Source organism: Acetobacter aceti NBRC 14818 (assembly GCF_000193495.2).
In the GTDB taxonomy this organism is placed as follows: domain Bacteria; phylum Pseudomonadota; class Alphaproteobacteria; order Acetobacterales; family Acetobacteraceae; genus Acetobacter; species Acetobacter aceti.
Genome location: NZ_AP023410.1, coordinates 2,552,501 through 2,935,000 on the forward strand (window position 1 = coordinate 2,552,501; position 382,500 = coordinate 2,935,000).

Below are 382,500 nucleotides of genomic sequence, written 5' to 3' on the forward strand. Positions count from 1 at the left end.
ATTGCTTCGTTTTATGGATCTCATCGAGGAGAGGTTAGAGAGATCGGACCTTCTTTTATCTGACTGCGGTGCAGCGGGTTTTAGAAAGTGTCTGGTGATGTATTCTTTGTCAGTGTGAATCGGTTGGTGCGTATGTGGGCGTGCCGAAATCCTGGGTTGGTCTGACCCATGAGCTGAGCAATCGGCTTGTGTTAAGGGATTTTGGCGGAAGCGTTCATATGCGATTTTGAAATGTGACGCGCTTGAATGAGCTGTCGTGCATGTTTCCTGAGATATCGGGGTTCTGCCTTGGTATGGATGGTTTCTGTGCATGGGAGCAAGTGAGTGCGAGAAGGGCGTTCGGTGGATGCCTTGGCACTAGAAGGCGATGAAGGACGTGGCACGCTGCGAAAAGCCACGGGGAGCCGCGAGTAGGCTTTGATCCGTGGATATCCGAATGGGGCAACCCCCTCGCAAGAGGATCCTGCACTGAATACATAGGTGTAGGAGGCAAACCTGGGGAACTGAAACATCTAAGTACCCGGAGGAAAAGACATCAATTGAGATTCCGCTAGTAGTGGCGAGCGAACGCGGAACAGGCCAGTGGCCATGAGAAGACAAGCAGAATGCTCTGGAAAGTGCAGCCATAGTGGGTGATAGCCCCTTATGCGTAATGCTTCTTATGGTCCTTGAGTAGGGCGGGGCACGTGAAACCCTGTCTGAACATGGGGGGACCACCCTCCAAGCCTAAATACTCTCTAGTGACCGATAGTGAACAAGTACCGTGAGGGAAAGGTGAAAAGCACCCCGATGAGGGGAGTGAAAGAGACCTGAAACCGGACGCCTACAAGCAGTCGGAGCCTCTTATGGGGTGACGGCGTACCTTTTGTATAATGGGTCAGCGAGTTTCTGTTTGCAGCAAGCTTAAGCCGGTAGGTGTAGGCGTAGCGAAAGCGAGTCTGAATAGGGCGACGAGTTGCTGGCAGAAGACCCGAAACCGAGTGATCTAGCCATGGCCAGGTTGAAGGTGCGGTAACACGCACTGGAGGACCGAACCCACGCCTGTTGAAAAAGTCGGGGATGAGCTGTGGTTAGGGGTGAAAGGCCAATCAAACTCGGAGATAGCTGGTTCTCCGCGAAATCTATTGAGGTAGATCGTCAGGTGTTGACCCCGGGGGGTAGAGCACTGGATGGGCTAGGGGGGCCCAAAGCCTTACCAAACCTAACCAAACTCCGAATACCCGGAAGTTTAGCCTGGCAGACAGACAGTGGGTGCTAAGGTCCATTGTCGAGAGGGAAACAGCCCAGACCACCAGCTAAGGCCCCTAAATCGTGGCTAAGTGGGAAAGGATGTGGGGATTCCAAAACAACCAGGAGGTTGGCTTAGAAGCAGCCATCCTTTAAAGAAAGCGTAATAGCTCACTGGTCTATTAGAAACCCTGCGCCGAAAATGTAACGGGGCTCAAGCCACGTGCCGAAGCTGTGGGTGCATACTTTGTATGCGCGGTAGCGGAGCGTTCCGTAAGTCTGTGAAGGAGACGGGGTGACCCTCTCTGGAGATATCGGAAGTGCGAATGCTGACATGAGTAGCGACAAACAGTGCGAGAAACACTGTCGCCGTAAGTCCAAGGTTTCCTGCGCAAGGTTAATCCACGCAGGGTTAGTCGGCCCCTAAGGCGAGGGCGAAAGCCGTAGTCGATGGAAATCAGGTTAATATTCCTGAACCTGCCAGAAGTGACGAATGCGAGATGTTGTCAGTCCTTATCGGATTGGACTGGCTTTTTGAGCATTCCAGGAAATAGCTCTGGCATATAGACCGTACCCTAAACCGACACAGGTGGACTGGTAGAGCATACCAAGGCGCTTGAGAGAACGATGCTGAAGGAACTAGGCAAATTACTCGCGTAACTTCGGGATAAGCGAGACCCGTGAGTGGGCAACCATTTGCGGGTGGCACAGACCAGGGGGTAGCGACTGTTTATTAAAAACACAGGACTCTGCGAAGTCGAGAGACGACGTATAGGGTCTGACGCCTGCCCGGTGCCGGAAGGTTAAGAGGAGGTGTGAGAGCACTGAATTGAAGCCCCGGTAAACGGCGGCCGTAACTATAACGGTCCTAAGGTAGCGAAATTCCTTGTCGGGTAAGTTCCGACCTGCACGAATGGCGTAACGACTTCCCCGCTGTCTCCAGCATCGGCTCAGCGAAATTGAATTCCCCGTGAAGATGCGGGGTATCCGCGGTCAGACGGAAAGACCCTATGAACCTTTACTGCAGCTTTGCAGTGGCATCAGAGACATTCTGTGTAGGATAGGTGGGAGGCTTTGAAGCAGGGGCGCCAGTTCCTGTGGAGCCATCCTTGAAATACCACCCTGAATTTTTCTGATGTCTAACCGCGACCAGTAAGCCTGGTCCGGGACCCTGCATGGTGGGCAGTTTGACTGGGGCGGTCGCCTCCCAAAGTGTAACGGAGGCGCGCGATGGTGGGCTCAGGCCGGTCGGAAACCGGCTGTCGAGTGCAATGGCATAAGCCCGCCTGACTGTGAGAGTGACAGCTCGATCAGAGACGAAAGTCGGCCATAGTGATCCGGTGGTCCCGCGTGGAAGGGCCATCGCTCAACGGATAAAAGGTACTCTAGGGATAACAGGCTGATCTCCCCCAAGAGTCCACATCGACGGGGAGGTTTGGCACCTCGATGTCGGCTCATCACATCCTGGGGCTGGAGCAGGTCCCAAGGGTTCGGCTGTTCGCCGATTAAAGTGGTACGTGAGCTGGGTTTAGAACGTCGTGAGACAGTTCGGTCCCTATCTGCCGTGGATGTTGGAGACTTGAGAGGATTTGTCCCTAGTACGAGAGGACCGGGATGAACATACCTCTGGTGCACCGGTTGTCGTGCCAGCGGCACAGCCGGGTAGCTAAGTATGGAAGGGATAACCGCTGAAAGCATCTAAGCGGGAAACCCACCTCAAAACTAGGTCTCCCCAAGGGCCGTGATAGACCATCACGTCAATAGGCCAGGTGTGGAAGCGCAGTAATGCGTGCAGCTAACTGGTCCTAATCGCCCACGAGAACTCACTTGCAAGCTTCTCCCAGAGAAGCACCCCATGCACAGAAATCATCCATGCCGCACATTTCAAAAATAACACCAACCGTTAATCACTGACCTACTCAGATGTGGGTTGGATGACCTGGTGGCTATGGCGGGGAGAGATCCACCCGATCCCATCCCGAACTCGGCCGTGAAAACCCCCAGCGCCTATGATACTGCGGCTTAAGCCGTGGGAAAGTCGGTCGCCGCCAGGTCTTCCAATCCACATCATAATCACATCACATAAACCACCGCGGGGTGGAGCAGCCCGGTAGCTCGTCAGGCTCATAACCTGAAGGTCACAGGTTCAAATCCTGTCCCCGCAACCAATGATACTTGCGATACGAACGCATCGAGAACGCCACTGTCCGGATGGACCGTGGCGTTTTTCTTGTGTGCCGCGAACTGCAGGATCGCCGCCAGATCGCCGCGCAGGATGATCGCCAGTTCGCCGTCGGCCGGTTGGAGCGTGATCTGCGAGACGAGCGTGCGCAGACGCTCGGCCGCCTCCGTCTTCGTCTCTTCGGCCTGAAGGCTCTCATAAAGAGAGGCGATCCGCTGCTGATAGATCTCCGCCATGTTCGGATGCAGCAGGGGAGGCGGCTCCTCCGCGTTGGCCAGCAGGTGCGTCAGTTCCGTCTTGCGGGCCTCAAGGGCTTCCATTTCTGCCTTCATGGAGGATTGGTACATGCCGTCCTTGATTGCGGTGATGATTCCCGTGATCTGACGTTCCACCTTGGTGAGTTCGTTCCGTCGGGCGGCGAGATCCGCACCGTGTTCCATCCGAAGCCTGTTCACCTCGCGGGTGAACTCATTGCAGAACTCCTTGAACAGGTCCGGTTCCATCAGATGCGTGCGCAGCCCACTCAGGACAGAGGCCTCCAGTGCGTCGCGACGGATGTTGAGCCGGTTGTCGCATGTGCCCTTGTTGCGTGCTGTCGAGCAGCCGAGCAGATCTTTCGAGATCATGCTGTAGCCGCCGCCACAGCACCCACAGCGGATCAGCCCGGCAAAGAGATGGCGCGGACGGCGCCGGTCATTGAGGGCTTCGTTGCCCCGTTCCGGCTGGCTGAAAGTCGTCTCAGCCTGGCGTGCCTTCACGGCATCCCACAGATCCTGCTCGACGATCCGCAACTCCGGCACCTCTTGGATCACCCATTCGGATTCAGGATTGAGACGTGAGACGCGCTTGCCGGTATCCGGATCCTTCAGATAACGCAGCCGGTTCCAGACCAGACGGCCGACATACATCTCATTATTCAGGATGCCGGTGCCACGTTCCCGATTGCCGTGAATGGTAGACGGTCCCCATTCACGTCCCTGCGGACCCGGAACACCTTCGCGGTTCAATTCCATGGCGATTGTGCGCGACGATTTGCCGCGCATGTAATCGGTGAAGATCCGTCTGACCGTGCGGGCCTCTTCCTCGTTGATGGTCCGGTCGCCGCGAATGCGCTCACCTTTCGCATCGAACTGGCGCACGACATCATAGCCGTAAGAATTGCCACCGCCGGACTTGCCGTCCTCGACGCGTCCGCGCAGGCCACGGCGCACCTTCTCGGCGAGGTCTTTGAGGAACAGGGCGTTCATCGTGCCCTTGAGGCCGATATGAAGGTGGGTGACGTCGCCCTCGGAGAGGGTGATGATCCGCACGCCGGCGAACGTCATCCGTTTGAACAGGCCGGCGATATCTTCCTGGTCGCGCGACAGCCGGTCCATGGCTTCGGCCACGATGATCGTGAAGCGGCCGCGCGTAGCGTCCTGGATCAGTTCCTGTATGCCGGGGCGGAGCAGGGAAGTACCGGAGATGGCACGGTCGGTGTAGCTGTCGACGATCGTCCAGCCTTGTTTCTCCGCATGAAGTCGGCAGAGGCGCAACTGATCCTCGATCGACGCGTCGCGCTGGTTGTCGGATGAGTAGCGGGCGTAGAGCGCGACTTTCACAATCCCATCTCCTTAATCCTGGAGATCGCGTCGCCTCGCGGCCTCCACTTCAGCGTTGACGAAATCCCGTGCGGCCTGACGGGCCAGAAGCCGGACCAGACTGATCAGCCGAGGATCGGCTCCACTGCGTAATGGTGTCACGTTGGCGTCCGGGGCGTCGAGAACGAGCCGCAGTTTGCCCGCTATCGTATCGCGTTGGCGTGCCATCTTCCCGTCCTTTCTGCATGGATCGTCGAAACGTCCTGAACCCACTGTGGCGGATGGATTTGCGGTGAGTGAACAGAAAAATGCGTGAAAACAGGGAGATGGATCGTCCGAAGAGGGCTACGGGATAGTCACGAACATTCGCGGCTATCGTGGTCGGCACTATCACAAGATGGTGATGTTGCGACTATAATAGTCGTAATTTGTCGTGGAACGCATCGACTCGCGGATGCACTGAGGCAGATATAGCTTCCGTAAAGTCGTGTCCGTGCCATTCCGTGGAAGCGATCCGGCGTCTGGTGGGGCCGGAAGAGAGGAAGAGGGAAGTGGGGGTTTCGTGACGGACTCAGGGGTGGGAGAGAGGCTTCCGCCCGTCCGTCACGGAGTGTCCCGCCATGGCGAGCGCCATCCAGAAAATCGCCCTCAATGCGTCCCGTGATATCCCCTTCAACGAGCTGGTGCTGTCGCATTCCAACGTGCGGCGTGTGAAGGCTGGCCTGTCGATCGAGCAGCTGGCCCGCGATATCGAACGTCGTGGGCTGCTTCAGAGCCTGAACGTCCGTCCCGTCCTGAATGGTGAGGGGGCGGAAACCGGTGCCTACGAGGTGCCTGCTGGCGGGCGCCGGTTCCGCGCTCTCGAACTGCTGGTGAAGCAGAAGAAACTGGCGAAAACCGCCCCGGTGCCCTGTGTCGTGCGCGAGGCCGGATCGGCCATTCTCGCCGAGGATGATTCCCTGGCCGAAAACGTCCAGCGCGTGGCCCTGCATCCGCTGGACCAGTTTCGCGCTTTTCGCGACATGCTGGAGAAGGGCATGTCCGAGGAAGAAATCGCCGCCGCGTTCTTCGTCGTGCCAGCCGTGGTGAAGCAGCGTTTGCGGCTGATGACCGTGTCCGACAGACTGCTTGAGATATACGAGCAGGATGGCATGAAGCTCGACCAGCTCATGGCCTTCTCGATCAGCGATGACCATGACAGACAATTACAGGTCTGGGAGATCGTCTCCCAGAGCCACAATCGCGAACCCTATCTGATCCGCCGCATGCTGACGGAGAAAACCGTGCGGGCATCGGATCGTCGCGTGCGCTTCGTCGGGCTGGAGGCCTATCTTGCGGCTGGCGGTCCCGTCATGCGTGACCTGTTCGAGGCAGACGATGGCGGCTGGCTGCAGGATTCGACCCTGCTCGACCGGCTGGTGATGGAAAAACTGGCTGTGGCTGCGGAAGATATCCGTGCCGAAGGCTGGAAATGGGTCGAGACGGCACTATCCTTCCCCTGGGGGCACACACGGCAATTCGTGGAGATCGATGGTGTGCCGGCTGTGCTCTCGGAAGAAGACGCCGCACGTCTGACCGCGCTGCACAGCGAGCAGGAAACGATCGAGGCGGAATACGCGCAGGCCGATGAATTTCCCGAAGACATCGATACCCGGCTGGGCGAGATCGAGCAGGCCATCGAGGCGCTGGAAGAACGCCCCGTGTCCTTCGATCCGGTGGACATGCAGCGAGCCGGCGCCTTGGTCAGTCTCGATACCGACGGCACGTTGCTGGTCGAGCGGGGCTTCGTTCTGCCCGAGGATATGCCGGCGGAGCCCGAGGATGGTCACGATGAGTCCGAAGGATATGATGACACGGTCGTTCATCACGGCGAGGGTGACGATGTCGAAGGAATTGGGACGGAAGATACCTTCGATACCGAGCGTGAGGAGGAAGACGGACTGAAGCCGTTTTCCGACCGTCTGCTGACCGAACTGACAGCCTGGCGCACGCTGGCGCTGCGGGATGCGTTTGCCGGCAATCCCCACATCGCGCTGACCGAATTCCTGCACACACTGGTGCGCGATATCTACTGGCAGGTCTCGGGCGCGGACTGCCTGGAAGTCTATGTCCGGGAAATCTCGCTGCTGGTGCATTCCCCCGACATGCCGGGCAGCCTGCCGGCTCATGCGCTGCGCCAGCGCAACGAGGGTTGGAAGCACGATCTGCCGGAGGATGAGGACGCGTTGTGGCGCTGGATCAACGGGCTGGACGGTACCAGCCGTCTGGCCCTGCTGGCGCATTGTCTGTCTTTCGGGATCAACGCGCTGCATGAATCGTCCCATGGCCCGTCTCTGGCACGTAGCGTCAGGGAGCGGCTGGCGCGAGCCGACCGCCTCGCCACGGCGCTTACGCTCGACCTGGCCGAAGCGGGCTGGCAGCCAACGGTGGAGAACTATCTGGGCCGTGTCACCAAGGCCCGTATCCTCGAAGCCGTACGCGAGGCGCGGGGAACTGAGGCAGCCGAGCGTATCGCACATCTGAAAAAGAACGACATGGCGCAGGCGGCCGAAAGGCTGCTTGAGGGCGCCGGCTGGCTGCCCGAGGCTCTGCGGACGACGAACGTGCCGGAGCGAACTGAAAGGGAAGAAGGGGCGGCGCGTATGACCGATAGTCATGATGCGGTCGCAGCCGAGTGAGATCTGTCGATGAATATCATGGGCGGCTTCCGGTCTTCGGGAGCCGCTTTTTGTATTGGACGAGACTGTATCGGGCACCGCGTGTTGTAACGCGCACCCGGGGCGGGCGGCCGGTGGTGGTCAGTGACGGGTCGCCGGGTGCAGGTGCCGATCCGTTTCAAGGCTAAGGGCTGCTGGCCATAAAGGCGTTTTGGTATAGAAATCCCGTCTGCTGAAGCCAGTGCCTGTTCGGTGCTCGTTGAGCAGTCCTGCCCAGCACAGCGGTCGCAGGACATGGACGTAAAGACTGGCGGTCAGCTTGAAATCCCGGCGACGGATATCCTCTTCCTCGCCCCCGTAGAGAACCGAACACAGCCGCTCTTCGGTGACGGCAACCTGGGCTTCGATATTGATGACGTTGAGAAAGATATCCCAGTTGCCGAACAGTGGTTCATCGCTTCGGGTGTAAGGGCTGTGGTCGACGACAAAGAGGAGATGGGTCGTCAACAGCATCCAGAGCCGGGCTGGCTCCGATTGGAGCTTTCTCGCCAGGTCGGTCAGCCGCAGGGTTCCCTTGAAATGCCGTGAGAGCTTCGCGCTGAGCAGAACTTCATGCAGGATCACCATCGGCGGGAAATCGTGTTCATTGAGAACTTTGTTGACGGCATAGAGGTCTTCGACCGTATAGCCGGGCCAGTCAAATGCCTCGGCGGCCCACGCGACAAAATAGCGTTTCAGTGCCTTGTTGGGCGTGAGGCCGATCGGGCCGTTTTCCTCAATATAGCCGATCGTCAGCAGCGCGGCCTTCAGGATGAGGGCATGCGACAGGGGGAGGTTGTTGTCGGGTGAACGAAACGGATTCATCACATAAACAATGAACCACGTCGATGCGAGTTGCCAGTCTGGCTTTGCGACGTAGGGACGATTTCCGTCCCGCGTCTTTCATTGTAATGTCGGTTGTCGCCTCATCTCGGTCATCCAGGCTTCTGAATGACTCGCCGAACGGCAGACATGAGCGATGCAGTTTGGTAGGGGGGAAGTCGCATTCAAATAGGCAGCTTTCTGGGACTGGAACGTTAGTAGCTGCGGTTCGCCACAGCATGATGCGCCAACCCACTAGGCCCGTACGATCTCGATCTGCTCGGCAGCCACCAGCTTACGCTCGATTAGTTCTTGGCAGGCACCGTCGGGGTCAGTGGTGAAAAACAATACTCGCAAATCCTCGAGCGCTCGCGAGAAGGACACGTAGGCAAGCCGCTGCCCTCTACCTCGCTGACCGTCCGTGGGTTGACCTGCGGTTGCAGGTGTTAGCGTCTTGCTGAAATTGTAGATGTTCCAAGCAGCTTCGACATCGTCATATACGATCAGCACCTTAGCGTATTCTTCACCTTTAACGCCATGCTGGGTGCTGTAGGCTGTGTTCTCGGCAATGAAGGAGGCGTAAGGGACAATTTCCATGGGTTTCATCGCGAACAGTGCGTCAGCGAGCCAGTCACCCTTATCGAGGCCGTGCAATTCCTCAACGTAATCCTCATCGCGTGGCGCGCGATTAAGCTGCTCATTTAACTTGTCCGAAGTTGGGATGATTTCCTTGGCGACGCAGAACCGTAAAAGCTCGCCGACTGAGCCCGATGCCCAAAGTACATTAAGTTGCTCGACCAGACTCACGGATGTCTCGACCATCGCTTTGAGCGTAGCCTCGGCGTTGATCCCGTTGACAGCGAACGCAGGGCTATTGCGGCGCAAAATGTCGATAATGGCGCGGCTATCATCAGCGGTATGGGCAGCGATGAGTGGGTAGATGATGTCAGTAAACGGCTTTAGCAAGAAATACTCGCCCGCTTCGAACGCCTCTTCTGCACGAGTCGAAGCATAAGGACCGTTGAAAAGGCGATTCAGTTCGGCGAAGCCTAGCCGGCGTGCAATCATCTGGTTGGCTAGGAACAGCTTGATCACATCATCACGTTCGGCCCATCCCCATTCTGCCATCGCAGTGTCCATCCGGGCCAGCGCACGGGTAATCTGGGCTTCGGAATAGCGGTTGCGGGGTAGTTCAGGCTTCTCGGCCTGGACCAGTCGAAACAAGACACTGCCTTCGCGGTTCGCATTCTCACCCGCAGCGTATTGCTTGACATCCGTTCGGAAGGCATTGAGCAGGCGTATGACACTTTTAGAGCAGCGGAAGTTCTCAGTCTTGGTAATGGGCATGCCTCCCACAGGTGGCGCGAAGTCTCCGGCGCTGCCATCATAGATTTGCTGCCAGGGATCGCCGAAATACCCGACGATTGGCAGCCCTTCGCTTCTGCCGATCAGGTTGAGGCCGGCGATGATGCCGGGAAAGGTATCTTGTGCCTCATCAACAAAGATATAGGGGAACCGGAGTCCGGTGATCCGTCGAAACGTCGTGTTGTGTGCAAACAGATAGGCAGCGATTTCGATAATGTCGTCATGACCGAGCCGGCCCGCCAGATAGTCACCCCATTTAGCATCGGCATAGCTGAAGACTGGGACCGTATTGAGATCGACTAGATTCTGCTCGTAGCGTAAGGCTTTGGCGCGGGCATCTTTCGCGGTACGGCTATTCCCGCCGTTATCCTTGTCGCGCTCTTTTCGAATGAGCGCCGGAAGCCGTGCCTCGCGTAGTGCCTCTCGAATATCGTCGTGGAAGCGACTCATCTGATTCCATAGGAAGCTGTGAAGCGTAGATACCAGATAGAGCTCGTCGAATCCCAGTCGCGCTTTGATCACTTCTACCGCGCGTTTGGTGAAAGTGATGCAGGCGATACGTTGTCCATTTTGTCGCAATTGTTGGCCTTCTCGCGTGCGCACGCGAGTCAGTGCTTCGATGAGCGACGTGGTCTTGCCCGAACCAGCGCCGGCAACGAGCGCAAAGCTGCGATGTCCGTCAATACAGGCACGCACATCAGCATCTGCCTGGGTCTCAACCTTGCCGCTCATGCCGTAGTACCTGCGTCCGTATTCCCGCCTGTGTTTGCCGTACCGGCCTTACCGTCTTGGGAAGGTTGTGGTGCTGGCTCGCCGCACAGTCTTAGCTCGAGCCAGCGTAGGCCTTCAGCAATGTAGGTAGGCACCGTCCAACTCGACTTAGCCGCGAGAAGATCCATCGCAAAGTCAGTCTTCTTGAAATCCTTCGAACCGATGCGCTCGTAGATCACTGTATAGGCGTCGGGAAGGGGAGCGGGAATTACCTTGCCGATCGAAAGTGTTCCAGTGCGAAGCAGGGCAAAATTCTCATAAGCAATTGCTTCTTCAAGCGTGCGAGGGATCATCTCGAATTGCGCCCCACCTTCGCTGACCAGCACACCATATTCGAAGGCAATACAACGGTCCTTGGAGGCCGATATCTTGTCAGAGTGCGACATAGCAACCAACTCGGCGACTGTGCCCTTACCGCAAAGTTTCTTGAGTGAAGCATTGGAGGTCCGTGCGTTCGCAACATCGGCGCGACAAGTACTCGGATAGCCGGTTGGTTCGACAGAATCGAGGTCGGTCACGACGAGATATGGAATGCGTAAAAAGTCGAGCAGCCCTTCGAAACGGTGGGCATAGGCCCCCCCTACCTCAAGGATGGTAAGATAGCACGCACGCAATCGAGCTGCTGAGGTCTCAATCATCGACGGCAGTAAAAGCTTTTCGGCGGCGCCTTCTACGAGAATTACGGCGTCGGCGAAGAACAAGTCGCAGTGCGTGAGCCGGAGATAGCGTTTTAGGAACGTCAGAGTATCCTCGGGTGAAATTGCCACGCCTTCTATAACATCGGCCTCCGGTTGGAATGTACGTAGGCTGCGAACGTCAGATGCGTTGCGTATGCCATCCTTCGCAGCTTCGCCAGTAAGATGGCAGCGCTGGAAATAGCGAACTTTCTCAAAATTGATGGCGTCGAGGATATGCGAGGAATGGGTAGTGATAATGATTTGTGGCATCAAAGCCGACTGACCAGCTGCTTTGGCGGAGTCCTCAATCACACTCCATATATTGGCGATGAAGCTTTGTTGAACCTGAGCATGAAGATGGACTTCAGGCTCCTCGATAAAAATTAGCAGACAAAGCGGTCGGTTCTCCGGCGTGGCAAGCCACTGTGTATGGAAGTGACGTGCCTGAATCGCCATATAGATAAGGTTCTTGAAGCCGAGCCCGTTATAAAGCTCGGGTAGCTCGTGTTGTCGATGAGGATCGACATAGAGGAGTTCGGTGTTTCCTCGCAGTGCGCTTTCCGGACTGAGCGAGGATATAATTTTCAGTTCACGGTCATTGACCGACGGCACGCCCAGCCCCTTGATAAGATCGATGAGCGGTGCGAATTGCTTCTCATAATGCCGGGTTAAAGCGGCATTATTCTCATCAATCACTTGGTGCGCTTCGACCGCATATGCGGCTTGATCGAGATTTTTACGATAGAAAGAAGCAAAAGCTGCAGAAAGGCGGTTGCTGCGACTATTATCATCATCGTTGATGTTGCGCTGGGCATCGACAAATTCGGCACGGACCAATTGGCGTACGAGCCGTTTACCCTCATCCGGCTCCAACGGGGTGGCGACGATAGTGGTTTCGCCGTCATCCGCTGCTACTTCCTCAAGCGAAGCATAGCGCGTAGCGGCGTGACGGTTGAGGTTTGTATCGGTGGCGAGATACTGAGATAAGCTGCGAGCGTGTCGACCGTCCTCGCCTGCGGGATAGGCCGCGAAATATTCTTCGCGCAATTTCTTGGCATCGTCGATGCCAAACCGTAAGCGAAAACCGACCTGTGTGAAATCTGACAATTTGGGAAGAAGGGTAAAGACTCGACCGAAGGCAATGGTGTTGGGATCAATCTCGAACCAGAGGTCGAGACCGATCTCCGGGAGGTCGGCAGAGTTGCCAGTTTTGGAAAACTGTTCGAAATCGGTAAGGCATGAGACCGAGAAGTCGTGGATCTTGAACTCACGTCCGCCAAGAAACGCGCGGAAAATGGCAGTAGCCGAAGTCTTTCCGCTGTTGTTTGGACCGACGAACAAGGTCTCCTTTTCCTCTATATCAATCGTCACCTTCTCAAGGCGCCGAAAATTGCTGATCGTGACCTTCTGAAGCTTCATTATTCGTTCCCGGCTCCACCATTCCCTGAGACATGATGGATCGTAGCGCAGCTGACTGCAACTCATCCGGAATTTGCGGCAGTAAGAAAACGAGGTCGAGAGCGTCTGTTCTTTGCAGCCAGGCACCGAAATTCTGCTGACCCGTCTGTCGGTTATCTGCATAGCTGACAGACGGTAACCGCCGTCTTCTCTGACATAGGTTGGCCTTATGGGTGGTCCCAGGAGCGGACGTTCAATGCTTCGTGGAGACAGCAGCCCGCCCATGCGCGTGGTAGCTGGCTCAAACCAATGCTCCTGATGGTGGAGCAACCTGTCGGTGTTCTGAAGTCCAAGTCAGGGCCGAAGCTGCCGTTTCTGATCAACAAACCAAACGGCGGCTTTCCAGCTAATTCCAGAGAGGAAGCCGGATTTGCTTTCAAGGGGATCGCGCTGATTGAATGAGCGTTACTTTCGCAAGCACATCGTATTTCGGTAAAAAAACCTGCGCGTTCTCTCCCGAGAACGACTTGAGCTCTGCCTCAATCGTGCTCTCGCCTGCATAACGGTTTTGCGTGAGAGTTGGCAGTATACTGGCGAGTTGCTTCTCGAAATCAGATTGGAAACCACGAATTTTTAAGAACCAGTAATCTGCAAGGCGGATCGCTTCCATATTGATACCCGACGCCACAACTCCGCCACCGATCGGCATATACACTGTGCCATCTGAGGTGGTCACAGAAACGTTGGCATTTTTGCGCCTTAGCGCTCGTCGTTGCTCTTTATTCCAAGCACCTCCGGTGACGCCTTTCGCGCGATAGCGGCTAATCATTTCTGGCCAATTTCGATGAATGCTTTCGAGAACGTCGATATTTTCAAAACTATAATGATCATAAACATTAATCGCATAAAAGGCTTCATTCCCCACGATCGCATAGACAAGAGGTCCGGTTCTGTCTGCGAAGGCAGGATTTTTCGGGTGAAAGGTGGTTCCAAGATGAAAATGATGCACTCCCCACTCGGCAAGCAGTCCATCATGGTTGAGAAGTGAGATATGGCCCATACTGAGGTGGCCATTGATATCTTCCCCCTTTTTCACTTTCTCTTGGAGCATAGTCCAACCAGCTTCATAGTCTGGTGGGCAGACAAAGCTGTCTCCAATCTCGATGGTTCGGGGGACGCTTGCAATACGTCGGCGTTGCGCGTCGAAATAATGACTCGGTAAATCCCCATCGGGCAACGCTGTGATCTCGACTGCGGGCCATCTTTGTTCATCAATCAAATAAGATCTCAGCATAGCGACCCAATCGGCAACAAAATCTGCATTCAATTTGGGCATTAACACTCCTCTGCTTCCACCCTTATAGGTGGAATGTGAAAAACAGTTCTATTCTCTTCTTGCAACGCGCGTTTATCGCGTAGTGAGACGATGCTGCGTTAATGCTGATAAGCTAAGAACTATAATTCCTGAGAGCAAGATGGCTGTAGCCGCCGTCTTAACAGACATTATGCTCTAACCCTATAAAGAGTCATTATCTACTCTTCGTCTTGTGGTGTCGTCGCAATGACTACATGCCGACAGAGCGTGAACAATGACAACATCCGGATGTTAATATATAAAAGTAATAATTAAAAAAATATTATGATTCAATATTATAATAAGAATACACTTCTGATTCGACACTGCTAAGTTGGTTAGATGGAAATTCCCAATTTTCATCTGAAGCGATTTCATTCAGATAATTTGTATGAATTTTCACTTGTTCATGGAATTCGTTCGACCGTAACTTGATGCTATCAAAAAGAACTTCGATTAAACATTCTGGGTTTGGTCGTTTTTTAGGATCAATTGTCATGCAATTTTTAACTATATCAAATATATCTTTATAGCATACACCAAGATTAGCATTTATGGGACACCCTGAATTAATCCACTCACGCCATTTACGTTCCCTATTAAGATTTCTAAAAGCTTCACCTTCTCCTAGATGCCATGGAGTAAAATCGGACCCTTCTGGATGGTAGCCATTGCTAATAAGCTCAAAAAGCATAATTCCAATAGTAAAGATGTTGGTTTTCTCGGTGAGATCTGATTTATTCCATTCAGATTCATCTTTCCATTGTTCTGGGGCGCAATACGGTGCTGTTCCTCGGAATATTGGATGTTCTTTAAATAAATCAACACTCCCAAAATCCCCAATAAGTGGAGTTAAGGGTATGTGTTGATTGGAGTTCGATTGATGCGTCTTATTATAATCACGAAAAAAAATGTTTTCTGGCTTTAAATCTTGATGGCAAATTATATTTCGTTTTGAGAGATGTATTAATCCGTATAAGATTTGGATTATAATGGCTATTTTTTCAACATCAATTATAGTGTCGTTATTAATTAATTTTGATAAATCCCCTTCCCAAAATCTAAAATATGCGACTGGCGTTCCAAGATGAAAACTGAAATTATGAGGCCAATGTATGTTAGGATGATAATAAGCCTTACTTTGCAATTTAAATTCTCTAATAAATCGTATTGCAGCTTCATTTGGAGGTATGCTTTTTTTTGATATTGGAAACTTTGCACTTACTTGTTGAGGAAAAACATGGTTTCCATTGTTCATAACAACAATTGTTCCGGAAAGACCTTCCATTCTTTTCGAAACGTTTTCAGAATTAATGAAATTTGTGAGTATTTCTCCCTGATCTTCAGCTGATAACTCTTCGAATTTGCTGCGGGGAAAATTTTTCATTGTCATATGTAGGGTCTTTCTATTTTGGATTGGCGTCAATACACGTCTATTTCGCAATATGACATATCTCGTGTCATTTGATAAATAATTCAGAATACAGCACGAGAAAATTTGTACATATTGGCCAATCAGCTACATTAATCTAAAAATACAAGTCAATGATTAAACTTCCCCGGCGTGTCAATAATAAGCGGACATTCCGCTTTCCTGAAGAGTTTCGGGCGCCGCGAGGCGTACGAAAGTCTGGGAAGACCGAACCCGCGACACCGGGACTCAGTTATGGGGAATTTGCAACTAGCGCCACCCCGGAGGAGAGTCTGAGCCAGAGCATAAAGGTGCGTGTGTAGAACTGGAACGGGTTTTTGTGATCGGATCTGCATGACGCGATGTCAGAACTGGCGGTGCAGGCAACGATTTTCCTGGGTTTTCCAGTGATGCGTACAGGAGCCTCGGTTTGCCGGAGTGCAGCCACTCCGGCATCGGGATCGGTCATGCTGTGGTCTCTGCGGGCTGTCATCGTGATCCCCTGGCCGGATCAGTCGCCGGTGGCGGCCCTCTGGGCTGGCACCATCGGGGAAGGATCTGGATGACGACCATCTGACCACCACAGCATGGGCAGGGCGGTGGCGTGACCGGTTCGGGCTCCGGCGCTTCTGCCGCTGGCGTAGGTATGACCTTCAGCAATTCCCGCACCCGGGCGAGGCTGGCCTTGCGGCTGGAACTGGCCAGCAGGCCATAATGGCGGATGCGATGAAATCCCCGTGGCAGGACATGCAACATGAAGCGGCGGATGAACTCATCGGTGCTGAGCGTCATGACCTGCTGCTGGTGGGCCGTGTCCCGCCTGTAGTCCTTGTAGCGGAACGTGACACCTTTTTCGTTGAACGCCAGGAGGCGACCGTTCGAGATGGCGACACGGTGGGTATAGCGCGACAGATAGGCCAGCACCGCTTTGGGACCGGCAAAAGGCGGTTTGGCATAAACGACCCAACGCCTGCTGCGCACGGGGGCCAGATACCGCAGAAAGTCACGGCGGTCTGCCAGGGAAGCAAGCTGGCCCCGAAAGGCCAGCCGATCGGCCTCGAAAAGCGCAAGTAGCCGGGTGAGGAACAGACGGCGAAACAGCTTGCCCAGCACGCGAACGGGTAGGAGGAAGGCCGGGCGCGACGAGATCCAGCGCTGGGCATCGGGCGACAGGCCGCCACCCGGCACGATCATGTGCACATGGGGATGGTGGGTCAGCGCCGAACCCCAGCTGTGCAGCACGGCGGTGATGCCGATGCGGGCACCCAGATGCCGGCGATCGGCGGCGATCGTCATCATCGTCTCCGAGGCGGCCTGGAACAGCAGGGCGTAGAGAACGGCCTTGTTCTGCAGCGCGATGTCGGCGATCCGCGCCGGCAGGGTGAAGACAACATGGAAATACCCGACCGGCAGCAGATCGGCCTCGCGTTCGGCCAGCCATGTCCGTGCGGCGTTCCCCTGACAGCGCGGACAATGACGGTTGCGGCAACTGTTATAGGCAATGCGCCAGTGTCCGCAGTCCCCACAGGCCGCGACATGGCCACCAAGGGCCGCGGTGCGGCAGTGTTCGATCGCCGACATGACCTTGAGCTGCTGCAGGGGGAGACGGCCGACATGGGCTGCGCGCCAGGCAGGACCGGCAGCCCGGAAGATGTCCCCCAGTGCGAGGGAGGCGGACATGACCGCCTCTGCTCCGGGGTCAGCCGTCGGGCCTTGTCTGCGCCGTCGTCAGCATGCCCAGTCTGTCGAGCGGACTGATGACGGCCCGCACGGTCCGTGTCGCAACCTTTGTATAAAGGGCCGTGGTCTCCAGACGGGAATGACCCAGCAGGACCTGGATCACGCGGACATCGACACCATCCTCAAGCAGGTGCGTGGCAAAGCTGTGCCGCAGGGTATGAGGCCCCACACGTCTGGTGATCGCAGCGGCCCGCGCCGCATCGACAACCACGCGATGGAGCTGCCGTGTGCTGATGGGCCTCTTGGTGTCCTGCCCGGGAAACAGCCAGCCACCCGAATGCATCACGCCCTGCTGGCGTCCGGCCTTCCACCACTCCCGCAGCAGGGGCAGGAGGTCTGCCGGAAGCATGGCGTTGCGATATCGTCCCCCTTTGCCCCGTTCGACCCTGAGCAGCATGCGTTCGCTGTCAATATCACTGACCCTGAGGGCGGCGACCTCGGCCACACGCAGGCCTGCCCCGTAGGCGATCGAAAGGGCAGCCTGGTGCTTGAGGCAGGTGGTTGCGTTGAGCAGACGGGCAACCTCATCGCGGCTCAGCACGACGGGCAGGTTGCGGGGCTGCGCCACCCGGACCAGCCTGCGTGCAAGGTCAGGTCGGTCGAGTGTCTGGATGAAGAAAAATCTCAGCGCCGACACGATGGCGTTCATGGTCGGTGTCGGCATGCCAGCCGCGTTCTGCGCAATCTGGAACTGGCGCACATCCTCGGCTGTTGCCGTATGGGGTGAGCGACCCAGAAACGTGGCGAAACGGCCGACATCGCGAAGGTAATTGCGCTGCGTCTCCCGGGAGAACCGCCGCACCGCCATGTCATCAAGCAGGCGCTGGCGAAGGGGACTGATTGCAGCAATGCACAGGGACTCTGTCATCATCCGGCTCCTTCTGGTGGGAAGAAGCCAGAGTGCTTGGCCCGATCAGGACAGTTCCAAATAAAACAGATCTCTCACGCCGTGGTGACAGGCCTCCACATCACACCAATCCCGCGCAGCGGGTTCGTTCAGCCCCCCATTGCTGTCGTGATTTCGGGTAGGTGACGGGAACGCCGTGTTCCGGGATGAGGGGCTGGGTATTTCTGGGGTTGGATGGGATCCCGCGTGGGAAGTGGTGATCAGAGGAAGAGGGCGGCTTCGCCTTCTGTGCCGAATAACCGGCATAGAGGAGAGTTTTCCATGACCACGACCACCATCCTGCCCCCTGCATCCCGTGGCGCCGCGTCCAGCGGCTTCAGGATCGATCCCTCCCGTGGCGGCCGCAATGCCCGCGTGTCTTCGGAGTGGTTCTCCCGCCCCGATGACGAGCGTTACCTGTCTCTGTCCGACCTGCATGCCGCGACCCTGGCGCGGGCGGATCGGGCCACCGCCCGCACGGTGGAAAGCCGCGCCATCCGCGTGGAAGCATCCCGCGACAATGCCGAGCGTCTGACTCTGACCGTGCCGGGACAGAATGACCCAATTGCCCCTACACACTGGTCGTTCGGCCAGATGTGCAGCCTTGTCGGCGCGCCGTCGTCATACCTGCGCAATCTTCCTGCTCCCCTGGCGGCGATCAACCTGCAGCACGGGCTGCTGTCGCACCGCGCCGAACTGGTGAAAACACTGGAGACGGAAGACGGGCGCGTCGAGATGCGCGCCGTGACCGGTCCCGATTACGGCCGCATCTGGGACCACGAACTGGTCGGCGCGGTGCGCAAAATTGCTGGCGACGGTACGGGCGACACCAACTGGAAGGTGCCGGGCGTGATCGACTGGGCGACCATGACCCATAATCCGTATGTGGACATCACGAAGGAAACCACCACGCTCTACGCGTCAGACAGGGATGTATTTTTGTTCCTTGTTGACGATACGCATCCGATCGAGGCCGGACGCCTGCCCAATGGTGACCCCGATCTCTATTTCCGGGGCTTCTATGCCTGGAACAGCGAAGTGGGCAGCAAGAGCCTCGGCATCGCGTCGTTTTACCTGCGCGGGGTGTGTCAAAACCGTATGCTGTGGGGCGTGGAAAATTTCGAACAGATCACGATCCGGCATAGCAAGTTTGCAGCATCCCGTTTCGTGCACCAGGCGACACCAGCGCTACGGAATTTCGCCACGGCCAGCCCGGCGTCGTTCGTCTCAGGCATTCAGGCCTCGCGTCAGGCACTGGTGGCAAAAACTGATGAAGACCGCGAAAGTTTCCTGCGTCGTCGTGGGTTCTCCAAACTGGAAACCACGAAAATAATCGAAACGGTCTTGCACGAGGAAGGGCACAAGCCCGAGAGCGTGTTCGATTTCGTGCAGGGCATTACCGCGCTGGCGCGAACGAAGGCCAATCAGGATACGCGACTGGATATGGAAGAGAAGGCCCGCAGGCTGATGGAGCGTGCGTCCTGAAAAACGACTGCGCGCTTTTCCGTAAAGATGTTTTTACGAGCCCGGCCTCTGCGCCGGGCTTTTTCGTTTCGGGAGTCATTTCGATGGCTGATTTCTTCACGCATTTTTCCTGCGTGCTCGATGTGGGCACAGTGGACAATGCCGCAAAGGCGCTCGACCTCTATAATGAATTCATGGACGAACTGGCGGCGGAAGACCCACCCTCTGACGGTTTCATTCTGTCGATCGTGCCTGAATATGGCGGCACCAAACTCTGGATGCACGACGAGCAGACCGGCGATCCGCATCAGGTCGTGGAATTCGTGCTACGCTGTGCGCGAGCATTCCGGTTGCGGGGCCGATGGGGGTTCCAGTGGGCGAATAGCTGTTCACGTCCCCGGGTGGGCGCGTTCAGCGGCGGCGCGCATCTGCTTGACCTTGGCAGGCGCAGGACGATGTCATGGATGACCACCGATCGCTGGCTGGCGATTGCCCTGGATGGAGACGATCCCGACACAGGAGGGCAGGGGTAATGGCCTCGCATGATGCAGGCGATCTCGCCCGTCGTCTGGCGGAGAACGCAGAGGCGGTGTGCCGGCGGTATCTGTCCGTCGGTCGCCGTCACGGCAATTACTGGCTGGTCGGTGATGTGCGCAACACGCCGGGGCGGTCGCTGTTTGTCCGGCTGCATGATACCGCCAACGGCAGGGCAGGTAAGTGGACCGACGCACAGTCGGGCGAACATGGCGACCTGCTTGACGTGATCCGCGAAAACCTCGGCCTGGTGGATTTCTGCGACGTGGCCGATGAGGCGCGAGCGTTCCTCAGCCTGCCGCGCCCCGATCCGGTACCGTTATCGCGGGATCGTCCTGCTCAGGAACGCGGACCGGCCAGTTCTTCCGAAGCGGCTCGACGGCTCTGGGCCATGTCCGGACCGATCGCGGGCACGTCAGTAGAAGCGTATCTCCGCAGACGCGACATGACGCTTTTGCACGGAACCGGAGCCCTGCGCTTCTATCCGCGCTGCTTTTACCGACCGGATGAGCACAGTTCGACCGAGACCTGGCCTGCCATGATCGCCGCCGTCACCGATCTCGACGGCACGCTGACCGGCGTCCATCGCACCTGGCTGGCGGCGGACGGCCGCGGCAAGGCGCCGGTCGACCATCCGCGCCGCGCCCTGGGCGGGTTGCTCGGCCATGCCGTGCGCTTCGGGGTCGCGTCTGACGTGCTCGCCGCCGGGGAAGGCATCGAGACGGTCCTGTCGCTGCGGCAGGTTCTGCCCGATCTGCCGCTGGCCGCATGCCTGTCCTCGGCGCATCTCGCCGCCATGACGTTTCCGCCGACGCTGCGCCGCCTCTACGTCCTGCGCGATGACGACCCGGCCGGGGATCAGGCGCTGGCGACGCTGCAGGCCCGCGCGGACGACGCCGGGATCGAGCTGATCGGCCTGTCACCACGGCTGGGCGATTTCAATGATGATCTCCGTGCCCTTGGACGTAGCGCGCTGCGGGCGATCCTGCATCCCCAACTCGCGCCATCGGACGTAGCGCGGTTTCTGGAGACCGCCGGCACCTGAGCGGGCCGGAAAGAGAGGCGGGCGGTTCCCGTTTTCGTCAGGCCGGCCTGTCGTGCTTCCCGTTCGGCAGGTCCGCGCCCGGCCTTTCAGGTGGGGAGCGGGCGTCAGCCGGGCCGGCCCTTCAATGGCGGGGCCGGCTATTTTCCGTCGCGCCCCTTGGGGGGCGCTTTACATCGCGAGGCAAAATAACCGGCCCCCTGCCATCCTTCGCTGCGCTGCGGCCGCGCGTCTCGCGCGGTTCCGGCCCGTCCTTGGTCTGCCGCTATCCGCCCCCGGAAAGGCCGCGAAGGGCGCGGCCAGAGACCTGGGAGGACCGCATCATGACCCGCACCGATGATTTCGAACCCGCACCCGCCGCCTCATCCACCGCCCATGTGCTGGCTGAACTCCAGATGTATGGCTACCGTCCCTTCGAGGACGAGCCGGACCCGCGGCCATTGCCCGAAGCGCCCCGCATCGGTGGCGCGGTCGCGGACATCTTCGACGCCATCGCCGCGACCCTGACCGACACGCGGCTGGAACCCGACCTCGAAGCGTTGCTCTGGTCCACGGTCAACATCTTCCACCGCATGGTCGGCCAGGTCGAGCGTGAGCTTGACCGCAACGAGCAGGCGCAGAAACGCAGCCAGCAGGAACAGGATGGCAGCGAGATCCGTTCGGTGGAACTGGAACGGCTGATCGCGGAGGGGCTGACCCTGATCGAGCGCCGCAACGCCTACGAGATATTCCGTGACGAGGCGCAGGAGCAGTTCGAGCGCCTGACCATGAGCGCGTGGCGGCCGAAAACCGGGTCGCTGGTCTCACGCCGCACCATGACAGCCTCCATGATTGACAGCCGCGATTTCCTCAACGCCCGACGTCGCGCCGAGGGCGAATTGCTGGTGCCGCCCGGTCCCAAGGTGGTCGTGACAGGCGGTCTCGATTTCGATGACCATATCCTGATCTGGGACCGGCTCGACAGGGTCCGGGCCAAGCATCCCGACATGGTGCTGCTGCACGGCGGTTCGCCCAGGGGCGCGGAATTCATTGCTTCACGCTGGGCCGATCACCGGGAGATCGTGCAGATCGCCTTCAAGCCGGACTGGACGAAGCATGCCAAGGCCGCGCCCTTCCGCCGCAACGATGCGATGCTCGACACAATGCCGATCGGTGTCATTGTCTTCCCAGGCACGGGTATTCAGGAGAATCTGGCCGACAAGGCGAAAAAGCTCGGTATCCCGGTCCTGCGCTTTGGAGGCGGCGCGTGAGCGCCGTCTTCAGTCCGGATTACCCGTGACGGCGATCCGCGCGGCACGGGCATAGAAGGCCAGTTCGGTGTCGCCTGGCACCAGAAGATCGAGCAGGCCCTTCATGTCCTGCATGTCCGAATAAGACTGAAACGGCCCTGGCTGCCGCTCGATCGCCAGCACTGCAATGGCGAGCGCCTTTTTGACCAGATGCAACTCGCGCCCCGTGATTTTCGCCATGACGTCTTCTCCCTGAGAGACGATAACGATGCACGTCCGCGTGCCGGACACCAGTACGATTCTCGTTCCGTCGACACATCGTTTTCGCTATGATGCGGGTTGCGCCGTGGTGGTGGTGGCAGGCGCGACCGTCAGATCATGTCATCTCTACGGGAGCCGCCACCATGGTGATCTTCGCACCGTTCCTGATTGTCGCCGGCATCGGATTTTCTGCTGGCTCATCTTCACGCTCGCGGTCTTCGCATTGCCGTTTGCCGGCGGGCTGTATGCCGGGCTCTGGGCGTTCCATACCGGCGCCGGCGTGATCGGCGCTCTGATCGTCGGCATCATGACGGGTATTGCGGCCTTCGCGGTCGGCCAGATCGCACTTGCCTGCGCACCGTGGATCTGGCTGCGAGGACTGATCGTCCTGCTCTATACCGTGCCCGCCGTCATTGCCAGCTATAGCGCCACGCACGGCCTCGCCCAGATGATGATGCCCTCCGCTGTCTGGCAGCTCTTCTTTTCGGTCATTGGCGCCACCGCAGTCGGCATTACCGCGTTCGTCCGCTTTACCGGCATGGCCCCGCCCGAACCGGCCGGCGGGAGTATCGCGCGGGTCTGACCGCCTGCGCGGCAGTCGGCGGGCAGGCCTGGATCAGGCACCTGCCTGTCTTTCTACGTCATCGAGAGGCGGGGAACGAGGAGCGGCGAAGCCCGCAACCGACGTGCTGAACCGGATACGGTCCGCCTGTTGAGGCATCCGGACTGGCGCTCTGATTGTCCGCAGGCCGATTGCAACGGGGAAGCCCGGCATGTCCGATGAGGCGCAGTCCCGGAACGGGCCGTGTGGAGGGGTGGAAAGCGGGCATGACGAAGCCGTCCCCTTCGTAGCCGACACTTGCGTGGAGCGCGGGTCGCCATAGTCTCCGTGATGTGGGCTCTGTCGGGCCGCGCACGCATGCTGCCTCTCAAGATGGCTGATCTAGCCGGAGGCCGGCTGCGCCTCGATCGGCTATGGCGCAACTGCGGGCCATAATTTTCTTCCCCTGACGGCTGTGCCGTCATTCCTCGCGCATCAAGAAAATTCCGTCCCGCCGTCCTCCGCTGCGCTGCGGCCCTGAAGGATGCGCCGCCGATCGCCTCCGTCTGTCCGATCGCCATCGAGGCCGCAATGGTGCGGGCTCGATAACAGAGATCACGGAGCAGTATCATGGCCACCATCGGCACCTTCAAGAAAGTCGGCAACGGGTATAACGGCGAGATCGTCACCCTCTCGCTCCAGACCCCTAACGTCCGCATCGCCCCCGAGACAACGCGCGCGAACGAAAATGCCCCCAGCCACCGCGTCTTCGTCGGTCGGGTCGAGATCGGAGCGGCCTGGTCCCGGCGCTCCAACGAGGGGCGCGACTATCTCAGCCTCAAGCTGGACGATCCGAGCTTCAACGCCCCGATCTTCGCCAATCTCTTCGATGACGAGGACGGCGAGGGCTACAGCCTGATCTGGTCCCGCCCCAACGGTCGCCGCAACGGCGACTGAGGCACCGCGATCCCCGCCCGGCCGGTCCGGGCGGGGCCATCGTGGTGGTGGCCGGAACGGAAGGGCGGGCGTGGCTGACCGCCGTCGATCCGATCGGCCTGTCTTCGGATGGGGCAGGGGAACAGGGGCTTCCCTCAGTCTTCCCATTATACCATGCCCGACGTGAACCGCCTCAAGCACGCGCGGTCCCCCCAATTTTGCCCGGCGCACCCTACGGGCACACCAGACAAAATCGGCTCCCCCGCGCGCCGGCAGGCCGGTCGCCTGCGGCGATCCTTGACCCGATTCACGCGCGCATGAGCCGGCGGCCTGTCTTCGACAAACGAAAGGAGCAGGACGATGACCACGCTACACGACCATATCCAGATGCTGCGCGCCGAACTGACCAGCTTTCACCTCAGCCGTCGCGAGCGCAGGCAGATCGAGTGCGAACTCAAAGAGGCGCTTGCACGACGCGCGGCAGAGCGCCACGACGAGACGGCCCCCGCATAGCCCGGGGGTCTTTTTGTGTGGTCGCCATGACCATCGGGAACCAGACGCCGAATCTCTCCCCGCATCCCTCTGAAAGAACGGTGTTGAATATCCATAATACGACTATTATAGTCGTATTTCTGGTGTGTCGGTCTCGCGTGTCGGATGTGATCGTGGATGATCACTGGCCGACAGGTAAGGGCGGCACGGGCACTTCTGAACTGGACACAGGAGATGCTTGCTGAAAAGGCCCTCGTAGCATTGACCGCGCTCAAGCGCCTTGAATCCGAACGCGGTCTCGGCGTTCATGAGGGCACGACCGACCAGGTTCGCCGCGCGCTGGAAGCGGCGGGCATCCTGTTCATCGAGTCCGGACAAGGGCGTGGCGTCATGTTTCTTAACGAGACTTCCGGCATCGAAACGCGGCAGGCTAGGGTGCGTCGCGTTCGTTCTCCGACCTGATCGGCTCCATCATGCAGAAGCCCCCGCTCGACCCGTCTGTCGCCGACAGCGCTCCGGAAGCGTCCTGTCTCACCGGCTACGACGAACAGCATCTGATTACCTATCTCCGCCTGCTGGATGCCGAGGCCGACGGCGCCGACTGGCGCGAGGTCGCCCGCATCGTGCTCCACCGCGACCCGGTGGTTGACCCCGAGGGCGTCCACCGCTGCTGGCACAGTCATCTGGCGCGGGCGCACTGGATGACCGAGCATGGCTACCAGCATCTCCTGCGCGGCGGCGCGCCCCACTGACACCCTGAATCGTTGCGTGACCTGCAAGACCTGTTGCAGGTGCGGGGCGTAGCGGGCAACGGGACGGTCTGGCATACTCTCGCGAGCAAGTACTTGCCCTGTTCCCACCCGTTACGCATCGGAGACGACGTCATGAGCCGCGCCAACTGGCGGTCGGCGGGCGCGTACGAGGGCCTGCGGTCGCTCGACGCCCCTGCCTTTGCCTTGCAGTTTGTCAGTCGCAATCGGGACTTTATCCGCGATCGTGCCACCCTTCAGCGCGCCGCGCGCCGGGCCGCGCTGTCCACGTCAGACGCCGAAGCCTTCGCCCGGCGCTGGGGGTTGCGATTTCGAGAGTGTCCGCACGGCCCTCGATCCGCGTACCGCCCGCTGGACTGTTGCGGTATCGCCGGCCGTGATTGCGGTTGTCCCCCTGCCGACAGCACTGGCTGACGCGGCGTCTCGTCCGCTTTCCCTCGCTCGGACAGGACTGTCGCCTGATATGGCGGGAGAAGTACTGATCGAGCAGGGGGAGACGATCCTGCGGCTGTACGTCCTGCCGCCTGACAAGGCGAAGGTCGGCGTGCTTCTCCCGCTCGACGCGCTGTTCGAGGTCCGTGTCCAGGCCGCCCTGCGGCTCTGGCGTGCGCTGATGGATCAGCGTCCCGGTCGTGATCCGGCCCGCCTGTCATCCGATCGCATCCGCAGGTTGATCCTGGCGCTCCGTACGCTTGACGGTCTGGATGACGGGGTGTCGCAGCGCGAGATCGCCGGCGTTCTGTTCGGTCGGGAGGTTTCCGCAGGGGAGTGGCTTTCGCACGACCTGCATTTTCGCATGAAACGGCTGGTGCTTTTTGCACGGGGACTGAGCGACGGGGGATACCGACGCCTGCTACTGCACCCGTTTCGAGGGCGGTAGCAGAATGGATTGACGTCAGTGATGCCGGACCATTGGGAAAACCGGCGATCAGAACTGAGGCTGACCGGGGCTTCCGATCTTTCCCGCGCCACTCGAAGTTAAATTACGGTCTCGTTTGTTGCCGGGACAACGCGCCGCTTCGCGTCGCGAGCGGAAGGCGCCAAGGCGCCTTCTCTGATTTTCATGATGCCGCACACCCGGTGCGTTCCGGACGTTGTCCGGACGCGTGCCGCGACATCACGTAACGCGGACCATCGCGAGATTGGCAGTTATATAACGAAGCGTTCATTGATGTTCATGCAAGGCGATGGATGGTCATAGCCGGCACCGCCATTTTTTTCGACTTGTCCAGGACCGATCTCACCACCCGGCGAGATCGGTCCTAGTTTCGAACACGCCCGCTCCGCCACGCTGATCCCTGCTGGCCGCATCTGTCCCGCGCCCCCAGACAGCGATCACGGAGCTTTCTCATGTCCGCCAATTACAGCGATCTGCCGCCGCGCTACCTGCGCACGCCCGACGCCTCGCGCTTCGTCGGACTGTCCATTCGCACCCTGGAAAAACACCGGATCTACGGCACCGGCCCGCGCTATTCGAAGCTCGGCGGCCGCGTGGTCTATCGGGTCGATGAACTACAGGCCTGGGTCGAGAGCGGGGCACGCGCCCACACCTCGGACACCACCGCCGGCACCGTGTCGGCTGCTGCGCGGCAAAGCCCGCTGATCCCGCCGACATCGCCGACCTCACGCGGGAACCGACGCTGATGTCCCCGACGGGCAGAACGCGCTCCGAGCGCGAGCAACTGGAACTCTTCCACGCTATCGCGGGAGATTTTGCGCCTCGCGATGCGCAGGATCTGATGGCGTTTCCGTTCTTCAGCCTCGCCAAGTCCCCTCGCATGGTTCCGATCGATTACCGGACCCCCGATGTCACGATCCGCGTCGAGGCTTCCGCCGAACATGGCATGGCTACGATCTGGGATGCCGACGTGCTGATCTGGGCCGCAAGTCATCTCGTTGCCGCGCGCGACGCCGGTCGGCGCACGTCGCGGCTGATGGTGGCCAGCCCACGCGAGATACTGACCTTCATCGGCCGGGGCGACAGTGCGCGGGACTATGAGCGGCTGGAAGCGGCCTTCGACCGGCTGCAATCCACCACGATCAAGACCTCGCTCCGGCAGACCGGGAAGGGCCAACTGCACCGGTTTTCCTGGATCAACGAATGGAAACGACACACCGCGCGGGAAGGGCGCACCCGCGTGATCGAATTGATCCTGCCCGACTGGTTCTACCAGGCGGTTCTCGACGACGCGCTCGTGCTGACCATCGACCCGGCTTATTTTGACCTCACAGGCGGTCTGGAGCGCTGGCTCTATCGCATCGTGCGCAAGCATGGCGGTCGCCAGCGCGCGGGCTGGGCCTTCGGCCTGCGCCATCTCTACGAAAAATCCGCCAGCCTTTCCCCCTATCGCCGCTTTGCCTTCGAACTGCGCGAGATGGCGAAACGGCAGCCCTTTGCCGGCTATCGGCTGTCGGTGCGTCCCGACCGTAACGGCAATGACACGCTGGCCTTCGCGCCTGTCAAATTATCCACAGGCACCTGTGGACAGGCTGTGAATTCATCCGTGCTATCAGTTGTGGATTTATCCGTGCCATCACTGCCACGGCATCCGTGCTATCGTTTGCGGAAAACGCCGAATCACGACGTTGAATCAAACGGTTATGGCACCCTTAACTTAGAATCTAACTTAAAAGAGTCTAACTTTAAGGATGTTGGCCCCCCTTCCGATCCGTGGATAAGCCCCGGAGAGGGGTCATGATCGTGGCCTTCCTCGACCAGAAGGGCGGCGTCGGTAAGACGACGCTGGCGCTGCATCTCGCGGGCCAATGGGCTCGGGAAGGCTGGCGCGTGACGGTCATCGACGCCGACCCGCAGGGCTCGGCGCTGGACTGGTCGGCACAGCGGGCGCGGGAAGGGTTGCCCCGGCTGTTCGGCGTGATCGGGCTGGCGCGTGACACACTGCACCACGAGGCGCCCCAACTGGCTCAGGGGATGGATCACGTCGTCATCGACGGTCCGCCGCGGGTGGCGGCATTGCTGCGCTCGGCCCTGCTGGCCGCCGACCTGGTGCTGATTCCCGCCCAGCCCTCGCCGTTCGACGGCTGGGCCTCGGCCGAGATGCTGCGGCTGCTGGAGGAAGCACGCCTCTTCCGTCCCGGCCTGCTTGCCCGTTTCGTGCTCAACCGCTGCGCCGCACGCACGGTCATCGCCCGCGAAACCCGGCTCGCACTGGTAGGGCATGAGCCAGCGGCGCTCACGGCCCGGATCGGCCAGCGTGTCGCCTTCGCCGACGCCACGCGCACCGGCCGCCTGGTCTGCGACCTGCGCCCGCAGGGGATTGCCGCCCGTGAAATCGCCGCCCTGGCGGCCGAGATCGGGGGGCTGGTGCCATGACCCTGCTGACCGGCGACAGCGCGCTCCTGATGCCCTGGCATGGCCCCTACGACATGATCCTGGCCGACCCGCCCTATGGCGATACGTCGCTTGCCTGGGACCGGCGCGTGGTGGACTGGCCGGGCAAGGCGCTCGCGGCCCTAAAACCGAGTGGCTCGCTCTGGGTGTTCGGCTCGCTGCGGAGCTTTCTCGCATCCAGCGCGGCATTCCGGAACGCAGGCTGGAAATATGCTCAGGAACTGGTCTGGGAGAAGCAGAACGGTTCCAGCTTCCATGCCGATCGGTTCCGGCGCGTGCATGAACTGATCGTTCAGTTCTATCGCGACGATACGCTCTGGCGCGCGGTCTACAACGTGGTTCCGACCACACCCAACGCACGGGCACGCACGGTGCGGCGGAAGCATCGTCCACCCCACATGGGCCGGATCGATGCCGGTCATTACGTCAGCGAGGATGGCGGCCCGCGCCTGATGCGCTCTGTGATTCCGGTCCGCAATACGCATGGCCGCGCCATCCATCCCACCGAAAAGCCGGTGGCCCTGCTGGAGATCCTGATCCGCACAAGCTGCCCGCCGGGTGGCCTGGTGGGCGACTGGTTCGCCGGATCGGGCGCGGCCGGTGTCGCCTGTCGATTGGCTGGCCGGCGCTATGTCGGCTGCGAGATCGATCCTGTCATGGCGCAGAAGGCGCGCGACCGCATCGCCTCCGTGCTGCCGCTCGGCGAAGGAATTTCGCCATGACGGAACGTCGTACGCTGCCCGGTTTCGCAGCGCGTCCCGCTGACCCTGAACGCTGGATCAGGACGCCGGAGACGCCTGCGTCCTCCAACCGCTTTACTGCCCGGCTGACCATCGACGTCACGCCGGCGCTACGCGGACGGCTCAAGGTCGCGGCGTTCCAGCGCGGCATCACGGTCGCCGACATGCTGCGCGCCCTGCTGGCCCGCGAGTTCCCCGATACGTCTGGAGATGTGCCATGACCGACACCCTCGCTCATGTCGAACTGACCTGGATCGAGAAGCGCATCGAGCACTGGATCCGCTTCGGCTCTGTCGCCCATGAGCAGATTCTCGATCGTCGGCGGCGGATACTGAGCTTTCCGCCGGACACCGTGTTCGCCTTCCTGCGCTGGGCTGCGAACGATTATGGCACGGTGGTGTCCTGCATTGACATCGTGCGCGTCACCCGTCCCGGCGAGCCGTATCAGACGGTGCCGTTCGTGCGGCCCGGTGGTGAAAGCCTGCTGCGCCAGAGCGGCTGGCCGAAGGTCCGCCTGGTGCTCGAAGCCGTCGATCATATCGAAGCCATCGGCATCGACCCCGTCGATGTGGCGCCCGAGCATTGGCGGCATCTGCACAACCGGATGCTCGCCGGGCAGGCGGCGCGCCCCTACACGCGCGATCGCCACCACGCCTGGCTGCGCCGGAGGGCGGTGTCATGACGCGTTTCGGCTGGTTCTTCACCACCTATTTTGCAGTCCTCGGTGTCGGCACGTCAGTGGCGATCCATCCAGCATCCCGACTGATCTGGAACGCCACCGCCAGCACACCGGTCGGACTGTATCGCCTGCAATCGGTAAGCACCCTGCATGTCGGCGACCTGATCGCGATCCGCCCGCCCACCGACATCGCCGGAACGCTGGCGCGCGGTGGTTACCTGCCGCTCGGTGTGCCGTTGCTCAAGCCGGTCGCGGCACTGCCGGGACAGGTCGTCTGCCGGAATGGTGCCGTCGTTTCGGTCGACGGCAAGGCGCTCGGCAATGCGTTGACCCGCGATCATCGCGGTCGCCCGCTGCCGGTCTGGCAGGGCTGCCGGCATGTCTTGCCCGGCCAGATTTTCGTCATGAACCCGGCAGTCCCGACCAGTCTCGACGGCCGCTATTTCGGTGTCCTGCCGGTCGATGCGATACTCGGCCGTGCCCAGCCACTGTGGCTCGTGCCGTCACCGATTTCTCCCAACCCCAAACAGAAACGAGGCTGACATGGCCCAGATCGGCACTTTCACACGCACGGCTGACGGTTTCGCCGGTCGCCTGCGCACGCTCGCCCTCGACGTCGAACTGACGATCGTGCCGGCGACATCATCGGACGCCGAACACGCGCCCGACTATCGCGTCCATCTCGGTGACGCCGACGCCGGACCGGAGATCGGCGCTGCGTGGAAACGCACCGGCGAGAAGGCGGGTACGTATCTCTCGCTGGTTCTGGACGACCCCATGCTGGCGCAACCGATCCGCGCCAACCTGTTCCAGTCCGATCGTCAGGGGCGTGCCTTTCATCTGGTCTGGAGCCGTCCGGTGAAGCGCGATGACCGGCGGTAAGGCGGCGCGCCGGTTGCTCGGTGTCGTGCTTCCGACCGTCGTTTCCATGACAATACCGGGGCATGTCGCGGTCGCCGATCCATATGCCGATATGATCGCGGAAGCCGCCACACGCGCACAGATTCCGGCCGCATGGATTGCTGCCGTCCTGCACGCGGAGAGCCGAGGTGATGCGCATGCCGTGTCGTCGGCGGGCGCGATGGGGCTCATGCAGGTGATGCCCGGTACATGGTCGAGCCTGCGCATATCTCTCGGTCTCGGCGACGATCCGTTTGACCCGCACGACAACATTCTGGCTGGTGCGACCTATCTGCGCTGGATGCGGGACCGCTACGGCGAGGCGGGGTTTCTTGCCGCCTACAATGCCGGTCCCGCGCGCTATGAAGACCATCTGGCGACTGGCCGACCGTTGCCGGCCGAGACGCGGAATTACGTTGCGTCGGTCAGCGCGCGGCTGGCTCTCCTGGCTGCCGATGACATTGCGATCGGTGCTTCGGCGACACCATCCTGGCAGGGCTCTTCCCTCTTTCCGGCGTCGTTGCTGCGTACGAGCGATGCGTCCCGGCCTGTCGAAAGAGTGCATGATCCGGCACGTTCATCTGACTCCCGAATGACCGACTGGACGGCGCTCGCCCCGCAATCGGCCGGGCTGTTTATCGCATCCGGGCATGGGGAAGCACGTCGATGACCCCCGTTCCGGTCCATCGGGCGCTGGCGGCCTACGGGTGCCTTGGGGATGGGGTGCCGGGGGGAGACAGGCGACAGACAGAAGGACGGCAAGGTAAAAGCAGCGCCCGTTCGGGGCTGCATGTGGTTGGTTTGATTGGGGAATTTGTCCTCTCACCACGCACCGCCTGCGGCTGTCCATGCAGTTTTCCTAATCTTTTCAACGATCCGGGCGCCGTCAGGCGCGCATCGAAGCGGAGAGCGGGTCATGCCGACGCGCGATGACAGTCTGAACGTCCGGCCCGGACGCATCCAGCATGGCAATCAGGGCGCACGACCGAAATCCTTCGTTGGCGAGGTCATGCGTGCCGCGAAGAAGGCCGGTCATACCGGCACCCGGTTCGGCGCGAAGGGCAGGGGAGGCGGTGGCGGTTCCCGTTTCGGGCGCGGCCGACGCGCGGCCCTGTCCATGCGGCTGCGAAGCAATGCCCGTCGCGTCGTGGTCAAGGCGCGTGTCGTGCGCCAGCAGGGTAAGCGGTTCCGGTCCGCGCCGCTCGCCCGGCACATCGCCTATCTCAGACGCGAGGGCGTGACCCGCGATGGTGCGAGGGCCCACCTATTCGATGCGGGGTCTGATGAGGCGGACAGCAAGGCCTTTGCCGAGTGCTGTGAAGACGACCGGCACCATTTCCGCTTTATCGTCTCGCCCGAGGATGCAGCGCGGATGGAGGATCTGCGGGGCTTCGCGCGGGAACTGATGCAGGACATGGAGCGCGACCTCGGCACAAAGCTGGACTGGGTCGGGGTCGATCACTGGAACACCGACAATCCGCACGTCCATATCCTGGTGCGCGGCATGGCCGATGACGGCAAGGATCTGGTGATCAGCCGGGCCTATATCAGCCAAGGGTTACGTGACCGCGCCGCGGAGCGGGTGACGCTGGAACTGGGTCCGCGCAGCGAGCAGGAAATCCGCACCGCCCTGGAGACCGAGATCGGCGCCGACCGCTGGACCAGCCTCGATCGCGCGTTGCAGGATCTCAGTGACGAGGGCGGCGGTATCGTCGATCTGCGGCCGGGCGTGGGTGCCGAAGACCCGGAACTGCGCCGCCTGCTGGTGGGCCGGGCGACCAAGCTGGAAGGGCTCGGCCTGGCCGAACGGGTCGGGGTGGCGCGCTGGACCCTGAAGCCTGGGCTGGAGGCGACGCTGCGCGATCTCTCCATCCGGGGCGACATCATCAGGACTATGCACCGCGCCATGTCCGGCGGCGGGGCGGAGCCCGATGTCGCGGGTTTTGCCATTCATGGCGAGAAGCTGGCCGATCCGGTCATCGGGCGGCTTGTCGAGCGCGGACTGGATGACGAACTCAAGGGTTCGGGCTACGTGGTGATCGCCGGCACCGATGGCCGCACGCATCATGTCCGTTTCCCTGATCTGGACCTGACCGGCGATGCCAGGACCGGTGCGATCGTTGAGACCCGGAGCTGGGAGGATGCCAAAGGCACGCAGCGCCTGTCGCTGGCGACGCGTTCGGACTTCACGCTGGCCGAGCAGGTGACGGCGCCCGGCGCGACCTGGCTCGATCGTCAGTTGCTCGCCAAGGATCCGGCGCTGGCCAATGCCGGCTTCGGCTCGGAGGTCCGCGAGGCGATGGTGCAGCGGATCGGTCATCTGGCGTCCGAGGGGCTGGCCCGGCGACAGGGCGAGCGCGTGGTGTTTGCGCCTGACCTGATTGGCACCCTGCGCCAGCGCGATCTCGATCAGGCGATGGCGAAGCTGGCGGTGCAGACCGGGTTGGAGCACCGACCTGCGAAGGAAGGCGAGATTGTCTCGGGGGTCTACCGCCAACGGGTCAACCTGTCCTCCGGCCGCTTCGCGATGGTCGATGACGGGCTGGGCTTCCAGCTTGTGCCGTGGCGGCCAGCGCTGGAGCAGAAGCTTGGACGGCAGGTTTCCGGCACGCTGTCGCCGGGCGGGGCGGTGGACTGGAATTTTGGTCGCAAGCGGGGGCTCGGGATTTGACTTCGGGCGGCCCGTTTGCGGATTTTCGGCTGACAAAGCGGATGCTTCATAAGTATGATGAAGTATGCTTGCCTGAAAGGAGCCGCTTCATGTCCACGATTGAACGTATGACCATCACCGTGCCGTCCGAAATGGCCGCGATCCTGCGCCAGTCCGTCGACGGTGGCGAATATGCCTCGACCAGCGAGGTGGTGCGCGAGGCATTGCGCGAATGGATGCGTCGTCGTGATACCGACCGCCGCGATCTCAATGCCCTGCGGGAGGCAATCCGGCTTGGTGATGAGAGCGGGTCGAGCATTCCGGCCGAGACCGTCTTTGCCGAATTGCGCGACGTGATCGCCCGCCGCCGCGCGCAGGGATGAAACGGCTCGGCTTCGCTCCGGCCGCGCGTGCCGACCTTCTGGAGATCGCGCTCTATATCGCCGAGGACAATCCCGAGCGGGCCATGAGCTTCGTTGCTGAACTGGAAGCGAAGGCCGCGGTCGCGGCAGAACATCCTGGGAGCTTTCCGGCGCGCGATGAGATCAGCCCCGGATTGAGGGTCATTGTTCACGGCCGTTATCTGCTGTTCTTCCGTGAACTGGTCGACGAGGTACGCATCGTCCGCGTGCTTCATGGCGCACGGGATTTGCCACAGGTATTTGACTCGTAAAGTCAGGGCCTCCCGTGAGATCGCGTGCAGCGGTCGTCAATGACGATGAACTTCGATGCCATCACGACGATCAGAGTGTGGGTGCGATTATCAGGTGGAGGCATCTTTACCGTACCGGGTTCTTCTCCACATGCGACGACAAGGCAATCGGAGTTTCCCAGCATGACAAGGCGAAATAAGGCGCCGTCGATCCATTATCCAGCCAATCATCAAGACGAGCGGACGCTTGTCGGATTGCTGGAACAGGGCGAGCGAAGCGGCGTCAGCAAGCGCACGCTTCTCGATATTCTTGCCGCCGTGAAGGTCGTCCGGAAACCGTCCGTTTATTATCCGCTCCCGTCCGGCGGCCCGAAGCGCTTCAATTAGGACTTGAATATCGGGAAATCGAGCCGTCTGGTCGGTTCCTGTCATGAACCAGACCAAGATCCTCTGGGGATCGGTGTTTTCCGTCAGCACCGTGATCCTCGCCTTCACGTGGGCTGCCACCCAGTGGACCGCTTGGCGGCTCGGCTTCCAGCCGCAGCTCGGCGCGCCGTGGGTCATGCTGCTCGGCTGGCCGGTCTATTATCCGCCGGAGTTCTTCTGGTGGTGGTTCGCCTATGACGCCTACGCCCCGGATATCTTCACCACCGGCGGTTACATCGCGGGGTCGGGAGGGATTGTCGCCGTCATCGTCGCGATCACGATGTCCGTCTGGCGTGCCCGCGAGAAAAAGCGTGCCACAACCTATGGCTCGGCACATTGGGCCGATCCGCGTGAGATCCGTCGGGCGGGGCTGCTCGCACCCGATGGCGTGGTGCTGGGCCGCTCGGCCGATGCCTATCTCCGTCATGACGGACCGGAGCATGTGCTGTGCTTTGCGCCGACCCGCTCGGGCAAGGGCGTCGGGCTGGTTGTGCCGACGCTGCTGACCTGGCCGGGCTCCGCCATCGTCCATGACATCAAGGGTGAGAACTGGACGCTGACCGCCGGCTGGCGCTCCCGCTTCGGCCGGGTGCTGCTGTTCGATCCGACCAATCTCGCCAGCGCCGCTTACAATCCGTTGCTGGAGGTCCGGCGCGGCGAACGTGAGGTCCGCGACGTGCAGAACATTGCCGACGTGCTGGTCGATCCCGAGGGCGCCCTTGAGAAGCGGAACCACTGGGAGAAGACCAGCCATGCCCTGCTCGTCGGTACCATCCTGCATGTGCTTTACGCCGAGGAGGACAAGACCCTGGCCGGGGTGGCTAATTTCCTCTCCGACCCCAAACGGGCGATCGAAACGACGCTGCGCGCCATGATGACCACGCCGCATCTTGGCAAAAAAGGTGTCCATCCGGTGGTTGCCAGTTCGGCGCGGGAGCTGCTCAACAAGAGCGATAATGAACGTTCGGGTGTGCTCTCCACCGCAATGTCGTTTCTCGGTCTGTATCGCGATCCGGTGGTGGCGCATGTGACCCGTCGCTGTGACTGGCGGATCCGCGACCTTGTCGCCGGCACCCATCCGGCGACGCTGTATCTGGTGGTGCCGCCCTCGGATATCAGCCGCACCAAACCTCTGGTCCGTCTGGTGCTGAATCAGATCGGCCGCCGGCTGACCGAGGAACTGGAGGCGAAGCGGCGTCATCGCCTGCTGCTGATGCTCGATGAATTCCCGGCGCTGGGACGGCTGGATTTCTTCGAGAGCGCGCTGGCCTTTATGGCGGGCTACGGGATCAAGAGCTTCCTGATCGGCCAGAGCCTGAACCAGATCGAGAAAGCCTACGGGCAGAGCAACAGCATTCTGGACAACTGCCATGTCCGGGTCAGTTTCGCGACCAACGACGAGCGGACAGCCAAGCGGGTTTCCGATGCGCTCGGCACCGCGACGGAGATCCGTGACGCGAAGAACTATGCCGGCCACCGGCTCTCGCCGTGGCTCGGGCATCTGATGGTGACACGGCACGAAACGGCGCGGCCTTTGCTGACGCCGGGCGAGATCATGCAGCTTCCTCCGGACGAGGAACTGGTGCTGGTGTCCGGCTGCCCGCCGATCCGGGCGCGCAAGGCACGGTATTTTGAGGATGCTGAACTCGCCGCGCGCATCCTGCCGCCACCCCGGTTCGAGCCACCTTCGGCCCCCGAAGGCACGCCGCCCATCGGACCGCAGCCGCAAGGGGACTGGGCTGATGTGGTCCAGCCGCCGCCTGCCGGCAATGCGGATGATGATCCCGCCAATGCCGGCATCCGCCGTGAGCCGGAACTACCGGAACAGGAAGAGGTGGTGCAGGCACCGAGGAAGCCGGTGCATGAATTTGATCCGCCGGAGGATGAGCCCGAGGACGATGCCACACGAGCGCAGACCCTACGCCGCGGTGAGCAGGTTCTCGCGCGTCAGGTCTCGCTCGATCCTGGCGACAGGATGGGGCTGTGACAGCGATGCGGATCAAGCACACGATCCGGCTACCGCCGGATCTCAGCGCAAAATTAGCCGATTACGCTGCCCGCAAGAAGGTGCCGCAGGCGCTCATCGTTGAGACGGCGCTGGCATCGTTCCTGTCACCGGATGGGCCGGAACGGCTGGAAGCGGCGTTGGCCCGACGGCTGGACCGAATGACGCGGCAGCTGGAACGCATGGAGCGGCGGATCACGATCTCAAATGAGTCACTGGCTGTGTTCGTGCGGTTCTGGCTGACCAGCACGCCACCTTTGCCGGACGCAGCCCTTGTTGCAGCGCAGAGCAAGGGGCGCGAGCGGTATGACGGGTTTATCGAGGCAGTCGGGCGTAAGCTTGCCAGAGGGAAAACATTGGAGGATGAGGTTCGGCTGGACATTGGGGCCCTTGCGGAAGGGCTGGATACCTGACTCGGTAGATCATCGCCGGTTTAACATACGAAGAAATCGATAGGGACGTGTGAACGGTCTCCGAGTGCGCCGATCGACTAGGCTATCCAATCTCGATTGATCCCTTTGCATTTTAAGTCAAGAGGGACTAGCTTCCAAAATGGTTCCGTTATGGAGGCGAAAAGATGAATCTTTCGATCAAGAACACCCCGGAAGACCTTGTCCAGAAGCTCCGGGTGCGTGCTGAACGCCATCATCGGTCTCTTCAGGGTGAGCTTATGGCCATCATCGAAGCCGCCGTGGCCCATGAACCAGAACAATCGGTGTTCGGCGTCCTTGCTGAAATCCGGATGATGGGAGTCGCCACCCCCTCAGAATCGACAGAGATGGTGCGTCATGATCGTGATGCTCGCGCGTAAAAATGAGCATTATAAAAGTGATTGATACATCGGTTGTCGCAGCGCTCCTTTTCGGGGAGCCGGAAGGTGAAGAGGCTGCGGCGCTTATGAATGACTGCAAACTCGCAGCGCCTCCGTTGCTACAGTTTGAACTGGCGAATGTCTGCCTGATCAAGTGTCGCCGCCATCCTGAACAGCGTGATAAACTGCTTTCAGCGTTCAATTTACGAAAGCAACTCGGGATCCGAGAAATCGCAGTGAATCAGGGTGAGGTCGTTCTGGTTGCCGAAAAGACCGGACTGACCGCCTACGACGCAAGTTATCTCTGGCTAGCCCGCGTTCTGGATGCAGAGATTGTCACTTTTGACCGCAAACTTCGCGAAGCCGCAGCAATGGCCGGAACGCGCTGATGGAGTTCGGACAACTCCAGCCTAGCGCCCATGTTCGTGGCCTTGATACTGGCGGAATAGCTGAAATCATTCAGGTGCGAAGTTTCGGACCTGATGCGCTCAATCTTGTTTTTCGGGTCAATGGAAAAATCGGCGAACGGTTGCTGTATCGAGGCGATGAGATTCCGTTCGAGCTTGTCCAGCCCGGTCGAGCCTATGCGTTCGATGCGGACGGTACACTCCTGCGACTTGTGTCGGAAGCGTGGCGTCTGCGTCTTGCACATCTGTTTGACCCCTATCTGGCGATTACTTTGTCACGTATTGAGGCGCTCCCGCACCAGATTACCGCCGTTTATGGCGCGATGCTGCCGCGCCAGCCGCTGCGTTTCCTGCTTGCGGACGATCCGGGCGCTGGCAAGACCGTCATGGCGGGCCTGCTGATCAAGGAACTGCTGATCCGGGGGGATCTGGAACGCTGTCTGATTGTTGCGCCGGGCAGTCTGGTCGAGCAATGGCAGGAAGAACTCGCGGAAAAGTTTGCCCTCTCGTTTGATCTTCTGACGCGTGATCAGGTTGAAAACTCTGTCACGGGAAATCCTTTTGCGGAGCGTAACCGCTTTATTCTTCGCCTCGACATGGCAGCTCGTTCTGATGCCCTGCAGGCACGTCTGGAAGCTGCGCCTGAGTGGGATCTCGTGATTTGTGACGAGGCGCACCGCATGTCCGCTTCCTATTTTGGCGGGGAGGTAAAAGAGACAAGACGCTACAAACTTGGGAAGCTTCTCGGCGCGCGTACACGTAATCTGCTTCTGATGTCGGCAACGCCCCACAATGGCAAGGAAGCCGATTTCCAGCTTTTCATGGGTCTTCTGGATTCCGACCGTTTCGAAGGACGGTTCCGTGAGGGCGTACGGAAAGCGGACGTCTCAGACATGATGCGCCGCTTGACGAAGGAAGAGCTGTTTCGCTTTGATGAAACACCACTTTTTCCGGCGCGTTACGCCTACACCGTCGCCTACGCACTCTCTGCGGCTGAAGCTGATCTTTATCAGGCCGTTACCTCTTACGTTCGCGAGGAAATGAACCGTGCCGACAGAATCGGAGACGGTCAAAGGCAGGGCAATGTCGGTTTTGCTCTCCAGATTCTTCAGAGACGCCTGGCCTCATCCGCCGCTGCAATACACCGCTCGCTGGAGCGACGCCGTAAACGGTTGGAAGCCCGGCTCCGTGAGGAACGGCTCCATCGGGACAGCATCCTGCGCCACCACATACCGTCAGATGATCTCGACGATCTGGATGAGGCGACGGCAACCGAAACGGAAGATATGGAGAATACGATCGCCGATAGGGCCACCGCTGCGGCTACAGTTGCGGAACTTGAAGCCGAAATTCTGATTCTGCGTGACATTGAAGAGCAGGCTCTGCGTCTCAAGCTGTCCGGTGAGGACACAAAATGGCGCCAGCTTGAGGCCATTCTTGACGATCCGATCATGGTTGATCCGTATACTGGCGCCCGACGCAAGCTTCTGATCTTTACCGAACCCAAGGACACGCTGGAATATCTCCGTGACAGGATAGCCGCCCGTACTGGAGAACCTGACTCCGTTGTCGTAATTCATGGCGGGATCACACGCGAGGCAAGACGTGCAGCCGTGGCTGCCTTCAATTCTGATCCGGCGGTGCGGGTCATGATCGCCAACGATGCTGCCGGTGAAGGCGTCAATCTCCAGCGTGGCGCTCATCTGATGGTCAATTATGACCTGCCCTGGAATCCCAACCGGATTGAGCAACGGTTTGGACGCATCCATCGTATCGGTCAGACAGAAATCTGCCACTTATGGAACCTCTGTGCTGCCAATACACGCGAGGGCGAAGTCTATCAGCGTCTTCTCGACAAGCTGGAAGAAGCCCGGGCCGCGCTTGGTGGCAAGGTGTACGACGTGCTGGGTGACCTCTTCGAGGGCAACGCCTTGCGCGATCTTTTGGTTGAGGCAGTCCGTTACGGGGACCGGCCTGAAATCCGTGCACGTCTGTTCCAATCGGTGGAAAATGCTGTCGATGTAGACGCCATCAACAGGCTGGTCGAAGAACGAAAACTCACATCCGAGGGTATGGCCGCAACCTCAGTCGCCGCTATCCGCGACCAGATGGAACGTGCCGAGGCCATGCGCCTGCAGCCCCATTTTGTCGGCGCTTTTTTTCGTGAGGCTTTTTCCCTTCTCGGTGGCCGGATGTCTGAACGCGAGACCGGTCGTTTTGAAGTCATGCGTGTCCCTTCCGCGCTCAAGCACCGCGACCGCCTTATTGGACGGGGTGACCCGGTTCTGGATCGCTATGCACGGGTTGTGTTCGATAAAAGCCTGATCGCAGGTCGTCCACAGGCCGAACTGCTCGCTCCCGGTCATCCGCTCTTCGAGGCCACCCTCGACCTTACGTTGGAACGCTTCCGTCCACTTCTTCAACAGGGCGCAATCCTCATTGATGAGGCCGATGAAAGCGCAGAACCGCGCCTTCTAGCCTATCTCGAACATGCTATCCGCGATGGGCGCTCCACTTCGTCCGGCGAACCCCGTGTAATTTCCCAGCGCCTGCAATTCGTCTATCTGGGCGAGGACGGCTCGGCGCAGGATGGTGGCCCGGCGCCCTATCTGGACACGCGCCCAGCGACCGAGGCCGAACGTGCGGCTCTCAGCGATATCGCACAGGCTTCCTGGCTTTCGGGCCAGGTCGAAGAACGCGCCATCACCTATGCCATAGCCCATCTCGTGCCAGCCCATTTACAGGAAGTGCGGACGCGCCGCCTGCCGGAAATCAACAAGATCGAGCATGAGGTGCGCGCCCGCCTGACCCGCGAAATCAACTACTGGGACGCCCGTGCAGCCCGCCTGCGCGAAGAGGAACGGGCAGGTAAGGATCAGCGCATCAACGCCTCCAATGCGGAAGCGACAGCCCAGCGCCTGACAGACCGTCTCTATAAACGACAGACGGAACTGGATCGGGAACGTCAGATCAGCCCGCTTTCTCCGGTCCTCCGGGGGGCTGCCTTGATTATCCCCCGTGGCCTGCTGGAGCAGCGAAATGCGCTTCCGGTCACGCCGATGGCGTTCTCGGAAGACCCGATCGCCCGTGCCGAGATCGAACGTCATGCGATGCAGGCCGTGATCGCAGCGGAGCGCGCACTTGGCAACGATCCGCGTGACGTGTCAGCCGAGAAGAAAGGCTGGGACATTGAAAGTCGGGATGGAGCAACCGGCCACCTCCGGTTCATTGAGGTCAAGGGCCGTCATGCTGACGGAACCCATATCATCGTGACCAAGAACGAGCTGCTCGCCTCGCTCAACAGCCCGGACGCCTACATCCTTGCCGTGGTGCGCGTGGAGGACGGTTTTGCCCACGCACCGGTGTATGTCCGCCGCTTTTGCCACCGTGAGCCCGGCTTCGGGGAGACCGCTGTCGTGTTCGATATAGACGATCTTCTGGGACAGGGCGCACCGCCCTCCTGACGTTGCCCGCCTTTCCGTCTATCATTCCCTGTTTCCTGCGTACGTGAAGAAAGTTTTCCATGTCCACCTCGACCCGACCTAACCCCACTATTCGACGCAAACTGATCGAGGTGTCACTTCCTCTGGATGACATCGGTGCGGCTTCCAAAAAACAGAAAGCTCCGAAAGGCTACCCAACATCGCTTCATAAATATTGGGCACAGCGTCCTCTTGCCGCCTGTCGCGCCGTGCTGTTCGCGCAACTGGTGGACGATCCTTCCGCATGGCCCGACCGCTTTCCGACAGAGGAGGCGCAGGAAGCCGAACGCAACCGGCTCCATGACGTCATCCGCGCGATGGTTCCGTGGGAAGCAAGTGGCAACGAGACGATCCTGAATGCCGCACGCTGGGAAATCGCCCGTTCTGTTGCATGGAACATCGGGGAGGAAGCACCACCTCGCGAAGACGGTGAGGCCATCCTACGCTACCTTCAGGAGAAGGCCCCGCCCGTCTATGACCCGTTCTCCGGCGGCGGCTCCATCCCGCTGGAAGCACAACGCCTCGGCCTGCGTGCCTATGGCTCGGATCTCAACCCTGTCGCTGTTCTGATCGGCAAGGCGCTGGTCGAGATACCCCCCAAATTCGTGGGGCAGGCCCCCGTCAATCCTGACGCGAGAGCAGAGGCTGCTCGTGGTGGGGCGTGGCAGGGACGCGGCGCACAGGGACTGGCCGAAGATGTGCGCTATTACGGCAAATGGATGCGCGACGAGGCGGAAAAGCGCATTGGCCATCTCTACCCGAAAGCGACCCTACCTGATGGATCGGAGGCGACTATTATCGCCTGGCTCTGGGCGCGCACGGTCCGTAGTCCTGACCCGGCGGCGAAAGGCGCGATGGTGCCGATGGTCTCTTCCTTCATGCTGTCCACCAAAGCAGGAAAGAAGGCATGGGCAGAGATCGTCCATGATGCGACCGCGCCTGACGGTTGGCGTTTCGAAGTCAGGACTGGGGATCTGTCGGCAAAAGATGAAGCCCGCCTCAAGAAGGGAACGATTGGGCGCAGCGGCGGCGGAGTATGCGCTCTAACGGGGAGCGCTATGCCGTTTTCCTACATTCGCCAACAAGGTAAAGGCGCTGGACTGAGTAACCGTCTAATGGCCATAGTGGCTGAAGGGAAAAAAGGACGCATTTATCTCTCCCCAACAGCGGACCAGGTGGCCATCGCTGATCGTGCCCAACCGCAATGGGTGCCTGACGGAGAATTACCCAATAATCCAAGAGATTTTAAGACACCTAATTACGGCCTAAAGACTTTCGCATCCCTCTTCACTCCGCGCCAGCTTGTTGCACTAACCACATTTTCCGATCTCGTCGCCGAAGCACGCGAGAAAGTGCTACAGGACGCCGTTGCCGCCGGTCGTTCAACTGATTCAACCCCGCTTCATGAAGGGGGCATCGGAGCGACTGCCTATGCTGATGCTGTGGCGACTTATCTAGGGTTCATGGTCGATCGTGCTTCTGATTACGGAAGTGAAATCTCCACGTGGTTAACAGACGATAACGCAATACGCGGCACGTTCGGTCGACAAGCCATCCCGATGACGTGGGATTTTTGTGAGGCAAACTATTTTGGAAAGTCCAGCGCGGATTTGAATACGATATCAAAGGTTATTTCTGAGGTTGTTTTTGGCTTACCGGCAAATTCGGATTCTTTTGTTTTTCAGAGAGATATTTCATCAAAAGAAGGGTATAAGAAATCCTACATAATAAATACGGACCCTCCTTATTACGACAACATCGGATATGCAGATCTTTCAGATTTTTTCTATGTGTGGATGAAGAAGTCTCTTCAAGATGTCTGGCCGGAACTCTTTCGTCGTCTTTCGACGCCGAAAGGCAGTGAGTTGATAGCTACGCCCTACCGTCACAGCGGTAGCAAAGAAAAAGCTGAAAAATTCTTTATGCAGGGGATGAAGTCTGCACTTGTTTCTATGAGAGACGCTGCACTTCAGACTGAACCCCTTGTCATCTATTATGCCTTCAAGCAATCTGAAGTAGCAAAAGAAGGGACGACGTCAGCCGGTTGGGCGTCATTTCTTCAAGGTATTTGCGATTCTGGTTTAATGATTGATGGTACGTGGCCTGTACGAACCGAAAGTTCCGGAAGATTGATTGGTAAGGGTTCAAACGCTCTTGCGTCTTCCATCGTCCTCGTTTGTCGCTCGCGTCCGGAAACATCCGAGACGGTCACCCGGTCCGACTTCCTCCGAACACTTCGGCGCGAACTTCCTGCTGCGCGCGAGCGTCTGCGTGTCGATGGTGTCTCACCGGTCGATATGCCACAGTCCATCATCGGTCCGGGAATGGGGGTCTTCACCCGTTACGCCAGTGTGCTTGAAGACGATGACAGCGTCATGAGCGTGCGTACGGCCCTGACGCTCATCAACCGCGTCTGGGAGGAAATCGAGAATGCACTGGATGCCGAATTCGATCCCGAGACACAGGTAGCGCTGGCCTGGTACGCTTCGCACGGTTTCGACACGCGACCTTCCGGCGAACTCATCACATTGGCCAATGCCAAGAATATCTCATTGTCTTCGCTCTTCCAGTCCGAGGTGTTTCTTGATCGGCGCGGCAAGGCGCAACTAACACCGCGTGAAAACCTTCCAGCAGGCTGGTCACCACAGACAGACGGAACGCTGACTGTCTGGGAGTGTGTTCAGCACGTTGCCCGCACGCTGGAGGCCACAGAAGGTGGTCAGGAGGCGGCAGCCCGTCTCGTCGCAGGTATGGGCGGAAAGACAGAAGCGGCACGAGCGCTGGCCTACCGCCTCTTCCAGATCGCCACGGACAAGGGGTGGCCCGCTGAGGCGCTGGTTTATAATGCGCTGGCCGAGGAATGGCCGACCCTTGAGAGGCTGGCATCGGAAATCCCCGATCCTGTTGCATCACCCGTGGCGGAAGAAACGCCGCGTCTGCTCTGAGCCTTGTGAAGGAGGACATCATGTCTGACGAACAGAAAGAAACCCTGCTTCGCGTTCAGAACGGGCTTTATCACCTGCAACGTGGCCTTTACCCCTTCGTCGAGCAGCACATGACGAACAGGCATGGTGCGAAATGGTTGCATTATGCCAGCCGTGCCGCCGGTTCCGGCCCGAATGACGGGTTGGATGCGTATGGGCTGGTTAAGACCATGCTGGATAACTGGCGCGAGGTGTTTGACGAGGCTTTCCCGTTCCGTGAGAAGCACAACGCACGCCGCTATGCGTCCGCCGCCCTGATGGCGCGGAATGCCGTCTCGCATAATGTCGGCTCTCTCCCGGATAGCGATGCGCTCAGTTACCTTGATCAGATTCTACGTCTTCTGAAAGTGACGCAGGCCCCGTCCGGGGATGTTGAAGCTGTGCAGAAGCTCTATGATGAGCAGCGCCGTTCCGGAATTGTGCCGGAAACCACTCCTGTGCAGGCTTCCGCGTCGGCTCCGGTCCCGGCTAACGAGGAAATAGCCTTTCCCGCTCCGGCTGAGGGCAAGCGCCTTACGCCGTGGGTCGATGTAGCACTCCCTCATCCGGATGTGCTGGCCAACCGCTTTCGCCAGTCTGAATTCGCTGCCGACCTTGGCGCTGTCGATGCGGGAGATGCTGCGGAGATCAGCGAGGATTACGCGACGCCGCTTGGGTTTTTCCGCATTACCTTCATGACGGAGGGGCTGCGCCGTGTGTTGTTCTCCGTAATGCAGCGTCTCGTGGGACAGGGCGGCGATCCGGTCATCGGGCTTCAGACAAGCTTCGGTGGCGGCAAGACGCACACAATGCTGGCGATCTACCATCTCGCAAGGGCACTGGCTGAAGGACATAAGCCGGAAGATCTGGCTGGGATCGGGGAAATTGCCGAATCCCTGCGTGGTGTTGTGTGGCCGAAACCGGCTCGGGCGGTATTTGTCGGCTCGTCGAAGGGACCGGATGTCCCGCTGACACGCGGCAAGGAACCTGTCATCCGCACGCTCTGGGGATACCTCGCCTGGCGTCTTGCCGGAGAAGCCGGTCTGGCTCTCATGCGGGAAGCCGAAGCAGCCTGGACCAATCCCGGAGCCGATCTGCTTGTCGATCTGTTCCGTCTGAGCGGGCCATCTGTCATTCTGATTGATGAACTCACTATGTTTGCCCGGCAGTTACCTGACGGGCGTTTCGAGGCTCTGCTGTCCTTCATTCAGTCTCTGACTGAAGCGGCTGCCCGCACCCGCGATATCGTGGTCGTGGGGTCGTTGCCGGAGAGCCGAGCCGAAGCTGGCGGAGAAAAAGGAGCTGCCGCCCTGCTGCGGCTGGAGAAGGTGTTCGGACGCGTTCAGAGTGCCTGGCTGCCGGCATCGGGCGACGAGACGTACGAGATCGTGCGGCGACGTCTGTTTCAGCCCTTGGACTCTGAAGGAGAAAAGGTCCGGGACGCCACAGTTGCAGCCTTCGCGCGGATGTATCGGGAGAATAAAGCTGAATTTCCGCCAGAGGTTCATGAGGCCCGTTACGCTGAGCTGCTGAAGCTCGCTTATCCGATTCATCCGGAATTGTTCGGCAGACTGTCCCGCAACTGGGCGACGCTAGAGAAATTCCAGAGAACGCGCGGTGTTCTCCAGTTCATGGCGGGCGTGATCGGCATTTTGTGGAAGGAGCGCACGCCCGATCCACTGATTACCCCGGCCCGTGTCCCGGTCGGACATGAACGGGTTCGTGTCAGCGTGCTCTATCCTCTTGATCCTGCCTTTGGTGCTGTTGTGGACGCGGAAGTGGATGGAGAGGGCTCCCTCTCGTCCCGCATGGAAGCCAACCCACAGCGAAGGATTACCCAGGCGCGTGCGGCGACACGCGTCGCCCGCTCGATCTTTCTGTGTTCAGCACCTACGGTCGGGTTGCCGAACGCGGGCGTCTCCGGCCCTTCAATCCGCCTTGCCTGTGCCGAACCGGGAGATCAGCTTGCTGTCTTCGGTGAGGCGCTGCGAGAACTTTCTGAACGGGCAACGTATCTATACGACGAGGCCGGTCGCTACTGGTTTGCGACGCAGCCAACATTAAACCGCCTGGCCGATGACCGGGCACAGGCGCTCCCTACGCATGAGGTGGATGACTGGATCGTAAGCCGACTGCGGGAGGATACGAAGCACAAAGAGCATTTTGCACGCGTGTACACAGCGCTTGACGAGCCAAGTGCAATGGACGAGACGCGGAATCTGTCTCTTGTCGTATTAGGAACCGCCTATGGTCATCTGGGGCGAGGTATTACTGAATCGGCTGCGGTCATGGCTGTGCAGGACGTGCTTTTGCGATGCAGAACGACACAGCGGCATTTTCGAAACACGCTGATTTTTGTTGCTCCTGACGAAAGCGAACTCGCTAAGACACGGGACGTGGCTGCCAGGGCGATTGCCTGGCAGTCCATCGTTAAAGACGATGTTGTGACTGCACAACTTACGAAAGCCCAGATAGACGATGCAACATTAAAATCGAAACAGCATAAGGATGCGGCCGAGCGCGCGATCCGTACAGCGTGGTGTCATGTTTTCTATCCGATCAGCGGTGACGTTGCAGGACAGGCGTTCAAACTCGAACAGCAGGTTCTTGCCAATCGGGGCGACAAGCCAGTGGCCCTCGCGGTCTATGACCGGCTGAAGCCCGGTGGTGAAGGGATCATCAAGGAAAAACTTGGCGCTGAAAATTTCCGTGTCGTGCTGCAGGGCATCTGGCCTGACGACCGATCTTGGCTTTCCGTCGCCGAAATCATCGACTGGTTCGCGACCTTCGTCTATCTGCCGAAATTGCGTGATGGTGTCGTGCTGGAACAGGCCATTGCGGATTCAGTATCTCGAATGGGAGCGGCATTCGGTTTCGCAGATCGGTGGGATGAGGAGAAGAAACGGTTCATAAATCTTGTGTTTGAAAGAACCTTGACCGTCCCGGCTCGGGATGGCGTGCTTGTTCGTGCCGAGGAAGCACGGCAGCAGAACGACGCCGAACTTCCCCCGCCGAGTTCTTTGCCTGCGCCGAATTCAGACGGCAAGCCACCAACAATTTCTGGGACTGGGCATACCACGTCGGCTTCTAAGCAAACGCGACCTACGCGGTTTTATGGAAGTGTCACGCTGGATACACTTCGGACGGTGAGGAACGTCGAAACGATACTGACGTCAGTCGTTGCTGAATTACAGCGCACGCCGGGAGTGCGTGTTACGTTGACGCTGGACGTTGAAGCCGAAAGCGATCATGGCTTTGACCCTGAAGATATCAGCGTCGTTCGTGACAATACTATACAACTCAAATTCAAATCCATGGGGTTTGAATAAGGTGGGCCAGACCATTCGGCCATAGATAATCCAAATGGCATTATCTTGTGGGCTGGGAGTACATTTGTGCGGAATGGTCGGATGCAGTTTGGGAAGTGAAAAATTGGTGGAAAACTAATTTCAAGAGCCATCGCGTTGTTGATACCAATTCAACCTCGCTCGAACTCACCGAGTGCGCTCTCTTCTTCGGAACCAGACCGAGATCCGTGCATTCTGGATGAAAACTGGCGTGAGTTCGAGTGAAGCGAAATTGGTATGAGATTATGCTGCTATTAAAATGTCATAACTTTGAAATTCTCAACCTGATCAAGGCGCCATGAACGGCCAACACGAACTAGCATCCCAGATGCGGACACAGGCTTTCCGGACCTGTGAGCCTCGACTGCCTCAGCGTAGTCAGCGTTTGGGAGCATGACCTTTACGTGCAGCAGTGTATTGTCATCACTTGCCCAATTGATCTCTATTTCTTTGGGCGCAGTATCTTCCGATAGGTCGGCAGGATTACCGTCCGTTTCCACTCTTCGAACACGCCCAAAAACCTGCACGGGGCGGGGTTTTTCATCGACGCGCATGGACTTGGCCGCTACCCTTAAAAGTTCAATATTCTTATATTCGATGAAGAATATCGACTTAGATGTAATGCGCTTCGACCGCCACTCCGGCGAGAGATTTATTCCAATGACCATTTTTGAAACGTCTGTTTCCTCGATCATATCTGCCATCGCATCGCACATGTTGGCGCTAAAACCGTCCTGACATTCTGCAATAACGCTTGGGTTCTGCGTCTCAACTGCTTCTTCATAGGCGGCAAGACCCAGTGTAATGCGTTCAACGATACGTCGACCTAGAGGCAAATTGTCACTTATAATATCTAGCGTTGGCATTTCATTTAGGCCAACGAAGGATTCAATCAAAAATCCAAAGCTTCCCCTGAACGTATGTCCGAACCGGCATTGTTCAGCATACTCCATTGCTTCCTTTCGAGTCCGTTTGGAATGCCGTTCCCCCGTCAGTTCTGTGGTGGCAGACGACGCAAGGAATCCCCGCATTTGATTGATATACTGTGATGCGGTTCTTAATTGAATCGTATCATTTAGAACGTACTCGTTCGGGATCTTGCTTGTAATCTGATCATATGACAGCGATTTTATATCATTGCTAACATCAGAAATCTCGCGGTCGTAAAATTCAGAAATAGTTTTTAGGGCAAAGAAGACCTCTTTCCTTTTTATTTCTTTACTTGCCAGCTTTTCAAAAAATATTTCTACGGTGTCAGGCGCATCGTCCTTAAAGAACACTCTATTGAACTTATGGCCGAAATCACCCGCGCTCCACCCCACATGTTGAAGATAGCGCATAATCAACCGAGGTTCGATGTCGAACTGAGGATCGTCAATGTCAGTCATGACGCTGCCCTCGCTTTTCGCTCACGTTCGTTGGCCAACAGTCCAATCAGAGCATCTGGTGTAAGGACATTTGTACGGTCGATCAAAATTTTTTTATTTGAGCCCTCGTGGGCGACAGGATCTCCAGATAGGACAGTGTAATAGCAACAACGTTGCATCCTAATATATTCTTCACATACCTCGACCCATTTGGCCGGATCGTCTGGAACACAGAGTAAAATCAGAACAGCGCCAATTCCTTCAGGATCCCGGGTAACTAAATCGTTATAGGTCTTGGTCTCGATGCTGTAGGCCACTTGTTTCGCTTCATGGCTCCAGTTTTTTGTGCATTTGAGCTGAAAATCAACTGGGAATCCGGATTCTACCCTCCGTTTTCCGCGAATTATTACGGGACGAAAGGTTCCATCAAATCCATAGTCGAATTCTCGACCAACGTGCAGATTTACACCAGCAGAACCCGCTATGGCATGAATAAAAGATCGACTCAGGCTCTCCTGTATATGCTGCTGAGTTATCATCTCTTTTCGCCACTGCTCCGTTCGACTGCACATGCAATTTATAAACGGCTTTTAGGATAATGGTCCATCCACACGGACATGCCTGCCAGACTGCACGCTTCACACCGTCCTCTTACTGCCTCCTTGACCTCAGGATGGACAGTCGACTTGCTGTTTGACGCGGCGGATGGGTTTTGAAACAGCTGTGGCCATTATCTGCAATGGAAGTCGTCGTGCTCTATGTTCAACATAAGGTTGAAGCCGTCAGTCTCCTGCTGTGAGCCCCAAATTATCATCGGGCAGCCACTGAATGGGGCATCCAATTGATCAGATCGTCTTCTTCAGAACCGGACTAGCCTTGAAGCGCCCGGTCTTGCCTGCCTTGACCTTCACCGGCTCCCCGGTGCGGGGATTGAGCGCCTTACGCGCCTTGGTCTTGTGGACGGAAAACGTCCCGAAAGACGGCAGCGTGAACCCGCCCTCCTGCTTCAGCTAGGCGACAATAGCTCCGACCAGGTCATCAGCGGCCTTGGTGGCTGCAACGCCGGTGCAGTCGAGGGAATCCTGAAGAACAGCGGCAATGAAGGCTTTGCTCATGCGGGCGCAGGTCCGTGTCGTGGTCGATTCCAGAAAATGGTAGCAGCGCCCTGTCGCCCCGTCACCGCCGAAACGGCAACATACCCCTATGCAAGTTCTTCTATCCCAGCGCCCCATGGTCCCAGAGACTTGTTGCGCTGGCGTGTTCATGCCTCTTTCTAATCGATTCCGCTGATCCATCGCCTCCCTCTGGAGGCTAATCGCGGGGTTCCCGGTGTCTATCGCTCCCTTCCGTTCCGAAGCTGTCGCCCGAGGCACGCGCATGCTGCGCACCGCCCTAGGTTCGGCCATCGCCGGGCATCTCGACGATCCGTCGATCGTCGAGGTGATGCTCAATCCCGATGGCCGTCTGTGGATCGACCGGCTGGCCGGCGGCATGGAGGACACCGGCGCGCGGATCGGGCCGGCCGACGCCGAGCGCATCATCCGCCTGGTTGCCCATCATGTCGGGGTCGAGGTGCATCCCGCCAGCCCGCGCGTCTCCGCCGAATTGCCGGGTAGCGGGGAGCGGTTCGAGGGGCTGGTGCCCCCGGTGGTGGCAGCACCCTGCTTTGCCATCCGGCGCCCAGCCGTCGCGGTATTTTTGCTCGACGATTACGTGACCGCCGGCATCATGACCGCCGCACAGGCCGAATTTCTGCGCCGCGCAGTTGCGGAGCGGCAGAACATCCTGGTCGCTGGTGGCACCTCCACCGGCAAGACCACGCTGGTCAATGCCCTGCTGGCCGAGATCTCGCAAACTGGCGACCGGGTGGTGCTGATCGAGGACACCCGCGAACTGCAATGCGCGGCCCCCAATCTGGTGGCCCTGCGCACAAAAGATGGTGCCGCCTCGCTCTCCGACCTGGTGCGCTCCTCGCTGCGCCTGCGCCCCGACCGTATTCCGATCGGCGAGGTACGTGGCGCCGAGGCGCTCGACCTGCTCAAGGCCTGGGGCACCGGCCATCCCGGCGGCGTCGGCACCCTGCATGCCGGTTCGGCGATCGGTGCCCTGCGCCGGCTGGAGCAGTTGATCCAGGAAGCCGTCGTCACCGTGCCGCGCGCCCTGATCGCCGAGACCATCGACGTGCTCGCGGTACTGTCCGGGCGCGGCAGCGCACGGCGGCTGGCCGAACTCGCCACCGTCCAGGGCCTGAGCCCAGAGGGCGATTACATCCTCACACTCGCCGGAGATCCGTCATGACCCACATGATCGCCCTGCGTCGCCGCTTTGCTGTAGCCGGCGCGACCCTCTCGCTCGCCCTGCTGTCGGCCCCGGCCTATGCCGCCGGTTCGAGCATGCCGTGGGAGGAGCCGCTCAACCAGATCCTGGAAAGTGTGCAGGGGCCGGTCGCCAAGATCATCTCGGTGATCATCATCACCGTGACCGGTCTGACCCTGGCTTTTGGCGAGACCTCGGGCGGCTTCCGCCGCCTGATCCAGATCGTCTTCGGCCTGTCGATCGCCTTTGCCGCCTCCAGTTTTTTTCTGTCCTTCTTCTCCTTCTCGGGCGGGGCGCTGATCTGATGGAGCCGGACGCCATTCCCGGCTTCACCGCCCCGGTGCATCGCGCGCTGATCGAGCCGATCCTGCTCGGCGGGGCGCCGCGCACGGTGGCGATCGTCAACGGCACGCTGGCGGCGGCAATCGGGCTCGGGCTGCGGCTATGGATTGCGGGTGGGCTCTTCTGGCTGGTCGGCCATCTCGCCGCCGTCTGGGCCGCCAAGCGCGATCCCGCCTTCGTCGACGTGGTACGCCGTCACCTGCGCTATCCCACCCATCTGGTCGGGTGAGGGCGCCATGCTGAACCTCGCCGAATACCGCCATCGCCGTGACCGGCTGGCCGATTTCCTGCCCTGGGCAGCTCTGGTCGCCAAAGGTGTGGTGCTGAACAAGGATGGCGCCTTCCAGCGCACCGCGCGCTTTCGCGGCCCGGACCTGGACTCCTCGACCGCGTCCGAACTGGTCGCGATCACGTCGCGGCTGAACAACGCCCTGCGCCGTCTCGGCTCCGGCTGGGCCATTTTCGTTGAAGCGCAGCGCCGCCAGGCGCGGGGCTATCCTTCCAGCCCGTTCCCAGATCCAGCCTCCGAACTGGTCGACGCCGAACGCCGGGCGCAGTTCGAGGAAGAGGGGGCGCATTATGAAAGCCGTTATTTCCTCACCCTGGTCTGGCTACCGCCGGCGGACGACGCCGCCCGCGCGGAGGCCTGGCTCTACGAGAACCGCGCCCGTGGCGGCTCCGACTGGCAGGCCGTGGTCGCGGGTTTCATCGACCAGACCGATCGGGTGCTGGCCCTGCTCGATGGCTTCATGCCCGAGGCAGACTGGCTCGATGACGGCGAAACCCTGACCTATCTCCATTCCTGCGTCTCGACGCGGATGCAGCGGGTTCGGGTGCCCGAGATCCCGATGCACCTCGATGCCATCCTGGTCGACGAGGAACTGACCGGCGGCCTGGAGCCCCGATTGGGCGACGCCCATCTGCGCACGCTCACCGTCACCGGCTTTCCCACCCAGACCTGGCCGGGGCTGCTGGACGAGCTGAACCGGCTGGCCTTTCCCTATCGCTGGTCGACGCGGGCGATCTGTCTCGACCGCACCGACGCGACGAAAGTGGTAGGCCGGATCCGACGGCAATGGTTCGCCAAGCGCAAGTCGATCATGGCCATCCTCAAGGAGGTGATGACCAACGAGGCCTCGGTGCTGCTGGATTCCGACGCCGCCAACAAGGCCGCCGACGCCGATGCGGCCTTGCAGGAACTCGGAACCGACCAGGTCGGACAGGCCTATGTCACCGCTACCGTCACGGTGTGGGACGAGGATCCGACCGTCGCCGCCGATCGGCTGCGGCTGGTGGAAAAGACCATCCAGGGCCGCGACTTCACCTGCATGCGCGAGAGCGTCAATGCGCTCGAAGCCTGGTTTGGCAGCCTGCCGGGGCACGTCTACGCCAATGTCCGCCAGCCCTGTGTCTCGACCCTGAACCTCGCCCATATGATCCCGCTCTCCGCAGTGTGGGCGGGGCCGGAGCGGGACGGGCATTTCGCGGCACCACCGCTATTCTATGCCCGCACCGAGGGCTCGACCCCGTTCTGCTTCGCACTCCACGTCGGCGATGTCGGGCACACGCTGATCGCCGGGCCGACCGGCGCCGGCAAGTCCGTGCTGCTGGCTTTCATGGCGATGCAGTTCCGCCGCTATGCCGGTGCCCGGATCTTCGCCTTCGATTTCGGTGGCTCGATCCGCGCAGCAACGCTGGCGATGGGTGGCGACTGGCACGATCTCGGCGGTGCGCTGGCGCAGGACATGAGCGACCCCGTAGCCTTGCAGCCGCTGGCGCGGATCGACGAGCCGGGCGAGCGGGCCTGGGCGGCGGAATGGGTGGCGACGCTGCTAGAGCGCGAGGGCGTCACGGTTGCGCCCGACCTCAAGGAGTATCTGTGGTCGGCGTTGACCTCGCTGGCTTCGGCGCCGGTCGCGGAACGGACACTCACCGGTCTGTCGGCGCTGCTCCAGTCGCTGGCGCTGAAGCAGGCATTGCAACCCTATTGTGTGGGCGGCCCGTGGGGCAGCCTGCTTGACGCCGAACATGAGCGGCTTGGCGTCGCCGATATCCAGGCCTTCGAGATCGAGGGGCTGATCGGCTCGGGTGCCGCGTCCGCCGTGTTGTCCTATCTGTTTCATCGCATAGAGGATCGGTTCGATGGCAGCCCGGCGCTGCTGATCATCGACGAGGGCTGGCTGGCGCTGGATGATCGCGCTTTTGCCGGGCAGCTCCGGGAATGGCTGAAGACGCTGCGCAAGAAGAACGCCTCCGTCATCTTCGCTACCCAGTCGCTGGCCGATATCGACGCCAGCCCCATCGCGCCGGCGCTGATCGAAAGCTGCCCGACACGAGTGTTCCTGCCCAATGACCGGGCGCTGGAGCCGCAGATCACCGCGATCTATCGCCGTTTCGGTCTGAACGACCGCCAGATAGAGATCCTCAGCCGGGCGACGCCCAAGCGCGACTATTACTGCCAGTCCCGTCGCGGCAACCGACTGTTCGATCTCGGCCTCTCCGAGGTGGCGCTGGCCTTCACCGCCGCATCCTCGCCCGACGACCAGGCCGCCATCGACCGGATCTTCGCCCGGCATGGGCGCGACGGGTTTGCGGCTGCCTGGCTGGCACACAAGGGTGTCGAATGGGCGGTGGAGATGCTCAGTTCGGGAGAAGGTTCATGAAAAATAGGCTGACTGCGAAATCGGCTTCCCTGTTCGGCGCTGTTTTGGTGCTGTCGCTTGCCCTAAGCGCACCGGCCCATGCGCAATGGGCAGTCTATGACGCGGCCAATCATGTGCAGAATGTTCTCACCGCCGCCCGGGAATTGCAGCAGGTCAACCAGCAGGCGCAGAGCCTGCTCAATGAGGCGACCATGCTGGAGAACCAGGCCCGCAATCTCGCCACTCTGCCATTCTCAGTGTTGGCGCCGCTGGAACAGTCGCTCGCCCAGACGCAACAGATCGTCGGTCAGGCACAGGGGCTTTCCTATAATCTGAGCAACATTGATCAGGCGTTTTCGCAGACCTATCCGCAGGCGCTGGGTAGTCCGACTTCAGCGGCGCAGATGACCGTCGACGCCCAGACGCGATGGCAGAACGCGCGGGACGGATATCAGGACGGGCTGCGTGTGCAGACCGGCGCGGTGCAGAATCTCGATGCCACCAGAAGCCAGATCGACAGTCTGGTCACGTCGAGCCAGTCCGCGAGCGGCGCCCTGCAGGCCGCGCAATCAGGCAACCAGCTCTCAGCCCTCCAGACGCGCCAGCTTGCCGACCTCACCGCTGTCATCACCGCGCTGGGCCGCGCCCAGGCGCTGGACGGCGCGCGTCAGGTCGAGAGCGAGGAGCAGGGCAGGGCGCAACTGGCGAATTTCCTCAATTATGGTGCCGGCTATACCCCCGGAACCGCGCAGATGTTCCACTGATGCGCGCGCCGCGCCTCTCCCCGCCGCTCGTCTTCCGGCTCGTTGCCGTCGGGCTGGTCGTGCTGATCCTGGTTGCCGCTAGCCTGCATCTCCGGCACCTCCCCCGTGACGTCGGCGTGCCCGATCTCGGGCCGCCGGGATCGCGTGATCGGTTGGCCACCGGTCTGGCGCGTTGTCAGGCGCTCGGCATGAAGGCCGATGGCGATCCGGCTTGTACTGCGATCTGGGCCGAGAACCGCAAGCGCTTCTTCTCCCCCGACGCGGCACGGTGACGCCATGCAGCAGGGCACCGGCGTCATCGACAATTTCCTTGCCATCTTCACCCAGTATATCGATTCCGGCTTCGGTCTGGTGCAGGGCGACGTTCACTGGCTCGCCGGTGTGCTTATTGCGATCGACATCACCCTGGCCGGGCTGTTCTGGGCACTGGCGCCGGACGAGGACGTGCTGGCGCGGCTGATCCGCAAGACCCTGTTCATCGGCCTGTTCGCCTTCATCATCGGCAATTTTAACAGTCTCGCCCGCATCATCTATGAATCCTTCGCCGGGCTCGGGATTGAGGCTGGGGGCGGGCATCTCACCCAGGCGCAATTGCTTCAGCCGGGGCGGCTGGCACAGATCGGCATTGATGCCGGCAAGCCGATCCTGACCTCGATCTCCTCGCTGGTCGGCTTCGTCGCCATCTTCAACAACGCGATCCAGATCGCGGTGCTGCTGATCGCTTGGCTGATCGTGGTCATCAGCTTCTTCGTGATGGCGATCCAGCTCTTCGTGGCGCTGATCGAATTCAAACTGACCACGCTCGCAGGCTTTGTGCTGGTGCCCTTCGGGCTGTTCGGTCGCACCGCCTTCCTTGCGGAGAAGGTGCTGGGCAACGTCGTGTCGTCCGGGATCAAGGTGCTGATGCTGGCCGTCATCGTCGGTATCGGCTCGACGGTATTCGGCCAGTTCACCTCCGGCTTCAATAACCCGCCGACCATCAATGATGCGCTAACCCTGATCCTAGCCTCCCTGACATTGCTGGGACTGACCGTATTCGGCCCGGCACTGGCCAACGGGCTGATCGCCGGTGGCCCACAATTGGGCGCAGGGTCCGCCGTCGCGACGGCTGCCGGGGCCGTTGGCGCCGGCGTGGCGGCCGCGTCCGGTGCCGGACTGGCTGTGGGAGCGGCGGCGGCCGCCGTGCGGGGTGGTGCCTTTGTCGCGGGTGCCACCTCCGCCGCCTATCGGGCCGGCGGCGCGGCCGGTGTCGCCAAGACTGGATTGTCTGCCGCCGCCAGTCCGTTGCGCAGGGCGGCGGCCAGTGTCCGCACCGGCTATCAGGCCGGCGGGGCTGCGGCGACCGGCGGGGCGGGTGGGGCGACCGCTTCTGGTGCTGGCGGAGCGGGCTCCGCCAGCAAGCCGCCGGCCTGGGCCAGCCGGATGCAGCGCAACAACCGGATCAAAGGCGGGGCTGACGCCGCCGCGCAGGCGATCAAGGGCGGCGACCGGCCCAGTGGCGGCCATGACGTCAATCTCTCGGAAGGAGAATAGCCATGTTCCGCCGCCCCACCATACGGTTCGGCAGAACGCCGGAACCGGAAACGCCCTATCACAAGGCCGCACAGGTCTGGGACGACCGCATCGGCTCGGCCCGTGTCCAGGCCCGCAACTGGCGGCTGGCCTTCTTCGGCTGCCTGGCTTTGAGCGGCGGTCTGGCGGCCGGGCTGGTCTGGCAGTCGGCGCGGGGCACCATCACCCCCTGGGTGGTGCAGATCGATCATCTCGGCCAGGCGCAGGCCGTGGGTCCGGCGACGGTCGCCTATCGGCCGACCGATCCGCAGATCGCCTGGTATCTGGCGCGATTCATCTCCGAGGTGCGCGGTATCCCGGCCGATCCGGTGGTGCTGCGCCAGAACTGGCTCGACGCCTACAACTACGTCACCGACCGAGGCGCGCTGGCCCTGAACGATTATGCCCGCACCAACGATCCGTTCAGCCGGATCGGCAGGATGCAGGTTGCGATCGAGATCGCCAGCGTCATCCGCGCCTCCGACGACAGCTTCCGGGTGGAGTGGGTCGAGCGCCGCTATGTCGACGGCGCGCTGGCGTCCACCGAGCGCTGGAGCGCGATCCTCACCATCGTCGTCACCACCCCGACCGATGCCGAGCGCCTGCGCAAGAACCCGCTCGGCATCTACATCCACGCCCTCAACTGGTCCAGGGAACTCGGCTGATGCGCACCCTCAACACAATCGCGCCGTTCATGATCCTGTTGGCGCCGCTCGCGGCCTGCTCGTCGTGGAAGCCGCCGGCCATCCGGTACGACGACACGCCCCGGCAGGCGGTCTTCACCCCGGAACCGCCTAAGCCTGTGCAGGTAGTGGCACTCCCCGAGCCCTTGCCGTTGCCGGGGCAGCTCAAGCCGATCCCGTATCGGCATGCGGCGCCGGAACCGATGGATCCCCATCAGCGGGTCGAGCGTGCCAACAGTGCTGCGCGGATCCAGCCGACGCGGACCGGGTATCTCAATGCGATCCAGGTCTATCCGTTCTCCGAGGGTGCGCTCTATCAGCTCTACGCCGCCCCCGGCGAGATCACCGATATCGCGCTGCAACCCGGCGAGAAGCTGGTGGGTGCGGGCCCGGTTGCCGCGGGCGACACCGTACGCTGGATCATCGGCGACACGGAAAGTGGGGCAGGGGCGTCGAAACGGATTCATATCCTGCTCAAGCCGACCCGGCCGGACCTCACCAGCAACCTGGTCATCAACACCGATCGGCGCACCTACCATCTGGAACTACGCTCCGACGAACGGACCTATATGGCCTCGGTGTCGTGGGAGTATCCGCAGGATCAGATCGTCGCCCTACGCGGCCAGGATCGTGATGCCGACCTTGGCACTCCGGTTGCGACCGGCGTCGATCTCGATGCGCTGAATTTCCGCTATCGGATCGAGGGCGATGAGGCGCCGTGGCGGCCGTTGCGCGCCTTCGATGACGGGCGGCAGGTGTTTATCGAGTTTCCGACCGGGATCGCCCAGGGCGAGATGCCGCCGCTGTGGGTGATTGGCCCGCAGGGCGACGGCCAGTTGGTGAACTACCGGGTGCGCGGCAACCGGATGATCGTCGATCGCCTGTTCGCGGCCGCCGAGTTGCGGCTGGGTGCGAAGCACCAGCAGGTGGTGCGCATCGTCCGCACCGACAGGGCGCGCCGCTCGTGAGCGGGAACACCGGAACGGGGGAGGCGGACAAACCGATGCCTCCCGTCAGGCCGCCAGGCGAGATGCGGCTGCGCATCACGCGCCCGCCGGTCACGCGCCTGTCGCGCAAGGTGATCCTTGGCCTGTCGGTCGTCGCCGTAGCCGGCATCGGCGGTGCGCTCTATCTGGCGTTGAAGCCGACGCCTCCGAAGAGCAATACCGAACTCTATAATACTGGCAGCCGCACCACGCCGGACGGGCTGGCGAACCTGCCGGGCGACTATACCCACCCGCCGCGCCTCGGACCGTCACTGCCCGGCGATCTTGGTAGGCCGTTGCTTAGGGCGGGCGCGGGCGCTCCCGGCATGGCGACACCGGCGGCGCCTGCCGATCCGGAGAAGCAGCGCATCGCCCAGGAGCAGGAAGCGGCGCGGGTCAGCCGCCTGTTTACCCAGACGCAGGTCAGGCGGGATATCGCAACACCGATGACGCCGGGCGCAACGACAACCCAACCCGGCAGCATTGCCACCGATCGCAAGCAGGCATTCCTCGACGGCCCGGTCGATCACCGCACCGTCAGCGCTGAGCGGTTGGCACCCGTTCCCAGCCCTTATGTGCTTCAGGCAGGTACGATCATCCCCGGTGCGCTGATCACCGGCATTCGCTCGGACCTGCCCGGCGAGGTCACGGCGCAGGTGACGGAGAATGTCTATGACTCCCCGACCGGACATATCCTGCTGATCCCGCAGGGGGCGAAGCTGATTGGTCGTTATGATTCCCAGATCGCCTATGGCCAGACCCGTGTGCTGCTGGTCTGGACCCGGCTGATGCGCGGGGCGACTGATTCGATCGTGTTGGAAAACGAACCTGCCGCCGATGCGGCGGGCTTTGCCGGGTTGCAGGATCAGACCGACAACCATTGGGGCGAGGTGTTCAAGGCGGCTCTGGTGTCAACCGTTCTCAGCGTCGGCTCCGAGGCCGATATCAGCGGCGGCAACGGCATCGCCCAGGCGTTGCGCACCGGCGGCTCGCAGGGCTTCAACCAGATCGGTGAGCAGATCGTCGGACGGTCGCTGAATATTCAGCCCACCAACATCATCCGGCCGGGCTTTCCGGTGCGGGTCATGGTGCATCGCGATCTGGTTCTTTCCCCCTACAGACAGGAGGCTCCCCGATGACAAAGCTCAGGCTTGGGCCGATTGAGAATGACAAACCGGTGCGGCTGACCATTGAGCTACCGGCCGCCGTACATCGCGATCTGGTTGAATACGGGCGGTTGCTGGCGCGTGAGAGCGGTCAGGCCGAGATCGCAGTAGCGAAGCTGATCTCACCAATGCTCGCTCGTTTCATGGGGGCGGATAGGGGCTTTCGGAAGCTGCGCGGGGAGAGGTAACTCGCCAATAGGGCTTTGCCCGGTCACGCATGAAGGCGACAAATTTTCCTACGACAGGATCTTCGCTTTCAGCACGCCAGACCAGATTGATCTTGAAGCCGGCATTTCCCTCGCCGATCGGGATGAACTTCAGGCCGGGGAGGTTCAGAGTCGAATAAGTCTGTGCAGCGACGGTGATACCGTATCCTGCCCGCACGAAGGCGAGCAGGGTCATGTTTCCCGTTTCAAATATGCGCATACTGATACCGGGTAGCCGTGTGGCAAAGAAATCACGACCGATACCATCTTTTCCCCACGACCATAGAAGCAGATTTTCGCCCTTGAGGTCAGTCCATTGAAGTGTTGCTTTCCCGGCAAGAAGATGAGCCGTTGGCAAGACTGCCATCAACGGCTCGAAGTAAATTGGAGTGTGCGGGTGGCGATGAGGAAGGACGAACTCAGGAATCAAGGCAACGTCGATGTGGCGTTCGATCAATGCGGTATGAAGCGTTCTTTCACTCGGCTCGTGCGGTGTGACACTAACACCAGGATAGGTTGTCCGCCATTCGACGAGCAAATTTGTCAGGAACGCGTTCACAGGAGGAAGATGAAAACCGAGATGGACCTCTCCGATTGCTCCAAAAGAATTTCGCTTGAGCGTTTCTGTGAGTGCATTTGTCTCGCTCAGGACGCGACGGACACAGCGTAACGCTACGCGTCCCGCAGTTGTAAGTTCAATGCCAGAGGAGGTCCGTTCAAAGAGCGCAACACCCAGTTGATCCTCAAGCCGAGCAATTGCTCGGCTGACGGTTGATACTCGCAGTTGAAGGGATGATGCGGCCTTCCCGAAACTTCCAGCTTCAACAGAAGCCAGAAAATAGCGGAGTTCCGCAGTGCGCATGACGTTACACTCCTTTTCTGTTTCAATTCCTATTGGTTCCATGCGCGAGCATGTAATTGAAAGATTTAATTATTTAAGTAATATAAATAAGTACAATTATATGTAGTATTTTCAATACCATAGGGAGCCGGGATACTTTCTTCTTGAGGTGGGATAAAAATATGACTAATTCGTCAGATTGACTATTCGTGCTTGAGGTTGGACATGGCTGAACGTGCTATCCGACAGATTTCTGTTCGAAAAAAGCCAAAGCAGAGCCGCTCCACAGATCTCGTCGCAGCGATTCTCGAGGCTGCGGTTCAGGTTCTGATGGAAGAAGGGGCTTCGCGCTTTACGACGGCGCGTGTCGCCGAGAAGGCTGGTGTGAGCGTGGGGTCGCTTTATCAGTACTTTCCCAACAAGGCTGCGATCCTGTTCCGTCTCCAGGCCGATGAATGGCGCCGAACGACGGCCATGCTCAGAAATATCCTTGAGGATACCAAGCGCCCTGCGCTGGAGCGGTTGCGCGTGCTTGTTCACGCGTTCATCCGCTCTGAATGCGAAGAGGCTCCTATTCGAGTGGCGCTGGGTGATGCGGCTCCTCTTTATCGGGACGCCCCCGAGGCATCTGAAGCACGGGCTGCCGGAGATCAGGTCATGTTGAAATTCGTACAAGAAGTCTTGCCAAGAATCGCAGATAATACATGCGAACTGGTAGCCGAGCTGATCGCAACAACTTTCAGCACGGTTGGTAAAGAGTTTTCCGGAACCGCCCGTACTGACGCGGAAATCGGTGCTTACGCAGACGCCATGGCTGACATGTTTTCTGCGTGGCTTGAGCAGATATCGTCGTGCCATGGTTCTAAGGCTTCCCTTATAAATTGATACGTCGTGTGATATTTGACATCGAAGTCAAGATGCCGCGTGAAATGCCTTGCGACCCTCGACGTCCAATGCCGCGAAATCCTCGTCGGACAGAGCAATGCCGACGGCGGCAATGTTCTGTTCCAGATGCGCGACTTTCGAGGTTCCAGGAATTGGCAGCATCACCGGGCTACGCTTCAGGACCCAGGCCAGTGCGATCTGGCTCGGATGCGCGCCGTATTTCTTCGTCATGGTGTCCAGGATTGAGCCTGGCTTCGCGAGGTCGCCAGCCGCGAGCGGAAACCAGGGGATGAACCCGATATTCTGCCCGGTGCAGTAGTCGAGTATGTCCTCGCTGGTGCGATCGACGAGATTGTAGCGGTTCTGGACGGTTGCTACGTCAAAGAACTTCGAGGCAGCCTTGATGTCTTCGACGGAGACTTCGCTCAGGCCTGCATGCCGGATCAGTTTCTGGTCGATGAAGGATCGGACCGCATCGAACTGCTCGTCCGCCGGCACTTTGGGGTCAATCCGGTGCAGCTGCCACAGGTCGATCTGTTCGACGCCGAGATTGCGCAGGCTTTTGTGTACCTGCTGGAGCAGGTATTCCGGCCGCCCGACCGGCTTCCAGATGTCCGGGCTCGAACGGGTCAGACCGCCCTTCGTGGCGATCACAAGCTCCTTGGGATACGGATGCAGCGCCTCACGGATCAGCCATTCCGAGACATCCGGCCCATAGGAATCAGCGGTGTCGATGAAGTTGACGCCGAGTTCGGGAAGACGTTTCAGTGTGCGGACGGCTTCATCATGGTCGGCGGGTGGTCCCCATATCCCCGGCCCCGTAATGCGCATGGCGCCGAAGCCCAGCCGGTTGATCTTGAGATCGCCTCCGATTCTGAAGGTGCCGGATCGGGAGGCGTTGAAAGCTGTATCGGTCATGGTCCTCGGTCCTTGTTTCCAGCGGGTGGGAGCAGTCATTCCGTCATGCGGCGAAACCGCCATCGATATTGTATGCAGCACCCGTGATGATTCCGGCCTCTGGTCCGGCAAGATACGCCACCAGTCCAGCGATCTCTGAGCCCGTGGCATGGCGTTTGATTGCCATAAAACCATGCATCACGTCCTTCAGCGGACCATCGGCAGGGTTCATATCGGTATCGGTCGGCCCGGGCTGGACGACATTGACGGTGATCCCGCGCGCACCGAAATCACGCGCCAGTCCTTTGACCATGCCTTTCAATGCCGCCTTGCTGGCACTGTAGGCTGCAAGCCCCGTCATCGGCGTACGGTCGGCATTGGCGGAGCCGATGAAGATGATGCGGCCGCTGTCGGGCATATTTCGTGCGGCAGCAACTGCCGCATGATAAGGCGCGTGGATATTGATACGGAACAGCCGGTCGATGTCATCCGGCGGCATGTCCAGGGGATCACCCGCACCAAGAATTCCAGAGTTGACGACCAGCACGTCGAGAGGGCCGAGCGAGGCGATCAGCGCGATGAGAGCGTCACGGTCGCCACTGTCGGCGCAAAGGACCTCGCCTCCGGTCTCGGCCGCCAGAACTTCGGCATCGTCCGGGGAAGACAAATACGTGAACAGGACTTTCGCTCCCTCCGAAGCAAAACGGCGCACGATGGCGGCTCCAATCCCGCGGCTGCCGCCAAGCACGAGAACGGATTTACCCTCAAAACCGCTCATGACTGCGTCTCCAGAGAGACCAGAATTTCTGCCAGTCTGTCGAAGGCTGGCTGATAGATCTCTGCCGGCATCCGGGCCTCCATACTGGCCGCATGTTCGACGGGCGCCTCGAACTGCCCCCGCCACTGAATGAACGTGCGGTCACCATCCGTTATGGGAAGAAGGCTGATCGTCGACCGATAGTTCCCAATCGGCAGGGCAGACTCAATAATCGAGAACGTCACCGCATGATCTACATCGGACAATGCGAGAAGCCGCTCCCGGATCACACCGACATCGCCCATTTCAAGACGGCGGATCGCACCCACCTGGTCCCCGGCTTCATCGCCCTCGATCACGCAGGTTTTCACCCCCGGCAACCACTTGCCTAGGGCGCCGAAATCACGGACCAGATCCCAGACGGACGAAACGGAGGCAGGAAGAACGCTGCTGGCCATGACGTGGATCATGATGCGGCTCCCAATCGTGTCTGTCCGGCCATCATAGCGACTGCCCTCCCGTCACTTCGATACGTTGACCGTTCACCCAGCGCATGTCGTCGGACAGAAGGGCACGGACCGCGGCTCCGATATCATCGGGTTGCCCGACACGTCCCAGCGGAGTGATGTCTGCGAGGCTTTTGTTGACTGTGGCATCATCGCGGACCAGCCCCCCGCCGAAATCCGATGCGACCGCGCCCGGGGCCACGGCATTGACGGTAATCCCCCGCTCACCCAGTTCCTTCGCCATGTAGAGCGAAATGACTTCGGTTGCGGCTTTCATGGCCGAATAGGGACCATGATCCGTCAGGTAAAAACGGGTCGCGGCAGAAGTGATGTTGAGAATGCGGCCGCCATCTCGGATCAGTGGCAGGAGCGCTACTGTCAGCAGGTAGGGGCCCTTGAAATGGATATTGTACTGATTGTCGAGCTGCTCGGACGTCGCGGCATCGAAGCGTGTATGAATGATATTGCCGGCGTTCTGGACAACGTAATGCAATGTCTGTTGCCCGAATTCATTTGCGAGAAGAGCTTTGATCTGCTCTGCAAAATCCGTGAACGACGCATGGTTCGCGATGTCCAGTTGTAGCATGCGCAGTTTCGCCTTCTCATTGCTGAGGGTGGTTTCGGCAGCCTTCGCCTCATCTTCGTTGGCGTGATAAGTGCCGATCACGTTGATTCCGGAGGCGGTCAGATGCTTCGCGATACTGTAGCCAATGCCACGATTGGCGCCCGTGATAAGTGCGATCTTGGGTGTGTTCATAAACGGACTCCTTGCTGAAAGATGGCGTCCTATTCGGAAACCCAACTTCCGTACCAAGTGGTCCATAATATAGACATGAAACGGCGTCAAGGAATTATGGACCGGACGATATGAAAGTTGGGGGTTTTTGTAGAAGGCTATAGCTTGGCCCTTGTGTGTTCGGTGTTTTTTTGTCGATTTTTTGGAGGTTTGACCGTGTTGATATCCCACAACGTAAGGAGGGATGTGATGGCCACATTCAGAGTGTCAACAGTCATTCCATCCCGCGCTTCGCATGTCATGCCATGAAAAAAAGTAGCGAGAATATCGGGCAGGACATCTGTTGACGGGGAGGCCTTCAATTCATTCCTGGCTATGGCGCGCTCCACACAGGCCTTAATGCCAGCCCGCGTGCGCTGTCGTTCTGCTGCGAGAAGGGCTTGGACAGGTTCATTCTCGGGTGAGCAATTGCTGGCGCCGGACACGACCAGACAGCCGGTCGGATGCGTACGGGCCGCCTGCATGCGCGCCGAGCCGCGCAATGTCTGTTCGATGGCCTCGCGTGGCGGCAGGCTTTCATCCCATAAGGGGGCCATGACCTGACCATATGTTGCCAGATAATGCTGCACGACTTCGCGGAACAGGGCTTCCTTCGAGCCGAACGCGGCATAGAAGCTCGCGGGCGAGATATTACCCATGCAGGACTTGAGCTGGGCCAGGGAGGTCGGTTCATAGCCCTGCGCCCAGAAGAGCGCTGTGGCGGCGTCAATCGCCTTGTCGCGGTCAAATTCACGAGGACGCCCAGTCCGCGCCATGCTGTCGCTCCTTCCGAAAGGCTTCCATATTAAGTGATCCAGAAATAATTGCCAAGATTTTGCTGCCCTATATATATGTATCGATCGATCCATATATGAGTGGCGCATGACTCCGAAGACAACATTACCCTCGCAAAATTCCAATGAGAGCCTGCCTGTTGCCGGTCTGCTCGCACTGGCCATGACCGGCTTCATCTGCATCATGACCGAAACCCTGCCGGCCGGTCTGTTGCCTGAGATTGGTGCGAGTCTGCATATTTCCCCTGCGCTGGCTGGGCAGATGGTGACGGCTTATGCCATAGGCTCACTGAGTGCGGCGATCCCGCTGACACTCGTCACGCAGCGATGGCGGCGCAGGAAGGTTCTGCTGCTGGCGATCATCGGCTTCATGGTGTTCAATTCCATTACCGCGTTTTCAACGCATTACGGCGCGACCCTCGTGGCCCGGTACGGAGCGGGTGCAGCGGCGGGTCTCGCCTGGGCGTTGCTGGCTGGCTATGCACGCCGGATGGTGACGCGCGCCCAGCAGGGCCGTGCCCTGGCGATTGCCATGGTCGGCACGCCGATTGCACTGTCGCTGGGCGTGCCCGCCGGGACATGGCTGGGCGCTGCCGTCGGCTGGCGTCTGGCCTTCTGGATCATGTCGGGCCTGACCGTGCTGCTGATCGTGTGGGTGCTGGCGAAGGTTCCTGACTTTCCGGGGGCCGCGCATCACGAGCGTCTACCATTCCGGCATGTTCTGGGCATGCCGGGCGTGCGGTCTGTTCTGGGCGTGGTAATGGCCTGGATGCTCGCGCATAACCTGCTCTACACCTACATCGTGCCGTTTGTGACACCAGCTGGGCTGGCGGGACAGGCAGATCGAATTCTGCTGCTGTTTGGGGTCGCAGCCCTGGTTGGCATCTGGCTGACCAGCCGCACGGTCGATCACGCCTTGCGCCTGTCCGTCCTGCTCAGTCTGGCAATATTCGCGGTCGTGGCGGGGGTTTTCGCCATTGGTCCAAGCTTCCCTGCGGTGGTCATGATCGGTGTTGCGATATGGGGGCTAACATTCGGCGGGGCCGCAACGTTGCTTCAGACGGCGCTGGCCGATGCGGCTGGCGATGGTGCGGACGTCGCGCTGTCGATGAATGTCGTGGCGTGGAACAGTGCCATAGCCGGAGGTGGTCTTCTGGGTGGTGCGTTACTGGACATATGGGGCGCGGCGTCGTTCTCCTGGGCTGTGCTGGGGCTTGTTGCCGTTGGCTTCCTGATCGCCTGGAAGGCACGATTGCATGGATTTCCGTCCGGTCACCGGCTCCGACATGGGAACAGCCATATTTCTGTCTGATCAGAGTTGATAACCGCTTTTTGCCTGTAAGGGAAAATGCGAACCGGCTCGGTGAGTCGCAGGTGTGAGATCTGACTTTGCCGAGATAATGTGTGGACTTTCTAAGCCACCGTTTAGGCGGAGCAATGCGAATAGTGAATGCGACGAATTAATCGTATTTTTATGGGGCGCACGAAAAGCGCGAAACACAATGCGGAGATCGCCCCATGACCGCCTCCACTACCTTCGAAAAGCCTTCGAGTCTCACCACCCTGCCAGTCGCTCCCTTGCTGGACCGCTTGTTTGCGGAGGCAGATGCCGCAACAAGCCCGGCTATATCGGAATTGCCTCGTGAGGAATTGCAGCGTCTTGCCGGGAGCCGGACCGAATATCTGAAATTCTATGGCCTTGCGAAAGATCTCTGGCTCCCGGTCTCACGTGAAACTGGCACGTTGCTTTACATGCTTTCACGCGCCACGCGGGCGAAAAGCATTGTTGAATTTGGAACGTCGTTCGGTCTTTCTACCATCCACCTTGCTGCCGCGCTACGCGACAACGGTGGTGGAAGGCTGATCACCACCGAATTCGAAACCGCTAAGATCGCCCAGGCCCGGCAGCATCTTGAAGAAGCGGGTCTGGCTGATATTGTTGAGTTCCGCGAGGGCGACGCCCTGCAGACGTTGAAAGCCGGTCTCCCCGAGAGCATCGATCTCGTACTGCTTGACGGCGCCAAGCCTCTCTACCCCGATATTCTCGATCTTCTGGAGGACAGGCTGCAGACTGGCGCGCTGATCGTCGCGGATAATGCCGATCACAGCCCTGAGTATCTGGCGCGCGTCCGCTCTCCTGCCGCCGGGTATCTCTCCGTGCCATTCGCCGGGGACGTCGAATTGTCCGTGAGGCTTGGCTGATTTCGGCTCCAATATCTGAAAAGGACAGGGCCATGCATGTCTTCGTAACAGGCGCGACTGGCTGGGTTGGCTCCGCGGTGGTTCGGGATCTGATCGATGCCGGCCATCAGGTCACTGGTCTGGCCAGGAATGATGAAAAGGCGGCGCGACTGGCGTCGTCGGGTGCGACGGTCATAAGAGCCACGCTCGACGATCTGGATGTGCTGAAGAAGGCGGCCTCGGACGCGGATGCCGTGATCCACACCGCCTTCAACCACGATTTCTCGAAATTTGCCGAAAGTGCGGCGCAGGATCAGCGTGCGATCGAGGCGCTGGGCGACGCATTGGAGGGATCGGAACGCCCGCTTCTGGTGACGTCTGGTCTGTCGGGTCTGCCTGCCGGTGCGACGGAGGCGGACGAGCCGAACCATGCTTCACTACGGAAATCGGAAATGGCAGCTGGGATACTGAGACAACGCGGGGTAAGGACCGCGACTGTGCGCCTTGCCCCGTCCGTTCATGGCGTGGGAGATTACGGGTTTATCCCGGTCGTCATTCGTCTGGCACGCGAAAAGGGAGTGTCGGCCTACATCGGCGAGGGCCTGAACCAGTGGTCGGGTGTTTACCGGCAGGATGCTGCGAAAGTCTATCGTCTTGCGCTCGAGCGTGGCGTGACGGAGCTTGTCTACCATGCCATTGCGGATGAGGCCGTAACTTTCAGGGACATTGCTGATGTCGTCGGCCGTCGGCTCAGCTTGCCGGTCGAGCCGAAAGAACGGCAGCACTTCGGCTGGTTTGCCAACATGGCGGAGGCGACTATGGCCGCCTCCAACGCACGGACGCGCGAGATTCTTGGCTGGACCCCGACTGGTCCCTCACTGCTCGTCGATCTTGAACAGCCTGCCTACTACGCCTGACTTCCATAAAGCGGGACGGATTTGGGCCGCTACTCCGTCGAACTCCAGATAAAAAGAGACCTCTCATGACCGATGCAGGTTCACAATACGACCTTACAACAAACCCCATGACGATCTTCTGGCTTATCAAAACGACGTCCGATTGGCTGGTGCTTCCTCCACATGGCGATAACGGACGTTTTGCTTTTGGCAAAAATGTCCTTGATCCACTCCTGGCCCGCTATCCGGGTGCCACGATGACCTTTTACGATTCCGAGGCGTTCACAGCAGATTGCACAGATGTCATGGTGTGGACCGTCACGAGCCTCAGGGATTATAATGGTGTAGTAAACGATCTGCGAGAAACGAAGTTCTGGAGCCATTATTTCACGATCGAGAAGATCATTCCCGCGATTGAAAATGAATATGCCAAACATTACGACGTTGAAGTTCTGGGCCAGCCCACAGCGTCCCTGACGGCCTGATCAAGGGCTGTATGGGGCTCCGTACCGAGCAATCTGATCAGACGGCTGTTGTCGAGCCGGACCGGATAATGCCAGTAGGGCTTCACCTCGATCACTTCGCGCGGAAAACCACCGAATGGGGAAAGGAGGCGCATCAACCACCATGGGAAGTGCCGGACTGGGAGGTTCGGCCTGCCCATCATGCGGCGGAGCGCAGTTATCATGTGCGTGCCGTCTGCGTCCCAGAACCCGCAGAACTGCACACGTTCGGCGGTTGCCATGGCGCCGGGCGGCAGTTCGAGCAGTTGCGCAATTGTTTCGGCCAGATCCGGCAGGTAAGCCCAAGCATGACCGATACCAGTGCGGCCGGGATAGGTGATCTGCTTCAGCGGCGCCTTTGCCAGCGCCTGGGCAAACCAGCTCTGCCGCGCACCTGCTCCGAAATAGTCTCCCGCCCGCACGATCAGGCTTGGGCAGTCAGATGCTCCGTCGGCCAGACGGCGTTCAAGTGCTTTGCGAATTTTGCCTTTCCGGCTTGTTGGATTTTGCGGTGTCGTTTCGTCGATCACCGGGGTTGTGGTGGCATCATAATTGTAGATGGTGCCGGGCAACACAATCCGTGCGCCACCTACCGATCTTGCTGCCGCAATGGTATTGTCCATCATCGGCAGGACGGTGGTTTCCCAAGCGCGATAACCAGGCGGATTGACACCGTGAAGAATTGCTACGGCCTCACTCGCGGCGTTCACAACATCGTCACGCTGCATGGCGTCGCCCTGCACCCAGTGCGGCATGACGCTGTGACCCCATCCCGAAGCTGCCCGGGTCGGATCCCGCACCATTGCCCGTACTTGCCAGCCGCGATTGAGCATGACCCGAGTGACTGCACCGCCTATGCCACCAGTCGCTCCCAGAACGAGAATTGTTTTCACTATTTTTCGGTCTCCTATGGTCACGGTCAGGAGAATGAACGAAAGCGATCTCGATAAAAATTGACAAAGATTGTTATGCCGCTCATTGAAAAACGGTGAGCACTCTTTCTCCAGACTGGGATGGGCAGCGGACGTTCCTCGCCGTTCTCGATACAGGCAGCCTTTCGGCGGCAGCGAGGATGCTCGGCCTGACTCAGCCTACTGTGCGTCACCGGATTGAGGCGTTGGAACATGCGATCGGTCAGCCGCTTTTTTCACGCAACGTGAACGGGCTCGTGCCAACAGATGAGGCGCGGGAGTTAGCGGTGCATGTCCGGCGCATGGCGTTCGCGTCAGAAGCTTTCTATCGTGCCGCGTCCGGAGTGGGCAGTGAAATCGCGGGTACTGTAAGGATCAGCGTCGCGGAGTTTGTTGGTATCGAGATAATGCCGCTCCTGCTTGCCTCGCTGCGGGATAGCCATCCGGAACTTGAACTCGAACTGGTCCTGAGTAACGAGAATGCTGATCTGCTGGGACAGGAAGTGGATATCGCGATCCGGATGCATCGGCCGTGTCAGGGGGCGTTGGTGACGAAGCGGGTGGGATGTATCCCCCTCGGTTTTTTTGCCGCAGGTTCTTATCTGGAGCGGCATGGCGTGCCAAAGTGCGCTGCGGATCTGGCGGCCCACACGCTGATCGGCTCCGATCGGTCCCGGATGGATCGTGATTTTACAAGGGAATTGCAAAAGAAGCTGGGGCAGACGCTGTATTTTGCGCTGCGCACGGACAGTCATCCGGCGCAGCTTGCCATGATGCGCACGGGATTGGGGATCGGTGTCACGCAATTGCCAATTGGTGAGCGGGATCTCGTGCGTGTGTTGCCTGGCCTAATTGTCGCGGAACTTGAAGCTTGGGTCGTCGCGCATGCGGACCTACGTCACAGCCACCGCATCGATGCTGTGTTTCGGCATCTTGCCGCAAATCTCCGGCAATATTGCACCGGTACCCAGATTACCCAGATAACTTCCGGTTCGTTTCCTTCATCAGGTTGATCAATGCGCGCAATGCGGAAGGGACATGCCGGTTGCGTGGATAATAGAGCATGAGGCCAGGGCAGGGCGGACACCATGCGTCGAGAACCGTCACCAACCGGCCGTCAGCCAGAAGGCGGCGCGCGAAGCTTTCGGGCACATAGGCGACGCCGAGATCCTTGCCGGCCGCCTCCACCATCAGGTCGCTGTCATTCAGGGTGAGAACACCTGGAACGTCGAAAGTCATATTCTCTCCATGACGGGTGAACTCCCAGCGATAGCGTTTTCCGCCGGGGAGGCGTTGACGGATGCAGTGATGCAGGCGGAGGTCGTGCGGTGTCTGAAGCGAGGCATGGTGTGCGAGATAAGCTGGCGACGCGACAGTCACGAACCGGACTTCGCCACCCAGCGGCACCCCGATCATGTCCTGTGGTACGGCTTCAGCAAGACGGATGCCAGCATCGAACCCGTCCTCGACTATATCCACCAACTGCCCCTCCACAACGAGATCAAGTTCAACCTGAGGGTACAGGGTCATGAAACGGGGTACGATCATGCGGAGGAAAAGCTCCGCCGCCCCCTTATTCGCATTGATACGCAATGTGCCTGCAGGCGCACCACGAGCATCAGCCACAGCATCGAGCGCATCGTCCAACCCGCTCAGGACGGGTTCAAGTCCGGTCCGCAGTCGTCTCCCGGCTTCGGTGAGCGCGACGCTGCGGGTGGTCCGGTTGAGCAGACAGACACCCAGAGTCTGTTCCAGACTACGTATCGCGTGGCTGAGGGAAGACCGCGACACGCCGAGTTCGTCTGCCGCCTTGCGAAAACTGCAATGGGTGGCGACGGCAGCAAAAAGGGTCAGTTCATTCAGGGTTGGACGAGACATTGGTGAAAGAAACTCAACAGGTCATGCCATAATGGCGCGATAGTAACACCAATGAATGACTTATACACTTCTGGATCATCAGTGCAGGAGTGTTTTATGAGCAAAATCTGGTTGATCACGGGCGCGTCCTCTGGCCTTGGCCGGATCATGACAGAAGATCTGCTGGAACGTGGCGACAAGGTGGTCGCGACAATTCGGCGCAAGGACGCTCTCACCGATCTGAAACGCGAATATGGCGACCGGCTCATAGTGATGATGCTCGAGATGACGGATACGGTGGCCATCCGCAGCGCGGTCGCGGGAGCGTTCGGGCATGTCGGACGGATCGACGTGGTGGTGAGCAATGCGGGTTACGGTCTGTTTGGCGCAGCAGAAGAAGTGGCAGATGCCGACATCGACCGTCAGATCGCTACCAATCTGACAGGCTCCATTCAGTTGATCCGTGCGGTTCTGCCATACCTACGCCAGCAGGGCGGGGGGCGCATCATGCAGGTGTCCTCGGAAGGAGGGCAGATCGCCTATCCGAATTTCAGCCTGTATCATACTACCAAATGGGGCATTGAGGGATTCATTGAGAGCGTTGCACAGGAGGTAGCTCCCTTCCGTATCGACTGCATCATTGTCGAACCCGGGCCGACGGGGACGAATTTCGCGGCTGGTATGGTACATGCGGCACCGATGGCAGTTTATGATGACACGCCCGCAGGGGCTGTGAGAAAGGCGATTGATGCCGGGACGTTTCCAATCAATGGAGACGCAAGACGCACGGTTGCGGCTATGATTGCCGCCGCCGACAGTGAGAAGCCGCCATTCCGTTTGCCATTGGGCAGTAAGGCCTATGACAATATCACACGCGAACTAGCCAGCCGCCTCACTTCGATCGAAACACAGCGTGATGTTGCGTATTCGGCCGATGGCAAGCGGTGACCCGGCATTAGGTTATTTTTACGCCTCCATGAAGATCGGAGCCTATTCCTGAAAACCAGCAGAGTGCCGATCTGTGCAATGAGTGACAGGTCAAGAGATGTTGATCTCATCTCAGAACAGGTATCTTCTGAATTAAACTATACTGGTTCTGCTATTATTCATCGGGAGTATCAGGTGTGGTGATGAACTCTGCTGTTGGCTTCCCAGAATTGCTGCCGGGGTTCAGGTGGTACGATATTGAAGTAGACGATATCCGTATTCGGACTGCTGTTGGCGGAACAGGATCTCCTCTGCTTCTGTTACACGGCCATCCGCAGATGCATCTGACCTGGCACAAGATTGCGCCCATATTGGCAAAGCATTTTACTGTCGTGGCTACTGATCTTCGAGGTTACGGTGACAGTGCGAAGCCAGATGGAGGCTCTGAGCACATCAACTATTCCAAACGGGCCATGGCTGCCGACCAGGTTGGTGTCATGAAAGCACTTGGTTTTGACCGTTTTCGGGTTATTGGGCACGACAGGGGTGGCCGCGTAGCACACCGCCTTGCACTTGATGCACCACAGTCAGTCGAAAAACTGGTCGTGATCGACATTGCGCCCACAGCCACGATGTATGCCCGAACCGATATGGAGTTTGCCCGGCGTTATTTCTGGTGGTTTTTCCTGATCCAGCCTTATCCACTGCCGGAAAAGCTGATTGGCGCTGATCCGGATTTCTTTCTGGAGAATCACATCGCAGGGCAGGTCAAGATACAGGGCTCTGTCGACCCTCGGGTGATGGCCGTATACCGTCGCTGCTACGCTGACCCTGCGATGCGACATGCCGCATGTGAGGATTATCGTGCCGCAGCGGGCATCGATCTTGTCCATGACGCCGAGGATGACGACAGGCGCATCGAAGCGCCGCTTCTTGCGTTGTGGGGCGCACGAGGGACCGTCGGCGCACTCTATGACGTTGTAGAGACATGGCGTGAAAAAGCCACGAATGTGCAGGGGCACGCGATTGACTGTGGTCACAGTCCACAGGAAGAAGCACCGGAGGAAATGTTGAGAATCATTTCTGCATTTCTGTGAACAGATACCTGCATTCCAAATGTAAATCGGTTCGATGGAATAGCGTCACCTTTGTCTGCTGAGGATAAAGATTGCGATTGGATGCCACCATAGGGGCTGGCACGGTTGCTCAGTTATGCAGCGAGATGCGGTATTTCGCGGTCGATCAACCGCAAGTATCGTTGGTTGCCTGCCCCCGCAACCAACGACGCTTGCGAATGACCATTCGCCACATTTCGCCGGGATCGTAGTGTGCGGTTCCCCGCAACCATCTTTAACGAACGCTCCGATACAACAGCCGCCTGGGTCTCAGCCCGTGCGGCTTTTTTTGTGTCCAAAGCCTGGGAAACGTGGAGAAGAGCTGCAAGCAGATCAAAGATCGACATGAGTTTAATTGCTGGGAGAGGAACTCGTCGTTTCAGCAGCTGCGTCCGCGCCCGGATGACGGGAAACAATTATCATGCCGGTTTCGGTCCTGGAAACTTTCAGTCCGGTACCCCATAGCATGTGGCGCATGGCCTGATACGGTTGTCTGTTCAGGTGGATCTCATGAGAGGTTCTGTTCCGTATGAGGGCAGGATCAATCTGGACCGGACAACTCGACCGTTCAGAAACTTTCTGGACAGCTTCACTAAGCGGCATACGATCGTAATCCCAGTCATAATATGTCTCGAGACAGGGAGCATGACTGCAAGCTGTAAGAGGAAGCGCGAGGGCTGCTGCGAAAATCGGAAGTCTGCAGCGGAATGCCATAAAATAATCTCCTGTAAGAAGAAAAATGACGACACAGATATGCCTGAGATAGCATCAGCCTGTGTGAAGTCCTTTTGCTTTATTGCAAGGGTTCTTTTTTCAGCGAAAGCAGGGCGTAAATTGCCTTGAAGATTGCAAAAGGCGCCATGACACGCAGTTTTCCCGAGAAATCTCCGGCAAGCAGCGAAATGATCGCATCGCGCATGCGTAGAATATTACGTGGATTTAGAAAGAGTTTGCGCAAAACGGGATTATTGATCCTGTAGATAAGCCAGCTTACGCGACGCATCTCGGCACAGGTTTCCCGTTCGGCAGCAGCTGCTGTTTTTGCGCCCAGTTCAGGCGACTGTAGCCACGCACGGGTAACTTTCGCGCCGCGATAGGCGCTCCGCATTGCCAGTAATACGCCCGATGAAAAGACAGGGTCGAGAAATGCATAGGCATCACCGATCAGATAATACCCATCACCCCAGGCTTTATCTGCACGGTAAGAATAGTTGCCTGTGGTGGACAGTTCCGAGAGCGCCTCAGCGTTGGCCATGCGTGAAGCGACGGCAGGACTCTCTTTTACTTTTTTCCAGAACAGATCTGTCACGGAGCCGTTGTGATTCTGAAAGGCTGGTTTGTCGCCTACGAACCCCACGCTCATCACACCGTCGGGCAGCGGGATCATCCAGAACCAGCCCTGGTCGACAAGGTGGATGGAAATATATCCGCCCATATCGCCATCACGGCGTGGAACATTGCGGAAATGACTGAAGATTGCAGCAGTCGAGTTGTTTCTGTCAGCGTTTCTGCGGCGGAGTTTGCGACCCAGAAAGCCCTCGCGTCCGGATGCATCAAGCACGAAACGTGGGGTCCAGATCTGTTCTTTACCCTCCGCATCCCGCACTGTGACGACAGCGCGTTGTCCTTCATGAAAATCAACCGAAAGCGCATGTGTGTTTTCGAAAGTCCGTGCTCCGTGTTTTGCCGCGTTACGGAACAGAAGCTCATCAAACTGCGAACGCACAACCTGATAGGCGTGATCTTCTTTCGCTGCGATGGCATAGCGGAAAGGGAAAGGTACGCGACGGTCATCCCGGTCCGAAACGAACTCGGCACCGGGTTTATAGACACCCATCGCCTGCACCTGCTCAAGCACGCCCAAGTCACGCAGAAGCGGCAGATTGCACGGCAGGAGCGACTCTCCGATATGGAAGCGGGGATGGGCATCCTTTTCCAGAAGCACGACATCATACCCGTCGCGGGCAAGCAGAGTGGCCGCCGTGCTGCCCGCCGGTCCACCACCGATGATGAGAACGTCACAGTCCTGCGCGCCGGTTGCGGAAACCGTCATGCCATACCTCCATTGATGCCGATTGTCTGGCCGGTGATGTAACCAGCCTGATCCGAGGCGAGAAAGGACACCAGAGCAGCCACTTCTTCCGGTTGTCCTGCGCGTTTCGCCGGAACGAGCGCGTTGATCTGTGCGGTATCCATCGCTGCCGCCGTGGCCGGAGAGTCGATCACGCCGGGCGCGACCGCATTGACCGTGATGCCCCGGCCAGCCACTTCGCGGGCAAGTGAGCGGACTGCGCCTTCCAGCCCCGCCTTTGCTGCGCCATAGGCAACCTGTCCACGATTGCCGAGACGGGCCGTAATGGAGGATAGAGCAATGATACGACCGTAACGCGTGCGGGTGAGGGGCAGCAGGAGCGGCTGCACGACAGCAAAGAAACCGTCCAGCGAGACACTCAGTACGCCGGACCACTGTTCAGCACTCATTCCGGCCATGGTGACGTCGTCGTGCGTGCCGGCGTTATGCACAATGATCTGCGGCACCCCGGCTTCAAGAACAGGCGCCAACGCAGCCCGCGTCGCAGTGATGTCCGAAAGGTCGCAGACCAGTGTTTCGGCACTTTGGCCATTTGCGCAAAGCTCTTGCGTCAGACTGTCTGCTTTATCGGCGGAGGCACAGGCATGTATGATGACGTGCAGACCATCCTGCGCGAGACGTCGGCAGATCGCTGCTCCGATAGGGCTGGTGCCACCGGTAACAAGTGCGCGCATTCAGGGTGTCTCTATTGTGGCGTGGAACATGACCGTACCGCTGCCGGTAGCGAGCGTTTCTCCAGATGCGGCGGTGATTGTAAAGCCATAAATAAAGCCATCCGCCATCGCACAGTCCTGCGTGACGCGGATCAGCAGGGAGCCATGACGCGGATCATCCAGCCGGTCGCAGTGCAGGTTGAGGGAGCGTAGGGCAGCGAGGTAGCCGGGCGCATGCCCCTTGCCGCCAGTAAGCGCGCCGTGCAGCGCCGCAGCCTGCATGGCAATCTCGGACGTCGTGACAGAACCAAGACGTCCGCTGTGCCGTAAAGGACAATCTGGATCGAGATGTCGCCGCGTGGTCGCTTCCAGAGTGGTCGCAGTCCAGGAGCGACATTCGTCGAGTAGACAACTCGCCCCCTGATGCGGAATCAGACCAAGAATGGCGTCACGGTTCAGCAAGGCGTTACCTCAATACGGAGCGCACCGTTCAGGCATCCGGCGCTGATCGTGCCTGCCTGACGCAGGGCCAGCAGTCTCAGCAGAGGCAGGCTGCGTGCGGCAGGGTTTCCTAGTGCGAGGGCGCGAAGGGACGGATCCTCCGGAAGATCCGTCGCGTCGGGAGCCGAGGCATCGTAGGTCAGAGTCAGCTGAGCCATAGCAGGCGCATCCACATCCGGGTCGAGCACGAAAGCACAGGCAAAGGAGACAGGCGTAATCCGCACGGTTCCGATAGGTCCTGGAATAGGCATGTCATAGGCCACGAACAGGATCGGATGGTTTTCCGTGACGGCCTCAGCTGCTGCCTTGAGCAGGCCGGTTCCGAAGGTCCAGTCGAAGCAGCCGATGGCTGTGGCCGGACTGATGGAGCCGTGACTGATCGTCCAGTATCCAGCGGCGGCGTTATGCACGGAGTTGTGGAATTGGGTGGGAGAGACATCCTCGCCGGATGTAGTGATCGCGCGCAGGATGGAATCGATCACGCCTCCATCGCCATTGGCTGAGGCAAAAACAGAAGACACCGTCACCGTGTTGAGAGACGTCTGGGCACAGGCCTCTTCCGCGACAGAGAGAGCGAGCCGACTGATCGGCCCGGCCCGGCGGCGTTCGTTAGGAGGGAGCGTCATCAGGGGTGGTGGCCGTACAGGTCCGTCGGTCCAGAGTGATGGATCGCATAGTACCGGGACGGAACCTGTCCATCCGGGCAGGCCCGGCCCCCGAAGCGAAACCGCACGAAGAGCCAGGCGCATCAGGCGGCTCCAATCACGAGACTGCAATTCGTGCCGCCGAAACCGAACGCATTGCTCAGGATGGCGCGGGGTTCCGTCTTTTCATTCGTGGTTACGATGTGAGAACGGAATGTCGGATCGACAGCGGTTATCCCGAGGCAACCGGGAATGACGCCGGTCTCCAGAGTCTGGATCGAGATGATGACTTCGATGATCCCGGAGGCACCGAGCGTATGGCCGGTCCACCCTTTGGTCGAGGAACAGGGCGTCCGGTCGCCAAAGACGGAGAACACGGCGGCGTCCTCCATCGCGTCGTTGGCGATGCTGCCAGTGCCGTGGAGATTGATATAGCCGATATCGTCAGGATGAAGACCAGCACGGTCCAGAGCTTGACGCATGGCGGCAATGGCACCGCGTCCGGAAGGATCGGGAGAAGACATGTGATAGCCGTCGCTGGCTGCGCCGAGCCCCAGGATGCGCGCCATCGGTGGTATTGCCCGCACGCCCGCGCGTTCCAGCAGAACAAATCCCGCGCCTTCACCCACGGAAATTCCATCGCGTTCAGCATCGCACGGACGTGTCGGACCGGGAGACACGAGAGAGAGTGCGGAGAACCCCCTCAGGGTCATGCCGCACAGACTGTCAGAACCTCCCACGACTGCGGCATCGCACACACCCGAGGCGATCCAGTGCCAGGCGTCGATAAAGGCACGTGACGAGGAGGCGCAGGCATTGGAGACCGTGAGCAGCGGGCCGGAAAGTCCGAGAATGCCAGAGACGTAGCGCGGCAGGGAAAACAGATCCTGCGTGTGTTCCTCGTTGAAATCGGACGGCATCATTCCCGTTGAAATGTCACGTCTCGCATAAGCCTTCTCCGAAGTAAGGATGCCGGACGTGGAGGTGCCGGTCACAACCGCGATGCGTGACGGTCCATAAAATGCCCGGGCCTCCGCCACGGCCTCCGTGAAACCATCCTGCCGTAGCGCCATATCGGCCAGACGGTTGTTCCGGCAGTCGTAGATGGACAGTGGATCAGGAATACTGTGCTGTTCGATGCCGGAAATACGGCCGGTGTAACCAAGCGTTACTCCCGCGAAGCCACATGGGGCGAGCCCGGATCGACGGGCAAGCAGCGACGTACGGGTTTCGGCAAGGCCGGCCCCGATAGCGCTGAGTGCTGTTCCGGCAGTGACGACAAGCGGAATCATACGGCGTCTGTTGCCGCAACGGACGGCTTCTGTCCAGCCAGCATGAAGCCTGAAATCAGAGAAAGAAACGCGCCGCAGGAAACGGTCACGCCGATCTCCCGAAGTAACGGAGTATGACAAAAACAGAGGCAGCCGAAGCTCAAAACAGTCATGATATTGCAGGTCAGCAACGTCCGGATCGTGCGGGCTCGTTCGGCGTTATCCAGTTGTGGGCGGGCGAAGAAGAGCGCGTAGTCCAGCGCCACTCCAGTGACGAACTGAATGGAAACGAGGTGAATCAGTGACAGGGGCTCGCCGCGCAGAGCCAGAATGGCAGGCAGAATCACCATCACGGCACCCACCGCGAAGAACACCTTCAGCAAACGCCGGATATCACGCAACACAGCGAACAGAATGAGCAGCGCCATTATGCCCCCGGCCAGACTCCAGAGCAGTGTCCGGTGAGTGTGATAGGCAGTGAGGCTCCGGAGTTCGGCATTGAGGTCCATGACCAGCACGCTGGGAAATGGTCGAAGCGCACTCTGGAGGGTAGCGATGTTTTGGACGTCCGCCGGAAGGATCAATCCCCACCAGCCGTCGTCACGCTGAAACAGCAGCGGTGAGATACCCTGTGCGAGCGGCGTGTCGGCCAGCATCTGGACTGTGAGCGGGGGCATGGTCCGTGCCGCTGCGACATCCTTGCGGAAGACATTGAAGCTGTCCGGCTGAAAAGGCAGTCCAGCCTGTGCTGTATGTATGGCAGATCCAAGAACCGCATCGTCAGGCAGCAGACTCTGTCGCTGATGTTGCAGGGCAACGGACGGCACAAGATCGGCAGCACCCTGCACACCGGACACCACGCCCATCCGTGTCAGCTGCGTCAGCACAGGGAGCATGGCTTCCTCACGTTCCAGCACCTGTTCCGGTGTCTCACCGTGGACTGCGATCAGGCGGGAGGATTGCGGTGTGCCGAGTTCGTGGCGCAATTCCGCTTCCTGCGCGCGGGCGGCGGGCGGAACGGGACTGAGAGCGGAGAGATCCGTCACAAGGGCGGGTGGATGGATAATCAGCACGGCAAGTGCACCAAGAACGGGCAATGCGCACAGCAGCCGCAGTCGTCGCAGTCGTTCCGCGCGTTCCAGAGGAGCGGAGGGACCGCTGATGCATGGAGCAAGATCGGCCGCCACAATCAGGCGTGGCATCAGCAGCAGCGTAACGCCAGCCGCTGTCAGCAGGCCCGTTGCGGCAAAGACGCCGAGCTGGGCAAGACCGGGCAGGCCGCACAGGATCATGCCACTCAGTCCAAGCGCTGCCATGAGAACCGCAAGGCGCAGGCTCGGCGCGATACGCCGCAGGGTTGCTTCCGGGCCTTCGCCGACATCACGATGCCCGATCAGCAGCACAGGATAATCCAGCGAAACACCCAGCATGGTCATGCCGAAACCGAAGGCGATGCCGTGAACAGACCCGAAGCACAGCCGCACGACAATCATCGCCACACTGAGCGAAATCAGGAACGGCGCACCGATAGCTGCCAGCACCCACAGTGACCGGAACTGCCAGTACAGCACGCCGGTCACGATCAGGATGGAGGCGATGGTGATCAGATCAATATCGCTGCGCATGGTCTGCGCACTCTGCACTGCCAGCACGGCGGGGCCGTTCAGCAACAATCTGGCTGTCCCGGGATGCGCAGCGACGAAAGCCGCCTGAATGACAGCGGGCGCGTCTTTCTGGGCGGCAAAATCCATGCCGCCTGCCTTTGTGCGGAACAGGAGCAAAGCCCGTTCCTGCCCGGCCGCATGGTCGGAAGCGAACCAGACACCCTCTGCCAGACGCGCCTGGACATCGGGCCGAAGCTTTTTCAGTGTGTCGGGGAACGCGCCTGTCGGATCGCGCAAGGCGAAGGCGATGACCAGCGGTTCGGCGGCAGATTCCAGACCGTCCAGCACATTGCTGAAAGCAGTAGTGAGCGCCTGAGGAGAGAAATCGCGCGTCTTTGCTTCGGGAGCAAGAAGGTAGCGATAGGTGAAAAGCAGATCGCGCAGCCTCTCGCTTCCGGCGGAGGAAAACGACCCGTTGAGCACGGCTGAAAAGCGTGGATCACGACTAAGCGTCGCCTGCATGTCCCGGCTGATGCGGGCCAGCTCGGTAACGGGTGCTCCCTCGATTCCAGCGGTGATGAAGGAGGAGGCCACGCCGCCGCGCACCTCACGCAGCAGGAAGCGGGTACCTGCGTTTTGTCCGGGTGGCAGGAAACCAGCCATATCGGTGCGCAGGGGAATCAGAAACAGAACGGTTGTGGCGAAAAGAATCGCGGCGAGGAGGACCAGAGCGAGCTGTTTGGGAGAACGGCGCATCACAGGGAGATCGTGATGGTTTGGCTGTCCCCATTAGCCTGCAGGATTTCAAGCTGCGTAATAGCATTGTTGGTCCCGGTGATGACCACCTTTTTCAACAGCTTTGCAACGTCTGCCGTGGCGGGAACCAAAGTGAGAGTCCAGCTGCTTCCCTCATTGCCCGAGGCGGAAACATGATAATAGCGCCGCAACAGAACGATATTGCCGGAGAGAGGCGCGCGTAACGTATCCGCCAGAAGCTGAAGTTCTGGATTGCGGGCGGTGTCGAGAATCTGTGGTTGCGCCGCGCCACGGGCCACTGTCACGCTTTCTCCGTTGATAATCAGATCTTCGCGGCGGGGCGCTTCGGTCAGTTTTTCAAGATAGTCTGGGGCTCGCCATTTCAACGTGCCGTTGCTTTCGAGAGGTTTGGTCAGGGCTGCAAGAACACGGACTTCGTGAAAACGGTTTTCCCGTGCGTGCACCGCGCCGATCCGGGACAGGATCGTGTCCGCCAGTGCAGAGGACGTCAGGAGATTTTCCTGTGCAACAGCTCTGTCCATCATGATCGGGACTGTGGAGCCGAAAGACAGAACAAGCAGAGCGCATGCGAGCCGTGCGGATGCTTTCATGACCGCTCTCCCCAGAAATCATAGTAATTATACCAAGAGAATGGATCTTTACGGCACAGCGCACTCATCCAGTCCGCATAGTGTGTCATCCATTTTCGTAATATTGCGGTCTTTTCTGTGGATGTTCCTGTCAGGACTATCTGATCGGCGAGTTTTTCGAAGCGGATGTCATAGCTGCCATCCGGGCAACGTAGGCCGCTGAACAGCACAACAGGCGCTTCCGTCAGGGCTGCGATCCGCATCGGCCCCACAGGCAGCGGTGCCTCTTTCCCCAGAACCGGCACGGACAGGCTGCGACCCATGTCATGCGCCCGGTCTCCCAGAATCGCGACAACTTCACCACGCCGCAGACTCTCGGCGACGCGCAGCATTGTATCGGGCTCCCCGAGGGAGATGAGGATATCAGTGTAGGCCGGGTCCAGAGTTTCGATCAGACGCGTCGCTTCTCCTGTATAGCGACGGTACATCAGGACTCTCAGGGTAAGCGGCGCGGGCATGACGCGCAGCACGGTCCGCAGGGAATCGAAGGAACCGATGTGAGCCCCAAGAAGGATACAGCCTCGCCCGGCCTGAAGCGCGTCAAACAGGATTTCCTTTCCGGAGACGGAGATCTTTGGAGGCGTGGCTCGGGGATCGAGAATGAACAGCCGGTCCAGCGTAATCAGCGCATAAGAGCGGATATGTTTCCAGATCATCAGTAACGAGGGTTCCCGGTTCAGAACCCGATGCAGATAGGTTCGGGAATTCCGGCGCGCTGTCGTGTCCCTGACAAGATACCAGAGCGAGATCGGGTAAAGCAGGGATGTGAGTGCACGTCGGCCGACCAGACGGGCCAGACGCAGCATCAGGCTCATGGCGAGATGATTGCCACGTTCAGGAACGAGCCAGGTCTCTTTTTCCTTTGCCACCTGCCTTTTCTGCCATCAGTCCGATTGCGTGCGCATGATGGCGCGCAACACCAGCGGGGCATTCGCAGTGTTCGCCACTCGTGCCGAGAGTGTCAGGCGTCCACTTTCCCGACGTAGACGGAAGCAGAGTGTCTCCTCTGGGCGGACTGGCCGGAGAAATTTCACCTGATCGATCTTTGCGGGACTGAGGCCGGCCAGATCGAGACCACAATCCAGCAGCAGCGCGCCAGGCACCACGGGCAGGCCGGGGAAATGTCCCGGAAGGGCCGGGTGATTGGCGGGGAATGCGATCTCCCCGATAATTTGCCCTTCCATCACGGTCGTGGCGAATTCCCGCAATGCGCCTGCCGTCAGCTTGCCCACGGAATTCCGTGGCATGGCTTCGACGAATGTAATGGTACGGGGCAGGAAAACCGGGTCAATCTGTTTCCGCAGACCGGCAAGAATATCGGCAGCGCTTACTCCCGGAGCGACGGCCAGAACCTGCATCCGCATTGTGTGTCCGTCGTCGGTATTCGGTGGCACGAACGCGCCATCTTCCACACCGGGAAGGTTTGTCAGGATCGTGTTGAGCGCGGACAGGGAGGCGCGGCGGCCAGCAATCTTCACCATATCATTGCGTCGTCCGATCAGCCGGAAGCGTCGCGCATCGATCCGCTCGACAAGATCGGCCAGTTCAATGTCCGGCGCACCGGGAGCGGAGACAGTCACGCTGTCATCATGCATGTGCAGATTGATAGTATCATAAAGCTGCCAGACAGGCTCATGGGTTGTGCGCCTGATCGCGATCTGAATTGCCCCGGGTTTTGTGGAGACGTTTTTTATCTGATTTAAGCGGCTAATGCATGTGATTTCTGTTGCGCATAAAAACGTGCTTCGGCTTCTGCTGGCGGGATGTTTCCAATGGAGGACAGGAGCCGCCGATTATTGAACCAGTCGACCCATTTCAGTGTTGCTAGCTCAACAGCGTCCCTGTTTTTCCATGGCCCCTGTCGATAGATGAGTTCGGTTTTATAAAGTCCGTTAATGGTCTCCGCCAAAGCGTTATCATAGGAATCCCCAACGCTTCCGACAGAAGCAACAAGGCCCGCTTCAGCCAGTCTTTGCGTGTAGCGAATGGACACATATTGACATCCGCGGTCGGAATGGTGGGTCACTTTTCCCTCAGGCCGCCTCTGGCACAGAGCCTGCTCAAGGGCATCCAGCACGAAGTCGGTATGGGCAGTGGACGAGACGCGCCAGCCCACAATAACCCGGGCAAAGACATCAATGATGAAGGCCACATACACAAAGCCCTGCCAGGTGGAAACGTAAGTAAAATCCGAAACCCAGAGTCTATTGGGGGCTGGTGCATGAAACTGTCGCTGTACCAGATCCTGTGGACAGGGCCGTGCCGGATCGGGCCGTGTGGTTCTGACCCCCTTGCCACGCATGACACCTTTCAGTCCCATCCGGTGCATCAGCCGCTCTACCGTGCAGCGGGCGACATCCAGACCTTCACGTCTGAGCTGATGCCAGACCTTGCGCACTCCGTAGACGCAGAAATTATCGTTCCAGATCCTGCGGATTTCATGACAGAGCTCTTTATCTTTCTGGCTGCGCACACAGGGATTTTTCTGTCTCGCCCGATAAGCGTAATAGGCAGATGGTGCAATCGACAGAACCCTGCAGATTGACCCGACACCATATGTCTGCCGATGCTCCTCAATGAAGCGTGTCATGGTCTGAAGATGCGGTCGAGCTCCGCCTGGGCAAAATATGCTGATGCCTTGCGCAGGATTTCATTGGCCTGCCGCAATTCGCGGTTCTCTCGCTCCAGTTGCCTGATCTTCTCTCGATCAGGCAGGTCACTCACCGCAGGCGCATTGGCCCGCTCATGCAGACGGGTCCATTTTGACAGCGTGTCAGGATGAATATCCAGCTTTGGCGCTATCATCATCACTGCGGACCAACGTGATGGATGGTTCTTCTCTTCCTCCAGAACCATGCGGGCTGCACGCTCGCGAAATTCAGGCGGAAAACGCTTCGATTTGTTGCTCATGAATTCTTCTTACCTCACGGGTCGTTCTGTCTCCACAAAACCCGGGGCAATTCAATCGAGCCGATTTCAGTCGCACCGTAAATTTCGGTCACGACCGTATGCAGGGTCTCTTCAGAGCGTCGGGCCAGATCCTCGCTCAATGGAGCGGCAGCCGATACGATCCGCGTGATCGGAGGGGTGTCGAGATCGGCCTGAAGCAGCGCGCGCATCTGCAGTGGGGTTGTAATCAGGATGCGTGGTGTGGTGGTGAGCCCCAGCATTTTCTGCCAGTCCGCCGGATAGGCCGTCGGGCCGGTCGCGACGAGGCTGCGTGTATGCACGGCCTGACAGACCAGTGTTTCAAAGCCATACATGTGATAGGGCGGGACCGTCCCGATCAGGGATGAAGCTGTTTCTTCAGGGTCGAGAAGTTCACGTGCGACAATACTGCGGATGACCAGCGCGCCCCATTTCTTCGCATAGGCCACCGGTTGTCCGGTGCTGCCGGAAGTAAAGACGGTCGCGACTTCCCTGTCGAAGGGTATGACCGGATTGTCGGGCTGATCTGTTCCGGACCCGTCGGGCGCAGGCAAGACCAGCGTGCCGACCGGTAGTTCTTCTATGGCGGTCTCACCTTCCAGCATAACGCAGACAGCACTGTGGGAAGCGACAAGCTGCAAGAGACGTTCCGGTGTTCGGTCGCTCGACAACAGAACAGACTGGCCTCGCAGGATGGTTGCAAGAAACAGAACTGTGAAATGCCAGACATCCTGACAGAGAGAGACAATCGGCGCATCGGGCAGAAGCGCTGCTGTGCGGTGTGCCGCCCGCAGAAGGTCATAGCCCGTGCTGGCGGTGCCGTCCGGATGTCGGAAAACGGTACGATCCGGAGAAAAAACCAGGGACAGATCAGCCGTTTCGGGCCAAAAGTCGCTGGCTGAAGCAGGCGTCATTCGGCCTGTCCGGCTTTTTCGCGTACTTGGGTGACATGGGAGGCCAATGCACGAAGAGAACTGAAAACCCGGCGGCTGTTCGGGTCATCCGAACTGAGCGTGACATTATAGACACGGCTGATCATCAGTGCGACTTCCAGAGCGTCGATGGAATCCAGCCCCAACCCTTCCACGAAGAGGGGATCATCCGGAACGATTTCTTCGGGAGCGACTTCCAGTTGAAGCACATCGACAAGGTGCTCTGCGATTTCACGCTCGAAAGGTGTCTGGAGGGTCTCACCCGGCTGGGTCGTCATGAAGCTCTCAATACCGAAGAAATGACAATGCGGAGAGATTTGCTATCACAGGCCCCATCCAAGGAAAAGTATATCAGAAACCATGATTGCCACCCGGTTAAAATATGTTCGTTCTGCCGGAGGTTTGATCTTTCTGCTTGGTTTTCTGTGCCCTTATTTTGTTCAGGTTTCAGGTGGCGGAGAAAAAACGATTGCTGCCGCACTTGTTCTCTGTCAGGGCGTGGGTCTTGCGATTCTGACCGGTCGCTGGCTGCTCTGGTCGATAGTTACGGCCCTGTTGGTCTTTCTTGCCCTCATATTTCCAGCACCGATGCGTAATGCCGATGCGCTGGTGATCTACGGTGTGGGACTGATTGTACCTCTGCGGCTCTTCATCTCATCGCTGGCGCCCGGACGGGAGCCGCTCGTATCCGCGTTGGCCCGACAGGCTCATGGCGGCGGAGCGCTGCGTGAGGATATCGCCCTCTACACACGCCTCCAGACATGGTTCTGGGTGGTTTTTCTTGTTCTGATGCTGTTGTTGCCAGTTTTTCTTCTTGCCGGCCCTCCCGGCGCATGGCTTTGGCCCTTGAAGGGCGGAGCGTTGGGTATGCTGGCTATTTTACTTGTTGTGGAATACGGGGTGCGGCGCTTGGTAATTCGAAACTTCGATCATGTGCCTCCATGGGCCATGATTCATGTCTGGAAGGCCCGTTCGTCCGACAGGACGTGAGGGAATGCGGGGACTTGCATCGAGTAGGACTTTGGTGAGAGAAATCCTGCCGAGGCTGCGCCAGTCATGCCTCATGACGATATTGACGCGAGCCCCAGATGACCGACGTTTCTCATGAAAAAGTGCCTCCTCACCCGGTTCTCGCTACATGGTATCAGGAGGCAGCCGGGCGGCAGGGGTTCGTGCAGTCCCTGTTTGATCGCACAGCACCCTATTACGACCGGATCAATACAATTTTCTCTCTGGGAAGCGGACGGTGGTTCCGGCGTTCCATGCTCCGTGAGGCTGGACTGAAGGCTGGTGATCAGGTCTTGGACATCGCTACAGGTACAGGACTTGTGGCGCGGGAAGCAGCGGGCATTGCCGGAGTTGGGAACGTCACCGGGCTAGATATGAGCGCCGGAATGCTCGCTGAATGTCGACGGAATGTGCCGGGGATTTCACTGGTGCAGGCTGATGCCCAGCGATTACCTTTTGCGAACGGCCAGTTTGATCTGCTCAGCATGGGATATGCCCTGCGGCATGTGGCCGATCTGCGGGAAACTTTCGCAGCGTGGCTACGGGCGCTGCGGCCGGGGGGGAGTGTTCTCATCCTTGAGATTGGTCGAGCCAGAAGTGCGTTGGTGCAGACGGTTCTGCGGATTTATCTCGGACGTATTGTGCCACTGCTTTCAGGCGTAGCTGCCACACGCGACAGCCGTACACTGATGGAATATTATTGGGACACCATCGCGGAATGCGTTCCTCCGGAAGATATCCTGTGCGCCTTGCGGGAGGTCGGTTTCGAGGATGTCCGGAAACGGACGTATTTTGGTGTCTTCCATGCCTATACCGGAAGGGCTCCGGCTCGTTGAACGCATTATAATCTCTTCCGGGCCTGTCTGGGATTATGAGCGTTCTTCAACTTTTCTATGGATTGCTTGCGTCTGCCGTGGCAGGCATGGCTGCCAACGTGTTTGTGAAAGGGCGCTTGCGACCACAGGGTACCGGTGCGGGTAAAACCGTTTTCTCCGCTTCTGTCGGATTCTGTCTGTCCGGTTTTGTTTTCGGCAGTATCCTGATGCTGTGCGGCTCACCTGTCTGCGCGGCTGTCTTAACGGGTATTGCCGTGAGCGCCTTGGCTGTCGCATCCAATGCGAAATATGCGGTTCTTTATGAACCGCTCGTCTTCAGTGATCTGTTTCTTCTGAAATATTTTATCAGACACCCATGTTTTTACATTTTCGCCATCTCGCCAGTGCTGCGTGTCGGGATTGCTGCGGGCCTGATCATTATGCTGACGCTGCTGGTCATGGCTATGGCTTATGCTTCTCTTGCGGGACATGTTGCCGGCCTGATGCTTGCGGCGCTGTTTTTCGTAATTCTGCTGCTTTTCCCTGTAGAGCGTATGGCCCCTGTTCCCGATGTGGAGCGGGATATCGTACGGTTCGGGCTGGGCGGCTGCCTCTTCATCTATTGGCGGCGCTGGCGCAGGCAGTCTCGTGAGCTTCTACCGCCCGCACACATGGAGCCACTTCCGGCGCAACCGGGTGAGGTGATTGTCATCGTTCAATGCGAGTCTTTTGCTGATCCGCAAACGCTCGCTCTGCACCGGAATGCTGTAATTCCTCCAATGTCGGGACTGGAACAAGCGCGTGCACGGGCTTCGCAATACGGCTCATTAAATGTCAGCGGTTTCGGCGCTTATACGTTGCGAACGGAATATGCGGTCCTGTCGGGAAAGACAGAGGAAGAACTGGGGTTCCGCCGGTTCGACCCTTTTCTGACGGCATTGCAAAATGCCGATCAGTCTCTGCCCTCCCTGTTGGGACGAGCCGGGTTTCGCACGATATACATGCATCCTTACGATCTGCATTTTGGGGATCGTATAACCGTCATGCCGGGTATGGGGTTTTCTGAAACGATGGGATGTGAATCCTTTGGATCAGGCGGTAGCGGGACTTCTGTCTATGTGAATGACCGGGAATTGGCGGATAAAATACTATATAAAATCAGTAAGAATTCCGATCCTCTGTTTCTTTATGCTGTTAGCATAGAGAATCATGGGCCATGGAACGGAAAAGGCGATCCAGTCGCGTGCTATCTGTCTCATCTGGAAAACAGTGACGCGATGATAGGACAGTTGATTGAGGGACTGGATCAGTGCCAGCGTCCGGCACGTCTGATCGTTCTGGGTGATCATCGACCATCCATTCCCGGAGCCACTTCTCCAGAAGCAGGACGGGATACACCATATGTGGTGGTGGATTTCCCCTCGGATCAGGTGGTGCCGGTGCGGTCAGATATTCCACCAGAAGCTCTGTTCAGGCTGGCACTCAATCGAGAGTCTGTCGGAAATTTCATTTCTGACGTCCGCTCAGACTTGGGCGGCTCGGGAACTTCGAAACTTTGAATTGTTAGAAATGTTTTCGTTCTTTGTGTAAAGTTCTTCTGCTTTTGTTGGGCAGGTTTCTGGCAAACTGACAGGTGCGACTGTTCGATCCTATATCAAAGCAATTCAGAATTTTTTGGAATTGTGGATTGCAGATTCACCTGCAGTGGCACGGTTTCTGGAGATTGATGTGGGAGTGTCAACAAGCCAAGTCATGTCCTGACCACTTTATTGCTGTGGCTCTTCAATCATGGTTTCTGATTACTGGACTGGTGATGGAGTGCTGCGATTGGTCAGTATCGCCAGATTTGTAGAACAGAAAAACTGTTTTCTTGCAGGAAGGATTACATTTTTTCAGAAAAAAACTCGCTTAGGCAGACCGTGTGTGTCTGACGCTCGTCGGAGAAGGACATCGGAGGGCTGAGTTTCAGCACATGATCAGCCGTTATGATATGCAGAATGAAGTGTCTCTGGTTGGGGTTTTATAAAAAAAGATGCGACGGCCTTTCTTGAGCATCTACACGTTTATATTCAGCCATCGTTGTTTGAAGGAATGTGTCTTGCAGCTCATGAAGCCATAGCGGCAGGTTTTCCGACATCAGGCCATCGGGCGGTCCCGTGACGGACTGACCACGACGATCAACGTCATCGTCGATGCCACGGGAAAGGCTGTGGCTCTATTCCCTGACTTCCGGGCAGAGAGCCGGTATCAATGAAGCAGAGCCGCTTCTGGATGAAGTCGATCCCAAGACCATAATCGCCGGTTAGGCTTGTGATGTGCCGCTCATCGAAAAACCCAAGGAACGGCGCAGCACACCGGTTATCCCGTCAAGGAGAAACCGGTGCTATCCACGGCAAATCAGCTTCCCGCTCTGCAAAAAGAGAAACGAAACCGGACGGTTCTTTGCCAGACTGAAGCAGTTCAGAGGCATCGCAACACGATACGACAAGCTGTTGTCAACATTCCTCGCTGCCGTTCAACTCGTCTTCGTCCTCATCGGAATTAACTGATGACACGCCCTAAGATATGGAAACGCGAGTTCGCTGGATCATTTCAGACGAAAATCGATTTCCTGAACAGCATCATCTATTACAGAATATATCTGGCGTTGGGCCGATACTCTTGATTGTAAAAAACTTAAAAGAATGAAAGCTGTCAGCGCCGTATCTTATGCGGCTTTGGCATTAAAAAGCCCTGTTTGCAGTCCGTGTGCCGTCAGATCCTCGGAACCATGACCAGGCGACTTAATGAGCTCGGCGGAAGCGGATGATGCTCCGGGACATCTTGCCACCACCCCAGTTCGGCATTTTCCTCCAGGGCGTAATAACACTGGCAAACTCGCCATCCACTTTCACCGTGCGACGTTGCTCGGTGCCGACCCATTGTGGTGCCCAGGCAGTCTCAACAGTGGTGACCCACTGGTTTCCCTCGATGCGATAGCGACCGATATAGGCGACCAGCGTGTTCAGCAGCGCCAGATGATCGTCCACGGTTTCCGCAGGCGTGCGGTTGCTGCCTTCCAGATTGAAAGCCACCCAGTTGTCGGGGGTGAAAATGACACGGCCACGTGGGGTTTCGCCCATCGCATCAATGAACTCGCCGGTTTCCTGCAACTCAACCTGATAGGAAACAAGCTGCCATGTGCCGATCAGGGCCTTCTTGAGATCTTCGCCAACCAGCTCAGACAAATGTTTGTTTTTTTCATCGGAAGCAGCGGCACCTGTCGCAACAGACTTCATTTCTGCCGACTTGGGACTTTTCTCCTGAACGATATTCACGTCTATAACTCCTCTGATTTGAGTGGAGTATGCGCTCAAGAAATGGTGATCCGGTAGCGGCCTTAAAAACAAAACGCTTTTTCAGCTGACGCAACAATGGACCAGTGACATGCAGGGCGAAGCCAGCGATCTGAGATTTTTTATCAACCTTGTCGATGCGGGCAGTATCACCGCCGCCGCCCGCGCTGTCGGCACGTCACCGGCTGTCATTTCCCGAAGACTGGCGACCCTTGAAGCCCGGCTTGGTGTCACGCTCATCATCAGAACCACCCGGGTTTTTCGTCTCAGTGAGGCCGGGCAGGTCTATTACGAGCGGGCGCTGGTGATCGTTGCGGAAATCGATACGCTTGAAAACGAGATCGCCTCAGCCAGTAGCGAGCCGCAGGGGAGCCTGATTGTTGGCGCGCCGATGGAACTGGGGCGCCGACAGATCGCCCCGTTCATCGAAGCGTTCAGCGAACGCTATCCCCAGCTTCAGATCAGTCTCGTGCTGGCCAGCGAAGGCATACACGACCCCGGCGACGGCCTTCTGGATATCAATATCCGCCTTGGCCTGCCCGACACGCCAGGATCGATCGTCACGCTCCTCGCCACCACGCGACGGGTGCTCTGTGCCTCTCCCACCTATTTCGAGAATCGGCCTGTGCCGGAAACGCCGGATGATCTCGTCAATCATGAATGTCTGTGTATCCGGCGACAGAAGACAATGACCGTTCTCAATAAATGGGCCGTCGGCAACGAGACCGAAAAGCATGTGGTCACGGTAAACCCGAAGCTTTCCAGCACCAACTGCGAAATCATCCATGACTGGGCGGTCTCTGGACGCGGAATCGCCTACAAGCTGCTCAGCGATGTGTACAAGGACATCGCCAGCGGGCGACTGGTCCGAATCCTGCCTGATTTTTATGGTGAAAAAGTCGATCTCTACGCAGTCATGCTGCCGCGTCAGCAGTCCAACGCCAATGTGCGGGCCTTTCTGGAACTGTTGCGGGAGTTTTTCCGTGACGCGGGCGGGTTCGGTGATGAACTGGCGACCGACTTGCGGCGCTGATCGGGTTTATCGTTCTTTCGATTCTGCCGCAGTCGCGTTTCCCGTCATTGCGCTGTATGACGACATCCGCTGGATCAAGGGGCGCTGACTTACAACGCGCCAAACAAAAGGGGGGAGCCCGCACGCATGTCTGACTGTCTGTTCCAACGTTACCGCGCACATGTACTGGATGTCCTGCGTCGCATCGTGCCGGATATCAGCGAGGATCTCCTCGCCCGCGTGGAACTGACTCCGACACGCGACCCCGCGCATGGTGACATGGCCACGAACGCGGCGCTGATCGCCGCCAAACCGGCTCGTCGCAAGCCCGCCGACATTGCCGCGGATATTGCGACATCGCTTCTCGGCGTTGAGGGAATCGCCTCCGCCGAGGCTGCTGGCCCGGGCTTCGTCAACATCACCCTCAATCATTCCGTCCTGCAGGACGTTATTCCCGCCGTTCTGAAAGCTGGCGAGTCTTTCGGTGACTCGCAGATCGGCAAGGGCACGAAGGTCAACGTCGAATACGTCTCCTGCAACCCGACCGGCCCGATCCATGTCGGTCACTGTCGCGGTGCAGTCGTCGGTGACGCGCTGGCCAATCTGCTGGACAAGGCCGGCTACAACGTCACCAAGGAATTCTACATCAACGACGCGGGCAATCAGGTCGCGGCGCTGGCATGGGCCACCTACTGGCGTTACCTTCAGGCCATCGGCTCGACGATGGATGCCGAGGCATTCAACGCCATCACCCCGAATGGTCTGCAATATCAGGGCGAGTATCTGATCCCCATCGGACAGGCTCTGGCTGAAGCGCACGGCACTTCGCTTGCCGAGGACGGCGCAAAGCCTGCCCCCGCCGAAAAATGGTTCACGCTTGTGAAGGATTTCGCCGTCGCCCGCATGATGGACGGTATCCGTGAGGATCTGCTGACACTCGGCGTGAAGCACGACGTGTTCACCTCCGAAGCGAAGGTGCTGGCTGATGGTGTGACTGACCGCGCCATCAAGATGCTCGAGGCCAAAGGTCTGCTTTACGAGGGCGTGCTGGAGCCACCCAAGGGCAAGCTGCCCGACGATTGGGAAGCCCGACCGCAGACCCTGTTCCGCTCGACCGAATTCGGCGACGACGTGGACCGTCCGTTGCGCAAGTCGGACGGTACCAACACCTATTTCGCCAATGACATCGGTTACCACCTCGACAAGATCGAGCGCGGTGAGCAGGTGCTGGTTGACGTGCTGGGTGCGGACCACGGCGGCTATGTCAGCCGCATGAAGGCGGCCGTAAAGGCGCTGACTGACGGCAAGGTGCCGCTGGAAGTGCCGCTGTGCCAGATCGTGCATATCGTGCGCGACGGCCAGCCGGTCCGCATGTCAAAGCGCGCTGGCACCTTTGTGACGCTGAGCGACCTGCTGGATGAAGTGGGCAAGGACGCCGTGCGCTTCACCATGCTGACCCGCAAGAGCGATGCGCAGATGGAGTTCGATCTGGACGCCGTGGTGGCGCAGACCCGCGACAATCCGGTGTTCTATGTGCAGTATGCCCATGCCCGCTGCCGCTCGGTCCTGCGTGCCGCCGAAGAGATGCTGGGCGCAGAGGCTGTTACATCGGCTGCGCTGGAAACGGTCTCTCTCAAGGCGCTCACCGCCGACGCCGAGATCGCGCTGCTGCGCCGGATTGCAAGCTGGCCCCGCACGATCGAAGGAGCCGCTGCTGCTCGCGAGCCGCATCGTATCGCCTTCTATCTGGGCGATCTGGCTGCTGACTTCCACGCTCTGTGGAACCGGGGCCGCGATGAAACCACCCTGCGCTTCCTGCAGGAGAATGACCGTGAAGGAACACTGGCCCGTGTGGCGCTGGTAGCGGCGACGGCTATGGCCATCCGCTCCGGTCTGGCTGTCATGGGTGTTGAACCCGTCGAGGAAATGCGATGACCGAGGCCGATTCTCCGCCACCCAACCCACACGAAGACCGTCTCAGCCGTGCACGCGAGCGCATGGCGACGGATTATGATGACGATCCTGCCCCTCCGCGCCGTAACCGGGGCACCAGGGCGTTTGCGCTCGGCTCGCTCCTGCCTGCGGACAAGACAACTCGTGCACTGACCTATGGCGCAGTGGGGCTCGGTGCGCTGCTGCTGGTCGGTGTGGGCGGCTGGTCGCTGATAGGGCATCACCAGAGCGGTATTCCGGTGTTCGGGCCGCCTCCTGAACCCATTCGTGAGAAGCCTCTCGATCCGGGCGGGATGGAACTGAACGACATGATGCCGCCGCCCATGGAGACAGAGCAGCAGGGAGCGACGCATCTTGCGCCGTCTCCTGAGCAGCCTGATCCGGCGGCGCTGGCGGCCCGTTATGGGGCCGCTGCGAAAGAAGACGCGCCGCAGGACGCGCCCGCGAAGGATGCGGCTCCAGCGGATGAAAAGACGGCCGCTGTCGGGAGTGATCAGGCTCCTGCGGCGGAAGACACCGCGGCCCCTGTTGATCCTGAAAAAGCGCCTCCCGGCAAGGGACTGCCGAGCGAGGACAGCACGAGCGCGCCTTCCGCCGCTGGCAATGAAGCGCCTGCTGCGGATGCCGGGAATGGTGCGATTGAAGAAGCGCCGCCCGAAGCCAAAAAGCCGGTTGTCCCAACAGGCCGCCCTGAAGCGAAACCGGTTGCGGCGAAACCCGAAGCATCGAAGGCCACCCGCGCCGTTCCTGCCGCGACGTCCGGGCCTTATGGCGTCCAGCTTGCCGCCCTAAACTCTCAGGACGCCGCTCTCAAGGAGTGGGACAGGATCAAGAGCGTTTCTCCCGATCTGTTGGCCGGACGTTCTCCTGTGATCGAGAAGGTGACCCACACCAACGCGATTTTCTACCGTCTGCGCACGAGAGGATTCGACAGCATCGCATCCGCCCGGGCGTTCTGTGACAGCCTGCGTGAACATGGGCATGCCTGTAACGTCCTGCGCCCCTGAGTTCATGCTGTCTGACTGCGGCTTTCGGGGCATGTGCAGCCCGGAAAAGGGAGACGGGACGGGAGCGCCGCAGGAAGAAGGGGAAGAGCTTCGGTCTCCCCTGCTGCATCTGGAGGGATTCGAGGGACCGCTTGATCTGCTGCTCGATCTTGCCAGGGCGCAGAAGGTTGATCTGGCCAAAATCTCGATCCTCCAGCTTGTCGAACAGTATCTTGCCGTTGTGGAGTCTGCCCGGTCGATCCGGCTGGAACTGGCCGCCGACTGGCTGGTCATGGCGGCGTGGCTGGCCTGGCTGAAATCACGCCTGCTTCTGCCTGCGGAAGACGGTCCCGATGAGGAAGCCGAGGACGCGGCGGAACTTCTCGCGGCCCGACTGGAAGAACTGGCCCGAATCGGCGCGGCGGCTGAGTGGATGGCGTCCCGTCCGCAGCTTGGACGCGATGTCTTTTCGCGTGGTGCCAGCGAAACGCTTGTGGAAATCGACCGGTCCGGTCTGGCGCTGGACGTGCCTCAGTTGATGCGAGCCTATATGGCCGTTATCCGCCGTTCAGCGCGTCACCGTGTCTATACGCCGCGCACCATCCGGTTCTGGTCCGTGCAGGATGCGCTGGCTCGACTGCGTAAGCTGCTGGGTAGCACGCCGCCCGGCTGGAACGCGCTGGACGATTTCATGCCGGACCTGCCCGATGGCACCGATGAGGTCGAGGGCGTGCGTATCCGCCGTGCGGCCATGGCTGGAACGCTGATCGCCGGGCTGGAACTGGCCAAGAGCGGCATGCTGGAATTGAAACAGGACGAGGCGTTCGGGCGCATCATGCTCAGGCCGCAAGGGGAAGAAGCATGAATGACACTGTGCAGCCACCGGATGAAAACGGTGCCGCTCCGTCTGAGGCGTTGTCCGAGAGTCATACCCTGACAGAGCCGACGGCTGCTGTGCAGATCGATGTGCTGCTTGAAGGAAAAGCTCCCCTTTCTGAAACCGTCGAGTCTAGGGACGAAGAGGCAGCCGTGATTGCGGCGCTCATGCAGAGCGAAAGTAAACCGCCGGTCCAGACAGTACCGTCTGAGGAAGCGGTCCGGATTGTGGAGGCGATGATTTTCGCCAGCACCGATCCCGTTAGCGCCCGTGCCATTCTCGGACTGCTTGAGGGACAGGGACTGATCCCTGATACGGTGGACGATATCGGGGCCTATGTGCGCGCCGTGCTCACCGCGCTTGTATCCCGGTATGAGGGGCGCGGCGTTGTGCCTGTAGAGGTCGCAGGAGGCTGGCAGTTTCGCACCGCCGCTGATCTTGCTCCGCGACTGACGCGGATCATGCCCAAGCCACGCAGGCTTCAGCGGGCGACCATGGAGACGCTGGCGATCATTGCGTATCACCAGCCTTGTACCCGCGCCGAGATCGAGGAAATCCGCGGAGTCAGCGTCAATCAGAACATACTTGATACGCTGATCGAGGAATCGCTGATCGCGCCACGTGGCCGTAAGGAAGTGCCGGGACGCCCGGTCCTGTGGGGTACAACGCCCGATTTTCTGCGCCATTTCGGTCTGAAGAGCCTCAACGACCTGCCGCGTCGGGAGGAGCTGATGGGCGATATGCCGACCTCGCCAAGACGACCGGCAGAAAACACCGCCGACCTGCTGGCCCCTCGTCCCGCACCGATTGAAGAGGCGGAGGGCGTCATTGTCGAGGAAGAAGCGTCACCTGCCGGGTCTGCTGGCGGTCTCGCAGACGACTGACACCAATGGTTCTTCTGCTGTAGCTTTTTGCCGGGAGAGATTTACGGGGCGCTGCCCCAAACCCCGCCAAAGGCCTGCCTTTGGAAACCGTTTGCGATCAGGAAACCGGTGGGAAAATCAGCGCTCCCTGCAAGAGGCAACCAGTTGTATATGCTCTGTCAGCGTCGGCGGCTGAGCGCGGCCCTGCCGGCGATTGCGGCGAGATGACGACGGCACAGCAGAACATCCATGGAGCCGGTCTGTTTGCAGGCGAACTCGAACGCCTGTGTCCGTTTGGCCAGATCCAGCAGAGCCGGAAGAGACCAGGCATCCAGCGCCCGTTCAAATGACTGCTGCTTCTTGAAAAAGACGGGAGGACGCAGTGTCTTCATGGCGTCCATCCGGCTCTGTCCGCGTTCAAGCTCCGCCTTCACCCGGCGCAGACGTCCAATGTGGCTGAGCAGAACACGGGCTACGGCCACCGGGTTCGCGCCTTCGGACAGGGCTCGCTCCAGCGCAAGATCGGCCCCGGCCTTGTCTCCTTCCATGGCGAGAAAAACGGCATCATCGACCGAGGCCGATCCGGAATCGCCAATGCAAAGCATCAGGTCATCGAGATGCAGTTCACCATTTTCTCCCGCGTAGAGAGCCAGTTTTTCCACTTCATTGCGGACTCCGGCCCGGTCCGCGCCTAACCGACCAGCCAGCCACGCCAGGGCTTCACTGCTGATCCGGACATGCCGCTCTTCCAGCATCCGGCGCACGGAAGCTTCAAGCGCCCGCCCTTCTTCCGGGTAGCAGCCGATGGATGCGGAATCCGGTCGGGTCTCCGCCAGTTTGCGGAGCTTGCCGCGTGCCGGGAGGGCACCGGCTTCCAGAATGATCAGGCTGTTTGCGGGACTGTCGAGAACGGATGTGACGGCGGCGGCCATTCCGTCGGTCGCTTCACGCACCCAGACAACCCGTCGGCCGCCATCAAGGGACAGCGCAGTCGCTTCTTCCTCAAAACGGGAGTGGTCATCACGGGCAAGAAGGGAGACCCGGAACGGATCATCCAGCGAGCCTGCGGACTGACGGGTCAGTGCGGCTGCATGTTCCCGGATCAGGCCACTATCATCACCGTGGAGGAGTACGAAGCGCCAGTTATCAGGCGCGCCCAGCACTTTCCCGACCGAACGGGAATCGATCTTCACCACGGAAAGAAGGGAGGGGGAGAAAAAGCCTTCCCTCTCATCCGTGCAGTGAAGCCGGGATCAATTGGTCGGGTCGTCATTATTGGGATCAAGACGTCCGGTCGCCATGGCGGGCACACCATCCGGGCCCGCCCGGTCAACAGGCTGTTCCGTGTCCGAGCGCGGCATCAGGTCGGTGTTGGGATAGAAAACGGGGGCCGGTTTGTTGTTGGCCCCACCAGCAGTCTGCGTCTTGAACCAGATCGCGACCTGCTGCGTGACGCCTTCCGCCAGTGTCTTCGCGATACGGGCTTCCAGAGCCTCCATGTTCAGGTTCTGCGTGAAATACTGTTCGAACGTGTTACTCATACCGTCCATGGTGGTGGTCTCTCCCTGCGCCAGCAGGCGGGGCGTCTGTTCCACCGTATAGAGCGACCAGTGTGCCCGGCCTACCGCCCGCATCCGTCCGGTCGTGTTGTCCTCATGCACGTCGATGGCTTCCAGTTCGAGACCGGGATTGACCTGCAGGGTGTAACCGTCCGGATCTTCCGGTCCGGCTCCGGCGAATTCCTGCTGCAATGCCAGACGGGTCATCTGCCCGAACCGCTCGGGAATGCTGGCGATATAGACCCGCTTCATCTTTTCGCTGATGCCGGGACTCAGCTTCGTGTCTTCGTAAAGCGCGTGAAAACCGCAGCCACCCAGAAGGAGCGGAAGGACAAGCAGGGCTGGAGCGGCCTGCCTGCGCAACCAGCGGGAGAGAGAGCTGCGGTCGGTCATCATCCTGCCTTCGCCACCACGAAATTGACGATGCGGTTCGGCACATGGATGCGCTTGACGATCCTCTGGCCTTCCAGAAGCCGCGCCACATTCGGCTCGGCTTCGGCGCGGGCGATCACTGCGTCCGCGGCCTCATCCGGCTCGGCCTCGATCGTGCCGCGCAGCTTGCCCATGATCTGCACGGCCAGCTTGACGCGCGTGACGGCCAGCAATTCGGGGTTCGCTTCCGGCCATGCCTGCTGGGCCACCAGCCCCTTGCCGGGCTCCAGTGTGGCGAACAGCTCTTCAGCCAGATGCGGCATCATCGGCGCGGTCAGCAGGCAGAGCGTGCGGGCTGCCTCACGACGGGCGAAGGCCATGCCGTCTTCACCGGCCTTCTTCTCTGCATCGGCGAGGGCGGACGTCAGCTCATGCAGACGCGCAACGGCGACGTTCACAGTGAAGGCTTCCAGCGCCTCCGTCACGGCGACGATGGTGCGGTGCGTCATACGACGGAGCGTATCGACCGCTTCGGGCATGTCGCCTGCGGACGGCGCAGCATCGACCGGGCAGCTTGCGGCCACCTGCTTCACGATGCGGAACAGACGCTGCACGAAACGACCCGAACCGGCGACACCGGCTTCCGTCCACTCCATGTCGCGTTCCGGCGGGCTGTCGGACAGCACGAACCAGCGGGCTGTGTCTGCGCCGAAACGGTCGATGATGGCGACCGGCGCGACTGTATTGCGCTTGGATTTCGACATTTTCTCGACGCGACCGATGGTGACCGGCTCGCCCGTTTCATGGTGCGTCGCCCCCGTGCCAGTGCGCACGACCTCTTCCGGATAGAGCCACGCACCGTTCACGTCCTTGTAGCTCTCGTGGTTCACCATGCCCTGTGTGAACAGGCCGGAGAACGGCTCGGAGACGTCGAGATAGCCGGTGGCCTTCATCGCCTTGGTGAAGAACCGGGCGTAGAGCAGATGCAGGATCGCGTGCTCGATGCCGCCGATATACTGGTCCACGGCCAGCCAGCCGTCAGCCGCCGCCTTGTTGGTCGGCGTAGCCGCATGTGGTGCGGTGAAGCGGGCGAAATACCACGAGCTATCCACGAATGTGTCGAACGTGTCGGTCTCGCGCGTCGCGGGCTTGCCGCATTTCGGGCAGTCCACATGCTTCCATGTGGGATGATGGTCGAGCGGATTGCCCGGACGGTCGAACGTCACGTCCTCAGGCAGTTCGACCGGAAGCTGCGCGTCGGGCACGGGAACCGCGCCACAGGTCTCACAGTGGATGATGGGAATCGGACAGCCCCAGTAACGCTGACGGGATACGCCCCAGTCGCGCAGACGCCAGTTCACCACGCCGGTGCCGACGCCGAGGGCTTCCAGACGCTGGATGGCTTCCTTGCGGGCTTCGTCGGTGGTCCGGCCATCGAGGAAACCCGAGTTGATCATGGTGCCGTCGCCGGTCCACGCCTTGTCGGTGATGGTGAAGCTGTCCTGAGTCTCGCCAGCGGGCAGGACGACGGGGACGACAGGCAGGTTGTATTTGTGCGCGAAGTCGAGATCACGCTGGTCGCCGGAGGGGCAGCCAAACAGGGCGCCGGTGCCGTAATCCATCAGCACGAAATTCGCGATCCAGACCGGGAAAGTGGCATCCGGCAGGAACGGGTGGCTGACTTTCAGGCCAGTATCGAAGCCGCGTTTCTCAGCCGTTTCGACGGCTTCCACCGACGTGCCCATGCGGCGACATTCGGCGATAAATTCGGCGGCTTCCGGGTTGGTCTCGGCGACTTTGGCTGCCAGCGGATGATCCGCCGCGATGGCGAGGAACGACATGCCGAACAGCGTGTCCGGGCGGGTGGTGAACACCTCGACCGCGTTCAGATCTTCATTGAAACCGGCAGGCGGATGCGCCAGCGGGAATCGCAGGCGTGCACCATCGGAGCGGCCGATCCAGCGCTCCTGCATGGTGCGGACACGCTCCGGCCAGCGATCCAGCGTCTTGAGGCTGTCCAGCAGGTCCGGCGCGAACTGCGTGATCTTCAGGAACCACTGCGAGAGCTTCTTCTTCTCGATGGGGGCACCCGAGCGCCAGCCCTTGCCGTCGACGACCTGCTCGTTGGCCAGAACCGTATTGTCGATCGGGTCCCAGTTGACCCAGGACTCACGACGGTCGACCAGACCGGCTTTCAGGAAGTCGAGGAAGATCTTCTGCTGCTTGCCGTAGTAATCTGGCAGACAGGTGGCGATCTCGCGGTCCCAGTTCAGGGAGAAACCAAGGCGCTTCAGCGTCTCGCGCATCGCGGCGATGTTGGCGAGCGTCCATTCCTTCGGGTGCACGCCACGTTCGCGGGCTGCGTTCTCGGCGGGCAGACCGAAGGCATCCCAGCCCATCGGGTGCAGTACGGAAAAGCCGCGCGCGCGCTTGTAGCGGGCAACGACATCACCCAGCGCGTAGTTGCGGACATGGCCCATGTGAAGCTGTCCCGACGGGTAGGGGAACATCTCCAGTACATAGTATTTCGGCTTGTCGGCAGGCGGCACGTCAGGGACGGTGAACACCCCTTCCTTGTCCCATTCCTGTTGCCAACGGGTCTCCACCGAGCGGAAATCGTAGCTTGCGGGGGTATCGTCGGCAGTCATGATGGCATCGGTCCAGAATGGCGAAAAGAACAGGAGACGGTCGGTCCTGAAGAGGACGTTCCACCGGGAAACACAGCCGGGCTCAAGATGAGCCCGGCCGGAGCTGACAACTGTGCGGGGTCAGTTGTCGTTATTGCCGTTATCGGCGCGAAGCTGGCGTGCACGGGCCAGAATCTTGGAAGTGATGTCGGAGGAGGTGTTCGCAGCCGGTGGCACGTCAGTCCACTGTCCGGCGTCATAGACCTGCCGGAACACGCTCACCCGCAGGGCGTCCGAGCGGAGACGTTTGTCCAGTATGTAGGCTGTGATCTTGAAGCGTTCGCCATGTGTCGCCGGAGGAGTATACCAATCGGTCAGGATGAATCCCCCGACTGCATCCGCCGTGGAAATTGGCATGAAGGACAGCGTATCCAGCGCGCCACGCCACAGATAGGCGTTCACGCCGCCGCTGAGCTGATCATCACCACCCGTGGCGCTGCGATCTTCCTTGATAAGCTGGTTCCGGGGAGCGGTCAGGTCACTGGCCTTGTCACCGCCTGAGCAGGAGGTCAGCCCGAGCAGCAAGGCCATGGCAGGCGTCAGAAGAGCAAAGCGGGTGGAGAACGACAAGGACTGACGAACGTGCGTGGTGGCCATTTGGTGTTGCAACTCCTGAAGCAAGACCCGCCAGCCGCCCCCACCCGGTGCAAGACCTTCTGGTATTCAGGGCACGGAGGAACTGGGTACGACTGAGGAGCTTTCATATCCCGTTGAGGAGGTTCCGCCAAGCGCTGGCTGCGTCTGGTGTGCAAGGGCCGACGGCGTGGCTGGAATTCCGGCACGTTCCAGCAGTGTGAGAAACGCCGAAAGCTGTGGCGGAGGGAGACGGGCGTAATGAGCGCGCACGGTTTCAAGGGAGAAATCCGGCATCAGCCGGAGAAGCTGGGAACGGGCCTCAGCCTGTTCATTCACAACAGACACATTGTCTGCTTTCCCAAGGGCTGCAAGACCGGCCAGATGGAGCATCAGCATGGAGATGCGGGTCGGCGACAGGCTGACTGCGATGCGGGACCGTTCCACGGCTTCCCGCGCATTGCCGCCCAGCAGGAAAATGAGCACCACGTCCATGTCGAACAGATCGACGAACGGATGTGTGGGATGACTTCTGCGGAAAGTCTTCAGGTTGGCGGCGGCTTCCTGCGGACTGTCTTTCATGAGCAGGGCATAGGCCTCAATGGCGATGGTGATGCCCAAAGACGGAGCAAAGGGTTTCGCTTCTTCGATCAGACGCAGCCCTGCTTCGCGTTCCGATGGTCTGTCCAGCAGAAGTCGGGCCAGTATCAGCCGACCGGTAAGCGTTTCAGGGATGATGCGGATCAGTCCACGTGCCGCCTCGATCGCTGCCGTGCGTTCACGATCAATCTTTTCTGGCGCCCACTGCTCATAGGAGCGCACAAGCCCGAAGAGGGCTGCGGTCAGCAGCAAAAAGGGATGCTGAGGGTCACGCCTGAGCGCGCTGTGCAGCAGTTTCTCCGCAGGAAGAAAGCTGGTGGGTTCCTTGCGGTTGATGAAGGCGAAGGCTCTCAGTCCGGCTTCCAGAGGCGTCAGCTCGTCAGCCTGACGGTTGGCTGAATTCCGCGCTTCCGCCAGCGCGATTCGCCAGCTGATTTCGGACGTCAGCAGAGCGGCAACGGTATCACTGTTTTCCGGTGTGATCGGAAAGCGTTCGGCCCATACAATCATGCCTTCCCGTCGCTGGTCCGTTACACGGACAATCAGTCTGACCTGCTGATGAAGTGTTCCTTCTATGGGGTCGGGTGTAAGACTGGTCTGTATTTTGGTCTGGACCAGATAGTCGCCAGACGTTCTTGTCTCGATCTTTGAAGACTCATGCTGCGAAGGCGTGTGGAAAGGAGGGAAGACCGACAGGAAGCCCTGATTGGCAAGACCGACAGCCGTCTGATCCAGGATATTCTCAAGCTCCGGCGTGACAGCAGTCAGAAGCTCGGGCTGGAGAGGGGAAAAGCCGACGCTGGCGATCGTCTGGTTGCTGATACCCCAACCTTTTGCGGTATGTGTGGTTCCATTTGTGACAGAGAGATAGGCCCTCTCTGACGGAAAACTGGTTTCGCAGGAATCAATCCTTCCTGACGGGGAGTCGGAAAGGGTGGTCGGTCGGCCAGCGCCCTGACACGCACGCAGTTCGTCAATCAGTAATTTTGTCGCGGTGGACGGCTCATTCGCCAGAGAGTCGCGGAATGTTGAAAGACATTGTTCCGCTGCCAGAAGGGCTGCGCTGGTGTCAGCTGTCCTGACCAGCTCGCGCATCAGGGTTTTCCAGGCGTTTTCATTCAGGCGATCAAGACGGAGCAGTCTGTTTGCAGCGGCTATCCGCTGCTCCGGATCGGGAAGCGATGACTGGGCCTGTTCCAGAACTGTTGTCAGATGATGGTTCAGGCGATTGCGCTGTTGTGTCAGCCATTCATCGAGCGCCGGGTCGACAGCTTCGAGGTCGGTCAGAAGAGTGGAATCGGTTTCAGGAAGCTTCAGGATGCCGGATGGGGAGGCATTCAGATAGCGCTCCGCATCAACCGTGGTGAGAACTGGTTTCAGCGTCAGGGCGTGGCGCTGGATGTCCAGAATATCGGTGCCGAGAGGGCTGAGCGCTTCTGACAGCCTGTGAATTTCCTGCCGGAGCGATGCGCGTGCCTGTTCATCAGAGCGCCGACTCCAGAGTAGATGCGCGAGGGTTTTTCGTGTGACGGGGCGGCGATCCGAAAGGGCGAGGATGGCAAGCAGGCCACGTGTCTTGGCGCCTGTAGGTGTCAGGGCTGTTCCGTCAAGCATCTGAACGGCCATGGACCCCAGCAGATCAAGATGCAGAATGGCCGCCTGAGATTTCCTCAGTCCGGGTTTGATGGTGCCGAACAGACCCATGTGTCCCTGTTTCCTCCTGTGTCGCCGACCCTCTTTTCCGGCTCGGGCACGCGCCTCCGATAATGGGATAAGTGTGCAGCGAAACAGTTTCGCGGAAATGAACGGGGCACGGAGGGCTATGTTCTGAATGTTGCTCGGGAACCGATTACTGGACTGCAAAAGAGGCTTTATTTTGGTTGCGATCCTTTCTGTGGACAAAACAGTGTCGTTGTCGGTAACAGATGGTGTGTGGTTGCCATTTGTTTCCGATGATGAAAATTCCTTACGGATCCGTCCCGGAAACAAAATTCATGTTGCAGAGAGCGTCAGGTGAGTCACGGAGCGTCTCTTTCCTGAGAGTATCAACCAATAAAAAAAGGGAGGCAATGCCTCCCTTTTGCACCTCTGGTCTTTCAACCAGAGGTAAGTCGGTCAGAAATTTCAGATCAGGCAACCTGAACGGCGGCCTGTGCTGAATCTCCGACGTGGTAAGGGCCGGCTACCAGAACCTCGACCTCTACCATGCGGGCAAAGAGGCCCTCTCCGGCGTTGCCGAGCGACAGCAGAGCATTGCCGGAGGTCCAGCGACCAACGCCACCTTCGTAAGCCTGCCAGCCGCTGATGTCGGCGTCGCTGAGGTGATCGGTCAGAACGGAGCGATCACGTCCGTTCGTGACAACGACTTCACCCACAACCACGCCGAGGTCACGACGGTCATCGCAGAAAGGACCGATCATCTCGGACGGACGCGCCGTGCGGGAGACGATACGGACATCGGAGACCGTTGAAGGCACCATGAAGCTGTACGTGTTTCCGGTGTGACGAACGGCGCGAATTTCACGACCATCCTCGGCCACGAGACGGATATCCGGATCGTTGGTCGTTTCGGCTGCATTGTCTGCAACGGACAGGCCAAGCGTCTCGGCGCGGGCTGCAACAGCTTTCCAGATTGGCTCGACTGTTGCCTGATCCGTCACCAGCGGAGCGCCTGCGTCACGCTGCCAGCTCTTGCCGCCATTGATGACAAAACCGCCGGCGAAGTGGGGACGCAGGGCACGGATCGGGGAGTTTTCGAACGTGCCGCGGTTGCCTGTGTCGAGATAGCTCTCCGTTTCCAGACCTTCGGAAACGATCACACCATGCTGTTCAAGCTCGACATGATAGAAGTCAAAAGCGGCGATGGAACGGTCGATCAGGATCGAAGCGCCGTTGACCAGCATGCGAACCGGCACAAACTTCCCGTCGATGTGGATGCAATGCTCGGAGGTGACGAGAAGGTCACGGTGCGGAGCACCTTCACCGAATGCGTCCTTGCGGATGCGAACCGGATACGCATCGACGTCGAAACCGAGCGCGGCGACATCAGCGTGCGAACGGCCAAGCCATGCGAGCGGACGGAAAACGGTCTGGCCGTTCTCGATGACGGCAATCTCGTCACCCTCGACCAGCGTTTCGACCTGCTTCTCGCCATCACGGGTCAGGATGTGCGTTCCCGGCAGGAAGCAGCCATCAATGCAGTTGCCACCGTTCTGCGGGTAGAAATATGTGGTCGATGTCGGATGGGAGTAAGTGCCGCCGACTCCCGTAACAGACACGCCATAATAGCCGGCGGCGTTGTTGGCATGGGGGTTGGAGTCGCTGGGATTGACGATGATCGAGTCGCTCTTCTTCAGAATGAAGGTGGAGCTGTCAGTGTAACTTCCTGCGATACCGATGGATGTTCCAAATCCGCCAGGAATGTCATTCGTGCACATTGATGCGCCGGAACCGAAATTGGTGATCGTCGCATTCTGAAGGGCGGGATAGGTATAATACTGATCGCCACCAGCGGAGATGTCTTCTCCTACGAGGTTGGCTTCGTAGGACCACTTGCCCGTGTCGTTGTTCAGGACAAGAGACGAACCCTGGCCGCTCATGTCGATCTTGCCGGCGACACTGGTGCCCTTGCCATCGGAGTCGATGGTCAGATGGCCGCCGTTGACATTGATGCCGCCTGTGGACCCGGAAGCATTATATTCATTGATGATGGCGGTACCGATCGTCGCGCCATTTTCAAGAACGTAATATTTGCCGGATTCAAGCGTGATGGTTCCGGAATTGGAGGCGAGCACATAAGGATCGCTCTCTGTACCATTACCAGCGGTGTAGGCAGCATATTGTGTTGAGGTTGCCTGTGTAACCATAATGTCTGATCACTCCTGATCGTTTGTCCGGCAAGTCCGGGTGTTTGTTTTTGATTAACGACACGGCATAAAATCTGTCAACAAAATAAAACGTAAATGTTTGTAAAATACAAACATTTGTCTGACAATTTATTGCTGGTGCTTTTTATGGGGCGGAGAGTGTAGGAAAAATTTCGTTAATATACTTACATTTTAATGGGTTATCCTGTTTGTTGTGGTCATGCAACAAGGTGTATCAATGGTTTTGTTAATGATTTATTCGCTGGAAGAAGTGTTGAAAAAACATTAACAGATAGCCAGCGTGATGGGCGACGTGGCCTTGCATCGCTCAAGAACCGACCGAAAAGGTCGGGCGAAGCCCGGTCACGGACGGTTTCATCATTACGGAGATCGAATAGACATGCGTGAACTTACAACGACAGAAATGACGGAAGTTTCCGGCGGCTGCTGCTGGAATTATAATCCGTGTGGTTATCAGCCGGTTGTCTGCGGTCCGAGCGCTTCAGTTATCGCGGCCTATGCCGGTTATCTGGCTGGAGAGTACAACGTTCAGGCCGATATCTTCAACGGAGCCAGCTGCTCGACCATTCAGTCAGCAATCAACAATGTCTACACTGATACGCAGATGGGCTATAATGCAGGTAAAAGCATGACAGTCTCACAGGCTACAAGTCTGCTGAGTAACGTGCAGTCCGCGATTCGTGGCGCAGTGACCACGAACTGCTGGGGATGCATTACGGCGATGACCACAATTACATTCCCGCCTTCAAGCGGTGGTGCCAGCGGTCTGGGCTGATAATCGGAATGCTGCATGGGGAAGTTTCCGACTTCCCCATATTTTTTGTACATGATTTCTTTTTTTGTTTTTCTTTATTGTTTTGATGTCAGGCTGTAAGACCGTCCCGTCTGCACCTTAAGGTCTTCACTCTGTATGTCTTCTCTCTACCGTCAGGAAGCGCTTGACGCTCGCCGACAGGCGTGGCTGGGGCAGGTGCAGGCGACGCAGTCGCTCTCGATACGTGTTATTTCATGGATCACACTGGCGCTGGTTGTTCTGGCTGTTCTGTATGTGTGTTTCGGCATCTATACGCGCCGCGTGCATGCAACAGGCTACATGCTCCCTCCTACCGGACTGATTACCATTGACGCCAGCGCGGCAGGCATCATCAGCGGTCGACTGGCGGAAGAAGGCCAGCATGTCCGCAAGGGACAGAAGCTTTTTACCATTGATCTGGAAGCCCGTTCCTCGACCGGCCCCACGCAGGAGCAGGTGCTTGTGCAGTTGCGCAGACAGCGCGAACTGTTTGAACGACAGAAGGAAATCCGTATTGAGGACGCTCCTGTTGAAAAACAGGCGCTGATCAACCAGATCCGCAATCTGCAGCAGCAGCACAACCTGACCGGCCTCCAGCTCTCCAATGACGCCAAGGTGTTGCCGGTGGTGGAAGCCGCCGTGAACCGCATGAAAAATGCACAGAGCGCTCATCTGGTCACGGAAACACAGTTCCAGAGCCAGCTCTATACCTATGCCCAGCTGCTCAGCAGTCATGCCCAGTTCATGCAGACCTATACGGATACTGAGGGCAAGATTTCAGACAATACGTCAAAGCTGATGCGCTACGATCGACAGACGGCTCACGATATCAATGATCTGGATCGTCAGATTGCCGATATCGACAAACAGATCGATGAAAGTGAAAGTCATCGCACCATCATCATCGAAGCGCCGGATGATGGCATTCTTTCAGCCGTGCGCGGCAATCTTGGCCAGCAGGTCTCTGCCGGAACGCCCCTTGTCACACTTCTGCCGACGGGGCGTTCTCTGGATGCGGAACTGTATGTCAGCAGCGCTTCCATAGGCTTTTTGCGAGAAGGCGAACCTGTGCTCATGCATTACGCGGCCTTCCCCTATCAGCGCTTTGGCCTCGCACGAGGACGGGTTGTGGAAATAACCAGAGCACCTATCACGGAATCCCAACCGGGAAAGGGACAGCAGCAGTCCGCGTCCGGCAGTCAGGACAAGAAAGACGGCAGTAGCAGCTCCAGTGGAGGAGATCTCTATCGTATCCGCGTCAAGCCGGATCTGCCCTACATCGTGGCTTATGGTGATAAAAAACCGCTGGAAGCCGGAATGGAAGTCGAAGCGGATATCGCCATCGATTCACGTCGTCTCTATCAGTGGATATTCGACCCTGTGATCAGCATGCGCCACAGCATTGCCGCCATCAGCGGGGGGCTTGTCGACAAATGAGCGAGGCTTTCAACGCCCTTCAGTTCGGTTTTGGCAAGAAAACACCGGTTATTCTTCAGGTTGAGGCTGCGGAATGCGGTATCGCCTGTCTCGCCATGATCATGGCCCATTACGGCCACCAGATCGATCTGGCGACCCTGCGCCGGCGCTACTCGGTTTCCATTCAGGGCGTGACGCTTCGTAGTCTCGTCCAGATTGCCGACCATATGGGTTTCTCGACCCGCGCGGTCAGGCTCGATCTCGACGATCTCGTCAACCTCAAGAAACCCTGCATTCTGCACTGGGGCATGAACCACTTTGTGGTGCTGACGGAGGTCAAGGGCGACAGGATCACCATCAATGATCCCGCCGTTGGAAACCGCACCATCAGCATGGAGGAGGTTTCCCGCGAGTTCACGGGTGTCGCGCTGGAAGCGACTCCCAACGAGTCCTTCGAGAAGAAGGATGAGCGCGAAACCATCCGTCTGGGTGATCTGTTCCGTCACGTTGCCGGACTGCGCGGCGCACTCATGGGCCTGTTCTTCCTGTCCCTCGGGCTGGAAGTTATCGCGCTGATCTCGCCGATGGTGTCTCAGGTGGTGATCGACGAGGTGATTGTCACTGCTGATCATGACCTGCTGAAAACCATTACGTTCGGACTGGCGCTTCTGCTTCTGTTGCAGATGTTCATCGGCTCCGTCCGTACATGGGCTGTGACCCTGTTCAGCACCCGGGTTGGTCTGGAATGGAACACCAGCCTGTTCGATCATTTGACCCGCCTGCCGCTTGATTATTTCAGCAAGCGCCATGTCGGCGACGTGCTGTCGCGCTTCGGATCACTGGGCACCATCCAGCAGACCATGACCACCGACATGGTGCAGACCGTCATGGATGGCATCATGGGCGTCGGCATGGGGATCATGCTGTTCGTCTATGGCGGCTGGCTGGGGCTTGTCGCCTGTGTCGCGTTGGCGCTCGATATCCTGCTGCGTCTGGTGACGTACAGCACCTATCGCGAAGCGTCTGAAGAGCAGATTGTCGTCAACGCCAAGCAGCAGAGTCACTTCATCGAGACACTGCGTGGCATGGCCAGCGTCAAGTTGCTCGGCCTCCGCGAGCGGCGACGCGCGACATGGCTGAATATCGTTATCGACAGCATCAACATCAAACTGCGTCTTCAGCGTTTTGATCTGATCTATGGCCGGCTTGGCGATTTCATTTTCGGCGCTGACCGTCTGATCATGATGGTGCTTGGGGCCTATCAGGTCATGGATGGCTCCATGTCCGTCGGTATGCTGGTCGCCTTCCTGTCCTACAAGGATCAGTTCGCAGGTCGCGTTGGCTCTCTGGTCAATACCGGCTTCAAGCTGCGCATGCTGAACATCCAGACAGACCGTCTGGCTGATATCGTCATGACCGAACCCGAGCCAATGTCCGAAACCATTCCCGGCACGCATTATGATGGCGCTGCCGCGCTTTCCTGTCGCGGGGTATCGGTGCGTTATGCGGCGCAGGAGCCATGGATTTTCCGTGGGCTTGATCTCGATATTCCATCAGGCTCCAGCGTCGCCATTGTCGGTCCATCCGGCTGTGGCAAGACGACGTTGCTCAAGGCCATGATGGGGCTGCATGCCCTTGATGAAGGCAATATCTACATCGATGGTGTGGATACGGCGGTGCTGTCGATGGAAACCTATCGCGAGCGTATCGCTGGCGTGTTGCAGGATGATGGCCTCTTCTCGGGTTCTATTGCTGATAATATCAGCGGTTTTGCAGATGACCCGGATCAGAATCTGATTACTGACTGCGCCGCCAAGGCCGCCATTCTTGAAGACATCAAGCGTATGCCGATGGGTTTCGAGACTCTGGTCGGCGATATGGGCGGTGCTCTGTCTGGTGGTCAGAAGCAGCGCGTCATTCTGGCGCGTGCGCTCTACAAGCGTCCGCAAATCCTGTTCCTTGATGAAGCGACCAGTCATCTTGACGAACATACGGAATCCATTGTGGCGCAATCCCTGCGGGCGATGAACGTCACGCGCGTGATGGTGGCCCATCGGCCCGCGACCATCGCGCATGCTGATTATATCTACTCCTTTGAGCCAGGTGGCACTCTAGTGCTCCGGAAGGCTCCGCAGGCGCAGCCGGTCCAGCAGCCTGCACCACAAGCACAGCAACCCGTACCGCAGCAGGCAGCGCCCGCTCCTCCACCGTCCTATGGTGGCTCATTCGGATATGGCGGTGGCTGGCCTGCAAAACCGCAGTAAAAGACGGTTTAAGGAGCTTTGTCCTGTGCCCCCCAAGCGGACACAGTCCCTTCAATCTCAACTTGTCTGCAAGCATAAAGCGCCAGCAAATTCCAAAGAAGTTTTTGGTGAAGCTTTTTTCAAAAAGCTTCAGACAATAGCGGTGTTTTAAAACACAATCTCCAAGGAACTTTTATTGTAACCCTTCAATAAAATGCGACGGCATCACCTCTGTCCCATGATCACCCTTTCGCATAACGCACGCGCCAAAACCGGCTTTCGCTGGTATTGAGAGCAGGCAACGGAAGGAAAGACGACGTTATGCGGTTTGTGCACAGTTCGGACTGGCAGATCGGAAAGACGTTCAATTTCGCAAGTGACGAAGTGCTGCGCGTCCTTCAGGCCGAACGGCTTGAGGTCATCAACCGGCTTGGCGAACTGGCGCGCGCGCATGGTGCTGCGGATGTTCTCGTGGCGGGCGACATCTACGATTACGAAACACCTTCCGATCGCACCCTGCGTCAGCCTCTCGAACGCATGCGTCAGTTTCCGGATCTGCGCTGGCACCTGATCCCCGGCAACCACGATTTCCTTCAGCCAAATGGCGTATGGGACCGGGTCCGACGTTCCGCTCCTCCCGAAAATATCCGTCTGCATCTGGAGCCAAATCCCGTTGCGATGACTCAGGACGGCTCTGTCTGGCTGCTGCCCTCCGTGCTGAACCGTCGTCATACCCTGAATGACCCGACTCTCTGGATGGATGAGGCCGAAACACCGGAAGGGGTCATGCGGATCGGCATGGCGCATGGCTCCGTTCGTGAATTCGGCAGTCAGCCGGGTGAACAGCCTAACCTGATTGCGCTTGATCGTGCAGCGAGGGCAGGGCTGGCCTATCTCGCTCTGGGGGACTGGCACGGGTTCAACAAGATCAGCGAACGATGTGCCTATTCCGGCACGCCTGAAATCGACGGGTTTGATAAAGGCGGTGATGGCGGCGGTTCCGCGCTGGTCGTCTCGATCGACGGACCGAACGCCGTGCCGACCATTACACCGCATCGGGTCGGACGGTTTTCTTGGAAACGGGTGCAGGCCACCCTCACGTCACGCGAAGAAATCGAGGCATTGGAAAATCGGCTGCGGTCGCTCGATCCACAAAACCTCAGTTCCCTTCTGGTCTGGCTGGATGCGGAAGGGCATCTGACGCTGGAAGACATGACGCTTTTCGACGAGAAAATCCTGACCGGTGTCGAGGCGGCGCTTTGTCTGTTGCGCCTTGGCAAGCGTCCTGAACTGGTGGCGTCCGAAGCGGATCTGTCCACGTTTGGCGAGGCTGGCGTCGTCAGTCGGGCCGCCGCCCGCCTGCAGGCGCTGAGCGCAACGCCGGGGCCAGAACAACAGCATGCCATGGCGGCCCTGCAACGGCTGGCGGTTCTCTGGCGGAGTGAGCGAAGCGCATGAACACGAACGGACTGATCTTTACGGCTCTGGAAGTCGAAAACTTCCGTCGTTTCACCGGTGTTCACCGTCTTGATGGACTCGGAGCAGGGCTGAATCTGCTGGCGGCTTCGAATGAATCCGGCAAATCGACCATGCTGGCGGCGCTGCGGGCATTGTTTCTCTACAAGCCGGGCTCTTCCACAAAAACCACGCGATCCTTCGAGCCGTATAGCGGTGGCGCGCCGCGTATTCTGGCGGAGTTCACACTGAACGGTCAGGGCTACCGTTTTGAAAAACAGTTTCTAAAAAAGAGCTTTACCCGTCTGACAGGTCCAAATGGCTTGAAGGAAGGCGATGATGCCGACGCTGAGGTGCAGACGCTTCTCGGACTGAGTGCTGCGAAAAAGAACGAGACGGACGGGCTGCTTCCCGCCCTGTGGGTGGAGCAGGGACAGAGTTTTACCCAGCCAGATCTGTGCGATACGGCCCGCCAGAGCGTGCAGTCCTGCCTGAACGCTGATTTCGCGGAGATCACTGGCGGTGCGGACGCGGCTCGTATTCTGAAACGGGTGCAGGAGGATCTGGGCAAGCTGGTCAACGGTCACAATAAAAAGCAGGGACGTTATGCCGACGCGGCGGCAGGCGAAGAAACAGCCACAGCCACTCTGGCGACTTTGGAAAATCGACAGAGCGCCCTTGAGCAGGATCTGAGAGAACTGGATCACGCACGCCAGCAGATGCGGCGGGAGCAGGATCCGGCACGTCAGCAGCGGGAACAGGACGAACTCGAGCAGGCCAGAACCCGGAAAAGCGATCTGCTGCGCTTCGGAAAACGTGAAGCCGAGGCGAAGGCGGCCATCGAAACTGCGCAGCGTGACTGGAACCGCCTGCGGGATGAGCGCACGCTTCGGGCAGAGCGACGGCAGCGTCTGGCGGACGCCCGGCAGAAAGCTCTTGAGGCAGAGGAAGAATATCGTCAGGCGGAGGCACGCCTGCAACGGGCTGAGGGTGCTCTTGCAGAACAGAGCGATGCGCTCAGCAAGCTTGATGAGCGCCGCACCGAGGCGGGCAGGTCCGTCAATCGTGCCGAGCAGGCGCTCGCCCATCTCCAGCAGCAGGAACAGAGGGATGAGGCGATCCGCCAACAGCATCATCTCGAAAGCCTGATTGCGCAGGTCGAAAAAACCCGTGCCGCGTTCACAGCCTTTCGGGTAGATGAAAAACGTCTTCGGGCCATTCAGGCCGCAGACAAGGCGGTGTTTGAAGCCGAGACTGCGCTGGGCGCTCAGGCGACCGGACTGGAAGTCACTCTGGAGCCCGGCGCTGCGGAGCGGGTGCGGCTCAATGGACAGGCGGTCGAGACAGAACGACTCAAGCTGGTCGATCCGGCTGAACTGACGATCGAAGGCGTCGGCATATTCCGCATTGTTCCAGCTATCCGAGATCGCGCTGTCATGCAGGACACGATTGACCGGGCGCGTCAGGCGTTCCGGGCGGCGCTGGACGCGGTCGGTTGCGCGGATATGGCGGCAGCCCATGCGGATATGGAGCGTCGTCGTCAGGCCGAAGCAGCGTGCAAGGCCGCGGAAGAGGGGCTGAAAGCAGCCATGAAGGCGTTTCAGGCGGACACGCCCGATCGCGCCATGGCGATGCTGCGTCAGCGGATTGCCGAGGCGGAAGCCGGACTGGCGCAATGGAAAGAAGCGCAGGGCGACGAAGCCACTGCACTTCCCGCGTCCATGGAGGAAGCCAAAGCCGACCTGACAGCAGCCCGACAGGCCTTACACGACGTGGAACAGGACATTGTCCGGACTCGAGAGGCGCTGCGCGATCCCCTCGCCGAACAGGATGTGGCGCGAAAACTTCTGGAAGAGCGCCGATCGGATTGTCGCGTGCTCAGGGATCGGCAGGACAATCTTCAGGGTGAGGAAGATGCGGCGCAGGCCAGTGAGCCGGATGCGGTGCTGAATGAACGTTTTGAGAAGGCGGGAGAGGCACTGAACACGGCGGAACGGGCGCGGGACCGTCTGAACGAGGAGCGTCCCTCCGAGCCGGAAGCGCTTGTCGATGCAGCCATCAGCCGTCTGGACGCCCAGATTGCGGGGCGGCGGGATCGTCTTGCACGCCTGCAACAGGATGTGGTGACACGCGAAGTCCGGATTCAGGCCGCTGAAGGAAGTGGTCTGGATGAGGCGATCGCCGCCTGCAAACGCGACATTGAGCGGCATCGGATGGAACGCGAGTCCTGTGAGCAGGAGGTTGCTGTTCTCAGGTTGCTCAAGGAAACGCTCATGGAGGCCGAACGGGAGACGACCGAGCGTTATCTCGCGCCGCTGACCCGTGCGCTTCAGCCCGCGATCGAGATGCTGTTCCCCCGTGCGACAGCCCATCTGCAAACCGATTTCACCGTGTCCGGGCTGAGCCGCGGACGCACGGAGGAGGATATCGAGAGGCTCTCCGATGGGACTCGGGAACAGATCGCCGTTCTGGTCCGGCTGGGCTTTGCGGACATCCTGCATGCGCAGGGGCGCCCCGCCATGCTGATTCTTGATGATGCGCTGTGCTTCTCCGATGCGCTGCGGATGCGGACGCTGTTTGACATTCTGACGGACGCCGCCAGCCGGATGCAGATCATTATCATGACCTGTCGGGCCGAGCAGTTTGAGGAGTTGTCCGCACGACCACTGCGCCTTGTGGCGGATGATGTGGCAGCGCAGGTGGCTGTGTGATCAGGACACACCTGATGCGAAATGGCCTCATTCTGTCCGTTGGTCGGATGACAGGAGGCCACTGCGTTGCTAGAAGGCCCGGCAATACCCGGGTTGCGGGTCGTGTGGTGCAGTTTCACAGGAAAATCGGCAGATGAAGATCGTCGCTTGTAACAGCAACCTACCGCTCGCCGAAGCTGTAGCGGCTGAACTCAATATGTCGCTTTGCAACGCCTCCGTGCGACGCTTCGCCGACATGGAAGTCTTTGTCGAGATTTTCGAGAATGTGCGTGGTGAGGATGTGTTCGTTGTGCAGAGCACCTGCATGCCGACGAACGACAACCTCATGGAACTGCTGATCATGCTGGATGCGCTGCGGCGCGGTTCGGCCCGCCGGATCACGGCGGTCATGCCGTATTTCGGTTACGCCCGTCAGGACCGTAAATCCGGCCCCCGCACGCCGATCAGCGCCAAGCTGGTGGCGAACCTGCTGGTCGAGGCCGGCGCTGACCGCGTGCTGACTCTGGACCTGCACGCCATGCAGATTCAGGGCTTCTTCGACGTGCCCGTGGATAATCTCTATGCTGCGCCGCTGTTCGTACGCGACATCAAGGAGCGTTACGGCGACCGCGATCTGATGATCGTCTCGCCGGATGTTGGCGGCGTGGTGCGCGCGCGTCAGCTGGCGCAGCGCCTGAACACGGATCTCGCCATCATAGACAAGCGCCGCGAGCGCGCCGGTGTGTCCGAGGTCATGAATGTCATCGGTGACGTCAAAGGCCGTCACTGCCTGCTGGTCGATGATATCGTGGATAGCGGCGGCTCGCTCTGCAACGCGGCGCAGGCCATCATCGACAATGGCGCGGCGTCCGTCGGCGCTTATGTTACGCACGGCGTGCTGACAGGAAAGGCGGTCGAACGGATTGGCGCTTCTCCGATCGAGATGCTCACGCTGACCGACAGCATCAAGGCGACGGACGCTGTGAAAGCGGCTCACAATATCCGTCAGATCACGACAGCCGAACTGCTTGCACGCGCCATGCGCGCCGTGTCCGACGAGAGTTCCGTCTCGTCACTGTTTGACTGAGAAAGCAGAGGATCGCCTTGTGATTACCCCGACACGGTACTGGTATCTCCGTCATGGTGAGACGGACTGGAACAAACAGGGTCTGTCACAGGGCCGGACCGATATTCCTCTCAATGAGACCGGACTGGAGCAGGCGAGCAAGGCTGGTGGTCTGCTGGCTCAGAAAGCGCTGGGTGAGCTGCGGATCAGCCGGATTGTCTCTTCCCCGTTGGCCCGCGCCCTGCGTACGGCGGAGGTTGCGGCTGATGCGCTGAAGGAACGCTACGGCGTTCGTCCGGTGCTCACCATGGATGTGGGACTGGAAGAGGTCTGCTTCGGTGAGCAGGAAGGTTGCCCGATGGGCGAGTGGTATGATGACTGGGTCGAGGGGCTTTACACCCCTCCCGGCGCTGAGCCCTTCGCGTTTCTGCGTGACCGCGCCGTCGCCGCCCTGAACAGGGCACTGAGCGGGCAGGGCACCGTGCTGGTAGTCGCCCACGGTGCGCTGTTCCGCGCTTTGCGGTCAGCCATGCACCTTCCGGCGAATGTCCGGCTTCCGAACGCCATTCCGCTTGTGGCGGAACCGCCGGAAGTGGCAGAAACGCCCTGGACTCTGAAACAGTTCGCTTAAAAAAGACCGCTCTGGTCAGCCGAACAGATCGACGGCTGCGGATTTTACAGCTTTTCCGTCCTTGCCCGCGCTGCTTTTTGTGAGCACGTTCCCTGTGGCGTCCAGACCGATCGAAAGGCCGCCGCCATGAGACCGCTGGCCGGTCGCATTGATGTTGGTGTCGGCCATTTTGGCTGGTGCTGCGGAAGTGCGGCCACGATGCTGGAGAGCCAGCAGGGCGTAGCTGGAGCCGCTCAGGGACGCTGAACTCGTCATGGCGTATGTCCTTCAATAAATCGCTTCGACCGTACGACGGGAGTGTTAGCGCACGGTAAATTTATGAGAGCCATCAAACAGAGCCTATTCTCCGGCGTTAGGCTCTGTGTCCTAATCGGATCATGAACCGGAGATTTGCCAGATGACTTTCAAAAAAACGATCAGGAGCGCCTTTCTGGCCTCTGCTGTTTTTACCGCCTCGTTCTCCATGGCGTCCGCTGCGGAGATGGACGGAATGTTCATGGGAAATTTCTCACCTGAACACGGAACAAAATCCCACCCGAAAGGTATGGTCGACGCCACCCTCGATTCCAAGACGCATGAGCTGACCTACAGCATCCAGTGGTCCGGTCTTTCAGGGCCAGTCAGCGTGGCCCACTTTCACGGCCCGGCCAACTTCGATCAGGATGCTGGCGTCATTGCGCCTATTGACGGTCCTTATACCAGCCCGCTGAAAGGCAAGGTCAAGCTGGACGACAAGCAGGTTGAGGAGCTTGAAGCTGGGAAAATATATGTAAACCTGCACACTGCCGCGCATCCCAACGGTGAAGCCAGGGCGCAACTGATCAAAAACTGATCATCTGAAGAACCATAGAGAAGCGCAGAGCCGGTGGGGTTAGCGTGAGGCGGTATTGATGAGCGGGTCTGGCGCACGGTGCTGCACCGGCCCGCTTTTCATCTGCATGAAGCATCCTCTGAGCAGCCAGTCCGGCAGGATAGCGAGGGCCTGTAGAATGTTTGATGCTGTCATCATTGAAAAAAACGACGGACAACAAACCGCGTCTTTTCGGCAGATTGCTCAGGACCAGTTGCCTGCGGGTGACGTGCTGGTGAAGGTCGAATGGTCCACCCTCAACTACAAGGACGCCCTCGCCATCACCAGCAAGGGACCGATCGTGAAATCCTGGCCGATGGTGCCGGGCGTGGATTTTTCCGGCACGGTCGTGGAATCCCGGTCGTCCGATTTTCAACCCGGCGACAGGGTCCTGCTCAACGGCTGGGGGGTGGGCGAAAAACACTGGGGCGGTCTCGCCGGTCTGGCGCAGGTCAGTAGTGAATGGCTGATAGCGCTTCCGGCTGCGTTCTCCTCCCGACAGGCCATGATTCTCGGCACGGCAGGCTATACGGCCATGCTTTGTGTCATGGCGCTGGAAAAGGCCGATGTGAAGCCTGCCGATGGGCCGGTTCTGGTGACGGGAGCATCCGGTGGTGTGGGCAGTATCGCCGTGATGCTGCTCTCTGAACTGGGCTATGAGACCGTGGCTGTCACGGGACGCATGGCGGAAAAGGACTATCTCGAAAGTCTTGGCGCCAGTCGCGTAATCGGTCGTGAGCTGTTTACACAGAAGACGCGTCCTCTGGAAAAAGCTGAATGGGCTGGTGCGATTGATGTCGTTGGTGGGCAGGTGCTGGCATCGGTCTGCGCGGCCATCCGTCAGCGCGGTGCTGTAGCCGCGTGCGGTCTTGCCGGCAGCATGGATCTGCCTTTGACCGTTGCGCCCTTTATCCTGCGCGGGGTGAGCCTGCTCGGGATCGACAGCGCGCTCTGTCCCCGTGAACAGCGGATCAGGGCATGGGATCGGCTTGCCGGTCTGATCGATGTGACGCGTCTGGAGGATGTGGTCAGTGAATATCCGCTCTCGCAGGCCATCGAGGCGGCACATGCGCTGATGGATGGTAAAACACGAGGGCGGATCCTGATCAACGTCGCAGGGTAGGGTCTTATTGAGACCAGTCCCCTCCTGAAGATGTTTAAGGAAATCGCGTCTGTATATCAGCCGATAACGGCGATTCCCGTTATTTCCACTTTCCAGCTTGGGTCCGCCAGCTTTGCTTCGACCGTGGCGCGGGCTGGTTTATTGTCACGATCCAGCCAGGCGTCCCATGCGCGGTTCATGGCCGCCATATCATTGATGTCGGCAAGGAAGATCTGCACGGACAGAAGGTTGCTCTTGCTGGTGTCCGCCTCGGCCAGAAGTGCGTCGATCTGACGCAGGATATCGGCAGTCTGTCCCTCGGCGTCGAGGGTTGCATCATCGGCAGTCTGTCCCTCGGCGTCGAGGGTTGCATCATCGGCAACCTGTCCGGCGAGATAGACCATATTTCCACAGACGGAAGCTCCACTAAGACGTTCTTCCGGTGCGAGGCGCTTGATGGTCATGAAATGTCCTTTTGCTAAGTATCTGGTTTTTCGAGATTATGATGAGTTTCGCTGTCGTGAATAGTGTAAAATCTTTCAAGAAGATAAAAAATTTTATCTGAATATTTGAAATAATACGCTGACTATAAAATTTTTCTTTGGGTGTTGGTTTTCTGATCCATAGTAAAGGATTTCTATTGGGACAGGAAATGTCAGAAAATTTGTTTAATATTTTACGTCTGAACATGGCTTCTAATGGTTGCCTGATGCATAATTCCTGAACAATGCTGCCATGCAGGAAAAGCCTAGGCGTGTATTTTTCTGAGGTAATTAGGCGCTTCTTTTGATCTTTGTATCATGACGTTTCTTTCCGTTACATGTTTGCCATCCTCTTAACCCGAATGAGGATTACTTCATGTCGTCATTCACACAGGAGATGAATATGAAAAAGCTTCTACTTATCGCTGCCGCTCTGACCCTCAGCACACCGATGATTGCTCACGCTGAGAACAATGATCAGGGTGGATACAACCACCAGAATGGTGACGAGCGTCACGATGACCGTCACGACGATCGCCACGATGAGAACAATGCTGGTGATCAGAATGGTAAAGACCACCACAAGAATGAAGGCAAGCATCACAAGCACGACGGCAAGCACGGTGAAGAGCATCGTGATGACAACAGCAACAACTAATCCCTGCTGATCGGTTGTCTGGCGGGACGGCTTTCATAGCCGTCCCGTTTTTTATGTACGGTAACCAGTCATTTTCATCTGAACTGTGGACGACCGGCTTGTGCGCACTCTCCGGATAATACGCCGTATAGAGTGTACCGGCTTCGGAAGGGTTTCGTATCTGCACGGATTATTTTCGGAATACTCGGGACAGTCCTTCCTGAAGAGATATGGGCGTTACACCAAGTTTTTGCTTCATGGGTGTAATATCAAAGTCTTTGTTCTCCGTCAGTCGACGGATTTCAGCGTCTTCAATCCGGGGAACACCAGGAAGTTTGCGCAGCACATATGCCGCTATTCTGATGCACCAGTCCGGAACGGAAATGATGCGTAATTTTCTCGATTGAGAAAACTGGGCGATCATGCTGACAAATTGTCTGTATGTGACGGCTTCGGGACCAGCAATAACCAGAGTTTCCGGTCCTTTGATCACACCTGACACGATCAGGGGAATGGCGGCGACAACGCTGCGCGTGACGTCCCCTTGCTCAATGGGCTGCACAAGAAAACGTCCTCCGTCAGGTAAGGGAACGACAGGAAGTTTCTTTAAAAGATCTGCCAGACGCTGGACATTGTTTTCACCCTGCGCACCGTAAATCATCGTCGGGTGTAAAAGCAGGGAGGGTCTTCCATCTTCTCTGAGGGCGTGTTCCCCAGCAAGAACACCGTTGCCGTGAGCATCCGGCCAGCGTGTGAACTTTCTGGTGCTGCCCAATGCCACAACAGGAACAGGCGTGACGGCAAGGATAGAGGGGAGATGGCGTGCATGCGCGGTATTGACGACAATATCAGCATCCTTCAGGGTCTCGGAAAGACGATCGGGATCTGTAAGGTCCGCTTCCCTGACGGCTGAACAGTGCCGGTCGAGCTCTGGAGAAAGATTCTTCCTGTTCCTGACAACAGCAATCACTTTATAGCCTTCATTGAGAAGACTGTGACACAGGACTGAACCTGACCGGCCACTCGCCCCGATAACGGCGATCTTCACGTCAGAAGCTGAAATCTGCATTTTATATCCAGTCAGTGTTGATGCCTGTGTCGCGGCGGGTGTTACGGTGCAGGCGCTATCAGAATGTCATCCAGTCGGGATGTGAGAGTCTGTGTGAAATCGGGCCGCAGATGCATCTGATCTGCAAATTTCGGTGTGCCATCATTCATCAACGGAAAACAGGTCTCGGCTGATCCGCAGATCTCCTGTGTCGTATCCAGTGTGGAACTGCCGGTATCCTGAGCGATGCCCATCAGAAAAGCTGTCATTGCTGCGTGTTCAGCTCTCATGGGAGCAACAGGAATACCATTCTGCAAGGCGTCCTTGTCCAGACTCAAATGCGTAAAATGCCGTGTTACCATATGGGCGGGATCGAAACGAGTGCTGATGGGAGTTGGCAAGATGAAAACGATCTTGCGTTTTCCATGTGCCGACAGAGTTCTTAGTCTTTCTTCCGCCCTGATTTTTTTAGCAGGCCACTCTGGCGGAGGTCCGAAAACCCGTTCCCAGAGTGCGCCCATGACAATTGTATGCACGGACCACTTCGCCAGAATACGATCCTGAACCTCAGACATCGCATTGCAATAGGTAAAACCTTTTGCCGGCTTTTCGACTGGCAAAGGAGCGCAACTCGGTCCTGATATGAAAATGACTGTCTGTTTCAGGCGACCTTGTGCAAACAGGGCATCCACACGCGGTCCCCACTGGAACAGAAGGCTGTCGCCTGTGAACAGGATGGCGTTTGCTGGATCGGAGCCGATGATACCAACCGTTAGCCCCTGTATATGCTCGACATGCATATGCTGTGTAATCGGAAAAATACCGTCCTGTTCGGCGAGATTTATTTTTTCAAGATTGATTCCGGGTGTGTCGCTTCCCAGCGCCGTTCTGTGTCCGGGCCATGCCCGCAGGGTCAGTCCCAATATGGCAGTGACCGCCAGTGCGGAAAGAAGACCGATAACAGTGCGTCGTTCGGGTGTTTTCCATCGCAGAGGAACCTCGACGAAACGTGTGGTCAGGGCAGCAAGTATCAGGGATAGCGTGATGATCGCATATCCCGTGCTTCTGTGTGTGTGACTGACGCCATGAACAAGATGCTCATACGCGATGAGCGGCCAATGCCAGAGATAGAGCGGATAACTGATGGACCCCAGCCATCTTGCCGGAGGGGCGGCTAATATATAGCGCGCCAACCAAGTTTCAGGACCAGCAGCGATCAGCAGAGCAGCACCTGATACTGGAAAAAGTGCAGTAGGAGAGGGGAAAAACCAGTCCTGCCTGAGCTGGAACACGGCAACCACAAGACAGAATAGTCCTGCCCCGCTCCCTATCGTACGCCAGCGGAGAGATAATCTTTCGAGTTTACGTCCTCCGAGAACGAGACCCGCTCCCGCCATGAACTCCCATATGCGGGAAAATGGCAGGTAGAAATCTGCCGCTGGAGCAAAAAATGCGCAGGTCAGTCCTATAGCGAAAGAGATCAGTCCCGTGACAAGAGTCACTTTGGTCAGAGAAAATACCTTGCTGCGAGAGAAAGCAATAAGGGCAGGCCAGAAGAGATAGAACTGTTCTTCAACACCGAGGGACCAGAGATGCAGCAAAGGCTGGAGACTGGCTGCCCGGTCGAAATACCCTTGTGTCTGCCATGAAAAAATATTGGATAGAAAGGTCGCGCCAGCAAAACAGGCCATACCGAGCGTACTGATTTCATTGGGTAGCAAAAACAACAGTCCGGCACCGACTGTAGCCAGTAGCACACAGAGAAGTGCGGGAGCGAGACGACGCACGCGCCGGGTATAGAATGAAACAAAACTGATTTCACGGTGACTGATCTGACGTGTGATCAGAAATCCGGAGATGACGAAAAATACGTCCACACCGCAGAAGCCACCGGGAAGCCAGCGGGGAAAGACATGGTACACCACCACCGCGATGACCGCGAAAGCGCGCAGACCATCGATATCTCCACGATAGGAGGATGGATTGATTTTGCTCTCTAATGGCGGACTTGCACTCATTCAGCAGTTAATAGCGTATGGTGGGTGGCCAGTTAAGCCGGTGGATATCCGGATATGAGTGTTTACGAGTATCTACAGGCGTTCAACTGCGCCAGACCACAGGAAGAGTTGCCGCCGCCGCTTAACGCATTGGACTGATTGCATAATAAAACAGGTGGGTGAGGTCAGCCACACCGTTAATCAATGGGCGCTCCATTTGAAATCAGACTGACGGACATCATCTGATAATTCTTCGCTCTCTATCATCTTTAGAAATCGGCTGCCATTGGGTGAGGACTGTCCTGTCCGGTTACATCTGGCAGCAGGTCAGTGATTTCAGAGACGCCGATGTTCTGCTGGCTGATCTTTCCGGTGAAACAGAGGAAGTCATCGGTGACAGGGAATACGACAGCAACCAGATCAGACAGTCTTTCGCAGGACGGAACATTGCCGCCTGTATTCCGCCTAAGAAAAACCGGAAATCAGGACTCCCTTACGACTGGCATCTTTATAAAAAAACACCACATGCTTGCAAAGCTCAAGGACTGGCGACGTGTCGCAACACGATACGACCACTGCGCTCGTACCTTCATGTCTGCAATTCACATTGCAGCATACTTTATCTACTATCTTAAAGAATGTGTCCTGAGCCTAGGCGGACTAATGGCGATTCGACATGATCTCGCTCTGGAGCGCATCCAGATTCTGGTTTGGATGGCGCAGGTGGCAGAGTGGGTCATGCAGGAAGCTGTGCCCGACATCGACGGACATATCAAACTGAGCGCAGATATGCGGTATGTCGGTCAAAATTACGAATTGTCGGTGGACGTACCTGATGCGGGTAAGACCGTTACAGAACAGTCGGTGAATACGATGGTCCGGAATTCATTGTGGGGCACAAAATGCAATATGGTTTAGCATCCGAGACTGATCCGGTGCGGTCCGAAAGGACGTGAGAAGATCTGGAAACACGAGCACGCCGCCGTTTCAGCTGTATTATAGCTTTTCATGAGACTTTGACTTTTTAGGTAAGTATTTATAGATACCAAAGCGAAAAATTTGCGATTATATAGGTTATTGTCACGATCATTGCGCCTGCCATCAATTCACATAGTGTAAAACTGCGATTGACCGAAAAAGCCATTTTTGTCACGGAAATATTCAGATATTTCGTTCCAATGATTAAATTTCGAAAACTGGTGATTGAGACACGGTGAATGCTCCCGCATAGCACAAGTCAAAAGCCAAAGAAAAAGGATGGAGTGCGCCGACAGGAGAGTTCCTCAGTATGGAAGTAATTGTGGTCATGACAATGGAGCGAGGAATCAGCAATGCTCCGGTTATACTGGTTGTATACAGTAGGGATGACGCCGCATTGCCGATAATGTTGGCGGATAGAAAGATCGTGGCTTTAAAGGCCATTGTCGCGGATGTACTCGCCAGAGCGTTGCAGTCAGAGGCAGAACAAGGCAACCAGCAGTAAGAAAACTGATATGTAAAAACTGGTATGCCATGGTGTGATGAAAACCTGAAGAATTATCATGAAACCTAAATTTTTTGTTCTACAGAAAAAGTTTTTTAATATTCCTGTGATCGTTGTCTGCCAGTTTAGATAAAGCAAGAGCTGCTGAAAGCAGTATGGCGACAGTAAATGACAGGACAAGAAATATTGTGGGATTCAGGGCATGCAGTGCATAGCACTGTTCCGTAGATGGCTACTATTACTCTCTTGTTTTCATGATTGTTGTCTTTTCCTGTTGATGGCTTTTGTGACTGACTGTCATATCGAAAAAAAATCCAATGGTTTCGATGTTGGAAAAGGACAGAAATAAATTCCGAACCAAAGACGAGGTCTGCCACCCGTAGACGGTGCGATAGACTGAAAAAGGCAATTGTGGTTTTCGCAATGACAGGAGAATGTCTGACCTGCCGCGGATCAGGGCAAGTGAGACAAGAAAGGCAGAGAATTCATTTCCTTTAGCTGTCGATTTCCATAAAACGGATCGGGAGATTGATGACAGTAACAACAATATTGGGGGCGATAACAGTCGTATCAAAAAAGAAGACGCGAGTAGCCTAGTTTATTGCAGGGAGTCTGATAACTCCGATCAGGATAGCAGAGATTTCCGATATACCAAGCGTAATCTGTGATGGGAATTTTTCAGGAGCAACACAGTTTCCAACCATTGTCGTCACAATCATGCGGCAGACAACAAACTCTCTGAAAGTGGGAGTAAAGATATTCCCTATCGATTGCTGCTAAGAAATCAGAAGTTTTTCAATTTGACAGACGATCAACTTATCAATTTTTTCGAATGGCCGCCTGTCATTATTGAGTTCAGAAGTCCGCTTTGATAGATCCGAAAGCAGTCCGAGGCATGCCAAGTAGCATTGACTGGTAACTGTAGCCGCTTGATGAATCAAGCGGATTTCCGTTTTCACCCATAGTCGCAATGTAAGTCTGGTTTGTGATGTTATTCAGGTTGAAGGCCAATGTCAGTCCTTTAACGAAACCGCCAAGGGGAGGGGAATGGTCTGCTGGTTTCTTGACGTGCCACTGAAGGCCCAGGTTTGCAAGCCAGTAACCTGGCGCATGAAGTTCTCCAGAATAATCGTAGTTTCTGTGGCTAAGATAATTCCCCTCGATGTAGAAACTCAGGCTGCGCCAGTCGTAGGCGAGATTGGCCTTATACATGAAGCGGGGATAATTGACGACCTGCTGGCCTTTTGTCCGGTATATAGTTCCCTGCTGCGTGATATTATTATCATAAACAGCATGATTGTAGCTTATGCTGTTGGAGATGGACAGATTGCGGACAGGACGGATCACGAACTGGACGTCCACACCGTTCATTGTCACGCTACCAACATTCGCAACCGCTGACACCGGATTGATGACAGGGCCGGATGTGATCTGCTGCAGACGATTGAAGAAGTTTGTGCGGTAAGCATAGACTGATGCATCCATCAGACGATCGGAATAACGATAGCCTATTGCATAGGTCCAGTCTTTTTCAGGGCGAATGGACCCACGACTTGCATCGTAGGCGGCCTGTGTTACCGCAAAAGGAGATGCTGAAAGCTTATACCCTGATTCCATGTAGTTGCGGGCATTTTCAGAGATATCAATAAAAATCTCATGATTTTTCAGGAAGCGATAATCGACGCCGATATGCGGCAGAAATGCTTTTGCTGTTGTGAGACTTTCACCGGAAGTAATGTCTCCTGCCGAGGTGTCGTAATAAGCAGTGCTCAGATAGCCATCGCCAACACGTTGTGTGGACAGCAGTGACTTGAATCCGAAATGCAGGGCAAGATTCTGAATAGGACGGTAGGTGTCATTAACGAACGCGGTAAACGTGTTTGAATTATAGTTCTGATTGAAGATTTCTGCGAACGGATTGGACTGATGTTGAAGAGGGTTGACGAGATTTCCCATAATCTGACCATTGACGACACTGGGCTGCTGATAGGCATACATTGGTGACTGGTAAGAGTTGTTTTCGTACCAGATGCCCATACCGATATGATTGCGGGCAATGTCATAGGTCAGTTTCGACAGAATACCGAAGCGACGGAAAGATGGTTCTTTCATGAGTTCGCTTAGAGGGGACCCGTTGGGCGAGGAAAAATAAGGCGAAGTCCAGCCGGTCTGCTGTAGATCGGCATGACCATAGGCGGTCGTGACCCACTTTAATCGGTCCGTCAGGGCAAGATCAGACTTCACATAGCCCATGAAACCGTGTTCATTGGTCGGGCTATCATAATAAGAGGCATCTTCCGGATCAGATAATTTGTTGTAACCACTAGGATAGATTCCTTTCGCGGCATTGACGGCGGCAAGATATCCGCTGGCCTTTCCATTGTAGTAGTTGTCTATCTTGTTGCCGAGTTTCTGTAAAATTTCAGGTGACATGTCCTGATATTCATAGGAATGCAGGTCATAATAATTAAAGTAGGTAGAAAGAGAACTGTTTTCGGCGATCGGCTGAATCAGTTTTGCGCTAGCCTGCTGCGAAAACTGTTCTCCGAAGCCTTTCCACTTCTGCTGGTCATTTCGAACATAGGAAACATAGAAGCGGGTACCTGTCGAGTTCAGGTCGCCGCTGTCAACGCGAACATAGGTATGATAGTTGGAGTAACTGCCGAAGCCCTGCTGGACTGATGCACCCAGTTTATGGGCCGGATCAATGGTACGATAGGCGAGAGAACCACCGAGATTGTTGCTGGCAGCAACTTCTTCTGCGCCGGCTGACTGGGAAACATCAATGCCGGCGACGTTTTCCGGTGCTGTCGCTATAGTCGGATTCACACCATTGTAGTTACGGTAAGTGATTTCACCCAGAGGCATGTCGTCGAGTGTTATACCGAGATCTGATTGGGAGAAGCCATGCATGAAGATCTGGGTTGACCAGGTGGAAGTGCCCTGGGCATCTGCGGACTGGAAGTTGATGCCTGGAGACTGGTTGAGAGCCGCCAGAGGATTCATTCCGGGGGCGAGGCGTTCGATGGAGGCCTTGGAGACAAGGATATGCGCAGGTGGGCTACGGCGTCGCACGGAAACGGAAAGTGCTTCTGTTCCCTTGGCCTGCGTGGCGGTCGTCGCGTGCTTGCGATGTGTGGCTGAAACTGAGCTTTTAGCTTGCGCCGCTGACGCTGTATTTGAACTTTTCCCCGCTGTGCGTGCAACCGCCTGCGAAGAAAGGGGGATTTCATAAGAAACTATGGTCGTAACAAGAAGAGAAAAAGGAAAGGCAATTTTCTTTTTCATTGCGTGATTGACCCTTCGAGGACGAAAGCAAGATCCGGTAAAAGCTGTTTCGATCTATTGAATATCGTATACGCTATCATTCTCGTTATGGTATCGCAATAAAGTAAGCCGGAAATCGATGTGGCTTTTCAAGACTATTTTGGGGAAGGGAAGATGTGGAAAAAATAAAAAACAATAAGTTATGGAATTTTTTCCAGTATTTATTTTATTACTTTATCGATATGAGTTGGTTGGTGTTGCCTCAATGTCACACTGTATTTGCTGCGTGGAGAATAGCAGCCGACAAAAATTAATCTTTCATTTTTTGGAAGGGTTTGTCGCCAGCGGATATTCCATATCACTGGTAAGATCTTTTCGGGTTTGAGAGATATGGGTATGTACTGATTTCCGGAGTGCCTCAATATCCCGCTTCAGCCATAGATCAAGAAGTATTCCATGCTCTTTTGTCGCCCGTTTACGGTGGGAATGGTGTTCCAGATAGAGCAGAACATACCGTTCGGCAATCATGTGAAGCCGTTCCGGTATGCTGTATGACAGATCACCAGTTCCCGGTTTCATGAGTGCGAGATAGAATGCGTGGTTGCAATCTCCCCATTGTTAGGTGAAGATTTCTACGATTCCTCGAGATTTTTCAGTGCTTCACGAGCTGCATTCCGGTCGGCATCTCAATGCGTCCATTGTCGCTCCCTCTGCCGATCTTGAGATGACGCTGAGAGCAGTGGCCTTTGGCGCGATGGGCACGGCGGGACAACGCTGCACGACGCTTCGTCGTCTGATTGCGCATATATCAGTCTATGATCGACTGATTCCGAGATTGAAGCAGATTTATGCCGCTATTCAGGTTGGCAATCCACTCGAAGTAGGGTCGCTGGTGGGTCAGTTGGTTGATGAAGCTGCATTTATTGCCATGCAGGCCAGTCTTGAGGCCGCCAGAAAGGCGGGTGGCATCGTGCATGGGGGCGAGCGCGTTCTGGTGAACGGCGAAGGGTCTTTTTGCGTGCGTCCAGCGCTGATGGAGATGACGGTGCAGAAAGGGCCTGTTATTGAAGAAATTTTTGCCTCGATCCTCTATGTTCTGAAGTATGATACGCCAGAAGAGGCTATCGCTCTCCAGAACAATGTCGCTCAGGGTCTCTCTTCATCTCTCTTCAGCAATGACATGCGGGAAGTGGAAGGCTATCTGTCTGCGGCCGGTTCGGATGCCTGGAAAGGTTATATGCGCCGTCAGACAAACACGATCAATTACGGTCTTTCCCTGCCTCTCGCTCAGGATGTCAAATTCGACGTCAGTTCCTGACGGGAAGCCGGGCGGGTGATTACGGAATGCTCCCGTCCTGCTCTTCCAGCCACGTCCGAAAACGGGCGAGTGGGTCGTAATGCGAGCGATGGCAGGGCCAGACAGGATAATAGGCTTCGTCATCCTGCGTTTCGAAGGCGTCGCCAATCTGGACGAGACTGTCCGTTTCGAGGGCGTGGTGAACCATGATCTCCGGTAGAAGATCGATTCCGGATTCTGCAATCACAATCTGTGAAATGATGAAATACTGATCGCATAGCATGCCGTGGACGTTCGTGGCGTCCACCCCCTGAGTGTTGAACCATCGTTCCCAGGCATTCGGGCGGGAGACGAGGTGGAGCAGCGGTGCCTTGAGAAGACCGGCAGGCTCCGTGAAGTCATAGCGTTTGAAAAGAGACGGTGCGCAGACAGGTAATGTCTGCTCCCGAGCGATCAACTGCGTTTCCGTTCCGGGCCAGTCGGGGATACCGAAGTTTACGGCGGCGTCAAAGATTTCCGTAATGAAATCAAAAGCGGATGTTCGTGTGAAAAGATTGACGGTGACTTCAGGATTTTTCGTCGTGAAATCAGCAAGGCGGGCGGCGAGCCAGAGACCGCCAAATGTGGGCGGTACAGCAAGATTCAGTGTGCCGCCATCAGGAGCGGCCCGAAGGCCCAGCGTGGCGGTCGCAGGCCTCCCGTATTTCGTGCGCATAGGCTTCTCCAGCCACGGTCAGGCGGACTGTCTGTCTTTCCCTTGCAAAAAGCCTGGCACCCAGTTGCTCTTCCTGCAGACGGATCTGGCGACTGATCACACTCTGCGTCAGATGCTGTTTCAGGGCTGCGGCAGTAAAATTCTGATGGCGAGCAGCGGCTTCGAAAGTGCAGAGAAGGAAAATTGAAGGGAGAAACCGTCTCGCATAAGCCATCTCAGTCCGCTTTCCTGTTGATTCTGTCTTCAGATTCAGGGACAGGTTGCATGACTTTGAGGCAGAAGATGACCCTTGTCGGGATCTGGGTTGCGGACATGAGCGTGTGAGTACGCCGGTCGTGTCTGGCGGCAACATGTCGCCAGTTTTCCAGTAGAGAAAGTAGCAATGAGCTGCGATTCTCATCTGGTCAGGAAGGGAGGATTTTTCCTCCATTCAGTTTATAGGTTTTGCGAGTCAGGCAATAAACCTGCTCTGTGTGTTTAAATTGACACAATATTTCATAATTTGTTTGTCGGCATGGAATCTCCGGATTGTTTGCCTTAATTTCCTTAACAAAAGTTAACGGAGTGTGTCTTTTGTTATTGAACATCAGAACCCTTTTGACACTGTCGGTTTTATCTATGGCGGTTGGTGTTGGTCCTGCGCTGGCGGCGACGGGCAAGCCTGCGGCTCCTGCGACCTCACAGCCGCAGGCTTCTCCGACGACGCTGACGGGCACGTCGGGTCCGTGGAACTATCGCTGTGTGTTTCCGGGCGCGAACGTGACGACTTCGCCGGTGCTGTGCGTGATGGAGCAGTCGCTTGCCATGCAGGACGCCCAGAAGAAGACCGTGCCGCTGGGTGCCGTGATCTTTGCGCGCGCGCAGGTGGACAACAAAACCCCGCTTTCCGGTCGTCCTTGGCGTCTGACGGTTGAGACCCCTCTGGGTCTGTCGCTGAAAACCCAGCCGCGTGTGGCGGCCGATAAGGGCGCGCCGTTGACGCTCGTCTGGCAGAGCTGCGTGTCGACCGGCTGTCTGGCGTCGGCGGATCTGACGGATGATCAGGTTAAATACCTGCGCCACGCGAAACAGGGTCATATCATGGCGGACAAGCTGGCTGGCGGCGTGCTGACCATCAACTTTGACCTGCTGGGCGCCGATGATGGACTAAAGGCGCTGGACGGCTGGATTTCTCCGGGCACGTCTCACTGAACTTTTTAGTCCTGTTCTATCGTTTTTCTGTCTGATTGCCGGTGCCCTGTATGCGTCCTGTCCCGTTCGGCCGTCCTGTTCTAGGCGGCCTGCTGTTGTCCGGTCTGTTCTCGCTCCACTCCGCGCTGGCCGCTCCGGCCGGAGCGGAGCCCCCGGCGGGCGGCTTCGGCAACATGCCGCTTCCGGCAGGACCGGGCTCGGCGCAGGATCAGTTTCAGCGGTATCAGCAGCGGCAGCAGGATCTGAACATGCTGCCGCCACCGGATAACAGCACACAGATCCTGAACGAGCCGAAGGAGAGCACGTCCTCGACCCACTGTGTGGAGGTCAAGTCGATCTCCATCGAGGGCGCGGACCATCTTTCTCCTGGCGACCGGCACACGATCATCCAGCGCTATGCCGGGCGTTGCCTGACGACGGGCGATCTCAATCATGCGCTGGACGATGTGAACGGCAGCTATCTAGCGCAGGGCAATGTAACGTCGCGGGCCTATCTTCCCGAACAGTCCCTCTCCAGCGGCCATCTGCGGATTGTCGTCATTGAAGGCAAGATCGCGGGTTTTCTCTTCGAAGGCATTGAGCCGCGCCTGCATGAGGTCGCCGCCTTTCCCGGCATGCGGGACCATATTCTGAACCTGCGGGATCTCGAGCAGGGGCTCGACCAGATGAACCGCCTGCCCAGCTGGTCGGCGCGCATGAAGATCGCGCCCGGCAAAAATCCCGGCGAGACGCAGGTGCGTATTCTCCAGCCTGCGCCGGGGATCTTTCACGGACAGGTCTGGGCGGATAACAACGGACAGCCTGAAACGGGCCGTGAAACCGGTCACGCCATGCTGCGCGCCGACGATGCGCTGGGCCTGCTGGACATGTGGTCGGTTGAATATGACCATTCGCTGGTGGGTGACGCCGGTCGACGAAACACACAGTATATTTCAGCCAATGGTTCCATTCCGTTTGGCAAGTGGACCGTGTTCGGCGGGTGGTGGATGTCGAACGACGTCTATCATCTCCAGAGTATGGGCGAGGATTACCGCTTTGCCGGCAAGCGCAAGGATTTCCGTTTCGGCGTCTCGCGCGAGGTGCTGCGTAATCAGATCGGCGTCACAACCCTTCAGGCTTTTTACGAACTGAAATCCTTTTCCTCGACGCTCGACCGCACGCGTCTTGAAACCCAGAGCGCCCGTCAGGGCTCGGTCGTTGCGCAGGCCAGTGAGTCTCTCAAGGCCTGGGGCGGTATCTGGTATATCACCCTCGGCATGCGCTTTGGCGTGAGAGGTGTTGGCACACACTCCAATTTTCCGGATCCCGGTGCAGCTGATCCGCATACGCAATACGTCAAGCCGACCCTCGATATCGATGGCTACAAGCCGCTGCCATTCAGCCTGCTGTGGCACACCTCGATTCATGGTGAATACAGCACGGAAAATCAGTTCACGAGCCAGCAGCTCCAGCTTGGTGGTCCCTATACCGTGCGCGGTTTTCTTAGTCAGATGCTGGTGGGCAATGACGGTCTCTACATGCGCAATGACCTCTCCTACCCGCTGACCGGCGCAGGCATGAGCGATCATTGCGGGGCCTATCGCGGCTTCTGCCGACTGTTTGTTGAAGGCACTGAAGTTTACGGCATTCTGGATGTCGGCATGACCCGTGCGGGCTACCGCTCCAACACCCTGCCACCCGCGCTGAAGGGCGGCAATATCGCAGGCGCCGGCATCGGATTTCGCAAGACACGCGGACCGATTTTCTGGATGGCGAACATAACCCACTCGATCGCGCGTGGGCCTCTTCCGCAAGAGGGCTGGATTGCGGGCTTTCAGGCGGGAGTACGTTTCTGATGAACTGGTTCAGGACACATCGTCGTCTGCTGGCTGGCGTCAGCTGGGTTTCAAGTCTGGCACTGGCCATAGCACCTGCCGTCGCCAGTGCTGAAGAGCCTGCCATCGTCATCGACAACCGCACGGAGCCCGCGGCTCCCGCGCCAACGCTTGATCGCACGCAGAACGGTGTCGAACAGCTCAACATCGCCACGCCGAACGGCGCGGGCCTGTCCCACAACATGTTCACGCAATACAATGTGGAACAGAAAGGGCTGATCCTCAACAACGCCACGCAGGCGACGCAGACGCAACTTGGCGGCTATATCTACGGAAACGCCAATCTGAACGGCCACTCCGCGCATGTCATCCTCAACGAGGTGACAGGCACGCAGGCCAGTCAGATGAACGGTTTCACCGAAGTCGCGGGCGCGAAAGCCAATGTGGTCATCGCCAACCCGAACGGCATCACCTGCAACGGGTGCGGATTCATCAATACCGACCGGGCGACGCTTTCCACGGGTCACCCGGAATTCAACGCCGCCGGTGGTCTGGCGGCCCTGACCGTAAGCGACGGGCTGATCGCCTTTGAGGGCAAGGGCGGCAACTTCACCGCCGTGCCGGTTCTTGACATCATCAGCCGTCGCGTCGCCCTGAACGCACAGGTCAACGCCCAGACAGCGAGCCTCGTCGTGGGGCGCAACCGGGTCGACTACAACACCGGCAATGTCACGAAACTGGCGTCCGACGGCTCGAAGACACCCGAGTTCGCCATCGACAGTTCGGCCATGGGCGGCATGTACGCTAACCGCATCTCCATGCTGGTCAACGAGACCGGTGCTGGCGTGCGCGTCAACGGCGCGATGGCCGCCAATGCGGGCGACATGGCGCTGACCGCAGACGGTCGTCTGGTGCTCAACGGGTCGATGACAGCCACGGGCAACGTGACCGTGCAGACCAGCGGCGTGACCAATACCGGCACGCTACAGGCGGGCGGCGTGGCCTCCATTGCATCCGCATCGGATGTGACCAACCAGGGCACGATCGGCGCGGGTAATCATCTGGGTGTTTCCGCCGATACGCTGAGCAATACCGGGGCCATGACGGCCGCGGGCAGCAGCGGCGTCGCCCTTGCCGTGACGCATGGGCTGTCCAATGCGGGCCAGATCAGCGCGACATCCGGCACGACCCTCGCCTCGGCCGGAACTGTTTCCAATGCGGGAAGCGGCATCATCGTCGGACAGGCGGGCATGGCGCTGACGACGGCCGGGAACCTGATCAATGCGGGTGAAATCGGCACGGTGGCCGGTCCGCTGACCATCCGGGCGCAGTCGATCGCCAACACTGCCGGACAGATTCTCTCACAGAACCGCGACATCGCGCTGGAAACCGGCAGCCTGTCCAATACGGGCGCGGGGCAGATTCAGGCAGGCGCCAGCCTGACGGCGCAGGTCACGTCCTACACGGCGGACGCAGGTTCAACCCTGCAGGCCGGAGACTCTCTGGCCATGGCGGTCACGGGCGGAGCCATCAGCAATGACGGTCGTCTGGCCGCAGGCAGCGCTCTGTCCCTCAGCGCCGATCAGGGTATCACCAACGGTGGCAATGGCGTCATCGCCGCCGATAACGGCATGGTGGCCATCACCACCGGCGCGGCGGGTCTGGGCAATGCCGGACAGATCGGCACCGCCACGTCCGGTGATGTGGCGATTGCCGGTGGCGCGCTGGTCAATAGCGGCACGCTGGCGGCTGCGGGTGACGCCATTCTGACGACAGGCGCGCTCACCAACAGCGGCAGTCTGACGGCGGCAGGTAAGTCCGGACTGGTGCTCTCGGTCAGTGACCTCTCCAACACCGGCAGCATCGGTGCGACCGCCGGAACGCTGGCCGTCACGGCGACGGGTGACCTGACCAACAGCGGCACGCTCTATGGCGCTGCGGCTGACAGTGTGACGACATCTGGCGCGCTGGATAATCAGAACGGCCAGATCGGCGCGGGCACGTCCAGTCTGACGGTGCAGGCTGCGACGCTTGCGAACGATTCCGGAAAGATCATCTCGACCTCAGGACCCGTCACGATTCAGGCCGGGACTATCGGCAATCAGAATGGCGCGATTCAGGGTCAGGGCGACGTCACGATCGCCACCCCGACGCTCGATAACCGTAATGGCGGGCTGATCCAGTCCACGGGCGCGGGCCTCTATCTGGCCAATGGCGACCAGCCGATGACCACCCTCTATAATCAGGGCGGCTCGCTGGGCGCATCAGGCACGCTGTCGGTGAACGCCAGCACTTATGAAACCGACAGCAAAAGCGCCCTTGTCAGCACCGGCGTTCTGACCCTGAGCATGGCCGGGGCGCTGAGCAACAGCGGGCAGCTTGTCGGGCAGAAAGGCTTCAACCTCACGGTCGGCAGCTTTACCAATGAGGCCAGCGGTATCCTCGCCGCCGTCACCGGCAATGGCAGTCTGACCACGACCGGCACGGGTCAGCTCGTCAACGCGGGCACCATCGAAACCCTGCAGGCTGGTTCGACCCTTGAGGTCCGCACAGCATCAGGCGGTCTCTCCAATACGGGCGCGATCCTCGGCAGCGGGACGGCCACCATCGTCTCCACCGGCTCGGTGACCAACAGCGGCAAGATCAGCGCGCTGGGCGGGGCATTGACCCTGCAGGCGGCCGGTCTCACCAACACGGACACGCTGGCGGCCAAGGGGCTGCTGACCGCGCTGGTCAGTGGTGACCTGACCAACAGCGGCACGCTCTATGGAGCGACGGGTGGCGACATCAGCGCCACCGGCACCCTCGTCAACAATGGGGCCAGCGCGCAGATCGCCGCTGACGGGGCGCTGTCGCTCAAGGCGGGCACGCTCACCAACAGCAATGGCCAGATCCTGGCCAGTCAGGACGGCCTGACTGTCGCGGCCAACAGTCTCACCAACAGCGGTGGCCTGCTGCAGGGTGACACCACCACCAGTATCAGGGCTGACACGCTCGCCAATACGGCTGGCGGTGCGATCCTCTCGAAGTCCGGCGCGCTGACGGTCGGCGGACAGAGTGCGACAGCGGCGCAGTCCATCTCCAATCTTACCGGCACGTTGCAGGCCGCGACGGATCTTTCCGTTACGGCAAACGCCATCGACAATTCCGGCGGCACATTCAACGCCCAGACTGGCGCGCTGACCGCCTCGTCCGGCACCGGCCTGTTCCGCAATGACGATGGCATTGTGCAGTCGGCGACGGGCATGACGCTCTCGGGTGACAGCTTTACCGGCAACATGGGCTCCATCGTCAACGCTGGAACCACCCTCGGGATGAACTTCGGATCATCGCTGGACACGGCGGGCCATATCGTCGCGACGCAGGATCTGTCCGTGCAGACGGGCGCACTGACCACCCATGCGGGCACAACACCCGCCACCGTGGCGGTCGTGGCCAGCACGGGCGGTAACCTGACGGTCAAAGCCGGCACGACCAACAATGCCGGTGTTCTGGAAACAACGGACGCCAACGGCACGCTGACGGTTCAGGGCGCTGATCTGACCAACAGCGGCACGCTGACCACCGCCTCCACCCTGAGTGTGGCGGAGACGGGACTGCTGGTCTCGTCCGGTAACCTGATTTCCAGCAAGGGGCAGGCCACTCTCACGGCGGGCAGCCTGACCAACAGCGGATTTGCGGGCGCTGCGCAGACGCTGGACGTCACGGCGTCACAGGCCCTGACCAACAGTGGCACACTCTACGCCGGCACGACCCTGACCGCGACCGGAACGGGCAGTTTTGACAATGCGGGCGGCCAGATCGGCACCGGACAGGGGGCGCTCACCCTTGCCAGCAACGGGGCCTTCAGCAACGAGAACGGCCAGATCATCGCCGCTGGCGGACCGCTGGTCCTCACGGCCGGGCATATCGCCGGGAGCGCGGGCAGCCTGCTCCAATCCTCCGACGCCATCACCCTGACAGCCGGGCAGATCAGCAACGATAACAGCACCATTCTGGCCCAGAGCGGTGACATCACTCTGGCGGGCGCAGGCAACAGCGCCACCGCCCTGAGCAACGTCAACGGCGGCGTCATCCAGGCGTCCGGGGCAATTTCTGCGACCTTCAACGCGCTGGATAATTCCGGTGGCACCGTCTCCGCGCTGGGGGGCGACCTGTCCCTGAACGGCGCATCCGGCAGCAGCGTGACCAATGCTGGCGGAACGCTTGAGACGGCGAACAATCTGACACTGACCGCGGGCTCCTATAGCGGGGCTGGCGCGTCCCGTCTGACCGCCGGGCAGGCCATGACACTGAGCCTGTCTGGCAGCATGGAGAACGGCGGCAACATTGCGGCGGTCCATGATGTGTCCGTCACAGCCGCGTCCCTTACGAATGACGCCAATGCGGTTCTGGCCAGCACGTCCGGCAATCTGGCGCTGGCGATCAGCGGTGACGCCGGGCTGGTCAACGCAGGCACGATCCAGACCAGCGGCGTGGGCAACACGCTCACCTTGAATGCCTCGTCGATCGACAATCAGGCGACGGGCGCCATTCTCTCCAACGGCGCGCAGAGCCTCGTGGCAGGCAGCCGCACTCGTTCCCTCACTGCGGGGACCTTCTCCAACGAGGGACAGGTCATCGCCTACGGCAACAGCCTGACCGCGACGGCCACCGCGCTGAACAACAGCGGCACGCTGGAAGCCGGAACGAACACGTCTCTGAGCACCACAGGTGATCTCGCCAATACGGGTCTGATCTATGCCGCTGGCGGCACAGCTCTCAGCGGCGCGAATGTGCGAAATGCGGGCGGCCAGATCGGCGCGGGTAGCGGTTCTCTGACGATTGGCACCGGCACGCTCGACAATATGAATAACGGCCGGATTGTCGCAACCTCCGGCACGATGGGCCTGAATGCCGGCACGCTCGACAACGCCGGTGGCCTGATCGACAGCGCGGGCGATCTGAACATCCTGACAGGATCGCTCGACAACAGCTCGGGAAAAATCCTGTCAGACAATGGCAGTCTGCTGATCGCCGCCTCAGCGGATGGTGCGGCGCTCGCTTCGATCAACAACAGCGCAGGCCTGCTGCAGGCCGGGCGCGACCAGACGCTGCGGACCGCGACGCTCACCAATGGCAACGGCCAGATCATCACCGTCAGCGGAGACCTGACTCTGGCCGGTGGCCCCGGCATGACGGCGCTCCAGTCCGTCGATGACACGAACGGCGTGCTGCAGTCCGGGCAGGATCTGACGCTCGCTACCAACAGCCTGACAGGGGCCTCCGGTCTCTCCGCGACCCGCGATCTCAGCTTCAGCACGGCGCAGTCCGTCTCGGGCGCGATGATGTTCTCGGCGGGGCGCAACGCGACGCTTGCGATCGGTGGTGACTACAACATTGCTGCGGGCAGCGGCGTGATCGCAGGCGGGGATGCGACCGTGTCCGCGGCCTCCGTCACCAATGCGGGCGCGATGATGGCGGGCGGCATGCTGTCCGTCTCGACACCGGGAGCCATCTATAACACCGGTCTGATCGACGGCACGGGCGGCGTCAGTCTGGCGCTTGATGGCGCGCTGACCAATCTCGAAGCCGCCATCCTGTCGGATAATGGCAGCATCAGTATCGGTGGAAAAAGCGGCACTTACGCGGGCGACGTGCTCAACCGCTCCGCCGAAATCCTCGCCGGGAGCGCTGGAGGCAATGTCACGATCCATGCTGCTTCACTCACCAACGATATCGACGGAGGGGTCACCCAGAGCAATACGAGCCAGATGGTGTATGACCACACCTATACGCTCGCCAAGGATCAGCTCGCCAACCCGCCAGCGCTGAATCCAAAGTGGATAGATGCTGATGGAAGCAGTATCTATGACGAAGTGCAGCCTTATTACAAAGAGGTGATGCGGATCTACGTCCCGGAACTGTTCTATTCCGCAGACGGTAAGCCGGGGCAGGGATATTACCTTGTCGTCATGAGCAAGGGAGCCGGAAGCTCCTATGTGGAAGTGCAGGGGCTTGAGACACAAACCGCAACAGCCAACAATGCGGCATCGCTGATTGATGCTGGCGGCACGCTTTCTATCGACACGACTGGCGCCATCGCCAACGATGCGAGCCATATCGCGGCGGGTGGCGACATCAATCTGACCGGGGCCAGCCTATCCAACACCGGCTATGACAGCAGCATCACCTGGACACTCATCGCCGATACCAAACTCGGAAAGCGCTGGCTGAACTCAGCCGATCCGAATGCGGTGCTGGTGCCAGAACCCGATGCCGCGACGGAAGCCCCCGTGCCGAAATTCATGCCCAACGGACACGTCGTGCGGCTGTGGGGCACATCCGTCGTGCCGCAGCTTAATGCGACCATCGTCGCAGGAGGCAATCTGAACGGCTCGTTCACGGGACAGGTCAACAATACGACCGTCATCGACCATGCCAGCAGCACGCAACTGGCCGCCAATGATCAGTATACGGGCACCACGCCGGGCGGCATCAGCGGTTCGACCGGAAATGTTACCCCCGGCACAGGCGGAAGCGTCTCCCCCTCAGGCTCGCAGGACAGTTTCGCAGACGCTTCAACGGCAGTCGCAGGCGGCATGACAGGTTCCGCCGCTGTCAACGGAGACGCCGTCAACAACGGTGGAACAGGCACGGCAACGCAGGGTGCGAACAATGCCGCGTCCGGAACATCCACCCTTCCCAGCTATGGGGGCGTGCTCGCGCCTGCCGGTCATGAAAATGGCGAGGATACAGCGCAGTCGCTGGTTCTTCCCGGCTTCGCCTCGACCAGCACACCGACCATCAGCCAACTGATCGCCTCCGTTCCGGGTGGCAAGGCGCTCTATGTGCCGGACACCGCTCCCTCCGCAAACTATCTGATCGAGACCAACCCCGCCTATGCCAGCCTGACCGCCTTTAATGGCTCGGAATACCTGCTGGACCGTCTGGGCGATGACTACAGGACCTATACATTCCTCGGCGATGCGGCGTTCGATCAGCAGTATGTCCAGCAGCAGATTATCGGGGCCACCGGTCAGACCTTTCTGGGTGGCACTTACAATACCGCTGCAACACAGATGCAGGCCCTGCTCGATGACGCCGCAAACCAGAGTGCAGCGCTGGGTCTGACGCTGGGCTCGGCCCTGACGGACGCCCAGAAAGCCGAACTGACCTCGGATATCGTCTGGTATGTGGACAAGGTCGTGGACGGCAAGACCGTGCTGGTGCCGGAACTCTACCTCGCGCCCGGACATGAGGCGCTGACGGGCGCCACGATTTCGGCGACGAACGTGTCGGTTCAGGCAGGCAGCCTGACCAACAGCGGCACAATCAACGCCAAAAACGCGCTGAGCCTGACCACAACAAACGGCGATCTGACCAATACCGGCACGCTCTCCGGCGGCACGGTGTCGCTGGTGGCGCAGAACGGGTCGGTCGTGAACAGTGACACGCTGGATACCTATCTGGTGCAGGGTGGAACCCAGCAGATACTGGCTTCCACCGGCGCAATCACCGCAACCGGTTCGGCGACGATCGTGGCGGCGAAGGACATCACCTTCAACGGCGGCACGCTGACTTCAGGCGGGGATCTGAACCTTCTGGCGGGTAGCGGGCTGACTCTGGGCACGACAGAACTGACGCAGGCCGCAGCAGTCTCCTCGAAACATCTGAGCACCAGCGGCAGCGCCGACATCAATTACGGGACCACGGTGTCGGTTGGTGGAAACGCCACGCTCGCCGCGCTGGGTGGTGACCTGAAAACAGCGGCGCTGACACTCACGGCCAATGGCGACGTCTCGCTGTCGGCTGCAAAAAAACTGGATCTCGGTTCGGCGACCGACAGCGTCTCGAACAGCATTTCCGGCAGCAAAAGTGGCTTCATGACGCACAGCCACTTCTCAAACAGTCTGAGCACCACAACGGAGAACGGTTCTTCCGTTGCCGCAGGCGGCAATCTGACAGCGACAAGCGGCAGCGACATGTCTGTCGCAGGCATGGCGGGCGCTGCTGGCGATGTGACGCTCCTGTCCGGCGGCGCCTTCACCGAGCGGGCGACGCAGAGCACGCTGGACGCAAGCGCCTCCCATCATGTGGCGGGCTTCCACATGAGCACGCAGGGCGCGAGCGGCACTGTCGGCTACGGCTCGCGGACGGACACGTCATCGGCGTCTGAAACGCAGTGGACGCCGTCCGTCATCGCGTCCACCGGCGGCAACACCACGATTGTCTCCAAAGGTGCGCTGACAGTTGACGGATCTGTTGTTTCGGCTGCGAAAGACCTCGCCCTGTCGGGATCGTCCGTGGCCTTTAAGGCTGAGCAGAACAGCACGACGCAGACCGTTTCCCATCAGGACAAGACGATCGGTCTGACGGCGCGTGTCTCTCCGAATTCCGTTGTCGGGCAGATCATCGATACGGCGCTCGCGGCAACGAAAACGTCCGGCAAGGGTGCCAGCACCCTGACGGCGCTGGATGCAATGCAGAGCACCTATCTGGCGGGTGACGGCATTGCGGAAGGACTGGCCGCGTCGAAAGCTGGCACGCTTCTGAGCACGAACGCCGCAGACCGGAGCTCAGGCAGTCTTGAGCTTGTCGGTGTTCAGGCAGGCGTTGGCTATGCGTCGAACAAAGAGTGGGCGACCCAGACGACCACAACCGTGCAGGGCTCGACAGCAAACGCAGGCGGCACCCTGTCTGTTGTTGCACGTGGCGATGATGCGACGGATACGTCGAACGGCAATCTGAGCGCAGTTGCGGCGCAACTGGCTGGCAAGGATGTTGTTCTCGCGGCCTCGAAAGGGATTGATCTTTCTGCGGGCTGGGACACGACGCACAGCGAGAGCAGGGACAGCTCGAAATCCGCGTTTGTCGGTGCGGAAGCGAGCATCGGCACCTCAGGCGTGGGCGTCAGCGTCACGGCGTCAGTCGGTCTCCAGAAGCAGCACATCACGTCTGACAGTGCGACGGCGGTGGACACGACGGTCTCGGCTGGGAACGGCGTCACGGTTGCAACTCCCGGCGCGCTGTCGCTGAACGGCGCGGAAGTCTCCGGCCAGCGCGTTGATGTTTCCGCCGGCTCGCTGAGTATTACGAGTCCGCAGAACACCTCGGACTACAGGAGCACGACGACGCAGGCCGGGGCGTCGGTCTCGGTTCCCGTGTGGGGCGCGGGCGGTGACGCCGGTGGCGGCGCGAGCTACGCGCACCAGACGATCACGGACCACTACGCCTCGACGGGCAGCGTGCTGTCTGGACTGTATGCGGGCACGGGCGGTCTTGGGGTTGATGTCACTGGCAATACGAGCCTGACGGCGGGCGTTCTGTCGAGCACGGCGGATGCGGGGCTGAATCATTTCAGCACCGGCAGTCTGACGACGGCGTCCGAGCAGAATGTCTCCGAATGGCGTGCGACGCAGACGGGAGCGTCGTTCAGCGCGGGCACCGGCATGATGGGCAGTACGACGGGCATTCTCGGTGCTGTTGGCACGGGTCTTGCGTCCGGGGCTTCGGGCCTGATGGGCGGCGGTCGCAGCCATCACGAAACGAGCGAGAGTCTGTCTGCGATTGGCGGCAACATCGCGGTGACGGCTGGCAGTTCGTCCGGTTCCTACACGCGTGATGTGAGCGCTGCGGATCGGGCGCTTGCGAACACGTTCGATGGTCAGAAGCTGAGCAACCAGCTTGTGGCGCAGCAGATGGGCAGCCAGCTTGTCGGCGAGGTCGGCGGCAAGGTCTCCGATGCGCTGGCTGAGAAGAGCCCGCTGTTCAATGAGGGCGCTCTTGGCCGCACGGCGCTTGAGACTGTGGGGAACACGATTGTCGCCGCGGTGACGGGCGGCAATATTGGTGCGGCGGCAGCGGGCACGGCAGCTGGTGGTCTCGCCTCTGCGGCTGCGCTTCCTGCGATTGTGCAGATGTCGCTTGAGAATACGGGTGGCGACGTCAAGGCTGCGACGGTGGAAGCGAACGCGCTTGCCAATCTTGTCGCTTCTGCGGGCGGCGCTCTGGGCGGGATTGCTGCGGGTGCCGGTTCAACCTCGGTGAATGCTTTGAACGGCGCGGGTTATGCGTCGTCGATTGCGCAATACAACATGAGCCATACGATGACGGGTGTTGTTTTTGCTGCGAAGACGGCGGGAGGAGCGCTTGTGCGGACCGGCAATCCGTATGCAGAGGTTGTTGGTAGTATCCTGCTTGGTAGCGCGGAAGCTTACACGTTGTATGATACGCTTGTCAGCAACGCGCCTGCTAACAAGGGAACGGCGGCTCATTCGGAGAGTAATGAGAGTGGCTCTGGCGGGGCTGCTGCGAGCACTGGACAGGGTGCATCCGGTGCGTCTGCTGGCGGTGGGGCGGCAGCGCCTGAGCCGGAAGGAGACGGGCCGGAGAAAGAGGGGAGCGCAGCAAAGGCCGTAAATAAGGACGCAGGAGATGCTGCAAAAGACATTGAGCTACCATCATCAAGAAAAGTTGGTAATCTTCAAGGTGGTCCACTAGAAAATGCGACACAGACAAGCGGACGATTCAGTCTTGAAAACGGTCCTGCGAATGGCTCTGTTTACAGAGCTGACAGTCGGGGTAACATTACAAGCTACGCAACATATGATGCTAATGGGCAGATAATAAAACGGGTTGATGTTACCGGTGCCGCCCATAATGGAGTAGAAACTCCACATGTTTTGGAATATGGGCGTAACACTCTTCCTGATGGAACGGTAAGAGTGCAAAGCCCAAGAAAAAACCCGAGACCTGCTACGTTGGATGAGATACCATGAAAACCGTAGATATTTTGGCTGATTGGGAAGAACCAGAATCAATTAAATTATGGGGTAATGAGGTTTCACCACCTCCTACTATGCCTTGGATCGATTACATAAATTATTATGTTCATCCAGATGTGGTTTCTGTGGTTGGGCGTCTGCTTATTCCTGCCTTTACTGAGCATGAAGGTGGAGTGTTTCTTCGTGATCACTTCACTCTTTCTGGATACTCCAGATGGAAATCTAAACTTTCTACTATGTCGGAAGTAGAAAAAATAATAAATCATCAACATGTTTATGATTTATTTTCTATAAATGAAAAGATATCAGAACAATCATTTAACTGTGTGGCAAATGTAATGTGTGATGCATTAAAGATATCACTTTCTTGTAGTTTTCCTGATAAAAAATTTCACGTTTATACATCAAATTTAGATATTGATTACGGACCCGTGGTCGGTTTTTATTCTGATAATCAATGAGTTGTGATTTAATTTCAGACGCCTGACCGACACCGAAGCTCTCTGGCTGGCAGCGGACTGACACTGGGCACGATAGAACTGACGCAGTCCGCAGCAGTCTCTCCTCGAAACATCTGAGCACCAGTGGCAGTGCCGACATCAATTACGGGACTACCGTCTCAGTCGGCGGCAATGCAACCCCCGGCGCGCTGTCGGGTCTGTATGCGGGCGCGAGCGGTCTCGGGGTTGATGTTTCGGGGAATACGAGCCTGACGGTGGGCGTTCTGTCGAGCACGGCGGACGCGGGGCTGAACCATTTCAACACCGGCAGCCTGATGCAGAATATCTCCCAATGGCGTATGGCCTTGCGGCTATCGGATCGCGCGAATGGGCGCCAGTCCGTCGCAGGTTTCCTGGCTGCCAGATACAACCGCTGCGCTCACACATTCATGTCCGCAATCCATAGCGCCGCAAGCTTCATTTTTATTTTAAAAAATGAGTCTTGGGCATAGAAAGCAAGCCCGACGGTTCTTGCCTGAGCCAGAGACCTGTCCTCCATCTTCAAAAAGCGAACGACATACTGACCGACAATATGCCTCAGGTCTGCGAGAACGTGAATCCTGAGATACCAGGTATGGTGTCTTCGGAGCATGTAGGGAGTAGGCAAATCTGGCGTCCCATAGGGGATTCGAACCCCTGTTGCCGCCGTGAGAGGGCGGTGTCCTAGGCCTCTAGACGAATGGGACATTGGCCGTGGGCGGGTTCTTACGGCAAGAGACGTACCAACACAAGTATTCTGCTAAAAAATAATCAGTCCGAGTGATCAATCACTGCGCGAGATTGAGCTCTCCGACGGAACGTCCGGAAGTCGTATCCCATAGAACGACCCGATCCGGCCCTCCACCACTCAGGCGCACCGCCATAACGGCGCCATTTGACCAAGCAATCTGCTCGATCCGGGTACCTGCTGGTTCATGCAGAACAAAAGTCTGAGGCTGTATGGCTGTCGCTGTAACCGGCATGGAAATGCCAGCAGGTGCGGCAACCGGCACGCGCGGGTGCGACATGCGGTGAATGATGATCGCCACCAGCGCGCCGACACCCAGAATAATCAGGATTCCCATGCCGATGACGGCCGCAAACAGCCCTCGCCGTGCGAAAGTGCTCTGCTCCATGCCGTCATTCCTTCCCAGTTGATACCATCGGCCTGTAAATGACACCCATGACAGTTTCAAGCCACGGGCCACGCAGCCTGATCATCACCGAGGAATTCGCCGGTCAGCGCACGGATCGCGTGCTGACGGCCTGCTTTCCGGACCTGTCCCGCTCCCGCATCAAAAACCTGATCGATGAGGGACGTCTGACCCGTAACGGTCTCTGCCTGCGTGAACCGGCCGAGCCTGTCCGCACAGGTGTGGAACTTATTCTGGATATTCCAGCGCCGGCACCCGCCATACCGGTCGGCGAAGCCATAAGCTTTCCCATCCTTTACGAGGATGATGATCTGATCGTTCTCGATAAACCGGCCGGGCTTGTGGTCCATCCCGCGCCCGGCAATGAAACCGGTACCCTCGTAAACGCCCTTGTCGCGCATTGTGGTGAAAGTCTCGTCGGGATCGGGGGTGAGCGGCGTCCGGGAATCGTGCACAGACTCGACAAGGATACGTCAGGCCTGATGGTCGCAGCCAAGACCGAGAGGGCGCATCGTGCGCTGTCAGAGGATTTTGCAGCCAGACGGATCGACCGCGCCTATCTCGCCTTATGCTGGGGTGTGCCGTCGCCTACCAAAGGCGAATATGAGGGCAATATCGGGCGCGACAAACGAGACCGTAAACGCATGGCGCTGGTGGGGAGCGGCGGCAAAACAGCCCTGACCCGCTACACCGTGCTGAAGGCGTTCGGCACATATGCTGCGCTGGTGGAGTGTCGTCTCGCCACGGGGCGCACGCACCAGATCAGGGTTCATTTTTCCGCCAACGGTCATCCACTGATGGGTGATCCGCTCTATCTGCGGCGTATTCCTGCGATTGCGAAAACATGCCCCGTTGATGCACGCGATGCAGCGCTGGATTTTCCTAGACAGGCGCTCCATGCGGCCCGGCTGGGATTCACACATCCCGCAACCGGAGAGAAGTTGCTCTTCGAAACGTCACCACCAGAAGATTTCATGACTCTTGAAAGAATACTGGGGAGTGATTAACTAACATAATTTTTTGTTAATCTTGACTTTTTTGGGTATTTACTTTAGACAGTTCCTATCTTTTCGACGCGCCAATGAGGCCGCCGGAATGGATGTCCCGGTTTCTTCTGCCCGAATGGGGGGAGTTCGCCGGGGACACATTAAATCCACTCCCTGCGTCGCCCGATATCACAGGCCGCTCAATCCGACGTTCAATCTTTCCGTAAGTCGGATAGGATAGGCCAGTGACCGGGATGAAGGAGATTTCTCCATGGCATCACCCTCCCTAACCCTCGGACCTGACGCCAGCCTTTCCCGCTATCTTCAGGAAATCCGTAAATATCCGCTTCTGTCACCAGAAGAAGAAGCCTCTCTTTCCCGCCGCTGGCGTGACAAGGGCGATGTAAAGGCTGCCCATAAGCTGGTCACATCTCACCTCCGTCTCGTCGCCAAGATCGCTTTTGGCTACCGTGGCTATGGCCTGCCGCTGAACGAACTGATCAGCGAAGGCAATGTTGGCATGATGCAGGCCGTTCGCCGGTTTGATCCGGAGCGCGGCTTCCGCTTGGCCACTTACGCCATGTGGTGGATTCGCGCGGCGATTCAAGAGTACATCCTTCACAGCTGGTCACTGGTGAAGATGGGCACCACTTCCGCCCAGAAGAAGCTGTTCTTCAATCTGCGTCGTCTCAAGGGCGAGATGAAAGCCATTGATGATGGTGATCTGGCGCCGGAGCAGGTCGATCATATCGCCAAGACGCTCGGTGTGCCTGAGCAGGATGTTGTGGCGATGAACCGTCGTTTGGCGGCGGGCGATCACAGTCTGAACGCGCCTCTTCGCAGTGACGGGGATGGTGAGTGGCAGGACTGGCTCGTCGATGATGGCGACAATCAGGAAGACATGCTCGGCGAGCATGAAGAACTGTCAGACCGTCAGGCTCTGCTCTCCAGTGCGATGGCGTCGCTCAATGATCGTGAGCGTCACATTTTCGAAGAGCGTCGTCTGAAAGATGAGCCTGTCACGCTGGAAGAGTTGGCTCAGCATTACGGCATTTCACGCGAGCGCGTGCGTCAGATCGAAGTGCGGGCTTTCGAGAAGGTGCAGGCCCACATGAAAGAAGACATTGAAGCGCGCCGGCAGAAAGAAGCTGTAGCGCAGTAGGTTTCAGGGCATCGTCCTTATTTGAATGGGACGATGCCTTCTGAAGCTTTTCAGGGCTTTGCCCCGAACCCCACAAAGGGACACAGTCCCTTTGATCCCAACTTGTTAGAATAAAAACGGGTGAAGGTATCTGTGATCCCTTCCGGGTGCAGGGCAGAGCCCTGCTACAACAACCTTACCCCAGACACTCTTTCCGGAACGCTTCAAAAGCGCGCGCCCGGTGGCTGATGGCGTTCTTCTCCGCATCACTCATCTCGGCGAAGGTCCGTGTTTCTCCTTCCGGCACAAAGATCGGATCATAACCGTGCCCGGCAGCGCCACGAGGCTCAGGCGCAATGGTGCCGTCGATGCGGCCTTCAAAACATTCGGTCATACTGTCAGGGAAGGCGAGGCACAGCACGGAAATAAACCACGCTTCCCGTTCGTCGCCGTCGATGCCTTTCTCAATGCGCTGCATCGCGCCAGCGAAATCCTTGTCCGGCCCAGCCCAGCGTGCGGAATAAATCCCCGGCGCACCGCCCAGAGCGGAAACGCAGAGACCGGAATCATCCGCGAGCGCAGGCAGGCCTGTCGCCTTTGCCGCGGCTTCCGCCTTGATGCGGGCGTTGCCTTCAAACGTCAGGGCCGTCTCGTCAGGTTCGGGCAGATTGAGTTCGCCTGCAGACACGACTTCCACCCCGTAAGGCGCAAGAAGAGCAGCGAACTCGGCCAGCTTGCCCTTGTTGTGGCTGGCAAGAACCAGACGGCTGCCCTGTTTCAGTGGTAAGTGTGCGCTCATGCAATCTCCGCAGTGTTGATGACCCGGTTCTGATAGGCTTTGGCCGGTCATCAGGTAACCTCCTCCAGATCCTTCCTGCAATGAAGAGGGAAAAGAGGATTCTTACCTGATGGACGCTGTATCAGCGACCCGGAGGCGCCATGAATTCCGGACCGACCGGATCCGTGATGCAGGTCTTGAGGATCGTATCTATTTCACGCAGATCATCAGCGCTCAGATGCCAGCCCATTGCATCCGCGACCGCTGCAATCTGGTCCGGACGACGTGCGCCCCACAAAGCAATCGTCGGCCCCTGATCGAGCACCCAGCGAATGGCCAGCGCCAGAAGTGACTTGCCGTGTTTCTCACGTGCAAAATCCTGCAACTGGCGCACGGCTTCCAGATACTGGGCAAAGCGGGGTGACTGGAACTTGGGATCAGCACTCCGCAGATCATCAGAACCAAATTTGGTCTCTGCTGTCATCTTGCCCGACAACAGGCCACGACAGAGCGGGCCATAAGCCAGGATGGTCAGATCGTGCTGGCGTGCATACGGCAGGATATCCCGCTCCATGTCGCGTTCAAACAGATTGTAAGGCGGCTGCACAGCGGACAGCGGCGCGGCTGAACGGAACGCCTCCATCTCGGCAATGGTGAAGTTGCTGACACCAAGCGCCAGAACCTTACCTTCCTTGACCAGATCTTCGAGCGTGCGGGCCGTCTCCTCCATAGGCACGGCAGAATCCGGCCAGTGGACCTGATACAGGTCGATGTAATCGGTGCGCAGACGACGCAGCGAGTCCTCAATTTCCTTGCGGATGCGCGCCGGTGACGTATTGCGGAACGGTTTGTGGTCTTCTTTCCAGTCCAGACCGACCTTGGTTGCGATCGCCACCTTCTCGCGCCGTCCGGCAAGGGCCTGTCCCACAATCTCTTCCGAGTGTCCAAAGCCATAGACAGGGGCCGTGTCGATCAGCGTGATCCCCAGATCAACGGCTTCCTGAATGGTGGCAATGGCGTTCTTGTCATCCGGACCGCCCCACATCCATCCGCCAATGGCCCATGTGCCGAGTGCTATGCGTGAGACAGGGTGTTTAAGCCCACGAATGGTGGTCGTTTCTGTAACAGATGCCTGTGTCATGAAGACTCTCCGTGTTCGTGAATCCGGGATGACGGGCGTAACCGTCGCTTATGCAACGTGCCACAGCGGGATGAGATCTGTTACCCGCTCCCGCAAGGCGCAGCCATGCCCCATTCTCTTCGCTCTTTGATAAAGCGCAACCATCACGTTCCACGGCCTCCAGATGCATGAACCTTGTGCGATCTTGCCGCGTTTTGAGGTACGTAAAGGGTTGTCACCGCAACCTGCGCGCATTCCAGAAGCAGGACATACGGAAACCTCTTGCCTCACCACCCGTCACACAGCAGACTCTCTTGAAAATTCTTCAGCAGAAAGGCGCCCCTTCCATCTCCGGCTCCAACGAAAAATCCGGCCTGACGTTTGGCCGCTCCATTGAGCTCCTTGGAGCAGCCTCCGGTCTGAATTCACGCTCAGCCACCATCCTGCGCGAGCTGGTGGAGCATTATCTGGAGACAGGTGATCCGGTCGGCAGCCGGACGCTGTCTCATCGTCTGCCTCTTGGCCTCTCTCCTGCGACGATCCGCAGCGTGATGGCCGATCTGACGGATGCCGGCCTGCTGTTTTCACCGCACACTTCAGCCGGACGTCTGCCGACCGAAAAAGGACTGCGTCTGTTTGTCGATGGGCTGCTTCAGTTCGGCAATCTCAGTGATGAGGAGCGTGAGTCCATCTCCAGCACGCTGGAAATGCGCGGACGTTCGCTGGAAGACACCCTGACGGAGGCGTCGTCGCTGCTGTCAGGTCTCTCGCAGGCCGCCAGTCTCATCATTGCGCCCAAAAGCGAGGGAGCAATCAAGCATATCGAATTTGTCGCCCTTGGTGGGAATCGTGCGCTTGTGGTGCTGGTCGGTGCTGACGGGCAGGTTGAGAACAGAGTGATTGAAACCCCGGCAGGGATGCCGCCTTCCACGCTGACGGAAGCTGCGAACTATCTGAATGCTCGCCTGACCGGTCGGACTCTCGTCGAACTCAGGTCGCGTGTGAATGATGAGATGGAGGCGGATCAGACCCAGCTCGATCAGCTCGCCACGGAAGTGGTGGCCAGCGGTCTTGCGACCTGGAGCAACGAGGGGCGAGGGGGCACGCTGATCATCCGGGGGCAGGGCAATCTGCTGACCGATATTACGGAGATTGAGCGACTTTCGACCATTCAGCGTCTGTTCGAGCGGCTGGAAAAGCAGGACGCCATGCTGCGTCTGCTCGAACTGGCCGAGAATTCTGACGGTGTCCGTATCTTTATCGGCTCGGAGAGTGGTCTGTTTGGAGCGTCCGGCATGTCGATGGTTGTAGCACCTGCGCGCAACGAGGCCCGGCGGATCGTAGGGGCTATTGGGGTCATTGGCCCGACACGGATCAATTACGGCAGGATCATTCCCGTTATCGATTACACAGCGCGAGTCATCGGGCAGATGCTTGGATAGGTTGGGAAACCGACCGTTTTACTGCTGCGAAGAGCAGCTAATGATGGTGCGCTGCCGAGCACTGACACGTCAGCCATCATGTTCTGGCTCGGAGGCCTGAGTTCAGCATTATGCCGCCCGTATTGAAGCGGGCGGCATGTCTGACGCAGTGATTATTTGACCTGGGCTTCGTAACTGAGAAGTTTTGTTTTGAGGTCGGTTGCAAGTTTCACCAGATCCGCGTTTGTGGATTTGGCGCAGTCGGCATCAATCACAGCGCTTGTGGTTTTTGTGCTGCTTGCAAGATAGCGCGCATACGCTCTGTCAAATGCAGCGCCGTGCAGATGTTGCATCTGGGTAATGACCTTCTGGCTCTGGGCAGAGGGTTTCGTGGCCAGCGTTGCTTTGCCGGCTGTGGCCTGTGCGGTCAGCTTGGTATGGTTGTCCGTCAGATCTTTTACGATCGTCGCACTGAGTGACGCGATATCGTTACGGGCGGCGTTGGTCTTGGCGAGATTGGCCAGCGCAATGTGGGTCAGATCCACATCATTGATCTTGGAGGCAAGGCTTGTGTCCGCAGCAGTAAAGGGCGCGACCTGTGCCAGAGCTGGCAAAGGAGGCGCGGGCGGCTGACCTGGGTTCATGCAGGCGCTCAGCGTGAAAAGCGAAACGACGAGAGAAGAGCAGGCTAGCACCTGATGACGGGACGGAAGCAACATGATCGGCAAATTCTCCTTTGACCTCAGGGCGCATTTTGCAGGATGGCCCAAGGTCTCAGACAACACATTAAAGGACGTCAATGCCAGTAGTGTATGATGGGGGGAAAAAGGCAAGACAAGAGGAGCCTCCCGATTTTTGGCCAGGAAGGAGTTATGGGCCGATCTGGGGCATCGATCTGGGGCATGAGGAGTTTCAGGGGCGAGACTACGTAGAAAAATGCTCTTTGGCAGGCCTCTTCAGGCCACGGGTGTGTTGCAAGCAGTCCCCGGGGCCCTGGCAAACAGACATTGCAAATATGGTTTCGGAGCCAGATTGTTTCACCTCGTTCCTCTCCACGCACACTAAATAAGAAAGAACACACACTACTCTCATCAAAAGCAGAGCGCTGTCTGGTCATCCCCGACACCTTGCATTGCAAGGGAAGAACACAGTACCATAGTAAGTCTGCGCGTTTTGCTTGAAACGTTTTTGACACGGTGTGAGGATAGTCGAAGAAATGAAGAGTGGTATTTGGGGTTTTTTTGCGGTTGCCTCACTCTCTGTCAGTTTAAGTGGTTGCGGGTATTTTGATTCACGAGCGGCGCATAAAGCACAGCTCACGATGATCGGGATGACGTCCTACGATCTGCAGGCCTGCGCGGGCCTGCCGGCGAGCACCAAGCAGCTCAATGACACGACGCAGATCCTGACCTTTACAGGCACGAAGCCTGCGCCGAGCTATGGCGGGTCCACCCTTATTCCGGTTGGTGATATTTCGACACTCGTGAACACACTCGGTGGCGGCGGTGGTACCGGCTGTACTGCCGTGATCCGTCTGGACAATGATCGTGTGTCCGACGTGCATTACACCGGTAACAATGATGAAATGATCGGCACGGATGGTGTCTGTTCCATCATCACCCGTGGGTGTGCCCGTCAGCCGGAAGGCACAATGCGGAGCTCTGCTGGTGGTCTCTTTGGCGTTTCTGCTTTCCACTCCCCCAGAACGCCGCAGCAGTCCACCTCTGCGACTTATTCCAAGCAATCCGGCAATGCTGTGCTGAATACGGAGAAGGATTCCACGGCGCCCGCTATTGTGCCGCGGCCCCAGTAAAACGCCACTTTGATCAAGTCTGGCTTGTACTGAAGAGAGGGAGTGTTGCTCAGGCGACATTCCCTTTTTTCTTTATGTAACTTTATCAGTTTCTTTTCGGCTGCGTCGCAGCCCATGCCGGTTGGGATGCCTGCAAATAGGCCTTGTCCGTAACCCAGTGCAGGGCCCTCCTGCCTTCTTCCGGTGTCAGAATGCCTGAATCTACGTCCTTCCCGACCTTCAGGGACGCCAGATCGATTTGCAGAAGCAGGTTATACTGCGGTCCCATCGCCGCTGGTCCATAATGGAAGTGCGCCTGATAGATGCAGTTGAAACGTTGATAGGCCGTTCCTTTTGCAAAAGGATATTTTGCAAAACAGTCGGAAACGGCAGCGTGCATGTCTCCTTTGCCATGATCATCCGCACACCCTGATAACAGACCACAGATCAAGGCCGCAGCCAGACACTGTGTCCACAGGATAACGGACGGATGCACAGCGTGCGTGGTACTGTCTGAATGGGTGGATAGGATCGTTTTGGGAAAATGTCTCATGGTCTGGATTGTTGTATCAAATGGGAAATAGAGAGCTTCAGGGAATAAAGAGAGAGGCTCCCAAATGCCATATAGGCTCTTGCCGCCTGTCACCGCTAGCGCCACCGGCTGCGGTTCGCAACAGAGATGACTGACCGGTCGCCAGCCTTCTTCCTGTCCTGTCCCGCAGTCCGGTCATGGTGTCCCGTGAAGCTTGAGTTGGGTAGAGTGCCAGGCAATGTGATTCAGAATTCCGCCCATGCTTTCATGGAGGGAAACCCGGTATCATCGTTTTCCGGACATGTCCTGCCGTGTGTGAAGACACTATTACATTCACACAATCCTCATGTGGGAGTTGCAGGAGGAGGCGGCTATGCCTATTAGCGTGCCACTTACCGCGGGAGGCGGTTGTGTCCGAACCTGCAACCGACCAAGTGAAGTCGGCGACCTTTCAGCCATACAGACCGCCCACCATCTTCCGGGAGATGCCTTCAATGAGCAATATTTCGACAAGTGAGATTTCACGCCTTCAAACCACCCTGCGCCGTCTGCTCGGGGCCAAGGGGCTGAGCGTCAACGCTCCGCCGCGTCCGGGCCTATCGGTAGAACTGGCTGTGGACGGCGAAGTGATCGGCACCATTCATCGTGACGATGATGAGGGCGAAGTGTCCTACGCCATCAATATCATCCTGCTGGAAGAAGACCTGCCGCCGCCGGTCTGAGACAGGCAGACTAAAACAGAAAAACCCCCGACCGGCTGAACGGTTCGGGGGTTTTTGATGGCATCTGGCGGGCTGTTTTCGGCACTGTGACTGCTGCTCTACTAACAGGCGCAGCGCCTTTCACATCACCTCTAGAGGTGGCAACTCATCCAAACGTGCCGGATTTCTCAGGCCTTGTGCTGTATGACCGAAGCTTCCATGACCGGACGATGGACCGCAGTCGGGAAATCCACGCGGGTCAGTTTCCACTGCCAGCGTTCGATACGAAGCTGGACCCGCAACGGGGTTTCGTTTTCATGACCCGGAAGCACAACCTGCGCCTCAAAGCTGTTGGCTGCCGTGAAGCGTACCAGCGCATGGCTGACGGCGGAGAAAACGGTACCACTGTTGATCGGCGCAGGGCTGGACGCCATGGCCTGATCGACCACCTTGCCCAGATTGTCCTGCGTTACCCGTGTATCAACGGCATTGGAGACGATATTCGCGGCGAAGGAAGACCCGAATTCCGGCAGTTCGTCAGACACTTCGTTGACCTGACCGATATTGAGCCCGTTCAGCACCTGCTCCTTGATCGACGCATCGAGAGACGACCAGTTGATCGTGTGTCCGAGCGCGACCATGTCGTGATTGGAAACAGCACCGGCAATCGTCCAGAGCGTCATGAAAGGGGACATCACGTAAAGAGCCAGGGAAGCCGCGAGCGAAGCCAGACAGATCACACGCGCCCGCTTCCGCGCGGGGCAGGCCCAGGCATCAGAGTGGGGTGTTGTGTCTGCGGTGTGCATGGCGACGCTCCTGCTATTCATGGTAGGGATGATATCATACGCAATGCAGTTATGCAGTTACGGTTTGACTACAATGATGGATATCACGAAAAAGTGATCTCATTCTGTTTGGCGATTATCCAGCGCGACCGGAAAGACCCATGCCTCTCGATCTGACGGAAAACGAAATACAGCGATATTCGCGCCACATCCTGCTGCCGGAAATCGGAGGCACGGGACAGGTGCGTCTGCGCAACGCCTCCGTTCTGATTGTCGGCGCCGGAGGGCTGGGGTCGCCTGCCGCCTGTTATCTGGCGGCGGCGGGTGTCGGCCGGATCGGCATCATTGATCATGACCGGGTTGAGCTCTCCAACCTTCAGAGGCAGATCCTGCACACCACCGATCGCGTTGGGATGAGCAAGGCGGCCTCTGCCCGTCAGACCCTCGAAGCGCTCAACCCCGAGATCTGTATTGAGACGCATGAAACACGGCTGACGGCTGAGAATGTCGCTGACCTTGTCGCCCGTTATGATCTTGTCTGCGACGGGTGCGATAATTTCGAGACGCGTTATCTGGTCAACGTCGCCTGCGTGCAGCAGCGCAAGACGCTCGTGTCCGCCGCAGTGCTCCGGTTTGACGGCCAGCTCTCAACATTCCGGCCCCATCTGGGTGGCCCCTGTTACGAATGTCTGTTTCCGCGCGCCGGTGAGGATGGGTCGGCTCCGAGCTGTGGCGATGCGGGTATTTTTGGTGCGGTAACGGGCGTCCTTGGAACGCTTCAGGCGACAGAAGCGTTGAAGGAGTTACTGGACCTCGGCGAATCCCTGGCAGGCAGACTGTTGCTCTGGGATGCGCTGACGACGCGGTTCACGACCATCACCATTCCAAGGGATCCGGACTGCCCGGTCTGCGGCAAGCAGGAAAGACATGACTGAACACACATTTGAGAAGGATTTCGCTTTTCTTCTCTGCGACAACGATTTCAACCGGCTGCACGCGGCTTTCATGCTGGCGGCCTCGGCGCTCGCACTGAACCGGTCCGTGATCATCTTTGCAACCGGCCCCGGTGTTCTTGCCCTGTGCCGGGAGTCGGAAATCGTATGGGAAAAAGAAGAACGCCAGCTTTCCATGCAGGGCGTTGCAACGCTCGCCACGCTGCGGGATGCGCTTCTCTCCATGAACGCCAGACTGCTTGTGTGTGAAACCGGACTCCGACGCACCGGAAAGACTGAGGCTGATCTGGTCGAAGAAGTCGAAGTGATTGGAATGCCTACTTTTCTCGATCTTTCCGCCGGGTATAAACTGGTTACTTTCTAGAAGCCTGTCGGCTCTCCCTCTGTGGTGATGACGGGTGTCTGTTTTTCTTCGCGCGATCAGGCGATTCTGGCTGGCCGCGACCGGCCCACATTGCATCAGGGTATTTCTGTGACGGGAATCCATGAACCCACTTGCCGACCGGCTCAGCTCTTGGCACGGATGCGGGCATGAAAGCATCCATCCCTCTGCGCGTTGCCGCGACCCTTATGACCGCGGCCGCAACCTTGTCGGTGACTGCCGTTGCGCAGGCCGCCACATCGGATCAGCCCGCGCATCACCACAAAGGTGACGCCACCGCCGCCCATAAGGCCGGCAAAAAGGCGACTCATACGGGGGCGCATGCGGACAAGACGCAGAAAAGCCACCATGATGCCGAGGTGAAAGCGCACGGCTCGGCCGCAGCATCTCATCACAAGAAGCATGAGACGGCGGCTAAGGAAGAAACGTCTCACAAAAGCAGGGTGGCGCATAAAGCCCATCCGACAAAGCACGCCGTTCACGGCGCGCCAGCTGAACCGGCCCGTCCTGTGCCGGTGCCCGTACCCACCGATGGCGATCAGACGCAACCAGCTTCACCTGAAGGAGCGCCGGGCGGCTCCAACGCCAACGGGCAGGATCCGACGAAGGGCAGCAATACCGGTCTTCCGTTGCCCCGTTTCGCGGCCCTGCGCGCGGATGATGTAAACATGCGCGCCGGTCCGGGCCAGCGTTATCCCATCCAGTGGGTCTATCATCGCCGAGGTCTGCCCGTTCAGATCGAGCGTGAGTTCGACGTCTGGCGTCTGGTCGAAGACGCTGACGGGGTAAAAGGTTGGGTGCATCAGGCCACGCTCATTGGCTCACGTGACTTTGTGATTCCATACCCGCCGGGCACAGCAGCGCCTTCAGCGGAAACCGCAGCCAAACCTGCGCCGGATGTCTCTACCGGAGCGAAATCGGACGAACAGAAGCCCGAAGCGCCAAAAGCCGAGCCGGCGAAAGCTGAAGCGCCAGCCGCCAACCGTCACACGGAATCCAAGATCATCAGCCGTGTCTCCACCAGCGCGGATGTGGCGAAGCTGCCCGGTGCGGTTATCCTCCACTCATCGGCTGATGATGAGTCCGCCGCTGTGGCCGTGCTGACGCCGGGTACGGTCGGCACCATCAAGGCCTGCGCGTCCGGCTCATCGTGGTGCAAGGTTTCCGTGCAGCGTTACGAGGGTTGGGTTCACCGCGCCCAGATGTGGGGAATCGGCCCGGATGAGGCCTATCCGCCGTCCTGAGCCTATGATCACCTTTTTTTGTCCCGAAGGGACGGAGGCACGGTGATCGGATGACAGGTCAGCTTCGTTGAGTCAGTCTCGGGACATCCGGCTCACAACAGGAGACTGCACTCATGGTCGTCGCTCAGTGTCGCACAAAGATCGTGGCCACACTTGGACCGTCCTCATCGACGCATGAGGTGATCAGAAGCCTTGCCCTCGCTGGGGCAGATGTTTTCCGGTTCAATTTTTCCCACGGCACTCATGACGATCATGCGGCCCGTTACCGGATCGTACGGGAGGTCGAGCAGGAAATCGGCCGTCCTCTCGGTGTCCTCGCCGACATGCAAGGACCAAAGCTGCGCGTGGGGCGTTTTGCTGATGGGAAAGTTCTGCTGGAAACGGGCAGGCCGTTCCGTCTGGATCTCAGTGAAACACCGGGCGACGCGTCCCGGGTCAATTTGCCTCATCGGGAAATCATTTCCGTGGCGAAGGAAGGCTCGGTTCTTCTTCTGGATGACGGCAAGCTGAAGCTTGTCATCAGAAAGGTTGGCGACGATTTTCTGGAAACTGAAGTTCTGGTCGGTGGTCCGCTCAGCAACCACAAGGGGGTAAATGTCCCGGATCTTGTGCTGCCCATTCCTGCCCTGACCACCAAAGATCGGGACGATCTCGCTTTCGCATTAGAGATGGGGGCGGACTTTATCGCTCTGTCCTTCGTGCAGCGCCCGGAAGATGTTCTGGAAGCACGGAGTCTGGTGCGAGGGCGGGCCTGGCTGGTGTCGAAGCTGGAAAAACCGCAGGCGTTGGACAATCTGTCGGCCATTCTCGACGCCTCCGATGCCGTCATGGTGGCGCGAGGCGATCTTGGCGTGGAGCTGCCGCCGGAGGTCGTGCCTCTGGCGCAGAAACGGATCATCCGTGAGGCTCGTCTGCTCGGTAAACCGGTGATCGTGGCGACGCAGATGCTGGAAAGCATGATTTCGGCTCCGACACCCACGCGTGCAGAAGCGTCTGATGTTGCGACAGCCGTGTTTGATGGTGCGGACGCCGTGATGCTGTCCGCCGAGTCCGCAGCCGGTCAGTATCCGTGTGAAGCCGTCACGATCATGAACCGGATTCTGGAACAGGTGGAATCGGATGAGGGCTGGCGCATGATCATGCAGGCCAGTCGCCTCGCTCCCGAGCATTATATTGCCGACGCCATTGCCCACGCCGCTCAGCAGGTCGCCACGACATTGGCGGCTTCGGCCATCGTGGCCTACACGCATGCGGGACCGACCGCCCTGCGCATTGCCCGTGAGCGCCCGATCGCCCGTGTTCTCGGATTGACGCCGACCATTGCAACGGCCCGGCGGCTGGTTCTGGTCTGGGGTGTCCAGTCCTTTGTTACGCCTGCCGACAAGCAGGTTCGGGACACGGAAGCCATGGTGTCGACGGCGCTGGAGGCGGCGCTCAAGAGTCATGTCGGTGCGCCGGGCGACACGATTGTCATCACCGCCGGAGTGCCGTTCGGGATCAGCGGATCGACCAACACGATCCGGGTTGCGAAAATTCCTGAAGCCTGAAGTGATCCTTTCTCCCTCTGGCCCCGGCCGAAGGGGAAGGGTAAAGAAGACAGAAATGAACGGGTATTCCGTTCCCACAGCGACTTACGCAGGCGATTTCAGGCACGGCATGAGCAAGACACGACAGTTTTTCGGGACCGACGGCATCCGCGGGAAAGCGAACACCTCTCCCATGACTGTGGAGATTGCTCAGAAGCTTGGTCAGGCTGCCGGGCTGCATTTCCGTCGAGGAAGTCACCGTCACCGCGTGGTGGTCGGCAAGGACACGCGCCTTTCAGGCTACATGATCGAATGTGCGCTTGTGGCCGGCTTCCTGTCAGCGGGTATGGATGTGACCCTTGTCGGTCCGATGCCGACGCCCGCCATCGCCATGCTGACGCGCTCTCTCCGCGCTGATCTGGGCGTCATGATTTCCGCTTCGCACAATCCTTTCAGCGACAATGGCATCAAGCTGTTTGGACCGGATGGATTCAAGCTCTCCGACCAGGAAGAAACCACGGTCGAAGCGCTGATGATGACGGACCTGTCGTCTCAGCTTGCATCACCTGCGGAGATTGGTCGTGCCTCGCGTCTGAATGATGCGGCGGGTCGGTATATCGAGCACGCCAAGGCCTCTCTTCCCAAGGGCTGCCGTCTTGATGGGCTGAAGATCGTCATCGATTGTGCGAACGGTGCGGCCTACCGTGTGGCGCCAGCGGCTATCTGGGAGCTGGGCGCGGAAGTCATCCGTCTGGGTTGTGATCCTGACGGTGTGAACATTAACGAAGGGTGTGGCTCCACTCATCCGCAGGGGCTTTGCGAGGCCGTTGTCCGACACGGGGCCGATCTTGGCATTGCGCTGGATGGTGATGCCGATCGGATGTTGCTGGTCGATGAAACCGGACACTTGATTGACGGTGACCAGATTCTTGGGCTGATTGCCCGGTCATGGGCCAAGGCCGGGCGACTGGCGACGTCTTCTGTCGTGGCCACGGTCATGTCCAACATGGGGCTTGAGCGTTTTCTGGCGGATGGCGGCCTGAAGCTGGAGCGCACGTCTGTGGGCGATCGTTATGTGGTCGAGCGGATGCGTGAAAACGGAGCCAATGTCGGCGGCGAACAGTCAGGGCATGTGGTTCTGTCAGACTTTGCGACCACCGGAGATGGCTTGCTGGCTGCTCTTCAGGTTCTGGCCGTGCTGATCGAGGACGGACGTCCGGCCAGCGAGGTCTGCCGGGTCTTTTCGCCGTATCCACAGCTTCTGAAAAATATCCGTTTTTCTGGAGCAAGCCCCCTGCATCTGCCGGAAGTGCAGGCCGCCCGGGATGATGTTGTGGCGCAGCTTGGTCAGAAAGGTCGCCTGGTCCTGCGTGAAAGCGGAACCGAACCGCTGGTGCGCGTGATGGTGGAGGCCGAGCACGAATCGGATGTGCAGCAGGCCGTGAACGCCATGTGTGACGCCATCAACTCAGCCCACGTGGCGGCCTGATCATGCGCGGACGGATCCTCAGCATAGCGGGTAGCGACTCCGGCGGAGGGGCCGGCATCCAGGCGGATATCAAGGCGATTACTGCCCTTGATGGTTTTGCCATGACGGCGATTGCGGCTCTGACCGCCCAGAACACGATGGGTGTGGTCGATATTCTTGATGTGCCGCCCGAGTTTCTCAGAACCCAGATTCGGTGCGTGCTGGAAGATATCGGCGCGGATGCGTTCAAGACCGGGATGCTTGGCCGGGCTGAAAGCATTCATGTGGTGGCGGAAGAAATCAGCCGTTATCGGAAGATCCCTTTCGTTCTGGATCCCGTCATGATTGCGAAGGGTGGCGCGGCGCTTCTTGTTCCGGAGGCAATATCGGCGCTGATCGATTCCCTTCTGCCGCTCTGCACGCTTCTGACCCCAAACATCCCCGAAGCTGAAGCGCTTCTTGGAGTGCGGATTGAGACCGAGCAGGACATGATCGACGCAGGGCACGCCCTGCGTGGCAAAGGTGTGCCAGCAGTGTTGGTGAAGGGAGGGCATATGAAAGGCCCTCATCTTGCTGACGTTCTGGTGGATGGTGAGACGGTCGAGATCTTTACGTCCCAGCGCATTGATACCCGGCATACGCACGGAACCGGCTGTACATTGGCCAGCGCGATTGCGACACGGCTGGCGCAGGGGCGTTCCCTGAGAGACGCCGTAAAGGAAGCGCGGGCTTATCTGATTGGTGCGATTACTCATGCGCCGGGGTATGGGCATGGGGCAGGGCCTTTGGATCACGGCATCACGATCGCCGCGAACTGGACTGCCTGAACGGAAGTATCTGAAAACCTGACAGAGTGTTTTCCGGTCTCTTGGAAGCAGAAAGCACTCTGTCACATGCGACGTTCTGATTGAACTGAATACTCAGGCTGCGACGGTTTCCTGTTGCTCGACCGGTGAGGGTGCTTCGTTCGTTTCCAGACGCTGGAACTGCTCGCGCAGCATATAACCCCGGCCCCAGACGGTGGTGATGAGGTTGCCTGCGCCTGCCGCCTGCAGCTTTTTCCGCAGCTTGCAGATGAAAACATCGATGATTTTCATCTCCGGTTCATCCATGCCGCCATAAAGATGATTCAGAAACGCATCCTTGGTCAGAACCATCCCCTTGCGCAGGACGAGCAGTTCCAGAATGGCATATTCCTTACCCGTCAGATGAACAGGAGACTCGTTCACCATGACTTCGCGGCTGTCGAGGCTGAGCTTGAGCGGTCCCACACGCAGGGTCGGTTCACTGAAGCCCTTGGAGCGGCGCAGAATGGCCTGCATCCGTGCAACCAGTTCATCGGGATCGAAGGGTTTCGTCATGTAGTCGTCCGCACCGATGGAGAAGGCCTTCACCTTTGCCTGCGGGCGCGTCAGGCCGGACAGAACCACCATCGGGGTTGTGACGCGCGCTGCACGGGCCCGACGAACAACCTCATATCCCTCGATATCGGAGAGCATCAGTTCCAGAACGGCAAGATCATAATCGTAGTGCCGGAGCATCTCCACGGCTTCTTCGCCGGATTGGACATGATCAACCGTAAAACCGGCCCCTTTCATGATCTGGGTGATTTCACCGACAGAGGAAAGATCGTCTTCAACGAGCAGAACACGCATGATGGAAACCCTTGGTTCGTTGTTGATTATTAGTTACCACCTTGGGTTGTATTGGTCTACGAAAATTTCACGTAAAGATTGTATAAAGATTCTTGTTAACCGTCATAAACACGTAAATTGTCTTTTTTTTTATCTATTTGTGCCAGAAACCCCTGATCTGAATGGTCTTAACCGGAGAAATCTTATGAAACCGGATTTCCTCACACAGGTTAATGCAACCTGTGCGAGTATACCTGCCGCGGTTGCGACCGGGCGAATCACATCGCTGTCCGGTCTCGCCGTGACAGTTACGGGGCTTGGAAGTCTGGCGTCAGTCGGTGACCGGGTGTTCCTGATGCGGCGGAACGGCTCGGCAATTCCCGCGGAAATCATAGGATTCTCAGGTAGCCACGCGCATGCCATGGCGTTTGGAAGTCTTGATGGACTGGCAAGCGGAAGCGAGGTCCAGTTTCCCGTCTTTATCGGGTCACGGGCTCCGAAACCGGGCGGTAGCCTGCCTGTCTCGGATGGATGGATCGGGCGAATCATTGATCCTCTCGGGCGTCCTCTCGATGGTAAGGGCCCCTTGCCGCCGGGTCCTGTGCCGCGCCCGGTGCGTACAGCGCCTCCGGATGCGACTCTGCGCGCCCGTCTGGGACCGAGAATCGACCTTGGTGTCCGTGCCATGAACCTCTTCACGACCTGCCGGGAAGGGCAGAGACTCGGGCTTTTCGCCGGGTCAGGCGTGGGCAAATCCACGCTGATGTCGATGCTGGCCCGGAATACGGCCTGTGACGTGGCTGTGATTTCCCTTGTCGGCGAGCGTGGCAGGGAGGTGCGTGAATTTGTCGAGGACGATCTGGGGCCTGAGGGACTCGCTCGTTCCGTTGTCATCGTCGCGACCTCGGATTCGCCCCCGCTCATGCGACGGGAAGCAGCCTATGCGGCGCTGACCGTCGCCGAGTATTTTCGTGATGAAGGTAAATCCGCGCTTCTGCTGATGGATAGCGTGACCCGATTCTGTCAGGCGCTGCGTGAAATCGGCCTTTCGGTGGGCGAACCTCCGGCGACGCGAGGCTATCCTCCTTCGGTCTTCGCGGAGCTGCCGCGCCTGCTGGAACGGGCCGGACCCGGTATCGTGCGTCCGGATGGGTCCGCCGGGCAGATTTCCGCGCTCTTTTCAGTACTCGTGGAAGGTGATGATCAGAACGAACCGGTGGCCGACGCTGTGCGTGGCATTCTGGACGGACATTTGGTGCTGGACCGGCGCATCGCGGAAACGGGGCGTTATCCCGCCATCGACATTCTGCGTTCACTGTCGCGTACCGTTCCGGGTTGCAATTCCGCTGATGAAAATGCGCTGACCCGTCGTGCCCGCGCCATTCTGGCCACCTATGCCGAGATGGCCGACATGATCCGCCTTGGAGCCTACCGCCCCGGAGCGGATGCGGCCGTCGATGAAGCCATCAAACTTCGGCCAGCCATTGAAGCCGTTCTTTCACAGGGGCGCCATGAACGCTTCACGCTGGAACAGAGCTTTGCCGCATTGAGAGAGGCTCTTGCTGAAGTACCCGTCCAGGAAAACTCGGTCGCGGCCACCAGAGCCGTTTCCTGATCGTTTAACGCAACCCCAGACAGACCGAGAACCATCCAATGTCTTCTTCCCCGCTTGATTCCCTTCTGAAAATCAGAAAACAGGAGCTTGATGAAGCCAAGAAACTGCTTTCGGAAGCACTGGCGCGGGCCATGATGGCTTCTGACGCCGTGAAAGCAGCGGAGCAGAACATGGTCCGCGAGAGAGATCTGGCGCTGGACTTTTCGGCTGACGATCAGGTGGTCGAAGCTTACTCTCGCTGGTTGCCGATCGGTCGGGCGGCTCTCGACAAGGCGCGTCTGAGTGAACAGGACGCCTCCATGGAGGTGGAGTCCTGTCGCACACGGGTCAATATGGCCCGGTCAGCACTCGAAGCCGCTGAAAAACTGGCGGAAATGAAGGCCAAGGAGCAGCAGGAACTGGCGCAGAAAAAGGAACAGGCCATGCTGGATGATCTGGCCATGCGTCGGGCGACCCAGAAGAAAACAGACTGAGAATACCAGCGCACTGCAGTCAGGTTCTCGTAAGCTCACTCTATCTGCCCAAAAGAAAGATCGTGACAGGACGCCAGAGACACAGGAAATAGTGAGTTTCTTCCCTTTCCTGTAATCGCCCGGATTTCGTTCATGACCACCCGTAACCTGATGCTGAATACCCGGTCCGAGACCGAGGCTCTTGCCCGCAGGCTGGCTGGTCTGACCCGTTCCGGTGACGCCATTCTGCTTTCAGGCTCTCTCGGCGCAGGAAAAAGTGTTTTCGCCCGAGCCTTTCTGCGCACCCTCTGCAACGATCCGACGCTGGATGTTCCCAGTCCCACTTTTACGCTGGTCCAGCCCTATGACTCGCCAATGGGTGAAGTATCACACTTCGATCTCTGGCGGTTGCAGGGGCCAGAAGCGCTGGAGGAGCTGGGATGGGACGACGCCCGCACAGGCATCGTGCTGGTTGAATGGCCTGAGCGTCTGGAAGATCTTACGCCGCCCGACGCCCTACATGTCACGCTGAAACCACGCCCTGCCACCGGGCAGGACCCCGATGCGGAAGACCAGCCCCGTGAGGCTGTTCTGGCGGGCTGGGCAGACCGTCTGTGAACGGGACAGCGGCACCCTTGCAGCACTCTTTCTGACGGATCATCCTTCTCTGATGAACGCTTTTTCCGCTCCCGGTCTCGCCACCATTCCTGCTCATCTGCGCTTTCTTGACGAAATTGCCGCTCGCTGGACCGCAGGCGTGGAGGAAGACCCCGAGCGGATCGGCGATGGCACGCTTGTTCTGCCAGGTCGTCGCGCTGCCCGCGCCCTGACGGAAGCCTTTCTGCGGCAGGCGGACGGACGGGCAATCCTTTTGCCTCGTATCATTCCCATCGGCGGTCTGGATGAGGCGGAAACGGCGCTTGCCAGTCCGGACGCCCTGCTGTTGCCTCCGGCCGTGCCACCCATGCGGCGGCTCGCCATCCTCACGCGACTAGTGCTTCAGGCGGAAACGGCTTTCGGCACCCGACCGATGCTGGATCAGGCGTGGCCTCTGGCGCGGGCGCTCGCTGATCTGATGGATGAGGCCGAGCGTTCGGGTATCGATCTCGCCGAGACACTGCCCGATGCCGTCGATGAGAATTTCGCCACGCACTGGCAGGCGACTCTCAGGTTCCTCAGCATCATTACCCGCGTTTGGCCTGACTGGTTGCGTGAGGAGGGGATGATGAATCCGGTCGCGCGTCAGATCGCGTTGCTGGACGCGCAGGCGAATTACTGGGCGCATCAGGTCGATGGAACGGCGCGGCTCTGGGCTGTTGGCTTCACCGATGCGCTGCCGTCCACAGTCAATGCGTTGCGAGGCGTGCTGCTGCACCCACACGGACGACTGATCGTCCCCGGTCTTGATCGGGAGATGGACGACGAGACGTTCGCCACGCTTCCGGATGGTCACCCGCAGGCGGGTCTCTCCCGGCTTCTGGCCAGTCTCGATTCCCGACGGGATGATGTGGAGACCTGGGCTTCGGTTCTTTCTGATGACGAGAATCGCTCTGTTCTCGCCGCCCGCACTCACACCATCGCACGGGCTCTCCTGCCCGCCGCTGCCTTGTCGGACTGGGCGGCTAATTCTGAACGTGGCGAGTGTGCCGGTTTGTATCGTCTTGCCAGCGCTGACCAGCAGGAGGAGGCTGCCGCCATTGCGCTGATTCTGCGGGCAGGGATCGAGCAGAAGAACAAAAGAGTCGCCTTGGTGACGCCGGATCGGGCGCTGGCGGGAAGGGTTGCGGCGGAACTGGCCCGGTGGGGCATCCTTGCGGACGATAGTGCGGGCGAACTGCTCATCACCACGCCCGCTGCCGTGTTGTTGCGTTTGCTGGCGCAGGCCGTGGATCAGAATCTTGCGCCTGTCGCGCTGCTGGCTTTGCTGAAACATCCGCTGGTTGCGTGCGGCATGTCGTCCGGTACTGCGCGTGCATCCGCTCGTCTGCTGGAGCGGAGGCTGCTGCGTGGCCCGGCACCTGCGCCGGGCATCGAAGGCCTACGGCGACATCTGGAAGAAAAGCAGAAGATGGAAGGGGCTTCTCTCGATGGCGCGTCGGCAGATCGGCCTGATGAACCGCAGCCTCTCGATCTGTTTCTGACGGCTATTGAGCGCTGCCTTGCACCGGCGCTGGAAAGTGCGCGCGAGGAGCGGACTCTGCCAGAGCAGCTTACAGCGCTGCTGAAGGCTGCCGAGGCGCTTACCACCACAGATGATACGCCGGGTGCGGAAAAACTCTGGCGTGGCGAGGACGGCAATGCTCTTGGTCGCCGTTTCTCCGATCTGCTGACGGCCACGGATGTGCTGCCGCCCCAACCATGGGCCGTGCTCGACGGACTACTGGCCGCCGTCTTTACCGAAGAGCGCGTGCAGAGTCGGCGTGCGTTGAGGGGGCGGGGCGAGACGACCATCACGCTGCATCCCCGCGTGTTTATCTGGGGTCTGACCGAGGCGCGTCTTCAGACCGTCGATCTCATGGTGCTGGGTGGTCTGGTCGAGGGCGTCTGGCCACCAGCCACTGATCCCGGCCCTTGGCTCAGTCGTCCCATGCGGGCGCGTGTCGGGTTGCCTTCGCCTGAGCAGGCTATCGGGCAGGCGGCGCATGATTTTGCATCCTGCCTGTCGTCCGCTGCCGAGATTGTATTATCCACACCGGGCCGTCGTGAAGGCGCGCCCGCAGTGCCGGCCCGCTGGCTGGTACGTCTGGACGCTTTCCTTGCTGGGCGCGGGCAGCAACTGGTGGAGCATCCGGCGCAGTCATGGCTGTCACAGATCGACCGTCCGGTCGGTGCAGCCCAACCGGTAGTGGCTCCCGAGCCCCGCCCGGCTGTCAACAAGCGGCCCCGTCGCCTGAGTGTCACCGAGATTGAGACATGGATGCGTGATCCGTACGCCATCTATGCCAAACATGTCCTGAATCTGCGTCCGCTCGATCCGCTGGAACAGTCCGTCGATGCGTCCGATTACGGTATGCTCGTTCACGGTGCGCTGGACGCATGGTTTCAGAAACATGGTGCAGAGTGGCCACGTGATCCCGAGACATCCCTGCGTAAGGCGTTTCTCGACAGTCTGGATGCCGCCAGCCTGCGTCCGGCTCTGGCTTCATGGTGGCGGCCCCGTCTGCTCCGTATCGCCGACTGGGTCGCGCAGGCCGAAGCAGGCCGCCGCCAAAGCGCTTCGCCACGCGCCATTCTGACGGAAGCCAAAGGTCGCGCCACCATCGCAGACACGCCCGGCGGACCATTCACGCTGACAGGGCGGGCTGATCGTATTGATCTGTTTGATGACGGGAAAATGGCGCTGCTCGATTACAAGACCGGCACGGTGCCTTCCACGAAGGAAGTGATTGCCGGGTGGAGTCCGCAGCTTCCGCTTGAGGCCGCCATGCTGACGCTAGGTGCGTTTCCGGAAGCCACGAAGCATTTTTCTACTGATGAGAGCAGCAATTCTGAGGTGGGCGAACTGATCTACTGGCGTCTGACTGGTGGTGCGGAACCGGGGTCTGAGACGGTCGTGAAGAGCAAGGAGATCAGCCTTGCCGAGCTTGCCCAGCAGGCCTGGGAAAGTCTGCGTCAGCGTGTGATCGCGTATGACAGCAAGGCGCAGCCTTATCTTTCGCACCCTCATCCCGGTAAACCGCCGCGTTTTGCGGACTATGCCCAGCTTGCCCGTGTGACGGAGTGGAGCACAGCGCGTGAGGAGGGAGGAGAATGAATATCGTCCCGCTTCTTTATACGTCAGGGTTGTTTGCGATTTTACGGGGCTTTGCCCCGCACCCCACAAAGGGACACAGTCCCTTTGATCCCGATTTACTACCGGTTTCCAAAGGCACAGCCTTTGGCGGGTCAAGGGCAGCGCCCTTGGAAGCACACACAAGGTTGTCGGCATGACACTCCCCACCAGCGCCATCGACCTTGCCAACGCGCAGCAGAACGCGGCGTCTGATCCGAACGCGTCCGTGTTCGTGTCGGCGTCCGCAGGCAGCGGCAAGACCAAACTGCTCATCGACCGTCTGTTGCGTCTGATGCTGCCGCGTCAGAACCCGCACGATCCGACCGGACCGCTCATTCCCGGCACATGGCCGGGGCGCATCCTCTGTTTGACATTCACCAAGGCAGCTGCTGCGGAAATGGCGATCCGTCTCCAGCGTACGCTTGGGGAGTGGGTTACGCTGTCGGATGACAAGCTGGATCAGGCTCTTGGCAGACTGAATGTTCCGCTTTCGGCCCGTGCGGAAGCGCGTGCGCTGTTCGCCCGTGTGCTTGATCTGCCGGGCGGCATGCGGATCGGCACGATTCACGCTTTCTGCCAGTCTCTACTGCGTCGTTTTCCATTGGAAGCAGAGACCAATCCGCATTTTACGCTGATGGAAGATACAGACGCGTCTCTGGCTTTGTCGGAGGCGACGGAGGCGGAGTTGGGGCGTCTTCCTGCCAGTCTGGTGGAGCCTTTGGCCGCGCAGATTTCACTCGTGGATCTTCTGGGTCTGCTGACCGAACTCCGTTTCAGCGCTCAGAGCCATGAAGCGCTGAAACTTGCACGCACGGACAGGGAAGCCTTGCGGGCAAAGCTGCTCAGAGCACTCGGCGTGAAAGCGGTTCCTGATGGAGATCCGGTTCTGGCAGCGTGTGCAGATATTCCGGATGAGACAGAATTCAGAAACTTCATTGAAACAGTCAGTAAAGAAGCTTCTGATAGTGTTCAGAAAACGGCCGTTTCTATGTTGGACTGGCTTTCGCAATGTCCCCCTGAACGTGCTGCTTCGTGGTCTGCATGGTGCAATTTCTTCCTAACAAATAAGGGGGAACCACGTAAGAAGGGTGGTCTCAACGCTGTATTCATCAAAAAACATCCTGATATTCTTGAACGCTTTGAAGCTGAGACCAGACGCATTCTCGCTGTCGAGGAAACAAGCCGCGCTATTACGCTCGCCAATCTGACGCTTGCGCTGCTGCGTACGGCGGCTCCGGTTCTGGAAACCTACAGCACCGGCAAGGCATTACGCGGACAGGTGGAGTATGATGACCTCATTCTCCGTACGCTTGGCCTGCTTCGTGATCCTGGCGCGGCATGGGTTCTTTACAAACTTGATGGCGGTATCGACCATCTTCTTCTTGATGAGGTGCAGGATACTTCCCGAGAACAGTGGCGTATCGCCGGTGATCTGACAGAAGAGTTCTTCTCGGGCGTTGGTGCGCACGACGAAAATTCGGGGCCGCGCACAGTCTTCGCCGTGGGCGATTACAAGCAGTCGATCTATGGATTTCAGGGTGCCGATCCGGAAGCTTTCCGTGAATGGCGTCAGACTTTCGAAAGACGTGCGCAGAATGCTGAGGCACTCTGGCGGGAACCTCAACTCACCGTTTCGTTCCGTTCTACTACACCGGTCCTGACTCTTGTGGATGCAGTCTTCAATCATCCGCTTGCGGCGCGGGGCGTCAGCGAACCGGGTCAGGCGATGCCGCGTCATGAATCCGCCCGTCCGGGACAAGGAGGTCGTGTCGAACTCTGGCCGCTTGTGCCTCGCGCCATCGAAGGTGAAGAGGATGCCGCGGAACCTGATCCGTGGGCGGCAACCCGCAAGAATGTGGGGCAGATTTCACCACAGCAGCGCCTTGCGGATACGTTGGCTCGCTGGATAGCTGCACAGTTGTTGCAACCTCCTGCGCCGGGAGAAACGCAGCTGACGCCGGGCGATGTTCTGATCCTTGTGCCCCGTCGTTCCGCTTTTGTAAGAGCTCTGATCCGTGCGCTCAAAACAGCGGACGTACCGGTGGCGACGCTCGTGCGGACGGGTCTTGCGGACCAGACGGTGGTGCAGGATCTGATGGCGCTGTGCGACGCGCTACTTTTGCCACAGGACAATCTGACACTGGCCTGCGTGCTGACGTCGCCGCTCGGCGGTCTCAGCGATGACAGCCTGATGGCGCTGGCCATGGATCGGGACGGCGAACCACTGTGGACCGTGCTGCGTGAACGTCACGCCGAGCGTCCGGACTGGTCGGCGGCATGGAATTACCTGTCTGCCCTGTTTCGTCGCGTGGATTATGCCTCGCCTTACACGCTGTTGTCCGAGGCGCTCGGTGTGCATGGTGGTCGTGCCCGTATTCTTGCGCGTCTTGGTCCGGAAGCTGCCGAACCGATTGACGAGCTTCTCTCCGCCGCGCTGCGTTATGAGGAAAATCACGTACATTCCCTACAAGGTTTCCTGCACTGGCTTCGTAACTCGAATGAAAGCGTCAAGCGGGAAGCTGAGGCGACAGGAAACGCCGTGCGTGTGATGACCGCACACGGTTCGAAAGGATTGCAGGCGCGATTGGTCATTCTTCCCGATACGATCGGAACGCCCCGTTCCGACAGTCGGCTTCTCTGGCTTCTGGCGAAGGGAAGTGATTCGAGCCTGCCGGTATTCGTGCCGCGGACTGACACTGCCACAGAAGTGACAAAGGCCGTCCGTGAGAAACTTCGTGAGCAGGCAGCGGAAGAATATAACCGTCTGCTCTATGTCGCTCTGACCCGCGCCAGTGATCGGCTGGTGGTCTGTGGCTGGGAGACAGGACGCGCGCTCAGTGATGAAAGCTGGTACGCCCGGTGTGTGGATGGTTTCACTGCGGCTGGGGCCGTATCCGAGCCATTCGATCTTGGTTGGGAGGGGGAACGCCTCGTTCTGCAGGAGATTGCGACAGTCAGCCGAACAACGCACGCTGAAACAGTGTTGCCACCGTCAGCCCCACTCCCGGCATGGGCGGGGCATGCGCCTGACTGGACACCCACGCCACCGCCTACGGAATCTGCGCTGGCCCGCCCACTGTCGCCAAGCCGTCCGGATGACGCACCGTTTGGCGAACAGCCCTCCACGCGTTCTCCGCTGGATATTGCGGCACTGACTCCGAATGCAGCGCGAGAAGCGGCTTTTCGCCGGGGCACGCTTGTTCATGCATTGCTTCAGTTTTTGCCTGATAGACCGGAAGCGGATCGGACGGATGTAGGCTATAACTGGCTTCTTCAACCCGGCAATCAGTTGGATGAGCAGGAAGCAGCCCGACTGGTCGCGCGTGTCATTGAAGTGATGGAATCGCCTTTTCTGGCGCCATTGTTTGCAGAAGGCAGTCGTGCGGAGCAGAGACTGGCGGGTGTTGTCGGGGAGACTGTTATTGTCGGTCAGGTCGATCGCATGGTTGTATTGCCCGATCGTGTACTGGTCTGCGATTTTAAAACCAATCGTCGTCCTCCTTCATCCGTGGAGCGTACGCCGGTGATGTATCTGCGGCAGATGGCGGCGTATCGCGCTCTTCTGCAGGCGCTCTATCCGGGGCGCGCTGTGGAATGTTATCTGGTTTGGACAGAGGTGCCGACGGTGACTGTATTGCCCGGAGGACTCTTGGAGGAATATAGGCCGGGATAAAATTGATGTTCTAAAAACCTGAAGAAATCAAAGGGACTGTGTCCCTTTGTGTGGCAAAGTGCCAAGGAGAGCCATTCCATTTTGATTATATGGAATTTCTGAATTTTTCTGGAAAACACTCTCCAAAACGTCTTCTATATCCAGTTTGTTCAGACCCGCTGCATTGTCCAGACGACACGTCCAATAATGGTCATGGCATGCCCATCAGGTGAGCCGAGGCTGACCTGATCAGATGGGAAAGTTGCTGATTGGTACGCCGGATTATCGGACTGGACGAGAAAATCACCGTTAGCTGTGCGGGAAATCCTTTTTACGAACAGACCGCCATGCATCACGACAGCATAAACCCCTTCGATCCTTGTGGAAGGCTGGGTATCAACCAGCAGGCGATCACCACTGTGGATGGTGGGGAGCATGGAATCACCGTCAGCCGTGATCATGATCAGGCCGGAAGGTTGCAGCCCTAATTCGTCGGTCAGAAAGGATCGTGGAAACTGTATGGGGTGTCCCACACTTTCCTCACAGGTGCGACCAAAACCGGCAGACGCTCTGGCATCGTAATAAACGACGGCAACGGAAGAGGAGAGTTTGGTCTCTCCCGTCCAGAGCCATTCGACAGAGACGCCGAGTTCTCTGGATATTTCTTCAATTTTTGAAGGCTTCCAGTCTGCTCCTGGCTTTTGGTACTTCCCGATCATGGACTCGGAAATGCCAGTGGCGAGATGCAGTTGCCGTGCAGAGCCGTAACGCTGGATCGCCTGCGTCAGTCTTCCTTCGCGCGTTGAAGGATCCGGAGCCTCCTTCAGGGAAGGACCGCGGCGGCGACGGGAGTTTTTCTTTTCTTCCGCCATTACACAGTGCGATTTCGTGCTGAGAAAGTGTCTATATAATAACACTCATCCAACGAGGTTTTTTGCTTGCTTATATGAGTTAAATGGCTCATATTCTTCTCCGAAGGGACGATTGAAAGATCGTTAAAAACTTGCAAAATACCAGAATTGGCAAAAATCCTTACTCAATGGATGATGTATGTCACAGGTTGATCGTAAAAAACAAGCCCATTCACGCTCATACAGTGGACCAAATCCCATTCGTATGAGTGATCAGGAGTGGAGTGTCATGATTTCGGCTCTCTCAAATGAGCAGAAAGAGTTGCTGAGTGAATTACGTCATCGGGCGCAGTGTTGCACGCAGATGGCTGTTTCCGGGCCGCAGCCCACGGCTGTAACACTGGAAGTGGCGGAGACTGCGATGGATGCACTGCTGCGGAAATTGGCGGACATGGAAGTGAAGTTCCCATTTGAAAGGTTTCCTCTCTCAGGGAGTTATGCGTGATGGTCAGAAAGTTTGAAGCTGAGCGAGCAGAAGATCTGGGAAAGGCAGCCAGGGCGCTTTACGCAAAAGGAAAAAGTATTCGTGCCATTTCCGAACAGATTGGCGCGTCACGATCCTATGTCCATCGGATTCTGATGCGCGCACGGGCGGAACGTCTTGCCGCTATGGTCAGTCAGCGTCGCATTGCGCAGGGGAATGATCCTCTCCCTCCGGGAAACATTATCAGTATGGGAGCCATAAGTTTACATAATCGTCGGTATTTTCATTAAAAAACCTGTATCATGGCGCGAGTGTATCGCTTTATGCAGCCAGACAGTGTTCCATGGGTAATGTTTCGGGTGTCGATGAAACCGCTTTTCCTGATTGTGAAAATGTATGGTTGTAGAATGTTATATGTGAATTTTGAATTGAAAGATTTTATATCTGGGAAGATATCTTATTATTTCATTGGATATCCCGTTATAACTAATTGACGTGGAGTGCGTTTATCCAACTTCAACTCTGATGCTGATTGCAGCCCATCGGAATCAAGGTTTTTCGCCGAGCCGACTGGAAGATGAATATAGGTATTGTGGAGTCTATTATGGATAGAGTTTTTGGTTTCTATGTGTAATTAATAATTATGGATCAATTTTTGTTTGATCTGAATATGGGAATAATTCTCTATTGGAGAAGCAGTGTAGATAAAAACAGAAAAATATTTTCTATTCCTGTTTATTTTTCTCTATATCGTTTGTATTATTTTGTTTTAACCTGGTAACGATGATTTTTGTCTTGATATCTCAAGGGATTTATTGATTGCGCTGTTTTTCATTCGCTTGTTCTTTAATGCGAAGTTTAAAAAATCTCAAACGTAAAGCGGAGAGACAATCATTCCCCGTTTTCTGACTTCTCATTTTATATGGAAAGAAGGGCCTGAAGGAATATTCAGGCCCGTAATACCAGCCAGCAATCAGCCGCCGGCTTTTTTCGCAGCGTCAAATGCGTCCATGATACGGGTCGAGTAAACAAGCGCCGCTCCAGCATTCAAAGCAATGGCGACACTGAGCGCTTCCCCGATTTCCTCTCGGGTCGCGCCGGCCTTTACGGCTTCCGCAGCATGAATGGTGATGCAGCCGTCACAGCGGGTCGTTGCGGCGACCGCCAGCGCAATTAGCTCCCGCGTCTTTGCGTCGAGGTGACCGCTTTTTGCGCTCGCGCCGTTCAGGGCGAGAATGCTCGAGACCGTATCAGGCGCGACAGAGCTGTAGGCGCCGATGGCCTTGCCCAGATGCTCGCGTCGTTCATTCCAGTCACTCCAGTCCGTCATGTCCTGAATTCCTCTGTTGGGGGTGAAAGCGCCTCACGATAGGACGATGTCCGGAAGTCGCCTCTTCACCACCGCGTGAGTATGGTGTCACGAGCGAGTGTGGCCTATTGCCTCTCTCTTGCTGGTCACAGCAGGCCTCGCTATCGGCAGAAGCATGAATACCATGAACAGACAGCCCCTTTCCGCCCAGTCCCGGACTTCAGGCCAGCCTCAGGCTTCAGGTCCATTTGCGCTGTATGAAGAGCGTGTCGCCAGCGGCACCCTGCGGCGCGATCCGGATCAGGAACGAGTCGCCAGACGCCTCGACCGCCTGTGGGTCGAACTGGAGGCGTACCGTCCTGCTCCGGTCAGACCTCAGGAAGAGCGGAAAGGCCTGTTCTCGAAACTCGTCAGCAAGCTGCCGGAACTGCTGAACCGGACAGACGAACGCGTCGATGACGGTATTCCACGCGGGGTGTATATCGTTGGTCGTGTCGGTCGCGGCAAGACGATGCTGATGGACCTGTTCTTCTCCTGTGTCACGATCGAGAGGAAGCAGCGTATCCACTTTCTGACGTTCATGCAGGAAGTGCACCAGCGGCTCCGGACGCTCAAGGAAGCCAATCCGGGGATGAGCGATCCAATCCCGCCGCTGGCCCAGACCATCGCTCAGGATGCGACTCTGCTCTGTTTCGATGAGTTCCAGATCAATGACATCGCCGACGCCATGATTCTGGGGCGTCTGTTTGAGGCCCTGTTTGCGGCGAAGGTCATTATCGTCGCCACCTCGAATACCGTGCCTGGCGATCTGTTCCAGAATCGCCCCGGTGCAGATGCTTTCAAGCCGTTCATCACCATCATCCAGCGTCATCTGGATACGGAAGTGCTGGATTCGGAGACCGATTATCGCCGTGGACGCGATCAGGACGATACGACATGGATCGTCCCGGCTGACGAGACGGCCAGACGACGTCTCGACAAGATCGTAGCCCGTTATGGCGAAGGCCATCCGGTGGAAAAGGTGACTCTGGAATTCAGCGGGCGGACTCTTCCGGTCGACCACGCACAGGGTCCGGTTGCCCGTTTCGATTTCACTTCTCTGTGTAGCAGACCGCTGGGACCAAATGATTATTTGGCAATCGCCAAGAAATTTCCCGTTATTGTGATGGACGACATTCCATCGCTTGGACCCGACGATGCGAACGTCGCCAGACGCTTCATCACATTGATCGATGCCTTGTATGACAACGGCAATTTGCTGTTCGTCTCCGCCGACGACTCCCCGGATAACCTGTTTCCGTCAGGGGAGGGCGCGGACGCATTCGCCCGCACGGCGTCCCGCCTCATGGAGATGAGCAGCGAGAGCTGGCTGGCCCGTGCTCACGGTCCGGGGGGAGTCCTCTCCAGACCGTGACAGCCCGACGGCTTGTCGTGTCTTTTTCAGCGGTCTAGCAAATTCCGCAGTAACCCGGCCGGACCGGGTATGGCCGGGTCACCCGGTCGCGGAATGGAGACACTCAGGCCATGGATATGTTTGCAGAGACGCACTCGTCCCGTCTGAAGTCGCTTTCCTGCGGTCAGGTGACCAGTTCTTCAGCTTTGGACGTAACAGTCATGTCGAAACGGCCTATCGACCGGTTTGGGGAGGTGACACACAGTCCCACCTCCGCGAGCTTGAGAAGAAACACAGGAGCGTTCTGAAAATGGCGGGCAGCGATCTTCTTACGACGGCACTGAGCGGAAGCAATATTGCTTACGTGGCCGATCTGTACGCACGATGGGCCGAAGACCCGAAGAGCGTCGACCCGTCCTTTGCCGACCTGTTCGGCTCAATGGACGATGAAACGGCTTCCATCCTTCAGGACGCCTCCGGGGCCTCCTGGGCGCCGCGCAAATCCATCATCACGGGCGACGAGCCCGCCCCGGCTCCTGCCGGCGGCAAGGGCGCCGGTCTGGCTGCGACAGACAGCCTCGCCATCGCCCAGTTGATCCGGGCGTTTCGTGAGTTCGGTCATCTGGAAGCGCAGACCGACCCGCTGGGTCTGAAAGTTCCGGCTCCGACCGTTGAGCTTGACCCTGCGACCTACGGCTTTGGTCCAAAGGATCTCGATCGTCCGGTCTATATCGGCAAGCTGCTGTCTCCGATCCTGCCGGGCCGCGAGACCGCCAGCGTCAAGGAAGTCGTGGCGGCCCTGCGTCAGGTCTATTGCGGCGCGATCGGTGCGGAATACATGTATGCGCGCTCCGAAGAGCAGCGCGAGTGGTTCCGTTCCCGTCTGGAAGGCGACAACTGGCCCAGCAGCGTTACGGTCGATGAGCAGAAGTCGATCCTCAAGAACCTGACGGAAGCCGAAGGGTTCGAGTCCTTCTGCCAGAAGCGTTATGTCGGCGCGAAGCGCTTCGGTCTTGAAGGTGGTGAAGTCTCCATCCCGGCGCTGCATGCCGTGATCGATCAGGTCGCGCAGCAGGGTGTGAAGTCAGTCGCCATCGGCATGGCGCATCGCGGTCGTCTGAACACGCTGGTGAACGTCGTCCGCAAGCCTTACGTCGCGATCTTCAACGAGTTCGGCGGCGGCTCCTTCAAGCCCGATAACGTGGCCGGTTCCGGTGACGTGAAGTACCATCTTGGCTCTTCCACGGATGTCGAGATTGGCGGCCACTCCGTTCACATCTCTCTCCAGCCGAATCCCTCGCATCTTGAGGCGGTCGATCCTGTGGTCTGCGGCAAGGTCCGTGCCGCACAGGATGACGACGGTGACACCGAGAAGCGTCTGTCGCATATGGCGATCCAGATCCATGGTGATGCGGCCTTCGCCGGTCAGGGTGTGGTCTACGAGACGCTGTCCATGTCTCAGCTCGTCGGTTACCGCACGGGTGGTTCAATCCATATCATCGTGAATAACCAGATCGGTTTCACGACCAATCCGGTGAATGGCCATTCCGGCATCTACGGTTCCGACATGGCCAAGGCCATCGAGGCGCCCGTGCTGCACATCAACGGCGATAATGCGGAGGCTGTGGTCTACGCCTCGCGTCTGGCCGCTGATTACCGCCAGAAATTCGCCAGCGACATCATTCTCGATATCGTCTGCTATCGTCGTCACGGCCATAACGAGACCGACGAGCCGGCCTTCACGCAGCCCGTGATGTACAAGGCCATCGCCGGTCATGAGACGCCGCATACCGTTTACGCCAATCACCTGGTGAAAGCAGGCGTGCTGACGGAAGATGAAGTGAAGGCCCAGTGGGATGCGTTCCACGCGAAGCTGGACGAAGACTTCAAGGCCGCGCAGTCCTACAAGGTCAACAAGGCGGACTGGTTGGAAAGCAACTGGGCCGGTCTGCAGGCTCCCCCGAAGGCGGGTGAAGTCACGAAGGTCGAGACCGGTGTGTCGAAAGACGTGCTGACGGAAATCGGTGCTGCCATCACGAAAGTGCCGGAAGGATTCGATCTCAACAGCAAGATCGCCCGCCAGATGAAGGCGAAGGCGAAAGCCATCGAGACCGGCGAAGGCATCGACTGGGCGACCGGCGAGGCTCTCGGATTCGGCTCCCTGCTGCTGGAGAAGCATCGCATCCGTCTGTCGGGTGAAGATGTGCAGCGCGGCACGTTCAGCCAGCGTCATGCCGTGGTCATCGACCAGACTAACCAGCAGCCCTACACGATGCTGAACCACATCAAGGAAGGGCAGTCCAAGATCGATATCTGGAACTCGCATCTCTCCGAGTTCGCGGTGCTGGGCTTCGAGTATGGCTACACCATGCACAACCCGAACAACCTCGTGTTGTGGGAAGCGCAGTTCGGTGACTTCGCCAACGGTGCGCAGGTCATCATCGACCAGTTCATCGCCTCGGGCGAGACGAAGTGGCTGCGTATGTCCGGCCTCGTGCTGCTGCTGCCACACGGTTACGAAGGGCAGGGACCGGAGCACTCCTCCGCCCGTCTGGAGCGCTATCTCCAGCTCTGCGCTGAAGACAACATGTTCGTCTGCAACATCACGTCGCCGGCCAACTACTTCCACGCGCTGCGTCGTCAGCTGAAGCTGCCTTATCGCAAGCCGCTGGTGCTGATGGAGCCGAAGTCCCTGCTGCGTCACAAGCTGGCTGTGTCCACACTGGCCGAGTTCGAGACAGGCACGAGCTTCCGTCCGGTGATTGGCGAGATCGATCCGCTGGCTGACAACGCCGTCGAGCGCGTCATCATCTGCTCGGGCAAGGTCTACTATGACCTGCTGGAAGCTCGCCGCGACCAGAAGCTGGAGAAAGTGGCGATCATCCGCCTTGAGCAGCTCTATCCGTTCCCGGAAGCAGAGCTTGCCGCCGAGCTGAAGCGCTATCCGAACGCGAAAGAGATCGTGTGGTGTCAGGAAGAAACCCGCAACGGCGGTGGCTGGCACTTCGTCGATCGTCTGATCGAGGGCGCGCTGGGTGTGGCCGGTCACAAGGTCGGTCGTCCGGCCTATGTGGGCCGTGCTGCCGCTGCAAGTCCGGCGACGGGTCTGGCCAAGACGCATGCCGCAGAACAGGCCGCGCTGGTCAAGGACGCACTGGGACTGTCCTGACTGTCTGAAACATCGGGTCGCCATCATGGTGACCCGGTTCCGGTTGTACGCTTTTCCTCGCCTGTCTCGCAGACGTGATGAACAGGTGCCGGGAGCGTGAGTTTCGAAGACCTCCGGTTGGGGGCATAACTGAAGGATCGGTGTTGACGGAGTGAAACCGCAACATGCCGATTCGAAAAGGAAAGTGGGAAGCGAGATGTCAGTCGAGATCAAGGTGCCGACGCTGGGCGAGAGTGTCACGACGGCGACTGTTGCGAAATGGCTGAAGAAGGCCGGAGAGCAGGTGGCGGCTGACGAACCCGTTGCCGAGCTGGAGACTGACAAGGTGACTGTGGAGGTTCCTGCTCCACAGGCCGGTGTTCTGGGTCAGCCTGCCGTCAAGGAAGGCGACGAGGTCGAGGTCGGTGCGCTTCTGACCACTCTGGAGCCGGGTGGTTCCGCCAAGCCTGCCCCTGCCAAGGCACAGGCTCCGAAAGCCGAAGCCCCCAAGGCTGCCGCTGCGAAAGCCGCGCCGGCTCCGGCAACAAAATCTGCTCCTGTGGAACAGGCCGATGCCGCAACGGCATTCCCCGCCGCCCGCAAGATGATGACCGAGCAGGGCGTTTCCGCGCAGCAGATCGGCTCCGGTTCCGGCAAGGATGGTCGTATCACAAAGGGCGATGTGCAGGCCTTCCTGTCGCAGCCGCCGGTGAGCTCTCAGGCTCCCGCGAAGCCGCCGCGCAAGGACGATCCGCGTGAAGAGCGCGTGAAGATGACACGCCTGCGTCGCACGATCGCCCGTCGTCTGAAGGACGCGCAGAACACGGCGGCGATGCTGACCACGTTCAACGAGATCGACATGACCGCCGCGAAGGAAATGCGCGCCGAGTTTCAGGATCTCTTCGTGAAGAAATACGGTGTGAAGCTTGGCTTCATGTCGATCTTCTCAAAAGCCGCTATTGCCGCTCTCAACGAATTCCCGGCGATCAATGCCGAGATTGACGGCGATGACGTGATCTATCGTCACTTCATCAATCTTGGCATTGCGGTTGGCGGTCCGAACGGACTGGTCGTGCCGGTGATCAAGGACGCGGAAACCCTGTCTCACGCCGAGATCGAGAAGAAGATCGCAGGCTTCGGCAAGGCGGCCCGCGAAGGTACGCTGAAGATCGACGATCTGTCCGGTGGCACGTTCTCCATCACAAACGGCGGCATCTACGGCTCCATGCTGTCCACGCCGATCCTGAACGCGCCGCAGTCCGGTATTCTGGGTATGCACAACATCGTTGACCGTCCGGTGGCGGTGAACGGCAAGGTTGAGATCCGTCCGATCATGTATGTGGCGCTGTCCTATGACCACCGTATCGTTGACGGCAAGGAGGCTGTGAGCTTCCTCGTTGCTCTCAAGAAGTATGTTGAAGATCCCCGCAGCCTGCTGCTCGGACTCTGACACGCTTCACAGGCTTTTCCGTCCCGTGACGGAAGAGCCTGTTTGTTTCCGGAAGCTGTCTGATGAAGCTTTCATGCCTCTGAACGGAGAGGCGGACACAGACGATGGACGTGAAGCGGCTTTGTGCGCCACGATCAGCGTCGATCGACATTCAATCAGGACGGGAAAAAATGGCAATCGAAATCAAGGTTCCGGCGTTGGGCGAGAGTGTGACGTCTGCCACGGTCGGCAAATGGCTCAAGCAGCCGGGTGATGCGGTCGCTGTCGATGAGCCGGTTGTTGAGCTTGAAACCGACAAGGTGAGTGTTGAGGTCCCCGCTCCGGCTGCTGGCGTGCTGGAAACCCATGCCGTCAAGGAAGGCGATGAGGTCGAGGTCGGCGCAGTGCTGGCCATTCTGGCAGAGGGCGCGAAAGCCGCCGCTAAGCCTGCCGCTGCTTCCAAGCCTGCCGAAGCACCAAAGAAGGAAGCTACCCCGGCTGCTGAAAAGAAGTCAGCTCCAGCAGCGACAGAAGCGCCAGCCGAGACGGATTACGATCTCGTCGTGATCGGCGCTGGTCCGGGCGGTTATATCTGTGCCATTCGTGCCGCCCAGCTTGGTTTCAAGGTGGCCTGCGTCGAAAAGCGCGCCACACTTGGCGGCACCTGCCTGAATGTCGGCTGTATCCCATCCAAGGCGCTGCTTCAGTCGTCTGAAAACTATCATGCTGCCGAGCATGATTTCGCAACGCACGGCATCGATATCGCAGGTATCAAGCTCAATCTGGCGCAGATGCAGAAGCGCAAGGCCGGGATTGTCGAGGCCAACGTCAAGGGCGTTGAATATCTCTTCAAGAAGAACGGCATCACCTGGCTGAAGGGTGTCGGCAAGGTTGAAGGCACGGGTCGTCTGACGGTTGACGGCAAGCCTGTCACCGCGAAGCACATTGTCATTGCGGCAGGCAGCGACAGCGCTGGCCTGAAGGGCGTGGATGTCGATGAGAAGGTGATCGTCACCTCCACCGGTGCCCTCGAACTCTCCGCCGTGCCGAAGAAGATGGTTGTCATTGGCGGCGGCGTGATCGGTCTTGAGTTGGGCAGCGTCTGGCATCGTCTGGGCGCGGATGTGACGGTTATCGAGTTCCTTGATCGTCTGGTACCGGGAACGGATAATGAAATCGAGGCGGCTTTCCGCAAGATCCTGATCAAGCAGGGCCTGACGATGAAGCTGGGTCACAAGGTGACCAAGGCGGAGAAAACCGGCAAAGGCGTGAAGCTGACCGTCGAGCCTTCACAGGGCGGCGCTGCCGAGACGCTGGACGCTGACGTTGTGCTGCTGGCTATCGGTCGTACGGCGGCGAGCAAGAACATGGGCCTTGAAGAGGCCGGTATCGCTCTCGACAATCGTGGTCGTATCGAAGTCGATGAGCATTTCGCCACAAACGTGCCGGGTGTTTACGCCATCGGTGACGTGATCCGTGGCCCGATGCTGGCGCACAAGGCTGAGGAAGAGGGCGTTGCTGTTGCCGAAATCCTTGCCGGTCAGGCTGGGCATGTGAATTACGACGCCATTCCGGGTGTGGTCTATACATGGCCGGAAGTGGCGACGGTCGGCTTCACGGAAGAGCAGCTCAAGGAAAAGGGCGTCGAATACAAGGTCGGCAAGTTCCCATTCATGGCCAACGGTCGCGCTCGCGCCATTGGCATGACCGACGGGTTTGTGAAGGTGATTGCTGACGCAAAGACCGACCGTGTGCTTGGTACGCATATCATTGGTCCGGGCGCTGGCGAATTGATCGCGGAATGCACGATGGCGATCGAGTTTGGCGCTTCCTCCGAGGATATCGGTCGTGTCTGCCACGCTCATCCGACACTGAGCGAAGCGGTGAAGGAAGCGGCTCTGGGTGTTACCGGTCACTCGCTGAATATCTGACCGTCACTAGTCTGGTTAAGAAAAACGCCGCTGAGAAATCAGCGGCGTTTTTTGTTGGGAGCATGGTAGCAGACTGCTGTATCCGACGAGGCAGGACTGCTTCGTCGATTCATGTAAGGACAAAGCATATATTGTAAAAATTTTGCGTATTTTCATTTTTACTTAAAGTTAAAATACATAAATCACTACATTGTCCCATGTTTTTCCAAATTATGAACGACTATCAAGGATAGGTAGTGCAATCGGTGCGCGAAAAGAGGTTTGTTATTTCTTCCGGTAGCATGTAGCTCATCCTATGATAAAACAACACGCATAAGCAGTCCCGCGAGATCATGGACGGGAGGCATTGAGGAGAGAGTGCTGGATGAAGGTTTGGAGAACAACGCTGGCCTTGACGCTCGTAACTTCTGTTGAGTGTTCTTCGCCTGCTCTCTGCCAGTCTCCGGTTGCTCCCGGCACTCCGGCGGACACTGTAGCGCCGCCTGAGTCTCTGACCGAAAATGATGTGCCACCACCGGTTGTCATCCCGCCCTTGCCTTCGCTGGATGACAGTGAAGCCCGCATTGAAGCGAAAAAACTGGTGGTAGCCCTGCACAAGGAAGTGCCCGGTCTGCTGCCGTTGAGCGAGGCCCAGAAACTGCACTGGCTCAAACTGGCGCAGGAGACGATCGCCCGTTCGGATTTCCGTATTACGCGAGCACAGGTGGTTGTGGTCGTCGATCGCAATGTGAAAGTCCAGAAACTGGCGCTTGTTCTGGCGCTCCCCGATACATCGGACTGGCAGGTTCTTGGGAGTGTAAAAGTCTCGACCGGTAATACTGGCCGCAAGTATTACTACATCACGCCGACAGGTGTGTTCCCGAATACAGCCGACCGTCTGGGCTACAGGGCAGAAGGCACGAAGAACGAGAACGGTATTCGCGGTATTGGCGCAAAAGGAATGCGGGTCTGGGACTTCGGTTGGCAGAACGCCGTTAAAGGCTGGCTGGCATCCGGGGAAACCGGCGATATCCGCCTTGAGATGCACGCGACCGATCCCGATTTTCTGGAAAGCCGCCTTGGGCACCCGGCGTCCGAAGGTTGCGTGCGTATTCCCGCGGCCTTCAATGTGTTCATGGACCGCCACGGTCTGCTGGATGTCGAGTATGAACAGGCGGCCAGTTATGATGAGCGTTTCAAGGCGCTTCTGAGGAAAGACCGGGTGCCATCACCCATCGCGGGCGAAGCGCTGGTGGTGGTGGATTCCGGTGCGAAGCCGACCGCGCCGGTGCCTTTGACGACCGCGCAGAAGTCGTGAAATCCTTTTGCTTGAATGGGAGTTGCTGCCGGAAAGATAAACGGCAGCTTACGCCTTCATGGCCGACACCCAAGCGGGTCTGGCGGTTTCCCGAAAGCCGACATTGCTAGACGAACCGCGGTAGAGTGAGTTTGGGACGAAGCCGCCGTTTCAGCCAACAGCACCAAACCCCGGTTTCGAACAGAAGCGGACCTTGGAGGCGCCTCCTTGTCCGGTAGTCGATCGTCGATTAAGGCCCGTGTTTTTTGAAAAAATCCTCTACGATCAAAGGAAGGGCGGCGGCTCTCTCCGCAAGATAGGCAATCAGCGCCGTGGCATCATCGGCGCTAAGCAACCCAATGTTCGCAATCGTTGTCAGGAATTCCAACGGTGCGCTTGAAATTTTAGCGTTGAAGCTATCTGCGATTTTCTTTGCGTGTCTCAAATTATTGGCTTGACGAAAAACCGTATTCATCCCGACAATATCGAAGACGGTTTGCGAGACAGGCAAATCTGACCAGCAGGGCTCGTCAAGGAAGAGAATCTTGTCGTGATCGAACGCCTAATAGTCGCCCTCATGCTCAAGTATATTCCCATATACGCGGTCGAAATTTCCAATGAGTTGATCGAACACAAGTAGTTCGAGCGCGAACGGGCTGGTAAGGAAGCTGTCATACTCGGTCTTGATTGTTGATCCGAGGCGCTTCTCCGAGGCAAAGCAGAGGTAGCCGGCCTGGCCCTTGACGGGTTGGGCACCGCCAAGATGGTTGAGATCGGCTGGATCGAGCACGCCGATCAGTCCGGGCGAGTGCTGGATACCGACCCTACTGGCGAGAGACGTGGCGATCAGTTCCTTGGCGAGTCGGTGCGGAAGTTCGATCTTGAGGATGACGTCGATCTCACTCCCGTTGCAATCGACGGCCCGAAGAAAGCTGAGTTGGCTGCATTTCGGGCGCTACCATCAATCGGGTCGCCGACGTGGACAACCCTCCCAATCCTGATTAATTCGCTCAACTTTGCAATTTCCTCTACAGCTGGCTATTTTGGCGGCTTTCTTTGCCTAAATTCGCTGTGTCAATTTGCCACTTGAGCATTATTTCAATTTTGTCATCGGTCTTACCGGCAGCGAGATAGCGGTCCACCGTATGCGCATACATTATAATCAACGCGCGTGTGAGCGCTTGCACATCAGCCACATTCACCGACGCACCATTCTTATTGGGTGGCTCAGTGTGCAAAGTCGGCCAAGTACCATGAAGTACACGGCTTCGTGCTGTCACGATTGAAGTTGCAAACTGCTCTGCTGTAATGTCCCCCAAATCTTCATCGCAGTCGATGTCCAGTAGAGCCTTCATCCCGGTGAGGATGCGTTGTTTGCTGCCGCTTGTTTTTTCAGCACGGAGAAGTACCTCAATTGCGGTCTCCAACTTCGCAATGGCTACCGTCTCAAAGGGCTCAGCCAACGCTTGGTGGTACCACCAAGTAGCATTGCACCAAGCCTCGTCCAATTGTGGTAAAACGCCATCGCCTTCAAGGTACGAGCTCAAGCGTCGCCCGCAAGCCGAAATTGTGCTCGCATCGCGCTTGAGAATTAGCTCAAATCCGCCGGGTATGAGCGAACGCCCCGGCTCCTCGTTCTCGATATCAGGTGAAAAGCCATTGCTGTCGCGCGATAGTCGGACATGGTAAACTGGAGCACTTCGCGCACTAGCTCGCGCTGCGCGATCGAAGATTTTTGGTGGCATTACGAGCTGGAGAATTGCCAGTGCCACGTCCACAGCGATCTCAGCTGCAAGTGCGGAGCGCTTTTTCTCGCGACCGCGCACTTTAACTTCTGCAATTGTGCCTGCGTGACGAACTCGTGCAAACTCGCGAAACGGCCCGATCAATAACTCATCTATTGGAGAAAATTGTTCGTCCTTGCCTCCTGCTATTCCGAGTAGAGCCGGGCTCAGAGCTCCGAAGGCATAAAACTTAACAGGGCCAATGTCGAACGATGGCACCGCCCACGCACTTAGTGCGCAGGGAACATAGTGAATACGAATTCGATCTTGCATCGAAAACCACGATCGAATTTCAGCGCTGAGCTTATCTATCTCATCATCGGCCAGCTCTTTATCGCCGCGCTCCTTCCAAGATTTTGCCGCCATCGCCGCTAACACTTTTGCCAACGCGGCTTTGGCAACTAATTTTTCGCCGAGGCGGCTTTCAGATCGGAGGTCACTGGCCAAGTCCGCTAACGCCTGCATCCCTGCTTGTGTGAAGCCCGCCATTGTTCCCGTGGCCAGATCAGTCCAAGCCTCGACGAGCCGTTCGCGACCCTGAGCAGCCTGGAGATCGCGATCATCAAGAGGGCGCTTGCTGGGAAGCGCGAATGATCTGAACTCGGAGTGCGCGCGGCGGACAAGATTTTTCTGGTTGGGGGTCATACCTCATCAGGTATTTACGTTTTTCCATTTTGTCCATCATCAACGACGTATCTGCATACCGACTATCTACCGAGGATAACTGACAGCTACCGCCTCGTAATGATGCTAACGGCGACATCAGGTCAGAGACCCAAACCGAGGCGTTCACCGACCGCTCATCGAAGACTGAATCGTCTGGATTCCCGAAGCGGTTCTGCACGCTGGTATTTCCGGGGTTGGCGAACTGCGGCCCAGCGCGCTCAACCTTGCGAGCAACCAGTTTTGGCCTGAGCTGCCATTCCCACATCCGTATCGGAAAGGCATGAACTGGTCGGTAGCCGTCATGAACGTGAGCGCTACAAATGCCTGCTTTCGGTCATCCCTTCTCAGTAGCCGACATTCTGCTCTCCCCCCAAAGCGGCCACTAACGGGCCACGTGCCGCCGCAGCAGATAGATGTCCATGATCCAGCCATGGCGAGCGCGGGCTTCGGCCCGGGTTGCGATAATGCGCGGCCCGATCTGCGTGAGCGGGCCGGACAGCAGAATCTGCTCGGCCATACCGACATAGGCGCCCCAGTAGATGCTGATGGCATCGGCGGGGATATGTTGGAACGAGCAGTCACCATCCAGCATGACCACGACGGTATCCGTACCTGGCGGCCAGCCATGGTCACGCAACTGGCGTCCGGTGGTGACCAGAAATGGAGCGCCGATATCGTTGAGCGGGATGGCGTGGGCGGCGGCCAGCATGTTCAGCGACATAATGCCGGGAATGCTACGGATCGTCATGGGAGCCGGACTGAGCTGAGCGGCAATCCGTAGAGTGCTGTCATACAGGGCAGGGTCGCCCCAGACGAGGAGCGCGACCGTGCCGCCCTGGGGCAGGTTGGCATGGATTGCTTCATTCCACGCATGGGCGATTGCCTGGTGCCAGTGCGCGACGCCTCTGCGGTAATCGGGGTCAGCGACGTCGCGGCGGGGCATGTCAAATTCGACGATACGAACGGCTGGATTGGTCAGCACTTCCGCGCAGATGCTCCGGCGTAGTTCGGCAAGGTCAGCCTTGTCTTCACCCTTGCGCGGTATGAGGATCAGGTCGGCGGCATTGAGTTCACGTACGGCTTGGAGAGTCAGATGTTCGGGATTTCCCGTGCCGATGCCGACAAGCACCAGATCGATCATGAAACGCTCTTTCTCAGATTAGTTGCCAATGCGCCCGATGTGGCATGGTCCTGCCAATATCCGAAGCAGGTCATTCTGCCTCGGGTGCCGGGAAACGGGGCGCGGTGCCGACAGGGCGGAAGCGACGGTCGTAATCACCGGCATAGAGCCGACTTTCGCCGAATCCCGTCGCTCCGATCGCAGGACCGACCAGAATCAGCGCCGTGCGTTCCAGTTCGGTAGCTAGTGCGGACTCCAGCGTCGCCAGCGTGGCCCGGACGATGCGCTCATCCGGCCAGCTTGCGCGCCACACGATGGCGACAGGGCAGTCGGCACCATAATGCGGAGTGAGTTCGGCCAGAACGCGGTCTAGCACATGGATCGACAGATGGATCGCCAGCGTCGCGCCTGTGGCGGCGAAAGCGGCCAGATTCTCGCCCGGCGGCATGGCGGTGGCTCGACCGGAGGTGCGTGTCAGCACGACCGACTGGGCGATACCCGGAAGGGTAAGCTCCGCACCCAAGGCAGCGGCAGCGGCGGCGAAGGATGGCACACCGGGTGTGACGTCATAAGGAATGCCTAATTCACGAAGACGGCGCAGTTGCTCCCCCATGGCGGACCACACTGACAGATCGCCGGAATGCAGCCGGGCGACGTCATGGCCCGCTTCGTGCGCCGCTACGATTTCGGCGATAATCGCATCTAGCGATAGTGGGGCGGTATTCACGATGCGCACGCCGGGCGGGCAATGGTCGAGCAGCGCCGCCGGAACCAGAGATCCGGCATAAAGGCAGACGGGACTGGCTGCGATCAGGTCTCGTCCGCGCAAGGTAATGAGATCAGGTGCGCCGGGTCCGGCTCCAATGAAATGAACCGTCATGGAGTGTTCCTTTCTGCGATCGCGGCCATGGCCAGCCCGTCGGCAGAAGTCGCGCGCGGGGTGAGCAGGTAAGCGCCTGTTCCGGCGGCGGCCAATGCAGACGCTTCGGCGACACTGCCGGTGCCGTAGCGGGCCATGGCACGATCGGAACGGGTGGGTGTGCTGATATGCGCCAGCGTGTCGGCGTTCAGCGCGTGGATGGGCAGCTTCATTTCCTTCGCCAGCGCCAAAAGCGCGGGTGAGGCGGCCTTTTGCGCGACCGTGGCCAGAGCGTCGATGCCTTTGGCACCACCCGCCGCAGCCAGAGCATCACGAAGCGATGCGAGGCTGGCGGCCTGCCGGAAGCCGAAGCCTGCGACCCTCATCGTGTCACACTCCACTGCACGACAGGGCGCGCCGGGCTCCATCCGCGCATCGACCCCAGCGGTGCGGCTTTCGCCAGCTCGATACGCATCAATTCGCCGCCTTTTTGACCATGCCACAAGGCCAGCAAGGCTTCGGTTTCCAGCGTGACGCCGTTTGCGACAATCCGCGTTCCGGGCCGCAGCACGGTCCATAAATGATCCAGCAGGACCGCATTACCGCCGCCGCCGATGAAAACGGCATTCGGGGCGGGCAGGCCTTCCAGTGCGTCCGGGGCTGCGCCGTCCACAACATGCAGAAGATGATCCACACCCAGAGCCTTTGCATTGGCACGGATATTCTCGGCGCGGTCAGCGCGGCGTTCGATCGCGATCGCCTGTCCACCCGCCAGACACCATTCCGCTGAAATCGATCCCGATCCGGCACCGATATCCCACAGGATTTCACCGGGACGTGGCGCGAGAGTCGATAGCGTGAGGGCGCGGATCGGGCGCTTGGTGATCTGCCCGTCATGGAGGAAGGTGCTGTCCGGCAGACCCGACGTCCGGCTCAGGCCCTGTGGCCCCGACATGGCGATGGCAACGGCTACCGGTGCCGTGACGTCCGTAAACGCGAAATCTTCCGCAAGGACAGTGAGGATGCGCTCGCGTGGTCCTCCCAGCGCCTCCATGACATGGAGCGTGGAAGTTCCGTATCCCCGGCCGATCAACCACTGCGCCAGATCTCCGGCAGTGGGCCCATCGCGCAGCAGACAGATCGCCCGCCCGTTGGCCTGCAACACAGGGCTCAGCCGCTCGAACGGCGCTGCATGCAGCCCCAGACAGGCGATCTGTTCAAGCCGCCAGCCCAGCCGGTTCGCCGCCAGAGAAAAGGTCGATGGCGCGGGGTAGGACACCCACTCGCCGGGATCGAGGCGGTCAGCAAGGCAGGAGCCTGCGCCGAACCAGAATGGATCGCCTGATGCCAGCACCACCACTTTGCGCCCACGCTCGGCCAATACCGGATCGACTGAGAAGGGCACCGGCCATGCGCGGCCCCGGTCATCCGCCTCCACCAGCGCCAGATGGCGCGGACCGCCGAAAATCAACTCGGCACGGGCCAGCTCGGCTTGGCATGACGCCGACAAACCTGCCATGCTGTCTTCACCGATGCCGATGATCACAAGCCAGGGTTCAACCATGACGCGTGTCCTTCTGCTGGGCGGCACCACCGAAGCCAGCCAGATGGCCCGCGCATTGGCCGAAACAGGCATTGACGCCACCTTTTCCTATGCCGGTCGCACCGCATCGCCAGCGTGCCAGCCCCTGCCAGTCCGGATCGGTGGGTTCGGCGGAGTGGAGGGGCTTATCGCCTATCTTCGCGAGGCGGCAATCACTCATGTCATCGACGCCACCCATCCCTTCGCCGCCCGGATGAGCCGGAATGCGGTGGAAGCCTGTGCGGCTGTTGGCATTCCGCTGCTGGCGTTCGAGCGCGCGCCCTGGACGGCGGCGGAAGGTGACGACTGGCGTGCGGTTGCCGACATCACGGGCGCGGTCGCTGCGCTGCCCGATGAGCCAGCAAGGATCTTTCTGGCGATCGGTCGACAGTCGATCGACGCCTTCGCGGTGCGCCCACAGCACGATTACCTGTTGCGTCTGGTCGATCCGCCCGATGCCGTCCTGCCCTTGCCCAAGGCGACAGTGGTTATCGCAAAGGGACCGTTTACCTTGGCAGGGGATCTCGCCCTGATGCAGGCGCACGGCATCACCCATGTCGTGGCGAAGAACGCTGGTGGCGTGGGCGCGCGTGCGAAGCTGGATGCCGCGCGGGCGCTGGGTGTGCCGGTAATCCTGATTGATCGCCCTGTTGTGTCGCCGCGTCCTGTCGCACGCACCGTCGAGGAGGTGATGACGTGGCTTGGTCATCCCGCGCGCCTTGGCGTGTAGACATACCGGCCGACCGGTCGCGTTGCTTCATTTCCGACCAGCACCACTGTCCGCATATCGGCCATCTCGGCACGCGCTTCGGCCAGTGTCACCACGCTGATCCGTTCATCAGGTGTCGTGACGGCGCGGGCGAAGATGATCAGCCGGTCTGGTCCGCATTCCTCACGCAAGATTTCCAGCGCGCGGGCCAGTTGATGCGGGCGGCTGGCCGAGCGTGGATTGTAGAAAGCCATGGCGAAACCCGCCTGTGCCGCAAGTCGCAGCCGCCGCTCGACGAGGTCCCAGGGCTTGAGATTGTCCGACAGATTGATTGTGCAGAAATCATGACCCAGTGGCGCGCCGACCCGTGCGGCGGCGGCCAGCATGGCGGTGATGCCGGGCAGGACCCGGATCTCGACATTGGCAAAGCGAGGGGACTGTTCGACCGCTTCGAACACCGCCGAAGCCATGGCGAACACGCCGGGATCACCGGACGAGACGACGACGACCCTGCGCCCGGCCGCCGCCAGTTCCAGCGCATGAGTGGCCCGTTCCAGTTCCACGCGGTTGTCCGTGGCGTGCAGCGTCAGCCCCTCGCGTGCCGGGATGCGCGCCACATAGGGGATGTAGCCGATCACATCAGTCGCATCCGCCAAGGCGGCGGTCACTTCCGGCGTAATCAGTGCCTCGTCACCGGGACCGAGACCGGCAATGACCAGTGGCGTGACGGTCATGATTCCCCTCCATGCTCGTTTTCGGGACGGCGGCCCTGCCCATGCACCAGCACGATCGCGAAATACGGGCAGTCGTCGTCGCTGGCCTCGACAAGGCGGATCACCCGCTGGCCGGGCATGGTGCCACGCTCCACCAGCCACGCATCCTCAAGCCGACCGGAGGCGGCCAGAGCCCGGCGCACCTTGGGCAGGTTCCGGCCGGTCTTCATCACCACGAGTGCATCCGCGGCCTGCATGTGTTGTGTCAGGTCGGCCTCCGGCATCGTGCCGGTCAGCACGGTGAGCACGTCGTCGCCCCATGTGATCGGAATGTCTGTGGCGTTCCAGCAGCCGGTCATGCCGGTGATGCCGGGGACGACTTCCATCTCGACGCGGCCCTGAAGTCGTGCGTGCAGATGCATGAAGGAGCCGTAGAAGAACGGATCGCCCTCACACAGCACCACCACTTCCTGCGTCCGCGCCAGATCGGCCAGGCGACCCGCCCAGTCATCGTAAAAACTGGCCAGCGCGCTGCGATAGGCGGGACTGTTCACCGGCAGTTCGGTGGTGACGGGATATTCCATCGGATATTCGACAATGCCGGGCGCCAGCATGCCTTCGACAATCCGCCGTGCCTGACCTGCGCGTCCGGCTTTGCGGAAATAGGCCACATGGCGGGCATTGCGAATGAGCCGGTCGGCGCGCACGCTGATCAGGTCGGGATCGCCGGGGCCGAGGCCTGTGCAGATGATCTTGCCGGACATGATGCTATTCTGTCCGACTGGCCAGCGCGTTCACCGCCGCGACCGTGATCGCCGAACCGCCCAGACGCCCCCGGACCGTCAACGCGGGAACAGGCAGCGCCTCCATCAGCGCGTCCTTCGATTCCGCAGCACCGACAAACCCGACCGGGCAACCGATGATCGCCGCTGGCCGGGGACAGCTTGCGTCTTCCAGCATGTTGAGCAGGTGGAACAGGGCGGTGGGCGCGTTGCCGATGGCCACCACAGCTCCCGCGAGGTAAGGACGCCACAGTTCGAGCGCCATGGCCGAGCGGGTGTTGCCGGCCTCGCGGGCCATATCGGCTACGCGGGGGTCGTTCAGCGTGCAGATCACGTCATTGTCGGCGGGCAGGCGCGCGCGGGTAATGCCTTCGCTGACCATGCGTGCGTCGCACAGGATGGGTGCCCCGGCTTCCAGCGCCGCCCGCGCCGCGATCGCCATGTTGGGCGAGAAAGCGATGTGTTTTTCCAGACCGACCATGCCAGCCGCATGGATCATCCGTACGGCGACGATTTCTTCTTGCGGAGTGAAGCGGGCCAGATCGGCCTCCGCCCGGATGATGGCGAAGGACTGGCGGTAGATGGCAGCGCCGTTGGTTTCATACTGGTAAGGCATTTGGATTTTCCATCAGCGTTCCGGGATTGGCCAGCAACTGTTCGACCGTGAGGGAAGGGTGTGGGGAAGGGGAGGCAGCGTTGCCGTCTCTGACAAGGCCAAAGTTATGGGCTTGAGCCACGAGTGTCAGCGCTGTCGGCCCGGGATGTGCGCACCCTTTCGCACAGCCGGACACATGCAGCATCTTGTCGACAGGAACGTGCGGCGCGAGAACTCGCGCCAGTGGTCGCGTGGGTTGCAGGGCCTGGGTGCAGCCGGGCAGACCGGGACAGGCGATGACCCGCAGCAGGGGATCGTCCGGGCGCGTGATGATCCCCTCGATATCTGGTGCGATCGTCTGCCCTTCGAGCAGCAGCATGCGCCATGGTGTGACGCGCAAAGGGGCGATGTCGGCTAGGGCGGAGAGGGTGTGCGCCTGCATCTGTCCGAAGGCGAAGCCGATCATGAATCCGGCGGCCGATGGACCGGGCACGGGAGGCGACATGTCGGTCATCGGTGCGGCTTCGACTGCGGTAAAGGCGGAGGGCAACGTTGCGCCGCCAGCCAGATGCACCGCCATCCGTTTCCGACCGCCGCTGGAGATGAACCAGCGGGCCAGACTCAGCGCTGTATCCACGGCTGTGTCCGACGTAACCCGTGCGCCACTGGCAGCGCCATTGGCCCGGCAGAGCAAAGCGCCCGTAGCGTCGCGTTCGATCCGGATATCGGCGGAGACATCCCTCAGGACGGGCATCTCGCCTGTATCGACGGCAAAGCCAAATTTGCCGGGAAGGTCGAGCGTCCGGTCGTCCCGCAGGGCGTTGCTCAGCCGTTCGGCCAGTTCCGCCGTGACGTCGCCGCTCTGCCAGAATGGCGTCACGACGATATTACGTCTGGCTTCCGCTTCAGGTGTCGCGTCGACAAGACCTAGCGAGGTGAGGCTCGTGACAAGCGGGACATAGGTCGGGTCGGCAACGCCACGAATCTGGATATTGGACCGTGCGGACAAGTCGATTTGCCCATTGCCATATTGCTCGGCAAGGCGCGCAATGCCGGTGGCCTGCGCCTGGGTCAGTCGCCCGATGGAAGGACGGACACGGACAAGCAGTCCGTCACCGGAGGGCATCGGGCGAAGAGCGCCGGGACACCAGCCCTTGACTAGCGGTGCAGTCATAGTGCCTCGCACAGACTGGCGACGATGGTGTTACGACGGATCGTCCACAGACCTGCTGCGGCGAACGTGCGGAAGCGACTGTGATTTTCGCGGAAGACCACCTGCATGGTGATTTATCCCTTCCGCCTCATTTGACCCGATGGCGTGGCATGGCTCGTCTGGATATCGATAGGGTCGTGCCCGGCAATAATCATCAGCCGGGTCTGATGCGGCTGCGTGTTCCGTAGGTGATCATACCGGGTGCGCACATGCTCGCCCACGGCCATACGTATTGGTTTTCTGCTGCTGTGGGCGACGTAGTCTTTTACGCGCCGTATCTGTTGCTCGCGGATCAGGGTCGGGGCCGCTTCAGTGTCGGCTGGAGCAGAGACGGGAATTTTCGCAAAGCCGGTCGAGCAGGTCATGTCATCGCTCCTGCGGAGGGAGGCGGGCAAGGCTCTGTTTGCGGAAAATCTGCGAGCACTGGCGCCAGGGCACCAGACCGTCAGGAGTGGCGGCATAGGCAGTTGCGCCAGTCAGGATCTCGGCCGCGTCGTTTTCACTGAGACGCCCGTAGACATAGCTCCAGCAGCCGGGTGCGGTCAGTGCTATCGCGCAGCCATTACCGCAGGCGGACAAACATTCAACCGGTGCGATGGTGAGATTTTCGGGCATGGGTTTACTGGCCAGCGCGCTGTAGAGGCGAGCGCCTGCTACGGGTTGCCCCTTCACGGTCGGTTGACCTGCGCGGCAGGTCGTACAGACGAGGAGTGTCGCATTCATGTCCCAGCTCTGTTCAGCAACTGGGGTGCCCGCGGCCAAACCCCGGCCGCGAACGGACAATGGGGAGCGTCCAGCCGGTTGCAGCGCACCCCGGCTGCCCGTTGTCTCGTTTATTGGCAGGTCTCCCGGCTCCCGGATTCAGGGTTTCCCCAGTGATCGTCCACCTTCCCGACGATGCGTCAGTGGCATTGGGCGATCTTTCCGGTAACGGTCGCGGGGGCGGCTGTGCCTGGGGCGGTCCTTTCGGACAGGCCTGTCACATTCCCTCTTAGCTACTCCACAGATACTCTATAGAGCAGAACCAATAGATCGGCTGTTGGGGCAATGCGCCTCTCATGTCAAGCGATGGAGCCTATCATGACCCATGCATCGGATCCGGCCGACGGTAATAGCTTGGGTGATACTGCCCGTAAGGTCGGACGCAACAGGATCATGGTCTTCACTCACGCAAGGGAAAAGGGTTGCTGATCATCCATGCCAGGGTCAGAGACAGGAAATTCTTATCAGGTTTCGGGATGATCCTGCGTGGTGGTCCATCTGGCTGTCGGCAAGGGCTCTAAGGCTGAACTCACCGGGAGCGGATAGCCAATAAGCGCTGCTTTGAACGGGTATCGGGTCTTTCTGCGTTCCCGCGCAAAGTAGTCTCATCAGCAGACAAGACAAAACGCCATAAAAAAAGCCGCCCCATGAAAGGACGGCTTTATACTGCTTAATAAAAGAAGCAGACCTCAGCTCACCACCAGCTCTTCCGGCTCGCTGCGGGTCCGTTTGACCAGCAACTTGTTTAGGGCGTGGATGTAGGAACGGACGGCGGAAACGACCGTGTCAGCGTCAGCGCCCTGACCATCGACCATCTTGCCCTCTTCTTCCAGACGCACCGTTGTGCGTGCCTGCGCATCGGTGCCTTCGGTGACAGCGCCGACAGAGAACAGGGCCAGACGCGCATCGTGCGGGAAGGCGCTGCGGATCGCATTGAAGGCTGCATCAACGGGACCGTTGCCGTTGGCTGTCGTTTCCACGGCTTCACCGTCGATTTCCAGAACCAGCGTGGCTTCGGCAGGACGCTGTGAACCGGCGACGACGTCCAGCGACAGGAAGCGGATACGGGCGTGATCGCGAACTTCATCGTCAACCAGCGCGATGATGTCCTCGTCGTAGACAACCTTCTTGCTGTCAGCCAGATCCTTGAAGCGCTGGAAGGCTTCATTCATCTTTTCATCGCTGATCGTGTAACCCAGCGCTGCCAGCTTGTCGCGGAAGGCCGCACGCCCGGAATGTTTGCCCAGCACCAGCGACGTCTTGGACCAGCCGACGCTTTCCGGCGTCATGATCTCGTAGGTCGCGGCGTTCTTCAGCACACCATCCTGATGGATGCCGCTTTCATGCGCGAAGGCATTGCGGCCGACGATGGCCTTGTTCGGCTGAACATCGAAACCTGTTGTCGTGGACAGCATCTTTGACAGCTTCAGCAGCTTCGTCGTCTCGATGCGGTTGGTGTAGGGATACTGGTCATGGCGGGTGCGGATCGCCATGACGATCTCTTCCAGCGCCGCGTTGCCTGCACGTTCGCCGATGCCGTTGATCGTACACTCGATCTGGCGAGCGCCACCGCGCAGGGAGGCCAGCGTGTTGGCCACACCCAGACCCAGATCATTATGATTGTGGGCGGAGAAGATGACCTGATCCGCGCCCGGCACGCGCTCCTTCAGCATGGAGAAGATGCGCTCCATGTCTTCCGGCGTGGCGTAGCCGACCGTGTCGGGGATGTTGATGGTCGTAGCGCCAGCCTTGATCGCGGCCTCGACGCAGCGGCACAGGAAATCCGGCTCGGTACGCGAGCCGTCTTCCGCTGACCATTCGACGTCGTCCGTCAGGTTGCGGGCGGCCTTGTTGCCGGTGGTGATGATTTCCAGAACCGTCTCGGGCTCCATCCGCAGCTTGTATTTCATGTGCAGCGGAGAGGTGGAGATGAAGTTGTGGATACGACCACGCTCGGCGTGCCGGATGGCGTCGCCTGCCGCCTGAATGTCGTTCTTGCCGCCGGAACGGGCCAGCGCGCAGACAACCGAGCCTTTCACGACACGGGCGATTTCAGCGACGGACTGGAAGTCACCCTTGGACGCAACGGGGAAACCCGCCTCAATCACGTCCACGCCGAGGTCGGCCAGCGCTGCGGCCATGCGCAGTTTCTCTTCCAGATTCATGGAGAAGCCCGGCGACTGCTCGCCGTCACGCAGCGTTGTATCGAAGATGAAAACCCGATCGTCGGTGATGCGGCCGAAGGAAGGATGGTCGAAGGTCATGAAAAGCCCCGGTATGACGTGTCTTGGTCCCTGTTTCGTCCTTTTAGGCACGAAACGCTCTGCTGACGATATCCCCTAAGCGTTATCGGCAACGCATGCCGATGGGCGCGCTCAGGGGCGGATAAGTCGAAGGAGAAGCTGGGAGAGGCCGCGCGTAGTCGTGGCGCTGAAGCGCTTCATCGACTCGGAACGGGCGGCGGCAATAGTCATGCTGGTCAAAATACTGGATCAGCAGAGAGATGCAACCCAAAGATGGATGCAATCTGCGTGTGCAGAATGGGTGCCTGTGCGTTGCCCTGTGTGGGCCAGGCTTTTCATCGCAAGGCTACGGCTGACAGCGCAATCTGTCAGCCGTAGCGTCAGGAGTGCTCAGTCCTGAAGTGGGAGAAGGAAGGTGCCATCGTCCAGCTCGGTGCCGCGCTGGGCAGCATGAGCGCAGGATGCTGTGCGAACGTCGCTTTCTGCAGCGGTCAGGTCAACCATCTGACCCGGACCGACCATCAGCTTTCCGACGCCACCAGCGGCATAGGCTGGGTCGTTTTTCACATCGGCGCGCTTGGCCAGCGAGCGACCGAGCGAACGCACCGTGGTGTCGTCATCAATATCGTGCGCGTAGCAATAGTACATCAGACCGGCGATGTTGCCGACGGAGGCGTTGTCCACTGTCGGGCCAGGTCCCACAGGAGCCTCAGCCACGGAAGGAGCCGCTGCGGGAGCGGCCTGAGCGGACACCACACCAGCGACCAGTGTCAAACCGCATGCAGCTGCAAGAGCTGCGGATTTGCACAGTGATTTCATGAAAAATCTCCTGAAAACCAAATTGACGCACTAGTGTTCGCTTCTCTCACGATGGGCGCAAGAGGTCTGGATGCTGGTCTGTTATGCGGGAGTTCTTCTGATTTTTGGCTGTTTACCACCAATTCGGACCGGATAGGTCTTTAATTATTCATTGATATGCTTTTTCTGTGTATAGTTGTCTTTCACATCGTGAATGGTTTCTTTTTGGAATGTAGCTGTTTCGATAAGCTATCGATCTGTCTCCGGTTTCTTGAGTGCGCTTTGAGAAGAAGGGGCTTGTTGGGTTCGGTTCAGAACTGGGGTTGGTGAGCCAGTTTTGCTTGAACGCAGCGCGTTTCAGGGAGCGTCCAGAACGCCTCTGGCGACGGTTTTCCTGTCTGTCGAGGGTGCAAGACCAGACGAATATCGACATCAAGCCGGGTATGTCTGTTTTTGAGGCTTTGGACTGACGCTCGCCTTATTAGCAGCAGGCATGGTGTTCTGTTGACGAGTGGTTTCCGTCGCTTCGATCATGCAGGTTACCCTGCGCCATGCCGGAAAACAGCTGACGTTTTCATCCTGTTGTTCTTGATTCCTAGCGACAGAGAAAAATACCGATTTGGCGAATGAAATATATGTGAGTCCGATAAACTTAATTTGTGTATAAAACATATTCGTTTTGTATTGAAATTCGTGATGTCGTGTGAGAGGCTGTTTGTGTCGGATAAGAACAATAAGAAATGGCGGCGACCTTCGGGTCGCCGTTTTCATGTTCTCTGCTTGGAAACCGGGTTCAGCGGGGCTTCTGTTCAATGTCTCCTGACGGACAGTCCGATAATGCATGCGATCATCACCATGAGACCTGAATGTCGGGTGCATGCATTGCCATTATGCGCCGATGCTGGAACACAATGACCCGAACCTGCATATAGGCAAGCCCATTGTGAAATAGGGTCAGGGTGAAGTCGAAAAGCGTGCTTCTTGGCATCCTGAAGCATGAAGTGCTGCCTCAGACAGGTTTTTGGTGAGTGTCAGAAAGGCAGGAGTTCGACAGATGCTACAAAAGATTCAGCCGGGTACGATTTTCAAGGAAAATCTCCAGAAACTGCCTTCCATCGAGGGAGTGCAGCGCATCGACCTGCTCGACGGTACGGGTAAGGTTGTCGCCAGCATTGAAAACCAGCCGGGAAAGCAGGGCTCGCTGGCTGTTTATCAATATCTCAAACAGGCTTTCGGCAAACTCGACGCAAACGCTGCCGAGCATGGTCTGGCTGTTTTTGGTGAGCATACGCTGGACGCACGCAATCGACCGGGAGCTCATCCCAATATTGATCGTTTGCTTGTAATTGCTGCTGGCGAAGCGCCGTTGGAGATCGAAGTTATTCCGGCTCGGTAAACGACGGTCTTCTGTAAAAGGAAGCCGCCTACAATACTTTCAAAGCTGATCACAGCTTCAGGGCTTTGCCCCGAACCCTCTCAAAGGGATGTCGTCCCTTTGATCCTGCTTTGTATTGGGTGGTGAGAGAGAAACATCCTGCCCCGAATGGCTCTCCAAGCCTTACGGAGCAGGATAGAACCGTCTCACCACCCGTTCCATGGTGAGACCCTGCACGATGATGGTGAACACGACGACACCGTAACAGATCGGCAGCACCAGAGTACGCAGATCACCTTGCGGCAGACCAAGCGCCAGCGACAGCGAGATGCCACCGCGTAGGCCGCCCCATGTCAGGATGCTGAGCAGTCTTCCCTTGTCCCAGTGTCTCAGATGGAGAGGCAGCGTCGAGAGAAATACGCTCAGGCCACGTCCCAGAATGGACAATGGGACAACAAGAAGCATGGCCGCCAGCGAAGAGAGATGCAGCGGAATTTCGAGGATCTCAAAGCCGATCAGCAGAAACAGCAGAACATTCAGCACTTCGTCGATGAGCGTCCACGCGATGTTCAGTTCCTTGCGTCCGTGCTCATCAAAGATGGACTGGCTGTAGTGCGTGCCAAGGCAGAGACCGGCGACAACCACAGCGACAGCTCCCGACATGCCGAAATAACTGGCGACACTGTATGTGCCCGTCGCCAGCGCGAGCGAGGCGATCAGTTGCGTATGCGCATCCTTGCTGGAACGCAGCAGGAAAAGGGTCAGCCAGCCGGTCGCAGCGCCCAGCAGTGCGCCACCACAGGCTTCCCACAGAAACCCCTCGGCAATCTGGGTGAAGGTGACATGGCTGGCGTCACCTGTCGCAAGGCCGATCGTCACGCCGAAAATGACGATGCTGATACCGTCATTGAACAGACTTTCGCCTGCAAAGATTGCCTGAATATCCTGTGGCAGGCCCAGACGCTGCAACATGCCGATAACGGCGACGGGGTCGGTCGGTGCAAGGATCGCGCCCAGTATGACGCACCACGAGAAGGGGATATTCATTCCCAGAAGCGGAAAGATCAGCCAGACAGCACTGGCCAGCAGCAGGACGGCGAGCACCGTCCCCAGAACCGCGAGCGCCGTGACAGATTTCAGCTTTGAGCGAAAGCAACCGAGATTGACGCCCAGTGCTCCGGCAAACAGCAGCAGAGACAGTGCTCCGTTCAGCAGGGCTTCCGGCAGATTGACGCTGCCAAGAACTGACCGTGCGAACACCCGCGGATCATAAGCCGGACAGAGCAGCCCGGTCGCAATAATCAGCAGGGACGCCGCGATGGATATCAGCATGACACCAATCGTCATCGGCAACCGAAGCCAGCGGTCATTCACAATACTGAAGACCGCAGACAGGGTCAGAAGAAGCGCCAGCAGACCAAGAGTATTCATACCTCCCGGTCGCGCTCCGGGCCCTCAGATGTCAAGAAGAATGCGACAGACGACTCTTTCCGTCATATTTCGTCACAAAACCCCTGAGGTGTTTTAGTCCTCGACCAGTTCTGAAGCGCGATAACCCTGCGCGAACAGGGCAGTACGCAACGTGCCGTGCTCAATCCGGTTCACAATCTCCCTCCGCACTACGGGTTTCGCGTGGAAGCCAATGCCAAGGCCCGCTGCACGCAACATGGGCAGGTCGTTGGCACCGTCACCGATCGTCAGGGCCGCACTCAGAGGTGCGCCAGCGGTGGCGGCGATACGGATGAGGTGCTGCAATTTGGCGTCAGGGCCGAGAATGGGTTCGCCGACCGTGCCGTCCAGCGTGTCACCTGTGACATTCAGGATATTGGCGTGGTTCTCGGCAAAACCGCATGCCGCTCCAACGCGGGCGGTGAACCAGGTAAAGCCGCCGGAGACCAGTGCTGTCGCTGCACCGTTTGCCTTCATGGTCTGCACCAGCGTGCGGGCACCGGGATTGATTTTTACGTCTTTCCACGCGTCTTCCAGCAGGGAGGCCGGTAGATCGCGCAGAAACGCCACACGGTTGCGGAGCGAGGTCTGGAAGTCGATTTCGCCATTCATCGAACGGCGGGTGACGGCGGCGACTTCTTCTCCAATGCCCGGACGGATGCGCTCGGCATGAGCGGCGATATCGTCCAGCGTTTCATTGGCGACGATGGTGCTGTCCATGTCGGCCACAAGGATTTTCCTGCGCCGGTTTTCGCTCGGACCATACAGCACATCGATAGCGCGATCCGTCAGGGCGAGGCGGATGGCGTCGATCTGTGCTGGCGTGAGGGGCGCGCAGGCGATATCGACAGCCTCGCCCGGCGAGAGGATGGTCGTCTCGCCCCCTGCGGCCAGCGTGCTGGCCAGCGCAATGTCCTGGGGTGTGAGGGATGTGGCTTCGCGGTTCGCGACGAGTGTCAGAATAGCGCTCATAATGATGCTGCGTGTGACAGGGTTGATGGCTGGAGGCAAGCGACAGGATGATGAAGAAAACGGACACCAGCCGTGCGGCGCTGATTGTCGCAGGGCCGACATGCTCCGGAAAGTCCGCGCTGGCCATCGCTCTGGGCGAGCAGTTGAACGGCACCGTCATCAATGCGGATTCGATGCAGGTTTACCGCGAACTGCGGGTGCTGACCGCCCGCCCGACATCGGAAGAGGAGGCGCGTCTTCCGCACCGGCTGTATGGCGTCAGCCCAGCAGCCGAAGCCCGCAGCGTGGCGTGGTGGCGACTGGAAGCGCTGGCCGCGATGGAAGAAGCGTGGGCGGCGGGTCGCCTGCCCATTCTGTGCGGCGGTACCGGCATGTATCTGCGCGCCTTGACCAATGGACTGGCCGAAATCCCGGAAGCCAGCGCAGAGGCGCGGGAAGAAGCGCGTGCGCTCGCGGCTGACCCCGCTGCTTTGCATGACCGTCTTATGGCGGTGGACCCGGACACGGCGGGCGGGTTGCGTCCCACCGACCCACAGCGTCTGGCCCGGGCATGGGAGGTCTGGCGCAGCACGGGGAGGGGGCTGGCATGGTGGCGGGCGCAGCCGGGCCTGCCTGCCGCGGACTGTCAGTTCAAGGCGATCCGCCTCGACCCGGCGCGGGATGTGCTGCGCGCCGCCATCGCCCGCCGCTTCGGTCTGATGATCGAGCAAGGAGCCATAGAAGAAGTCCGCGCCCTGCTGGAGCAGCACCTCGATCCTGCGCTTCCCGCAATGCGGGCGCATGGCGTGCCGGAACTTTCGGCCATGCTGCGGGGAGAGATCAGTCTTGCCACCGCGGAAGAGCGGGCGGTGCTGGCGACAGGCCGTTACACCAAGCGTCAGGCCACATGGTTCGCGCATCAGCCTCTCGTCAGTCCAGAGGACACGATTATTATCGAAAACAGAATTGCCCTTAATGAGCAATTTTTGAAAAGAAAAATCCCGGAAATTATATCTTTCATGCAAAAGTAGGTTGACGCTCCGACGGGTGAGGCTTAAACCACCCCTCCACCTTCCGACACTGACGCCGGAGGTCCAGCCCTGCCGATGCGCGAAACGCGGTCGGCTCAACACAGCAAACCCGGGTGAAAACAGGTCCCACAGAGACGGGTGCCCACCTTGCGGGAGACGACGATGAACGCCACCACACAGACGATTGCGACCCAGCCCGACGCCAGCACCACGCTGACCGGCGCCGAGGTGCTCATGAAGGTTCTTGTGGATCAGGGCGTCGAGGTCGTCTTCGGCTATCCGGGAGGCGCGGTCCTTCCGATTTACGATGCGTTGTTCCAGCAGGATCGCATCCGCCACATTCTCGTGCGCCACGAACAGGCCGCCGTGCATGCCGCCGAAGCCTATGCCCGCTCGACCGGTCGCGTGGGCGTGGTGCTGGTGACCAGTGGCCCCGGCGCGACCAACGCCGTGACGGGTCTGCTCGACGCGCTGATGGATTCCGTGCCCGTCGTTTGTCTGACAGGGCAGGTGCCGGTGTCGCTGATCGGCAACGACGCGTTCCAGGAAGCCGACACCACCGGCATCACGCGCCCGGCCACGAAATACAACTATCTGGTCAAGCGCCCGGAAGAGTTGGCCCCCGTGGTCAACGAGGCCTTCGAGATCGCCCGCTCCGGCCGCCCCGGCCCGGTGGTGGTCGATCTGCCGAAGAACATCACCGTCGGCCCGGCCCCCTACGCGCCGCCAAGCCGCACGCCGCGCGCGTCCTACCAGCCGCGCACCGAGCCGGACCGTAAGGCCGTCGCCCGCGCCGTCGCGGCCATGAAGTCGGCCAAGCGCCCGCTGTTCTATGTCGGCGGCGGCGTGATCAACGCAGGCAAGGAAGCCTGCGCCGATCTCACGCGCCTTATCCATATGACCGGCTTCCCCTGCACCGCCACCCTGATGGGCCTCGGCGCGTTCCCCGGCAGCGACAAGCAGTTCCTCGGCATGCTGGGCATGCACGGCACCTACGAAGCCAATCTGGCCACGCATGACTGCGACGTGCTGATCGCCCTTGGTTCCCGTTTCGATGACCGGGTGACCGGTCGCGTCGATGCGTTCTCGCCGCACTCCTTCAAGATCCACGCCGACATCGACCCCTCGCAGATCAACAAGATCATCCGTGTAGACGTGCCGATCGTTGGTGACGCCGGACGCATCATCGCCATGATGATCGAGGAATGGGAGGCACAGACCGCCAAACCGGACACGAAGGCGCTGGAAACATGGTGGTCCCGCATCAAAGCATGGAAGGCGCTCGACTGCCTGCGCTTCACGCAGGACAAGTCTGCGGACGCCATCATCAAGCCGCAGCAGGCCATCAAGCGCATCTATGAACTGGCCGTCGAGACTGGCCGTGAGACCTTCGTGTCCACGGAAGTCGGTCAGCATCAGATGTGGGCCGCCCAGTTCTTCAAGTTCGAAAGCCCGAACCACTGGCTGACCTCTGGCGGTCTTGGCACGATGGGCTACGGCCTCCCCGCCGCCGTCGGCGCACAGGTCGCGCACCCGGATGCGCTGGTCATCGACATCTCCGGTGAAGCCTCGGCCCTGATGAACATTCAGGAACTGGGAACCATCGCCCAGTATCGCCTGCCAGTGAAGATCTTCCTGATCAACAACCACTATATGGGCATGGTTCGTCAGTGGCAGGAACTGCTCCACGGCTCCCGCTATTCCGAGAGCTACAGCGACGCGCTGCCGGACTTCGTGAAGCTGGCCGACAGCTTCCACGCCAAGGGCTTCCGCGCTACGAAGATGAGCGAACTGGATGACACCATTCGCGCCGCTCTGGAGCATGACGGTGCGGCGGTCATCGACATCTGCGTGGCGGAGGGAGAGAACTGCTTCCCGATGATTCCGTCTGGCGCGGCCCATAACGAGATGATCCTCGGCCCGGAGCAGGAAGAGAAGGGCGCGGAAATTACCGACGAGGGGAAGATGCTCGTTTAAAGACCGCATTCCCGCGTGTAGCGCTTCCTTTTCTTCAGAAAAAGAAAAGGAAGCGCCGCACATCGCCCATGCTCTTCCCTTTTACGCCCGGCGCGGTTACAGCCGCCCGGACGTCGTAACGGATCGGACTCCGGATTCAGTCGATGAAGCATTTTTCTGACCTGTCGGCCCCGACAGCCTCGTTCTCTCCCGACGGCCTCGCCTCGGGTGGCGAAAACATCACCCGCGCCGTGATTTCCGTGCTCGTGGACAATGAAAGCGGCGTTCTCGCCCGCGTGGTCGGCCTGTTCTCCGGTCGCGGCTACAATATCGAGAGCCTGACCGTCGCCCCGGTCGAAGGGGGCGGCACACGCTCGCGCATCAATATCGTGACCTCCGGCACGCCCGAGATCATCGAACAGATACGCGCCCAGCTCGACCGACAGGTTCCGGTCTGCCGAGTTGCCAACCTGACAACGCTTGGTCCACATATCGCCCGCGAGATGGTGCTTGTGAAAGTCGTCTCCACTGGCGAGGCCCGCACAGAGGCGCTCCGCATTGCGGAAGCCTTCCGGGCCCGCGCCGTGGACACGACCGCAAGCTCTTTTGTGTTCGAACTGACGGGAGCAAGCGACAAGCTGGACAGTTTCATCGAACTGATGCGACCCATCGGTCTCGCTGAAGTTTCCCGCACCGGTGTCGCCGGTCTCACCCGAGGCCCCCGCACCCTCTGAGTTTCCTTTTCGGGGTGACGCCACAGGCGCGCTCCGGTTTCTGCACTGAAAGGCATACATTATGTCCATGCGCGTCTATTACGATCGCGACGCCGACGTTAACCTGATCAAGAACAAGAAGGTCGCCATCATCGGTTACGGCAGCCAAGGCCACGCCCATGCCAACAACCTGAAGGACAGTGGCGTCAAGGAGATCGTGATCGGTCTGCGCCCGACTTCCTCCGCCGTCGCCAAGGCCGAAGCCGCTGGCTTCAAGGTCATGACGCCTGACGAAGCCGCCAAGTGGGCCGACGTCGTCATGGTTCTGACCCCCGACGAAGGTCAGGGCGCGCTCTACAAGGAATCCCTTGAGAAGAACCTGAAGCAGGGTGCTGCCCTTGCTTTCGCGCATGGTCTGTCCATCCACTTCCGCATCATCGAAGCGCGTCCTGACCTCGACGTGTTCCTGATCGCGCCGAAGGGCCCGGGCCACACGGTTCGTTCCGAATACCAGCGTGGCGGCGGCGTGCCGTCCCTCGTCGCCGTGGCGCAGAACGCTTCCGGCAACGCTCTGGAGATCGCTCTCTCCTACGCTTCCGCCAATGGTGGTGGCCGTGCAGGCATCATCGAGACGACCTTCAAGGAAGAAGTCGAAACCGATCTGTTCGGGGAGCAGGCTGTTCTCTGCGGTGGTCTGGTCGAGCTGATCCGCGCTGGCTTCGAGACGCTGGTGGAAGCCGGTTACGCTCCCGAGATGGCCTACTTCGAGTGCCTTCACGAGATGAAGCTGATCGTCGACCTCATCTATGAGGGCGGCATCGCCAACATGAACTACTCCATCTCCAACACCGCCGAATACGGCGAATACGTCTCCGGCCCGCGCGTTGTTACGCCGGAAACGAAGGCAGAGATGAAGCGCATCCTGAACGACATTCAGGACGGCACGTTCGTGCGTAACTTCATCCTCGAAAACCAGTCCGGCAATGTCGGCTTCAAGGCCGTCCGCGCCCGCAACGACGCCCACCCGATCGAGGCTACCGGCGAAAAGCTGCGCGCCATGATGCCGTGGATCGCCAAGTCCAAGCTGGTCGACAAGACGAAGAACTGATTACAGCATGAAGACCCGGCGTGGGTGACTGCGTCGGGGATTGTGTGAGAAAGGCCTTCCGCTGGTGTTCCTGGTGGAAGGCCTTTTTTGTTGGGGGAGTGTTGGCGGGGCTTTGCCCCGTGCCTCATAATGAGACGTGTCCCTTTTGATCCCGGTTTATTGTTTATGGTTTGATAGATTGCATGGCTGCTTTCGTCTCATGCCGGACATAGAAACATCCAAGCAATTTTTCGCAAAACGGATAGGGTGCCCCTGACCGCCACAAACGATTCGGATCAATCCCATGCAATTCATTGTCCTCCTACTTCAAAGCGGAATAGTCCATTTTTGGGCTGCCAAGGATGATCCCGCAGGTAATTTCAGCATGGGCTGGAGCAAATCCGATCAGAAAAATGCAAAGGGCAATCTACAAGTTTAAGAACGCATTACATAGATATTTCATGGAAAACTTCTTTTATTACAATCGCGAGTTCTTCACCCTTTCCGAGGCAAGTCCATACGACGATCTGGCTTATATAATGGAAAGCGTCGTGCGGATTTGGGGGACCGTCAACATACGCTCGACGCAGGCGAAGCCGAGTTTTCGATAGGCCTCGAAACGAGCCTCATCAAAGAACTGATTAAGGGTGGTGTCGTGAGGAAAGGCAGGAAAAGTTCCTTTGAACCCAAGAATATCCAGTTGTAGAGTATCAAAAATCGCTGGCTTGATGTAATAAAGCGTTCCGGTAGCTCCGCTTTTATAAATAATGTCAGCAACGGCAAACGGCGTTTTCGCGAACGGAATGTCAGCAGGGAAATAACCACTCCGCTGAGTGGGCATAAGGGGACCAAGTAGTGGCTTGGTCTGGAATCTGAAAATCACCCCGAAATCCGCTTCGGCTCGGCTGATGAGGTTCTGCAGATCGGAAAAAGCAAGGTTCGGGTCCGCCGTCGCATCACACGCCACGATGGTGCACACCTCTCGGCGCAGCAACTCGTAAACACCTAGATTTTCAAAATGACCACCATCGGTCAGTTCAAGAAACCGTCCGGAACCACCAGTGCCGCAACTGTTGGAAAAGAGGCCTGGCGAAAAATGGTTCGGCACAGGCGCATGACGACTATGAGCAGCCCGCCGTGGATTAGGCAACCAGTATCCGAGACGAATGTTGAGCAATTTCATAAGTCTGCCGAAAACTTTGTTGCGTTGCGGTCCAACTCCTGAATCTGCTGCTCCTGGATTGACGGCGGCTCCAGATATGGCCATCGCGGTAGCGAGAGTAATGTGTTTAAAGGCCGGGTTTTCGGCTGTTCTATGCCAGCCTGTGACATCGCTCCCCGAATAGTGCGGAGCAAAGACAAAACTCACTCCTCCGCGCAGGCGCCAGCGGGCTAGGATGCCTTCATCAATCGGCAACCGCCTCTCGCTGATCGTATCTTTTCTGAGGTTCGATATCATCAAATGAGTATTGATCAGGTGGTAAGGCCCTGCCGGTGCGCCTTTTCGGTCGCACATCTCACAAAGCTTACCAGTATCTGCAGCGAGGTTACTTTCTCCAAGCGGAAAACCTCTGTTATCTAAGTCCGGCATAAAAGCTGCCATAAGACTGTCCCGATAAAAACGGTGCAGCGTTGTTTCGTTCAGGTCGACGATCAACCCGACGAAGAATGCTATACAGACCGAAAATCCGAAAATTGCGACTGGTAAAAACGGTTCGCGAAATATGGCATTTGATTGAAACAGATAAAATAGGAATTTGAGTATACCGCGATTGTCCACTTCGCGAAGAATAGCCTCAGAATGAAACAAATAAGACGAAAGAAAATATGACAGAATCACGAGACCATAGAGGATTAGACCTGCACCGATCGGACCACTCCATGCAGGAATTCTGGTGGTGGATGCTCCTCTCGGCATGAGGCGGCTCCATATTCCCAGCAGAGACCCAGCACCCGTCAGGAATGAGCCAAGAAAGGGCAGAGTTAAGTAAGTGGGTAGATGAGATGCGATGAATGGAATGCTCTCCAGTGTTAGGAAGACACTGAGGACCAACAAAATCGAAGCACCAAGTCGTTCGAATTCACGACGTGCCGAATATCGAAGGAATGGATTTAGGTCTGACCAGCTAGAGAAATAAGCCGACAGACCCGACCCAACAGAGTAGTAAATTGAGGCTAGAAGAAAAACAGATATAACCGAAAAGGAGAATATCCAGGATAGAAAATAGGGAGTAATACTTCCGTGTAGCACCCACTGCGAAAAGGGAGACTGAAGCGAATACCGTAGGAATTCGCAAGTCAGATAGCGGTGCACGGCGCGGACAAACACCATTACCAAAGTAAAAAGCGGCAGCCAGATAACGAGCAGATTCAGGATGAGTCCCCGAGCTACCACGGCGGCCCCCCTCATCAGTCCAAACCGGTCTCCTCTGTCGAGATAGCTGCCATGGCGCCGGAGATAGGACAGAAGCGGAGTAGAGGCCGGTTTCTCTGGTGGTGCCTCTGCTGGATCATCAATACCATAGGGCAAGGTATCAGCATCAACTCCGCATCCGTTTTGAGTACTCGAAAACCATGTTAGGGACGATCCGATATATCCGCCGCCTGAAACGGTCGAGAGGTAATCGAACCTTCTGAGTATACCATTTTTTGCAAGCGCTTGGATAACCCCGAGGCAGAACACTGCTGAACGAATACCGCCCCCCGACAGGCTGAGGCCGGTAAGGGGCAGATCGTCTTCTCGATCCTTCTCTTTCCGCCATTTGCTGATAAAATCTCTTTCTGCGGTAAGTGCCGCCTCAAGGTCTGAACCGGTAGTTCCCTGAAGTTTAGCCGTCATATTATCAAGCATTGTTAAACTCCTTATATTTTAGATGCATTTCCTTTTTGTGACTGTATTCTAATCCGACGGTATCAGCCGTTGGTGGAGGGAATGATCGATGACCGTGCAGAATCAGATGTAGGGTGATTGGCTGGCAGACGTGTTCCAGCTACCGGCGCTTGCGCTTCTGCGCCGCCCAGCCGTTTGTAAAGCCCGGCTCCCGATCCGCCGCAGGCGGAGTTTCCACTCTTTCCGAATGCATCGTCTACGCGATCACTAAAAGACTGCTTCTGATCAGGGAGCGCCCGATAATGGGTGTAATAAAGATTTTGCCAAGGAAGAAGCAGTTCACTCAGCCTGTAACGAACCGGACTTGCGAAACCGACTGCCATGGGCTGCGAATATGTGTCTGACAGTTTCACATTCCCAGTTCTTGAAAGACCGGCCTGCAGGGAGCCCCCGGGCGCAGCAGTAGTCCCGGCCATCGTGCGCAGAACGGCAAATGCTGCAGCCTGAGCAGCGGCCACAGTTTTGATATCCTGTAATGCGCCCACTGTGGTTTCGGAGGGGGTCTCTTCTGTTCCAGTGTCCGTTCCGCTAGTTTCCGACGAAGCAGAGGACGTTACAATGGCGGCATTTGCCGCCGCTGCAGAGAGCTGTCCGACAAGAGAACTGCCATCCGTGTAACTGTAACTTATCTGGTGCGTATAGAGAACTTCATTAGCAACCATTAGGCGGACATCGGCATCATGGTCGATTTTTTCTAGGTTTCCGTCACAGTAGGCTTTCAGAAGACCAGGTCTATACTGGGCGATCAGGGCAGCGATAAACCCGGGTGTGACCTTTGTTCCGAGCAAAATATCCCGCTCGTTCCGAATGAGCTGGAAGGCGTCCGCCAGATCAAGATGAACTTCCTCCAGCCCGTTCAGGGTGATTTCCAGCCCGACGTTTGCTGATATGCCGAATGCAGCCCGTATCGTGGCTCCGTAAAGAGATCCTCCGCAAGCCAGATCGGCGCTGCTGATACGAGCCACTGCCAAGCCAGGCACGGCAATGCGTTTCATACGAAGAGGAGAAGATGACCCTGCGGCATGGATGTCGTAGCGAGAAGCGGGCGTTTTCTTCGTATCGGCGTATTTCGTGTTAACTTCCTTCTCCGCACTAGCCGCTGAGTTGTTCGATGGCACCGAAGGTGTTTTCATCCATTCGACAGCGGGCTCGATGGTCACACGGTCTTCATAAGTTTTCTGCAGAATCTCAATCAGTTTCTTTTTATCACTGGCGGTGACTCGCATCGGCCACCCGCTGTCGGGACTGTCGTCGTCGGATTTCATGGTTATGAAAATATCGCCGATTGCGACGTCTTCCTGCATCGGATAAAGTGCCCTGAAACCGTAAGATTCTAGTGATCTCGACCACATTTTCGAGATATCGATTTCTGGCGGACGCATGGCGCACCCTGACAGTGGCATCAGCACAAAGCCGAAAACGATCATATGCTTCGTTTTACCTGATATCATCATTTTCTCTCTCCGCTTTCTTGCGGATGTTTATTTATTCTTAAAACAAATATCATATATCTTTGTGGCGGCGCAAAGTTTATTTACGAATCGGTTGAACCTAGGCTCAGGACTCATTTCTTGAGGTGGAAGATGAAGGTTGTTGTGATGTGGATAGCGGACATGAACATATGAACGCAGCGATCATATCGTGTTGCGACACGCCGTCAGTCTTTGAGTTTTGCGAACATGTTTTCGATGAGGTGGCGCTTTTTATACAGATGCCAGTCGTAAGGTGGCTTTGATTTCTGGTTCTTCTTCGGCGGAATACAGGCGGTGATATTCCGGTCTGCGAGAGACTGTCTGATTTTATTGCTGTCGTATCCTCGGTTCCCGAGAATTTCTTCAGTCTCTTCCGGCAGGTTTGTCAGCAGAACATCCGCGCCTCTGAAGTCACTCACCTGACTCGCTGTCAGATGAAGACGAACAGGACGCCCCTCACCATCACACACGGCATGGAGCTTTGAATTCAGGCCGCCTTTTGTGCGTCCGATATGGCGGAGAAAAGCCTCTTTTTGAGCGGGGAGGCGGCTGTTCGGTGAGCCTTGAGATAGGTCGCATCAATCATCAGGCGCTTTGAACGACCCGCCTGCTCCGTCAGGGCGACAAAGATCCTTTCAAAGACACCGAGGCGGCTTCACCGGATAAAGCGATTGTATAAAGTCTTGTGGGGGCCATAGGCTTTCGGGGTATCTTTCCACTGAAGACCATTGCGGATCACGTAAACAATCCCGCTCAGAACTCGTCGGTCATCCACACGCGGAACGCCGTGGGCCAGAGGAAAATACGGCCTGATCCGTTCCATCTGGCTCTCGGACAGCAAAAACAACTCACTCACAGGCCCACTCTCCATCGGTAAGCCTGTGAATCACAACAGCCAGATCAGTTCAAGAAATTAACAGGTCCTGAGCTTAGTAATTTTTTTGGTGAAGTGCTTTTTTCAAAAAGTTTTAGAATACGCCGCACGAAAAATATTCGCTCCACACCTGCTCATGAAGTAGTCTGAAAAACCATTGTCATCAATGATATTTCTGACAACAACCTCATCTTTGGCATAACTGTGACTCCACCACCTTACAAAGAAGGCTGCGTCCCCGGCCAGTTGCGGGAAGACGCCATTGCCTTTGCCAGCCCAATAAGTAGATCCCTGACGGCAAGAGAGGCCTCTGTCTCAGGAATCATTTCTGGGACACAAAGTGAGACGACTTCATGGATGGTCGGATTATGCAGCGGCCAGATCTTTGACTTTCCGGGCACGACAATACGACTTGCCACGGACCAGGGGAGAATTGTGCTGCCGAGACCATCGACAATCGCGTCTTTCAAAGTCAGCAGCGCTTCAATTTCAGCCGCAATCCGCGGTTTCAGCTGTTTACGCACGAAGGCTATATCAATGCTTTTGCGAACAAAATTATGGCTGGGGGGCACCAGAAGAGGGATATCGACAATATCCTGAAGCTGCACGGAGCCCGTGTCCGAGCATGGCAATTCAAGAGGTTCCGGTGCGAGCAGAAAGAACTCTTCTTTCATCAGGGGCGTAAACACGACGCCCTTCATCGGACCAGCACCGTGGATGACGGCCATATCCAGCCTGCCGGTCATGACCAGTTCGCTGTAAATGTCGTCAAAACTTTCAGTCAGATGCAGAGTGATGCCGGGTAACTGCTCTCGGACAAGGCGCAGAAGCTCCACTGACAGGGTGGAGCCGGCGCTGTAGGGAGACAGGCCGACAGAGACCTTGCCCACCAGCGGTCCGCTGCCGAGGTTGATTTCAGTCATGGCGCGATCGAGCTGCTTGATCAGGGTCTGCGCGTGACGATAGAGGTCGGAGCCTGCTGCTGTAGGCGTGACGCCGCTTTTGCTGCGGATGACCAGCTTCTTCTTGAACGTGCTTTCCAGTGTCGCCAGCTGCTGGCTGAGCGCAGGCTGCGCTATGTTGAGCAGATCGGCCGCGCGCGAGATGGACCCGAGGTCAATGATCTTTACGAAAGCCTGAAGGCGCCTGATGTCCATGTGAATCCCCAGGTGCGTGATGCGTCAGTGAGAAATATCAGGCGCTCGACTCTGCGATATTTCCTGCTTTCAATGATTATGGATGTTTGTCCTCTAGCGCAATGGTGGGGTGGAGCGGATGGCTCAATCGCGCAGAATATTTATTGTTCCATATAAACAACAATAAATATGTTTTGGAAACACAAAGAAATTTTCAATGAATGGCGAGATTGCTCGTTCCATCCGGAAAGGAGAGGTCATGACGTATCGTTAATCGGTATGACGTCAAATCATAACGGAACCGTATCATATTCATACCAGCACAGATGTGCACATTTAAGCGTGGTGTCGGGAGAATATGATGGCAGGTCTGTCGAAAAAGAAATTGTATCTTGCTTCCGGCATGATGGCCAGTTCCTTCGTGGCAGTGCCGGGTTATGCCGAGACGGTGTCTGTCCATAAGCCGGTAAGGCATTACAAGACAGAGAAAAATGTTTCTTCATCGACACGTCCGGTTCACGTAGCACCCAAGTCGGTCAATGCCAAGGACGCCGAGGTGGTGCATGTCGCCGCCCGCAAAAGAAACTCTGTTTTCATGACGTCCACGCCGCAGCACAGCACGACACAGGTGACCGTCGTAACGGGTGCCGAGCTCATGAAAACCGGTCAGACGAATGTGCTTTCCGCGCTGGCTCAGGCAAACCCAGCGATCACGACGGCCGCTTTGCCGGGTGGTGGCGCCAGCTCCTTCGTGCAGACCATGCAGCTACGCGGCCAGTCGCCGGATGACACGCTGATTCTGGTCAATGGTCACCGTCGCCACATCGGTGCGAATTTCAACTCCAATTCCGGCACCAACTGGGGCAGCGAACCGGCTGATATTTCGCTGATTCCGGTTTCCGCCATTGACCATATCGAAGTGATTACCGAAGGCGCTTCGGCCCTGTATGGACAGGACGCCATCGCCGGTGCGGTCAACATTGTTCTCAAGCACGATACGCATGGCGGCACCGTCAACTTCAAGAACAGCGGTTTCTATGCCGGTGACGGGCAGGGGCTTGATGGCTCGGCAAACTATGGCATGGCGCTGGGGCAGAACGGTGGCTACCTTGATCTCGCCGCGCAGGTGACGCATCAGCTGCCGACCACCAGAGGCGGCGATTTTTACGGCACCCTGTTCAGTGATTCCCGGAATGAGACGGCCAATCGCGACGTGCAGCGTGGTCTTGGCATCCCAAAATCGACACTGGAAACGATCAGCGAAAACATGGCCGTGCCGGTGGCTAAAGGCTTCCAGTTTTACAGCACGTCGACATTTTCCCATCGCCGCGCCAATGTCGCCGAGACCTACCGGAGCGCCGCGGACAGCGATACCTGGATCAACACAAACCTATATCCGCTCGGCAATCAGCCTTACATCACCATGAACCAGTATGATTTCGAAACGGACAACGGAATCAGAACGCATCAGCTTGGTTTTGCATGGGATGCCTACATTACTTACGGGCGTGACAAGCAGGATTACGGAACCAAAGATTCCGAAAACATGTCCTTTCCCGACAGCACCCAGACGTCTTTTTATGATGGTGCTTCCATTGCGTCTGAAATGACTGCCGGTTTGAGAGGTTCACGATCCTTCCACACGGGTTTTCTGCCCAAGGACATCAATCTCAGATTTGGTGGCGAATATCGTCACGACACCTTCCAGATGACCGAGGGTGAGGCGGCTTCATGGGAAGGGCTTGGTGCAACGGATCACCCCGGTAACGTGCCGATGGCGGTGACCCATCAGAACCGTGATGTCTATGAAGGAAACGTCAATCTTGATTTCTATATAACGAAGAAATGGGAGTGGACGCTCGGCGGTCGTGTCGCCAGCTACAACAATCTTGCTACGGTCGAGACGGGTTCCATCGGCACGCGTTACGACTTTAACAAGCGCTGGGCCATTCGCGCCAACATTAATACCGGCTATCGCCCTCCGACCCTTGGCGAAATGTCATATTTCTACTCGGCTCCGTATCCGGGATATACGGTCGATCAGGTTCCAGCTAACAGTGCCCTTGCCAAATATCTTGGTGCAGGAAACATGAAAGGCGAGTACTCCAGAAGTTATACGATTGGCTTTGATGCCACGCCGGTCGATAATTTCCAGATAACAGGAAATCTGTATTACATCGCTATCAACGGTCGTCTGGGAAGCACGAAATCCTACAGTGTCAATACAAATGATTCGGCACTGATGGATCTTCTCCGCCAGTCGAATCTCGAAAGCGCCACGACACTTTCCTATTACGCCAATCTGTATAACACGCAGACATTTGGTGGTGACCTGAATGCGAACTACACACTGAAAACCAGACGCTATGGTAAATTTCGGTTTTCGATGGGTATCAATTTCTCGGATAACGAAATCAGATCCGCAAAAGACAATCTGGTCAATGAATACACAAAAATGATGGTGCTGCATGCAGCTCCTAAAAACCGTGAACAGATCAGCGTAAACTGGGAGATGGGAAAGTGGTCTGTCTTCGTTCAGGAAATGCGCTACGGGTCAGTTGTCTATATGGCGGCGCCGACCGGACCTGGCAGTGTTCCGTTCATGCAGAATCCCGGTTTCATTACAAATCTGGAAGTTGATTATAAAATCCTTCCCCAGTGGACGATCGGTGTTGGGGCGAACAATCTCGGAAACAAGTATCCGACCCGTGTTCCACGTGCGATTGCAAACTCCCAGCAGGGATTGGCGAAATATGCATCCTACTCGCCTTATGGCTTCAACGGTGGAATGTATTATGTGAAAACATCTCTGGATTTCTAAAAACAGTTTGAGACGACGCCTTCTTCGTATGCCTGAAACGCATGCGAGGAAGGCGATCTCATTTTTCAGAATACCCAGATTACGTCAAAGAGTTGAGTATTTCACTCCGGGTTGGTTCGATAGAGCGGAATCAATCACACTACAGCTGAAAACTTCTAGCCTGATCAGGCTAAATGAGTAAAAAACCTCTGTGCTCATAGGATTGTTCTATGACGCCAGAGTGTTTTCCTCGCTACCTGTAATGCCTTCAAATGATTTATGATGTTCCTGATGATATCATGTGTCCAACCGGACAAGCGCTGGAGAAATAGCTGATGCCTGGCTTTGCTGATCGACTGAACGGGATCGGAATCTCTGCTTCGGCTGCCATGACGGACAAGGCTACTGCGTTAAAAGCTGAAGGTCTGAAAATCATCAGCCTTTCTTCCGGCGAGCCTGATTTTCCTACGCCAGCTCATGCTGTCGAGGCGGCTGTCGAGGCGGCCCGCAGCGGTGATACGAAATACCCGCCACAGGCAGGCAAGCCCGCGCTGAGAAAGGCGATCCAGGCCAAGTTTCTGCGTGAGAACAATCTCGACTACGCGCTGGATGAAATTCTGGTAGCGAACGGCGCCAAGCAGATCATCTATGACGCCATGATGGCCACCATCAATCCCGGTGATGAGGTTGTTCTGCCAACGCCTTACTGGATCAGCTACGCCGATATTGCCCGTCTTGGTGGTGCCGAGATTGTGCAGGTTCCGTGCCCGGCGGCCAGTAATTTCCGGCTTTCAGCGGCAGATCTCGATGCGGCGATCACACCACGCACCAAATGGCTCGTGCTGAATTTCCCCAATAATCCGACCGGTGCTTGCTGCCCCAGAAAGGATATGGAAGAAATTGCGGCTGTCATGCTGAAGCATGAGCATGTCTGGATCATGACTGACGATATCTATGAGCATCTCGTCTATGATGATTTTGATTTCTGCACGCTTGCGGAAGTCGAGCCTCGTCTGAAAGAGCGCGTGCTGACCGTTAATGGCGTTTCCAAAGCGTATGCCATGACTGGCTGGCGTGTCGGCTTCTGTGGTGGTCCCCGTGAACTGATCGCCGTCATGAACAATATGCAGGGACAGTCGACCAGCGGCATCAACACGCTTGCACAGGCTGCTGCGATTGCCGCTCTGGAAGGGCCGCAGGACTTTCTCCGTGAGCGGGCTGCCGAATATCAGATGCGCCGGGATCTCGTTGTCAGTCTGCTGAATGCTATTCCGGGCGTGCAGTGCCATACTCCGCAGGGTGCTTTTTATGTTTATCCGGATATCAGTGCCTGCATCGGCAAAGTAACGCCGGAAGGCCGGCAGATCAAAACGGATGCTGATTTTGTCATGGCGCTTCTGGAAGAGAAACAGGTGGCGACCGTTCAGGGCGGCGCTTATGGGATGAGTCCTTTCTTCCGCATTTCTTATGCCACCAGTGTTGAGACATTGCGTGAAGGATGCCAGCGTATTGCTGAATTCGTTCAGTCGCTGAAATAAGGCCGCATTAAAAGGGCAATAGCTGTTGCCCTGTCATAGCAAAACGCGATCAAAAGGACCTGATGTTCCTCTGATCGCGTTTTTTTGTCGATAAGTATGGAAAAGTGATTCTGGCAAAAACGAGAGTGCAAGCTTAGTGCTGATCTGCATGCGGACGTATGCACTCAGGATTTATGAAGATGTGGAGTGAATTTTTCTCTGCTACGATAGAACGTTGAGTAGTCGGTACCAAATGCACACAGGCTTGTGGTTCAAATGCTTTTTTCTATGACCGACATTCAGGGACATCAGGGTTTTTCATAACGCATTCGACTAGTCGCAAAACATTTTAAATTTAAGCGGCTTGGGTAGGGCGGATTTTCATAATTTCCGTGCCAAAGCCGGTCAGTTCACCTTCCTGAGCGGTGATCTCGATAACTTCACCGCCAACCGATGCCACAACAGGTATCTGCAGTGTTTCCAGTGTCAACAAGGCGACAATATCACCGGTTTTCACATGTGAGCCGACCGGTGCAAACGGGGCGTCACGCAAGGGATGGGTGAGAGTCAGGACGCCGAAATACGGCGTCTTTACTGCGAAGCAGGTGTCAGCAGCATCAGTTTTCTGTGACAGAGGTGGCTGCGTATGCCGGGTTTCAGACTGAGGCTCTGATTGGGAAGTCTTTATAAAAAGTCTTGTTCCATCCGGACCAGATATTTCGAATGACTCAAGTCCCGCCTGGGCGAGCATCCCGGCAATACAGGCAATATCATCCGTATCAAAAGAAGGGATTTGTGCGGCTGATCCGGTCATGGTGCAGCTCTTTCTTCAAGCCATTTTTCAAGAAAGTGAATATCCATACTGCCTTTCCGGACAGTCGGATTTGCGAGAAGGTCCTGATGCAGACCGATATTCGTCGATATGCCTTCCACCTTCATTTCCGCCAGAGCAACCTGCAGACGTGCAATTGCTTCTTCGCGCGTCGCGCCATAGCCGATGATTTTGCCAATAAGCGAGTCATAATAAGGCGGGATCGTATAGCCAGACACGACATGGCTATCCACCCGGATACCTGGACCGCCGGGTAGATCCCAGCGAGTCACAGTGCCGGGCGAGGGAAGGAATGTCAGACCGTCTTCTGCATTCAGGCGGCATTCAATGGCATGACCACGAAAGACAATGTCCTCCTGTCGGATTGTCAGCCTGTCACCCTGAGCGATGCGGAGTTGCTCCGCGACAATATCGATGTCCGTGATCTGTTCCGTGACGGGATGCTCAACCTGCACACGTGTGTTCATCTCGATAAAAGCGAACACACCGTCTTCATACAAAAATTCGAATGTTCCCGCGCCACGATAGCCAATGTGGCGGCATGCTGCGGCGCAGCGTTCACCAATCTCCGCGATAACTGCGGGATCAATGCCCGGTGGAGGCGCTTCTTCCAGAACCTTCTGATGGCGTCTCTGTAGCGAGCAGTCACGGGCGCCAAGCCAGAGAGCGGTTCCATGCGTGTCACAGAGAACCTGAATCTCGATATGACGGGGTTTCTGCATGAATTTTTCGAGATACAGAGTCGGGTTTCCGAACGCCTGCTGGGCTTCGCGTGAGGTCAGGCCGACTGCTTCGATCAGATCTTCGGCTCGATGTACGACGCGCATTCCACGTCCACCGCCTCCGCCCGACGCTTTGACAATAACAGGAAATCCAACCTTTTCAGCCAGCGCGAGGATCTCATCAGGAGATTCCGGCAGCGGACCGTCTGATCCGGGCACGCAGGGCACGCCTGCGGCCAGCATCGTGCGTTTGGCCATGATCTTGTCGCCCATCATCCGGATTGAAGTCCCGGTCGGACCGATGAATGTCAGACCAGCTTCCTCAACAGCATCAGCGAAGTCTGCATTTTCAGAGAGAAAGCCATAGCCGGGATGAATGGCCGTAGCACCCGTCGCCCGTGCCGCCAGCAAAAGCCCGTCCCGATCCAGATAGCTGCGGGAGGCTGCTGCCGGACCAATGCACAGGGCGATGTCAGCTTCCTGCACATGGCGGCTTTCCCGATCCGCGTCCGAATAAACGGCCACAGTTTCCAGACCAAGCTGTCGACAGGCACGCTGGATACGTAACGCAATTTCACCACGATTGGCGATCAGGACTCTGTTAAAACGACGATTATCAGTCATGCCAGACGAAACAGGGGAGTCCCCGCCTCCACTTCAGCGCCATCTTCCACCAGAATTTCTGTAATACGCCCGGACTGGGGCGCCTTGACTGCATTGAAGACTTTCATGGCTTCAACCAGACCGACCTGCTGCCCTGCTTCCACCACATCGCCGATCTTCACATAAGCCGGTGTTCCGGGTGAGGGCGAGATATGGAAAACGCCGTAGGTCGGTGAAGGAATGACCTGCTCTACGGGCTGAGAAACGGCAACAGTATCTGTTGTCTTTTGGGGTGTAGTTTCGCTCGGCGTGAGCTGCGTGACGGGAGAAGTCATCGCAGCATTGCCGGTCCCCCGGGTCAGCCTGATTTTCCATCCGCTTTCTTCGAGCTCAAGTTCGTCGATCGGAGAACGAGCGAGCAGATCTATCAAATGCTGAATCCGCGGGATGTCCATTGTTTTCAGACCTTGTCGGCGGTTTTCTTTGCGAAGTTCAGTCCACCCACGACCTGCATGGTTGGCAGAACTTCCATGAAACTGACATTCATGCGTGACGGTGCGAGCACAGCAAAAGCCACTGAATTCGCGATATCTTCCGGCAGAAGCGATTCATATTCATCGAAAAACCGCTTTTTCGCTTCGGCCATGTCGCCAATCAGGCGACCGAAGACTTCCGTCTCCACGCGAGCCGGGGAGATTTCGGTGACGCGGATATGATGCCCGAACAGATCACAGCGAAGCTGCTGGGAAAGGGAGTGAACGCCAGCCTTCGTTGCATGATAGACCGTGTTGCCGCCCGCGAAAGCGTAATGGCCCGCAATGGAGCTGATGTTGACGATATGTCCGCGATCCCGCTGCATCATTCCCGGCACAACAAGTGCGGTCAGTTGCAGGACTGCCCGAAGGTTCACATCAACTAGCGCGTCAATGTCCTCCGGTGTCGTCTTTGTGATGTTGCCTGTGCGGGACTGCCCGGCATTGTTGATCAGCACATCGACTTCAATGTCCTTGATGAGTGCTTCAATGCCTTTCTGGTCCGCCACACTGACAGCGTGAGGGATGCAGCCAGTCTCTTCCGCCAGCTGCGCCAGACGCTTCTCGTCACGGGCCACGGCATGGACTTCCAGACCGGCTTCCCTGAGCCGCCTGACAATCGCCGCACCGATTCCGGAGGAAGCGCCTGTAACGAGAGCGTTACGATACGGCTGACTGCTCATGTTGATTATCCCGGTTCTGAAACAAAAAAAGTGCTCTATCCGCAAGGAAAACAAGCGGAATTGAGAGTTCTGCGATGATGCTAGTATCGTAACGATTCCAGCGCCAAGAGCAGTTCGTTCTCACGTCATAAGATAATACTATACCGCCGGCCCGCTCTTCACGACCTATAAGATTATCCGATGGCCTCACATCCGGAAGAGGGCTGGAAATCATTTCGAAAACAATTCTATTTTCCATAATGGGCACTGAGCGGTGTTCCGGATTGGAAATTAGCTTTTCCTGAGCGGTTCCGGCGTTCCTTTTGTGAAGGCGGCACTGGGAAGACAGGACTGGACCGTGTATTTTGAATGATGGCATGACAGATACTTCGGAACGCAGCATCATCCTGTCAGATCAGAAATCCGGTCCGGCCGGTGATCAAGCGCCGGTCATCAGCATGATTGGCACCAAGGCGATGCTGTTTGAAGCGCCGGGTGCTTTCACGATGGCGCATCAGCGTCGCATCTGGGCTTTGATCGAGGCCGCTGAAAGCCGCAGCGACGTTCAGGAACTTATTCCGGGCGTCACGAATCTGATGCTCGTTTTCAAGATGCCTCCGAAAGATCCGGAGCAGATTGCTGCATGGCTGCGTCACGCCTGGGACACGCTGCCTGAGCGACACATCAAGGGGCGTCTGTTCGAGATTGGTGTCCAGTACGGCGGCGGACTCGGTGAGGATCTTCAGCGTGTCGCAGATCATGCCGGTTTGACGCCGGAGGAAGTGATCTCCATTCACCACGGTAATGAATACACGGTCTGCGCCATCGGGAGTGCTCCCGGTTTTGGCTATCTGCACGGTCTCGATCCGCGTATCGCTACTCCACGGAAATCGGTTCCGTCCCTGCATATGCTGGCCGGAACTGTCACGATCGGCGGGATGCAGGCAGGCATTTCGGCCCTGACCGGACCGAATGGCTGGAACTCGATCGGTTTTACGGAAATCACGCTGTTCGATCCGATGAAGGAGCCACCAGCTTTGTTTGCGATCGGAGATCGTATTCGTTTCTATCCTGAGAGTATCGTGCTGTGATCACCGTTCTCGAAACATCACCGCTGAATACCGTTCAGGATTGCGGCAGACCCGGTTATCGTAATCTTGGTGTCGGCAGCTCGGGTGTCATGGATATGCTGGCGCTACGTGCCGGGAATATTCTGCTCGAAAACCAGCCTGACGATGCCTGTATCGAGTTGCAGACTTTTCCTTTTCTGCTGCGTTTTGATGCGCCTGCCAGCTTCGCCGTCACCGGGATAGACGCCGACATGGAACTGGACGGACAAAAGCTCCTGCCCTGGTCGGCAGTCACGGCTTCTGCCGGACAGACACTCCGTATCGGACCGCCGCGTACTGGCGCACGAGGATATGTCTGCGTGGCAGGCGGCATTGATGTTCCGGTCACACTCGGTTCGCGCAGCACGCAGCTTCGTGGTGGCTTTGGGGGCCTGTCCGGACGTTTTCTGGAGACAGGCGACACGCTGGGTATTCGTTCCGGGGGTGCTTCCTGCTCTGGTTATGCGGTGCTTCCGCCATCGGTGGCTTTGAAAAACGGAAATGATACCGAGACGCCGGGCATTGTGACGCTCCGTTTTATCCCGGCGACAGATTATCTGCTGTTTACCGAGCAATCCCGTGCGATTTTTCAGAATTGCGAGTGGAAAATCACGCCACAGAGCAACCGGGTCGGATATCGGCTGAGCGGGGACAAACTTCAGCTTACAAACCCTGTGGAATTGCGTTCCTACGGGATTGTGCCGGGCATTGTGCAGGTGCCCCCCGCTGGAGAACCGATCGTGCAGATGGCGGACGCCAACACGGCAGGTGGCTATCCCCGTATCGCTACGGTCATCGAGGCGGATCTCTGGCGGCTCGCTCAGGCGCGGATCGGCTCCCGCATCCGTTTTCAGGAATGCAGTTACGAGGAAGGGGTTGACGCCATGCGGCCTGTCGAAGCCTGGCTTGAAAACATGAAGCTGATGGTCAGCCGTTATCGTAATTCCTGTATGCGTCGAGAGTCCGGAAAGGCCGGAGGCAAGAAATGAAGATTGATCTCAATTCCGACATGGGCGAAGGCTTCGGCCGCTGGACAATGGCCGATGATGACGCGCTGATGGGGCTGATCTCGTCCGCCAATATCGCCTGTGGTTATCATGCCGGTGATTACGCGATCATGGATCACACCGTCAGGCTGGCGAAAGAAAAGGGCGTTGGGATCGGAGCGCATCCGGGTCTGCCTGATCTTATCGGTTTTGGCAGACGCACCATGGTTGTTTCCGATACGGATATGGAAGCCATGCTGGCCTGTCAGATCGGTGCCCTTCAGGGGGTCGCCGCCCGTCACGGCCATCGTGTCACGCATGTGAGCTATCATGCCGCTTTCGGCACCATGGCCAATGAGAATGACGATCGTGCCCTGCGACTGGTTCGGGTAATTGCGGCTCTTGATAAGGATCTGACGGTCTTTTGCATGCCCGGCCAGCCAACTGAGCGGGCCGCCGAAAAAGTCGGATTGAAAACACACACCCTGTTTCTTGCTGATCGGGCCTACACTGCTGCCGGAACGCTGGTGCCGCGTGGTCAACCGGGCGCGGTGATTCATGATCTTGCAGGCGTGCGCGCCCGTGTCAGGCAGTTTCTTGAAGATGGTTTAGTGACAACGATTGACGGCGTGCGGATGCCGGTGAAGGCACGTTCGATCCTGGTTCATAGCGACACACCGGGTTCGCTCGAGATCGCAAAAGCCATTCGCGGCGAGATGGATGCCTGTGGAGCGGTGCTGACGCCAGCGCACAGACTGAACGACTGACGCCTCTGTCGAGGAAAAAGAGTGCCTGACAGAAGAAAAATCGTTTCCTTATCGTCATTTAGTTGCATAATCGTAATAGTGTAGCGCCTGAACATTTTTCTTCCCCGGCTGTCGCGAAATGCCAGTGCCGTATTCTGAAATGAGGTGAGCATGAAGCATGATCTTCAGCGTGGCGCGATGCTTCTGGTGTCAGCGACTTTCTTTACGGCTCTCCTCAACGCGCTTCAGAAACTGACGGGTTCGACCCTGCCGGCTCTCGAGATCATCTTTTTCCGAAATCTTTTTTCACTACCTTTTGTTCTTATCATTGCATCACGCACAACCATCGTTCTTCGGACCAGAAATTTCAAAGGCCACGTGTTGCGGTCGGTCATCGGCCTGATCAGCATGATCATGGTTGTGGTCAGTGTCACCCGTCTGCCGCTGGCGGAACAGCAGGTGCTGTCCTACACGCAGCCGCTTTTTCTGGTCATTCTTTCGATTCCGCTTCTGCACGAAAGACCCTCGCTTCAGCGTTGGATCGCTGTTTGTATCGGTTTTTCCGGTGTTGTTGTCGTGGCTCTTGGAAAAGGCTTGTTGCACGGTAGTGCGGCCGCTGTGCCGACATGGGCTTATCTCGTTGCGCTTGCGCAGGGGGCGGTCGGGGCGCTGACGACCATGCAGATCCGACAGCTTTCCGCCACGGAAGCGAGCACAACCATCTCCCTGTGGCAGGCCATTCTGATGACGGTCATGACGGCAGCGCCCCTCCCGTTCATCTGGACAACACCGCATATGGCGGATGCACTTTGTCTTGTTTCTGTCGGGGCTTTTGCCGGAATCGCTCAAGTTCTTCAGACGGAAGCCTTTGCTTCCGCGCAGGTCTCAGCGATCGGTCCGTTCGCCTATTCCGGTCTGCTCTGGGCCGCGCTCATCGGATGGTTCGGTTTTCAGGAAATTCCCGGATTGGCCATGCTGGCTGGTGGACTGCTGATCATCGGGTCCGGTGTGTGGATGCTTCGCGGTGAACGACCTTCAAAAGCGCCTGTTGCAACAGAAGATGTTCTGACAACCGTCGATGAAGCCCGGTCGTGACCATGCTTATGGACGGGCTCCTGTTTCTTCTTCTTCCATTCTGCTCTTCGGTGGACCGTCATGCCCTTTAATCAGACAGTGCCATGTTCCGAAAACGTCGTGACAATTCAGAAAAAAATAGCATCGCGCTATGTTTTTTTTGGTCTGGTCTTTCTGATGTACGTCATCAGCTATGGGGACAGGGCGGCGCTTTCAATTGCGATGCCGGATCTCGGGAAGGAGTTCAGTCTGACGCCAGTGCAGATGGGGTGGGTCTCTTCCAGTTTTCTCTGGTCGTATTTCCTGTTGAATCTGCCTTCAACGATTCTCCTCGATAAAGCCGGGGCACGTCTGATCGGTAGCCTTGCCGTCTCTGTCTGGTCTTTTGCGATGCTACTGGGTGGCTTCGTGCAAACCATTTCACAGTTTTTGCTGACTCGTGTTTTATTGGGAGTGGGAGAGGCTCCCACATTCGGGGTAGGCGCTACGGTTGTCAGAAACTGGGCGCTTCCAAAAGAACGTGGTTCTGTCATGACTGTTCTCCTGACCGGCATGCAGCTTGGTCTGGCGGGGGGAACAATTGCCGGAGCATGGCTCATAACGTTTTTCAGCTGGCGCTGTGAGTTCATTGTTCTCGGCGGCATCGGCTTTGTCTGGGCGCTGGTATGGTGGATGATCTACCGCAATCCAGTTGAAAAAAAGACAATGACGCCGCGTGCGGTCATTTCTTTTCAGGAAATAAAAAACCTTTTCAAATCCAAATCTTTTATGGGAATCCTGTCCGTTCAGTGCACACAGAATTATCTCAACTTTCTGATGATGTCGTGGATGCCGCTTTATCTCATTCATGAACTGCACATTGATATTACACGCACAGGCACAAGAACGGCGCTCTGTTATCTTGCAGCGGCAGCCGGGGCCGTGGTGATAGGCAAAGTTCTCGAGGCGATTGTTTTCCGTAAAGATGCCTCTCCGGAAAGACGGCGTTTCATTGTCTTTATTTGCCTGATGGGGGCGTCTTCCATCGGAACCTTGCCGTGGTTCCATACGATGCAGCCCATTCTTCTGGTGATGTCTGTCGCGATGGCATGTCTTATTGCAGCAAATGGAGCCAACACGGCGCTACTGACCGATCTGGTAGAGGATGGACACAGAATTGGCACTGTTACCGGCGTCACTCTGACGTGCAGTAATTCTTTGGGCCTTCTGGCGCCGATTGTGACGGGATATATCGTCTCATTGACGGGACAGTTCGATATTGCCTGGTATATGTGCGCCGTAGCGTTGGTGGGTGCAGGGCTTTTTTCGGTTTTCGCTGTCAGGGAAACAATCAGAACAAGTTGAAGTCTATTCGTGAAACACCCTGCGAAGCCAAAAGGGTTTTTGATAGACCTTAATTTTGGGGAGTATAGTTCAGAGATGCCCCGAGCAGAATATTATGTTTTACCTCAGCGGACGAACTCTTCTGGTAAGACACCGCACAGCCACGGCCAATAACACTAACCTAAGTTCATAGCACGCTACAGGCGCGTTAGGTCGGACCGCAATGTCCGGTCTGACTGCATCACGGCCACATCGAAACCACACTATCGCGGTAACGCGACGACCATCCTGACCGCAGAGATCGGAAAGTCTGAAAAAGACAGAGAACTATTCACGTTCGCTTGCGTGTTCTGCTGAATTTCACAAATTTTAGGAAGAATGGCGCACCCGAAAGGACTCGAACCTCTAACCCCCAGATTCGTAGTCTGGTGCTCTATCCAATTGAGCTACGGGTGCGTCGTGGCGGCCTTATAGAAAGGAAAAAGCCACCGCGCAATCCCCTTCATTTCATTTTTCTGAAATTTTTTCGGCGCGGTCCGGCAAACACTCATCCATCGCCCTGATTTCTCCTCTCCCACAGAAGGTATCCTCGGTGAAAAGAACATCGGAAATGGCGGGTGACAGCCGGATTGCACCGCTCTGGAGCGCCGAGAGGGGAGCGAGGGCAGCAGCCGTTCCATGCTGAAGGGCGCGCAGCACGCTGGGGCCATAACTCCCCAGCAGATCGCTCAGATACTCTTCCGCTCCATTGATGATACGGGTGAGCATCATGAAATTCTGCTGGCTGAGACCCGCTGCCACAAAGCGCGGTTGTGGGGGCGAAACAGAGGGGTCGTAACCAGTCACTTGTCCGTGCGGTGCAGTGAGAATCGACTCAAGAAAGATCGAGGCATCCTGTCGGAAGGCCCTAGCCCGTTCGCCATTGGCCAGCAGTCCGAAAGCGAGGCCGCCGGTTTTCTCCACGCGCCGTATGCCGGGTTCGGCGGCCATGTAAAAGCCTGTGAAGGGCACATTCAACGCAGTCTGGAGGTGGCGCTGGATCGTACCGCCATATCCGACATCGACTACGCCCCGTCGAATCTCAGTCCCCGCCTCAATCCCCTGTGAGGCCGCCCATGCCAGCAGTTCATTCCGACTGATGTGCGCCTGTTGAAGGATGGCGTCCTGCAGCAGCCGCGTCAGATTACGGGTGGTGGCACGGTCTTCCGGGAGCGACACAATCAAGTCGTGCAGGGAATCATCATCCGGGACGATCACGCCCAGTCGTGCGGCGAGCAGGTCCGCCATGCTGCCGCGATAACCGTCTCCTGAATGGAACAGGATTTCCGGGTCGAAACGCACGGCCTGAGCCGCGGAGATGGCGACACGGCGCGAGACCGGGAACACGGATGCTTCCGGCAGATGCGGCAGCCAGTGCGTGCGCAGGTGCGTATAAAGACGGCAAAGAAAATGCCCCTCGCGCGACAGAAAATGCAGATGCTCCAGTCCAGTAAGGGCCGGGTGCAACGCCAGCCGGGCGAGAAACGTCGTCAGCAGGGGGCCAAGCAGAACGCGTCCCACGGTTTCGGGTGCAGTCAGGGTGATGGGTGTGGTCAGGCTGGCCGCATGACTGCCGGGTGTTCCCGGATCGAGAAATGGCGACGCAAAGAGGTTGGAGACCAGTGGACCAAGCAGGATATCGCCTGCGAGACGTCGTTGTTCCGCGTGGCGGGAGGATGTGCCCGGCGGACTGGAAAGACAGTCGAACACATGCGGAGCCAGCGGTGACAGGCGCAGCATGTTGAGGCCGGACAGCACATGGTGGTGGCGTATCCGCAGGTCCGCAGTACGCTGGATATCGGCCTGCTCGTTATCGCCGATATGCAGGAGCGTGTCGGTCTGTTCCGTTGCTCGTAGCAGATCCCACATATCCCCGCGATCCTTGCGGGCGAGGCGTTCGGATGACAGATAAATCTCGTCGATCAGAGGCAGGATGCCGGTTCGGTCCAGAACGGGATCAAGCTCGGTCCGGGTCAGGTAGGTGTCACTGACAAGCAGCGTCCGCTTGCCTTCCGCCCGCGCCAGTCTGAGCGCGTCCATCACGGCCGGACGAGGACGTAGCACGTTCTGGTCGATCCTCACTTCCTCGGAGCGCGCCAGAGCAAGCGCCTCGTCAGGCCAGCCTGTCAGGGCGGCAAGCGCCGTATAGATGTCGTTCAGCGTCACGTCATCGGTGCCGAACAGGGCTTCACGGGCGGCGTGTTCGGCCTGCTTCCGCAGAGACAGGAAATTCTCGCCGGAAGGGGTGAGTTGCGGAAATGTGCGGACGAGGTGATCCGCGACAGCGTGATGGATCGTGTCCGGGGTGAGGGCGATCCGCGTGAGCAGGGTATCGAACAGATCGAAGGACACTGTCGTCGCCGTGTGGATGGCGGCAGCGAGGTCTTTCGGGGTCTGGCGTTCATACAGATCAAGGTTGCGCCGTCCGTAACCGACACGGATGAGCCCGGCGTTGCGGTCATATTCATCAAGGCGGTGACCTGTGGAGCGGGCGACGAGACCGATGCAGCGTTCGATGACATGAGCCGTCGTGCCGTCCGTCTGACCGCTTTCTTCCGGGAAGTCGTCCGGTGACCAGGGAAGTTCCAGAAGAGGCGCAAGAGCCTGAGATCGCGCCCAGAACATGCCGCCAGCCGGATAATCGAAATAGCCGTCGGGTGGCGTGATGTTCAGTCGTTTCAGGAGGGGACGTGCGGCGGCCTTGTTGGTCAGCCAGGTCCAGGCCCACCACGGCACAGTCGGACCGGGAGCGGGCTGAAGTACGCCGAGCGCCTTGTCCTCCATAAAGCGTCGCACGATCCCGGCGACGCCCTGCTGCGTCGGAAGGAGCGTGTCCAGCAGTGTGTCCCGCCATTCCTGCTGGTCTGAGCCGGTGTAGAGCGATTTCTTGGTGTGCAGATGCAGGAACAGGTCGTGTTCGAGAAGCGCGTTCCGCCAGCAGGACAGGAGAGGGCCGAAATTGCGTCCCCGGTTTGGGGTGACGCGGATAAAACTCTGAGCATTAGGCAGGCTATCCGCGATCAGCTGTCCGATGTGGGCGGCTTTTTCCTCGCTGTCGGTGGTGATCAGCAGGGAATACGCACAACCAAAATGCTTCAGGCGGGGCAGTATGCTGTGTTCCAGAACGTCCGGGTAAAAGGCGTGGACGACAACAGCAATCCTGGGGAGGGGAGCCGGGAAGGCGGTCAGGCGCGTAGGAACCGTCGCTTGTCGGTCATTGTGAAGCCGTCGGTCATGCACGCCTTCAACGATCCGGCCTTCCTCAATGCCGTGCGTCAGGTAATGCACCAGCGCGTTGTCTGTGCCGGGCCTGAGATGCCAGCACTGTTTCAGGTAACGTGCCGTGTTGAACAACGGTCCGGGATCAAGCTCGCGTTGCGTGCCTTCGGTCAGGAAATGCCGGACAAGATCATCCGTCTCCCGTTCACAGGCAGGCAGGCGGTTGGCATACCAGAGTGCGTCGAACAGACCTGATTGGGCGATGAGGCTCTGGAGAGCGCTGATCCTGTCGTCCGGGGCGGTCATGGTCATGCAGGATTTGTCTCACGGTGGACAAGCAGGGGCAATATGTACGCTTGTTGCCTGTATTCAAAAGTCTGACCTACTATCAATTCCGGTTAGGTCTGCGATGTGGCGGAAAACGGATTGAATACAGTGAACAGGAAGCCCGAAGTCCAGTCGCCGGACCGGCGTGGCGAGATTCTCGAGGTGGCGGCGCAGCTTTTTGCCGAGCGCGGCTACCGGGGGACCTCCATTCGCGACATTGCGGATCGTGTCGGCATGCTGCCGGGTTCTCTCTATTACCACATCACCTCCAAGGAAGCCCTGTTCGTTGAAATCCACGACAAGGCGATTGATGCGGCTGCCCACCGTGTCCTGAAGGCCATGGAGCCGTTTTCCGATCCGTGGAAACGGCTGGAAGCAGCCTGTGGTGAGATGCTGGATCTGCAGCTGAGTCCCGACCACGTAACGCTTCCGATCATGAACAATCTGCATGCCGTGCCGGATGACGTGCGTGAGGCGCTTGTGCGTAAACGCGATGATTATGAAATGATCTTTCGGCGCATTGTTGATGATCTGCCGCTGCCGGACGAGATTGATCGCAGCGTCTACCGTATTCTCCTGCTCAAGATCCTGAACACGGCGGAAAGCTGGTATCGGGAAGGCAGGCTCAGCCGAAAGGAAATCACGGCGCAGATTGTCGCGATTTTTCGGCACTGAACAGGCGTTGTTGGCCAGATTTTCCGGGTTCTACCAATAAGGAGGCGGCTGGATGCTGGCGATGCATCTGAAACGTCTCAGGGACGCTTAATTGAGAGCGCGTAGGGCGTTTTCTGATCCATTACCCAATGCCGCAATAGATCACATACGAAGACTATGCTCGGACTGTCCCGTTTCCTCTTCAGTAGAAGAGGAGATGAACGAGTCAGGGGTCATTTTTGTCACTGATATCAGACGAAGACTGTTTCTACGTAGTAATCATCCGTCTATTATACATCACTTATACCGAAAGATGCATAATGCCGCTTAGCTCAGACCTGCCCGTTTCAGTTTCTGATCCGTGCTGTACTGGCTCAGGGCATAGACCGCCCATATCGCGGCAGGGATCCAGCCAAGCACGGTGATCTGTAAAAACAGACACAGCAGACCGGAGATCGGACGCCCAATCGTGAAAAATGTCAGCCAGGGTAGAAAGAATGCAATCAGCAGGCGCATGGATCACTCCGGATAATAAAAAGCCCCGCACACAGTGTGGCAGGGCCTTTTATTGTGACCTGACTTGCGCTGGGCTGTCCAGTCACGGACAGCACCGCAAAACTCAGGCGGAGGCAGTCTGTCCGAGTGCCTGACGCAGCTTGCCTTCGACTTCCGGAGACAGGGACGTCTGGATGATCTTGGCATGGCCTTTCAGTTCTGAAAGATGCGCAATCACCTTTTCCGGCTCAGCCTTGCGGATCAGGATGAACAGGGCTGACGTGCCCGGTGTCAGGGTGGCGCCGAGGTTTTTCATGAAATCGTCATTGATTCCAAAGTCGCTGTTCTTGCCGTCCAGCGCACCGATACCCGCACCGGCAATACTCCCGACGAGAAGACCGGCCAGCGGGTTCAGGAACAGGAGACCGACAAGCGCTCCCCAGAAACCGCCCGACAGAAAGCCCCAGGAAGCGCCAATCTTTTCGAGATTGTAGCTCTGGTCCAGATGCGTCTTGCCATCCGCCGTGCGCCGCACGACAACCGCGTCTTCAAGATCCAGAAGATATTCTTTTTCAAGTTCACGACATTCTGTCAGCGCATTCTGCGCTCCATCCAGACTGTCGAAACCAACAACAACAAGCGTACTCATGATAATGCCTTCCGGATCATTCAGCCGCCTTGCGACCCAGCACATAGCTGATCGCAGAGGCCGCCACGAGAATCAGAAAACCGAAGACCTTGCAGCCCGTCGGGATGGTCTTCTCGTGCAGTTTTGTCTCACTTTTGATATCGGCGAGATGTTCTGAAATCTGCTTGTGCAGTTCGTCCTTGTGCTTGTGCAGAGACTTGTCGAGACCCTTCACAATCTCTTCAAGGTCTTCGGGTGCGAGTTTCCGCAGGACATCGGTTGCGCTCATAACAGCAGCACTCCTGAAAATTCATGACCGTGACTCTTGCAGCCACAGCTCTCCCTGAAATATTGGCCCGCAATGCCAGTTTTTCAAGAGTTGCTTTTCTTAACTTGCGTCCATCAAAGAATGGGGCCGATCATCGCCAGCGTGTTGTTCCACAGTACGCGCGTCTTGGGCCAGTTCACTACTTCTTCAAGTGACACCTCGTTCGAGGCGTCGATATAGGTCTGCTGGCGCTCGCGAACCGCCTGCGTGAAGGCATCATCGACAAGCTGGATGTTGTTTTCGAAATTCAGATCAAAGCTGCGGCGGTCCAGATTGGCCGAGCCAATGAGCGTCATGCGTCCGTCCACAGTCATCGCCTTGGTGTGCAGCAGGCCATGCGGGTATTCATAGATCTTCACACCCGCCTCCAGAAGATCGCGGTAGTAGCTGCGGCTCGCCCCGGCGACGATCCATGAATCGTTCTTTTTCGGCATGGTAAGGGTGGTCTTCACACCGCGTCGCGCCGCCGCGCAGAGAGCCGCCTGAATCGGCTCGTCCGGCACGTAATAAGGCGTTGTGACCGTCAGTTCCTCAGCAGCCGAGTTCATGATCGACACGAAGGTTTCCGGCATCGCCGCATACCGCACGGCGGCACTTGTGCCGATGACCTGCGCCACGAACCCGTCGCCTTCCTGCACTTTGGCAGAAGCCAGAAGCGGGGTCAGATCCTCATTGGTGTGGGCCATCCAGTCCGTGGCGAACAAATGCTGGTTCTGCAACACCACCGGACCTTCAAAGCGCGCCAGCAGATCCACCCAAGGCGCAAACCGTGCCTTCACCCGGAATTCCGGGTCGGCGCAGTTCTGGCTGCCGCAATAGGTCACGCGATTGTCAATCACTACAATTTTACGATGGTTGCGCATGTCGAACCGTCCCCGGAAGGGACGCAGCAGCACGCTTCCCAGTGGCAGGGCCCGCACAAGGAAGACACCAGCCTGCTCCATGTCCGCCCAGTGACCGCTATGAATCAGCCGCCGCGAGCCGAGGTCATCCGCCATCACGCGACAGACCACGCCACGTCTGGCCGCCCGCATTACAGCATCGGCCACCTTCATGCCGTTGCCGTCCGCCAGCCAGATATAGAAGCACACATGCACATGCTCTTTGGCGGCATCGATATCGGCGACCATGGCGTCGATCGCGGTATTGGAATCCTTCATCAGACGCGCCGTATTGCCGCCCATCGGAGGGTAGCCGCTGATCGACTGTCCCACCTTGAACAGTGGAGCAAGACGCGGCGGAAGACCGAATTCCTTTTCAGCATCGATCAGGGCTTCGGCTGTCTTTCCCGGCACGGGCAGGCGTTTCATTGCGTCACGGATACGCAGCACGCGCTGGGGTGTCAGCTTGGTTTCACCAAGGAAAAGATAGGCCAGTATGCCGCCGATCGGCAGAGCGCCGATGATGGCGACCCAGGCCACACGGGAGGCAGGCTGACGGTGAGGACGCAGGAGCGCCCGCACGATGAACAATGCCTGGAGCGAGGCGGTCAGACCCGCCGCATACCAGCTCCATTTTACGGTGCGCGCATCCACCACCGGTCGACCGCCCGAGCGACGCAGGGCGAAAGAAAATTTCCTGTCTGATAGTTGCGACATAAACTCAGCTGATCCCGGTCGTGATGACACCAGAGCGGAAGGTTACAGCCGCCACCTCATTGGAACAACCGAGGCCGGAACCATCGGGCGGCTCCGCATGGACGCCCATCCCGGGCCTTGTTATACCGCCAGACCTGATCTTTCCGCACGAAAGCGGAGCCACATACCGTAGAAACCGGGCAGCGGAGACACCAACAGTCATGACAGACGGCGTACGAGCAAACAGCCTGCGAAACGGCCCCAGCGCCTCCGGCCATTTCGGCGACGGGCTGGGCGGGCGTTTTGTCGCGGAAACGCTGATGCCCCTGCTCCTTGAGCTGGACGAAGCCTACAAGCAGGCCAAGGCCGATCCGGCCTTCCACAAGGAGCTGGCGTTCTATCTCAAGGACTATGTTGGTCGTCCTTCTCCGCTGTGGTTCGCAAAGCGTCTGACGGAAGAACTCGGTGGCGCGAAGATCTACATGAAGCGCGAGGAGCTGAACCACACCGGCTCCCACAAGCTCAACAACGTGATGGGGCAGATCCTGCTCGCCCGCCGCATGGGCCGCACGCGTATCGTCGCCGAGACCGGCGCGGGTCAGCACGGCGTCGCCACGGCGACGGTCTGCGCGCTGTTCGGCATGAAGTGCGTCATCTACATGGGTGCGACCGATGTAGAACGGCAGATGCCCAACGTGTTCCGCATGAAACTGCTCGGCGCGGAAGTCGTGCCGGTCACGGCGGGCGCGGGTACGCTGAAGGACGCCATGAATGAGGCGATGCGTGACTGGGTCGCCAACATCAGCGACACCTATTTCCTTGTCGGCACGGTCGCCGGTCCGCACCCTTATCCCGCCATGGTCCGTGACTTCCAGAGCGTGATCGGTGATGAAGTGAAAGTGCAGATGCAGGAGGCTGAGGGTCGCCTGCCAGACGTGATCGTTGCGGCCATCGGTGGTGGCTCGAACGCAATGGGCATCTTCCATCCGTTCCTTGATGATCCTTCCGTCAAACTGATCGGTGTGGAAGCTGCCGGTCACGGTCTGGACAGCGGCAAGACTGCCGCGTCCATCGAACGCGGCTCACGCGGGGTGCTGCATGGCAACCGCACCTATCTGTTGCAGGACGAGAACGGACAGATCACCGAGGCGCATTCGATCAGTGCCGGGCTGGACTATCCCGGCGTCGGCCCGGAACATTCATGGCTGCATGAAATCGGTCGTGCCGAATATGTCGGCATTACCGATAACGAGGCGCTGGAAGCGTTCCAGACCTGCACCCGCACCGAGGGCATCATCCCCGCGCTGGAATCCGCCCACGCCATTGCTTACGCGGTGAAAATCGCGCCGACGCTGAGCCCGGAAACCCTGCTCGTCATCAACATCTCGGGCCGTGGAGACAAGGACATCTTCACCGTTGCCGAACATCTGGGAGTGAAACTGTGAGCCGCATTGCCCGCCGTTTTGCGGCACTGAAACAGGAAGGGCGCGGCGCGCTCATCCCTTACCTCGAAGCCTGCGACCCGGACTTCCAGACCTCGCTCGACCTGCTGAAAGCGATGCCGGAAGCGGGCGCGGACCTGATCGAGATCGGTATGCCGTTCTCCGATCCTTCCGCCGACGGCCCGGTCATCCAGCTTGCCGCCCGTCGCGGTCTGAAGGCTGGCGCTACGCTGCCGCGCCTGTTCGAGATGGTGAAGTCCTTCCGCGAGCAGGACAACGACACGCCGATCATCCTGATGGGCTACCTGAACCCGATCGAGGCTTACGGCATTGATCGGTTCTGCGTGGATGCATCCGCCGCTGGCGTGGATGGTCTCATCATCGTGGATATGCCGCCGGAAGAAGCCGGACCGATGCAGGGACCGGCCAAGGCTGCGGGGCTGGACATCATCCGCCTGATTGCACCCACGACGGACGATAACCGCCTCAAGCTGGTGCTGAACCATGCTTCGGGTTTCGTCTATTACGTGAGCATCACCGGCATTACTGGCACGCGCTCGGCCAGCGACGAAGATCTGCGGGCGGCGCTGCCTCGTATCCGTGCTGCGACCAATCTGCCGATTGCCATCGGCTTCGGTATCCGCACGCCGGAGCAGGCTGCATCTGCCTCGCGCATTGCTGACGGTGCCGTGGTGGCCTCGGCTCTCCTGGCTACGCTTGCGAAAACACTTGATCCGAGCGAGCAGGCGACGCCGTCCACACTGCCATCCGTGCTAACTCAGTTGCGGGAACTGGCTGCGGCTGTTCGGGCCTGAAAAGCCATGGCGCTGGCCGGTGATTTACAAACCGGTCAGCGTTTATTTGTTGGGGTATATCCCTCTAGTCTGTTTCAGAGCCCCCATAAACCGCCGTGCCGATTTCAGAAGCGCGGAGGCCGCTCTTCAGCATGACACACATGACACGCTCGAACCGGTCCTGAAGCTCGCTTTTCCCGCTTTAGCTTCAGATGACAACCTTCACATTGCTGATGAAACTGTCGCTCAATGATCAGTGCCAGTTCCGGCGTCTTCTTGTGGCATTCGATGCAATGCTGAAACGGCCATGACGCCAGCTTTGGCTCAGTATAATTATGGTGACAAACCACGCAGTTGAATGCGCCGTGGTCCTGATGCGTAAAGGTCAGCGGCATCAGGGGGAGCGACTGTGCTGTGTGCGGTGCTCCACTGACACTCCACCAGATGCCACCACCGACAATCTCTGCTGCGACACAAAACGCCGCAATGCTCAGTCGCCCATTTCGTCGCATTATCTGTCGAGCCACACGGCACACAATACCGGGACAAGCAGCCCGATACATCCGAGAGTGACAACTACTGGTAAGGCCAGCACCGCCGTATTTCTCAGACGTTTCTCTCCCCGACGAGCCTGAACCGGCAAGGCTCGCACCAGCAACGGCACAGCGAGCGCCAGAATACTTATGCCGACCAGACTGAATGTCAGAGCAGGCGCAGCCATCCGAAAATCTGCCTGCCATGCGTGTAGTCCGGTCACACACAGCAGGGCTGCCGCCAGACCGTAATGGCAGTAACGGAATATGCGAGCATTACGGAAAACAGCCAGCTTCCAGCGAGGCTGCGACACAACAGCAAGAATGACAAGCAGTAGGCTGGCGAACACACCCGTTTGCATGACGGGCAAGACGGGCGGCCAAATATCGTGCCAGAGCAGAGGCTCCGCCCAGAGACCTCCGATTACATGAGCTATGACCAGCAAAAGGATCAGATAAGCCGTATATTCATGCAGCCGGAGGAAGAACCTTCCTTCATACAAAGGCCGGTCAAGTGGTCGACCCGTCAGAAAAAACATCTGGAAAAGCGCGAACAGGGCAGAATAACCGCCGATCATCGCAACATCCCATAGGCCTGCCGTGCCGGGTTGCCCTGCCGCAAAGACGCATATCAGCAGAAATGCCGTACAGAGCAGCGTGAGCAGTGCTGCGAGAGCGATCCATCCCGGCATGGTTTCCGTTCTTGTTACGGTATCGTTTCATTGAAGAGCGATATCGCAAAGATCAGAAGAAAGGAACGGGGTTAGACATATCCGGTTTTGGATTTTTGAGAGAACGTTATGTTTTTTACTTACCCGCAATATCGCGAAGATGAATGAGTAATTCGTCTGAAAAGATGAAATCGGAAAGGTAAGATAAGCAATGAAAAAATTCTATACTTACAAAGAAAGTCTTCTAAGGTGATCTGTAATTATAGAAGCAATGTGTTATGAGTAGTGCTAACTGTGGGTTTAGAATTCGTTCACTTCAGTCGCATTCAGATAGATAATTGATTAAAATAGAAAGACAATTTCTAACAAAATCGTCTTTCGTATGGTGATTGCGGATTTGTCAACCGAGCAAGCCTCTAGGACTTAAGTATAAATAAAATCTTCTTCATAACAATGATCTTGTTACGATATTTAATGTACAAGTAATAAATTCAATTTTTTATTCCAGTATTGCAGTAGGGATGGCAAAGTTGCCCGTTATCTTCGTCTCCAATTCCTCCGTCTTGTTTTCGGGTAACGTGGTCATATGAGACTGATAATAAAGGTTCAAGTCGGCCCTTACAAATTGGGCAGATCATAGCAGTTTGAATAGCCTGCCGCATCATTATTGCTGATTTGCTCGTGTCTGAGAAGATTCTACTATCAACTTTCTCTCTCAGGTTAACAATGCTTCCTTTTAGTTGGGCAGCGGAAGCAAGGCCTTCAACACTTAACTCTTCTGTTGCATGTGAAACCAAGTAATCAAAAATATCACTTACCCTCTCTATGCGGTATTGGCTGCGTATTTGTTGGAGCATTTGCGTGATTATAGCTTTATTTTTTATTAAGAAATCTTCAATTATCGAACGATTTTCTGTGAATTTTCTGAAAAAATTACTATCATTATTTAGTAATTTTCCTTTTATTAGATATACTATGCCAAGAAATAGATCCGGGAGATATTTTCCTCTGTCTGAGTAAAAGTAAACAGCCGGATGTAGACCTAAGCTACAACTTTGATTTCCAGAAATGCGATTAAGAGTATGTAAAGCATTCGTGAGAACCTCGATGGTTAAACTTCCATCGATATCATTGTCAAAGCTTTCTAGTTTCGGTCTCCTGGTTTTAATGGAACCGCTTGTAATTGATAAAAGCTTCATGAGAAGAGATAGTGCATCCAAGGTGGATGCAGATCCTCCTAGTGGAAGCTGTAGTGTTTTTATGGGTGTAGTTATTTCAGGTTGAAATAACAATAGATTTGCATCATAGGCAAGCTCTTCGATTTTCTTTCTTTTTATTTCGTCAAATTTTGACCAGTACTTGTGGCCTGTGGCAGCACGTACAATTGAACGTGCTGCAATCGCTGGTGCACGTTTTCTATTGCGCAGAAGAGCTTCTTCAGTTTTATCCAAAGGAGTTCCTTGGGTATTGATTTTAAAAAACGATGCTTCTGCGACAGTGGCATCTCCCGCTACCCACTGTAATTCTAATTGTCTTGAGCCTAAGTGCTTAAGTCTTTTATTTGTCTTTAAATCATATTCTATTTCAGGATTAGTAGCGCGAGCAGCTAATTTATCTCTTAATGATTGATAGCTGCCAATTTGTCGCTCTACAGACGTACGCATTGCCCGTGCAGCTTTTCTTTGTTCATCGGGAATTTCGCCGCCAAAAAAAGCGATAGATATTGATCCGTCACCATAGTCATTTTCAATCCATACTTTCCGGGTATTGGCATTCGTGTTTCGAAGTTGGTTGGAAACGGTATGCGTAAGGAATGGAAGGTGATTTCAGTGAACAAGCCGATACGAATCTTGAGCAACGAAAAAGCCAGTCCCAGTGCTGCTTCCCTGACACCTTGCTTGGAAGTGTCCAAATTGGGAATGAGGTAAAGGGGAGCCTCTAACTAGGAGCATAAAATCTTCCCTCAGTGGGGAAGAACGATGGAGCAAAGACAACCTTCGCCCCTCATTCAGTCGAAAAATCGTGCTATTTCAGGTATCTGTGGTGCGAACTGCGGGACTCGAACCCGCACGCCCTTACGGACTCGAGATTTTAAGTCTCGTGCGTCTACCATTCCGCCAAGTTCGCGTTGGTGGCGGGTTTCTAGCATGTCACAAAGTGATCGGTAAGAGCCTTTTGTAAGGTCTCGTCAGCCCGCCCGCATCAGGGAGAGCCCATGGTTTTTGAGCCAGAGTTCGGCTTCATTGCGGGTCGGGCACATCTGGTCGACCAGCGTCCAGAAGGCGGCGCTGTGGTTGTGATGCTTCATATGCGCGAGCTCATGCAGAATGACGTAATCCTGCACAAAATGCGGCGCCATGATGAGACGCCAGTTCAGCATGATCCGTCCCGCCGTGCTGCAACTGCCCCAGCGAGAGGTCGCGTCACGCAGGGCGAATGTCTTCGGCGCAAAACCGCTTCGTCCGGCGAGTTCCTGTAACCGTTGGCCCAATCGTTTTTGCGCCAGAGTCAAAAGGAAATCACGCACCCTGCGTCCAAGAAAGGCGGCATCCCCACTGACGTGCAGCTTATGATCCGTATCGATCCATGCCCCACCACGACCTTCCGGGGTGTGATGGATGGTGTGGGCAACACCATTGATGGGAATGATGCTCCCCGCTGCAAAGCTGATCGCCGCCGGTTGCCGCTGCAATTGCCGGACGATCCAGTCGCGGTGTGCGTTGAGAAGCGAGAGACCTGTCTGTGGAGAGACACGCGGTGGCAGCGTCACGACGACACTATCACCGGCGCGGGACAGGCGCAGAGACAGACGACGTGCGCGCTTCGAACGACGCCAGGTAATCGGAAAAGGGCCTGCGGGAAGGAGGATGCTATCCGGAAGAGCATCCTCGGGAGAAGTGGGTCGGGGGACCCGAGGTTTCATTCGGCAGGCTCATCCGTTGGGTCAAGTGCTGGCCATGCGACGACATAGTCCTCGAGATTGCCGGCCTTGCGTTCACTGACACAGCGATCCCCGGCAGACACACCTGCCTCGCGGACACTATCCGGATTGCCGGTAATCAGCGGGTGCCATTCGGGAAGGGGCAGACCGTCCGACAGCCGCTTATAGGCGCAGGTTGGTGGAAGCCAGTCGATGGTTTCCAGCATGGGAGCCGTCAGGGTGATGCAGTCCTGCACCTTGCGGTGACGACCGGCATAGTCGGTGCAGCGGCATGTGTGGGTGTCGAGCAGGCGGCAGGCGACGTTCGTATAATGGAGGCTGCCGTCATCTTCATCACGCAGCTTATGCAGGCAGCAGCGTCCGCAGCCGTCGCAGAGGGATTCCCACTCCTCGGTGGTCATCTGCTCGAGGGATTTGGTTTCCCAGAAAGGGGAGTCGATGGTCATGACGAAAGATACCCGCAACGCGCCGTTGGGGGAAGGTGCGGAATGCCGTCTCTCAGGGCCCGGCCAGCGGACGCCAGAGCAGGGCGAACGTCATGATGATCGCCAGCAGCGCCGTGGCGACGCTTCCCAGAATCATCCGACGACGCAGAAGCGGCAGCCACAGCAACGAGACCCGGTCGGACCAGCTTGCGCCAAGAGCGCGTGCGGTCCGTGTGGCGTTCGGTTGTGCATTGACCAGAACGCCCATCAGTGGAAGCGTCAGGGACGGGCTGATGAGAAACCCCTGAATCACGGAAATGAGGGTGGGAATGGGCTCACGCGGGAAGAATTCTGACGACAGAACCAGAGACGGAAGCAGGAAGGCAACGACGATATCCGGGATCCAGAAGGCGATTGTCAGAAAGTACCAGATCCGGGCGCGGGATGTCGCCAGACACAGGGCCGACATCAGCACTGCGGAAGCAAAAGCGATGATCGCGTGTGTCGCGATAACGCCGGGAGGGAAATCGGGAAGAGGAATCATCGCGTCATTATCTCAGTGCTGACTGAGCCATTGGTCAAAGCGGGTTTTGATTGCTGGCAGATTCCTGCGCCAGAAATCAACATTCAGAGGAAAAGCGGGCGGTAACACCCCGACACGTGGCTGCGCCCATTCCGGCGCGGGCGTGATCAACTGTGCATTCAGAGCGCTTTGTTGTTGGGACGCCGCTGCCCACGTCGCCAGCGCCAGTGCCGATGTCAGATCCCGGGTGCCGTTGGCGGGAATGACCCAGTCATAATTGACACGCAGAAGGGGAAACCAGAGGTTCCTGAAACGCGGCGTTGGGAGACCAGCGTTGGCGGCGGCGATCTCACTGGTCGGCGTGACGCTCATCAGTGCAGCACCCTTGGTCAGGATGTGCATGGCTTCGGCTGGAGACGTCCACCAGACGATGTAAGGCCGGAGCTGGGCCAGCCGTCTGAAGGCGCGGTCGAGACCGGTGGGAGAGCCCAACACATTATAGATGGCGTCCGGAGGAACGCCGTCAGCCAGAAGGGCAATCTCCAGAGTGATGCGAGGATCGGCGCGGAGACCACGTTTACCCGGATGCCGGGCGACATCCCAGAAATCTCTCCAGGTCGGCGTGTTTCCAAAGCGTGAACTGTCCCAGGAGAGGGCATAGTCCAGCGAAAGCGCAGGCACGCCACAGCGGGCCGGATCGGCATTGCTGCTTTCGGAAGCCGTCGCCGGAAACGGCAGAAACAAACCTTCAGTGCATCCTGTCTCGGCGTCATCATCTTCTATGAGCACCAGAGACCAGTTCTGTTTGCCTGAACGGAGCAGGCTGTAGTTTGCATCCGTCAGATCGGACCAGCGTGTTGTTCTGACTTTCTGATGGGTCAGTTGGGAAAAGGGCTTCCAGACGACGTCGTTCAGCGTGCTGTTCAGCGATCCGGCCTGCGTAGCAACCACAAGCGGCCCCGCACCACTGTGTCGGACCTGTGCGGCATCCGATTTCTGAACAGGGCAGGCGGTGGAGAGCAGGGCAGCCGTCAGTCCGGCCAGAAGGCGGCCAGGCATTTTATGGAGCCGGAACGACTCACCCTTGCTCGGTGAAGAAGAAAACAAGATACGCCCTTGGGTTGCCTAGACTGTCCGCAGACTAGCCTTCTTTGTCCTGTGACGGGAAGACCATCGCTGCCGAGGGGCCCCAGGCCAGCAGAACTGTCTGTCCGACGGCCACGCCGGGGGGCAGTGAGCCTGCCGGTCGATGCACGACCATCTCCGTGCTGTCTGCGAGTCGCACACGAAGCACAAGCACGTCACCCAGATTGCGCATGTCACTCAGGGTCGCAGGCAGACTGCCTTCTGCCCCATCCGTATTGATGGGGCCACGTGGAAACATCAGCGCAATTTTGCCGGGGCGGATGCACAGTTCCACAAGATCGTCTTCCTCCACGTCCCCTTCGGCGAATGCTTCCATCGTGGCGCCACAGGCGAGACGGGTCTGCACGATGTCGTCCTCGACCGTGATGGCCAGGCCGGTGAGAATGTTGGCGTCCGTCATGGCGGCGGCGATCCGTGCTGAAACGGGACGCTCCATCAGTTCTGTGGTCGAGCCGATCTGCAAAAGCGCGCCATCTGCAATGACGCCAACGCAACTGGCGGCGGTCAGGGCGTCGCTACGGTCTCGGGTCAGCAGCAGAAAGCTGGTTTCACGTGCTCTTTGCAGTCGGATCAGGCGCTGGTGGATGTCCGTGCGCGTCTCACTGTCCAGTCCAGCGAAAATATCCTCCAGAATAATGACGACCGGATCGGTGGCCAGCGCTCGCGCGAGTTGCGCTCGCAGACGCTCAGACGCTGTGAGAGTTGATGGAAGCGCATCGGCCTGCTGTTCCAGTCCGAGAAGAGCGAGAAGCTGGGCAATTTTGTGCGCTGCCTGATCCTGCGGCAGCTTCCGTGTGCGGAGGGGGAAAGCGAGATTCTTCCGGACGGACAGATGCTCAAACAGCGGGTCGCGCGCTCCGACGGCAGCCAGGCCACGCTGACCGACCGGGCGGCGCGAGATATCCTGTCCCAGCAGGGTGAGACGACCGTTTCCGGTGGTCCGGTGTCCGGTCAGGATGTCGGACAGCGTCCCAAGAATCTGTCCCGAATCATTCAGCATCAGGAGCGCCAGACATTCTCCTGCATGCAGCGTAAAGGAAAAGGCAGGGCGGCCTGAAACAAGGCTGATAGTGTCCACACTCAGTGTGGCTGAACGCGTGCGTGATGTCATGCCGGTAGGGAACCACAACCTGACCAGAGAGTTAAGATGGTTGTTGAGCCCGGAACGCCGGGAACAGGGCTGACCGTCTGGTTGGCGAGCAGGAGCAAATGAACATGTCTGCAGAAAAGATCAAGAAACAGGCACAGGCAGCAGTAGACGATGCTTCAACCTCGGCCCGTGATGAGCTGGAAGCGCTGAAGAATCAGCTGGAGCACTTTCTGAGCGCCCACGTTGTTCCGCCGCTTTCCGACGCCGCCAACGCGGCGGTTTCCAATGCGCGTGAGATCGCGGAACACCAGAAGGCAAGCGTTGCAACCAGCGTCAGCGCAAAGCCTTTCCTCTCTATTGCGATCTCTTTTGTCGCTGGATTTGTCGTTGGACGCCTGTCGCGTTAATGTTCCGCCTCAGGAACCTGTCGTCAGGGGGCCTGAGGCCAGATAAAGAGTTTACCTTCTTGTGAAGTGTTCTGCTCCTGCCTCGGTTGCTCTTTGGACGAGGCAGGAGGCATAACAGGACGCCGGTTCATCCTCGATGCCGGCTTATGTGAGGTAGACGGGGATCCAATGCACTTTTTTGATGTCGGCAAGTCCGCGGCCCAGGCGGAAGTTCAGCTTCTTCAGCAGAAGGCGATGCGGATCGGGCGTCAGGTCGCCCTGCTGCTGGTCGCAGCGCTCCTTGGCTTTTTCTCACTGATTACAGGCCACGCGCTGCTCTGGGCCATTTTCCGGTACGAATTCGGGTTTGGCCCGGTTACTTCGCCTGCTCTGGTCTTTTTTGTCGACATTTTCCTGGCTCTGGTTTTCGCGTTCTTTGGGCGGCGTTCCTACCTGTATCCAGCTGAAGTGGAGGCCCACCTCAATCGGGATCGTCGTCTGAATGAACTGCGTCAGTCCTTTAATATGCTGTCGCTGGCTACTCTCGTGGCCGGACCGCTGGGTCGCTTTGTCGGCTCGAAATTGCGGCGGAGATAACAGCATCACTTTTGCATGCTGGAAAGCGGGCCATATGGTCCGCTTTTTTTATAGGTTTATTATGGTCTCTCAGTGCCGAAATTCTGGGATATCTGCTGTTTCCGATTGCAGCATGAGGACTGCTCTATCTGAAAAGATCTGCTGTTTTACATGGTCTGGCCGGATGTATTCTGGCCGTTGAGTGCGGACTGCTTGCCGTCACCCACCATGCTTACGATAATCCCAGTGGAACGATGGGCGCCGTGCGTATGTTGGGCGGTTTTATGGCGGAAATGACGCTTGGTCAGGCTGTTCTTATCGCAAAACCCTTACAAGGCTGGGAAGCAGCTCGCGTAACATGGGGAGGTCTCGGCTTTATTCTCTGTACTCTTGCATTTCCTCCTTTAGCACCTGCAATGGTATTTGGGTTTGCGTGGCTGCTGTTCGGTCTGGCCTATCAGCAGGATGTTGTTGGTCGAGTGCTGGGTAGTCGCGTGTTTCTGTGGCTTGGAGGGTTCTCCTTTTCTTTCTACATGGTGCATTTCATTTTATTCAAAATTTTCATGTGGGGTATTGAACCCGGTCTCCTTCAGGCTGGAACAGAAAAAATACTGCTGGGATGGACCGGGCTTCTTGCCGTGATGGTTCTGTGTGCTTTGGCACTGCGTCAATGGGTGGAGCGTCCCTCTCATCGTCTCGCGAGGCGACTGGCGGGACCTCGTATATTGCCGTAAGCCGCATTGGGTTGTTGCCTGATTGCCGATATCGGACGTCAGTGTTGCTGAAAACAGGAACAGGCGGAATGTGGCGTAAATTTCTGGACAAACGAAAACGGGCGTCTGGAAGGAAAAAACGGGCAGGGCAGGCAGGTAAAGGATCTGTCGATGCCATGTTTTCCATGGGGCAGGCTTATCTTGCTGGAGAAGAGGGTGTCGCTCCTCATGCAGGCCACGCAGCCTGGTGGATGGAGCGTGCTGCCAGAGCCGGACATCCGCAGGCTTGTGTGCATGCGGCCCGTCTGGCGTGGGATGGTTTTTTACCCGATGAGCGTGCGTTGGCGCAGCCGGTGAGGGAAGCGCCCCGCAAAGATGATGCTCTGACGTTCGCGCGCCTTGGTCATCAGCGCGGCGATCCGGAAGCCTCCCTTTTTCTCGTCTGGTTGCTGGATGCGACCAAAATGAAAGCAGATACGGAACGCCATGAGGCATTGCGGGCAGCGGCCGGAAAAGGTCTGCCTCTGGCATTGGTTGGACTGGCAGATCTTGAGGCACGTTCGGGAGCCTCTGCAGAGCGTGTCATGGATTTGCTGTCGATCCCGCTGGAGAAAAATCTCGGTATTGCCCACCACATGGTCTCCATATGGTACGGTCAGGGACAATTGCTGCCACTGGATGAGAAAAAGGCACGACATCATCTGGAGATTGCTGCGAACACTGGATACGTTCCGGCGATGGCGCTGCTTGGCGAATGTCTGATGGTGGAGAATCACCGTCAGAATGACGGCGAGGAGCACGATGAAAACAAGGAGCGGTTGCGGCGTCTGACGCGGGGAGAAAGTTTGCTGCGCAAGGCTGCGGCCAGTAATGGAAGGGCTGCCTGCGTCCTTGGGGATTACTGGTCGAGTATTGCGGAATCGCCCGATTTGCAGCAGGCGGTTCAGTGGTATGAAAAAGCGGTCTCTTTGGGATTTGTTGGGGCTTTTTTCATGTCAGCGCGCCTCGTTCTGGAGGGGCGCTCTACGCATATGACTCAGCAGGACGCCTGGATGCGAATGAAACAGGCGGCTCAGGCAGGCCATGCAGGGGCTAAAGATATTCTGTCAAAAAGATCATTGTACTGAAAAAGTTTTTTCTTCTTTTCAATCATCTAAAACTCGCTCTCTTTCGATGCAGGATCTTACATCATGGAACACTCTCGCCCACCATGCCCGCCCTTCCTGACCGCAGCAGACGCCGCCAAAAAAGTTCGGCTTGCTGAAGACGCCTGGAACAGTCGCGACCCTGAAAAGGTTGCGCTCGCCTATACGCCGGACAGTGTCTGGCGAAACAGGATCAATTTTCTGGAAGGTCGTGAAAAAATCATCGGATTCCTGAAAGAAAAGTGGGAACGTGAGCAGGAATATCGCCTGATCAAGGAGCTCTGGGCATTTCATGAAGATCGGATTGCCGTCCGTTTTGTCTATGAATGGCACGACGACCAGCAGAACTGGTTCCGGTCCTATGGGAATGAATTGTGGGAGTTTGATGCAGCAGGCCTGATGCAATGGCGTGTCGCCAGCATCAACGACATGCCCATTGCAGAAAGCGATCGCCGGTTTTTCTGGCCGCAGGGGCGTCGTCCGGATGATCATCCGGGGCTGAAAGAAATGGGGCTGTAGCCCGAATACACACCGGCGTATGCCCCGAGGTTGAGCATATCGGGGCGGGGTGAATATTGCCTCCCGCCGCTGGCTGGCGCACAACGTCCTCAGCGATAGTCAGCAGGAGGAGCGCGGTCGCATGTCAGGCGCCACAGTCAGCACGGATGTTGTCATCATTGGCGCGGGTCCAACCGGACTCTTCGCCGCCTTCCAGTGCAGCATGCTCAAGATGAACTGTATTCTGGTCGATGCGCTGGATGAAATCGGTGGCCAGTGTGTGGCGCTCTATCCCGAGAAGCCGATTTACGACATTCCTGCTTGTCCCGCCATTGAAGGTGGCGAACTGATCGAGAAACTTTCTGAGCAGATCGAGCCTTTCTCCATTCCCCGACTCCTCGGTCGGCGCGTGGAGGGACTGACAGGTTCGGCCGGAGATTTTCGTCTGGAGACCAGCAAGGGCGATGTGATCCATGCGAAAGCGGTGATCATCGCGGCGGGTGCGGGTGCATTTGGACCGAACAGGCCGCCGCTTGAAGGGCTTGAGGCATACGAGACGACAGGTTCTGTGCGCTACAGCGTTCGTCGCAAGGCCGATTTCGAGGACAAGAGTCTGGTGATCGCAGGAGGTGGCGATTCCGCCATCGACTGGGCGCTGTCGCTTTCCCGTCTCGCCCGCAAGATCTATCTGGTCCATCGCCGCGACAAGTTCCGTGCCGCTCCGGAAAGCCTGAGCCAGCTTGAGGACGCGATTGCCAGGGGCGTTGTGGAAAAGATCACGCCTTATCAGCTCAAGGGGCTTCAGGGGTCGGAAGGCAAACTGACGGGCGTGGAGGTCGCCACCTTGCAGGGCGAGGTAAGGACGCTGCAAGCTGAGCATCTGCTGGCTTTCTTCGGGCTCGCCACTGATCTCGGACCGATCGCGCAATGGGGTATCGACCAGACGCGCTCGACGATTCCTGTCACGCCGTCATCCTGCCAGACCTCTCTTCCGGGCGTGTACGCCATTGGCGACATTGCCACCTATCCCGGCAAATTAAAGCTGATTTTGCAGGGCTTCAGCGAAGCGGCCATGGCGGCGCATGCCATTTACGCCATCGTCAATCCGAATCAGGCTCTTCATTTCGAATATTCAACGAGCAAGGGCGTGCCCGGTTCAGCCTGAAACGGCCTTTTACCGTCATATATGAGAGGGTTTGTGGAGAAAGAAAGCTGGTTTGTCAGCAATCTTTCTCTGACAGCCTGTTTCCATCCGGTCCCATGATGCTCTAGTCTTTTTGTCTGGAAGCGAAACGGACAGTGGCGGAGATGTGAGGCGATGAGCGTAGCGGCGCAATGGGCTGGCGGCATTCTGAATATCGATCTTCAGGCCATTGCGGAGAATTACCGCACGCTGTGTCAGACCATCCGACAACCGGACGTGCTTTCCGCGTCCCACCCGCTTTGCGCCGCCGCTGTGAAGGCGGATGCTTACGGGCTAGATGCTTCCCTTGTCGCGCCTGTTCTTGAAGATGCCGGGTGTCGGCATTTTTTCGTTGCGCATCTGGCTGAGGGTGTGGCGCTCAAGCCTTCTGTCAAAAATCCTGAGTCCTTGATCTTCGTGCTGCATGGACCGCCGCCCGGTACGGCGCGTGACCTGCTGGAAGCCGGACTGGTGCCGGTCATCAACAGCATGGAGCAACTGACCGAGTGGCGTGCGTTGAGCCATGAACTGGAACGGCGTCTCCCTGCGGTGTTGCAGGTTGATTCCGGCATGGCCCGGTTTGGCATGAATGCCGATGAAGTCTCGAAAATCGCCGCTGATCCAACGCTTCTTGATGGTATCGAAACGGTGCTGGTGATGAGTCATCTCGCCTGCGCCGATACACCCGAAGTCCGCAGCAATCGGGCGCAGCTGGAAGAGTTCAAGCGTCTGAGCGCGCTGTTACCGAAAGCACCACGCAGTCTGGCCGCTTCCTCAGGCATTTTTCTGGGGCCAGACTGGCATTTCGATCTCGTCCGGCCGGGTGCGGCGCTGTATGGCGTCAATCCCACGCCCGGCAAACCCAACCCCGTAAAGCCTGTCATCCGTCTGCAGGCGCGCGTCATCCAGACGCGATCGATCCCGGAAGGGCAGGCTGTCGGGTATGGCGGCTATTTTATTGCGCCCCGTCCAAGCCGGATCGCGCTGCTTGGCATCGGGTACGGCGACGGATTTCTGAGAAGCATTTCCGGGCAGGGTACCGCCATCCTGCCATCGCAGCCCGATATTCCGCTGCCGGTCATCGGACGGGTCTCAATGGACTCGCTTGCTGTCGATGTTACTGATCTTCCGGAAGGCAGTGTCCGGCCCGGTGATCTGATTGATCTGATCGGGCCGCATAACACTCTGGATGCAGCCGCAACGGCGGCCGGGACCATTGGTTACGAATTTTTGACCGACCTCGGCAGACGCTATCATCGGACCTACACAAGAAATCAATGAGTCCTGCGACAGGGCTCCTTACCGCTGAAAACTGACGGTTTTTAGAGCATGAATGTGGTTTGTTTTGAATATGTAAGTATATTTACAACATTTTCATCTATGTAAATATGTATCGTAAAAGCCGCAGTTTTCCGGGATCTCCGTGATCAGGATAATATTTTACTTGTTCGCGTGGCGGGAAACCGGCCAGTATTGTTGCAGTGACTGGTTTCGGCGCTGAACTCAAACTCTCTCACCAAAAAGAAGAAGACTGCTCCATGTTGTCCACGCCCCGCTTGACCCCTGAATCTTACAAGCGTTTGGTTGAAACGGCTCGAAATGATCCGGAAGCTTTCTGGCTCAGGGAAAGTCGGCGTCTGGAGTGGTCTACCCTGCCGACGACCGCTGTGGATGCTGAGAATGGCTGGTTTGCGGATGGCAGCCTCAATGTCAGCGTGAACTGCCTTGATCGGCATCTGGCGACGCGCGGGGATCAGGCGGCGATCATCTGGCAGGGCGAGGAGGACTCCAATGTCCTGCGTCTGACCTATCGTGACCTGCATGCCCGGGTCTGTGCTCTGGCCAATATTCTGCGGGACAGCGGTGTAAAGCGCGGCGACCGTGTGGCGATCCATCTGCCTGCAGTGGTGGAGGGCATTATCGCCATGCAGGCCTGCGCCCGGATCGGCGCGATGCATATGGTCCTGTTCGGTGGTTTTTCGGCAGAGGCCATCGCCGACCGTCTGGCTGACAGTGGCGCTGCTGTCGTGATTACCGCCAATGTCGGACGGCGTGGCGCGAAGCGGATTCCGTTCAAGACCACGATGGACGCGGCGATTGCGCTGCGTGGCGAGGCTTCGACAGTCCGACGCGTGCTGGTGGTCGAGGTGACGGATGATACGGTGCCGCTGACAGAAGGGCGTGATGCGCTGCTGACACCTCTGCTGGAAGCAGCGCCGACAACGTGCGAGCCGGAAGCGATGAACGCGACCGACCCGCTGTTCCTGCTGTACACCTCTGGCAGCACTGGCAAGCCGAAAGGCATTGTGCATGGCACTGGCGGCTATCTCACATGGGCGTCCTACACTCATGAACTGATCTTCGATCACCAGCAGGGCGACGTGTTCTGGTGCACCGCCGATATCGGCTGGATCACGGGGCATACCTACGTGGCTTATGGGCCGCTCGCCAACGGTGCGACCCTGATGCTGTTTGAAGGCATGCCGTCTCACCCCATGCCGGGCCGCTGGTGGGATGTGATCCAGAAGCACGGAGTCACGACGTTCTACACCTCGCCAACCGCGATCAGGGCGCTGATGAGCGAAGGCAATGAGATTCCCGCTGCCTATGACTTGTCGAGCCTCCGGGTGCTGGGATCTGTCGGCGAGCCGATCAATCATGAGGCATGGACCTGGTTTCATGACGTGATTGGCGGAGGGCGGTGTGCGCTGGTCGATACCTGGTGGCAGACGGAAACCGGCGGTGCGATGATCTCACTGGTGCCGTATGCTGTCGAACCGCGCCCTGCCTCGGCCACGCTGCCGCTGCCGGGTGTCAATCCTGTGCTGCTGGATGAAAAAGGCACGCCACTGGATGGGGCTGTCGAAGGCATTCTGTGCATTGATGGTTCATGGCCGGGGCGTGCCCTGACCATCTGGAATGATGACGCCCTGTTCCAGACAACCTACCTCAAGCCGTATCCCGGTCACTATTTTACGGGTGACGGTGCTCGTCGTGATGTGGATGGTTATTACTGGATCACGGGGCGCGTGGACGATGTGATTAACGTGTCCGGTCACCGTATCGGCTCGGCGGAAATTGAGGATGCCATTTCGGAAATTCACGATATTTCTGAAAGCTCTGCCGTGGGAATTCCTCACGACATCAAGGGGCAGGGCCTTGTGGTCTATATCGTGCCGCATGAGGGGCTGAGCGAAGAGCAGATGGCTGGCCTGAAGGATCAGGTTATCAAGATCATCGCCTGCAAGGTGGGGCGTTATGCGGTGCCGGAGGCGGTCTATGTCGTGCCGGATCTCCCCAAGACGCGGTCGGGCAAGAATGTCCGCAGGCTCATGCGCAAGATTGCCTGTGGCGAGACGGAAGGGTTTGGCGACCTGTCCACGCTGGCCAATCCGGGGATCGTGGGCGAGTTGATCAGGATCGTCGGAAAAGCCTGATTTTACGGAAGGGATTCAAAGTAACCGGGATCAAAGGGACTGTGTCCCTTTGTGGGGTCTGGGGCAAAGCCCCATAAAACCGTGACTTATTTGACAGCCGCTTCCTCAGCGACCTTTTTTCGGAAAACATCCACCGAAATGGCGGCCGCTTCCAGAATGTGATCCCGGGTCAGGCGGGCGCACAGCTCCGGGTCGCGGGCGCGGCAGGCGTCGAGTATGGCCTTGTGCTCACGGTCCGTGATGGCCTTGCGCCCCTCGATCACCAGATGCCCGCGGATGTAACGATCCAGCTTGATGTGCAGGTCTTCGATCATTTCCAGCAGGCGGGGACGTCTGGCGGCGGCATAAATGGCGTTGTGGAACGCCCTGTTCAGGCTACCCGAATGGGCCACACCATCCTGCACAAAGGCTTCGTAGGCATCTTCGACATGGGCGAGATCCACCCGTGTCATGTTGCGCACGCCCTCCAGGGCGGCCTGTTCTTCCAGCAGGGCGCGGATGCGGGAATATTCGAGAATATCCTCTTCATCGAGACCAATGACCACAGCTCCGCGATTAGGCAGACAGGTGACGAACCCTTCTGCCTCCAGCCGCTTGAGTGCTTCCCGGACAGGAATGATGCTGACCCCGAATCCATTGGCAAGCTCGGATTGCGGGAGCGCCTGTCCGGTCTGGATAATATCCGCGAGGATGGCGTTTCGCAGGGCGATACAGATCGTTTCAGCTGCGGTGCCATGCGCGATGGTTTCTACACTGGCAAAAAGTCGGGTCGGCAGCATTCAGTCGGCATTCCGGTCAGAGGAAAATCTGGAGGCGGAATGCATCATACCATAATCGTAATGTTTGGTCAGGCCGCAATTCCGCGAGGGGAGAGAGCCTCTGTCATAGCGAGGCATCTCCTATAATATAATATATTGCAGTGATTATATTTCTATGACATGGGAGAAATTATCATTGTGATACCGCAACCAGATGGGTCAGCATCGTATCCGGGCTGACACTCTGGCCGGCCTTTTGGAATGTCGCTCCCATGACAGCAACACAGCTTTCCGACTCAGCCTCCGTTTCAGACTTTGCATCCCTGCCGCCGCTGAGAAAGGCCATCATCAACGCCTTTCGCCAGCCTGAAGCCTTATGTGTCGAGGCTCTGACACCCGCCGCGACCCTGACGGGTGAACAGAATGCTGCCGCGACCGGCGTCGCTTCCCGTTTGACGGAGACGCTGCGCGCCCGTCGGAATCCGGGACTTGTCGAAACGCTGGTGCAGGAGTTTTCCCTGTCCACGGTGGAAGGTGTGGCGCTGATGTGCCTCGCCGAGGCGTTGCTGCGTATTCCGGATACGGCGACACGCGACGCGCTGATTCAGGACAAGATCGGGGAAAGCGACTGGCTCTCGCATGTCGCACGCGGCAAGCCGATGTTCGCCAATGCGGCGGCATGGGGACTGGCGCTGACCGGTCGGCTCATGGGCGATCATGACGAGAAGCGTCTGTCCGGTGCGCTCATGGGTTTTGTCGAGCGCAGTTCCATGCCGGTCGTGCGCAAGGCCGTCGATGCCGCCATGCGTCTGATGGGCGAGCAGTTCGTGCTCGGGCAGACCATCGAACAGGCCCGCAAGAACAGTCAGAAACTGGAAGAGGTGGGCTTCAGCTATTCCTACGACATGCTGGGTGAGGCGGCTTACACCGCCGCCGATGCCGAGCGTTACCGGCAGGATTACATCAAGGCGATTGATGTGATCGGGCGGAGTGCTAAGGGTGCGAATGTTTACGAACGCCCCGGTATCTCCATCAAGCTGTCGGCCCTGCATCCCCGTTATTCCCGTGCCCAGCGTGACCGGGTGATGAATGAACTGCTGCCGATCGTGCAGGATCTCGTTCTGCGGGCGCGGCGCTATGACATCGGGATCAACATCGACGCCGAGGAAACCGAACGCCTTGATCTGTCGCTCGATATTCTGGAAGCGCTGTGTGCCACGCCGGGACTGGAAGGCTGGAACGGCATCGGCTTTGTCGTGCAGGCTTACGGAAAGCGTGCGCCTTTTGCGCTGGATTTCATCATTGATCTGGCACGTCGGACGAAGCATCGCATCATGGTGCGTCTGGTCAAAGGCGCTTACTGGGATAGCGAAATCAAGAAAACGCAGGTCGAGGGGCTGAGCGACTTTCCGGTCTATACCCGCAAGTGTCACACGGACATCAGTTACATTGCCTGCGCCCGTAAGCTGCTTGATGCACGGGATGCAATCTTCCCGCAGTTCGCCTCGCACAACGCCCGTACGCTGGCGACCATCTACACGCTGGCTGGCCCGGACTTTCATGTCGGTTCCTACGAGTTTCAGTGTCTGCATGGCATGGGCGAGCCGCTTTATCGTCAGGTGGTCGGTGTGGACAAACTGAACCGTCCGGCCCGCATTTACGCGCCAGTCGGCACGCATAAGACGTTGCTGGCTTATCTCGTGCGTCGTCTGCTGGAAAATGGTGCGAATTCGTCCTTTGTGAATCAGATTGGCGATACTGCCATTCCTGTCGCCAAATTGATTGAAGATCCGATTGAGGTTGCTCGGCGCTACACACCGTATGGTGCGCCGCATTCGGAAATTCGCAAGCCGGCAGACATGTTTGCGCCGGAGCGGACAAACTCGGCGGGTGTGGATCTGGCCGACGAGCGCGTTCTGTCCGAACTGGATGCCAGCATCCGTAACGCGCCCCGCATACTGGACGCTGGTCCGATTGTTTCTGGCAAGACGATCACCACGGGTCCGAAACAGGATGTGACCAATCCGTCTGACCGACGCGATGTTGTGGGGTCGGTCGTCTGGGCGACGCCGGAAGTGGTGACGCAGGCTGTCGATGCCGCCGTGAAAGGGCAGACGGCATGGGCTGAAAAGAACCCTGCCGAGCGGACTGCTGTTCTTGCAAAAGCCGCTGATATTCTGGAAGAGCGTCATCCGGCGCTCATGGCTCTTCTCGGGCGCGAGGCGGGAAAATCCCTACCGAATTCCGTGGCTGAAGTGCGTGAGGCTGTCGATTTCCTGCGCTATTATGGCGCGACCATCCTGCGTGATTTCAACAACGATACGCACAAGCCGCTGGGTGTAGTGACCTGCATCAGTCCGTGGAATTTCCCGCTGGCGATTTTCCTTGGGCAGGTCTCGGCCGCGCTGGCGGCAGGTAATGCGGTCATTGCAAAACCGGCTGAAGAAACACCGCTGATTGCAGCCGAGGCGGTAAAGATCATGCACGAAGCAGGCGTTCCTGTGGATGTGCTGCATCTCCTGCCGGGTGAGGGCGATGTTGGAGCCGCCGCCGTGGCCGATGAGCGTGTGATGGGCGTGATGTTCACCGGCTCGACGATGGTGGCGCAGTTGATCAATCGCCAGCTTGAAGGGCGTCGCACGGCGACAGGTCAGCCTGTTCCGTTTGTGGCTGAAACAGGCGGCCAGAATGCAATGATTGTCGACTCTTCTGCTCTTGCGGAACAGGTGGTTGTCGATGTGCTGGCGTCCGCTTTTGATAGTGCAGGTCAGCGTTGTTCGGCACTTCGTGTGCTCTGTGTGCAGGAAGACTGTGCCGACCATGTCCTGACCATGCTACGCGGCGCAATGGACGAACTGCGGATCGGTAATCCGGCGGAACTGTCCTGCGATGTCGGGCCGGTCATCACAGAGGAAGCTGCGGCAGGAATCACGAAACATATTGATGTATTCCGCAAGCGTAAGGCACCGGTCACTTCCTTGAAATTGCCTGAAGAGTGCGCGAATGGCAGCTTTGTTCCGCCGACCCTGATCGAGGTGCACAGCATCCGCGAGATCGGTCCGGAGGTGTTCGGTCCCGTTCTGCATGTGGTGCGCTATCAGCGTGACCGGCTGGATGATCTGCTGAAGGACATCAACGATACTGGCTATGGTCTGACGTTTGGTCTGCACACACGTCTGGATTCCATGGTGAAGCATGTGCTGTCGCGGATTGATGCTGGCAATCTCTACGTTAATCGCAACACCATTGGCGCTGTCGTCGGTGTGCAGCCGTTTGGAGGACGTGGACTGTCTGGTACAGGACCGAAAGCCGGTGGTCCGTTGATCCTGCGTCGTCTGCTGGCAGAAGTTCCTGCCATCGAAAAAGAAGGTGTTAGTCAGGTGACGCCGGAAAAGACGATGTGGACGGACTGGCTATGCGGTCGGGGTGACGTGCGAGCCCAGAAGGTTTCCCGTGACTGCTCAAGTCGTTCGCTGTTTGGTGAGGAGCGCGTCCTGCCGGGGCCGGTTGGTGAGCAGAACCTGTATCGTCTGACGGCGCGTGGGGCGGTGCTATGTATCCCCGTCACGCAGGAAGGGCTGTTTGACCAGATTTCATTCGCCCTGTCGGGAGGCAACGAGGTGCTGATTCTTGCGCCTGCTGAGCTGACGGGATGGATCGAGACGCTGCCTTTCAGACTGAAACCATTTATCCGCCTTGTGACGAGTGCGACTGCGGAACCCTGTGCGGTGTTGCTGGGTGAGGAAGACAACGACGCTTTCCGTCAGGCTCGTAAGGAACTGGCGGAGGGCAATGGGCCGATTGTCTCGGCCTATCTGACCGGAACGTCACTGCCGCATTCTGAAAGCGTGCTGGAGGAGCAGTCCCGCAGCACCAACACGACCGCAGCGGGTGGAAACGCCAGCCTGATGACTCTGGGGTGAAAACTGTCCCACAAAAAAAATCTATAAACTGTAAGAAAGTTTTTGGTGAAGCTTTTTTCAAAAAGCTTCAGAAACGCCGCTTTTTTAGAAGGAGGCAGCTCCAAAAAACCTTCATCGTGAGACAAAAGCGAAAAACCGGAAGCGCAGCGTTTCCGGTTTTTCGCTGGTCGTGAACGGGTGGCAGGATATGGTGCGAGGCTGAAAACGTCGGAAGGATCAGGGGCCGGTCGGGTCGTCTGAGACCGGCTAGCTGACAGGTGATCGCCATGACTAAGGTTCTCGTTCTTTATTATTCCTCCTACGGCCATATCGAAACGATGGCTCACGCCGTGGCGGAAGGCGTGCGGGCTGCCGGAGCAGACGTCACTGTAAAGCGTGTGCCGGAACTGGTGCCGGAAGAAGTTGCGAAAAACAGCCATTTCAAGCTGGAACAGGCTGCTCCGCTCGCGACGACGGCGGAACTGGTCGAATATGACGCCATCATCGTCGGCGCACCGACCCGCTTCGGACGCCTTCCTTCCCAGATGGCGAATTTCTGGGATCAGACCGGCGGTCTTTGGGCAAAAGGCGCTCTACTTGGGAAAGTTGGCGCGGCGTTTACGTCAACGGCGAGCCAGCATGGCGGTCAGGAAACCACTCTCTATTCCATCCTGAGCAATCTTATTCACCATGGCATGGTGATCACAGGTCTGCCTTACAGTTTTCAGGGACAGATGACAGTGGATGAAGTCGCTGGTGGTTCGCCTTATGGCGCAACGACCATTGCTTCTGGCGATGGCTCACGGCAGCCAAGCACCATCGAACTGGACGGCGCGAAATATCTGGGCGGTCATGTTGCTGGAATTGCGGCCAAACTGCACGGATAAGATCTGAATGTCATAGCGCGTTGCGGCGAACCGCCAGTTCACTCCGATGGTAAAAGGAGGCACGCGGGTGTCCTGCTGTGGCGCGCTCAGGCGTTTTCTTGCTGACTTCCCGGTTTTCCAGAAAGACACCTAGCTGGAGAATGAGGTCAGAAAGTCTGGTATGAAATGCCGAATAATGATTGATCTTGTTTTAGTATTTATGATGGATATCTTCTGTTTTTTAAAGCTATAGTATTGGGATTCTATCAACTAAGGATAGCAGGCGTTGCAATTGAGTTTTTATGAGAACGTATGAATGGGATGGGGCCAGATTTCTGGCTTCTGAACCAAAGGTGCTGAATGGGTATATTGCATACGTTCGACGCTATGGTTCGGGCTGGCGTGAAGTCCGTGAGGCGGTCCGAATGGTAAGAAAGGCCAGACGGCTGGCGGCTTGTGGACCAGTTGTGCCATTCAGGCGCGCTCCTCGTAATGGAAAATTATTTATAAGATCAGGATAATATGTAAATGCCTTCTTTGAAGGTGTTTTTTGAAGAAATGAGTGAAATCGTCGCGGGTACGTTTGTCTGAATGACTGTCGTTAAACGCATTTTATGACTGCTTTTCAGCAGGAGTTCTCATTCTCCTGTGCCCAAGGCATCCTGGTGAAAGCTTCTGTTAGATAATCCATCACCACAGTGACTCGCAGCGGGCGGCGTGTGCTGGGAGGCGTGACCAGATAGATCCCGATCGCCGGGACGTTCCATTCGGGTAGAAGTGGAATGAAACGACCGTCTCTCACCCCTTCCCAGATCATGAATTCTGGAAAAATCCCGTAACCCAGACCAGCTTCCAGAGACGGCAGAAAGGCTTCTGCGTTGTTGGCGCGTATCAGCGCCTGCTGAGATAACATGAAAACATCGCCATTCTGGTGGATCAGTTTCAGGCTGCCGGGTGTATTTGTGTTGGTGTAGACAAAGCCTTTCAGTTTTGAGAGGTCTTCCGGATGTATGATGGAACCGACCCGTTCACACCAGACTGGGGTTGCGACGAGCATCAGTCGCACCGAGCAGAGTTTTCTGACTTTCAGAGTTGAGTCCGCGAGGGATGCGATACGGATGGCCATGTCGAACCCGTCCGCGACCAGATCCGTCAGTGCATCGCTGAAGTGAATGTCGAGCTCAAGATCAGGATGGCGGCTCAGCAGGGCAGGGAGCATGGGAGAGAGATGCTCTGTGCCAAAGGTCATTGGAGCGGCGATCCTGACCACACCGGAAGGAATGCGCGTGCTGTCACGGGCTTCGCTTTCCGCAGCTTCGGCGTCCGCCAGCATGCGGCGTGCATGAAGAAGCGTGTCGCGTCCTGTCTCGGTCAGTGAAAGCTGGCGGGAGGTGCGGTTGAACAGCGCAATGCCGAGATGGGCTTCCAGCCTGCTGACCGCCTTGGAAACGGTAGGCGTGGAAAGCTGGATGGCCTCAGCCGCTCTCGCGAATGAACCGTGCTCGGCAACCTTGACGAAAATGGCCCAGGCTTCGAAATCCGGCAGGCGCATGGCTGTTCGCATCCTTGTTGTGACCATCACGAAGGTGGGACTGTGATGGCACTCTGGAGAGGATACGTCCAGCGAACGTCCAGCGATGCGCTGAGTGATCTGATCGGTCCTACCCGGATGGTGTGGACCGATCAGGGATGTTACGGTGTCGGAAGTTTCAGAAAATTGATCACTGTCTCCGAAAACAGTTCCGGGTTCTGTAGGAACGCAAAGTGGCTGGTGTTCGGCAGGATCAGCAGTCCGGCCTGAGGAATGACCTGTGCAATGTGCTGGATATGCGGAAGATGGATCATCTCGTCATGATCGCCGTCCACAATCCACATCGGCGTGGTGATGGCCGCTACCTGTGCATCAGTCCAGTTCGGCTGGTCCGACCACATATGCTCAATACTGGCCTCGAATTTCCTAAAGCGTCCCGGTGACGGAGAGAGATGGCAGTATTCCTGCTTCGTGCGGGCGATGAACGCCTTCACTGTCGGAGTGTTTTCCGCCGAGGTGTCCACGCCATCCGTGGTGATGTTCGGCGCGAAAGAGAAGACGCGGGTAATGCGGTCGGGATGACGCAGCGCGAGGTCTATACCCTGAATACCGCCATCGCTCCAGCCGACGACCGCCGCACGCTCAATCTTTAGGTGAGAGAGCACCGCTACGGCGTCATCGGCCATGCGGTCATAGCCGATCGGTGTCTTGCCGAGTGAACTGCGTCCGTGCCCACGGGAGTCCACAACGATAACCTGATAGTGCGCTGCCAGCAGGGCGCGGGCCAGACCGCTCATATAGTCCGAGTTGGCAAGGCCGCCATGCAGCAGCAGAACGGGTTCGCCTTCTCCAGCCTGCGCGTAATAGATTTTCGCGCCGTCATCCATGCGGACATGACCGCTCTGGACCGGCAGACCGTTGGCGTCAGCGGACAGGGCCACGGGCGTCGGGGGAAGGATTTTCCACAACGGTACGCCTGAAGCCGTGTCAGTCTGGGCGCAGGCACCCGAGGCAAGGGCGATCAACACGGTTCCTGCGGCAAGCAGGTTGCGCATGGACGTGCGCACGGTGTGAAGAGGCATGGCGTTTCCTGTCTGGCTGCATAACGAGGTAGACACCGCATCACAGATGTTTCTTGTTGGCAACGGTTCTGCACGCATGGCGGCAAACAGACAATTCAGGGCGAAACCGCGATAGTTAAATCATTGTGAAGTGACGCTTCATGAAAAGTCTCTTGCATTTTCCCGATTCAGGGTCACATAGTTGGAGACGTTCTCAGGGCGGGGTGCAATTCCCCACCGGCGGTAATCGCTCCCGAAAGGAAGCGGAAGCCCGCGAGCGCCTCCTTCTTATGAGGGAGGGTCAGCAGATCCGGTGTGATTCCGGAGCCGACGGTATAGTCCGGATGAGAGAGAACAGCGGAGCAGAACAGACACCCGTAGTGTGTCCTGTGAGTGCTGCCGTGCGTCCGCCCTGATTCGACGTGTGTGTTGTGTCGTGGTGGCGGACGAGGTGAATGACCGATCGTTCTGTATATCTTCAGGCAGGAAAAGCGTTCCATGCAGCGATCGCGGAAGCGCGCCGTTTTGTTGGCGCCACCGCGCCCAATCCGCCTGTTGGCTGCGCCCTGCTTGATGCGGAGGGAGCAATCCTCGCTGTGGGGGCGCATCATCGGGCCGGAACGCCGCACGCTGAAGCCAATGCCCTGCGATCCTGCGCTGAACGCGGTCTGACTGATCGCATCGCCACAGCCATTGTCACTCTCGAGCCCTGCAACCATACGGGCCGGACACCACCCTGCTCCGAAGGGTTGCTGGCGACACCGGTAAAAACGATCTGGATTGCCTGCGCTGATCCCAACCCGAAAGTGGCCGGTGGTGGCGCAGCCAGACTGGAAGCGGACGGTCGTGAAGTGCGTTGGCTGGAACGTGAACAGCACCATATTCCCGATGGTCCCACTCTGCTTATGCAGTGCCAGGGGCTGATCGCGCCGTTTATTCGCTGGAGCGTGGAACAGCGCGCGTGGCTGACGGTGAAGCAGGCCGTCAATATCGATGGGCTGATGGTGCCGCCCACGGGCCGGACAACCTTCACCTCCAATGCAGCGCTGGATCTCGCGCATCGTCTGCGGCGTGCGACGGATGCGGTCGTCACGGCTGGCGGAACCGTTCGTGCTGATCTGCCGGGGCTGGATGTCCGACGCATTGACGATCACACGGGGCGCAAACCCCGTATGCTGGTTGTCTGTTCCCGCACACGGGAAGTGCCGCAGAACTGGCTGAGCATGGCGGAACGTCGCTTTGACGTGATCTTTTCTGATTCTGTCGAAGAAGTTCCGCAGCGTCTGGCAAAGGCCGGTGTGCTGTGGGCGCTGGTAGAGGCAGGTCCGACGTTGCTCGGTGAGTTGCGGGGGCGGAGCCTGTGGGACGACTGGCTGCGGATTGCGGTACGCTCTGACGGCAACGAGGATTTTTCAGTTGAACGGCGTCATGACGTGACACCGCTGGCGCTCTTCGATGAGTTGGCCGGGGCCGTACTCGCTGGTCGCAGTGAATGTGTGTGAGAGGACGTATGTTTTCAGGAATCATCGAACATCTGGGGACGGTCGCAGCGGTTCAGGCGGGAAACGCGTCCTGTATCCTCGATATCGACACGGGAATGACCGACGTGATCCTTGGCGAGAGCATCGCCGTGAACGGTGTCTGCCTGACGGCGACGGAGTTCAATGAAGAGGGGCGCGTCCGCTTCTTTGTCAGTTCCGAAAGTCTCGATCGCACGGCACTCGGGCGGCTGAAGGAAGGCTCACGGGTCAATCTGGAACGTGCTGTCACACCCGCCACGCGCCTGTCAGGACACATCGTGCAGGGTCATGTGGACGGCATAGCGACCTTCTGCACGGCGGATCTGGTGGGCGATGCCCGGAAGCTGGTTTTCGCAGTGCCCGAAGCATTGCGCCGTTACATGGTCGAGAAGGGATCGATCACGCTGGACGGCATCAGCCTGACGCTGAACGCCGTGAGCGAGCCAAAGGACGGGGAATTCACCATCGAGGTGATGATCATTCCCCACACATGGGACCACACCACGCTTGGCGCGCTTTCATCGGGTGATCCGGTGAATGTCGAGGTCGACGTGATTGCAAAATATGTGGAGAGCGTATGTCAGTATCGATAAAAGACAGGATGCCTCTCTCGCTGTTGCGGGCGGTCGAGGCAATCCGTGAGGGTCGCATGGTCATCATGGTCGATGATGAAGACCGTGAGAACGAAGGCGATCTCGTCATGGCCGCCGAGTTCATGACGCCAAAGGCGATGAACTTCATGGTGACGCACGGGCGTGGCCTTGTCTGCCTGCCGCTCACGCCGGAACGTGTCGAGCAGCTTGCCCTGCCGATGATGGTGAAGGTCAACAACGCTCCGCGCAGCACGGCTTTCACGGTGTCCATCGAGGCCAATGAAGGTGTGACGACCGGTATTTCCGCCCATGACCGCGCCCGCACGGTGCTGGCCGCCGTTGCACCGGATGCGAAACCGACAGACCTCGTTTCGCCAGGGCATATTTTCCCACTGCGCGCAGCACCGGGCGGCGTGCTGGAGCGTGACGGTCATACGGAAGGCTCCATCGACATTGCCCGTCTGGCGGGTTGCGCTCCTGCTGCCGTAATTTGCGAAATCCTGAGTGAAGACGGCACAATGGCGCGTCGGCCGGAGCTGGAAGTGTTTGGGCGCAAGCATGATCTGCCGATCGTCTCCATTGCCGAACTGACGGCATGGGTGCGCCAGCATGGAACGTCGCCCGTCCTGAGTGAGAATGTGGATGTCGATCCGGTGTCCGCCTCTGTCGTGGCGGAACTGGCTGAGGCGCGTCTGCCGACGGTGTATGGTGGCGAGGATCTGATGATCCACGCTTTCCGCGATGCCGAAGGCGTCGAGCATGTGGCGCTGGTCAAAGGTGATCCGGCGGCGAAGGGTGCTGTGCCGCTCGTGCGGATGCACTCCGAATGCGTGACGGGCGATGCGCTCGGTTCGATGCGGTGTGACTGCGGTAACCAGCTTCAGAAGGCGCTGCGTGAAATCGGACAGGCGGAGAGTGGTGTGCTGCTTTACGTCCGTGGGCACGAGGGGCGCGGCATCGGTCTGGGCAACAAGATCCGGGCTTACGCCTTGCAGGATCGCGGCATGGATACGATCGACGCCAACCACGAACTCGGTTTCGAGACCGATCAGCGTGACTGGGCTGCGGCGTCGGCTATTCTGCGTGATCTGGGTGTGACGACGCTGGATCTGCTGACCAACAACCCTTCCAAGGTCAAGGCGCTGGAAGATCGTGGTTTTACCGTGCGCAAGCGCATCGGGCTGGAAGTGACGCCCAATCCGTTCAACCGCGCCTATCTCGACGCCAAGCGGAAACGCATGGGCCATGCCCTGCAGGCGGAATCCGTTCCTGCACCGGCTGTCGTTCGCTGATTTTCTTCAAAAAGGTTTTTCTCTGACATGAGCACACGTTCTCCTGAATCCATGCCTTCCCTTCACCTGATACCGGCTCCGCGTCTGGCGCTGGTTGTAAGCCGTTTCAATGAGGACGTGACAGGCGGTCTGCGCAACGGTTCCATCGAGTGGCTGGGCGAGCATGGCATTTCAGTTGCGGATGAGGATGTGTTTCTCGCGCCGGGCGCGTTCGAGCTGCCGCTGCTGGCCCAGACTCTGGCGAAGACCGGTAAATATGAAGGCGTGATCTGCCTCGGTTGCGTCATCAAGGGTGACACGGCGCATTTCGAGTTCATCAGCCTTGGCGCGACGGTCGGTATCCAGCAGGCTTCGCTGGCGACGGAAACGCCAATCGCGTTCGGTATCCTCACGACCTACACCGAGGTTCAGGCTGTGTCCCGTTCGCGTGCGGATGAGCACAACAAGGGGCGTGAAGCTGCTGCTGCCTGTGTTGAATCGATTGCACTGCTGCGTCGTATCAAGGGCTGAAACAGGGAAACGGAACATCATGGCGCACGAACGTATTTTGAAAAACAGCTTCTTCACGGTGCTGCTTTCAGGTCTGGTTCTGATTTCCGGCATGGTGTTCCAGTCCGACGTCGCGGACGCGCAGAGCCGCTATAATGGGCGCGCGTCCTCGACGGCCAGCCGGACGGAGGGGTACCGTCAGAGCGGCACGTCCCGGTCGATGCCGCGATCCGGAACGGCTCTGACAACGACTTCGAGGCTTCCGGAAAAAAGAGCTCAATCTGCACGACCGGAGCGGATCGGTGGTCCATACCGCTCAGTGCTGACGCCGCGTGCTGCTCCGGAAGCGCCCGTTTTTCCGCACACGGCAAAAGCGGTTGTGCCGCAGTCCTACAAAAGCGAATACATTCCGGCTTCATCTGCAAAGCGATGAAATGATGCTGTTTGAAATATTCATCTGATACAGTGACGATGTCGAAGATGATTGTTTTTTGTAAAGTGTCATATTTCTGTTTTCCGGGTGCCAGTATAGAGTTGATCAGGTCATTTTTCCCTCTGGTGCATGAAGTGCATGCGTGGATGACTGTCCTTGCCGTCGGGAGAGGCTTCGGCGCGCCCTTACAGCGGGGCGCACCCTGTGCTATCAGTAGCAGTCCTTATCCACAGCAGGCCGTGCAGGCCGTGACATGACGGAAGAGCCTTGACCGAGAACTCAGACCTGCCCGCTTCGCCCTCCGACCTCGTTCCGGTTGCAATCGAGGAGGAGATGCGCTCCTCCTACCTTGCCTATGCGATGTCCGTTATCGTCAGCCGTGCCCTGCCGGATGTGCGGGACGGGCTGAAACCTGTTCACCGCCGTATCCTTTACGCCATGCGCGAGAGCGGGTTCACGGCGGACAAGCCCTACCGTAAATCGGCCCGTGCGGTCGGTGACGTGATGGGTAAATATCACCCGCACGGCGATTCCTCGATCTATGACGCCATGGTCCGCATGGCGCAGCACTGGTCGATGCGCGTGAAGCTGATCGACGGCCAAGGTAACTTCGGCTCGGTCGATGGCGATAGCCCGGCCGCCATGCGTTACACCGAAGCCCGTCTGGCAAAATCTGCTTCATTCCTGCTCGATGACATCGACCGCGACACGGTCGACTTCCAGCCGAACTACGATGAGAGCGAGAACGAGCCGACCGTTCTCCCGGCTTCCTTCCCGAACCTGCTGGTCAATGGCGCAACCGGCATCGCCGTCGGTATGGCGACCAACATCCCGACGCATAATCCGGGCGAGGTGATCGATGCTACGCTGGCGATGATCGCCAATCCGGATATCACGCTCGAAGAGCTGATGGAGATCATCCCCGGCCCGGATTTCCCGACTGGCGGCATTATTCTCGGGCGCGCGGGCATCCGTTCGGCGTTCGCCACGGGTCGTGGTTCGGTTGTCGTGCGAGCGAAGGCGGACTTCGAAGAGATCCGCAAGGATCGCAAGGCGATCATCATCACCGAGATCCCGTATCAGGTGAACAAGGCGACGCTTCAGGAGAAGATCGCCGAGCTGGTGCGGGACAAGACCAGCGACCGTCATATCGAAGGCATCTCGGACATCCGTGACGAATCGGATCGTTCCGGCATGCGCGTGGTGATCGAGCTCAAGCGTGACGCCACACCGGAAGTCGTGCTGAACCAGCTTTACCGCTTCACGCAGCTTCAGAGCTCCTTCGGCGTCAATATGCTGGCCCTGAATGGCGGTCAGCCGCAGCTCATGGGTCTGCGTGAGGTGCTGTCGGCCTTTATCGCTTTCCGTGAGGAAGTGATCATGCGCCGCGCCCGGTTCGACCTGAACAAGGCGCGTGATCGTGGTCATATCCTCGTCGGTCTGGTGATCGCCGTCGCTAACATCGACGAGGTCATCCGCATCATCCGTGCGGCTCCGGACGCTGTCACCGCCCGTGAACAGCTGATGGCCGCCGAATGGAATGCCGCCGACGTCGAGCCGCTGCTGGCGCTGATTCATGACGAGGGCAATGTCGTCGTCGATGGTAAGGTCCGCCTGACCGAAGCGCAGGCACGCGGTATTCTGGAACTGCGTCTCCAGCGCCTGACCGGCCTTGAGCGTGAGAAGATCCAGAACGAGCTGTCCGAAGTGGCGGTGAAGATCAACGAGCTTCTGGAGATCATCGGCAGCCATATCCGCCGCATGGAAGTCATGCGCGAGGAACTGCTGCTGGCGCGCGCCGAAATCGCCACGCCACGCGCAACCGAAATCGCGGACTATGCCGGGGATCAGGACGATGAAAGCCTGATCGAGCCGGGGCTGATGGTTGTGACCATCACCCGTGACGGCTTCATCAAGCGTACGCCGTTGGAAGTGTTCCGCGCCCAGAACCGTGGTGGCCGTGGCCGGACCGCCGCCGGACGTCGTGGCGACGATATCGTCGTCCGTTCATTCAACGCGCATACGCATCAGTGGGTGCTGTTCTTCTCCTCCGGCGGCAAGGCTTACCGCGAGAAGGTCTGGCGTCTGCCGGAAGCCAGCCCGACCGCGAAGGGCAGGGCGCTGGTCAATCTGCTGCCGGATCTCGGCGGCGACGAGATCACAGCCGTTCTGCCGCTGCCGCAGGACGAGGAACTGTGGGAAGCGCTCCACCTTGTGTTCGCCACGGCGAGCGGCGGTGTGCGGCGTAACCGTCTCAGCGACTTCCAGAACATCCGCTCGTCTGGCCTGATCGCCATGAAGCTGGATGAGGGCGACCGCCTGATCGGTGTGGCGACCTGCCGTGAAGGTCAGGACGTGTTCCTCGCCACCCGCAAGGCACGCTGCATCCGCTTCCAGATCACCGACGAGACGCTGCGTGTGTTCGCAGGCCGTGGCTCGACCGGTGTGCGCGGCATCCGTCTGGCGGAAGGTGACGAGGTCATCAGTCTCTGCGTGCTCAACCATGTTGAGGCTACGGTTGAAGAGCGGCAGCTTTATCTGCGCGCCGCCAATGCCAAACGTCGTGCGGAAAACGCGACAGACGAGGCTGACGCCGAGGAAGCCGGCGTCGAGGCGGAAGAAGCCGTGCTTGCAGAAGACTCGGCGCTGTCCCCCGAGCGCTTCACCGAACTGGAAGCGGCTGAGGAAATCCTCCTGACCGTAAGTGACGGTGGCTTCGGGCGTCGTTCATCCGCCTATGATTATCGTGTCAGTGGACGTGGCGGTCAGGGCATCGCCAACATGACGTTCTCCTCCAACAAGCGCGGCTCCGAAGTGGTGGCCACACTCCCCGTGCTTCCGGGCATCGATGTGATGCTTGTGACTGATGCCGGTCGTTTGATTCGCGTTCCGGTCGATCAGGTGCGAGTCATGTCGCGTCAGGCCAGTGGCGTCACGCTGCTGCGTCTGGACGGCACGGAAGCGGTGACCAGCGTGTTCCCCGTTCTGGAAGATGACTCTTCCGACGGCGATGACGATGCTGGCGCGGATGGAGAAAGCGCGAGTAATGAAGGCTGACAGACCCGCACGGGTCGGATTCTATCCGGGCACGTTTGATCCTGTGACATTCGGGCATCTGGATGTCATCGAGAGAGCGGCCCGGCTGGTTGACCGGCTGGTGATCGGCGTCGCAGTAAATGCGGGTAAAAACCCGCTCCTGTCCATTGAAGAGCGCGTGGCGTCCATAGAGGAAGCGGTGCCACCGTTGGCGGAGCGATCCGACTGCGAGATTGTGGTCATGCCGTTCAATGAGCTTCTGGTCGATGCGGTCAGGCGCACGGGGGCGAGCATCATCGTGCGGGGGCTGCGGCTTCTGGTAGATTTTGACTATGAGGCGCAGATGCTGGGCGCCAACCGTCGCCTTGCCCCGGAAATCGAGACGATTTTCCTGATGGCGTCTGAACGGACCCAGTTCATTTCCTCGCGGATGGTGCGGGAAATCGCCCATTATGGCGGGGATATCAGGGAATTCACCCCGCCGGGAGCCGCTGCAAGGGTGACTGCACGTCTGGGGCGTTAATTCCGTAACTTTGCGTTTCGGGTTTTGTGCCGTAAGCCGTTCGGAGCCGGTGCTTCTGTCTGTGCGGAGCACCGGGTTCCTGTACGTGACTGGATGGGCACATGACTGACAAAAACGATATTCTGAACATGGATCTGGAAAGCGGGCGCGTTGTGATCCGCCTGCGTCCGGATCTCGCGCCTCTGGCAGCCGAGCGGATGCGCACGCTGGCCGCCGAGGGCTTCTATGACAACACGCCGTTCCACCGCGTGATCGAAGGCTTCATGGCGCAGGGTGGCGATCCGACCGGCACCGGCACCAGCGGCAGCAAGCTGCCCGACCTGAAGGCCGAGTTCACCCGTGCGGCGAAGTTCGAGCGTGGCACGATCGGCATGGCGCGCACGATGAACCCGGACAGCGCCAACAGCCAGTTCTTCATCATGTTCGAGCCTTCCCCGCATCTGGATGGCCAGTACACCATCGTCGGTGAAGTGATCGAGGGCATGGATCTGGTCGACAAGATCAAGCGCGGCTCTGGCGCAGGCGGCACCGTCAAGGATCCGGACAAGATTCTGAAGATGCGTCCGGCTTCTGCTGAAGCCTGATTTAAAGGCCTGATTTCAGGTTTTTATGGCGATGGCTGTTGACATGAGCGGCAGCCGTCGCTACCCGATTGCCCGTGGCGAGCCGGTAGCTCAGCCGGTAGAGCATTCGACTTTTAATCGAATGGTCGTGGGTTCGAGTCCCACCCGGCTCACCATTATATAAAGAAGATAGCGGCTATCAGCTATTTTCATACAGATTGCGAAGATTGTTCCTGGGGCAATCTCCTGCTTTCCCTTCTCGGAAATTGTTGGCCTGATTGTCACACAAATTGTGTGATCATCCTCTTTTAAATGCTCTCTATATCGCAATGGTAAGGCGTCTGAAGTTCTCTCGGGCTGACAAAGACTGCATGCGATCGAGCGGATAAAATTTCTTGCTGAAGCTTCATCTGTATGGCTCCTGATGCGCACAGGATGAGGTCTGTTACCGGATACAGCTCCTAAACATCCCCATCGTGAATGGTCGTTTCTCGGTTTTCGGAAAAATCTTCTGGGATCAGGCAATTTCTTGCCAGCCATGCCATCGGATGATAGCGGTTTTGTGGATGGATTTCGGTTTATTCCCTATAATGCTCTGGCGAATAGGGAATGATAACGACAGCTGCCGTGACGAAATCCTGCGCAAACAGGCTGTCATTCCTCCCTGCAGCCGATCCGGAAATGCAGCAGGTGTCTTCCGGGATGACAGGGGAGTGACGACCGAAAGCGGGTACACCTGATGAAGCTGCGTCATATCCTTCTTGTTGCCGTAAGCCTTGCTCCTGCACAGGCCTATGCGAGGGGCGTGCTGCCGGGGAGTGCCGGAATGCCTTCCGATGGCAACAATGCGTCGACAGACACTTCCTTCCCGGATAGTGACCGTGGTCCGACCGGCCCGATGTCGCCCACGTCACTTTATGCCGGGATGGTCGGTAACGCGACGATCGGCAATCCTGGGGTCTATGCGCCGGAGGATCTGCCGGTCACGCTGACATTTCCTCCAAACAGTCTTGGCGAGGCTGCTGCTGCATCTGTGACGGCCTATACCGCCGTGTCTGCCCGCGTGGTGTCACGAGGCAAAAACTGTGCTGCAGGGTCAGTGTTCACGGTCGCCAATACCGACACAAAAATCACTGTCTCCGATGGTAATGGCCGGTTTGGGTCAGAGGTGAAAGTCTCGTCTGGCGGGAGTGGACCAGCCAATGTGATCCCGGCCAATCCTGTGACGCCGACAAGCGACCGTTCCTCCTGCAGACCGCCAGTGTTCAATCTGTCATGGGGAGTGTCGGCCATCAGTCTGGCCAATCAGGGCTGGGGATACACGTCAGCGCCCACTGCGACTGGTGGAGCTTCAACGGCCGCGGATGCAGAGGTTGCATCGGTCACGACTATGCTGGGGGATGCGCCTTTCAACCTATCAGAGAAACTGATCGCGACCTCGCGGATTGGTGCCGCCAATGGTGTTGCGGCACTGGACGGTTCGGGACATGTCACAGCGCCGATTTCATCGTCTGACCTCATTTCACAGCACACATATATTCGCGATCTCCAGCCGAAATCGGAATTCCCTTCGCGCAATTACAAGGCGACTTTCTTCGATAACCTGCAGGACCCCAGTACAAATCCCGACACGATCCTGTTTGGCGGTCATCAGAAATATGATGACGCCTTCATGAAGATTACTGCGCAGACATATAGTCGAGGCGATCTCGGTGGCGCGGTTCTGTCCGTCACGGATTCCGACCAGCCGACATTCAACATCCGTAATGGGGCCGGTCTTGATGACGCCATTACAATGTTCCTGCAGTCGAAAGATACAGCGCCCCGTGTGGAGGCGGGACCGGAGATCACAGATCCTGTCGACAATATGCGGCACACGGTTGCGTTTTCAGGTACCGGTCTGACAATAACGCCCGCTTTGCCTGACGTGGAGGTCGCACGCATCAAGAAAAAGATGCGTCTTTACACAAACTGGAAGAGTGGCAATGCCACTGACAGTGGCGGCATTAGCGGCATTGCCATGTCACGGCACCATATATTTGTTAAACCCAATGTATATTATGCCTATATTGCAGATGTTAAAAATACCGGCTCCGCAACAGCCATCACTGTGTACAGGGATCCGGACAGGCAGGAAATTGGCTGGCGCAATGAAGTCAGCAGTTCTACTGACTATCCGGGACACTCCTCCGGTGACAGTATTGATACGACGACAGACACAGCGTCCTCTGCGCCGGGGCTGATCTGGCCGTATAGAAAACCCTCCGTCTTCATCGGTCTGGCGAACAAGAAGTTTATTGCCAATCCCATGTCACAAATGACCGCGCCGACCGACACGCTCACGCGGGCGCAGGCAGGATATGAGGTGGATATTTATACACCAGAGAATTTTGCTGATTACAGCAGGTTCATATCCGGTTTCACCATCGCGCCCAATACGAACGGACACAGATTGTCCGACGACAGCTATGTTATGCATCTCGGCGGCACCGGCTTCCCGCACATGCTTGAGATTGCAGCAGGCGCAGAAGCGTCCAACATTGTCGGCAGCAGTTTCTATGCTGGTACGGTCGGGTATGGTGACGATGACACATCACCGGAACCGGTGATGGCTCAAGGCTATGCCAAATTGATGGCCGAGACCACGCAATACACATCACCCAACCAGTCAAATCAGGTGGTAGGAGGGCATCCACATTCTCTGGTTACATATCAGCAGCGCATGACCGATGACACAGACGGCAGCCACATCAATGCCAATGACGTGTCACTGAACATCCAGGAAGAGTTTGGCGGCGGATCGCCTGATTATTATGGTCACGGCGGTCTTGACGGGATGATGCTCGGCAAGGTCCGGTTTTTTAACGGAGACGTTTATCTCTGCGCCTCTCAGGAAGGCACGGTAACGGCTGACACCGTTGACGCAAAAGCATGCGGCGTTGTTGTCACCAACGACGGCGTTCAACTCAATACGGACACCTTAACCGGCAAGGGCAAGGCCTTCATCATCACCGCCCCGAATGGCACGAGAAATAATTATATTTACAGCACCAACAGTTCTGCCGTGTTGAACGGTTCATGGACTGCGGCAGGCGGTGTAACATTGAACGCTGGCGCCACGGTCGGGGTTGCGCAGGGGGTCGCGTTCAGGCCTGCCGGATATACAGACGGTCAGCAGGTACCCATGCTGGTGGGTGAAAATCAGACAACGCTCAAGCTGGTGACCAATGCAGGCCAGCCGTCCTCCCTGAATGCATATAATGTTGCGGCGAAGGGAACGCTTTCTGCCACAAGGCAGATAAACAATGCGGTCGCCACATTCGCAAAACTGACGTCTTCTGCCGTCGTCGGGACGCAGGAGTTTTGCTCTGACTGCTATTCCCATTCCAATCCCTCGAAAACGCGAGGCATCCCGGTATGGTGGAATGGTAGCAGATGGGGTGACGCGCTGGGACAGGCCGTGGGGCATTAGCTTCAGAGAGTTATCCCAGGTCACTCGCCTCAGAGTCGCTTAGAAATATCCGCCAACATCATATTGGAGAAGAAATGGCGCTCGGCGCATAGGCTTGTCCGGAAGTACGTGGACTTCTGGTTGATGTCATTCCAGACGGCGAAAATGCGTAACTGTCACGTATCTGTGCCGATTCCTGCCGGAATCCTCATTTGCGGCGTATATTCCGTGAAATTAGATGATTCTTAAGCCTCTGACCTTACCTCTTGATCCCATAGCCGACTGTATCAACAGAGCCTTCTGTTGGTGAAACAGGGATGGTGACTGCCTGAGTGCAGACATGTCCTGTCGGAGGTGAGGTCACGCGGTTTCGGGGAACGGATGGCGGAAGAAGCTGAGACGGCTGATGCTGAGGTATCGCCTCCCAAAAAGAGTAAAAAGAAGCTGGTGATGCTTGCTGGAGCATTGCTGGGCGTTACGCTGCTTGGTGGGGGCGGATGGTATTATAAACAACACGCTGCGCAGGCGGTGAAAAAAGACGTGCCAGTCGTGCAGGAGGAGCCGTTTCTCGTCGATATTCCGACGGTGATCTCCAACCTCGAAAGTTCATCGGGGCGACCGGTTTTCGTGAAGCTCACGGCGAAATTGCAGGTAAGGGGCGCAACCCAGCAGCAGGTCATGGCGCAGATGCCGGAGGTGCAGAATATCTTTCAGTCCTATCTGCATGAAAGTTCTCAGGCGGACCTGAACGGCAATGGAATCTATCGTCTGCGTGAGGCGCTGCTGGCCCGCATTGCCGTACAGATTGCTCCGATTGAGGTGAGAGACGTTCTCTTCACGGAGTTTCTGATTCAATGAGTGGAGCAGAGGACACAGTCAACGCGTCCATCCCGCGTCCCGAGCCGACCGCAGCCCTGAATGAGCTTGGTCGGGGAGAGGACGTCGCGGCCTCGGCAGAGAATGAAGCCGGGCAGGATGGCGAAGAGGAAGACGCTTTTGAGCGTCCTCTGGACCAGTCTGAAATTGATGATCTTCTTGGCAGTGTCCTCATGTCAGATGAGAGCGCTGAGCCGGTCAGCGGTCTTGAGCGGATCATCGGTGCGGGGCTGGTGGCCTATGAACGCCTGCCGATGCTGGAGGTGGTCTTTGACCGCCTCATGCGGATTGTGTCCACATCACTGAGAAGTTTCACGAACGATAACGTGGAAGTCTCTCTTGATGGGATCAGTTCACTACGGTTTGGAGATTATCTGAATTCGGCGAGGACCTCCTCTATTTTTGCGGTCTTCAAGGCGGAAGAGTGGGAGAATTACGGATTGATGGTGATTGATTCATCATTGACCTACTCCATGGTGGATGTGCTTCTGGGAGGTGCGAGGAATCCCCGGCCACTGAATGTCGAAGGGCGTGCGCACACCACGATTGAACGTGCTCTCGTTGAGAAGATGGTTCGTATCGTCCTCTCAGACCTGAGCATAGGATTTGATCCGATCTGTGCCGTCAATTTCAAGTTTGAACGGCTTGAAGTGAGTGCGCGGTTCGCAACGATCTGCCGTACGTCAAACGCTGTTTTCATGGCGCGCATGCGGGTGGAAATGGATGATCGGGGCGGAAATATCGATGTCATTCTGCCGTATGCCACGCTGGAACCGGTGCGTGAGCTTCTGGTGCAGCAGTTCATGGGAGAAAAGTTCGGCAGGGATCCGGTGTGGGAGGCCAACCTTATTGATCACCTGCAGGACACGGATATCGTTCTCGATGCGGTTCTCTCTGAACAGACCATGAAATTTTCTGAAGTCTCTGATCTGAAGCCGGGATCTGTTCTGATCCTGGAGCAGGAAGTTGGAGCACCCATTGATCTTCGGTGCGGTTCTGTTTCGCTTTTTATGGGAAAATCGGGACGGAAAAAGGAACAGATGGCCGTAAAAATTGAAGACGACCTTCTGGTTGCCCGCACAATGTTTCAGTCCCCGGATGGGGTGTACTCCTGATATGGAGATTATAGTATGACTGCATCTGAATATATTATTGAAATAGCACTTTGTATTCTTCTTGGTTTTGGAATTTTCTATAGTATTCATCTTGGGCGGGCTCTTGCCATATTGCGCAGGGATCGTCGGGAGCTGGCCGATCTGGTGGCGCGTCTTGATGAGAGCGGTCGACGCGCTGAAGATGGTGTGGAGAAGTTGCAAACAGCCGGAGAAGTCAGCGGTCGCTCCCTCGGGCGCATGATTGACCAATCCAGAATGTTGCAGGGTGAACTTGAAGCTCTTTCGACAAGAGCGGACTTGATTGCCGGACGTCTTGAAACGCTGGTTCGTGAAAACAAGTTTCCTGAAAAGCAAAAAACTGTTGAGGAAGCGATGGATCCCGTCTTGGCGCAACCTCCTGCTCAGGTCCCTGGGACATCGCCCGAGCTGGTGACGGGTGCTGATCGGGGAGGATTGCCTTCTCTGCCGACCAGTCCCAACCCGGGTGTTCGTCCTTATGAACAAAGACTGCGCCAGCGGACGGCAGCCGAGCAGGATTTGATCCGAGCGTTACGGATGAGCTAGTCGAATGCCGAAACTGCCTTTTTCCCGTATTTTTCAGCTTTCATCCTGCCTGATGGGCGGCTTGCTGTCACTGAAGCTGTATCTTCTGACCAGTTCACTCCTGTTCGCCAATACGCCTGACGGGGCGGCGGCGATCTCTGCGCAGGGAAAAAGCCAGACTGCTGGACTTACTGATGCCCAGTCTTCAACTGGTGGAGGTACGGCTCCTGCACCTGAAGATCAGGTTTCTGCAAATGCAGGAACCGGCAAAGCTCAGGCCGTGAAGTCGCCCTGTTCGGAAGGAATGACCTGTATAGGTCAGCAGGACAAGCCCGAACTGGATGTGGATCATAGTGCTGATGAAGCGCGGACGGGCCTGTTGCAGGATCTGGCCGGGCGTACGAAGCAGCTTGATCAGGAGAGCCAGAACCTTGAGGAATTAAAAAGAAGCATTGATGCATCCCAGGCTATTCTGGAGCAGCGGATGCAGAAATATTCAGAACAACAGGCCGTCGTGAAGAATCAGGCAAAACAGAAGCAACAATTAAGCGATGCCGATGTTGATCGTCTGGTGAAAATTTATGAGGCAATGGCTCCACGTGACGCCGCATCCATTTTCAATGTACTTGATTTTCAAGTAGTGGTACCGGTGATGACAAAAATGAACCCGAGAAAGGCTTCTGCGATTCTAGCAGGGATGGTGCCTGAACGGGCGATGATGGCTACCCAGTTGCTTGCCGGTGTGCCGCGCAGGACTCCTGTGGTTCGTATTGGAACAAACGGCTAGATCGTTTGAAAACTGAATTATGTGCCGCGGCTTCAGTTTTGTAGAAAGTCGTATGGTGGAGCGGGAATAAGGCGTGCGGATCAGATTTTCTTTGACGTTGTGGCTTGCAACGTGCCTGACTTTTCCCGCTTCTTCTTATGCAGAAGAATCGAACACTGCGGCGCGTCTTTTGGTGCCACAGGATAAAGAGGCGGCGACTCAGCCAGTCGATGGATCTGTTGCTGTTTCGGAACAACCGGCTGTTCACCATTCTGTCCGGAGACACAGGAGCAGGAAAGAAAAGCCTTCTGCCTCCACTGTTCCGGTATCCTCTGTCCCAGAGAATACACAGCCACAGGCATCGCCGGGAAGTTTGCCTGAAGGCTGGCAGGCAGAACGTTTCAGCACGCAGTCCGATGTTGATCCGCGGAAACCTGCTGACAATGCTTCTCCGCAAGCAGGCACGCCATCTGTGGCCCCGGCGAAGACGCCCGCACCTTTACAGCCGGAAGAAAACGGGTCTGCCGCCGTCAACAAGATCTTCCTGCCGCTGGGAGACGGTGCCGGTATTGGCGCGTTCTGGAGCGGCAACGATTTTATCATCGTCTCCGACCGCGCCACGCAGATGGACACTTCTGCCCTTCAGGGCACCGGGGTGTTTTCTGCCGCGACCGTTCAGACCATAGGCAATACGACGATTGTCGCCTTTCATTTCAACCAGTTGATCCCGCTGGAAATGCATAAACAGCCGGGCGGCTGGATTCTGGCGGTCAGAGCTGAAAACGAAGCACGGCGGCACGCCGTGATTACGCCACAGGTGCAAGATGGTGGTCTTCTCTATCCCATGCCGCAATCAGGGCGTGTAATTGAACTTTCTGACCCTGCGTCGGGTGCCCGTCTGCTTGTGGCGACATCTGTGGAAGAATGTCCTGGTCCGTTACTGCGTCGGCACAAACTCGGCTACGAAATCTGGCCTTCCATCCAGGGGCTGGTTTTCGCCCTCGAAGCTGACCAGATCGAGGTGCGCAAAGGAAACGGAGGCGCATTTCTCGATGTCCTTGGCAAGGACAGTATTCCGGTGGATTCGGGTGCCGAAGGCGCCGTGGCGGACGATCGGGTAGACTGGTCCTGGCTCGGGTTGCGTTCACTGAATCCGGTGATGCTGAAGGAAGACTACCGTCGTCGCTGGACGCAGGCGGCGATGCAGCCTCCTGAAGACCGGGGAGAAGCCAGACTGGCAGCGGCCAGAGCCGCATTTGCAATGGGTGATGCGCGGGAAGCACAAGCGATTCTCGGGACGGCGATCGAAGACAATCCGGAACTCGCGCTCCAGCCTAATGTGACCTTTCTACAGGCAGCGTCCAATCTTCTTGCCGGGAATGCGGAAGGGGCATCGGCTCTAGCAAACCCGGAGGCAGGTTCGGATGGTGTGCTCTGGCGCGGGCTTTATATGGCCCGAAGCGGAGGCAATCCGTCCAAGGCAGCGGCCCTTATGGCGCAGGGTTTCTCAAACCTGCAGAGTTATCCAGAACCTTTGAAAAAGCAGATCCAGCCGGAGGTGGCGACCTTCATTGCACGTTACGGCTCCGATGAGGACCGTTCGGTGCTTGAGCCGTTACCTGCTGACGGACGCTTTGATCTAGCCCGTGCTTTCATGACGCTGAAAGCAGGAGGTCAGGACAAGGCGCTGGCCATGTTCTCGCATCTCGCTTCTGACAGGAAACCTGAAGTTGCCGTTGTGGCAGCCGAGCAGGTTCTGGGGACGAAGCTTGACAACGGTCGTATCCGTCCGGCCGAAGCCGCCTCCGGATATGAAAAGCTGCTTTTTGCAGCCCGTCAGGCGGGGGTTGAGAAAGAGGTCAGACACAATCTGGTCGCAGCGCTGACGCAGGCGGGAGAATGGCCAAGAGCGCTCATCTCGGTTGACGACGATCTGCGTCTGTTTCCGGAAGATCGTATTGCCCTGGTGCCTCAGGTCGAGCAGATTTTGCAGCATCTTGCTGAAACAGACGGGCAGGCGGGAGGAACGAAGCCCGTTGAGCTGATTGACGCGGTGGCCATGATCGAGAGCCACATCGATCAGATACCGGATGGCCCTGCGAAGGGTAAGATTCTGGCTGGTCTTGCGCGCAAGCTGCAGGCGCTTGGATTGCCTGGCAAGGCTGCGATTGCCTTTGAACGTGCGTTGCCTCTTGCCTCTGATGATGCGCAACGTGCGGCATTGGGGGCTGAGCTGGCGCAGGCTGATATTGATGCCCAGCGTCTGGGGCAGGCGCGTCGCGCTCTGGATGAAACACAGGATCCCGGGGCGGACGCCACGCTGGCCTCGCGTCGGCGTGTGATTACCGCTGGCCTGCTGGCGCGTGAGGGCAGTCGTGATCAGGCGCTCCAGCTTCTGGGGCAGGATGAAAGCGATGCGGCCCTTGATCTGAAAGGCCGTATTCTGGAAGAGCAGCGGAACTGGCCGGAAGCCGTGCTTGTGGTGGGACGTCTTGCGACGAAAAACCTGCCGGAGATCGGCGCGCTCACTCCTGAGCAGCAGCAACTCGCCATTCGTCTTGCAACAGACGCTGGCCGTGCCAATGACTGGGGCACTCTGGATCGGCTGCGTGAATGGGTGGGTGGCCGACGGATGAGTGTTGAGCGTCAGCGTATCTTCACGCTGCTTGTGACATCCCCGGAAGATGAATTGCGCAAACGTGCCCAGCTCCAGTGATGATCAGGATTTGTGGAAAAAGCCGGATATAAAGATTTTTCTTTCCGCATGCCTGTCATGAATTTTTTCTTTCCGCATGCCTGTCATGAATAATGCCTGGGCAGGTCAGCAGGAATGGAATAAAACAGCGAGCCGTCCTGAGTGCGGTACGCTGAGGGGTTCATGTGATCGAATGACTGCCGGACATTTACGCCACTGACGACCTGGTTTTTCTCCGCTATTCTGTCGTTGCTCCCGTGCGATTGCACAGTAAGAAGTGCAGTCAGCACCCTGGTTTCTGTCTGAAAGTCATGTTTTGCCTGATTCTGTCCTGTCTTCCGGAACCCGCGGCGAAGCTCCGGCCCTTTCCCGTCGTGAAGAACGCAGACGGCAGACGCAGGATGCCCTGATCGAAGCGGCAATGCGACTGCTTGCCGAAAAAGGATTCGAGGGAACGACAACCGACGAGATCGCCGCCGCGGCCGGTATTTCCCGCCGTACCCTGTTCCGTCACTTTCCGACCAAGGCTGATCTGGTGACGGCCTGGACCCAGCAGATGACGGATGTTCTCAGTGAGCGAGTGCAGGCCTGTCCTCCCGAAATGTTGCCGCAGGAGGTGATTCGGGTCGCTCTGGAAGCTGTTGTCCCTCATATGGCCAAGACCCGGGAAGAAGCATTGGCCTTTGTCCGCCTGATTGAGCAGGATCCCGGCCTTCAGTCTGTCAGCCTGCATAAATATGCCTGCTGGGAAGACAGTCTGACGACAGTACTGGAACAACGCCTGCCAGACGTTGAGGGCAGGGCGCTGGCAGCGAGAGTGGCCGCCCGTTCCGGCATTGCCGCTTTCCGAACCGCCGTTGATGAGTGGATCCGTGTGAAAGGGCGCGTCGGGCTGGTCACTCTTATCCGACGTGTGCTCGCCCTGCAGATGGCCTGCTTCAGAGACGGCTGACGCACGTCGGACGAATAGAGGTCAAAGCGACTGCGTCCCTTTTGTGGGGTCCGGGCAAAGTCCCGAAACCCCAAGATGCTCTGTCCCGTATCAGTCGAGTCTGACGGAAGGACGGACCAGAGAGTCGACCCAGTCAGAGAAGCAGGACATGAGGCCACGGGTAAGACCGTACAGTTCAATCTGATGCTGACGGTAGAGCGCCAGATGTCCAAGACGGGCAGACAGGCCGCGGAAAATGCCGCCGCCAAACACGGTGCCACCCGGCAGCGTGCCCCAGCCATTATAATTGCCGAGAGCGACAATAGCGCCCTTGTTGTTGAACACGCAGGACGGAATCTCGCGCCCGTCGCGCAGCCATGCCGGGAGATGGCGCGCCAGATGATGCGCCTGCTGCCGGGCAACCTGCGCGGTCGGAGGTAGGGGATCGTTCACGATGTAGCTGCAATCGCCCATCGCGAAAATCGCCGGATCATCAATGGTCTGCAGATTGGGGTTGATCTGGATCTGGCCGGAACGGCTGAGCGAGAGACCGCCAAAGCCGGTGGTCACTTCCGGAGCCTTCACACCGGCTGCCCAGACGCGGAGGGTGGCGGGCACATGGCTGCCGTCTTTCAGGCTGAAACCGCTTTCATCGGCACCGGACACCATCGCTGAAGTGCGGACTTTTACGCCGATGCGCTCCAGTTCTTTCTGGGCAGCTTCGGAAACGGCTTCCGGGAAGGCCGGCAGAATACGGGGGCCGGCTTCCAGCAGCGTGATGTTCAGGGAAGGAGGTGTCTGGGAAAAACTGTGCAGGCCGACCAGTTCCAGCGCCTTGTGCAGTTCTGCGGCAAGTTGGGTTCCCGTGGCGCCACCGCCCACAATGGCGATATCGAGTGCGCCGTCACCCGCATAGGCGCGGAGCAGTTCCATGCGGAACTTCTCGTTGAATCCGTTGGCTTCGACCAGATTGTCGATGAACAGACAGTGCTCGGCCACACCGGGAGTGCCGAAATCATTGGCGCAACTGCCGATGGACAGGATCAGGGCGTCGTATTCGACGGTGCGGCCTTCCAGAACAATGGCGCCGTCGGAACTGTGTAGTGGACCAAGGACAGCCTCTCGCTTGTCCCGATCAACACCGATTACCTCGCCGGGCCAGAATTCGAAGTGATGCTCGCTGGCCTGCGCCATGAAGCTGATGCGGTCATTCTCGTTCTGGGCCGTGCCTGCCGCGAAGCAATGCAGCATCGGCTTCCAGACGTGAGAGAAACTTTTGTCGATCAGGGTGATCCGCGCCTGCCCCTGTTTGCCAATCGAATTGCCCAGACGGGTTGCCAGCGCCAGACCAGCGACGCCACCGCCAACGATCAGGATTTCGGATTTCTTACTCATGACTCTTTCCTGTACTCGCTGTGGAACGTCGGATAAAGGGGATAGGTGTGGGGAAGCGCACAGGCGCGCTTCCCCACTGTTGTATCAGAAGAAACCAAGCTTCTTCTCGGAGTAGCTGGTGAGAATGTTCTTCGTCTGCTGATAATGTTCAAGAACCATCTTGTGTGTTTCACGTCCGATGCCGGACTTTTTATAACCGCCGAACGCAGCGCCCGCCGGATACACATGATAGCAGTTCACCCAGACGCGACCGGCCTCAAGGCCTTTTGCGGTGCGGTGGCAGATATTGCCGTTACGCGACCAGACGCCTGAACCCAGACCGAATTCGGTGTCGTTGGCGATGGCGAGAGCCTCGGCTTCGTCCTTGAAGGTCGTGACAGCCAGAACCGGGCCAAAGATTTCCTCGCGGAAAATGCGCATGTTTCTGTCGCCACGGAACACGGTCGGCTCGACATAGAAGCCGTCCTTGAAGGCGTTGCCCAGATCAGGCTTGGCGCCGCCGGCCAGAAGCTGGGCCTTGTCCTCGTTGCGTCCGATGTCGATGTATTCCAGAATCTTGTTCTGCTGCATTAGGGAGTTCTGGGCGCCCATCATCGTGTTGGGATCAAGAGGATTGCCCTGCTTGATGGCCTTCACGCGGGGAATGACGCGCTCGATGAACTTCTCGTAGATGGATTCCTGAACCAGTGCGCGGCTCGGGCAGGAGCAGATCTGACCCTGATTGAGCGCGAACAGCGTGAAGCCTTCCAGCGCCTTGTCGAGATAGTCATCGTCATGATCCATGACGTCGGCGAAGAAGATGTTCGGTGACTTGCCACCCAGTTCCAGCGTGGCCGGGATCAGGTTTTCAGCAGCGGCGTGCGCGATCATCTTGCCGGTCGGCGTGGAGCCGGTGAAAGCGATCTTGGCGATGCGGGTGCTGTTGGACAGCGCAGCGCCGACATCACGGCCCAGACCGTTGACGATGTTCAGCGTTCCCGGCGGGAACAGGTCACCAATGAGCTCCATCAGTACCAGCATGCTGGCCGGCGTCGTCTCGGCGGGCTTCATGACGACGCAGTTGCCTGCGGCCAGAGCCGGAGCCAGCTTCCATGAGCCCATCAGCAGCGGGAAGTTCCAGGGAATGATCTGACCGACCACACCAAGAGGCTCGTGGAAGTGATAGGCGACCGTATCTTCATTGATATCGGTGATGCCGCCTTCCTGAGCGCGGATGCAGCCTGCGAAATAACGGAAATGATCGATCGCCAGTGGGATGTCGGCGTTCATCGTTTCACGGATCGGCTTGCCGTTATCCCAGGTCTCGGCGCGCGCCAGAAGCTCCAGATTGGCCTCCATGCGATCGGCGGCCTTGAGAAGGATGTTGGAGCGGTCGGTGATGGATGTGCGGGCCCAACCCTTGAACGCCTTGTGGGCGGCATCCAGAGCCAGCTCGACATCTTCCGCCGTGGACTGCGGCACTTCGCACAGCGTGCGTCCGTCTACCGGCGAGATGTTCTTCATGTATTCGCCCTTTACGGGCGCTTTCCACTCACCGCCGATATAATTGCCGTAGCGGGATTTGAAAGGGGGTTCCTGGTTAACCGACATGGGTAACTCCGTATGTCTGGTGTGCTGCCCGAGAGAAAGGCGGCAGAAATGCAATCAGGACTGGATTGGTCTTGATAACTGTATACCGATATATATGGACGAAGGGTGTGCGGCAACGTGTGGAGTGGTAACATAACTGTGATTTGTGGCACTGAGTGTCATTATAGTGATATAAAATAATGTTATTTATCAAAATGTTGTAAGGATAATTTTCGGACGAAAGAAAAATTTTTGACACGATGTCATATCAGCCGTCTTCCGGATGAAAGACGAGTCCCGGTTATTCCAAATTGCTGGGAAATGCCTGTTTGAAGGAAAGCATATCGGGTTCCGGATCGTCGGGTTTGGGGTTTTGAAACACACGACGCGCCATTGCCCGGACAGGGAGCGAGACACCTATTCCGTGTCGCTCCCACACGTGTCATTCTGTTTCCGTTATCTTTTGCGGGAGCGACTCACATGGACACAGTCTCTGCCACCCAGTCTGCAGGTCTGCCGCGACACTGCACCTTTGATGCCCCGGACTGGACGATCCTGGCCGCCTGCTGGCATCCCGTGGCGCTTTCACGCGAACTGACCCACAGCGCGCCGCTCGGCGTGACGCTGCTGGATGCGCCGCTGGTCCTCTATCGGAGCGGAGGCAGCATTGTCGTCGCCGACGATCTCTGTCCCCATCGCGGCGTGCCGCTCAGCATGGGAACATGCAAGGGCGATCTGCTCGCCTGCGCCTATCATGGTTTTGAGTTCGGAGCCGAGGGGCGGTGTGTGCATGTGCCAGCGCATCCTGACAGTGGCATCCCCAAAAAGCTGAATCTGCGCACCTATCCGGCGGTGGAGCGCTATGGGCTGATCTGGACCTGTCTGCGCCCGGATGGGAGTGGACCGAAGATTGCCGACATGCCCCACTGGGACGATCCGACCTATCAGCAGATTACCTGCCCGTGGATCGATATTGCCGGGTTCGCCGGACGGCAGGTGGAAGGATTCATTGATGTCGCGCACTTTGCTTTCGTGCACACGGCGACATTCGCGGACCCCGAGAATCCGGTTGTTCCCAGCTACATGCCCAAAAGAACGTCATACGGTTTTGAGGCGGAATATCGGAGTTCCGTGGCCAACTATCCGCATGAAATAGAGAATTCCGCACCGGAGGGATTTGAATGGCTACGTCATTTCCGTGTGCATGTGCCATTCACGGCCACTCTGGAAATCCATTTTCCGAATGATAAGCGACTGGTCATCATGAACGCGGCTTCGCCGGTCTCGGCACGCATGACACGGATGTTTGCGCCGATCTGCCGAAATTTCGATACGAACGGTGATGTCGAAGCTGTGTATGAGTTCAATCGCCGGGTGTTTGAGGAAGATCGTGCGCTGGTAGAGGCGCAGAAACCCGAAAACCTGCCGCTCGACCCAACACTGGAAGCGCATGTCATGGCGGATCGAAGTTCGATTGCCTACCGCCGTGCGCTACGGGATATCGGGCTCAGTCACTTCTTCACAGCGTGAGGAAGGACTTTTTGCTGTTAAAACAGGCTTGGATCAAAGCTCCGCAAAACGGTCCCGATTTTGAGGGGCAAACCAGTTCTGATCGCCGACCATACCTGTGTCCGGAATCGTCATTTCTTCTTGCGGTCCAGCATCCGGGTGATGGAGCGCTGAACGGACAGACGCTCCCCCACATCAAGGCTGCGATAAAGACGCAACAGATCAATCTCATCAATCGTCAGTTGTACGACTGCTTCCTGAGTGGCCATGCCAGTCAGGAAAACCTCGACCGGCACCTGAAACAGTTCGGCGAGACGCGGAAGATATTCCCTCACGCGTCCGTCCCGGTCCGTTTCCCAGTGCGCGATGGCGCTGCGTGAAAGCCGCAGGGCGGCAGCGACTTCCACCTGGGTCATTCCGGCATAGTGCCGTAACGCCCTGATCCGCTGGCCTAAAGTCTCCTGGCTGCCCAACCGCGCGCCGAGGGCTGAAGGCGACTTTGTCATTGCTCCAATTATCCCGAAAAAGCGCCAGAATTACGCGCCTGCCCAGATAAAACTCACATATATGCAGAGAGTTCCGGACAGGAGCAGATCAGATTGCGATCACCGTATGCGTTGTCAATGCGACCCACCGGCGGCCAGTATTTCGTTGCAGGCGCAACCCCCGCCGGGAAGCACCCTTCCGCCCGATCGTAAGACCGATCCCATTCCGTTACGGCCAGATCACGCGCTGTATGCGGTGCATGACGCAAAGCAGAGGCTTCAACGGCAATCGTGCCTTTCTCGATCTGCCGGATTTCCTCGCGGATCGTCAGCATCGCATCGCAGAAGCGGTCCAGTTCGTGTTTGCCTTCCGATTCCGTCGGCTCAATCATGAACGTGCCGGGAACCGGAAAACTTACGGTTGGCGCATGGAAGCCGAAATCCACCAGACGCTTGGCGATATCGTCCACCGTCACGCCCGTCGTATCCTTGATCGGACGCAGATCGACGATGCACTCATGGGCCACACGCCCGTTCACGCCGCGATACAGGATCGGGTAGGCGTCAGAAAGACGCGCCACGATGTAGTTCGAGTTCAGGATGGCGAGAGTGGTCGCACGCGCCAGTCCCTCGTCGCCCATCAGACGGATATAGGCCCACGAGATCGGCAGGATCGAAGCCGAACCGAATGGCGCAGCCGATACGGCAAGACCTTCGCCCAGTTCCGGGCGTCCCGGCAGGAACGGTGCGAGATGGGAGCGCACGCCGATTGGCCCCATGCCCGGACCACCACCGCCATGCGGAATGCAGAAGGTTTTGTGCAGATTGAAATGGCTGACATCCGCGCCGTATTTGCCCGGCTGCGAAAGGCCGACCTGCGCGTTCATGTTCGCGCCGTCGAGATAGACCTGACCGCCCGCCTCATGCACCAGAGCGCAGATATCGCGCACGGACTCTTCAAACACGCCGTGTGTGGAAGGGTAGGTGATCATGATCGCCGCCAGCGTATCGGCATGCTGCGCGATCTTCGCTTTCAGGTCGTCCATATCGACATTACCGTCATCATCGCATTTCACGACAACAACTTTCATGCCCGCCATCTGCGCGGAAGCCGGATTGGTGCCGTGGGCGGAGGCCGGGATCAGGCAGACATCGCGCTGTTCCTGACCACGCGCACGATGATAGCCGCGAATGGCCAACAGTCCGGCATATTCGCCCTGTGCGCCGGAATTCGGCTGAAGCGACACGGCGTCATAACCGCTGACCGCGCAGAGCCATGACTCAAGATCACGGAACAGTTCGGTGTAACCTTCGGTCTGGTCGGCCGGTGCAAACGGATGCAGATCACAGAAGCCGGGCCATGTGATGGGTGTCATCTCGACCGTGGCGTTCAGCTTCATCGTGCAGGAGCCGAGCGGGATCATCGTGCGGTCCAGCGCCAGATCCTTGTCGGCGAGGCGACGCAGATAGCGCAGCATGTCCGTCTCGGAACGGTAGGACGAGAAAACTGCCTGCTGTAGAAAAGGCTTTTCACGGCACAGATCGTCGGGAATGTCGGAGGACAATCCCGGTGCCGGGTCCGCCGCCGCAGCAAGAGCTTCCGTCGGGCAATCCGGATCAAAGCAGCGCCAGACAGCCTCAATCACTTCTGGCGTGGTGGTCTCGTCAAGAGAAAGACCGACCACACCCTCTCCCACACGACGGAAGTTCATACCCGCAGCAACGGCACGCTGGTGAATCTCTTCGGTCTTTTCAGCAGCAACGCGAACAGTCAGTGTGTCGAACACGGCTGTCGTCGCCACATCGACGCCGAGCGCACGCAGGCCGGAGGCCAAAGCCGCTGTCAGCCCGGCCACACGTTCCGCGATGGCCTTCAGGCCTTCCGGGCCATGATAGACAGCATACATGGCGGCGATATTGGCGAGCAGAACCTGCGCCGTGCAGATATTGGATGTCGCCTTTTCGCGGCGGATATGCTGCTCGCGGGTCTGGAGCGCCAGACGGTAGGCCGGCTGTCCCGCAGCATCCACCGACACGCCGACCAGACGGCCGGGCATGCTGCGTTTGTAGGCGTCACGCACGGCCATGTACGCTGCATGTGGACCACCAAAGCCCATCGGCACACCGAAACGCTGCATGGAACCAATGGCGATATCTGCCCCGAGTTCACCGGGAGATTTCAGAAGAGTAAGCGCCAGCGGGTCGGCTGCGATGACGGCAATTGCGCCTGCATCGTGCAGGGCTGCGATGGCCTCACTCAGATCGCGCACCGCACCGGACGTGCCGGGATAGGAAAACAGCGCACCGAAAACAGCGGACGCATCCAGATCACGCTCGGGATTGCCAACGACAATTTCGAAACCGAATGGCTCCGCACGGGTCCGCAGAACGGACAATATCTGCGGATGCGTGTCGGCATCGACAAAGAAGACGTTGGACTTGCTTTTCGCCACGCGCTTGGCCAGCGCCATGGCTTCCGCCGCCGCCGTCGCTTCATCCAGCAGGGAGGCGTTGGCGATGTCGAGCCCGGTCAGTTCTGTCACCAGCGTCTGGAAGTTCAGCAGCGCTTCCAGACGACCCTGACTGATTTCCGGCTGATACGGCGTATAGGCCGTGTACCACGCAGGATTTTCCAGAATGTTACGCTGGATGACACCGGGAAGCACCGTGCCGTAATAACCCTGACCGATCAGGGAGGTCATGACCTTGTTGCGTCCGGCGATCTCGCGCAGACGCGCCAGCACTTCGACTTCCGACCAGCCTCGGCCGATCCCCATTGGTTCTTTCGAACGGATGGAGGCTGGCACCGTTTCCTCACGCAGCGCTTCTTCGCTGGAGACGCCGACGGCCTCCAGCATGGCCGTGATTTCGGCTTCGCGTGGGCCGATATGACGGGAAGCAAAAGCGTCGGAAGGCGGCAGAAGGCTGGACCAGGATGGCACGGATTGTCCCCGTATCAGAAAGAAGGTTTCAGAACTTGCGCAAAGAAAAGAATCGGGATCAGCCGATCAGCTTGGCATAGGCATCGGCGTCCATCAGGTCGGCAAGCTGAGCCTTGTTTGTCAGCGTCATCTTCAGCATCCAGCCATTGCCTTCTGGATCGCTGCTGATCAACTCAGGATTGTTCGCAAGATCCGGGTTGCCTTCGATGACCACGCCATCGACCGGCGCATAGACATCGGACGCCGCCTTGACGGACTCCACAACGGCGACGGAGTCACCCTGCTGCAGATCATTGGCCGAGACATTCAGCTCGAAGAATACGATTTCACCCAGTTCACTGGCGGCATGTTTCGTAATGCCGACAACCGCGACATCGCCTTCAACGCGCAGCCATTCGTGTTCTTTTGTAAAGTAAAGCGTCATCCCATCCTCTCCACATTCTCTGAGCGTTCATTGCTTCAGAGAGGAAAACCTGTTTGCACGTCAGGATAAGACCCTGTGTTGCGTGATCGGTCTCAGCGCTTGAAACCGACCGGAACAAACGGCATCGCGGCAACCGTCACCGGAATGCGACGTCCGCGCAGTTCGGCAAAAACCTTTGTTCCCACCGGTGCAAAAGCTGTTTCGACATAGCCCATGGCGACAGGAGCCTGAAGCGTCGGGCCGAAGGCGCCGGACGTGACCACGCCGATGGGAGAACCGCCTTCGCTTTCCGCGAACAGTTCGGCGCCATGCCGCACAGGAGCGCGGCCTTCCGCCAGCAGCCCGACCCGTCGGCGACTGGCACCCTGCTCAAGCTGCGCCAGAATCAGGTCTGCACCGGGGAAACCACCAGCGCGTGCGCCGCCATTTCGGCGGGCTTTCTGGATCGCCCATTCGAGCGCGCCTTCCACGGGCGATGTCGTTTTGTCGAGGTCGGAGCCGTAGAGGCAGAGACCGCCTTCAAGTCGCAGGCTGTCACGCGCGCCAAGGCCGATGGGTTTCACCTCTGGCTGGGCCAGTAGATTTCTTGCAACCTGTTCGGCCTTGTCAGCCGGAACGCTGATTTCGAACCCATCTTCGCCCGTGTAGCCGGAGCGTGTGACGATCGCCTCAACGCCGTCCAGAGTAACAGCCTTCGCATCCATGAATTTCATGGTCGTCACGGCAGGCGCAATTCTTGCCAGAGCGGTTTCAGCTTCCGGTCCCTGCAACGCCAGAAGGGCACGGTCTGGCAGCGGTTCCACCGTGCAGTCAGAGGACAGTTCGCGCTGCATCAGGGCGATGTCCTGAGCCTTGCAAGCCGCGTTGACGACAACGAGGAACCACGTGCCCATGTTGACGATCATCAGATCGTCAAGGATTCCGCCTGCGTCGTTTGTGAGAAAACCATAGCGCTGACGTCCGGCTTTCAGCCCCAGAACATCCACCGGCACGATCCGCTCCAGCGCAAGCGCCACGCGGTTCATGTCGCCGTCGATGGGACGGAGCGCGACCTGTCCCATGTGCGAAACATCGAACAGTCCGGCGTGCGTACGGGTGTGCTGATGCTCGGCCATGATGCCGTCGGCATACTGCAACGGCATGGCGTAACCGGCGAACGGCACCATTCTGGCGCCGTATTCTTCATGCAGGGAAAAGAGAGGCGTCTGCAGAAGCGGATCGCTCATGGGAGCACCTTGGAGACACGGAAGAAAACTGCTGCATATGACACTAAGAAGGCTCCCACTTCCGGATCGACCGGTTCAGTCCAGCGCCCCTTCTGTCCGTTTGCCTGAGATCGCTATCCCGTCGGCGGGCGCTCGAAACGCCACTCTCCAGAATGTCCAGTCACAGGGTCCTTCTGCCTGAGAGTTTCCAGGGCGGTTGCTCCTTCGGCGCCGGTCAAGAACCGGTCTCTCCCTCTGTGACATCTGATCATCTCGCATTCCGGTCTGTCGCTGTCAAACAAATCCTGACGCTTGGACAACAGTCATGGAGGTGCGGAAGAAATCACAGGCTGGATACGGTTTTCGTGTGATCCGCTTGGGGATTGCAGCGGCTTGTGGATGTCAGGCTGACAGTATCATCCAGGGAAGGACATCAGGTTTGAAAACATAGTGCCATCGAAAATATATTATCCTGTTTTGCAAATCTTTCTGGCCGGTTATGTGGTGCCTGCAAAGTGTCACGAAAATAAAAGCAGAATTTTCTTGCGTGAAAAGAATAAACGCCTTATCCACCGCGCTTCTTGGCCCAAGGGGGCAATTTTGCCCAACAGGCCGTCTACTGGTTTTGGGGTACGTCATGAACGCACTTGCTCAACTGGGGATGGTCTCGGAACTCCCGAGCAATAACCAGACTGTCGCTATCGCTGAGTCCTGTGAGGACGAGCGCAAGGATTACTTCGTCGAACGCGACGGCGAAAAATTTGCAGGCACGCATCTGCTTGTGGATCTGTGGGAGGCTGTAAACCTCGACGATCCGGCAAAGATCGATGCTACGCTGTGTGAAGCTGCTGTGGCAGCCGGGGCGACAATCCTGCACAGTCATTTTCACCACTTTTCTCCGAATGGTGGTGTATCGGGTGTGGTGGTGCTGGCGGAAAGCCATATCTCCATCCACACATGGCCGGAACGCAATTTTGCGGCTGTGGACATCTTTATGTGCGGCGATTGCGATCCGCACTTGTCCATTCCCGTGATGCAGCGGCTGTTTCAGGCTGGACGCGTGCTGGTTGACGAGCAGCGTCGCGGTCGCGTTTCGGTCTGATCGCTTTCCCGTAATAAATCATAGTCCCAGCTTTTATGATGCTCCGCTCAGGGCCTTGGTCCTGAGCGGTTATGGCTGCGGCTATCATGACTCTATGGAGGCTGCATGTCTGAGCAGTGGCTGAACGAAGGGCTGTACGACAGCTGGGGACAGAGATTCCGGGTTCGCAAGGAACTCGCTCGCGTCAAAAGTCCTTTCCAGGACATTGTCGTGTTCGAGAGCGATTCCCATGGTCGCGTGCTCATGCTCGACGGCGTGGTGCAGATCACGGAAGCAGATGAGTTCGTCTATCAGGAAATGCTGACGCATGTTCCCCTGTTCACGCATCCCGATCCGCGTCGGGTGCTGATCATCGGTGCGGGCGATGGCGGTGTTCTGCGGCGTGTGCTGGAGCACAAGGCTGTGGAAAAAGCCGTCATGGTGGAAATTGACGGCGCGGTTATCGAGCTGTCCAAACAGCATCTGCCGAAAATCGCTGGTGACGCATGGAATGACGCCCGTGCGGACGTGATCGTCGGTGACGGCATCGCCTATGTGGCCGAGGCGCCGGATGCTTCGTTTGACGTCATCATCGTCGACAGCACAGATCCGATTGGGGTGGGGGAAGTCCTTTTCACGGATTCCTTCTACGAGCACTGCGCCCGTATTCTTGGGCCGGACGGTCTGATTGTGAATCAGTGTGGTGTGCCGTTCATGCAGGCGGATGAGCTGCATGAGACGAGTCTCCGTCGGGCGAAATTCTTCCCGCAGGTGTCTGCCTACGTCGCGGCTGTACCGACCTATGTCGGTGGATTCATGACGCTGGGGATCGCCTCAAAGGGCGCTGATCCGACGCAGCAGGACGTGACGACAGTAAAAGCGCGAGCCAAACAGGCCGGCGTTCTGGGTAATACGCAGTATTGGACCCCCGAGATTCATGTGGGTTCCTTCAACCTGCCACCCTATATTGCAAAGCATCTTCCCTCCGGGAACTGATGCTTGCGTCGATTGTTACAGGCAGGTCATCCCGTATTCAGGGGTAGCCTGCCTTCTTTGTTTTTACGATAAAATTTCCGAACAAGCGCCGATTGTGCTGCCTCTTGGTGCAGTCAGCACGTCGAATCGTAATGTTCGTCAAACGGAAGTCAGAGGCGACTCGTCTGGTCATGGAATCGCTCTCCCGCAGGCCTGTGGGGCCGGGGGTGGCTATTTTTCCATGAGACGGGGGAAAAACAGGGGATGGCCGACCGGATTGGAAGATTTGCCTCGCCTGAAATATTTTCACAGCAAGCAATCGTCTGATGTCATCTTGTGAGGCGAACGAGAAAGGGCATGTAGCATTATGCGACAAACGAAGATCTGATGCCTTTGGTCGTAAAAGGCAGGGTGTGGAAAAGGAGTGCGATTAGGAGATTCTGTTGTAGGTATTGATTGTGTGTGAAATATATTTCACACAATATTTTGTAGGTCTGTTTTTCTCTGTAAATAAACAATAAAGCCAATTTTAAATATTTTTATTTTTTTTAATGCATAATTTACTTATATTTTATGTTTTGATATTTATTTATATCTGAAAAAATTCCTTACTGAACTTGAGAAAAGGTCGGAAGGTCTTGTTTGTCACGTTTTTTTTTTGATCGAACCCACTTCTTTTTGGTTGCCTGCCTGTCTTTCTTTTAATACAAGAGGCACAGACAGAATATTGCCTACGTGAGTTGCTGCGACGGGTCATGTGGGTGCAACAAAGGAACTGACGTATGCCATTGATGACCGTTCAGGGTGCATCAGCTGGGGCGCATGTAGTCGTCACTGTTGATGGGGCTCTCACCGACCAGCTCGCGAGCCTGGTCTCGGATTTTAGCAGCACACTTACCGGAGAGATTGGCGGGATTGATGGTATCAATCTTGTTCCGGGTTCAACGGCTTTTGGTGGAAACGGAATCGGATACGGCGTCGCTACCGTGGCTGGTTCCTACTCCGTAACGGGTGGCGTCGGTGCGATTGTTTTTGGTGGAGCCATCGGGTCAGGTGTCCCCAGCATTCATACGCAGATTGATGCGTCTGGTGTGACCTCCAGCTTTGTCAGTGTTGAAGGTGGTACGACGGGCGGTGTCCAGTTCCAGGCAGGCAGCTCGGCAGGTCTTTTTGTCGCTGGCGCGGGCAATAATGCCTTCACAGGTGACCAGCTCTCCAACGCTGGCAACTGGATGGTGTTTGCGGGTTCCGGCAACGACACGGTTATCGCCGGTGCGGGTCAGAACACGATCAACGCTGGAGCCGGTGATAACTTCGTCAACGTCAGCAACGGCACCAACACTGTCTATTCCTATGGTCACGACACCATCTATGGCGGTGATTGCGCCAGCAACCAGACTGTCTCACTTTATGGTGGCAGTTCCTTCGTGACGGTCGGTAAAAACTCCTACGTCGAGAATGTTGCCGGTGGAGGCAGCAATAATGCGATTACGGTTGGTGGTGGGTCTACCGTTATCGGCGGTACCGACGATACGATCTCGCTGAATGGTGGTTATTCCACAGTCATGACGGGTGTGGGTGATACGATCTCCGCCAGTGGTGATGCCTGGGTGCAGTATGCCGTCAACGCGGATGTTAGCGTTGCAGGCTCTCTTACCTTTGTTGGCGGCTATGGTTCCAGCACCATTACTGCCGGACAGAGCACCATCTATGGTTCGAACGGGATGAATGTCACCCTGAACGCTACCGAGCCGGGTTCAGGCAAGACCATCTTCTCTGGTGGAACGGGCAATGAGACACTCAATGCCTCTGGTTCGACATACGGTGTAGCAGCCTACGGTAACAATGCTGGAACCACCGGGTCTCAGGTGTTCATCGGTGGTACGGGTGCTGATACACTTGTCGGCGGTGTCGGTGATGCAACGATGACAGGTGGTTCCGGTCAGGCCAATACCTTCGCGTTTCGTGACGGAGTTGCTGGCGGTAACTATGTTATCACTGACTTTGGTTCTGCTGTTGGCAACACGGTTGGTCTGCTCAACTACTCTCAGAGTGAACTGCAGAGTGCCCTGTCAAATCAGGTCAGCGCGAATGGTTCTACGACTCTTAAGCTCGACGATGGTACCACCATTCTGTTCCAGAATGTTGCCAGCCTGAATTCGGGCGATTTCCAGATCTGGTAATCTTCAGATTTTTGGAAATGAAACCGGACCTGAAAAGGTCCGGTTTTTTTTTGTTCCATACGCTGGAGGTTTCTGGTGAGAGCATTTGCTTCTCTTGAAACTGTATGCCGCGTGGGAAAATGGATATGATGGCTGCATATGAAAAACGGTATAAAGTGTTAAAGTTGCCAGTGATTGTTTGATTTTCTTATGAGAAAGCGACCGGATTATCGTGACTGAAAAGCAGCCTCAGGAAATTCTCGAAAAACGTCTTCGTCATGTCGAGGCGTTGCTGGAATGCTACAGAGGAGCAGCTTTTCTCCATAGTGTGAGGGCTGATGTAAACGCGGAGGATGCCGCGCATGTGCGTCATCTTCTCTTTGGATGGAATAAAAGCCCTCTTTCCCGTGTTGGGCGGGCCCTTCGTGGCGGCTGGCTACTTGTGCATGGGCAGACTGTTGAAGGACGCCCCCTGAAGGAGGCTGTTCAGAGAGCACGAGAAATTGTCGAAAAGGACGGTGTAAAGAGTCTTTATCGGCGAGTAAGAAGGCGCCTGGATGCGCGTTTACAGCAGCGTCCGAAAACAAAGAAAAAGTCAGGTAAAAGTAAAGAAATATTATCTGAAAATGTAGAAAAAGTATTGAATCCTTATAGGCAGGTTGTGCCACCCGCACGGGATCTGGGGCTTGTACCTAAAATATTGATTGTTGCTGAACTCAGTATCCCGCAATGCGCAAAGTATCGGGTGTGGCAAAGAAAAGAAGAGCTGGAATTACTTGGCTGGGAAGTCGAGGTTGTAAACTGGCATGACCCACAAAGCGCTTTGTCCGCCATGCAAACAAGCTGGGAAGTCATTTTCTATCGCACCCCGGCGGTTTCTGTTATCCAGACGCTGATTACGGAAGCAAAACGCTTTGGTATTGAGCCCTGGTGGGAAGTCGATGATCTGATCTTTGATCTCGAGCTTTATGGGCAGAACAGTAATCTGCTCTCATTGAGTAAATCAGAGCAGGAAATTCTCCTTGAAGGTGCTGGGCTTTACCGGGAATGCCTGCAACTGTGTGGACGTGGCATCGCTTCTACGCGTGTTCTTGGCGACATCATGCTGCGCGCTGGCGTCAGGGAGGTTTGTGTCATTGAGAATGCGCTGGATGGCGAAACCCTGCGGATTGCCGACCAGCTTCTGGCTATCGAGAAAGCTCCACGGGAAAACGGGGATATCGTCGTTGTTTACGGATCGGGGACACGTACCCACGATCAGGACTTCGTGGAATGTGCTGCGGGGCTGGCGGCAGCTATGGATATTGAGCCACGCTTGGTCCTGAAGATTATTGGTGAACTCACCCTGCCGGATGATTTCCGGAGATTTGGTGCCCGCGTGGAATATCTGGAAGGGCGTGATTATGCGGGATACATGGCTGTCCTCGCCGGAGCCGATATAGCCATTGCGCCGCTTGAGCCATCAATTTTCAATGACGCCAAAAGCAATATCAAATTTTTGGAAGCAGCTATCCTGCAGGTTCCGGCGGTCTGTTCGCCCTGCGACACCTTCCGTGACGTGGTCGAGGACAATAGGAACGGTTTTCTTGCAAAAGATAAAACCGACTGGAGAGAGATGCTTCTTGCGCTGGCGCACGATGAGGCTCTTCGCGAGCGTATCGGGCATCAGGCGCGATTGGATGTACTGGAGCATTACCGGCCTGAAGCCATAGCGCGGCAGCAGGTTGCCGTGCAGTTTCCATCGCCTGAACGACGCAAAACGGATCGCCTGCGTGTTATGGCAGTCAACATATTCTTTAAACCGCGATCTTTCGGTGGCGCTACTCTTGTTGCTGAGGAAATGGCGACACATTTATCAGCACTTGAAACTGATGTTGCCGTATTTACCTCCTACGAACCGATCCCCGCGCTATTTTCCTCCTCTCTTCGCTATGAAATCGAAGGGCTACCTGTCGTCGGATCCCCGCTTTCCACACATATCGATCCGATTGCTGGGCTCGATAATCCTCGCTGTACTGCCCAGTTTATCTCATGGGTAAAAGCATTCCGGCCTGATGTCGTGCATTTTCATTCGATACAGGGACTGGGTCTGGGGATGTTGCAGGCCTGTCTGGAAGAAGGTGTGCCATTCGTGGTGACGCTTCATGACGCGTGGTGGTTGTGTGAACGACAGTTCATGGTCAAACCGAATGGGCGTTATTGTTTCCAGCGTCACATCGACCTCAATGTGTGTCGATCCTGTCTGCCGGGGGCCATGCACCTCAAGGTACGTCAGGACATGATGCTGTCGATGCTGAAAGAAGCCTCACTGCTTCTGACTCCGAGCGAGTCCCATCGTGCCCTTTATCTGGCCAACGGTTTTGATCCCGAGCAGGTGAAGGTGAATAGAAACGGTTTCAGTTGGCCAAAGGTGCCACATAAGCCGCATCAGCCAAAAACGCCGATCCGGTTCGGTTTTGTGGGCGGACAGGAAGCGGTGAAAGGTTTTCCATTGGTCCGTGAGGTGTTCGAAGGACTGGAGAGCACTGACTGGGAACTGGTTCTGATCGATAACACGCTTAATCTCGGTTTTGCGTCGATGGATGTTTCAGGCTGGAAGGTGAAAGGCAAGATCACCATTCAGCCAGCCTACGGCGATGCAACACGGGATGATTTCTTTAATTCCATTGATGTGCTGCTGTTCCCCTCCCAGTGGATGGAAAGTTATGGCCTGACTGTGCGCGAAGCCCTAGCCCGTGATGTCTGGGTCATTTCCACGGCTCCCGGGGGGCAGGCGGAAGATATTGTTGATGGCGTCAATGGCAACCTCATTCCTCTCGATGGTCGGCCTGAGCCCTTGAAAACAGCGGTAGAAGGCATTCTGGCGCGACCTGACATGCTGGATTCCTATGTGAATTCCATGAAAGATGCTCTTCCGAATTTTAGAAGGCAGGCAGAAGAGCTGAAGCAATATCTTCAGTCCGTAGTCCAATAGGATCGGTTCTTCTGATTCAGTCTGACCTGAAACCATCGGTGGTGAGAGGTGAGTTTACCCTCCATTGAGGTGTGCCCGATTACACTCGGGCCATGCTTGATCTTGCTGAATTCTCCAATGATCCATTATTTGCGCGTGAGACGCTGCTTGCCCGGCTGAAAACTGCCGGGACGCCAGGTCAACAGGCGCAACTCCATTATCGTTTATGGGAAATGTGCCAGGTCTGTGGTGATGAAACGGCTGCTCTGAGTCACCTGAAGGCCGCAATGCATCTGGATCCGGTTCAGGGACCAGTTCGATCTGATGACGGATCTGTTCGGCGCATTGTTGTGCTGAATGTGCCGGGCACATTTCAGGCCAATGCACCGCTTGCCATGTTGCTGGATGACAGCACTGCTCTCTATACGCTGTGGGTTTCGGGTGAGCCGGACAGACGGGAAGAACTGGCGGAAAGAATCAGAAAGCTGCGACCGGATGTCGTTATTCTTGCGATGGGCGAGGACGCCCGTCAGACGGCTGCCATCCTTGAAGCTGAAGCGATTGGCAAAGCGTCAGGCATTCCTGTTCTGAATGGAGGGGAGCGTATCATGCATATGGCGCGTTCAATGGTGCCGGAGATTCTGGCGGATATTCCGGGGCTTCTGGTGCCGCCCTGTCGTGTGGTCTGCCCACCTTTTGACAGGCTTCCGGATTTTCCCCTGTTGGTCAGGCCTGTTTCGTCTCATGCGGGGAATAGTCTGGCGCGCATTGATAACCGTGCGGACTTTGATCGCTATGTTCATGACACGGGTGCATCCGGATATTATTATGCGACGCATTTTATTGATTATGTGAGTAAAGACGGACTCTACAGGAAATACAGGGTCGTTTTCGTCGATGGTGCGCCATATCCTGTTCATATGGCTATCCATGATGACTGGGCAATCTGGTATTATAACGCGAAAATGGAGCAGTTTCCTGAGAGGCGAGCGGAAGAAGCGCGGTTCATGCAGGATATGACGGCATTTTTTCCGTCTTCGGTCATGCAGGCGCTCCATGCGATTCCACCATGTATAGGACTGGATTATTTCGGGCTGGACTTTGGTGTTCTTGAGGATGGAACGCTGGTCGTCTTTGAAGTAGAAACCGCCATGATCGTGCATGATCGCGATCCAGACGATATTTTCCCATATAAAAGCGCCTGCATTGCACGTATCAGGCAGGCTTTTGAGCGCATGATTGCTAAACATATGCAGGGATATGCTTTAGAGAATAAAGGAGACGAAATTATTGCATGTGGCAAGAGTTAATTTCTTTCTCTGCCTGATAGACAAGACTATTAGTACATCTGGTCCTGGTATTGATTTTTAGTTTTTTATACGTTGTATGATTGTGTGTGAGGATTTTTTTGGCATTTGGGTCGTTTTCAAATGTAGTTCTGTTTGTGTTTTAAGAGAAAAAATACGAAACGTTCAAATAATTACTGGATTATTTTTTCATATTTTAAAATAAATAATTGTTTATTTGTGTGTTTTTATTTATTTTTTTTGTAGAAATATCCAATTGAGTAAATTTTTTGTATTTCAAAATATATAGGATTTTGTCTTTTTGGATAGGGTTTAGTCAAGTATTCTAATCTGGAAGACTGGCGACAGGGATGCTTTTTCTGAATCCTGAGTGATAAGCTTACAGAAGAATGGGTGACTATACTGATATATAAAGTCTGGAACATACCAGTCAGTCTGAAAGGCGCTGGATCATCAGAAGCTTCCAGAAGTCCTGTTATAGGAAATTTCTTTCATGATCAGAGGAAGCGATAATCAATGATAAGGGCTTTGATACACTCTGCCTCAGCATGGTCGCGATGAAATTTTTCAGCGGGCTTGCGACACGATAATGTCCAGTTCGTCAGAGGCAGTATCACCGAGATTGCAGGTGATCGAGGGCACTTCATAGCGCCTTGGAGAAAATCTTGGTCAGGTCAACATCCTTATTCCTCAGCACGTAGTTGCAGGATAAGACTAGGTCAGTTCGGATAAGTAACAAGAAATCTGTCTGTCGGGGCGTGTGCGACAAAGAGCCTGCTACTGCCAAACACGAACATGATTTCTGTACGAAAATGGATCGATGGAACCCGTCGTTCCATTGTAAAGCGTGACGTTCAAGCTACGCGATAGGCTTTTCTTTCGATTTTTTATGGCGAGTTGGCGTTTTTCGGTATTTTTTTCTGGTTTCTTTAAAATGTCCACGCTAATAACCGCGTTATTGGCCAGTGGCGCTTTATGGACAGCAGTGATCCATGCCTCTGGTCTTGGTAAGCATCCCAGGAGCGTGAGTGGTCCATGAGTAAAGCTTTTATTGCTGCGGTCATCCAGGATTCGATCAATTGCACAGGGGTGGCCGCAAATAAGGCTGCGGCTGATCTTATGGATGCAATTGTGAAGGAACTGAAGCGGGACGGTGGTTTCACACTTCCGTCCTTCGGTACTTTTACGGTCAAGAAGACCAAGGCCCGCAAGGCCCTTAACCCGCGCACCGGTGAGCCGGTCAAGGTGAAGGCCGGAAAGACGGTGCGTTTCAAGGCAAGCCCGAACCTGAAGAAAGCTGTCTGAAAAAGGGCTGGTATGGCGGACTTAAAAGCCGTCATACCGCTTTCTGGCTGGGGTGGGAGGGATCGAACCTCCGCATGGCGGAATCAAAATCCGCTGCCTTACCGCTTGGCTACACCCCAGAAGCAGTTCGTGGAGATGTTCTAATCTGGCTCCACGCCTGCGTAAAGAGTGATTTTGTCTTATTTCCCGTCCTGAAAATCATTGAAACTGACATCGCTGGCTTCAGACGTCAGGAGGTTTGACGTTTCGTCACCTTCAGTCTCTGACTTCAAGCTGACCGCATTGCGGAAAAGCCCCATCCTCTCGGCACGATCAAGACCTGACTCAAGGGCGATCATCGTCAGGCCGAGATCTTCGCTTTCATCTTTTTCCCATGAGCGAAGCGCATACGTCCACAAGGCGACAACGCCCTGAACCCGCAAGGCACCTTCAATGCCACTGGTCTGTATGCCTGCTGCGCCAGCAATCCAGCGCATGCTGTCTACCGTTGCTCCACCCAGAATGACCGTGACCAGAGGATCGAAGGGCAGGGTCTTCAGGACAGAGAGCACGCCAGCACGATATTGCTGGAAAACATCGAAACGCCGCATCATCAGGTCGAAGAGCGTTTCCCGCGAGGTTCCGAGCGAACCATCGTCGATCAGGGCAGAACGATCCGCCAACCTGCCCAGCAGCAGCAGCACAGACGTCTTGAACGGATAACGGCAACGGACCTCGCCCACATCCAGACCTGCATGCCGGGCGATCTCGGGCATTGATATGTTGCTCCAGCCCTTGCTGGCGGCGAGGGACATCGCAGCTTCAAGCAGGGTGGAGTCGAACTGGTCGTCTTCTTCTTCCATAGGCATGGGAAAGGCTCTTGATTTCGGAGAGGTTCAGGAAGCGAGCTCGCGCGCACGCCGGGCGGCGGCTGCGACAGCTTCAGGGATGGCGGATGGCCAGTTTGCTGGCGCGTTGAGCACGGCGAGCGCCGCAGCGGTGGTGCCGCCGGGGCTGGTTACGCGACGACGCAGTTCGGCGGCGTCTTCCGGGCTGTGATCGAGCAGGGCTCCAGCGCCGGAGACAGTCTTGCGGGCCAGTATGCGAGCGACATCTGCTGGCAGGCCCAGTCCGACAGCGGCTTTCTCCAGCAATTCGGCGAGTAGAAAGACATAGGCGGGCCCACTGCCGGAAATGGCTGTAACCGCGTTGATCTGATCTTCTTCGGAAACCCAGACCGTTGCGCCGACAGCTGAAAGCAGTCGGTCACAGAGTTTTTCCTGACGGTCCGTAACACCCGGAGCCCTGTAAAGCCCGGTCATGCCGTGTCCGATGGAGCAGGGCGTGTTGGGCATGGCCCGCACAATGGTGGGAGTTGCTTCCGGTGCCTTGTTGCGAAGGCATTCCGCGATTGATCCCGCGGTCAGACCGGCCATCACGGACACAAAGACAGCTCGCTCTGCGATGTCGGGGCGTAGTGTTGCGAGTTCTTCCATGACCGGGATGGCTTTCTGCGGCTTGACCGCGAGAATGACCGCCTCAGGCATGAAATCTTCAGGGATTTTCGACAGTTCCCGCACAACGGTGTGCGGTCCGCTCACAGCGTCCCGGTGCCGGTCCATGATGACGGAAGGGGCAAGCCCCTTGCCGATCCAGGCTTCGAGAAGAGCCCCTCCCATCTGGCCGCATCCGACCAGAAGGAGAGGTGGGAGAGGCTCTGTCATCAGGCTTCGCCCATACAGTCGAGCATGGCGGCTTCCAGCGCCTCGGCCGGAGCCTTGCCGCCCCAGAGTACGAACTGGAAGGCCGGATAGAAACGCTCACATTCGGTGATGGCGATATCCACCATGTCTTCCAGACTCTCCATGGAAGCGCCGGGAGCGCCACGCAGCAGAACGGCGTGGCGGAACATGGGCGTTCCACTTTCGACATCCAGTGCGAAGTGACCGATCCAGAGCCGCTCATTGGCCAGGGCGATCAGTTCGAAGAGAGCCTTGCGCTGTGGCTCTGGCACTTTCAGATCGAAGGTGCAGGTGAAATGCATGGCGCTGAGCTCGGCCGACCAAGAAAAATACAGGCCGTAATCGCACCATTTGCCGGGTGCTTCGGCCGCCATCTCGGATGAATTGCGCCGGTCGAACGCCCATTCGTAACCACAGACGATCTGTTCCATCAGATCGATCGGGTTGGAGTTGGGAGTGGAGGTGGTCATCGTCAGAGCGGGCATGCTGGCCTCCCAAGCCAAGAAACGCTTCCCCGTTACGGGGTTGTTTCGTCTGCGAATCAATGGCGAGCGGTCACCCGACTCGCCACACTGTTCAGCCTATGGACCCGTGCCGTTTCCGGCAAGATGAGCCGTGACTGTTTTTGTGACACTCCGACCTGTTATTTTCAGTTCGGAAAGGCGGCGCTGTCTCCGCTCCAGCCGGAATTCTGGTCAGCATGACCGATGCGTGCAGGAGCTGTGCTTGTTTCCTCAAGATCAGCGACACGTTTTTCCAGGGCGGCGATGCGCTGTTCGGCCTCTTCTCCGGCCATACGGGCGTTGGCGGCGAGTTCCTTGACGACTTCGAATTCCTCGCGGCGTACGACCTGTAACTGGCCGAGGACTTCATCAACGCGCGAACGGACCAGCGCGTTGATCTCTTCCTTCACGCCGGCAAAGGCAGAGAGCGCGCCGCCGGCAACGCCAGCAAGATCATCAAAAATACGCGGTCTGTCAGCCATTCCGGTGCTCCTCGGTGTGGCAGGGCTGTTCGAGCCAGCCCTGTTGTGAAGTTTTGCTTATAAGCGTTGAAAGAGGATTAATCCAACCCACGCCCTCTGTCCTCTGCGCACGCTCATCGTTATAAGGCTGAATTCATGATTATCGTCACCGGCGGCGCCGGATTCATCGGATCGTGTCTGGTCGCGTCGCTCTGCGCGCGCGGGCTGGATGTCGTGGTTGTCGATCGTCTCCGGGATGGAGAGAAGTGGCGCAACCTGCGCAGCCATATTCCTGTCCGTATCATCGCACCTGAAGATCTTGAGATGCTCCTGGATGACGATACCATCAAGGTCGAAGCCGTCTTTCATATGGGAGCGATCAGCACGACAACGGCGCGTGACGGCGACCTCGTCTGGCGCACCAACGTCTCCCTCTCCCAGCGGTTCTGGACGTGGTGTGCCCAGCAGGGTGTGCGGTTCTTCTACGCATCATCTGCGGCCACTTATGGCGCGGCCGATCAGCTCTCGCTGTTCTCCGATGATCCGGCTCTGCTCTCCACGCTCGCGCCCCTCAATCTGTATGGCTGGTCGAAGCAGGCGTTCGATCTGAATGTGATGCGGTCTCTGGATCGGGGCATCGCCCGCCCGCCGCAATGGGCTGGTCTGAAATTCTTCAACGTCTACGGCCCGAACGAGTATCACAAGGGCAACATGATCTCGGTTGTGAAAGTGAAGTACGACGAGGTGCGGCAGGGGCGTCCGGCCCGGCTGTTCCGTTCGGATCGTGCCGACATCGCCGACGGACAGCAGAAGCGCGATTTCATCTGGGTTGGTGACGTCGTGAAGGTCATGCTCTGGCTGTATGACAATCCGACCATCAATGGCCTCTTCAATTGTGGAACCGGCGAGGCCCGCACCTACCTTGATCTGGCCAATGCCGTCTGTGACGCCGCAGGCGTGAAGCGGGCCATCGAGTATATCGACATGCCGGACAGCCTGCGCGGACAGTATCAGTCGTTCACGCAGGCGGATATGTCCCGATTGCGCGCCGCCGGTTATACGGCGTCCTTCACCAGTCTTGAGGACGGCATTCATCAGTATGTCCGGGATTACCTCTCGAAGGTCGATCCCTACCTCTGACTTTTTCTTCATCACGTTGAGGGCCCGTGCAGGGCTGGATATCAGGAAAGTTCCCGCATGCTGCCCGTGCTCATGTTCCCGCAGTTCGACCCGGTGCTCGTGCATCTCGGCCCGCTTGCGGTCCGCTGGTATGCGCTGGCCTATATCGCGGGCATCGTCATCGGCATCCAGCTTCTGAAAAGACTGGTGACTTGGGCGCCGCGGGCAGCGACCCCGGAACTGGCCGATGATTTTCTCGTCTGGGTCACGCTCGGCATCGTGCTCGGTGGTCGCCTTGGTTATGTGCTGTTTTATCAGCCGATGGCCTTTATGGCGCATCCGGCCCAGATCTTCGCCGTCTGGCAGGGCGGCATGTCCTTCCACGGCGGAACCATCGGCGTCATTCTGGCGATGCTGCTGTTCTGCCGTCGCTATGGGCTGAAGTTTCTGGCCTTCGCGGATCGTGTGACGACCATCGTGCCGATCGGGCTTGGTTTCGGGAGAATAGCGAACTTCATCAATGGCGAGCTTTGGGGGCGTTATGCTGATCCGAGCCTGCCGTGGGCGATGATCTTTCCCGACACGGATGGCCATCCGCGCCATCCGTCGCAGCTTTATGAGGCGTTGACCGAAGGGCTTCTTCTCTTTCTGGTCCTGCTGTTTGCAGCGCGTCAGCAGAAGTTGCGTGAGCGTCCCGGTTTTCTGGCCGGTCTGTTTCTTGTCGGGTATGGATGCGCCCGTATTTTCTGCGAGTGCTTCCGTGAGCCTGATGCGTTCCTCGGTTATTTCCCGTTTGGCGTCACCATGGGACAGATCCTGAGTATTCCGATGATTCTGGCCGGGGCGCTGCTCATGCTTTATGCGTTTCGTGCGCCGGTTTATGCGGGACTGCCGCCTGAGGAACAGGAAAGCGCGTGAGCGTGTCGGGTCCACAGGGCGGGGAGCGGCTGGACGCGTTCATGGGGCGCGCCAATGCGGCCTACTACGCCCAACGTGACCCTTTCACGGACTTTGTGACAGCCCCGGAAATTTCCCAGATCTTTGGCGAGGTGCTGGGGGCGTGGTGCGCCGTCGTCATGCGTGGTCTGCCTGTATCGTCTGGTGCTCCCTTGCATCTGGTGGAGGCGGGGCCGGGGCGTGGCACCCTGATGGCGGACATGCTGCGAGTGCTTGTCCGTCTTGCACCAGATTGTTTGTCTGGCCTGTCGGTGCATCTGATCGAGACTTCTCCCCGTCTGCGCAAGGCGCAGGAGGAGGCGTTGGCTCAGTCGGGCGTGTCCGTCTGCTGGCACGATACCCTGTCCGATGTGCCGAGCGGCCCGATGGTTCTGGTGGCCAATGAATTCCTCGACGCTCTGCCTATCCGTCAGTTCGTCCGTACGGAGACAGGGTGGCAGGAGCGTTTCGTCCTGAACGGTCAATGGAATTTGCAGGATTGCTCCGACGTGCCGCCGGAAGTGATGGAACGCGGTGCGACTGTTGGGGACGTTGTCGAAATTTCGCCTGCTTCGGCTGGTTTTGTGCGCGATGTGGCGGAGAGACTGTGCAGGGAACCGGGTGTGGCGTTGTTCATTGACTACGGCACGGCCACGTCCTGTGTGGGTGAGTCCCTGCAGGCTCTGCGGCAGGGGCGACCGGTGTCGGCGCTGGTTGAGCCGGGCACCGCGGATGTGACGGCGCATGTCGATTTCGCATCCATGACGCGGGCTGCACAGGCGGCGGGTGCGGTCTGTTATGGACCGGCCGGGCAGGGCGATCTGCTGCGGGCTCTGGGTGCTGTCCAGCGGGCGGAGGCCCTGTGCCGGAGTGCGCCGGAACAGGCGGGAGCGATCCGCTCTGGGCTGGACAGGCTGATTGGGCCGGATCGGATGGGACGTTTGTTCAAGGCCTTGGCTATAACGTCGCCAGATGTAACGATTGTGCCGGGATTTTCAGAAAAAACAGCGGGAGAACAGCAATGAGCGCTGGGCTTGTACCAGACTCGGTTGTGCAGAGTCCTTATCTGTCCTTTGTGCGTCATGGATTTTTCACACGCATCGGGGGCGTTTCGGAAGGGCCTTATGCCAGCCTGAACTGTTCGACCCGGTCGGAAGACGACCCCGCCGCCGTGACGGAAAACCGCAGTCGTGTCGCCGGTTTTTTCGGTCTTCCGAATGAATCGCTGCTGGGCGTGACGCAGGTGCATGGTGATGGGGTGATCACCGTTACCGAGCCGTGGAAACCCGGCGAAGGCGGCAAGGCGGATGCGATGGTGACGGCGCGTCCCGATGTGGCGCTTGGGGTCATCACGGCGGATTGCGGACCGGTTCTGTTCGCTTCGAAGGATGGAAAGATTGTCGGCGCGGCCCATGCGGGATGGCGTGGTGCGGTCGGCGGCGTGCTGGAGGCGACGGTTCGTGCGATGGAAGCGCTCGGCGCGTCGGCTTCGGAAATGGTGGCTGTTGTCGGTCCCTGCATTGCTCAGGCGAGTTATGAAGTCGGGTCCGACATGCGTGACGCTGCACTGGCGGCCGATGTGCAGGCTGCGTCATTCTTTGTGACGGGGCAGAGAGAGGGGCATTTCCAATTTGATCTGGGCGGATACTGCATGGACCGCTTGCGGCGTGCCGGGGTGACAGCCGTGGCGTCAGTAGGGCTGGACACGCTCCCGGACGAGCGACGTTTTTTCAGTCATCGACGACGCACTCTGGCGGGTGGGGGCCCGATCGGACACCAGATTTCGGTGATTGCAGCAGGAAGTGGAGCGGAACAGGGCTGATGAAACGGATTTTTTCAAAGCTTCTTCCGCTTTCGGCGACCTGCCTGCTGACCGGCTGTCTTTCAGTGCCGCATCCTTTCGAACATGACAATAAAGGTCAGAAGGGCGGCATGGCGACCGCTCCAACCTCCCGTCTCGATATTCCGCTTCCCAAAGATAAAAGCCTGAGTCCGGACGGTGAGAAACTCTGGGCGGCGCAGGTGACGCAGGCGCTGCTCGATCAGTCGATCCCGGCGATGGCGCAGCCTGTCCGACCCGGCGACTGGTGGGTGAAGCTGCATACCGAGCAGCGGGGTGACGTGATTGTGCCGTTGTATTCCCTGATGACACCACAGGGCACAGTCCGTGCGACGCAGGAAGGACCGGGTGTTCCGGCTGTTGCCTGGTCAGCGGGTGGTCCGGAAGTGTTGCATGAGGCGGCGCAGCAGGGCGCGGGTCAGATTGTCAGTATTCTGACCGGTGTCATGGCTGAAAGCATGGAGGAAGATCCAAAAAGTCTGAAGCACCGGGGAGCACGGATTTTCTTTCAGGGCGTGACGGGCGCGCCGGGTGACGGCAATATTTCGCTGGCGCGTGCTTTTGTCGTGTCGTTCAAGGAAATGAAGGATACGATCCAGACGTCCCGGACTGATGCGGACTTTACCGTGACGACGACAGTCAAGGTGACGGACGGACCGGCTGGCTCACGAGGGCATCCGCAGCAGAATATCCGCATCGACTGGCGCGTGACGGATAAGGATGACAAGGAAGTTGGTATAGCGACCCAGCTCCACGATATTCCGGCCCATTCGATGGATGGCATGTGGGGTGATATCGCCATGGCGGCGGCGGAAGAAGCAGCTGGAGCGGTTGAGGAAATGATCACGCGCTATTCGAGCCGTGACGCCAGGCCGATCCCGAAGCCTCAGGACGCAGCGAAAAACAAATAGGCAGTCTGTTTCAGAAAAAATATCAGCAGGGAAAGTGAAAAGCGCATGTCAGTCAGAATAGACCGGGTCGTCACACGGGGCGGTGACAAGGGGCAGACGTCACTTGGCGACGGGACACGGCTGAGCAAGGCTGATCGTCATGTCGAGGCGATCGGGGTGCTGGATGAAGCCAATGCCGCCGTGGGCGTCCTGCGAAGTCACGTTGCGGACGAAGCTCTGTCCAGAAAGCTGATGGCTGTCCAGAACCTGCTGTTCGATATGGGGGGCGATCTGTGCATGCCGGAGGGCAGCAAGCACGCGAAGCGTCTGACAGACAGCGTCATCGTGCCGCTTGAGGCCGAGATCGAAAGAATGCGGGCGCTTCAGGTGCCGCTGACCAGTTTCATCCTGCCGGGTGGATCGGTGCCCGCTGCGTGGGCGCATATTGCCCGTACGGCAGTCAGAAAAGCGGAACGTGCAGTTGTCGCGCTGTCTGAACAAGCAACGATCAATCCTGTTCTTGTGCCGTTACTGAACAGGCTTTCAGATTACTTTTTTGTGCTCGGCCGTCATCTTAATGATGATGGCAGGCAGGATGTGCTCTGGCAGCCTGGTGCCGCTTTGTTTGCAGAGGCATCCTGATTTCAGGTTTGTGGACAGTTTGTGTCTGGTCATCACTGAAATTCTGACTGAATGACCATGAAAGCTTTCATGACAAAAAGAATATCTATGGGTTTCTTGTAGTAGTGAAAGCTTCGTGCTACCAGTCATGCCAATCTCGTAAAAGATGATTGTCGGCTGGGTTCTGTCCGGCGAAATCCCACAGATCATGGCAACAATCAGAGTTACATCTGGTGCTCCGTCACGTCAGCGGTTTCTGCTTTGCAGGACGGGTTTTGCTGGCGGCCGGACTGACTTGAAATTTGAAAGTATAGTAGTGGATAGTGGATTATTGAAAAGATCCCCTCAGGCCGACCTTCTGGAGGATAACCTTACGGATCATGACGCGGAAGAAGCCGCCCTGCGTGCCCTGAACCGCATGGGATCGCACAAGGCGAATGCCCCCGCATCAGGCAACAGTGCGCCGCGACAGAATGATCAGCAGCTTCGTCTGACGCCGCGTTCCGGTCAGGATGCAGCAGGGCAGTTTCGCAAACGGCGCTTTGTGCGTGATGGCGATGTGCAGGTCGAGCACAACCCGTTTTCACGGCCTTCCGCCCGCAATGCGCCGGCCCATTCCGGGGATAGCGAGACGAAGCTCAACAATCGTGCTCTTGAAGCCGAAAGGCGTGCTCGCAACGATGCCGAGCGTCAGGTGCAGGAACTTGAAACGCATCAGCGTTCGCTTGAGACCCGTCTTGGTCACGCACAGGTTCTGGTTGCCGAGCTCAAGGAAAGTCTGGCGACGCGTGAGGCAGAGCTGGCTGCGGTGAAGATGGAACTGGCCGGGGAGCAGCTTGCCCTCCAGCAGGCTCACGCCGAAATCAGGGCGCTTCGTCAGCAGGCGAAGTCTGCTCCTTCGAAAACTGCTTCTGTCCAGCGTGAAGTTGAAGCCGATGAAGAAGGTCAGAAGCCTGTGAAATGGTGGAAAGACTGACCGCCACTCCTCCGGTCACTTCTTCTGCTCACAGAAAAGAGCGATTGGGAGTGCTGCGTGCAATCGTAGTGCTCTCTTCTGCCTGCCAGCTTGCTGCTTTGCTGGTGCCGAACCTGATTTCAGGTTTCCTGATTCTCCTTGAGAGCATCATGGAAGCGCTGTTTCTGCCTTTCCGTCTGCTTTTCAATCTTGCTGTGTGGCTGACAACCGGACAGCAGATCAGTGATGCAGTGACCAGTGTGGGACATGCGATCCCACCGCGTGGTTTTTCCGAAGTCCTTTATCATAGTTATGGCCCGGCGGTTCTGGTGATCACCGGTCTGCTTCTGTTTGTTCTGGCTGTTGGACGTCGGGATATATCGTTTCTCTGGTTGTGTTTTCTGATACATGCCCTCGCGGCTTTTATGGTCGGGTTACCTGAGGCCGTGCTTCTGTTTCCCTCGCTGATTGCAGAGATTGTCGCCTTCAGGGAAATCAGGCGTTGAGAAGTCAGGGTAATACTTTTTGAAAAATCTTCTTTTTCTGAAGAAGGTTTTTTAATAACGAGCGGGTCATGAGATAAAATTTCCAGATGTTGTCTTTTTCAAAAGAGCGATGTTTCCAGAAAGTCTTTCGTGAAAAATGATGTAATGACAGGATACTGTCACCGCAGCATCGGATGCAGCAGAAAGTAATCATTATTCACACAGCTTTTGTGAAAGAATGTGTGTGAATGATCGGGTGTGTAGCGGAAACTTGTCCGTGAAAAACTCTGCCCGCAAACACGAGATTTTCGGGCAGAGACTGTAAGTGTCAGGTGTCAGTGCGCATGAACGTGGCGCTTGCCGCGATAGACGCTTGGGTGGCCTTTATGATTCTTGAGGGCTTCGGCAGCTTCCAGATGCGCCTGAGCGATTTTCTGGAAGTCAGTAGCGAAGCTTTTCAGATCAGCATCGGACGTGGTGTCTGCTTCATCACCTGCAAGTTTCACAGCGTTCGTATGGGACTCGATGGCGTTGGCGATATAGGCTTTATCGAATTTTGCACCTTTGATGCCGCCAAGGGTTGTAATGGTTTTCTGGTCATCCTCATTGGGCGCTGTGGGCAAGGTAATGCCGTGCGCTGATGCAATGGTGGTCAGACGGTTTTCAGCGCTCGTATGCTCTGAAATCGCATGCTGTGCGAAGCTTTTCACGCCGGAAGTGCCTGCGTTGGTCAGCGCGATCTTGCCGAGCGCCACTTCAGTCAGGTTGGCTTCCGCTACCGTCTGAACAAAAGTCGTGTCAGCTGCAGAGAGAGAAGGGGGCGCGGGTGGTGTGGGAGGAGCCGGCGGCGGGGACATCGCACAGGCGGTCAGGCCACCAAGGATTGCGGCGGTAGTTATCTTTTTGACGATATTCATGATTCTACTCTTTTTGTTGCGGGTTTCCCCGATGACGGCAGGGACTTCAGATGTTTGTTTCTTGCCGGTTCTTCTTCTCGCGGTTACCACGACGCTGATGATCTGGATAATCACGGGAAGTGTAGCGGGCCGGAAGACAAACGCACGGCGTTCCATTCGGTTCGCCAGCGTAATCGGAGAGGGAATGACATGAGTTTGCCGCGTATATGGCGCACGGCCGCCGCCTTTCTGGCTGCGATTGCCGTCGCCATGGGAGCTGTGGCCGCCCACCTTCCGATCGAACGGTTTGGATTGCCGGAGGGGCGGGACATCGTTCGGGAGGCGGTGCAGATGCAGATGTGGCACGCGCTGGCCCTGCTGGCTCTGGGTGTGGGGCTGCGCACGCCTTCCCGTCTGCAGGCGCTGGCCGGTTGTATGATGCTGCCCGGTATCATGCTCTTCTGCGGCGCGCTCTATGTGACGGCCTTTTCGGGTCACCATTTGGGAAGCGTTGCTCCCACGGGTGGTTCTCTCCTGATCCTGTCATGGATTGTGCTTGGTGTAGGGTTTCTTGCTCGTCATGGCTGAGAATATTTCTGTTGGCAGTGTGTATGTCGCCGCTCCCGGGTTTGAAAGCATTCTGCAAAAGGAGCTGGAACGACTGGGAGTGACGCCAGCCTTCTGGCATGGCCGTCTGGCGGTCTGTGAAGCACCTCCCGTGGCCAGTGTCTGGGCGCTTGATATCTGGACTTCTCCTGAAATTCACACGATTGTTTCAATTGGCGAGGCGGCGCGTCTTCTGAAAAGCCGACAGCGAAACTGGTCGCTGGTGCCGGTTGAATTCTTCCGTCGTGCCGCACTGATTGTCGACAAACTGCCTCCCGTCAAAGCGGCTCCGTTGATATTCCCGCAATTGCCGCCGACCAGTCCGTTAGGAGGCTGGACGCTTCTTGCTCCCGATCGGATCCTGTTTTCGCAAGCCAAAACAAGCCCTTTTCCGATGGGTGAGGTGAAGTTCGTCGAGGATCGGGAAGGACCGCCTTCCCGTGCCTATCTGAAATTGTGGGAAGCCTGCACCCGACTGGGCCGTTGGCCTGTGCCGGGAGAAACCTGTCTGGATCTGGGCGCGACGCCGGGGGGATGGACGTGGGCCATCGCGAAACTTGGTGCGAGTGTCACGGCAGTTGACCGGGCGCCGCTCTCACCATCCGTCGCAGCGATGCCGGGTGTGAGTTTTCGACAGGAGAGCGCCTTCGGTCTGGAGCCGCGCAATGAAGCACGTGTGGACTGGCTGTTTTCTGATGTAATTGCTTATCCGGAACGCCTCCTGACACTCGCAAAGCGATGGATTGAAGCCGGACGAACCGCCCGGATTGTCATGAGCGTAAAGTTTCAGGGGGAAACCGATTTCGCCATTCTGGATCAGTTTGCGGCCATCCCCGGTGCCCGTCTCGCGCATCTGTTTCACAACAAGCACGAGGTGACGTTTTTCTGGTCCGAAAACGGAATCTTCTGAAATCTGCATTCTCTTGTTGCGAATGTCTTTTGTGACAGGGAAAAGACGACATCACGGATCCACTTGAGGGGAAGGAGATGTGATGCGTTTTCGGAAATTAGGGTTGTGTCTGACGTGCTGTGTCGCGTTGGCCGGTATGATGTCTGAAGCTGCCATGGCCCGGACAATGACGACGGCTCCGGTGGTGGGCAATGATCCGGTTCATCCGGTGGTGGTGCCATATCCGGTGCCCGAAATGGCGCAGACGCAACTGCAGGCGGCGATTGCTCGTTCCAAGGTGAGCGGCAAACCGCTTCTGCTGGATTTTGGCGGAAACTGGTCGCCTGATTGCTGGGCTCTTTCGGGCGTTCTGGCGATCCCGGCGGTATCGGCATGGATTGCCCAGAATTTTGAAGTGGTTGTGATCAATGTTTCACGCCGCAACACGAATATGGGGATTGGTGAAAATTACGGTGTGACGATTGCAGATGTACCCTCTGTCCTGGTCGTGTCGTCAGACGGGAAACTCCTCAACGCAGGTACAATTGCGGCCTTGGCCAATGCAAGCAAGATGACACCACAAGCAGTTGTCGATCAGCTGGCAGTCTGGGGCAAGATGAACTGATTCATTTCAGAAAATAGTTTCTACAAAGATCATTTTATCTGTTTTTAAACCGAAGTGTCCGTGGGTCCGTCAGAACATAGGCGCGACATTATTTATAAGCGTGACGGATGCGGTCATTTCGGTCCGAGCATTTCGGACAAATTTCAATCAGATCGCCCATCCTGGATGAAAACCTGCGGGGTTCATTTCGGAATCTGTGGGGAATTGAAACAAACATCGGACGAGGCCTAGTGAGCTTTCTGTCCGGTTTACAAAAAGCATGATTCTGTAAAGAGACAGGCCGGAGGAATTACCCTCCGGCCTGTTTTTGTGGCTCAGGCAGATTTCAGCTGAGCTTCGGCGAACTCGTAGTTGGCGAGCTTGTCGAGATAGTTGGTGATGTAGTCAGGACGACGGTTACGGAAGTCGAGGTAGTAGGCGTGCTCCCAGACGTCGAGGCCGAGAAGCGCCGTGCCCTGACCTTCGGCGAGCGGGTTGCTGCCGTTGGCGGTCTTGGTGACAGCCAGCTTGCCGTTCGGGTTCAGGACCAGCCATGCCCAGCCGGAGCCGAACTGCGTGGTGGCGGCCTTTTTGAACTCTTCCTTGAAGGCTTCGACACTGCCCAGATCTTCCTTGATCTTGGCTTCGAGAGCCGGCGGGATTGCGCCACCGTTGGAGGACAGGTTCTGCCAGAAAAGGATATGGTTCCAGTGCTGACCCGCATTGTTGAAAACGGGAGCCTGAGCCGGGTCACCTTTGACGAAGAGAATGATCTCGTCGAGGGACTTGCCCTGAAGCTCCGGCTTGGCTTCGACGAAATTGTTCAGAGCCGTCACATAGGCCTGATGATGCTTGTCGTGATGAAGTTCCAGTGTCTCCTGGCACATGCCTTTGGCGGCGAGGGCGTTATAGGAGTAAGGGAGGGCAGGCAGTTCAAATGCCATGATGATGGTCTCCTTGGATTGCAATCACGAATACAGGGCGAAACAACGCCGCCCTCAACAGCTATGGTCCACCCGGAAAAGCGTCAAGGGACGCTTGCGTGATAGTGGACTGACAGCTTCCTGAAAGGGTCAACGCAGTTATGGCAGAAACGGATCCATTAAAAATGGAAAAGCCTGACTGTGAAACGACCGCACGTTTATGTGATCCGGATCGGTTTTTCTGTGCGATGTTCCTGCCGCAGAGCATCCGAGGGGCGGCTTTTACGCTCATTGCGCTGAACTGCGAGCTTTCCAAGGCGCTGATTCTGCCCGTGTCAGGCACGGTGACGGGTCCGATGGCGGGGCTGATTCGGCTTCAGTGGTGGCGGGACGTGATCGAGGACCCTGAACAGGGTCGTCAGTCACGTCATGAAATCGCCGTGCCGCTGGCTGACCTCATCGAGCGTGGTGTTATCCGCAAAGTCCCATTGCTGACACTGATTGACGCCCGGGAGGCGGAGTTGTGCCGTTTTCCGGACTGGACGGCGTGGCGTTCAGCCATGCTGGAAGGTGCGGGCATGATGCAGCGGATGGTGGGCGAACTGCTGGGAATCGAGGATGAGGCGATTCTGGCCGCAGTGACCCGCGCCGGTGCTGCGTTCGGTACCGGGTTGTTGGTGCGGTATCTGCCACAGGTTCTGCTCAGTGGTCGTATGCCGCTACCGGAAGAGGCGTTCTCGGACGTCGGATTATCCGTTCATGCTGACAGTGAAGAGCTTCTGGAAAGCACGCGTCTGGCGACGATCGTGGGGATTCTGAAACGGGAAGGATTGGCATTTCTGCCTGACCGTCAGGACATCCGTCGAGCAAGACTGGCCATGCTCCCTGCGATTCTGGCTCGCAGGGATCTCGGTCGTCCGCCGGTCACAGCTGGCGCGGTCAGGGGTATTGGTGATCGTCTCGCCGTAATGACGGTGGGCGTCAGAGGACGTTGAGTCCTCCTGCTACGCCTTTAGCGATCGTTGGCGACGATTTTTTCCATGACCCGGATAAGCGAGGAATAATCCTCATTGGGTGACAGGCGACGGGTGAGGGAAAGCTGTTGCGTGGCTGCCGCCAGAGTCGGGACGGGCACAGCCTCACGCGCTGCGGCATCGAGCAGCAGGCGCATATCCTTCTGCATGAGACGGGCCGGGAACTGCGGGGCAAAATTGCCGTCCTTCGCTGCTTTCAGCTTGCGTTTGTGATGCGGGGAGATCACCGCCACCTGATCGAGCGCATCGAACAGCATGGAACGATCCAGTCCTGCTGACAGGCCATAAGCGACCGATTCGGCGAGTGTCGTCAGCCCTGCCCCCATGATTCCATTGATCACGAGTTTCAGGCGTGCGCCGCTGCCGGTTAGACCCGCATGAATGGTGAGCTTGCCGATTGCATCAAAAATCGGCGCGGCTCTCGCGACGTCTTCCTTGTCTCCGCCGACGAGGATGACGAGGCTGGCGGAATCTGCTTCCGGCGTGCTGCCTGAAACCGGGGCGTCCAGCACGACCACGCCATGTTTCTGACCGGCTTCATACAGCGTGGCTGTTGCTTCCGGTGATACCGAGGAGGTGTTGATCAGCAGGGAGCCTTTGGTCATCCCGGCCAGTGCGCCATTTTCACCGTACATCGACGCAGCGAGAGCTTCATCGTCTGGCACACACACCACAACCGTGTCCGACTGTTTGGCAAGGGCCAGCGGTGTAGGAAGCATCGGAACGGAAGGGGAAGGGGAGCGACCGGAAGGGGTATAGGCGCTGATTGTATAACCAGCCGTCTTGAGATGGTCGCCCATCCGGCTGGCCATGGCGCCAAAACCGATAAAGCCGATGCGGGGTGCGTTTTCTGGTGAGAGAATCTGCATGCTGCTAAGTCCTGTCCTGATCCGGGCTGCAATATCTTCTGATACAATGCCTGAACGATAAGACAGTTTTTTTGAAATCACTATCTGCGGACCGACCGCTCCTCTTGATGAACGTTGCTGGCCGAATGGCAGAAGTGGGCTGCGTCGCGTGATCTGAAGATCGTCCTTGAGAGCGCGGACATCACTCACCCAGAGTGAGACCGCAAAACTGCGGAGGAAGCTCTCTGGCGGTGGCCCCGGTCGATTTTTATTCTGGAGAGTCGATTTCCTGTCGGATCTGCTGAAGCAGTTTTCTGAAAGAATGCTGGCAGACGTGGCCTGTTTGCAGATTATGGCGCGAAAGCAGAAGGCTGTTCGCGATCATGAGGCCGTCCGGCATGCTGGAAATCTGGCCATTCTGGAAACTGACTCGGGAAAACGGCACACCGCAGGCGGCCAGTGTGGCGTTATGAGCAAGCACACCCAGAGTCAGAACAATACGAAGATTGGGGAGCGTCTGCAATTCGGTGCGTAGAAAATGATTGCAGTCAACGACATCCGACGGCAGCGGTAAATCGGAACGTGGCGGAGACTGGATAACGCTGACAAACCGGGTTCCCACAGGGGACAGCATGATGTCGCCATCCTTATCCACATCGCGCGAAAGGAAGCCAGATTCGATCAGTGCTTCATAGAAAACGGTTTCGGTTTCTATGTCGAAAAGGGACGTGTCGTTACCTTCCTGCGGATGGATAAAAGCAGGGGCTACAATCAGAAGGCTGGCGTCAGCCGGGCCGAAGGGAAGGCGTTCTGTGGACAGTCCAATGCTGGAGCCGGATATGGCGAAACGCGGACAGACCGCACTGTTGTCCGTAGAATCCGTCGTGCCTGAAAGATCGACGACAGATGAGGTAACGACTCCCATGCGGTAACATGCTCCTGGACACAGTCGCCACCCCACCGGGGAGTAAGGGGTGGGGTGTCGGGGAGTGGTAGTGCAGCCTTATTCAGGCTCGCTCAATTGATCCGCCGGGTGGCGAATCGGGGTCTGGCGCGGCCGAGGGTCGGCTGGCCGGCGGGTGATCTCTTCAGCGATGTCAGCCAGATCGACAAACTGGTCTGCCTGTCTGCGTAGATCGTCACCAATCAGGGGCGGGGAAGAACGCATGGAGGAAACGACGGTGACCCGGACGCCCTGTCGCTGCACGGCTTCAACCACGCGGCGGAAATCCGAATCGCCGGTAAAAAGGATGGCGTGATCGATGCGGGGAGCCGCTTCCATCATGTCCACGGCGATTTCGATGTCCATGTTGCCCTTGATACGGCGGCGACCGCTCTGGTCGGTGTATTCGCGCGCTGTTTTGGTCACCAGAAAATAACCGTTGTAGGACAGCCAGTCGGTCAGCGGCTTGATGGGGGAATATTCTTCAGTATCAAGAATCGCCGCATAATAATGCGCTCTCAGGAGGTGACATCTCCGCGCGAAGAAATCGAGCATTTTACGGTAATCGACATCGAAACCAAGACCACGAGAGGCTGAGTAAAGGCTTGATCCATCAATGAAGAGGCTGGTTCGTTCAGTGTTATGAATGATCATTAAGTTTGTGTTCCTTTAATACCGCTGACTGTATAGCGAACTGGTTAAGACTTGGTTATGTGTCGCCGGAGTCCTGTCGATCTTTTCGTCGGATGACCGGGACATGTTTTAAAGTCTGGAGGGTTAAAGAGGTGCGGGTTGTGATAGCCATTGGCGCGAACCTTGCCAGTTATGCTCCCATTGATGGAAAACTGTTAGCCCCCGCCGCAACCTGCGAGGCTGCGGTAGAGGCTCTGCGAGAGCTTGACGGGCTGCGTGTGGATGCTGTGTCCTCATGGTACGAGAGCGAGCCCGTTCCGCCCTCTGGTCAGCCTCCCTACATAAATGGCGTCGTAGTGGGCAAGTCTTCTCTTGCGCCGGAAGCGCTGCTTGACGCATTGCACGGGATTGAGGCCGCATTCGGGCGTGTGCGGAGCGTGGTGAACGCTGCCCGTCCCCTGGATCTGGATCTGATCGACATGGGCGGGATCGTCAGAACGGACGGCGCTCCGCTGCTGCCGCATCCACGGGCGCATGAAAGAGCTTTCGTGCTTCTGCCGTTGAGGGACGTCCTGCCTGACTGGCGGGAGCCGGGCTCGGGAAAAACGGTGCAGGCGCTTCTGGATGCGCTGCCTCCTCAGGCGATCCGACGGCTGGAGCCGCAGGCACGCTGACCAAGGCTTCCCTTGTCGCGGGGATGGTGGTAGAAAACGTCTTTAACAAAATTTTCCGGAGGTCCGCCCCATGGCGCGCGTCACAGTCGAGGATTGCGTCGAGAAGGTGCCGAACCGCTTTGAACTGGTTCTGCTTGCTGCTCAGCGTGCACGCAACCTGTCCCGCGGTGAGGAACTGACAGTCGATCGCGATAACGACAAGAACCCCGTTGTCGCGCTCCGTGAGATCGCCGAAGAGACCGTTCAGCTTGAGCCGCTGCGCAACGACCTTGTGCGTTCGCTGGCGCGTGCTCCCGAGCCTGAGCCGGCCGATGAAGAGGTCATGGACCTTATCCCGACCGAGCAGAACATCTTCGGTCTGCAGGAAAGCTCTGCCGAGGAAGAGGTGACCGATCTCTCTCCGGAAGAAATGAAGGCCGCTTTCGAGGCCGAAATGTCAGGCCGCGGCAAGCGCTGATTCCGTTCTGACATACTATACCGCCGGACGCTCCCTAGGGGCGTCTGACGGGGACTGAACCTCCTCCGCTCAATTATGGAGATTTTCGTCATCCCCGCGTCTGCTCCTGTCTCCCCGCTCTTCGGCCCCGATCTCTCTGCTGGAAAGGGGTGAGGCGTGGAACAGGAACCGCATCTCATGCTGCCCCGAGGCAGGGGCGTGTCTCGCGCAGAGAATGACGAAATTGCCGAGGTCTCAGCTGATCGCCTGATCCAGCGTATTCTTCGATACAATCCTGACGCGGATATAGCGCTCGTCCAGAAGGCGTTCGAGGTTGCACGTGACGCGCACGAAGGCCAGTTGCGCGACGCGGGTGATCCCTACATCACCCATCCGCTCTCCGTCGCGATGATCCTTGCGCGGTTCCGGATGGATGTGCCGTCCATCGCCACGGCTCTTCTGCACGATACAATCGAGGATACCGGCGTCAGCATCGAGACGCTGCGGGAGCAGTTTGGCCCCACGATCGCCGAACTGGTCGATGGCGTCACCAAGCTGACCCGTCTCGAACTTCAGTCTGACCGTACCAAACAGGCCGAGAATTTCCGCAAGCTCGTGCTGGCGATGTCGAAGGACATTCGCGTCCTCATCGTCAAGCTGGCCGATCGTCTGCACAATATGCGCACCCTGCATTTCGTGCAGCGTGAGGACCGCAGACGCCGCATCGCCCGTGAAACGATGGATATCTATGCGCCGCTCGCCGGGCGCATCGGTATGGATCGCGTCAAGACGGAGTTGCAGAACCTCGCCTTTGCGCAGTTAGAGCCGGAAGCTGACGCCACCATCCGCGCCCGCCTGAATTATCTGCGCGGGCAGGGCGCTGACATCATCGAGGACGTCAAGCGGGAGCTGGCGCGTCTGTGCCGCGAATCCGGAATCGAGAATGTCGATGTGAAGGGGCGTGAAAAATCGCCTTATTCCATCTGGGAGAAGATGCAGCGCCGTAATGTGGCGTTCGAGCAGCTCTCCGACATCATGGCGTTCCGCCTCATCGTGGAGTCGCGGGAAGACTGTTACGCCGCGCTTGGTGCCATTCACGGCGCTTTCCCGATGATCGCCGGGCGGTTCAAGGACTATATCTCCACCCCGAAGGCCAACGGTTACCAGAGCCTTCATACTGGCGTGACGCTGCGTCATCCGCGTAACCAGAAGATTGAAGTTCAGATCCGTACCGAGGAGATGAACGATATCGCCGAAAACGGCGTGGCGGCGCACTGGGCCTACAAGCAGCTTCCCACTGGTGCCGCGCCGGATGAGGTTGTCGGCAAGATGAAGCGCCCGCGCTGGGTGCAGGATCTGCTCGAAATTCTGGAAGATTCCTCGGCTCCCGACGAGTTTCTCGAAAACACCAAGCTGGAGCTCTATCAGGATCAGGTCTTCTGCTTCACGCCGAAGGGACAGCTGATCCCGCTTCCCGCTGGCGCGACGCCGGTGGACTTCGCTTATGCCGTGCACAGTCAGGTCGGCGATTCGTGCGTCGGCGCGAAGGTAAACGGGCGTCTGGTGCCGCTCCGCTACGAGCTTCAGAACGGCGATCAGGTCGAAATCATGACCGCCCGTGGCGGCGCGCCATCGCCATCGTGGGAGCGGTTTGTCGTCACCGGCAAGGCGCGCGCGCGTATCCGCCGCTATGTCGCACAGCAGCAGCGTCAGGTTTCGCTCGACTCCGGGAAGGCGACGCTCGCCAAGGCGTTCCGTCAGGAGGGTGTGGACGGTTCCGAAAAGGTGCTGGAGACGCTGCTCAAGGAACTCAAGCAGGCGTCCGTTGAGGATCTGTATGTCGCGGTCGGCACCAGCAGCATTGGTCCACGTGACGTTGTTCATGCGGCGTATCCGGAACTTCGCCGTACCACCCGCGGCCCTCGCATGGTGCCGGGTCTTGTGGCGCGTGCGCCAATGCCCAAACCGAAAACAGGTGGGGCCGGAATGGCGCCGCTGGTCGGTCTTGGAGCCGGGATCGCTGTTCATTTCGCGGGCTGCTGTCATCCGCTGCCGGGAGACCGGATCGTGGGCGTGGTCGCCAACGGCAAGGGTGTGACCATCCACACTGCGACCTGTCAGACACTGGAATCCTTTGCCGCCACCCCGGAGCGTTTTCTGGATGTGGACTGGGATTACGAAGCGCTCGGGCGTGTCGGGAAAGCGGGTAGCGAGCCGTTTGTCGGTCGTGTCACGGTGATTGCGGCTAATGAGCCGACCACGTTGGCGACCATCACCAACGGGGTGTCCCGACAGGACGGTTCGATCGTCAACCTTAAGATCGTGCATCGCCAGCTTGATTTCATGGAAGTGCTGGTGGATGTGGAAGTCCGGGATCTGCGGCATCTGTCGAGTGTGATCGGAGGGCTGCGTTCCGTGGAAGGGATCTCTCAGGTCGAGCGGGCGCGGTCATGAGGAACTTTGAGGCATGATCATCGGCACCGGCATGGATCTGTGTGACATGCGCAGGATCGAGAAAGCCATCGAACGCTTCGGCGCACGTTTTCTGGATCGTGTCTTTACGGAAACCGAGCGGGCGCGGGCTGAACGTCGTAGCGGGCAGGCGCGGATTGGTGCCTACGCCAAACGCTGGGCCGCCAAGGAAGCCTGCGCCAAGGCCCTCGGAACCGGGTTTGCCGATGGCGTGTTTCATAGCTGCATCGGCGTGGGCAATCTGCCGTCCGGACAGCCGGTGCTGACTCTGACCGGAGGGGCTGCCGTCAGGCTGGCCAGCATGGTTCCGGCGGGTATGGAGGGGCGTCTTCACCTCTCGATGACGGACGATACGCCTTACGCACTGGCGCAGGTCATGATTGAAGCCTTGCCGCGCCTTTGAGCGCTTTTGCTTGACAGGGGTGGGTCGCCTCGGCTTCATCCGCCGTTCGCCCGGTCAGGGTGCGATAGCCTTGCCGTGTGGTGGGGATCAGGCGGAAACAGGGGACGGAATGAAGCCTAAGGACGAGAGCGTAACGACGCAGGGACATGGAACTGCCCGCAAAGGGGAGAGCCTGTTTGACTTCGTGCGCTGGCTTGCAAGCGTCATTCTGCTGGTTCTGGTGGTGCGCACATTCCTCTACGAGCCGTTCAACATTCCCTCAGGCTCGATGATCCCGACGCTTCAGGTTGGCGATTATCTGTGGGTTTCCAAATATAGCTACGGCTATTCGAAATACTCTTTTCCGCTGTCGCCCAACCTGTTTCAGGGGCGCGTCTGGGGTGCCGAGCCGCATCGTGGCGATGTGGCGGTGTTCCGCTTCACCAAGAATCCTTCCATCGATTATGTGAAACGGATCGTCGGTCTACCCGGTGATCACATCCAGATGCGGGCAGGACAGCTGTATCTGAATGGCACAGCCGTACCCTGTGCGCCTGAAGGCGAATATGTCGAGCAGGACGAGTATCACATGGGCCGGTCAGGTCATCTGTGTCGGGAGACCCTGCCGGGGAGTGCCGGACGGTCACCTGTCGTGCATGGGGTTCTGCTTTTTCCGGAAGACGGACAGCGCAACGATACTCCTGACTACATTGTTCCTCCCGGTTATTTCTTTGCCATGGGCGACAACCGTGATCACAGCGCGGACAGTCGCTTCATGGGGGATGCCGATCAGGATCTCGGGTTTGTGCCCATGGAAAACCTTGTTGGCCGGGCAGGTATGATCTTCTTCTCGGTGGATATGACGCACCCGATCTGGCAATTCTGGGCATGGCCGACGGAAATCCGGTGGGCCCGGCTTTTCCATGTCGTGCACTGATCGACAGTGACGAACGGGGATCTTGTGGAACAGACCGTACTCGACAGCCTGCAGCAGCGGATTGGTTATCGGTTCACCAGCGCGAAACTGCTGGGCGAGGCGCTCACCCATCGTTCCGCCGCGCATCAGCGGCGTACCGGGAAGCGCCCAGGCAAAAGCGGTGGGAAAAGTCAGACCAAAGGCGCGGGCTCAAACGAACGGCTTGAATTTATCGGCGACCGGGTGCTTGGCCTGCTGATGGCGGAGTGGTTGCTGGAGCGCTATCCGGACGAGCAGGAAGGCGCGCTGGGTTCGCGTCATGCCCATCTTGTGTCGCGTACCGCGCTGGCGCAAGTGGCGCAGGAACTGGGTTTGCCCGAAGCTCTGGACGTCGCCGAGCACGAGGACAAGGCCGGGATTCGCGGTACGGCGAACGTGCTGGCCGATGCGCTGGAAGCCATTCTGGGGGCGCTGTATCTGGACGGCGGACTGGAGCCACCGCGTAAACTGGTCCGGCAGTGGTGGGACAAGGCCATCATTGCGCAGGCCAGACCGCCGAAAGACCCCAAGACGGCCTTGCAGGAATGGGTGCTGGCGCGTGGGCTGGCTCTGCCCGCCTATGAGGTGGTCAGCGCAGACGGGCCATCACATGCCCCCTGCTTTGTCGTGGAAGTTCACGCCGCCGGTATGATCGGCGAAGGAGAGGCGGGTAGCAAGCGGGCAGCCGAAAGCGCCGCCGCGGCCAATCTGCTGGAAAGATTTAACACTGCACCGGGAGCAGGACGGAAATGACAGAAGAGACACGGTGCGGGTTCGCCGCGCTGGTCGGGGCGCCGAATGCAGGGAAGTCGACCCTGCTGAACCGTATGGCGGGCGCGAAGCTGTCGATCGTCAGCCCCAAGGCGCAGACAACGCGCTTCCGGGTGCTCGGCATCCTGATCCGGCATGCCACCCAGATCCTGATCGTTGATACGCCGGGTATCTTCCGTCCGAAACGTAAACTCGACCGCGCCATGGTGGCGGCAGCATGGTCAGGCTCCGAGGATGCCGACGTCACGCTGCTGCTGATCGACGCGAAGTCCGGACTGGATGACGCGACGACGGCTGTGATCGAACAGTTGGCCAAGGCCGGACGACGTGTCTGGCTGGTGCTGAACAAGACCGATCTGGTGACGCCGCAATCCCTGCTGCCTCTGACGGCGGCGGTTGCCGAGATGATTCCGGTCGAGCACGTCTTCATGATCAGCGCCCGCACAGGGAACGGAGTGGATGATCTTCTCGATCGTCTGGCGGAGTCCCTGCCGCTCGGCCCGTTCCTTTATCCGGAAGACGACATGACCGATCTGCCGGACCGGTTGCTGGCGGCGGAACTGGTGCGTGAGCAGATCTTTCTGCAGACGCATGAGGAAGTGCCGTACGGCGCCACGGTCGAGACCGAAAGTTTCGTCGAGCGTCCGGATGGGTCCGTCCGGATCGATGTCACCGTCTATGTTGGCCGAGCGAGCCACAAGGCGATCCTGATTGGCGAACGTGGTCGTCGCATTCGTGAAATCGGCCTCAAGGCGCGGCTTCAGCTGGCTGACCTGCTGGATCGGCCCTGTCATCTGTTCCTCAATGTGAAGGAGCGTGCAGGCTGGGATGAGGAGCGGGCGCGTCTGCGGGCCATCGGGCTGGATGATAACGCCTGAGGCTTGCTCAGGAGTATTGCAGGTTTTTCGTTCCGAAAAGGTCTCGAACCCTTGATTGGATAAGTCGGGACCAAGGGGCGGTGTCCCTTGGTGAGGTTTGGGCAAAACCCTGAAAAGACATAAACCCGGATCGTAGGAAGGGAGAGGCAGGCTTTCTTCCAGAACTGCCTCTGGTGTTTAAACCTGAATTTTATAGGGATATTTACGTCTGTTCTTGTGATACACGCCATCGGACGATATGACGTGGCCTCGGGTTCCATGTCAGCTCGTCCGGCAGGATGTTGAGGGACGTGGAGAGACCATCCGAATTATCCGCGCATTGAGGTACCATGAACATCACCGCTGAAGGCCCCGCCACGCCGCGTCGTGCGCTCCTGAAAATCTCCGGTGAGGCGTTGATGGGCACCGGCCAGTATGGCGTTGACGCCCAGACGGTCGACCGGATCGCCGCTGACGTCGCTGCTGTCGCACAGAGTGGCATTCAGGTCTGCCTCGTCGTCGGAGGTGGCAACATCTTCCGTGGACTGACAGCCGCAGCACGCGGCATGGATCGTGCGCAGGGCGATTACGCCGGGATGCTGGCCACCGTCATCAACGCACTGATGGTGCAGAACGCTCTGGAGCGGGAAGGCATCCCGACCCGGGTCATGTCCGCCATTCACATGTCCTCGATCGCCGAGCCTTATATCCGTCGTCGCGCTGTCCGCCACATGGAAAAAGGTCGTGTGGTGATCTTCGCCGCCGGCACGGGCAACCCGTTCTTCACAACGGATACGGCCGCGGCCCTGCGCGCCGCCGAGATGGACTGCGACATTCTGCTGAAGGGCACGCAGGTGGACGGCGTCTATGACTCCGATCCCCGCAAGAATCCGGATGCCAAGCGCTATGAGAGCCTGACCTATCTTGAAGTTCTGTCACGCGATCTCAATGTCATGGATGCCGCGGCCATCAGCCTCGCCCGTGAGAACAGACTGCCGATCATTGTCTTCAATATTCACGAAGCGGGTGCGTTCCAGCGTGTGCTGAGGGGCGAGGGGCCATTTACACGGATTGAAGAAGCCGGTTGATACAGCGCAAAGACGTTCATCAATCATTCATGTTTGAACCGGCGTGCGGATCATTGCCGCCGGTCTGTTGAGGGGAGAGCCACCGTGGCTGAACTGGACACGCTTACTGAAGATCTGACACGCCGTATGGAGGGTGCGCTCGACAGCCTGCGTCGTGATTTCGCCGGTCTGCGTTCAGGACGCGCCAATGCGGCCCTGCTGGAGCCGGTGCGTGTCGAGGCTTATGGTGGTGAGGTGCCGCTGACGCAGGTGGCGACGATCGCGGCTCCGGAAGCGCGGATGCTGACGGTTCAGGTCTGGGACCGTTCGTTGGCGGGTCTGGTGGAAAAAGCTATCCGTGATTCTGGTCTCGGTCTCAACCCGGCGGGCGAAGGCCAGACCATCCGCGTGCCGATCCCCCAGTTGACTGAAGAACGCCGTAACGAGCTGGCCAAAGCCGCTGGTCGGTATTCCGAAGGCGCCAAGATTGCCGTGCGTGGTGTCCGCCGTGACGGCATGGACAAGACCAAGGGTTTCGAGAAAAAAGGCGAGATCAGCGAGGACGATGTGAAGACCTGGTCGGATGCGATCCAGAAGCTCACCGACCAGTATGTGAAGAAAATCGACGAGGCGCTTTCTGAAAAAGAGCGCGAGATCAAGCAGGTCTGATCTCAGGGATGCCTCTTCCTCTGGCAACGGCGACAACAGGCCCGGCGACGATCGGAGCGTCTTCGGACGGTGCGATCCCCCGGCATGTTGCGATCATCATGGATGGTAACGGACGATGGGCCGCCTCTCGTGGGCTGCCGCGCATCGCCGGTCATCGCGCCGGAGCCGAGGCTGTCACCCGTTGCCTGAAGGCTGCGCGGGCGCAGGGGCTTGAATATCTGACGCTCTATGCGTTTTCATCAGAAAACTGGCGGCGTGGTCCGGATGAAGTCTCGGATCTGAAGGGGCTGCTCCGCTTCTATCTTCGTCACAAGGTGGCGGAACTGCATAGCCAGCAGGTGCGCATCCTGTTTGTCGGTGAAGTGCACCGTTTCGGCCCCGATCTCTGTGATGAGCTTGAGCGGGCCGAGCGACTGACGGCGCACAATACGGGACTGACCCTGCTGCTCGCCCTGTCCTATGGTGGGCGTAGCGAAATCGTGCAGGCTGCGAAGGCGCTGGCGCGGGCAGCGCAGCGGGGCGAAATCGATCCCGATTCGATTGATGAAGACGTCATGTCACGCCATCTGCTGACGGCGGGTATCCCCGATCCGGATGTCATTGTCCGTACGAGCGGAGAGCACCGGCTTTCCAATTTCCTGCTCTGGCAGAGTGCCTACGCCGAACTGGTTTTCCTTGATCAGCTCTGGCCAGACTTCAATGAAGCCAGCTTCATGCAGGTGCTGGAGATCTATGCCCGCCGGGAACGTCGCTTTGGTGCGCGTCCGGCGTGAGCAGTCCTGTTTCTCCGCCGAGCGGATCGGCTAAAGGTTCGAACTGGCAGGATCTCAGACCACGCCTTATTTCCGCGGCAGTGCTCATCATCGTGGCCGCCACGGCAATCGGCGCGGGTGGCGTGATCTATGGCGGCCTCATCATTCTGACCATGTGCGGGCTGGCCTCTGAACTGGCCGGACTGTTTGGACTGTCAACGCGGTCATGGCGCGGTGTGCTGTATCTGGGATGGGCCCTGTGCGCCGGGATCGTGGCTTATGCAGGCCGCTGGACTCAGCTTGTCGCCTTTCCCATGAGCGCTTTCATATTCGGCCCGGCCCTGTGGTGTGGTAACGCGATCATTGTCGCGGCGGGCGCTTCGCTGCTGTGGCTGCGTCTTGGTGTCGATACCGGCATATGGTCGGTTGTGTTCGTCATTGCTCTGGTCGTGGCCAGCGATTCCTCAGCCTATCTGGTGGGACGTCTTGTCGGTGGCCCGAAGCTGGCTCCGTCCATTTCTCCGGGAAAAACACGCTCAGGCGCTGTGGGCGGTCTGGCGGGCGCCATGCTGGCGGGTATGTTGCTGGCGTGGATGTCCAACAAAAATGGTGGTTTGCCGCTCTCTTCCGTGCTGCTCAGGAGCGCGGGATGGGCCGTGCTTCTGGGAATAGTGGCCCAGACAGGCGATCTGATCGAAAGTGCTGTAAAACGCAGGCGTGGCGTAAAAGACTCCGGCACGCTGTTGCCGGGGCATGGCGGACTGCTCGATCGTTTTGATGCGCTGCTGGCGGTTGCGCCATTGGCAGCCTTGCTGTCTCTCGCGGCACAGCAGGGTGCGGGTTTCTGGACTGTTGGAGTGGGCGACATTTTCGCCGCTCTGATGCGGATGATGGGACGCTGACGGAAGTATGACAGGGCTTCTTCATGGAGCCCTGTCGTTTTTTCTGGATAAAGCGGGTAAGATGAGGCGGTGATGAAGACAGTAACGGTTCTGGGATGCACGGGAAGCATCGGCTGCTCGACGGTCGATCTCCTGCATCAGTCGGGTGACGAAGTCGCGGTGCGGGTTCTGGTCGGTGGCCGGAATGTCTCGCTGCTGGCCGAGCAGGCGAAGGCGCTGCGTGCGGAGCAGGCCGTGATTGCGGACGAGGCTCTGCTGCCGGAACTGAAATCCCTGCTTGCCGGAACCGATGTGAAGGCCAGTGGCGGTCGTGCCGCCGTTATCGAAGCGGCGGGTGTTCCCGCTGACTGGACCATGGCGGCGATTACAGGTGCCGCCGGTCTGGAGCCGACCCTTGCCGCCGTGAAGAATGGCCGCACCGTGGCGCTGGCCAACAAGGAAGCGCTGGTCTGTGCTGGTGATGTCATGCTGCGCGCCGTCAAGGACGCCGGTGCGACGTTGCTGCCCGTCGATTCCGAACATAACGCCGTATTTCAGGCCATGGCGGACCGGCAGGAAGATCAGGTTGAGAAGATCATCCTGACTGCATCGGGTGGCCCGTTCCGTACATCCACGCTGGAACAGATGGAAGCAGCCTCACCCGCGCAGGCGCTGAAGCATCCGACATGGACCATGGGTGCTAAAATCAGCATCGATTCCGCCTCCATGTTCAACAAGGGGCTGGAAGTCATCGAAGCGGCGCGGATTTTCGGACTGACCGAAGACCGGATTGACGTGCTGGTGCATCCGCAGTCGGTCGTGCACGGTATGGTGCAATACACAGACGGCAGTCTGATCGCCCAGATGGGTTCTGCCGACATGCGTATTCCCATTGCGCACTGCCTTGCGTGGCCGAAGCGTATGGCAACGACCTCTCCCCGTCTGGATCTGGCGACTTTCGGGACGCTGGTGTTCGAAGCTCCGGACCCAGTGCGCTTTCCGGCGCTGCGTCTTGCGCGACAGGCGTTGCGTGACGGAGGGGCGGCATCCACCATCCTTTCCGCCGCGAACGAGGTTGCGGTCGAGGCCTTCCTGAACAACCGTATCGGCTTTCTCGATATTCCCCGTATTGTCGAGGCGGTCATGACGGCTCTCGGCGCTCCGGCCATCAATGATCTGGACGCGGTCCTTCACTGGGACGCGGAAGCGCGCCGTGCGGCGGAAGAGCGTGTCCTGAAGCGGGCCGCCTGAGCCGCCGTGAAACTCACGCCGCGATGCGTGTGCAAAGGAGTATGACCCATGCATGACCTGATCCGGACGATTCTGGCGTTCTGCGTCGTTCTCGGCGTTCTGGTCTTCATCCATGAGCTTGGTCATTACCTCGCCGCACGCTGGCGCGGGGTTAAGGTCGAGACTTTCTCCATCGGCTTCGGTCCGCCGCTGGTCCGCTGGACGGACAAGGCCGGGACCGAGTGGCGTGTAGGGCCGATTCCGCTAGGTGGTTTCGTCAAGCCGCATGGGTTTGAAGGCCCCGATGAGGCGACCGACGAGCAGAAGGCGGCCTGGGAGCCGGGACGGACCTTCCATGACAAGCCTGTCCTGTCGCGGGCGATCATTATCCTCGCCGGACCGGTCTTCAATTTCGTGCTGGCATTCGTGCTGTTCGTGCTGCTGTTTGCGACCTGCGGCCAGCCCATTCCGCGCAATGAAGTCGCTGGCGTAAAGGCCGGAAGCGCCGCCGCGACTGCCGGTCTGAAAATCGGCGACACCATCCTCGGTCTGGGCGATCTGAACAGCTCCGATGTCGCCGCGATCCAGAAGCAGGTTGCTTCCGAACCGGGACAGCAGACAACCATTCACATCAAGCGTGGTGCGGAAGATCTCTCCCTGCCGGTGACACTGGGCACGGTGAAGCCATCTTCAGCGCAGGCCAAGCCGATCGGCCAGCTCGGCATCGAGTTTGCCTCGACGCCGGGAGCGCCTCAGTCCTTTCCAAAGGCTGTTGTCAGCGGGGCGAAGGCGACCTGGATGACGACCGTGCAGACGTTGGATGGGCTGATCCAGATCATCACCGGCCAGCACACGGCGCGTGATCTTGGTGGGCCGCTCCGTATCGCGCAGATGTCCGGTCAGGTCGCGCAGTATGGCTTTGCCAGTCTGCTGTCCTTCATGGCGCTGCTTTCGGTCAATCTGGGACTGATCAATCTGTTCCCGGTGCCGATTCTGGATGGAGGCCGTCTGGTGTTCTATCTGGTGGAAGCGATTCGAGGCCGTCCAGTGCCAAAAAAGATACAGGAGCTGGGTTTTCAGGCAGGATTTGCCCTGCTGGCCGGACTGTTCCTGTTTTCCACCTTCAACGACCTTTCCAGTTTTGGTCTTTTCAGGTGGCTGTCCTCTCTGGCGGGATAAGACGGCTCTTTCGGAGCGCCCATGGAGGCGCTCCCAGTGTCCTGCGGCAGGGTTTATTAAAAAAACCTTTTGCATAATGCGGAAAACCGGCATCACTGGCTTGCGGGATGACCGGAAGTTCGGATAGTCCCATGATGGACGCAAAGCTGTGTCCCAGGGGAGGAAGCCGTGCAGATGGCGCAGGTTCCTGTTTCCCTGAAAGTGACGGTTCGGAAAGGCTGCCTTGATGGTGACAATTCAGGACGGAAAGGGTGCTGGTGTTGAAGAGTAAACGTTCGGCTCTGCTTGCATCGGTGTGCCTGCTGCCCGCCCTGTTATCCCAAAAGGCGTCCGCCCAGTTCATGCCGGTGCATCAGCATCCGGCAGCGTCACGGCAGACGGTCGGCGACGATGTGATTTCCCGCAATCAGCGTATTGAGGAGATTGAGGTCCGCGGCAATGACCGTATCGAGACCAGTACGGTTCTGTCCTATATGGTTGCGCGTCCTGGTGACACCTTCAATCAGGATGATCTCGACCGTTCGTTGAAGACTCTCTACGCAACGGGTCTTTTCAAGGATGTGACGCTGCACCGGTCCGGCAACATGCTGCAGGTGCAGGTCGTCGAAAACCCGATCGTCAACAGGATCGTCTTTGAGGGCAATCACGCGGCGAAGGATGAAGATCTTCGCAAGGTGGTCGGCCTGCGTCCCCGTGCGGTCTTCACAGCCGAGGCGGCGACATCCGATCGGCAGAAGATTCTTGAGGTTTATGCCCAGAAGGCCCGTTACGGCGCCGAAGTGACGCCCCAGCTGATCAAGCTGGCGCATAATCGTGTCGATGTGGTCTTTCAGGTCAATGAAGGCCCCCAGACACTGATCAAGCGCATTACATTCGTCGGAAACAGACATTTCAGCGAAGCGCAGCTTGCCAGTGTGGTCTCTTCCAAGGAAACGGCCTGGTACCGGTTCTTCTCTTCCGCTGACCAGTATAACCCGGAGCGGCTGCGGTACGATGCGGAGCTGCTGCGTCGCTATTACCTCGCCAACGGCTTTGTCGATTTCCAGATGGTCAATGCGACCGGCGAAATGTCACCTGATCGCAAGTCCTTCTTCGTGACGTTCACGATCAAGGAAGGACCGCGCTACCGTCTGGGCAAGATCGATATCCGTTCCAGCCTGAGACATATGCCGGCCGTGAAGCTGCGTAAGTATGTCGAGGTGTATCCAAACCAGTGGTACGACGGAAACGCGGTCCAGCAGAACGTGACCAACATGGAAGAGAGCCTGCAGAGTGAAGGGAATCCCTTCGCGATGGTCCGTCCCGAGATTGCCCGCAACCCGGAAAAACAGGTCGTCAATCTGCTGTTTGACGTGAGCGAAGGCCCGCGGATGTATGTCGAGCGGCTCGACATCAACGGAAACACCGTCACGCGTGACAATGTCATCCGTCGCCAAATGCCGATGTCCGAGGGTGACCCGTACACACCGGTCCTCAAGAAATACGCCAAGCAGTCCCTTGAGGATCTGGGCTACTTCAAGACGGTTACGATCAATCAGGGGCAGGGATCTGCGCCGGACAAGGTCAATGTTTCCACTGGCGTCGTGGAAAAACCGACGGGTGAATTCTCCCTTGGTGGCGGTTACTCCACCGACGTTGGCGTAATCGGCAATATCGGCCTGAAGCAGCATAACCTGCTCGGCACGGGCATTGACGCCGGTATTTCCGGCACCATGGCCTATTACGAGCGTCAGGTTGATGCCTCGATTACCGATCCGTACTTCATGAACCGTAACCTCGTGGTCGGTGCGGATCTGTTCTACATCAACAACCACTACCAGACGTATCAGAACTACTCTGAAAGCCGTTACGGTATCACGCTGCGTATGGGCTACGCCTATACCAACCATCTGTCGCAGTCGTTCAACTACTCGCTGATGGAACGTGGCGTTTCCGGTGTCTGGGATCATTCGTCCCAGTATATTCTGGATAACCAGGGTCACTCACTGCTCTCGCAGCTTGGAACCGTACTGCAGTATGATACCCGTGACCGGCGTATGCTGCCGCACAAGGGCTTCATCCTCCGTCTGGGTGGCGATGTCGCCGGTCTGGGGGGTGATGCCCGCTATCTGCGTGGGAAGTTCGACGCCGCCTACTACCTGCCGCTTGACGATCTCATGAACAATCATGACTGGACCGTCGAATTCAAGGGGGGCACCGGCTTCATGACCGACTGGGGTCATGGCAAGGACTGGATCATCGATAACTTCTATCTCGGTGGCAACAATCTGCGAGGCTTCTGGGATGGTGGTGTCGGACCTCGCGCCATTGGTCAGGATACTCCGGTAGGCGCAAACAGGGCTGGCGAGGACATGCTTGGTGGCCGCTTCATCTATACGGGATCGGTTACGGTTCACTTCCCGATCCCCTATGCGTCTTCCATGGGGCTTCGTGGCCGCGCCTTTGTTGATACCGGTAGTCTGGCAGGTCTGCGCGTTCGTCGCCGCCTGACCAATCCCGAAAAAGATGGCTCCTTGTATCAGGGCGTGAGTGGTGACACCCTGACGCCGCGTGTCAGCGCCGGTGCCGGTATTTCCTGGAAAAGTCCTTTCGGTCTGCTGAATATCGATTGCGGCGTGCCGATCCGTCGCAGCTACAATGACCGCACGCAGCTTCTGCGCTTTGGCTTCGGCCAGCAATTCTGAGGTGATGATGATTCGTTTCTCACGGGCCGCTGTTCTGGCCTCTTCGATGTTGCTTGCCGCCGGTGGAATGATCTCCGGCGATGCGTTCGCCCAGTCGGCTGGCGGTGGCGGCTGGTTCGTGCCGAAGGCGGCGCATCCGGTTCCGCCTCCTCCGGCTCATGCGCCCTCGCATGCCAGTCGCCCGATGCCGCAGCCAGCGGATGATGACGGTAGCGGCAACGGTGGCGGTGATGATGGTGACAACTCATCCCGTCCGCCTCCGGTTCTGCCGCAGCCTGCCATTCCTCCTGCGCCTGCACTGCCGAAGGCCGCGCCGCCGCCAGCCGCCGTTATCGGCATGATCAGCGTTGCGGACGTCATGCGTCAGTCTCTGGCTGGACAGCAGGTCGAGCGTGAACTCGGTGGTCGCCGTGACGAGCTGGCACGTGACGCACAGCATGCGCAGGCTGGCTGGCGTGAAGAGCAGCAGAAGCTGCAGAGCAACGCCAAGAGCATGACGGCTGACCAGATCCAGTCGCAGGAGCGCGCCCTCCAGTCGAAAGTCATGCGGGCGCAGCGTCAGTTCCGTGACCGTAACCGTGTGATCCAGGAAGCCGCTCAGGTGGCTCTGGGACAGATTGAGCGCGAGCTTGTGCAGGTGATCCAGCAGGTCGCGGGCAGCCACGGCATGAATCTGGTGCTGCATAGCGAGCAGGTCGCCCTGCATGTGGATGGTCAGGACGTCACCAATGAGGTTGCCAAGCAGCTGAACGTGGTTCTGCCGAAAGTCTATATCCCGGCAGCAAACGAGGATCCGGAAGTGCTGGCCAAGTCCGGCAAGATGCCGACGACAGCCTCTCCCCCGCCGGGTCCGGCTCCGACGAGCAGTCAGGCAGCCGCGCCTGCGCCATCAGCTGCTCCGGCACAGAAGTGACCGGACAGAAGGTGGTCTGACATAATGGTGCGTAATCCTGAAACTGCGTTGGGGGATCAAAAGGGAGCGGGTGTGGCCAATGCCCGCTTTTTTACCCGCAGCGGTCCGTTTTCCGGCGAAGAACTGGCTGAAGCGGCGGGAGGGGAATTCGTCCCTCCCCGTGAAGGCGCAGAAACAGGACGCCGTTATGTTGGAATTGGTCCTCTTCAGTCAGCAGGGGCGACCGAGGTCAGTTTTCTTGATAACCGACGTTATGTACCGCTGCTTGATGCTACCGCTGCCGGGTTGATTATCGTTGGGCCTGCATTTGCGAAGCGGGTGCCTGCAACCAGTGCGGCGATTGTTTCTTCCACCCCTTACCTCGCGTGGTCGCGCGTGGCGCGGATGTTCCATCCGGTTCCGCCCGCGAAACCGGGCCGCCATGCAAGCGCCATCATCGGAGAAGGCGCTGTTGTGCCGTCCTCCTGTGAAATCGGACCTTTCGTGGTGATTGGAGACGGTGTCGAAATCGGTGAGGGAACCATCATCGGCCCCCATGCCGTTATCGGGGATGGGGTGACCATTGGCAGGGACTGCCGGATTGGCCCGCAGGTTGTCGTGTCGCATGCGACACTTGGTGACAGGGTGATCCTGTTTCCCGGTGCGCGGATCGGGCAGGACGGTTTTGGTTTTGCCGTCGGTCCCGCGGGCTTTGAAAGCGTGCCGCAGCTTGGACGCGTCGTGCTTGAGCATGACGTGGAGATTGGGGCGAATTCGACAATTGACCGTGGTTCGGTGCAGGACACGGTGATTGGCGCAGGTTCGCGCCTCGACAATCTTGTTCAGATTGGTCACAACACCCGCCTCGGCAAATGCTGCATCGTGGTGTCGCAGGCGGGTATCTCCGGTTCGACCGAACTGGGTGATTTCGTGACAGTCGCGGCCCAGGCCGGTCTGATCGGCCATATCAGGATCGGCGCGAAAGCCCGGATTGGCGCACAGTGTGGTGTCATGTCGGATGTTGAGGCCGGTGCCGACGTTATTGGCAGTCCTGCGATGCCTTTCCGCGAGTTTTTCCGGAATGTGGCGACGCTAAGAAAGCTGTCAAAGAAACCCGGTAGCGGGGAAGAGTGACAGGAACTGGCGCAGCAAGCGCATTGGGAATGGTTTGAGAGACGTGGATCAGAAACCTGAAACGCAGGCTCCCGCAAAGGAGTCGACCCATATTGAAGCCGTGGATGTCATGCGGATCATGGAGGCGATTCCTCATCGCTATCCGTTCCTGCTGATTGATCGCATGGTTGATGTCGAGTTGGGTGCATCGGCCGTCGGTGTGAAGAATGTCTCCGTTAATGAGCCTTTTTTCCAGGGGCATTTTCCGGCCCGGCCAGTGATGCCGGGTGTGCTGATTGTCGAAGCCATGGCCCAGACCGCAGCGACGCTTGTGGTGTTGACGCTTGGCAAGGCGTTCGAGGGCAAACTGGTCTATTTCATGACGATCGAGAACGCGAAATTCCGTCGTCCTGTTGGTCCGGGCGATCAGTTGCGCATTCATGTCGAGAAAGAGCGGCAGCGGGCGAACGTATGGAAGTTCAAGGGCGTGGCGCGTGTGGAAGGCGTGGCAGTGGCGGAGGCTACATTCAGCGCCATGATCATGGAATAGGAGCGGTCTGGGGCAGGGTGTTTGACTTCCATCTGAAGCCAGACTTCCTGATAATGATTCTGCCGGTCCACGAATTGCCGTAATTGACGTGGATACGGGAAATGGCGGCAATGGAGGCAGCTCTGGCTGAAGCGATGAAAATTAAGGAAGCAGGCCTCTCTCGAGGTCTTGAGTCGTTTCCCGAAGGCATCCATCCCACGGCGATCATTGCTCCGGAAGCAAGACTGGGTAAAGGCGTACGGATTGGCCCATGGTGTTCAATCGGCCCCGATGTCGAGGTCGGAGACGGTGTGGAGATGGTGGCCAATGTCATCGTGGATGGCCACACGCGTCTGGGTGAAAACTCACGTTATTATCCGTTCACGACCGTGGGGCTAGCGCCCCAGGATCTCAAATATAACGGGGAACCGACCCGCTGCGAGATCGGCGACCGCACGGTGGTGCGTGAGCACGTCACGATCCATCGGGGCACGGCGACTGGAAGTGGCTTGACCCGTGTTGGGTCCGACTGTCTGATCATGGCCAACGCCCATGTCGCCCATGACTGCACGCTGGGTGACCGCGTGATCATCGTCAACAATGTGGTGATGGGTGGCCACGTTTCCATTGCGGATGATGCTCGCGTGATGGGTTCTGCTGCAATCCATCAGTTTGTCCGGATTGGTCGCGCGGCGCTGGTTGGCGGTGTTGCGGGAGTTGAGGCAGATGTCATTCCTTACGGCAGTGTACTGGGAAACCGGGCACGTCTGGTCGGGCTGCACTGGATCTGGCTGCGTCGTCATGGGGTGAAGCTGGAAGAGCGGCACCGCATGCGGCAGGCCTTCAGGCTGCTATATCCGCGGGATGGTCAGGGTGATGTCTTTGCCGCCCGCCTTGAGCAGGTAAAAGCGCAGTTCTCGGATGATCCGCGGATTGCTGAAATTCTTGCCTTTATTGATGCACCCTCGCGTCGTGGACTCGTGCGCATCGCGACAAGTGATTTCTCCACGAGTGAAACTGAAGTCGGTTAAGGCATCAGGCGATGAGTGTTTCTGACGCATCACGACGTTGCGTTGGTATCCTCGCGGGTGGCGGTCCATTGCCCGGACAGGTGGCCGCCGCTGCCGCTGCCCAAGGGCGGGATGTTTTCATCGTCGCCTTTCAGGATTTTGCGGAACCTGCCGTTGTCGAGCCTTGGCCTCATGCCTATGTGCGTCTTGCGGCTGCGGGCACCATCCTTTCCGAACTGCGCAAGCATGATTGTGGCGACATCGTTCTGATTGGCCCAGTCCGCCGGCCTTCCTTTCGTGATCTTCGTCCGGACACTGAAGGCGCCCGTATCCTTGCGCGTCTTGGGCGAGCGCTTTTCGCCGGTGATGACGGACTTCTGGGTTCGCTTGTCAGAATACTTGGAGAGGAAGGGTTCACCGTCCGGGGAGCTCATGAATTCCTGTCCCAATCTTTGGGGCGTAAGGGCTCTCTTGGACGTCATGAGCCTGATGGCATGGCTCTCTCTGATATCGAACGCGGTGTCGAAGTGGTTCGGGAACTGGGGAAGCTGGATATAGGGCAGGGATGCGTCGTTCAGAACGGTGTTGTGCTGGCTGTTGAAGCCATGGAAGGCACTGACGCCATGCTGAAGCGTGCCGGTCAGTGTCGCCAGCCCGGTGAGGGGGGGGTGCTGATAAAGCTGTGCAAGCCAGGCCAGGAACGCCGTGCCGATATGCCGACGATTGGCCCCAGAACCATTGAGGAAGCGGCTCAGGCAGGTCTTGTCGGGATAGCGTTCGAGGCTGGCGCAACCCTGTTGACGGATCCGAAGGCCTGTATTGTGGCGGCGGACAAGGCAGGTTTGTTTTTGTTTGGTGTTTGAGGGATTTACCTCGCGCCAATTAAGTATACTGAAAATTTTGATTATGAATTATCGTTTTCACAAGAATTTACCATATTTCATTGAGTGATTTTTGCATGGAAACACAATACATTATGTAATATATAATTTAATTTTTATTAAGGATTATACGGCCTTGCCCCAGGATTCAGTCAAAATGACTTCGGTTCATGCTGGTCGCGATATATCGGTCGATATCATTCGTGGAATAGCCATCATTCTGGTTGTTCTGGGTCATGCGAACAGAGGCCAGATGGAAACGATGGCCATTGCTCCGGCGAGTTTGCAGTTCCTCGATTTTATTGTTTATGCAGTGCATATGCCTGTATTTTTCTTTGTTTCAGGATATTTTACTTTTGTTTCCTTGAGCAAAAGAAAGAAATCAATATTCCTTAAGAGTAGAGTTTCAAATATAGTCTGGCCATACTGCTTGTGGTCGATTATTTATTGTTTTGTGGGGCATGTGATGTCTTCTCTGACACACGTGCATCATATGGTGGCCTGGCATCAGATTCTGTTGATCGGTTGGCAGCCCATCAGTGTTCTGTGGTTTCTTTACGCTCTGTTTTTCATGCAGATCGGTGCTGTTCTGCTGTGGCGTTATCCTGTCGCTATTCTGGCGCTTAGTCTCGTTGTGGACCTTGCTGTGGTCTTTGTGCCTTCAGCCATGCTGCCCAAAATCGTCCTTGATATTATTGTTCAGACACCATTTTTCTATGTTGGTCTTTTGCTGGCTGAGAGAGGTTTGCCTGCGCTGCCGACTGTCAGGCGGGCAGGCTTGTGGAGCACAGGCATTCTAGTGGTCTATGGGGGGCTCGCCTACGCAATGTTTGAGGGGCATGTGGGACGACCCGTCCAGTTCATCATGTTGCCGGTCGCTTTTCTTGGTCTTCTTGGTCTGGCGTTCCTGAGTCGTGCACTCCTGCACAACGCATCATTGTCTTTTCTTGCATCCGGACTGGCGCGCCTGGGACAGGCTTCACTCGCCATCTATCTGCTGCATATTCTTGTACTGGCTTTAGTGCCCAGGATATTGCACCAGATGCATGTGTACGCGGCTGTCCCCGCATTGATTTGCGGCACTCTGGTCGGTGTGGCAGGGTCTTATGTCTTATATCTTGGGCTGGAAAAAATCCGGATTGCCCGCTTCCTTGCTCTGCGATGAAGTGGTCGTGCCCATGATGGAGTGACTTGGCAAAAAGCTTCCAAATCAGGCAGGAGAACCGACCATGGGAACATATCTGCACACCATGATCCGCACAAAAAATCTTGAGGCGAGTCTGGCGTTCTACAAGTTGCTGGGGATGCATGAGCTTCGCAGACGGGATGTGCCTGAGGGAAAATACACTCTGGTCTTCATAGGTTTCGCGGGCAATGCGGAAGGTCAGGCCGAAGTTGAACTGACCTATAACTGGGGTGAAGACGTGGGATATGACATCGGCACCGGCTTCGGTCACCTCGCCATCGGTGTGCCCGACGTCGCTGCAGCCGTTGAAACGGTCAGAGTCGGAGGTGGCAAGGTCACACGTGAGGCCGGGCCGGTGAAATTCGGCACATCAGTCATTGCGTTTGTGGAAGATCCCGACGGCTACAAGATCGAACTCATCCAGAAGCCTGAACTGGCCTGATAGTCAGGTCTTCGTTGTCTTCAGGCGTTCCGCTATACGATCAAGAGCCGAGAGAATCTGTTCGGCTCTCGTTCTGGTGGCTTCATCCGAGCTGAGAGAGAGCTGGTCAGCCGCCAGCATGGCGGGAGAAATCATCCCGCGCAGATCATGCCGTAACTGGTGAGAAATTTCCGGTGCTGATTGCGTGGCCTTTTCACTGACTGACACGCTGGCAACAGGCGATGAGGGTAGGCAGAGAAAAGCGCCCGTTGCGATGAGCGCCCCCGCCAGGCTCAGAAGAATCCTTGCGGCCAGCGGTAAAGGCACAAACAGGGAAATCAGGCCGCAGGCGAGCACAAGAAGAAAAACGGAAAGAGCGGGGAGGGAGCGGGACAATTCTGTCTCCTGGCGGGAAAACGGTCAGCGTCGGACCGCAAGCACCCACTGTATAATGTTGACGTTACAGCCCCACATGACTATAAGCCCGCGATCCAGACAAGACACGGAATGACTCCGGTTTTGTCTTTTGCGAAATCGAGTCTGAGAATTTTAAGGGAGTGCCGCCGTGAAGCGCACGTATCAACCTTCCAAGCTGGTCCGTAAGCGCCGCCACGGTTTCCGTGCACGCACCGAAACGGTCGGTGGCCGTCGTATTCTTGCGAACCGTCGTTCCAAGGGCCGCAAGCGCCTGTCAGCCTGAGGTCTCTGCCTCAGGTTATGTGACGGATCAGCGCGGAGGACATGCTTATGCACCAGCGCTCGATTCGTCTGAAAAAACGGCCCCAGTTTCTGGCTGTTGCGGCAAAAGCCCGCAAAGCGCCGATGCCGGGGCTGGTTCTTCAGGCACTTCGTCGTGAGGACGATGATGTTGCCCGTGTTGGTTTCACAGTCACTAAAAAAGTCGGTAATTCAGTCGTCCGGAATCGTATCCGCAGACGTCTGAAAGAAGCGCTTCTCGTCGTGGAACGGGAAACCTCCCTGATCGGTGTTGATCTCGTCCTGATCGGTCGTGATGGAACCGGGCGTCGCGCCTTTCCTGATCTTGTTGAAGATCTCCGCAAAGCTCTCCGTAAAACAGACGTTCTAAGATGAAGCAGGGCAGTACCAGACTGCTTTCAGGCATGATTGTCGCCTGCATGCGTTTCTGGCAGATCGCCATGCGTCCGGTGATGGGACCGAACTGCCGGTTTCATCCTTCCTGTAGCTGTTACGGTGTCGAAGCTGTGCAGACTCATGGTCCCTTCAGGGGGCTGTGGCTTACTTTCAGGCGGATTATGCGCTGCAACCCGTGGACGGCGGGTGGATATGACCCGGTTCCTCCCCCTGCGCAGGCCCGGAATTCTGTCAAAATCCGAACATAGTTTGCCTGAGCATCTGGCAATCGAGCGCAATTCCGCTATGAGATACCGCTAATTGTGCCGGGAGCCATGCTGGTTGCCCGGAAATGTTTTCACGAAGTGAGAGAGGCCAGCCGGTCGGTATGGATATCAGACGTGTTATATTGGCGACCGTTCTGTCGGCGCTGGTACTGATCGGTTTTGACTATTTCATGCCGGAGGAACACAAAACCTCATCGGCGATACAGGGCAAAACCACAGCCATAACGGCTCCCCCCACAGAGAACGATCAGCCGAAAGTCACGGATCGCGAGGAAACGCCGTCCCGTCTGCCGATTGATGCCGTGGATGTGGTGGGGTCCGTCAATCTTCGGGGGGCACGCCTCGATGATTTGGTTCTTCGCGGCTACCACGAGACTGTCAAACCTGACAGTCCGCTTGTTCGCGTGCTGGAAGCGCGTAACGAGAAAGAGCCGACCTACGTCGAGTTCGGCTGGTATGGCTCTCCCGACCAGACCATCAAGCTTCCTGACTCCCATACGCTGTGGACGACCTCGGCTCCCAAGCTTGGCTCCGATGCGCCTGTTGTTCTGACATGGGATAACGGTGGCGGCCTGACGTTTGAAATCGACCTTGCCGTGGACCGTGACTACATGTTTACGGTCACACAGAAGGTTCGCAACACGACTGGCGCTGCTGTATCACTGGTGCCGTTCTCCCGTGTGGTTCGGGGATACACGCCGGTCGAGACAGGCGGCATGCTGGTGCATGAAGGTCCGATTTCCGTGATCGACGGAAAGCTGGGCGAAGAGTCCTACAAATCGCTTCGTGATGGCTCCACGGCGCCAAACTTCGTGTCATGGTCGAAGGCTGGTACAGGTGGCTGGGCCGGTATCACCGACAAATACTGGCTGGCAGCCGTGGTCCCAGACCAGAAGGAAGAGGTCGGTGGCACCTATGGCTTTGATACGTCCGCTGGCGCGTATCAGGTCGGGTTCACTGGGCAGAAGCCGCTGGTCGCTGCACCTAATGCAGAAATCCAGACGACTTCGCATGTGTTTGCCGGAGCCAAGGAAGTTCGTCTCCTGGAGCGTTACCAGCATGAGATGAACATTCCGGACTTCTGGAAAGCTGTCGATTTCGGCTGGTTCGCCTTCCTGACACGTCCGGTGTTCTTCGTTCTTGACTGGCTCTATCAGTTCTTCGGTAACTTCGGTCTTGCTCTCCTGACCTTCACGCTGATCGTCAAGGCGGTGTTCTTCCCGCTGGCGTCCAAGGGATTCCGTTCGGCAGCGGCGATGCGCGACATTGCGCCGCGCATGAAGGAACTGCGGGAGCGTTACAAGGATGATCCGGTTCAGATGAACCAGCAGGTCATGCAGCTCTACAAGAAGGAAGGCGTGAATCCGGCCAGCGGCTGTCTGCCTCTCCTGATTCAGGCTCCGGTCTTCTGGTGTCTGTATAAGGTGCTCTACGTCACCATCGAGATGCGGCACGCACCATTCGTAGGCTGGATCCATGACCTTTCGGCACCGGACCCGACCAATATCTTCAACCTGTTCGGTCTGCTGCCTTTCGATCCGACGCTTGTTTCCTCGTGGCTGCTTCTTGGCGCATGGCCGATCCTGTATGGCATCACCATCTGGCTGATGCAGCGGATCAATCCTGCGACCGTCGATCCGGCGCAGAAGCCCGTCTTCATCATGATGCCGTTCATCTTCACCTTCTTCATGGCGCGGCAGCCGGTCGGTCTGGTGATCTACTATTGCTGGAACAACCTGCTGACGATGGCGCAGCAGTACACGATCATGAAGCTGCACGCCCGGAAGAAGAACGAGCCGGAGATCATTCCGCCAGCCAAGCCACGCGGAAAGAAAGGCTGAAGCAATGAGCGGTGAACAGGATTTCTCTGCCTCTCTCAAGCTGTCACCCGAGCAGCTTGAGGCCGGACGACTTCTGTTCGCCGGACCCTGCGAGTTCTTTTACGGTGCCCAGCAGATCGGTCAGTTGCCGGACCCGGCTGCGCCGGAAGTGGCGTTTGCCGGACGCTCGAACGTTGGAAAATCGAGTCTGATCAATGCACTGACGGGCCGTAAAAGTCTGGCCAGAGCTTCCTCCGAGCCGGGCCGGACAAAGCAGCTCAACTTCTTCGATCTTGATGGTCAGCTCGTTCTGGTGGACATGCCGGGCTATGGCTTCGCCAAGGCGGCCAAGGCCGTGAAGGAAGACTGGCAGGGGATGATGTTTGATTATCTCCGTGGTCGTCCCAATCTGCGGCGTGTGATCCTGTTGCTGGATGCCCGGATCGAGACAAAAGCGTCCGATCGTGACGTGATGGATATGTTCGACAAGGCGGCCATCAATTTTCAGGTCGTGCTGACGAAGTGCGATGATGTGAAGCCAAAAGCCGAGGAAGCCCGCTACAGGGAAGTGGTGGAAGAGGTGAGCCGTCACCCTGCCGCTCATCCGCTGGTGTTGCGGACAAGCAGTCAGACGGGGCTCGGTATCCCGGAACTGCGGGCAGAAATTGCGGCCTTTGCGGAACCGGTGCAGAACTGAATGAGTGTCGGGGTTCCGCAATCCCGACTTCTCCGGCCCCGCTGGACTGGGCCATGTTTTCAGGACATGTGGAGTTGAAATGACGGATCAGGGACTTCCTACGGCGGACGCCTTGCAGCAGGCGGCAACACTTGCCGGAGCGCTGCCTTTCCTGCGCCGTTATGCTGGCGACACCATCGTCGTGAAGTATGGCGGTCATGCCATGGGCGATCCGGAACTGGCCCAGACATTCGGCAAGGATATTGCCCTGCTGAAGCTGGTGGGCATCAATCCGGTGGTTGTTCACGGTGGCGGCCCGCAGATCAACCAGATGCTTGAGCGCCTTCAGGTAAAGTCCTCTTTCATCGATGGGTTCCGTGTCACGGATGCGGCTGCAATTGATGTCGTGGAGATGGTGCTGTGCGGCTCTGTCAACAAACGGGTTGCGACGCTCATCAATGAAGCGGGGGCGCTGGCAGTAGGCGTCTCGGGCAAGGATGGCGGGTTGGTGAAAGCCAGCAAGCTGCTGCGTAAGGTCAAAGACCCCGTTACCGGGACGGAGCAGACGCTGGATCTTGGTTTTGTCGGTGACCCAGACGAGATCAACCCGCAGGTGCTTTATGCTCTTTCGGGCTCGGGCCTCATTCCGGTGATTGCGCCGGTCGCAGGCGGGCATAATGGTGAGACCTTCAACGTCAATGCGGATTCCGTGGCGGGTGCGATTGCGGGTGCCATTCATGCTTCGCGTCTGCTGATGCTGACGGATGTGCCGGGTGTGCTGGACGAGAATGGAAAGCTGATTTCTGAGCTCACAGCTGAAGAAGCGCGCAAGGGCATTGCGTCCGGCATGATCTCGGGTGGCATGATCCCGAAGGTGGAAACCTGCCTGAAAGCCGTGCAAGCGGGGGCAAAAGCGGCGGTCATCGTGAATGGCCGTGTACCGCATGCCTGTTTGCTGGAACTGTTCACCCGTGCGGGCTCAGGAACATTGATCCGGGCTGACTGATCTTTCTCACTCTCAATGGGCTGAAACGAGAAGGGGCGTCTTTTGGACGCCCTTTTTTGTTGGTGTGTGCGAAGTTTGCAAACACAGAGGGCCTTTGTTGGCCAGCGCTTACAGGAGACCGTTGATTTGTGGGGTGTGTGATGCTCAGTGAGAACAGCCGCAGATCAAATAGAAAAACTGTAAATAGTTTTTAATGTGCGCTCTTAACAGGCAGACGGGACCAGGCGATTTTTACTGGTGGTTTGTGAATAGCCCTGTTTTTGAACAGGATCCAAGCACCACCTCTGGTCTTAGCTGAGCAGAACAACGGCCCCTCCAACCAGCTACTCACCTGGAACTATCAGTCTGGTTTCAAAATTGAAGGTTGTTGGCGTTTGCGAGATCGCATGGCTCGCTGACTGAGCTTGAGTGCAAACGATCTATCAGAAAATGAAATTAAAAAAGCCACGGAGATTTCTCCCCGTGGCTTCCCGAACAGGTCGAGGACTGTGTCCAGACTTACTGCGGGTTATCTACACCGGCATGCGTGTCCGGGGAGAATGTCCATCCCTCACCATAAGGCTGCGGACCGAACAGACCCCAGCTGGAGGTGCTGGTTGGCTCATCCGTCCAGGCACGACGATCCAGAACAGACTGGCTGGCCTGACGCAGCTTGGCGACGTCAGATGCCGTTGCGTTGGCAGGAGCCTTGTTACCCCATGAGGTCCGGATGAAGTTCACGACGTCAGCAACCTGCTGATCGTTCAGGATCTTCTGGTAACCCGGCATTGCGACGGCTGAAGGAGCCCAGTTGGTCGGCGGAAGAACGCCACCGGCTGCCACGATATGAGCGACAGAGGTCGGGTTTTCAGAGACGACAACAGGGTTTCCAGCCAGCGGCGGGAACATACGGTCTACGGCTGCACCGTCGTTGCGATGGCAGATGGCGCACTGCTGCACATAGACATCGGCACCGGTCATGCCTGCTGTCTTGCCAGCATCAAGAGCCTGAGCCGTGGACGGATCGTAAGTGTAATCGCCCCTGGCTTTAGGCACTTCCGGCAGACTTTTCAGATACTTTGCCGTGGCACGAAGATCGTCCTCGGACCAGTACTGGGTGCTCCATGCCACCACGTCGGCCATACCGCCGAATGCTGCGGAGTGATCGATACGACCCGAACGCAGGAACAGAACCAGATCATCTTCCGACCAGCGGCCGAGACCCAGAACAGGATCGCTACGCAGGCTGGGGGCAATCCAGTTGTCGATCGGTGCGCCACCGCCAAGGAAGTCTGCACCACCGCCTGCATCATAGGCCTTCTCCTGCATGGAGAACCCACGAGGCGTATGGCAGGCGCCGCAATGTCCCGGACCCGTGACGAGATATTCACCGCGAGCGACGACAGGATCCGTGCCGGGAGCCGGTGTGAACGCCTTCGGAGCTGGCGCGAACATCTTGCCCCAGAGGGCGAGCGGCCAGCGCATGGACAGGGGCCAGGAAATATCAGCCGGTTTATCGGGCTGATCCACCGGGGCTACACCATGCATGAAGTAGGCGTACAGCGCCTTGATATCGTCTTCCGACATACGGGCGAAGGACGGATAGGGCATTGCCGGATACAGGGCGGCGCCATCCTTGCGGATACCGTGGCGGACGGCCTTGTCGAAGTCTTCCAGCGTGTAGTTGCCGATACCGGTCTTGGGATCAGGCGTGATGTTCGTCGAATAAATTGCGCCGATCGGGGTCTTGATCTGGAGGCCACCGGCAAAAGCCGTGCCGTGCAGGGCTGTATGACAGGCCACGCAGTCACCAAGGCGCGCCACATAAGCGCCCTTGGCCACCAGATCGCTGTCAGCGCTCTGCGCCAGGGCAGGGGCGGCGCTGAGCACCGTCCCCGCAAGAAGCCCGACCACGGCTGCGCCAAGCGCAGCTTTGAGTCCTTTGATCATTGTTTCACCACCGCGGTGCTTGTGTTGGAAGGATGCCATTTTTCACGGTCTCCCATTTCACGGGGTGATACCGAGCGCAGGAGCGGTCGGTATCTGGTTCGGATTCTTCCGAGCCTCAACCTCGCGCTCATACGTGTCGGTCGCACGTTTGATCAGGTAGTTCCGGATGCTCTCGATTTCGTCAGGCGTCATGGACGTGTCGAAACGATCCATGCCGTAAGCCGTCAGAGCACCACGTCCCACGACGTTGTAGAAAGCGTCCTTGTGACGGATGGCGCCGGACCAGCGCAGATCCGGGAGCATGCCGCCACCTTCGGCGTTATCGCCATGGCAGGTCTGGCAGTAAGTCTGATACTGGAAGTAGCCATTATCGACTTGCTTCTCATCAAACTGCGCCGGTGGTTTCACCGGCAGGAAGCCGATGCTGTTCCAGGTCGGCAGCTTGGCCTTGCCGTCGAGCGAGAACACCGCGAGGTAAGAGTGATTGACCGTCCAGCCAGCAGTACGGCTCATGCCGCCCATGGAGATCGGATAGATACCGCCCCAGCCGACTTCGATCGCAACATACTGCTTGCCGTTGACGCTGTAGGTCACCGGATTTGCAATGATGCCGCTCTGCAGATCATATTTGAACAGATCCTTGCCGTTGGTGGCGTCATAAGCATGGAATTCACCGGTTGCGAGACCCTGGAAGACCAGATCGCCGCCCGTTGCCAGAACGCCGCCATCCCAGCCGCCTGCACGCTCAATGGACCACTGCGCCTGCAACTTGACCGGATCCCAGGCCAGCAGCCAGCCTTTCAGATCCTGCATGTAAGCCGCACGGGCTTCAGGAGTGTCGGGCAGGCCGGTCTTGGTCATGTCGAGACCGAGGTTCCAGGAATCAGGATGAGGCTTGAAGCCACCTGACTGATTCTTGTAGCCGAACGGGATCTGGTGAGCCGGAAGATAGATCAGGTGTGTGCGCGGGCTGTAAGCCATTTCCATGAAGTTATGCGCACCCAGAGGACCCGGAATACCGTACCAGTCCTTGCCGGTCAGCGTATAGAGACCTTCAGGATTGAAGATCGGACGACCTGTCTTGGGATCAAGGCCATAGGCCCAGTTTTCGTAGACATAGTTCTTGCCCTGAATAAACTGGCCTGTCTTCGCGTCGAGGACGTAGAAGAAGCCGTTCTTCGGAGCATGAACGACCACATGGCGCGTCTCACCGTTGATCGGCAGATCAAGCGTCATAATCTGCTGGACGGAGGTGTAATCCCATTCGTCCATCGGCGTTGCCTGAAAGTGCCAGACATACTCACCGGTCTCAGGCTTGATCGCAACGATGCTGCCGAGGAACAGGTTGTCGCCGATACCGTTGGAGCGGTACTTGTAGTTCCAGGGAGAACCGTTACCGACGCCGAGATACACAAGGTCTGTGACGGGGTCATAGACGATGGAATCCCAAACGGTGCCGCCACCGCCCTGTCGTGTCCATGCGCCGGTTGGGCTCCAGGTCTTGTAGGCCTTGTTCATCAGAACGCTGTCGGACGCAGCATGATCAGGCTCGTTCTTCGCGTTCGGGACGGTGAAGAAGCGCCAGTCCAGCTTGCCGGTCTCGGCGTCAAACGCGGAAACGAAACCACGGGCACCGAACTCGGAACCGCCATTACCGATGATGACCCGGCCCTTGGCGATACGCGGGGCGCCATCGACCGTATAGGAGCGCTGCTTGCCGAGAGCTGCGTCCTTGGGAATCGTGTTGACACTCCAGACGACCTTGCCGGTCTTGGCGTCAAGCGCGATCAGACGACCGTCGAAGGTGCCGACATAGATCTTGCCGTTCCAGTAGGCGATGCCGCGGTTGACGGTGTCACAGCAGCCGCGGACGGCGACATTGCCGGGAACTTTAGGATCAAAGGCCCATAGCAGTTCACCAGTGTCGGCCTTCAGGGCCTTGACCTTGGACCAGTTGGTGGAGGCGTAAAGAACGCCGTCAATGATCAGGGGCGTGCCCTCCTGACCACGGTTGGAGTCAAAGTCGTAGAACCAGGCCAGCTTCAGATCGCCGACATTCTGGCGATTGATCTGGTCGAGCGGGCTGTAGCGCTGCTCTGAGTAGGTTCGCCCATAGGAGAGCCAGTTTTCCGGATGATCATCAGCGTGGATGATCGCTTCTCCGGTGGCTCCCTGATCGTCAGCAGCGCGTGCAGCGCCTGTAGGCTGACCCAGGGCCGCGGCCAGGATGGTTCCTGCCGCGAGAAGGCCAAGAAAGGAAGTCTTCCTGGCGGCTGAGGGACGGCTCATAGTTATAGTCCTCATGCTCACTGATTGCAGATTCAGTCGGCAAATCAATGCGGAATTACCGTTGTGTCGTAGTCAGCCGACATGAACCAATGATGTCAATCGTGTCATCTGATTACGGCCTATGCGTGAAATGAAGGGGAACCTCATGGCTCCAACGGATGATGCGATTTGATAACATGAAAAAATGGACAGAAAATTGCGCTTTCCTGTGCTGTGACGGGTCCATGTCGGAAGGAACCCTGGTTTTTGTTTGTGCTGGAAAAGCCTGAAATCAGGAAAATATGGACCATCCTGAAAGGAAAGAAGTCTGATGCAGCCTCACGGAAAGGTGATGGTCATAAGGCGGGATGCTGCAGAATCGTTTCGATGGCGGCGCTGTAATATTTTCCAGAGGTACATCGTCAGCGGGAGTGATTGTAAGAGTCGCCTTTTGCTTTGGCGATGCTCTATAATGAAGGCAGGAAGCAGTCTGCCGGTGTTCTTGAAGAGCGTTTCGGCAGACATATATAGATGTACACAATTATAAGGTACACCGTCAGGTCATCTGACAGTTTAAGGAGTGGTTATGTCCTTCAGTCGCGACTTTCGTTCGTCGCCTTTTGCCACCGGAGCTCAGTCAGCGACTGTGGACGCAGGGCTGCGGGCTTATATGCTTCGTGTGTATAACTGGATGGCCTCAGGCTTGTTGCTCACCGCACTTGTTGCCTATCTGATCGCGGAGATACCCTCCGTGCGTTCCCTGTTCTTCCATGTGCAGGGCTATCAGGTTGCTCCAACGGGACTTGGCTGGCTCGCGATGATCGCGCCGCTGGGCTTCGTCATGGTGATGTCGTTCGGCGTCAACCGGCTTTCCCGATCAGCGGTGCAGACCCTCTTCTGGCTGTTCTGTGCGGTGATGGGAGCCAGTCTTTCCAGCATCCTGCTGCTGTATACCGGCGTATCAGTGGCGCGCGTCTTTCTGGTGACGTCAGCGACCTTCGGGGCGACGTCCCTGTGGGCATACACCACTGGCGCCAATCTGATCCGTTTCCAGTCTTTCCTCATGATGGGTCTGATCGGGCTTCTGATCGCTGGACTGGTGAACATGTTCCTCGGTAGTCCGGCTCTCTACTTCGTCTACAGTGTAGTGGGTGTCTTTCTCTTCATTGGACTGACGGCCTTCGATACGCAGCGGATCAAGGTCACCTATCCGCAGTTCGCTTACTATGAAGGACCGGAAGGGGCTGCGAAGCGTTCGGTTTACGATGCGCTGAACCTCTATCTGAACTTCATCAACCTCTTTCAGTTCATGTTGCAGTTCATGGGAACCCGTAACAGCAACAGTGAGTGAGGCAGCTTTGCCTCTCCTGATTGGCGCGACTCTGCCCCGGCCTTCCTGAGGTCGGGGCTTTTTTTTGACTCGTGGAATGTCCGCGTCCAGTGAGCGTGTCCTTCCCGTGTAACGCATGGCATATCCAAAAAAATAACACTTATGCGAAAATTTTTGAGAAGAATGGCAATTCTGTGAAGCAATGGAAAAGAGAGAAAGGTCGGGTTTGTTGCGGTAAATTGATCTGACACCATAGTGACGAAATATATTGAAATATTACGTGATGTTATCTTTGGGGTGATCAGGGCTGCTTTTGGCAGGAAACAGCGGAGCGGAAAGACGTATGATGCATTGTGATAACTAAATTGTGGGATTATTGAATCGTTGTAATGCAACGTGGACGGAAGTGATCTGTGCCTGTGGGCAGGTGTGATCCGGAACGACCTTGTTGGAGAGAGACCTACAAGTATGTCAGAATCGAGGGACGTACGATGAGAAACAAGTACCTGAAGGGAGCAGCCCGACTGGCTGGTCTCGCTTCGGTGCTTCCACTGGCGGGATGTGAATGGGACATCCTGGACCCCAAGGGGCCAGTGGGAGACCAATTGAAAACCTTGATCGTTGAGTCGACGGTCGCAATGCTCATTGTGGTTGTCCCGACAATCATCATGGCATGCTATTTTGCGTGGAAATACCGGCAGACGAACACGGAAGCCGAATATCTTCCGAAATGGTGCCACTCGAACAAGATCGAGGCGGCGATCTGGGGTATCCCAACCCTGATCATCATCTATCTGGCGGTCATCACCTATCAGACCTGCCACTCACTGGATCCCTATCGTCCGCTGGACGCAGAAGCGACGACGAAGCCTCTCGAGGTTGAAGTTGTGGCTCTGGACTGGAAATGGCTCTTCATCTATCCGGATGAGGGTATTGCCACAGTCAACCAGCTGGCGATCCCGGTGAACAAGCCGGTTCACTTCGTCATCACGTCCGATGCCGTGATGAACTCGTTCTTCATTCCGCGTCTTGGCTCCATGATCTACGCCATGGCGGGCATGCAGACGCAGCTTCACCTGATGGCGACGGAAGCTGGTGACTACCTTGGTGAGTCAGCGAACTACAGTGGTCGCGGCTTCTCCGACATGGAGTTCCGTACGCTCGCAATGCCGCAGGATCAGTATGCAGCATGGGTCGAGAAGGTACGTTCTTCATCCGATCAGCTGGATGACCAGACCTACCCGCGTCTTGCTGCTCCAAGCGAGGCCGAGCCGGTCAAATACTATTCTCATGTCGAGCCGAACCTCTTCGACCAGATCGTGGCGAAGTACAATAACGGCATGGTCATGGACAAGAGCACGGGCAAGATGATCCACGTTCAGTCCGCGATGTCCGACATGAACATGAAGGAGTAGGATCAAAATGCTAGGGAGATTATCGTTCGCGGATATCCCGTTGGATGTGCCGATCCTTGTCGGTACGTTCATCGGCGTCGCGATAGCTGGTATCGCCGTTCTCGGCCTGATTACGTATTTCGGAAAGTGGGGCTATCTCTGGAAAGAGTGGCTGACTTCCGTTGACCATAAGCGTCTGGCGGTGATGTATGTCGTCGTCGCTCTGCTTGCCCTTGTGCGTGGCTTTGCCGACGCCATCATGATGCGTACCCAGCTTGCGCTGGCTTACGCGGGTAACCCCGGCTATCTGCCGCCTCATCACTATGACCAGATCTTTTCGGCCCACGGCACGATCATGATCTTCTTCATGGCGATGGCGTTCATGACGGCTCTGTTCAACTTCGTGGTGCCGCTTCAGATCGGTGCGCGCGACGTTGCTTTCCCGTTCCTGAACAACCTGAGCTTCTGGATGACGGCAGTCGCCTTCGCGCTGATCAACGTCTCACTGTTCATTGGTGAGTTCTCTCAGTGCGGCTGGCTGGCATATCCGCCGCTGTCCGAAAACCAGTTCAGCCCCGGTGTCGGTGTCGACTACTATATCTGGGCAGTTCAGATTTCGGGTGTTGGCACGCTGCTGACAGGCGTCAACTTCTTCGTCACCATCGTCAAGATGCGTGCTCCTGGCATGACCTGGATGAAGATCCCCGTGTTCACATGGACCGCTTTCTGCGCTTCCGTGCTGATCATGATCGCCTTCCCGGTTCTGACCGTGGCTATCGCTCTTCTTGGCCTTGATCGTTATTTCGGGATGCACTTCTTCACGAATGACGGTGGCGGCAACCAGATGCTCTATTTGAGCCTGATCTGGACCTGGGGTCATCCGGAAGTCTACATTCTCGTTATCCCGGCGTTCGGCGTGTTCTCGGAAGTCGTTCCGGCGTTCTCCCAGAAGCCGATCTTCGGTTATGCGACGATGGTCTATGCGACCTGCGCCATCATGGTGCTGTCGTTCGTCGTCTGGGTTCATCACTTCTTCACCATGGGTGCAGGTGCTGACGTCAACGCGTTCTTTGGTATCGCGACGATGATCATCTCCATCCCGACGGGCGTTAAGCTCTTCAACTGGCTGTTCACGATGTACAAGGGGCGCGTTGAATTTCACGCCACGATGTACTGGGCTGTCGGCTTCATGATCACCTTCACCATCGGCGGCATGACCGGCGTGATGATGGCGATCCCGGCTGCTGACTTTGTTCTTCACAACAGTCTCTTCCTCATCGCCCACTTCCATAACGTCATCATCGGCGGTGTGTATTTCGGCTACATCTGCGGCATGAACTTCTGGTTCCCGAAGGTCTTCGGCTTCAAGCTGAACGAAACCTGGGGCAAGCGGGCGTTCTGGTGCTGGTTTGTCGGCTTCTACTTTGCGTTCGTTCCGCTTTATGTCCTCGGCTTCGAAGGCATGACGCGTCGTCTGAACCACTACAGCAACCCGGCATGGCATCCCTGGCTTCTGATTGCTGAAATCGGCGCCGTGATGATCCTGTTCGGTATCGTCTGTCAGGTTACCCAGCTTTATGTCTCCATCCGTGACATGAACCTTGCTGAGAACCGTGACGTGACCGGTGATCCGTGGAATGGCCGTTCGCTCGAGTGGTCAACGTCTTCACCGCCGCCGCCTTACAACTTCGCTATCGTTCCGCACGTTCATGAATTCGATGCATTCATGCACGACAAGGAAAACGGTATCGACACGCGTCAGGCAGGTGGACCTTACCAGCCGATTCACATGCCGAAGAACACGGCGGCCGGTTTCCTGGTCGGTGCGTTCAGCTTCGTGCTTGGCTTCGCTGCGATCTGGTACATCTGGTGGCTGGCAGCGATCGCTCTTGTGGGTGTTTTCGCGACGGTTATCGCACGCAGTGCGAACCAGGATGTTGATTACTACATCCCCGCCGAGGAAGTTGCCCGGATCGAGAACGAGCACTCCCGCAAACTTATGGCACAGGCGGCTGAGTAATGGCGCACGATACAACTCTCTCTGACGCGCACGCAGAGCACGAACACCACGAACTTCCGACGGTGTTCGGGTTCTGGGTGTATCTGATGACGGACTGCATCATCTTCGGATCGCTGTTCGCCGTCTTTGCGGTCCTCCGGAACCAGTTTGCCGGTGGACCGACGGGTAAGGAGTTGTTCGAAATTTCGGGGCTTGCGCTGGAAACAGCGCTCCTCCTGATCTCGAGCATCACCTACGGTTTCGGCATGATCGCGGCTCACAAGGGCCAGATCAAATCAGTCCAGATGTGGCTGGCCGTGACCTTCCTCCTTGGTCTTGGGTTTGTGTTCCTTGAACTCAGGGAATTCGCTCACATGATCGCCGACGGCGCTGGTCCGGATCGCAGTGCGTTCCTGTCCGCGTTCTTCACCCTGGTTTCAACTCACGGTCTTCACGTGAGCTGTGGTCTGGTCTGGCTGGTCGTCATGATCATTCAGCTGTCCGGCGTGAGCGCGATCAATGAGCGTATGATGAACAAGCTCACCATGCTGAGCCTGTTCTGGCACTTCCTCGACATCGTGTGGATCTGCGTGTTCACCTATGTCTATCTGGCGAGCATGATCTGATGAGTAACGACCATTCAGCAGCCCATGAGGGCTCGAGCCACGGTAACGCAACCTCGTATATCATCGGGTTTGTTCTTGCCGTTATCCTGACTGCCGCAGCGTTTATGGTGGTGATGGGGCATAGCCTCTCACCCTCAGCAACGCTGATGGCCATCACTGTGCTTGCGGCGATTCAGGTGGTCGTTCACCTGATTTTCTTCCTGCACATGAGCACAACAGCTGAACAGGCCTGGAATAACAAAGTCTTCCTGTTCACCCTTGGCTTTGTTGCGATCTTCTTTGTCGGCACGATGTTCATCATGGACAACACAGCCGCACATATGATGTCGCGCTAAAAGATTATCTGTCCGGTCACTTCGGCGACTGGATAAGTGGTCTGGAAAAGCCCTACCCGTTAATTCGGGTGGGGCTTTTTTTATGACATGCTAAACCAGACTTCTCGCGATGGCTGATTGACATAAGTGGAAATGTGCCGATGGACAGACGCTCTTCTCAGGCGTGGTTTGCTGTCAGACGTTATGGGTATGGTGCCGGACGGCCCATCACCTGGCAGGGATGGAGTCTATGGATACTCTTTTTAGGAGTAACGCTGATTCCGACGCTGGTCGTTCCCTGGCTGGACCTGACGGAGCCCTTGCTGGCCGAAAGTCTGGTGATGCTTGTCGATGGGATAGCAATCGTTTCGTTTTTTCTGATCTGCAAAGCCAAGACGGCGGGAGACTGGCGATAGCGTTGGGGGCCATCAGACTGATGACCAACGATCTCCAGAACGAGGAAAAGGCGTCCATTTTAGACTTCAGGATTTGAAGGACGCATAAAAACAGCGGCCTTCTGGTCTGCAAATACACCCGCAATCAGATATTTATTGAATTGTTCCTGTATGCCAACAGTAAACAGGCATTTCTCTGCCACTCATCCAGTTTTCGCCAGCAAACCGGAATTAAAGGGACCACGTTTCTTTGTGTGGAGCGTGGCAAAACCCTGAAAAGCCAACGCCTTGTATTCAACTGTGCACGTTACGCTTCTATCCAGCAGGTGAGAGGCTGGGTTCTATATAATCCACAAAAAAAGCCTGCCCTTTTGAGGGGCAGGCTTTGTCCAGACACAGAAAGCGTCCGATCAGTCTTTCTGGGGCTCCGGAGAGAGAAGCTCTTTTTTGTTTGGCTTGTCTTTCCACTCTTCCGCATCGGGAGGGGCAGTGCCTTTGCGGGTAATGTTCGGCCACACCGCAGCATATTTCGTGTTGATCTCGGCCCACGGCGTGGCGCGATCATCGCTGTCAGGGAAAATGGCTTCGGCCGGGCATTCCGGTTCGCAAACACCACAATCGATGCATTCATCAGGATTAATGACGAGAAAATTCTCGCCAGCGTAGAAGCAGTCTACCGGGCAGACTTCCACGCAATCCATGAACTTGCACCGAATGCAGTTTTCAGTGACCACGTAGGTCATCGTCATCTCCGATTATCAGGGGCCTGACACTGGCGTCAAAGCCGGGTGTGAACGGACGGTCGGAACTCAGCCCGCATATCGAGGCGCACCTATGCGGCGGATTTCCTACAGAAGCAAGCCATTGGTGCGGAAAACGCACCGGTGTTGCCGAATGGCCCATATGCACCGTTGCATAAAAGATCTTCAGGCGGGTGTGCGAACCAGCAGGGATGAGAGGACGGCAAAGGGTGTTTCCTTTGCGGGACGTCGTGATTTTACTGGGCGTAAGTGATGCTTTTTCGGGCCGTTCTGGGGTCTGGAGACTACCCAGAACGGGTTTGGACCCGCCATGTTGGACGGGAGTGGACGGGGGGCTTCCAGTCGCAGACCGAGCGCACGCAGTATGGCAGGCACATCCGCCGCCTTCGTGCCCAGCCAGGGAGCGAAATGCTCAGGCAACGCTACACTGTTCTGTCGCGTCCGGAAAGATAATGTTCGGACCAGCTTTTCCACCATGTCGAGACGGAGTCGCACAGGACCGCAGGCGGGCCACCCAAGCGCATCAAAGTAGGCAGATGGAAACGCCGTCACCGGGACCGAGACGGCGGAAGGAGGCGGCATGTCCACCGCACTTGCACCAGAATGCACGGCCATCAGAAGGGCGCGGAAACGCATGGGGCGTGGCTTGAGCAGGCTCGGCAGATAAAGCCAGCCCAAAGCGCAATGCACGCCCAGACGATGGAGAGGATGATGCTTCGTCAGCGGAAAACGGGCACGAGCCTGCCCGGCTCCCTCCATCATCTCGTGAAGTGCACCGCGTGTCTCGGCGCTGGCGGCAGCACGGGCATGGGCCCTGAAGAGGGGAGCCAGCTCCTGCTCGATGTGCCGAGAGACAAATTCCGATAGACGCACCCGGACACTGTCTCTCTGGCGTGTGTCCAGAAGATCGTCACCGCGCAACATGATTGTCGGATGCAGCACATCACGTCCGGCGCGCAAACGGGCGATTTCGATGCCTTCCCAAGTGATGTCACCAGTCTGGTGATCAAGCATGAAAGCGGTGTCTTCGGCCTGCTGGCATGCCTGTACACGTAAGGGAATCTCGGTTCTTAGAGCACGGCGGGCGGCGCGGGCGAGGGTGGCGCGATCCGATTGCGGCAGGTCCGAATCAAGGTGAAGCTGGAAGCCCTGCATCCTGCCGACGGGATGCCCTTCGACAATGACTTCGCCATCGCTTTTGACCGCAGAGAGAAGCGGCGCATTATTTTCATTTTCGAGCAGCCGGATCAGATGCGCTGAGCGTCTGTCGACGAAACGGGCGGTCAGACGCTCATGCAGGGCGTCCGAAACCTTGTCCTCTACAACCCGCGTGCGCTCTTGCCAGACCGGAGCATTCCTGACCCACTGCTCCCGGTTGGCGATGTAGGACCAGATGCGGATGCCGGCGAGACGCTGCATGAGCGTATCGACGTCGCCGTCTACGCGATCGAGGCGTCCAAGTTGCTCTTCCATCCACGCGGCGGGCAGACGACGCTGCTCGACCAGCAGGCTGAACACACGGCTACAGAGTTGCGCGTGGCTCCGCTCGCCAATCTTGCGGAAATCCGGAATCTGACACACGTCCCACAGCATTTTTGTGTGAGCTCGACCTGTGGCAGTGGCCATGACCTGGGGTTCGTGCGCGAGCGTGGCGAGGATCAGCGCGTCACTGGTCGGCTCACTGGCCTGTAGGCCGCGCATCGGTGGCGACACTGACAGGCTGGCCATCAGGGCGCGAGGGCTGGAAAAATCCAGCCTGTCATTCCGCCAGATCAGCCGTTCGAGTGGATCGAACTGATGGTTTTCGACAGCCTCGATGATCGGATCAGGCATCGGCGGACACCGTCCGGTCGTGCCGAACGTACCGTCTTTCGTACCGCGTCCGGCCCGTCCGGCGATCTGTGCAATTTCTGATGCGGTAAGAGGCCGTCGCCGAGAGCCATCAAATTTTGCAAGACCGGCAAAGGCGACATGGGCGATGTCCATGTTGAGACCCATGCCGATGGCGTCTGTGGCGACGAGGTAATCGACTTCCCGATTCTGGTAGAGCTCCACCTGTGCATTGCGTGTGCGGGGCGACATCTGCCCCATGACTACGGCACATCCGCCCCGACGGCTCCGGATCAGTTCGGCAATGGCATACAGTTCGGCGGCGGAGAACGCCACGATGGCCGAACGGGCAGGCAGTTTTTCCAGCCTTGCCGGACCTGTGAAGGTCAGTGCCGACAGACGCGGGCGGGTGTCGATGGTGATTTCGGGTACCAGCCGACGCATCAGCGGCGCGATGGTTTCCGCCCCGAGGAAAAGCGTCTCTCCGGTTCCGCGTGCATGCAGCAGGCGGGACGTGAAGATATGGCCCCGTTCCGGATCGGCGCAGAGCTGGATTTCGTCGATGGCAAGAAAGGACACCTGTCTGTCGACAGGCATGGCTTCCACAGTGCAGGAAAACCACCGCGCATCGGGTGGGATGATCTTCTCCTCGCCGGTGATCAACGCGACACGGGAGGCTCCCTTTCGGGCGACCAGTCGCTCGTAATTCTCACGCGCCAGAAGCCTGAGCGGAAAACCGATGATGCCGGAAGGATGGGCCAGCATCCGCTCGATGGCGAAATGCGTCTTGCCGGTGTTGGTCGGTCCGAGGATGGCGTGAAGATGATGATCTGTGTCGCGACCCGCTGCGCCATGAAAACTATGGCCAGACGATCTGGCGAAAGAACCGTCGGCACCCGCCGGAGCACAGGCGGGGAGCGGGCAAAGCGGAAACGGGTGGGTGGAGAACCCTGTCATGCAGGCATGGTCCGATGGCTCGGCGGGAAATGCAAGGGCCGGTTGTGATCACGGGCAATGTTGCGTCCGGGGATGTTCGGGAGCAGCCTGCGTTCATTGACTGTTCATCAAGCATGGAGAGACGCGATGCGTGCAAATGGACTGGAATGCATTGTTACGGGACGCGTGAAGGGGCCAGTTGGCGTGGTGCATGGCGTCCGGACGGCTAGCGCCAAGGAGTTGACAGCGATTGTCGGGGCAACTGGCGCGCGTTTTGCGGTGGACACCGGCTTTACGGCTGCCTCGGGACAGTTGGTGCTGGTGCCGGACGCTTCGGGCGACGTAACCGCGCTCCTTGGCCTGCCTGCTCCCGACAGGATTGATCCTTTTGTATTCGGTGGGCTGGCCAGAGATCTGCCAAAAGGCAACTGGACACTTTCGTTGCCGGATGATGTGGACCGCAGTGTCGCCGTGCTTGGTTTTGCTCTGGGCGCTTATCGTTATGTGCTGGGTGAAACGAAACCGTTGCAGGTGCATCTCTATGAAAAGAAGCCGGACTCGCTGGCTCTGGAGATGGCGCAGTCGATCTGGCTGGGACGTGACCTGATCAATGCGCCCGCCAATCTGCTGGGGCCGGAGGATCTGGCCAAGGCAGCTCAGGCGGCGCTGGAGCCCTTTGACGCCAAAGTGAAGATCATCAAGGGAAAAGCGCTTGAGGCAGCCTATCCGCTGGTCGCGCATGTCGGGAATGGCTCCGAGCGACGTCCGCGTGTGGTGGTGGCGCACTGGGCTGGATCGAAAGCGAAGAAAGACGCTCCGCTTCTGTCTCTGGTGGGCAAGGGCGTGTGTTTCGACAGCGGTGGCTACGACATCAAGCCCGCGTCCGGCATGTTGCGGATGAAGAAGGATATGGGAGGTGCTGCGACCGTTCTGGCGTTGGCGCGGCTCATCATGGCGCAGGATCTGCCTTTGCGGCTCGAATTACGGCTTGGTTGCGTGGAGAATTCGGTCTCTGGCACGGCGATGCGGCCGCTGGACGTGGTGACGGCCAGAAATGGTCTGACGGTTGAAATCGGCAATACCGATGCGGAGGGACGGCTGGTGCTGGCCGATCTGCTGACCGAAGCCAGTGAGGCTCATCCGAGAGCGCTGATTGATGTGGCGACGCTCACCGGCGCGGCCCGTGTGGCGCTTGGGCCAGACCTTCCCGTCGTGCTCGGTAATAATGATGCGATGGTCGAAGGGCTGCTTGAGGCAGGAAAAACCGTCTCCGATCCGTTCTGGCGACTGCCTCTGTGGGATGGATACCGGCACTGGCTGAAAAGTTCTGTAGCAGACCTCAATAACATTTCGTCTAAACCGTTTGCCGGGGCCATAACTGCTGCTTTGTTTCTTGAGCGTTTTGTTGAGTCTGATGTGCATTGGACGCATATCGATAGTTATGCATGGAATGATTCAACACGGAGTGGAAGACCGGAAGGTGGTGAAATCCTTGGGTTGCGGGCGATTTATGCAGCTCTTCCACATGTGCTTGGGATGACGAATTTATTAAATTCGTGAGAATAACGATTTCCCTAAAAAACTATTCATTTGTTACGGCTTTAAATCGTCTCAGAACAATCTATATGTGCCTGCAATAGGAAATGAGGCTGACTGCGTGTCAGCGGACAGGGAGTTAACCTTACCTGTCTGGAAACAGGGAATAATATGATGGCCCAGGCCAGGACAACAACACTCCGGACCGCCTCCGCAGCGAAGGCGGCGGCGAAGACCCAGACGAACGCGACAGCTGACCAGCTGGTCAACACACTGCGCGACACGATGGTTTCCCTCGTGCGCCGTGACGGTCCGGATCTTTCCGCTCGTCAGCTGGCTGTGTTCCTGACCTGCTATCTTCAGGAAGATGGTCACACCGTTCGGGGTCTTGCTTCCGAGCTGAATGTATCCAAGCCTGCCATCACCCGCGCTCTGGACCGTCTGGGCGAACTGGATCTGGCACGTCGCAAGGTTGATCCGCTCGATCGTCGTTCGGTGCTGGTCCAGCGCACGCTGAAAGGTGCTGCCTATCTTCGTGAAATCCGCTCCATCATGGGTGAAGCCGCTCCTGCCGTCCGTAAGGAAGCGTCTGAAGAGCGTGCTCCGCGCGCCGGACGTCGCGCTGCGTAACAGACGCGCCTGTTGAGTCTTCCAAAAAGGCCGCTCTTCGGAGCGGCCTTTTTTTATCGCCTGTATAGAGGGCACGTATGTTTTCAAGGTTCTGCTCTTCGCTCCGACCTTTGAAAATAAAGAGAGATGAGAGCGTAGCGATCCGCTCAGAGGTCACCTGCTGATGAAATTTAAAATGCCTTTTTCAGAAGGGTGATCTGATTTGCGGGTGGACGGGACTGTGACTGAATGGCCCGGTGAACCGGATGACGGGTTCAGGCGTTATCTCCGTACAATAGACGCCGATACCCCTCAGGTTCTGTTGGGGAAACTTAAGGAGCCTACAAATGCGTTTCACATCTTTTGCCGTTGCCGCCGCCCTGTCTGCCGCAACGTATTTCGTAGCCCCGGCCATGGCGGCTGATACGCTCGGCACGCCATCAGGCACCCTGACCATCAAAACCAAATCGGCTGACCTTGGTGTCGGTTATACCTGGGGCGACGCCCGTCTGACGTTCAACAAGAAAACATATCGCTACAAGGTTACGGGTGGCCAGATCGCTGCTGTCGGTTTCTCGGAGGTCGTCAGCAAGGGGACTGTCTATAACCTGCACAATGCCGCTGATATGGAAGGCACCTTTGCTGCGACAAGTGGTGAGGCCACTTTGGGGAATGGACTGGGCGGTGCTGTTCTTGAAAACAAGCACGGCGTTCGTCTGAAACTGACGAGTAATGCGAAAGGGGCGCGTCTTTCCGCAGGCGCTGGTGGCCTGACGTTCGAGCCTCTGAAATAAACGCTGTCACCTGTGTTGGGAACGCGAGCCGGAGATCGAAAGGTCTCCGGTTTTTTATTGTCTGAGGTAATGAAGAGTAGAAGCGTTTCGTGGAACCTGCTGTTCGGGTCTTTTCAAATCCAGATTCAATGCGGCTCTATTGATCAGACCGACGGCTTATCCTTGCCATACCGATAGATGACGGCTGAACCGGCCCACGCCAGAGCGAACAGTCCGATTACAATAAAACCAAGCGTGTTGAAGTTGTCTCCCAGTGACGCAACAAGATTCCAGAGCTTTCCCTGTGCATTGAACTGATCGGCAACAAGGTTGAGCGCTTCGATGCTGCCTATGACGAGTGCGACAAGCACGGAAACCAGTGTGATGGCGATATTATAACGAAGTTTACGAAGAGGATCGACAAACGCCCATTGATAGGCGCCTGTCATCAGCACGCCATCCGCCGTATCAATGAGGGACATGCCTGCTGCAAAAAGCGCTGGAAAAATCATGATGGATGCAATGGCGATGCCACGGCTGGCCTCGGTTGCCGACAGACCGAGCAGGGAGACCTCTGTTGCCGTATCGAACCCCAGACCGAACAGAAAGCCGAGAAAAAACATGTGCCAGCTTTTGGAAACCAGCTGGAATAACGGTCTGAGAAAGCGGGCGAGCACGCCTTTCTGAGCCAGAATCTTCTCGATGGTTTCAGGCTTTTCTTCCCCATGCTTTTTGACATTTCGGTAGGTCTGCCAGGTCGAATGCAGAACCAGAAGATTGATCAGGGCGAGAATGAACAGAAAGCCTGCCGAGATGACTGTGCTGATCACGCCTCCAATATTGCGCCATATTTCCAGATGATCCTGCAAAGTGTGGGAAAGCACGATCGTGCCGAATGTGGCGATTACGACAAGCGTTGAATGTCCGATCGCAAACCACAGGCCCAGCGTCAGCGGTCGTTTGCCCATCTGGATGAGTTGACGTGTCACGTTATCAATGGCGGCGATATGGTCCGCGTCCACGGCATGCCGGAGGCCGAACCCGTAAGCAATCAGGGCATTACCCAGCAACACAGGGGAGTGCCTGAAAAGCACCAGTGCCCACATCCAGATTCCCAGATTGGCAAGAACCAGGCAGCTTCCCAGCACGATAATACGCAGGCGCAGAGCGGGCTGAGGCGCTTGAGCGAGATCAGAAGCCATACTGCACCGCAAATCGTGCCGAGATCGGCTCAATGGGATGACCGGTCGCTCCGGACTGCACTGCTGAAGTCGGTGTCAGGCGGTAATCGTAGGCGTACTGCGCGGCGTAGGCATGAGCATTGAAGGCATTGAAGATGCTGGCTTCCAGTTTGAGATTCTTCGTGAAGCGGTAACCGATGTTCAGATTGACCTCCTGATAGCCCTTTGATCGCAAACTGTTGTCTTCAACCAGCGGATAGCCTCCCAGCCAGCGGACCTGCAGGCCGCCATACCATGGCCCACGATCAGCAATGATACCGAAAGACCAGACAAAGCTGGGCGCGTTTGTCACGTAGCGTCCGTCAATTCCATAGCTGGCCAGGTTTTTCGCCTGATAACGCGCCTTAGCAAAAGACAGGTCGGTATTGAACTCAAGCCAGGTAAAGGGATTGTACTGCGCGGAGAGTTCAACGCCCTGTCTGCGGCTGGCTGGACCGGGCGACGTGACGCCAGCGTCTCCGTCGTAACTGAGCTCGGAATCAAAATCGATGACGAAAGCTGCCGCCTGCACATTCAGGTGTCGAAGGGGAGTGGCTCTTACTCCGACTTCTCCGCTGACAGCGGATGTCATGAGAGGCACTTTGACCGATCCCTTGGCAAATTCATCCGCAGTGTAAGAGCCGGATACTGACCGGAAGTCATTGGAATGGAAACCTCGTCCACCACTCAGGTAAAGTTCGGTTTTTTTCCAGGGACCAAAGACCAGACTCCCCTTGGGCTGAAAGAGCCACTGATGTTTGCGGGTCAGACTGTCATCTACCAGATTGCTGTCCGTGCCTCCCTGATAGTCCTCGCGCAGACCAACAATCATTCGGAACCACGGTAGCCAGTGCGTTGTGTTCTGAACGAACATTCCCGCCGCGCCAAGATTGATGTCGTCCGCATTGCAGAGATAGGGGACTGTTGCTTCCAGACTGGATGGACAGGCTACCAGTGTCACGCGTTGCCGTGTGTGCCGCCGATCGACATACAGGAAATCATACCGACCCTGCACGCCAACCTGCGTGTCTGTTCTTACCCGTCCGACATGGTCTTCCCGTGAGTAGACACTGCTGCCACCAACGGTCGTGCGCGTTTCATCCTGCTGCTGCTGATCGCCATTGACCGGATCATCCAGATAATGCGTGAAATTATTCCACAATGTCAGCCGGTCATGCGCGGCAAAGGCGCTCGTCACCCATTTCCAGTTGTCGTCGGCAAGATGATAATGACCAGACAGGCTGTACCTTTCTGAAAATCCTCCATCCGTCGGGTCGAGCGACCCATATCGACCGATCAGTCCTTCGCTGTAGGTGGCCAGAGGCTGTTCGTTCGTGGCGCGCCACTGTCCGCGATAGAACATCCCGGTGAGGTCAAAGCCGTTCGTTGCTTCACCATGCGCATAACGGGTAATCGCCTTGATGCTTCTGGCATTGTCAGGATATTTCCACGGACCGTCCGTATGGGAAAGACTGAAAGCATTGACCCAGCGATCACCATTCGCGAGATGCGCCGTCCCACCCAGATAGGCGCGATAATCTCCCAGCGTCCCTGCGCTCAGGGAAATCTGTCGGGGCACATCATCCGCGAGTTTCATGTGGTCCGAACCCGCAACGCCAAAGTCCCCGATATCGGCGTGGAACGGGCCCTTGGTGTAGTCCACGCCTGACAGCAGTTCGGGAATGAGGAAGTTGAGGTCCGTATAACCCTGACCATGCGCGTTGCTGACGCCGTTTATCGGCATGTCATCCACGAAAGTGGCGAGGTCGGTGCCGTGATCCAGATTGAACCCGCGCAGAAGAAACTGGTTGGCTTTTCCCTCGCCCGAATGGGACGTGACGACCAGGCCAGGAACGGCCTCCAGAATCTGACCGACACGATAAGCCGGACGAAGCTGGATTTCCCGGGCTGTAATGGAGCCTTCGCTTGCCGTCGCGGCCCGTCCCAGCAGGTTGCGACGGGAAGCCGTGACATTGATCAGTTCGACTGCGGGCTTGAGAGTTTTGGGACGCACGTTTTTCGCTGCGGTTGTTTTCTGACCGCTTCTCGGCGGAGGGAGAATCTCCGGGGCAGCAATGGCGTCATCTGACATGCAAAGCAGACCGCCGAACAGAAACGAAAAACAGAGCGGGAAAACCGGATGGCGCTGGTGCAGAGGCAGGCGCGGATAACGAACGTTACCGCAGCGTTCGGTCTGCCTGTCCGGAAACTGTAAAGTCATCTGAACCCGTTCAGTATGACAGGAACAGGGCAGACATATGCGCATCAGGTTTACAGTGAGAAAACCGCAACGCGAAGCACAGCCGCCCCGGGCACCCCGCCGGTGGTTGAAAACATGCACGGCAGGTCTCCTGGCTCATGGGTCATCGTGGCCAATCAGTCTTCCCGGAAACGAACTGTCTCCAGTGACATACGGGCGATTGGCAACTCACCACTTACAGTTGCGGGGGCAGCGTCGGTCTTGCACCGGACTTCCCTCTTAGCTTCATTCTGCCGAAACAGGATGAAGAACCATGCAGGGCACACCAGAACTGTAATGTCCCGGTTGTGTCAATCCTTCCGGTGACGTTCGGGTCTGGCGTTGATGAGCTTGATGCACGGAAATTTCGCCTGTCCGGCAGGGACCAGCCTTACAGGACGGATGCTTCTATCCTACCATCGTCCTACGGGGTGTTTCTTCACTCGCAGCACCACAAACGCCGTCCAGACAAGCTGCGGCAGAACGACAGCGGCAATGGTCAGCCAGACTGATTCGACAGGCGGCAGGGAAAGCAGCGCATACATCCCCGCGCCCCACAGCACAAAAGCCCAGTGCAGCAGGGTCACAACAGGCATAGGCACACCGGAACGAAAGGCTATCTGGTAAAGGTGCCCCCGATGCGCCTGTAACAGCTTTTCTCCAGCGAAAGCGCGGCGAACAAGGGTGAAGGCCACATCATAGAGCAATCCTGCAATCAGGCAGGGAACGAGCAGCGCCGTGTGAAGGTCAGGAATCGCTGGTGCGATGGCAGGTGTCGCCAGAACCAGCATCGCAGCGGCGATGAGCAGCCCGCATGCCTGACTGCCCACATCGCCGAGAAAGATGCGGGCATGAGGAAAGTTCAGCGGCAGGAACGCCAGCAGTCCGAAAGTCAGCAGGGCCGCGATAAGACGCAGTTCCGGCGTATCCGAAGGCCAGAAGGGCAGGGCAAGACAGAGGAACGCCAGACAGAGCGTTCCGGAAACCAGACCGTTGAGGCCGTCCATGAAGTTGACCGCATTCGTCACAAACACTGTCCACAGGATCGCGCACAGGGCGGCCATGAGAAACCATGCGGGACTTGCAAAGCCACCCATAGGCAGGATGGCGGCGGTGGCCATGATGGCGGACAGGATCTGGGCGGCAAGTTTGATCAGGGGCGACCACTGATACACGTCGTCGAGCCACGAAATGATGGCCAGAAAGGCGATCGCGCACCAGAACGTCACGCTGTCAGGCGTGAGAGCGGGCACGCCACAGAGATAACGCATCGGGAAAAACAGGAGCAGAAACGCTCCGATCACACCGACGCCTCCGCCTTTTGGCGTAGGAGCCGTGTGCGCGCTGCGATGTCCCGGCGTATCGAGCACGGCGACCGCGATCATCCGGCGGCAGAGAAGCGCCGAAATGACGTAAGCAAGAAGCAGAAGGCCAAGAGCCGGATACATGTGAAACATCGAAAGCCACGAACTGATATGAAAAACCTCGGCTTCGTTGCTTCTAGCCGACGCATAGCTGGGCTATACGGCGAGCGTGATGGTCCCGCAACGCCCGGATGTCGCGCCGCGAAATACCCGGCTGCGACCACTCAATCGGATTCTGGTCAACGTTCTGCTTGACGGCAGTGTGGCCGCTGTTGCCGCGCCGTTCGCCCGATGGCTGGCCGCGCCGCGCGACGGGCTGCTGCATCCGCTGTGGTTTCTGGCGGGCGGCGCGATCACGCTGGTGGTCAGCGGCCTGCCTTTCAGGATGCCGCAGCAATACTGGCGCTTTTCCGGCCTGTCCGATCTTCTCGGTATTGCGGGCGCGTCCATCGCCAGTTCGGCGCTGTTCACGCTGGGGCTCTATGCCACGGGCTTTCCACTGCCGAGCCCGACCTTTCCACTCATCTACGCGCTGACCCTGACAGCCATGCTGGGTGGCCTGCGCATGGCCTATCGCCTGTGCAACGGGATCACGCGACGTAGCATCGCGCAACGGCGGGTGGTGCTGATCGGTGCGGATCAGGTCGCTGACCTGTATCTCCGGGCGCTCGATCGTAATCCGGAGGCGGGTGTCCGTGTGACCGGTCTGATCGGGCAGGGGACACATCAGGCCGGTCGTCGTATCCATAATGTGCCCATCCTTGGCCATGTGACGGATGTAGCGATCCTGCTGAACGCGATGGACGCGCAGGGCACGCTGCCGGATACGCTGGTGGTGACCGATCCGAATTTTCGGGGCAGCGGTCTCGCGCGTGTTCTGGAAGCCGCCGAGACGCACGGAATCGCCGTCATGCGGGCTCCTGTTCTGACCGATCTGACGCCAGCGGACAGAATCGCACTGCGTCCTGTCGCCATCGAGGATCTTCTGAACCGGCCGCAGGTGCCGCTCGACAAGGCGGGTATGGAGCGCATGATCCACGGTGAAGTCGTGGTGGTCACGGGGGCAGGCGGCACCATTGGCTCAGAGCTTGCAAGGCAAATCGCAGGTTTTGTTCCGAAACATCTGGTGCTGCTGGATCACGGCGAGTTTGCCCTGTGGCAGATTGACGTGGAACTGGGGGAACTGGCTCCGCATGTTTCGCGCAGCGTGATTGTGGCCGATGTGCGCGACAGCGACCGCATTGACGAGGTGTTCGCGCAGTTCGGTCCGGCGCTGGTGTTTCACGCTGCCGCGCTCAAGCATGTGCCGATTGTCGAGGCGAATGCCTGCGAAGGCTTGCTGACCAACGTTGTTGGCACGCGGATCGTGGCGGATGCGGCCCGGCGTCACGGTGTGCGGGCGCTGGTGATGATCTCGACCGACAAGGCGGTGAATCCCTCCAGTCTGATGGGTGCGAGCAAGCGGGCGGCGGAGATGTACTGTCAGGCGCTCGACATCGCCGCGCGTCATGCCGGCGAGCCGTTGCGGTGCGTAACCGTCCGGTTCGGCAATGTCTTGGGCTCAACCGGTTCGGTCGTGCCGCTGTTCCGCAGGCAGCTTGAACGTGGCGGTCCTCTGACCGTCACGCATCCTGACATGCGGCGCTATTTCATGACCGTGCCGGAGGCGGTCGGTCTCGTCCTGCAGGCCAGCGTGCGGGGAACTGACGGTCTTCGCTTTGAGCAGGATATGGCCGAGAAGCCGTCGCAGACGGAGCGCGTGGCCGGAACTGACGCCCTGTTGCGGGAGGGCGGTATCTTCGTGCTCGACATGGGACAACCGGTAAGGATTGTCGATCTGGCGCGCCAGATGATCCGGCTTGCGGGTCTTCGTCCCGACGAGGACGTGAAGATCACCTTTACGGGCCTGCGTCCCGGTGAAAAACTGTTCGAGGAACTGTTTCACGGCCGTGAGGCCCCGGTTCCCACGGATGCGCCGGGTTTGCTGATGGCAGCCCCGCGTGTTGTGGACTATCAGGATGTGGCGCACGCGGTAGACCGGATTGCTGTTCTGGCGCATGCAGGAGACACGGAGGCGGCGATGGCCGTGTTGCGCTATCTTGTGCCGGAATTCGATCACAACGCGACCGGCGAGGCCAATGACGCCGCGCCGGACACCGATCAGGACAGGGAGAGCTTGACCTCATGACCACGCCGGACGGGCAGAAGCCGATTGCTTTCCTTGATCTTCCAGCCCAGCAGCGTCGCCTAGGCGCACCGCTGAAGCAGCGGATCGATGTGGTTCTGGAACATTGCCGCTTTGTGCTGGGACCAGAGGTGACGGAGCTGGAAGAGCGACTGGCCGCATGGTCGGGAGTCGGCCATTGCGTCGGTGTCTCGTCCGGCACGGATGCGCTCCAGATCGTCATGATGGCGGAGAATATCGGACCCGGCGACGCCGTGTTCCTGCCAGCCTTCACCTACACGGCGACGGCGGAAGTGCCTCTGGTTCTGGGGGCGACGCCGGTTTTCGTGGATGTCGATCCTGCCACCTTCCAGATCGACCCGGACAATCTGCGTGAGCGGATCGAAAAGGTCCGCAAGGACGGCAAGCTCAAGCCGCGTGCGATTGTCGGCGTAGACCTGTTCGGTCAGCCCGCGCCGTGGGAGGCTTTGCGCGAAATTGCTTCAGATTACGGTCTGTTCCTGATGGATGACTGCGCCCAGTCCTTTGGCGGCGCATATCATGGTCGTAATCTTGGTGCGGAAGCGGTTGCGACGACGCTGTCCTTTTTCCCATCCAAGCCGCTCGGCGGTTATGGCGATGGCGGCGCGATCCTGACGGATGACGCGGAGCGGGCCGAGCTTTATCGCTCGCTGCGCACGCATGGCGAAGGCAAGACCCGCTACGAAGTGCTGCGCACCGGCATGAACGGTCGTCTCGACACGTTGCAGGCGGCGGTTCTGCTGGCCAAGCTGGACGTGTTCAAGGAAGAACTGGCCCGGCGCGATGCGATTGCGAACGCCTATGACGCCGGACTGAAGGATGTGGTGACCGTTCCCGCCCGTGTGCCTGACAGCGCCAGTGCGTGGGCGATCTATTCCGTGCTGCTGACGGATTCCGCCGAGCGGAGTGCGACACAGGAGCGACTGAAAGCGGCAGGCGTGCCGTCGGCGATCTATTATCCGCTGCCGCTGCATCATCAGCCCGCCTACCGGGATCATCATGACGGCGTTGCGCTGCCGGTCTCCGAATCCCTTGCGCAGCGGATTCTGGCGCTGCCGATCCACCCCGAACTGACAGACGCGGAGGTCGCCCGCGTGATCGCCGCCGTGCGTGGCTAAAGGACTGACAGGACTATGAGGAAGGAAACCGCGTTCATCATCACCTTTCTGGTGTTTACGATCGGAACGGCGCTGGTGATCTGGATGGCGGCGCTGCCCAATTTCGTGGCCGTCAAATTTCCGGAAGTGACAGCTGGCAAGATCGTGGTGGGACCGATGCGGCAATCTCGCCCGCTCACGCAGGATGAGGTCGCCATGCTGAACGACTGGTTCAAGCATCATCCCGGCGGCTGGGGTCCGCTGAGCCAGACGCCGCCTTCCAGTGGCGATGCGCGCGTGGAGCTTGAGGGCACCACCGATGGCCATGCCGACCCGATCGTGCTGACGCTCTGGACGGGGATCAGTGCGGCGGACTGGAACAATACCGTCTTTCTGGAATCGCCGGACGGCTCGAAAGTGCGTACGGAAAGTTTCTCGGATACGGACTTCGCGCCGCTGCGTAAACTTGCCGACGGACAGGTCTTCCCCCGATCGGCTTTCCCTTGATGCAGATCGCCGCCGGAACGGAAGCGCTGATCTTTGATTGCGACGGCACGCTGGTCGACAGTCTGCCGCTCTATCTGGCGTCGTGGCTGGAGGCGCTGAAGAGTAAGGGGGGCCTCGACGTGTCGCCGGAGTGGTTCTTCAGTCGTCGGGGCTATTCAGAGGGGATGGTCCTGTCTGAACTGGAAAAGACGCACGGCATCACGCTCAACCGGGCGGCGATCATGGCTGCTACACGGGAGGGCGTACGCAACCGTCTGCCGGGCGTGAAGCAGAACGTGCCGGTCGTGGCACTGGTGCGGGAATGGGCAGGACGACTGCCGCGCGCCGTGGCGTCCAGCGGTTCGCGGGAAGTGGTGGAAGCCTCCCTTGCCGCAATAGGGTTGCTTGAAGTCTTTGACGCAATCGTAACGATTGAGGATGTGGAGCGCCCGAAACCCGCTCCCGATATCTATTTGCTGGCGGCGAAGCGGTTGGGTGTGAAGCCATCGGGCTGTCTGGTGTTTGAAGACAGCACCGAGGGACTGGAAGCGGCTCACGCAGCCGGGATGGCGGCTGAAGATGTGCGGCCCTGGTCGGACTTTCGTGGTGACGCCTGATGGAAACCCGCTGCGCCCGCTGTAACGCACCGCTGGAATGTCTGGCGTCTGCGGATTGCTGGTGCATGAAGCTGCCACCGGAGTTGCCGGTTCCTCCTGAAAACCTGAACAGCGGTTGCCTATGTCCTGCCTGTCTGGCGGCTGCTTTTGAGGTAAATAAAATACATAAATTACAACAAAAGCCCGAAACCTGATGGAAAACCCTTAATAAACCATTATTCTCGGCTTGATTGTCGCCGTCGAAGAGAAAAGGCGGGCGTGTGGTGGCTGACTACATGATCGCAAGCTGAGGAGTGGCCGAATGAAGGTTTTCGTGCATCTGGCCCGGGGCTTTGGCAATGAAACGTGGGGGAAGCTCTGGCGGTCGGGCAAGTTGCTCGGCCTCAATGAGGAGCATGCCTACGGGTATAACCATGCGGCGTCTCCTGACGTGCAGGTCGTTTATGCGTCTGATGGTCCTGAGACACGCCTTCAGAAACTGATTCGCTACGCCGGTCGCGCCATCCTTGGGTTCGATGTCGTCCATGCCTGGCGGAATCGGGAGAAAATGCTGGAAGCGGATGTCGTGTGGACCCACACGGAGTCCCAGACGCTGGGCGTGCTGCTGCTCTTCCGCCTGATGCGAGGACGTGTTCCCAAACTGCTCGGGCAGACTGTCTGGCTGGTGGATCGGTGGGCGAAACAGCCGTGGCCGCGTCGTCTGCTCTACCGTTTTCTGCTGCATCGGCTGGATGTGCTCACCACATTATCATCGCTGAACTGTCAGGACGCACGCGGCCTGTTCCCGTGGGTGCGCGTGGAGAGCGTTCTTTTCGGGATCAAGGCGGTGGGCATGCGTCCGGCCCGTGGTCCGCATGACAACGGCCCGATGAAAGTTCTTTCGCTGGGCAATGACGAACATCGCGACTGGCCGACGCTCTGCTCCGCCCTGTCCTCGTTACCGGATGCGACGCTGCGGATCGCCAGCAGCAGCAAGGCTGCGGCCCGGGCAGCGAAGGGGCATCGCAATATTGAGGTCATGAAGATCCGCGACAACGCGACGCTGTTCGCGGCCTATGAGCAGGCGGATGTCGTGGTGGTGCCGTTGAGCGAGAACCGCCACGCTTCGGGCATTACAGTGATTCTGGAAGCGATCTATTTCGGTGTGCCGCTTATCGCCACCGACTGCGGCGGTCTGACCGATTATCTCGATCACGATGCGGTGTTGTACGTGCCGCCGGGCGATCCTGCCGCCCTCGCTGCTGCAATTCGGGAAGTAAGAGCAAATCCGAAGGTGGCGAAACAGCGGGTTGAAAAGGCTCAGGAGCGCATGAAGACGGCGCTGAGTTCAGTCGCCTATGCGCAACGCTATGTTGAGCTGTCCCGGGATGTCTGCGGAAAGGTCTGACGCAATCAGGCCTCTTCCTTCTTGCGAATCGTCAGTATGTAGCGTCCGTTTCCTGTCTCTTCTTCGGTGGCGAGGACGGTGTGGCCGAGAGATTGAGTTGAGCGTGTAACGTTCTTCAGCGGTTCTTCGCCATAAAGCGTGACACGCAGAAGTCCACCAGCAGGCAGTCCATCCAGAGCAAGCCGGGTCCGCACGAATGTCATGGGACAGGTCTCGCTGGTGATATCCAGAAGAAGGGGAGGGGCGTCTGACTCGTTCATGATGTCCTATGTGGCCGTCGGAACGGGTGGCTTCAAGTTCCACGGAATTATGTGGTAAATACCAAACAAAGCGCGGGCCGTGAGTGGACAAACCGCGTGGAAATCAGCTAGGCGAAGCATATGGTTGCGCATACACAGGCAGCAGGACGTATGCCGTGAGTCCGGCTTCTACCCCATCTCCGTTCCGTCAGGGCTCCAAGGCCAAGGCAGAAGATCTGTCCGATTCCCGCATTGCGCGTCTGTGCGTGGAACGTGGCCTCAAGATGACCGGCCAGCGCCGTGTGATCGCCCGTGTCCTTTCGGATGCGGAAGATCATCCGGATGTGGAAGAGCTGTATCGTCGGGCGTCCGAACTGGATCCCAAGATTTCGGTCGCCACGGTCTATCGGACCGTGCGCCTGCTTGAGGAAAAAGGCATCCTCGAACGTCGTGATTTCGGTGGTGGACGTGCCCGCTACGAGGCGACCGAGCATGGTCGTCACTATCATCTTATCGACGTGGAAACCGGCAAGGTTCTGGAGTTCGAGGACGAAGAGCATGAAGCGCTTATGCGTCAGATTGCCAATCGTCTTGGATTCGAACTGATTTCCATGCGCCTCGAACTGTTCGGGCGGCGTCTGCCCACTCCGGACACCGCGAAGACCGAGCGTCCGAAAGCCACGAAAAAAACGCGGGGGACCGGCAAATGAGTGCTGAAACTCCGCAAGGCGGTGGTCTTTCCGCTCTCGATCTCGAGCGCGACGGTTTTCACGAACTGCGCGGCGGCAACCTTGGTGTGCGGATCGCCTCCACGCCGGAAGAGATCGAGGCCGCACAGGAACTTCGCTATCGCGTGTTTTTCGAGGAAATGGGAGCGCAGCCCGATGAGCGCACCTTCCGCCTCAAGCGCGACATGGATGAATTCGATGAGTATGCCGATCATCTTCTGGTGATCGATCACGCCGTCTCTTCCGGAGCGGCGGGCGTGGTTGGAACCTATCGTCTCATGCAGGGCGATCGGGCGGCAAAGCTTGGACGCTTCTACAGCGAGAGCGAATTCGATATCGGGCCACTGAAGAAGTTTCCCGGCCGTCTGCTGGAAGTCGGTCGCTCCTGCATTGATGTCCGCTATCGCGGACGTGCCGCGATGCAGCTTCTCTGGCGCGGTATTGCGTCCTACATCTTCCTGCACAAGATCGACGTTCTGTTCGGTTGCGCCAGTCTGCCGGGGACAAACCCCGAAGAACTGAGCGAGGAACTGACCTACCTTTACCACAATCACCTCGCGCCTCCGGCGCTACGGGTGAAGGCCCTGCCCGACCGTCGCGTGGAAATGTTGCGGCAGGACCCGCTTACCCTTGATCGTCGCCGAGCGCTTACCCGTCTGCCGCCGCTGATCAAGGGCTACCTGCGGCTTGGCGGGTATGTTGGTGACGGTGCGGTGGTGGACCCACAGTTCAAGACCACCGATGTCGCCGTTCTCGTGAAAAGCGAGCTGATGACCGACAAATACTATCGTCACTATGAGCGCAGGCTGCGTGACGCTCTCGATTGAGGGTTATCCGGTCCGGTCTCTGATCCGATGAGTTCACCTGAGCCGCAGAAAGTCGGACTGCTCAGACGGACCGGTGTTGCCCTGCGCGGGATGGGGATGCCGCTTCTCGCAGGCGGTGTCGCTGCTTTCACCTTCCCTCCGCTGCATCTTCTTCCCCTTCTGCCGTTCGCGTTTCTGGTGCTCATGCGGGCGATTGATCGCGCCCCGACCACAAGGCAGGCGGCGCTGGCCGGTTTTGCCTTTGGTTTCGGTCTGCATGCGGTCGGTCTTTACTGGCTCATCAACGCCATTCTGATCCGCGCCAGCGAATTCTGGTGGTTTGTCCCGTTCCCGTCTCTCGGCTGCGCGCTCATTCTCGCGCCTTTCGCAGCGGTTCCGGCGGCGGTTTGTCGCTGCGTTCCGGTAGGATGGCGGCGATGCATGCTCTTCGCGGCGATCTGGACGCTCTGCGACATGGGACGCCAATTCCTGTTCAGCGGCTTCACATGGAATCCGCTCGGCAGTGATTGGGCCATTCATGGGCTTGCAGGCGACATCCTGATCCAGCCCGCCGCATGGATCGGTGTGGATGGAATGACGCTTCTGACCGTGATTCTCGCGCTGACTATGCCGTTGGGACGCCGGTGGGCTGCGGTTGGTGTTCTCACCATCATGCTGTGGGCGGGAAGTGGCGCGCTGCGTTTCTATGGTCTGGCGCATCAGGCGGATGTTGCTGCCGCTGGCCCGACCGCTCCCGTCGTGGCGCTGGTGCAGGGTAATGTGCCGGAACAGGAAAAGATCAGCCGCTCCGACATGCAGCGAGTCTTTGAGCGGTATCTGACACTCACTCAGCGAGGTGTCGCTCAGGCTCTGGAAGAAAGTGGCCGGACACAGGGGGCTGCTCATCCGGTTGTTTATGTCTGGCCGGAAACGGCCTTCCCCGGCGTGCTGGAGGAAGATCCGGAAGCCCGATCGATGATCGTTCGGGCAGCGGAAGGGGCCAACGCGGGAATCGTTGGCACATTGCGGATGGGGCCGGATCAGCACTGGCGCAATTCCGTTGTGGCGCTTGATGAAACGGGAGGAGTCGCGGCGGTCTATGACAAGGCGACCCTTGTGCCGTTCGGCGAATATCAGCCCCGTTTTCTGCCGTTACAGGTAGTCCCCGGCGGCGGCATGACCCCGGGTCCCGGTCCACGAAGCTGGCATCTGCCCGGTTTTGAGGCCGCAGGCCCACTGGTCTGTTACGAGGTGATTTTCTCCGGCCATGTAGCGGATCATCATGACCGTCCGGGCTGGCTGGTAAATGTCACCAACGACGCCTGGTACGGCAACAGCGCCGGTCCCCGGCAGCATCTGGCGGCTGTCAGACTGCGGGCCGTCGAGGAAGGGCTACCCGTGGCTCGTGCCGCCAATACCGGCGTGTCAATCGTCTATGACGCACGAGGGCATGATCTTGGCAGGCTCGAGTGGGGAATCGAAGGCGTGCTGGTTCGCGCCATGCCGCCTGCCTTGTCTCCCACCCTGTTTGCGCAGTTCGGGCAGAAAATTCCCGTCACCCTGTGTCTGCTGGCTGCTCTTGTTGCGCTGTTTCCGTCACGTTCGCGGGTGCGGTGGCGGTCTGACAGTTAATCTAGGTTAACAAATTCATCCTCTGGTTGTATGTTTACCTTCTTCTAACCCTCAGGTGGGGGTGTTCCGGGGGACGAAGTTATGGCGGCAGCAGAAGATGGCGGGACACGGGCCAGTGACCTTGATGCCCACGTGGGAGCCCGCATCCGTCTGCGTCGCACCATGCTGGGGATGTCTCAGGAAAAGCTGGGTGAGGCAATCAGCCTGACGTTCCAGCAGATTCAGAAATATGAACGTGGCACCAATCGGGTCAGCGCCTCGCGTCTGTTCGAGATCGCCAAGGTGCTCGATGTGCCTATCGGATTTTTCTACGACGACATGCCTCTGGCGCCGACGGCGCCTCCGCCGGAGGCTACACAGGCCGCACCCGTGATGGGTTTTGCGGAGGCGCAGCAGGGGTTCGGCGGTCCGCCCATGCCGGGAGCGTCTTCACCGGCTACCGTCGATGCAGCTGTGCTCTCGCGGCGGGAAACGCTTGAACTTGTTCGCGCCTACTATCGTATTCCCGATGCGGGCGTGAGAAAGCGTGTGCTGGACCTGATCCGCTCAATGGCTCCCGCTGACTGAACAGCGCATTAAGCGCATCAGTCCACAGAGATCCTTTCGGTTTTCCCGCTTATGGATGCGGAGGCGGCGGGGGCAGGGGAGCCCAGTGCGTCGGACGGGCGTGGGGAGCCAGACGCCAGCGCCGGTCCTGCACATCCCAGCGGTCCAGCCAGACATAATCACCCCGTCCTTCCATATACAGAAACAGCAGAACGGCGCTTCCATCGCGCGGTACCGAACTGATGGGACGCCAGATGTTGGCGACGAACGCTTCGAGCCCCAGTTGCATTCGTGTGCGGTAATGTGTCTGGGCCTTGGGATCGAGATCGTTCCAGGCCGCTCCGCAATAGGCGTAATAGGCATCCGATGCAGCTTCGAGCTGCTCCCGATCAATCATGCGGGCTGCCCTGGGGCGGGGTGCGGATGTTCCGGAAGGTGCGGGCCTTTTTGCCGGAACATTTGGCGGGGGTGAACGGTTCAAGTGCTGACCATGTCTGAGAATGATGGAACAATAAGGGCGGAGATGGCATGTTAGTTCAAGAGCCGATGTGTCCGATCGCAGATTAATCGCGTTGCAGGAAGACCGGCTGGGGTTTACCAGACATCCATAGCGAAGTTTCCTGTCCCTACCCGGCGGCGCACAGGGACTCTGCACTATAGAATAAATGAGGAGCCACAATGGCAGGCAGCGTGAACAAGGTCATTCTGGTTGGAAATCTCGGGCGTGACCCCGAAATCCGTACCAGCCAGAGCGGGCAGAAGATCGCGTCGCTTTCGGTGGCCACGAGCGACACATGGAACGATCGTGCCTCCGGCGAGCGTCGTGAGCGTACGGAATGGCATCGTGTGGTCGTGTTCAATGACCGGCTGGCGGACGTCGCGGAGCGGTTTCTGAGAAAGGGACGGAAGGTCTATCTCGAAGGCGTTCTGCAGACCCGTAAATGGACCGACCAGTCCGGACAGGAAAAATATACGACCGAAGTCGTGCTGGACCGGTTTCGTGGTGAACTGGTGCTTCTGGATGGTCGCGGCTCCGGCGAGGGCGAAGAGGGCGGTGGCTACGGCGGCGGCTCCGAGGCAGGCGGCTTCGGTGGTGGCGGTTATGGCGGCGGCTCAGGCGGTGGTTCCCGCCGGATTGCAGGCGGTGGCGGTGCGGCTCCGCGTGGCAGTGCTCCGGCTTCCCCCGGCGGCTGGGATGCTCCGGGCGGCAGCGATCTGGACGACGAAATTCCGTTCTGAGTTTCGGGCGATTTTACTGGGGAGAAGCTGATGCTTCCCCCTTTTGAAGAACGGTTCTGGCGCGTTCCGTTATATTGATTGTGTCGCCTGTGATCAGCGGCACAGGTTTTTCTCACTTCATATGACTCATGATGGGTAATGCTACCTGCTTTCAGGCTGGAGCAGTTGACCATCTGACCGGTGTCCGATCAGTCCGTGTCATTCGCGGAGGGTGAGGATTGCTTCCTGTTCCGCACGGCTGGGGAAGAACGCAGTCCCCCCTTTTTTAACATCCACCATCGCAGGATGTTTTGTGTTTGCTCCGGGATGCCCCCGCCGTGCTGCGGCCTTTGCGAGCGTGGCCACAGTTTCTGAGCATCCCCAAGAACCTGATCGCAATATTCATTGTGAAAACATGCAGAAATAAAGTGTCTATATTCCTTTGAATATAGACACTTTATTCACTATCCTGCGGTTTTATGTGGTCATTGTGCCATAGTGATAGTAAAAATTACGCCATGACATAGATCATATTCCTCTTTTGAGGTTCCACGTTCCGATTTATGTATCTATTGAAAAGTGGCGCAGAGTGACACAAATGTCCTGACAGAGCCTCGGGACGGGCGCGTGTCGCTTTCCATGTTGTGAAGGACCGTCGGTTTCCCGGCAGTGAGGGTTGAGAGTGATCAAACGCATACTTACAGGCGTTGCGGGCGTCGGCATTGTCGCCGGAATGGGATTTCTTTGGTACGCTTGGTGGCCAGCCATTCCCAAGATCGCCCCTGTGCAGCCGGGACAGTTTTCAGCGGAAAAGATTGAGCGCGGCCGTATCGTTGCGGCTGAAAGCTACTGCGTTGAATGCCATACCCGTCAGGATAACGGCGGTGGGCCGACGCTTGCCGGTGATTACAAGATGGAGACGCCGTTCGGCGACATCTTCTCTTCCAACATCACGCCGGACCCGGAGACGGGCATCGGCAACTGGTCGGAACCAGCCTTCCGTCGGGCACTTCAGTATGGTGTGTCCCGTGACGGCTCACATCTGCTGCCTGCGTTCGTCTATGACCATTTCACCAAGATGAGCGACGAGGATATCTCGGATCTTTATGCGTGGATCATGACCCGCCCGGCGGTTCACATGACGCGTCGTCCGAATGGTTTCCCGCTTAGCATCTCTCCGCGCATCACGCTCGCCAGCTGGAAGCTGATGTTTTTCACGCCGGGTCGCTACAAGCCTGATCCGAACCATAATGCGGAATGGAATCGCGGCGCGTATCTCGCTGAAGGCGCAGCCCACTGTGGCGCGTGTCATACGCCCCGTAACCTTGCTGGTGCCGAAAAACTGCCCGGTCAGGAATATGACGGTGGCGTGGTTGACGGCTGGATCGCTCCGCCTCTGAACCAGAACAATCCGACGCCTGTCGTCTGGACTGAGGACGAGCTGTATCAGTATCTGCGCAACGGCGTCGCTCCGCTGCATGGACCGGCTGGTGGCCCGATGTCGCCTGTCGCGCATGACTTCCTTGCGACCGTGCCGGAATCGGACGTTCACGCAATCGCCTATTACTTTGCTGACAAGGCCCATGCAGCCGAGCGTGTGTCCGGTGACAAGGCCGCTCTTGAGCACGCCATGGCGGACTCCAAGAAAGACCTCGTCGGGTTCAGCACGGACCCGGATGCGCGTCTGTATCAGGGCGCTTGCGGTGCCTGCCATTACAACGCGGCACCCGCACCGGTTCTTGGACGCCCTGAACTCGCGCTCAACAATGCGCTGTGGCTGAAAGAGCCGACCAACCTTTACCTCGTCATGCTGCGTGGCCTGACGGCGAAGGAAGGTCAGAGCGGCGTCGCAATGCCGAGTTTCTATAATGCGCTCAGCGACAAGGATATGGCGCGTATCGCCGCCTATCTGCGCCGCACACGCACAACCCTGCCACCATGGACGGATCTGGAGAAGAAAGCTGCTGACGCCCGCAAGCTGGTGGAACCACCAGTCAATTCCTCGCACTGAGCCTCGGATGAGCTGGGATCACGGAGCCGTATCATGATCAAATTCAAACTCAATGGCCGTGACGTCTCGCTTGACGTGCCGGAAGACACCCCTCTGCTGTGGGCTCTGCGGGACGATCTCGGGCTGACGGGCACGAAATTCGGCTGTGGCGTCGGCCAGTGCGGTGCCTGCACCGTGCATGTCGGTGGACGCGCGACCCGTTCCTGCGTGACGCCAATTTCCGCCATCGAAGGCGCTGACGTCACCACGATCGAAGGGCTGGACCCGGAAGGTCGCCATCCGCTTCAGGAGGCGTGGCAGGAAATTCAGGTGCCGCAGTGCGGTTACTGCCAGTCGGGACAGATCATGCAGGCGGCCAGTCTGCTGCGCGATTACCCCGATCCGACCGACGAGGATATCGACGGCGTCATGGGCGGCAGTCTCTGCCGCTGCATGACCTATATCCGCATCCGCAAGGCCATCAAGGAAGCTGCTGCCGCCATGAAGTCGGCCAAGACGGAGGGAGATCACTCCAATGGGTAAGCTCGAACGCATTGCCGCCCAGCAGGACCGGGCCGCAGGGCGCGGCCTGTCCCGGCGTGGCTTCCTCTCGGCTGCCGTCGGCAGTTCATTCCTGTTCGGTTTCGCCCGTGAGTCGAAGGCCGCGCAGACCTATCCGCTTGGCGCGCCTCTGCCGCCGCCGGAATTCGAGCCCAATATCTGGTGCTCGATTGCGCCGGACGGTACGATCAACGTCAACATCATCCGCGCGGAGATGGGCCAGCATATCGGCACGGCTCTCGCCCGGATCATCGCTGACGAAATGGAAGCCGACTGGGACAAGGTGAAGATCACCTATGTGGACACGGACCCGAAATGGGGCCTGATGGTCACGGGTGGTTCATGGTCCGTCTGGATGACATGGGATGTGTTCCGTCAGGCCGGTGCGGCCGCCCGGACCATTCTGGTCGAGGAAGGCGCGAAACTGCTGGGGATTCCGGCCTCTTCCTGCCATGCCCGCAATGGTCGTGTGATCGGTGGGTCCTATTCCATCAGCTTCGGTGACATCGTCGCCAAGGCGAAGCCGACACGCAGCTTTACGCCGGACCAGATGAAGGCTCTGCCGCTCAAGCCGGCTTCGGAGCGTCGTCTGATCGGCAAGCCGGTGAAGTCTTTGGATATTCCGTCCAAGACCAACGGCACGGCGATCTACGGCATCGACGCGAAAATCGACGGTATGGTCTATGGCCGTCCGAAGATGCCGCCGACACGCTATGGCTCCAAGGTCGTTTCTGTCGATGACAGCGAAGCAAAGAAGGTTCCAGGTTATATCCGTTACATCACGCTGGAAGATCCCAGTGATACGGTGCCGGGCTGGGTTGTCGTGCTGGCGAAAAGCTATCCGGCCGCCATCCGTGCGACAGATCTGCTGAAAGTCGAGTGGACGCCGGGCAAGACCGCCAATGTCACGGAAAAGCAGATTCAGGATCGCGGACGTGAACTGATTGCGAAGTCCGATGTCGGCACCATGATCTTCAACGACAAGGGCGTCGATGAAGCGTTCAAGGGCGCGAAGCGCGTGCTGGAGCAGGAATATACCTGTGCTTCGGTGATGCACTATCAGCTTGAGCCGATGAACGCGATCGCCCAGCTGAAGGACGGCACATGGGAAGTTCACTGCGGTAACCAGTGGCAGACCCTGTTCCTGCCGGTCATCGCCAAGGCGCTTGGCGTGCCGGAATCCAAGGTGAAGATGGTCAGCTACCTGCTCGGAGGCGGTTTCGGTCGTCGTCTGAACGGTGACTATGCGGTTCCGGCGGCGCTGGCTTCCAAGGCTATCGGCGGCAAGCCGGTCAAGCTGATCCTGACCCGTTCCGATGATATGCAGTTCGACTCCATCCGCTCGCCGTCCGTGCAGAAAGTGCGTGTGGCGCTGGACGAGAAGAACACCATCGTCGGTTTCGAGCATCACGCCACGGCTGGCTGGCCGACGGAAGTGATGGCCGGTCCGTTCATGGAAAAGGGTGTGGACGGCAAGCCGTACGACCAGTTCGCCATTGCGGGTGCGGATAGCTGGTACGATTTCGGCACAATGCGCGTCCGAGCGATCAGTAACGATCTTGCCAAGGAAACCTTCCGTCCAGGCTGGCTGCGTTCGGTGAGTGCGGGCTGGACTCCGTGGGCGCAGGAATGCTTCATCGACGAAGTGGCTCATGCTCTGGGCAAGGATCCGGTCGCCTTCCGTCTGGAACTGCTGAACGGTAATGGTCCGGAAGGACGCAACAAGGGTCAGGCTCCGGATTCCAATGGTGGCGCACTGCGTCAGGCAGCTGTTGTGAAACGGCTGGCCGAGAAGGCTGGCTGGGGCAAGCCGCTCCCGAAAGACACGGCCCTTGGCATGGCGACGACCTTCGGTCAGGAACGCGGCATGCCGACCTGGACCGCCGGTGCGGTGCAGGTGCATGTGGATCGGACAACCGGTGTCGTCACCTGTCAGAAGATCTGGCTGGTGCTGGACGCCGGAACCATCGTCGATCCGGATGGCGCGCTGGCGCAGACGGAAGGCGGGGCGCTCTGGGGTCTCAGTATGGCTCTGTGTGAAGGCAGCGAGATCGTTGACGGCGTCTGCCGTGACCGTAATCTCGACACCTACACGCCGCTGCGTATGCCGGACGTGCCGGAGATGGACATCGAGTTTGTCGAAAGCACGGAAAAGCCGATGGGTCTCGGCGAGCCGGGCGTGACCACCATTGGCGCGGCCATCGGCAACGCCATCTTCAACGCGGTAGGCATCCGCCTGCGTCACATGCCGGTTCGTCCGGAAGACGTTCTGGCGGCGCTGAAGGAAAAAGGCGCGGCCTGATCGCGCTATGAAGGGGAGTGGGGCTTGTTTCTGCTCCCCTTTTTTAATTAAAAGTTTTTGGTGAAGCTTTTTTCAAAAAGCTTCAAACGAGGTCACCTTTTTGAAAAAAGCGGCACCCAAAAACTTCCTTATGTTTACTCAAATTTGAAGAACAGTTTTTCAGGATAGCCCAATCGGGTAGCTGGTTTCTTGTCGGTCTGTACCCGCTTGAAAAACGGCTGTGACCACCACACATTACGGAAGGTTACAGTCGCTCGACGACTGCATTTGAATGAACTGAAAACAGAAGGATATTTATTATATGACCGAACAGGAGACCACGAACCCGTCTTCCTCGGCTGAAAAGCATGAATTCAGCGCTGAAGTCGGGCGTCTTCTCGACCTTGTCGTTCACTCCCTTTATTCCGAACGTGAGATTTTTCTTCGCGAACTGGTGGCCAATGCCGCCGACGCGACCGACCGTCGCCGTTTCGAGGCGCTGACGGACGGTGCCCGCGCGCTCCCAGAAGATGCCAAGATCCGCATTAATCCAGACAAGGACGCCCGCCTGCTGACCATCACCGACGATGGCACCGGCATGACCAAGGAAGAACTGGTCAACAATCTCGGCACCATTGCCCGTTCCGGCACCCGCGCCTTTGGCAAGGAGCTTGAGAGCGCAAAGCCTGAGGACAAGCCGAACCTGATTGGTCAGTTTGGTGTTGGTTTCTATGCCGCTTTCATGGTGGCGGATCGCGTGGAAGTTGTCTCCCGTCGCGCCGGATCAGATGAGGCGTGGAAATGGACCTCGGACGGGAAGGGATCTTACGAGCTTGCCCCTGCGACCCGCGATAAGCCGGGCACGGATATCACGCTGCACATTAAGGAAGATGCTGACGAATTCCTTGATTCGTGGCGTTTGCAGGAAATCATCCGCAAGTGGGCCGACCATATTGCGTGGCCTGTGACCATCGTGAAGGACGGCGAGGAAAGCCCCGCCAACGAAGGCACGGCTCTGTGGCGCAAGCCAAAGAGCGAAGTGACGGAAGAACAGTATAACGAGTTCTACCGTCACGTTTCCCATAACTTCGATACACCGTGGGACACGCTGCACTGGCGCGCGGAAGGCACGATCGAATTCAGCGCGCTGCTGTTCATTCCTGGTTCACGTCCGTTCGAGTTTGGCGATCCAGCTCGCGAGAGCAAGATTCGCCTGCATGTGAAGCGGATGTTCATCACGGACGACGCTGCCCTGGTTCCGGCATGGATGCGCTTCGTCGTCGGCGTGGTGGACACGGAAGACCTGCCGCTGAACGTGTCGCGTGAGATGTTGCAGGCGACGCCGGTTCTGGCCCGTATCCGCAAGGCCGTGACGGGTCGTGTGCTGAACGAGATCAAGAAGCGCTCTTCGGACAATGCCGAGTTCCTGAAATTCTGGGAAAACTTCGGCTCGATCGTGAAGGAAGGCATCTGGGAAGATGCCGAGCACCGCACGGAGCTGGCTGGTCTGGCGCGTTTCCGTTCCAGCGCTGTGAAAGCGGAAGAGGACAAGCCGGAGTCCGGTTGGACGACGCTGGCCGATTATATCAGCCGCATGAAGCCTGAGCAGGACGCGATCTATTACCTGACAGGCGATAATGAGGATGCAGTCGCCAACTCGCCGCAGCTTGAGGGTTTCCGGGCGCGTGGTCTGGAAGTGCTACTGCTGTCCGAGCCGGTCGATTCCTTCTGGCCGGATCGTCTGACCAGTTTCGAAGGCAAGACGCTGAAGAGCGTCACGCAGGGCGCGGCCGATCTGGAGAAGTTCGTTGTCGAAGGCGAAGCCGCAACGGGCGAAGCCGCTGACATGGACATTCTGCTTCCGGCGCTGAAAGAGGCGCTGGGCGCTGAAGTATCCGATGTGCGCGGAACGGATCGTCTGGTCTCCAGCGCCGTCGTGCTGGCGGCGTCCGAGAATGGTCCGGACCTTCAGTTGCAGAAGCTGATGCGTCGTAGCGGTCAGAAGCTGCCGGAGTCGGCTCCGGTTCTGGAGCTGAATCCGCGCAACCCGCTGGTGCTCGAACTGGCGCGCAAGGCGGCTGAGAAAAGCCCGGCTCTGGGTGATCTGGCCCGCGTGCTTCTGGATGTCGCCCGTATTCAGGACGGCGAGAATCCAAAAGATCCGACCGCTTTCGCACAGCGTCTGACCGGTCTGCTGACCGTCGCAGCGAAGGGCGAATAAAGCGACGCCCTTTATTGGGCTATGAAATGGCGGATGGGATCATGTTCCATCCGCCTTTTTTGTTGGGGATCTGTCTCGTCATCCTAAATTAAGCCTGATTGCCGATTGTGTAATGTCTGCACACGTTCCGCCAGAAACGTGTGGGAATGTGGAGCGTTCTGTCTGGCGATACCATCAGTGAGGAACCTGGGCTTGAGTGGTGACGGAACAGACCGGCTGACCGCAGCTTCCGAAAGGGACTTTGTTTCTGCGCTGACGCAGGCGGAGGATGATCTGGATAAAGGTGATATTGGAGCGGTCATTGCTGACTGCGCGCGCGCGTTCGATAAGTGGCCGGATATTCGTTTTCTGCGTCAGACCCTGCTGAAAGCGTGTGAGACGGCCAACGCGCAGGAACGGAAAGCGATCTGCGATCTGCTTCTGCGGACGGAAATGCGTGATGCGGCACAGGATGCGGACATTGCGGCTGCCCTGTTTAATGAAGGCCGATTTGAAGAAGCGCTTCCTCTGCTCCGCGATGTGGTGCATGGCCTGAAGGGCGAGCGTTTTTCTGCCTGGAACTACATCCGCAGTCTCGAAGCGACAGGTCGGTATGACGAGCTGATCGACAGCGCAGATTTTCTGGATGAGCTGGCGGCAGCTCAGGGTGGGCGTATCTCGCTTTACAGCCAGTTAGCCAATGCCCGGCTGGCAAAAACCTTTCAGCGTAAAATTCTTTTGCAGGATCTGGAGAACGCCGGGAAGTCAGAGCTCTGGCTGTCGCCTGATCGGGTCGGGATAATGATTCGGGAAGCCGTGCAGGTCGGTGAGCCGTTCTCACTGGTCAGCATGGGATATGACGAAGCGAAAATCGTCTGTGCGACCAGCCTTCACGCTTCACTCTTGTTGCGTCCGGTTGAAATGACCGAGATGGCGGAAGCGGTGTGGCAGAGAGTGTCCGATACGGCTTTTTCCGATTGCGCACCCAGCACGCAGGCAAGACTGGGCCGGGGATACCGGCAGGGGGCACGAGAGGCTGTGATTCTGTGTCTGCCGTCGTCCGACATCCTGCAGAACGACAGAGAGCATTTTGGTTTCTTTGCTGAGCAGGACCGGGAAGTCCGTGTCGGTCGTTACAAGCCCTGCGCTGGACTCGATGTAATGCCTGCTCTCGCTGCTGCTGATCCGGGCCTGTGTTCCTTGCTGGGTGATCTGCCATTCGCAGGAATCGTTACCACGCATGAGGGACTTGCTTCGCGGATCGCGGAAACATGCCGTCTGGGGACGGCGAATGAGGTGTTCCTGCAGCGGAATGGTCTGGATGAGATGTTGACCCAGATTGATGAAGTCTGGGTGCCATATCCGGGAGCAGTCTTTTTGGTCGCGGCTGGAGCGCTTGGCCCTTATGCCTGCGGCCAGATTGTCGCCAAAGGTGGAATCGCCCTGGATGTCGAGTCCTGCGTGGGGACATGGGCCGCCTGACCGCGTCACAGTCAGGCGGAGCAGTTCGGTTTTTTGCTGCTGTCAGTCGCTCTGCAAAGCTTCGCGTCTTGTTTCCAGTTCCAGCCACAGCTCTTCCGCTGTCGTCAGGTCCCGTTCAGCGGAATCCAGCGCCTCGCTCTGTCGGGCAAAACCTTTAGGGTCTTTGCTGTAAAGATCAGGATCTTCCAGAGCCGTCCGAAGCTTGACGATCTTGGCCTCGATTTCAGCAATTCGTCCCGGCAGTTTGTCCAGTGCAAGCTGATCCTTGTAGGTCAGTTTACGACTGCCGGATTTGGTCGTACTGGCAGCGGGGGCTGGGGATGAAACAGCCGGTTCCGGCGATCCCGCTGCTGCTTCACGCTGGTCCAGCGCCAGGCCGTGGCGCTGCGCCAGCATGTCGCTGTAGCCACCCGCATATTCAGTCCAGTCGCCATCACCGGTCGCAGCAAGAGTCGATGTCGCCACGCGATCAAGAAAATCACGGTCATGGCTGACGAGAAGAACGGTGCCGTCGTAGGACGCCAGCATTTCCTGCAAAAGATCGAGCGTTTCCAGATCGAGATCGTTGGTGGGCTCATCGAGCACGAGCAGATTTGAGGGGCGTGCCAGCGCACAGGCCAGCATCAACCGACCACGCTCTCCGCCGGAAAGCTGCCCGACAGGGGTGCGGGCCTGTTCGGGGCGAAACAGGAAGTCCTTCATATAGCCGATGACGTGGCGCTTTTCGTCACCGACCTGCACCATCTCTCCGCCACCCCCAGTCAGTGTGTCGGCCAGCGTCTGCTGTGGGTTCAGTGCCTTGCGTTGCTGGTCGAGCGTGACCATTGCGACGGAGGGACCAAGCGTCACAGTGCCGCTGTCGGGCTGATCAACCCCGGTTAGCAGACGCAACAGGGTTGTCTTGCCCGCTCCGTTGGCACCGACAACGCCCATCCGGTCACCGCGCAGCAGGCGCAGGTCGAGATTACGCACGATAGGGCGATCGCCCCAGCTTTTGCAGGCCTGCTCTGCGACTGTGACAAGTTTTCCGGAGTTCGAGGCGGTCTGCGCGGTAAGGTTCACCGTGCCCTGTGGACGGACGGCGTCCTTTCGGGCGGTGCGCAGGGCGGCAAGTTCCGCCACACGCCGCACATTGCGCTTGCGACGGGCGGTGACGCCGTAACGCATCCAATCTTCTTCGCGCGCAATCTGACGGTCCAGCTTGTGGGCGTCCCGTTCTTCCTGCTCCAGAACCTCTTCCCGCCATGTTTCGAATCGTTCGAATCCCTGATCGAGACGACGGGTTGTGCCGCGATCGAGCCAGACCACACTGCGAGACAGGGTTTCCAGCAGGCGTCTGTCATGGCTGATGATAACCATGGCGGTGCGGAGGGAGAGCAGTTCCTTTTCCAGCCATTCGATGGTTGGCATGTCGAGATGGTTGGTCGGCTCGTCGAGCAGAAGCACGTCCGGTTCGGCGGCCAGCACGCGAGCAAGCGCGCAGCGTCGGGCCTCTCCGCCGGACAATGTCGCGGGATTATCGGTCGGACTCATGCCGAGCGCATCCAGCATGACACTGGCCCGCCACTCCTGTGACGGATCAGTCAGTCCACCGATGACGTAATCGAGTGCTGTTTCATAGCCGGAGAGATCAGGTTCCTGCGGCAGATAGCGCAGGGTGCATCCGGGCTGGAGGAACCGTGTTCCGGAATCGGGGAGGATTTCGCCTGCCGCAATGCGGAGAAGGGTGGATTTGCCGCAGCCGTTACGACCGACAAGACAGACCCGCTCGCCGGGAGAAACAGAGAATCCTACGCCATCGAGAAGCGGTTTCCCGCCAAGCGTCAGAGTGATGTCCTGCAGGAGAAGAAGGGGAGGAGGTGCCATGAGCGGAAAGTGCGGGGAACTGCCCCGTCATGCAAGATGCTTGAAGAGGCAGTTTCTCCGAAATGGGCGTTAATTGCGGTTCAGGGAAGCGGTACGCCGCCCGTAATGGCCTGATAGGTGGCAATGGCCAGTGTCAGTGGTTCGAATGGTTTTGTAATGACAAAAGCAGGCTCGACCGTGTTTCCGGTCAGCAGGCATTCCGGATAGGCGGTCACGAAGATGACGGGCACCGTCATGCTCTTCATGATTTCAGCCACGGCTTTCATACCGTTGCCGCCCTCACCAAGATTGATGTCAGCCAGAATCAGGCCGGGTTTGGTTTTCTTGGCCAAGGCGATGGCGTCGTTCTGGGTGTGAGCTATGCCTGCGACGGTATGACCACAATGGATGATCAGATCCTCGATACCCATGGCGATGATGGGCTCATCTTCAATGATGAGAATCGATGTCTGGGAGACGGAACGGATCGTCTGATGCGCCTCGGCGATTTCTTTTGCCGCCGTGCTTTCATCAATTGCGAGGATATGAGCCGCCTGGGAGGAGGACAGGCCCTCCAGAGCGGTCAGAAGAAGAAGAAGCCGTTGCGGAAACGACAGCGCATGAGGCCGCTTGTCTTCTTCCTCAAGAACGGCGGCCTTGCGGGAGATCGCCCGATAAAGTTCGAGACGTGCCGAAAGCTTTCCAGGCGCCTGGTTTACCAGGTCGCGCAGGCTTTCCGCGACGAGCAGATCACCGCGGGACTGACTTCCTGTAAGCGCGCGCGCATAACGGCGTGCATACGGAAGCGCGCGGATCAGTTCGCTTCGTTGCGAATCGGGCATCGTGAACATTCCTTCGCGTGAACCGAAGTGACAGGCGGGGTTAGGTTGGCATGGCAAACCACGATCAGAAAAGAGCCTCTGTGACAGATAAGGGGGGGCAACCTGCATTTAGACGTGGGGTTGTCGCTCTTTTGCCAGAATTGCGTGCGTTTGCCCGCTTTCTGACCAAAGACCGCACACGTGCTGATGATCTGGTGCAGGAAGCCGTTGTCCGCGCATTTGCATCGCGTGACCAGTTCTCGGCCGAAACAAATCTGAAAGCGTGGTCGTTCACCATCCTGCGGAATCTTTTCTATGAGCAGGCGCGTCGTTGCAAGCGCGAGCAGGAAATTCTCAGCGAATATAAAGAGCAGCCTCTTCCTTCTGTTGCATCAGAGGGGAAGCATGATGATGTGACCGATCTCAATAAACTGCTGTGGGAGCTTCCCGACGATCAGCGGGAGGCCCTGATGCTCGTGGGAGCTCAGGAGCTTTCCTATGAGGAAGCGGCTGTCATCTGTGGAGTGTCTGCGGGGACGATAAAGTCCCGTGTGTCCCGGGCCCGTTCGTTTCTGGTCAGTCTGAGGGATAGGAGTGAAGGCTGATTCGGTATCAGGGAATCCGGGGGGGAAACTTTGTAGGTATTAATTTTCCTTGGTTTTCTGGGGTTTTTGGTTGGGTTTGGATTTTTGGGTGAGATTTTTTGTGAAAGTGTGTTGACGGTATTTGTTTGTGGGGCTTATA

General features: G+C 58.0%; 336 protein-coding genes, 6 tRNA genes, 2 rRNA genes, 4 pseudogenes, 4 riboswitches and 1 other annotated feature. Of the genes and pseudogenes, 216 read left to right on the forward strand and 132 right to left on the reverse strand.

Annotated elements, in window-relative coordinates; translation table 11 throughout:
* Window positions 1-319: 319 nt before the first annotated feature.
* From EMQ_RS11740 to EMQ_RS11750, 3 genes are all read left to right on the forward strand, one after another.
* Window positions 320-3,057, forward strand: a 23S ribosomal RNA gene (locus EMQ_RS11740).
* Window positions 3,058-3,165: 108 nt separating this feature from the next.
* Window positions 3,166-3,281: ribosomal RNA gene (rrf, locus tag EMQ_RS11745) — 5S ribosomal RNA — on the forward strand.
* A gap of 37 nt (window positions 3,282-3,318) precedes the next feature.
* Window positions 3,319-3,395: transfer RNA gene (locus tag EMQ_RS11750), tRNA-Met, on the forward strand.
* Here the strand turns inward: EMQ_RS11750 and EMQ_RS11755 are convergent.
* Entirely contained in the window at window positions 3,352-5,010 is a 1,659-nt protein-coding gene (locus EMQ_RS11755) for a recombinase family protein (protein ID WP_048874268.1), read from the reverse strand. The genes EMQ_RS11750 and EMQ_RS11755 overlap by 44 nt on opposite strands.
* 12 nt (window positions 5,011-5,022) lie before the next feature.
* Complete coding sequence (locus EMQ_RS11760; protein ID WP_018307964.1) at window positions 5,023-5,217, reverse strand: hypothetical protein; 195 nt, start codon at window positions 5,215-5,217, stop codon at window positions 5,023-5,025.
* 392 nt (window positions 5,218-5,609) lie between these two features.
* Between EMQ_RS11760 and EMQ_RS11765 the strand changes: the two genes are divergently transcribed.
* Window positions 5,610-7,667, forward strand: coding sequence for a ParB/RepB/Spo0J family partition protein (locus tag EMQ_RS11765; RefSeq protein WP_018307963.1), 2,058 nt, complete (start codon window positions 5,610-5,612; stop codon window positions 7,665-7,667).
* 120 nt (window positions 7,668-7,787) lie between these two features.
* Here EMQ_RS11765 and EMQ_RS11770 read toward each other — a convergent pair whose 3' ends face one another.
* From EMQ_RS11770 to EMQ_RS11800, 7 genes are all read right to left on the reverse strand, one after another.
* Complete coding sequence (locus EMQ_RS11770; RefSeq protein WP_010666174.1) at window positions 7,788-8,510, reverse strand: hypothetical protein; 723 nt, start codon at window positions 8,508-8,510, stop codon at window positions 7,788-7,790.
* Window positions 8,511-8,762: 252 nt separating this feature from the next.
* A complete protein-coding gene (locus EMQ_RS11775; RefSeq protein ID WP_010666175.1) occupies window positions 8,763-10,604 on the reverse strand; it encodes a UvrD-helicase domain-containing protein in 1,842 nt (613 codons plus the stop codon).
* Window positions 10,601-12,739, reverse strand: a complete 2,139-nt coding sequence (locus EMQ_RS11780) for an ATP-dependent nuclease (protein WP_018307962.1) — start codon at window positions 12,737-12,739, stop codon at window positions 10,601-10,603. The genes EMQ_RS11775 and EMQ_RS11780 overlap by 4 nt, the downstream gene beginning before the upstream one ends.
* Window positions 12,740-13,154: 415 nt before the next feature.
* On the reverse strand, window positions 13,155-14,054 hold the full coding sequence (locus EMQ_RS11785; RefSeq protein ID WP_010668670.1) for a hypothetical protein: 900 nt from the start codon (window positions 14,052-14,054) through the stop codon (window positions 13,155-13,157).
* Between the two features lie 301 nt (window positions 14,055-14,355).
* On the reverse strand, window positions 14,356-15,465 hold the full coding sequence (locus EMQ_RS11790; RefSeq protein WP_081617493.1) for a protein kinase domain-containing protein: 1,110 nt from the start codon (window positions 15,463-15,465) through the stop codon (window positions 14,356-14,358).
* A gap of 507 nt (window positions 15,466-15,972) precedes the next feature.
* Complete coding sequence (locus EMQ_RS11795) at window positions 15,973-17,163, reverse strand: IS91 family transposase (protein WP_010668084.1); 1,191 nt, start codon at window positions 17,161-17,163, stop codon at window positions 15,973-15,975.
* Between the two features lie 19 nt (window positions 17,164-17,182).
* On the reverse strand, window positions 17,183-18,094 hold the full coding sequence (locus EMQ_RS11800) for a tyrosine-type recombinase/integrase (RefSeq protein ID WP_018307960.1): 912 nt from the start codon (window positions 18,092-18,094) through the stop codon (window positions 17,183-17,185).
* Between the two features lie 297 nt (window positions 18,095-18,391).
* On the opposite strand from EMQ_RS11800, the gene EMQ_RS11805 reads away from it, so the two are divergent.
* From EMQ_RS11805 to EMQ_RS11820, 4 genes are all read left to right on the forward strand, one after another.
* The gene (locus tag EMQ_RS11805; protein ID WP_018307959.1) at window positions 18,392-19,594 is read left to right on the forward strand and encodes a hypothetical protein; all 1,203 of its coding nucleotides are present in this window, start codon (window positions 18,392-18,394) and stop codon (window positions 19,592-19,594) included.
* An 83-nt stretch (window positions 19,595-19,677) separates the two neighbouring features.
* Entirely contained in the window at window positions 19,678-20,106 is a 429-nt protein-coding gene (locus EMQ_RS11810; RefSeq protein WP_018307958.1) for a hypothetical protein, read from the forward strand.
* Window positions 20,106-21,152 carry a DUF7146 domain-containing protein gene (locus tag EMQ_RS11815; RefSeq protein ID WP_018307957.1) on the forward strand — a complete coding sequence of 349 codons (1,047 nt, stop codon included), beginning with the start codon at window positions 20,106-20,108 and terminating at the stop codon, window positions 21,150-21,152. Before EMQ_RS11810 ends, EMQ_RS11815 begins: the two co-directional genes overlap by 1 nt.
* Window positions 21,153-21,472: 320 nt before the next feature.
* A complete protein-coding gene (locus EMQ_RS11820; protein WP_018307956.1) occupies window positions 21,473-22,399 on the forward strand; it encodes a DUF2493 domain-containing protein in 927 nt (308 codons plus the stop codon).
* 9 nt (window positions 22,400-22,408) lie between these two features.
* On the opposite strand, the gene EMQ_RS11825 is transcribed toward EMQ_RS11820, so the two are convergent.
* Complete coding sequence (locus EMQ_RS11825; RefSeq protein ID WP_031941717.1) at window positions 22,409-22,618, reverse strand: hypothetical protein; 210 nt, start codon at window positions 22,616-22,618, stop codon at window positions 22,409-22,411.
* Window positions 22,619-22,782: 164 nt separating this feature from the next.
* On the opposite strand from EMQ_RS11825, the pseudogene EMQ_RS11830 reads away from it, so the two are divergent.
* Window positions 22,783-23,222: pseudogene (locus EMQ_RS11830) on the forward strand (hypothetical protein).
* A 58-nt stretch (window positions 23,223-23,280) separates the two neighbouring features.
* Here EMQ_RS11830 and EMQ_RS11835 read toward each other — a convergent pair.
* Entirely contained in the window at window positions 23,281-23,556 is a 276-nt protein-coding gene (locus EMQ_RS11835; RefSeq protein WP_132012087.1) for a hypothetical protein, read from the reverse strand.
* Between the two features lie 254 nt (window positions 23,557-23,810).
* Between EMQ_RS11835 and EMQ_RS11840 the strand changes: the two genes are divergently transcribed.
* The 15 genes and pseudogenes from EMQ_RS11840 (at window position 23,811) to EMQ_RS11905 (ending at window position 31,719) form a co-directional block, all read left to right on the forward strand.
* Complete coding sequence (locus EMQ_RS11840; protein WP_012553539.1) at window positions 23,811-24,137, forward strand: DUF736 domain-containing protein; 327 nt, start codon at window positions 23,811-23,813, stop codon at window positions 24,135-24,137.
* Window positions 24,138-24,476: 339 nt separating this feature from the next.
* Window positions 24,477-24,629: a hypothetical protein gene (locus EMQ_RS11845; protein ID WP_018307954.1), complete on the forward strand. Its 153-nt coding sequence runs from the start codon at window positions 24,477-24,479 to the stop codon at window positions 24,627-24,629.
* Window positions 24,630-24,785: 156 nt separating this feature from the next.
* A complete protein-coding gene (locus EMQ_RS11850; protein WP_026200050.1) occupies window positions 24,786-25,070 on the forward strand; it encodes a helix-turn-helix domain-containing protein in 285 nt (94 codons plus the stop codon).
* A gap of 11 nt (window positions 25,071-25,081) precedes the next feature.
* Window positions 25,082-25,360 carry a DNA -binding domain-containing protein gene (locus EMQ_RS11855; protein ID WP_010669065.1) on the forward strand — a complete coding sequence of 93 codons (279 nt, stop codon included), beginning with the start codon at window positions 25,082-25,084 and terminating at the stop codon, window positions 25,358-25,360.
* A gap of 132 nt (window positions 25,361-25,492) precedes the next feature.
* Window positions 25,493-25,633, forward strand: a pseudogene (locus EMQ_RS17215) (transcriptional regulator domain-containing protein); the annotation flags it as partial.
* Entirely contained in the window at window positions 25,605-26,258 is a 654-nt protein-coding gene (locus tag EMQ_RS17220; RefSeq protein ID WP_010669064.1) for a DUF2285 domain-containing protein, read from the forward strand. The pseudogene EMQ_RS17215 and the gene EMQ_RS17220, both read left to right, overlap by 29 nt.
* A 470-nt stretch (window positions 26,259-26,728) precedes the next feature.
* Window positions 26,729-27,022 carry a helix-turn-helix transcriptional regulator gene (locus tag EMQ_RS11865; protein WP_018307952.1) on the forward strand — a complete coding sequence of 98 codons (294 nt, stop codon included), beginning with the start codon at window positions 26,729-26,731 and terminating at the stop codon, window positions 27,020-27,022.
* A complete protein-coding gene (locus EMQ_RS11870) occupies window positions 27,022-28,077 on the forward strand; it encodes a replication initiator protein A (protein ID WP_010669074.1) in 1,056 nt (351 codons plus the stop codon). The genes EMQ_RS11865 and EMQ_RS11870 overlap by 1 nt, the downstream gene beginning before the upstream one ends.
* On the forward strand, window positions 28,074-28,712 hold the full coding sequence (gene parA, locus EMQ_RS11875; protein WP_018307951.1) for a ParA family partition ATPase: 639 nt from the start codon (window positions 28,074-28,076) through the stop codon (window positions 28,710-28,712). The genes EMQ_RS11870 and parA overlap by 4 nt, the downstream gene beginning before the upstream one ends.
* Before the next feature lie 53 nt (window positions 28,713-28,765).
* Window positions 28,766-29,452, forward strand: a complete 687-nt coding sequence (locus EMQ_RS11880) for a site-specific DNA-methyltransferase (RefSeq protein ID WP_269475497.1) — start codon at window positions 28,766-28,768, stop codon at window positions 29,450-29,452.
* Window positions 29,449-29,691 carry a ribbon-helix-helix protein gene (locus EMQ_RS11885; RefSeq protein WP_018307949.1) on the forward strand — a complete coding sequence of 81 codons (243 nt, stop codon included), beginning with the start codon at window positions 29,449-29,451 and terminating at the stop codon, window positions 29,689-29,691. Before EMQ_RS11880 ends, EMQ_RS11885 begins: the two co-directional genes overlap by 4 nt.
* Window positions 29,688-30,152: a DUF2840 domain-containing protein gene (locus EMQ_RS11890; protein WP_018307948.1), complete on the forward strand. Its 465-nt coding sequence runs from the start codon at window positions 29,688-29,690 to the stop codon at window positions 30,150-30,152. The genes EMQ_RS11885 and EMQ_RS11890 overlap by 4 nt, the downstream gene beginning before the upstream one ends.
* Window positions 30,149-30,691, forward strand: a complete 543-nt coding sequence (locus tag EMQ_RS11895; protein ID WP_010668166.1) for a S26 family signal peptidase — start codon at window positions 30,149-30,151, stop codon at window positions 30,689-30,691. Before EMQ_RS11890 ends, EMQ_RS11895 begins: the two co-directional genes overlap by 4 nt.
* Window position 30,692: 1 nt before the next feature.
* Window positions 30,693-31,031 carry a DUF736 domain-containing protein gene (locus tag EMQ_RS11900; RefSeq protein ID WP_010668167.1) on the forward strand — a complete coding sequence of 113 codons (339 nt, stop codon included), beginning with the start codon at window positions 30,693-30,695 and terminating at the stop codon, window positions 31,029-31,031.
* Window positions 31,018-31,719, forward strand: a complete 702-nt coding sequence (locus tag EMQ_RS11905; RefSeq protein ID WP_010668168.1) for a lytic transglycosylase domain-containing protein — start codon at window positions 31,018-31,020, stop codon at window positions 31,717-31,719. The genes EMQ_RS11900 and EMQ_RS11905 overlap by 14 nt, the downstream gene beginning before the upstream one ends.
* A gap of 216 nt (window positions 31,720-31,935) precedes the next feature.
* Here EMQ_RS11905 and EMQ_RS17225 read toward each other — a convergent pair whose 3' ends face one another.
* Window positions 31,936-32,313 (reverse strand): hypothetical protein, encoded by a 378-nt coding sequence (locus tag EMQ_RS17225; protein ID WP_231367935.1) that lies wholly within the window; start codon window positions 32,311-32,313, stop codon window positions 31,936-31,938.
* On the opposite strand from EMQ_RS17225, the gene EMQ_RS11910 reads away from it, so the two are divergent.
* From EMQ_RS11910 to EMQ_RS11960, 11 genes are all read left to right on the forward strand, one after another.
* Window positions 32,287-33,720: a relaxase/mobilization nuclease domain-containing protein gene (locus tag EMQ_RS11910; protein ID WP_231367934.1), complete on the forward strand. Its 1,434-nt coding sequence runs from the start codon at window positions 32,287-32,289 to the stop codon at window positions 33,718-33,720. The two genes, EMQ_RS17225 and EMQ_RS11910, sit on opposite strands and share 27 nt — an antisense overlap.
* Window positions 33,721-33,809: 89 nt before the next feature.
* Entirely contained in the window at window positions 33,810-34,082 is a 273-nt protein-coding gene (locus EMQ_RS11915; RefSeq protein ID WP_010668170.1) for a type II toxin-antitoxin system ParD family antitoxin, read from the forward strand.
* Window positions 34,079-34,372 carry a type II toxin-antitoxin system RelE/ParE family toxin gene (locus EMQ_RS11920; protein WP_010668171.1) on the forward strand — a complete coding sequence of 98 codons (294 nt, stop codon included), beginning with the start codon at window positions 34,079-34,081 and terminating at the stop codon, window positions 34,370-34,372. Before EMQ_RS11915 ends, EMQ_RS11920 begins: the two co-directional genes overlap by 4 nt.
* A gap of 162 nt (window positions 34,373-34,534) precedes the next feature.
* Window positions 34,535-34,738 carry a hypothetical protein gene (locus EMQ_RS11925; protein ID WP_010668172.1) on the forward strand — a complete coding sequence of 68 codons (204 nt, stop codon included), beginning with the start codon at window positions 34,535-34,537 and terminating at the stop codon, window positions 34,736-34,738.
* Window positions 34,739-34,781: 43 nt separating this feature from the next.
* Window positions 34,782-36,764 carry a conjugal transfer protein TraG gene (locus tag EMQ_RS11930; RefSeq protein ID WP_010668173.1) on the forward strand — a complete coding sequence of 661 codons (1,983 nt, stop codon included), beginning with the start codon at window positions 34,782-34,784 and terminating at the stop codon, window positions 36,762-36,764.
* A gap of 5 nt (window positions 36,765-36,769) precedes the next feature.
* Window positions 36,770-37,195 carry a hypothetical protein gene (locus tag EMQ_RS11935; RefSeq protein WP_026200048.1) on the forward strand — a complete coding sequence of 142 codons (426 nt, stop codon included), beginning with the start codon at window positions 36,770-36,772 and terminating at the stop codon, window positions 37,193-37,195.
* Between the two features lie 164 nt (window positions 37,196-37,359).
* Entirely contained in the window at window positions 37,360-37,593 is a 234-nt protein-coding gene (locus tag EMQ_RS11940) for a FitA-like ribbon-helix-helix domain-containing protein (protein ID WP_010668175.1), read from the forward strand.
* 17 nt (window positions 37,594-37,610) lie between these two features.
* Complete coding sequence (locus tag EMQ_RS11945; protein ID WP_018307946.1) at window positions 37,611-37,982, forward strand: type II toxin-antitoxin system VapC family toxin; 372 nt, start codon at window positions 37,611-37,613, stop codon at window positions 37,980-37,982.
* Window positions 37,982-41,464, forward strand: coding sequence for a protein NO VEIN domain-containing protein (locus EMQ_RS11950; protein WP_018307945.1), 3,483 nt, complete (start codon window positions 37,982-37,984; stop codon window positions 41,462-41,464). The genes EMQ_RS11945 and EMQ_RS11950 overlap by 1 nt, the downstream gene beginning before the upstream one ends.
* 59 nt (window positions 41,465-41,523) lie before the next feature.
* Window positions 41,524-44,427, forward strand: a complete 2,904-nt coding sequence (locus EMQ_RS11955) for a DUF1156 domain-containing protein (RefSeq protein ID WP_018307944.1) — start codon at window positions 41,524-41,526, stop codon at window positions 44,425-44,427.
* A 20-nt stretch (window positions 44,428-44,447) separates the two neighbouring features.
* Window positions 44,448-47,774: a DUF499 domain-containing protein gene (locus EMQ_RS11960; RefSeq protein WP_010666859.1), complete on the forward strand. Its 3,327-nt coding sequence runs from the start codon at window positions 44,448-44,450 to the stop codon at window positions 47,772-47,774.
* 272 nt (window positions 47,775-48,046) lie between these two features.
* Here the strand turns inward: EMQ_RS11960 and EMQ_RS11965 are convergent, their stop codons facing one another.
* From EMQ_RS11965 to EMQ_RS11975, 3 genes and pseudogenes are all read right to left on the reverse strand, one after another.
* Window positions 48,047-49,180 carry a hypothetical protein gene (locus EMQ_RS11965; protein ID WP_018307943.1) on the reverse strand — a complete coding sequence of 378 codons (1,134 nt, stop codon included), beginning with the start codon at window positions 49,178-49,180 and terminating at the stop codon, window positions 48,047-48,049.
* Window positions 49,177-49,698: a DUF4365 domain-containing protein gene (locus tag EMQ_RS11970; protein WP_010666614.1), complete on the reverse strand. Its 522-nt coding sequence runs from the start codon at window positions 49,696-49,698 to the stop codon at window positions 49,177-49,179. Before EMQ_RS11970 ends, EMQ_RS11965 begins: the two co-directional genes overlap by 4 nt.
* Before the next feature lie 306 nt (window positions 49,699-50,004).
* Window positions 50,005-50,274, reverse strand: a pseudogene (locus EMQ_RS11975) (HU family DNA-binding protein).
* A 214-nt stretch (window positions 50,275-50,488) separates the two neighbouring features.
* Here EMQ_RS11975 and trbB point away from each other — a divergent pair.
* The 11 genes from trbB to EMQ_RS12030 are packed head-to-tail and all read left to right on the forward strand — an operon-like array spanning window position 50,489 to window position 59,797.
* Window positions 50,489-51,457, forward strand: coding sequence for a P-type conjugative transfer ATPase TrbB (gene trbB, locus EMQ_RS11980; protein WP_018307942.1), 969 nt, complete (start codon window positions 50,489-50,491; stop codon window positions 51,455-51,457).
* Entirely contained in the window at window positions 51,454-51,780 is a 327-nt protein-coding gene (locus EMQ_RS11985; RefSeq protein WP_018307941.1) for a TrbC/VirB2 family protein, read from the forward strand. The genes trbB and EMQ_RS11985 overlap by 4 nt, the downstream gene beginning before the upstream one ends.
* Complete coding sequence (locus EMQ_RS11990) at window positions 51,780-52,046, forward strand: VirB3 family type IV secretion system protein (RefSeq protein ID WP_010668870.1); 267 nt, start codon at window positions 51,780-51,782, stop codon at window positions 52,044-52,046. The genes EMQ_RS11985 and EMQ_RS11990 overlap by 1 nt, the downstream gene beginning before the upstream one ends.
* Window positions 52,047-52,053: 7 nt before the next feature.
* On the forward strand, window positions 52,054-54,480 hold the full coding sequence (gene trbE / locus EMQ_RS11995) for a conjugal transfer protein TrbE (RefSeq protein ID WP_018307940.1): 2,427 nt from the start codon (window positions 52,054-52,056) through the stop codon (window positions 54,478-54,480).
* On the forward strand, window positions 54,477-55,223 hold the full coding sequence (gene trbJ, locus EMQ_RS12000) for a P-type conjugative transfer protein TrbJ (RefSeq protein WP_010668678.1): 747 nt from the start codon (window positions 54,477-54,479) through the stop codon (window positions 55,221-55,223). The genes trbE and trbJ overlap by 4 nt, the downstream gene beginning before the upstream one ends.
* Entirely contained in the window at window positions 55,223-55,495 is a 273-nt protein-coding gene (gene trbK-alt, locus EMQ_RS12005; RefSeq protein ID WP_018307939.1) for a putative entry exclusion protein TrbK-alt, read from the forward strand. Before trbJ ends, trbK-alt begins: the two co-directional genes overlap by 1 nt.
* 4 nt (window positions 55,496-55,499) lie before the next feature.
* A complete protein-coding gene (gene trbL / locus EMQ_RS12010; RefSeq protein WP_018307938.1) occupies window positions 55,500-56,756 on the forward strand; it encodes a P-type conjugative transfer protein TrbL in 1,257 nt (418 codons plus the stop codon).
* Between the two features lie 2 nt (window positions 56,757-56,758).
* Window positions 56,759-57,439, forward strand: a complete 681-nt coding sequence (gene trbF, locus EMQ_RS12015; RefSeq protein WP_018307937.1) for a conjugal transfer protein TrbF — start codon at window positions 56,759-56,761, stop codon at window positions 57,437-57,439.
* Complete coding sequence (gene trbG / locus EMQ_RS12020; RefSeq protein WP_010666406.1) at window positions 57,439-58,425, forward strand: P-type conjugative transfer protein TrbG; 987 nt, start codon at window positions 57,439-57,441, stop codon at window positions 58,423-58,425. Before trbF ends, trbG begins: the two co-directional genes overlap by 1 nt.
* Window positions 58,422-59,582 carry a TrbI/VirB10 family protein gene (locus EMQ_RS12025; protein WP_018307936.1) on the forward strand — a complete coding sequence of 387 codons (1,161 nt, stop codon included), beginning with the start codon at window positions 58,422-58,424 and terminating at the stop codon, window positions 59,580-59,582. Before trbG ends, EMQ_RS12025 begins: the two co-directional genes overlap by 4 nt.
* Complete coding sequence (locus tag EMQ_RS12030; protein WP_018307935.1) at window positions 59,579-59,797, forward strand: DUF2274 domain-containing protein; 219 nt, start codon at window positions 59,579-59,581, stop codon at window positions 59,795-59,797. The genes EMQ_RS12025 and EMQ_RS12030 overlap by 4 nt, the downstream gene beginning before the upstream one ends.
* On the opposite strand, the gene EMQ_RS12035 is transcribed toward EMQ_RS12030, so the two are convergent.
* Complete coding sequence (locus EMQ_RS12035) at window positions 59,751-60,677, reverse strand: LysR family transcriptional regulator (RefSeq protein ID WP_010666403.1); 927 nt, start codon at window positions 60,675-60,677, stop codon at window positions 59,751-59,753. The genes EMQ_RS12030 and EMQ_RS12035 overlap by 47 nt on opposite strands.
* Window positions 60,678-60,881: 204 nt before the next feature.
* Here EMQ_RS12035 and EMQ_RS12040 point away from each other — a divergent pair, with 204 nt between their 5' ends.
* Entirely contained in the window at window positions 60,882-61,541 is a 660-nt protein-coding gene (locus EMQ_RS12040) for a TetR family transcriptional regulator (protein WP_010665714.1), read from the forward strand.
* A 27-nt stretch (window positions 61,542-61,568) separates the two neighbouring features.
* Here EMQ_RS12040 and EMQ_RS12045 read toward each other — a convergent pair whose 3' ends face one another.
* From EMQ_RS12045 to EMQ_RS12065, 5 genes are all read right to left on the reverse strand, one after another.
* Complete coding sequence (locus tag EMQ_RS12045) at window positions 61,569-62,459, reverse strand: aldo/keto reductase (RefSeq protein ID WP_010665715.1); 891 nt, start codon at window positions 62,457-62,459, stop codon at window positions 61,569-61,571.
* A 43-nt stretch (window positions 62,460-62,502) separates the two neighbouring features.
* Entirely contained in the window at window positions 62,503-63,216 is a 714-nt protein-coding gene (bdcA, locus tag EMQ_RS12050; protein ID WP_010665716.1) for an SDR family oxidoreductase, read from the reverse strand.
* Window positions 63,213-63,665, reverse strand: a complete 453-nt coding sequence (locus EMQ_RS12055) for an SRPBCC family protein (protein WP_010665717.1) — start codon at window positions 63,663-63,665, stop codon at window positions 63,213-63,215. The genes bdcA and EMQ_RS12055 overlap by 4 nt, the downstream gene beginning before the upstream one ends.
* A gap of 31 nt (window positions 63,666-63,696) precedes the next feature.
* A complete protein-coding gene (locus tag EMQ_RS12060) occupies window positions 63,697-64,458 on the reverse strand; it encodes an SDR family NAD(P)-dependent oxidoreductase (RefSeq protein ID WP_010665718.1) in 762 nt (253 codons plus the stop codon).
* Between the two features lie 137 nt (window positions 64,459-64,595).
* Window positions 64,596-65,252, reverse strand: a complete 657-nt coding sequence (locus EMQ_RS12065) for a TetR/AcrR family transcriptional regulator (protein ID WP_010665719.1) — start codon at window positions 65,250-65,252, stop codon at window positions 64,596-64,598.
* 106 nt (window positions 65,253-65,358) lie between these two features.
* Between EMQ_RS12065 and EMQ_RS12070 the strand changes: the two genes are divergently transcribed.
* From EMQ_RS12070 to EMQ_RS12085, 4 genes are all read left to right on the forward strand, one after another.
* Window positions 65,359-66,582 carry an MFS transporter gene (locus EMQ_RS12070; RefSeq protein ID WP_010665720.1) on the forward strand — a complete coding sequence of 408 codons (1,224 nt, stop codon included), beginning with the start codon at window positions 65,359-65,361 and terminating at the stop codon, window positions 66,580-66,582.
* A gap of 206 nt (window positions 66,583-66,788) precedes the next feature.
* Window positions 66,789-67,472: an O-methyltransferase gene (locus EMQ_RS12075; RefSeq protein WP_010665721.1), complete on the forward strand. Its 684-nt coding sequence runs from the start codon at window positions 66,789-66,791 to the stop codon at window positions 67,470-67,472.
* A 32-nt stretch (window positions 67,473-67,504) separates the two neighbouring features.
* Window positions 67,505-68,368, forward strand: a complete 864-nt coding sequence (locus tag EMQ_RS12080) for an SDR family oxidoreductase (protein WP_010665722.1) — start codon at window positions 67,505-67,507, stop codon at window positions 68,366-68,368.
* A 65-nt stretch (window positions 68,369-68,433) separates the two neighbouring features.
* The gene (locus EMQ_RS12085) at window positions 68,434-68,832 is read left to right on the forward strand and encodes a darcynin family protein (RefSeq protein WP_010665723.1); all 399 of its coding nucleotides are present in this window, start codon (window positions 68,434-68,436) and stop codon (window positions 68,830-68,832) included.
* On the opposite strand, the gene EMQ_RS12090 is transcribed toward EMQ_RS12085, so the two are convergent.
* The gene (locus EMQ_RS12090; protein WP_231367933.1) at window positions 68,784-69,743 is read right to left on the reverse strand and encodes an NAD(P)H-binding protein; all 960 of its coding nucleotides are present in this window, start codon (window positions 69,741-69,743) and stop codon (window positions 68,784-68,786) included. The genes EMQ_RS12085 and EMQ_RS12090 overlap by 49 nt on opposite strands.
* A 95-nt stretch (window positions 69,744-69,838) precedes the next feature.
* On the opposite strand from EMQ_RS12090, the gene EMQ_RS12095 reads away from it, so the two are divergent.
* Window positions 69,839-70,774 carry a LysR family transcriptional regulator gene (locus EMQ_RS12095; protein WP_026200045.1) on the forward strand — a complete coding sequence of 312 codons (936 nt, stop codon included), beginning with the start codon at window positions 69,839-69,841 and terminating at the stop codon, window positions 70,772-70,774.
* Here the strand turns inward: EMQ_RS12095 and EMQ_RS12100 are convergent.
* Window positions 70,734-71,639: a LysR family transcriptional regulator gene (locus EMQ_RS12100; RefSeq protein WP_010666679.1), complete on the reverse strand. Its 906-nt coding sequence runs from the start codon at window positions 71,637-71,639 to the stop codon at window positions 70,734-70,736. The genes EMQ_RS12095 and EMQ_RS12100 overlap by 41 nt on opposite strands.
* Before the next feature lie 96 nt (window positions 71,640-71,735).
* Between EMQ_RS12100 and EMQ_RS12105 the strand changes: the two genes are divergently transcribed.
* Window positions 71,736-72,566 (forward strand): SDR family oxidoreductase, encoded by an 831-nt coding sequence (locus EMQ_RS12105; protein WP_010666678.1) that lies wholly within the window; start codon window positions 71,736-71,738, stop codon window positions 72,564-72,566.
* 182 nt (window positions 72,567-72,748) lie between these two features.
* Window positions 72,749-73,642, forward strand: coding sequence for an alpha/beta fold hydrolase (locus EMQ_RS12110; RefSeq protein WP_018307931.1), 894 nt, complete (start codon window positions 72,749-72,751; stop codon window positions 73,640-73,642).
* An 811-nt stretch (window positions 73,643-74,453) separates the two neighbouring features.
* On the opposite strand, the gene EMQ_RS12115 is transcribed toward EMQ_RS12110, so the two are convergent.
* The 12 genes from EMQ_RS12115 to EMQ_RS12170 form a co-directional block, all read right to left on the reverse strand.
* Window positions 74,454-75,713: an NAD(P)/FAD-dependent oxidoreductase gene (locus EMQ_RS12115; RefSeq protein ID WP_010665966.1), complete on the reverse strand. Its 1,260-nt coding sequence runs from the start codon at window positions 75,711-75,713 to the stop codon at window positions 74,454-74,456.
* Window positions 75,710-76,426 (reverse strand): 3-oxoacyl-ACP reductase FabG, encoded by a 717-nt coding sequence (fabG, locus tag EMQ_RS12120; protein WP_010665967.1) that lies wholly within the window; start codon window positions 76,424-76,426, stop codon window positions 75,710-75,712. The genes EMQ_RS12115 and fabG overlap by 4 nt, the downstream gene beginning before the upstream one ends.
* Window positions 76,427-76,867 carry a phosphotransferase gene (locus EMQ_RS12125; RefSeq protein WP_010665968.1) on the reverse strand — a complete coding sequence of 147 codons (441 nt, stop codon included), beginning with the start codon at window positions 76,865-76,867 and terminating at the stop codon, window positions 76,427-76,429.
* Window positions 76,861-77,655 carry a beta-ketoacyl synthase chain length factor gene (locus EMQ_RS12130; protein ID WP_231367932.1) on the reverse strand — a complete coding sequence of 265 codons (795 nt, stop codon included), beginning with the start codon at window positions 77,653-77,655 and terminating at the stop codon, window positions 76,861-76,863. The genes EMQ_RS12125 and EMQ_RS12130 overlap by 7 nt, the downstream gene beginning before the upstream one ends.
* On the reverse strand, window positions 77,655-78,842 hold the full coding sequence (locus tag EMQ_RS12135) for a beta-ketoacyl-[acyl-carrier-protein] synthase family protein (protein WP_010665970.1): 1,188 nt from the start codon (window positions 78,840-78,842) through the stop codon (window positions 77,655-77,657). The genes EMQ_RS12130 and EMQ_RS12135 overlap by 1 nt, the downstream gene beginning before the upstream one ends.
* The gene (locus tag EMQ_RS12140; protein WP_010665971.1) at window positions 78,839-81,181 is read right to left on the reverse strand and encodes an MMPL family transporter; all 2,343 of its coding nucleotides are present in this window, start codon (window positions 81,179-81,181) and stop codon (window positions 78,839-78,841) included. Before EMQ_RS12140 ends, EMQ_RS12135 begins: the two co-directional genes overlap by 4 nt.
* Complete coding sequence (locus tag EMQ_RS12145) at window positions 81,181-81,792, reverse strand: LolA-related protein (protein ID WP_010665972.1); 612 nt, start codon at window positions 81,790-81,792, stop codon at window positions 81,181-81,183. Before EMQ_RS12145 ends, EMQ_RS12140 begins: the two co-directional genes overlap by 1 nt.
* The gene (locus tag EMQ_RS12150) at window positions 81,789-82,700 is read right to left on the reverse strand and encodes an LpxL/LpxP family acyltransferase (protein WP_010665973.1); all 912 of its coding nucleotides are present in this window, start codon (window positions 82,698-82,700) and stop codon (window positions 81,789-81,791) included. The genes EMQ_RS12145 and EMQ_RS12150 overlap by 4 nt, the downstream gene beginning before the upstream one ends.
* Before the next feature lie 15 nt (window positions 82,701-82,715).
* Window positions 82,716-83,411, reverse strand: a complete 696-nt coding sequence (locus EMQ_RS12155) for a hypothetical protein (RefSeq protein ID WP_165878935.1) — start codon at window positions 83,409-83,411, stop codon at window positions 82,716-82,718.
* A 119-nt stretch (window positions 83,412-83,530) separates the two neighbouring features.
* A protein-coding gene (locus EMQ_RS12160) for an IS3 family transposase (RefSeq protein ID WP_132012128.1) occupies window positions 83,531-84,741 on the reverse strand; the annotation gives its coding sequence in 2 pieces (ribosomal slippage) (window positions 83,531-84,456 and window positions 84,456-84,741; 1,212 coding nt in all).
* Window positions 84,347-84,463, reverse strand: a sequence feature (AL1L pseudoknot). Its footprint overlaps the gene before it by 117 nt.
* A 14-nt stretch (window positions 84,742-84,755) precedes the next feature.
* Window positions 84,756-85,673: an AMP-binding protein gene (locus tag EMQ_RS12165; RefSeq protein WP_018307929.1), complete on the reverse strand. Its 918-nt coding sequence runs from the start codon at window positions 85,671-85,673 to the stop codon at window positions 84,756-84,758.
* Window positions 85,670-85,969, reverse strand: a complete 300-nt coding sequence (locus tag EMQ_RS12170; RefSeq protein WP_010668406.1) for a phosphopantetheine-binding protein — start codon at window positions 85,967-85,969, stop codon at window positions 85,670-85,672. Before EMQ_RS12170 ends, EMQ_RS12165 begins: the two co-directional genes overlap by 4 nt.
* A gap of 124 nt (window positions 85,970-86,093) precedes the next feature.
* On the opposite strand from EMQ_RS12170, the gene EMQ_RS12175 reads away from it, so the two are divergent.
* The 3 genes from EMQ_RS12175 to EMQ_RS12185 all read left to right on the forward strand — a co-directional run bounded on the left by EMQ_RS12175 (window position 86,094) and on the right by EMQ_RS12185 (window position 89,073).
* Window positions 86,094-86,681, forward strand: coding sequence for a COG4648 family protein (locus EMQ_RS12175; protein ID WP_231367931.1), 588 nt, complete (start codon window positions 86,094-86,096; stop codon window positions 86,679-86,681).
* A 98-nt stretch (window positions 86,682-86,779) separates the two neighbouring features.
* Window positions 86,780-87,535, forward strand: a complete 756-nt coding sequence (locus EMQ_RS12180) for a class I SAM-dependent methyltransferase (RefSeq protein WP_010668805.1) — start codon at window positions 86,780-86,782, stop codon at window positions 87,533-87,535.
* A 35-nt stretch (window positions 87,536-87,570) separates the two neighbouring features.
* Entirely contained in the window at window positions 87,571-89,073 is a 1,503-nt protein-coding gene (locus EMQ_RS12185; protein WP_010668804.1) for an LTA synthase family protein, read from the forward strand.
* 1,224 nt (window positions 89,074-90,297) lie between these two features.
* Here EMQ_RS12185 and EMQ_RS12195 read toward each other — a convergent pair.
* A complete protein-coding gene (locus tag EMQ_RS12195) occupies window positions 90,298-90,831 on the reverse strand; it encodes a lipocalin-like domain-containing protein (protein ID WP_010666372.1) in 534 nt (177 codons plus the stop codon).
* Between the two features lie 109 nt (window positions 90,832-90,940).
* Between EMQ_RS12195 and EMQ_RS12200 the strand changes: the two genes are divergently transcribed.
* From EMQ_RS12200 to scpB, 5 genes are all read left to right on the forward strand, one after another.
* The gene (locus EMQ_RS12200; RefSeq protein WP_010666373.1) at window positions 90,941-91,882 is read left to right on the forward strand and encodes a LysR substrate-binding domain-containing protein; all 942 of its coding nucleotides are present in this window, start codon (window positions 90,941-90,943) and stop codon (window positions 91,880-91,882) included.
* 126 nt (window positions 91,883-92,008) lie between these two features.
* The gene (gene argS / locus EMQ_RS12205) at window positions 92,009-93,796 is read left to right on the forward strand and encodes an arginine--tRNA ligase (protein WP_010666374.1); all 1,788 of its coding nucleotides are present in this window, start codon (window positions 92,009-92,011) and stop codon (window positions 93,794-93,796) included.
* Window positions 93,793-94,821 (forward strand): SPOR domain-containing protein, encoded by a 1,029-nt coding sequence (locus EMQ_RS17325; RefSeq protein ID WP_010666375.1) that lies wholly within the window; start codon window positions 93,793-93,795, stop codon window positions 94,819-94,821. The genes argS and EMQ_RS17325 overlap by 4 nt, the downstream gene beginning before the upstream one ends.
* Before the next feature lie 31 nt (window positions 94,822-94,852).
* Window positions 94,853-95,665, forward strand: a complete 813-nt coding sequence (locus EMQ_RS12215) for a segregation and condensation protein A (RefSeq protein ID WP_373278063.1) — start codon at window positions 94,853-94,855, stop codon at window positions 95,663-95,665.
* A 179-nt stretch (window positions 95,666-95,844) separates the two neighbouring features.
* Entirely contained in the window at window positions 95,845-96,561 is a 717-nt protein-coding gene (gene scpB, locus EMQ_RS12220; RefSeq protein WP_231368045.1) for an SMC-Scp complex subunit ScpB, read from the forward strand.
* A gap of 158 nt (window positions 96,562-96,719) precedes the next feature.
* On the opposite strand, the gene holA is transcribed toward scpB, so the two are convergent.
* From holA to EMQ_RS12250, 6 genes are all read right to left on the reverse strand, one after another.
* Complete coding sequence (gene holA / locus EMQ_RS12225) at window positions 96,720-97,733, reverse strand: DNA polymerase III subunit delta (RefSeq protein WP_026200044.1); 1,014 nt, start codon at window positions 97,731-97,733, stop codon at window positions 96,720-96,722.
* 60 nt (window positions 97,734-97,793) lie between these two features.
* Window positions 97,794-98,492: an LPS assembly lipoprotein LptE gene (locus EMQ_RS12230; RefSeq protein WP_010666379.1), complete on the reverse strand. Its 699-nt coding sequence runs from the start codon at window positions 98,490-98,492 to the stop codon at window positions 97,794-97,796.
* Window positions 98,492-101,119 (reverse strand): leucine--tRNA ligase, encoded by a 2,628-nt coding sequence (leuS, locus tag EMQ_RS12235; protein ID WP_010666380.1) that lies wholly within the window; start codon window positions 101,117-101,119, stop codon window positions 98,492-98,494. The genes EMQ_RS12230 and leuS overlap by 1 nt, the downstream gene beginning before the upstream one ends.
* Before the next feature lie 120 nt (window positions 101,120-101,239).
* Window positions 101,240-101,755 carry a DUF3576 domain-containing protein gene (locus tag EMQ_RS12240; protein ID WP_010666381.1) on the reverse strand — a complete coding sequence of 172 codons (516 nt, stop codon included), beginning with the start codon at window positions 101,753-101,755 and terminating at the stop codon, window positions 101,240-101,242.
* Window positions 101,756-101,821: 66 nt separating this feature from the next.
* On the reverse strand, window positions 101,822-104,035 hold the full coding sequence (locus EMQ_RS12245) for a BTAD domain-containing putative transcriptional regulator (RefSeq protein ID WP_010666382.1): 2,214 nt from the start codon (window positions 104,033-104,035) through the stop codon (window positions 101,822-101,824).
* A gap of 425 nt (window positions 104,036-104,460) precedes the next feature.
* Entirely contained in the window at window positions 104,461-106,197 is a 1,737-nt protein-coding gene (locus EMQ_RS12250) for a Hint domain-containing protein (protein WP_010666383.1), read from the reverse strand.
* A 400-nt stretch (window positions 106,198-106,597) separates the two neighbouring features.
* On the opposite strand from EMQ_RS12250, the gene EMQ_RS12255 reads away from it, so the two are divergent.
* The 7 genes from EMQ_RS12255 to EMQ_RS12285 all read left to right on the forward strand — a co-directional run bounded on the left by EMQ_RS12255 (window position 106,598) and on the right by EMQ_RS12285 (window position 116,512).
* Window positions 106,598-106,993 (forward strand): hypothetical protein, encoded by a 396-nt coding sequence (locus EMQ_RS12255; protein WP_010666384.1) that lies wholly within the window; start codon window positions 106,598-106,600, stop codon window positions 106,991-106,993.
* A gap of 135 nt (window positions 106,994-107,128) precedes the next feature.
* On the forward strand, window positions 107,129-108,448 hold the full coding sequence (locus EMQ_RS12260; RefSeq protein ID WP_010666385.1) for an HlyD family secretion protein: 1,320 nt from the start codon (window positions 107,129-107,131) through the stop codon (window positions 108,446-108,448).
* Window positions 108,445-110,691 carry a peptidase domain-containing ABC transporter gene (locus EMQ_RS12265; RefSeq protein ID WP_010666386.1) on the forward strand — a complete coding sequence of 749 codons (2,247 nt, stop codon included), beginning with the start codon at window positions 108,445-108,447 and terminating at the stop codon, window positions 110,689-110,691. The genes EMQ_RS12260 and EMQ_RS12265 overlap by 4 nt, the downstream gene beginning before the upstream one ends.
* A gap of 300 nt (window positions 110,692-110,991) precedes the next feature.
* Entirely contained in the window at window positions 110,992-112,128 is a 1,137-nt protein-coding gene (locus EMQ_RS12270; protein WP_010666551.1) for a metallophosphoesterase family protein, read from the forward strand.
* Entirely contained in the window at window positions 112,125-114,836 is a 2,712-nt protein-coding gene (locus EMQ_RS12275) for an AAA family ATPase (RefSeq protein WP_010666552.1), read from the forward strand. The genes EMQ_RS12270 and EMQ_RS12275 overlap by 4 nt, the downstream gene beginning before the upstream one ends.
* Before the next feature lie 133 nt (window positions 114,837-114,969).
* On the forward strand, window positions 114,970-115,902 hold the full coding sequence (locus EMQ_RS12280) for a ribose-phosphate pyrophosphokinase (RefSeq protein WP_010666553.1): 933 nt from the start codon (window positions 114,970-114,972) through the stop codon (window positions 115,900-115,902).
* A gap of 19 nt (window positions 115,903-115,921) precedes the next feature.
* Window positions 115,922-116,512: a histidine phosphatase family protein gene (locus EMQ_RS12285; protein WP_018307923.1), complete on the forward strand. Its 591-nt coding sequence runs from the start codon at window positions 115,922-115,924 to the stop codon at window positions 116,510-116,512.
* 15 nt (window positions 116,513-116,527) lie between these two features.
* Here the strand turns inward: EMQ_RS12285 and EMQ_RS12290 are convergent, their stop codons facing one another.
* On the reverse strand, window positions 116,528-116,767 hold the full coding sequence (locus EMQ_RS12290; RefSeq protein WP_010669046.1) for a hypothetical protein: 240 nt from the start codon (window positions 116,765-116,767) through the stop codon (window positions 116,528-116,530).
* Window positions 116,768-116,909: 142 nt separating this feature from the next.
* Here EMQ_RS12290 and EMQ_RS12295 point away from each other — a divergent pair, with 142 nt between their 5' ends.
* Together EMQ_RS12295 and acuI are read left to right on the forward strand one after the other, a co-directional pair.
* Window positions 116,910-117,344, forward strand: a complete 435-nt coding sequence (locus tag EMQ_RS12295) for a CHRD domain-containing protein (RefSeq protein WP_010669047.1) — start codon at window positions 116,910-116,912, stop codon at window positions 117,342-117,344.
* A 157-nt stretch (window positions 117,345-117,501) separates the two neighbouring features.
* Entirely contained in the window at window positions 117,502-118,485 is a 984-nt protein-coding gene (acuI, locus tag EMQ_RS12300) for an acrylyl-CoA reductase (NADPH) (protein WP_010667487.1), read from the forward strand.
* Window positions 118,486-118,541: 56 nt separating this feature from the next.
* Here acuI and EMQ_RS12305 read toward each other — a convergent pair whose 3' ends face one another.
* A complete protein-coding gene (locus EMQ_RS12305) occupies window positions 118,542-118,928 on the reverse strand; it encodes a RidA family protein (RefSeq protein ID WP_018307922.1) in 387 nt (128 codons plus the stop codon).
* Window positions 118,929-119,349: 421 nt separating this feature from the next.
* Between EMQ_RS12305 and EMQ_RS12310 the strand changes: the two genes are divergently transcribed.
* Window positions 119,350-119,604, forward strand: a complete 255-nt coding sequence (locus EMQ_RS12310) for a hypothetical protein (protein WP_187326318.1) — start codon at window positions 119,350-119,352, stop codon at window positions 119,602-119,604.
* Between the two features lie 169 nt (window positions 119,605-119,773).
* Here the strand turns inward: EMQ_RS12310 and EMQ_RS12315 are convergent, their stop codons facing one another.
* Complete coding sequence (locus EMQ_RS12315) at window positions 119,774-120,652, reverse strand: SDR family oxidoreductase (RefSeq protein WP_010668299.1); 879 nt, start codon at window positions 120,650-120,652, stop codon at window positions 119,774-119,776.
* Between the two features lie 41 nt (window positions 120,653-120,693).
* Complete coding sequence (locus tag EMQ_RS12320) at window positions 120,694-122,649, reverse strand: acyltransferase family protein (protein ID WP_018307921.1); 1,956 nt, start codon at window positions 122,647-122,649, stop codon at window positions 120,694-120,696.
* Window positions 122,650-123,021: 372 nt separating this feature from the next.
* On the opposite strand from EMQ_RS12320, the gene EMQ_RS12325 reads away from it, so the two are divergent.
* Window positions 123,022-123,546, forward strand: coding sequence for a hypothetical protein (locus EMQ_RS12325; protein ID WP_162467792.1), 525 nt, complete (start codon window positions 123,022-123,024; stop codon window positions 123,544-123,546).
* A 370-nt stretch (window positions 123,547-123,916) separates the two neighbouring features.
* The gene (locus EMQ_RS12330) at window positions 123,917-124,111 is read left to right on the forward strand and encodes a hypothetical protein (RefSeq protein WP_010666832.1); all 195 of its coding nucleotides are present in this window, start codon (window positions 123,917-123,919) and stop codon (window positions 124,109-124,111) included.
* Between the two features lie 855 nt (window positions 124,112-124,966).
* On the opposite strand, the gene EMQ_RS12335 is transcribed toward EMQ_RS12330, so the two are convergent.
* On the reverse strand, window positions 124,967-127,399 hold the full coding sequence (locus tag EMQ_RS12335) for a TonB-dependent receptor (RefSeq protein WP_018307920.1): 2,433 nt from the start codon (window positions 127,397-127,399) through the stop codon (window positions 124,967-124,969).
* 297 nt (window positions 127,400-127,696) lie between these two features.
* A complete protein-coding gene (locus EMQ_RS12340) occupies window positions 127,697-127,906 on the reverse strand; it encodes a hypothetical protein (protein WP_010666980.1) in 210 nt (69 codons plus the stop codon).
* A gap of 127 nt (window positions 127,907-128,033) precedes the next feature.
* Between EMQ_RS12340 and EMQ_RS12345 the strand changes: the two genes are divergently transcribed.
* Window positions 128,034-128,696 (forward strand): aldehyde dehydrogenase family protein, encoded by a 663-nt coding sequence (locus EMQ_RS12345; protein WP_010666979.1) that lies wholly within the window; start codon window positions 128,034-128,036, stop codon window positions 128,694-128,696.
* 19 nt (window positions 128,697-128,715) lie between these two features.
* On the opposite strand, the gene EMQ_RS12350 is transcribed toward EMQ_RS12345, so the two are convergent.
* Both EMQ_RS12350 and EMQ_RS17235 read right to left on the reverse strand, forming a co-directional pair.
* The gene (locus EMQ_RS12350) at window positions 128,716-129,390 is read right to left on the reverse strand and encodes a LysR substrate-binding domain-containing protein (RefSeq protein WP_018307919.1); all 675 of its coding nucleotides are present in this window, start codon (window positions 129,388-129,390) and stop codon (window positions 128,716-128,718) included.
* The gene (locus tag EMQ_RS17235; protein WP_231367930.1) at window positions 129,332-129,604 is read right to left on the reverse strand and encodes a LysR family transcriptional regulator; all 273 of its coding nucleotides are present in this window, start codon (window positions 129,602-129,604) and stop codon (window positions 129,332-129,334) included. Before EMQ_RS17235 ends, EMQ_RS12350 begins: the two co-directional genes overlap by 59 nt.
* A 404-nt stretch (window positions 129,605-130,008) precedes the next feature.
* Between EMQ_RS17235 and EMQ_RS12355 the strand changes: the two genes are divergently transcribed.
* Genes EMQ_RS12355 through EMQ_RS12370 form a run of 4 tightly spaced genes read left to right on the forward strand, consistent with a single transcriptional unit; the run spans window position 130,009 to window position 143,622 of the window.
* Window positions 130,009-130,581: an invasion associated locus B family protein gene (locus EMQ_RS12355; protein WP_018307917.1), complete on the forward strand. Its 573-nt coding sequence runs from the start codon at window positions 130,009-130,011 to the stop codon at window positions 130,579-130,581.
* Between the two features lie 50 nt (window positions 130,582-130,631).
* Complete coding sequence (locus EMQ_RS12360) at window positions 130,632-132,416, forward strand: ShlB/FhaC/HecB family hemolysin secretion/activation protein (RefSeq protein ID WP_010667451.1); 1,785 nt, start codon at window positions 130,632-130,634, stop codon at window positions 132,414-132,416.
* Entirely contained in the window at window positions 132,416-143,155 is a 10,740-nt protein-coding gene (locus tag EMQ_RS12365; RefSeq protein WP_018307916.1) for a two-partner secretion domain-containing protein, read from the forward strand. The genes EMQ_RS12360 and EMQ_RS12365 overlap by 1 nt, the downstream gene beginning before the upstream one ends.
* A complete protein-coding gene (locus EMQ_RS12370) occupies window positions 143,152-143,622 on the forward strand; it encodes a hypothetical protein (protein ID WP_132012019.1) in 471 nt (156 codons plus the stop codon). Before EMQ_RS12365 ends, EMQ_RS12370 begins: the two co-directional genes overlap by 4 nt.
* A 158-nt stretch (window positions 143,623-143,780) precedes the next feature.
* On the opposite strand, the gene EMQ_RS12375 is transcribed toward EMQ_RS12370, so the two are convergent.
* The 3 genes from EMQ_RS12375 to EMQ_RS12385 all read right to left on the reverse strand — a co-directional run bounded on the left by EMQ_RS12375 (window position 143,781) and on the right by EMQ_RS12385 (window position 144,776).
* Complete coding sequence (locus EMQ_RS12375) at window positions 143,781-143,918, reverse strand: hypothetical protein (RefSeq protein WP_155877617.1); 138 nt, start codon at window positions 143,916-143,918, stop codon at window positions 143,781-143,783.
* Between the two features lie 353 nt (window positions 143,919-144,271).
* Window positions 144,272-144,347 (reverse strand) — tRNA-Glu (locus EMQ_RS12380).
* An 81-nt stretch (window positions 144,348-144,428) separates the two neighbouring features.
* On the reverse strand, window positions 144,429-144,776 hold the full coding sequence (locus EMQ_RS12385; RefSeq protein WP_010667276.1) for a hypothetical protein: 348 nt from the start codon (window positions 144,774-144,776) through the stop codon (window positions 144,429-144,431).
* A 47-nt stretch (window positions 144,777-144,823) separates the two neighbouring features.
* Between EMQ_RS12385 and EMQ_RS12390 the strand changes: the two genes are divergently transcribed.
* Entirely contained in the window at window positions 144,824-145,801 is a 978-nt protein-coding gene (locus EMQ_RS12390; protein ID WP_010667277.1) for an RluA family pseudouridine synthase, read from the forward strand.
* Window positions 145,802-146,051: 250 nt separating this feature from the next.
* Window positions 146,052-146,942, forward strand: a complete 891-nt coding sequence (gene rpoH / locus EMQ_RS12395) for an RNA polymerase sigma factor RpoH (protein WP_010669247.1) — start codon at window positions 146,052-146,054, stop codon at window positions 146,940-146,942.
* A gap of 175 nt (window positions 146,943-147,117) precedes the next feature.
* Here the strand turns inward: rpoH and rdgB are convergent, their stop codons facing one another.
* Together rdgB and EMQ_RS12405 are read right to left on the reverse strand one after the other, a co-directional pair.
* Window positions 147,118-147,720 carry an RdgB/HAM1 family non-canonical purine NTP pyrophosphatase gene (rdgB, locus tag EMQ_RS12400; RefSeq protein WP_010667245.1) on the reverse strand — a complete coding sequence of 201 codons (603 nt, stop codon included), beginning with the start codon at window positions 147,718-147,720 and terminating at the stop codon, window positions 147,118-147,120.
* Between the two features lie 121 nt (window positions 147,721-147,841).
* Complete coding sequence (locus EMQ_RS12405; protein WP_010667244.1) at window positions 147,842-148,840, reverse strand: aldo/keto reductase; 999 nt, start codon at window positions 148,838-148,840, stop codon at window positions 147,842-147,844.
* A 353-nt stretch (window positions 148,841-149,193) separates the two neighbouring features.
* Between EMQ_RS12405 and hrcA the strand changes: the two genes are divergently transcribed.
* Window positions 149,194-150,261, forward strand: a complete 1,068-nt coding sequence (hrcA, locus tag EMQ_RS12410; RefSeq protein ID WP_048874178.1) for a heat-inducible transcriptional repressor HrcA — start codon at window positions 149,194-149,196, stop codon at window positions 150,259-150,261.
* Window positions 150,262-150,413: 152 nt separating this feature from the next.
* On the opposite strand, the gene EMQ_RS12415 is transcribed toward hrcA, so the two are convergent.
* Window positions 150,414-150,959 carry a DUF4142 domain-containing protein gene (locus EMQ_RS12415; protein ID WP_010667242.1) on the reverse strand — a complete coding sequence of 182 codons (546 nt, stop codon included), beginning with the start codon at window positions 150,957-150,959 and terminating at the stop codon, window positions 150,414-150,416.
* Between the two features lie 602 nt (window positions 150,960-151,561).
* On the opposite strand from EMQ_RS12415, the gene EMQ_RS12420 reads away from it, so the two are divergent.
* Window positions 151,562-152,053, forward strand: a complete 492-nt coding sequence (locus EMQ_RS12420; protein WP_010667239.1) for a hypothetical protein — start codon at window positions 151,562-151,564, stop codon at window positions 152,051-152,053.
* An 85-nt stretch (window positions 152,054-152,138) separates the two neighbouring features.
* On the opposite strand, the gene EMQ_RS12425 is transcribed toward EMQ_RS12420, so the two are convergent.
* Window positions 152,139-152,432, reverse strand: a complete 294-nt coding sequence (locus EMQ_RS12425) for a hypothetical protein (protein ID WP_010667238.1) — start codon at window positions 152,430-152,432, stop codon at window positions 152,139-152,141.
* 626 nt (window positions 152,433-153,058) lie between these two features.
* Between EMQ_RS12425 and EMQ_RS12430 the strand changes: the two genes are divergently transcribed.
* On the forward strand, window positions 153,059-153,286 hold the full coding sequence (locus EMQ_RS12430; RefSeq protein ID WP_010667237.1) for a DUF3126 family protein: 228 nt from the start codon (window positions 153,059-153,061) through the stop codon (window positions 153,284-153,286).
* Between the two features lie 167 nt (window positions 153,287-153,453).
* On the opposite strand, the gene EMQ_RS12435 is transcribed toward EMQ_RS12430, so the two are convergent.
* Window positions 153,454-154,071: a DUF2939 domain-containing protein gene (locus tag EMQ_RS12435; RefSeq protein WP_010667236.1), complete on the reverse strand. Its 618-nt coding sequence runs from the start codon at window positions 154,069-154,071 to the stop codon at window positions 153,454-153,456.
* Between the two features lie 140 nt (window positions 154,072-154,211).
* On the opposite strand from EMQ_RS12435, the gene EMQ_RS12440 reads away from it, so the two are divergent.
* The 6 genes from EMQ_RS12440 to thiD all read left to right on the forward strand — a co-directional run bounded on the left by EMQ_RS12440 (window position 154,212) and on the right by thiD (window position 160,450).
* Entirely contained in the window at window positions 154,212-154,985 is a 774-nt protein-coding gene (locus tag EMQ_RS12440) for a HesA/MoeB/ThiF family protein (RefSeq protein WP_010667235.1), read from the forward strand.
* The gene (locus tag EMQ_RS12445; RefSeq protein WP_010667234.1) at window positions 154,978-155,367 is read left to right on the forward strand and encodes a DsrE family protein; all 390 of its coding nucleotides are present in this window, start codon (window positions 154,978-154,980) and stop codon (window positions 155,365-155,367) included. Before EMQ_RS12440 ends, EMQ_RS12445 begins: the two co-directional genes overlap by 8 nt.
* Window positions 155,368-155,534: 167 nt before the next feature.
* Entirely contained in the window at window positions 155,535-156,629 is a 1,095-nt protein-coding gene (locus tag EMQ_RS12450; protein WP_231367929.1) for an SH3 domain-containing protein, read from the forward strand.
* Between the two features lie 113 nt (window positions 156,630-156,742).
* On the forward strand, window positions 156,743-158,176 hold the full coding sequence (gene pyk / locus EMQ_RS12455) for a pyruvate kinase (RefSeq protein WP_010667232.1): 1,434 nt from the start codon (window positions 156,743-156,745) through the stop codon (window positions 158,174-158,176).
* A gap of 109 nt (window positions 158,177-158,285) precedes the next feature.
* Complete coding sequence (gene glmM / locus EMQ_RS12460) at window positions 158,286-159,644, forward strand: phosphoglucosamine mutase (protein WP_026200039.1); 1,359 nt, start codon at window positions 158,286-158,288, stop codon at window positions 159,642-159,644.
* 2 nt (window positions 159,645-159,646) lie between these two features.
* Window positions 159,647-160,450 (forward strand): bifunctional hydroxymethylpyrimidine kinase/phosphomethylpyrimidine kinase, encoded by an 804-nt coding sequence (gene thiD / locus EMQ_RS12465; RefSeq protein WP_018307913.1) that lies wholly within the window; start codon window positions 159,647-159,649, stop codon window positions 160,448-160,450.
* Window positions 160,451-160,543: 93 nt separating this feature from the next.
* On the opposite strand, the gene EMQ_RS12470 is transcribed toward thiD, so the two are convergent.
* Window positions 160,544-161,278, reverse strand: a complete 735-nt coding sequence (locus tag EMQ_RS12470) for a response regulator transcription factor (protein ID WP_010667799.1) — start codon at window positions 161,276-161,278, stop codon at window positions 160,544-160,546.
* Between the two features lie 184 nt (window positions 161,279-161,462).
* On the opposite strand from EMQ_RS12470, the gene fliI reads away from it, so the two are divergent.
* From fliI to addA, 5 genes are all read left to right on the forward strand, one after another.
* Window positions 161,463-162,872: a flagellar protein export ATPase FliI gene (gene fliI, locus EMQ_RS12475; protein WP_010667800.1), complete on the forward strand. Its 1,410-nt coding sequence runs from the start codon at window positions 161,463-161,465 to the stop codon at window positions 162,870-162,872.
* A gap of 38 nt (window positions 162,873-162,910) precedes the next feature.
* Window positions 162,911-163,345: a flagellar FliJ family protein gene (locus EMQ_RS12480; protein WP_010667801.1), complete on the forward strand. Its 435-nt coding sequence runs from the start codon at window positions 162,911-162,913 to the stop codon at window positions 163,343-163,345.
* 132 nt (window positions 163,346-163,477) lie between these two features.
* Window positions 163,478-163,942 (forward strand): tRNA (adenosine(37)-N6)-threonylcarbamoyltransferase complex ATPase subunit type 1 TsaE, encoded by a 465-nt coding sequence (gene tsaE / locus EMQ_RS12485; RefSeq protein WP_010667802.1) that lies wholly within the window; start codon window positions 163,478-163,480, stop codon window positions 163,940-163,942.
* A 52-nt stretch (window positions 163,943-163,994) separates the two neighbouring features.
* A complete protein-coding gene (addB, locus tag EMQ_RS12490; protein WP_031941642.1) occupies window positions 163,995-167,078 on the forward strand; it encodes a double-strand break repair protein AddB in 3,084 nt (1,027 codons plus the stop codon).
* Window positions 167,079-167,250: 172 nt separating this feature from the next.
* Window positions 167,251-170,769, forward strand: coding sequence for a double-strand break repair helicase AddA (gene addA / locus EMQ_RS12495; RefSeq protein ID WP_018307911.1), 3,519 nt, complete (start codon window positions 167,251-167,253; stop codon window positions 170,767-170,769).
* Window positions 170,770-170,918: 149 nt separating this feature from the next.
* Here addA and EMQ_RS12500 read toward each other — a convergent pair whose 3' ends face one another.
* A complete protein-coding gene (locus tag EMQ_RS12500; protein ID WP_010668574.1) occupies window positions 170,919-171,620 on the reverse strand; it encodes a LexA family transcriptional regulator in 702 nt (233 codons plus the stop codon).
* Between the two features lie 268 nt (window positions 171,621-171,888).
* Here EMQ_RS12500 and EMQ_RS12505 point away from each other — a divergent pair, with 268 nt between their 5' ends.
* Together EMQ_RS12505 and EMQ_RS12510 are read left to right on the forward strand one after the other, a co-directional pair.
* Window positions 171,889-172,104 (forward strand): hypothetical protein, encoded by a 216-nt coding sequence (locus EMQ_RS12505; protein ID WP_010668575.1) that lies wholly within the window; start codon window positions 171,889-171,891, stop codon window positions 172,102-172,104.
* Window positions 172,104-172,373, forward strand: a complete 270-nt coding sequence (locus tag EMQ_RS12510) for a helix-turn-helix domain-containing protein (RefSeq protein ID WP_010668576.1) — start codon at window positions 172,104-172,106, stop codon at window positions 172,371-172,373. The genes EMQ_RS12505 and EMQ_RS12510 overlap by 1 nt, the downstream gene beginning before the upstream one ends.
* A 683-nt stretch (window positions 172,374-173,056) precedes the next feature.
* Here EMQ_RS12510 and EMQ_RS12515 read toward each other — a convergent pair.
* Complete coding sequence (locus EMQ_RS12515; protein ID WP_018307910.1) at window positions 173,057-173,413, reverse strand: carboxymuconolactone decarboxylase family protein; 357 nt, start codon at window positions 173,411-173,413, stop codon at window positions 173,057-173,059.
* 163 nt (window positions 173,414-173,576) lie between these two features.
* Between EMQ_RS12515 and zapE the strand changes: the two genes are divergently transcribed.
* The 5 genes from zapE (at window position 173,577) to EMQ_RS12540 (ending at window position 182,590) form a co-directional block, all read left to right on the forward strand.
* Window positions 173,577-174,806: a cell division protein ZapE gene (gene zapE, locus EMQ_RS12520; protein ID WP_018307909.1), complete on the forward strand. Its 1,230-nt coding sequence runs from the start codon at window positions 173,577-173,579 to the stop codon at window positions 174,804-174,806.
* A 289-nt stretch (window positions 174,807-175,095) separates the two neighbouring features.
* Window positions 175,096-177,954 carry a 2-oxoglutarate dehydrogenase E1 component gene (locus tag EMQ_RS12525; protein ID WP_018307907.1) on the forward strand — a complete coding sequence of 953 codons (2,859 nt, stop codon included), beginning with the start codon at window positions 175,096-175,098 and terminating at the stop codon, window positions 177,952-177,954.
* 196 nt (window positions 177,955-178,150) lie between these two features.
* Window positions 178,151-179,383 carry a 2-oxoglutarate dehydrogenase complex dihydrolipoyllysine-residue succinyltransferase gene (gene odhB / locus EMQ_RS12530; protein ID WP_010668571.1) on the forward strand — a complete coding sequence of 411 codons (1,233 nt, stop codon included), beginning with the start codon at window positions 178,151-178,153 and terminating at the stop codon, window positions 179,381-179,383.
* A 170-nt stretch (window positions 179,384-179,553) separates the two neighbouring features.
* Window positions 179,554-181,293, forward strand: coding sequence for a dihydrolipoyl dehydrogenase (gene lpdA, locus EMQ_RS12535; protein ID WP_010668572.1), 1,740 nt, complete (start codon window positions 179,554-179,556; stop codon window positions 181,291-181,293).
* A 364-nt stretch (window positions 181,294-181,657) separates the two neighbouring features.
* Window positions 181,658-182,590, forward strand: a complete 933-nt coding sequence (locus EMQ_RS12540; protein ID WP_010668573.1) for a L,D-transpeptidase — start codon at window positions 181,658-181,660, stop codon at window positions 182,588-182,590.
* 229 nt (window positions 182,591-182,819) lie between these two features.
* Here EMQ_RS12540 and EMQ_RS12545 read toward each other — a convergent pair whose 3' ends face one another.
* The 7 genes from EMQ_RS12545 to EMQ_RS12575 form a co-directional block, all read right to left on the reverse strand.
* On the reverse strand, window positions 182,820-183,044 hold the full coding sequence (locus EMQ_RS12545; protein ID WP_132012021.1) for a hypothetical protein: 225 nt from the start codon (window positions 183,042-183,044) through the stop codon (window positions 182,820-182,822).
* Between the two features lie 87 nt (window positions 183,045-183,131).
* Window positions 183,132-183,359 carry a hypothetical protein gene (locus EMQ_RS12550; RefSeq protein WP_010668368.1) on the reverse strand — a complete coding sequence of 76 codons (228 nt, stop codon included), beginning with the start codon at window positions 183,357-183,359 and terminating at the stop codon, window positions 183,132-183,134.
* Between the two features lie 238 nt (window positions 183,360-183,597).
* Window positions 183,598-184,998 carry a hypothetical protein gene (locus tag EMQ_RS12555; RefSeq protein ID WP_010668369.1) on the reverse strand — a complete coding sequence of 467 codons (1,401 nt, stop codon included), beginning with the start codon at window positions 184,996-184,998 and terminating at the stop codon, window positions 183,598-183,600.
* A gap of 403 nt (window positions 184,999-185,401) precedes the next feature.
* Window positions 185,402-186,160, reverse strand: a complete 759-nt coding sequence (gene cobF / locus EMQ_RS12560; protein ID WP_010668370.1) for a precorrin-6A synthase (deacetylating) — start codon at window positions 186,158-186,160, stop codon at window positions 185,402-185,404.
* Between the two features lie 70 nt (window positions 186,161-186,230).
* On the reverse strand, window positions 186,231-187,019 hold the full coding sequence (gene cobM / locus EMQ_RS12565; protein ID WP_010668371.1) for a precorrin-4 C(11)-methyltransferase: 789 nt from the start codon (window positions 187,017-187,019) through the stop codon (window positions 186,231-186,233).
* Window positions 187,016-187,384, reverse strand: coding sequence for a cobalamin biosynthesis protein (locus EMQ_RS12570; RefSeq protein WP_010668372.1), 369 nt, complete (start codon window positions 187,382-187,384; stop codon window positions 187,016-187,018). The genes cobM and EMQ_RS12570 overlap by 4 nt, the downstream gene beginning before the upstream one ends.
* Window positions 187,381-188,562 (reverse strand): bifunctional cobalt-precorrin-7 (C(5))-methyltransferase/cobalt-precorrin-6B (C(15))-methyltransferase, encoded by a 1,182-nt coding sequence (locus EMQ_RS12575; protein ID WP_010668373.1) that lies wholly within the window; start codon window positions 188,560-188,562, stop codon window positions 187,381-187,383. The genes EMQ_RS12570 and EMQ_RS12575 overlap by 4 nt, the downstream gene beginning before the upstream one ends.
* Between EMQ_RS12575 and EMQ_RS12580 the strand changes: the two genes are divergently transcribed.
* Window positions 188,561-189,310 carry a cobalt-precorrin-6A reductase gene (locus EMQ_RS12580; protein ID WP_010668374.1) on the forward strand — a complete coding sequence of 250 codons (750 nt, stop codon included), beginning with the start codon at window positions 188,561-188,563 and terminating at the stop codon, window positions 189,308-189,310. The genes EMQ_RS12575 and EMQ_RS12580 overlap by 2 nt on opposite strands.
* Here EMQ_RS12580 and cobJ read toward each other — a convergent pair.
* The 8 genes from cobJ to EMQ_RS12620 all read right to left on the reverse strand — a co-directional run bounded on the left by cobJ (window position 189,286) and on the right by EMQ_RS12620 (window position 196,416).
* A complete protein-coding gene (cobJ, locus tag EMQ_RS12585) occupies window positions 189,286-190,023 on the reverse strand; it encodes a precorrin-3B C(17)-methyltransferase (RefSeq protein ID WP_018307905.1) in 738 nt (245 codons plus the stop codon). The two genes, EMQ_RS12580 and cobJ, sit on opposite strands and share 25 nt — an antisense overlap.
* Window positions 190,020-190,766, reverse strand: a complete 747-nt coding sequence (locus EMQ_RS12590) for a precorrin-2 C(20)-methyltransferase (protein ID WP_010666163.1) — start codon at window positions 190,764-190,766, stop codon at window positions 190,020-190,022. Before EMQ_RS12590 ends, cobJ begins: the two co-directional genes overlap by 4 nt.
* A gap of 4 nt (window positions 190,767-190,770) precedes the next feature.
* Window positions 190,771-191,400, reverse strand: coding sequence for a precorrin-8X methylmutase (locus EMQ_RS12595; protein WP_010666162.1), 630 nt, complete (start codon window positions 191,398-191,400; stop codon window positions 190,771-190,773).
* Window positions 191,384-192,553: a precorrin-3B synthase gene (gene cobG, locus EMQ_RS12600; protein ID WP_026200037.1), complete on the reverse strand. Its 1,170-nt coding sequence runs from the start codon at window positions 192,551-192,553 to the stop codon at window positions 191,384-191,386. Before cobG ends, EMQ_RS12595 begins: the two co-directional genes overlap by 17 nt.
* Before the next feature lie 113 nt (window positions 192,554-192,666).
* Window positions 192,667-192,957, reverse strand: coding sequence for a hypothetical protein (locus EMQ_RS12605; RefSeq protein ID WP_010666159.1), 291 nt, complete (start codon window positions 192,955-192,957; stop codon window positions 192,667-192,669).
* Between the two features lies 1 nt (window position 192,958).
* Entirely contained in the window at window positions 192,959-193,315 is a 357-nt protein-coding gene (locus tag EMQ_RS12610; RefSeq protein ID WP_026200036.1) for a DUF1636 family protein, read from the reverse strand.
* Window positions 193,316-193,413: 98 nt separating this feature from the next.
* Window positions 193,414-193,636, reverse strand: a riboswitch (cobalamin riboswitch).
* Between the two features lie 407 nt (window positions 193,637-194,043).
* Window positions 194,044-195,618, reverse strand: coding sequence for a 2-isopropylmalate synthase (locus tag EMQ_RS12615; protein WP_010666157.1), 1,575 nt, complete (start codon window positions 195,616-195,618; stop codon window positions 194,044-194,046).
* A gap of 369 nt (window positions 195,619-195,987) precedes the next feature.
* The gene (locus tag EMQ_RS12620) at window positions 195,988-196,416 is read right to left on the reverse strand and encodes a hypothetical protein (protein ID WP_010666156.1); all 429 of its coding nucleotides are present in this window, start codon (window positions 196,414-196,416) and stop codon (window positions 195,988-195,990) included.
* Window positions 196,417-197,449: 1,033 nt separating this feature from the next.
* On the opposite strand from EMQ_RS12620, the gene EMQ_RS12625 reads away from it, so the two are divergent.
* Complete coding sequence (locus tag EMQ_RS12625; RefSeq protein WP_010668701.1) at window positions 197,450-197,791, forward strand: DUF2322 family protein; 342 nt, start codon at window positions 197,450-197,452, stop codon at window positions 197,789-197,791.
* Window positions 197,792-197,953: 162 nt separating this feature from the next.
* On the opposite strand, the gene EMQ_RS12630 is transcribed toward EMQ_RS12625, so the two are convergent.
* Both EMQ_RS12630 and serB read right to left on the reverse strand, forming a co-directional pair.
* On the reverse strand, window positions 197,954-199,201 hold the full coding sequence (locus EMQ_RS12630; protein ID WP_010668700.1) for a cation:proton antiporter: 1,248 nt from the start codon (window positions 199,199-199,201) through the stop codon (window positions 197,954-197,956).
* Window positions 199,202-199,294: 93 nt separating this feature from the next.
* Window positions 199,295-200,191: a phosphoserine phosphatase SerB gene (gene serB, locus EMQ_RS12635; protein ID WP_010668699.1), complete on the reverse strand. Its 897-nt coding sequence runs from the start codon at window positions 200,189-200,191 to the stop codon at window positions 199,295-199,297.
* A 50-nt stretch (window positions 200,192-200,241) separates the two neighbouring features.
* On the opposite strand from serB, the gene miaA reads away from it, so the two are divergent.
* From miaA to ilvC, 4 genes are all read left to right on the forward strand, one after another.
* A complete protein-coding gene (gene miaA / locus EMQ_RS12640) occupies window positions 200,242-201,201 on the forward strand; it encodes a tRNA (adenosine(37)-N6)-dimethylallyltransferase MiaA (RefSeq protein WP_018307903.1) in 960 nt (319 codons plus the stop codon).
* A gap of 162 nt (window positions 201,202-201,363) precedes the next feature.
* On the forward strand, window positions 201,364-203,178 hold the full coding sequence (gene ilvB / locus EMQ_RS12645; protein WP_010667946.1) for a biosynthetic-type acetolactate synthase large subunit: 1,815 nt from the start codon (window positions 201,364-201,366) through the stop codon (window positions 203,176-203,178).
* 143 nt (window positions 203,179-203,321) lie between these two features.
* Window positions 203,322-203,891 carry an acetolactate synthase small subunit gene (ilvN, locus tag EMQ_RS12650; protein ID WP_010666976.1) on the forward strand — a complete coding sequence of 190 codons (570 nt, stop codon included), beginning with the start codon at window positions 203,322-203,324 and terminating at the stop codon, window positions 203,889-203,891.
* 67 nt (window positions 203,892-203,958) lie between these two features.
* Complete coding sequence (gene ilvC / locus EMQ_RS12655) at window positions 203,959-204,978, forward strand: ketol-acid reductoisomerase (RefSeq protein ID WP_010666977.1); 1,020 nt, start codon at window positions 203,959-203,961, stop codon at window positions 204,976-204,978.
* 511 nt (window positions 204,979-205,489) lie between these two features.
* Here the strand turns inward: ilvC and EMQ_RS12660 are convergent.
* The 4 genes and pseudogenes from EMQ_RS12660 to EMQ_RS12675 form a co-directional block, all read right to left on the reverse strand.
* Window positions 205,490-207,808 carry a patatin-like phospholipase family protein gene (locus EMQ_RS12660; protein ID WP_010666443.1) on the reverse strand — a complete coding sequence of 773 codons (2,319 nt, stop codon included), beginning with the start codon at window positions 207,806-207,808 and terminating at the stop codon, window positions 205,490-205,492.
* A 62-nt stretch (window positions 207,809-207,870) separates the two neighbouring features.
* Window positions 207,871-209,274, reverse strand: coding sequence for a hypothetical protein (locus EMQ_RS12665; RefSeq protein ID WP_232092249.1), 1,404 nt, complete (start codon window positions 209,272-209,274; stop codon window positions 207,871-207,873).
* Window positions 209,275-209,411: 137 nt separating this feature from the next.
* Window positions 209,412-210,175: pseudogene (locus EMQ_RS12670) on the reverse strand (IS5 family transposase).
* A 236-nt stretch (window positions 210,176-210,411) separates the two neighbouring features.
* A complete protein-coding gene (locus EMQ_RS12675; RefSeq protein WP_010666749.1) occupies window positions 210,412-211,350 on the reverse strand; it encodes a LysR substrate-binding domain-containing protein in 939 nt (312 codons plus the stop codon).
* 337 nt (window positions 211,351-211,687) lie between these two features.
* On the opposite strand from EMQ_RS12675, the gene EMQ_RS12680 reads away from it, so the two are divergent.
* Together EMQ_RS12680 and EMQ_RS12685 are read left to right on the forward strand one after the other, a co-directional pair.
* On the forward strand, window positions 211,688-214,150 hold the full coding sequence (locus tag EMQ_RS12680) for a TonB-dependent receptor plug domain-containing protein (protein WP_010666750.1): 2,463 nt from the start codon (window positions 211,688-211,690) through the stop codon (window positions 214,148-214,150).
* A gap of 314 nt (window positions 214,151-214,464) precedes the next feature.
* Entirely contained in the window at window positions 214,465-215,667 is a 1,203-nt protein-coding gene (locus tag EMQ_RS12685; protein ID WP_018307898.1) for a pyridoxal phosphate-dependent aminotransferase, read from the forward strand.
* Window positions 215,668-216,001: 334 nt separating this feature from the next.
* On the opposite strand, the gene EMQ_RS12690 is transcribed toward EMQ_RS12685, so the two are convergent.
* From EMQ_RS12690 to EMQ_RS12705, 4 genes are read right to left on the reverse strand one after another with little or no spacing between them, the layout of a single operon-like run.
* Window positions 216,002-216,460, reverse strand: a complete 459-nt coding sequence (locus tag EMQ_RS12690; RefSeq protein ID WP_010666349.1) for an acetyl-CoA carboxylase biotin carboxyl carrier protein — start codon at window positions 216,458-216,460, stop codon at window positions 216,002-216,004.
* Window positions 216,457-217,824: an acetyl-CoA carboxylase biotin carboxylase subunit gene (accC, locus tag EMQ_RS12695; RefSeq protein WP_010666350.1), complete on the reverse strand. Its 1,368-nt coding sequence runs from the start codon at window positions 217,822-217,824 to the stop codon at window positions 216,457-216,459. Before accC ends, EMQ_RS12690 begins: the two co-directional genes overlap by 4 nt.
* Entirely contained in the window at window positions 217,821-218,258 is a 438-nt protein-coding gene (locus EMQ_RS12700; RefSeq protein ID WP_010666351.1) for an acetyl-CoA carboxylase biotin carboxyl carrier protein, read from the reverse strand. The genes accC and EMQ_RS12700 overlap by 4 nt, the downstream gene beginning before the upstream one ends.
* A 5-nt stretch (window positions 218,259-218,263) precedes the next feature.
* Window positions 218,264-219,019 (reverse strand): SDR family oxidoreductase, encoded by a 756-nt coding sequence (locus EMQ_RS12705; RefSeq protein WP_010666352.1) that lies wholly within the window; start codon window positions 219,017-219,019, stop codon window positions 218,264-218,266.
* 356 nt (window positions 219,020-219,375) lie between these two features.
* Between EMQ_RS12705 and pxpB the strand changes: the two genes are divergently transcribed.
* From pxpB to EMQ_RS12730, 5 genes are all read left to right on the forward strand, one after another.
* On the forward strand, window positions 219,376-220,089 hold the full coding sequence (gene pxpB / locus EMQ_RS12710) for a 5-oxoprolinase subunit PxpB (RefSeq protein ID WP_026200031.1): 714 nt from the start codon (window positions 219,376-219,378) through the stop codon (window positions 220,087-220,089).
* Window positions 220,086-221,096, forward strand: a complete 1,011-nt coding sequence (locus EMQ_RS12715) for a 5-oxoprolinase subunit C family protein (protein WP_010666354.1) — start codon at window positions 220,086-220,088, stop codon at window positions 221,094-221,096. Before pxpB ends, EMQ_RS12715 begins: the two co-directional genes overlap by 4 nt.
* Window positions 221,093-221,860 (forward strand): LamB/YcsF family protein, encoded by a 768-nt coding sequence (locus tag EMQ_RS12720; RefSeq protein ID WP_010666355.1) that lies wholly within the window; start codon window positions 221,093-221,095, stop codon window positions 221,858-221,860. The genes EMQ_RS12715 and EMQ_RS12720 overlap by 4 nt, the downstream gene beginning before the upstream one ends.
* A gap of 150 nt (window positions 221,861-222,010) precedes the next feature.
* On the forward strand, window positions 222,011-222,934 hold the full coding sequence (locus EMQ_RS12725) for a DMT family transporter (RefSeq protein ID WP_010666356.1): 924 nt from the start codon (window positions 222,011-222,013) through the stop codon (window positions 222,932-222,934).
* A 60-nt stretch (window positions 222,935-222,994) separates the two neighbouring features.
* The gene (locus EMQ_RS12730; protein WP_010666357.1) at window positions 222,995-224,257 is read left to right on the forward strand and encodes an MFS transporter; all 1,263 of its coding nucleotides are present in this window, start codon (window positions 222,995-222,997) and stop codon (window positions 224,255-224,257) included.
* A 358-nt stretch (window positions 224,258-224,615) separates the two neighbouring features.
* Here the strand turns inward: EMQ_RS12730 and EMQ_RS12735 are convergent.
* Both EMQ_RS12735 and EMQ_RS12740 read right to left on the reverse strand, forming a co-directional pair.
* Window positions 224,616-224,692: transfer RNA gene (locus tag EMQ_RS12735), tRNA-Arg, on the reverse strand.
* Window positions 224,693-224,743: 51 nt separating this feature from the next.
* Window positions 224,744-227,806, reverse strand: coding sequence for a rhamnan synthesis F family protein (locus EMQ_RS12740; protein WP_018307897.1), 3,063 nt, complete (start codon window positions 227,804-227,806; stop codon window positions 224,744-224,746).
* Between the two features lie 123 nt (window positions 227,807-227,929).
* On the opposite strand from EMQ_RS12740, the gene EMQ_RS12745 reads away from it, so the two are divergent.
* Entirely contained in the window at window positions 227,930-228,496 is a 567-nt protein-coding gene (locus EMQ_RS12745) for a TetR/AcrR family transcriptional regulator (RefSeq protein WP_010666121.1), read from the forward strand.
* Window positions 228,497-228,802: 306 nt separating this feature from the next.
* Here the strand turns inward: EMQ_RS12745 and EMQ_RS12750 are convergent, their stop codons facing one another.
* From EMQ_RS12750 to cls, 4 genes are all read right to left on the reverse strand, one after another.
* Complete coding sequence (locus EMQ_RS12750; protein ID WP_010666122.1) at window positions 228,803-228,991, reverse strand: YqaE/Pmp3 family membrane protein; 189 nt, start codon at window positions 228,989-228,991, stop codon at window positions 228,803-228,805.
* Window positions 228,992-229,094: 103 nt separating this feature from the next.
* Complete coding sequence (locus EMQ_RS12755; RefSeq protein WP_018307896.1) at window positions 229,095-229,619, reverse strand: DUF1269 domain-containing protein; 525 nt, start codon at window positions 229,617-229,619, stop codon at window positions 229,095-229,097.
* Window positions 229,620-229,635: 16 nt separating this feature from the next.
* Window positions 229,636-229,887, reverse strand: a complete 252-nt coding sequence (locus tag EMQ_RS12760) for a hypothetical protein (RefSeq protein WP_010669257.1) — start codon at window positions 229,885-229,887, stop codon at window positions 229,636-229,638.
* A gap of 113 nt (window positions 229,888-230,000) precedes the next feature.
* Window positions 230,001-231,524, reverse strand: coding sequence for a cardiolipin synthase (gene cls / locus EMQ_RS12765; RefSeq protein WP_018307895.1), 1,524 nt, complete (start codon window positions 231,522-231,524; stop codon window positions 230,001-230,003).
* 200 nt (window positions 231,525-231,724) lie between these two features.
* On the opposite strand from cls, the gene trpB reads away from it, so the two are divergent.
* Together trpB and trpA are read left to right on the forward strand one after the other, a co-directional pair.
* Window positions 231,725-232,948 (forward strand): tryptophan synthase subunit beta, encoded by a 1,224-nt coding sequence (gene trpB, locus EMQ_RS12770; RefSeq protein ID WP_010669037.1) that lies wholly within the window; start codon window positions 231,725-231,727, stop codon window positions 232,946-232,948.
* Window positions 232,945-233,760: a tryptophan synthase subunit alpha gene (gene trpA, locus EMQ_RS12775; RefSeq protein ID WP_010669038.1), complete on the forward strand. Its 816-nt coding sequence runs from the start codon at window positions 232,945-232,947 to the stop codon at window positions 233,758-233,760. Before trpB ends, trpA begins: the two co-directional genes overlap by 4 nt.
* Before the next feature lie 104 nt (window positions 233,761-233,864).
* Here the strand turns inward: trpA and EMQ_RS17400 are convergent, their stop codons facing one another.
* The 9 genes from EMQ_RS17400 to EMQ_RS12820 form a co-directional block, all read right to left on the reverse strand.
* Window positions 233,865-234,302, reverse strand: coding sequence for a cytochrome c3 family protein (locus EMQ_RS17400; protein WP_081471043.1), 438 nt, complete (start codon window positions 234,300-234,302; stop codon window positions 233,865-233,867).
* Entirely contained in the window at window positions 234,251-234,964 is a 714-nt protein-coding gene (locus EMQ_RS12785) for a ferric reductase-like transmembrane domain-containing protein (RefSeq protein ID WP_010669040.1), read from the reverse strand. Before EMQ_RS12785 ends, EMQ_RS17400 begins: the two co-directional genes overlap by 52 nt.
* A gap of 470 nt (window positions 234,965-235,434) precedes the next feature.
* Entirely contained in the window at window positions 235,435-236,607 is a 1,173-nt protein-coding gene (locus tag EMQ_RS12790; RefSeq protein WP_018307893.1) for an HNH endonuclease signature motif containing protein, read from the reverse strand.
* A gap of 377 nt (window positions 236,608-236,984) precedes the next feature.
* Window positions 236,985-237,070 (reverse strand) — tRNA-Leu (locus tag EMQ_RS12795).
* 61 nt (window positions 237,071-237,131) lie between these two features.
* A complete protein-coding gene (locus tag EMQ_RS12800) occupies window positions 237,132-237,866 on the reverse strand; it encodes a M48 family metallopeptidase (protein WP_010668535.1) in 735 nt (244 codons plus the stop codon).
* The gene (locus tag EMQ_RS12805) at window positions 237,863-238,330 is read right to left on the reverse strand and encodes a YcgN family cysteine cluster protein (RefSeq protein WP_010668536.1); all 468 of its coding nucleotides are present in this window, start codon (window positions 238,328-238,330) and stop codon (window positions 237,863-237,865) included. The genes EMQ_RS12800 and EMQ_RS12805 overlap by 4 nt, the downstream gene beginning before the upstream one ends.
* A 52-nt stretch (window positions 238,331-238,382) precedes the next feature.
* Window positions 238,383-238,853: a hypothetical protein gene (locus EMQ_RS12810; RefSeq protein ID WP_010668537.1), complete on the reverse strand. Its 471-nt coding sequence runs from the start codon at window positions 238,851-238,853 to the stop codon at window positions 238,383-238,385.
* 12 nt (window positions 238,854-238,865) lie between these two features.
* The gene (locus tag EMQ_RS12815) at window positions 238,866-239,891 is read right to left on the reverse strand and encodes an extracellular solute-binding protein (RefSeq protein ID WP_010668538.1); all 1,026 of its coding nucleotides are present in this window, start codon (window positions 239,889-239,891) and stop codon (window positions 238,866-238,868) included.
* 82 nt (window positions 239,892-239,973) lie between these two features.
* A complete protein-coding gene (locus tag EMQ_RS12820; protein ID WP_010668539.1) occupies window positions 239,974-241,089 on the reverse strand; it encodes an ABC transporter ATP-binding protein in 1,116 nt (371 codons plus the stop codon).
* A 104-nt stretch (window positions 241,090-241,193) separates the two neighbouring features.
* Here EMQ_RS12820 and EMQ_RS12825 point away from each other — a divergent pair, with 104 nt between their 5' ends.
* The 8 genes from EMQ_RS12825 to acs all read left to right on the forward strand — a co-directional run bounded on the left by EMQ_RS12825 (window position 241,194) and on the right by acs (window position 249,006).
* Window positions 241,194-241,475, forward strand: coding sequence for a hypothetical protein (locus EMQ_RS12825; protein WP_018307892.1), 282 nt, complete (start codon window positions 241,194-241,196; stop codon window positions 241,473-241,475).
* A gap of 168 nt (window positions 241,476-241,643) precedes the next feature.
* On the forward strand, window positions 241,644-242,051 hold the full coding sequence (locus EMQ_RS12830; protein WP_010668541.1) for a hypothetical protein: 408 nt from the start codon (window positions 241,644-241,646) through the stop codon (window positions 242,049-242,051).
* A 233-nt stretch (window positions 242,052-242,284) separates the two neighbouring features.
* Window positions 242,285-242,764 (forward strand): acyltransferase family protein, encoded by a 480-nt coding sequence (locus EMQ_RS12835; RefSeq protein ID WP_010668542.1) that lies wholly within the window; start codon window positions 242,285-242,287, stop codon window positions 242,762-242,764.
* 155 nt (window positions 242,765-242,919) lie between these two features.
* Window positions 242,920-243,870 carry a tetratricopeptide repeat protein gene (locus tag EMQ_RS12840; protein WP_231367926.1) on the forward strand — a complete coding sequence of 317 codons (951 nt, stop codon included), beginning with the start codon at window positions 242,920-242,922 and terminating at the stop codon, window positions 243,868-243,870.
* A gap of 63 nt (window positions 243,871-243,933) precedes the next feature.
* Window positions 243,934-244,407, forward strand: a complete 474-nt coding sequence (locus EMQ_RS12845) for a nuclear transport factor 2 family protein (RefSeq protein WP_010668544.1) — start codon at window positions 243,934-243,936, stop codon at window positions 244,405-244,407.
* Window positions 244,408-244,528: 121 nt separating this feature from the next.
* Entirely contained in the window at window positions 244,529-245,551 is a 1,023-nt protein-coding gene (locus EMQ_RS12850; protein WP_026200027.1) for an NAD(P)/FAD-dependent oxidoreductase, read from the forward strand.
* Between the two features lie 153 nt (window positions 245,552-245,704).
* A complete protein-coding gene (gene alr, locus EMQ_RS12855) occupies window positions 245,705-246,850 on the forward strand; it encodes an alanine racemase (protein ID WP_010668546.1) in 1,146 nt (381 codons plus the stop codon).
* A 257-nt stretch (window positions 246,851-247,107) separates the two neighbouring features.
* Window positions 247,108-249,006 carry an acetate--CoA ligase gene (gene acs / locus EMQ_RS12860; protein WP_010668547.1) on the forward strand — a complete coding sequence of 633 codons (1,899 nt, stop codon included), beginning with the start codon at window positions 247,108-247,110 and terminating at the stop codon, window positions 249,004-249,006.
* An 86-nt stretch (window positions 249,007-249,092) separates the two neighbouring features.
* Here acs and EMQ_RS12865 read toward each other — a convergent pair whose 3' ends face one another.
* Window positions 249,093-249,785, reverse strand: a complete 693-nt coding sequence (locus tag EMQ_RS12865; RefSeq protein ID WP_018307891.1) for a GntR family transcriptional regulator — start codon at window positions 249,783-249,785, stop codon at window positions 249,093-249,095.
* Between the two features lie 251 nt (window positions 249,786-250,036).
* On the opposite strand from EMQ_RS12865, the gene putA reads away from it, so the two are divergent.
* Complete coding sequence (putA, locus tag EMQ_RS12870; protein ID WP_010668676.1) at window positions 250,037-253,687, forward strand: bifunctional proline dehydrogenase/L-glutamate gamma-semialdehyde dehydrogenase PutA; 3,651 nt, start codon at window positions 250,037-250,039, stop codon at window positions 253,685-253,687.
* 266 nt (window positions 253,688-253,953) lie between these two features.
* Complete coding sequence (gene wrbA / locus EMQ_RS12875) at window positions 253,954-254,553, forward strand: NAD(P)H:quinone oxidoreductase (RefSeq protein ID WP_010668048.1); 600 nt, start codon at window positions 253,954-253,956, stop codon at window positions 254,551-254,553.
* A 604-nt stretch (window positions 254,554-255,157) separates the two neighbouring features.
* On the opposite strand, the gene EMQ_RS12880 is transcribed toward wrbA, so the two are convergent.
* Together EMQ_RS12880 and EMQ_RS12885 are read right to left on the reverse strand one after the other, a co-directional pair.
* Window positions 255,158-256,084: a LysR family transcriptional regulator gene (locus EMQ_RS12880; RefSeq protein WP_018307890.1), complete on the reverse strand. Its 927-nt coding sequence runs from the start codon at window positions 256,082-256,084 to the stop codon at window positions 255,158-255,160.
* Between the two features lie 140 nt (window positions 256,085-256,224).
* On the reverse strand, window positions 256,225-257,145 hold the full coding sequence (locus EMQ_RS12885; RefSeq protein ID WP_010667189.1) for an alpha/beta fold hydrolase: 921 nt from the start codon (window positions 257,143-257,145) through the stop codon (window positions 256,225-256,227).
* A gap of 185 nt (window positions 257,146-257,330) precedes the next feature.
* Window positions 257,331-257,484: riboswitch (FMN riboswitch) on the forward strand.
* A gap of 95 nt (window positions 257,485-257,579) precedes the next feature.
* Here EMQ_RS12885 and ribD point away from each other — a divergent pair.
* From ribD to EMQ_RS12965, 16 genes are all read left to right on the forward strand, one after another.
* Window positions 257,580-258,626, forward strand: a complete 1,047-nt coding sequence (ribD, locus tag EMQ_RS12890; RefSeq protein WP_010667190.1) for a bifunctional diaminohydroxyphosphoribosylaminopyrimidine deaminase/5-amino-6-(5-phosphoribosylamino)uracil reductase RibD — start codon at window positions 257,580-257,582, stop codon at window positions 258,624-258,626.
* Window positions 258,627-258,634: 8 nt separating this feature from the next.
* A complete protein-coding gene (locus tag EMQ_RS12895; protein WP_010667191.1) occupies window positions 258,635-259,237 on the forward strand; it encodes a riboflavin synthase in 603 nt (200 codons plus the stop codon).
* Window positions 259,238-259,245: 8 nt separating this feature from the next.
* A complete protein-coding gene (locus EMQ_RS12900; protein WP_010667192.1) occupies window positions 259,246-260,529 on the forward strand; it encodes a bifunctional 3,4-dihydroxy-2-butanone-4-phosphate synthase/GTP cyclohydrolase II in 1,284 nt (427 codons plus the stop codon).
* A gap of 27 nt (window positions 260,530-260,556) precedes the next feature.
* Window positions 260,557-261,039, forward strand: coding sequence for a 6,7-dimethyl-8-ribityllumazine synthase (gene ribH / locus EMQ_RS12905; RefSeq protein WP_010667193.1), 483 nt, complete (start codon window positions 260,557-260,559; stop codon window positions 261,037-261,039).
* Window positions 261,040-261,058: 19 nt separating this feature from the next.
* Window positions 261,059-261,451, forward strand: coding sequence for a hypothetical protein (locus tag EMQ_RS12910; protein ID WP_010667194.1), 393 nt, complete (start codon window positions 261,059-261,061; stop codon window positions 261,449-261,451).
* A gap of 267 nt (window positions 261,452-261,718) precedes the next feature.
* Window positions 261,719-264,508, forward strand: coding sequence for a DNA gyrase subunit A (gene gyrA / locus EMQ_RS12915; RefSeq protein ID WP_010667195.1), 2,790 nt, complete (start codon window positions 261,719-261,721; stop codon window positions 264,506-264,508).
* Window positions 264,498-265,010, forward strand: coding sequence for a pantetheine-phosphate adenylyltransferase (gene coaD / locus EMQ_RS12920; protein ID WP_010667196.1), 513 nt, complete (start codon window positions 264,498-264,500; stop codon window positions 265,008-265,010). The genes gyrA and coaD overlap by 11 nt, the downstream gene beginning before the upstream one ends.
* 101 nt (window positions 265,011-265,111) lie before the next feature.
* Window positions 265,112-265,594, forward strand: a complete 483-nt coding sequence (locus tag EMQ_RS12925; protein WP_010667197.1) for a peptidylprolyl isomerase — start codon at window positions 265,112-265,114, stop codon at window positions 265,592-265,594.
* Between the two features lie 79 nt (window positions 265,595-265,673).
* Window positions 265,674-265,749: transfer RNA gene (locus EMQ_RS12930), tRNA-Lys, on the forward strand.
* A gap of 563 nt (window positions 265,750-266,312) precedes the next feature.
* Window positions 266,313-269,045: a hypothetical protein gene (locus EMQ_RS12935; RefSeq protein ID WP_018307888.1), complete on the forward strand. Its 2,733-nt coding sequence runs from the start codon at window positions 266,313-266,315 to the stop codon at window positions 269,043-269,045.
* A gap of 360 nt (window positions 269,046-269,405) precedes the next feature.
* Window positions 269,406-269,882 (forward strand): flagellar basal body-associated FliL family protein, encoded by a 477-nt coding sequence (locus EMQ_RS12940; protein ID WP_010668695.1) that lies wholly within the window; start codon window positions 269,406-269,408, stop codon window positions 269,880-269,882.
* Window positions 269,879-271,015 carry a flagellar motor switch protein FliM gene (gene fliM / locus EMQ_RS12945; RefSeq protein ID WP_018307887.1) on the forward strand — a complete coding sequence of 379 codons (1,137 nt, stop codon included), beginning with the start codon at window positions 269,879-269,881 and terminating at the stop codon, window positions 271,013-271,015. The genes EMQ_RS12940 and fliM overlap by 4 nt, the downstream gene beginning before the upstream one ends.
* 15 nt (window positions 271,016-271,030) lie before the next feature.
* Window positions 271,031-271,579 (forward strand): DUF6468 domain-containing protein, encoded by a 549-nt coding sequence (locus EMQ_RS12950; protein WP_010668897.1) that lies wholly within the window; start codon window positions 271,031-271,033, stop codon window positions 271,577-271,579.
* A 4-nt stretch (window positions 271,580-271,583) separates the two neighbouring features.
* Complete coding sequence (locus tag EMQ_RS12955; protein ID WP_010668896.1) at window positions 271,584-272,345, forward strand: MotE family protein; 762 nt, start codon at window positions 271,584-271,586, stop codon at window positions 272,343-272,345.
* A gap of 352 nt (window positions 272,346-272,697) precedes the next feature.
* On the forward strand, window positions 272,698-275,040 hold the full coding sequence (locus EMQ_RS12960) for a tetratricopeptide repeat protein (RefSeq protein WP_010668894.1): 2,343 nt from the start codon (window positions 272,698-272,700) through the stop codon (window positions 275,038-275,040).
* Window positions 275,041-275,335: 295 nt separating this feature from the next.
* Window positions 275,336-275,971, forward strand: a complete 636-nt coding sequence (locus EMQ_RS12965; RefSeq protein WP_231367925.1) for a TetR/AcrR family transcriptional regulator — start codon at window positions 275,336-275,338, stop codon at window positions 275,969-275,971.
* Window positions 275,972-276,061: 90 nt separating this feature from the next.
* Here EMQ_RS12965 and EMQ_RS12970 read toward each other — a convergent pair whose 3' ends face one another.
* Together EMQ_RS12970 and EMQ_RS12975 are read right to left on the reverse strand one after the other, a co-directional pair.
* Window positions 276,062-277,345: an NAD(P)/FAD-dependent oxidoreductase gene (locus EMQ_RS12970; protein WP_010667210.1), complete on the reverse strand. Its 1,284-nt coding sequence runs from the start codon at window positions 277,343-277,345 to the stop codon at window positions 276,062-276,064.
* 84 nt (window positions 277,346-277,429) lie between these two features.
* Entirely contained in the window at window positions 277,430-278,935 is a 1,506-nt protein-coding gene (locus EMQ_RS12975; RefSeq protein WP_010667209.1) for an aldehyde dehydrogenase family protein, read from the reverse strand.
* A 459-nt stretch (window positions 278,936-279,394) separates the two neighbouring features.
* Between EMQ_RS12975 and EMQ_RS12980 the strand changes: the two genes are divergently transcribed.
* Window positions 279,395-280,444: an aromatic ring-hydroxylating oxygenase subunit alpha gene (locus EMQ_RS12980; protein WP_010667208.1), complete on the forward strand. Its 1,050-nt coding sequence runs from the start codon at window positions 279,395-279,397 to the stop codon at window positions 280,442-280,444.
* 110 nt (window positions 280,445-280,554) lie between these two features.
* On the opposite strand, the gene EMQ_RS12985 is transcribed toward EMQ_RS12980, so the two are convergent.
* The 4 genes from EMQ_RS12985 to gcvT all read right to left on the reverse strand — a co-directional run bounded on the left by EMQ_RS12985 (window position 280,555) and on the right by gcvT (window position 285,500).
* Entirely contained in the window at window positions 280,555-280,929 is a 375-nt protein-coding gene (locus tag EMQ_RS12985; RefSeq protein WP_081470965.1) for a helix-turn-helix transcriptional regulator, read from the reverse strand.
* Window positions 280,930-280,982: 53 nt separating this feature from the next.
* Complete coding sequence (gene gcvP, locus EMQ_RS12990; RefSeq protein WP_010667206.1) at window positions 280,983-283,850, reverse strand: aminomethyl-transferring glycine dehydrogenase; 2,868 nt, start codon at window positions 283,848-283,850, stop codon at window positions 280,983-280,985.
* A gap of 58 nt (window positions 283,851-283,908) precedes the next feature.
* Window positions 283,909-284,274 (reverse strand): glycine cleavage system protein GcvH, encoded by a 366-nt coding sequence (gene gcvH / locus EMQ_RS12995; RefSeq protein WP_010667205.1) that lies wholly within the window; start codon window positions 284,272-284,274, stop codon window positions 283,909-283,911.
* Window positions 284,275-284,366: 92 nt separating this feature from the next.
* The gene (gcvT, locus tag EMQ_RS13000) at window positions 284,367-285,500 is read right to left on the reverse strand and encodes a glycine cleavage system aminomethyltransferase GcvT (protein WP_010667204.1); all 1,134 of its coding nucleotides are present in this window, start codon (window positions 285,498-285,500) and stop codon (window positions 284,367-284,369) included.
* Window positions 285,501-285,655: 155 nt separating this feature from the next.
* A riboswitch (glycine riboswitch) is annotated at window positions 285,656-285,745 on the reverse strand.
* Window positions 285,746-286,116: 371 nt separating this feature from the next.
* On the opposite strand from gcvT, the gene speD reads away from it, so the two are divergent.
* From speD to EMQ_RS13030, 6 genes are all read left to right on the forward strand, one after another.
* Complete coding sequence (speD, locus tag EMQ_RS13005) at window positions 286,117-286,581, forward strand: adenosylmethionine decarboxylase (protein WP_010667203.1); 465 nt, start codon at window positions 286,117-286,119, stop codon at window positions 286,579-286,581.
* A 105-nt stretch (window positions 286,582-286,686) separates the two neighbouring features.
* Entirely contained in the window at window positions 286,687-287,556 is an 870-nt protein-coding gene (speE, locus tag EMQ_RS13010; protein ID WP_010667202.1) for a polyamine aminopropyltransferase, read from the forward strand.
* A 761-nt stretch (window positions 287,557-288,317) separates the two neighbouring features.
* Complete coding sequence (locus EMQ_RS13015) at window positions 288,318-289,718, forward strand: beta strand repeat-containing protein (protein ID WP_010669360.1); 1,401 nt, start codon at window positions 288,318-288,320, stop codon at window positions 289,716-289,718.
* Between the two features lie 619 nt (window positions 289,719-290,337).
* Window positions 290,338-292,671 carry a glycosyltransferase gene (locus tag EMQ_RS13020; protein ID WP_232092250.1) on the forward strand — a complete coding sequence of 778 codons (2,334 nt, stop codon included), beginning with the start codon at window positions 290,338-290,340 and terminating at the stop codon, window positions 292,669-292,671.
* 71 nt (window positions 292,672-292,742) lie between these two features.
* Window positions 292,743-293,960 carry an ATP-grasp domain-containing protein gene (locus tag EMQ_RS13025; RefSeq protein WP_231367923.1) on the forward strand — a complete coding sequence of 406 codons (1,218 nt, stop codon included), beginning with the start codon at window positions 292,743-292,745 and terminating at the stop codon, window positions 293,958-293,960.
* A gap of 1,032 nt (window positions 293,961-294,992) precedes the next feature.
* Window positions 294,993-295,262 (forward strand): HU family DNA-binding protein, encoded by a 270-nt coding sequence (locus EMQ_RS13030; protein ID WP_010666022.1) that lies wholly within the window; start codon window positions 294,993-294,995, stop codon window positions 295,260-295,262.
* Between the two features lie 44 nt (window positions 295,263-295,306).
* Here the strand turns inward: EMQ_RS13030 and EMQ_RS13035 are convergent.
* From EMQ_RS13035 to EMQ_RS13055, 5 genes are all read right to left on the reverse strand, one after another.
* A tRNA-Gln gene (locus EMQ_RS13035) sits at window positions 295,307-295,381 on the reverse strand.
* Window positions 295,382-295,441: 60 nt separating this feature from the next.
* Window positions 295,442-296,110, reverse strand: a complete 669-nt coding sequence (locus EMQ_RS13040; RefSeq protein ID WP_231367922.1) for a TetR/AcrR family transcriptional regulator — start codon at window positions 296,108-296,110, stop codon at window positions 295,442-295,444.
* Window positions 296,111-296,137: 27 nt separating this feature from the next.
* A complete protein-coding gene (gene proC / locus EMQ_RS13045; protein WP_010666020.1) occupies window positions 296,138-296,965 on the reverse strand; it encodes a pyrroline-5-carboxylate reductase in 828 nt (275 codons plus the stop codon).
* Window positions 296,965-297,468, reverse strand: a complete 504-nt coding sequence (locus EMQ_RS13050; protein WP_010666019.1) for a type III secretion system chaperone family protein — start codon at window positions 297,466-297,468, stop codon at window positions 296,965-296,967. Before EMQ_RS13050 ends, proC begins: the two co-directional genes overlap by 1 nt.
* A 164-nt stretch (window positions 297,469-297,632) precedes the next feature.
* Complete coding sequence (locus tag EMQ_RS13055; protein ID WP_010666018.1) at window positions 297,633-297,968, reverse strand: accessory factor UbiK family protein; 336 nt, start codon at window positions 297,966-297,968, stop codon at window positions 297,633-297,635.
* Window positions 297,969-298,103: 135 nt separating this feature from the next.
* On the opposite strand from EMQ_RS13055, the gene rfaD reads away from it, so the two are divergent.
* From rfaD to EMQ_RS13095, 8 genes are all read left to right on the forward strand, one after another.
* Window positions 298,104-299,087, forward strand: a complete 984-nt coding sequence (gene rfaD, locus EMQ_RS13060; RefSeq protein WP_010666017.1) for an ADP-glyceromanno-heptose 6-epimerase — start codon at window positions 298,104-298,106, stop codon at window positions 299,085-299,087.
* 57 nt (window positions 299,088-299,144) lie between these two features.
* The gene (gene lgt, locus EMQ_RS13065) at window positions 299,145-299,984 is read left to right on the forward strand and encodes a prolipoprotein diacylglyceryl transferase (RefSeq protein ID WP_010666016.1); all 840 of its coding nucleotides are present in this window, start codon (window positions 299,145-299,147) and stop codon (window positions 299,982-299,984) included.
* Window positions 299,981-301,027 (forward strand): class I SAM-dependent methyltransferase, encoded by a 1,047-nt coding sequence (locus EMQ_RS13070; protein ID WP_010666015.1) that lies wholly within the window; start codon window positions 299,981-299,983, stop codon window positions 301,025-301,027. Before lgt ends, EMQ_RS13070 begins: the two co-directional genes overlap by 4 nt.
* A complete protein-coding gene (gene pgeF, locus EMQ_RS13075) occupies window positions 301,024-301,824 on the forward strand; it encodes a peptidoglycan editing factor PgeF (protein ID WP_018307883.1) in 801 nt (266 codons plus the stop codon). The genes EMQ_RS13070 and pgeF overlap by 4 nt, the downstream gene beginning before the upstream one ends.
* On the forward strand, window positions 301,824-302,753 hold the full coding sequence (locus tag EMQ_RS13080) for a hypothetical protein (protein ID WP_010668936.1): 930 nt from the start codon (window positions 301,824-301,826) through the stop codon (window positions 302,751-302,753). Before pgeF ends, EMQ_RS13080 begins: the two co-directional genes overlap by 1 nt.
* 45 nt (window positions 302,754-302,798) lie before the next feature.
* Window positions 302,799-303,374: a cob(I)yrinic acid a,c-diamide adenosyltransferase gene (locus tag EMQ_RS13085; protein WP_010668937.1), complete on the forward strand. Its 576-nt coding sequence runs from the start codon at window positions 302,799-302,801 to the stop codon at window positions 303,372-303,374.
* A 310-nt stretch (window positions 303,375-303,684) separates the two neighbouring features.
* Window positions 303,685-304,329: a hypothetical protein gene (locus EMQ_RS13090; RefSeq protein WP_010668938.1), complete on the forward strand. Its 645-nt coding sequence runs from the start codon at window positions 303,685-303,687 to the stop codon at window positions 304,327-304,329.
* Window positions 304,314-304,814, forward strand: a complete 501-nt coding sequence (locus tag EMQ_RS13095) for a hypothetical protein (protein ID WP_018307882.1) — start codon at window positions 304,314-304,316, stop codon at window positions 304,812-304,814. Before EMQ_RS13090 ends, EMQ_RS13095 begins: the two co-directional genes overlap by 16 nt.
* Window positions 304,815-305,128: 314 nt before the next feature.
* Here the strand turns inward: EMQ_RS13095 and EMQ_RS13100 are convergent, their stop codons facing one another.
* On the reverse strand, window positions 305,129-305,710 hold the full coding sequence (locus tag EMQ_RS13100; protein WP_231367921.1) for a DUF4142 domain-containing protein: 582 nt from the start codon (window positions 305,708-305,710) through the stop codon (window positions 305,129-305,131).
* Window positions 305,711-305,899: 189 nt separating this feature from the next.
* Here EMQ_RS13100 and EMQ_RS13105 point away from each other — a divergent pair, with 189 nt between their 5' ends.
* The 3 genes from EMQ_RS13105 to EMQ_RS13115 all read left to right on the forward strand — a co-directional run bounded on the left by EMQ_RS13105 (window position 305,900) and on the right by EMQ_RS13115 (window position 307,809).
* The gene (locus tag EMQ_RS13105) at window positions 305,900-306,277 is read left to right on the forward strand and encodes a DUF423 domain-containing protein (RefSeq protein WP_010667766.1); all 378 of its coding nucleotides are present in this window, start codon (window positions 305,900-305,902) and stop codon (window positions 306,275-306,277) included.
* Complete coding sequence (locus EMQ_RS13110) at window positions 306,270-307,205, forward strand: SAM-dependent methyltransferase (RefSeq protein WP_010667767.1); 936 nt, start codon at window positions 306,270-306,272, stop codon at window positions 307,203-307,205. Before EMQ_RS13105 ends, EMQ_RS13110 begins: the two co-directional genes overlap by 8 nt.
* Before the next feature lie 154 nt (window positions 307,206-307,359).
* Complete coding sequence (locus EMQ_RS13115) at window positions 307,360-307,809, forward strand: thioredoxin family protein (protein ID WP_158306054.1); 450 nt, start codon at window positions 307,360-307,362, stop codon at window positions 307,807-307,809.
* Between the two features lie 314 nt (window positions 307,810-308,123).
* Here the strand turns inward: EMQ_RS13115 and EMQ_RS13120 are convergent, their stop codons facing one another.
* Window positions 308,124-308,732 carry a superoxide dismutase gene (locus EMQ_RS13120; protein WP_010667769.1) on the reverse strand — a complete coding sequence of 203 codons (609 nt, stop codon included), beginning with the start codon at window positions 308,730-308,732 and terminating at the stop codon, window positions 308,124-308,126.
* 164 nt (window positions 308,733-308,896) lie between these two features.
* On the opposite strand from EMQ_RS13120, the gene EMQ_RS13125 reads away from it, so the two are divergent.
* Window positions 308,897-309,706: a squalene/phytoene synthase family protein gene (locus EMQ_RS13125; RefSeq protein ID WP_010667770.1), complete on the forward strand. Its 810-nt coding sequence runs from the start codon at window positions 308,897-308,899 to the stop codon at window positions 309,704-309,706.
* Window positions 309,707-309,723: 17 nt separating this feature from the next.
* Here EMQ_RS13125 and EMQ_RS13130 read toward each other — a convergent pair whose 3' ends face one another.
* From EMQ_RS13130 to EMQ_RS13140, 3 genes are all read right to left on the reverse strand, one after another.
* On the reverse strand, window positions 309,724-310,614 hold the full coding sequence (locus EMQ_RS13130) for an NAD(P)-dependent oxidoreductase (protein WP_026200023.1): 891 nt from the start codon (window positions 310,612-310,614) through the stop codon (window positions 309,724-309,726).
* Window positions 310,615-310,861: 247 nt separating this feature from the next.
* Window positions 310,862-311,518 (reverse strand): uracil-DNA glycosylase family protein, encoded by a 657-nt coding sequence (locus tag EMQ_RS13135; RefSeq protein WP_010667772.1) that lies wholly within the window; start codon window positions 311,516-311,518, stop codon window positions 310,862-310,864.
* A 78-nt stretch (window positions 311,519-311,596) separates the two neighbouring features.
* Window positions 311,597-312,190 (reverse strand): LabA-like NYN domain-containing protein, encoded by a 594-nt coding sequence (locus tag EMQ_RS13140; protein WP_010667773.1) that lies wholly within the window; start codon window positions 312,188-312,190, stop codon window positions 311,597-311,599.
* A 92-nt stretch (window positions 312,191-312,282) separates the two neighbouring features.
* Here EMQ_RS13140 and folK point away from each other — a divergent pair, with 92 nt between their 5' ends.
* The 21 genes from folK to gloA all read left to right on the forward strand — a co-directional run bounded on the left by folK (window position 312,283) and on the right by gloA (window position 333,231).
* On the forward strand, window positions 312,283-312,843 hold the full coding sequence (gene folK / locus EMQ_RS13145) for a 2-amino-4-hydroxy-6-hydroxymethyldihydropteridine diphosphokinase (protein WP_048874177.1): 561 nt from the start codon (window positions 312,283-312,285) through the stop codon (window positions 312,841-312,843).
* Window positions 312,844-312,913: 70 nt separating this feature from the next.
* The gene (gene rpoZ / locus EMQ_RS13150) at window positions 312,914-313,300 is read left to right on the forward strand and encodes a DNA-directed RNA polymerase subunit omega (protein WP_010668144.1); all 387 of its coding nucleotides are present in this window, start codon (window positions 312,914-312,916) and stop codon (window positions 313,298-313,300) included.
* Window positions 313,301-313,477: 177 nt separating this feature from the next.
* Entirely contained in the window at window positions 313,478-315,733 is a 2,256-nt protein-coding gene (locus EMQ_RS13155) for a RelA/SpoT family protein (protein WP_010668145.1), read from the forward strand.
* Window positions 315,734-315,746: 13 nt separating this feature from the next.
* Complete coding sequence (acpS, locus tag EMQ_RS13160) at window positions 315,747-316,154, forward strand: holo-ACP synthase (protein WP_010668146.1); 408 nt, start codon at window positions 315,747-315,749, stop codon at window positions 316,152-316,154.
* Window positions 316,155-316,263: 109 nt separating this feature from the next.
* Window positions 316,264-317,070, forward strand: coding sequence for a signal peptidase I (gene lepB, locus EMQ_RS13165; protein ID WP_010668147.1), 807 nt, complete (start codon window positions 316,264-316,266; stop codon window positions 317,068-317,070).
* A gap of 24 nt (window positions 317,071-317,094) precedes the next feature.
* On the forward strand, window positions 317,095-317,841 hold the full coding sequence (gene rnc, locus EMQ_RS13170) for a ribonuclease III (RefSeq protein ID WP_010668148.1): 747 nt from the start codon (window positions 317,095-317,097) through the stop codon (window positions 317,839-317,841).
* Window positions 317,838-318,737 carry a GTPase Era gene (era, locus tag EMQ_RS13175; protein WP_010668149.1) on the forward strand — a complete coding sequence of 300 codons (900 nt, stop codon included), beginning with the start codon at window positions 317,838-317,840 and terminating at the stop codon, window positions 318,735-318,737. Before rnc ends, era begins: the two co-directional genes overlap by 4 nt.
* 329 nt (window positions 318,738-319,066) lie before the next feature.
* Window positions 319,067-319,804, forward strand: a complete 738-nt coding sequence (pyrH, locus tag EMQ_RS13180) for a UMP kinase (RefSeq protein WP_010668150.1) — start codon at window positions 319,067-319,069, stop codon at window positions 319,802-319,804.
* Window positions 319,805-319,930: 126 nt separating this feature from the next.
* The gene (frr, locus tag EMQ_RS13185; RefSeq protein WP_048874179.1) at window positions 319,931-320,452 is read left to right on the forward strand and encodes a ribosome recycling factor; all 522 of its coding nucleotides are present in this window, start codon (window positions 319,931-319,933) and stop codon (window positions 320,450-320,452) included.
* A gap of 8 nt (window positions 320,453-320,460) precedes the next feature.
* Window positions 320,461-321,225: a polyprenyl diphosphate synthase gene (gene uppS / locus EMQ_RS13190; RefSeq protein WP_010668152.1), complete on the forward strand. Its 765-nt coding sequence runs from the start codon at window positions 320,461-320,463 to the stop codon at window positions 321,223-321,225.
* Entirely contained in the window at window positions 321,222-322,106 is an 885-nt protein-coding gene (locus EMQ_RS13195; protein WP_373278061.1) for a phosphatidate cytidylyltransferase, read from the forward strand. Before uppS ends, EMQ_RS13195 begins: the two co-directional genes overlap by 4 nt.
* 72 nt (window positions 322,107-322,178) lie before the next feature.
* Window positions 322,179-323,336, forward strand: coding sequence for a 1-deoxy-D-xylulose-5-phosphate reductoisomerase (gene dxr, locus EMQ_RS13200; protein ID WP_018307879.1), 1,158 nt, complete (start codon window positions 322,179-322,181; stop codon window positions 323,334-323,336).
* A 48-nt stretch (window positions 323,337-323,384) separates the two neighbouring features.
* Window positions 323,385-324,494, forward strand: coding sequence for an RIP metalloprotease RseP (gene rseP / locus EMQ_RS13205; protein ID WP_010667020.1), 1,110 nt, complete (start codon window positions 323,385-323,387; stop codon window positions 324,492-324,494).
* A 251-nt stretch (window positions 324,495-324,745) separates the two neighbouring features.
* Window positions 324,746-327,178 (forward strand): outer membrane protein assembly factor BamA, encoded by a 2,433-nt coding sequence (bamA, locus tag EMQ_RS13210; protein WP_010667019.1) that lies wholly within the window; start codon window positions 324,746-324,748, stop codon window positions 327,176-327,178.
* Window positions 327,179-327,185: 7 nt separating this feature from the next.
* Window positions 327,186-328,091 carry an OmpH family outer membrane protein gene (locus tag EMQ_RS13215; RefSeq protein WP_031941498.1) on the forward strand — a complete coding sequence of 302 codons (906 nt, stop codon included), beginning with the start codon at window positions 327,186-327,188 and terminating at the stop codon, window positions 328,089-328,091.
* Between the two features lie 24 nt (window positions 328,092-328,115).
* Window positions 328,116-329,204 (forward strand): UDP-3-O-(3-hydroxymyristoyl)glucosamine N-acyltransferase, encoded by a 1,089-nt coding sequence (lpxD, locus tag EMQ_RS13220; protein ID WP_010667017.1) that lies wholly within the window; start codon window positions 328,116-328,118, stop codon window positions 329,202-329,204.
* A 109-nt stretch (window positions 329,205-329,313) separates the two neighbouring features.
* Window positions 329,314-329,733 (forward strand): 3-hydroxyacyl-ACP dehydratase FabZ, encoded by a 420-nt coding sequence (gene fabZ / locus EMQ_RS13225; protein WP_031941497.1) that lies wholly within the window; start codon window positions 329,314-329,316, stop codon window positions 329,731-329,733.
* A gap of 134 nt (window positions 329,734-329,867) precedes the next feature.
* Entirely contained in the window at window positions 329,868-330,743 is an 876-nt protein-coding gene (gene lpxA, locus EMQ_RS13230) for an acyl-ACP--UDP-N-acetylglucosamine O-acyltransferase (RefSeq protein WP_048874180.1), read from the forward strand.
* Between the two features lie 11 nt (window positions 330,744-330,754).
* Window positions 330,755-331,585, forward strand: coding sequence for an LpxI family protein (locus tag EMQ_RS13235; RefSeq protein ID WP_010667013.1), 831 nt, complete (start codon window positions 330,755-330,757; stop codon window positions 331,583-331,585).
* Between the two features lie 175 nt (window positions 331,586-331,760).
* Window positions 331,761-332,768: an acyltransferase family protein gene (locus EMQ_RS13240; protein WP_081470959.1), complete on the forward strand. Its 1,008-nt coding sequence runs from the start codon at window positions 331,761-331,763 to the stop codon at window positions 332,766-332,768.
* A gap of 64 nt (window positions 332,769-332,832) precedes the next feature.
* Complete coding sequence (gene gloA, locus EMQ_RS13245; protein ID WP_010667010.1) at window positions 332,833-333,231, forward strand: lactoylglutathione lyase; 399 nt, start codon at window positions 332,833-332,835, stop codon at window positions 333,229-333,231.
* A 3-nt stretch (window positions 333,232-333,234) separates the two neighbouring features.
* On the opposite strand, the gene EMQ_RS13250 is transcribed toward gloA, so the two are convergent.
* Window positions 333,235-333,606, reverse strand: coding sequence for a hypothetical protein (locus tag EMQ_RS13250; protein WP_010667009.1), 372 nt, complete (start codon window positions 333,604-333,606; stop codon window positions 333,235-333,237).
* Between the two features lie 169 nt (window positions 333,607-333,775).
* Here EMQ_RS13250 and rpmH point away from each other — a divergent pair, with 169 nt between their 5' ends.
* From rpmH to argB, 6 genes are all read left to right on the forward strand, one after another.
* Window positions 333,776-333,910 (forward strand): 50S ribosomal protein L34, encoded by a 135-nt coding sequence (gene rpmH / locus EMQ_RS13255; protein WP_010667008.1) that lies wholly within the window; start codon window positions 333,776-333,778, stop codon window positions 333,908-333,910.
* Between the two features lie 47 nt (window positions 333,911-333,957).
* Window positions 333,958-334,302 carry a ribonuclease P protein component gene (rnpA, locus tag EMQ_RS13260; protein ID WP_010667007.1) on the forward strand — a complete coding sequence of 115 codons (345 nt, stop codon included), beginning with the start codon at window positions 333,958-333,960 and terminating at the stop codon, window positions 334,300-334,302.
* The gene (yidD, locus tag EMQ_RS13265; protein WP_010667006.1) at window positions 334,299-334,571 is read left to right on the forward strand and encodes a membrane protein insertion efficiency factor YidD; all 273 of its coding nucleotides are present in this window, start codon (window positions 334,299-334,301) and stop codon (window positions 334,569-334,571) included. The genes rnpA and yidD overlap by 4 nt, the downstream gene beginning before the upstream one ends.
* Window positions 334,572-334,690: 119 nt before the next feature.
* Complete coding sequence (gene yidC, locus EMQ_RS13270) at window positions 334,691-336,430, forward strand: membrane protein insertase YidC (RefSeq protein ID WP_010667005.1); 1,740 nt, start codon at window positions 334,691-334,693, stop codon at window positions 336,428-336,430.
* A 4-nt stretch (window positions 336,431-336,434) separates the two neighbouring features.
* Window positions 336,435-337,106 (forward strand): ribosome biogenesis GTP-binding protein YihA/YsxC, encoded by a 672-nt coding sequence (gene yihA, locus EMQ_RS13275; RefSeq protein WP_010667004.1) that lies wholly within the window; start codon window positions 336,435-336,437, stop codon window positions 337,104-337,106.
* Window positions 337,107-337,185: 79 nt separating this feature from the next.
* Complete coding sequence (gene argB, locus EMQ_RS13280; RefSeq protein WP_018307877.1) at window positions 337,186-338,091, forward strand: acetylglutamate kinase; 906 nt, start codon at window positions 337,186-337,188, stop codon at window positions 338,089-338,091.
* A 498-nt stretch (window positions 338,092-338,589) separates the two neighbouring features.
* On the opposite strand, the gene EMQ_RS13285 is transcribed toward argB, so the two are convergent.
* Window positions 338,590-340,020 (reverse strand): cytochrome c, encoded by a 1,431-nt coding sequence (locus EMQ_RS13285; protein WP_026200017.1) that lies wholly within the window; start codon window positions 340,018-340,020, stop codon window positions 338,590-338,592.
* A gap of 57 nt (window positions 340,021-340,077) precedes the next feature.
* Window positions 340,078-342,309, reverse strand: coding sequence for a PQQ-dependent dehydrogenase, methanol/ethanol family (locus tag EMQ_RS13290; protein ID WP_010666799.1), 2,232 nt, complete (start codon window positions 342,307-342,309; stop codon window positions 340,078-340,080).
* Window positions 342,310-342,874: 565 nt separating this feature from the next.
* Here EMQ_RS13290 and EMQ_RS13295 point away from each other — a divergent pair.
* The 6 genes from EMQ_RS13295 (at window position 342,875) to EMQ_RS13320 (ending at window position 348,367) form a co-directional block, all read left to right on the forward strand.
* Window positions 342,875-343,639: a Bax inhibitor-1/YccA family protein gene (locus tag EMQ_RS13295; RefSeq protein ID WP_010666797.1), complete on the forward strand. Its 765-nt coding sequence runs from the start codon at window positions 342,875-342,877 to the stop codon at window positions 343,637-343,639.
* A gap of 470 nt (window positions 343,640-344,109) precedes the next feature.
* Window positions 344,110-345,033 carry a ubiquinol oxidase subunit II gene (gene cyoA, locus EMQ_RS13300; RefSeq protein ID WP_010666796.1) on the forward strand — a complete coding sequence of 308 codons (924 nt, stop codon included), beginning with the start codon at window positions 344,110-344,112 and terminating at the stop codon, window positions 345,031-345,033.
* 7 nt (window positions 345,034-345,040) lie between these two features.
* A complete protein-coding gene (cyoB, locus tag EMQ_RS13305; RefSeq protein WP_010666795.1) occupies window positions 345,041-347,032 on the forward strand; it encodes a cytochrome o ubiquinol oxidase subunit I in 1,992 nt (663 codons plus the stop codon).
* Window positions 347,032-347,637, forward strand: a complete 606-nt coding sequence (gene cyoC / locus EMQ_RS13310; protein WP_010666794.1) for a cytochrome o ubiquinol oxidase subunit III — start codon at window positions 347,032-347,034, stop codon at window positions 347,635-347,637. The genes cyoB and cyoC overlap by 1 nt, the downstream gene beginning before the upstream one ends.
* The gene (gene cyoD, locus EMQ_RS13315; RefSeq protein WP_010666793.1) at window positions 347,637-347,972 is read left to right on the forward strand and encodes a cytochrome o ubiquinol oxidase subunit IV; all 336 of its coding nucleotides are present in this window, start codon (window positions 347,637-347,639) and stop codon (window positions 347,970-347,972) included. The genes cyoC and cyoD overlap by 1 nt, the downstream gene beginning before the upstream one ends.
* Window positions 347,973-348,112: 140 nt before the next feature.
* Window positions 348,113-348,367, forward strand: coding sequence for a hypothetical protein (locus EMQ_RS13320; protein WP_010666792.1), 255 nt, complete (start codon window positions 348,113-348,115; stop codon window positions 348,365-348,367).
* A 389-nt stretch (window positions 348,368-348,756) separates the two neighbouring features.
* On the opposite strand, the gene fdxA is transcribed toward EMQ_RS13320, so the two are convergent.
* Window positions 348,757-349,089: a ferredoxin FdxA gene (fdxA, locus tag EMQ_RS13325; protein ID WP_010666726.1), complete on the reverse strand. Its 333-nt coding sequence runs from the start codon at window positions 349,087-349,089 to the stop codon at window positions 348,757-348,759.
* Window positions 349,090-349,272: 183 nt separating this feature from the next.
* Entirely contained in the window at window positions 349,273-351,894 is a 2,622-nt protein-coding gene (locus EMQ_RS13330; protein ID WP_010666727.1) for a helicase-related protein, read from the reverse strand.
* Window positions 351,895-352,020: 126 nt separating this feature from the next.
* On the opposite strand from EMQ_RS13330, the gene EMQ_RS13335 reads away from it, so the two are divergent.
* The 3 genes from EMQ_RS13335 to EMQ_RS13345 all read left to right on the forward strand — a co-directional run bounded on the left by EMQ_RS13335 (window position 352,021) and on the right by EMQ_RS13345 (window position 354,812).
* Window positions 352,021-353,433, forward strand: coding sequence for a leucyl aminopeptidase family protein (locus EMQ_RS13335; RefSeq protein ID WP_010666728.1), 1,413 nt, complete (start codon window positions 352,021-352,023; stop codon window positions 353,431-353,433).
* A 261-nt stretch (window positions 353,434-353,694) separates the two neighbouring features.
* Complete coding sequence (locus EMQ_RS13340) at window positions 353,695-354,039, forward strand: MarR family transcriptional regulator (protein ID WP_231368040.1); 345 nt, start codon at window positions 353,695-353,697, stop codon at window positions 354,037-354,039.
* A gap of 326 nt (window positions 354,040-354,365) precedes the next feature.
* Window positions 354,366-354,812 carry a hypothetical protein gene (locus EMQ_RS13345; protein ID WP_010668645.1) on the forward strand — a complete coding sequence of 149 codons (447 nt, stop codon included), beginning with the start codon at window positions 354,366-354,368 and terminating at the stop codon, window positions 354,810-354,812.
* A gap of 143 nt (window positions 354,813-354,955) precedes the next feature.
* Here EMQ_RS13345 and EMQ_RS13350 read toward each other — a convergent pair whose 3' ends face one another.
* From EMQ_RS13350 to EMQ_RS13360, 3 genes are all read right to left on the reverse strand, one after another.
* Window positions 354,956-355,993 carry a HoxN/HupN/NixA family nickel/cobalt transporter gene (locus EMQ_RS13350; protein WP_018307873.1) on the reverse strand — a complete coding sequence of 346 codons (1,038 nt, stop codon included), beginning with the start codon at window positions 355,991-355,993 and terminating at the stop codon, window positions 354,956-354,958.
* Window positions 355,983-358,232, reverse strand: coding sequence for a TonB-dependent receptor (locus EMQ_RS13355; protein WP_010667909.1), 2,250 nt, complete (start codon window positions 358,230-358,232; stop codon window positions 355,983-355,985). Before EMQ_RS13355 ends, EMQ_RS13350 begins: the two co-directional genes overlap by 11 nt.
* A 103-nt stretch (window positions 358,233-358,335) precedes the next feature.
* Window positions 358,336-358,542: riboswitch (cobalamin riboswitch) on the reverse strand.
* Between the two features lie 121 nt (window positions 358,543-358,663).
* Window positions 358,664-359,698 carry an MraY family glycosyltransferase gene (locus tag EMQ_RS13360; protein ID WP_231367920.1) on the reverse strand — a complete coding sequence of 345 codons (1,035 nt, stop codon included), beginning with the start codon at window positions 359,696-359,698 and terminating at the stop codon, window positions 358,664-358,666.
* 88 nt (window positions 359,699-359,786) lie between these two features.
* On the opposite strand from EMQ_RS13360, the gene EMQ_RS13365 reads away from it, so the two are divergent.
* From EMQ_RS13365 to EMQ_RS13385, 6 genes are all read left to right on the forward strand, one after another.
* Window positions 359,787-361,802, forward strand: a complete 2,016-nt coding sequence (locus tag EMQ_RS13365; RefSeq protein ID WP_010667911.1) for a polysaccharide biosynthesis protein — start codon at window positions 359,787-359,789, stop codon at window positions 361,800-361,802.
* Complete coding sequence (locus EMQ_RS13370; protein WP_010667912.1) at window positions 361,799-362,938, forward strand: DegT/DnrJ/EryC1/StrS family aminotransferase; 1,140 nt, start codon at window positions 361,799-361,801, stop codon at window positions 362,936-362,938. The genes EMQ_RS13365 and EMQ_RS13370 overlap by 4 nt, the downstream gene beginning before the upstream one ends.
* 15 nt (window positions 362,939-362,953) lie before the next feature.
* Window positions 362,954-363,424: a hypothetical protein gene (locus EMQ_RS13375; RefSeq protein WP_010667913.1), complete on the forward strand. Its 471-nt coding sequence runs from the start codon at window positions 362,954-362,956 to the stop codon at window positions 363,422-363,424.
* A complete protein-coding gene (locus tag EMQ_RS13380) occupies window positions 363,424-364,020 on the forward strand; it encodes an HAD family hydrolase (RefSeq protein WP_010667914.1) in 597 nt (198 codons plus the stop codon). The genes EMQ_RS13375 and EMQ_RS13380 overlap by 1 nt, the downstream gene beginning before the upstream one ends.
* Complete coding sequence (locus EMQ_RS17405) at window positions 364,020-364,214, forward strand: cysteine-rich CWC family protein (RefSeq protein ID WP_373278062.1); 195 nt, start codon at window positions 364,020-364,022, stop codon at window positions 364,212-364,214. The genes EMQ_RS13380 and EMQ_RS17405 overlap by 1 nt, the downstream gene beginning before the upstream one ends.
* 107 nt (window positions 364,215-364,321) lie before the next feature.
* Window positions 364,322-365,407 (forward strand): glycosyltransferase family 4 protein, encoded by a 1,086-nt coding sequence (locus tag EMQ_RS13385; RefSeq protein ID WP_010667915.1) that lies wholly within the window; start codon window positions 364,322-364,324, stop codon window positions 365,405-365,407.
* A gap of 5 nt (window positions 365,408-365,412) precedes the next feature.
* Here EMQ_RS13385 and EMQ_RS13390 read toward each other — a convergent pair whose 3' ends face one another.
* Complete coding sequence (locus tag EMQ_RS13390; RefSeq protein WP_010667916.1) at window positions 365,413-365,667, reverse strand: sulfurtransferase TusA family protein; 255 nt, start codon at window positions 365,665-365,667, stop codon at window positions 365,413-365,415.
* A gap of 215 nt (window positions 365,668-365,882) precedes the next feature.
* Here EMQ_RS13390 and EMQ_RS13395 point away from each other — a divergent pair, with 215 nt between their 5' ends.
* The 4 genes from EMQ_RS13395 (at window position 365,883) to EMQ_RS13410 (ending at window position 369,379) form a co-directional block, all read left to right on the forward strand.
* The gene (locus EMQ_RS13395; protein WP_269208717.1) at window positions 365,883-366,356 is read left to right on the forward strand and encodes a Fur family transcriptional regulator; all 474 of its coding nucleotides are present in this window, start codon (window positions 365,883-365,885) and stop codon (window positions 366,354-366,356) included.
* Window positions 366,353-367,201 carry a GNAT family N-acetyltransferase gene (locus EMQ_RS13400; protein ID WP_018307872.1) on the forward strand — a complete coding sequence of 283 codons (849 nt, stop codon included), beginning with the start codon at window positions 366,353-366,355 and terminating at the stop codon, window positions 367,199-367,201. The genes EMQ_RS13395 and EMQ_RS13400 overlap by 4 nt, the downstream gene beginning before the upstream one ends.
* A 27-nt stretch (window positions 367,202-367,228) precedes the next feature.
* Window positions 367,229-368,812 carry an apolipoprotein N-acyltransferase gene (lnt, locus tag EMQ_RS13405; RefSeq protein ID WP_010667174.1) on the forward strand — a complete coding sequence of 528 codons (1,584 nt, stop codon included), beginning with the start codon at window positions 367,229-367,231 and terminating at the stop codon, window positions 368,810-368,812.
* An 81-nt stretch (window positions 368,813-368,893) separates the two neighbouring features.
* Window positions 368,894-369,379, forward strand: coding sequence for a helix-turn-helix domain-containing protein (locus EMQ_RS13410; protein ID WP_010667175.1), 486 nt, complete (start codon window positions 368,894-368,896; stop codon window positions 369,377-369,379).
* Window positions 369,380-369,428: 49 nt separating this feature from the next.
* On the opposite strand, the gene EMQ_RS13415 is transcribed toward EMQ_RS13410, so the two are convergent.
* Window positions 369,429-369,755, reverse strand: coding sequence for a hypothetical protein (locus EMQ_RS13415; RefSeq protein WP_010667176.1), 327 nt, complete (start codon window positions 369,753-369,755; stop codon window positions 369,429-369,431).
* A gap of 281 nt (window positions 369,756-370,036) precedes the next feature.
* Here EMQ_RS13415 and ssb point away from each other — a divergent pair, with 281 nt between their 5' ends.
* The 6 genes from ssb (at window position 370,037) to EMQ_RS13445 (ending at window position 379,090) form a co-directional block, all read left to right on the forward strand.
* Window positions 370,037-370,597, forward strand: a complete 561-nt coding sequence (gene ssb, locus EMQ_RS13420; RefSeq protein ID WP_018307871.1) for a single-stranded DNA-binding protein — start codon at window positions 370,037-370,039, stop codon at window positions 370,595-370,597.
* Between the two features lie 661 nt (window positions 370,598-371,258).
* Window positions 371,259-372,587, forward strand: coding sequence for a c-type cytochrome (locus EMQ_RS13425; RefSeq protein ID WP_010668396.1), 1,329 nt, complete (start codon window positions 371,259-371,261; stop codon window positions 372,585-372,587).
* A gap of 33 nt (window positions 372,588-372,620) precedes the next feature.
* A complete protein-coding gene (locus EMQ_RS13430) occupies window positions 372,621-373,109 on the forward strand; it encodes a (2Fe-2S)-binding protein (RefSeq protein ID WP_018307870.1) in 489 nt (162 codons plus the stop codon).
* Entirely contained in the window at window positions 373,102-375,429 is a 2,328-nt protein-coding gene (locus EMQ_RS13435; protein ID WP_018307869.1) for a xanthine dehydrogenase family protein molybdopterin-binding subunit, read from the forward strand. The genes EMQ_RS13430 and EMQ_RS13435 overlap by 8 nt, the downstream gene beginning before the upstream one ends.
* Before the next feature lie 301 nt (window positions 375,430-375,730).
* Complete coding sequence (gene htpG / locus EMQ_RS13440) at window positions 375,731-377,629, forward strand: molecular chaperone HtpG (RefSeq protein WP_010666827.1); 1,899 nt, start codon at window positions 375,731-375,733, stop codon at window positions 377,627-377,629.
* 192 nt (window positions 377,630-377,821) lie between these two features.
* On the forward strand, window positions 377,822-379,090 hold the full coding sequence (locus tag EMQ_RS13445) for a hypothetical protein (protein WP_010666828.1): 1,269 nt from the start codon (window positions 377,822-377,824) through the stop codon (window positions 379,088-379,090).
* A gap of 42 nt (window positions 379,091-379,132) precedes the next feature.
* Here EMQ_RS13445 and EMQ_RS13450 read toward each other — a convergent pair whose 3' ends face one another.
* Entirely contained in the window at window positions 379,133-380,956 is a 1,824-nt protein-coding gene (locus tag EMQ_RS13450; protein WP_010666829.1) for an ABC-F family ATP-binding cassette domain-containing protein, read from the reverse strand.
* A gap of 80 nt (window positions 380,957-381,036) precedes the next feature.
* Entirely contained in the window at window positions 381,037-381,777 is a 741-nt protein-coding gene (locus EMQ_RS13455; protein WP_010666830.1) for a PhyR family response regulator anti-anti-sigma factor, read from the reverse strand.
* Window positions 381,778-381,857: 80 nt separating this feature from the next.
* Between EMQ_RS13455 and EMQ_RS13460 the strand changes: the two genes are divergently transcribed.
* The gene (locus tag EMQ_RS13460; protein ID WP_269208687.1) at window positions 381,858-382,361 is read left to right on the forward strand and encodes a sigma-70 family RNA polymerase sigma factor; all 504 of its coding nucleotides are present in this window, start codon (window positions 381,858-381,860) and stop codon (window positions 382,359-382,361) included.
* Window positions 382,362-382,500: the final 139 nt, after the last annotated feature.

Excerpts from the sequence above, each read along its gene's own strand:
- EMQ_RS11760 (WP_018307964.1), bottom strand. The coding sequence starts at position 5,217 with ATGGCACGCCAACGCGATACGATAGCGGGCAAACTGCGGCTCGTTCTC.
- EMQ_RS11765 (WP_018307963.1), top strand. The coding sequence starts at position 5,610 with ATGGCGAGCGCCATCCAGAAAATCGCCCTCAATGCGTCCCGTGATATC.
- EMQ_RS11770 (WP_010666174.1), bottom strand. The coding sequence starts at position 8,510 with ATGAATCCGTTTCGTTCACCCGACAACAACCTCCCCCTGTCGCATGCC.
- EMQ_RS11775 (WP_010666175.1), bottom strand. The coding sequence starts at position 10,604 with ATGAGCGGCAAGGTTGAGACCCAGGCAGATGCTGATGTGCGTGCCTGT.
- EMQ_RS11780 (WP_018307962.1), bottom strand. The coding sequence starts at position 12,739 with ATGAAGCTTCAGAAGGTCACGATCAGCAATTTTCGGCGCCTTGAGAAG.
- EMQ_RS11785 (WP_010668670.1), bottom strand. The coding sequence starts at position 14,054 with ATGCCCAAATTGAATGCAGATTTTGTTGCCGATTGGGTCGCTATGCTG.
- EMQ_RS11790 (WP_081617493.1), bottom strand. The coding sequence starts at position 15,465 with ATGACAATGAAAAATTTTCCCCGCAGCAAATTCGAAGAGTTATCAGCT.
- EMQ_RS11795 (WP_010668084.1), bottom strand. The coding sequence starts at position 17,163 with ATGTCCGCCTCCCTCGCACTGGGGGACATCTTCCGGGCTGCCGGTCCT.
- EMQ_RS11800 (WP_018307960.1), bottom strand. The coding sequence starts at position 18,094 with ATGATGACAGAGTCCCTGTGCATTGCTGCAATCAGTCCCCTTCGCCAG.
- EMQ_RS11805 (WP_018307959.1), top strand. The coding sequence starts at position 18,392 with ATGACCACGACCACCATCCTGCCCCCTGCATCCCGTGGCGCCGCGTCC.
- EMQ_RS11810 (WP_018307958.1), top strand. The coding sequence starts at position 19,678 with ATGGCTGATTTCTTCACGCATTTTTCCTGCGTGCTCGATGTGGGCACA.
- EMQ_RS11815 (WP_018307957.1), top strand. The coding sequence starts at position 20,106 with ATGGCCTCGCATGATGCAGGCGATCTCGCCCGTCGTCTGGCGGAGAAC.
- EMQ_RS11820 (WP_018307956.1), top strand. The coding sequence starts at position 21,473 with ATGACCCGCACCGATGATTTCGAACCCGCACCCGCCGCCTCATCCACC.
- EMQ_RS11825 (WP_031941717.1), bottom strand. The coding sequence starts at position 22,618 with ATGGCGAAAATCACGGGGCGCGAGTTGCATCTGGTCAAAAAGGCGCTC.
- EMQ_RS11840 (WP_012553539.1), top strand. The coding sequence starts at position 23,811 with ATGGCCACCATCGGCACCTTCAAGAAAGTCGGCAACGGGTATAACGGC.
- EMQ_RS11845 (WP_018307954.1), top strand. The coding sequence starts at position 24,477 with ATGACCACGCTACACGACCATATCCAGATGCTGCGCGCCGAACTGACC.
- EMQ_RS11850 (WP_026200050.1), top strand. The coding sequence starts at position 24,786 with ATGATCACTGGCCGACAGGTAAGGGCGGCACGGGCACTTCTGAACTGG.
- EMQ_RS11855 (WP_010669065.1), top strand. The coding sequence starts at position 25,082 with ATGCAGAAGCCCCCGCTCGACCCGTCTGTCGCCGACAGCGCTCCGGAA.
- EMQ_RS11865 (WP_018307952.1), top strand. The coding sequence starts at position 26,729 with ATGTCCGCCAATTACAGCGATCTGCCGCCGCGCTACCTGCGCACGCCC.
- EMQ_RS11870 (WP_010669074.1), top strand. The coding sequence starts at position 27,022 with ATGTCCCCGACGGGCAGAACGCGCTCCGAGCGCGAGCAACTGGAACTC.
- parA (WP_018307951.1), top strand. The coding sequence starts at position 28,074 with ATGATCGTGGCCTTCCTCGACCAGAAGGGCGGCGTCGGTAAGACGACG.
- EMQ_RS11880 (WP_269475497.1), top strand. The coding sequence starts at position 28,766 with ATGATCCTGGCCGACCCGCCCTATGGCGATACGTCGCTTGCCTGGGAC.
- EMQ_RS11885 (WP_018307949.1), top strand. The coding sequence starts at position 29,449 with ATGACGGAACGTCGTACGCTGCCCGGTTTCGCAGCGCGTCCCGCTGAC.
- EMQ_RS11890 (WP_018307948.1), top strand. The coding sequence starts at position 29,688 with ATGACCGACACCCTCGCTCATGTCGAACTGACCTGGATCGAGAAGCGC.
- EMQ_RS11895 (WP_010668166.1), top strand. The coding sequence starts at position 30,149 with ATGACGCGTTTCGGCTGGTTCTTCACCACCTATTTTGCAGTCCTCGGT.
- EMQ_RS11900 (WP_010668167.1), top strand. The coding sequence starts at position 30,693 with ATGGCCCAGATCGGCACTTTCACACGCACGGCTGACGGTTTCGCCGGT.
- EMQ_RS11905 (WP_010668168.1), top strand. The coding sequence starts at position 31,018 with ATGACCGGCGGTAAGGCGGCGCGCCGGTTGCTCGGTGTCGTGCTTCCG.
- EMQ_RS11915 (WP_010668170.1), top strand. The coding sequence starts at position 33,810 with ATGTCCACGATTGAACGTATGACCATCACCGTGCCGTCCGAAATGGCC.
- EMQ_RS11920 (WP_010668171.1), top strand. The coding sequence starts at position 34,079 with ATGAAACGGCTCGGCTTCGCTCCGGCCGCGCGTGCCGACCTTCTGGAG.
- EMQ_RS11925 (WP_010668172.1), top strand. The coding sequence starts at position 34,535 with ATGACAAGGCGAAATAAGGCGCCGTCGATCCATTATCCAGCCAATCAT.
- EMQ_RS11930 (WP_010668173.1), top strand. The coding sequence starts at position 34,782 with ATGAACCAGACCAAGATCCTCTGGGGATCGGTGTTTTCCGTCAGCACC.
- EMQ_RS11935 (WP_026200048.1), top strand. The coding sequence starts at position 36,770 with ATGCGGATCAAGCACACGATCCGGCTACCGCCGGATCTCAGCGCAAAA.
- EMQ_RS11940 (WP_010668175.1), top strand. The coding sequence starts at position 37,360 with ATGAATCTTTCGATCAAGAACACCCCGGAAGACCTTGTCCAGAAGCTC.
- EMQ_RS11950 (WP_018307945.1), top strand. The coding sequence starts at position 37,982 with ATGGAGTTCGGACAACTCCAGCCTAGCGCCCATGTTCGTGGCCTTGAT.
- EMQ_RS11955 (WP_018307944.1), top strand. The coding sequence starts at position 41,524 with ATGTCCACCTCGACCCGACCTAACCCCACTATTCGACGCAAACTGATC.
- EMQ_RS11960 (WP_010666859.1), top strand. The coding sequence starts at position 44,448 with ATGTCTGACGAACAGAAAGAAACCCTGCTTCGCGTTCAGAACGGGCTT.
- EMQ_RS11965 (WP_018307943.1), bottom strand. The coding sequence starts at position 49,180 with ATGACTGACATTGACGATCCTCAGTTCGACATCGAACCTCGGTTGATT.
- EMQ_RS11970 (WP_010666614.1), bottom strand. The coding sequence starts at position 49,698 with ATGATAACTCAGCAGCATATACAGGAGAGCCTGAGTCGATCTTTTATT.
- EMQ_RS11985 (WP_018307941.1), top strand. The coding sequence starts at position 51,454 with ATGACCCACATGATCGCCCTGCGTCGCCGCTTTGCTGTAGCCGGCGCG.
- EMQ_RS11990 (WP_010668870.1), top strand. The coding sequence starts at position 51,780 with ATGGAGCCGGACGCCATTCCCGGCTTCACCGCCCCGGTGCATCGCGCG.
- trbE (WP_018307940.1), top strand. The coding sequence starts at position 52,054 with ATGCTGAACCTCGCCGAATACCGCCATCGCCGTGACCGGCTGGCCGAT.
- trbJ (WP_010668678.1), top strand. The coding sequence starts at position 54,477 with ATGAAAAATAGGCTGACTGCGAAATCGGCTTCCCTGTTCGGCGCTGTT.
- trbK-alt (WP_018307939.1), top strand. The coding sequence starts at position 55,223 with ATGCGCGCGCCGCGCCTCTCCCCGCCGCTCGTCTTCCGGCTCGTTGCC.
- trbL (WP_018307938.1), top strand. The coding sequence starts at position 55,500 with ATGCAGCAGGGCACCGGCGTCATCGACAATTTCCTTGCCATCTTCACC.
- trbF (WP_018307937.1), top strand. The coding sequence starts at position 56,759 with ATGTTCCGCCGCCCCACCATACGGTTCGGCAGAACGCCGGAACCGGAA.
- trbG (WP_010666406.1), top strand. The coding sequence starts at position 57,439 with ATGCGCACCCTCAACACAATCGCGCCGTTCATGATCCTGTTGGCGCCG.
- EMQ_RS12030 (WP_018307935.1), top strand. The coding sequence starts at position 59,579 with ATGACAAAGCTCAGGCTTGGGCCGATTGAGAATGACAAACCGGTGCGG.
- EMQ_RS12035 (WP_010666403.1), bottom strand. The coding sequence starts at position 60,677 with ATGCGCACTGCGGAACTCCGCTATTTTCTGGCTTCTGTTGAAGCTGGA.
- EMQ_RS12040 (WP_010665714.1), top strand. The coding sequence starts at position 60,882 with ATGGCTGAACGTGCTATCCGACAGATTTCTGTTCGAAAAAAGCCAAAG.
- EMQ_RS12045 (WP_010665715.1), bottom strand. The coding sequence starts at position 62,459 with ATGACCGATACAGCTTTCAACGCCTCCCGATCCGGCACCTTCAGAATC.
- bdcA (WP_010665716.1), bottom strand. The coding sequence starts at position 63,216 with ATGAGCGGTTTTGAGGGTAAATCCGTTCTCGTGCTTGGCGGCAGCCGC.
- EMQ_RS12055 (WP_010665717.1), bottom strand. The coding sequence starts at position 63,665 with ATGATCCACGTCATGGCCAGCAGCGTTCTTCCTGCCTCCGTTTCGTCC.
- EMQ_RS12060 (WP_010665718.1), bottom strand. The coding sequence starts at position 64,458 with ATGAACACACCCAAGATCGCACTTATCACGGGCGCCAATCGTGGCATT.
- EMQ_RS12065 (WP_010665719.1), bottom strand. The coding sequence starts at position 65,252 with ATGGCGCGGACTGGGCGTCCTCGTGAATTTGACCGCGACAAGGCGATT.
- EMQ_RS12070 (WP_010665720.1), top strand. The coding sequence starts at position 65,359 with ATGACTCCGAAGACAACATTACCCTCGCAAAATTCCAATGAGAGCCTG.
- EMQ_RS12075 (WP_010665721.1), top strand. The coding sequence starts at position 66,789 with ATGACCGCCTCCACTACCTTCGAAAAGCCTTCGAGTCTCACCACCCTG.
- EMQ_RS12080 (WP_010665722.1), top strand. The coding sequence starts at position 67,505 with ATGCATGTCTTCGTAACAGGCGCGACTGGCTGGGTTGGCTCCGCGGTG.
- EMQ_RS12085 (WP_010665723.1), top strand. The coding sequence starts at position 68,434 with ATGACCGATGCAGGTTCACAATACGACCTTACAACAAACCCCATGACG.
- EMQ_RS12100 (WP_010666679.1), bottom strand. The coding sequence starts at position 71,639 with ATGTCTCGTCCAACCCTGAATGAACTGACCCTTTTTGCTGCCGTCGCC.
- EMQ_RS12105 (WP_010666678.1), top strand. The coding sequence starts at position 71,736 with ATGAGCAAAATCTGGTTGATCACGGGCGCGTCCTCTGGCCTTGGCCGG.
- EMQ_RS12110 (WP_018307931.1), top strand. The coding sequence starts at position 72,749 with ATGAACTCTGCTGTTGGCTTCCCAGAATTGCTGCCGGGGTTCAGGTGG.
- EMQ_RS12115 (WP_010665966.1), bottom strand. The coding sequence starts at position 75,713 with ATGACGGTTTCCGCAACCGGCGCGCAGGACTGTGACGTTCTCATCATC.
- fabG (WP_010665967.1), bottom strand. The coding sequence starts at position 76,426 with ATGCGCGCACTTGTTACCGGTGGCACCAGCCCTATCGGAGCAGCGATC.
- EMQ_RS12130 (WP_231367932.1), bottom strand. The coding sequence starts at position 77,655 with ATGCGCCTGGCTCTTCGTGCGGTTTCGCTTCGGGGGCCGGGCCTGCCC.
- EMQ_RS12135 (WP_010665970.1), bottom strand. The coding sequence starts at position 78,842 with ATGATTCCGCTTGTCGTCACTGCCGGAACAGCACTCAGCGCTATCGGG.
- EMQ_RS12140 (WP_010665971.1), bottom strand. The coding sequence starts at position 81,181 with ATGCGCCGTTCTCCCAAACAGCTCGCTCTGGTCCTCCTCGCCGCGATT.
- EMQ_RS12145 (WP_010665972.1), bottom strand. The coding sequence starts at position 81,792 with ATGAAAGCATCCGCACGGCTCGCATGCGCTCTGCTTGTTCTGTCTTTC.
- EMQ_RS12165 (WP_018307929.1), bottom strand. The coding sequence starts at position 85,673 with ATGACGCCTGCTTCAGCCAGCGACTTTTGGCCCGAAACGGCTGATCTG.
- EMQ_RS12170 (WP_010668406.1), bottom strand. The coding sequence starts at position 85,969 with ATGACGACCCAGCCGGGTGAGACCCTCCAGACACCTTTCGAGCGTGAA.
- EMQ_RS12180 (WP_010668805.1), top strand. The coding sequence starts at position 86,780 with ATGACCGACGTTTCTCATGAAAAAGTGCCTCCTCACCCGGTTCTCGCT.
- EMQ_RS12185 (WP_010668804.1), top strand. The coding sequence starts at position 87,571 with ATGAGCGTTCTTCAACTTTTCTATGGATTGCTTGCGTCTGCCGTGGCA.
- EMQ_RS12200 (WP_010666373.1), top strand. The coding sequence starts at position 90,941 with ATGCAGGGCGAAGCCAGCGATCTGAGATTTTTTATCAACCTTGTCGAT.
- argS (WP_010666374.1), top strand. The coding sequence starts at position 92,009 with ATGTCTGACTGTCTGTTCCAACGTTACCGCGCACATGTACTGGATGTC.
- EMQ_RS17325 (WP_010666375.1), top strand. The coding sequence starts at position 93,793 with ATGACCGAGGCCGATTCTCCGCCACCCAACCCACACGAAGACCGTCTC.
- EMQ_RS12215 (WP_373278063.1), top strand. The coding sequence starts at position 94,853 with ATGTGCAGCCCGGAAAAGGGAGACGGGACGGGAGCGCCGCAGGAAGAA.
- scpB (WP_231368045.1), top strand. The coding sequence starts at position 95,845 with ATGCAGAGCGAAAGTAAACCGCCGGTCCAGACAGTACCGTCTGAGGAA.
- EMQ_RS12230 (WP_010666379.1), bottom strand. The coding sequence starts at position 98,492 with ATGACCGACCGCAGCTCTCTCTCCCGCTGGTTGCGCAGGCAGGCCGCT.
- leuS (WP_010666380.1), bottom strand. The coding sequence starts at position 101,119 with ATGACTGCCGACGATACCCCCGCAAGCTACGATTTCCGCTCGGTGGAG.
- EMQ_RS12240 (WP_010666381.1), bottom strand. The coding sequence starts at position 101,755 with ATGGCCACCACGCACGTTCGTCAGTCCTTGTCGTTCTCCACCCGCTTT.
- EMQ_RS12245 (WP_010666382.1), bottom strand. The coding sequence starts at position 104,035 with ATGGGTCTGTTCGGCACCATCAAACCCGGACTGAGGAAATCTCAGGCG.
- EMQ_RS12250 (WP_010666383.1), bottom strand. The coding sequence starts at position 106,197 with ATGGTTACACAGGCAACCTCAACACAATATGCTGCCTACACCGCTGGT.
- EMQ_RS12255 (WP_010666384.1), top strand. The coding sequence starts at position 106,598 with ATGCGTGAACTTACAACGACAGAAATGACGGAAGTTTCCGGCGGCTGC.
- EMQ_RS12260 (WP_010666385.1), top strand. The coding sequence starts at position 107,129 with ATGTCTTCTCTCTACCGTCAGGAAGCGCTTGACGCTCGCCGACAGGCG.
- EMQ_RS12265 (WP_010666386.1), top strand. The coding sequence starts at position 108,445 with ATGAGCGAGGCTTTCAACGCCCTTCAGTTCGGTTTTGGCAAGAAAACA.
- EMQ_RS12270 (WP_010666551.1), top strand. The coding sequence starts at position 110,992 with ATGCGGTTTGTGCACAGTTCGGACTGGCAGATCGGAAAGACGTTCAAT.
- EMQ_RS12275 (WP_010666552.1), top strand. The coding sequence starts at position 112,125 with ATGAACACGAACGGACTGATCTTTACGGCTCTGGAAGTCGAAAACTTC.
- EMQ_RS12280 (WP_010666553.1), top strand. The coding sequence starts at position 114,970 with ATGAAGATCGTCGCTTGTAACAGCAACCTACCGCTCGCCGAAGCTGTA.
- EMQ_RS12290 (WP_010669046.1), bottom strand. The coding sequence starts at position 116,767 with ATGACGAGTTCAGCGTCCCTGAGCGGCTCCAGCTACGCCCTGCTGGCT.
- EMQ_RS12295 (WP_010669047.1), top strand. The coding sequence starts at position 116,910 with ATGACTTTCAAAAAAACGATCAGGAGCGCCTTTCTGGCCTCTGCTGTT.
- acuI (WP_010667487.1), top strand. The coding sequence starts at position 117,502 with ATGTTTGATGCTGTCATCATTGAAAAAAACGACGGACAACAAACCGCG.
- EMQ_RS12305 (WP_018307922.1), bottom strand. The coding sequence starts at position 118,928 with ATGACCATCAAGCGCCTCGCACCGGAAGAACGTCTTAGTGGAGCTTCC.
- EMQ_RS12310 (WP_187326318.1), top strand. The coding sequence starts at position 119,350 with ATGAAAAAGCTTCTACTTATCGCTGCCGCTCTGACCCTCAGCACACCG.
- EMQ_RS12315 (WP_010668299.1), bottom strand. The coding sequence starts at position 120,652 with ATGCAGATTTCAGCTTCTGACGTGAAGATCGCCGTTATCGGGGCGAGT.
- EMQ_RS12320 (WP_018307921.1), bottom strand. The coding sequence starts at position 122,649 with ATGAGTGCAAGTCCGCCATTAGAGAGCAAAATCAATCCATCCTCCTAT.
- EMQ_RS12330 (WP_010666832.1), top strand. The coding sequence starts at position 123,917 with ATGGAAGTAATTGTGGTCATGACAATGGAGCGAGGAATCAGCAATGCT.
- EMQ_RS12335 (WP_018307920.1), bottom strand. The coding sequence starts at position 127,399 with ATGAAAAAGAAAATTGCCTTTCCTTTTTCTCTTCTTGTTACGACCATA.
- EMQ_RS12340 (WP_010666980.1), bottom strand. The coding sequence starts at position 127,906 with ATGATTGCCGAACGGTATGTTCTGCTCTATCTGGAACACCATTCCCAC.
- EMQ_RS12350 (WP_018307919.1), bottom strand. The coding sequence starts at position 129,390 with ATGCGCACGAAATACGGGAGGCCTGCGACCGCCACGCTGGGCCTTCGG.
- EMQ_RS17235 (WP_231367930.1), bottom strand. The coding sequence starts at position 129,604 with ATGGCTTATGCGAGACGGTTTCTCCCTTCAATTTTCCTTCTCTGCACT.
- EMQ_RS12355 (WP_018307917.1), top strand. The coding sequence starts at position 130,009 with ATGGCGGTTGGTGTTGGTCCTGCGCTGGCGGCGACGGGCAAGCCTGCG.
- EMQ_RS12360 (WP_010667451.1), top strand. The coding sequence starts at position 130,632 with ATGCGTCCTGTCCCGTTCGGCCGTCCTGTTCTAGGCGGCCTGCTGTTG.
- EMQ_RS12365 (WP_018307916.1), top strand. The coding sequence starts at position 132,416 with ATGAACTGGTTCAGGACACATCGTCGTCTGCTGGCTGGCGTCAGCTGG.
- EMQ_RS12370 (WP_132012019.1), top strand. The coding sequence starts at position 143,152 with ATGAAAACCGTAGATATTTTGGCTGATTGGGAAGAACCAGAATCAATT.
- EMQ_RS12375 (WP_155877617.1), bottom strand. The coding sequence starts at position 143,918 with ATGGTTCAGCCCCGCGTCCGCCGTGCTCGACAGAACGCCCACCGTCAG.
- EMQ_RS12385 (WP_010667276.1), bottom strand. The coding sequence starts at position 144,776 with ATGGAGCAGAGCACTTTCGCACGGCGAGGGCTGTTTGCGGCCGTCATC.
- EMQ_RS12390 (WP_010667277.1), top strand. The coding sequence starts at position 144,824 with ATGACAGTTTCAAGCCACGGGCCACGCAGCCTGATCATCACCGAGGAA.
- rpoH (WP_010669247.1), top strand. The coding sequence starts at position 146,052 with ATGGCATCACCCTCCCTAACCCTCGGACCTGACGCCAGCCTTTCCCGC.
- rdgB (WP_010667245.1), bottom strand. The coding sequence starts at position 147,720 with ATGAGCGCACACTTACCACTGAAACAGGGCAGCCGTCTGGTTCTTGCC.
- EMQ_RS12405 (WP_010667244.1), bottom strand. The coding sequence starts at position 148,840 with ATGACACAGGCATCTGTTACAGAAACGACCACCATTCGTGGGCTTAAA.
- EMQ_RS12415 (WP_010667242.1), bottom strand. The coding sequence starts at position 150,959 with ATGTTGCTTCCGTCCCGTCATCAGGTGCTAGCCTGCTCTTCTCTCGTC.
- EMQ_RS12420 (WP_010667239.1), top strand. The coding sequence starts at position 151,562 with ATGATCGGGATGACGTCCTACGATCTGCAGGCCTGCGCGGGCCTGCCG.
- EMQ_RS12425 (WP_010667238.1), bottom strand. The coding sequence starts at position 152,432 with ATGCACGCTGCCGTTTCCGACTGTTTTGCAAAATATCCTTTTGCAAAA.
- EMQ_RS12430 (WP_010667237.1), top strand. The coding sequence starts at position 153,059 with ATGAGCAATATTTCGACAAGTGAGATTTCACGCCTTCAAACCACCCTG.
- EMQ_RS12435 (WP_010667236.1), bottom strand. The coding sequence starts at position 154,071 with ATGCACACCGCAGACACAACACCCCACTCTGATGCCTGGGCCTGCCCC.
- EMQ_RS12440 (WP_010667235.1), top strand. The coding sequence starts at position 154,212 with ATGCCTCTCGATCTGACGGAAAACGAAATACAGCGATATTCGCGCCAC.
- EMQ_RS12445 (WP_010667234.1), top strand. The coding sequence starts at position 154,978 with ATGACTGAACACACATTTGAGAAGGATTTCGCTTTTCTTCTCTGCGAC.
- EMQ_RS12450 (WP_231367929.1), top strand. The coding sequence starts at position 155,535 with ATGAAAGCATCCATCCCTCTGCGCGTTGCCGCGACCCTTATGACCGCG.
- pyk (WP_010667232.1), top strand. The coding sequence starts at position 156,743 with ATGGTCGTCGCTCAGTGTCGCACAAAGATCGTGGCCACACTTGGACCG.
- glmM (WP_026200039.1), top strand. The coding sequence starts at position 158,286 with ATGAGCAAGACACGACAGTTTTTCGGGACCGACGGCATCCGCGGGAAA.
- thiD (WP_018307913.1), top strand. The coding sequence starts at position 159,647 with ATGCGCGGACGGATCCTCAGCATAGCGGGTAGCGACTCCGGCGGAGGG.
- EMQ_RS12470 (WP_010667799.1), bottom strand. The coding sequence starts at position 161,278 with ATGCGTGTTCTGCTCGTTGAAGACGATCTTTCCTCTGTCGGTGAAATC.
- fliI (WP_010667800.1), top strand. The coding sequence starts at position 161,463 with ATGAAACCGGATTTCCTCACACAGGTTAATGCAACCTGTGCGAGTATA.
- EMQ_RS12480 (WP_010667801.1), top strand. The coding sequence starts at position 162,911 with ATGTCTTCTTCCCCGCTTGATTCCCTTCTGAAAATCAGAAAACAGGAG.
- tsaE (WP_010667802.1), top strand. The coding sequence starts at position 163,478 with ATGACCACCCGTAACCTGATGCTGAATACCCGGTCCGAGACCGAGGCT.
- addB (WP_031941642.1), top strand. The coding sequence starts at position 163,995 with ATGAACGCTTTTTCCGCTCCCGGTCTCGCCACCATTCCTGCTCATCTG.
- addA (WP_018307911.1), top strand. The coding sequence starts at position 167,251 with ATGACACTCCCCACCAGCGCCATCGACCTTGCCAACGCGCAGCAGAAC.
- EMQ_RS12500 (WP_010668574.1), bottom strand. The coding sequence starts at position 171,620 with ATGGCGGAAGAAAAGAAAAACTCCCGTCGCCGCCGCGGTCCTTCCCTG.
- EMQ_RS12505 (WP_010668575.1), top strand. The coding sequence starts at position 171,889 with ATGATTTCGGCTCTCTCAAATGAGCAGAAAGAGTTGCTGAGTGAATTA.
- EMQ_RS12510 (WP_010668576.1), top strand. The coding sequence starts at position 172,104 with ATGGTCAGAAAGTTTGAAGCTGAGCGAGCAGAAGATCTGGGAAAGGCA.
- EMQ_RS12515 (WP_018307910.1), bottom strand. The coding sequence starts at position 173,413 with ATGACGGACTGGAGTGACTGGAATGAACGACGCGAGCATCTGGGCAAG.
- zapE (WP_018307909.1), top strand. The coding sequence starts at position 173,577 with ATGAACAGACAGCCCCTTTCCGCCCAGTCCCGGACTTCAGGCCAGCCT.
- EMQ_RS12525 (WP_018307907.1), top strand. The coding sequence starts at position 175,096 with ATGGCGGGCAGCGATCTTCTTACGACGGCACTGAGCGGAAGCAATATT.
- odhB (WP_010668571.1), top strand. The coding sequence starts at position 178,151 with ATGTCAGTCGAGATCAAGGTGCCGACGCTGGGCGAGAGTGTCACGACG.
- lpdA (WP_010668572.1), top strand. The coding sequence starts at position 179,554 with ATGGCAATCGAAATCAAGGTTCCGGCGTTGGGCGAGAGTGTGACGTCT.
- EMQ_RS12540 (WP_010668573.1), top strand. The coding sequence starts at position 181,658 with ATGAAGGTTTGGAGAACAACGCTGGCCTTGACGCTCGTAACTTCTGTT.
- EMQ_RS12545 (WP_132012021.1), bottom strand. The coding sequence starts at position 183,044 with ATGAATACGGTTTTTCGTCAAGCCAATAATTTGAGACACGCAAAGAAA.
- EMQ_RS12555 (WP_010668369.1), bottom strand. The coding sequence starts at position 184,998 with ATGACCCCCAACCAGAAAAATCTTGTCCGCCGCGCGCACTCCGAGTTC.
- cobF (WP_010668370.1), bottom strand. The coding sequence starts at position 186,160 with ATGATCGATCTGGTGCTTGTCGGCATCGGCACGGGAAATCCCGAACAT.
- cobM (WP_010668371.1), bottom strand. The coding sequence starts at position 187,019 with ATGACGGTTCATTTCATTGGAGCCGGACCCGGCGCACCTGATCTCATT.
- EMQ_RS12570 (WP_010668372.1), bottom strand. The coding sequence starts at position 187,384 with ATGAGGGTCGCAGGCTTCGGCTTCCGGCAGGCCGCCAGCCTCGCATCG.
- EMQ_RS12580 (WP_010668374.1), top strand. The coding sequence starts at position 188,561 with ATGACGCGTGTCCTTCTGCTGGGCGGCACCACCGAAGCCAGCCAGATG.
- EMQ_RS12575 (WP_010668373.1), bottom strand. The coding sequence starts at position 188,562 with ATGGTTGAACCCTGGCTTGTGATCATCGGCATCGGTGAAGACAGCATG.
- cobJ (WP_018307905.1), bottom strand. The coding sequence starts at position 190,023 with ATGACCGTCACGCCACTGGTCATTGCCGGTCTCGGTCCCGGTGACGAG.
- EMQ_RS12590 (WP_010666163.1), bottom strand. The coding sequence starts at position 190,766 with ATGTCCGGCAAGATCATCTGCACAGGCCTCGGCCCCGGCGATCCCGAC.
- EMQ_RS12595 (WP_010666162.1), bottom strand. The coding sequence starts at position 191,400 with ATGCCTTACCAGTATGAAACCAACGGCGCTGCCATCTACCGCCAGTCC.
- cobG (WP_026200037.1), bottom strand. The coding sequence starts at position 192,553 with ATGACTGCACCGCTAGTCAAGGGCTGGTGTCCCGGCGCTCTTCGCCCG.
- EMQ_RS12605 (WP_010666159.1), bottom strand. The coding sequence starts at position 192,957 with ATGACCTGCTCGACCGGCTTTGCGAAAATTCCCGTCTCTGCTCCAGCC.
- EMQ_RS12610 (WP_026200036.1), bottom strand. The coding sequence starts at position 193,315 with ATGAATGCGACACTCCTCGTCTGTACGACCTGCCGCGCAGGTCAACCG.
- EMQ_RS12615 (WP_010666157.1), bottom strand. The coding sequence starts at position 195,618 with ATGACCTTCGACCATCCTTCCTTCGGCCGCATCACCGACGATCGGGTT.
- EMQ_RS12620 (WP_010666156.1), bottom strand. The coding sequence starts at position 196,416 with ATGAAATCACTGTGCAAATCCGCAGCTCTTGCAGCTGCATGCGGTTTG.
- EMQ_RS12625 (WP_010668701.1), top strand. The coding sequence starts at position 197,450 with ATGCTACAAAAGATTCAGCCGGGTACGATTTTCAAGGAAAATCTCCAG.
- EMQ_RS12630 (WP_010668700.1), bottom strand. The coding sequence starts at position 199,201 with ATGAATACTCTTGGTCTGCTGGCGCTTCTTCTGACCCTGTCTGCGGTC.
- serB (WP_010668699.1), bottom strand. The coding sequence starts at position 200,191 with ATGAGCGCTATTCTGACACTCGTCGCGAACCGCGAAGCCACATCCCTC.
- miaA (WP_018307903.1), top strand. The coding sequence starts at position 200,242 with ATGAAGAAAACGGACACCAGCCGTGCGGCGCTGATTGTCGCAGGGCCG.
- ilvB (WP_010667946.1), top strand. The coding sequence starts at position 201,364 with ATGAACGCCACCACACAGACGATTGCGACCCAGCCCGACGCCAGCACC.
- ilvN (WP_010666976.1), top strand. The coding sequence starts at position 203,322 with ATGAAGCATTTTTCTGACCTGTCGGCCCCGACAGCCTCGTTCTCTCCC.
- ilvC (WP_010666977.1), top strand. The coding sequence starts at position 203,959 with ATGCGCGTCTATTACGATCGCGACGCCGACGTTAACCTGATCAAGAAC.
- EMQ_RS12660 (WP_010666443.1), bottom strand. The coding sequence starts at position 207,808 with ATGCTTGATAATATGACGGCTAAACTTCAGGGAACTACCGGTTCAGAC.
- EMQ_RS12665 (WP_232092249.1), bottom strand. The coding sequence starts at position 209,274 with ATGATCGTTTTCGGCTTTGTGCTGATGCCACTGTCAGGGTGCGCCATG.
- EMQ_RS12675 (WP_010666749.1), bottom strand. The coding sequence starts at position 211,350 with ATGGACATCAGGCGCCTTCAGGCTTTCGTAAAGATCATTGACCTCGGG.
- EMQ_RS12680 (WP_010666750.1), top strand. The coding sequence starts at position 211,688 with ATGATGGCAGGTCTGTCGAAAAAGAAATTGTATCTTGCTTCCGGCATG.
- EMQ_RS12685 (WP_018307898.1), top strand. The coding sequence starts at position 214,465 with ATGCCTGGCTTTGCTGATCGACTGAACGGGATCGGAATCTCTGCTTCG.
- EMQ_RS12690 (WP_010666349.1), bottom strand. The coding sequence starts at position 216,460 with ATGACCGGATCAGCCGCACAAATCCCTTCTTTTGATACGGATGATATT.
- accC (WP_010666350.1), bottom strand. The coding sequence starts at position 217,824 with ATGACTGATAATCGTCGTTTTAACAGAGTCCTGATCGCCAATCGTGGT.
- EMQ_RS12700 (WP_010666351.1), bottom strand. The coding sequence starts at position 218,258 with ATGGACATCCCGCGGATTCAGCATTTGATAGATCTGCTCGCTCGTTCT.
- EMQ_RS12705 (WP_010666352.1), bottom strand. The coding sequence starts at position 219,019 with ATGAGCAGTCAGCCGTATCGTAACGCTCTCGTTACAGGCGCTTCCTCC.
- pxpB (WP_026200031.1), top strand. The coding sequence starts at position 219,376 with ATGACAGATACTTCGGAACGCAGCATCATCCTGTCAGATCAGAAATCC.
- EMQ_RS12720 (WP_010666355.1), top strand. The coding sequence starts at position 221,093 with ATGAAGATTGATCTCAATTCCGACATGGGCGAAGGCTTCGGCCGCTGG.
- EMQ_RS12725 (WP_010666356.1), top strand. The coding sequence starts at position 222,011 with ATGAAGCATGATCTTCAGCGTGGCGCGATGCTTCTGGTGTCAGCGACT.
- EMQ_RS12730 (WP_010666357.1), top strand. The coding sequence starts at position 222,995 with ATGCCCTTTAATCAGACAGTGCCATGTTCCGAAAACGTCGTGACAATT.
- EMQ_RS12740 (WP_018307897.1), bottom strand. The coding sequence starts at position 227,806 with ATGACCATGACCGCCCCGGACGACAGGATCAGCGCTCTCCAGAGCCTC.
- EMQ_RS12750 (WP_010666122.1), bottom strand. The coding sequence starts at position 228,991 with ATGCGCCTGCTGATTGCATTCTTTCTACCCTGGCTGACATTTTTCACG.
- EMQ_RS12755 (WP_018307896.1), bottom strand. The coding sequence starts at position 229,619 with ATGAGTACGCTTGTTGTTGTTGGTTTCGACAGTCTGGATGGAGCGCAG.
- EMQ_RS12760 (WP_010669257.1), bottom strand. The coding sequence starts at position 229,887 with ATGAGCGCAACCGATGTCCTGCGGAAACTCGCACCCGAAGACCTTGAA.
- cls (WP_018307895.1), bottom strand. The coding sequence starts at position 231,524 with ATGTCGCAACTATCAGACAGGAAATTTTCTTTCGCCCTGCGTCGCTCG.
- trpB (WP_010669037.1), top strand. The coding sequence starts at position 231,725 with ATGACAGACGGCGTACGAGCAAACAGCCTGCGAAACGGCCCCAGCGCC.
- EMQ_RS17400 (WP_081471043.1), bottom strand. The coding sequence starts at position 234,302 with ATGTATCGGGCTGCTTGTCCCGGTATTGTGTGCCGTGTGGCTCGACAG.
- EMQ_RS12785 (WP_010669040.1), bottom strand. The coding sequence starts at position 234,964 with ATGCCGGGATGGATCGCTCTCGCAGCACTGCTCACGCTGCTCTGTACG.
- EMQ_RS12790 (WP_018307893.1), bottom strand. The coding sequence starts at position 236,607 with ATGCGTACGTCTGTAGAGCGACAAATTGGCAGCTATCAATCATTAAGA.
- EMQ_RS12800 (WP_010668535.1), bottom strand. The coding sequence starts at position 237,866 with ATGAAACCTCGGGTCCCCCGACCCACTTCTCCCGAGGATGCTCTTCCG.
- EMQ_RS12805 (WP_010668536.1), bottom strand. The coding sequence starts at position 238,330 with ATGACCATCGACTCCCCTTTCTGGGAAACCAAATCCCTCGAGCAGATG.
- EMQ_RS12810 (WP_010668537.1), bottom strand. The coding sequence starts at position 238,853 with ATGATTCCTCTTCCCGATTTCCCTCCCGGCGTTATCGCGACACACGCG.
- EMQ_RS12815 (WP_010668538.1), bottom strand. The coding sequence starts at position 239,891 with ATGCCTGGCCGCCTTCTGGCCGGACTGACGGCTGCCCTGCTCTCCACC.
- EMQ_RS12820 (WP_010668539.1), bottom strand. The coding sequence starts at position 241,089 with ATGACATCACGCACGCGTTCAGCCACACTGAGTGTGGACACTATCAGC.
- EMQ_RS12825 (WP_018307892.1), top strand. The coding sequence starts at position 241,194 with ATGTCTGCAGAAAAGATCAAGAAACAGGCACAGGCAGCAGTAGACGAT.
- EMQ_RS12830 (WP_010668541.1), top strand. The coding sequence starts at position 241,644 with ATGCACTTTTTTGATGTCGGCAAGTCCGCGGCCCAGGCGGAAGTTCAG.
- EMQ_RS12835 (WP_010668542.1), top strand. The coding sequence starts at position 242,285 with ATGGGCGCCGTGCGTATGTTGGGCGGTTTTATGGCGGAAATGACGCTT.
- EMQ_RS12840 (WP_231367926.1), top strand. The coding sequence starts at position 242,920 with ATGTTTTCCATGGGGCAGGCTTATCTTGCTGGAGAAGAGGGTGTCGCT.
- EMQ_RS12845 (WP_010668544.1), top strand. The coding sequence starts at position 243,934 with ATGGAACACTCTCGCCCACCATGCCCGCCCTTCCTGACCGCAGCAGAC.
- EMQ_RS12850 (WP_026200027.1), top strand. The coding sequence starts at position 244,529 with ATGTCAGGCGCCACAGTCAGCACGGATGTTGTCATCATTGGCGCGGGT.
- alr (WP_010668546.1), top strand. The coding sequence starts at position 245,705 with ATGAGCGTAGCGGCGCAATGGGCTGGCGGCATTCTGAATATCGATCTT.
- acs (WP_010668547.1), top strand. The coding sequence starts at position 247,108 with ATGTTGTCCACGCCCCGCTTGACCCCTGAATCTTACAAGCGTTTGGTT.
- EMQ_RS12865 (WP_018307891.1), bottom strand. The coding sequence starts at position 249,785 with ATGCTGCCGACCCGACTTTTTGCCAGTGTAGAAACCATCGCGCATGGC.
- putA (WP_010668676.1), top strand. The coding sequence starts at position 250,037 with ATGACAGCAACACAGCTTTCCGACTCAGCCTCCGTTTCAGACTTTGCA.
- wrbA (WP_010668048.1), top strand. The coding sequence starts at position 253,954 with ATGACTAAGGTTCTCGTTCTTTATTATTCCTCCTACGGCCATATCGAA.
- EMQ_RS12880 (WP_018307890.1), bottom strand. The coding sequence starts at position 256,084 with ATGCGCCTGCCGGATTTCGAAGCCTGGGCCATTTTCGTCAAGGTTGCC.
- EMQ_RS12885 (WP_010667189.1), bottom strand. The coding sequence starts at position 257,145 with ATGCCTCTTCACACCGTGCGCACGTCCATGCGCAACCTGCTTGCCGCA.
- ribD (WP_010667190.1), top strand. The coding sequence starts at position 257,580 with ATGACCGATCGTTCTGTATATCTTCAGGCAGGAAAAGCGTTCCATGCA.
- EMQ_RS12895 (WP_010667191.1), top strand. The coding sequence starts at position 258,635 with ATGTTTTCAGGAATCATCGAACATCTGGGGACGGTCGCAGCGGTTCAG.
- EMQ_RS12900 (WP_010667192.1), top strand. The coding sequence starts at position 259,246 with ATGCCTCTCTCGCTGTTGCGGGCGGTCGAGGCAATCCGTGAGGGTCGC.
- ribH (WP_010667193.1), top strand. The coding sequence starts at position 260,557 with ATGAGCACACGTTCTCCTGAATCCATGCCTTCCCTTCACCTGATACCG.
- EMQ_RS12910 (WP_010667194.1), top strand. The coding sequence starts at position 261,059 with ATGGCGCACGAACGTATTTTGAAAAACAGCTTCTTCACGGTGCTGCTT.
- coaD (WP_010667196.1), top strand. The coding sequence starts at position 264,498 with ATGAAGGCTGACAGACCCGCACGGGTCGGATTCTATCCGGGCACGTTT.
- EMQ_RS12925 (WP_010667197.1), top strand. The coding sequence starts at position 265,112 with ATGACTGACAAAAACGATATTCTGAACATGGATCTGGAAAGCGGGCGC.
- EMQ_RS12935 (WP_018307888.1), top strand. The coding sequence starts at position 266,313 with ATGAAGCTGCGTCATATCCTTCTTGTTGCCGTAAGCCTTGCTCCTGCA.
- EMQ_RS12940 (WP_010668695.1), top strand. The coding sequence starts at position 269,406 with ATGGCGGAAGAAGCTGAGACGGCTGATGCTGAGGTATCGCCTCCCAAA.
- fliM (WP_018307887.1), top strand. The coding sequence starts at position 269,879 with ATGAGTGGAGCAGAGGACACAGTCAACGCGTCCATCCCGCGTCCCGAG.
- EMQ_RS12950 (WP_010668897.1), top strand. The coding sequence starts at position 271,031 with ATGACTGCATCTGAATATATTATTGAAATAGCACTTTGTATTCTTCTT.
- EMQ_RS12955 (WP_010668896.1), top strand. The coding sequence starts at position 271,584 with ATGCCGAAACTGCCTTTTTCCCGTATTTTTCAGCTTTCATCCTGCCTG.
- EMQ_RS12970 (WP_010667210.1), bottom strand. The coding sequence starts at position 277,345 with ATGAGTAAGAAATCCGAAATCCTGATCGTTGGCGGTGGCGTCGCTGGT.
- EMQ_RS12975 (WP_010667209.1), bottom strand. The coding sequence starts at position 278,935 with ATGTCGGTTAACCAGGAACCCCCTTTCAAATCCCGCTACGGCAATTAT.
- EMQ_RS12980 (WP_010667208.1), top strand. The coding sequence starts at position 279,395 with ATGGACACAGTCTCTGCCACCCAGTCTGCAGGTCTGCCGCGACACTGC.
- EMQ_RS12985 (WP_081470965.1), bottom strand. The coding sequence starts at position 280,929 with ATGACAAAGTCGCCTTCAGCCCTCGGCGCGCGGTTGGGCAGCCAGGAG.
- gcvH (WP_010667205.1), bottom strand. The coding sequence starts at position 284,274 with ATGACGCTTTACTTTACAAAAGAACACGAATGGCTGCGCGTTGAAGGC.
- gcvT (WP_010667204.1), bottom strand. The coding sequence starts at position 285,500 with ATGAGCGATCCGCTTCTGCAGACGCCTCTCTTTTCCCTGCATGAAGAA.
- speD (WP_010667203.1), top strand. The coding sequence starts at position 286,117 with ATGAACGCACTTGCTCAACTGGGGATGGTCTCGGAACTCCCGAGCAAT.
- speE (WP_010667202.1), top strand. The coding sequence starts at position 286,687 with ATGTCTGAGCAGTGGCTGAACGAAGGGCTGTACGACAGCTGGGGACAG.
- EMQ_RS13015 (WP_010669360.1), top strand. The coding sequence starts at position 288,318 with ATGCCATTGATGACCGTTCAGGGTGCATCAGCTGGGGCGCATGTAGTC.
- EMQ_RS13030 (WP_010666022.1), top strand. The coding sequence starts at position 294,993 with ATGAGTAAAGCTTTTATTGCTGCGGTCATCCAGGATTCGATCAATTGC.
- EMQ_RS13040 (WP_231367922.1), bottom strand. The coding sequence starts at position 296,110 with ATGCCTATGGAAGAAGAAGACGACCAGTTCGACTCCACCCTGCTTGAA.
- proC (WP_010666020.1), bottom strand. The coding sequence starts at position 296,965 with ATGACAGAGCCTCTCCCACCTCTCCTTCTGGTCGGATGCGGCCAGATG.
- EMQ_RS13050 (WP_010666019.1), bottom strand. The coding sequence starts at position 297,468 with ATGCCCGCTCTGACGATGACCACCTCCACTCCCAACTCCAACCCGATC.
- EMQ_RS13055 (WP_010666018.1), bottom strand. The coding sequence starts at position 297,968 with ATGGCTGACAGACCGCGTATTTTTGATGATCTTGCTGGCGTTGCCGGC.
- rfaD (WP_010666017.1), top strand. The coding sequence starts at position 298,104 with ATGATTATCGTCACCGGCGGCGCCGGATTCATCGGATCGTGTCTGGTC.
- lgt (WP_010666016.1), top strand. The coding sequence starts at position 299,145 with ATGCTGCCCGTGCTCATGTTCCCGCAGTTCGACCCGGTGCTCGTGCAT.
- pgeF (WP_018307883.1), top strand. The coding sequence starts at position 301,024 with ATGAGCGCTGGGCTTGTACCAGACTCGGTTGTGCAGAGTCCTTATCTG.
- EMQ_RS13080 (WP_010668936.1), top strand. The coding sequence starts at position 301,824 with ATGAAACGGATTTTTTCAAAGCTTCTTCCGCTTTCGGCGACCTGCCTG.
- EMQ_RS13085 (WP_010668937.1), top strand. The coding sequence starts at position 302,799 with ATGTCAGTCAGAATAGACCGGGTCGTCACACGGGGCGGTGACAAGGGG.
- EMQ_RS13095 (WP_018307882.1), top strand. The coding sequence starts at position 304,314 with ATGGTGGAAAGACTGACCGCCACTCCTCCGGTCACTTCTTCTGCTCAC.
- EMQ_RS13100 (WP_231367921.1), bottom strand. The coding sequence starts at position 305,710 with ATGAATATCGTCAAAAAGATAACTACCGCCGCAATCCTTGGTGGCCTG.
- EMQ_RS13105 (WP_010667766.1), top strand. The coding sequence starts at position 305,900 with ATGAGTTTGCCGCGTATATGGCGCACGGCCGCCGCCTTTCTGGCTGCG.
- EMQ_RS13110 (WP_010667767.1), top strand. The coding sequence starts at position 306,270 with ATGGCTGAGAATATTTCTGTTGGCAGTGTGTATGTCGCCGCTCCCGGG.
- EMQ_RS13115 (WP_158306054.1), top strand. The coding sequence starts at position 307,360 with ATGGCCCGGACAATGACGACGGCTCCGGTGGTGGGCAATGATCCGGTT.
- EMQ_RS13120 (WP_010667769.1), bottom strand. The coding sequence starts at position 308,732 with ATGGCATTTGAACTGCCTGCCCTCCCTTACTCCTATAACGCCCTCGCC.
- EMQ_RS13125 (WP_010667770.1), top strand. The coding sequence starts at position 308,897 with ATGGAAAAGCCTGACTGTGAAACGACCGCACGTTTATGTGATCCGGAT.
- EMQ_RS13130 (WP_026200023.1), bottom strand. The coding sequence starts at position 310,614 with ATGCAGATTCTCTCACCAGAAAACGCACCCCGCATCGGCTTTATCGGT.
- EMQ_RS13135 (WP_010667772.1), bottom strand. The coding sequence starts at position 311,518 with ATGGGAGTCGTTACCTCATCTGTCGTCGATCTTTCAGGCACGACGGAT.
- EMQ_RS13140 (WP_010667773.1), bottom strand. The coding sequence starts at position 312,190 with ATGATCATTCATAACACTGAACGAACCAGCCTCTTCATTGATGGATCA.
- folK (WP_048874177.1), top strand. The coding sequence starts at position 312,283 with ATGACCGGGACATGTTTTAAAGTCTGGAGGGTTAAAGAGGTGCGGGTT.
- rpoZ (WP_010668144.1), top strand. The coding sequence starts at position 312,914 with ATGGCGCGCGTCACAGTCGAGGATTGCGTCGAGAAGGTGCCGAACCGC.
- EMQ_RS13155 (WP_010668145.1), top strand. The coding sequence starts at position 313,478 with ATGCTGCCCCGAGGCAGGGGCGTGTCTCGCGCAGAGAATGACGAAATT.
- acpS (WP_010668146.1), top strand. The coding sequence starts at position 315,747 with ATGATCATCGGCACCGGCATGGATCTGTGTGACATGCGCAGGATCGAG.
- lepB (WP_010668147.1), top strand. The coding sequence starts at position 316,264 with ATGAAGCCTAAGGACGAGAGCGTAACGACGCAGGGACATGGAACTGCC.
- era (WP_010668149.1), top strand. The coding sequence starts at position 317,838 with ATGACAGAAGAGACACGGTGCGGGTTCGCCGCGCTGGTCGGGGCGCCG.
- pyrH (WP_010668150.1), top strand. The coding sequence starts at position 319,067 with ATGAACATCACCGCTGAAGGCCCCGCCACGCCGCGTCGTGCGCTCCTG.
- frr (WP_048874179.1), top strand. The coding sequence starts at position 319,931 with ATGGAGGGTGCGCTCGACAGCCTGCGTCGTGATTTCGCCGGTCTGCGT.
- uppS (WP_010668152.1), top strand. The coding sequence starts at position 320,461 with ATGCCTCTTCCTCTGGCAACGGCGACAACAGGCCCGGCGACGATCGGA.
- dxr (WP_018307879.1), top strand. The coding sequence starts at position 322,179 with ATGAAGACAGTAACGGTTCTGGGATGCACGGGAAGCATCGGCTGCTCG.
- rseP (WP_010667020.1), top strand. The coding sequence starts at position 323,385 with ATGCATGACCTGATCCGGACGATTCTGGCGTTCTGCGTCGTTCTCGGC.
- EMQ_RS13215 (WP_031941498.1), top strand. The coding sequence starts at position 327,186 with ATGATTCGTTTCTCACGGGCCGCTGTTCTGGCCTCTTCGATGTTGCTT.
- lpxD (WP_010667017.1), top strand. The coding sequence starts at position 328,116 with ATGGTGCGTAATCCTGAAACTGCGTTGGGGGATCAAAAGGGAGCGGGT.
- fabZ (WP_031941497.1), top strand. The coding sequence starts at position 329,314 with ATGCGGATCATGGAGGCGATTCCTCATCGCTATCCGTTCCTGCTGATT.
- lpxA (WP_048874180.1), top strand. The coding sequence starts at position 329,868 with ATGAAAATTAAGGAAGCAGGCCTCTCTCGAGGTCTTGAGTCGTTTCCC.
- EMQ_RS13235 (WP_010667013.1), top strand. The coding sequence starts at position 330,755 with ATGAGTGTTTCTGACGCATCACGACGTTGCGTTGGTATCCTCGCGGGT.
- EMQ_RS13240 (WP_081470959.1), top strand. The coding sequence starts at position 331,761 with ATGACTTCGGTTCATGCTGGTCGCGATATATCGGTCGATATCATTCGT.
- gloA (WP_010667010.1), top strand. The coding sequence starts at position 332,833 with ATGGGAACATATCTGCACACCATGATCCGCACAAAAAATCTTGAGGCG.
- rnpA (WP_010667007.1), top strand. The coding sequence starts at position 333,958 with ATGCACCAGCGCTCGATTCGTCTGAAAAAACGGCCCCAGTTTCTGGCT.
- yidD (WP_010667006.1), top strand. The coding sequence starts at position 334,299 with ATGAAGCAGGGCAGTACCAGACTGCTTTCAGGCATGATTGTCGCCTGC.
- yidC (WP_010667005.1), top strand. The coding sequence starts at position 334,691 with ATGGATATCAGACGTGTTATATTGGCGACCGTTCTGTCGGCGCTGGTA.
- yihA (WP_010667004.1), top strand. The coding sequence starts at position 336,435 with ATGAGCGGTGAACAGGATTTCTCTGCCTCTCTCAAGCTGTCACCCGAG.
- argB (WP_018307877.1), top strand. The coding sequence starts at position 337,186 with ATGACGGATCAGGGACTTCCTACGGCGGACGCCTTGCAGCAGGCGGCA.
- EMQ_RS13285 (WP_026200017.1), bottom strand. The coding sequence starts at position 340,020 with ATGATCAAAGGACTCAAAGCTGCGCTTGGCGCAGCCGTGGTCGGGCTT.
- EMQ_RS13290 (WP_010666799.1), bottom strand. The coding sequence starts at position 342,309 with ATGAGCCGTCCCTCAGCCGCCAGGAAGACTTCCTTTCTTGGCCTTCTC.
- EMQ_RS13295 (WP_010666797.1), top strand. The coding sequence starts at position 342,875 with ATGTCCTTCAGTCGCGACTTTCGTTCGTCGCCTTTTGCCACCGGAGCT.
- cyoA (WP_010666796.1), top strand. The coding sequence starts at position 344,110 with ATGAGAAACAAGTACCTGAAGGGAGCAGCCCGACTGGCTGGTCTCGCT.
- cyoB (WP_010666795.1), top strand. The coding sequence starts at position 345,041 with ATGCTAGGGAGATTATCGTTCGCGGATATCCCGTTGGATGTGCCGATC.
- cyoC (WP_010666794.1), top strand. The coding sequence starts at position 347,032 with ATGGCGCACGATACAACTCTCTCTGACGCGCACGCAGAGCACGAACAC.
- cyoD (WP_010666793.1), top strand. The coding sequence starts at position 347,637 with ATGAGTAACGACCATTCAGCAGCCCATGAGGGCTCGAGCCACGGTAAC.
- EMQ_RS13320 (WP_010666792.1), top strand. The coding sequence starts at position 348,113 with ATGGACAGACGCTCTTCTCAGGCGTGGTTTGCTGTCAGACGTTATGGG.
- fdxA (WP_010666726.1), bottom strand. The coding sequence starts at position 349,089 with ATGACCTACGTGGTCACTGAAAACTGCATTCGGTGCAAGTTCATGGAT.
- EMQ_RS13330 (WP_010666727.1), bottom strand. The coding sequence starts at position 351,894 with ATGACAGGGTTCTCCACCCACCCGTTTCCGCTTTGCCCGCTCCCCGCC.
- EMQ_RS13335 (WP_010666728.1), top strand. The coding sequence starts at position 352,021 with ATGCGTGCAAATGGACTGGAATGCATTGTTACGGGACGCGTGAAGGGG.
- EMQ_RS13340 (WP_231368040.1), top strand. The coding sequence starts at position 353,695 with ATGGTTTCCCTCGTGCGCCGTGACGGTCCGGATCTTTCCGCTCGTCAG.
- EMQ_RS13345 (WP_010668645.1), top strand. The coding sequence starts at position 354,366 with ATGCGTTTCACATCTTTTGCCGTTGCCGCCGCCCTGTCTGCCGCAACG.
- EMQ_RS13350 (WP_018307873.1), bottom strand. The coding sequence starts at position 355,993 with ATGGCTTCTGATCTCGCTCAAGCGCCTCAGCCCGCTCTGCGCCTGCGT.
- EMQ_RS13355 (WP_010667909.1), bottom strand. The coding sequence starts at position 358,232 with ATGACTTTACAGTTTCCGGACAGGCAGACCGAACGCTGCGGTAACGTT.
- EMQ_RS13360 (WP_231367920.1), bottom strand. The coding sequence starts at position 359,698 with ATGTATCCGGCTCTTGGCCTTCTGCTTCTTGCTTACGTCATTTCGGCG.
- EMQ_RS13365 (WP_010667911.1), top strand. The coding sequence starts at position 359,787 with ATGGTCCCGCAACGCCCGGATGTCGCGCCGCGAAATACCCGGCTGCGA.
- EMQ_RS13370 (WP_010667912.1), top strand. The coding sequence starts at position 361,799 with ATGACCACGCCGGACGGGCAGAAGCCGATTGCTTTCCTTGATCTTCCA.
- EMQ_RS13375 (WP_010667913.1), top strand. The coding sequence starts at position 362,954 with ATGAGGAAGGAAACCGCGTTCATCATCACCTTTCTGGTGTTTACGATC.
- EMQ_RS13380 (WP_010667914.1), top strand. The coding sequence starts at position 363,424 with ATGCAGATCGCCGCCGGAACGGAAGCGCTGATCTTTGATTGCGACGGC.
- EMQ_RS17405 (WP_373278062.1), top strand. The coding sequence starts at position 364,020 with ATGGAAACCCGCTGCGCCCGCTGTAACGCACCGCTGGAATGTCTGGCG.
- EMQ_RS13385 (WP_010667915.1), top strand. The coding sequence starts at position 364,322 with ATGAAGGTTTTCGTGCATCTGGCCCGGGGCTTTGGCAATGAAACGTGG.
- EMQ_RS13390 (WP_010667916.1), bottom strand. The coding sequence starts at position 365,667 with ATGAACGAGTCAGACGCCCCTCCCCTTCTTCTGGATATCACCAGCGAG.
- EMQ_RS13400 (WP_018307872.1), top strand. The coding sequence starts at position 366,353 with ATGAGTGCTGAAACTCCGCAAGGCGGTGGTCTTTCCGCTCTCGATCTC.
- lnt (WP_010667174.1), top strand. The coding sequence starts at position 367,229 with ATGAGTTCACCTGAGCCGCAGAAAGTCGGACTGCTCAGACGGACCGGT.
- EMQ_RS13410 (WP_010667175.1), top strand. The coding sequence starts at position 368,894 with ATGGCGGCAGCAGAAGATGGCGGGACACGGGCCAGTGACCTTGATGCC.
- EMQ_RS13415 (WP_010667176.1), bottom strand. The coding sequence starts at position 369,755 with ATGATTGATCGGGAGCAGCTCGAAGCTGCATCGGATGCCTATTACGCC.
- ssb (WP_018307871.1), top strand. The coding sequence starts at position 370,037 with ATGGCAGGCAGCGTGAACAAGGTCATTCTGGTTGGAAATCTCGGGCGT.
- EMQ_RS13430 (WP_018307870.1), top strand. The coding sequence starts at position 372,621 with ATGATCAAATTCAAACTCAATGGCCGTGACGTCTCGCTTGACGTGCCG.
- EMQ_RS13435 (WP_018307869.1), top strand. The coding sequence starts at position 373,102 with ATGGGTAAGCTCGAACGCATTGCCGCCCAGCAGGACCGGGCCGCAGGG.
- htpG (WP_010666827.1), top strand. The coding sequence starts at position 375,731 with ATGACCGAACAGGAGACCACGAACCCGTCTTCCTCGGCTGAAAAGCAT.
- EMQ_RS13450 (WP_010666829.1), bottom strand. The coding sequence starts at position 380,956 with ATGGCACCTCCTCCCCTTCTTCTCCTGCAGGACATCACTCTGACGCTT.
- EMQ_RS13455 (WP_010666830.1), bottom strand. The coding sequence starts at position 381,777 with ATGCCCGATTCGCAACGAAGCGAACTGATCCGCGCGCTTCCGTATGCA.